General features: G+C 58.1%; 352 protein-coding genes, 9 tRNA genes and 1 pseudogene (1 of these 362 only partly in view). 93 read left to right on the forward strand and 269 right to left on the reverse strand.

From position 1 onward, the window contains the following. Positions 1-79, reverse strand: partial view of a DNA polymerase I gene (gene polA / locus EII11_RS00730; protein ID WP_205649184.1) — the 5' end (the start) only. It extends 2,690 nt beyond the left edge of the window; only the first 79 of its 2,769 coding nucleotides appear in the window; the start codon lies at positions 77-79; its stop codon lies off the left edge, out of view. Between polA and EII11_RS00735 the strand changes: the two genes are divergently transcribed. Continuing rightward, a complete protein-coding gene (locus EII11_RS00735; RefSeq protein WP_124867602.1) occupies positions 78-524 on the forward strand; it encodes a PaaI family thioesterase in 447 nt (148 codons plus the stop codon). The two genes, polA and EII11_RS00735, sit on opposite strands and share 2 nt — an antisense overlap. A gap of 28 nt (positions 525-552) precedes the next feature. Here the strand turns inward: EII11_RS00735 and EII11_RS10955 are convergent, their stop codons facing one another. Then, positions 553-1,935 (reverse strand): GmrSD restriction endonuclease domain-containing protein, encoded by a 1,383-nt coding sequence (locus EII11_RS10955; protein WP_420820431.1) that lies wholly within the window; start codon positions 1,933-1,935, stop codon positions 553-555. Positions 1,936-2,201: 266 nt separating this feature from the next. Beyond that, positions 2,202-2,275, reverse strand: a tRNA-Leu gene (locus EII11_RS00745). A gap of 65 nt (positions 2,276-2,340) precedes the next feature. On the opposite strand from EII11_RS00745, the gene EII11_RS00750 reads away from it, so the two are divergent. Beyond that, positions 2,341-2,931 (forward strand): ANTAR domain-containing response regulator, encoded by a 591-nt coding sequence (locus tag EII11_RS00750; protein WP_124867604.1) that lies wholly within the window; start codon positions 2,341-2,343, stop codon positions 2,929-2,931. A 131-nt stretch (positions 2,932-3,062) separates the two neighbouring features. On the opposite strand, the gene EII11_RS00755 is transcribed toward EII11_RS00750, so the two are convergent. From EII11_RS00755 to EII11_RS00805, 11 genes are all read right to left on the reverse strand, one after another. Beyond that, positions 3,063-3,269 (reverse strand): hypothetical protein, encoded by a 207-nt coding sequence (locus EII11_RS00755; protein WP_124867606.1) that lies wholly within the window; start codon positions 3,267-3,269, stop codon positions 3,063-3,065. 405 nt (positions 3,270-3,674) lie between these two features. Beyond that, positions 3,675-5,120 (reverse strand): pyruvate kinase, encoded by a 1,446-nt coding sequence (pyk, locus tag EII11_RS00760; RefSeq protein WP_124867608.1) that lies wholly within the window; start codon positions 5,118-5,120, stop codon positions 3,675-3,677. A gap of 82 nt (positions 5,121-5,202) precedes the next feature. Next, entirely contained in the window at positions 5,203-6,207 is a 1,005-nt protein-coding gene (gene lgt, locus EII11_RS00765; RefSeq protein ID WP_205649185.1) for a prolipoprotein diacylglyceryl transferase, read from the reverse strand. A 95-nt stretch (positions 6,208-6,302) separates the two neighbouring features. Next, complete coding sequence (gene trpC / locus EII11_RS00770; RefSeq protein WP_124867610.1) at positions 6,303-7,151, reverse strand: indole-3-glycerol phosphate synthase TrpC; 849 nt, start codon at positions 7,149-7,151, stop codon at positions 6,303-6,305. Between the two features lie 144 nt (positions 7,152-7,295). Next, entirely contained in the window at positions 7,296-7,976 is a 681-nt protein-coding gene (locus EII11_RS00775) for a prepilin peptidase (RefSeq protein WP_124867612.1), read from the reverse strand. Then, positions 7,976-8,872 (reverse strand): shikimate dehydrogenase, encoded by an 897-nt coding sequence (locus EII11_RS00780; RefSeq protein WP_124867614.1) that lies wholly within the window; start codon positions 8,870-8,872, stop codon positions 7,976-7,978. The genes EII11_RS00775 and EII11_RS00780 overlap by 1 nt, the downstream gene beginning before the upstream one ends. Next, positions 8,869-10,617 (reverse strand): endolytic transglycosylase MltG, encoded by a 1,749-nt coding sequence (mltG, locus tag EII11_RS10800; RefSeq protein ID WP_240622994.1) that lies wholly within the window; start codon positions 10,615-10,617, stop codon positions 8,869-8,871. The genes EII11_RS00780 and mltG overlap by 4 nt, the downstream gene beginning before the upstream one ends. A gap of 15 nt (positions 10,618-10,632) precedes the next feature. Continuing rightward, positions 10,633-11,097, reverse strand: a complete 465-nt coding sequence (gene ruvX / locus EII11_RS00790) for a Holliday junction resolvase RuvX (RefSeq protein ID WP_124868250.1) — start codon at positions 11,095-11,097, stop codon at positions 10,633-10,635. A gap of 5 nt (positions 11,098-11,102) precedes the next feature. Continuing rightward, entirely contained in the window at positions 11,103-13,793 is a 2,691-nt protein-coding gene (alaS, locus tag EII11_RS00795; RefSeq protein WP_124867616.1) for an alanine--tRNA ligase, read from the reverse strand. A 107-nt stretch (positions 13,794-13,900) separates the two neighbouring features. Continuing rightward, complete coding sequence (gene rpsD / locus EII11_RS00800) at positions 13,901-14,524, reverse strand: 30S ribosomal protein S4 (RefSeq protein ID WP_124867618.1); 624 nt, start codon at positions 14,522-14,524, stop codon at positions 13,901-13,903. A gap of 146 nt (positions 14,525-14,670) precedes the next feature. Beyond that, a complete protein-coding gene (locus EII11_RS00805; protein ID WP_124867620.1) occupies positions 14,671-16,014 on the reverse strand; it encodes a replication-associated recombination protein A in 1,344 nt (447 codons plus the stop codon). A gap of 240 nt (positions 16,015-16,254) precedes the next feature. Between EII11_RS00805 and EII11_RS00810 the strand changes: the two genes are divergently transcribed. Beyond that, on the forward strand, positions 16,255-16,857 hold the full coding sequence (locus tag EII11_RS00810) for a DUF417 family protein (RefSeq protein ID WP_124867622.1): 603 nt from the start codon (positions 16,255-16,257) through the stop codon (positions 16,855-16,857). A 131-nt stretch (positions 16,858-16,988) separates the two neighbouring features. Here EII11_RS00810 and trhO read toward each other — a convergent pair whose 3' ends face one another. The 3 genes from trhO to aspS all read right to left on the reverse strand — a co-directional run bounded on the left by trhO (position 16,989) and on the right by aspS (position 20,861). Beyond that, the gene (gene trhO / locus EII11_RS00815) at positions 16,989-17,888 is read right to left on the reverse strand and encodes an oxygen-dependent tRNA uridine(34) hydroxylase TrhO (protein WP_124867624.1); all 900 of its coding nucleotides are present in this window, start codon (positions 17,886-17,888) and stop codon (positions 16,989-16,991) included. A 134-nt stretch (positions 17,889-18,022) separates the two neighbouring features. Then, on the reverse strand, positions 18,023-18,640 hold the full coding sequence (locus EII11_RS00820; RefSeq protein WP_124867626.1) for an L-threonylcarbamoyladenylate synthase: 618 nt from the start codon (positions 18,638-18,640) through the stop codon (positions 18,023-18,025). 376 nt (positions 18,641-19,016) lie between these two features. Next, entirely contained in the window at positions 19,017-20,861 is a 1,845-nt protein-coding gene (gene aspS, locus EII11_RS00825; protein WP_205649186.1) for an aspartate--tRNA ligase, read from the reverse strand. Between the two features lie 99 nt (positions 20,862-20,960). Between aspS and EII11_RS00830 the strand changes: the two genes are divergently transcribed. The 10 genes from EII11_RS00830 to EII11_RS00875 all read left to right on the forward strand — a co-directional run bounded on the left by EII11_RS00830 (position 20,961) and on the right by EII11_RS00875 (position 34,597). Beyond that, positions 20,961-22,454 (forward strand): MFS transporter, encoded by a 1,494-nt coding sequence (locus EII11_RS00830; protein ID WP_124867628.1) that lies wholly within the window; start codon positions 20,961-20,963, stop codon positions 22,452-22,454. A 254-nt stretch (positions 22,455-22,708) separates the two neighbouring features. Beyond that, positions 22,709-25,243 (forward strand): DEAD/DEAH box helicase, encoded by a 2,535-nt coding sequence (locus EII11_RS00835; protein WP_240622995.1) that lies wholly within the window; start codon positions 22,709-22,711, stop codon positions 25,241-25,243. A 156-nt stretch (positions 25,244-25,399) separates the two neighbouring features. Further along, positions 25,400-26,326, forward strand: coding sequence for an Abi family protein (locus EII11_RS00840; protein ID WP_124867630.1), 927 nt, complete (start codon positions 25,400-25,402; stop codon positions 26,324-26,326). Positions 26,327-26,368: 42 nt separating this feature from the next. Further along, complete coding sequence (locus EII11_RS00845; RefSeq protein ID WP_124867632.1) at positions 26,369-27,445, forward strand: Gfo/Idh/MocA family protein; 1,077 nt, start codon at positions 26,369-26,371, stop codon at positions 27,443-27,445. A 445-nt stretch (positions 27,446-27,890) separates the two neighbouring features. Further along, positions 27,891-29,192, forward strand: a complete 1,302-nt coding sequence (locus tag EII11_RS00850; RefSeq protein WP_124867634.1) for an ABC transporter substrate-binding protein — start codon at positions 27,891-27,893, stop codon at positions 29,190-29,192. Between the two features lie 6 nt (positions 29,193-29,198). Next, a complete protein-coding gene (locus EII11_RS00855) occupies positions 29,199-30,158 on the forward strand; it encodes a carbohydrate ABC transporter permease (protein ID WP_240622996.1) in 960 nt (319 codons plus the stop codon). Next, the gene (locus EII11_RS00860) at positions 30,151-31,083 is read left to right on the forward strand and encodes a carbohydrate ABC transporter permease (RefSeq protein ID WP_124867636.1); all 933 of its coding nucleotides are present in this window, start codon (positions 30,151-30,153) and stop codon (positions 31,081-31,083) included. The genes EII11_RS00855 and EII11_RS00860 overlap by 8 nt, the downstream gene beginning before the upstream one ends. A 126-nt stretch (positions 31,084-31,209) precedes the next feature. Next, entirely contained in the window at positions 31,210-32,331 is a 1,122-nt protein-coding gene (locus EII11_RS00865; protein ID WP_124867638.1) for a Gfo/Idh/MocA family protein, read from the forward strand. Next, the gene (locus EII11_RS00870) at positions 32,328-33,410 is read left to right on the forward strand and encodes a Gfo/Idh/MocA family protein (RefSeq protein ID WP_205649187.1); all 1,083 of its coding nucleotides are present in this window, start codon (positions 32,328-32,330) and stop codon (positions 33,408-33,410) included. Before EII11_RS00865 ends, EII11_RS00870 begins: the two co-directional genes overlap by 4 nt. Positions 33,411-34,075: 665 nt before the next feature. Further along, positions 34,076-34,597: a hypothetical protein gene (locus tag EII11_RS00875; protein WP_124867640.1), complete on the forward strand. Its 522-nt coding sequence runs from the start codon at positions 34,076-34,078 to the stop codon at positions 34,595-34,597. A gap of 791 nt (positions 34,598-35,388) precedes the next feature. Here the strand turns inward: EII11_RS00875 and EII11_RS00880 are convergent. The 4 genes from EII11_RS00880 to EII11_RS00895 all read right to left on the reverse strand — a co-directional run bounded on the left by EII11_RS00880 (position 35,389) and on the right by EII11_RS00895 (position 42,091). Next, positions 35,389-37,002 carry an SIR2 family NAD-dependent protein deacylase gene (locus EII11_RS00880; protein ID WP_124867642.1) on the reverse strand — a complete coding sequence of 538 codons (1,614 nt, stop codon included), beginning with the start codon at positions 37,000-37,002 and terminating at the stop codon, positions 35,389-35,391. Between the two features lie 165 nt (positions 37,003-37,167). Next, positions 37,168-39,951 carry a DNA methyltransferase gene (locus EII11_RS10805; protein WP_124867644.1) on the reverse strand — a complete coding sequence of 928 codons (2,784 nt, stop codon included), beginning with the start codon at positions 39,949-39,951 and terminating at the stop codon, positions 37,168-37,170. 305 nt (positions 39,952-40,256) lie between these two features. After that, entirely contained in the window at positions 40,257-41,372 is a 1,116-nt protein-coding gene (locus tag EII11_RS00890; RefSeq protein ID WP_124867646.1) for a tetratricopeptide repeat protein, read from the reverse strand. 26 nt (positions 41,373-41,398) lie between these two features. Next, positions 41,399-42,091, reverse strand: a complete 693-nt coding sequence (locus tag EII11_RS00895; protein ID WP_240623022.1) for an exonuclease domain-containing protein — start codon at positions 42,089-42,091, stop codon at positions 41,399-41,401. A gap of 246 nt (positions 42,092-42,337) precedes the next feature. Here EII11_RS00895 and EII11_RS00900 point away from each other — a divergent pair, with 246 nt between their 5' ends. Then, positions 42,338-42,727, forward strand: a complete 390-nt coding sequence (locus EII11_RS00900; RefSeq protein WP_124867648.1) for a hypothetical protein — start codon at positions 42,338-42,340, stop codon at positions 42,725-42,727. Between the two features lie 102 nt (positions 42,728-42,829). Further along, on the forward strand, positions 42,830-43,810 hold the full coding sequence (locus tag EII11_RS00905; RefSeq protein ID WP_124867650.1) for a class I SAM-dependent methyltransferase family protein: 981 nt from the start codon (positions 42,830-42,832) through the stop codon (positions 43,808-43,810). Between the two features lie 36 nt (positions 43,811-43,846). On the opposite strand, the gene ybaK is transcribed toward EII11_RS00905, so the two are convergent. The 3 genes from ybaK to EII11_RS00920 form a co-directional block, all read right to left on the reverse strand. Next, complete coding sequence (gene ybaK / locus EII11_RS00910) at positions 43,847-44,359, reverse strand: Cys-tRNA(Pro) deacylase (RefSeq protein WP_240622997.1); 513 nt, start codon at positions 44,357-44,359, stop codon at positions 43,847-43,849. Between the two features lie 62 nt (positions 44,360-44,421). After that, positions 44,422-46,116, reverse strand: coding sequence for a GTPase (locus EII11_RS00915; protein ID WP_124867654.1), 1,695 nt, complete (start codon positions 46,114-46,116; stop codon positions 44,422-44,424). Beyond that, positions 46,113-47,816 (reverse strand): dynamin family protein, encoded by a 1,704-nt coding sequence (locus EII11_RS00920; protein ID WP_124867656.1) that lies wholly within the window; start codon positions 47,814-47,816, stop codon positions 46,113-46,115. Before EII11_RS00920 ends, EII11_RS00915 begins: the two co-directional genes overlap by 4 nt. A 359-nt stretch (positions 47,817-48,175) precedes the next feature. Between EII11_RS00920 and EII11_RS10435 the strand changes: the two genes are divergently transcribed. Further along, positions 48,176-48,538 (forward strand): hypothetical protein, encoded by a 363-nt coding sequence (locus EII11_RS10435; protein ID WP_165867015.1) that lies wholly within the window; start codon positions 48,176-48,178, stop codon positions 48,536-48,538. A gap of 75 nt (positions 48,539-48,613) precedes the next feature. Here EII11_RS10435 and hisS read toward each other — a convergent pair whose 3' ends face one another. The 15 genes from hisS to EII11_RS00995 all read right to left on the reverse strand — a co-directional run bounded on the left by hisS (position 48,614) and on the right by EII11_RS00995 (position 64,414). Beyond that, on the reverse strand, positions 48,614-49,960 hold the full coding sequence (gene hisS, locus EII11_RS00925) for a histidine--tRNA ligase (protein WP_124867658.1): 1,347 nt from the start codon (positions 49,958-49,960) through the stop codon (positions 48,614-48,616). A gap of 106 nt (positions 49,961-50,066) precedes the next feature. Beyond that, positions 50,067-50,792, reverse strand: a complete 726-nt coding sequence (locus tag EII11_RS00930) for an MBL fold metallo-hydrolase (protein ID WP_124867660.1) — start codon at positions 50,790-50,792, stop codon at positions 50,067-50,069. Position 50,793: 1 nt separating this feature from the next. Next, the gene (locus EII11_RS00935) at positions 50,794-52,092 is read right to left on the reverse strand and encodes a DUF349 domain-containing protein (protein ID WP_124867662.1); all 1,299 of its coding nucleotides are present in this window, start codon (positions 52,090-52,092) and stop codon (positions 50,794-50,796) included. Positions 52,093-52,319: 227 nt separating this feature from the next. Then, complete coding sequence (locus EII11_RS00940; protein WP_124867664.1) at positions 52,320-54,668, reverse strand: RelA/SpoT family protein; 2,349 nt, start codon at positions 54,666-54,668, stop codon at positions 52,320-52,322. 223 nt (positions 54,669-54,891) lie between these two features. Further along, the gene (locus EII11_RS00945) at positions 54,892-55,428 is read right to left on the reverse strand and encodes an adenine phosphoribosyltransferase (protein ID WP_124867666.1); all 537 of its coding nucleotides are present in this window, start codon (positions 55,426-55,428) and stop codon (positions 54,892-54,894) included. After that, a complete protein-coding gene (secF, locus tag EII11_RS00950; RefSeq protein ID WP_124867668.1) occupies positions 55,425-56,528 on the reverse strand; it encodes a protein translocase subunit SecF in 1,104 nt (367 codons plus the stop codon). The genes EII11_RS00945 and secF overlap by 4 nt, the downstream gene beginning before the upstream one ends. Continuing rightward, positions 56,528-58,462 carry a protein translocase subunit SecD gene (gene secD / locus EII11_RS00955; protein ID WP_124867670.1) on the reverse strand — a complete coding sequence of 645 codons (1,935 nt, stop codon included), beginning with the start codon at positions 58,460-58,462 and terminating at the stop codon, positions 56,528-56,530. Before secD ends, secF begins: the two co-directional genes overlap by 1 nt. A 43-nt stretch (positions 58,463-58,505) precedes the next feature. Then, on the reverse strand, positions 58,506-58,904 hold the full coding sequence (locus EII11_RS00960) for a preprotein translocase subunit YajC (RefSeq protein ID WP_124867672.1): 399 nt from the start codon (positions 58,902-58,904) through the stop codon (positions 58,506-58,508). A gap of 184 nt (positions 58,905-59,088) precedes the next feature. Continuing rightward, the gene (gene ruvB, locus EII11_RS00965; protein ID WP_240622998.1) at positions 59,089-60,159 is read right to left on the reverse strand and encodes a Holliday junction branch migration DNA helicase RuvB; all 1,071 of its coding nucleotides are present in this window, start codon (positions 60,157-60,159) and stop codon (positions 59,089-59,091) included. Beyond that, the gene (ruvA, locus tag EII11_RS00970; protein ID WP_124867674.1) at positions 60,152-60,745 is read right to left on the reverse strand and encodes a Holliday junction branch migration protein RuvA; all 594 of its coding nucleotides are present in this window, start codon (positions 60,743-60,745) and stop codon (positions 60,152-60,154) included. Before ruvA ends, ruvB begins: the two co-directional genes overlap by 8 nt. A 123-nt stretch (positions 60,746-60,868) precedes the next feature. Then, complete coding sequence (ruvC, locus tag EII11_RS00975; protein WP_124867676.1) at positions 60,869-61,498, reverse strand: crossover junction endodeoxyribonuclease RuvC; 630 nt, start codon at positions 61,496-61,498, stop codon at positions 60,869-60,871. A 37-nt stretch (positions 61,499-61,535) separates the two neighbouring features. Beyond that, positions 61,536-62,129, reverse strand: a complete 594-nt coding sequence (pdxT, locus tag EII11_RS00980; protein WP_124867678.1) for a pyridoxal 5'-phosphate synthase glutaminase subunit PdxT — start codon at positions 62,127-62,129, stop codon at positions 61,536-61,538. After that, positions 62,123-63,025 carry a pyridoxal 5'-phosphate synthase lyase subunit PdxS gene (gene pdxS / locus EII11_RS00985; protein WP_124867680.1) on the reverse strand — a complete coding sequence of 301 codons (903 nt, stop codon included), beginning with the start codon at positions 63,023-63,025 and terminating at the stop codon, positions 62,123-62,125. Before pdxS ends, pdxT begins: the two co-directional genes overlap by 7 nt. A gap of 2 nt (positions 63,026-63,027) precedes the next feature. Further along, entirely contained in the window at positions 63,028-63,789 is a 762-nt protein-coding gene (locus tag EII11_RS00990) for a YebC/PmpR family DNA-binding transcriptional regulator (protein WP_124867682.1), read from the reverse strand. A 145-nt stretch (positions 63,790-63,934) separates the two neighbouring features. Next, positions 63,935-64,414, reverse strand: a complete 480-nt coding sequence (locus EII11_RS00995; protein WP_165867016.1) for a SixA phosphatase family protein — start codon at positions 64,412-64,414, stop codon at positions 63,935-63,937. A gap of 107 nt (positions 64,415-64,521) precedes the next feature. On the opposite strand from EII11_RS00995, the gene EII11_RS01000 reads away from it, so the two are divergent. Continuing rightward, entirely contained in the window at positions 64,522-64,764 is a 243-nt protein-coding gene (locus EII11_RS01000; RefSeq protein ID WP_124867686.1) for a hypothetical protein, read from the forward strand. A 58-nt stretch (positions 64,765-64,822) separates the two neighbouring features. On the opposite strand, the gene EII11_RS01005 is transcribed toward EII11_RS01000, so the two are convergent. The 9 genes from EII11_RS01005 to glgA all read right to left on the reverse strand — a co-directional run bounded on the left by EII11_RS01005 (position 64,823) and on the right by glgA (position 77,664). Continuing rightward, entirely contained in the window at positions 64,823-65,350 is a 528-nt protein-coding gene (locus EII11_RS01005; protein ID WP_124867688.1) for a YdbT family protein, read from the reverse strand. Between the two features lie 128 nt (positions 65,351-65,478). Continuing rightward, positions 65,479-66,186 (reverse strand): histidine phosphatase family protein, encoded by a 708-nt coding sequence (locus tag EII11_RS01010; protein WP_124867690.1) that lies wholly within the window; start codon positions 66,184-66,186, stop codon positions 65,479-65,481. 141 nt (positions 66,187-66,327) lie between these two features. Then, a complete protein-coding gene (locus EII11_RS01015) occupies positions 66,328-69,399 on the reverse strand; it encodes a choice-of-anchor M domain-containing protein (protein ID WP_124867692.1) in 3,072 nt (1,023 codons plus the stop codon). Positions 69,400-69,541: 142 nt separating this feature from the next. Then, positions 69,542-72,622: a bifunctional [glutamine synthetase] adenylyltransferase/[glutamine synthetase]-adenylyl-L-tyrosine phosphorylase gene (locus EII11_RS01020; protein ID WP_276310947.1), complete on the reverse strand. Its 3,081-nt coding sequence runs from the start codon at positions 72,620-72,622 to the stop codon at positions 69,542-69,544. Then, complete coding sequence (locus tag EII11_RS01025) at positions 72,622-73,956, reverse strand: glutamine synthetase family protein (protein WP_124867694.1); 1,335 nt, start codon at positions 73,954-73,956, stop codon at positions 72,622-72,624. Before EII11_RS01025 ends, EII11_RS01020 begins: the two co-directional genes overlap by 1 nt. 79 nt (positions 73,957-74,035) lie before the next feature. Next, positions 74,036-74,935: an SPFH domain-containing protein gene (locus EII11_RS01030; protein ID WP_124867696.1), complete on the reverse strand. Its 900-nt coding sequence runs from the start codon at positions 74,933-74,935 to the stop codon at positions 74,036-74,038. 34 nt (positions 74,936-74,969) lie between these two features. Continuing rightward, on the reverse strand, positions 74,970-75,446 hold the full coding sequence (locus EII11_RS01035) for an NfeD family protein (protein WP_124867698.1): 477 nt from the start codon (positions 75,444-75,446) through the stop codon (positions 74,970-74,972). Between the two features lie 73 nt (positions 75,447-75,519). After that, entirely contained in the window at positions 75,520-76,311 is a 792-nt protein-coding gene (locus tag EII11_RS01040; RefSeq protein ID WP_124867700.1) for an ABC transporter ATP-binding protein, read from the reverse strand. A gap of 129 nt (positions 76,312-76,440) precedes the next feature. Beyond that, entirely contained in the window at positions 76,441-77,664 is a 1,224-nt protein-coding gene (gene glgA / locus EII11_RS01045; RefSeq protein ID WP_124867702.1) for a glycogen synthase, read from the reverse strand. A 203-nt stretch (positions 77,665-77,867) separates the two neighbouring features. Here glgA and glgC point away from each other — a divergent pair, with 203 nt between their 5' ends. Both glgC and serB read left to right on the forward strand, forming a co-directional pair. Continuing rightward, positions 77,868-79,112: a glucose-1-phosphate adenylyltransferase gene (glgC, locus tag EII11_RS01050; protein ID WP_124867704.1), complete on the forward strand. Its 1,245-nt coding sequence runs from the start codon at positions 77,868-77,870 to the stop codon at positions 79,110-79,112. A 215-nt stretch (positions 79,113-79,327) separates the two neighbouring features. Then, a complete protein-coding gene (gene serB, locus EII11_RS01055) occupies positions 79,328-79,996 on the forward strand; it encodes a phosphoserine phosphatase SerB (RefSeq protein ID WP_124868266.1) in 669 nt (222 codons plus the stop codon). A gap of 57 nt (positions 79,997-80,053) precedes the next feature. Here the strand turns inward: serB and EII11_RS01060 are convergent, their stop codons facing one another. The 11 genes from EII11_RS01060 to EII11_RS01110 form a co-directional block, all read right to left on the reverse strand. Further along, positions 80,054-80,596 (reverse strand): NUDIX hydrolase, encoded by a 543-nt coding sequence (locus EII11_RS01060; RefSeq protein ID WP_124867706.1) that lies wholly within the window; start codon positions 80,594-80,596, stop codon positions 80,054-80,056. Then, positions 80,596-81,771 carry a PrsW family intramembrane metalloprotease gene (locus tag EII11_RS01065; RefSeq protein ID WP_165867017.1) on the reverse strand — a complete coding sequence of 392 codons (1,176 nt, stop codon included), beginning with the start codon at positions 81,769-81,771 and terminating at the stop codon, positions 80,596-80,598. Before EII11_RS01065 ends, EII11_RS01060 begins: the two co-directional genes overlap by 1 nt. Beyond that, positions 81,768-82,370 (reverse strand): HIT family protein, encoded by a 603-nt coding sequence (locus tag EII11_RS01070; RefSeq protein ID WP_124867710.1) that lies wholly within the window; start codon positions 82,368-82,370, stop codon positions 81,768-81,770. Before EII11_RS01070 ends, EII11_RS01065 begins: the two co-directional genes overlap by 4 nt. 71 nt (positions 82,371-82,441) lie before the next feature. Continuing rightward, positions 82,442-84,451 (reverse strand): threonine--tRNA ligase, encoded by a 2,010-nt coding sequence (gene thrS, locus EII11_RS01075; RefSeq protein ID WP_124867712.1) that lies wholly within the window; start codon positions 84,449-84,451, stop codon positions 82,442-82,444. Positions 84,452-84,575: 124 nt separating this feature from the next. Next, positions 84,576-85,622: a lipid II:glycine glycyltransferase FemX gene (locus EII11_RS01080; protein ID WP_124867714.1), complete on the reverse strand. Its 1,047-nt coding sequence runs from the start codon at positions 85,620-85,622 to the stop codon at positions 84,576-84,578. Between the two features lie 70 nt (positions 85,623-85,692). After that, positions 85,693-86,943, reverse strand: coding sequence for a carboxylate--amine ligase (locus EII11_RS01085; RefSeq protein WP_124867716.1), 1,251 nt, complete (start codon positions 86,941-86,943; stop codon positions 85,693-85,695). 144 nt (positions 86,944-87,087) lie between these two features. Beyond that, positions 87,088-87,162: transfer RNA gene (locus EII11_RS01090), tRNA-Val, on the reverse strand. A gap of 1 nt (position 87,163) precedes the next feature. Then, a tRNA-Cys gene (locus EII11_RS01095) sits at positions 87,164-87,234 on the reverse strand. 41 nt (positions 87,235-87,275) lie between these two features. Next, positions 87,276-87,348, reverse strand: a tRNA-Gly gene (locus tag EII11_RS01100). 62 nt (positions 87,349-87,410) lie between these two features. Continuing rightward, positions 87,411-87,482: transfer RNA gene (locus EII11_RS01105), tRNA-Val, on the reverse strand. 1 nt (position 87,483) lies between these two features. Next, positions 87,484-87,556: transfer RNA gene (locus tag EII11_RS01110), tRNA-Gly, on the reverse strand. A gap of 276 nt (positions 87,557-87,832) precedes the next feature. Between EII11_RS01110 and EII11_RS01115 the strand changes: the two genes are divergently transcribed. Continuing rightward, the gene (locus EII11_RS01115) at positions 87,833-88,384 is read left to right on the forward strand and encodes a DUF3000 domain-containing protein (protein WP_124867718.1); all 552 of its coding nucleotides are present in this window, start codon (positions 87,833-87,835) and stop codon (positions 88,382-88,384) included. A 6-nt stretch (positions 88,385-88,390) separates the two neighbouring features. Beyond that, positions 88,391-89,635, forward strand: coding sequence for an HRDC domain-containing protein (locus EII11_RS01120; RefSeq protein ID WP_124867720.1), 1,245 nt, complete (start codon positions 88,391-88,393; stop codon positions 89,633-89,635). A 5-nt stretch (positions 89,636-89,640) separates the two neighbouring features. Here EII11_RS01120 and dxs read toward each other — a convergent pair whose 3' ends face one another. Next, positions 89,641-91,587, reverse strand: coding sequence for a 1-deoxy-D-xylulose-5-phosphate synthase (dxs, locus tag EII11_RS01125; RefSeq protein ID WP_124867722.1), 1,947 nt, complete (start codon positions 91,585-91,587; stop codon positions 89,641-89,643). A 170-nt stretch (positions 91,588-91,757) separates the two neighbouring features. Here dxs and EII11_RS01130 point away from each other — a divergent pair, with 170 nt between their 5' ends. Continuing rightward, on the forward strand, positions 91,758-93,755 hold the full coding sequence (locus tag EII11_RS01130) for an alpha/beta hydrolase family protein (protein ID WP_124867724.1): 1,998 nt from the start codon (positions 91,758-91,760) through the stop codon (positions 93,753-93,755). A gap of 186 nt (positions 93,756-93,941) precedes the next feature. Here the strand turns inward: EII11_RS01130 and EII11_RS01135 are convergent, their stop codons facing one another. The 5 genes from EII11_RS01135 to EII11_RS01155 all read right to left on the reverse strand — a co-directional run bounded on the left by EII11_RS01135 (position 93,942) and on the right by EII11_RS01155 (position 105,785). After that, positions 93,942-98,549: a glycosyl hydrolase family 95 catalytic domain-containing protein gene (locus EII11_RS01135; RefSeq protein WP_124867726.1), complete on the reverse strand. Its 4,608-nt coding sequence runs from the start codon at positions 98,547-98,549 to the stop codon at positions 93,942-93,944. 322 nt (positions 98,550-98,871) lie between these two features. Further along, positions 98,872-101,556 carry an aconitate hydratase AcnA gene (gene acnA, locus EII11_RS01140; RefSeq protein ID WP_124867728.1) on the reverse strand — a complete coding sequence of 895 codons (2,685 nt, stop codon included), beginning with the start codon at positions 101,554-101,556 and terminating at the stop codon, positions 98,872-98,874. Positions 101,557-101,700: 144 nt separating this feature from the next. After that, entirely contained in the window at positions 101,701-102,189 is a 489-nt protein-coding gene (locus EII11_RS01145) for an adenylate kinase (protein ID WP_240622999.1), read from the reverse strand. 144 nt (positions 102,190-102,333) lie between these two features. Beyond that, complete coding sequence (locus tag EII11_RS01150; RefSeq protein WP_124867732.1) at positions 102,334-103,746, reverse strand: class I SAM-dependent RNA methyltransferase; 1,413 nt, start codon at positions 103,744-103,746, stop codon at positions 102,334-102,336. Continuing rightward, positions 103,743-105,785, reverse strand: a complete 2,043-nt coding sequence (locus EII11_RS01155) for an APC family permease (protein WP_240623000.1) — start codon at positions 105,783-105,785, stop codon at positions 103,743-103,745. The genes EII11_RS01150 and EII11_RS01155 overlap by 4 nt, the downstream gene beginning before the upstream one ends. Before the next feature lie 120 nt (positions 105,786-105,905). Here EII11_RS01155 and EII11_RS01160 point away from each other — a divergent pair, with 120 nt between their 5' ends. Together EII11_RS01160 and EII11_RS01165 are read left to right on the forward strand one after the other, a co-directional pair. After that, positions 105,906-106,577 (forward strand): potassium channel family protein, encoded by a 672-nt coding sequence (locus EII11_RS01160; protein WP_240623001.1) that lies wholly within the window; start codon positions 105,906-105,908, stop codon positions 106,575-106,577. A 5-nt stretch (positions 106,578-106,582) separates the two neighbouring features. Further along, complete coding sequence (locus EII11_RS01165) at positions 106,583-107,281, forward strand: potassium channel family protein (RefSeq protein WP_124867736.1); 699 nt, start codon at positions 106,583-106,585, stop codon at positions 107,279-107,281. Between the two features lie 65 nt (positions 107,282-107,346). Here the strand turns inward: EII11_RS01165 and EII11_RS01170 are convergent, their stop codons facing one another. Genes EII11_RS01170 through EII11_RS01185 form a run of 4 tightly spaced genes read right to left on the reverse strand, consistent with a single transcriptional unit; the run spans position 107,347 to position 109,427 of the window. Next, complete coding sequence (locus tag EII11_RS01170; RefSeq protein ID WP_124867738.1) at positions 107,347-108,018, reverse strand: DUF3159 domain-containing protein; 672 nt, start codon at positions 108,016-108,018, stop codon at positions 107,347-107,349. Between the two features lie 59 nt (positions 108,019-108,077). Beyond that, on the reverse strand, positions 108,078-108,473 hold the full coding sequence (locus EII11_RS01175) for a single stranded DNA-binding domain-containing protein (protein WP_240623002.1): 396 nt from the start codon (positions 108,471-108,473) through the stop codon (positions 108,078-108,080). Next, positions 108,466-109,116 carry a DUF3710 domain-containing protein gene (locus tag EII11_RS01180; RefSeq protein ID WP_124867740.1) on the reverse strand — a complete coding sequence of 217 codons (651 nt, stop codon included), beginning with the start codon at positions 109,114-109,116 and terminating at the stop codon, positions 108,466-108,468. Before EII11_RS01180 ends, EII11_RS01175 begins: the two co-directional genes overlap by 8 nt. Positions 109,117-109,124: 8 nt before the next feature. Beyond that, on the reverse strand, positions 109,125-109,427 hold the full coding sequence (locus EII11_RS01185) for a DUF4193 domain-containing protein (RefSeq protein ID WP_124867742.1): 303 nt from the start codon (positions 109,425-109,427) through the stop codon (positions 109,125-109,127). 203 nt (positions 109,428-109,630) lie between these two features. On the opposite strand from EII11_RS01185, the gene sepH reads away from it, so the two are divergent. Beyond that, positions 109,631-110,779: a septation protein SepH gene (gene sepH, locus EII11_RS01190; protein ID WP_124867744.1), complete on the forward strand. Its 1,149-nt coding sequence runs from the start codon at positions 109,631-109,633 to the stop codon at positions 110,777-110,779. A 12-nt stretch (positions 110,780-110,791) separates the two neighbouring features. On the opposite strand, the gene EII11_RS01195 is transcribed toward sepH, so the two are convergent. Both EII11_RS01195 and EII11_RS01200 read right to left on the reverse strand, forming a co-directional pair. After that, positions 110,792-111,910 carry an alkaline phosphatase family protein gene (locus EII11_RS01195; protein ID WP_124867746.1) on the reverse strand — a complete coding sequence of 373 codons (1,119 nt, stop codon included), beginning with the start codon at positions 111,908-111,910 and terminating at the stop codon, positions 110,792-110,794. Further along, positions 111,903-112,442, reverse strand: coding sequence for a DUF5998 family protein (locus tag EII11_RS01200; RefSeq protein ID WP_124868272.1), 540 nt, complete (start codon positions 112,440-112,442; stop codon positions 111,903-111,905). Before EII11_RS01200 ends, EII11_RS01195 begins: the two co-directional genes overlap by 8 nt. Positions 112,443-112,511: 69 nt before the next feature. Between EII11_RS01200 and EII11_RS01205 the strand changes: the two genes are divergently transcribed. After that, positions 112,512-115,040 (forward strand): DNA gyrase/topoisomerase IV subunit A, encoded by a 2,529-nt coding sequence (locus EII11_RS01205; RefSeq protein ID WP_240623003.1) that lies wholly within the window; start codon positions 112,512-112,514, stop codon positions 115,038-115,040. Positions 115,041-115,067: 27 nt separating this feature from the next. Here EII11_RS01205 and EII11_RS01210 read toward each other — a convergent pair whose 3' ends face one another. The 3 genes from EII11_RS01210 to EII11_RS01220 all read right to left on the reverse strand — a co-directional run bounded on the left by EII11_RS01210 (position 115,068) and on the right by EII11_RS01220 (position 119,384). Beyond that, entirely contained in the window at positions 115,068-116,120 is a 1,053-nt protein-coding gene (locus EII11_RS01210; protein WP_124867750.1) for a GNAT family N-acetyltransferase, read from the reverse strand. An 87-nt stretch (positions 116,121-116,207) separates the two neighbouring features. Beyond that, complete coding sequence (locus EII11_RS01215) at positions 116,208-117,227, reverse strand: GNAT family N-acetyltransferase (RefSeq protein ID WP_124867752.1); 1,020 nt, start codon at positions 117,225-117,227, stop codon at positions 116,208-116,210. Positions 117,228-117,269: 42 nt separating this feature from the next. Beyond that, positions 117,270-119,384, reverse strand: a complete 2,115-nt coding sequence (locus EII11_RS01220; protein WP_420820432.1) for a DNA gyrase/topoisomerase IV subunit B — start codon at positions 119,382-119,384, stop codon at positions 117,270-117,272. Between the two features lie 177 nt (positions 119,385-119,561). Here EII11_RS01220 and EII11_RS01225 point away from each other — a divergent pair, with 177 nt between their 5' ends. From EII11_RS01225 to EII11_RS01235, 3 genes are all read left to right on the forward strand, one after another. Then, positions 119,562-119,780, forward strand: coding sequence for a DUF7455 domain-containing protein (locus tag EII11_RS01225; RefSeq protein WP_338068016.1), 219 nt, complete (start codon positions 119,562-119,564; stop codon positions 119,778-119,780). Between the two features lie 134 nt (positions 119,781-119,914). Beyond that, entirely contained in the window at positions 119,915-120,364 is a 450-nt protein-coding gene (locus EII11_RS01230; RefSeq protein ID WP_124867756.1) for a type III secretion system chaperone family protein, read from the forward strand. Between the two features lie 22 nt (positions 120,365-120,386). After that, complete coding sequence (locus EII11_RS01235) at positions 120,387-120,860, forward strand: YbjN domain-containing protein (RefSeq protein ID WP_124867758.1); 474 nt, start codon at positions 120,387-120,389, stop codon at positions 120,858-120,860. Positions 120,861-121,027: 167 nt separating this feature from the next. Here the strand turns inward: EII11_RS01235 and EII11_RS01240 are convergent, their stop codons facing one another. Beyond that, positions 121,028-122,773 carry an RNA polymerase sigma factor gene (locus EII11_RS01240; protein WP_420820433.1) on the reverse strand — a complete coding sequence of 582 codons (1,746 nt, stop codon included), beginning with the start codon at positions 122,771-122,773 and terminating at the stop codon, positions 121,028-121,030. Positions 122,774-122,878: 105 nt separating this feature from the next. Beyond that, positions 122,879-123,301: a universal stress protein gene (locus EII11_RS01245; RefSeq protein ID WP_124867760.1), complete on the reverse strand. Its 423-nt coding sequence runs from the start codon at positions 123,299-123,301 to the stop codon at positions 122,879-122,881. 107 nt (positions 123,302-123,408) lie between these two features. Here EII11_RS01245 and EII11_RS01250 point away from each other — a divergent pair, with 107 nt between their 5' ends. Further along, positions 123,409-124,506, forward strand: a complete 1,098-nt coding sequence (locus tag EII11_RS01250) for a polyprenyl synthetase family protein (protein ID WP_124867762.1) — start codon at positions 123,409-123,411, stop codon at positions 124,504-124,506. 131 nt (positions 124,507-124,637) lie between these two features. On the opposite strand, the gene EII11_RS01255 is transcribed toward EII11_RS01250, so the two are convergent. Next, positions 124,638-124,988 carry an Rv2175c family DNA-binding protein gene (locus EII11_RS01255; protein ID WP_124867764.1) on the reverse strand — a complete coding sequence of 117 codons (351 nt, stop codon included), beginning with the start codon at positions 124,986-124,988 and terminating at the stop codon, positions 124,638-124,640. 104 nt (positions 124,989-125,092) lie between these two features. Between EII11_RS01255 and pknB the strand changes: the two genes are divergently transcribed. Then, complete coding sequence (gene pknB, locus EII11_RS01260; RefSeq protein WP_124868278.1) at positions 125,093-127,192, forward strand: Stk1 family PASTA domain-containing Ser/Thr kinase; 2,100 nt, start codon at positions 125,093-125,095, stop codon at positions 127,190-127,192. A gap of 149 nt (positions 127,193-127,341) precedes the next feature. Here pknB and EII11_RS01265 read toward each other — a convergent pair whose 3' ends face one another. The 15 genes from EII11_RS01265 to EII11_RS01335 form a co-directional block, all read right to left on the reverse strand. Further along, entirely contained in the window at positions 127,342-128,706 is a 1,365-nt protein-coding gene (locus EII11_RS01265; protein ID WP_240623024.1) for a class II 3-deoxy-7-phosphoheptulonate synthase, read from the reverse strand. A 43-nt stretch (positions 128,707-128,749) separates the two neighbouring features. Then, positions 128,750-129,976: a pyrophosphate--fructose-6-phosphate 1-phosphotransferase gene (locus EII11_RS01270; RefSeq protein WP_124867768.1), complete on the reverse strand. Its 1,227-nt coding sequence runs from the start codon at positions 129,974-129,976 to the stop codon at positions 128,750-128,752. 142 nt (positions 129,977-130,118) lie between these two features. Next, a complete protein-coding gene (locus EII11_RS01275; RefSeq protein WP_124867770.1) occupies positions 130,119-130,946 on the reverse strand; it encodes a lysophospholipid acyltransferase family protein in 828 nt (275 codons plus the stop codon). Positions 130,947-131,156: 210 nt separating this feature from the next. Further along, positions 131,157-133,874 carry a hypothetical protein gene (locus tag EII11_RS01280; protein WP_124867772.1) on the reverse strand — a complete coding sequence of 906 codons (2,718 nt, stop codon included), beginning with the start codon at positions 133,872-133,874 and terminating at the stop codon, positions 131,157-131,159. 95 nt (positions 133,875-133,969) lie between these two features. Further along, complete coding sequence (locus tag EII11_RS01285) at positions 133,970-136,762, reverse strand: hypothetical protein (RefSeq protein ID WP_124867774.1); 2,793 nt, start codon at positions 136,760-136,762, stop codon at positions 133,970-133,972. A 71-nt stretch (positions 136,763-136,833) separates the two neighbouring features. Further along, positions 136,834-138,675: an HSP90 family protein gene (locus tag EII11_RS01290; RefSeq protein ID WP_124867776.1), complete on the reverse strand. Its 1,842-nt coding sequence runs from the start codon at positions 138,673-138,675 to the stop codon at positions 136,834-136,836. Positions 138,676-138,927: 252 nt separating this feature from the next. Further along, complete coding sequence (locus EII11_RS01295) at positions 138,928-139,401, reverse strand: type III secretion system chaperone family protein (protein WP_124867778.1); 474 nt, start codon at positions 139,399-139,401, stop codon at positions 138,928-138,930. Positions 139,402-139,407: 6 nt separating this feature from the next. After that, a complete protein-coding gene (locus EII11_RS01300) occupies positions 139,408-139,848 on the reverse strand; it encodes a YbjN domain-containing protein (RefSeq protein WP_165867018.1) in 441 nt (146 codons plus the stop codon). A 144-nt stretch (positions 139,849-139,992) separates the two neighbouring features. After that, entirely contained in the window at positions 139,993-142,773 is a 2,781-nt protein-coding gene (locus EII11_RS01305; protein WP_124867782.1) for a tetratricopeptide repeat protein, read from the reverse strand. Positions 142,774-143,094: 321 nt separating this feature from the next. Next, positions 143,095-145,560, reverse strand: coding sequence for an alpha/beta fold hydrolase (locus EII11_RS01310; RefSeq protein ID WP_124867784.1), 2,466 nt, complete (start codon positions 145,558-145,560; stop codon positions 143,095-143,097). Between the two features lie 271 nt (positions 145,561-145,831). Then, a complete protein-coding gene (locus tag EII11_RS01315; RefSeq protein ID WP_124867786.1) occupies positions 145,832-146,218 on the reverse strand; it encodes a response regulator transcription factor in 387 nt (128 codons plus the stop codon). Between the two features lie 188 nt (positions 146,219-146,406). Next, positions 146,407-147,351 carry an FKBP-type peptidyl-prolyl cis-trans isomerase gene (locus EII11_RS01320; RefSeq protein WP_165867019.1) on the reverse strand — a complete coding sequence of 315 codons (945 nt, stop codon included), beginning with the start codon at positions 147,349-147,351 and terminating at the stop codon, positions 146,407-146,409. A 16-nt stretch (positions 147,352-147,367) separates the two neighbouring features. After that, the gene (erpA, locus tag EII11_RS01325; protein ID WP_124867790.1) at positions 147,368-147,721 is read right to left on the reverse strand and encodes an iron-sulfur cluster insertion protein ErpA; all 354 of its coding nucleotides are present in this window, start codon (positions 147,719-147,721) and stop codon (positions 147,368-147,370) included. Between the two features lie 102 nt (positions 147,722-147,823). Further along, positions 147,824-148,870 carry a glycerate kinase gene (locus EII11_RS01330; protein ID WP_124867792.1) on the reverse strand — a complete coding sequence of 349 codons (1,047 nt, stop codon included), beginning with the start codon at positions 148,868-148,870 and terminating at the stop codon, positions 147,824-147,826. A gap of 44 nt (positions 148,871-148,914) precedes the next feature. Continuing rightward, positions 148,915-150,279, reverse strand: a complete 1,365-nt coding sequence (locus EII11_RS01335; protein WP_124867794.1) for a M20/M25/M40 family metallo-hydrolase — start codon at positions 150,277-150,279, stop codon at positions 148,915-148,917. 194 nt (positions 150,280-150,473) lie between these two features. On the opposite strand from EII11_RS01335, the gene EII11_RS01340 reads away from it, so the two are divergent. Both EII11_RS01340 and EII11_RS01345 read left to right on the forward strand, forming a co-directional pair. Further along, positions 150,474-150,965, forward strand: coding sequence for a hypothetical protein (locus EII11_RS01340; RefSeq protein WP_124867796.1), 492 nt, complete (start codon positions 150,474-150,476; stop codon positions 150,963-150,965). Positions 150,966-151,123: 158 nt separating this feature from the next. Beyond that, positions 151,124-151,744, forward strand: a complete 621-nt coding sequence (locus tag EII11_RS01345; RefSeq protein ID WP_124867798.1) for a DUF3043 domain-containing protein — start codon at positions 151,124-151,126, stop codon at positions 151,742-151,744. A gap of 112 nt (positions 151,745-151,856) precedes the next feature. On the opposite strand, the gene EII11_RS01350 is transcribed toward EII11_RS01345, so the two are convergent. Together EII11_RS01350 and EII11_RS01355 are read right to left on the reverse strand one after the other, a co-directional pair. After that, positions 151,857-152,915 (reverse strand): quinone-dependent dihydroorotate dehydrogenase, encoded by a 1,059-nt coding sequence (locus EII11_RS01350; protein WP_124867800.1) that lies wholly within the window; start codon positions 152,913-152,915, stop codon positions 151,857-151,859. An 18-nt stretch (positions 152,916-152,933) separates the two neighbouring features. Further along, entirely contained in the window at positions 152,934-153,467 is a 534-nt protein-coding gene (locus EII11_RS01355; RefSeq protein WP_124867802.1) for a hypothetical protein, read from the reverse strand. A 160-nt stretch (positions 153,468-153,627) separates the two neighbouring features. Here EII11_RS01355 and EII11_RS01360 point away from each other — a divergent pair, with 160 nt between their 5' ends. Then, positions 153,628-154,479, forward strand: a complete 852-nt coding sequence (locus EII11_RS01360; RefSeq protein WP_124867804.1) for a TrmH family RNA methyltransferase — start codon at positions 153,628-153,630, stop codon at positions 154,477-154,479. A gap of 108 nt (positions 154,480-154,587) precedes the next feature. On the opposite strand, the gene EII11_RS01365 is transcribed toward EII11_RS01360, so the two are convergent. Both EII11_RS01365 and EII11_RS01370 read right to left on the reverse strand, forming a co-directional pair. Further along, a complete protein-coding gene (locus EII11_RS01365) occupies positions 154,588-154,746 on the reverse strand; it encodes a methionine/alanine import family NSS transporter small subunit (protein WP_124867806.1) in 159 nt (52 codons plus the stop codon). Beyond that, positions 154,743-156,278 carry a sodium-dependent transporter gene (locus EII11_RS01370; RefSeq protein ID WP_124867808.1) on the reverse strand — a complete coding sequence of 512 codons (1,536 nt, stop codon included), beginning with the start codon at positions 156,276-156,278 and terminating at the stop codon, positions 154,743-154,745. The genes EII11_RS01365 and EII11_RS01370 overlap by 4 nt, the downstream gene beginning before the upstream one ends. A 171-nt stretch (positions 156,279-156,449) precedes the next feature. Between EII11_RS01370 and deoD the strand changes: the two genes are divergently transcribed. Then, positions 156,450-157,157: a purine-nucleoside phosphorylase gene (gene deoD / locus EII11_RS01375; RefSeq protein WP_124867810.1), complete on the forward strand. Its 708-nt coding sequence runs from the start codon at positions 156,450-156,452 to the stop codon at positions 157,155-157,157. 92 nt (positions 157,158-157,249) lie between these two features. Here deoD and EII11_RS01380 read toward each other — a convergent pair whose 3' ends face one another. The 5 genes from EII11_RS01380 to EII11_RS01400 form a co-directional block, all read right to left on the reverse strand. Further along, positions 157,250-158,119, reverse strand: coding sequence for an anchored repeat-type ABC transporter permease subunit (locus EII11_RS01380; RefSeq protein ID WP_124867812.1), 870 nt, complete (start codon positions 158,117-158,119; stop codon positions 157,250-157,252). After that, a complete protein-coding gene (locus EII11_RS01385; protein ID WP_124868280.1) occupies positions 158,119-158,874 on the reverse strand; it encodes an anchored repeat-type ABC transporter ATP-binding subunit in 756 nt (251 codons plus the stop codon). Before EII11_RS01385 ends, EII11_RS01380 begins: the two co-directional genes overlap by 1 nt. Before the next feature lie 56 nt (positions 158,875-158,930). Beyond that, complete coding sequence (locus tag EII11_RS01390) at positions 158,931-159,923, reverse strand: TIGR03773 family transporter-associated surface protein (RefSeq protein ID WP_124867814.1); 993 nt, start codon at positions 159,921-159,923, stop codon at positions 158,931-158,933. 51 nt (positions 159,924-159,974) lie between these two features. Further along, positions 159,975-161,606 carry an anchored repeat ABC transporter, substrate-binding protein gene (locus EII11_RS01395; RefSeq protein WP_240623004.1) on the reverse strand — a complete coding sequence of 544 codons (1,632 nt, stop codon included), beginning with the start codon at positions 161,604-161,606 and terminating at the stop codon, positions 159,975-159,977. 137 nt (positions 161,607-161,743) lie between these two features. Next, a complete protein-coding gene (locus tag EII11_RS01400; RefSeq protein WP_124867816.1) occupies positions 161,744-166,267 on the reverse strand; it encodes a TIGR03773 family transporter-associated surface protein in 4,524 nt (1,507 codons plus the stop codon). 224 nt (positions 166,268-166,491) lie between these two features. On the opposite strand from EII11_RS01400, the gene EII11_RS01405 reads away from it, so the two are divergent. Beyond that, a complete protein-coding gene (locus EII11_RS01405; protein ID WP_124867818.1) occupies positions 166,492-167,316 on the forward strand; it encodes an aldo/keto reductase in 825 nt (274 codons plus the stop codon). Between the two features lie 88 nt (positions 167,317-167,404). Here the strand turns inward: EII11_RS01405 and EII11_RS01410 are convergent, their stop codons facing one another. Beyond that, a complete protein-coding gene (locus EII11_RS01410) occupies positions 167,405-168,436 on the reverse strand; it encodes a glycosyltransferase family 2 protein (RefSeq protein ID WP_124867820.1) in 1,032 nt (343 codons plus the stop codon). Between the two features lie 172 nt (positions 168,437-168,608). Here EII11_RS01410 and EII11_RS01415 point away from each other — a divergent pair, with 172 nt between their 5' ends. Together EII11_RS01415 and EII11_RS01420 are read left to right on the forward strand one after the other, a co-directional pair. Further along, positions 168,609-168,908, forward strand: coding sequence for a hypothetical protein (locus tag EII11_RS01415; RefSeq protein ID WP_124867822.1), 300 nt, complete (start codon positions 168,609-168,611; stop codon positions 168,906-168,908). 135 nt (positions 168,909-169,043) lie between these two features. Beyond that, a complete protein-coding gene (locus tag EII11_RS01420) occupies positions 169,044-170,309 on the forward strand; it encodes an MFS transporter (protein ID WP_124867824.1) in 1,266 nt (421 codons plus the stop codon). Between the two features lie 226 nt (positions 170,310-170,535). Here the strand turns inward: EII11_RS01420 and EII11_RS01425 are convergent, their stop codons facing one another. Further along, positions 170,536-171,903, reverse strand: a complete 1,368-nt coding sequence (locus EII11_RS01425; RefSeq protein ID WP_124868284.1) for an alanine/glycine:cation symporter family protein — start codon at positions 171,901-171,903, stop codon at positions 170,536-170,538. A 265-nt stretch (positions 171,904-172,168) separates the two neighbouring features. Here EII11_RS01425 and EII11_RS01430 point away from each other — a divergent pair, with 265 nt between their 5' ends. Then, positions 172,169-174,535: a glycogen/starch/alpha-glucan phosphorylase gene (locus EII11_RS01430; protein ID WP_124867826.1), complete on the forward strand. Its 2,367-nt coding sequence runs from the start codon at positions 172,169-172,171 to the stop codon at positions 174,533-174,535. Positions 174,536-174,791: 256 nt separating this feature from the next. Here EII11_RS01430 and EII11_RS01435 read toward each other — a convergent pair whose 3' ends face one another. The 4 genes from EII11_RS01435 to EII11_RS01450 form a co-directional block, all read right to left on the reverse strand. Further along, positions 174,792-181,370 (reverse strand): ZmpA/ZmpB/ZmpC family metallo-endopeptidase, encoded by a 6,579-nt coding sequence (locus EII11_RS01435; protein ID WP_124867828.1) that lies wholly within the window; start codon positions 181,368-181,370, stop codon positions 174,792-174,794. A 272-nt stretch (positions 181,371-181,642) separates the two neighbouring features. Continuing rightward, entirely contained in the window at positions 181,643-183,013 is a 1,371-nt protein-coding gene (locus EII11_RS01440; RefSeq protein ID WP_124867830.1) for an FAD-dependent oxidoreductase, read from the reverse strand. 92 nt (positions 183,014-183,105) lie between these two features. After that, positions 183,106-183,747, reverse strand: coding sequence for a hypothetical protein (locus EII11_RS01445; RefSeq protein ID WP_124867832.1), 642 nt, complete (start codon positions 183,745-183,747; stop codon positions 183,106-183,108). A 6-nt stretch (positions 183,748-183,753) separates the two neighbouring features. Beyond that, positions 183,754-184,380 carry a hypothetical protein gene (locus tag EII11_RS01450; protein ID WP_165867021.1) on the reverse strand — a complete coding sequence of 209 codons (627 nt, stop codon included), beginning with the start codon at positions 184,378-184,380 and terminating at the stop codon, positions 183,754-183,756. Between the two features lie 341 nt (positions 184,381-184,721). On the opposite strand from EII11_RS01450, the gene EII11_RS01455 reads away from it, so the two are divergent. Continuing rightward, entirely contained in the window at positions 184,722-185,057 is a 336-nt protein-coding gene (locus EII11_RS01455; RefSeq protein WP_124867836.1) for a VOC family protein, read from the forward strand. Between the two features lie 355 nt (positions 185,058-185,412). On the opposite strand, the gene EII11_RS01460 is transcribed toward EII11_RS01455, so the two are convergent. From EII11_RS01460 to EII11_RS01470, 3 genes are read right to left on the reverse strand one after another with little or no spacing between them, the layout of a single operon-like run. Next, on the reverse strand, positions 185,413-186,042 hold the full coding sequence (locus EII11_RS01460) for an ABC-2 transporter permease (protein WP_124867838.1): 630 nt from the start codon (positions 186,040-186,042) through the stop codon (positions 185,413-185,415). Continuing rightward, the gene (locus tag EII11_RS01465; protein WP_124867840.1) at positions 186,042-186,884 is read right to left on the reverse strand and encodes an ABC transporter ATP-binding protein; all 843 of its coding nucleotides are present in this window, start codon (positions 186,882-186,884) and stop codon (positions 186,042-186,044) included. Before EII11_RS01465 ends, EII11_RS01460 begins: the two co-directional genes overlap by 1 nt. Further along, entirely contained in the window at positions 186,877-187,254 is a 378-nt protein-coding gene (locus EII11_RS01470; protein ID WP_124867842.1) for a GntR family transcriptional regulator, read from the reverse strand. The genes EII11_RS01465 and EII11_RS01470 overlap by 8 nt, the downstream gene beginning before the upstream one ends. A gap of 197 nt (positions 187,255-187,451) precedes the next feature. Between EII11_RS01470 and EII11_RS10440 the strand changes: the two genes are divergently transcribed. Then, a complete protein-coding gene (locus EII11_RS10440) occupies positions 187,452-187,604 on the forward strand; it encodes a hypothetical protein (RefSeq protein ID WP_165867022.1) in 153 nt (50 codons plus the stop codon). Positions 187,605-187,628: 24 nt separating this feature from the next. Here the strand turns inward: EII11_RS10440 and EII11_RS01475 are convergent, their stop codons facing one another. From EII11_RS01475 to EII11_RS01520, 10 genes are all read right to left on the reverse strand, one after another. Continuing rightward, positions 187,629-188,369, reverse strand: a complete 741-nt coding sequence (locus EII11_RS01475; RefSeq protein ID WP_124867844.1) for a formylglycine-generating enzyme family protein — start codon at positions 188,367-188,369, stop codon at positions 187,629-187,631. A 200-nt stretch (positions 188,370-188,569) separates the two neighbouring features. Then, positions 188,570-188,645, reverse strand: a tRNA-Ala gene (locus EII11_RS01480). 158 nt (positions 188,646-188,803) lie between these two features. Then, complete coding sequence (gene rsfS / locus EII11_RS01485) at positions 188,804-189,199, reverse strand: ribosome silencing factor (RefSeq protein ID WP_240623005.1); 396 nt, start codon at positions 189,197-189,199, stop codon at positions 188,804-188,806. Positions 189,200-189,401: 202 nt separating this feature from the next. Beyond that, positions 189,402-190,001, reverse strand: coding sequence for a nicotinate-nucleotide adenylyltransferase (gene nadD / locus EII11_RS01490; RefSeq protein ID WP_124867846.1), 600 nt, complete (start codon positions 189,999-190,001; stop codon positions 189,402-189,404). Then, complete coding sequence (locus tag EII11_RS01495; RefSeq protein ID WP_124867848.1) at positions 189,998-191,314, reverse strand: glutamate-5-semialdehyde dehydrogenase; 1,317 nt, start codon at positions 191,312-191,314, stop codon at positions 189,998-190,000. Before EII11_RS01495 ends, nadD begins: the two co-directional genes overlap by 4 nt. 95 nt (positions 191,315-191,409) lie before the next feature. Next, complete coding sequence (gene proB, locus EII11_RS01500; RefSeq protein ID WP_124867850.1) at positions 191,410-192,504, reverse strand: glutamate 5-kinase; 1,095 nt, start codon at positions 192,502-192,504, stop codon at positions 191,410-191,412. 41 nt (positions 192,505-192,545) lie between these two features. Beyond that, positions 192,546-194,066 carry a GTPase ObgE gene (gene obgE, locus EII11_RS01505; RefSeq protein ID WP_124867852.1) on the reverse strand — a complete coding sequence of 507 codons (1,521 nt, stop codon included), beginning with the start codon at positions 194,064-194,066 and terminating at the stop codon, positions 192,546-192,548. 107 nt (positions 194,067-194,173) lie between these two features. After that, complete coding sequence (gene rpmA, locus EII11_RS01510; protein ID WP_124867854.1) at positions 194,174-194,434, reverse strand: 50S ribosomal protein L27; 261 nt, start codon at positions 194,432-194,434, stop codon at positions 194,174-194,176. A 37-nt stretch (positions 194,435-194,471) separates the two neighbouring features. Further along, positions 194,472-194,792, reverse strand: a complete 321-nt coding sequence (rplU, locus tag EII11_RS01515) for a 50S ribosomal protein L21 (protein ID WP_124867856.1) — start codon at positions 194,790-194,792, stop codon at positions 194,472-194,474. Between the two features lie 242 nt (positions 194,793-195,034). Further along, positions 195,035-197,704 carry an Rne/Rng family ribonuclease gene (locus tag EII11_RS01520; RefSeq protein ID WP_205649189.1) on the reverse strand — a complete coding sequence of 890 codons (2,670 nt, stop codon included), beginning with the start codon at positions 197,702-197,704 and terminating at the stop codon, positions 195,035-195,037. Between the two features lie 479 nt (positions 197,705-198,183). Between EII11_RS01520 and EII11_RS01525 the strand changes: the two genes are divergently transcribed. The 5 genes from EII11_RS01525 (at position 198,184) to EII11_RS01545 (ending at position 206,239) form a co-directional block, all read left to right on the forward strand. Continuing rightward, positions 198,184-199,731, forward strand: a complete 1,548-nt coding sequence (locus tag EII11_RS01525) for a cytochrome ubiquinol oxidase subunit I (RefSeq protein WP_124867860.1) — start codon at positions 198,184-198,186, stop codon at positions 199,729-199,731. 17 nt (positions 199,732-199,748) lie between these two features. After that, positions 199,749-200,876: a cytochrome d ubiquinol oxidase subunit II gene (cydB, locus tag EII11_RS01530; RefSeq protein ID WP_124867862.1), complete on the forward strand. Its 1,128-nt coding sequence runs from the start codon at positions 199,749-199,751 to the stop codon at positions 200,874-200,876. A gap of 190 nt (positions 200,877-201,066) precedes the next feature. Continuing rightward, positions 201,067-202,833: a thiol reductant ABC exporter subunit CydD gene (cydD, locus tag EII11_RS01535; protein ID WP_124867864.1), complete on the forward strand. Its 1,767-nt coding sequence runs from the start codon at positions 201,067-201,069 to the stop codon at positions 202,831-202,833. Beyond that, positions 202,830-204,593, forward strand: coding sequence for a thiol reductant ABC exporter subunit CydC (cydC, locus tag EII11_RS01540; RefSeq protein ID WP_124867866.1), 1,764 nt, complete (start codon positions 202,830-202,832; stop codon positions 204,591-204,593). The genes cydD and cydC overlap by 4 nt, the downstream gene beginning before the upstream one ends. Further along, positions 204,593-206,239 carry a sensor histidine kinase gene (locus EII11_RS01545; RefSeq protein WP_124867868.1) on the forward strand — a complete coding sequence of 549 codons (1,647 nt, stop codon included), beginning with the start codon at positions 204,593-204,595 and terminating at the stop codon, positions 206,237-206,239. Before cydC ends, EII11_RS01545 begins: the two co-directional genes overlap by 1 nt. Positions 206,240-206,398: 159 nt before the next feature. Here EII11_RS01545 and EII11_RS01550 read toward each other — a convergent pair whose 3' ends face one another. Genes EII11_RS01550 through EII11_RS01585 form a run of 8 tightly spaced genes read right to left on the reverse strand, consistent with a single transcriptional unit; the run spans position 206,399 to position 214,284 of the window. Then, positions 206,399-207,013, reverse strand: coding sequence for a response regulator (locus EII11_RS01550; protein WP_124868288.1), 615 nt, complete (start codon positions 207,011-207,013; stop codon positions 206,399-206,401). Between the two features lie 57 nt (positions 207,014-207,070). Next, positions 207,071-207,814: a ribonuclease III gene (rnc, locus tag EII11_RS01555; protein ID WP_124867870.1), complete on the reverse strand. Its 744-nt coding sequence runs from the start codon at positions 207,812-207,814 to the stop codon at positions 207,071-207,073. Next, entirely contained in the window at positions 207,814-208,419 is a 606-nt protein-coding gene (locus EII11_RS01560; RefSeq protein WP_124867872.1) for a YceD family protein, read from the reverse strand. Before EII11_RS01560 ends, rnc begins: the two co-directional genes overlap by 1 nt. After that, a complete protein-coding gene (locus tag EII11_RS01565; RefSeq protein WP_124867874.1) occupies positions 208,412-209,146 on the reverse strand; it encodes a hypothetical protein in 735 nt (244 codons plus the stop codon). The genes EII11_RS01560 and EII11_RS01565 overlap by 8 nt, the downstream gene beginning before the upstream one ends. A gap of 25 nt (positions 209,147-209,171) precedes the next feature. Next, positions 209,172-209,684, reverse strand: coding sequence for a pantetheine-phosphate adenylyltransferase (coaD, locus tag EII11_RS01570; RefSeq protein ID WP_124867876.1), 513 nt, complete (start codon positions 209,682-209,684; stop codon positions 209,172-209,174). Beyond that, positions 209,681-210,319, reverse strand: coding sequence for a 16S rRNA (guanine(966)-N(2))-methyltransferase RsmD (gene rsmD, locus EII11_RS01575; protein WP_124867878.1), 639 nt, complete (start codon positions 210,317-210,319; stop codon positions 209,681-209,683). The genes coaD and rsmD overlap by 4 nt, the downstream gene beginning before the upstream one ends. Before the next feature lie 18 nt (positions 210,320-210,337). Next, positions 210,338-212,656, reverse strand: a complete 2,319-nt coding sequence (locus tag EII11_RS01580) for an ATP-dependent DNA helicase RecG (protein ID WP_124867880.1) — start codon at positions 212,654-212,656, stop codon at positions 210,338-210,340. Then, the gene (locus tag EII11_RS01585) at positions 212,653-214,284 is read right to left on the reverse strand and encodes a hypothetical protein (RefSeq protein WP_124867882.1); all 1,632 of its coding nucleotides are present in this window, start codon (positions 214,282-214,284) and stop codon (positions 212,653-212,655) included. The genes EII11_RS01580 and EII11_RS01585 overlap by 4 nt, the downstream gene beginning before the upstream one ends. A 290-nt stretch (positions 214,285-214,574) precedes the next feature. On the opposite strand from EII11_RS01585, the gene rpmB (EII11_RS01590) reads away from it, so the two are divergent. Then, positions 214,575-214,766: a 50S ribosomal protein L28 gene (gene rpmB / locus EII11_RS01590; RefSeq protein ID WP_124867884.1), complete on the forward strand. Its 192-nt coding sequence runs from the start codon at positions 214,575-214,577 to the stop codon at positions 214,764-214,766. Positions 214,767-214,923: 157 nt separating this feature from the next. Then, the gene (brnQ, locus tag EII11_RS01595; RefSeq protein WP_240623006.1) at positions 214,924-216,285 is read left to right on the forward strand and encodes a branched-chain amino acid transport system II carrier protein; all 1,362 of its coding nucleotides are present in this window, start codon (positions 214,924-214,926) and stop codon (positions 216,283-216,285) included. A gap of 17 nt (positions 216,286-216,302) precedes the next feature. Here the strand turns inward: brnQ and EII11_RS01600 are convergent, their stop codons facing one another. The 11 genes from EII11_RS01600 to EII11_RS01650 form a co-directional block, all read right to left on the reverse strand. Continuing rightward, entirely contained in the window at positions 216,303-217,277 is a 975-nt protein-coding gene (locus EII11_RS01600; protein WP_124867886.1) for a TIGR01777 family oxidoreductase, read from the reverse strand. A gap of 82 nt (positions 217,278-217,359) precedes the next feature. Beyond that, positions 217,360-218,346 carry a thiamine-phosphate kinase gene (thiL, locus tag EII11_RS01605; RefSeq protein ID WP_240623007.1) on the reverse strand — a complete coding sequence of 329 codons (987 nt, stop codon included), beginning with the start codon at positions 218,344-218,346 and terminating at the stop codon, positions 217,360-217,362. 39 nt (positions 218,347-218,385) lie between these two features. Next, entirely contained in the window at positions 218,386-218,841 is a 456-nt protein-coding gene (locus tag EII11_RS01610) for a hypothetical protein (protein ID WP_124867888.1), read from the reverse strand. Then, a complete protein-coding gene (locus EII11_RS01615; RefSeq protein WP_124867890.1) occupies positions 218,841-219,440 on the reverse strand; it encodes a hypothetical protein in 600 nt (199 codons plus the stop codon). Before EII11_RS01615 ends, EII11_RS01610 begins: the two co-directional genes overlap by 1 nt. 148 nt (positions 219,441-219,588) lie before the next feature. After that, positions 219,589-220,485: a TrmH family RNA methyltransferase gene (locus EII11_RS01620; protein ID WP_240623008.1), complete on the reverse strand. Its 897-nt coding sequence runs from the start codon at positions 220,483-220,485 to the stop codon at positions 219,589-219,591. Positions 220,486-220,532: 47 nt separating this feature from the next. After that, positions 220,533-220,916 (reverse strand): 50S ribosomal protein L20, encoded by a 384-nt coding sequence (gene rplT, locus EII11_RS01625; protein WP_124867892.1) that lies wholly within the window; start codon positions 220,914-220,916, stop codon positions 220,533-220,535. Positions 220,917-220,947: 31 nt separating this feature from the next. After that, positions 220,948-221,142, reverse strand: a complete 195-nt coding sequence (gene rpmI / locus EII11_RS01630; protein WP_124867894.1) for a 50S ribosomal protein L35 — start codon at positions 221,140-221,142, stop codon at positions 220,948-220,950. A 49-nt stretch (positions 221,143-221,191) separates the two neighbouring features. Further along, complete coding sequence (gene infC / locus EII11_RS01635) at positions 221,192-221,905, reverse strand: translation initiation factor IF-3 (RefSeq protein WP_240623009.1); 714 nt, start codon at positions 221,903-221,905, stop codon at positions 221,192-221,194. 264 nt (positions 221,906-222,169) lie between these two features. Beyond that, on the reverse strand, positions 222,170-222,925 hold the full coding sequence (locus EII11_RS01640; protein ID WP_240623010.1) for an SseB family protein: 756 nt from the start codon (positions 222,923-222,925) through the stop codon (positions 222,170-222,172). Then, positions 222,922-223,641: a type 1 glutamine amidotransferase family protein gene (locus tag EII11_RS01645; protein WP_124867896.1), complete on the reverse strand. Its 720-nt coding sequence runs from the start codon at positions 223,639-223,641 to the stop codon at positions 222,922-222,924. Before EII11_RS01645 ends, EII11_RS01640 begins: the two co-directional genes overlap by 4 nt. Positions 223,642-223,682: 41 nt before the next feature. Next, a complete protein-coding gene (locus tag EII11_RS01650) occupies positions 223,683-224,291 on the reverse strand; it encodes a hypothetical protein (RefSeq protein WP_124867898.1) in 609 nt (202 codons plus the stop codon). Between the two features lie 242 nt (positions 224,292-224,533). Here EII11_RS01650 and EII11_RS01655 point away from each other — a divergent pair, with 242 nt between their 5' ends. From EII11_RS01655 to EII11_RS01665, 3 genes are all read left to right on the forward strand, one after another. After that, the gene (locus tag EII11_RS01655; protein ID WP_205649190.1) at positions 224,534-225,511 is read left to right on the forward strand and encodes a DMT family transporter; all 978 of its coding nucleotides are present in this window, start codon (positions 224,534-224,536) and stop codon (positions 225,509-225,511) included. Then, complete coding sequence (locus tag EII11_RS01660) at positions 225,508-225,741, forward strand: RNA-binding S4 domain-containing protein (RefSeq protein WP_124867900.1); 234 nt, start codon at positions 225,508-225,510, stop codon at positions 225,739-225,741. Before EII11_RS01655 ends, EII11_RS01660 begins: the two co-directional genes overlap by 4 nt. A gap of 131 nt (positions 225,742-225,872) precedes the next feature. After that, positions 225,873-226,619 (forward strand): hypothetical protein, encoded by a 747-nt coding sequence (locus tag EII11_RS01665; protein ID WP_124867902.1) that lies wholly within the window; start codon positions 225,873-225,875, stop codon positions 226,617-226,619. A gap of 155 nt (positions 226,620-226,774) precedes the next feature. Here the strand turns inward: EII11_RS01665 and EII11_RS01670 are convergent, their stop codons facing one another. Genes EII11_RS01670 through EII11_RS01690 form a run of 5 tightly spaced genes read right to left on the reverse strand, consistent with a single transcriptional unit; the run spans position 226,775 to position 234,614 of the window. Beyond that, entirely contained in the window at positions 226,775-227,752 is a 978-nt protein-coding gene (locus tag EII11_RS01670) for a carbohydrate ABC transporter permease (RefSeq protein ID WP_240623011.1), read from the reverse strand. Continuing rightward, a complete protein-coding gene (locus EII11_RS01675; RefSeq protein WP_124867904.1) occupies positions 227,749-228,750 on the reverse strand; it encodes a carbohydrate ABC transporter permease in 1,002 nt (333 codons plus the stop codon). Before EII11_RS01675 ends, EII11_RS01670 begins: the two co-directional genes overlap by 4 nt. Before the next feature lie 37 nt (positions 228,751-228,787). Beyond that, the gene (locus EII11_RS01680) at positions 228,788-230,086 is read right to left on the reverse strand and encodes an extracellular solute-binding protein (protein ID WP_124867906.1); all 1,299 of its coding nucleotides are present in this window, start codon (positions 230,084-230,086) and stop codon (positions 228,788-228,790) included. Between the two features lie 50 nt (positions 230,087-230,136). Then, on the reverse strand, positions 230,137-231,402 hold the full coding sequence (locus EII11_RS01685; RefSeq protein WP_124867908.1) for a glycoside hydrolase 5 family protein: 1,266 nt from the start codon (positions 231,400-231,402) through the stop codon (positions 230,137-230,139). 47 nt (positions 231,403-231,449) lie between these two features. Further along, the gene (locus tag EII11_RS01690) at positions 231,450-234,614 is read right to left on the reverse strand and encodes an alpha-mannosidase (RefSeq protein WP_124867910.1); all 3,165 of its coding nucleotides are present in this window, start codon (positions 234,612-234,614) and stop codon (positions 231,450-231,452) included. A gap of 169 nt (positions 234,615-234,783) precedes the next feature. Here EII11_RS01690 and EII11_RS01695 point away from each other — a divergent pair, with 169 nt between their 5' ends. From EII11_RS01695 to EII11_RS01725, 7 genes are all read left to right on the forward strand, one after another. Then, entirely contained in the window at positions 234,784-235,794 is a 1,011-nt protein-coding gene (locus EII11_RS01695) for a LacI family DNA-binding transcriptional regulator (RefSeq protein ID WP_124867912.1), read from the forward strand. 172 nt (positions 235,795-235,966) lie between these two features. After that, on the forward strand, positions 235,967-237,190 hold the full coding sequence (locus EII11_RS01700; protein ID WP_240623012.1) for an AGE family epimerase/isomerase: 1,224 nt from the start codon (positions 235,967-235,969) through the stop codon (positions 237,188-237,190). 276 nt (positions 237,191-237,466) lie between these two features. Then, positions 237,467-237,811, forward strand: a complete 345-nt coding sequence (locus EII11_RS01705) for a cupin domain-containing protein (RefSeq protein ID WP_124867914.1) — start codon at positions 237,467-237,469, stop codon at positions 237,809-237,811. 162 nt (positions 237,812-237,973) lie between these two features. Further along, positions 237,974-238,762: a class I SAM-dependent methyltransferase gene (locus EII11_RS01710; RefSeq protein WP_240623013.1), complete on the forward strand. Its 789-nt coding sequence runs from the start codon at positions 237,974-237,976 to the stop codon at positions 238,760-238,762. Beyond that, a complete protein-coding gene (locus EII11_RS01715) occupies positions 238,759-239,445 on the forward strand; it encodes an ABC transporter ATP-binding protein (protein ID WP_124867918.1) in 687 nt (228 codons plus the stop codon). Before EII11_RS01710 ends, EII11_RS01715 begins: the two co-directional genes overlap by 4 nt. Before the next feature lie 45 nt (positions 239,446-239,490). After that, a complete protein-coding gene (locus tag EII11_RS01720) occupies positions 239,491-240,546 on the forward strand; it encodes an ABC transporter substrate-binding protein (RefSeq protein WP_124867920.1) in 1,056 nt (351 codons plus the stop codon). Next, positions 240,524-241,303, forward strand: coding sequence for an ABC transporter permease (locus EII11_RS01725; protein WP_124867922.1), 780 nt, complete (start codon positions 240,524-240,526; stop codon positions 241,301-241,303). The genes EII11_RS01720 and EII11_RS01725 overlap by 23 nt, the downstream gene beginning before the upstream one ends. A gap of 169 nt (positions 241,304-241,472) precedes the next feature. On the opposite strand, the gene EII11_RS01730 is transcribed toward EII11_RS01725, so the two are convergent. The 3 genes from EII11_RS01730 to EII11_RS01735 all read right to left on the reverse strand — a co-directional run bounded on the left by EII11_RS01730 (position 241,473) and on the right by EII11_RS01735 (position 243,100). Beyond that, positions 241,473-241,700 (reverse strand): hypothetical protein, encoded by a 228-nt coding sequence (locus EII11_RS01730; protein ID WP_124867924.1) that lies wholly within the window; start codon positions 241,698-241,700, stop codon positions 241,473-241,475. A gap of 490 nt (positions 241,701-242,190) precedes the next feature. Beyond that, positions 242,191-242,355: a hypothetical protein gene (locus EII11_RS10445; protein WP_165867023.1), complete on the reverse strand. Its 165-nt coding sequence runs from the start codon at positions 242,353-242,355 to the stop codon at positions 242,191-242,193. Positions 242,356-242,500: 145 nt separating this feature from the next. Continuing rightward, positions 242,501-243,100: an ASCH domain-containing protein gene (locus EII11_RS01735; protein ID WP_205649191.1), complete on the reverse strand. Its 600-nt coding sequence runs from the start codon at positions 243,098-243,100 to the stop codon at positions 242,501-242,503. 402 nt (positions 243,101-243,502) lie between these two features. On the opposite strand from EII11_RS01735, the gene EII11_RS01740 reads away from it, so the two are divergent. Next, the gene (locus EII11_RS01740) at positions 243,503-244,717 is read left to right on the forward strand and encodes a DUF5979 domain-containing protein (RefSeq protein ID WP_124867926.1); all 1,215 of its coding nucleotides are present in this window, start codon (positions 243,503-243,505) and stop codon (positions 244,715-244,717) included. A gap of 173 nt (positions 244,718-244,890) precedes the next feature. On the opposite strand, the gene EII11_RS01745 is transcribed toward EII11_RS01740, so the two are convergent. The 7 genes from EII11_RS01745 to EII11_RS01775 all read right to left on the reverse strand — a co-directional run bounded on the left by EII11_RS01745 (position 244,891) and on the right by EII11_RS01775 (position 252,983). After that, positions 244,891-245,577: an N-acetylmannosamine-6-phosphate 2-epimerase gene (locus EII11_RS01745; RefSeq protein WP_124867928.1), complete on the reverse strand. Its 687-nt coding sequence runs from the start codon at positions 245,575-245,577 to the stop codon at positions 244,891-244,893. Next, complete coding sequence (locus tag EII11_RS01750; RefSeq protein ID WP_240623014.1) at positions 245,577-246,461, reverse strand: ROK family protein; 885 nt, start codon at positions 246,459-246,461, stop codon at positions 245,577-245,579. Before EII11_RS01750 ends, EII11_RS01745 begins: the two co-directional genes overlap by 1 nt. Then, positions 246,461-247,384 (reverse strand): dihydrodipicolinate synthase family protein, encoded by a 924-nt coding sequence (locus EII11_RS01755; protein WP_124867932.1) that lies wholly within the window; start codon positions 247,382-247,384, stop codon positions 246,461-246,463. Before EII11_RS01755 ends, EII11_RS01750 begins: the two co-directional genes overlap by 1 nt. Before the next feature lie 93 nt (positions 247,385-247,477). Further along, positions 247,478-248,278, reverse strand: coding sequence for an ABC transporter ATP-binding protein (locus tag EII11_RS01760; protein WP_124867934.1), 801 nt, complete (start codon positions 248,276-248,278; stop codon positions 247,478-247,480). Positions 248,279-248,280: 2 nt separating this feature from the next. Then, positions 248,281-250,335 carry a dipeptide/oligopeptide/nickel ABC transporter permease/ATP-binding protein gene (locus EII11_RS01765; RefSeq protein WP_124867936.1) on the reverse strand — a complete coding sequence of 685 codons (2,055 nt, stop codon included), beginning with the start codon at positions 250,333-250,335 and terminating at the stop codon, positions 248,281-248,283. Positions 250,336-250,337: 2 nt separating this feature from the next. Further along, a complete protein-coding gene (locus tag EII11_RS01770; RefSeq protein ID WP_124867938.1) occupies positions 250,338-251,285 on the reverse strand; it encodes an ABC transporter permease in 948 nt (315 codons plus the stop codon). A 105-nt stretch (positions 251,286-251,390) separates the two neighbouring features. Then, positions 251,391-252,983, reverse strand: coding sequence for an ABC transporter substrate-binding protein (locus tag EII11_RS01775; RefSeq protein WP_124867940.1), 1,593 nt, complete (start codon positions 252,981-252,983; stop codon positions 251,391-251,393). Between the two features lie 180 nt (positions 252,984-253,163). Between EII11_RS01775 and EII11_RS01780 the strand changes: the two genes are divergently transcribed. Next, the gene (locus EII11_RS01780) at positions 253,164-253,898 is read left to right on the forward strand and encodes a FadR/GntR family transcriptional regulator (protein ID WP_240623015.1); all 735 of its coding nucleotides are present in this window, start codon (positions 253,164-253,166) and stop codon (positions 253,896-253,898) included. 140 nt (positions 253,899-254,038) lie between these two features. On the opposite strand, the gene dnaE is transcribed toward EII11_RS01780, so the two are convergent. The 10 genes from dnaE to EII11_RS01830 all read right to left on the reverse strand — a co-directional run bounded on the left by dnaE (position 254,039) and on the right by EII11_RS01830 (position 264,697). Continuing rightward, positions 254,039-257,584 carry a DNA polymerase III subunit alpha gene (dnaE, locus tag EII11_RS01785; RefSeq protein WP_124867942.1) on the reverse strand — a complete coding sequence of 1,182 codons (3,546 nt, stop codon included), beginning with the start codon at positions 257,582-257,584 and terminating at the stop codon, positions 254,039-254,041. Between the two features lie 9 nt (positions 257,585-257,593). Beyond that, positions 257,594-258,160, reverse strand: coding sequence for a GNAT family N-acetyltransferase (locus tag EII11_RS01790; RefSeq protein ID WP_205649192.1), 567 nt, complete (start codon positions 258,158-258,160; stop codon positions 257,594-257,596). A gap of 2 nt (positions 258,161-258,162) precedes the next feature. Then, the gene (locus tag EII11_RS01795) at positions 258,163-259,074 is read right to left on the reverse strand and encodes an RluA family pseudouridine synthase (protein ID WP_124867944.1); all 912 of its coding nucleotides are present in this window, start codon (positions 259,072-259,074) and stop codon (positions 258,163-258,165) included. Continuing rightward, positions 259,067-259,600, reverse strand: a complete 534-nt coding sequence (gene lspA / locus EII11_RS01800; RefSeq protein WP_240623016.1) for a signal peptidase II — start codon at positions 259,598-259,600, stop codon at positions 259,067-259,069. Before lspA ends, EII11_RS01795 begins: the two co-directional genes overlap by 8 nt. 147 nt (positions 259,601-259,747) lie before the next feature. Next, complete coding sequence (locus tag EII11_RS01805; RefSeq protein ID WP_124867946.1) at positions 259,748-260,326, reverse strand: DivIVA domain-containing protein; 579 nt, start codon at positions 260,324-260,326, stop codon at positions 259,748-259,750. Between the two features lie 200 nt (positions 260,327-260,526). After that, the gene (locus EII11_RS01810) at positions 260,527-260,835 is read right to left on the reverse strand and encodes a YggT family protein (RefSeq protein ID WP_338068021.1); all 309 of its coding nucleotides are present in this window, start codon (positions 260,833-260,835) and stop codon (positions 260,527-260,529) included. Between the two features lies 1 nt (position 260,836). Then, positions 260,837-261,292: a cell division protein SepF gene (locus EII11_RS01815; protein WP_124867950.1), complete on the reverse strand. Its 456-nt coding sequence runs from the start codon at positions 261,290-261,292 to the stop codon at positions 260,837-260,839. Positions 261,293-261,394: 102 nt separating this feature from the next. Beyond that, entirely contained in the window at positions 261,395-262,204 is an 810-nt protein-coding gene (locus tag EII11_RS01820) for a purine nucleoside phosphorylase YfiH/LACC1 family protein (RefSeq protein WP_124867952.1), read from the reverse strand. Then, entirely contained in the window at positions 262,201-263,571 is a 1,371-nt protein-coding gene (gene ftsZ / locus EII11_RS01825) for a cell division protein FtsZ (RefSeq protein ID WP_124867954.1), read from the reverse strand. The genes EII11_RS01820 and ftsZ overlap by 4 nt, the downstream gene beginning before the upstream one ends. A 202-nt stretch (positions 263,572-263,773) precedes the next feature. Further along, positions 263,774-264,697, reverse strand: a complete 924-nt coding sequence (locus EII11_RS01830) for a cell division protein FtsQ/DivIB (RefSeq protein WP_165867024.1) — start codon at positions 264,695-264,697, stop codon at positions 263,774-263,776. 20 nt (positions 264,698-264,717) lie between these two features. Here EII11_RS01830 and EII11_RS10450 point away from each other — a divergent pair, with 20 nt between their 5' ends. Next, positions 264,718-264,864: a hypothetical protein gene (locus EII11_RS10450; protein WP_165867025.1), complete on the forward strand. Its 147-nt coding sequence runs from the start codon at positions 264,718-264,720 to the stop codon at positions 264,862-264,864. Between the two features lie 168 nt (positions 264,865-265,032). Here EII11_RS10450 and murC read toward each other — a convergent pair whose 3' ends face one another. The 12 genes from murC to dinB all read right to left on the reverse strand — a co-directional run bounded on the left by murC (position 265,033) and on the right by dinB (position 279,359). Continuing rightward, positions 265,033-266,490, reverse strand: coding sequence for a UDP-N-acetylmuramate--L-alanine ligase (gene murC, locus EII11_RS01835; RefSeq protein ID WP_124867958.1), 1,458 nt, complete (start codon positions 266,488-266,490; stop codon positions 265,033-265,035). After that, a complete protein-coding gene (murG, locus tag EII11_RS01840; RefSeq protein WP_124867960.1) occupies positions 266,487-267,602 on the reverse strand; it encodes an undecaprenyldiphospho-muramoylpentapeptide beta-N-acetylglucosaminyltransferase in 1,116 nt (371 codons plus the stop codon). The genes murC and murG overlap by 4 nt, the downstream gene beginning before the upstream one ends. A gap of 103 nt (positions 267,603-267,705) precedes the next feature. Further along, entirely contained in the window at positions 267,706-268,986 is a 1,281-nt protein-coding gene (locus tag EII11_RS01845; protein WP_124867962.1) for an FtsW/RodA/SpoVE family cell cycle protein, read from the reverse strand. Further along, entirely contained in the window at positions 268,986-270,488 is a 1,503-nt protein-coding gene (murD, locus tag EII11_RS01850) for a UDP-N-acetylmuramoyl-L-alanine--D-glutamate ligase (protein ID WP_420820436.1), read from the reverse strand. Before murD ends, EII11_RS01845 begins: the two co-directional genes overlap by 1 nt. A gap of 47 nt (positions 270,489-270,535) precedes the next feature. Beyond that, positions 270,536-271,615 carry a phospho-N-acetylmuramoyl-pentapeptide-transferase gene (gene mraY, locus EII11_RS01855; RefSeq protein ID WP_124867966.1) on the reverse strand — a complete coding sequence of 360 codons (1,080 nt, stop codon included), beginning with the start codon at positions 271,613-271,615 and terminating at the stop codon, positions 270,536-270,538. Next, positions 271,612-273,012: a UDP-N-acetylmuramoyl-tripeptide--D-alanyl-D-alanine ligase gene (locus EII11_RS01860; RefSeq protein WP_124867968.1), complete on the reverse strand. Its 1,401-nt coding sequence runs from the start codon at positions 273,010-273,012 to the stop codon at positions 271,612-271,614. Before EII11_RS01860 ends, mraY begins: the two co-directional genes overlap by 4 nt. A 45-nt stretch (positions 273,013-273,057) precedes the next feature. Then, positions 273,058-274,833 (reverse strand): peptidoglycan D,D-transpeptidase FtsI family protein, encoded by a 1,776-nt coding sequence (locus EII11_RS01865; RefSeq protein WP_124867970.1) that lies wholly within the window; start codon positions 274,831-274,833, stop codon positions 273,058-273,060. An 18-nt stretch (positions 274,834-274,851) separates the two neighbouring features. After that, on the reverse strand, positions 274,852-275,250 hold the full coding sequence (gene ftsL, locus EII11_RS01870; protein WP_124867972.1) for a cell division protein FtsL: 399 nt from the start codon (positions 275,248-275,250) through the stop codon (positions 274,852-274,854). After that, the gene (gene rsmH, locus EII11_RS01875; protein ID WP_124867974.1) at positions 275,247-276,248 is read right to left on the reverse strand and encodes a 16S rRNA (cytosine(1402)-N(4))-methyltransferase RsmH; all 1,002 of its coding nucleotides are present in this window, start codon (positions 276,246-276,248) and stop codon (positions 275,247-275,249) included. The genes ftsL and rsmH overlap by 4 nt, the downstream gene beginning before the upstream one ends. Positions 276,249-276,387: 139 nt before the next feature. Further along, complete coding sequence (mraZ, locus tag EII11_RS01880; protein WP_124867976.1) at positions 276,388-276,819, reverse strand: division/cell wall cluster transcriptional repressor MraZ; 432 nt, start codon at positions 276,817-276,819, stop codon at positions 276,388-276,390. 797 nt (positions 276,820-277,616) lie between these two features. Then, positions 277,617-278,030, reverse strand: coding sequence for a DUF3040 domain-containing protein (locus tag EII11_RS01885; RefSeq protein WP_124867978.1), 414 nt, complete (start codon positions 278,028-278,030; stop codon positions 277,617-277,619). Between the two features lie 69 nt (positions 278,031-278,099). Next, positions 278,100-279,359, reverse strand: coding sequence for a DNA polymerase IV (dinB, locus tag EII11_RS01890; RefSeq protein WP_124867980.1), 1,260 nt, complete (start codon positions 279,357-279,359; stop codon positions 278,100-278,102). A 108-nt stretch (positions 279,360-279,467) separates the two neighbouring features. Here dinB and EII11_RS01895 point away from each other — a divergent pair, with 108 nt between their 5' ends. Continuing rightward, positions 279,468-280,325 (forward strand): spermidine synthase, encoded by an 858-nt coding sequence (locus EII11_RS01895; RefSeq protein WP_165867026.1) that lies wholly within the window; start codon positions 279,468-279,470, stop codon positions 280,323-280,325. 11 nt (positions 280,326-280,336) lie between these two features. On the opposite strand, the gene EII11_RS01900 is transcribed toward EII11_RS01895, so the two are convergent. Next, on the reverse strand, positions 280,337-282,025 hold the full coding sequence (locus EII11_RS01900) for a PAC2 family protein (protein WP_165867027.1): 1,689 nt from the start codon (positions 282,023-282,025) through the stop codon (positions 280,337-280,339). A gap of 249 nt (positions 282,026-282,274) precedes the next feature. Here EII11_RS01900 and EII11_RS01905 point away from each other — a divergent pair, with 249 nt between their 5' ends. Continuing rightward, the gene (locus tag EII11_RS01905; RefSeq protein WP_124867984.1) at positions 282,275-284,560 is read left to right on the forward strand and encodes a HelD family protein; all 2,286 of its coding nucleotides are present in this window, start codon (positions 282,275-282,277) and stop codon (positions 284,558-284,560) included. Between the two features lie 69 nt (positions 284,561-284,629). Continuing rightward, complete coding sequence (gene serA, locus EII11_RS01910) at positions 284,630-285,868, forward strand: phosphoglycerate dehydrogenase (RefSeq protein WP_124867986.1); 1,239 nt, start codon at positions 284,630-284,632, stop codon at positions 285,866-285,868. Positions 285,869-285,984: 116 nt separating this feature from the next. Here serA and nrdR read toward each other — a convergent pair whose 3' ends face one another. After that, positions 285,985-286,722: a transcriptional regulator NrdR gene (gene nrdR / locus EII11_RS11035; RefSeq protein ID WP_476707464.1), complete on the reverse strand. Its 738-nt coding sequence runs from the start codon at positions 286,720-286,722 to the stop codon at positions 285,985-285,987. A 153-nt stretch (positions 286,723-286,875) separates the two neighbouring features. Further along, positions 286,876-287,415 carry a LysM peptidoglycan-binding domain-containing protein gene (locus EII11_RS01920; protein ID WP_124867988.1) on the reverse strand — a complete coding sequence of 180 codons (540 nt, stop codon included), beginning with the start codon at positions 287,413-287,415 and terminating at the stop codon, positions 286,876-286,878. Between the two features lie 260 nt (positions 287,416-287,675). Here EII11_RS01920 and lexA point away from each other — a divergent pair, with 260 nt between their 5' ends. Continuing rightward, positions 287,676-288,389, forward strand: a complete 714-nt coding sequence (gene lexA / locus EII11_RS01930; protein ID WP_124867992.1) for a transcriptional repressor LexA — start codon at positions 287,676-287,678, stop codon at positions 288,387-288,389. A 179-nt stretch (positions 288,390-288,568) separates the two neighbouring features. Here the strand turns inward: lexA and EII11_RS01935 are convergent, their stop codons facing one another. Together EII11_RS01935 and hflX are read right to left on the reverse strand one after the other, a co-directional pair. Next, positions 288,569-290,467 carry an ATP-dependent DNA helicase gene (locus EII11_RS01935; protein WP_420820437.1) on the reverse strand — a complete coding sequence of 633 codons (1,899 nt, stop codon included), beginning with the start codon at positions 290,465-290,467 and terminating at the stop codon, positions 288,569-288,571. Positions 290,468-290,672: 205 nt separating this feature from the next. Beyond that, positions 290,673-292,232, reverse strand: a complete 1,560-nt coding sequence (gene hflX / locus EII11_RS01940; protein ID WP_124867996.1) for a GTPase HflX — start codon at positions 292,230-292,232, stop codon at positions 290,673-290,675. A 447-nt stretch (positions 292,233-292,679) separates the two neighbouring features. Here hflX and EII11_RS01945 point away from each other — a divergent pair, with 447 nt between their 5' ends. Next, complete coding sequence (locus EII11_RS01945) at positions 292,680-293,297, forward strand: class I SAM-dependent methyltransferase (protein ID WP_124867998.1); 618 nt, start codon at positions 292,680-292,682, stop codon at positions 293,295-293,297. A gap of 176 nt (positions 293,298-293,473) precedes the next feature. On the opposite strand, the gene EII11_RS01950 is transcribed toward EII11_RS01945, so the two are convergent. Next, positions 293,474-294,493: a diaminopimelate epimerase gene (locus EII11_RS01950; RefSeq protein ID WP_124868001.1), complete on the reverse strand. Its 1,020-nt coding sequence runs from the start codon at positions 294,491-294,493 to the stop codon at positions 293,474-293,476. 236 nt (positions 294,494-294,729) lie between these two features. Between EII11_RS01950 and EII11_RS01955 the strand changes: the two genes are divergently transcribed. Then, the gene (locus EII11_RS01955) at positions 294,730-295,434 is read left to right on the forward strand and encodes an MgtC/SapB family protein (RefSeq protein ID WP_124868003.1); all 705 of its coding nucleotides are present in this window, start codon (positions 294,730-294,732) and stop codon (positions 295,432-295,434) included. Here the strand turns inward: EII11_RS01955 and EII11_RS01960 are convergent. The 17 genes from EII11_RS01960 to EII11_RS02040 form a co-directional block, all read right to left on the reverse strand. Further along, a complete protein-coding gene (locus EII11_RS01960) occupies positions 295,407-296,645 on the reverse strand; it encodes a type II toxin-antitoxin system HipA family toxin (RefSeq protein ID WP_124868005.1) in 1,239 nt (412 codons plus the stop codon). The genes EII11_RS01955 and EII11_RS01960 overlap by 28 nt on opposite strands. Next, positions 296,642-296,869, reverse strand: coding sequence for a helix-turn-helix transcriptional regulator (locus tag EII11_RS01965; protein ID WP_124868007.1), 228 nt, complete (start codon positions 296,867-296,869; stop codon positions 296,642-296,644). Before EII11_RS01965 ends, EII11_RS01960 begins: the two co-directional genes overlap by 4 nt. Positions 296,870-297,053: 184 nt before the next feature. After that, entirely contained in the window at positions 297,054-298,064 is a 1,011-nt protein-coding gene (miaA, locus tag EII11_RS01970; RefSeq protein ID WP_124868316.1) for a tRNA (adenosine(37)-N6)-dimethylallyltransferase MiaA, read from the reverse strand. A 28-nt stretch (positions 298,065-298,092) separates the two neighbouring features. After that, positions 298,093-299,625 carry a tRNA (N6-isopentenyl adenosine(37)-C2)-methylthiotransferase MiaB gene (miaB, locus tag EII11_RS01975; RefSeq protein ID WP_124868009.1) on the reverse strand — a complete coding sequence of 511 codons (1,533 nt, stop codon included), beginning with the start codon at positions 299,623-299,625 and terminating at the stop codon, positions 298,093-298,095. A gap of 21 nt (positions 299,626-299,646) precedes the next feature. Continuing rightward, on the reverse strand, positions 299,647-300,198 hold the full coding sequence (locus EII11_RS01980; RefSeq protein ID WP_124868011.1) for a CinA family protein: 552 nt from the start codon (positions 300,196-300,198) through the stop codon (positions 299,647-299,649). Then, positions 300,195-300,923 carry a regulatory protein RecX gene (locus EII11_RS01985; RefSeq protein ID WP_124868013.1) on the reverse strand — a complete coding sequence of 243 codons (729 nt, stop codon included), beginning with the start codon at positions 300,921-300,923 and terminating at the stop codon, positions 300,195-300,197. The genes EII11_RS01980 and EII11_RS01985 overlap by 4 nt, the downstream gene beginning before the upstream one ends. Positions 300,924-300,992: 69 nt before the next feature. Beyond that, complete coding sequence (recA, locus tag EII11_RS01990; protein ID WP_124868015.1) at positions 300,993-302,081, reverse strand: recombinase RecA; 1,089 nt, start codon at positions 302,079-302,081, stop codon at positions 300,993-300,995. A 254-nt stretch (positions 302,082-302,335) separates the two neighbouring features. Beyond that, positions 302,336-302,563: a DUF3046 domain-containing protein gene (locus tag EII11_RS01995; RefSeq protein WP_124868017.1), complete on the reverse strand. Its 228-nt coding sequence runs from the start codon at positions 302,561-302,563 to the stop codon at positions 302,336-302,338. A 76-nt stretch (positions 302,564-302,639) separates the two neighbouring features. Then, a complete protein-coding gene (locus EII11_RS02000) occupies positions 302,640-302,951 on the reverse strand; it encodes a helix-turn-helix domain-containing protein (protein ID WP_124868318.1) in 312 nt (103 codons plus the stop codon). A gap of 345 nt (positions 302,952-303,296) precedes the next feature. Continuing rightward, the gene (pgsA, locus tag EII11_RS02005) at positions 303,297-303,920 is read right to left on the reverse strand and encodes a CDP-diacylglycerol--glycerol-3-phosphate 3-phosphatidyltransferase (RefSeq protein WP_124868019.1); all 624 of its coding nucleotides are present in this window, start codon (positions 303,918-303,920) and stop codon (positions 303,297-303,299) included. A gap of 20 nt (positions 303,921-303,940) precedes the next feature. Beyond that, complete coding sequence (locus EII11_RS02010) at positions 303,941-306,871, reverse strand: DNA translocase FtsK (RefSeq protein WP_124868021.1); 2,931 nt, start codon at positions 306,869-306,871, stop codon at positions 303,941-303,943. Positions 306,872-307,031: 160 nt separating this feature from the next. After that, positions 307,032-307,976: a PfkB family carbohydrate kinase gene (locus EII11_RS02015; protein WP_124868023.1), complete on the reverse strand. Its 945-nt coding sequence runs from the start codon at positions 307,974-307,976 to the stop codon at positions 307,032-307,034. 7 nt (positions 307,977-307,983) lie between these two features. Then, a complete protein-coding gene (locus EII11_RS02020; RefSeq protein WP_124868025.1) occupies positions 307,984-309,675 on the reverse strand; it encodes a ribonuclease J in 1,692 nt (563 codons plus the stop codon). Between the two features lie 154 nt (positions 309,676-309,829). Next, positions 309,830-310,126: a ferredoxin family protein gene (locus EII11_RS02025; protein ID WP_124868027.1), complete on the reverse strand. Its 297-nt coding sequence runs from the start codon at positions 310,124-310,126 to the stop codon at positions 309,830-309,832. Between the two features lie 29 nt (positions 310,127-310,155). Further along, positions 310,156-311,460, reverse strand: coding sequence for an FAD-dependent oxidoreductase (locus EII11_RS02030; RefSeq protein ID WP_124868029.1), 1,305 nt, complete (start codon positions 311,458-311,460; stop codon positions 310,156-310,158). A gap of 27 nt (positions 311,461-311,487) precedes the next feature. Further along, positions 311,488-312,360: an electron transfer flavoprotein subunit alpha/FixB family protein gene (locus tag EII11_RS02035; RefSeq protein ID WP_124868031.1), complete on the reverse strand. Its 873-nt coding sequence runs from the start codon at positions 312,358-312,360 to the stop codon at positions 311,488-311,490. Positions 312,361-312,377: 17 nt separating this feature from the next. Next, positions 312,378-313,139, reverse strand: a complete 762-nt coding sequence (locus EII11_RS02040) for an electron transfer flavoprotein subunit beta/FixA family protein (protein ID WP_124868033.1) — start codon at positions 313,137-313,139, stop codon at positions 312,378-312,380. A gap of 190 nt (positions 313,140-313,329) precedes the next feature. Here EII11_RS02040 and EII11_RS02045 point away from each other — a divergent pair, with 190 nt between their 5' ends. Then, positions 313,330-313,893, forward strand: coding sequence for a TetR/AcrR family transcriptional regulator (locus EII11_RS02045; RefSeq protein ID WP_240623017.1), 564 nt, complete (start codon positions 313,330-313,332; stop codon positions 313,891-313,893). Here EII11_RS02045 and EII11_RS02050 read toward each other — a convergent pair. The 16 genes from EII11_RS02050 to rpsO all read right to left on the reverse strand — a co-directional run bounded on the left by EII11_RS02050 (position 313,860) and on the right by rpsO (position 332,083). Next, positions 313,860-314,528, reverse strand: coding sequence for an MBL fold metallo-hydrolase (locus tag EII11_RS02050; RefSeq protein WP_124868037.1), 669 nt, complete (start codon positions 314,526-314,528; stop codon positions 313,860-313,862). The two genes, EII11_RS02045 and EII11_RS02050, sit on opposite strands and share 34 nt — an antisense overlap. Before the next feature lie 2 nt (positions 314,529-314,530). Continuing rightward, on the reverse strand, positions 314,531-315,865 hold the full coding sequence (locus EII11_RS02055) for an MFS transporter (protein WP_124868039.1): 1,335 nt from the start codon (positions 315,863-315,865) through the stop codon (positions 314,531-314,533). Between the two features lie 150 nt (positions 315,866-316,015). After that, the gene (locus tag EII11_RS02060) at positions 316,016-316,891 is read right to left on the reverse strand and encodes a MaoC/PaaZ C-terminal domain-containing protein (RefSeq protein ID WP_124868041.1); all 876 of its coding nucleotides are present in this window, start codon (positions 316,889-316,891) and stop codon (positions 316,016-316,018) included. Positions 316,892-316,934: 43 nt separating this feature from the next. Next, positions 316,935-318,509, reverse strand: a complete 1,575-nt coding sequence (locus EII11_RS02065) for an AMP-binding protein (RefSeq protein ID WP_124868043.1) — start codon at positions 318,507-318,509, stop codon at positions 316,935-316,937. 6 nt (positions 318,510-318,515) lie between these two features. Next, a complete protein-coding gene (gene caiB / locus EII11_RS02070) occupies positions 318,516-319,736 on the reverse strand; it encodes an L-carnitine CoA-transferase (RefSeq protein ID WP_124868045.1) in 1,221 nt (406 codons plus the stop codon). Between the two features lie 27 nt (positions 319,737-319,763). Continuing rightward, a complete protein-coding gene (caiA, locus tag EII11_RS02075; protein ID WP_124868047.1) occupies positions 319,764-320,897 on the reverse strand; it encodes a crotonobetainyl-CoA dehydrogenase in 1,134 nt (377 codons plus the stop codon). 48 nt (positions 320,898-320,945) lie between these two features. Further along, positions 320,946-321,914: an acetyl esterase gene (aes, locus tag EII11_RS02080; protein ID WP_124868049.1), complete on the reverse strand. Its 969-nt coding sequence runs from the start codon at positions 321,912-321,914 to the stop codon at positions 320,946-320,948. 9 nt (positions 321,915-321,923) lie between these two features. Further along, positions 321,924-323,252, reverse strand: a complete 1,329-nt coding sequence (locus EII11_RS02085) for an MFS transporter (protein WP_124868051.1) — start codon at positions 323,250-323,252, stop codon at positions 321,924-321,926. A 643-nt stretch (positions 323,253-323,895) separates the two neighbouring features. After that, a complete protein-coding gene (gene dapA / locus EII11_RS02090) occupies positions 323,896-324,792 on the reverse strand; it encodes a 4-hydroxy-tetrahydrodipicolinate synthase (RefSeq protein ID WP_124868053.1) in 897 nt (298 codons plus the stop codon). 137 nt (positions 324,793-324,929) lie between these two features. Beyond that, the gene (locus EII11_RS02095) at positions 324,930-325,565 is read right to left on the reverse strand and encodes a GNAT family N-acetyltransferase (protein ID WP_124868055.1); all 636 of its coding nucleotides are present in this window, start codon (positions 325,563-325,565) and stop codon (positions 324,930-324,932) included. Next, entirely contained in the window at positions 325,562-326,305 is a 744-nt protein-coding gene (dapB, locus tag EII11_RS02100) for a 4-hydroxy-tetrahydrodipicolinate reductase (RefSeq protein ID WP_124868057.1), read from the reverse strand. Before dapB ends, EII11_RS02095 begins: the two co-directional genes overlap by 4 nt. Before the next feature lie 25 nt (positions 326,306-326,330). Further along, positions 326,331-327,629: a M16 family metallopeptidase gene (locus EII11_RS02105; RefSeq protein WP_124868320.1), complete on the reverse strand. Its 1,299-nt coding sequence runs from the start codon at positions 327,627-327,629 to the stop codon at positions 326,331-326,333. Between the two features lie 144 nt (positions 327,630-327,773). Further along, entirely contained in the window at positions 327,774-328,292 is a 519-nt protein-coding gene (locus EII11_RS02110; RefSeq protein WP_124868059.1) for a hypothetical protein, read from the reverse strand. 204 nt (positions 328,293-328,496) lie between these two features. Next, positions 328,497-328,997 (reverse strand): hypothetical protein, encoded by a 501-nt coding sequence (locus EII11_RS02115; protein WP_124868061.1) that lies wholly within the window; start codon positions 328,995-328,997, stop codon positions 328,497-328,499. Positions 328,998-329,235: 238 nt separating this feature from the next. Next, the gene (locus tag EII11_RS02120; protein ID WP_124868063.1) at positions 329,236-331,602 is read right to left on the reverse strand and encodes a polyribonucleotide nucleotidyltransferase; all 2,367 of its coding nucleotides are present in this window, start codon (positions 331,600-331,602) and stop codon (positions 329,236-329,238) included. A 211-nt stretch (positions 331,603-331,813) separates the two neighbouring features. Next, on the reverse strand, positions 331,814-332,083 hold the full coding sequence (gene rpsO / locus EII11_RS02125; protein ID WP_124868065.1) for a 30S ribosomal protein S15: 270 nt from the start codon (positions 332,081-332,083) through the stop codon (positions 331,814-331,816). 256 nt (positions 332,084-332,339) lie between these two features. Between rpsO and EII11_RS02130 the strand changes: the two genes are divergently transcribed. Genes EII11_RS02130 through EII11_RS02140 form a run of 3 tightly spaced genes read left to right on the forward strand, consistent with a single transcriptional unit; the run spans position 332,340 to position 334,713 of the window. Then, the gene (locus tag EII11_RS02130; protein WP_124868067.1) at positions 332,340-332,789 is read left to right on the forward strand and encodes a MarR family winged helix-turn-helix transcriptional regulator; all 450 of its coding nucleotides are present in this window, start codon (positions 332,340-332,342) and stop codon (positions 332,787-332,789) included. Positions 332,790-332,815: 26 nt separating this feature from the next. Beyond that, the gene (locus tag EII11_RS02135) at positions 332,816-334,009 is read left to right on the forward strand and encodes an LLM class flavin-dependent oxidoreductase (RefSeq protein ID WP_124868069.1); all 1,194 of its coding nucleotides are present in this window, start codon (positions 332,816-332,818) and stop codon (positions 334,007-334,009) included. 2 nt (positions 334,010-334,011) lie between these two features. Then, positions 334,012-334,713 (forward strand): CE1759 family FMN reductase, encoded by a 702-nt coding sequence (locus EII11_RS02140; protein WP_205649194.1) that lies wholly within the window; start codon positions 334,012-334,014, stop codon positions 334,711-334,713. A gap of 107 nt (positions 334,714-334,820) precedes the next feature. Here EII11_RS02140 and EII11_RS02145 read toward each other — a convergent pair whose 3' ends face one another. From EII11_RS02145 to EII11_RS02175, 7 genes are all read right to left on the reverse strand, one after another. Further along, a complete protein-coding gene (locus tag EII11_RS02145) occupies positions 334,821-335,948 on the reverse strand; it encodes an ABC transporter permease (protein WP_124868071.1) in 1,128 nt (375 codons plus the stop codon). Further along, on the reverse strand, positions 335,945-336,643 hold the full coding sequence (locus tag EII11_RS02150; protein ID WP_124868073.1) for an ABC transporter ATP-binding protein: 699 nt from the start codon (positions 336,641-336,643) through the stop codon (positions 335,945-335,947). Before EII11_RS02150 ends, EII11_RS02145 begins: the two co-directional genes overlap by 4 nt. A gap of 7 nt (positions 336,644-336,650) precedes the next feature. After that, entirely contained in the window at positions 336,651-337,931 is a 1,281-nt protein-coding gene (locus EII11_RS02155) for a peptidoglycan-binding domain-containing protein (RefSeq protein ID WP_165867028.1), read from the reverse strand. Between the two features lie 142 nt (positions 337,932-338,073). Further along, positions 338,074-338,703 carry a hypothetical protein gene (locus EII11_RS02160; protein ID WP_165867029.1) on the reverse strand — a complete coding sequence of 210 codons (630 nt, stop codon included), beginning with the start codon at positions 338,701-338,703 and terminating at the stop codon, positions 338,074-338,076. Between the two features lie 59 nt (positions 338,704-338,762). Next, a complete protein-coding gene (locus tag EII11_RS02165; RefSeq protein ID WP_165867030.1) occupies positions 338,763-339,353 on the reverse strand; it encodes a hypothetical protein in 591 nt (196 codons plus the stop codon). 110 nt (positions 339,354-339,463) lie between these two features. Next, positions 339,464-340,117 (reverse strand): hypothetical protein, encoded by a 654-nt coding sequence (locus EII11_RS02170; RefSeq protein WP_124868081.1) that lies wholly within the window; start codon positions 340,115-340,117, stop codon positions 339,464-339,466. Positions 340,118-340,181: 64 nt separating this feature from the next. After that, on the reverse strand, positions 340,182-340,514 hold the full coding sequence (locus EII11_RS02175; protein ID WP_124868083.1) for a hypothetical protein: 333 nt from the start codon (positions 340,512-340,514) through the stop codon (positions 340,182-340,184). Positions 340,515-340,690: 176 nt separating this feature from the next. Here EII11_RS02175 and EII11_RS02180 point away from each other — a divergent pair, with 176 nt between their 5' ends. Beyond that, on the forward strand, positions 340,691-341,143 hold the full coding sequence (locus tag EII11_RS02180) for a hypothetical protein (protein ID WP_124868085.1): 453 nt from the start codon (positions 340,691-340,693) through the stop codon (positions 341,141-341,143). A 41-nt stretch (positions 341,144-341,184) separates the two neighbouring features. Here the strand turns inward: EII11_RS02180 and EII11_RS02185 are convergent, their stop codons facing one another. The 10 genes from EII11_RS02185 to EII11_RS02235 form a co-directional block, all read right to left on the reverse strand. After that, positions 341,185-341,871 carry a hypothetical protein gene (locus tag EII11_RS02185; protein WP_124868087.1) on the reverse strand — a complete coding sequence of 229 codons (687 nt, stop codon included), beginning with the start codon at positions 341,869-341,871 and terminating at the stop codon, positions 341,185-341,187. Between the two features lie 20 nt (positions 341,872-341,891). Further along, on the reverse strand, positions 341,892-342,380 hold the full coding sequence (locus tag EII11_RS02190) for a hypothetical protein (protein WP_165867031.1): 489 nt from the start codon (positions 342,378-342,380) through the stop codon (positions 341,892-341,894). A 423-nt stretch (positions 342,381-342,803) separates the two neighbouring features. After that, complete coding sequence (locus EII11_RS02195) at positions 342,804-343,793, reverse strand: bifunctional riboflavin kinase/FAD synthetase (RefSeq protein WP_124868091.1); 990 nt, start codon at positions 343,791-343,793, stop codon at positions 342,804-342,806. A gap of 39 nt (positions 343,794-343,832) precedes the next feature. Beyond that, entirely contained in the window at positions 343,833-344,885 is a 1,053-nt protein-coding gene (gene truB / locus EII11_RS02200; protein ID WP_124868093.1) for a tRNA pseudouridine(55) synthase TruB, read from the reverse strand. Between the two features lie 180 nt (positions 344,886-345,065). Then, positions 345,066-345,782, reverse strand: coding sequence for a ribosomal protein L7/L12 (locus EII11_RS02205; RefSeq protein ID WP_124868095.1), 717 nt, complete (start codon positions 345,780-345,782; stop codon positions 345,066-345,068). Between the two features lie 204 nt (positions 345,783-345,986). Further along, positions 345,987-346,535, reverse strand: coding sequence for a 30S ribosome-binding factor RbfA (gene rbfA, locus EII11_RS02210; protein WP_124868097.1), 549 nt, complete (start codon positions 346,533-346,535; stop codon positions 345,987-345,989). Positions 346,536-346,692: 157 nt separating this feature from the next. Beyond that, the gene (gene infB, locus EII11_RS02215; protein WP_124868099.1) at positions 346,693-349,587 is read right to left on the reverse strand and encodes a translation initiation factor IF-2; all 2,895 of its coding nucleotides are present in this window, start codon (positions 349,585-349,587) and stop codon (positions 346,693-346,695) included. Between the two features lie 112 nt (positions 349,588-349,699). Continuing rightward, on the reverse strand, positions 349,700-350,077 hold the full coding sequence (locus EII11_RS02225; protein ID WP_205649195.1) for a YlxR family protein: 378 nt from the start codon (positions 350,075-350,077) through the stop codon (positions 349,700-349,702). A 12-nt stretch (positions 350,078-350,089) separates the two neighbouring features. Further along, the gene (gene nusA, locus EII11_RS02230) at positions 350,090-351,151 is read right to left on the reverse strand and encodes a transcription termination factor NusA (RefSeq protein WP_124868101.1); all 1,062 of its coding nucleotides are present in this window, start codon (positions 351,149-351,151) and stop codon (positions 350,090-350,092) included. Between the two features lie 7 nt (positions 351,152-351,158). Beyond that, complete coding sequence (locus tag EII11_RS02235; RefSeq protein ID WP_124868103.1) at positions 351,159-351,629, reverse strand: ribosome maturation factor RimP; 471 nt, start codon at positions 351,627-351,629, stop codon at positions 351,159-351,161. A 77-nt stretch (positions 351,630-351,706) separates the two neighbouring features. Between EII11_RS02235 and EII11_RS02240 the strand changes: the two genes are divergently transcribed. Further along, entirely contained in the window at positions 351,707-352,837 is a 1,131-nt protein-coding gene (locus tag EII11_RS02240; RefSeq protein ID WP_124868105.1) for a hypothetical protein, read from the forward strand. A gap of 56 nt (positions 352,838-352,893) precedes the next feature. Here the strand turns inward: EII11_RS02240 and EII11_RS02245 are convergent, their stop codons facing one another. After that, positions 352,894-353,901: a GTP-binding protein gene (locus EII11_RS02245; protein WP_165867033.1), complete on the reverse strand. Its 1,008-nt coding sequence runs from the start codon at positions 353,899-353,901 to the stop codon at positions 352,894-352,896. A gap of 130 nt (positions 353,902-354,031) precedes the next feature. On the opposite strand from EII11_RS02245, the gene rpmB (EII11_RS02250) reads away from it, so the two are divergent. Genes rpmB (EII11_RS02250) through EII11_RS02270 form a run of 5 tightly spaced genes read left to right on the forward strand, consistent with a single transcriptional unit; the run spans position 354,032 to position 355,174 of the window. Further along, positions 354,032-354,268, forward strand: a complete 237-nt coding sequence (gene rpmB, locus EII11_RS02250) for a 50S ribosomal protein L28 (protein WP_124868109.1) — start codon at positions 354,032-354,034, stop codon at positions 354,266-354,268. After that, positions 354,268-354,438 carry a 50S ribosomal protein L33 gene (gene rpmG / locus EII11_RS02255; protein WP_124868111.1) on the forward strand — a complete coding sequence of 57 codons (171 nt, stop codon included), beginning with the start codon at positions 354,268-354,270 and terminating at the stop codon, positions 354,436-354,438. The genes rpmB (EII11_RS02250) and rpmG overlap by 1 nt, the downstream gene beginning before the upstream one ends. Next, positions 354,438-354,743: a 30S ribosomal protein S14 gene (gene rpsN, locus EII11_RS02260; RefSeq protein WP_124868113.1), complete on the forward strand. Its 306-nt coding sequence runs from the start codon at positions 354,438-354,440 to the stop codon at positions 354,741-354,743. Before rpmG ends, rpsN begins: the two co-directional genes overlap by 1 nt. Positions 354,744-354,774: 31 nt before the next feature. Further along, complete coding sequence (locus tag EII11_RS02265; RefSeq protein WP_124868115.1) at positions 354,775-355,023, forward strand: type B 50S ribosomal protein L31; 249 nt, start codon at positions 354,775-354,777, stop codon at positions 355,021-355,023. A gap of 28 nt (positions 355,024-355,051) precedes the next feature. Then, positions 355,052-355,174, forward strand: a complete 123-nt coding sequence (locus tag EII11_RS02270; protein ID WP_124868117.1) for a ribosomal protein bL36 — start codon at positions 355,052-355,054, stop codon at positions 355,172-355,174. 95 nt (positions 355,175-355,269) lie between these two features. Here the strand turns inward: EII11_RS02270 and EII11_RS02275 are convergent, their stop codons facing one another. From EII11_RS02275 to EII11_RS02285, 3 genes are all read right to left on the reverse strand, one after another. Next, positions 355,270-359,322 (reverse strand): ZmpA/ZmpB/ZmpC family metallo-endopeptidase, encoded by a 4,053-nt coding sequence (locus EII11_RS02275; RefSeq protein WP_124868119.1) that lies wholly within the window; start codon positions 359,320-359,322, stop codon positions 355,270-355,272. A 254-nt stretch (positions 359,323-359,576) separates the two neighbouring features. Then, positions 359,577-359,651, reverse strand: a tRNA-Asn gene (locus tag EII11_RS02280). A gap of 106 nt (positions 359,652-359,757) precedes the next feature. Further along, positions 359,758-360,246 (reverse strand): hypothetical protein, encoded by a 489-nt coding sequence (locus tag EII11_RS02285; protein WP_124868121.1) that lies wholly within the window; start codon positions 360,244-360,246, stop codon positions 359,758-359,760. A gap of 141 nt (positions 360,247-360,387) precedes the next feature. On the opposite strand from EII11_RS02285, the gene EII11_RS02290 reads away from it, so the two are divergent. Next, positions 360,388-360,461, forward strand: a tRNA-Ile gene (locus EII11_RS02290). Positions 360,462-360,559: 98 nt separating this feature from the next. Here EII11_RS02290 and dnaG read toward each other — a convergent pair. Then, positions 360,560-362,596, reverse strand: coding sequence for a DNA primase (gene dnaG / locus EII11_RS02295; RefSeq protein ID WP_124868123.1), 2,037 nt, complete (start codon positions 362,594-362,596; stop codon positions 360,560-360,562). 111 nt (positions 362,597-362,707) lie between these two features. Then, on the reverse strand, positions 362,708-364,003 hold the full coding sequence (locus EII11_RS02300) for a deoxyguanosinetriphosphate triphosphohydrolase (protein ID WP_124868125.1): 1,296 nt from the start codon (positions 364,001-364,003) through the stop codon (positions 362,708-362,710). Between the two features lie 104 nt (positions 364,004-364,107). On the opposite strand from EII11_RS02300, the gene EII11_RS02305 reads away from it, so the two are divergent. Both EII11_RS02305 and EII11_RS02310 read left to right on the forward strand, forming a co-directional pair. Beyond that, positions 364,108-365,355: an alpha-amylase family glycosyl hydrolase gene (locus EII11_RS02305; RefSeq protein WP_124868127.1), complete on the forward strand. Its 1,248-nt coding sequence runs from the start codon at positions 364,108-364,110 to the stop codon at positions 365,353-365,355. A 175-nt stretch (positions 365,356-365,530) separates the two neighbouring features. Beyond that, positions 365,531-365,965 (forward strand): hypothetical protein, encoded by a 435-nt coding sequence (locus EII11_RS02310; RefSeq protein ID WP_124868129.1) that lies wholly within the window; start codon positions 365,531-365,533, stop codon positions 365,963-365,965. Positions 365,966-366,050: 85 nt separating this feature from the next. Here EII11_RS02310 and EII11_RS02315 read toward each other — a convergent pair whose 3' ends face one another. From EII11_RS02315 to EII11_RS02385, 15 genes are all read right to left on the reverse strand, one after another. Further along, positions 366,051-366,710, reverse strand: a complete 660-nt coding sequence (locus EII11_RS02315; RefSeq protein WP_124868131.1) for a response regulator transcription factor — start codon at positions 366,708-366,710, stop codon at positions 366,051-366,053. Next, positions 366,707-368,146, reverse strand: a complete 1,440-nt coding sequence (locus EII11_RS02320) for a sensor histidine kinase (protein WP_124868326.1) — start codon at positions 368,144-368,146, stop codon at positions 366,707-366,709. Before EII11_RS02320 ends, EII11_RS02315 begins: the two co-directional genes overlap by 4 nt. Before the next feature lie 75 nt (positions 368,147-368,221). Beyond that, a complete protein-coding gene (locus EII11_RS02325) occupies positions 368,222-369,565 on the reverse strand; it encodes a UDP-glucose dehydrogenase family protein (protein ID WP_124868133.1) in 1,344 nt (447 codons plus the stop codon). Between the two features lie 52 nt (positions 369,566-369,617). After that, the gene (locus EII11_RS02330; protein ID WP_124868135.1) at positions 369,618-370,736 is read right to left on the reverse strand and encodes a serine kinase; all 1,119 of its coding nucleotides are present in this window, start codon (positions 370,734-370,736) and stop codon (positions 369,618-369,620) included. Beyond that, positions 370,733-371,998 (reverse strand): phosphotransferase family protein, encoded by a 1,266-nt coding sequence (locus EII11_RS02335; protein ID WP_124868137.1) that lies wholly within the window; start codon positions 371,996-371,998, stop codon positions 370,733-370,735. The genes EII11_RS02330 and EII11_RS02335 overlap by 4 nt, the downstream gene beginning before the upstream one ends. Next, positions 371,995-373,722, reverse strand: a complete 1,728-nt coding sequence (locus tag EII11_RS02340) for an ABC transporter ATP-binding protein (protein ID WP_124868328.1) — start codon at positions 373,720-373,722, stop codon at positions 371,995-371,997. Before EII11_RS02340 ends, EII11_RS02335 begins: the two co-directional genes overlap by 4 nt. Positions 373,723-373,796: 74 nt before the next feature. Further along, a complete protein-coding gene (locus EII11_RS02345) occupies positions 373,797-374,963 on the reverse strand; it encodes a glycosyltransferase family 4 protein (protein WP_124868139.1) in 1,167 nt (388 codons plus the stop codon). Further along, complete coding sequence (locus tag EII11_RS02350; RefSeq protein ID WP_124868141.1) at positions 374,963-376,207, reverse strand: glycosyltransferase; 1,245 nt, start codon at positions 376,205-376,207, stop codon at positions 374,963-374,965. The genes EII11_RS02345 and EII11_RS02350 overlap by 1 nt, the downstream gene beginning before the upstream one ends. After that, positions 376,204-377,439, reverse strand: coding sequence for a glycosyltransferase family protein (locus EII11_RS02355; RefSeq protein WP_124868143.1), 1,236 nt, complete (start codon positions 377,437-377,439; stop codon positions 376,204-376,206). Before EII11_RS02355 ends, EII11_RS02350 begins: the two co-directional genes overlap by 4 nt. A 291-nt stretch (positions 377,440-377,730) precedes the next feature. After that, the gene (gene aroD / locus EII11_RS02360) at positions 377,731-378,582 is read right to left on the reverse strand and encodes a type I 3-dehydroquinate dehydratase (RefSeq protein ID WP_165867034.1); all 852 of its coding nucleotides are present in this window, start codon (positions 378,580-378,582) and stop codon (positions 377,731-377,733) included. A gap of 1 nt (position 378,583) precedes the next feature. Continuing rightward, a complete protein-coding gene (dusB, locus tag EII11_RS02365; RefSeq protein WP_124868147.1) occupies positions 378,584-379,840 on the reverse strand; it encodes a tRNA dihydrouridine synthase DusB in 1,257 nt (418 codons plus the stop codon). Further along, positions 379,841-381,232, reverse strand: coding sequence for a glycine--tRNA ligase (locus EII11_RS02370; protein ID WP_124868149.1), 1,392 nt, complete (start codon positions 381,230-381,232; stop codon positions 379,841-379,843). It lies immediately after the preceding gene. A gap of 186 nt (positions 381,233-381,418) precedes the next feature. Then, positions 381,419-382,300 (reverse strand): sugar ABC transporter permease, encoded by an 882-nt coding sequence (locus EII11_RS02375; RefSeq protein WP_124868151.1) that lies wholly within the window; start codon positions 382,298-382,300, stop codon positions 381,419-381,421. Then, entirely contained in the window at positions 382,300-383,895 is a 1,596-nt protein-coding gene (locus tag EII11_RS02380) for an ABC transporter permease subunit (RefSeq protein WP_124868153.1), read from the reverse strand. Before EII11_RS02380 ends, EII11_RS02375 begins: the two co-directional genes overlap by 1 nt. A 182-nt stretch (positions 383,896-384,077) precedes the next feature. Continuing rightward, the gene (locus EII11_RS02385; RefSeq protein WP_124868155.1) at positions 384,078-385,316 is read right to left on the reverse strand and encodes a sugar ABC transporter substrate-binding protein; all 1,239 of its coding nucleotides are present in this window, start codon (positions 385,314-385,316) and stop codon (positions 384,078-384,080) included. A 184-nt stretch (positions 385,317-385,500) separates the two neighbouring features. On the opposite strand from EII11_RS02385, the gene EII11_RS02390 reads away from it, so the two are divergent. The 6 genes from EII11_RS02390 to EII11_RS02415 are packed head-to-tail and all read left to right on the forward strand — an operon-like array spanning position 385,501 to position 390,436. Then, positions 385,501-386,514 carry a LacI family DNA-binding transcriptional regulator gene (locus EII11_RS02390; protein WP_124868157.1) on the forward strand — a complete coding sequence of 338 codons (1,014 nt, stop codon included), beginning with the start codon at positions 385,501-385,503 and terminating at the stop codon, positions 386,512-386,514. A gap of 60 nt (positions 386,515-386,574) precedes the next feature. Beyond that, a complete protein-coding gene (locus EII11_RS02395) occupies positions 386,575-387,651 on the forward strand; it encodes a metal ABC transporter substrate-binding protein (protein WP_124868159.1) in 1,077 nt (358 codons plus the stop codon). Beyond that, the gene (locus EII11_RS02400) at positions 387,648-388,508 is read left to right on the forward strand and encodes a metal ABC transporter ATP-binding protein (protein ID WP_420820434.1); all 861 of its coding nucleotides are present in this window, start codon (positions 387,648-387,650) and stop codon (positions 388,506-388,508) included. Before EII11_RS02395 ends, EII11_RS02400 begins: the two co-directional genes overlap by 4 nt. After that, complete coding sequence (locus EII11_RS02405; protein WP_124868161.1) at positions 388,501-389,424, forward strand: metal ABC transporter permease; 924 nt, start codon at positions 388,501-388,503, stop codon at positions 389,422-389,424. Before EII11_RS02400 ends, EII11_RS02405 begins: the two co-directional genes overlap by 8 nt. A 41-nt stretch (positions 389,425-389,465) precedes the next feature. Continuing rightward, positions 389,466-389,882, forward strand: a complete 417-nt coding sequence (locus EII11_RS02410) for a Fur family transcriptional regulator (RefSeq protein ID WP_124868163.1) — start codon at positions 389,466-389,468, stop codon at positions 389,880-389,882. Continuing rightward, positions 389,879-390,436: a VTT domain-containing protein gene (locus tag EII11_RS02415; protein ID WP_124868165.1), complete on the forward strand. Its 558-nt coding sequence runs from the start codon at positions 389,879-389,881 to the stop codon at positions 390,434-390,436. The genes EII11_RS02410 and EII11_RS02415 overlap by 4 nt, the downstream gene beginning before the upstream one ends. Before the next feature lie 26 nt (positions 390,437-390,462). Here the strand turns inward: EII11_RS02415 and EII11_RS02420 are convergent, their stop codons facing one another. The 3 genes from EII11_RS02420 to leuA all read right to left on the reverse strand — a co-directional run bounded on the left by EII11_RS02420 (position 390,463) and on the right by leuA (position 393,836). Beyond that, on the reverse strand, positions 390,463-391,272 hold the full coding sequence (locus EII11_RS02420; RefSeq protein ID WP_124868168.1) for an isoprenyl transferase: 810 nt from the start codon (positions 391,270-391,272) through the stop codon (positions 390,463-390,465). Next, complete coding sequence (recO, locus tag EII11_RS02425) at positions 391,269-392,012, reverse strand: DNA repair protein RecO (RefSeq protein ID WP_124868170.1); 744 nt, start codon at positions 392,010-392,012, stop codon at positions 391,269-391,271. Before recO ends, EII11_RS02420 begins: the two co-directional genes overlap by 4 nt. Positions 392,013-392,075: 63 nt before the next feature. Continuing rightward, positions 392,076-393,836 (reverse strand): 2-isopropylmalate synthase, encoded by a 1,761-nt coding sequence (gene leuA / locus EII11_RS02430; protein WP_124868172.1) that lies wholly within the window; start codon positions 393,834-393,836, stop codon positions 392,076-392,078. Positions 393,837-394,471: 635 nt separating this feature from the next. Here leuA and EII11_RS02435 point away from each other — a divergent pair. Both EII11_RS02435 and EII11_RS02440 read left to right on the forward strand, forming a co-directional pair. Next, positions 394,472-397,144 carry a coiled-coil domain-containing protein gene (locus EII11_RS02435; protein ID WP_124868174.1) on the forward strand — a complete coding sequence of 891 codons (2,673 nt, stop codon included), beginning with the start codon at positions 394,472-394,474 and terminating at the stop codon, positions 397,142-397,144. A 287-nt stretch (positions 397,145-397,431) separates the two neighbouring features. Continuing rightward, complete coding sequence (locus tag EII11_RS02440; RefSeq protein ID WP_205649196.1) at positions 397,432-398,193, forward strand: class I SAM-dependent methyltransferase; 762 nt, start codon at positions 397,432-397,434, stop codon at positions 398,191-398,193. 91 nt (positions 398,194-398,284) lie between these two features. Here EII11_RS02440 and EII11_RS02445 read toward each other — a convergent pair whose 3' ends face one another. Both EII11_RS02445 and EII11_RS02450 read right to left on the reverse strand, forming a co-directional pair. Beyond that, positions 398,285-399,367: an ImmA/IrrE family metallo-endopeptidase gene (locus tag EII11_RS02445; RefSeq protein ID WP_124868176.1), complete on the reverse strand. Its 1,083-nt coding sequence runs from the start codon at positions 399,365-399,367 to the stop codon at positions 398,285-398,287. A gap of 31 nt (positions 399,368-399,398) precedes the next feature. Then, positions 399,399-399,707, reverse strand: a complete 309-nt coding sequence (locus tag EII11_RS02450) for a type II toxin-antitoxin system RelE/ParE family toxin (RefSeq protein ID WP_124868178.1) — start codon at positions 399,705-399,707, stop codon at positions 399,399-399,401. A gap of 473 nt (positions 399,708-400,180) precedes the next feature. Between EII11_RS02450 and EII11_RS02455 the strand changes: the two are divergent. From EII11_RS02455 to EII11_RS10960, 4 genes and pseudogenes are all read left to right on the forward strand, one after another. Further along, positions 400,181-401,391, forward strand: a pseudogene (locus EII11_RS02455) (IS110 family RNA-guided transposase). Positions 401,392-401,564: 173 nt separating this feature from the next. Continuing rightward, entirely contained in the window at positions 401,565-401,825 is a 261-nt protein-coding gene (locus EII11_RS02460) for a hypothetical protein (protein WP_124868180.1), read from the forward strand. 87 nt (positions 401,826-401,912) lie between these two features. Then, positions 401,913-402,566, forward strand: coding sequence for a hypothetical protein (locus EII11_RS02465; protein ID WP_124868182.1), 654 nt, complete (start codon positions 401,913-401,915; stop codon positions 402,564-402,566). Between the two features lie 133 nt (positions 402,567-402,699). Then, positions 402,700-402,978, forward strand: coding sequence for an addiction module antidote protein (locus EII11_RS10960; RefSeq protein WP_420820435.1), 279 nt, complete (start codon positions 402,700-402,702; stop codon positions 402,976-402,978). A 38-nt stretch (positions 402,979-403,016) separates the two neighbouring features. On the opposite strand, the gene EII11_RS02475 is transcribed toward EII11_RS10960, so the two are convergent. The 11 genes from EII11_RS02475 to EII11_RS10730 form a co-directional block, all read right to left on the reverse strand. Next, complete coding sequence (locus EII11_RS02475; protein ID WP_124868186.1) at positions 403,017-403,862, reverse strand: TIGR03943 family putative permease subunit; 846 nt, start codon at positions 403,860-403,862, stop codon at positions 403,017-403,019. A 124-nt stretch (positions 403,863-403,986) separates the two neighbouring features. Continuing rightward, the gene (locus tag EII11_RS02480; protein WP_124868188.1) at positions 403,987-405,006 is read right to left on the reverse strand and encodes a permease; all 1,020 of its coding nucleotides are present in this window, start codon (positions 405,004-405,006) and stop codon (positions 403,987-403,989) included. Positions 405,007-405,065: 59 nt separating this feature from the next. After that, positions 405,066-406,280, reverse strand: a complete 1,215-nt coding sequence (gene era, locus EII11_RS02485) for a GTPase Era (protein ID WP_124868190.1) — start codon at positions 406,278-406,280, stop codon at positions 405,066-405,068. Further along, positions 406,264-407,607, reverse strand: a complete 1,344-nt coding sequence (locus EII11_RS02490) for a hemolysin family protein (RefSeq protein ID WP_124868192.1) — start codon at positions 407,605-407,607, stop codon at positions 406,264-406,266. Before EII11_RS02490 ends, era begins: the two co-directional genes overlap by 17 nt. A 59-nt stretch (positions 407,608-407,666) precedes the next feature. Next, positions 407,667-408,116, reverse strand: coding sequence for an rRNA maturation RNase YbeY (gene ybeY, locus EII11_RS02495; protein ID WP_124868194.1), 450 nt, complete (start codon positions 408,114-408,116; stop codon positions 407,667-407,669). Next, positions 408,116-409,210: a PhoH family protein gene (locus EII11_RS02500; protein WP_124868196.1), complete on the reverse strand. Its 1,095-nt coding sequence runs from the start codon at positions 409,208-409,210 to the stop codon at positions 408,116-408,118. The genes ybeY and EII11_RS02500 overlap by 1 nt, the downstream gene beginning before the upstream one ends. 312 nt (positions 409,211-409,522) lie before the next feature. Then, a complete protein-coding gene (locus EII11_RS02505; RefSeq protein ID WP_124868198.1) occupies positions 409,523-410,896 on the reverse strand; it encodes a UTP--glucose-1-phosphate uridylyltransferase in 1,374 nt (457 codons plus the stop codon). Positions 410,897-411,418: 522 nt separating this feature from the next. Beyond that, the gene (locus EII11_RS02510) at positions 411,419-411,862 is read right to left on the reverse strand and encodes a hypothetical protein (RefSeq protein WP_124868200.1); all 444 of its coding nucleotides are present in this window, start codon (positions 411,860-411,862) and stop codon (positions 411,419-411,421) included. 42 nt (positions 411,863-411,904) lie between these two features. Continuing rightward, positions 411,905-412,648, reverse strand: coding sequence for a pentapeptide repeat-containing protein (locus tag EII11_RS02515; RefSeq protein WP_124868202.1), 744 nt, complete (start codon positions 412,646-412,648; stop codon positions 411,905-411,907). Positions 412,649-412,692: 44 nt separating this feature from the next. Then, a complete protein-coding gene (locus EII11_RS02520; RefSeq protein ID WP_124868204.1) occupies positions 412,693-413,436 on the reverse strand; it encodes a pentapeptide repeat-containing protein in 744 nt (247 codons plus the stop codon). A 28-nt stretch (positions 413,437-413,464) separates the two neighbouring features. After that, the coding region (locus EII11_RS10730) for a hypothetical protein (RefSeq protein ID WP_205649197.1) at positions 413,465-413,979 on the reverse strand (515 nt) is incomplete at its 5' end.

The following is a 413,979-nucleotide window of genomic DNA, read 5'->3' on the forward strand; positions in this document are numbered from 1 at the left end:
CGTAGAAAGCGCGAAACGCCATCGAGTGACCGTCAATTATTAGCAGAGTGTCCTTCACACATGACACCCTAGATGCCATGAGCGAAAAACACTCGGCGAAACACTCGCCCGACTCACTCTACGAACATGCGGTGGGTCTCACATTCCCTGGAACCCTCATGGAACGCATGGGAATGGAAGTCCTCGAACATCGTGTTGAACGAACCGTGGTGCGCATGCCTGTGGCGGGCAATACGCAGCGCGTTGGAATCCTGCATGGCGGTGCAACTGCAGCCTTGGCAGAAACCGCCGGCTCCCTCGCTGCCTCTACCACTGTGACGGACGATCACACCATCGTTGTTGGGGTGGAGCTTTCGATTTCACATCTTCGTACTGCCCGCGAGGGGATGGTGACAGCAACAGCAGTCCCTGAACACCTCGGGCGCACCTCCACTGTTCACCTGGTGCGAATTGAAGATGAGAAGGGTCGCCTCATTTCGACAGCAAGGATCTCTAATCGATTGATCCCCCGCCGCGCTGAGTAACGAGGCGGGGAATCAAACCTCCTGAGTGTCAGTGGCAATTCCTTGGGCGGCGCTCGCACCCTTCGCCATCCCCATTACCATCAAGTGCGGAATGGAAACCGGGCTCGCCCACCCAAATGGAACGGCCGAGAGCTTGCCACACGGCGCAGCAATTCGCGTACTCGAAGGAAGGCTGCTCAACGACCGGTTCTTCATACACCGGTTCAGGTTCGGGCACGGGTTCTGGCGTCGGCTCCTCGAAGGTGGGAGCAGGGCTCGGCTCGCTGACCAGCCCATGGATCTGCGTGCTCGTATCCTTGGCGGGAGCAGGCTCGGAAGGCACCTCGTTCGCGGCCGGCGACGTGTTGTTCTGCGCGGGTGCTGCACTTTCCGGCGAGGTCGGCGCGCATGTGTCGAGGACGCGAATCATCGCATCTTTTTCGGCCTGGGTGACCCACAGGCCGTATTTCGCCTTCACGCGAATCTGTAGGTCGACGTAGGTACAGCGGAAGGCTTTGTTCTTGGGTAACCAAGTTGCTGCATCTCCGTCACCTTTATTCTGGTTACTCGGCCCGTCAACTGCCAAAAGGTTAATGGGGTCGTTCGCGAACGCTAAGCGGCTTTTCTCTGCCATCTGCTGAGCGCCTTTTTGCCAGGCATCAGAGAGGGAGACGACGTGATCGATCTGAACTTTCTTTGAACTGCTGCGCCCCTTCTGGAAGAGAATTTCTTTTCCGGTGTAGGGGTCGGATAGCTTTCCTGAGACGACGACACATTCTCGTGTCCCAGGTTTTACGCGCAGGTCTGTGAGGTCTCTGGCAAGGATGTCATTACGTGTATCGCAGCCGTTGCGGTCAATGTCTGCCCAGCGTTGCCCAAATTGCTCCCGGGAGTAGCCGGTTTTGGGTGCTCGTCCTTTCACTGCAAGAGCATCGAGGAGTCGGCGCGTTGCGCGTACGTCTACGTGTTCTTTCCAGGTTGCTGGCAAAGCCCGCACTGATGCTGCCGCCAAAGGGACGCCTTCACCAACCACTTCATCCGCGTCATCGTCGTCTTCTGAACCACTTTGAGGAACTGAAGATGACTGTCCACCGACCGCGGAATCTGTACTTTGTTGACTTTCTGGTGCGGCTGTGGACTGCGCGGTCAACAAGTGAGTGTCTGTGCTTTCTGAATCTGGCTGAACGGCAAGAGCATTCACACTCATGAGTGCTCCGATGGTCGCCACGCTGATTGCGCCAACGAGTTTGCGGCGAGTCAAGGTTCGTGTGCGCTGCATTGATTTAAGCCAGAGTATGCCCCCAGCAAGAATGGCAATGCCAATGAGGATCCTTGGCCTTGCGATGACGATTGCTAACGCGACGACGGCGAGGATACCGACGCCGACGATAGTGGCCGCTTTGGCACCCTGAAGAGAACGAGGGAAGGTCATAGAACTGCCTCAAGTGTGTGATGGGTTGTTGAGGAGGGCACCCGCTGCGGGAAGGCCTTAGACAATATCTGTAGCACACTTCACACAGCATCGGAAATGCCGACCAGGTCCGGGCTGAACTTCTCAGTGCACCTCACAGAGCAAATGAGCGGCAAAGGATTGCTGCGGACTCCTCAGAGTCTCGATCAGGCCCGAAGGAGAGGGAAAATAGCCACAAACAGAAGAACGCGCAGCATCCCTTGAGGATGCTGCGCGTTCTTGCCAAGTACCCCGAGTGAGATTCGAACTCACAACAAGCCGGGTTTGAGCCGACCGCCTCTGCCAATTGGGCTATCGGGGCTATACGCAAATGCGCTCCAACAAGGATAGGATAGAGTCGCAATCCAGACAAACCGAGGAACCGAAATGACATCCGAGCTAAACGAACCACGCCGAGTTCTAGTTGCTGAAGACGAGAGCCTTATTCGTCTCGACATCGTCGAAACTCTTACAGCGGCAGGCTTTGACGTCATTGCTGAGGCTGCTGACGGCGAGGAAGCTGTTCAGCTTGCTCTTGAGCATGAGCCTGATCTTTGTGTCATGGACGTCAAGATGCCGAAAATGGACGGCATCTCCGCTGCAGAAAAGATTTTGAAGGAACTTTCCTGCGCTGTTGTGATGCTCACAGCCTTTAGCCAAACTGAGCTCGTAGAACGCGCCCGCGATGCCGGAGCTATGGCCTACGTTGTCAAGCCTTTCAGCCCGGCTGACCTCATTCCTGCCGTAGAGATTGCTATCTCACGTCATCAGGAAATTGAGTCCCTGGAAGAAGAAATCGCTGATCTCTCTGACCGTTTTGAAACGCGCAAGCGTGTCGATCGTGCCAAGGGCTTGCTGATGAAGAATATGGGCATGACTGAGCCTGAGGCCTTCCGTTGGATCCAGAAGACCTCCATGGATCGTCGCCTCTCAATGCGCGAAGTCGCGGACGCGGTTATCGCCCAGGTCGAGGATTAATTCCTTCCTGCTTCCCCCAGCGTTGATTCTTCGAGCCTGTCTCGTAAAGAGCTGTTGGACGGGCTATAAGTGCCGTTAGATGAATGGTGGGCCACCCCGTTGTTAGGGGTGGCCCACCATTATGCCCTTGTTTAGGCAGCGATCTGGAGTTCAAGCCCCAGATACTCGGCTGCTTCGTCCCTTAAAGCCGGGACATCGAGATTCGCAATCGCATTGCGAATTGACGCGTCACTCCAATCTTCAAACCAGGGGCGAACAGCATCGGACAGATTGCTGACGCTCAGGTTTTTAGCTTGGCGGTCAAAGTTCAGGTCGTAGACCGAAACAGTTGTTGTCATATTCACTTCGTTCATCATCTTCTCACTATCATCTTCTTCGTCATCGCCAGGAAGTATGTGCAGATGTCGCACAGGCAACTCAACTGACGATCAAGAAACGCTGAAGTGTTTCACACATCAGCTACTCTCCATGGCTCAATCGGGTGGACCATGCCAGCCATTGATGCACCGCAATCAAAATGTGGTGAAAACCCGTATGCATGTGCACATCCACATGCATTGTGTGGGCAGCAGGAGAGAGTGGTGGCATTCTCGAGGGAATGGACTGAGCGCAATAGCAATGCGGTACAGCGTGAATGCACACCAAATGATGAAGGCTTCATAGGCCTTCATATAGAAATATGCCACCTCAGGGCACTAAACGCAACCCGAGGCAGCATATTTTTGTATTTAGTTGCGAGGATCTCAGGCTTGAGCTGAACCACCAACAGAGTAGTCGACCTCGTCACCAACCTGGTGAACACGAATGAGGTTGGAAGATCCGGCAGTGCCCGGAGGCATACCTGCGACGATGACAAGCTCGTCTCCGACCTCTGCAAGGCGAGCCGATTGCACAACCTGATCCACTTGCCACACCATGTCGTCGGTATGACGGACCTCGGGGACACGGTAGGTCTGGACACCCCAGGACAGTGCAAGCTGACGGCGCGTTGACTCCAGGGGGGTGAAGGCAAGCATCGGGATTGCCGTACGTAGACGAGACATGCGGCGTGCGGTCGAACCCGTCTGACTGAAGGTCACCAGATACTTGGCCTCAAGGCGTTCACCGATTGCCGATGCCGCCTGGCAAATGACCGATGGACGATCGGGAATGAAAGCGCCAAGGGAAGCAATCCTCTCGCCACCATTTTCCTCTGTGTTCTCAATAATGCGTGCCATGGTGCGAACAGCCTCGATCGGGAACGCGCCCACCGACGTTTCGCCTGACAGCATAACCGCATCAGCACCGTCAAGGATGGCATTAGCACAGTCAGAAGCCTCGGCTCGTGTCGGTCGAGGGTTCTTAATCATGGAATCCATAACCTGCGTTGCCACGATAACTGGCTTGGCAGCGCGGCGGGCAAGCTCAATGGCACGCTTTTGGACGAGAGGAACAACTTCCAGCGGCATTTCAACGCCCAGGTCACCACGAGCAACCATGATGCCGTCGAAGGCTTCGACAATCTCATCAATGGCATCAACGGCCTGCGGCTTTTCGATCTTGGCAATGACAGGGCGGCGTACGCCTTCTTCGTCCATGATTGCGTGGACATCTTCGACGTCACGAGCATTGCGGACGAAGGACAGAGCGATAAAGTCAGCGCCGACACGCAGGCCCCAGCGAAGGTCCTCGCGGTCTTTATCCGACAGGGCTGGTACTGAAACAGCCACACCGGGAAGGTTTAATCCCTTGTGGTCAGACACGTAACCGGGAACCTCGACACGTGTTACAACGTCAGTGTCAGTGACCTCCATGACGCGAACAGCGACATTTCCGTCATCAATAAGCAGTCGGTCACCGGGACGGCAGTCACCGGGTAGACCCTTGAATGTTGTGCCGACGCGTTCTTTGGTTCCGGGGACGTCCTCGATGGTGATAGTGAAAATATCACCAATCTCGAGGTACTGGGGGCCTTCCGCGAAGGTTTCAAGACGAATCTTGGGGCCCTGGAGATCTACGAGGATGGCAACCGCACGGCCGGAAGTCTGGGATGCGCGACGAACACGTTCAATCATCGCCTCGTGTTCTTCGGGGGTGCCGTGGGAACGGTTAATACGGGCAACATCCATTCCCGCGTCAACAAGTGCCTGAACCTGTTCAGGAGACGAAGTTGCAGGTCCAAGGGTACATACGATTTTTGCTCGGCGCATGGGGTCTATCCTATCGTCCTGAGACGTTTTCCTCTATCGACATGGTCGGCGAATAGCGAATAAGCAACGCAGCACACACCTCTTATCGTCCGGCTCCGGCTGCTGAGTCATCACTCTTTTCATCCACGGGTGATACTTCCTCCGGCTCGGTGTGAGAGACACCTGTGTCCGAGCTGTCTGCGTGGCGACCGCCATGGGAACCTTTTTCTTCACGCTCTCGCCGTTCCTGAGCCCGCTGGAGAGCTCGTTCGCGTTCTTCAACGGTCAAAGAGGTTGGCTGATGACGACGTTGGAAGTACGCAAACAGAACGCAGGCAAGAAGTATTGCGCCAATTGACGTCCACGCATTGAGTCGGATCCCCAGGTACTCGTGCGCTTCATCCAAGCGCATCGTCTCCATAATGATGCGCCCCGTGCCGTAGGCGATGAGATAGAGCGTGAAAACTTGGCCTGAACGGAATCGACAACGACGATCAAGAATGACGATCACGACTGCCATCGTGATGTTCCACAAGGACTCGTACAGGAATGTTGGATGGAACAGGGTACCTGACTCGTATCCGGGGGGAAGATGCGCATCATCAATTTGCAGCCCCCAGGGAAGAGTCGTGGGTGAGCCAAAAAGCTCCTGATTTGCCCAGTTACCCCAGCGGCCAATGGCCTGCGCCACGAGAATAGCGGGGGCAAGAGAATCAGCCACTGGGCCGATACGTTGCCCGGCTCGCCGGACAGCAATCCACGCCCCCAACGCACCCGCGCTCACGCCGCCCCAGATTGCTAGGCCGCCTTCCCAGATCTTCGGGATAGAAGCCATTGCCTCCCACGAAGAGAAGAAATCATCAGGGGTAGTGATGACATGGTAAAGACGGGCACCGACAATCCCCAGAGGAATAGCCCACATGGCAATGTCGTAGAGCAGCTCGCCATCACCACCCCGTTGGGCATAACGTTTCTTACCGATGTAAATGGCAACAAACATCCCCAGCACGATGAGAATGCCGTATGCGCGCAAAGGAATAGGGCCGATCCACCACACGCTTTGTGAAGGTGAGGGGATTGGCATGGGTAACAGTTGAAGTGAGTGCATGAACTTTCCTTCGACGCGTATTCAACGACACCGTGAATAGTACAACCGAGGATCGGCGCACGGTTTCACGTCAATCATGGCAGAACGGCCCCTGGTTAGTGATCGTCCTGGCGAGCGGCCCGCACACGGGCTTTCCTATCGGTGCGTAAAGCTGGATGTTGACCGGCTGAAACCATGTCTCGTACGGCCTCTAAAGGATTTGGTGAGGTGACAAGCGCCTCACCAACGAGGACGGCGTCCGCACCCCATTTGGCGAACTCAGAGACGTCATGAGGGCCACAGACAGAGGATTCAGCGACGGCAATGACGTCAGATGGGATGACATCAATAACCTGCTCGATGACGTCACGGTCAACTTCCAGTGTCGTCAGGTCACGTGCATTCACGCCAATCAGTTGAGCACCTGCATCCAGTGCACGCAGGGCCTCCAGACGCGAATGTGCCTCCACCAGAGCTGTCATGCCAAGAGAGTGAATGCGCTCAAGGAGTGAAACCAACGCTGGTTGTTCAAGGGCCGCCGCAATAAGAAGCACCATGTCAGCGCCGTGAGCTCGCGCTTCATGAACCTGGTAGGGCGTAACGATCACATCTTTGCGGAGAATCGGAACACTCACCACTGCACGCACTGCATCCAAGTCGGCAAGAGAACCCTCGAAAACGCGGCCCTCCGTGAGCACAGAGATAGCGCAGGCACCTCCTTCCTCGTAGATGGACGCCAAGGCAGCCGGGTCAGGGATAGGCGCTAAAGCCCCCTGGGACAGTGAAGCTCGCTTAATCTCAGCAATGAGGGAACATGCGCCCTCCTGCGAACGAAAACGCGTCAGGGCGTCGATGGCGTCCGGCGCACGCTGGGCACGCTGTTTGATTTCCTCCATTGGAATCACGGATTCACGGTCGTGAAGGTCCTTCAGGACGCCCGCCATAATGTCATCGAGGACGGACACTCAGCGCCTCCCATCATTTTCCTCAGCACGATGCTAACGCTCGGAGCGACGAGAGCCTAATCCGTTTCACTATGCGCTCATTGCCGATCTCATGTCTGTCTATTCTGCACATTGACGGCCTGACTACGGTAATCTGTCCTGCCGTTAGGCGAGCCAGTCCGGGATGACTCCCCACAGGACGTGTCCGACAATCGCTGATCCAATCATCCACGGTCCTAACGCCATCCGTGTTTGAGCAGAGGTCGATTCCACGACGACGAGCCACAACGCGGCAAGGCCAGCGGAAACGAAAGTAAGCACTAAAGAGGCGAAGGCAGGCTCTGGTCCGAGCATCCCAACCATCGCACCGAGCACCGGGGCGAGGGTGACGTCTCCCCTACCGATACCACTGCGTAGACGGTTACCAATCCAGAGGGGGACAAACCAGATCAGAGCGCCAAGCAATGAATACACCAGACGCTGAAGAGGCGCCACGTCATCAACCAGAAGAGCTGTTCCCAAGCCTACGAGAACGCCAACAGCCATGACAGAGGTGTAACGCTGAGGCAGCCGGTGCGTCGTAATATCCACCCATGAGGTGATGACACCCACCATGGCGACCACCACAATGGCAGGAGCACCGGGGCGTTCATGTGCGGCTACGAGAGTCAAGGCACCAACCAGGGCAGACACCCACGTAATTGTCGTCCGAGATAAGGGCGCCCGGTCGAACTCTGCGAGGTAGCGTCGTTGAATACGCCATCCCCACCGTGACATCCAGAAACCAACAAGTCCCCACATGACGAGGGCTACCAGCAAGGATACTTCCGTACTCAGTGTTTCCATCACAAGCCTGCTCGTTGCTGTCGCGCGGAACTATTCTCAGCGCCCGAAGGAAGCGCTTCCCGCAGGGCCCTTTCCATTACGGAAAGATCAGGTTCTCGGCCTGTCATGAGCTGCACCTGGAGGGCAGCCTGATGGAGCAGCATGTCAAGTCCATGAGCGATAACTCCACCCGAATGACGCCACGCTTGAACGAGAGGCGTATCAAGCGGGGAATAGACGATGTCAAGAAGAGTGGCGTTGGCTTGAGGCACAAGGCCTTTTGACATGATGCGTGAGGCAAGGTCGTCTGTTACGCCAGCAGGCATTGTCGAAATGACGATGTCAGCCTGACAAATGGCCGCGTCAACGTCGTCGTCGCGGGTCCATAGGATGTGTTCGATACCAAGACCGAGTTTTGTAGCTGCCATGACTACTGAGCCGGGGCCGCCAAAGCGACGCGCAGCCACTTGAATGTCCGTGACCCCAAGAGTGCCAAGAGCCGCCAGCGCAGAGGACGCCGACGCCCTCGCCCCTAGAACCACAGCGCTGCGAGGCGCGGGTAAACCTACATGTGAACGAGCCTGACGGATGGCCGCCACCATCCCGTGCACGTCGGTGTTGAAACCAGTGAGCAAGCCGCCCGCATTGATGACAGTATTAACGGCTCCGACAGCTCCGGCCAACGGGTCGACTGCATCGCACAGGGGAATAATTGCTTGTTTGCACGGCATTGTCACCGACAGCCCCACACAGGTAGCGTCAAGACCGCTCATGAAGGGCGGCAGATCGTCCTCGGTTACCTCGACGCGCCGGTACACCCAGCTTTGAGGAATCTCCAGTGAATCCCAGGCCGCGCGGTGCAACACCGGTGACAGAGAGTGTTCGATCGGCGAGCCGATAACCGCAGCCCAGCTCATTTCTCACACTTAGGCGCATTTGCTGCGCAATACGCGTCAAGGAGAGCTTTATTCGCGTCGTGTTCTGCCTTGGTCGCAGCAAAGCGCGTCTCTCCCGTGTCAAGATCAATCGTGACAAAGTACAGCCACGGTCCATCGGCGGGCTTCAGCATTGCTTCAATCGCCTCAATACCAGGTTGTGCGATAGGTGCTGCAGGCAGTCCGGGGTGCAGGTAGGTGTTGTAGGGATTATCGTTGGCGAGATCTTCTCCTGTTGGAATACCGCCAGTCTTGCCAACACCGTAAAGAACAGTTGAATCCATTTGCAGTTTGCCAACAGTTTCACCTGCAGGATCGGCCAGTCGGTTTTCGATCACGCGAGCGACCTTTGGAAGGTAGCTGTCAATATTGACCTCACGCTCAAGAATAGACGCCTTGATCAGCAGGGTTTGGCGAGCATCTTCAGGAACTTTGAGCTCGTCAAGTTGCTTGATACGGGCGGCAATCATCTGCGAGAAGAGATTCTGTGCTGTCTCGTTAGGGGAAACCTCGTAAGCACCCGGAGCAAGCCAGCCCTCAACTTTTCCTCCAGCAGCATCGGGCAACCCAAGCGCCTTTGTATCAGACAATGCGGCGCTAACGTCAGCCTCGCTAATCTCGGTCACCTCAGTGATCTTCTTGACCACCTGATTGAGGGTTTGCCCGGGGTTCACGGTGACCGTGTTATCTAAACGATTTGCTTCATCGAGAAGCGCTGCGACCGCGTCAGCCGCACTCATCTCAAGGCGAAGGGTATAGGTACCCGGCCAGATCAGAGAGGATGCCTGGTTTGCCTCGAAGGCACGAATGAAGGCTGTGGTGCTCTTGACTACTCCGGCCTCGACAAGTTTGGCACCAATATCAGAGCCTGATTCGCCTTGGAATACGGTGACTTGTGTTTCACCGTGGCCAGCACCGACGAAATCGTCAACCTCTTCTGCGGTGCTGTCGGAAGCGAGTTGTGTCCATGCAAGCCACACTGCGCCGGAAATAAGACCGAGCACTAGCAAGATGGTGATAACGGTGCGTACTCGGCGCCACATGCGACGCTTTTTCACTTTGGCACGTTCACTCTCAATACGACGTGAGCGCATGCCAGTGGTCTCTGAGGGCACTGCTGCAGAGGCTTCCGCCACTGGTGTCGAAGAGGTCAAGGTCGTAAAAAGAGGGTTGTCGTCATAAACCTCTGACGCCGTCGAATCTACGCCAGTCGGTTCGTTGCTGGGTGTCTCCTCACGGGCAGTCTTTTCTTCGGGTTCTTCCCAGAACACAGCAGCGGGGGGAGCACTATGGCTTGGGCGTGGCAACGCTGAATACGCCTGGTTGAGGAGAGCAGGAGGATAGGGGCGAGTTTCTTCAAGGATGAAAGTCTCTTGTTGGCCCTGAGGAAAGGAATCCCTTTGTGGAGCTTCAGAAGGCTGAGTTTGGAGCGCGTCGCTCTCTTGCGCAACAGCGCGCATATGAGCTTCTTCGACAGCACGTTCAGCGGCCTCGTAGGCGGCCTGTTCTGCAAGAAGTTCTTCATCGACAGGGGCCGAAGGAGGTTGAAGAGCAGGCGTTTGTGCCTCTTCACGCGGTTCAGCGGGTTGGCCGCCAGTAGCACCTGAAGTGTGTTCTTCGACCTGGGGCTGCAGTGCTTCTTGTGCGGCAGTTTCCGCCTCACGAAGTTTGCGCTGATATTCGCTTCTGCTGGGGAAAGGCATCTCAGGATCGCGCTGCGTGACCATGGTGGCTCCTCCCTTTCAATGATCCATGTCGATGGTAATACCTGGCAGGCGTCCGCTCATCCGCTCATGCTCAAGTGCGGTTTCGAGAATGATCTGGGCGGCAACCTGGTCAATGATCGGACGATGGTGTCTTTCGTTGAGCCCAGACATCCGAAGCCTCTCGTGAGCTTGATGAGAGCTTAATCGTTCATCAATCATACACACACGGACTTCTGGCACCTTCTGGAAGATTCTCCGGGCGTAGCGACGTGCGCCCTTCGCGGAAATGCCCTCGCCTCCTTTGAGATGACGGGGCAAACCGACAACAACCTCAATGGCAGAAAAATCGCGAATAATCTCGACGAGGCGGTCAAGTTCGCTCCCGTCATCTGCGCGTTGCAGGGTCTCGACAGGAATTGCGAGGATTCCCTCGGGGTCAGTACGTGCGACGCCAATGCGGACTGTTCCTACATCGACGCCGACACGTACTCCCCGACGGATTTCGCTCACTGGCGACCAATCTCCTCCACAAGAGCGGAGACCGCCTTATCGCCTGCGCTTGCGTCGGTGCCGCCGCCCTGAGCGACGTCGTCTCGACCGCCGCCACCGCCGCCTAGAATCTTCGAGGCGATACGAACGAGGGCACCCGCCTTGAAGGAGTCGGAGCGGGCAGCTTCGTTGGTGGCGACCACCAGCGATGGCTTACCACCAACCAGACCGATGAGAGCGACGATAACGGGCTCAGCATCTCCCAGACGATCACGCACATCAAGGGCAAGAGCGCGGATTGCATCAGCGGAGGGCATATCACCCAGGAGTTGCGCAGCGACAAGAGCCTTGCCACGACGAACAGCTTGCTCGGCGATCTGTGCCCCCCGTGCGAGGGCGGCTGCAGTGCGAATCTGGTCGAGCTCACGCTCCGTTTCCTTGAGCTTTGCCAGAAGAGACTCAATACGTCCAGGCAGTTCGTCGGCGCGGCCACCGACCATGGTGGTCAGTTGGGAGACGAGGGCGTGCTCCTTGGCCTGGAAGCTGTAGGCACCATCACCGACGAGGGCGTCAATACGGCGCACGCCCGAACCGATAGAGCCTTCACCCAGCAGAGCTACGCGGCCGATATTGCCAGTTGCCGGAACATGGGTGCCGACGCAGAGTTCCTTGGACCAGTCGCCGCCAATCGACACGACTCGAACTTCAGAGCCGTACTTTTCACCAAAGAGGGCCATTGCTCCAGCTGCGCGAGCCTCGTCAATGCTCATGATCTCTGTGGTGATGGGCAGGTCTTCAGCAAGACGATCGTTCACGCGATATTCGATTTCACCAATCTGGTCACCGCTCAGCGCAGAGCTATGGCGGAAGTCGAATCGCATACGCGACGGCGAGTTTTCCGAGCCAGCCTGAGTGGCCTGTTCGGAGACAATCTCATGCAGCGCCTTGTGGACCATGTGGGTGGCGGTGTGCGCGCGGGCAATGGCGAGGCGTCGCGTGGAGTCAATCTCTGCCCAAGCCTTCTCCCCCACCGTCACAGTGCCTTCAGTGAGGCTTGCACGGTGAACGGCCAAGCCCTTAATAGGAGCTTGAACGTCGTGCACCTCAATGACTGCCCCGTCAGCAGTACGAATCACACCGTGGTCGGCGAGCTGGCCACCCATTTCAGCGTAGAAGGGGGTGCGGTTGAGAATGACCTCGATTTCTGCCGGAGCAGTGGCTGCGGGCGCCGACAGGCCGTCAACGAGCAGGGCCTCGACAACGGCCTCGCAAGCCTCGTCGGTGTAGCCGACGAAGTCGGAGCCGCCACCCATCTGCTTTTCAATGTCGCGGAACACCCGAACGTCAGTGTGGCCGGTCTTCTTGGCGCGAGCATCAGCGCGCGCACGTTCCTTCTGCTCATTCATGAGCGCGCGGAAACCAGCTTCGTCGACCTCGACGCCCTGTTCGGCCGCCATTTCCAAAGTCAGGTCGATGGGGAATCCGTAGGTGTCATGCAGGGTGAATGCTGATTCACCGGACAGCAATGCGGGGCCCCCCTGGTCCTTCTCAGACTTCACAGCCTTCACTGCGGCGTCAAGGATGGTGGTGCCGGCAGCGAGGGTGCGACGGAAGGCTTCTTCCTCCGCGTAGGCAACGTCAGCGATGGTGTCCCAGTTGTCGATAAGCTCAGGGTAGGTGGGAGACATAGCGTCTCGGGAGACCGGGAAAAGGGTGGGCAGTGCGGCTGCATCCATGCCCAGGAGTCGCATGGAGCGGATGGCGCGACGCACGAGACGACGCAGGACGTAGCCGCGGCCGTCATTTCCAGGGCGAACACCATCGGAAATAAGCATCATCGACGAACGGATGTGGTCGGCCACCACTCGCATACGGATGTCAGCTTCGGGATCGTCCTGGTACTTACGTCCGGTCATTTCCTCAACGGCGGCAATGACGGGGTACACCTGATCGATCTCGTACATATTCGGCTTGTCCTGCAAGACGCATGCCAAACGTTCGAGGCCTGCACCGGTGTCGATGGCCTTCTTGTCGAGTTCGCCCAGCAGCGGGTAGTCCTTACCCTGGCCTTCGCCACGCATGTACTGGTCAAAGACGAGGTTCCACAGCTCAAGGTAGCGGTCGCCACCGGGGTCAACGGTTCCGCCAACGGCCTCGGGGCCATAGGCGGGACCGCGGTCGTAGTGCCATTCGGCGCAGGGGCCTGCAGGGCCGGGCTGACCGGTGTCCCAGAAGTTTTCTTCGCGGGGAAGGCGAACGATATGCGCCGGATCAAGGCCGATCTTTCGGGTGAGGATGTCGTAGGATTCTGCGTCCTCGTCCCAGAGAGTGACCCACATGCGGTCGCCGTCAAGACCGTAGAAGCCTTCTTCCTGGGAGCCGGTGAGGAGTTCCCAGGCGAAGTCGATGGCGCCTTCCTTGAAGTAGTCTCCGAAGGAGAAGTTGCCATTCATTTGGAAGAAGGTGCCGTGGCGGGTGGTGCGGCCAACGTTATCAATGTCGTTGGTTCGGATGCAGCGCTGCACGGAGGCTGCGCGAGGCCACGGTGCTGGCTCGACACCGGTGATGTAGGGGATAAAAGGAACCATGCCCGCGATGGTGAACAGGATCGACGGGTCGGGGGAGATCAGCGGGACGGAGGGGCGGATCTCGTGGTCCTTGGAAGCAAAGTAGTCAAGCCAGCGAGTACGAATCTCAGAGGTGCGCATGAGTCCTCATCTTATACGGCACGGGTGGGTTCAGGAACTTTCGCCTGTGGGAATGGACGGACCCCGCGAGCACGGTGATGCTCCCGGGGTCCGTCAATAGCGCTTTATCAGCGAGAGTAGTGTTCGACGACCATCTGGACGTCGCAGGTCACGGGGACCTCAGCGCGCTTGGGGCGACGCACCAGAGTGGCCTTGAGGCGCTCAAGCTCGACGGACAGGTAATCCGGAACGGCGGGCAGGACGTCACGGTGCACGCCTGCAGCGGCGATCTCGAAGGGAACGGTGGTCTGCGACTTGGGCTTGACCTGGATGGTCTGGCCGGGCTTGACGCGGAAGGAGGGGCGGTCAACGATCTTGCCGTCAACCATGATGTGACGGTGAACGACAACCTGACGTGCCTGCTGGATGGTGCGAGCGAAGCCTGCACGCAGAACCAGGGCGTCAAGGCGCATTTCGAGGAGCTCAACGAGGTTCTCACCGGTCAGGCCAGCGGTGCGACGTGCCTCTTCGAAGGCGTGACGCATCTGAGCCTCGCGGATGCCGTACTGAGCACGCAGACGCTGCTTTTCCTTCAGACGAACGGCGTAGTCGGATTCCTGGCGACGGCGTGAACGGCCGTGCTCGCCGGGGCCGTAGGGGCGCTTCTCGAAGTAGCGCACTGCCTTAGGGGTGAGTGCAAGACCGAGGGCGCGGGATTCGCGCACCTGCTTGCGGGAGCGGTTGCCTGCCATAATGGTGGCCCTTTCCTGTTTCTTCTGTCATGCCAGCACCCTTGTGGTACTAGCACGGGGTCAACTCCAATCCTTTACCGCTGCGCAGTATCGGATGTCGGCTAAGACCCCAGGGGTTGTTGCCCGCAAAAGGCAACCCTGCAATGTTAGCGCATGTTGAGCAGTTCCTTAATCACCGCTAGGCGCTTCGTGATCATCGCCTCATTCCCATTCTGTGTGGGCGTGTAGTATTCGGTGCCCTGAAGGTCATCGGGCAGGTACTGCTGCGCGGCTACTGAGTGCGGTGCGTCGTGGGCGTATTGGTAGTCCTGGCCGTGACCGAGCTTCTTTGCTCCCGAGTAGTGGGCATCGCGTAAGTGCCGTGGTACGGGGCCACCTTTACCGGCGCGCAAGTCGGCTAAGGCCCTATCAATCGCGAGGTAGGCGGCGTTGGACTTTGGTGCCGTAGCGACCGCGACCACGGCTTCAGCTAAGAGTATCCGAGCCTCGGGCATACCAATCATGGCCACCGCCTGCGCGGCGGCAACTGTGATGCCAAGGATGTCGGGGGCGGCCATGCCGACATCCTCGGCGGCGCAGATCATAATGCGTCGGGCAATGAAGCGAGGGTCCTCCCCCGCTTCGATCATCCGAGCGAGGTAGTGAATGGCTGCGTCCACATCAGAGCCTCGCATGGATTTAATGAAGGCCGAAGTAACGTCGTAGTGCTGGTCTTGGTCCCAACGCACAAGCGCATGGTTGGCGGCCGCCTCAACGTGGGCAACCTCGATTGCAGCGCTTTCCATCTCCGAGGCTGCGCCGGCCGCCGCTTCGAGCAGAGTGAGGGCCTTTCGCGCGTCGGAGCCAGCAAGTCGGACGAGGGCGTGGCGAGCCGCATCACCGCACTCCCACTTTCCTGCCAGGCCGCGCTCGCTAGCGAGTGCACGGTCAAGCAAAGTGAGGACGTCGGCTTCCTCGAGAGGCTCAAGGGTGAGGAGCAGTGAGCGCGACAACAGTGGAGAAATCACAGAGAAGGAGGGATTCTCAGTGGTGGCCGCCACCAGCGTCACCCAACGGTTTTCCACAGCGGGCAGGAGTGAGTCCTGCTGAGATTTGGAGAAGCGGTGGACCTCATCAACAAAGAGGATGGTTTCCTCTCCCGTTGACATGAGGTGTCGTTTGGCTGCCGAGACCGCGTCACGAATGTCTTTCACGCCGGAAGATACCGCTGAGATTTCGATAAAACGCCGCCCGGAGGCTTGAGCCACCAGGTAGGCCAGGGTGGTTTTACCTGTTCCGGGTGGGCCCCACAGGATGACTGACGAGGCCGGTGGCCGTCCCTGCGCTGCGGGAGAAAGGAGGCGACGCAGGGGGGCGCCCTCTCCGAGAAGGTGGCCCTGGCCGACAACCTCGTCAATCGTGCGGGGACGCATGCGCACGGCCAGGGGTGAGGATGTGGAAAACTCGGGGACTCCTGAGCTGTCCAGGCTGTGCGCATCGAAAAGGTCCATAGTCCTAGCCTAGCCGGATATGTGAGATTTGACTGCCATCAAATAATCCGGTTATCGCCCATGTTTTCATCAGCACTTACGAATGCGAATGGCGATTTTTGGCCAAAATGACTCCCCATTACACGAGAATCTATAAGAATTACTAGAACTTAAAAGAGTGAAGGAAAGTGGAAACTTTCCTATGCTGAAGAGCGCTAACACGGGGACTAGCCGTCCCCCTTATTCGAAGGACAACATCCTATGAGCACTGCACACTCTTCGAGCCTCTACAGCCGCTCCCTCCACCTCCTCAGCAACCTGGACCGTATCGGCATGACCATGCTCCGCATCGGTGCCATCGTCGTTCTGGGCTGGATCGGCGTCCTCAAGGTCGCCCCCTATGAATGCCGCGGCATCGTGCCCTTCATGGCAAACTCGCCTTTCTTTAGCTGGATGCTGAACGATCCGGCAAACTACGCGGCCAACAAGATGCCTGAAGGCGCCGTTGACCCCGCCAAGGAAGCGTGGCACATTGCTAACGGTACCTACCCTGCCGCTTACTTCGTCGGCATCACCATCGTGGTCATCGCTGTCCTTCTTGCCGCGCACTGGTTCTCCCCCACCCTGGGCGCCCTCGGTGGCGTGCTGCTCTTTGGCATGTCCCTGGTGACACTGTCCTTCCTCATCACCACCCCCGAGGTCTGGGTGCCTGACCTGGGCGACCAGCACCACGGCTTCCCCTACCTGGCAGTTCCCGGCCGCCTGGTCATTAAAGACGCCATTATGTTGGGCGCGTCCATCGTTCTTGCCTCCGAATCAGCAAAGAAAGCTCTGGCGAAGATGGAAACCCGCCGCGCAGCCTGATTTCAGGTAGCTCGCAGCCTGAGTAACAGGCCCGCTTGACGAGCAACACTATGGGGCGTGCATCATTGCGATGCACGCCCCAAAGTTTCATTGCCTACACCTCAACATTCAAGAGGGTGCCACGAAAGAAATTAGACCACGGCTAAGTTGTGTTCCGGGCAACTCACCGTACCGCAGGCCTCACAGCACAGCAGGCGCTTACGGCACGCCAGATCCGTGCAATTAGCCAGACGATTCGTTGGTTTACCACAGGAATCACAGGTAGATAAGACCGCTGCACCAGGGGCGAAATCCATGACCTCACGCCCATCAAAGACCGCTAACGAGCCTTCCCATAGACCGTCATTGCCGTAGGCCTCGCCGTAGCGAACGATACCGCCATCCATCTGGTAGACCTCGGTGAAGCCACGCTTTTTCATCATGGCGGAGAGCAATTCGCAGCGAATACCGCCCGTGCAGTAGGTGACGACGGGTTTGTCTTTAATGTCGTCGTATTTGCCGGATTCAATCTCGGCAATGAAGTCATGACTGGTGCGCACATCGGGAATAATCGCACCCTTAAAACGGCCAATGCGGGCCTCCCAGGCGTTACGCCCGTCAAAGAACACCACCTCATCGCCGCGTTCGTCGACAAGCTGGTGAAGCTCGTGGGGTTTAAGGTGCGTGCCGCCACCGATCACGCCATTGGCACCAACCTCAACATCATCAGGGGCGCCGAAGGAGACGACCTCGTCACGGACTTTCACGGACAGGCGTGGGAAATCCACGCTCATGCCATCAGCATCCAAGCCCGTTCCCTCACTCCATTTAAAGTCGATATCGCGGAAGGCCGGATATTCGCGAGTCTTGCGGCGATAGATCTTCATCGCTTCAAGCTCGCCACCCACAGTGCCGTTAAAACCATAACGCGAGATGAGGATGCGGCCGCGCAAGCCCAAACCCTCGCACAGATCGCGCTGCCACAGGCGCAGTGCTTCCGGGTCAGGAATGGGGGCGAATGCGTAGTAGAGCAAAATCTTTGAAACGGCCACAGGGGTCCTCCGCTAGAACGAAACTGAGGGAACGATGTGCCCCTACAGGGTAACGCACGCGGCGCAGTGGAGTTTCACTGCGCCGCGTGCATGAGCTGAGGTATTGCCCTCAAGAAAGAAAGTATTTGAAAAGATTATTCGAAGAGGTCGGTATCGCCTGCTCCCTTGCGAACCACTACCGGGGCACCTTCGCTGAAATCAATGACCGTTGTCGGCTCAGCTTCACCAACGGGGCCAACAAGAACCAGGTCGACTTGCTTGCCGATGCGCTCATCAACCTCAAAACCGTCGGTGAGGGGTTCGTCCTCGCCGGGCATGATGAGCGTGGAGCACAGGATCGCCTCCCCCATCGCTTCAACAAGCCGTTGGGTGATGACATGGTCGGGGATGCGCACGCCAACCGTGTGCTTCTTCTTATTGAGCGTCATACGGGGCACTTCCTTTGTGCCCTTGAGGATGAAGGTATAGGCACCGGGTGTCAGCGCTTTGATCGTGCGGAACTCCGAGTTACCGACGATCACGAGTTCACCAAGTTGGGCGAAGGAGTGGCACAGTAGGGAGAAGTTGTGCTTGTCGTCGAGTTTGCGGATGGAGCGGATGACGTCCATGCCGTCCTTGTTACCAAGGGCAGTCGCAATGGCATAGCCAGAATCCGTGGGCAGGGCGATGGTACCACCTTGCTTGAGGATGTCGACGGCTCGCGTGATGAAACGGGGCTGAGGGTTTTCTGGGTGCATCTCTACGTACGACATGGCTCCATTGTGCCCTAGGTCACTGAATTGTGCCAGACCTGAAACACCCTTCCGCACGCATGTGCGGGCAGAAACGAACTGTGCTGCAACGCTGCCACATGAGACTCTGTGCACCCCGCATTTCCACAGCTCTATAAAGCATTGAGGCTATTCGGTATCGAGGGCGCTAATTATGCGTCGTGTTGTTAATTGTGCGCCGTGTGCGGCGCACAATTAACAACAAGACGCAGTTTTATCACTGGGGACTCTTTCTTGGGTTATCGGACAGAAAAAGGGCCACGCGGGAATTCTTCCCGCGCGGCCCCTCTCAGCCCTGCTCAGCGATTGACAATCATCGCTTGGCAGAGCCTGATAGCCGCTCAGCAGAGCTCAACACTCACTCAGCAGCAGCAGCCTCGCCAGCTTCGGCTTTGTCGCCCTCAGCCTTTTCTGCCTCTGCCTCTTCGCCACGCTTCTTCGGCTTAGCGTCCACGCCGGCTTCCTTACGCTGCTCGGGCGTAATGGGGGCAGGAGCCTCGGTCAGCGGGTCGTAACCGCCACCGGACTTGGGGAAGGCAATGACGTCACGGATGGACTCAGCCTTGGTCAACAGGGACACGATACGATCCCAACCGAAGGCAAGGCCACCGTGAGGGGGCGCGCCGAACTTGAAGGCATCCAGCAGGAAGCCGAACTTCTCCTGAGCCTCTTCCTCGCCAATACCCATCACCTTGAACACGCGCTCTTGCACGTCGCGGCGGTGAATACGAACAGAGCCACCACCAATTTCATTGCCGTTGCAGACAATGTCATAGGCGTAAGCCAGGGCGTTGCCCGGATCCTCATCAAACTTGTCCAGCCATTCGGGCTTGGGCGACGTGAAGGCGTGGTGCACGGCGGTCCAGGCGGAGTTGCCCAGGGCCACGTCGCCGTCAGCCTCGGCAGCGCCGGTGGGCTTGAACAGGGGTGCGTCAACAACCCAGGTGAAAGCCCAGGCGTCAGGATCAATGAGGTCGCAACGCTTGCCGACTTCCAGGCGCACGGCGCCCAGAAGCTCGCGGGTCGGATCAGCCTTACCGGCACCGAAGAAGATGCAGTCGCCAGGGTTGGCACCGGTTGCGGCAGCCAGTCCCTCACGCTCAGCGTCAGTCAGGTTCTTCGCAACGGGGCCACCCAGGGTGCCGTCCTCGGCAATGGTGACGTAGGCCAGGCCCTTAGCGCCGCGCGCCTTAGCCCATTCCTGCCACTTGTCGAAGGTGCGTCGAGGCTGGGAAGCACCACCGGGCATGACCACAGCGCCGACATACTCGTTCTGGAACACGCGGAAGGAGGTGTCCTTAAAGTATTCGGTGAGGTCCACCAGCTCCAGGCCAAAACGCAGGTCGGGCTTGTCCGAACCGTAGCGCTCCATAGCCTCCTTGAAAGGCATGCGCGGCAGCGGGGTGGGCAGGTCGACGCCAATAAGTGCCCACACCTCCTTGAGGATGTCTTCAGCAACGGCGATCACGTCGTCCTGCTCAACGAAGCTCATCTCCAGGTCAAGCTGGGTGAACTCAGGCTGACGGTCGGCGCGGAAGTCCTCGTCGCGGTAGCAGCGGGCGATCTGGTAGTAGCGCTCCATACCGCCCACCATGAGCAACTGCTTGAAAAGCTGAGGAGATTGCGGCAGTGCGTACCACGAGCCGGGTGACAGACGCGCGGGCACGAGGAAGTCGCGGGCACCCTCGGGGGTGGAGCGGGTCAGGGTCGGGGTCTCGACCTCAACGAAGTCGTGGGAGTCCAAGACACGGCGGGCGGCCTGGGACACTTTGGAGCGCAGGCGGATTGCGTGCTGCATGGAGGCGCGGCGCAGATCCAAGAAGCGGTACTTCAGGCGGGTTTCCTCACCAACATTGCCCGAGTCTTCAGCGTGCGCGGACACCTGGAAAGGCAGGGGTGCTGCGGTGTTAAGGATGGTGATGTCATCACCCATGATCTCAATGGCACCGGTGGAAAGATTGGGGTTTTCGTTGCCTTCTGGACGGGCACAGACCTCGCCAGTGACCTGGAGGACGTACTCGGAGCGGAGCTCGTGGGCAACGGATTCGTCGCGGACAACCACCTGGACAATGCCAGAGGCGTCGCGCAGATCCACGAATGCGACACCACCATGGTCACGGCGGCGGTCTACCCAGCCGGCAAGGGTGACGGTCTGGCCAACTTTATCCAGGCCAAGGGTGTCGATGTTGTGAGTGCGCAGCACAGTTATTCCTTTCGTAGTTACCATCCGCGAGACGGGCGGCGGCACCGAATATTCTACGCCCTTTGCACCCCTGCCCCAGCACATGAGACGATCCTTACCATGACGTCTTCGCCACCTTTATCCTCTGTTCCTTCGCCCGAAAAGGGTGCGACCACTCCCGCATCCGAAACACACCAGGAGCAGACGGGGGCGACGGAAAAGACCACGTTTGCCACTCCCACCCGCTGGTCGCCTCAGGAAATCACGCTGCTGATCGGCTCGGTAGCGCTCATTACACTGGGGGCTTTTGAGTCGCTGGCAACGACAACGATCATGCCGCGCGTCGTCACCGACCTTGGGGCTCAGACGTGGTTTTCGGTGGCCTCGGGTGCGGCGCTGACCGCCCAATTAGTTGCTGTCGTGATCGCAGGCTCACTGTCTGATTCACGAGGCGCCCGCCCGGTACTGTGGGCCGGTATCCTCTCCTTCAATGTCGGCTTGGTTTTGTGCGCTGTCGCCCCGCATGTGGCCATCTTTGTTATCGGCCGCCTGCTGCAGGGCCTGGGCATGGGCCTACTGATCGTGCCCCTGTATGTTCTTATTGGCGCGATCGCCTCCGAGCCGCACCGCCCAACTTTCTTCGCTGCGTTCTCTCTGGCATGGCTCGTTCCTGCCTTGATTGGCCCCGCGATTGCAGGGTGGGTGGCTGATACCTTCGGCTGGCGTATCGTCTTTGGTGCTGTGCCGGCAATTGCCCTTATCGCAGTCTTTCCATTGTTGCCGTTGCTCCGCCAGATTCCGCCGCCGTCGGCCGAGGCACACACCACGGGAGCTTTATCTCTGACAACGCTGACATCCCTGGCATTGGCCGGTGGCGTAGGTGTCTTTGCGCTGCAATTGTCGGGCGCATTATCCGGCGCGCCAATGCTGATTCTCGCCGTCACGGGGCTTGTTTTTTCGATCTATGCGCTTCCTCGCCTGCTGCCTCGTGGTTTGTTCCGTGCCCGTGTTGGGCTTGCGTCAGTCATTGGCGTGAGGCTTTTTCTCATGGCTGCCTTCATAGGAGGCACGGCCTTCCTTCCCTTGCTTCTCGTTGAGGTTCACGGATGGGCTGCGAAGGAGGCCGCACTGGTGGTCACTTTAGGTACGGTGGGCTGGTCAGTGACCGCTGCCATTCAGGCCCGCATCCGTGCTGAGAAAGCACGCGAGAACCTGCCCCTTATTGGTGCCATTCTTATGGCAGTTGGGCTGAGTCTGATTGCGACGCTGACCTCCCCGAGCACGCCCGTATTCATCGGCGCTGCAGGTGCTCTGCTCATGAGTGGGGGTGCAGGTTTTGCGCACTCAACGATCTCCGTTGTCGCTTTGGCCGTGACGCCCCAGCACAAGCACGGCAAAGTCTCATCCTGGCTGCAGGTTGCTGACGCGGCGGGTTCTGCTCTGCAGCTCGCGGTGACATCGGTTGTTCTCTTCGCGTGGTCACACCTGGCGATTGCCAATCAGATCGCATGGACCTACGCTCCGGCAGTTGTGCTGGCTGTCGTATCAGCATTGATTGCTGTGTTCTACGCGCTGCGTGGCCGTCGGCCGGTGAGGGATGTCACCGGCGCCTAATCGTGGTTTTCTGCCCAGTTCCCGGTAGTGTTATGGGGCGATGAGGCGCAGCCCCACAGTGATGGTGACCGGCAGAAAGTGACCGGTGAGTGTTGTTGGTGAGTTGAGGCCGCGCTGAAGGTCTCCATGGACCCAGCCGTGGCACATGCCCCGGTTTCGACCCCACAATTCCAGCCCAGCCCCTCCCTCACATTCCTTTGCGTAGAGGGCGGATTGTGCTGCGCGCTGGCCAGCCACGAAAGATGACACCATTCATGTCTGCTGACACCATCCCCACTGTCCCCATGCCCGCTGACGACCACCAGTTCTCCTCTCCCCTGTTCCTTGAACCCGAAGACCTTGAGATGCTCAATGTCGAGGTCGAATTCGTTGGTGACGATGAGGACGATATCAACGTCGAGGATGTCGCTGAAATTCTTGACGACGCTAACGACGACGATCTTCCCTACGCGGAAGAAGAAGACGAAGTCGACGAGGCTGACGACGATGACTACGAGGAAGATGACGAAGACTTCGACGCTGATGCCGCTGAGGAAGACGACGCATCGGCCTCGTCAAACGTGACCTTCGCTGACCTGGGCCTGCCCACCCGCATCCTCGACGCCGTGACCCAGCTCGGCTTCGTCACCCCCACACCCATCCAGGCCGCGTCAATCCCCGCGCTGCTTGAAGGCCGCGACGTTGTCGGTATTGCTCAGACAGGTACGGGGAAGACTGCTGCCTTTGGCCTGCCTCTGCTGGCTGACATTAACGCTGGACACAAGTACGTTCAGGCCCTGATTCTTGCCCCCACCCGCGAGCTTGCCATGCAGTCTGCGCAGGCACTAGAAAACTTCGCTGACCTCTCTCGCGGCGTGGAGATTGTCCCCGTTTACGGTGGTTCAGCCTACGGCCCTCAGATCAACGCCCTGAAGAAGGGCGCGCAGGTCGTTGTTGGCACGCCCGGCCGTGTGATTGACCTTATTGAAAAGGGCGCACTCGACCTGTCCCAGGTTCGCATGTTCATCCTCGACGAAGCCGATGAGATGCTGCGCATGGGCTTTGCTGAGGACGTGGAGACCATCACGGCATCCGTTCCCGCTGAACGCCGCACCGCGTTGTTCTCAGCCACCATGCCGCCGGCCATTGAAAAGATCGCAGCCACCCACCTGACCGACCCGGTGAAAATCGAGGTCACGGCCGCGTCCTCCACCGTTGACACCATTACTCAGACCTACGCCGTGGTGCCCTACAAGCACAAGATCGGCGCCCTGGGCCGCGTGCTGGCCACCCGCCAGGCCGACGCCGCCATTGTGTTCGTGCGCACCCGCATGGACGTTGAAGAGATCTCCATTGAAATGGCCTCGCGAGGTTTCCGCGCCGCTGGTATTTCCGGCGACGTGGCCCAGACCGAACGCGAGCGCCTGGTGCAGCGCCTGCGCAACGGCACGCTGGATGTGCTGGTTGCCACCGACGTGGCTGCCCGTGGACTGGATGTTGACCGTATTGGTCTGGTAGTGAATTTTGACGTGCCGCGTGAGCCTGAAGCCTACGTTCACCGTATCGGCCGCACCGGCCGTGCCGGCCGCGAGGGCCTGGCCCTGACCTTCTTCACGCCGCGTGAGTCCGGCCGCCTGCGCCGCATTGAAAAGCTCACGGGTACGCCCATGATTGAGGTCCAGATTCCCACCCCGGCGGCAGTGTCAGAGTTCCGTTCCCGTCGAATCCTTGAGGGCCTGGCTGCTCGCGTTGAGCGTGGCCGCCTGGACCTATACAAGAATCTGCTCTCTGAGGTGGTGGCCACATCCCAAGCTGCTCACGAAGAAGCTGAACTTGCCGCCCTGGAAGCCACCGAGAACGGCGAGGATGCTCCCGTTGTTCCGCCGGCTTTGAGCCTGCTTGATATTGCTGCTGCCCTCATGGCGAACGCCGTTGGCGATGAGGGTCCCGCTCCTCGTATTGAGAAGGATCGCCGTGGTGAAGGCAAGACCCGCCGCGAAGAAAAGCTCGACGAAAACGGCGAGTTTGTCGGCGCTGTCTTTGAAGGCGGCCGAGATAAGGGCGATCGCGGCGATCGCGCCAAGGGAGACAAGGGGCGTCGCCCTCGTCCTTCGGGTGCTTTCGGCCGTCGTTTCCGCGTAGAGGTCGGTAAGAAGGACGGCGTCAAGCCCGGTGCCATTGTTGGTGCGATTACCGGCGAGGGAGGCATTGCCGGCAAGGACCTGGGCCGCATTGAAATCTTCCCCACCTTCTCTTTGGTGGAAATCGCCGCTGACATGGACGATCAGACCATGGCGCGCATTGGCCGCGCCCACGTTCAAGGTCGCCCGCTGCGTATTCGTGAGGACCAGGGTGCTCCTTCTCGCGGACACCGCGATGGAGACCGTGATGATCGCGATGGGCGAGGTGAGCGCGGTGACCGTCCTCGTTTTGACCGGGGTGATCGTCGCGATGACCGTGGAGGCCGTGACTGGCGCGAGCGCGGCTCGCGGGATCGTGATCGTGGTTTTGATCGTGGTGGCGAGCGGGGCGGCCGCGACTGGGCAGAGCGTGACGGCGGTCGTGACCGCTTCCGTAGTGAACGTCAGGGTGATCGTCATGGCGACCGTGGTGGGCGTGACGGCTGGCGCGAGGGCGGACGTGAACGCGGTGGCCGCGAGTTCCACGGACGTTCCAGCCAGGGCTCGCACGCCTCGCATTCGAGGCAGGCTGGTTACGGTCGCGATACTCGTCATGGCGGTGGCAGCCGTGGCGGACACTCGGATCGCCGCTTTGGCGGTTCGCGTGGTGAGCATCGCCCCAAGCGCTGATTACGCGCTGGCGCTGCGGCCCTGAAAGTATTGGCAGCCTCTTATCGCCTGACCGGACGGTGAATACCACCGGTTGTGCGATAAGGGGCTGTTTCTTTTCCCCTTTCCCACCAAGCCCGGCATGTTAGGCTCCCACTAGTTCATAGGGAAGAAGGCATGATGGCGAAGTCTGAAGTCACCGAGTTGCTTACCAGCCATTGCTCACAATTGCGCGAGCTGGGTCTGCATATTGACGACGAGCCCTCAGCCCTGCGTTTCCTTGCCATGATCGGGGTTCGTCGTTTCGACCACTATGCCCGCTACTGGACGGACCCCACGCCGATTAAGGGCCCGCAGCCTTTCCTTCCCCATGCGCGTTTCGATGACATTCGCTCCCTCTATGAGGCCGAGCGGGTCCTGTCTGACATGATGATGGGCGGCCTACGTCGCGCGGAGGTTGGTTTGCGCGCGCAATTTGCCTTGCACTTTGAGGCTGTATCAGGCAGTCCGCGCCTCCTCGTGCCTGAGATTCCAGAAGATGGCGCCCCTAACCGCTCCCCCGCCCAGGTGCGGATGCCGTGGCCAGCGATTATGAATGACTTGGCGCGATCGAAAGAACCGCACATCGTGAATCGGCGTAGGCAGGCCGCCGAGGAGGAATGGTCTGACCGCACGTGGGAGCGTTTCCTCATTGCAGAAACCGTTGACACCTTGACCTTCGGAACACTGGCGCGCTGTATTGAGCAGGCGTATGGGTCGGGCATTTCTGAGTCCATGGAGGAGGAGTTGGATCTTCCGACTGGGCAGCTCCAGTCGCAGGTGAGGGCTCTGGTGTACCTGCGTAACCGTGGGGCGCACTTGGCTCGCTTGTGGAACCACACCTGCACGCGTATTCCTGAACTGTCTGACCGGGAGGTCGAGAACGCGATGCGTCACCGAGAGTTTGCTGCTCACTCGGTCTACCAGCATCTGCTCGTCATCTCCGTGTTGCTCCGCCAGCTGGGCTGCGTGGAGGACTGGTTGGCCTCGCATGTTGAACCGCTGCTTCAAGCTCATTCACTCCTGGCCGAAGGCATTACGCATCCCTTTAAGTACGGGCATTAGTTTCACTGCGCGTCATCTGTGGCGCCGTGCCATGATTCACCTATGGTGACTTTTAATCCCCACGCGGCATTGGCGCCGCTGCCTGAACCGATTGCCCACCTCGCACGTGGAGTTGAACTTCCTGATCCGATGGATGCTCCACCCCTACGTTGGGGCATTCTTGGCGCTGGTGGTATTGCTGGGACCTTCGCTCGCGATGTGCCCGCCTACTCTTCTGGCCGTATTGTGGCTGTTGCTTCACGCGATCATGAACGTGCGCAGTCTTTTGCGCACGCACATGGCATTGGGCGCGTCCACGATTCTTACGAGCAACTAGTTGCTGACCCGCAGGTTGATGCCATCTACGTTGCCACTATTCATCCCATGCATGCTGAGCATGCTCTGCTGGCGATTGAAGCCGGTAAACCCGTGCTGGTGGAGAAGGCTTTTACGATGACTGCTGCTCAGGCGCGCCGCGTGTTTGATGCTGCGCGTGAGCGGGGCGTGTTTGTCATGGAAGCCATGTGGACCCGCCACCTGCCCCATCAGCGGGTGTTGCGTCAGATTCTGGCCAATGGTGCCTTGGGGCGCATTGTTTCTGCACAGGCTGATCATGGCCAGTCCCTCTGGCATGTCCCGCGTTTGACCGATCCTGCGCTGGGTGGCGGTGCTCTATTGGACTTGGGTGTGTATTCCCTGTCCTTTATCCAGAGTATTGCGCGTGATGCTCGTCTGGTTTCTGCTGATGGGGTGCTGACGGATTCGGGCGTGGATGTTGCTAATGTTGCCGTCCTGCGCGTGGGCGAGGCTCTCGCCGTGGCACGATCGAACTTCAGTGGCCGTTCGGCAACGGCTGCCGAGGTCGTGTGCGAGCATGGCGCTTTGGAGTTGCCCTTGCAGTTCTATCGCCCCGGCGCCCTCCAGCTGCGTACCTTCGGTGGAGAAGATCCTGATGGTGACACGGTGACGTGGGATGCGACTATGCCGGGTGGGTTCCAGTATGAGGCGGCCGAGGCTGCTCGTTGCGTGGCGACTGGTGTGACAGAGTCGTGCGTCATGCCGTGGTCGGATACTCTGGCGGTGATGGAGTTGATGGATGAGGTGCGTTCGCGCGTGGGCGTTCGCTACCCCTGTGAGTGAGGGTGCTGTCTCAGATTCCAGCATGTGCGGGCAAGTTTATCTTTTTGTAACCTTACCTCCACTATGTGAGCAATTCTGCGCATCTTTTAGCCAAAAAGTCATCTTTGATCAATCTCGGAGATGAGTGCTGTCTGAAAAATCGGTGCGAATTCCGCTTGACAGTGCCCAAAGCGCCTGCGAACCTTTGAACAAGATAGGTAACCTACTTACCTAAGTCCCCATTCAACACCTTCACCTCGGATCGCACCTCATTGCGCACGGCAGGAACACTTCATCGTTGCAGTGCTCCACTCTGACACATTGCGCATGATCAACGAGGGCATCGCCGCCCTCCTACGTCGTCCCCCACCCCCATGTCGGTGGTGAAGGAAACACGACACTCCCCCCCTCAGCACAGAGGGAACCTCTTGCTGATCACATTCTTTCCTGGAGGTAAGAAATGTCCATGACAAAGAAGTCAGTACTCGCTTCGCTTGCAGCTGCAGCACTCATCCTTTCAGCCTGTGGCACCGGTGGTGCTGGCGGAGACGGCGCAACTTCAGGAGCTGCATCCGGCGCTTCCGCAGGCACCGATAGCCAAACCACCTTGACCTTCGCCTACTGGGATGAGAACCAAAAGCCGGCGATCGACAAACACATCGAAGAGTTCAACAAGCAATACCCGAACATCACCATCGAAACCACCATCACCCCCTACGCCCAGTACTGGACCAAGCTCAAGACCCAGGCCGAAGGCGACAACCTCCCTGACCTCTTCTGGATGAACGGCCCCAATATCCAGCTCTACGCCACCAACAGCATGCTCGCACCCCTCGATGATCTCGTTGAGTCTGGCGCGGTGGACCCGAAGAACTACCCACAGGCTCTGCTTGACCTGTACTCCTCCGAGGGCGTCCAGTACGGCTTCCCCAAGGACTTCGACACCATCGGCGTCTTCTACAACAAGGCCATCTTCGACAAGGCTGGCGTGGAGTACCCCAAGGAAGACTGGACCTGGGATGACTTCAAGAACACCGCGCTCACCATCTCTGAAAAGCTCAAGGGTGAAGGCATCTACGGCGTTGCCACTCAGCTTGATGGCGGTCAGGTCGGCTACTACAACACCATCCTCCAGTCCGGCGGCTACATCATTAAGGACGGCAAGTCCGGCTACGCCGAACCCGGCTCCATCGAAGGCCTGCAGATCTGGGCTGATCTGATCGCGGCGGGTGCCTCGCCCGATATCAAGCAGATGGCTGACACCAAGCCCAACGTCATGTTCGAATCCGGCAAGGCCGCCATGATGTGGTCAGGCAACTGGATCACCACTGAGATTGCCTCCAAGATGCCTGATGTCAAGCAGATCGACATTGCGCCCATGCCGTCGAACAAACAACGCGCAACCGTCATCCACGGCCTGTCCACCGTCGTGTCGGCCAACTCGAAGAACCTTGACGCCGCTAAGGCTTTCATCACCTACCTCGCTTCCAAGGAAGCCCACATGACCGAGGCCGAGCTTGGCACCGCATGCCCGGCCTTCAACGGCTCCCAAGAGGTTTACGAGCAGTCACAGCCCCAGTGGAACATGAAGGTCTTCGCTGAGGCCGCTAAGGACTACTCATTCCCCTACCCCGTTTCTCTGAACACCGCCGTGTGGAATGAGTACGAAAACGAGCTTCTCAACCAGGCTTTCTCCGGCGACCGTCCCGTTGACGAGGTCGCCAAGGAACTGGCCGAGAAGATGCAAGCTGCTCTCGACGAGGAGTAGTCACTCATGGCCCTTCAGACTCGTACAGATCGTGCGGGGATGAAACCGCGTCGGGGCAGCGCTCACTCTCCGCTGCCCCGACGCAAACCCACATCAGATGGATGGTGGCCGCTGCTGTTTGTCGGCCCCCTGTTGGTTGGTGTCTTCACCTTCTACATCTATCCGATTGTTGATAACTTCTACATCTCCTTCACGAAACAAAGCGCCTTCGGTACGAAGTACACCTTCGTTGGTTTGGACAATTACAAGGCCATCGTTACCAAGCCAGAAATGTGGACCTCCCTGCTGAACACGCTGATCTACACAGGAGTACTTCTCCTGGGTGTTCCCATCGCTGTCATCCTCGCTTCTCTCATCGCAAAGCCAGGCCTACGCTTTGCCTCCCTCTACCGCGTGGCATTCTTTGCCCCCTACCTGGCTATGCCCACCGCTATCGCCCTCGTCTGGCGCCTGATCTACAACGGCGACTTCGGCATCCTCAACTACCTGCTGAGGTCCGTCGGCGTTGCCAATCCGCCGCACTGGACGGCCACGCCCGGCTGGGCCATTGTGGCGGTGTCGATCGTTGGCCTGTGGTCTTCTATCGGCTTCAACATGATCATCCTCAGTGCCGGCCTGAAGAACATTTCCGCCGAGCTGTACGAGGCCGCCTCCATTGATGGGGCGAGCCCCTGGAAGCAGTTCTTCTCCATTACGGTGCCGCTGCTGACGCCCTCGATCTTCTTCCTTATCGTCGTGCAGGCGATCAATGGGTTCCAGATGTTCGACCTGCTCTTCGCCATGATGGGCACGTCGAATCCTGCGCTGCCTTCTAGCCGCACGCTGGTGTACCTGTTCTACAACGAGGGCTTCCAGCTCAACCACAAGGGCATGGCTGCAGCGATCGCCATGGTGATCCTGCTGATTGTTTCCCTGATTACGCTGGTGCAGTTCCGCTGGCAAAAGAGGTGGGTGAACTATGACTAAGAACGTTGAGGCCACTCCCCCGCCGACTCCGTCGTCGGCTCCCGAGGCCACGCCTCGGCGCGCCTTCGGACGGGGTCACAACCACGAGGCGCCCGTCGAACGCAAGGTCAAGCGCGATAGCCACGTTTTGACACATATTGTGTTGATCACCGGCTCGCTCATTATGGTTGGCCCCTTCGTGTGGCAGATCATTATGTCGCTGTCGACCAACCACGAAATCCAGTCAGTGCCGCCGACCTTCTGGCCAGCCGAGCTGCAGTGGAAGAACTATGCGGATGTGTTCGTCAAGTTGCCGTTCCTGCATGAGCTGGGTTTCTCGATTGCGATTACGGCTCTGCGTACCATCGGTCAGCTGATTTTGTGTTCGCTGGCGGGCTACGCCTTTGCGCGCATGCACTTCCGCGGTAAGGGGATCCTGTTGGGCATAGTGCTGGCGATCCTGATGGTGCCCGGCCAGGCCTACCTGATTACGCAATACCGCATTATTCAGGGCTTGGACCTGCTCGATACGGTGTGGGGCGTGGCGCTGCCGGGTATTTTCTCGGCCTTCGGCACCTTCTTAATGCGCCAGTTCTTCTTGTCGCTGCCGCCTTCTTTGGAGGAGGCTGCGCGCCTGGATGGCGCGAACCAGTGGCAGATTTTCTGGAAGGTCATGATGCCCCTGGCTAAGCCAGCCTTGTCGGCTGTCGCGATTACGACGATCCTGTGGTCGTGGAATGATCTGCTGTGGCCGCTGATTGTCACCACGCAGGCAAAGTCCATGCCATTGACAGTGGGTATTGCCACGCTGGCGGGCCGCACCTCCACCGACTATTCGGTGATGATGGCGGCGTCGGTAATGGCGATGGCGCCAATTCTGATCGTGTTCCTGGCGATGCAGCGTCGCGTGGTGGAGGGCTTGGCCTTCTCTGGCGCGAAGGGCTGAGCGTCTTAGTGCGCTGCCTGTGTGGCGCCGCGGGTTGGGCGTGATTGACTGTCGCCTACCTGCGGTGCCACACACACTTTATGTTCCGGGCGACGTCATGTGCGCCCTCAAGTGAAATCGAACGAAATGTCGAGATCTGTTATGAAGATTGCGTTGATTGGGGCTGGTGGGATCACGCGGGCTCACCTGCCGGGATTGGTGTCCTTGGGCGAGGTGCGGGTGTTCTCTGTCGAGGGCGCAGCAGAGTTGGCCGCCGAGTGGAATCTGGAAGTCTTGCCCTCCTACGAGGAGGCGTTGGCGTGGGCTGACGTGGTAGATATCTGTACGCCGACGCATACTCACTTTGAGTTGGCCCGCCAGGCCTTGGAGGCTGGCGTTGACGTGATCTGCGAGAAGCCCTTGTGCCGGACCTCTGCTGATGCGCAAACGCTGGTGGATATTGCGGCGTCCAGTGGGCGCGTGCTGCTGCCTGCGCACGTGGTGCGTTTCTTCCCCGCCTATGTGGCGTTGCATGACGCGGTGCAGGCGGGCGGCATTGGTGAGTTGGCGGTGCTGCGTTTTGCCCGCTCTGGCACCTACCCGGCGTGGTCGACGTGGTTTGGCAATGAGGAGCATTCCGGTGGCCTGGTGATGGATTTGATGATCCATGATCTGGATCAGGCGCGCTGGTTGGCTGGTCCGGTGACGAGTGTCTTTGCCACGCAGGTGGAGACGCGTGCGGGTGGCGATAATGGCGCTGGTGGCGATGGCGGCGGTGACGCTGACAGTGCTAGTGCCAGTAGCAGCGACAGTGCAGTGCCTGCAGCGTCGCGCATTGCTGGCTGCCACTGCATCCTGACCCATGCTTCTGGCGCAATCTCCTACATTCGCGGCGTGTGGGGCGCACAGTCCACGGTGTTTGAGACGAGTTTCCATGTCGCTGGGGATGGCGGCTATCTGGAGTATGAGTCTCGCGATGATTACCTGATCCGGACGAATGGCTTGGATGTGTCGAAGCGTTCGATTGTTCCGGCGTCGAATGCTGATGATCCTTATGGCAATGAGTTGCGTGAGTTCGTCGCGCATATTGAGGGCCGCACGACCGCGCGCGTGAGCGCGCTCGATGGCGTCATGGCGGTCCGTTTGGCCGAGGCCGCGTTGGAGTCCATCCGCACCGGCAAAGCTGTTGCTTTTGACGAGGGCGCAGGTGGGGCTTCTGCATGTGGTGAGGGTGTGGTCTGTGGGTGTGCGAAGGAGGACGTGAAGTGAGCGTGGTGGAGAAGTTTGAAGAAAAGGCGGAGATGACGGAGACGGTGGAAACCGTGGAGCAGGACGCGGAGACAAAGGGCGTGCGGCATCTGCGGGTGGGCATTATGTCTTTCGCGCATGTCCATGCTGCGTCCTACGCCGCGTTGCTACGTGATGATCCGACGGTGACGTTGGTGTGTGCTGATCCTGATGGCGCTGCCGATGTGGCTGCTGGGGATGAGACGCGTGGTCGTCCTTTTGCCGAACATCTGGGCGTTGAATATGTCGATTCCTACGAGGAATTGTTTGCCACAGGAGTGGATGCGGTGTTGGTGTGTTCGGAGAACACTCGTCACCGTGAGCTGGTGGAGCTGGCGGCCGCTCATGGAGCCCATGTCTTGTGTGAGAAGCCGCTGGCGACGACGGTTGCTGATGCGGAGGCGATGATTGCTGCCTGCGATGATGCGGGCGTGAATTTGATGGCGGCTTACCCTGTGCGCTTTTCCCCCGACTTTGTGGCGTTGCGGGAGGCTTATCGCAGTGGGCAGCTGGGCAAGATCCTTATCGCGAACGGTACGAATAATGGGAAGATTCCAGTGGGCGCACGGGCGTGGTTTGGGGATCCGGAGCTTGCGGGCGGCGGCTGCCTGGTGGATCACACGGTGCATGTGGCTGACTTGATGGATGCCCTGATGGAGGCTGAGCCGGTGTCTGTCTATGCGGTGTCGAATGACATCTTGCATCGGGATAAGCCCGAGGCGAAGGCAGAGACTGCTGGCCTGGTGCATATCACCTATGACAATGGCGTGACACTGGTGGTAGATGCATCGTGGTCTGTGCCCGACAATGGGCCGACTTGGGGTGGCTTGACTCTGGATCTTGTCACTGATCAGACGCTGGTGCATATCGCGCCTTTTGCTCACGCAGTGACCGGCGTGTCGGCTGCATCACAACCTTCAGCCTTTTACACTCTTGGTGTGAATCTTGATCGCCTCATGCTCGACGAGTTTTTCGCTTCGATCCGCGAGAACCGCCCCGCCCAGCCTGACGGGCACGCAGGATTGAGAACCGTCAAGATCCTGGATCATACGAAAGCGTAGGTATGGTGATCATCTTCAATTCTTTGCAACCATAGTTGTCACTTGGCTAAGGCGCGGATAACTATCCGCACTGGATGAAAGACAGAACTCCGATGATCTTGATACCGCACTGGATAGTAGACAGGTCTGACGATGAGATCGTCGTTCCATCTGAGTTTCAGTATTTCCCTCAGAAATATCAGCACATAAATACCACCACAACGCTCCAGTTCTCATCCCTTTCCCTCCTGTGGAATGCAATCGTTGCCGGACTTCTGCCTCCACCCAGCTATCTAGCCGCTGTGCCCTCGTTTTCTAAACCAGCCATGACGCTATTTACACAATGGCGAGTAGCATCAAGCCTTAACTTCATCGAGCCATTCCGTGCGCGTGGCAAACGGAAGTATGAGCTACGACGAAGTTCCGCGTACTCAATCCTCGAGGCTACCGAGAAAGGCCAGATTGGTTACGCAATCGGCTCAATGATGACTAGCGCCTTCGTCTCATCAAGCTGCACGCTCGATTGTCCATACATGCTACATATGAGCTCGCTTAAGAAACTTTGGCCGTACAGGCACCTTTCCTCTGTCAGGAGCCTCCCCGATTACGCATGTTTTGACCAATCTGGAAGATTGGTTGCGTTTGCTGAAGCAAAGTGCAGAAATAGCACTTCCGGATGGAGCGACGTGAAACGCGATCTTCAAACAAAACGCCAGTTTACAGCATTAAATCCCCCTCGCCACAACCCCCAAATTATGAGAATTGGCTGCGCGACCGTGATTCCCGAGACTCCCCCCCTTTCTTTCTATGCAGTTGATCCTGAGATCGACATTCCGCACAGGCTATTGCAGTTCGAAGATCCAATACGGCTTTACTACGACAGTTTGCAGAGGCTATTCAGCGAGTCCGACTATGTGGAGCGAGGAGAAGATATCCAACATCGGATCGATAACACTGTGGGACTGTTGGAAAGAGGCACTTCTCCGGACAGGCAGGTATTTGCTCAAGTAATTATTCCACCCGAAATTCATCAGCATCTTCAAAATCCAGAGAGTTTTCGTTATGAAGAAGCGAAAAAAGAAATAGTAGGGAAGTATTCGAAGAGACTCATCATGCCGGATTTGACACTACTTATACTGAGTGAGGTAGAAGCTTATTCAACCCGTCATTCCTCCTCACTTCACCAACAAGAGCAGAAAGGTGACTAAAACCACGCCCGCATCAACTATCTCCATCAAACCTGTGCAAGTCGAGCCAGCCACTGGGGAGGCTCTAAGTCGAAAGGTATTTAGCTAGAGCGTGACTCACCGTGAACTACCTACACCAACTCCCTAATCTGTGCATTCATTACGAGTGGAACCCAGATCCGATGACATGACGTTCTCACATCCTCTCTTTTCCGCAATCTGCACGGCAATTTAACCAGAAGTATGTCTCTCGCGCTTGAATAAGCACGCTTCGCAAACCGAATTCTAAACGCCGAACTAACGACTCTCGGCAGCATAGGCTGCGGAAAAATGAGGACCATTCCTCACGCTTTGAAACATCCATCGCTTACGCGACTTAAGTGATCCGCTCAGCCGTATCGGCAAGGCAAGTGCGGAAAAATCCGATATATAGTCTATACACATTCAGGTATTAAGCGACTGCGAACGATCAGAACCTGCCCTTATAGGTCTAATTCATTGTAGAGAGGAGTGAAGAATAGTACCGTTATTGAGCAAGAATCTATTCGAACTGCCCGGCATCATTAAGGATAGCAAAACAACATAACTTGGACTTAAATCCACACACGGTCGCTTTGGAAGTATGTTCAGACCCATTAAGCTTTTGCCCACTAATTCTCTCATTAGAACCTCCCACTCTCGCATGCGAACAGGGAATGGCTAGTTCCTAGGGGCCAAACCTGCTGCAGCAGAAATATTAATAGCACTCAAGGTTGATAAATATACTATCAGTAACGAATCATGACATTTTTGCATCACAAACTCAAGGGAGTTCATCCTTCATTTAATCCCAGATTTAAGCGCAATTGCGCTTGGTCGCCCTTAAATTCACCACCAAATACGATTCGATCATACAGACAGGCTAGCTTTGCGAATTCTGTAGGTACCGACGCATTTGTTAAGTCGGAAAGCGCAGATAACAACCAATCTCTTAAAGCTACAACATCATCAATCTCCCAATTATTCAACACCAAGGGAACTTGACTCTTCAGGTAATATGGAATATCTGAAGAGGAAAGCTCTCTATAGGTTAGATCAGCATGCTGAAGGGCAGTCGCGTGATTCGGCTTCATTGTCCGCTGCTTCTCGCGCCACCTGTCCATCTTTTTGGACGATGTATCTACAGGATCAGAATCGCAACTTTCACTAAGCCAATCAAAGTAATGCATCGGAACATAATCGTTCCGATAGGAGACAAATGTAAATTGCCTTAAGGAATTCGGATTGAGGGTGGTCTTTCCTTCTAACATATGGATGAGGTACTCCCGGAACGGGAGACCGCCATAACCGCGGTCTGATAATTCTTTAATGATCCCCACGCCCAGGACTATCTCCAACTTTTCAATTTCAGTATCATCGTCGATGTCCACAACCTTTACCTTTTGGGAATACTCAGGGTTGCGAGCCGCTAGATAAATACTCTCGCGCAGTCTGCGAAGCACTCTGGGGGCAAAATGATAGGGCAACTCGCTAAGACCAGAAAAGAGCCCTGCCCAGTCCTCGAGACCGGCTTCTTGAATATAGAAGGTGTGCCCATTAATCACCACGCTCCCTCTTCGCAGTTCTTCAGGACGCTCACGGGAAGGCCTTCCAATGAATATCATTCTGTCATTCAAGGTCTTAAGTTGATCTTCAGTGAGACAGGTTCTCAACTGGTTAAGCATATTCTGAATATGACTGTCACTCACCGAGTATCCGAAGAATAGAACAGGATTCTCAACAAAAAGTGTCATCATCTTTGCAATCAGGTAAGGATTACGGCGCTCGTAATCACTGTAGTCCTCGCTGGTTAGAACCATCGAGGAAAAATTCTTAACCGATCCATGAACTTTGTAAATCTCGCCCATTTCATAGATGGGACTAAAAAGGGCATCGGATTGGCTTTCGTAGCACGAAAAGTCAGAGTGTTGACCTTCAATAAGGCAGTCATAGTTGGTTGTTACAAATGATTGGAATCTCGCTTTTGAGAATGCTTCTAATTCCGCCTGAAGTCCAATATCGGAAACTACTGAATGTTGACCGATATAAAGTGAAGCCTGCAGCTTGATTGGATCAGAGATGTCATGAACATCAGAGGCATACTGATCTCTTTGTTCAGCGTATTTCGGATCATTCCACCACACTTCACTAAAAGCGGTTGCAATCTGTGATGCAGCCTTTGGGTATAAAACACTAGGGTCTGCGGTGCGGTTAACGAAGTATTGATTAATTGGGCGTCCCGTAAGGCCTGCAAGATACTCCAGAAGACTACGCCAATCTGGAGTCGCCATATATCTTCGAGAGAAACCTGAACCAATGAAGCCAACAGGTAGCGAGTTAGTGCTTCGAACTAAATCAAGAATATCTTCCGTAGCTTTTTCCGCACTCGAACCAATGTGCCCAGCCATGACGTTCTCCTAGAGTATTTTCAGTGTCAAATCCGCGCATTGGAGACCTTATTCCTTTTTACGCAGTCTGTTTCGCAAGATAATTACCACAGCATTAAAATCGATGCAATAGACTCGTTTCAATTAGATGTGGAGTGAGTGGTTTTGTGTTCGGAGAGGTTTCTCTCATGTTGATTCCATGATGAGGTAGTGGTGAAAAAGGAGGGTGAGGCGCTCGTCATTGTTGGCGCACGGCTCAGTTGCGCCAAAAGCGCGGTCAACAAGAACATCGAGGGCGTCGTGCGCGGCAAGCAGTGCCGGATCCATATTGTCAGGCTTATAGTGCTCAGCCAATGAACGGTCAGGATAAAGCGCACGCGCAGCGAGCACGCCCTTCCCCGCTTCAATAATCTGCTGACGGAGCTCGGCATCAACTGGAGGCAGCGGCAGATTGTTCCATACGACGGTGTTTGAAAAATTCAAATCAGACTTCAAACGGCCTCCCACAGCCTTCTGCCAAGTGATGAACGCTGATGAGCTGACAATTGAGAAAACGAAACCATCAGGATCTGCAACTGTATACAGCTTATTTCCCGCGATAGTTTGCGCTCCTAACCGTGCTGCCGTGTAATAGTGTCGGTTCGCCGACACCACTGCAGGGATGGCGACGTAGGGCACTTTTGGTTGATGGTTTTCTTGGAAGAGGTGTGGGGTGTAGGCGGAACGTCTTGTCGGTTCCTTCTTAGAAGCGAGACGCCTCTCCCGGACTGCCGTGATGCGTTCGTTCAGCACTGGACTTTCTTGAATATCTGCTGGATTAAAATCTTCAACAGCCATCCACAAACACCAGCGGTCCAATCCCTGCACTAACTCTTTGCCCATCCGGAAAGAGCGCAGGTACTTGGCAGCAATGGGGTCAGCGACTACCGCTTCGTACTCGTCTCTCTCGACAATCAGATGCCCGCCGTCCGTGGGTTTTGAACCGAATCGAACTGGAGCCAGTTCTTGGGAGAGAGGTTTCATCCTCTTTCTCACAAAGACACGTGGACCGTTGAGAAGATAGCCATTGATGTTTGTAACCTCGGTGCCAACTGGTGTGCCACCAAAGTATGGATAGCTAAAGAGCAGGGCAGGCCGTGCTTCTTGCTTGTCGAAACCAATAATCACGCAATGCACCGCAGCTTTATCCGTTGCTTCCGACGCCCAAGGGAAAGTCTGATGCGCAAAGCGGATGCGCCAACCGGCATCGAACAATGGTTTGAAGAGTGCCGGAACAGGCTGGCCTTGCGCAATCGAGTTCGTCGACACAAAGGCGAAGCGGCCACCCGGCACGTCCTCGAAGTAATCTGACGCTTTCTTGTACCAGCACGTCACATAGTCCAGGTAGCCGTCGTAGAGGTCTCCCCAGACTCGTTTTGTATCCTCAACCTGCTCCTTCGATTTGAGGTACTGGCCAATAAAAGGCGGATTCCCCATGATGAAGGAACAGTTCTCCGCAGGCAGGACATCATTCCAATCAATCCTCAGCGCATTAGCGTGAACGATGTTCGCTCGCTCATGTAGAGGGAAGTCATCGCCGCCAAGATCATAGAACATCGAAGTTTCACCATTTGCCTTCAACCTCGAGATCCACAGCGCCGTTTCAGCAACTGTGACTGCGAAATCGTTGATTTCGATGCCATAAAACTGAGACAAACTCACACGCTCAGAGTTTTCCTCATCGCTTGAGAAGCCCAGCTCCGTCTGTCCACCTCGCAACTCATTAAGAACCGCGTCCTCGAGTTTGCGCAGACAAATATACGTCTCTGTCAGGAAGTTACCGCTGCCGCATGCCGGATCGAAGAAGGTCAGGTGGCAAAGCTTCTGGTGGAACCTAGCCAGTCTGTTCTTACGCTTCCTCGGAGTCTGGTCGACCTCATCGCAGATCTGAGCGAATTCGTCCTTCAACTCGTTCAAGAAGAGAGAATCAATGACCTTGTGGATGTTCTCAGGACTGCTGTAGTGCATTCCACCGGAACGTCGCGTCTGTGGGTTGAGCGTGCTCTCGAAGATACCGCCAAAGATGGTGGGGCTAATTTGCGACCAATCGACCGAAGCAGAAACTTCTCGAAGAAGAAAATCCTTCGTTTCAACAGTGAAGTTCGGGACCTCAGCTTCCTCACGGAACAATCCCCCGTTCACATAAGGGAAGTCTCTCACGGACGTGTCGTAGGGATCTCGATCCTTGACCGGCGTATCAAGAGCGCGGAACAAGCGCTTCAATGCCAAGCGGATGTTATCCGATGGAATCGCCCGAAGATAGCGATAGAAAGCATCCTTAGGGAACAGCCCCGCGTCCTCGCAATACAGGCAGAACACAAGCCGCACACACAAAACATTGAGTGAATGCATTGATGCTTCGGAGTCTGGATCTAGATAACCTGAGCGCATCTTGTCATAGAGTCGTCCGATCAGTTCACCAGCTTGGATTGAGGCGCGTTTTTCCTTCTCCAAACGGCTGTTTGCCGGATCGACGATGAACGCCAGGTACTCAGGATGCTCAGCAAGCTCTTCTAAAGTGAATTCGAAAGCGTGTTCTGCAAGGGCGCTCTTCGCGTAATTGTCCCTGTCGTAGACGCGGAAGACACCAAAGTTACAGGTGACAATGTAACGTGGCTGCTCAGGACGAGGGAGCTCCTCAACATAGTCAAGGGCTTGTTCAAGAGCAGTCTTAATCTTTCCTTGGCGATGTTCACCTTTGTCCATGTCGATCTGAATCGACTTCTGCTCAACGAGAACATCCGCCTCACGAATCCATACATCGACAAAGCCGCCACTTGGCAGGTGATGCTCAAAGAGAACATCATCAATATGCCTGTACCCGATGACACGCAGCAACTGAAGCCAGAACTGCTGAGTCTCGCCCTTCTCATAGCCTCGACCCCGCCAACGCTCAACGAATTCGCGGGCAGCCTTCTTGTCAAAGTCCATGGCTTACGCTCCCTTATCAGAACTATCGTGATCGAGTCCGTCAGTTCTTATGCAAAAGGTGGTTGTGACGACCTGTAGGACAGTGGCACTACCTGGCAAAAGGAAATACGACGCCTTATGGCGAAGAGAACTATCAAGGATCTGCGTCATTGGGTATCCGAACTGTGACTGTGAACGGTGTGGAACTAAGAAAAGATTCTAGATACTTCGCCCCGGATTTGTGTAGTCGCAGCTCGGCGTGGACAGGGCACAGATCAGACAGCATCTGTACTCTATCGGCCCCGACCTCGCCAGCGTGCTGCGCGCTAGAGCGTGTGCCGGACGCAGTCGATGAGGAAACAGCTGTACTCGGGGTAGAGCGTGAGGTCAAGGACAGGTGCGGACTGTTCCTCCTGGATTCGCCGCACCCTGGCCTCCAGAGCCTGCAAGTCGGCTGTGCAGCTATTGATGTACTCCTGCCGCTCGGCCTCGTCCTCGAAGTCTTCATCCTTCTGAGCCTCGGCAATGGCCTGCAGGATCTCATCACGGCATGCCTGCACGGTGCGTTCAAAGCGCTCAGTTCGCCCCGTCACCCAGAGCGCGTAGAAGTAATGATCCCAGTCGCTGTAAGAGTACTCCTCCAGCACCTCGTCGCAGGCATCTACAAAGTGCTCGTACTCTTCGAGGACGTAGTGGGCGTTGATGATCTCGATCGCATCAACATCGTCAGAGTTCAGCTGGTTAGGCTCAGCTTCGCCCTCGTGAACCCTGTTGAGGTAGTCGAGTGCAAGCTCCCTATTTCCCAGATAGATCTGGCAGTAGGCAAGTGCCAACACGAGCCGTGGTCTATCTGGATGGGCGGCGAGCAGTCCCTCAAACACCTCGACAGCCTCAGCGAAGCGCTTACCCTGAAACAGCGCAACCGCATAGCCGAAGGCGTACTCATAGTCACCACAGATGGTCATTGCACGCTCAAAAGCGTGGATGCTCTGTGTAATATCCTCCGACACCCCGCCGTCAACGCACGAGGAAAAGTAGGCCAAACCTAGGCCCTTATAGGTCTGTACGAATGGAGAACCCACATCAGCCACCTCGTGAAGGTAGTGTTTGCGCCGCTGGTCGTCATCGGCATAGAAGCCCAGATTCGTGAAAATGCGCGCCCGATCGCCATCACTGAGAACAGCGTCATTGTCGGACACGAACGACTCAAGCAACTTAATGCAGTGCTCTTCATCGAAGCGACATGCTAAACGCGCTGAAGCCAAGTAGCAGGCGACATCCACATCCGTCGGATGTTTCGCGTGTTCTGCCGTGAGGAACTCCTCCAGTTTCTGAAGGTACGGCAGCGTCTCATCGTAATCGTTGAAGAACTTTTTCTGTGGGTGCGCAACCGCAAAATCGTCCTGCAGGTGCTGCCAGTACTCTGCGATTACTCGTTCCATTGTTATCTCCGCCCCTTCCACGCACCTCACAGCAACTGTGCGGCGATCTCTGGTCTTTGCAGAGAGGCGACAATCAACGCGCAGGCCTCGGCATCGGAATCGGCCCGGTGATGATTCAGGCGATACTCTGGCACGCAGGCGCGGGCAACGGTTGGCAGTTTGTGGTTTTCTAATCCGGGCATCACACGGGCGGCCAGGCGGTAGCTGCAATGGAAGCTGCGCGGATAGGTATTGACCTGGTAATACGCGTCGAGTTCTCTCCACACCCGGGCATCGAAAGCCGCATTATGCGCATAGACCGGCAGCGCGCCGATGAAATCACCCACCACTCCCCCGATGCCATCCCACGACGGCGCACGTTGAACATCTGCAAAAGAAATCCCATGCAGATAGGTGAACTCAAAACGTTGGAATCCGTGCGGAGGGAGCAGGTAGCTAACGAAACGGTCAACAATGCGCCCGTCGTAGACTTTCACCAGGGCGATCTGACATGCCGATACGCCTCCTTGTCGATTTGCCGTTTCAAAGTCAACGGCCACGAACTCGCGTGCCATCAGTTGCTCAGCGCTGGGAACGTAGCCGCCGCGCTTTCGAGAAGTTGAGCGCGACGAGGACGGCGAGGGTCGGCGCGCAGAAGTTCCCTGTATCGAAGCACTCATGTGGGGAGGCGCCGAATACTCTTTTCCCTGACCACCTGGCATTTCGTCAAAGAGATTCATCGCCACTCCCCTTCCTTAGATTCTGGCTCATTATCCCGTGGTCGCGTTTGGGAGAGCAACAGCAGCCAGCGGATCAACACGACGAAACCCAGCCAACGCTGACATCTACAACATGCTCCCCCACATCCGCCTGATCTCACGCCCAGAACCCCACACAAAGACGCCTTAAGTATTAAGCACTATTCCTTGGTGAAGCGGGAATTATCCCAAGCAGTTTCTTTCCACTCTAGGTAAGGGGCAATATTCATGAACACCGCATGTGCAGAACTGCGCCTTATCGCGTGCGACACCGGCAGCGCCAGGAGGCTTCTTGCCGAAATAGAGGATGTCCGCACAAAAAGCCTCGACATCAGCATTGCGGATGTCCCACCTGATCTTGCCTACCGTAATCCTGAAGCAATTGGCGAGGTCTATGCTGACCTTGCCGCGCGCGGTCACACATTCAGACAAGCCCGCGCGAGTATTCTGCGCCAAAACCCGCTCTACCCCCTTATCCACTGGAGCAGCGAACGTCCTCGTCTTTCACGCGCCCTTGCAAAGCTCCCCCTCATCCGCCACAGTCGTCGCACTCTTAAAACCCAGCTTGACGCTGAACGCAACCGGATCCTCTACACCGGCATTGCCGCATCCCCCTAGCTTGGACAATGCGGGCGTGCCCTGGCCCTCCTGACAATCGCAGCAGCGCACGACCTCCACTGCATTGCAGATGACACCAGAAACGCCGGCCAGTATGCAGGCATGGGAGGACCACTCACAGGCGCCAACCTCTACGCACCTTTCACCGCCGCAGGCAATATCACCGGCACCAGTGTTACAGCACTCCTTTCCCCCGCTGACGCCTCCACCACAGACAGCACCACCGCAGCTTCCAACGCTGCCACTGACTCAACTGCCCCGCCCCGTCACCTCACCGACGCCCAAGCTTTCCTTGATGAGCCCATCACAGAAGGTTTCCGCCACATCGTCCGCTACTGCAGTGATAGCCTCGGCATTCGCGAACGCAAAGACGCAGTCAACGCACTCATCACCGACCACCTGCGCCAACGCCACCACAACGGGCACGCTCTTGACACGATGACAATGCTCAGCGTCGGTTGCGGGACAGCGCTACCTGTTCTCGAAGCGATGCGGCAGCTGTATGACGACTACGGGCATTGTCCGCGCTTAATCCTTCTCGACCAAGATCCAGTTGCCTTAAAAGCTGCTGAAGAGCTCGCCGCCCGGATGGGCCTAGCAGAACGTATTGAACTTCAGTGCCACAGCCTCTTTACGCCACGCGGCACGCTGCTCAACCTCGCCACGGTTCTTAAGGGTCGCATGCTTGATGTTGTGGAGGACTCCGGCCTGCGCGAATACCTGCCCGACACTATCTACGTCCACCTCACGCGCGCCAGGATGCGGGCCCTCGTCCCAGGAGGGCTCATGGTGACGAGCAATATGAATGTGAACCGCCCTCAAAAAGAGTTCCTCCGCGGACTCATGGGATGGCCCATACCCGTCATCCACCGCACGATCATGCAGGGCGTGCGCCTCCACGAACGCGCAGGAATCAGCGCTCAACAGCTCCGTATCCAGGTCCTCCCCAGCGGGGTTTATACGGTGTTCAGTGCAACGACACCTCACGCTCAGCTTCTATTGGTTGTCCACCAGGCAGTAGTTGTTGTAACACCACAAGATTTCGCCCCTGGGCAGTGCACCGTCACGAAGTTCGAGTTCTAGTGTGTTGCTCCTTGGGGGCCAGGTTTTCTCCTCCCTTCAGGAACGAGGCTCCCCAATGGGCGCAAAAATTGCCTTCGTGAGATCAGCTAGGTCAGCGGGAGCGAGTCGGATTGATAGCGTCCGCTTCCCACCCGAAATGACGAGGTAGTCGCGTAACTCAGCATCAGCGTCAATGACCGTTCGCGCCGGGGTGCGTTGCCCAAGGGGAGAGATACCACCTGTAACGTAACCGGTGAGGCGCTCAGCTTTGGCTGGATCCATCATCTGCGCATGTTTAGCCCCCAGAGCACGGGCAATCTGCTTGAGATTCAACAGGCGGTCTGCCTGGACGATCCCGACAGCAGGTTTTCCGTCAGCTTCAACCATGAGGGTTTTGAACACAGCCTGAGGATCAACCCCCAACACGCGCGCAGTATCGAGGGCATAGCCGCGCTCCATGATGCGCGAATGCTCGTACTCAAAGAGATCGAACTCAACGCCGCTCTCTTCCAATACTCGCAAGGCGGGGGTACCTGCGCGTCCTTGCTTGGAGGCCATCTTTTTCACCATGGTCTTGCCCTTTATTTCCTGCACGACTTTCAAAGTGTCTTCAGGTTACGTTAGCGGCCGACCTACTCCCCCACCAATGCCTCAACAACTGCCACCTGGCGCGCATGTTCAGCCATCAGGGGCTCGCCAATGTGGTCCTTCGCGACTTCAGCAACACTACGTTGCAGGCGGCCTCGTGCAAGGGCACCGCGGCGTTTGGCACCGATGCGCCCTGCAATGCCAGCCGCTGTGGCAATGATGAGGGACACGGCGATCCCGCCAGCAAGTAACCATGTCGGCACTGGAACTATCCCCCACTGAGGTGCGCCAATATCCACCAGAAGGAAGTGCTTCACCAGGTGAATAACGGCCAGCCATCCTCCGCCGATGATGGCCACCAGCCACGCTAACCATTGAAGCAAGTCAGCGGCCTTCCACCAGCTTGGGGTAGCTGCCATGCCCAGATCAGTGCGGGCAATACCTCGCTGCAAGGCATCTGTCAGACTCTCAGCTCGGTCACGGGCAATACGGCGAATACGCTGCGCCCACTGCTCTGGACGGCCTTGCGCAAAGCCCTCCACCGAGTGCCGCAAAGCAACAGACACACCTGAGGGCCCCATCAGTCGTGACAGGTCGACGTGGGTCATGGACGCTTGGCGTCCGTCTCCCGAAAGATGAAGGCGCTTGAGCGGGTCAATCCGTAGGCTGCCCAGCCAGCGCAGAGGAAGCCAACCACATGTCTTCACCTGACGATGACGATAGGCCGCCCGCACGGCCTTTGCCACACCGTCAACTGCCTCTGACTCAGCAAGAGCCAAACCCAATGCCTCGTGGACGTCCTTTCCTTGCTGGGTTGGCTGCCAGGCTCCCGCAGCACCGTTCTTTCCAGGCGTGCCATGCCCCAGGTCAAGTTCCTGGCGTAACTGTGCACGCAGGGCATCAAGATCAGCATGTAGAGTGACAGCGTCGTCTCGAACGCGCTGCGCCCGCTCCCCTAGCTGTGCGACAAGCTCTGCGATGCCTTCCCCGGTGAGTGCCGATGTCTCAACAATGGTGGGAGTCTCTAATCCATCCTCTTGCAGTAACCTGGTCAGGCTTGCGCGAACAGTCTCGCGTTCGTCAACTGTCAGGCGATCCACCTGATTGAGAACCACTATCACTGATTGTGCACGCGCCGCCATCGGAGCAATCCACTCGTTATGAATAATGGCGTCAGCATATTTTTGTGGGTCAACCACCCACACAACAATGTCGACGCGTTCGTGCAGTCGACGGGCAAGTTCCCCATTCGAGCGGTCCACCGAGTCAATGTCAGGCACATCAATGAGGCACACGCCGGCGGGTAGTCGGCCCGGTTCTGGGATTTCGACACGTTGAGTTACCCCAGCCCAATCCAACAAGGCTCCGATGCCGGCGCCTTCGCGTTCACCTGGCGTTGCAGCATCGTCCTCGTCAATCGGGGCCACGGCCGCTAGTGGCAGACGGGTAGTCGGCCGGATAACGTCGGTAGCTGCCAACTGAGCGCCCGCAACAGCGTTGAAAATACTTGACTTTCCAGATCCCGTAGCCCCGACAAGAGCCACAATCACACTAAAAGGATCGAGGCTATCGCGTGTGCTCACGCGTTGCATAACAGCCTTGGTTGCTGCCATTTTTTCGGGCGAGAGATCCTCTTCCAGGGCGTACAATAGATCGCTCAGCGAGGTGACTCGGGTGCGAAGTGCTCCGGCGGGCAGCTCTAGTGCATGGGCGGGGCGAGAGGAGCGGCGTTGCGTCATTGCATGACCTCTTTCAAAGCGCTCTCAACCGTGAGTGATGCAGTCTTGGATGTCTGGAGGGCCTCACGATTGTCAGTGGTTTGTTGTGCCATGGTGTCGCGAATGCCTACCACCATCTGCTCGCACGCTTCGGCAAGATGCTCACGTAGGAGTTCCTGAGCGCGTTTCGTCATCGTGCGAACAGCTTGATCACCGAATACCGCTTCAAGAAGCTTTTGTGAGACTGCCGCACTGGCACCCGCTACGCCAAGCTCCATGCCGGTAATACCGCCGGTAGAGGCGAAGATGACAATCATGAGCGCAACGGCGACCACATTCACACCAATGGCCATAATGCGTGCCCCCGTGCGTTTTGACGCTCCCTGCGTGCGGACAATCTCCAACAGCTCAGCCTGCCACTGATGCGTAAGGTCGGCTGCTAAGTCGCGAGCATTCGGAGCAGAGGTGGCCGTCGGAAGGAGCCGTGCGAGCCATTGGTCAGACTTCCATGCGCCCTCAGCATCCTCGCGTAAACGCATGAGCTCATCTTCAATGAGGGTCGTTAATCCGGCTTCAAGTGCATCCTCAACGGGTGCGACAGGCGCGGGCTTACCGGTCAAATAACTCGTAATACGATCTCGGACGGCAGCGACGGTACGTGTCAAAGATCGTGTAAAGTCCGCGGCACCAACGATTTCCTGCCAGCGGGCAACGACCTCGCCCCGCAAAAGTGTGCCATCTGCAGTGGCTTCTGTCAGGCGAAGAAGAGTGGTGTCAACCTCATGATCGAGTAGCTGGTGTCCGCGTGCCCGCAACGCCTCTTCAGCTTCTTCAGCGACACGCACCTCTTGCGCGGAGTGGAGAACTTGAGCAACTGAGGCAGCTACCGCGCGTTGGGCAACCTCAGCACGGGTCTGAGCATCAGCGGCCTGTTCTTTCAGCCAGTCGAGGACAGGAGCCACCTCCCCTTCAGTGAGCCGAGCATCTTCCAACTGCTGTTCCTCGATGACGAAAAGTGGAGCTTTTGTCAGTCCTTGTGCCCCCATGAGTCGGGTGAGATCAGCGGAGACTTGTTCGCTTGCACCTTGCGGGACGCGGTTGAGGACGATCGCGACGAGGACGCCACGCGCTGCTGCCGGGCCAAGCACAGACCAGGGAACAGCATCGGCGTAGCGCGCTGCAGTAGTCACAAACACCCACAGGTCTGCGGCATCGAGCATCTGACGTGCCAGTGCGCGGTTTTCGTCAACAACGGAATCCACGTCGGGCGCATCAAGGATTGCCAATCCTTCCGGCAGAGTGTCGGTGGGACGCAGCTCAAGGTGAGCGGGTGTGCCGGCCTCGTGAGGGGCGGGCGGCCCGCTACGCGCCATTCGCGGCAATGCCGACAGGATCGTTGAGTTCATGAACCACTCCGTGTCCTCGGGCCGATGTGCCAGCACGGGATGGCGGGTTGTCGGACGGACGACAGATGAGGTTGAGAGATTCTCTCCCACCAGCGAGTTCAACAGCGTGGATTTGCCTGAGCCGGTCGAGCCGCCGATCACACACAGTAAGGGGGCGTCGGTGGCCTCCAGACGAGGAAGAACGTGATCGTCAAGAATACGCAATGCGCGCGCAGACGCTGCGGCACCAGCAACGGAGGCGTCAGTGGCAAGCTCAAAGGAGGTATGAGCAAGGGCCTGCCGGAGGTGGCGGAGGGCGGAAAGTGAAGTGGTCATCACTTCGAGCGTACACGGCAAAGATGCGATTAGCGCAGGAAAATACCTTAGCGTCCCCTGAGTTCTTAGAGTATGCGAACACCTTTACGGCTAGAGTCAGGGCGTATCGAAATGACGGCAGAAGCTCTCCAATAAGGTAATTTTTACGCATGAACAAAATTACGCACGAGCCGGAAGCCATTTCCCTCCAAAAGGACACTCAAGCTCTCATACCTGCGTCAACGTCCGCTACTGTGTGAGAAGAAAACCATCGTGAGAATGATGTTGTAGTTCATGCACCCTCACTTGGTTCTTTCCATGTTGTCTCGCCAGAAGATCGAAGACAGCATCTAGTTTTCATTCAAGGCATTATTGACCGAATGGCTCGTACTTCAGCCAATATCAAGGGATGGCTCCTACCTGTAGTGACAGCCTCCTATGGCTACGCGCTCACAACATCCACCGTCAACGTAGCCTTACTTGGTATCACAGCAACCCTAATATTTGCATACATGGATACGGGATGCCTTGCAACGGAGCGTCGCTATCATCGTCTGTACGAACTGGTCGCGGCAGGCGATTCTTCGGTCAGGCCATTCTCCCTTAACTATGAGGAACACAAAAACCTCCAGAAGATACGCGCAAAGGACCGTTCAAGTGCTTTGTTTAGCTGGTCTATGTTGCCTTTCTACGGCTCGATGCTCGCGGTGGGACTTACCGTTTTAGGACGACTTGCATGGTGAATACAGTGGCACTAAAAAGGTGGTGGGAGCCTTAAAATCGGCTCCCACACCCTCTCAACGAATCCTCACGCCTATTCAGCACACCTCAACGCGAGGCGCTAAATCCTCCTGCGCGGGCATCCACTGATCAGCGACAGCCTCAATCTGCTCACCGCTGCGAATATCCTTCACAGTATCGGCCTCGCCGTCAGCACCGGGGAACCACACAAAAGGAATACCCCGCTTGTCAGCGAACTTAATCTGCTTGCCAAACTTCGCCGCTGTTGGTGCCACATCGCAGGGAATACCTCGCCCACGCAAGGCAGTGGCAACCGCATCCGAACGGTGGCGGTCGGCCTCGTCAGTCACGGCAACAAGAACAGCGGCGGGAACCTTACGCGAAGCTCGCAATACCGGTGCCGAAATCAGTCGCGATACCAGACGGGATACCCCAATCGACAGGCCCACACCCGGGTAGGTGCGCTTACCATCCGTTGCCAGCGAGTCATAGCGGCCACCCGAACAGATCGAGCCAAGGTCTTCGTGACCTTCCATGACGGTCTCATAGACCGAACCGGTGTAGTAATCCAGACCGCGGGCGATCTTCAGGTCAGCAACCACCACACCAGGCAGGCGCAGTTCAGCAGACTCCAACAGGGCACAGAGCTGATCGACGCCCTCTTCAAGCAGTTCCGAAGAAAGGTCAAGGCCAGCAATCCCCTGTCGAATCTCCTCTGCAGAAGCTGAGCGAATCTGTGCCATTGCCAGCAGCGTTGCAGTCTGCTCAGCGGTGATGCCATTGCCTGCCAGTTCTGCGGCAACGCCCTCAGGCCCAATCTTGTCGAGTTTATCCAGGCCACGCAGCGCAGCCTCAACATCGGTGACGCCCAGAGCTTCGCACACGCCCTGGACGACCTTACGGTTGTTCACCAGCACCGTTACCCGTGGAATGGGAAGCGTCGAGAGGGCTTCAGCCATGACCAAAGGCAGTTCGACCTCGTAGTGGAAAGGCAGCTCGCCCATGCCAACCACGTCAATATCGGCCTGCGTGAACTCGCGGAAACGACCATCCTGAGGGCGCTCGCCACGCCAGACCTTCTGGATCTGGTAACGCTTAAACGGAAAATCGAGCTCATTGGCATTCTCGATCACGTAACGGGCGAAAGGCACCGTCAAGTCAAAGTGCAAGCCCATACGACGTTCCTTCGATGAGCGTCGCCCAGCTTCTGCCTCTTTCATAGCCTGAAGGCGGTCAAGTACGTAGATCTCCTTGGAGGTCTCGCCCTTTGATTCAAGCTGTTCAAGTGTTTCCACGGCGCGGGTCTCAATCCCGGCAAACCCGTGCAATTCGAAAACATGACGCAGGTGGTCGAGGACGAACTGTTCGACAATGCGCCCTTCGGGCAGCCATTCAGGGAATCCAGAAAGAGATGTACGTGCCATTGTTCTATTCTTTCATGCCACACGGCGGGCAGGAAAAACACCAGCATGTGGCGTTCCTCCGCCCGCCTGTAGCAAACGTTTGTCTGTGGACTACTCTCGCTCAGCGTCAGCCAATTTGGCGCGCCCGCGAAAGGTAGGGATTCGTAGCGATTTCCTCAGCCAAAGTCGTCACCGGGCCGTGGCCAGGAATCATGAAGGTTTGTGGGTCCAAAGCATTGGAAATCGTGCGCAGACTGTGACGCATCTGCGTCTCGTCCCCACCCGGCAAGTCCGTGCGCCCCACTGAACCGGCGAAAATGACATCGCCTGACAGTGCCCATGGAACCGGCGTTGTTGATGAGGTCACCTCACGACCATCAACCACAACAGTAATGTCGCAGTGGCCAATGAATACTGCTGATCCTTCGGTGTGGCCGGGTGCGGGCACCATCTTCATCCAGAGCCCATCAAGGAGCTCCACCGACCCCGCAGGAAAATCTCTCAAGTCCTCAGGTTTGCGCCACTCCCCCAGCATCGCCGTGATTTGGGGCGGAGCGGGAGTGTGCGCCAGCGGATCATCCATGCGGTAACGGTCTGGTCCGGGAATATAGACCGGGACCTGGCTATCGTCCTCATTTAACGAGGCCGCAGCAGCAGCTTCCCACACGTGGTCAGCGTGTCCGTGCGTGCATAAGACGGCGCCGACGGTGCGTTCCTCGTCTGCGAGGATTCGTGCGATTGTGTCGATAACGCCCGCGGACGGGTCAACGACACAAGCGGTCGTTGACCCGTCCGGGACGATAATCACGCAATTCGCGGCATAAAAAGGTGTCGGAATAACGTGCAGACGCATGTCAGGCCATCGTGGATCGAATCTGTTCCAGCCACGCCTTCTTGGTGGCCAGAGCCTCGGCAAGGTCCTTAGCACGCTTAGCGTTACCGGCTTCTTCAGCGGCCTTCAGATCGGCCTCAAGCTGAGCGAGCTGATCTTCAAGCTGTCCAAGCATGCCTTCGGCACGGGCGCGGGTCTCCGGGTTGGAACGCTGCCATTCCTTCTCTTCTGCCTCACGCACAGCATCTTCAACAGCTCGCATACGTGCCTCGACACGGCCTCGTTCAGCGGAGGGAACAAACCCGATCTCATCCCAGCGATCCTGGATGTTATGCAACAGGGGCTTGACTGCTTCAAGATCAGTGACGGGCAGCAGAGCCTCAGCCTCGACAAGAAGGGCTTCCTTCGCCTCAAGGTTCGCGCGGTATTCCTCGTCAGTTGCCTCGTCCTTTGCGCGGCGAGCGTCGAAGAAGACCTGCTGGGCGGCACGGAAGCGCGCCCACAGTGCGTCATCATCCTTGCGGGTGGTGCGAGGAGCGGCCTTCCAGCGGTCCATCAGGGCGCGGTAGGCAGCGGTGGTTGCTCCCCAGTCGGTTGAGGACTGCAGCGCTTCAGCCTCAGCAATAATTGCTTCCTTGATAGAGCGCGCCTCAGCCTGTGCTTTGTCCAGGGCTGCGAAGAACTGGCGGCGGTTACGGTCGAACTGAGTGCGTGCGCTTGAGAAGCGCTTCCACAGTTCATCCTCCACGGACTTTTCCAGGCGCGGGCCCGAACGTTGCAGGCTCTTCCATTCATCGAGCAGGTCACGCATGGTCTGGCCAGATTGCTTCCAGTGAATGCGCTCAGGTGCTTGAGCGATGATGGCTTCAGCCTTCTCAACAACAGCGGTACGAGCGGCGAGGGCAGCTTCCTTCGCGGCCTTTCGCTCTTCACGAGCGGCTTCCTTGCGTTCTTCTGCGCGGGTTGCAAGCTCGTCAACACGGGCACGCAGTCCCTCAAGGTCACCGAGGGCTGCAGGTTCGCGCACAGCTTCACGGATTGTCGCGAGGGTCTGGTCAATGTCCTTCGGGGTGAGGGTGGCGAGACGATCTTCGAAGAGCTTAATGGTGGCCTTCAGATCCTCGAAGCGGCGCACGTACATGGCGAAGGGGTCTTCGGGAACATCGTCGGGGTATCCGCCGATAAGGCGTTCCTCCTGACCGTCACGCACGTAGACATTGCCGTTTTCGTCAATACGACCAAACTCGTGGGTCGCAGGAAGTGTGGCGTTGGTAGTTGCTTCGGTTGTGGTTTCTTCAGGAGTGTTAGGCGTCGTTGTCACGATGTTCCTTCATGAGACGAGGGCGGTAAACCACCCAAGCGCGTTGGTGGGCACTCAGGTTCAGGTCCCGGTACCCGCACAGTACAGGTGCGCCAGCGTGTGGCACAACTCCTATTCTATGGCCTTTTCGTCCCTGAATACGACACAAGCGTCAAATAGCGATATAACATTCCCGCCACAATCACCGTCTCTGCTCTCAAACACGGACTTTTGGCTGGGCCTCGCACTCATTCGTCGAGGTTTTGTCCCCGCACTCGTCGTTCGGTGCCCGTCCGACGTGTTGCTTCGAAGACGCCATCAACACGGCGCAAAGCAGAGAGCACAGCGTTGAGGTGGCTCATGTCAGCGAGTTCAAACGAGAAGCGTGCGCAGGCAACCTGATCTGCCGAGGTTACGGTCGATGCCGTCAAAATATTGACCTTGTAGTCAGAGAGCACCCGCGTGAGATCTGAAAGCAGTCCCGCACGGTCCAGTGCTCGGGTCTCAATCTGCACGAGGTACTGTCCCCCAGCACCCTCATCGTTCCAGGAGACTTCAACGAAACGCTCGGGGTTGAGCTCACTCAAACGCATGGCATTTTGGCAATCCTCATGATGGACGGACACGCCCTGTCCTCGCGTGATGAAGCCACTAATCGGGTCCCCCGGGACTGGGGCGCAGCATCGAGCGAGTTTGACCCAAATATCATTCGAGCTCATCCCTGCAACGGTCACACCTGAGGCTGACTGTGTGCTCTTTTGAACGCGAGGTGCTCCCAGAGTCACGCCCTCGGAGAGCGTCTCTTCCGTCCCGTCACCACCACCAAGGTTTTCAACAAGTTTGTTGACGACGTTCTGAGCGGAGATATGGTTCTCCCCCACTGCCGCGTACAGCGTAGTGACATCGGGATATCCCAGCGCATTCGCAACCGAAAGGATCGACTCGTGGTTCATCAGGCGCTGCAGGGGAAGGTTCTGCTTGCGCATCACCTTGGCAATGTGTTCCTTACCTGCTTCAACAGCCTCTTCGCGGCGTTCCTTGGAGAACCATGCCTTAATCTTGGATCGGGCACGCGGCGAAGCCACGAAGGCAAGCCAGTCGCGTGAAGGACCGGCTTTGTCAGACTTCGAGGTGACGACCTCAACCGTCTCACCCGACTCAAGGCGCGTATCCAAGGGGACAAGACGACCATTCACACGCGCCCCCACCGTCCGGTGGCCGACCTCGGTGTGAACGGAATAGGCAAAATCGACAGGCGTCGCCTTCGCCGGTAGGACAACAACCTCACCCTTGGGGGTAAAGACGTACACCTCATCGCCAGCAATCTCATAGCGTAGGGAGTCAAGGAACTCTTCGGGATCGCCGGTTTCGCGTTCCATCTCGATAAGGGAACGCAGCCAGTTCATCTGTTCGTCTGCGCTCATGCGGTCCGCATCATCACCCGAGGCTGAGGTTGCGTTCGGGTTCTGTTTGTATTTCCAGTGCGCTGCAACGCCATTTTCTGCGCGCTCGTGCATCTCGTAGGTGCGGATCTGGATTTCGACGGGTTTACCGCCTGGGCCTACCACTGTCGTGTGAAGAGACTGGTAGAGGTTGAACTTCGGCATGGCAATGTAATCCTTGAAACGCCCGGGAATGGGGTTCCAATGTCCGTGCAGAGAGCCCAGTACGGCGTAGCAGTCTTTGACGGATTCAACAAGGACGCGGACTGCTACCAGGTCAAAGATCTCGTCGAAGGCTTTCCCTCGGACGATCATCTTTTGATAGATCGAATAGTGGTTCTTTGGTCGTCCCCCAACCGTGCCTTGGATACCCGCACGCCGAAGATCATCTTCGATATGGGAGATGACATCACGCAGGTAGGTTTCTCGTTCGGGGGTGCGTTCCTGGACCAGACGGTCGATTTCTTCGTAGATCTCAGGGTAAAGCGTCTTGAAAGAGATCTCTTCCAGTTCCCACTTAATGGTGTTCATGCCCAGGCGGTGAGCTAGCGGCGCGTAAATCTCAAGGGTTTCTCGAGCTTTACGCTGAGCTGATTCCTTGGGAACAAAACGCCAAGTGCGCGCATTATGCAGGCGGTCGCCCAGTTTGATGAGGAGCACGCGGATGTCACGGCTCATCGCCACAATCATTTTTCGGAGAGTCTCAGACTGAGCATTTTCCCCGTAACGAACTTTGTCGAGCTTCGTGACACCATCAACGATCTGAGCAATTGAGGCGCCAAAGTCGGCAGTGAGTTCTTCAACGGTGTAGTCAGTGTCCTCCACCGTGTCATGTAGGAGCGCTGCCACGAGGGTGGGAGTTGTCATGCCCATCTCGGCAAGAATCGTTGCCACGGCCACGGGGTGAGTGATGTAGGGCTCCCCCGATTTGCGCATCTGCCCGCGGTGATAGAGCTCAGCCGTGGCGTAGGCACGTTCAATGACGCTGACATCGGCCTTGGGGTGGTTTGCCTTCAGAGCACGCAGGAGCGGTTCGATTTCAGGGAAAGCCGTATTTCGCGGGGTGCGGCCGCCGAACCACACCAAACCCGAGCGCACCAACGAACCTGCGGCTGGTGCTTTTCGGGGCGTCGTCTCGTTGCGTTGCTCAGTCATTTTCCTATGATAACCGCCACAGGAATGAATCAGTGCCATTGCCCATGAATGAGAACTTCCTCGCGCTCTAGCACTCGTAGGGCTGTGGCACTAGTGGTGACAAGGCCATGCCGAGAAAGATCCAGAACGAGAGAAGTTGAGGGTGTGGGCGGAATAATCCACCCACACCCTCTCGCGTTGGTCAGGGGGTTTACACAGTGTGATAACCCCAATCCCCTACGTGTTAGAAGCGAACCGCCGAATCAACTTCGATGCCCTCAAGCTTTGAGCGCCCATCGAGGTCTACAAGTTCTAGGAGTACCGCTACGCCAGCTACCTCGGCGCCGCAGTTACGCAACAGCTTCACAGAAGCTGCGGCCGTGCCCCCCGTAGCCAGCACATCATCGACAACGAGGACACGCTGACCATCCTCAACCGAGTCAGGACGTAGTTCCATACGAGCTGTGCCGTACTCAAGGGCGTAGTCGACACCGATGACTGGGCCAGGCAGCTTACCTGACTTGCGAATCGTCACCATTCCGATCCCAAGTGCCGTAGCCAGCGGAGCAGCAAGGATGAATCCTCGTGATTCCAGGCCGGCAACGGCGTCGATACGACCGCGGTAGTGGTCGGCCAAGAGTTCGATCAGTCGGCCAAAAGCCGGGCCGTTAGCAAGCAAGGGAGTGATGTCACGGAAGAGGACACCTTCTTCGGGGAAATCAGGGATTTCACGAAGATTAGTGGTGACCAGTTCGGCGATCTCAGGGCTGAGTGTGCTCATCGCTTCTTCTTCTTTCGGGAGGGCTGAGCGCGGTTAGGGAGACGCTGACCGGCGGTAATAGCACCCTCAGGGGCGTCCTCGGTGAGCGAGACAGCAAGATTCTCTGCAACAGACTCACGTCCAGCACGTCGCTCACGAGCACGTTCGACAAGAGCGTTGTGTTCACGGGTACGAGCACGACGTTCCTCAAAAACAACCAGCAGTGTGGAGGCAATGAAGATTGACGAGTAGGTACCGGCGATCATGCCGACAAAGAGAGCCAGGGAAATATCAATCAGAGTACCGGCACCAAGCAGGTAGTAGCCGATGAAGAGAATGGCACCAACTGGCAGGAGAGCCACGATCGAGGTGTTGATTGAACGCACCATGGTCTGGTTGACAGCAAGGTTGACGCGTTCTCCGAAGGTGTAGCGCTTCTGGTCCCACACATCGACTGTCAATTCACGCACCTTGTCAAAGACAACGACCGTGTCGTAGAGCGAGTAGCCGAGAATCGTAAGGAAGCCGATGACGGTGGCTGGGGAGACCTCAGCTCGCACCAATGCAAAGAAAGCGACGGTGACAAACACGTCGTGAAGCAAGGCGACCATTGCCGACAGGGACATCGTCCATGAGCGGAAGTAGATCGTCATCAAGGCCGAGACAAGCGCCAGGAAGATCACCAGGGACAGGGCGGCCTGGTAGGTGACGTCCTTGCCCCAGGACGGGCCGATCGACTCGTACTGAACGCTGGTGGTTTCAACACCGTAGGCAGAAGCAAGAGCCTCGCGCATAGAGTTAGCGGCATCCGGCTCAAGAGCTTCTGCTTGGACACGCATGGAGTCCACACCAAGGGAGGTGACACGAATATCGCCAGGCAGTTTTTGTTCTGCGGCAACATCACGAGCGATTTTTTCGGAGGTGTCCGCCACACCCACAACGGTGAACTGTGAGCCGCCGGTGAACTCAATCGAGCGATTGAGTCCAAAAATCGCAACGATAAGTGCGGACACAACCAGAATGGTGACGGTGACAGCGACAAAGCGGCGACGGTTATCAATGACCTTGTAGGACTTCTCGCCGGAGTAGAGGGCGTTGCCCCACTGAGCGAAACTCATCATCACTTCTCACCCTCTTCAACAGATCCATTGGAGGCGTCATGCGCCTGAGCAGCCAGGCGCTCCTGGCGGCGCTGTTCGGCCAGGGATACGCGCTTTCCCTCACCCGTACGCAGGGGTTCACGGACGGTTACGCGTCCACGGCCTGCGTAGGTAATCCCGGTCTTGGCACCAAGGTGTTCAGGGTCCAGACCAGAGAGTTTGTGGCCATTGCCGAAGAAGGGCAGTCGGATAAGAAGCTCCATCATTGGGTGCGTGAAGAGGAAGATCACGACGAGGTCAACGATGGTGGTCACACCGAGTGTGAACGCGAACCCTTGCACGCCGCCCACAGCAAGAACGTAAAGCACAACGGCGGCGACAAGGTTAACGGCATCGGAGATCAAAATAGTGCGCTTTGCGCGATCCCAGCCCTCGGAAACGGCTGCACTCAGAGGGCGACCGTCACGCACTTCGTCACGGATACGTTCAAAGTAGACGATGAAGGAGTCAGCCGTAACACCTACCGACACGATCAGGCCCGCCACACCCGAGAGGGAAAGACGATAGCCGATCAACCACGAAAGAAGGGTAATCACCAAGTAAGTGAGCAGGCCAGCCACCAGTAGAGAGGAGGCAGAAAGCAGCGCCAAACCACGGTATTGCCACACCATGTAGACAACAACCAAGATCAGGCCAATCAGGCCCGCCCAAATGCCCTTTTCCAGGTGCTCAGCACCCAGGGTGGCGGAAATCTGCTGCTCGGACTGCACCTCAAAGTTCAAAGGCAAAGAGCCAAAGTTGAGCTGGTTCGCCAGTGCCGCAGCAGACTGAGGCGTGAAAGAACCGGAAATCTGAGCGTTGCCGTCGGGGATGATGGCATTCATCGAAGGCGCGGTAATAATGCGTCCGTCAAGAACTGCGGCGAAGTGATTGCGTGCTGCACCTCGACCGTATCGGCCACCTTCTTGGTCTTCTTGCAGGTCGTAGAGTCGCTTCGACGCCTCAGCGAAAGCGGCGGTCCCCTCAGAATCGAAGGTCAGATCAACGCCCCATTCACCGGTGGGTTGTCCCTGGTTGTTGTAGATCATTCCCGCTGATGCGCTCGAAAGCAGCGCACCTGAAACATCCACAGGGCCAAGAATGAACTTGGTGAAGCCATCAGCGTCACAGGTGACGAAGGGCTTAGCAGGATCGGACACCGCACGCTTGGTACGAGCTTCCGATGAGGTGCAATCCAAGGTGAGGAAGTCGTATACGGCCTGCTCGGTGATCCACTTCAGATCGGAATTATTTTCTGGGGTTTCGCTTGGCGTGTCAGCTAGTTTGCCGTCACGATCCACGTCCGCGATCTGCATGGCTTCTTCTTCCGATGCGATCACCGGAACGAAACTGGGTTCACTTTGGGGCGAATCCGCACTAGCAGCAGACTGAGCGGTATCGTCGCTGGGCGTTGCTGATTGAATGGCGTCTGCAGATTGTGCACTGTCGGCACTTTGAGCGGTCTCACCCGACTGAGCGCCATCAATTGCTGGTGCAGGCTGTTGTTGGCCGGTGGTGACCGCTGGTCCGACCTGCAGTACCGGGCGGAAGTCCATCTGAGACGAAGAACGAATCAGATCAAGGGTTTCCTGGGAGGGAGTACCCGGTAGAGCAACGACGATATTGCTGGTTCCCAGAGAGGTGATTTCAGCTTCGGCCACACCGGATGCGTCAACACGTTGACGAATGATGTTAATAGCCTCTGCGATGTCTTTCTCTGTGACTTCACGGTCGTCAGCGGCCGTGGAGACGGGGGTAAGGATGAGTTGCGTACCGCCCTCAAGGTCGAGGGCAAGTAGCGGAGTGTAGGACGCTCCCTGCGTCTGATGTCCTGCAACCAGAGCGCCGATGGAGGCGATGACTGCGACAAGCAGCACGAGGAGCGAACGCACGGGACGACGCTTCTTAGACGACACGTTCTAAACCTTCAGATGATGTTGTGTGACGGGGTGCGAATAATCAGTGCTTTGACTGGTCGGAGGGATCCGTATCGGTGGGATCAGAGTCGAGGCCGAGCACAGGCTCTTCCTCATCATCAATCGTCACCGCATCGGCGGCATCAAGCTCCGGAGCGAAGGGAAGATCGCCGACCTCGCGAATCATCGAACGCTCCCAGTACATCTCAGTACCGTCAGCAGTTTCAAGAATCACGATGTCACCGTCGGTATCAACGTAGCGAGCCCACAGTCCGACACCGGTCTTTACCCACACACCTGGCACGAGGCTCTCATTCAGGAGACGCTCCCGCTCAGCCTGCTGTTCCATCATCTTCTTTCGGCCACGCGAGCTCATAATCATCATGACGACAAGCAGACCGAGCAAAATGATCAGCAAGGGGTTGTTGGTCAGGAACTCCATTACGAGAAACCTCTTTTCTCAGCAGAAAATAGCTGCGCGGACAATCCGCACCACATTGCAGTCTAGTCCCCCACGCCGATTCTGTATGCATCACGCAGGTATGTGAGAACTGTGATGTCGCTTGTATCTCAACGACAGCCAGCCTCACGCCCTAGACTCTCCGCCTGTGCGGGGGTGGCGCCTCTCAGGAGAACAGTGTGGCGTCTTGGGGAGGAACCAGACCAAGATGTTGCCATGCCTTCTGCGTCGCGGCACGACCTCGCGATGTTCGCATGAGGAATCCTTCCCGCACAAGGTAGGGCTCAGCAACGGTTTCGACTGTCTCAGCCTCCTCCCCCACCGTCACCGCGAGGGTTGTCAGGCCTACAGGGCCACCGGCAAAGCGCTGGCAGATTGTTTCAAGCACCGCTCGATCAAGACGATCTAATCCGTAGCGGTCAACTTCGAATAGTTCCAGGGCGCCCTGAGCTGCTGCAAGAGACAGACAGCCGTCTCCTCGAACCTGGGCAAAATCAACGACTCGTCGGAGGAGGCGGTTAGCAATTCGTGGAGTCCCGCGTGAACGTGACGCAATCTCATGGGCAGCTTCTTCATCGATAGGGGCTCCTAGGAGTCCGGCTGAACGCCTGACGACCAACTCAAGGTCGGCAACATCATAAAACTCAAGATGAGCAGTGAATCCGAAACGATCGCGAAGAGGGGCCGGCAGTAAACCTGAACGAGTTGTTGCACCGACAACCGTAAAGGGAGGCAACGTGAGAGGGATTGAGGTCGCACCAGGGCCTTTACCCACAACAATATCGACGCGGAAATCCTCCATTGCGAGGTAAAGCATTTCCTCTGCTGTACGTGCGAGACGGTGAATCTCGTCGATAAACAAGATATCGCCCTCTTGGAGGCCTGACAGAATAGCTGCCAGGTCTCCCGCATGTTGAATGGCAGGCCCTGAAGTCAGGCGCAAAGATGTGCCCATCTCCGCAGCGACGATCATTGCAAGCGTTGTTTTGCCCAAGCCTGGAGGCCCTGCAAGCAACACATGGTCAGCGGGAACACCTCTGGCTCGTGCGGCGTCAAGAACAAGTTGAAGCTGGTCGCGGACAATAGGTTGCCCCACGAAATCTGCGAGCCGTTTGGGGCGGAGGGCGGCCTCGGCAGCGCGTTCGAGGTCACCCGCGTCAGGGGCAACAATCCGCAGCGTGTCATTATCGGGCACGTCAGCCGCAGTGTATCCGGGAATATCAAAGCTTTCAGCCACGTTGACCTCCTAGCTTCACAAGTGCGGCGCGGAGCAGGTCTGAAGCCCCCAAACCTTGACCTGCCAACGATTCCAAGGCTTTAGAGGCAATAGCATCGCTCCAGCCTAATTGGATGAGGGCCGCCTTCACCTCGGCGCTGGCTTCGTCTTGTGCTGCGGGCGTACTCAAGGGGTCGATGTGGGCGGGAATCCCTAATTTATCGCCAATCTCAAGCACCATGCGTTGTGCTGATTTCTTCCCCACACCAGGAATACGTTGAAGGGTAGCAACATCAGAATCTCGCACCGCACGACGTAAGTCATCGGGGCTGAGAACAGACAACGCGGCAAGTGCGGTACGTGGACCGATACCTGAAACTCCCAGGAGGCGCTCAAAAACCTCACGTTCATCAAAGGAAGAGAATCCATACAAGGTCATGGAGTCTTCGCGAACAATCATTGCAGTGTGAACAACGACTTCAGCACCCTTGCTCATTCCTTGTGCCGCAGTAGGGGTAACGTGAACACTCCAGCCGATACCGCCGACCATCAGGATGATCTGGTCGAGTCCAACATGCTCAACCGTTCCCTTAAGCTGTGCGATCACCCGTGATGTCCTTTCTACCCCTCACTACACGCCATGGGCCATAAACACCCAATGCGAACATATGTACGATACTAGCGTCTGCAGGCTAAGTTCTGAGCGATGACACTACAGGGCATGAGATTCTTAGCCTTTGCGTAGACGCGGATCCACAGCGCCCGTGCGTCGCTGCGCTGCCTGAGCCTCGGCCCAGGCCCGTTGTGCAGGCGTCATTTCACCACGGGCCTGAAGCTTGCCTGAAATAGACACCGAAATCTGCGAATCATCCCCCGCCCCAAGAAGGCCGTTCCCTCTCCACGCATGACAAATAGCAATCGCCAAAGCATCGGAGGCATCAGCAGGTTTCGGCGCTTGAGCTAAACCCAGCACCCGAGCCACCATGTGCTGTACTTGCGCCTTGTCAGCAGTACCACTGCCCGTAATGGCTGCCTTGACTTCAGACGGAGTGTGGACGGCCATAGGCAATCCCGCCCGGCCGACGCAGACCATTGCCGCGCCCATGACCTGCATTGTTGTGGTGACGGACTGCAGGTTATCTTGAGCAAAGACCCGCTCGATAGCGACAACCTCTGGTTGGAAGCGTTCAATAACAGCATCGATGGCATTGGCAATATCTCGGAGACGCAAGTGGGTTGCCATATCCGTAGATGAGCGGGCAACACCAACATGTACGAGGCTCGCGCGCCGTGCAGCATCAACATCAACAATGCCGATACCACAGCGCGTCAAACCAGGGTCAATTCCCATCACGCGCATGACGCCCTCCCCTCGTTGTCAGACGAAATCTTCACGCTCAGCGCGATTGGCACATGCTGACGAAAAGATCGTGCATGCGATGGTCCCCACCCACTTCAGGATGAAAAGAAGTCGCCATGACTACACCAGAGCGCACCGCCACCACGGGGCCAGCCGGATCGTTACCTGCACGAGCAAGCACCTCGACACCCTCACCAATACGCTCCACCCACGGTGCACGGATAAAGACGGCGTGGAAGGGGCCATCTTCAACTCCACGCACATCCAGATCTTCCTCATAGGAATCGACCTGGCGGCCAAAAGCATTGCGTCGCACGGTGATATCCATGGCGCTGAAGCTTTTTTGATCGGCACGTCCATCAAGAATCTCTGAGGCGAGCATGATCATGCCAGCGCAGGTTCCCCACACCGGCAGTCCTGCATCGATCCGTTTCTTCAGGGGCTCGTAGAGTCCGAAAGAAACGAGAAGGTTAGAGATTGCGGTTGATTCGCCACCGGGGATAATGAGCCCGTCAAGACCGTCAAGTTCGCGCTCGCGTCGCACTGACACGGCGCGGGCGCCGGATTCCTCCAGCGCCCGCATGTGTTCGGCGACGTCACCCTGAAGGGCAAGAACACCGATGGTCACCATCCGCGCTCCGCAAGGCGGTGAGAGACGGGAACATCGTCGACATTGATACCCACCATGGCTTCACCCAAACCGCGCGAAACCTCGGCAATCACTGAGGGATCGTCATAGAAAGTGGTGGCCTTGACGATTGCCTTCGCACGCTCCGAGGGGTTGCCGGACTTGAAGATACCCGATCCCACGAACACGCCCTCAGCACCAAGCTGCATCATCATGGCAGCATCGGCGGGGGTGGCGATACCACCGGCGGTGAAAAGCACGACGGGGAGCTTGCCTTCGCGGGCAACCTCGGCAACCAGTTCGTAGGGAGCCTGTAGTTCCTTGGCTGCCACGTAGAGTTCATCCTCGGGCAAAGACGTGAGGTGGCGGATCTCGTCACGGATCTTTCGCATGTGAGTGGTGGCGTTGGAAACGTCACCGGTTCCTGCCTCGCCCTTGGAACGAATCATGGCGGCACCCTCGTTGATACGACGCAGAGCCTCACCGAGGTTGGTGGCGCCACACACGAAGGGAACAGTGAAGTTCCACTTGTCGATGTGATGCTCGTAGTCAGCGGGGGTGAGCACCTCGGACTCGTCAATGTAATCAACACCGAGGGACTGCAGCACCTGAGCCTCTACGAAGTGACCGATCCGCGCCTTAGCCATCACAGGGATGGAAACCGCGTTGATGATCTCATCAATCAGGTCGGGGTCGGACATGCGTGCGACGCCACCCTGAGCACGGATATCGGCGGGAACGCGCTCAAGTGCCATCACGGCAACGGCACCAGCATCTTCAGCAATCTTGGCCTGTTCAGCGGTGACAACGTCCATGATCACGCCGCCCTTGAGCATGTGGGCCATGCCGCGCTTGACGCGGGGGGTACCGACCTCGCGGGCGGTGGTGGATTCAGACATGCTCACTCTTCCTCTTCAAAGTGGGCGCGGACTTCGTCCGACATGGTCATATTGTGGTAGACGTTCTGAACGTCATCGGAGTCTTCAAGTGCGTCAATGAGCTTATTGACCTTTGTCACGCCCTCAACGTCAAGGTCAACCTCGGTGGAGGCGACGAACTGCACTTCAGCCGAGTCGTAATCGACACCAGCTTCTTGCAGGGCGGTACGAACGGCAACCAGGTCAGTGGGTTCACATTCGATAACAAAACCTTCGCCGAGGTCAATGACCTCTTCAGCGCCTGCATCCAGAACTGCTTCCATGAGGGTGTCCTCGTCCACGCCGTCAGCGGCGGGCACTTCAATAATGCCGCGACGGGAGAAGAGGTAGGCCACCGAACCAGGGTCAGCGAGGGAACCGCCGGAGCGGTTGAAGGCGAGGCGGACGTCAGAGGCTGCGCGGTTACGATTGTCGGTCAGACACTCGACGAGGAAAGCCACCCCGTTTGGCCCGTAGCCTTCGTACATGATGGTTTCGTAGTTCGCGCCGCCGGCTTCAGCACCGGATCCACGCTTGACAGCGCGGTCAATATTGTCAGCGGGAACGGAGTTCTTCTTCGCCTTTTGGATGGCGTCGAACAGTGTGGGGTTGCCTGCGGGGTCGCCGCCACCGGTGCGCGCTGCCACTTCAATGTTCTTGATTAGGCGAGCAAAGAGCTTTCCGCGCTTGGCGTCAATGGCGGCCTTCTTGTGCTTGGTGGTTGCCCACTTAGAGTGTCCCGACATCAGTGCTTCCTCTGAGGTAGATACTTACCTCGTTATTCTAACGGTATTCACCGGCACCTTGTTTTTTCGCTCAGGACTTTTCAAGGTGCGCCTCGTAACAGTCTGAAAAGCGTTGCTCATCTTGACGGCGGAAAGCGGAGAGTATCTATCCCTGGTAGAGAACCTCAAGTTCGCATTGCTGGTCGTGGAGTGTCGACCATTCAGCGTTGTGTCGCAAAACGAGGGCGGTGGCAGTGGGAACGCCTCTGCTAATCGCGTGCGAATCGATAGCCAGAAGACTTCCCACTTCCGAGATCGTGGGTTCATGGCCGATGATGACGAGCGTTCGCGCATCATTGATCTGGGAGATGAGCGTAAGAATATCCTTGGGATAGGCGGTGTAGAGGCTTCGATCTGCCCATGCTACTTCTGCGGGGCATGCGCGAAGCAGATGCTCCGCAGTCTCTTGTGTGCGCCGCGCGTCAGAGTAGACCGCAACATCACATGTGGGCAGAATCTGGGCGAGGCGCTGGCCGAGCAAGCGTGCCTGCTCATGCCCGCGGCTACTTAAGGGGCGGGCGTGGTCGCCGCCATCTGCGTAAGGTTCGGCGTGAGCATGCCGAACGAGGACGAGTGTGTGTTCCATCTCTCCATTATTCACGCTACATGGGGGCGCGGCCATTATGCAGCCCGTGGCTGAGGCCGCTTTGCCTTCTACACTGGAGCCAGCATTGAAGTGGAAGGATTATCCCCATGGCACTTGCACGCGGCCCCCGTGATCTCATCTGCTCAGCTCGAGAGTGCGAGGAAAAGGCGACTCAGGCTCTGGTCTGGTCGAATCCTGCTATCCATACCGGCCGTACAAAGACCTGGCTTGCGTGCCCTGACCATGTGACTTTCCTGCAGGATTACCTAGGCTACCGACGCTTTCCTGTCGACGTCATGCCGTTGGTGGATTACTTGGAACAATACAACTCAACTGAGAGCCAGAGTTGAACAGCTCCGACCGGCACGAGCCCGGCCATTTTGGACATTCGAGCGTTTATGGAAGGCGCTATGAGTCTGCGGTGAGTTCACGCTTGAGGAACTCAGCATCAGCATGGGTGACAGAAAATGCGATGTCCCGTCGTCCATCAATACTCAGGCGGATGAAAGGAGCCCCAACAGAGAAAAGCACCACCCCCTTCTTCAGGCCGACACCAAATCCTGAGAGGTCGTCGGCTTGCGGATGATCTGCCACAGCACGAATATTTTCCAGGGGGATCGTCCGCGAGGTACCGATCACGCTTTCTTGAACAATGAAGTCGTTACGGGTGATGCGCCACTCTACCCGGGTTCGTCCAAGAGTTGCCACACCGACAAGAGCGAGGGCGATCAGCACTGCAACCAAAGCCATCACCCATGTGTTCACGGATTCTGAGTCACTCAGAAGCCATCGGATGATCGCGATACAGACGAGTGCGGTCACGACAGCCATGGCCACCATCATCATCTTCCACACCCGTCGTTTTTCGGGAGAGAATGTCCGTACGCCCTCGAAAAGCACCTCGGGCTGAGTGGCAGAAACGCTGTGGTGTGACATGACTGGCCCCTTTCGCGCCATTGCAAAGTGACGCTTCTATTCTCCCAGCCATTGCGCCTGCGTGCACAAGATCACACTGAAGCCAGTGGATTGGTTGTAGTGCTAGTGCGTAACTTTCCCCTCCTGCTTTAGCCGTTATTCAGGCTCATGGTGACATCGTCGGAAACATCCCACGCATCAAGTGGACGTTCATTCCAGGTCTTGGCATGGAAAGCGCCGATCAACCCACTGACATCGTTGAGGTCATGACCGTGGGGCAGTTCCAGGACGCAGGTGTGGGTATTCTCCAGGCGATACTTCATGACGAGGTTGACAGTGATGTCCGTTGCGAGCGTTGCGGCGATAACACGATTGAGTGCGCCATGGGCAACGATGACACCGACACCATCTTCACCTGCGGTGCGACGCACGCTAGAGAGAACCTCGTGGACGACAGGTAGGGCTCGGGTGAGGATCTCTGAGCCGCTTTCTCCACCGGGCATGCGAACACCCCACTCCCCTTGCGCCCAGGGTGCGAGGGTTCCCATGTAGCGCGCAATATCCGAGATTCCGGCATTCATCTCAAGGTCGCCGGAGCGCACCTCGCGAATACCTGGACGCACAAGCGGGGTGAGGCTGTAGCGTGCACATAGAGGGGCGGCAGTTTGCTTCGTTCGTGTCAGTGGAGAAACCGCAACGGTGGTGGGGGCTGGTGCCACTTCATTTTCCCAACGTGCGGCAAGTCGTTGAGCCTGCTGGAGTCCGCGGTCATTCAGAGGAGCACCGGGGCGGCCGGTGTCGAGGGCGCCTGTGACATTCGACGAGGTTTGACCGTGACGGACAAGTACCAGATACATTCAATATTCCTTAGGCGAGGGATAGCGATCGTGACGACGTCATTTAAGTCTCCCACTACCGGCACTCCCAATGAAAGCCGGACACTATTTGCCCCACTAAACGCCCCGCCGAGTGTTCTTCGGCGGGGCGCTGCTGGAGGTTCAAGACATCAGACTCTTTCGAACTGCGACGACGGTGATGGCTCCGGCGGCTATGGCGGCAATAAGGATGATGCCCACTGTCACTGGAGAGTATCCGCCAAGGATACTTGGCGATGTTGCTGCCATTGGCAAGGATTGCGCAGCATCTTCACTGCTGCTCTGTACGTGATCTGACGACTGTGTTTGCGGCTTTCCTTGCGCCCGAATAACAGTTGTCCGGGCACCACTTTGGTGGCGATCAACCGATTGCGATGTATCGGCTTGAGATGTGCGACCGCTTTGGGCTGTCTCACTTGAACCCGTCGGGCGCGAAATATCGACAACCCGACCTGTCCGCTGTCGGGATGTTGACGCGGACGTGGACTGCTGCGGAGCGTTCTGTGCACCTGCGTTGAGCGAGGAGTCCGTTTGGCCCGAAGGTGGTTTCTGGCCGGAATTTCCCTGTTGAGAACTCCGCGTTGCGGTGTCGGTTGGCTTCGAGGATGGTGTCGTTGATCCGGCATCCTTCTGTGTGCCTGTGTCGTGTTGCTGGCCGTCGTCAGGTTGGGCCTTCGGCGGTGTTGAGGAATCCGGTGTGCCTAGTCCTTTGAGTCTATCGAGGTCGCGTTGCACATCAGGTTGAGGCGTTGGCGTGCTATTGCCCTTTTTATCTGGCTCTTTGTCTGGTTCACGAGTCGAGTTATCCGGCTGTGAAGCCGGAGGTGGGCTGTTCGGTGTATCCGGCTGGTCGCCTGTCGGAGGTTGAGGGGTCTTCACTGGAGGAAGTGCTTCGGCACCGCGATCAACAGCGAAGGTCACTGTTGCGGGAGGAGCGATTTCTTTGCCCGCACTCACCGCGCGCACTGCAAGGTGATACACACCGGGTTGGCTAAAAATCCATGCACCGTGCAAGTGTGTGCTTTCAGTGGTACGAATCCATTTCAGGGCAGGCTCGTTCGTTCGCACCCGTACGTTAACCTCGTTTCCTAAACCGGAGGTGGTCACGAAGGAAACGACGCCATTTGCCGGGCCTTTGCTGAGGGTCACCTCGTAGTCGATGCCCTGAGGATACGCCGAATAGTCGATGCCTTCGGTGGAGAATCCCGGCCACACGAGAGAATCGACCTGAGTCTCAGGCAAGACGTAATTCTGGGTGCCCACCGGCCCGAGGAAATCAAAGGTAGGCGCGTTGAGCTGCTCGCTGCGGCGCATAAGAGCCGAGCGCGGCACAAGTAGTGTCACCGCTGAGGGCTCACGAAGGACACTCTTTTTCTCCCGCGTCAGACTGTCGTCCTTAATCGCCATGGTGATGCTGCCGTTCGCAGCAGGGACAAGGCGAATATCGAGGTGCCCCTTACCCACTTCGATGGGATCGCGGTGGAGTGTCTGAACGGTTGGAGGCTGTTCCACAATCGGAGGAAGCTGGGGGTGTGGTTGAGGTTGAGGCGCAGGTGTACCCGGAACAGTCGGGGGCGTTGGAGGCTGCTGGGAGTCCGCAGGCCCTACCAGCTCGTAACTATTGTCTGCTCGTACGGCGAGGTTAAGCGAGTAGGCGCGTGCCGTGGAGAGTCCCGGATTGTCCACAGTGCGTGTCATCGGTGCGACATTGGCGTAGGGGTGGGGCAGGACGGAGATTTGAATGACAGGATGATCCTTGCAGTAGTTAAAATCGCCGGTAAATACTGCCTGGCCGTTGACAAGAGTTCCTTCGGCCGAACAGTCGGCAATGCTTGCACTTTTATCCCGGAAGAAACCGATCTTATAGGTAGCGTTCAGATGTGTATCTCCGCGGAGGGCAACAGAGTATTCGTCGCTGTCGGTAAGAGGAGCGATAGCCAGTTCCATTGCTCCACTCGTGACTTGCTGTGCCTGAGCGGTCAATGTGGGTGAAAGCTCACGCGCCTGTTCGGCAACGAGAACATCTGTCCCTTCAGTAACTGTTACGGCCTGCCCATGCAGACGTGAGAACTCAAGAGGTTGTGACGCCCAGCGTGCGCCTGCGGAGTCAGTGGGAATATAGATTGCTTGGAATGTGGAGGCAGAGTCGCCAATCATCTCATCGAAGGTGGCTACGCCGTTGGTGACCGGCACTTCATTCATATAGAAGCCATCGATGGTGACGATAAGATGCCCATTATCGCTGTCGTTGCCGGTACTGAAGGTGAAATCAGTGAGGAAGTCATCCCCAGCAACCTGGAAGTTTGTCTTTGGCGCCATGGTGAACTGGGGGGTTGTGGACAGTCCGTCGGCGCGTTGGGTTGGTGCTTGTGCAAAGGCGACGCGGACGTCTTTGACGCTCCCCTGGTCGGGGCGAGTACCGCCTACCTGCCAGACAACTGGTGTTACTCGAGAGGTGTAGACCTTCTTGCCGTTGGCATCTCGGGCGACAGCAGCAACGTTCACCTCGTAACGGCCCGGTTTGCTGAAGGTCGTGAAGGTGTGCATGTGGCGAGGGTTGAAGATGGTGCGATAAGCGAGGTCATGGCTCGACCAACTACGGCGCACGCCCCACGTGGTGCGCGTAAACATTTCCATGCGCCCCGGACCGTTGACACTCACAAGGTCAAGGACGTAGTTGTGGGCTTCGAACTGGGAGGAAGCACCCGACAGTGAACCATCAACCCCAATCCCTGCCCAGATGGGCGTGTTGCCCGGGCCTGGATCTTGCGGTGCAGACAGCCATGTTGTGCCTGCTTCCCCAAGGAAAGCGAGTTGGGGGTCATCGGGGACAGAGAAGAGATGCTTCACGATGGGGTAAGACGTGCTGCCAGCCCATCCGCGCCCGAGCCACAGGACGCGGGTATCGGCAGGATCGTGGTTCACCTGAATAGACAGAGTTTTACTCGTTGGATCCCACGCAGGAACGGGTGCGTCAACGTGTTGGCGTGTCACCGTCACTCGATCTTGATCTGGCCCGGCATGGGCAGCGTCAGCAACAACGACGCCACTGAATGCGCCAAGAAGAAGAGCGCTCCCGATCGCAAAAGGCCTGCGAAGCGCCGACCATGCACCGCGCGCTCGGTACCCTGATGCTTCTTCCTGCCACTGTGTCGGTTTTTGCGTCTGTTGATTGCGTGAACGCTTGGTGAGCATTCCTACCCTCACTCGCTACTATTGATAATCGTTATCATTGTAGCAAGTGGAGGTACAGCTTCAAATCACGTTAGTAAAGCTATCGCCCACATAACGCCCGCCCCCAACACAACACCGCGAATATGTTGCCTTCAGAGTAGACTCACTCACGGCCGTAAAAGACCTTCTCCATCACCACGCGCGCGCGACGTGCTGCACGCAGCCAGTCCTCCTCCAACTGGCTTTCAAAGCCACGCTGGTAACCCATCAGACGCGCAAGAGGCACGATGTCACGGCCATCTCTCGAAAGCACATCAATCTTGTTTCCGCTCATTCGGCCCGAAATCAGCACATTTCCTGCACGAATACGCGCGGCATACTCCCAGGCGATTCGTAAAGCATCCACCTGATCGTACGTCAGTAGCCCCGCAGCACCAGCGGCGCTAAGAGCCTGCATTGTCGAAGTTGTTCTCAGCTCAACACACTGACTCGCATGCTGAAGCTGCAAGAGCTGCACTACCCATTCGACATCCGTCAAACCGCCCGGACCAAGCTTCACATGACGAGCTGGCTCAACACCTCGCGGCAACCGTTCGCGCTCCATTCGCGCTTTCAAAAGACGAATCTCCGTCAAAGCCCCGTCAGATAGCGCCTGACCGTAACGCAGCGCATCAATCTTCTGCATCGTTTCCGCAAGCAATAGCGTATTACCTGCTGCAGGACGCGCCCTCAGCAAAGCGTGCCTCTCCCATGCAAGTGCCCAGCGATCGTAATATTCAGCGTACGCCTGAGGGGTTTTCGTCATCGGCCCGCTGCGCCCCTCCGGCCGCAGATCAAGATCAAGACTGACGCCCGCATGCGAAGCTGTACTCCCTAAAAGTCCCCGAACTCGGTTCACTACCCGTGTCGCAGCTTCCGCAGCCTGAGCATCACTGACGCCGGGCTCAGCAGCATGGACGGCCATAACATCAGCGTCTGAGGCAAAGGAGGATTCTTGCCCTCCGTATCTGCCCATCGCGATAAAAGCGACATCAACAAGTCGGCCGTGTTGCTCGCGATCCTCCCGAAGAGCACTCTCAAGTGCAGCAGCGAGCACCTGATCCGTGGCAGCAGAAATCTCAGGACGAACGGGACGGATATGCTCCACTGCATCCGACATTGCCGCCCTCGTCAGTTCCCGACTACGCACCGCACGAATACGTAAAGCCGCAGACTCCGCATCAGGATGGCGCTGAACAAGTGCCGCCATTTCCGAAGCTAAACGCTCAGGATCAAGCGGTTCAAGCATCGCATCATCATCGAGCCACTGCACCGCTTCAGGACGCATTCCCAAAGATTGCGCGATCCAACGGCTCGTGGAAAGCACAGTGCATAGTCGCTGTGCGGCAACCCGAGAATCACGCAAGAGTGCGAGGTACCAGTGTGAATCCCCGATCTGGTCAGAAAGAGTTCGGAAGTTCAACAACCCCATATCTGGATCAGGACCGTCGGCCAACCAAGAAATCACGACAGGAAGTAGGTGCCGTTGGATCGCTGCCCGCCGTGATGTCCCCGCCGTCAGGGCTCGAATATGCCCGAAAGCCCCGCGAGTATCAACGTATCCGATCGCGGCAAGGCGAGCCTGCGCTCCTGCCTCGTCAAGGCCAGAAGCATCCCCACCAACAAGACCCGCCTGCTCAGCGCTCAACTGCGCGGTAGCCGCAACGATCGGACGATAAAACATATCCTCATGGAGGGCACGCACGCGGGATCGCACACGCGCAAGCTCCTGAAGAAAATCCTCGGTAGTAGTAAAACGCGAGCCAAAAGAACGCCACAAAGCACGCAATTGGCCCCCCTGACTGGGAAGCAGATGCGTACGACGCATTCGCGGTAACTGAGCGCGATGCTCAACAGCACGCAAGAAGGCATAACACTCGCGCAGCTCTGAAGCGTGGGAACGAGCCACATATCCGCCAGCGCTCAAAGCCGACAGAGCCTCCATAGTATTGCGCTGATGGAGCGTCTCGTCGTAGCGCCCATGAACCAACTGAAGAAGTTGGACGGAGAACTCCACATCACGCAGGCCACCACGGCCGAGTTTAAGTTCGCGTTCAGCATCCTTGCGAGGTACTGACTGCTCAACACGCACGCGCATTGACCGCGCAGCCTCCACAAAACCTTCGCGTTTTGAGGCACTCCAGACGAAAGGCGAGGCCGCCTCAACGAAATCCTTTCCTAGCTCAGGATCCCCTGCACTGCAGCGGGCCTTCATCAACGCCTGGAACTCCCAGGTCTGGGCCCATTTTTCCCAATACATCCTGTAGGACTCAAGGGTCCTCACAAGAGCCCCGTCCTTACCCTCGGGACGCAAAGCAGCATCAACAGTCCACAACGGCTCCTCAGTACCTGGACCCGAACATACCTGCGCGGTCATAGACGCCAAACGGGTTGCGATTGATAGAGCCTCATCATCGCCCCTGGCCACATAGACAACATCCACATCAGAGATGTAATTAAGTTCCTCTGCCCCGGTTTTTCCCATCGCAATGACAGCCAGGCAAGCCCTCCCATGAGGGTCAATATCCCGACGCGCCAGCGACAACGCAGCCTCAAGTGTTGCGTCAACAAGTTCAGCCATACGGCGTCCCACGACAGGCATGTGATCAACAGGATCATGATGTGTCAGGTCATCGGCAACAATGCCGATAAGGACCTCGCGGTACGCTCTGCGAACATCATCCACGCCCACACCAGCCCCCGCGCGCAAGACCCCAGCCTCAGAGGTCAGAAAGCTGTGCTGCTCCACCTCTGAGGCCCGAACCTCCTCAACATTGAGGGCAGCAAGCACATGTTCGCGCACTGAAGGAGGGCGTGTCCACGCCCACTGTGCTCTGTGCGGGCCCGCAATGATGTAATCACCGAGCTGGCGCGAGAGCCCAAAGATCGCCGAAAGGCGCTTCAGGTTCTCCGGCTCCTTGTGGAGATCTGTCAAGATCTGAGAATCAGCTTCGTGTAGACGCAGCATCTGCAAAAGGCACAGATCCGGATCTGCACTCATTCCACACTGTTCAGCCCAGTACTGCGCCTCGCCCGGGAGTTGCTCGCACATCGCGCGCGCCCGCTCAACGTCAGCAAACCCCCAGGCTCTCAGGTCATGTGTACTCTGATCGCGGCCTCCTCGTTGGCCAGCAAGAGGCCCCCCGAGCACACTCGCTTGAGTCCCGGCACTCGGGTCGTCGGCCCCTGACGAACTAATCATCATCAGTTGACTTTCATAAACTGTCGAAGCTCCTGCGGCGTGATCTGTGCCCGGTACTCACGCCACTCCTTCTCTTTATTGCGCAGAACGTAATCAAAAACCTCTTCCCCTAGCGTTGCGGCAACAAGTTCAGAGGAACGCATAAGCGCCGCCGCCGACTGCAACGAGGCAGGTAGAGGATCAATACCAAGAACCTGGCGTTCGTTTTCAGAAAGGTCCCAGACGTTGTCTTCAGCCTCGGGCATAAGCGGTAAACGTCGTTCAATGCCATCCAGTCCAGCCGCGATAATCACCGCCAGACCAAGGTAGGGGTTAACAGCCGGATCAAGAGCGCGATATTCAATCCGAGCAGAGGAGCGTTTTGTTGGCTTATAGACGGGAACGCGCACCAATGCCGAACGGTTGTTGTGCCCCCAGCAGATAAACGAAGGCGCCTCTCCCCCACCCCATAGGCGCTTATACGAGTTCACATGCTGATTGGTGATCGCACAAATCTCTCCCGCATGTTCAAGCAGGCCCGCAATGAAATGACGGCCGGTAACAGAAAGACCGTATTCTCCTGCAGGGTCATAAAAAGCGTTCTCTTCCCCCTCTAAAAGGGAGAAGTGCGTGTGCATGCCCGAGCCAGGATGCTCAATGAAGGGCTTAGGCATGAAAGATGCCACCATGTTTTCACGCAGGGCAACCTCTTCGATCACTGTTCGCGCCGTCATAATGTTGTCGGCTGCTGTGACTGCGTCGACTGCACGCAGATCAACCTCGTTTTGTCCTGGGCCGCCCTCGTGGTGGCTGAACTCGACATTAATACCGAAGTCTTCGAGCATCTGAACCACTCGACGCCGGAAGTCATTGGAGTCTCCACGCGTGACATGGTCAAAGTATCCAGCGTTGTCAACGGGCACCATATGATCAACCGTCAACGGCTGCTGGAAAAGGTAGAACTCAATCTCCGGATGGACCATCACCGTGAAACCCATATCGCGGGCACGTTCGACAGTACGTTCGAGTGCACCACGCGGATCGGAGCGCGCTTGGAGCCCGTCAGGGGTGAAAACATCACAAAACATGCGGGCAACAGCATTGTCACTGTCATGCCAGGGAAGCAACTGGAAGGTTGAGGCATCGGGACGCAGAAGCATATCCGACTCATGGACACGAGTGAGGCCCTCAATAGAGGAGCCATCAAAACCAATCCCCTCTTCGAAGGCTTCCTCAAGTTCACCCGGATCAATCGCCACCGACTTCAAAACACCAGCAACATCTGTGAACCACAGGCGAATAAAGCGGATATTGCGCTCTGCGACCTCTCGCAAAACCTGCTCTTGAAGTCGGTCCATGGCTTACTCCTTGTGATCGTTCATGTGCGAAAGGCCGTGTCTGTCGCATGACGTGCGACAGACACGGCCTTACCCTCAGTCAGTTCTTTGAACCGCCAAAACCCTTCGCAACAGCATCGAGCGCTGCGGTGAGTTCGGTGGGAACAACCCACACCTTCGAAGCGTCGCCCTGAGCAATCTGCGGCAACATCTGCAGATACTGGTAGGACAACAGATCAGGGGTGGGATTGCCGTTATGAATGGCATCGAACACGGTCTGAATCGCCTCGGCTTCACCCTGGGCACGAGTAACCGCAGCCTGAGCGTCACCTTCAGCCGACAGAATCGCAGACTGCTTCTCACCCTCAGCCTTAAGAATCTGAGACTGGCGCACACCCTCAGCAGTCAAGATAGCTGCGCGCTTATCACGCTCCGCACGAAGCTGCTGCTCCATCGCATGCTGGATTGACGGCGGCGGATCAATAGCCTTGAGCTCCACGCGGTTCACGCGGATTCCCCAACGGCCGGTGGCCTCGTCCAGGACGCCACGAAGCTGGGCATTGATATTGTCGCGGCTGGTCAGCGTAGCTTCCAGGTCAAGGGAGCCGATGACATTACGCAAAGTGGTGATCGTCAACTGTTCAATGGCTTGAATGTAGTTGGCGATCTCATAGGTGGCATGCATCGGATCATTGACCTGGTAGTAGATCACCGAGTCAATGGAAACCACAACGTTATCAGCGGTAATCACAGGCTGAGGCGGGAAGCTTGTCACCTGTTCACGTAGATCAACGCGGCTAGCAATACGGTCAAGGAAGGGAACGACCAGATGCAGACCGGCGTACATCACCGAGTGGAACTTACCCAAGCGTTCGATAACGAGTGCGCGCGACTGCGGCACGATCTGAACTGCTCGTACCACGATAATGACGATGAAAAGGACGAAAAGAATGAGGGCAATGAGCCCTACTGTTCCGCCAGCGGTGGCAAGAAACTCCATGCAGCTTTCCTTTCTGTGCAGCAGTGAAGCGAGTCTATGCGCTATGGATAGGGGCATCGACGCATGTTGCATCAGCAGGCGCCGTTTCATTTGCGGTCACTATAGCGGTGGCCCCATCAATCGAAGTGACAGTCACCGCAGTACCAACGGGAAGGCATGCGCCGCTCGCTGTTCGCGCGCTCCAGATCTCTCCGTCAAGACGCACACGACCGTTATCTCCCTCAAGGGCATGTGTGACAACAGCGTTCATTCCAACCAGGCTCATAGCATTGGTGTGAACATTGGGGGTGGACCGTGCAAGGTGAGCCTTTGCCCAAGGTCGGACGAGGAAGAGCAAAAGTAGTGCGACCACAGCGAAGACAGCCACCTGAACAATAAGCGGCGCGCCCAACGCTGATGCAAGCGCTGCACATAATGCTGCCAATGCCAGCATGAGGAAAATGAAGTCAACGGTCAATAACTCGACAATGCCGAGTCCGACCGCGGCGATCGCCCACCACACCCAGCTCATCACAGCCTCCTTCTCGGTCCGCTCTCACAGCGGTTAGAACCTTAATGTTCTGCTCTACAAATAATAGACGACACTATGCGTCGCGCGGAGAATGAGCGTGCCAGCGTCCGTCCACCCGCGATACGGTCAGCGGCAGACCAAAAACTGTCGAGAGGTTAACGCCGGTGAGAACCTCATCAATTGGACCAGCGTAGGCAATCTGCCCATCCTCCATAAGCGCAGCATGAGTAAAGCCCGCTGGGATCTCTTCAATCTGGTGGGTGACCAGGATAAGTTGCGGAGCACGAGGGCCCGAGATAATTTCCGTCAACGCTCCGACAAGTAGCTCACGGGCGCCTAAATCAAGTCCTGCGGTGGGCTCGTCAAGGATAAGAACCTCTGGATCGGTCATCAAAGCGCGCGCGAGAAGGACCCTTTGCCGTTCACCCTCTGACAGGGACGAAAAACGACGATCAGCTAGCTCTCCCACACCGAAAGCGGCAAGCAGATCATGTGCTCGTTGGGTATCGGCATCTTCGTAGTCCTCGTCAAAGGAACGCGTCTGTCCCCAAGCGGCGGTACGCACACAATCCCGAGCTGTCTGTCCAGGAGCAAGACGGGAAGCAACACTTTGAGAACTGAAACCAATAGCAGTCGCCAAGGAACCTGCAGGGTGTTCACTCACCGGGCGCCCCAACACCACGGCCTCGCCCTCGTCAACACTTTCTTTTCCCGAGGCGACCCGCACGAGCGAGGTTTTTCCCGCACCATTAGGGCCCATAATGACCCAGTGCTGGCCAACTTCAGTTGACCACGAAATGTCGTGAAGGATTCGTTGTCCGGAGCGAGTCAGGGAGACTGATTGAAGGTGAAGAACGCTGCTCATAGGAACAGACTAGCCCGCGTTGAGTCGATTAGATATCTCAACGCGAGCTAGTTTCCGAATCCGTCATCACATGTCGTCTACAGACAAGTTCTCACAGGCGACGGGAGAGGGGCGCATCGAACAAGTGTCTTAGATCAGACTCTTGTAGAGCTCAACCGTCTTTTCCCCAATTGCTTCCCACGAGAAAAGCTCTCGCGCCCGAGCCAGACCAGCTGCTCCCATACGCGCAGCCAAATCCTTGTCTTCAAGAACGCGAATGAGACGCTCGGCCATATCAGCCTCGAAGCGTTCAGGATCGATAGGGGTGCCTGTTCCGTCTTGGAGTTGCTCAATTGGAACGAGGAAACCTGTTTCCCCGTCCACAATGACATCGGGAATACCTCCCGTAGCGGTGCCCACCACAGGCAGACCCAAAGCCATCGCCTCAAGGTTCACAATGCCAAGAGGTTCGTAAACCGACGGCGTGATAAAAACATCGGCTGCGTCAAGGATTGCTGCCACCTCTTTTTGTGGGAGCATCTGCGTAATGAGGACAACGCCGGAACGTTCTTCTCTGAGCTTGGCAACGAGGGCATCAACCTCGGCGGCAATCTCTGGAGTGTCCGGGGCTCCCGCGCACAAAACAATCTGAACATCAGCGGGCAGTTGGCGAGCGGCACGAAGGAAGTGGGGTAAACCCTTCTGTCGGGTAATACGCCCAACAAAAACAACGGTCGGACGTGAAGTGTCAATGCCATGCTCGGCACAGACGCGCTTTTGTCGTTCCCGTTCCTCGTCCGTTGAAGGAGCGTGCCACTTTTGCACATCAATGCCATTGTGGATGACGTGAATCTTCTCGGGATCTACCATCGGATAGCTACGAATAATGTCCGCCTTCATACCGTGAGAGACAGCAACGATGGCGGCGGCGGCCTCGTAAGCGGTCTTCTCAACGTAGGAGGACAGGCGGTAGCCGCCTCCAAGCTGTTCTGCCTTCCACGGCCGGAGGGGCTCTAGAGAGTGAGCACTGATGACATGAGGAACATCGTGGAGTAGCGCCGACACATGGCCCGCAAAGTTTGCATACCAAGTGTGGGAGTGGACAAGGTTCGTGCCCTCGGTAGCTGCGGCCATCTCAAGATCCACTGCAAGAGTTCGGAGCGCGGCATTAGCGTTTCTCAAAGATTCTGGCTCACTGAAGCCTGTCACACCAGGCTCAGCTCCATCGGTTCCAGGCAGCCGAGGACCATCAAAAGCCTGGACGCGCAGATCATCAACCAGAGGGCGAAGCACTTTTGCCAATTCGGTGACGTGTACTCCCGCGCCACCGTAGATGTGAGGTGGGTATTCGCGAGTCAGCAGGTCTACGCGCATCAGGGCCTCCTTCAGGATGGGTGTGTGACCAAGCCTAGCGATTTTAAGGCCTCAGTGCGCTCAAACACCTTAGGACGTTGCGACATTGTCATGCGCCATTCTTCCCTTTGCACCGATCGCAAGGCCCTACTCCCGAATCGATTTTGAGTTTTCAGCGGCTAATGTGCTCGCCTTCCAGCCTTCAGAGCCCTAAAGTGTGATCTATGGCGAAGAATTCTGTGCTTGCGATTGTCCTAGCCGGCGGCGAAGGCAAGCGGCTCATGCCGCTCACCGCTGACCGTGCAAAGCCCGCTGTCCCCTTTGGAGGTCACTACCGAATCATTGATTTTGCCCTGTCAAATATTGTCAACTCGGGCTACATGAAAGTCGTTGTGTTGACCCAATACAAGTCGCACTCCCTGGACCGACATGTCACAAAGACGTGGTACATGTCGCCTCTGCTCGGTAACTTCGTCGCACCGGTTCCAGCCCAGCAACGCCGCGGGCCACACTGGTACTTGGGTTCAGCAGACGCGATCTACCAATCCCTGAACATCGTCGAAGATGAATCGCCTGAATACATCGTCATCATCGGTGCTGACAACATTTACCGCATGGACTTTTCACAGATGGTCCAGCACCACATTGACTCTGGACTTCCCTGCACCGTGGCAGGTATTCGCCAGCCCATCGAACTTGCCCCAGCACTTGGCGTCATCGACAGCACGGACGGTGTCGTCGAGAACTTTGTCGAAAAGCCTGCCTCGGCTGAGAACTTGGCCTTGCCCGATGATCCCAGCAAGGTACTGGCATCAATGGGAAACTATGTCTTCAGCACTGAAGCATTGACGGCCGCGCTCAAGGAGGATGCGGCCAACCCTCATTCAAAGCACGATATGGGGGGCAATATTATCCCCTGGTTCGTCGAACGCGGCGAGTGCGGTGTCTACGATTTCCAGGACAATGACGTGCCCGGCTCCACCGATCGAGATCGCGATTACTGGCGTGACGTGGGTACCTTGGATGCCTACTACGACGCCAATATGGATCTCATTTCTGTCCACCCGGTATTCAATCTGTACAACCGGAAGTGGCCGACGATGACGATGATTGACGGGGACCTGCCACCGGCAAAGTTTGTCTATGGCTCGGAACACTCCCGAATGGGTCACGCTGTTGACAGCTTCGTATCCCCCGGAACGATTATCTCTGGCGGCGAGGTCTACCACTCGATCATTTCCCCAGGAACGAATATTCACTCGTGGGCGCAGGTGACGGACTCGGTGGTGATGCACGATGCGCGCATCGGACGCCATGCGATTGTTGCCAAGACGATCCTCGACAAGGGAGTTGTGGTTGAAGAGGGTGCCACCGTGGGTGTGGACCTTGAGTACGACCTCGCCCGCGGCTACACGGTGACCGAGTCCGGCATCACCGTCGTTCCTAAGGGAATGGTTGTGACAAAGTGAGCCAAGGCGTGAGCCTGGTTCTCGTTGTTCCTTCTCGCACGCAGTCCGGGGAGTTCCTCCGTCGTCTCGATAACGCGGGTGTTCTCCCCGGGCTTCGCCCCTACGTTTCCTACGAGGCCACCGCTGAGCTTCCCTCGGTCGATATTGTGTGTCTGCCGCAAGGAACAGACCGTGATGCGCGCCTTGTCACTGAAGCCAACGCTTTCGGTGTTGATGTGCTCACCATCCCTGAGCCTGTGGCCACTGGAGGCGCGGGCCTTGTTGTCACCGATGTTGACTCAACGTTGATCGCCCAAGAGGTCATCGAAGAGATCGCTCACTATGCGGGTACCCGTGATGAGGTTGCCCGCATTACTGAACGTGCGATGAATGGCGAGCTTGATTTTGCTCAATCCCTTCGGGAACGAGTTGCTACGCTTGCCGGTGTTCCCGAACGCGTCTTTGCCGATGTCAGTCGCGCAATTACTGTCACGGTTGGGGCGCGCAACCTCGTTGATGCCGTGCATGCCAACGGCGGAGCTTTCGGGATTGTCTCAGGCGGTTTTGACGAGGTCGTGGCGCCTCTAGCACGGAGCCTTGGCATTGACCACTATTGTGCGAATCGTCTGGAAGTCAAAGACGGCATGCTCACTGGTCGGGTGCTGGGAGATATTGTCACCGCCACCACCAAGGTTGAGATGCTTCATGCGTGGGCAGCGGCCCATGAGGTGCCTATGGAACGAACAGTTGCTATCGGCGATGGCGCCAACGACATTCCCATGATGCGCACTGCAGGTGTAGGCGTCGCCTTTTGTGCGAAACCCGCTGTGCGCGAGCAGATCGACAATCACCTGGCGATTCCTCGCCTTGATGTTCTCAGCGTTCTCACTCAGCCACTGCCGTAGGGTCTTTCAGCAAAGCCTGTCACATGCGCCTCACGACGATAGGTGACTGACCGCCTGTCATGCCTGTGGTGAACGTCCGTCCCACATCTCCCGCATGACACCATCCCAGCCATCACGCCACTGCGGCGCCAGAGTTGCAAGGCCTTTTGGTGTCAACATAGTTGTTTGCGACAGCTCCTCAAGATCTTCAAGATCCCACCAGCGTTGCTCATCGATAACTTCGCGCTCGAGCTCAGTCCACCCCTGATCGGATAACTCCGCCGCATCCGTGTGTACGACGAAGAAATGCTCGTCTTGGCGAGCAGTAACCGAGAGGAACTCAAACTGTGCCCGGCGGTAGAGCACTGGTCCGATCAGTTCCTCCGCACTCACGCGAATACCGGTCTCCTCGAAAAGTTCACGCACTGCACCATCACGGGGGTCCTCCCCCGGTTCAAGTCCCCCACCAATGGTGAACCACCATCGATGCGGCGGATCCTCTCGATCATGGCCGTGAACAAGAAGAATCTGTCCCTTGCCGTTAAACACCACCACGCGAGCGGCATTGCGATGCGGGTAACCATCCTCGTCTGGCACCCAATCTGGGCCCAAGCCCGACATTAAATCCTCACTCCCGCTCGTTGAAGGAAAACCTGGCGGTGCTGCGTAATGTCCTGGAGAACCTGACGGTCATGCTCCACACGCAAAGGATCCGGCCCTAAACGTCGCATAATCTCTTCATCCAACCCCAAGGTGGCGCAACCATTCAGGAACGCTGTCATGGAGTCATGGGAAGGCTTACCGTATTGTTTGGCCCAGGCCTGAGCGCTCTTACGACCACTGCGGGTCGTCACCATCTGCACCTCATTGGGCAGAAGCCATCCGGAAGCAACATAGGTTTGGAGGCCGCGTGCGATCACCTTCGCTTCAGTGGCAGAGGCGCTACGCAAGAAAAGCATCCATACGACGAACATGGGCAGATGGAAGAAGAGGTAGAGGGCAACCCAGGTACCCGGAGAAGACAAGACTGCGGTGGCATTCCAGGCGGCATGGATGGCAACAGCAGCAAGCCACCCCAAAGGAATGAGCAAGAAGCCCGTTGAGCGCTGCGCCATTCGTACAGCCGTCCACCCCGCTGCCAGACCAATCATGGAGGTTGCCATGGGATGAAGGAAGGGGCTCATCACGCCGCGCATGACAAAGAGTATGCCAACGCCCCCAATGCCATCAGACATGGCGCCCTGCATGAAGTACATGATGTTTTCGATGAAAGCGAAAGCTGCGCCTGCAACTGCCGCGTAGTACACGCCATCCAGGATGGAGTTGAGGCGGTGGCGGCGCTTCCACAGAATCAGCACAACCCCCAAGCCTTTGAGGGATTCTTCAACAATCGGGGCAGCAACAATGACAGCCAAGGTTTCAGCCAGGGCTGAATCCCCGGTCGCTAGCTCAACAACGAGGGCAAAAGCCGTATTGATAATACTGGAGAAAAACGTGGCAATGCCGCCACCCCAGATTGCCAAGATCGCCGTCGTTCCCCATGGCTCACGCTCCCAACGGTCAACCGCAGCAAGCACCTGCATAACGACAAGGAAAGGCAAGAAGGCAGCCACAGCAAGGAGGGCCGTTGAAATCACGCCACCTTCAAGGGACATGAACCATAACAGTGCCAACATTGCCAGCAGGCCAAAGACCATGACGAGCACTTCAAAGACACCGGCACGTCGGCGTGGCAGTTGATGCGACCAGTCGGGCGGTTGCACTCCGCTGTACACCGAGATTGTCGGGTGGTTCACTCTTGTTCTCCTGTACGGGTCCATGCCTGCGCCAGACGGTGCCGGGCGTCTTCAAGTAATTCAGGAATAGCTTTGGTTTGAGCGATGATCGGCAAGAAATTCGCGTCCCCCGCCCATCTGGGCACGATGTGTTGATGGAGGTGCGCGGCAATCCCCGCCCCAGCAACTGCCCCCTGATTCATCCCCAGGTTGAAACCGTGGGGTTGAGCGACTGCGCGAGTCACCCGCATCGCTTGAGCAGTCAGTTCTGCCAACTCAACGCGTTCATCCGCGCTGAGCTCCGTATAGTCACTGACATGACGATAGGGACAGACGAGCATGTGCCCTGAGTTGTAGGGGAAAAGATTCATCACCACGAAGCAATGCGTTCCACGGTGGACGATCAGCCCGTCCTCGTCACTGCGCTGCGGAGCAGAACAGAAGGGACATTCTTGCTCTGTACTGTCCACCGGCTTAGATTCACCACGGATATAGGCCATGCGGTAGGGCGTCCAAAAACGAGAAAAGCCATCAGGGACGCCCGTAAGAGTACGCGCGTCCTCAGAACTTGCATCCTGAATGTGAGAAGCGTCAGACGGTGCGCCCTCCGCGTGCGTCATGATGGTTCTCCTTCGCTGGACAGTCCCTTTCAGACCTCAGGGAAGCGCCGCTGGGGCGCTTCCCCACGACCTTACTCCTCAGAGGCGGTCTTCGGCAGGCCTTCAACCTCGTCAGAGTTCACACGCTGTTCAATATGGGCCACGATCGCAGCCACAGCGTCAGCAACCGGCACACCATTAGTCTGCGAGCCGTCACGGAAACGGAAGGAAACGGCACCAGCCTCAGCGTCCTCACCGCCGGCAATCAGGGTGAAAGGAACCTTTTCCTTCGAGGCATTACGGATCTTCTTACCGAAACGATCGTCAGAGAGGTCAACCTCGACGCGCACCCCCTGGGCACGCAACTGAGCGGCCACCTCGTTAACGTAGTCGTAGAAAGCCTCAGCCACGGGCACGAGTTTGACCTGCACGGGTGAGAGCCATGCGGGGAACGCGCCCGCGTAGTGCTCAATGAGCACGCCAATGAAGCGCTCAATAGAACCAAACTTCGCCGAGTGGATCATCACCGGCTGCTGGTGGGTACCATCGGGGGCGGTGTACTCCAAGCCAAATCGTGCAGGCTGGTTGAAGTCATATTGGATGGTCGACATCTGCCAGGTGCGACCAATTGCGTCCTTCGCCTGGATGGAGATCTTCGGCCCGTAGAAAGCCGCGCCACCCGGGTCAGGCACGCAGGTCAGGCCGGTTTCCTCAGCGCATTGCTCAAGGATTCGGGTTGCTTCCTCCCACTGCTCGTCCGTGCCGATGAACTTATCCTTCTTCTTGCCGTCGGTGTCGCGGGTGGACAGTTCCAGGTAGAAGTCATCCATACCGAAATCGCGCAGCAGAGTGAGGATAAAGTTCAGCAGGTGCTTGATTTCATCGGCAGCCTGTTCTGGCATGACATAGGAGTGCGAATCATCCTGGGTGATGGAGCGCACGCGGGTCAGCCCCTGGAGCACGCCCGACTTCTCATTGCGGTAGACCGTGCCAAACTCGAACAGACGCAGAGGCAGCTCACGGTAGGAGCGTCCGCGACTGCGGAAGATGAGGTTGTGCATCGGACAGTTCATGGCCTTGAGGTAGTAGAGCTGGCCATCATCATCCATCGGAGGGAACATGCCGTCGGCGTAGTAGGGCAGGTGACCCGAGGTGTGGAAGAGGTCTTCCTTAGAAATATGGGGGGTGCCCACGTAGAGGAAGCCGTTGTCAATGTGTGCCTGACGGACGTAGTCCTCCATGACGCGCTTGAGGATGCCGCCCTTGGGGTGGAAGACGGGCAGGCCCGCGCCCAGTTCCTCAGGGAAAGAAAAAAGATCCAGTTCGGCACCGAGACGTCGGTGGTCGCGACGTTCTGCCTCTTTAATCCGCTCTTGGTAGGCCTGGAGGTCCTCCTTCGAGGCCCACGCGGTGCCGTAGATGCGTTGGAGCGGGTCGTTGGCCTGATCGCCCTTCCAGTATGCCGAGGACGCCTTCGTCAGACAGAAGCCCTGACCGATCAGACGCGTGTTGGGCAGGTGGGGGCCGCGGCACAGGTCAGTCCAAATCACCTGATCGTCGCGCCCGACATTGTCGTACATGGTGAGTTCGCCGGCACCCACCTCAACGGAGGCCCCATCGGCACCTGATCCCTTCGTCTGAACGAGCTCAAGCTTGTAGGGCTGGTCAGCGAGTTCAACAGCGGCCTCGTCTTCGGTGATGACGCGACGCTGGAAGCGTTGGCCTTCTTTGACAATACGCTTCATGCGCTTTTCCAGGTCACGCATGAGTTCAGGAGTAACGGCGTCGATATTGCCAAAGTCGTAGTAGAAACCGTCGGTAATGAAAGGACCAATACCAAGATTTACGTCAGGGAACACCTGTTGAACGGCCTGAGCGAGGACATGCGTGGTGGAGTGACGCAGGATATCCAGGCCTGCGGGGGAATCAATGGTGATGGCCTCGACGGTGGCGCCTGCGGGAAGTTCGCTGTAGAGGTCACGAGGCTCGCCGTTGATATGGAGGGCGATAACCTCCTTGCGGTCGGCGTACCAGGTGGTGCCTGTTGTGCCTGCCTCGATGCTGTGGTTGACACCGTCGATAATGACGTCAATAGAAGGCACCTTACACTCCTCGTGAGTTGCGAAATACACTAACCGCACCATTCTACCTCGTGAGACTATGCCCCTTAATTCACGGCAATCATCCCATGCGTGGATATGGCCACAGGAATGTGACGGCGGCCTTTCAGGAGCGGATTGCCCGCTTCAACCGCAGTGCAGCCCGTAGTGCCTTGTACAGCGTCGGCTTAAGCGGCATATCCCACGCGCCGGGCACGTCCGTGTAGTGCTGAGCGTAGCGTTTCTTGTACTTACCCACGCGGAAAAGCTGCGGGATGCGAGGAGAGTGCGCCCCCATCAGATCAAGCCCCCCACTGATCCCTTCTTCTGCAAGGATCACGGCCACACCAAAATCAAGGGCGTCTGGACCCAAAACGTGACGAGCTTGGGCGCTGGAAGCACCATAGAAGGCTACTGCTTGCTTATCGTAGACAAGAACGAGGTCCCAGCAGACAAGCTCACGTTCCTCCCCTACCCTGACGCCAAAAAGACGCGCATGCTCGGGGCCGAGGGAGGACAGCATGGAGGTGTAGTACTCCATGGGGTGAGGTGAGAATCCATCGCGCTTTGCTGTCTCTACCAAAATGGCGTAATACTCGGCAAAATCTGCGCTGGAAAGCCCGGTCTCTTCGACGATGACGCCACCGCCCTCGTCCATCTTTTTCTTCGCACGACGAACCGCGCGACGGCCCTCTGTGGTCATTGATTCAAGAACAGAGTTCTCGGAGCCGCCGGAGGTGTCAATGACGACCGTACGATCGTAGGTAATGATCTGGAGAACGTCTTCGAGGTCCTCAGCGCTGTATGTGGCGTGGAGGCGAATAAACGCCACCGAACGGTCACGTTTCTTTACCTCGGCGGCAAGATCAGCGCGGAAGGCCGCCTCGCGTTCAGGAGTGGCTTCTTTGAGCCAGACCGGCCCATGCTTGGCCCATAGGTAGGTCACGCCACGCAAGCTATGGGCATAGAGACTGATAACGGCGCACCGTTTATCGCCTTCGAACCATTCAAAACGTCCCCAATGACGATTGCCTCGGGTTGTCTCGAAGGCTTCCCATGGGGCCGACTGCTCAATGGGAAGCGGAGCAACACCCGCAGCACCAATACGCATGCCTTCCGCGTCAATGGCGACTAAGCGCGTCGCGGTAGCGTCAGACTGAGGTGAGGTCGTCATGGCCGTCAAGCTCCTCTGTGATTATGCGCGTTTGCATGTACTGCAGGATGGGTGAACTGTGTGGGCAGCCCTAGAAGGACTGATCGGTGGGTTCAGGGTAGTACCTGGCGAACTTCCGGTGCTGATTCAGCTTCTGCAGAGCAATAATCACTCGGCGCTTCAAATCCGATTCCACCTGATATTCCAGAGGGCTAAAGGCATCGCCACGAGCAATAATTTTCTCCACACGGGTCCGCAAAGCATCGTCCCGGATGTAACGCAGCAGCAGGGAGTTCGGAACAAGCGTGTAGAGGACTTCTGCTCGGGCCTCTAAACGAGGACATTCCTTCGCGTCAATCAGGTCCTCAACCATAACAGTCATAGGGTTAGCGCGAGCGGCTGTCATGTACCAGTTATTCCGCCCAATGCGAGGGTTCACCTCAAAAAAGAGCGCACGACCGTTACGCGGATCAATCTTGATGTCAAAGTTTGCGAAACCTCGATAGTCCGTCGCTTCGAGGATGCGACGAGCATCCTCCCAGAGTTCTTCGAAAGGCTCTGTCACCATCGCAACAGGATTTCCGATCAGTGTCGGGTCGTGGTCTTCCAAGAGAACTCGTGCCGATCCAATCAGCGTCATCTCTCCGCGAGAATCCACATAGGCGGTGATTGAACGCATGTAGGTATTGTCACCAGGAATGAGTTCTTGGACGAGGAAAGTGTCAGCGAATCCTGCGCCTATGAGGGTTTGCCACAAGGACTCTAATTCCGTGGCTGACTCGATGAACCAGATCTTACGCTTGCCCTCGAAGGTCAAGGAATCGTAGGCGTCGCCTCGAGCAGCTTTCGCCACCACTGGAAAGGCAAAGGGGATTTCCGGTGCCTGCCACTGCGACAGTGTTGCCTGCGAGAAATCGACCTCAAGCGTGCTCGGCGTTGCAATATTCAACTCGCTGCAAATTCGGGCAAAGGAGGCCTTATCCGTGACAGCATCGACAACATCGGCCGTAGGAAACGGCAGCGCGTAATGGGTGGCCAGTACCTCATAGTTGCGGGCGATAAAGGACGAGAACAGATCATGGTTTGCCATGAGCACGCGCTCACGCCCAGGGTGGGCGGAGGCAATACCAATGAGGACGGCGAGCAATTCCTCGTCCCCAATACGCGGGGGAATCGTCTCGACGTCAAAAAAGACAGAGCGCTTAATGGCTTCCGTTGGAGCTGAGGCCACCACGATACAGCGGCAGCCATAAGCCTCATGGAAGGACCGACCAATACCGTAGACGCCGGTATCCCCACCAATAATCACGGGAAGCAGGGAGTGTCGGCTCGTATCGGTCATTCGGTTGCGCTCCTTCCAGGCGTCCTCCAAACAGAAGTACCACCTTGAGATTAGCCTGTCCCTCCCCACTGTGCAGGGAAAACAGTGAACATGACCCAAGCTGTGGGATAAAACAAAAAGGCGGCACATCTGTGCCGCCTGGAGTGGTGGGCGATACTGGGATCGAACCAGTGACCTCTTCCGTGTGAAGGAAGCGCGCTACCACTACGCCAATCGCCCGAGGTGGGTACGGGATTCGAACCCGTGTATACGGCTTTGCAGGCCGCTGCCTCGCCTCTCGGCCAACCCACCGAACATCCCACCGTTCGTCGGAGAGTTTCCGAGGGGGACCGAGCGGATGACGGGACTCGAACCCGCGACCCTCACCTTGGCAAGGTGATGCTCTACCAACTGAGCCACATCCGCGTGTTATCGCTCGCGCGACTGGGGATAACCCCACGTGTTACCTGTATTCAAGTAACAACGAGTGGGCGATACTGGGTTCGAACCAGTGACCTCTTCCGTGTCAGGGAAGCGCGCTACCGCTGCGCCAATCGCCCGAGCGGATGACGGGACTCGAACCCGCGACCCTCACCTTGGCAAGGTGATGCTCTACCAACTGAGCCACATCCGCGTGTACACCGTCAGGATTTCTCATCCCGCCGTGCAACGAGTAGAACTCTAACAACTTCTGAGCCCGCATGCAAAATCAGCACCCAAAAGGAGGTTTTAGCTTTGATCCCAACGGAAATCTGAGCATTCACCACCAACACAGCAAACGTGAGGTGCACAACACCCCAGGAGATATAAAGCGTGTAGGCACCTTGACTCTCGCCCTCTACACGCAGCTTTTCTACGCACAACGGCGCGCCTGAATAGCACCACCACACCGGACACTTAACCTGATGGAGTGAGCGATACACCCATTCCGGAGGAATTCACCACCGCACTCCTCAGCCTGCGTGACACACCACGCTCACCCGAACTCGTTCTCCAAGAGATTCCCCCACCGCGCCAGCTTGCACCCTGGAGCGCTGGCCTGTCGCTACACACCCGCAAGGAAGGTCACCAAAACCCCCTTGCTACTGGTCGTTTCGTCGTGCTTTACGATCCCGACGGGCAAATCGGATGGAACGGCTCCTTTAGGATCGTCGCTCAGTTACGCACTCAAATAGATGCAGAGATGAGCACCGACCCGTTACTGTGCGAAGCCCTGTGGAATTGGGCGCACGATTGCCTAGACGACGCTGGGGCTGGGTACCATGACCTCACGGGAACTGTCACTAAAGAGATGTCAGAGTCATTCGGGGGACTTCAACTCACAGACTCAGCCCTCTATGTTGAACTACGGGCCTCATGGACCCCGTCCACCCCCTATCTGGGTGAGCACCTGAGTGCATGGATGGAACTCGTCTGCCGGACTTCCGGGGTCACCCCAACCCGCCACCTCGAACATATCTGAACCTGAATGCGTATCACTAATAGCAATGGTCTTCCCACGGGAGACTCCGACTCTCCTGTGCTCTTGGCAAGCCCTCGTCACGGAGTGCCTGCCATTATCGACACGCCCTCTGCAGCACACGCAGCAATCGAGTCACTCCGGCAGGGCGCAACCCCCATTGCCACCGATGTTGAACGCGCCCACGGATTCCGCTACGGCGCAGACCCTTATCTGGTGCAGATTCGACGCGAAGACGTCGGTACTTTCCTCTTCGATCCCGTTGCAGTACCTGACCTGAGTGCCCTCATCACCGACCGCGCCACCACATGGATCCTGCACGATGCTGAGCAAGACCTGCACAACCTGCGCCAAGTTGGTTTAAAACCGTACACTCTCTTTGACACGATGGTTGCCGCCCGACTCATCGGCGCACAGCGTTTCGGCCTCGCTGCCGTCACCGAACAATTCTTAGGACTTTCCCTCGCCAAAGATCACCAAGCCTCAGACTGGTCAGTGCGTCCCCTCCCCACTGGCTGGCTGCGGTATGCGGCTCTTGATGTTGAAGTTCTAACTGAGCTCTACAGAAAACTCGCAACTCGCCTCCACGACCTTGACCGCTGGGAATGGGCTGAGGAAGAATTCGCTGACATACTTCAGCGACCCCGACCAGAAATGAAGCCCGATAGGTGGCGCAAGGTACCTGGCAAAGGTGCGCTGAAATCCCGTCGTAACCTCGCGGTGCTCCGGGAGTTATGGCTCACACGAGAGACAATCGCAGAAGAGATCAACATCGATCCCAACCGTCTCGTGCGAAACTCCGCACTCATCCGAGCTGCCTCAATGCCCCCACGGAATCGCCGCACTCTTTTGAGCATTCAGGACTTTCGTTCACCTCTTGCTCGGGAGTATTCCGATCAGTGGATGCGCGCGATTCACCGAGCACGCTTCGCCAGCGAAGAGGAACTCCCGCTGCGAGGAACATCGCGCCCACAGGCGGGAATCCCCGAAATTCGCTACTGGGCACGCCAAGACCCTGATGCCTTTGCACGCCTCCAAAAGGTTCGCGCTGCTGTCAGTGAGTTAGCTGCATCCCTCGACATTGCTCCCGAAGTCCTCCTTGAGCCCAAAGTGCAGCGTTATCTGTGCTGGGCGCCCCTTGAACGAGGTAGGACGACCGGAGATGAGATCGAGGAACGACTCGTCCACAGTGGGGCAAGAAAATGGCAACGCACACTCTGTATCAATGCTCTCATTGGCGCACTGACCAGCTAGAAACCTCAGCTTGTTGAGGCGCAAGCCTCCCTCACCTTTGACGCAATGCCGTCGGCGTCGAGGCCGAGCGTCGCCTTCAAGCTCACACGCGAAGCATGCGGCAGGAAGGAACGTGGAATACCGCAGCTCACCATAGGAACGGGCGACAGAGCAAGGGCATCACGTAGTGCTGAACCAAAACCTCCATCAACAAGTCCGTCCTCAACCGTGACAACGAGATCCGCTTCCTTGCTCATTTCCACGAGGACGGGATTGACGGGGAAAAGCCAGCGCGGATCAACCACACGCATTCTGATGCCCTCATCGGAAAGACGCTGAGCTGCCGTCAACGCATCGGGAACGAGCGCACCGGTAGCGACACACAGCACGCGCTTCCCCCCTGTCTGCCTCAAGGCATCGTCTAGATGAGCGTCACGATCAGATTCTCCCTCAGGGAAAGTGTCGAAGAGAACATCCACTCCCCCAACGCTACGCACTGCCTTCATCGGCTCGGGCATATCGCCCTTCCGATAGCGCACCACGGTGGGAGCATCATCCACTGCAATCGCCTCGCGCAGGCAGGCACGCAGGTTTGCCTCGTCACGAGGGGCAGCCAAGCGCAGCCCTGGCACCATCGACAGCATGGCGATATCCCACATGCCATTGTGGGACGCCCCGTCATCGCCGGTCAGACCGGCACGGTCAAGAACAAAAGTCACGCCCGCCTTATGGAGAGCCACGTCCATAAGCACCTGGTCAAAAGCGCGATTTAGGAAGGTCGCATACACGGCGAACACCGGGTGAGCTCCTTCAAAAGCCATGCCTGCAGCAGCAGCCACCGCGTGCTGCTCAGCGATCCCCACATCAATGACACGATCGGGGAACTCTTCTGACATCGGCCCCAGGCCAACGGGAAGCATCATCGCAGCCGTCACACCAACGACGCGCGGATTCTCACGCGCGATCTGGCACATCTCGTCTGCAAAAACACTGGTCCACCCAAAACGGGCGGGGGCAACAGGCAATCCTGTTTCGGGATGGATTTGCCCGACGGCGTGGAAACGGTCGGCAATGTCCTCTTCAGCGGGAGTGTATCCTCGGCCTTTCTGCGTGTGCACATGCACAAGGACAGGCTGATTGAGTCCTTTGGCCCGACTAAAAATATTCTCCAGTGCGGCGACATCATGCCCGTCCACGGGACCGAGATACTTCAATCCAAGATCCTCGAACATCACCTGAGGAATCAAAGCATCCTTCAAACCTGCCTTCAGTCCATGAAGGGCATCGTATGCTGCACGCCCCGGTTCACCGAGGCCAAGAAGGGCGCGCTTACCCCATGCGAGAGTGCGTTCATAGCCTTCTGAGGTACGCAACGTGTCCAAGTGGTGGGCGACGCCACCAATCGTGGGCGCGTAAGAACGACCGTTGTCGTTAATGACAATTAAGACGCGGCGTTCCTTAGATGCGGCGATATTATTGAGTGCTTCCCATGCCATGCCGCCGGTTAATGCTCCATCACCGATGACAGCTACTGTCCATGTGGTATCCCCCTGGCGCTCCTTTTCGCGGGAAATCCCGTCAGCCCACGATAAGGATGAGGATGCGTGGGAGTTTTCGAGGACGTCATGGTCTGATTCAGCGCGAGAGGGGTAGCCTGAGAGTCCACCTTCTTGGCGGAGCTGAGAAAAATCGTGGCGGCCAGTAAGAAGCTTATGAACATACGACTGGTGGCCGGTATCGAAGATGAGGGTGTCTTCAGGTGAGTCGAATACGCGGTGGAGGGCGATTGTCAGTTCGACAACCCCCAAATTAGGACCGAGGTGTCCACCAGTGCGAGAAACCGAGGTTATCAAGTGGCGGCGAATCTCTATCGCCAAGCGCTTGAGCTGAGGCACCTGAAGACTCTTCAACTCAGCGGGGTGTTGGATGCCCGCTAAAAGAGCGGGCACTGCGTGAAGTCCACTTTCAACCATGAGCACGATTCTAGAGGGCCAAGGCCACATTAGCGCTATCCACGACGAAGCTCGCCATCAAGATGTGCCCGCAACACCATGGAGATCTCCCTTACACAGCCGCCAAGCATTAGCATGGATGAAGAGGTTTGCCCTTTCTACCGCACCCTTTGGAAAAGAGGTTCCCGCTCATGGCTCCGGTCGTTGCTCCCTATGGTGAATGGACTTCTCCTGTCACTGTTGACTCCTTTACGGCACGTTCCGTGACCCTCGCACAGGTGCGTGTCGACGGACCGGACACCTACTGGGTTGAAGGCCACGCGAAGGACAACGGACGTAACGTGCTGCTCCGACGTGACGCCCTGGGGCAGACTGCAGAGGTCTTGCCCATGATTGATGGCATCCGCCTTCCTGATGTCCGCACCCGCGTCCATGAGTATGGCGGTCGAGCCTACGCTGTGATCAATGGAATTATCGTCTTTTCTGACGGCTTTGACGGCCGAGTCTACCGCTACGATACGGATGTCTCCGGAGGCCTCCTGCGTCCTCTGACACCGCTTGATAACCGTCGCTATGGTGATTTTGAATGGGATGACACTCGGGGACTGATCTACGCCGTATGCGAAGATCATTCTGTCGGTGAGGAACCAACGAACAGCATGGTTGCCATTCCCCTTGATGGGTCAGCAAGCCGAGATGCCTCTCATATCCTGACCGTTTTTGAGGGGACAGATTTTGTCTCTGCCCCAACGCTTTCTCCCGACGGCTCCAAGCTCGCGTGGATTACATGGAACCACCCCCACATGCCGTGGACACAATCAGCATTGCATGTGGGATTGCTTGGACCCAACGCCGAGATCCTCCAGCACGTCAATGTCATTGATCGCGAGGACGTGTGTGTCTACGAACCTCGGTGGACCCTTGACGGGGATCTCATCCACGTTGATGATTCCTCCGGTTGGGCGAATCTTTACCGCACCGAGGGGTTCACCTCCGCGCACGATGAGGAATCCGATTGGGTGACACGCCTTCGCACGCGTCCTCTACGTCCAGGGCCTCGCGCTTTTTCTCACCCCCACTGGGCTCTAGGTCTGCACTCTTTCGATAATTTCGATCACGAGCAACTGATTTGCTCCTGGGCTGAAAACCACACATGGCACCTGGGAACTGTCAGACTCGACAATGGCCTCACCGAAGAATGGCCAACAGGCTGGTGGCCTATCGGGAACGTCGCTTCTACCGACGAACGCGTGGTGTTCCTCGCTGACTCGGCGACTCACGCGCCTGCAATTGTTGAAGTGAAGAACGGCATCACTCAGGTTATTCGCCCCTCTTCAGAGGCAGAAATCAATCCAGCGCTGGTATCTCGCGCACAGATTATTAGCTGGGATACTCGCGACGGCGAAAAATCTCACGGCTTCTACTACCCTCCGGTGAATCCCGAGTTTGTTGCCCCTGAAGGCGAACTCCCGCCCCTCATTGTCAATGTCCACGGAGGGCCAACAACCGCTGCACGCCCCGGCCTGTCAGTCCCCCTGCAGTACTGGACAAGTCGAGGCTTTGCCGTGCTTGACGTCAACTACCGAGGCTCCACGGGCGCCGGACGGCAGTATCGTGAACGGCTCAACGGAAACTGGGGCATTATCGATGTCACCGACTGCGCCGATGGTGCCCTGTATCTCATCGGACAAGGATTAGTTGACCCGGCCCGCGTTGCGATTCGAGGTGGCTCAGCGGGCGGATTCACTACCTTAGCGGCCCTCGCATCGACAGATGTCTTTACCGCCGGAGTCTCCCGCTATGGCATCGCTGATTTGCGCCTCCTTGCCCAAGAGACGCATAAGTTTGAATCGCGATACGCCTACCGCCTTGTAGGCTCTGATGATCTTTCTGATCCTGTGTGGGAGGAACGCTCCCCTCTGTCGCATGTTGATCGCATTACCGCCCCGCTCTTGCTTCTCCAAGGTGAAAAGGACCGCGTGGTTCCACCCTCTCAAGCAAAAGCAATGCGTGATGCGCTCGCACGCAACGGCCGCGCTGTTGGTACAGTGATCTTCCCTGATGAAGGTCACGGTTTCACCAAGGCGCCCAATATTCAGGTGTCGTGGGCGGCTGAACTTGGTTTCTATGGGCAGGTCTGGAAACTCGCGACTGATGGCGGGATGGATGTCGAGATCGTCAATCTTTGAGGACGACTAGCTGACATCTCTGTTCACCTACGCTGAGGGGGAACGCCACGAGCGTTCCCCCTCAGTTTTTATCCTGCCTAGCCGCGCAGGCACAGCATTGGGGCCGCATTTCCAAAAGGATACGCGGCCCCAATGCTTTCTGAGTGTCTATTTCACTGCCGGTAGAGCAGCGAGTTGACTCGCCTGCTAGATGTTCTCATTCGCTCGGCTTCGCCTGACGAAGAACACTCCAGCTCCTGCGAAGATCAGGGCGAGCACGACAACTCCGCTGGCCCAACCAGTCAGTGCGAGCTTCGATGAGGTCCCGGGTGCAGAAGTCGAGGAATTACTCGACGGCTGACCTGTCTGACCCTTGTCCGTGTCAGGTGTTGCGCCTACGCCCTTATCGGTGCTCTGTGTTTTGTCACTGCCCGAGGTGTTGGGGGTTTGACCAGGAGCGGTGTCCTGCTTGGTGTTCCCTGAGCCTGTACTGCCGGGATTAGTGCCGATACCTCCCTGGTTGTTACCAGCGTTGCCATGGCTGTTACCGCCCTGGCTATTCCCGGCACTGTCTTGCCCTGTACCGCCCTGGTTGTTACCAGCGTTCCCCTGGTTGTTACCGGCGTTATCCTGTCCGGTGCCCCCCTGGTTATTGCCAGCGTTCCCCCCTGGCTTCTGGGCAACCGTCACGGGAATACGCGCGGCAAGAACATCGCCTTCCTTCAACACGAGGGCGTGTTCTCCGGCGGGGACATTCTCAGGGATCGTGCCTTCAAAGGTGAGAGTGCCTTCCTCATTACTGGTCGCACTTCCGAGCTGAATAGGGTCGGAATGCAATTCGACGCTGTAGGTTGTCGTCGGTTTCAGACCCTTCACAGTAAAACGCACTGCTTGCCCTGCGGCGAATGGGGCACTCTCATCCACCTCAAGTGTGGGCAACGCGGGCGCGGGGTCGGTCGGCGCTGGATCAGTCGGTGCAGGATCAGTTGGTGCAGGCACGATCGGCTTTTCTGCCTTTGTGCGGGTCTCAACTGTTGCAGCCTCGGAGCGGTTACCCGCGTAGTCAATAGCGGTCACGGTGAAGGAGTAGGCCGTATCCGCGGCCAGCTCGTCAACCGTTGCTGTGAATTCGCTGGTGGTGAGTGTCCGTTCTGCGCCGGTTACCTCGTAGTGCTGAACGCCCTGTTCATCCGTTGCGGCATTCCAGGTAAGAACAATGCTGCTGGTAGCCGGATCAGCGACGAGGTTTGTCACTGCACTTGGAGGGGTGGAATCCTGTGCAAGCTTGTCCAGGGCCTCCTTCAATGCGGTCGCAGCCGTTTGAGCGTCCTCAGAGGTGAGCTCTTCAGAGGCGATCGCCAGAACAGCATCAGCGCGAGCCTCCTCAATCGCAGCAAGAGATTCGGGAGTATGAATCTTCGGGTCAAGGGTCGTCCCAGCCAAACGCTCAAGCTGAGTCTGAATGGGGGCGCGGTCAACGCCAGGCGCGACAATCTCAAAGAAGTCGAGTTCGATCTTGTGGCGTGCACCCGTTGGCATCACCGTAACCGTGTGGGTTCCGACCTCAAGGCCCGTAAACTCCACGAGCTTTTGCCGATGCAGATCATGGGCGCTGCTACTCGATACGGTTTGACAATTATCCTCACTCAGGCAGACCTTCACGTCTGCAAGGGTGTTATTCGGGTGGTTGTTGACATTGCCGTAGACGGCAACGCTACTGCCGGTGAACTCGAGTGTTGCACGAGCATCTGCGCCTCGCGAGTAATGCAAGGTCCGCTTGAAGTTCCGATCGTCACGGTTCCACGTATCCCACGAGCCGGTGTAGTGCACCGCAGGATCAGCGTCATCAACCTGTCGCGTCACCTCCTGCGCTGTCAGGATCAGCACATCGAAGGTTGCTTTCACCGAAGGATCATCAGCCAGGGCAACCGTGATAGTTACTGCCCCTTCTGGAGCCTTTGCTGTCACAACACCGTTCTCGACGGTGGCTACCTCGGGATCCGACGAGCTCCACGCAAGTGCGGGTACGTTTCCATCGGTCATACGGCCGTCACGAAGGTGGGCACGCAGGGTAAGGGTGCCGCCTTCAGCGCCGATGACGCTCGCACCAGTGACTGATTCGAGGTAGAGTGCGCGGGTGCCGCTTACGATGTAAGTCTTTCCCTCTTCGGTTGGGAACGTAATGTGAGTATCATCGAGTACCGTGCTTTGGACCTCGGCCCCCTCAGAATCGCGAACGATTGCGCCTCGGGCTCCTGGCAGTGCCAGTGTCGCCTGAGTGCCAGAGCCTGAGTTCAGGCGAACTTCAGTAACGGCCCCCTTGTTCCACTCGAGATCAACTGTGAAGTCGCCACGAGCGCGTAATCCGCTGGCAGTGCCGTTCTGCCAGGCCTGCGGTAGTGCGGGAAGGACGTTGATGTAGTTCGGGTGCGCGTTCTTTTCGAGATCGATATAGGTCGAGTTTGACTGCAGCAGCATCTCGTTGACTGCTGAGGTGTACCCGAAGTTTCCATCAATCTGGAAGGGCGGGTGCGAATCAAAAAGATTCGGGTAGATGCCGTTGGCAAAGAGCGAGCGAATAATGCGGTGTGCACGGTTGCCGTCTCCGGTGCGTGTCCAGGAGTTGATGCGCTGCGCGATACCCCAGCCGGTTGCCTGGTCGGTGCGACGATCCAATGAGATCTTCGCTGCGTTCATGTAGTCAGGGTTATCCACGGTAATGAGATCACCGGGGAACAGGCCAAGCATGTGAGAGATGTGGCGGTGCGCCGTCTGATAACCGTTCCCGATGGGGCGCCCATCCTCCCACTTACCCAGTTCGCCTTCGTCGTACCATTCCTTGATCTGCCCAGAGTCACCAACGACCACTGGCTTGAGGAGGGACAGTGCACATGACCAGGAGCGATTCGCGTCAGGGTCAACGAATGCGCCATGAGCTTGCCAATTGCGACGCCAGTTGGCCGTGGAGCAGTTTTCAGTATTGCCGATCCGCGAGTCATCAACTTTCAGCACCGAGGCAGAATGGATAGTGTCGGTAAGCAACTGCCAGATAATCATCTGCTCGTAGGTGTTGCCGTCGGTAATCGGTCCATGCTCGGGAGAGTAGGCAGGCGAGGATGCGAGACGGTCAACGCCGTAGACATCGGTGGTGGGATGAAGGAAAACGTTGATGTAGAAGTCGCTTTGTTCCTTCAACAAGGGGTAGATCCGCTCACGCAGTAGCTCCTCATCCAGAGAGTACTCGTAAGCCTCGTAGACGTTCTGGAGAATCCAAGGGATCGAGGCGGGAGACCAGCCCCAACTGAACTGGTGTCCAGGTGCGGTCCATCCATATGGCGTGGTTTCTGTGTGTGCAGAAAAGCCCGATCCTGGGGTTCCATCTGTTCCCATGTAGACCTGTGCGGTCTTGCGGCCGGGAGCAACCAGTCCTTCGACGTAGCGGATGAGAGGGTCGGCTGATTCGGAAAGGTTGGCGCTATAGGTGGGCCAGTAGTTCATCTGCAGGTTGACGTTGAGGTGATAGTCGGCCTTCCACGCGTTTTCAGGTCCTGTGTCATTGGAACGCCGCGCCCACACGCCCTGGAGATTCGCAGGGAGCTGGGAGTTGTCACGCGAGGAACCGACAGTGAGGTAGCGCCCGTACTGGTAGAGGAGCACTTCCAAAGTGCGCTCTTGTGCTGCAGTTGCTCGACCTGACTTGTATGTCTCAAGCAGAGCATCGGTAGCCAGGGAGTTATCCCATCCTCCAAGGGACAAGGCAACTCGGTCCATTAAGCCACTGTGGTCGGTCACATGGGCGCTTTTAACAGCATCCCATCCGGCCTCGGCAGCATCGTTGACCCGCTTTTGAATAAGGGCGTCGAGGTCTTCGGCACTCGTGCCGTTGCGGTAGGTCGGGTAGGTGTAGGCGAAATCAGTACCCGCAGCGAGGTAAAGGGTGGCGCTCCGCGCATTATCAATCCTGACAGCCTTGTCTTGTGCACTGATGCTTCCCCCATCGGTGACGACCGTCAGCTTCGAGTTGTACTTGAGGCCATTGGAATGGAGGGCCCCTTTAACGGTTAGGGTATTGCCGTTAAACTCCGTTGTTTCGCCGTTTCGGCTGGCATTGTGCTTTGTCGGAAGTGACACTGTCGCATCGAGGCCTTCTCCCCCGTCAGCGCTCAGGCGAATGACAAGCACATTGTGAGGATGTGAGGCGAGCATTTCACGGGTGTAGTTCACGCCGTCTTTAGTGAAGCTTACTGATGCCACGCCGGTGCGTAGGTTCAGGTCACGCCTGTAGTTTTCAACGGAGGGGTTGCGACCGAAACCGTAATCGATGAAAAGGTCAGCGAGGGCCTGGTAAGCACCTTGCTCAATATTGCGGTCGAAGGCGCCGATGAGCTTCTGTTGTGCGAGGCGTGCAGCGGCAGGGGCGTCGCCTTCCTCAAACAGTCGCTGCACGTCACGTAGGGTTTGGCCATTGGCACCATGAGCAACAGAGTTTCCTCCGTCGTAAGATCCCTTGCTACCTGGCCCTCCTGTCCAGAGAGTCTTTTCGTTGATGACAATGTGCTCCCGTGAGATCTCACCGTAAATGGTGCCGCCGAGATCGCCGTTACCGATGGGGAGCGTGGCCTGCTGCCAAACATTGTCCTGGGCAGGAATGCCCTCGGATTTCAACTGTGTGGCAGAGGCCGGTTGCCCGTACCACAGCAGTGGGTCGTTGCCGTTCTGCGTACCGCTGCCTGGTTCGGCGTGCGCGATGGACGCGCCAGCCACAACAAGGGCTGCAACCGCAAGAAATGCTGCAGATCCGTTGACTATTCGCATAGGGGCTCACTTCCTCGTGATTACCTCGTATGTGTTTCTTTTGGGGAGAACTCAGCGACGAGCCCTCAGCGTTAACGTTAACGAATCTGTCCATCTGGTCACAAACTCGGCACATGCTCATAGAGGCATATGCACAAACGTTCATCGGATACACAGCATTATTCCAGGTAGCATGACATTTTATTTCTTAGCAATCCTGGGTGTTAACTCTACCATTCCGGTAGAAAATCCCCTGTCCTTCCCCAACAAATCGACCGTCCCTGAAGGGGAGAAGGCCCCTAGAGCACAAGCTCTAGGGGCCTTAAAATCTCCGAGCGCCTTCTTACTGAGCGGCAAGCTGACGCAGGACATACTGCAGGATGCCACCGTTGCGGTAGTAGTCGGCTTCACCAGGGGTATCAATGCGCACAACCGCATCGAATTCGATGGGAGCTTTCCCTTCCGCCACTGCCACCACGCGGACAGTCTTTGGGGTTACTCCCTCATTGAGAGCTTCAATGCCGGTGATCTCAATGACTTCTTCACCGGTCAGCCCCAGGGAATTGCGGTCCTCCCCTGCCGGGAACTGGAGGGGCAGAACGCCCATACCAATGAGGTTGGAGCGGTGGATGCGCTCGAAGCTCTCCGCGATGACCGCCCGTACACCTAGCAGCGAGGTTCCCTTAGCTGCCCAGTCACGCGATGAGCCAGATCCGTACTCTTTACCGCCCAACACAACCAGCGGGGTGCCAGCAGCGAGGTAGTTCTGTGCTGCATCGTAGACGGTGGAGGTCGGCCCACCCTCCAGGGTGAAGTCGCGCGTAAAGCCACCCTCAACACCGGGAACGATCTCGTTACGGATGCGAATATTGGCGAAGGTGCCGCGGATCATCACCTCGTGGTTGCCTCGACGCGAACCGTAGGAGTTGAAGTCACGCTGCTGTACACCGTTCTCCAACAGGTAGCGACCAGCGGGCGTCTCTGGTTTGAAAGAGCCTGCCGGGGAGATGTGGTCCGTTGTCACAGAGTCGCCCAGCTTCAGAAGAACGCGAGCGGCGTGAATATCGGTGACAGGATCGGGGGTCATGGTCATGCCCTCGAAATAAGGGGGTTTACGCACGTAGGTGGACGCCTCATCCCAGCTGAAGGTGTCGCCCTCGGGTGTGTCGAGACCCTGCCAACGTTCGTCGCCGGCAAAGACATTGCCGTAGTCCTTTTCGAACATCGACCGATCCAGGGTGGAATCAATTGTTGCCTGCACCTCTTGCGCGGAGGGCCAGATGTCGCGCAGGAACACGTCATTGCCGTCGGCGTCCTGGCCGAGAGGATCAGTCTCGAAGTCGAAATCCATTGTTCCCGCCAAAGCGTAGGCGATGACAAGGGGCGGAGATGCCAGGTAGTTCATCTTCACGTCGGGGTTGATGCGGCCCTCGAAGTTACGGTTACCAGAAAGGACCGACACAACAGCAAGATCATGAGCATTGACCGCTTCAGATACCGGTGCGGGCAGCGGGCCGGAGTTGCCGATGCAGGTGGCACAGCCGTAACCAACGAGGTGGAAGCCCAGGGCTTCGAGGGCAGGCCAGAGCCCGGCCTTCTCGTAGTAGTCGGTGACCACCTTCGAGCCCGGTGCCATTGAGGTCTTCACCCAGGGCTTGGCACTCAGGCCGCGCTCAACGGCATTGCGTGCCAGCAGACCAGCAGCAAGCATGACCGACGGGTTAGAGGTGTTCGTGCAGGAGGTGATGGAGGCGATGGCAACGTCTCCGTGGTTGAGGCGGGTTACGGTGCCGTCCTCAAGGGTGACTGGCGCGTCCTCTCGGGGACCATCGGGGGCATAGGTGCCGATGACCTCGTTGAACGAGGCTTTTGCGGCGCTCAGTTCAATACGGTCCTGGGGACGCTTGGGGCCAGCGATGGAGGGCACCACGGTGGACAGGTCCAATTCGAGGTACTCAGAGTAGGCGACCTCGCGGGAAGGATCGTGCCACAGGCCCTGTTCCTTGGCGTAGGCCTCGACCAGGGCGATGGAATCTTCGGAGCGGCCGGTTAAGCGCAGGTAGTCGAGAGTGACCTCGTCGATGGGGAACATGGCGGCTGTGGAGCCGAACTCAGGCGACATATTGCCGATGGTGGCGCGATTTGCGAGGGGCACCTTGCCCACACCTTCGCCGTAGAACTCGACGAACTTGCCGACTACACCGTGCTTGCGCAGCATCTGGGTGATGGTGAGGACGACGTCGGTGGCGGTGGCGCCAGAAGGGATCGAGCCCGACAGTTTGAAGCCAACGACGGGCGGGATGAGCATGGAGACGGGCTGGCCGAGCATGGCGGCCTCTGCCTCGATGCCACCAACACCCCAGCCAAGTACGCCCAGGCCGTTGACCATAGTGGTGTGGGAGTCGGTGCCGACGCAGGTGTCGGGGTAGGCGGTGACGCTTCCGTCTTTCTCAGTCTTAGTAAAGACAGTGCGGGCGAGGTATTCGATATTGACCTGGTGGACAATACCCGTGCCCGGGGGGACGACACGGAAGTTTTCAAAGGCTCCCTGCCCCCAGCGCAGGAATTGGTAGCGCTCGTTATTGCGCTCGTATTCGCGCTCAACATTGCGCTCGAAGGCATCATGACGGCCGAAGACGTCGATCTGCACGGAGTGGTCGATGACCATTTCGGCGGGTGCAAGGGGGTTAATGCGGGTGGGGTCACCGCCGAGGTCGGCCACGGCTTCACGCATGGTGGCGAGGTCGACGATGCAGGGGACGCCGGTGAAGTCCTGCATGACGACGCGTGCCGGGGTGAATTGGATTTCGGTGTCAGGTTCGGCTGTGGGGTCCCACTGGGCGAGGGCGCGGATCTGGTCGGCGGTGACGTTAGCGCCGTCCTCGGTGCGCAGCAGGTTCTCTGCCAGAACCTTGAGGGAATACGGCAGACGGGTGAGCCCTTCGAGGGCGTCAAGGCGGTAAACGGTGTAGTCCGAGCCGTCAACGGTGAGGGTGGACCGCGCGCCGAAGGAGTTCAAGGATGTCATTGGAACCTCCAAGGGATGAACTGTGTCGGCTGCGTTCTGACAGGCAGCCAGAAAATATCTTGACATCAAGATATTACATGACACCCTGTCAGCGCCACCACTTTCACGAAGTGTCCACTACGTTGCCCACCACTGACCGCTACATCACGGTTCAGGAGGGAGCATCAAACTCTTCTCTACCCGATCAAAAAGCGAATCGTAGTCGCCATCAATCACGCAATAGTTCACCTGATGTTTCTGAGCACACTCACGGACACGCGCGTTGTCCCTCAAAACCGACTCCAGAGTGCACCACGCGTCATCGACACGGTTTTCAATCACCCGCGCATAGGCCTTGATGTCAGCAAAATGCTCCCTCACATGGTGTCCACTCATCACCAGACAGACGTACCTGATGTGCTCCAAGTATTCGCGCTCAAATGCCTTTGACCAGTCGAAAGGAATGTAACATCCCTCCACAATAAGGTTCTGCCGGTTCTCCACTGCGGTCTTGACGATCTCACACACAATCGGCCATAAGTATTGCGTAAGCTCCTCATCACCACTCATCGAGGTCAAGTGCGTCTGGCCACTACGTATGAGACCCATCTTAAGGTGATCAATAGAAAGGTAGGGAAAAGCATACTTTTCCATCAGTCTTTGAGAGAGCGCAGTCTTACCTGTGTGGGATGCGCCCGCTACCAGGATGATCATACCGTTGAATCTCCGACTTCTACTTGATGTACTCAGCCAACCCTCTCCTGCGCGCGATCTCCCATGCACGCAGGAGTCTGTTACTCAACGCCGATTCAACGCAGCGACAAACTCGACGTGGTGCGTATGAGGGAACAAGTCCCACGCTCGCAAGGACTCCAACTCGTAGCCAGACTCCGTGAGTGCACGCAGATCGCGAGCCCCTGCCGCCGGATCACAGGACACCAACACCACACGGGCAGCCTCGGAATCAGCAATACGTGCGCACACCTCACGGCCAGCGCCCGTGCGTGGAGGATCACATACCAGCACATCAGGAGCCGAACCCAGTTCACCCACGAGATCCGTTACCGCACCCTCATCCACAGCTCCAACGAAAGTGTCGACCGTGCCGTAGGCAGCGCAATTTGCCGTTGCATCAGCAACCGCGTCCTCGGCCCCTTCGACGCTCACCACGCGGCCCTTCTCCCCCACCTGGGATGCCAGAACCTGTGTAAACAGGCCTGCGCCAGAGTAGAGTTCGGCCACTTTCTCTCCCCCGCGAAGCCCGGCGGCATCGCTTACCGCCTGAGCAAGGACCTGAGCGCCCTCGCGGTGGGTTTGCCAGAAACCGTCCATACGCACTCGATAATCGAAAGTCTGCCCGTTGACCTCAATACGCCAGTGGCAGGTATCGTCCTCAACCATCTGACGCTCAGCATCGAAGAGTCCCTGCGGGGTGCGCACCAGGACGCGATTATCTCCGGTGTTACTGGCCACCACGCGGATACGATCCTTCGGTGACCACAGGTGACGCCAGGGGGAATCAGAACCGAACAGGCCCAGATCCACAATGTCTTCAACTGCCAGAGGCATCTCCTTCAGAGGCAAGACAACGCGATCGCGGAAACGATGCATACCAGCATTGCTGTCCTGGTTTGCGACCAACTCAATGCGCGAGCGACGATGCAGCAATGGATCGTCGGGGGCAGTATCACCAGGAGCCGCCTGGACGCGCACTCCCCCAATATCGCTGACAGCATCGGCCAATGCTTCGCCACCGATACGACGAATCTGACCGCGCAGAACATCGGTCTTCCACTGGCGTTGAGCCGCTGGAGCGACATGAGCGAGTTCTCCTCCACCGACACCATGCGGACCGGCCTGCGGCCACACAGACGGCACACGGTCCGGCGAAGGCGAGAGAACCTCAATGGCATCGGCCCACGCCAAAGTCTTTTGTGTGGCCGTTACTTGCGCAACAACTGTCTCTCCTGGCAAAGCGTGACGTACGAACACCACGCGACCACTGTCATCGCGGGCTACGCAGGCACCACCATGAGCGGGTTCACCAACAAGCAGTTCCAAGGTTTCCTTCGGCGGACGAGGGCGAGCGGGGCGTTGCGCAGTGCGCGCATTTTTCTTTCCCGCTGCCTTGGCGGTGCCACGCTGGGCACCTCTGGCCTTTGAAGATGCCTTTCCTTGAGGGGAACGCGAGGAGCGACGTGAAGGGGTCATCGTTGTTCTTCTTTCTCGACAACCTGCGTCGTCGCTTGTGAACGTTCATTACTCGGGAAAGGATCGTTCACTAATTGGCGGCCTTCCACCTGATCGTCCTCGCCTAACTTCCACGGGACAGTCGTGATCACAACGCCGGGAATGTGTAGCAACGCCCGACGCAGACGCACGGCAGTCTGATTATGCAAAATATTCTCCCACCAGCGGCGCACCAAGAACGCCGGGAGGTACACGATCACGAGTTCGTGAGGGCGGCGGCGACGCAAGGCACGCACATGAGTCTCCACCACATGCGTAATGTCTCGATATGGAGAATGCAGCAGGGTCAAGGGCGTGGGCAGACCAGATTCTTCCCACTCACGCCGAACCAGTGTTTCCTCCGTTTCATCAGCAACGACTGAGACTAGTTCAAGGGAGGAGGGGGCAGATGCGCGGGCAGTGGAAACGGCGCGCATCGTCGGACGGGCAAAGTTCGATACAAGCACGATCGCGTGAACGCGGGTTGGTAATGCGCGTTGCATATTCCAATCCTCAACCCTGAGATCTGCCCGAACCTGGTCGTAATGCCTGCGGATGAGACGCTGGACGATGAACACACAGACCATCAAAATGAGCGTAATCCAAGCACCCTGACCAAATTTCGTTATCAAGACAACCATGAGCACCGAGCCGGTCATCATGAAACCAATGATATTGACCGCGCGAGAACGCAAGACTGTACCGCGTTCAGCGCCTGTCTGGCGGGTGCGGAGCTGCCGGTTCCAATGCCGAATCATGCCCAACTGAGACAGGGTAAAGGAAATAAACACACCCACCACATAAAGCTGAATGAGCCGAGTGACCTCTGCATCAAAGGCGACGATCAACGCCACTGCACCGCAGGCGAGGACGATGATGCCATTGGAAAACGCTAGACGATCTCCACGTTTGTGGAGCTGGCGTGGCAGGAAAGAATCACGCGAGAGGACCGAGGCCAGTGTGGGGAAGCCGTTGAACGCGGTGTTTGCTGCCAGGACAAGAATGGCGCCCGTCACCACGGTAATCAGCAGGAAGAAGATACTGCCCTCACCGAAGACTGTTGCAGCCAACTGTCCGATGGCCGGCGCTAGAACAACGTCTGCGCCAACAGGAGAACCGTTCAAGAGGAGTTGCGATTCAGGATCCTCAACGAGAACAACCCCCGTTGCGCGAGACAAGATCAGGATAGACATCATCATGACGGCTGCGATACCGCCAAGGAGAGCAAGTGTTGTTGCTGCGTTCTTTGACTTGGGTGGCGCGAAGGAGGGAACACCATTGGAGATTGCCTCCACCCCCGTCAGCGCCGCACAGCCGGAAGAAAAAGCTCGCATCATCAAGAAGGCGCCGCCGAGCCCGACGATGCCATCCATGTGGCTGGGATCGGCTACCAGTTCATACTGCGAAGACTCAGCGGCAGAAAGATTCCCCGTGAACAGCTGGTAGAAACCAACAACGATAAGCAGGGCGATTGCCGCCATGTAGATGTAGGTGGGGATAGCGAATGCTGCACCGGCTTCACGCATGCCACGGAGGTTCAGAACTGTCAGGATCACGACAAGGCCTACTGCGATCCCCACCTCGTGGCCGGCAAAATACGGGATGGCAGCGGTGATATAACGCGATCCTGCCGATATTGACACTGCGACTGTGAGGACATAGTCCACCAACAAGGCAGAGGCAACAACCAGGCCCCAGTTGTGTCCCAGGTTAGTTGTGACAACCTCGTAGTCTCCCCCGCCTGAGGGGTAGGCATGAACTGTTTGGCGATAGGACAAGACAACAACAGCAAGAACTGCCACTACTGCCACGCCCACCCACAAGGAGTGGTATCCAGCCAATCCTCCAGCTAATGCCAGGGTCAAAATCACTTCATCTGGGGCGTATGCAACCGACGATAAGGCATCGGAAGCAAAAACCGGTAGCGCCAGTTTCTTTGGAAGAAGCTGGTGTCCTAGCGCTTCAGAGCGAATTGGGCGTCCGATAAGGACTCTCTTGACGCGGTCATAAGTCTCACGCACGAGCGTCCAGCGTAGTCCTTTCCTCTGGGAAGTAAAACCCACGAGGATAAATGCTGCCACCTGTACACAAAGTAGTGAGGACCGTCCAAGTACACAAGCGTCCAAATGGGGAGTAGCGTTATGGCTGTGCATTTCATTGTGATGGGGTGCGGGCGCGTGGGCGCCCTCTTGGCCACCCAATTAGATTCTGATGGACACTCAGTCGCCGTCATTGACGCCGATCCCAAGGCTTTCCGTCGTCTCCCCAGTGATTTCTCGGGACGTAAAGTGACGGGGCAGGGGATGGATCGTGACATCCTCCGCAAGGCGGGAATCAAGGAGGCCTACGCCTTCGCCGCCGTCTCTAACGGAGACAATTCCAATATCATTGCGGCCCGCGTCGCCCGCGAAACCTTTGGTGTTGAACGCGTCGTTGCCCGCATTTACGATCCCACCCGCGCTTTTGTGTACGAACGCTTAGGGATCCCCACCGTTGCAACGGTGCGTCGCACCTCTGAAGCAGTGCTCAGATGGATGATGCCACGGGATGCGCATGTGGCGTGGAGTCATCCTGCTGGCAACGTCTCTCTTGTTGCCGTCATGCCGGCACCATCCTGGTACGGTCTGCCCTTCACCACCGTTGAGGCACTCACTGGGAGCCGCGTTGCCTTCGTATCACGGTTAGGGGCCCTTCAGGTTGCGGCACCTGACTTGGTCATTCAGGAAGATGACGAGCTTTTCTTTGCTGAAGCAGGTGTTGATTCCACCCGCCTACGCAATCTTCTAACCTCGCCGCCCGAGCTTGAGGAGTAACCCCCATGCGTATCGTTATTGCAGGTGCCGGCTCCGTCGGGCGTTTTGTCGCCAAAGAGCTCCTTTCCCATGACCACAATGTCACCCTCATTGACAATCACCCGGAGAAACTGCAAGTCTCCGCCGTTGTCGACGCCGACTGGGTTCTTGCTGACGCGTGCTCTCCTGATTCTCTTGCTGACGCAGGAGTACGCGAGGCAGACGTTCTTGTGGCTGCCACAGGCGATGATAAAGCCAACCTGGTGATCTCTCTTCTGGCAAAAACAGAGTTCGGTGTCCCCCGCGTGGTGGCACGCCTCAATAACCCGAAGAACGAGTGGCTTTTTGACGCCTCGTGGGGTGTGGATGTCGCCGTCTCAACACCACGCATCATGACCGCCCTCGTTGAGGAAGCAATCAGCATCGGTCAGCCCGTGAAACTGTTCTCCTTCAATACTGCAGACGTCTCAATGTACGCCATTGTCCTGCCCCACCGATCCCCTATCGTTGGCAAACGGGTAGCCGATGTCGATCTTCCTGCACAAACAGTTCTCACAGCCCTTCTACGCGACGGACGACCAATTCGCCCCGATGATGATGACGTATTCAGCGCTGGAGATGAACTACTGCTCCTCGTTCCTGACAAGCATGCGGCGCTCATGACAACACTCGCATCTGAAATCGAGGCTCCCGTAGAGCTCATCGAGTCTCTTATCGACGAGTAAAGTAACGTTCACCCCCGCCTCTTTATCATGGCGGGGGTGAACTGTTGACAGGTGAAACTCACCGCTCACGACACTGCATGTGTCTCATCGCTGAAGCGAGCCGAAAAAGGGCGCAAGCCCATCCACGTCAGCCACACCAGCGGAGCAAAGAGCGGGATGCCGAGAATGAGCTTGGCTACCGCAAGTGCTTCAAGCATCGCAAACCACCACAGCGGTAGTTGGACAAGAAAACGAAGAGCAAAAAGCATCGCCCACGCCCATGTGAGCTGGACGCTGCGACGATACAGTGACCGGTAGGAAGGATCCGACATCCATCCTGCAGGAAGCTGCCACGCGAGCCCACAGCCAAGGGCAATAAGAGGCTTCCTCAGCAGTAAAGACAACACAATGAGGGTGAAGAAGAATGCAGCGTTGATGAGACCAACTGCAAAGTAATTCTCCTCCCTGCCTGTTGCCAACGCCCACACCACACCAATAGCCACGCCTATGAAGCCTGAGATAGCCTGAGTCAAAGGCTGGCGCGCCCACAAGCGAACGACACAAAAGACCAGTGCCACCGCACCTGCCGCACCAGCGGTCAGCCAAAGATCTGACGTGAGCGTAAAGACCACAACGAACACCAGCACCGGCAGTGCCGATTCAATGACTCCGCGCCATCCTCCGACAGCGGTCTTCCAGGAGAAATCCTCTGAACGTAGCTGTTCAAAGGCACCGCCAAAAGAAGAGTTTTCAGACATGGCACTCCATTTCCATGCTCGGCACTTTCAGGCTCGCACAAGCTCGCAGCAAAGTCGTTTTAGTGTGTTTGGGGCAGAATACGATACAGCGGATTCATCATGACTAAATGATCCCCTTGAGGGGTGGCAGTCCCCTCAACCTCAAGGTGGAGGCCAACCCGGATTCCCGGGATGTCACGCCGCCCAAGCCATCGAAGTTCCACTGTGCCCGTACCGTCATAGAGGATGGCGTTAAGCTGTGCGGGACGGCCGATAGCTGAATAGGTGATCGACTGTAAGACGCCCGACAAGCACACTTTCTTCCGAGCAACGACCTCCGAGATGGGCGTTGTCCCGCGGGCACCACGTAGAGCGGCCTCGTCCTCGGCTTCAAGCCGGGTACGCAAATCGCTCGCCACCCGATGAGCAGACCAGCGATCCACAAAACGCCGGTACCAGGAGCCCTTCTCAGGCATGGGGAGCCTGCACATTATGTTCTGTGAAGGTCACCGGCAGGATTTCAAGGCGGGCACGAGGTTCACTTCCTCGGACTACCACAATTCGATCGATCAGTTTCTCAAACTCTGCACCCACCTGAGGATCAACGGCCGCCTGACCGACCATCTTGATGCGAGAAACCCAGCGAGATCCCTCATGTCCAATTTCGCGGACATATGTTTGCCCCTGGCCGCCATCTGGCATGGTGACTGGAATGGTCACGAGATGTTCAACGCCATACCGCGTTGTTTTTTCTTCTACCTGCGCGCCATGCTGAAGGGCAAGTTCACGCAAGCTGTGCCGCATGTTGTCCCACACTCCGCCCGACTTCGGTGCCGCGTAAACCTCGATCTCTACGAGCGAGGTCCCGATGGTGAGACGAATGCCTGCGGCGACGCCCTGAGAAAGAGAGCCGAGAGGCTCCACGCGCATGCCGTGCACAGCAGGAATTTTCACTGCCCCATGATCAATGTATCCAACCGATGTGTCGACTTCCTCCGCAGAGCGTGGTCCGGGTTGATCCCAGATTGAATGCTCGTCTGCAAGAGTCGGCAGAGTCACCGTTGCGTCCTCGCTACTGGATTCGACCGGCGCGGGAGCGTGCTTTTTCCTGCCAAACATGGGTCAAATCAGCCAGCGCACTCGGTGCACACAGGAAGGCCTGCGGCACTCATGTGGTCAAGCTGGGACGCATGGTGAACAAGGAAACACTCTGAGCAGGTGAACTCATCTTCTTGACGAGGCACGACATGAACGGTGAGCTCTTCCTTAGAAAGATCAGCGCCAGGAAGTTCATAACTCTCTGCGGCCTCGTTTTCATCCTCATCGACGTTAGAGGAACCAACATCGTTGCGGCGCGCCTTGAGCTCCTCGATTGAGTCCTCTGCAACATCGTCATCGTTCTTGCGCGGGGCATCGTAGTCAGTTGCCACGGTCTTTCCTCCTTGGTGTCGAGTGTTAACACTCGGGCGGTGCGCACTCCTTCATGTGAGAGGCGCTTGCGGTGGGAGGATAGCACCTGAGAGCCCTCATCGTCATGTCATGTCGTGCGCGTTTTGGGACACGCGGAGTAAAGTCGAGCAGGACGGGTGGGAATCTGTCACGATCGTTGTGTTGAGTGATGGAGGACGAGCGCATGATTGAACTCGAGCTTTTAGGTATCGGCGCAGATAGCGAGACATTAGTCTTTAGTGACGCTGACGGTGAACGCTATTGCGTGCCGATCACCGACGAGCTGCGCGCAAGTGTCCGCCGAGACCGCCCCAAGATCGAGGCCATCACCTCGCCCCAGCGAAGCCTCCGCCCTCGGGAGATCCAAGCCCTCCTGCGTTCAGGTCTGTCCGCTGAAGAAATTGCCACCGAGCATGGCATGGATGTCACCTACATTCAGCGCTTCGAAGCCCCCGTTGAGGCTGAAAAGAACTACGCCCTTAATCGTGCGTTGAATTTCCGCATTGGGGGAACCGCCGACGGTCCCGTCATGGGAGAACTCGTTGTTGATCGACTCGCTGCCCGGGGCGTTTCTCCTCGTTCTTTGACGTGGTCCGCCCGTCGCGACGTTGATGGCCCATGGGAGATCATCGTCACTTTCGTACAGGGCGCGAGCGAGCACTCTGCTTCTTGGCATGTTGACACGGCAAGCGCTCATCTTGAAGCTATCGACCAGGAAGCTCGTTGGCTGACGGAAACAGTAGCCGCTGCCCCCACCCAGGCGATTTTTAGCCCCTCTGTTGCCGCACCTGAGACACTCCCGGAGTCTGAGGACGAACTGCGCGCTCGAGATGCACTCCTTGACCAGCTCAATGCTGCTCGAGGCCGCCGAGTTGAAGTGGAAATCGACGATGAGGACGAGGACGAAATCGCAGCCATCTTTGGCGATGAGCCCTCCTCCCAGCCCACTCCCCCGCCGTCTATTTCGGCCCGAATCTACTCCATCGCTCAGTCTCGCACGAAGACAACAATCCCCGCTCTTGATCCTCAGTCGGCTCCTGTTTCTGAAGATTCTCCCCCCAGCGATGGCGCACCCCAACAGGAAATGCCCGCCTCTTCGGCCTCGAACGACAGCGAAAAGGCAGTAGGGTCAGCCTCCCCCGCACCCGCCTCAACGTCCCCCTCGGAAACATCTTCCTCCAGCAGTAAGGAGGATTCTCAAAGCGGTGACGTTCAAGACTCACTCCTGCCGGGGCTCACAGTGCCTGAAACGCAGCCCACAGGCAAGAAACGACGGAAACGTCGTTCGGTTCCCAGTTGGGATGAGATCGTGTTCGGTTCTAAACCACAGTAGGGTAATCGCCCCCTAGCTAAGGCGCATGACGGGGATGAGCATCTCATCTTCAGTCAGAGAGCCATGCACGCCGATCAGGCCGATAGCGCCTGGGGTTTGGATACGCGAATCGACAATCCCGTGGCGCTGGGCCATAAACACCACAGCGTCGCCTACAAGGTCAATTCCTGGCCCATCACCAAGGTAGTGGCGTGCTTCCTGAGGGCTCATCACCCATGCTCGATCCCCTAGATACTGTGCCCATCGCTGTCGGACGGCCTCTCCTTGGCCGGGTTCAGCGTGGACATGAACTGAGCGGGTCTCACCGGCGATAATTCGGACGCCTTCAGAGAGTTCAGGATCAAAAGCGCAGTCAAGAAGAGTCGATGGCGAGACATCAATCATGCCGTGATCTGCTGTCAATGCGGTCATCACGCCTCGCGGCAGGCGCGCCAGAAGGTGACGTAGCCCAGCATCGAACTCTTCAAGTGCGCCTGTCCATTCAGAAGACTCCACGCCGTGAATATGACCCTGGTGATCAAGTTCCGACCAGTAGAGATAGACCAGAGGAGTTCCTGCACGGAGTTCACGAATCGCGGCCTCACAACGTTGCTCCCACGACACGGCACCCACATGCCGTGAGCCTCGTAAGGCGGCTCGTGTCAGTCCTGAATGAGCAAATTGAGGTGGAGAGATGACAGCTACTTCGACACCGGCGCGTGCAAGAGCCTCAAAATGTGTTTCGCAAGGCTGCCATTGGGCAGGATCGACTCCTTCCTCGAAGGCAAGAAGATTCATCACTCCGTCCCCCTGCGCTACCGAGTAGCCAACCATCCTGGTTTGACCGGGCATACAGCCCGTTCCAAAAGCGGTGATACCTGCGGCGGTTGTCGAAGGGATGACAGTGTAGGCGCAGTGCATGTCCTCACGGTGTGCACGAAGCACAGGAGCATGTCCGATGCGCCTGTGCAGCGGCAGATAACCTAGACCATCAACAAAAATAACGAGCACCTGTGAGGCATCCGTGAAGCCGAATCGCTCGGCCGCATAAGCGTCAGCACCTGGCAAAGTTGGATCCACAGAGGCGATGCACGCGCCCAGAACCTGTGTGAGTCGCAAAGCGTCACTGTCTGGGAGTGCCCACTCAGCCATGCGTACTCTCCATCAATGTCGAGAGGACATCAACGAATTGCTCGGCTTGAGCGAGTGCTTCAAGGCCATCAGCAGCGGCAGATACTCGGATCGTGAGGTCGTCAGGGATTGATGAAATGGTGAAACCATGATCGGCCACACATTCTGGGTCGTCACATTGGAGTGTCTCTACATCCCCACGTCGAGCTGAACCAAGGTTAACCGCAATGGTGATCTCCGTGACGGCACCTCCCTGTTTTTCAGGGGAGACGACGTGCTCCATATAGGACATGCCACGAATCGCTCGGAGGGGATGAATCGCGGAGGCAACCGATGCACCCCCGTCCTCAAGCTCATCGACATGAAGTTGAACAAGATTAGACGTGGAAACTGCAACCACGTTGAGATGACGGAAAAGGGAACCATGATCGAAGCCTGCATCAAGCTGCATCAGCAGAGCGAGAAGGTCTTTCCCACCAAGGGCTCGCCGTAAGGAGCGAGTGACTAACTCAGGGTAAAAACCAAGCTCTTCGATCTGTGTCCACGTCTTCATGCTCATAATTGTGCATTGCTGCGGCGTGGGAGTCGATACGACATGACCTTTATGGGGACAATAGTGCCCATGCGCGATGTGGAAATGACGATGCCTCTTACCGATGATTCCGGTCATGAAAACATCTCAGAGATTGATGTCTCGGACGAGATGCGGGGCTCTTTTCTCGAATACGCGTACTCGGTGATCTACACGCGCGCTCTTCCTGACGCCCGCGACGGTCTCAAACCTGTCCAACGTCGCATCCTTTATCAGATGGATCAGATGGGGCTGTCTCCTGAGAAGGGGCACGTCAAATCCCAACGCGTCGTTGGTGAGGTAATGGGTAAACTCCACCCACACGGAGATTCTGCCATCTACGATGCTTTGGTCCGACTCGCGCAAGACTTCAATCTGCGCGTGCCTCTTATCGACGGCCACGGCAATTTTGGCTCCCTTGACGATGGTCCGGCTGCGGCGCGTTACACTGAGGCTCGCCTGGCGGCATCCGCCCTCGACCTTGTGGCCGACCTCGACCAAGACGTCGTCGACTTCGTTCCAAACTACGACAACCAGTTCATGCAGCCTGAGGTCCTGCCTGCCGCCTTCCCTCAGCTTCTTGTCAACGGTGCCTCAGGTATTGCTGTTGGCATGGCCACCAATGTTGCCCCTCATAACCTCGCTGAGACGATTGCCGCCTCCTGCCATCTTCTTGATAACCCAGAGGCCACCGTTGAAGACCTCATGCGTTTCATTCCCGGCCCGGACCTTCCCTGTGGCGGCGTCATAGTTGGTTTGGATGGAGTGAAAGAGGCCTACGAAACTGGCCGCGGTAAGTTCCGCACGCGCGCCAAGGTTGCCATTGAACGCATCACGGCTCGCAAAATGGGTCTCGTCATCACAGAGCTGCCCTACATGGTGGGTCCGGAAAAGGTGATCGAAAAGATTAAGGAGAACGTCTCTGCGGGCCGCCTCAAAGGCATTTCCAACGTTCAAAACCTCACTGACCGCCACCACGGCCTGCGCCTCGTTGTGGAGGTGAAGAACGGCTTTAACCCCGAGGCTGTCCTCCAACAGCTATACCAGCGCACGCCCTTAGAAGAGTCGTTTGCAATCAACGCTGTTGCCCTTGTGAACGGTCAGCCCCAGACTCTTGGCCTCAAGCATATGCTTCAGGTCTTTATTGATCACCGGCTGAGTGTGACCCGTCGTCGCAGTGAGTTCCGCCTTGCCCAGTATGCCGAGCGACTGCACCTCGTTGAAGGGCTTTTAATCGCTGTCCTTGACATTGACGACGTCATCGCGATTATCCGTTCCTCCGATGACGCCGCATCGGCACGCGAACGTTTGATGGTGGCCTTTGACCTGTCTGAGCGGCAAGCAAACCACATTCTTGAACTCCGTCTGCGTCGCCTGACGAAGTTTTCTCGCTTGGAGCTGGAAAATGAGGCCTCTGACCTACGGGCAAAGATTGCTGAGCTTGAGGAGATCCTCGGCTCCGATATTCTTCTGCGTGACCTTGTGAAAGAAGAAATGAACGAGGTTTCCGCCCGTCTGGGAACGCCGCGTCGCACCCTCTTGCTCACCGCCGCAGGAGGCGATGCCTCCGTCGCTGCTCTTCCTGGCGGCACTCTGGCGGCTTCAGGCAAATCAAGTGCCGGTGTTGATGCTGGCATTGCGCTGGCAGCGGCCCTACCCGAGACGAATACCCGACGTAAGGGACTTGATCTGGAAATCGCTGACGATCCTTGCGTGGTTGTCTTATCAGCCTCGGGAGGCCTTGCCCGCGTCGCTGAGGGCGAGCCTCTTGAACCGGGACCGCGTGCCGCTCACGATGGCTGGATTGCCCAGCTTTCCACCACTGTTCGCTCTCAGATTGCCGTAGTGACAGCGGACGGAATAGCGCACCGCGTTGAGGTTGTTGATCTACCGGCGCTTCCCCGCTTTGAAACGGGCCTCTCCTTCGCTGCTGCAGTTCCTGCGGGGGTACTTGTCCACTCCGATACCCCCGCTGTGGGCCTTCTCGACCCCGCTGCTGACACGGTGATGGCGATGGGAACGCGCCAGGGCATCGTTAAACGTCTCCGTCCTGACGTGTTGACGCGCGACGAGTGGGAAGTCATCACGTTGGACGACGGTGATGTTCTGGTGGGATTTGGCCCCTGCTCAGATGATGCCGATCTTGTCTTCATCTCCACCGACGCTCAACTGCTACGCACCCCCGCCGTCAAGGTTCGCCCGCAGGGACGTACTGCTGGTGGCATGGCAGGAATGAAACTTGCCCCCGGCGCAGAGGCTCTCGGCTTCTGGATTGTTGAAGCTGTCGAGGAATCCGTTGTTGTGACTGTCGCTGCTGCTGCTGGGGCGCTTCCTGGCACTGGGCAGACCACGGCAAAAGTCACGCCCGCATCAGCGTTTCCCGTGAAGGGGCGCGGTGGCCAAGGCGTGCGCGCCCAGCGTTTCTTACGTGGCGAGGATCGACTCGATCTGGCGTGGGTGGGCAACGCTCCTGCGCGTGCCGCAGATGCACACGGTATGCCCATTACCCTGCCCACAGTGGATCTACGCCGCGATGGCTCAGGTGTTGGCCTGTCCCATGCGATTGCCACTATCGGTTGAGGGCTCCTGGGTTCTGCGAGGTCCTCGTTAAATGTCGAGGGCGTAAAGGCGGGTTTGTCCGACGACGCGGAAACCGAGAGACTCGTAGACGGCAAGAGCACTGGATTGATTCCCTGAGCCGAGCCCCGTCCCCACGCGCTCCATCCCGTCCCGACGTTGGGCGTGCATGGTCGCAATAATGAGGGCGTCGACAACCGCAGCGTGACGCCAGTCAGCCAGGACGCCCATCTGGTCGATGTAGCCTTCTTTCCATCCCAGTGCGGCCCAGTCCTGCTCATAGCGGGAGGCCAGGAGAAATCCAGCAACCTTCGGGCGGTCTCCTCGGTAATCAACGGCAACAAAAGACCATTCGGGGACGAAGGCTGTTCTCCCCATCAGCCACTGTTCCTCGGTAAGAGGACGCCCCCACTCTTGTTCGTTTAGGCGGTTCGCAGCGCGACGAGTGGGATCCTCCCATTGTGGCCCCCATTCTTCGATCCGCAAATAGGATCCAAGATCAGGGGTGGCAGGCAGGTCATGAAGTTCAGCTCTGAGTTCATAGTAGGTGCGCGACCAGTGATATCCCAGGCGTTTGAGATGGTCTTCAAGCTCTTCATTGCCCGGATCGACATTTGTCACCACGCGGCCACTTTGCCCCTCAACGGGTAGGAGCTGGTGCACGTTCCGCGCAGCATCTGTTTGCCATTGAACAAGAGCACCGCCCAACCCAATCCTGCGGAATCGAGGATCAACGCCACCCTGGCATAGACATTCGATGGTTCCCGTGTGGCGGACGACCATCTGCATGAAAGCAACCATTTCGCCGCGGGCCATTCCACGAGATGCGAACGCGGCGATGCCGAACCAGTCACTTGCCTGAGAAAGCATCTCTTCGACTTCTTCGCAAGAAGTGCGGTACGGAGGATTATCGCGGGCTTCAATACGAGCAATAAGGTTGGATAGAGCATGTAAGTCATCGGGCTGAAGCTCACGCCAGTACACCCCGCGTTCGGCGGTGGGGAGCTCAACGTACAGGCGGTGTGGCTCGTGCGTGTGTTCCTCACCACTGACAGGATTATCAGGCACGGACGCATCATCCATTGTTGGCTCCTCCTTTCATACGGCCGGCGCACATTTCGTGGTCAGCAGCAAACAGTGACCTACTGACAGCATACGAGCGTGCAGCGTTTAGTGTTCGATGGCGTAGTAGACCTCTGAGCGTTCGTCAACGAAACCGAAATGCTCATAGATACCGTGAGCGTTACTTGGCGAGGAAATATCCACGTCCAACCCAATACGGTTCATCCCTGATCGTGCCGCTGCCGCCACCGCTGCGCCCAGCAGGCTTCTGACAAGGCCTTTGCCTTGGTGTTCAGGGCCAACGCCGATAAGAGACACATAGGCTTCGGTTCGTCCGGTTGCTGCCCAACGTTCAGCAGGGCGAGCACAAATGCAATATCCAGCGAGTTTTCCTTTAGAATCAACAACACCAAAAGACCAGCGGGGTTCGCATTCGTCCATTGCTTCAGCCCACCAGCGGTCACGCATCTCTGGCCAATAATGATGAGTGAAAACCTCGCGGTGGAGAAGGTGGGCTTCTTGAACGTTGACGTCGTTCCAGGGAAGCAGGCTGTAGCCGTGCTTCACAGGAGGTGTAGTCTCCGAGCCTTCAATTTCACGGTACATGATGGCAAAGGTGCGCTTAGCGAAGAAACCCGCTGCGATATAAAGCCGACGCCGATCTGTCATGTGGGAATCGACGGTGTTCATGATCTGCGCACGAATGGGGTTATCGGCGCCAAAGTGTTCCACGAGAAGCTGGCGAGCGCGTCCATCTTGCCAGAAGAGGAGGGCACGGCCTAGACCGCGGCCTCGCCACCGGGGGTGGATAAGGGCGTTAACAACGGCGACGGCCATTTCCTCAACGGAGCGAAGGACACGCACCGAAGCGACCGCGCCAATAACTCCCTCACCGTCGACACCGACAATGGTGTCGATGAGATCCTCCCCTTGCTTTCCCTCCATGAGGTCAGCAATCTGGGCGGGTGAAATTCTGTGGATTGCTTCATCTGCGTCTTCGACCACACGGGCAAGCTCAGCGATTCCTGGTCCGTCAGAGGGAATGAGTTGACGCCACCGTAGTCCAAGGTGAGCCCCTGGGTAAGCCACCGAAGCGGGAGGTTGGAGACGCTGTGCAAGTCCAGTCATGGTATCCATTCTAGGTAATGGACGGCCCTAAGTCCTATTTGCTTAAGCATCGATGCGTTCACGATCAATACTGGCTGCCCCTTCAACGATGAAGTCACGCCGAGGATCGACAACCTTACCCATCAGAAGCTCAAAGACATCTTCAGCCTGACGGATGGCGTCTTCGTCGGCCAAGGTAATACGTCGGAGCGAACGATGCTGTCGGTCCATCGTCGTTTCGGCCAACTGATCGGCGTCCATTTCACCCAAGCCCTTGTAGCGTTGGATGGGCTCTTTCCAGGTTCTACCGGACTTCTCCAGTGAACGTAAGGTGCGATGTAGCTCTTCTTCAGAGTAGGTGTACACCAGTTCACGAGGCTTTCGCCCGCGTGCAGCGACTTCAATGCGGTGCAGTGGGGGCACCGCAGCGTAGACACGGCCAGCTTCGACAAGGGGGCGCATATAACGGAAGAAAAGGGTGAGTAGCAGGGTGCGGATGTGGGCACCATCAACGTCAGCGTCGGTCATCAGAATGACCTTGCCGTATCTGGCCTGTTCAAGGTCAAAGGTACGCCCAGAACCCGCACCGATGACTTGGATGATGCTGGCACATTCAGCGTTAGCTAGCATGTCCGCGGTGGATGCTTTTTGGACGTTGAGGATCTTGCCGCGAATAGGGAACAGCGCCTGATACTGGCTGTTGCGGGCGGATTTTGCTGTGCCGAGGGCAGAATCACCCTCAACGATGAACAGTTCACTTTCAGCGACATCTTCACTGCGGCAATCAGCTAGTTTTGCTGGCAGGGATGAGGTTTCAAGTGCGTTCTTACGCCGTGAGATCTCCTTGTGCATGCGCGCTGAGATACGCGCTTTCATCTCTCCGACGACTTTTTCCAAGAGCATCTGCGTCTGCTGCTTGTCGTCACGTTTGGCAGAGGCGAATTTTTTGTCGATCCACTCGCTGATGACGCGGGAGACTACAGCGCGCACCTGAGGAGTGCCAAGCACTTCCTTTGTCTGCCCTTCAAACTGTGGCTCAGGAAAACGCACGGTGATAACAGCGGTCAAGCCGGCAAGGACGTCGTCCTTTTCAAGTCGACCGTCCTTCGTGCCTAGTTTGAGTTTGCGAGCGTTCTTCTCGACCTGCGTGCGCAGTACCTTCAGGACGGCCTGTTCAAAGCCTGTGACGTGGGTGCCGCCCTTGGGGGTGGCAATAATATTGACGAAGGACTGTAGGTGGGTATCGTAGCCAATGCCCCAGCGGATAGCGCAGTCCACCTCGCAGGTACGTTCCACCTCGGTAGCGGCAAGATGGCCTGTATCAGGATCAAGTTGTTGGACGGTCTCGGTGTAGGTGCCCTGGCCGGTAATGTGCCAGGTGTCGGTAACAGGGCCATCAGAGGCAAGCCAGTCAGCGAAGTCCACCACGCCCCCGTCGAAACGGAAGGATTCGGCGGCGGTTTCTTCACCGCGTTCGTCGTAGCAATTAATTGTTAGCCCTGGGACGAGGAAGGCTGTCTGGCGAGCGCGAGCGAGAAGGCCTTCCCAGTCGAAGCCCTCCGTTGAGGGGAAGATCTGGAAATCCGCCCAGAATCGGACGCGAGTACCCGTCACATTCTTTTTGACCTTCCCGACCTTCATCAGTGCTGAAGAATCCACAAAGGGAGTGAAAGGTGAGTTCGGAGTGCGTTGATGCGTGTCATCGAAAGTGCCTGGTTCGCCGCGTCGGAAGCACATTTGATGGGTGATTCCCCCACGATCCACTTGGACATCCATACGGGCAGAGAGCGCGTTCACTACCGAGGCGCCCACACCGTGAAGGCCACCAGAAGCCGCGTAGGAACCACCGCCGAACTTACCGCCGGCGTGCAATTTTGTGTAGACGACTTCCACGCCTGAGAGGCCCACTCCGGGAACCTCATCAACGGGAACGCCTCGCCCGTTGTCAGCAACAGACGCCGAGTGATCGTTGTGAAGGTGCACGTCAATAGTGTCGCAGTGGCCTTCAAGGGCCTCATCGACAGCGTTATCGATGATCTCCCACAAGCAGTGCATCAAACCGCGCCGGTCGGTTGAGCCAATGTACATACCGGGGCGTTTGCGCACCGCCTCAAGTCCTTCAAGGACCGACAGGTGCCGAGCGTTGTAATCGGATGAAGCTGTAGGAGTCACCCCCACATTCTAGGAATGTCACACTGGTTTTGACGTCAGGCACCACCTGCAGGAAGGAAATACGCTCATTCTCACCTTCCCCCTTTGGGCGTTACTCGCAGATATTGGACGCCGGATTCGGCCCCTGGCGAACATCGGTGGACACGGCAGGAAAAAGTATCTCGGCAGTGATGGGATAGAGACATGATGACGACAGCATGGATGGAACAGACGGAGTCTGCTACTCCGGTCCTGACTGCAGCTGACCGCTGCGATCAATGCGGGGCCCGCGCATGGGTGAAGGTGACCTTAAACTCCGGGGAACTCCTCTTTTGCGCTCACCACGCCAATCGCCATATGGAATCACTGCGTGAAACAGCCGTGACGATTCTTGATGAACGTCATCTTCTGACCGAGGACTGACCTTCTCCACTGCACCTATTCCCCTACGCGGTGAGGTTGTGCCACCGTCAGCCTTCCGACTTCGCTGACATTCGATAAACTGGCGTGGATGCGCGAAGCTGCGTTGATACCGTAACAACGAGGAAGTGAGATTCATGGGTTTCTTCTCCCGTAATGAGCCTCAGGAGCAGTCTGTTCCTGCGATTACTCAAGAGCGTTTGACCCAGCTCTTTGACGAAAAAAAATGGCACTACTTTATTGACAACGAAGGTGACCTGGGTGGTACCTGGGATGACAACCAGTTCTACTTCCTCTTGCGGGGTAAGGAATCTGAGATCCTCCACATTCAGGGACGCTGGCACAACACGATTGCTCTAGAGAAGCTTGAAATCGTCCGTGATTTCATTAACCGCTGGCACCGTGACAAGCTGTGGCCGAAGTGCTACCACCGTATCAATGACGACGGCCGTATTTCCGTGTTCACCGAGGTCCCTATTGACCACGAACACGGCGCAACCAGCGAGCAGCTATACCAGCAGATCTCCTGCGCGCTGGGTACCTCTGCCCAATTCTACGCAGCACTGGCTGAAGAACTGGATATGTGAGAGAGGAAGAGGAACACACATCATGGCATGGTTCTCCCGTAACGCTGAAACAACAGCTTCAGACCCGATACTTCCCCTCACCCAGGAACGCATCGTTGATATTTTCAACGATGAAGAGTGGCATTACATCATTGACGACGATGGAGATCTTGGCGGCCGCTGGGGCGACGTCATCATCTACTTCATTATTCTTGGTCAGCAAAAGGAGATGCTCCAGATCGTTGGTCGCATGAGCACTCCCATTGACGAAGCAAATCACGATGATGCCATGATCTTCATTGAGGATTGGCACCGCGATCACTTCTGGCCTAAGGCTTACACCGTCTTTGACGATCAAGGAATGATGCGCGTGTGCGCCGAGGTTAACATCGACCATGAGCCCGGTGTGACCAAAGCCCAGCTCCGCCAGCATGTTCGTTGCGCTGTCGGCACGCAGATGCAGTTCTTCGAGGCGCTGCGTGAGCGTTTTGGCATGCCTCCAATGGACGAGGAGTAAACACTTCTCTTCCAACTGCGACCACGGCGGGTGCACGCAAGTATTTGCGTGCACCCGCTTTGTGTTGACAGCTCACAGGAAAACACATGCGCAGGCTTGAACGGCCATACAATGTGGGGCGAGAACCTTTCAGGTTCTCGCCCCACATTGTCATAGGTGACGTCAGATCAGTCGAGGTAGTCGCGCAGCACCTGGGAACGCGACGGGTGACGCAGCTTCGACATTGTCTTAGATTCAATCTGACGGATACGTTCACGGGTGACACCGTAAACCTTTCCAATCTCGTCAAGAGTCTTCGGCTGCCCATCACCCAAACCAAAACGCATGGCGACAACGCCTGCCTCACGCTCGGAAAGAGTGTCAAGTACTCGATGAAGCTGCTCTTGCAAAAGCGTGAATGACACGGCATCTGCGGGGACAACAGCTTCAGAGTCCTCGATAAGGTCCCCGAACTCAGAGTCGCCGTCCTCACCCAGCGGGGTGTGCAGCGAAATCGGCTCACGGCCGTACTTTTGGACCTCGACAACCTTCTCAGCGGTCATGTCGAGTTCCTTTGCCAGCTCCTCCGGTGTGGGATCGCGGCCGAGGTCCTGAACCATTTGTCGCTGAACGCGAGCCAGCTTATTGATCACTTCCACCATGTGAACAGGAATGCGGATCGTGCGAGCCTGATCGGCCATAGCGCGAGTAATAGCCTGGCGGATCCACCAGGTTGCATAGGTGGAGAACTTGTATCCCTTGGTGTAGTCGAACTTCTCGACGGCTCGGATCAAACCCAGGTTGCCCTCTTGGATGAGGTCAAGGAATTGCATACCGCGGCCGGTGTAGCGCTTAGCCAAAGAGACGACAAGACGCAGGTTGGCTTCAAGCAAGTGATTCTTCGCGTTCTGCCCATCTTGCGCAATGAAGTGCAACTCGCGGCGTTCCTTGGCTGTCAGAGCATCCGCTTCATTCTTCAGCTTGTATTCTGCGAAGAGACCCGCTTCAATACGGCGAGCCAGATCGACTTCCTGCTCAGCATTCAGCAGCGAAACCTTACCGATCTGCTTGAGGTAGTCCTTCACCGGGTCAGCGGTAGCGCCAGCAACAGTAACCTGCTGAACGGGTTCGTCGGTATCGTCAGAGTCGGAAACAACGAATGATCCCTTGACCTGGATACCTTCAGAAGTGCGCTCACGCAGAGCATTCGCAGAGGATCCTGCCTCTTCAGAATCCTCCTCAGAGTCAGACTCTTCTTCATCCTCACCGTCGTTGACGTCGTCCGAATCGTCGATCACGATGTCTTCATCGTCGATCTCAACATCGTCAGGCATGTCCTCGTCGTGAGTGTCCTCATCATTGACGTCAGCCACATCCTGGTCAAGATCCGATGGTAAAGCCTGCTTCTTATCCTCAGCCTCTTGTGCGCTCGACTTCGCAGCGGATTTCTTCGCTGAAGTCTTCTTCGCGGTCGCTGCCTTCTTTGCCGGAGCTTTGGTTGTCGAGGTATCCGTATCGGATGAGGAAGATGCTTCCTTTACGGCTTTAGTGCGGCGCTTTGCAGGGGCCTTTTTCGCTGCGGAGGCCGCCTCAAGCTTCTCAACAGCAGCTTCACTTGCTGCGCTGTCACTCTTCTTGGATGCGGAAGCGCGCTTTGGTGCCGCTTTCTTTGCAGTCTTGCCTGCCGAAGTAGTCTTGGCGTCTTCGACCGTCGCCTCAGACTTGTTCGCGGCGCGTCGCTTGGAAGGGGCTTTCGTGGCCGTTTTCTTGGGGTCAGATGCAGCCTCGTCGGCGGCTTTTGTTGCTGATGCCTTCTTCGCGGCCGTCGTTGTCACAGCGCCCTTCCTTGCCGGTGTTTTCTTAACCGAAGCTGCCATTGCGTCATCACCAGATGCGGTGGAAGTCGTGTCTTTTGCGGCCCGAGATGCACTCACAGGTAGCCCTTTCTCACGCTAGGAAAAACACGATCCGCGACGCGGCAGTGTTGACAGAACTCGGATAAGTATAGTCCGTAAAAAGGTTAATGCCGACTCGAACGATCACTTATCCCGACGCAAATGCGTGGTAGTCGTCACCACCGGACAGGGCGCGTCAAGAAGAATCTGCGCTGCTGTCGGGCCGATGTGGGTTCCAGCGAAACCTCCGGGCCTTAAACCCAGGACAATAAGCTGCGCAGAACTCCTCTCAGCAACCCGTAAAACGGTCTCCGCCATTGATGCACCCGCCGTTGGGCGACGCACATCAACATCCAATGCCACGCCACGAAGAGCATCCCACAGGCGGTCCTCAACCTCATCACGGCTGAGGGGCTGATCACCTTCAGCATTGAGCTGCTGAGAGCCAGAGGAATTGGAATCGAGTACCACAAGTAGCGAAGTATTCCGTGCACTCGCCTGCGCGATAGCCTCACTGAGGGCCGCGTCTGACTCAATATTGCCGTAATAACTCACAACAACCGACATTGTGCCCTCTCCTTACCGCTGCTCAACATCCATTCTAAAGGCGTTTCACGACCTTACCGGCGCTGATCCAAGCGGTGAGACCTTGAGCGTCAACTACCCTTAGAGTCATGAGTTCCTTCGCTTCCACTCTGCCACCCCTTCGGGCAACCATCGACAGAGCAACTCAAGCCGCTGTCGAACGAACCTGCGCCGCAAGTTTCAACAACGCTACGCTCACTCCTTTTACGCAGGCAGCCTTTCAGGCGAGCGCATCAGGCAAACGCTTTCGCGCAATCTGCACCTACATCGGCGCAGCAGTGGCAAGTGGAAACGCATTAGGTCACATTCAATTCGAAGACCTCGCAGCAGCAGTGGAGCTCTATCAGGCCAGCGCGCTCGTCCATGATGACGTCATCGACCATGCAGACACGCGTCGCGGAGCCCCTACGCCGCATGTCTCTTTCTCTTACATGCATGAGAGGCAGGCATGGCTGGGAGATTCGCATGATTTTGGTCGGGCCTCAGCCATTCTTCTTGGCGATCTACTCTTCTCTGCGGCCGAGGCTGCAATGGTCCGTTTCACCTCAACCTTGCCATCGCCACGGGCAGCAGTGGTGATGGAGCGTTACACCCTCATGCACACGGAGGTGGCTATCGGGCAATACCTGGACGTTCTTGCCGAACAGCACCCCATCACCGCCGATGATGATGACGCTTTTCTCCTGGCCGATATCCTCGAAGTGGTTCGACTGAAGTCCGCGCGTTATTCCGTTGTTCACCCCGTGATCTTAGGGGCGCTGGCTGTCGGAGCGGGCTTGGAACTCACCACTGCCCTTGAAGCAACTTTGCTACCGTGGGGCACAGCCTTCCAACTTCGTGACGACGATCTTGGCCTCTTCGGCGATCCCGAGGTCACCGGAAAGCCAGCAGGCGATGATCTTCTTGAGGGAAAACGCACAGCCCTGATGGCCTTCACCTGGTCCAATAGCTCCCCCACAGAGCGTCACGTGCTCAGCGAAGCATTTAATTCCTCCCGCAAACGTCGCGTCGAACTGGTGGATACAGTGCGTGAAATCGTGAGTTCACGAGGCCGAAGCGCACACGAGTCATTCATTGACGAACTGGTGGACAAGGGCGCGGCAGCAGTACCTAGTTCCGAGCTCTCACCTGCATCCATCGAATTGCTCGACGCATTGGGTGAACTGCTGACACGCCGCCATGCCTGAGGCACACCCATAGCCGACTTCGCGCTACCGGTGCGTGCAGTGACTGGACAAACAAGTGGCAGACTGCTCGCCCACCCATGCAAGTGAGCTTTTCAACTCACAGGAAGGCAGGTGAAAAGTGCCCCCTGCGCTTAAAGAGCAAGCATGCGCGCAATGTTGTTCACACGGTGATGACGCCCACGCAACAGAGCTTCCATTGGTGTTTCTTCCAGCTCTTCTTCATAGGTGTACATCCACGCAGCAACTTCTTCAGCGGAGAAACCACAGTCAGCAAGAACAGTCAATGTGCCCTGGAGGTTTTCCAATGGAATCCAGTGCCCATCAACGTTCACAAGTGTCTCCGCCGGGATTGCGGGCTTTCCCTCAGGTGTCGAAACAGCAAAAAGTTGATGCTCACGCAATAGTTGCTTGATCCGGTGGGGAGGAAGTCCCAGTAATTCTGCGGCATCAACAAAGCTCAAAAGGCGCGGTGTTTCACTCATATGTCCAAGAGTAGGGCCTGAAATAGGGGCAAAGCACATCACCACGCCGCCACTATTGAGGGCCAGCCGTGACGACGTCAAGTAAAATCCAGTGCGTGAGTGACATGCACCCTCGTACATCTTTAGGCGCCGCATCTTCGGATGGCGCCTCCATCGACGGTGCCTCCTTCAACGGCGCCACTGAGCCTCCCGTTCCATCGCCTGCGCCCACCGACGCTTTGCTGGGCATCGTCGTGGATGATCGCTACCAGATCAGCCAGCGCCTCGCGCGGGGAGGTATGGCCTCCGTCTATGTTGCTCACGATATGCGACTGGACCGTCCTGTTGCACTCAAAGTCATGCATCAGCATCTGGCCGAAGATCCCCTGTTTCTTCAGCGTTTCAGCCGCGAGGCTCGCTCTGCGGCGCGAATTACTCACCCCGGGGTGGTCTCTGTCTCTGACCAGGGCAGCGTCGACAATCGTCCCTACCTCGTGATGGAGCTTATTGAAGGCCCCACCATTCGTGAGCTTCTTCGACAGGAAGGGTCATTTACCCTCGCCCAATCACTTGACTATTGCGAGAACATCCTTCACGCTTTGCGAGCAGCTCACCGCATCGGGGTGATTCACCGCGACATTAAACCCGAAAACGTCCTTGTTCCCGCTGAAGGACCCGCCAGAGTGACGGACTTCGGTTTAGCACGAGCCGTCTCTGAGGCCACCATGTCGGTCACCGGAAATATGCTCGGAACCGTAACCTACATGGCACCCGAAGTCGCGACAAAAGGCTCGACTGATGAGCGCACGGATCTTTACTCCGTGGGAATCATGCTCTACGAGATGCTCACGGGTGTTGTCCCCTGGCATGGAGATAACGCTCTTCATATTGCCTATTCCCACGTCCATGACGATGTTCCAGCCCCCTCGGATGAAGAACCGTGGATTCCTCGCGAGATTGATGATTTTGTCGCAGCACTGTGCGCACGCGATCCAGCAGAACGCCTCTCTTCAGCTGACGATGCCCTCGATATGCTCGGTCGTGTCAACGATTCCATCCCCGCCGAGCTGCGGCATCAGCGGGCTGCAGTGACTGCCACCGCATTGCGACCGCAAGACTCTGACCACACTGCCGTCCTTTCCCCTCCCACGCAGACGGCCCTTCTTCCCGCTATTAGCGCCCCCTCCGCATCGCCCTCGCCAGCCGCACCGTCATTAAAGCCACTTACTCAGGCACCCACCAACGCTGAGCGGCCTTCAGAGACTCCATCGACGGCCCTGTCAGTCACGGACTCTTCAACGTCCGCTGACGGAGCACCAACAGTGGCCGTAAAGAAACGCCGGACACGTCTTATCCTGGTGATCGCCCTCATTTTCTCCCTCATTTCCGCTGGCGGCGGATGGTGGTGGTGGAGCGAATACGGACCCGGTTCCTACCTTGCTCTTCCTGTCACAGACGGCCGTGCAGCCACTGATGTACGCACCGATCTGGAAGCTTTGGGAGTACAGATCAAAGAAGAGGAAGCCTTCTCCGATGATGTCGTCCCCGGCGTTGTTATATCCTCCCTTCCTGCTTCTGCGTCCTCAGTGCACAAGTACGCCACGGTCACTCTTGTCATTTCAAAAGGGCCGGATCTGCGTCTTGTCCCCAATGTGGTGAATAAACCTCTCGAAGAAGCTCGCGCTGCCCTGGAAGAAGCAGGTTTGACAGTGGGCGAACAGCAGGAGGATTGGTCAGAGGAAGTGCCAGCACAAGCAGTGATCTCCCAATCTGAAGCGCCTGAGACAAAGCTGAAAGTCGGATCAGCGGTGAATCTCGTGCTGTCAAAGGGGCGCGAACCCCGCGCCACTCCTGACTTGGCAAACCGTACGCTTGATGAAGCAAAAGCTGCCCTTGATGAGCTTGCCTTGACCGTTGAGGTGCGAGAAGCCCACTCCGATTCGGTAGAAAAGGGACGTGTGATCTCACAAGAACCTGCAGCTCAAACACAGCTCTACCGCGGCGATACTGTGATCGTCACAATCTCTTTGGGCCCTGAAATGGTGCAGGTTCCTAACGTGTCTGGCAAGAGTGAATCAGAGGCCGTCCAGATCCTCAAGGACGCTGGTTTCGCCGTTGACGTTCGCCGCCAACTCGGCGGCGTCTTCCGCACCGCACACTCAACCGATCCAGCCAGTGGGGCTTCGGTCCCTAAGGGGTCCACCATCGTTCTCATCGTATTCTGAGAGGCTGGGCTTTCCGATGCTTTCAGAACCTGCTACTCCCCTGCCGAGCTTCAGGGCCCCCGAGGCACCGTAGAGAAAGAAAACTCCCTGGCGGAGCAGCGCAGTGCCCACCAGGGAGTTTTTGTATCGTCACGCCAGGGGCATAATGCTTAGCGCAAGAGTTCAGCGACCTGGAAAGCCATTTCCAAGGACTGCTGGTGGTTGAGTCGAGGATCGACCACAGTTTCGTATCGTTGACGAAGAGAATCGTCGTCTAGCTCTTCAGCGCCGCCAATAACCTCGGTCACATCATCGCCTGTGAGTTCCACATGGATGCCGCCGGGCACTGTCCCCACGCTGTAGTGCGCGTCAAAAAAGCCCCGGACTTCATCCATGATTGTCTCAAAGCGACGGGTCTTGTATCCGGTCGATGAGGTAATCGTGTTGCCATGCATGGGGTCAGTCGTCCACGTGACAGGGCGCCCATCGGCTTTAGCCGCCTCAAGAAGAGGTGGTAGAACCTCGCGAATCCTCTCAGCCCCCATCCGGGTGATAAAGGTAAGGCGACCCTCCTCCCCCTGAGGATTCAGGCGATCCATCAACGACAGCATCTCATTGACGGAGGTAGTAGGACCGAGCTTAACGCCGACAGGATTTCGCACACTCGATAGAAGCTCAATGTGAGCACCGTCAAGATTACGCGTCCGTTCCCCCACCCACAGGAAATGACCTGAGGTGTTATAGGCCTGGCCTGATCGAGAGTCAATGCGTGTCATTGCTGACTCATACTCAAGGAGCAACGCCTCGTGTGAAGAGTACAGATCAACCGAACGCAAGGAGTCAAAATCAGCTCCCGCTGCCTCCATAAACTTCACAGCACGGTGAATTTCTGCTGCCAGTGACTCATAGCGCGCATAGGCAGGATTCGCAGTGAAACCACGATTCCAGTGGTGGACAAGGCGCAGGTCAGCATAGCCGCCCTTGGTGAAGGCACGAATAAGATTCAGCGTTGACGCTGCATGGTGGTAGGTATCCACCAGACGCTGAGGATCAGGGATTCGTGCCTCCTTCGTGAATTCAACCGAGTTCACGGCATCTCCACGATAGGACGGCAGGGTCACGCCATCGCGCGTTTCCATATCTGCCGAACGAGGCTTGGCATATTGGCCAGCAATGCGGCCGATCTTCACCACGGGCATGGAAGCACCGTAGGTGAGGACCACAGCCATCTGCAGGAGGGTCTGGATTTTACGTCTTAGGTGATCGGCGGTGGCCTCACGGAAGGTCTCCGCACAGTCTCCACCAGTCAGAACAAAAGCTTCTCCCCGACCTGCGGCAGCAAGTTCTGCCCGGAGGTCATCAACTTCGCCAGCAAAGACAAGCGGCGGCTGCTGACGCAGTAGTGCCGTCACGTCCTTGAGAGCAGACTCATCAGGGTAGTTAGGCTGTTGCAGGGCCTCATGAGAGCGCCATGTGTCCCAGGGGGCAAGACCCCCTTCAACCGTCTCGTAACTTTCAGGCGCCGAAGGGCGCAGGGGGCCACCAACGGCCCCACTGCGCCCTTCACGCCACGGCAAATCAGTGCGCACTTGCCTCAGCCGGTGCAACACTCTGGCCGATTTCACCCATGAGATCGACGAACCACTGCTGGGTAATGTCGAAGGGCTTACCACCGGCGATACGGGGGAAGGGAATAGCGCACAAGCGGTCGCCGTTTTCCTCGTCATGACCGATGACGCCAGCTTCACCGCGCAGAGCGCACTCGACAGCAAGGTCAGTCATGGACTTGATCAGACGGAGGTCATCAGCGTTCGCACGCGAGGAACGAGAGAAGTAGCCCGACTTTTGAACCATGACCTTCTCGGCGCCAATCTTCTCAGCGAATTGCTTGGCGAACCACTGGCCTGGGTTGATGGTGTCGAGCTTGACGTGGCCGAAGGGGTCGCGCTGAACCTCGATGCCAGCAGCTTCCATTTCAGCGATGATTTCGGGAACACCAGCACCCTCGGACAAGAAGATGTTGACGTTGCCGAGCTCATCCATCACGCCGCGCAGACGCTGAGCTTCAGCATCAATATCAAGGGCCATCTCAGGCAGGAACACAGCGTGAACGTCCCAACGCTCCTTGGACAGACCAATGGAGGGCACCCATTCCTGGGTATCAAGCCACTTGTGGTACTCAAGGGCGCCTGCGGCGGTCAGCCAACCGCAGTGGCGGCCCATGACCTCGTGGACGATGAGCATACGGGGGTTGGAACGGTGCTCGCCAATGATGTTCTGGGAGTACTCGGATACCTCTTCGGCAGCGGTCCATGCGCCCAGGGACTGGCGGATTGGCACCACGTCGTTGTCGATGGTCTTGGGCAGGCCCACGACGGTCAGGTGGTAGTTGTGCTCTTCAAGGTAGGCGGCCAGATCGGCTGCGGTGGTGTTGGTGTCGTCGCCACCGATGGTGTGCAGGACGTCAACACCGTCCTTGCGAAGCTGTTCAGCAGCCTTTTCAAGGGGGTTTTCACCCTCTTCGACCAGTCCGCGCTCAACGAGGTTCTTCGCGTTAGTAAGCTTGACGCGGGAGTTGCCGATGGGTGAGCCGCCGAAACGGTGGAGAATATGGGCATGCTTGCGGGCTTCTTCGTCAATGAGGACGTAGTTACCGGTGAGCAGGCCATGGTAGCCATGCTGGTAGGCGATGATCTCGATGGAGGGGTCAATCTCGTTGTAGCGTTCGATAAGACCGCCAACAGCGGAGGACAGACAGGGGGCGAAACCACCAGCGGTGAGCAGGGCAACGCGACGGACCGACATGGTCACACACCTTTCAGTGAAGTCATAGCGGACGCGGGCGCATCCGCTCACGAGCGTTACTAGTTTACCCTTCACTGACGCCTACGGGATGGACCCTTGTCCTGTCCTCCCCGTCAGACATCAGAGCTGAAGGGGAAAGAGGTTATGTTTCTGGAGTTTCCTCAGAAGCATCTGCGTCGTTATCAGCATCAACAAGGCGACCAGCGGGGCCAACTTGTGGGGAAGCCGGGCCAGCTTGCGGGGAGGCAGAATTCTGAGCACTGTTGGGAACTGGGCCGTCGAATTCGCCGCTAGCCGCAAGTTCAGCCTTGACATCCGCAGCATAGCGGTCGACGTATTCCTGTCCCGAGAGCTTCATGAGGTTGTACATGATCTCATCGGTGATGGCGCGCAGAACGTAGCGATCGTGTGCCATGCCTTTGTAGCGGCTAAAATCCAGCGGCTTTCCGATAATCATGCCAATGTCGGTGCGGCTCGGAATCTTTTGGCCAATGGGCTGAGCATCATGCATCCCGATCATGGCCACCGGAATGACCGGAGCGCCGGAGAGAAGAGCTAAGCGGGCAACCCCTGTTTTGCCACGATGTAAACGTCCGTCGGGGCTGCGGGTGCCTTCGGGGTAGATGCCGAAAAGCTCCCCCTGTGCGAGGCGATCCAGACCAGCTTTAAGTGCAGCTTCCGAGGCGCGTCCACCGGCACGGTCGACAGGGATGGTGCCAACGGCGCTCATAAAAGTCTTAGTTGCCCATCCTTTAACGCCGGTACCTGTGAAGTAGTCGGCTTTCCCCATGAATACGACTTCACGGTCGAGCATGAGGGGGAGGAAGACAGAATCCCATACCGCGTTATGGTTGGAAGCCAAGATGGCTGGACCTTCAGCGGGGATGTTTTCGGCACCTTCGATCCATGGCTTGTACATGCCTTTGACCAAAGGTCCTGCTCCCAGCTTCAACGCACGGTAGAACCCCATGAAATCTCCTTAATGAGGGTATATAGATTCCCGTTCCCACTTTAGAACTCTGGCGACTCCAATGCTCACCATCGCACAAACGTGGGACGATCGTGTCGAAATGTTCAGAGTGTGTCGCCGCACTGAGCGCGCGCCAAGCTGACAAAGGTTTTCGATCTTGGCGCGTTTCTCTTTGGAGTCGCAGCTATGACATGCGGCAAGCAACACGGTCTACTCTGGTGTGGCATTGCCCAAGATGCGTATCAGTTCTTCCGCGCGTGATTTTGCTGCGGACTCTTCCCTGGGAACATCAGCCAGTAACTTAAGCGCTTCTTGAGCATCCGAGAGTGCTTCCCGAGGTTCGCCGTCCTTGACAAGCAGATTTGCCCGAATCACCAGCGCGGTTGCCCGCCCATGAGCATCACCCAGTTCTATGAAGCGGCTCATTGCGTCGTTGATAAAGGTCTTTGCCAGGCTTATCCGGGCACAGTTGGCATGGATTTCAGCCATCTGGGAATGCCAGTGCGCATCTTGGAGCTGAGGGTCAAGCGAGGTAAAACGCAGATAATCCTCTGAAAGGGTCAGAGTTCGCAGCTCATTCATCAGGGTTTCGGCACGCTCGTGATCGTCATGAGAAATCGGATCCGGCTGCCAGCTTATGCCTTTCGCCAAAGCATGCAGGCATCGCGCTAAAGAAGATGCGCTTCTGGTTGCCTTGGATGCACAAGCTTGGCGTTCCTCTTCTTCTGTTGCTGCGTGATAGTGCTCCGCATCCGTGACATATGAGTGGCGGGCAATTTCACATGCTTGGGAGAGGACATCGAAAGCCTGCGCAAAATTATCAACATTAAGGAAACACATGGCGGCATCATGCATAAGATTCGCTGCATTCACCTCATGGCCGTGACGTGAATACCGTTCAGCAGTGTGCAGGTAGTGCCGGGCTGCAATTTCGTCTTGACCGATAAGGGCGTGAGCCCGCGCACTGTAAAAGTGCAGCATCGAGGTGACGCCGTCCAGATACGCGTGACGCTCCACAGCGTCAAGCCCGTTTTGAGCAACTTCAGCAGCGTAGTAAACATCACCTCGCCGCAGAAGGAGGGCACTGAGGTCAGATGCGGCTTGCGCCATTTCTCCTGGCAGACCAACCAGGGCAGCAAGATTAGCCCTTTCTCGGTTGAGCGCAATGGCCTCGTCGTCGGCACCTTGATAGCGGAGCGCATCGGCCCACACTCGCAATCCACGCAGGCGTAAGCCTAGAGGCTCAATACTGGGAGTGGAGAATGCCTCGTGAACACAGGATATGGCCCGCTCACAGTCATCGGCCGCCATTGCCACCTGAGCGGCGTCGAGTTGGCTGAATGCGGGATCAGTGGTCTCCATTGCATGCAGAGCGATGGTGTATCCCGGCACAAAAGCCTCACCCGCCAGATAGCGGAGCCAGCGCCAGGCAACTACCACGTCTTCTGGGAGGTCATTCTCCATTGTGAGATCTGCATAGCGCGGATCCGACCACATGCGTTCAAGCGCTGTATAAGCCCATATCGTCGGGACACCCACACCAGCATTGGCGCACTCACGAAGGAGGTCGTGGAAACTCATTGTCTCCCACGCGCCGTGAAGAGGCAGGGGAACAAAGGAATGAGAAGAGTTGCCGTCACTGTCCGAAGTTGCGACAGAGTGCGGCTCGGACGCAACGGGGGCTTGCCGGTCTTTGCTGTTCTCCTCGTCAAGGAGGAATGTCAGGCTGGACTGATAGTCCCCCAGGCCGGTGACGTCCTGAATGGGTCCGTTATCTGGAAGAGCGGCGAGCGGCTGAGGATGGAAGGCGCGTTCGAGGCGTTGATGTTCCCTGCCTGGAGCTCGATTACCGGGTCGAGCATCGAACTGAGCGGCAATCTTTGTGGCAAGGTGGCGCATCCATTGAGCAGTTTCGGCAATCGTCGGGTCAGTGAGTTCTTCCGCCTCAACCCATTTCAGGTGTTTGCCGGGTAGGGTCACTGGCAAAACCCGCTCATGCTTCTGCTCTGGAACAGCATCACAAACCAGTGCCGCCGCCGCAGCAAAATCGCGCACTGCGCTTGGAGTCGAAGCCTCGATCATCCATGGTAGATGCCGACAGAGTATCCGCAGTGCCCGCTCAAGGCGCTGCGGTCTACCGGCCTGCGCGGAAAGGGTCAGGTACCTCAGGTGGTAGTGCAGATAGTTAAAGTAACGCGCACTGGCCTGGTGTTTCCTGTACGAACGCACATGTGCTGGCCATGCCTGAGCATCATCACCGCATCTGAGCCAGGGCTCCAACATCTCGCTGAGCAGCGCCTCCGGTTGGGAGCTACAAAGACGCCCCTCCCCCGCCAAGCCTTCCTCACCGGCCTGAACTGCCTCTTGCCACAGGCCTTTGTCACTGTAGTGACCCACTATTTGTCCTGGCGCACACCCTTGACAATCGGTCAGGTCTGAATGTTCAGCGTTGATCCACAAGTCAAAAGCGCGGGCGGCAGCTTCTTCTTCCCCCATGGCAGTGTGGAGTTGGTACAGGCGGTAGTAGTAGGCGCGCATCGAATCACCTACGCCTGAGTAGTGCTCGTGCATCTGTTCAAGGATGGACTCCCATTGGGACACCGGCACCGTTGGTACATGCGCCACAGCAATGAGCACAAATTTGTAGAACCACCCGAAACGATGAATGTGGGTTTCTGTGAATAGATCTGGGCGCTCTCGGCGCATTCGATCCAGCCACATGAAGGGAGCAATAACTCGGGTGATCTCGCCCGCACTTTGATAGGAGGAACACAGCTCGGTGTAAGCGTCAACAGCCAGCCCGAGGCTCCCCTCCTCTTCAGCGAGTGTCGCCGCCTGCGCCCACAGGGCTGCACGGCTCTTTCCCGCGGGCATCATCCACGCGCGGTTCATCAATTCTTTCAACTCGCGAGAGCGATCATGCATCATGTCCTCCATAGGCGCGTGCCTGTAAGAGTCGAGCGAAGGGCGTGACGAGCGAGAACGCTCGTTTAGATTCCTCCTCCAGTGGGCACAAAACCTTGCTAGTTTTCATCCGCCTTATCAAGCTCTCGCAGAAGCTTGCGGGCATCACGCAAGGCTTCCTCACCCCTATAGGAGGGGTCTGCGAAGAGGTCGATAACTGCCTGCGCTGCTTCGCGCGCGTTCTCCGGCTGCTCAAGATGATCGTAGAGAGCGGCAAGACGCTGCAGGGATCGTCCTTGAGCACGAGTATCACCCAGATCTTTAAATGCCTGAATACTTGCCAGCATGTAATCCACAGCCAAGGTCCTGCGGTACGCATTGGCCATCATGGTACTCATGCGACGATGCCAGTCCGCGTCACGCCATGCGACGGTCTTGGGCATGTACTCGTCGAATGTCGGATTGGTGACGAAGGAGCGTAACTCGTTCATGAGTTCTTCCATGTGGGAAAAATCCTCATCGGAAATATTGCCCGGCTGCCACACGAGGATATGCGCGTAATCCAAAAGGCAGGACAGCAACTGCTCAATGGCGTACTTGTAGTTGTCAACTAGTTCTTCTTCAGCAGAGTTCTTCTCTCTATCTGCTCCGCCTACACTCTCAGCGTCGCCTTCATTCTCTGGTTCAGCCAGCGTCTCATCACCCAGATGCGTGGCTCGGTAGGCGGCTAAGGCCTCGTCACATTCGGCGAAGTAACGGCGGCTCGCCTTCAACGCAAGGTCTCGAGCAACGATTGCTTGAGAGTACTCGTGACCTTCAGCGTAGCCATCTGCAGCTTCACCATAGGCACCCGCTGCACCGCGCCAGATCTCCTGGCGTTCGAGGATCATTCCCGCAGCGAAATGACGGTTTGCTGCCGCATCTTTACTGAACTGCGCGTGAGCCAGGGCAGCCAAACGGTTGAGTTCCACTGCGGGGCCGTACAGGTGCGGGTAGTGCTCAAAAATATCCAGTCCACTTTGAGCGACCTCCGTTGCTTCGGTATAGCGCCGGAGCTTATGCAGAGTGTTCGTCAAAAGAATGGACACTCCGGCCTGGTCAACCCTGAGACCAAGAAGCGCATTGAGGTTGATGAGTTCGCGCAGACTGTCAACACTCTCCGCGAGGTAGCCAGAAGCTATAGCCGCCATCGAAAGATTAGTCAGGGCTTCCAAACGGACACCGATAGGCTCCACCGACGGGGTGCGCATAGCCTCGTCAGCAAGTTGAGCCGCCTCCATGTACTTCCTCTGATCCAGCAGGTGATCTGATTCCTGCACAAGCTGGTAGGCACGGTCATCACAAACTCGCGGATAGTCTGGGAACTCCTCATCTATCTGTTTGACAACGTTAACGTACTCAACGGTGGCATCCCAGTACTGTTGCAAGCGACCTTCGCCCTGTGGACGATAAGAAGGGTCAATCAGCGTAGGATCCCGGAAGGCGAGCTCGCGAGCCATTGCCACATAGATCGTCGGCACATAGTCGCCATACTCGGCGGCAGCCTCAAGAAGCTCCATGAAGCCCATCGACTGCCATGGTCCGTTCAGAGGCAGGGGAACCAAGGGAGGTTCATCCTCATCCTCATCGTTAGCCCCATGCGGTGCTACCTGGCCAGCGGTAGCACCGACAGCAGAGGTCTGGGTGGTGTCATCAGCAACAGCGAAAGTCGACATCATGGTGTAATCGCCCAGGCCCGAGGCGTCTTCGACAACTCCTTCTTGCGTCAGTGGCGCAACGGGCTCAGGATCCATCAGGCGCTCCACGCGTGCCCTCATGACACCGGGGTGAGGATGGCCTGGACGCGCGTCAAAGGCATCCGCCATAGCAAGCGCTAGATCACGCATCCAGTCGCGCGCCTGAGACAAAGTTGGGTTCACCAGTGTTGGGCGAGTGGTCCACTGAAGTTCGTCGCCTGGCAGGGTCACGGGCAGAACGCGATCATCATGATCGGACTCGAAAGAATCGAGCAGAACGAAGGCCTGGATAGCTGTGTCCATAAGCACCTGAGGTGTTTCAGCTTCCTTCCACCACGGCATGTGGCGCAGGAGGATCTTCACACCACGTTCGAGGCGTTGAGGACGACCCGCACGGCCAGACAGTGCGAGGTAGCGCAGGTGCTGCTCATGGTATTCAAAGTAGCGGGAAGCCTGCTGATAGCGGCGGTAGCCTCGGATATGGGCAGCCCACGCTTCGTCATCACGCCCGCTACGCAACAGCGTTTCTAGAAGGTCAGTAAGCAGCGCTTCAGGCTGGGCACCACAGTGGCGCTTGTCGGAGTTGAGCGTCTCATCGCCAACGCTCAATGCTTCGGCCCATTCGCTACGTTCAGCGTGATAGCGGACGCGGTGGCCTGGATCGCAGTGGCTGCAATCGGACAGTGGGGAGGACTCGGCGGCCAACCAACGCTGATAAGCGGCCTCTGATTCCTCCATCATGCCCATGTCACGGTAGATCTGGAAGGCCCGCATGTTGTAGCTATGCAGGGAATCTCCCAAGCTGCGGTGGAAACGCTCTGTTTCTTCCAGCAGTGACATGCATTGTTCAAAAGGAACGGTTGGTACGGAACGCACGGCTGAGAGTGCAAATTTGTAGTCCGCTGCCAAAGACTCCACAAGATCGTCATTAAAAAGATCTGGGCGTTGCTTGTACATGCGTTCGAGCCACATGAAAGGCGCAATACAGCGGGTGAGCTCTCCGCCCATCATGTAGGCGGTGGCCAACTCGTCATAACAGACAACAGCTTTTTCGAGGTTTCCCTGTTCTTCGGCCAAGGTTGCGGCCTGCGCCCACAGGGCGGAACAGGCTTTGCCCCACTGGGTGGCGTCAGCGCGGGACATCAAATCTTCGAGATCGTCAAGACCTTCAGACACTCTTTCTCCTTCATTCATGTACTGTGACGGCCATTGTCACTCAACTTCACATATCAATAAGTGGTGGGGTTTTAGCCCGCCGAAGGCATACCTGGATCTGACTGCGACCATTGCAAAGAATGGGCAATCAACGAGGTGAATACTGAGGTACTCCATGAGCGCACCTGAGTGTTCATAGGGTGGCGCCCGGCAAGGAGCGCCTGAACATAGAAACCGCGAACGGCACTCTCCATCACAATGGTGTTGTCGATGCATCGCGCAAGCTCGCTGACCACCGTGGCTTTGGCATTGAAGACGAGGCGTGCTTTCGTTTCTCGAGGCTTCTTCACCGAGGCGGCTCCGAAGGCTTCCAAAAGCCCGTCAAAGGCGCCGGTGGCATTACGCGCTTCGCGCTGTTCGATAAGGCGCCCGGCCAGATCAGACTCGGGCAGGAAGAGGACGGGCATGGTGGCCGGCTCGAAAGAGCGTACCTCGACAGAGACGTCCTGGCCTTTCAGTGCCCCTTCCGCAGCGTCGATCAAAGGTAGAAGGGCGGCCTCTTCAGCAATGTCGAGGGGTTCGAGGGCTCCCAGAACCTCCATCGGGTCAAGTTCGCTAATGCGTGCTTCAGGCCGATCCAATGCCAGTTGACCGAGCAGCTCCTCATCGAAGGCGAAGCCAGCGTTGAGGATGCACAGACCATTAGCGGCCGCCACCGGCTCAAGAGTGCGGAATTCGTTGTCAGTGCGGGTGAAGCGGATCGCCCCGTGTTGACTCATCACCTCATCGAGCGTCATAACGCCCATTGATGTCTCGTAGTACAGAGTCGAGGCAACGAGTTCACGCGTCGGGCCGTCAGTAATCGCCAGAGCCTTGAGGCCGTTGACATGAAGTGCGGTGAATTCACGGAAACGACGAGGCGACTCGTGCGCTAGTCGTGTCAACCATTGGCGGATCTGATCGCCAAGGTACTGGCGGGTATGTTCAAGGAGCTCGTCGTCGAAGAGCTGCTCACGCGATGCTGTGGGCTTGAGGTGTTCGGTATCGACAACGACTCTCACGAAGTAAGCCCAGTCGGGAAGGAAGTCCGTGGCCTTCTGGGTAAGCAACATACGACGTAGGTAAACATGATGGCGCAGGCTTTGGCCGGGGGAAGCGCCATTTGCCAACACATAGGCGACGCCTTTGACACCGGAGGTGGGAACCTCAACCTCGAAGGACTCAAAGGGCATGAAGCCAAAGTTTTCCGCACACCAACGATCACGCTGCATGTGGGTCATTTCCCACGGGGCTGCGGGCAGGGTCAGGGGCTCGCCTGGCTCCTGCGAGTCAGCTCGCTCGATGGTGACATTCACCGGCAAGTACTGGCCGTAGTAGCGGATCAACTCCCGTAGCACGCCATACTCGAAGAGTCGTTCACCGGGAAGGGCATCGAGAACAACGGTAGTGCCTGCATCGCCCAGTTCTGTGGGGATTTCTGAAGGGTCAGCAACGCTAACACTCCATGTGCCGTTCTCTCGTCCGACCCAGCGGACAACAGCAGATCCTGGGTGACGAGCTGAGCGAGAGTAGACGAGAATCGTGGGTGACACCATGAAGCACGACAGCAGGCCGATTCCGAATTGGCCCAGGTAGTCAGAACGGGCAAGGCCAAGTTCATCGCGCTTTGATGATGCCCCAATGGTAGCCAAAAGGTTGCGTGCCTCGTCGAGCGTCAGCCCTACACCGGAGTCAGTAATACGAAGCTGATTCCCGGTGGTGATGAAACGGATATGTGAGGGGGCTTCTGGATCAATCTCGTGACGAGCAGTGATGGCATCCAGGCCGTTTTGGAGGAGTTCTCGGACAAAGACTCGAGGCCCTGAATAGAGGTTGCGAGAGAGAATCTCAACAACGCCGCCAAGGTCAACCTGAAAGTTCTCGTTCTGTGTCATGCCGTGTTTTTACTCTCGTATTTTTGTCTTTACCGGGTGTCTTTTGAGAATGATCCTGCCTGAGCATGGGGAGGCGAGCAACACCTAGTCGTGGGTTCTCGCTGGCCAACACACTGCCTAGTCCAGAAGCGATACGCAGTACTTCCCACTAAGGGAGGGGCACAGCCAGGAAAAGCTCTGGCTATGCCCCTCCACTTTGTCAGATCCTGTAACGGAGGCGAGGGATTCGCAGCTTCCTCACTCTCGAGGCTTTCAGTCGTCGCTTTCTGAACGACGCTTTTCCTCAATACCGAGGTCCTTGACGTAGGCGTCAACAGCCTGGACTCCGCATGCGATTGCGATATCCAAGAATTCATCAAGCTGCTCGTCACTCAGACCTGACAGCGTCAGCATTGAGGTGTCAACACGCATCATCAGATCCCCATCGTCGTCAACGTAGGGGCGGGCAGTACCAAAGATGGTGTTTTCATTCCACTGTTCAGCCCATGCCAATGCCTCATCGAAGCGACTGCCATCGTCGTAGTAGGCCGAGGACCAGACATACACGCTGAAGAAACGGTTCTCTGAGCCTAGTTCGATGACTGTTCCGAAACTCTCGAAGATGGAGCTGAGGTAGTTTTCGTGACGCTCATACGACCATTCCTTACGCTTCATCGCCTCCTCAAGGCGATCAAGAGTAACGGGCATCGTCACTTCAGCAGCGTCTGCTTTCTTCCTAAACCACATAATGTGTCACTCCTCTTCCGACCATGTCACCAGGTGGGGCAGTTCCTTTTCGAGATCTTCAATCGTCCCGAAGAACATTCCCATGGTGGCGTTGAAGTAATCCTTGAGCTGCTCATCGTTCAGCCCCTGGGTCAGAGGAACAGAGTGTTCCATCACGAAGATGTAGGGGGCATCCTCACTACCGTCTCCCTGAGGGTAAGACTTGGGGAAGTTCTGACTGGAATTGACCTTGTGACAGAAGGCTCGGATCGTCGCGCCATCTTCTTCCGTGGTGCTGGATCCACGCCAAACGCCTGTGGTGCGAAGAGTACGGTCGTCAATATTGATCCAGACCATGAGGGGTGTAAAACCAAAGGTCAGCTCGCCTGATTCCTGCACGCCGTAGTTGAGTTCTTCCTCATCGAGCAGGGCTCTCATGCGATCATAGGTCACTGTAGGTAGTGCCACAAAGGGCTCCTCTCCACCCCACCAGAATGGGGGATTATCAAACTTTCCCATCAAAGCTATCAGGTGATTACTGGTTCACAGCACAGAATGGGCTGAATGTTTCCTGGGAAGTTTCGGTGAGCGTCAAGGCCACTGCCTAACCGCCTACATCGACTCACACTCAGCGAGCATCTCCTGAGCACGCCGCTTAAGAGGAATCAACTGACGAGACACATAGGACGACGTTCCCTCCAGAGCGCACACACGATGAAGGGTCTCTCGCGCTGTCACATAATCCTCCCTATGCCCCTGAGTCCACGCCAGCATGAGCAATTGATCTGCCTGTTTGAGCACGTCCCCGCACGCCGCGAAACGTGATGCCGCCTCTGTGAAGTAGGTCAGGGCAAGAGCAAAGCGGTAGGACTCAAGCATCAACTTACCGACATCCGCATGCCACTGTGCATCCATAAGTTCCGGGCTGCGTTTACTCATGGCTGCATACTCCTGTGAGGTCACAATGGTGCGCACCTCATCCATCAGCTGTTCCATCAGCGCAAAATCGTCATCAGACACATTGCCGGGCTGTTCAGCCAGAGCCTTAGCGCACTCATTTAAAGAGCGCACATAGGCTTGCTGAGCACGCTCAAACTGTTCCTGTGCTTTCTCAGCCTCTGACAAAGAGCGTGATTCTTTGCTCCCGCCCTCGGCAGTTGCACAAGAGAGTTGCACACGTGCCTCTTCAACTTGTGCCCGGCTCAGGTCACGATAGTGACGGTAGGCAGTAACACTCTTCCGATAAGCCTCAATCCCTCTGCGAAACTGTCGGCCACGGGTGAAGTTTTCGCCGGCTTCTGTAAAACGGAGTGCCGCCGCTACATAGAGCTCAGCACCCATAAGATCCTGTGCGGCGCTCATGTAGTGGTCGCCTGCTGCGGTATAGAACTTCGCTCCCGCACAGGCCTCTCCCCCACGCAGATGGAGAGAGACACGTAGGGCGTACATGTGCGGGTAGTGCTCACTAATATCGAGGGCGTTCTGCGTGACCTCTGCTGCCTCGACAAAGCGTTTCTGTTTGGTAAGGGTATCGGCGAGCACACCGGCAGCAAGAGCCTGCTCAACGCGCAATCCAAGCAAAGCAGAAAGATTCGTTCCCTCACGCAATGCATCAATCGCTTCGTCATAATAGCCAGCACTCGTTGCCGCCTGAGAAAGGCCAGCAAGACCGCGAATCCTTACCCCAAGATCTTCAACGCTGGGGGTGCGCATCGCCTCATCAGCAAGCGCTGCAGCCTCCATATAGCGCCTCAGGTCAAGCATGTCATCCGACTTTTGGATCAACATATACGCGGCGTCATTGGTGACAGTGCGGTCTTCAGAGGTCTCATGATCGTAATCGACGGAAGAGAGTGCATCGTTGACAATCCATTCCCAGGTCTGCACCAAGTGCTCATCAAGTTGAGAACGGAAAGACTCATCCGCCAACTGTGGGTCCAGACAGACGCGCTCTCGCGCCTGGTAATAATGGATGGAGGGGACATACTGGCCAAGACGAGCACACGCATCAATAAGCTCAAGGAAGCTCATCTGCTTCCATGCACCATTCACCTGAAGGGTGACGTAAGGGGGCTGATCATCCTCATCATCGGCAGAGGTGGCCTGATCATCGTCACCACGAACCTGCCCGACAGCAGCTCCACCTGAAGACTCCCCGGAGGTTCGCACAGCCTGATCATCCCCTACCTGGGACAGCGGCGTGTAGTCGCCCAAACCAGTAACGTCCTTAAGCAGACCTTCCTCAGGAAGCGCAGGCGCAGGCGCAGGATTCATTGCTTTCAGAACGCTGGTTCGCTCAAAACCCGGGTTCGGATGACCGGGACGTGCGTCAAACAAGTCAGCAAGCTTCAGTGCCAATTCCTTCATCCACGTGCGGGCCTCAGCAAGGGTGGGATTGTGCAACGTCGGATATTCAGCCCACTGGAGATCGTTGCCAGGGAGCGTCACCTGGAGGACACGGTCGTCCTCGTCAGATGGGAAGGAATCAAGCAAAATGACACCCGATGTCGCCATGTTCATCAGTGCGCGCGGGCTCTCCGCGACGGTCCACCACGGCATATGACGCGTAAGGATCGACAAACCTCGCTCAAGACGATCTGGACGACCCGCCCGGCCTGAGAGCGCGAGGTAGACCATATGCTCCGTGAGATACTCAACGTACTCAGGGCTTTGCTGATGGCAGCGGTAGGAACGCACATGTAGAGCCCAGGCTTCAGAGTCCCGGCCAAGATAGAGCAGAGGTTTGAGCATCTCCCCCATGAGGTGCTCTCGCATATTCTCCTCAACATCCCCATCAATCGCTAAGCCTTTTTCGCCGATGGCGACAGCTAGCTCCCACTCGCTCCTCTGAGCGTGGTAGTTCACCTCAACAGCGCAGTCACGGATGGTTGCCTCGACAACCTCAAAAGGTGTCGTTGAGAGGAAGCGCGCATATTCTTCTTCTGCTTCCGCTTCCTGCCCGAGGGACAAAAGAAGCTGCCAACGCCTCAGATGGTACGTCTTTAAGGGATACCCGCCCTGAAGGAAGTATTGATACATCTGAGTGCTCAGGGATTCGATCTGTTCAACCGAAACGTGGGGAACCGTGGCAACTCCACGAAGCATGTAGTCATAGGTGAAAGCGAAGGCACGTAGCGCCTCTTCAGAAAATAACTCGGGATGCTCGTGATGTGTTCGATGAACCCACATGAAGGGGCCAATGACACGCGTTGATTCTCCACCCCCGACATAGGCGCTACAGAGTTGAAGATGGCAGTAGACAGCAAGTTCATCATTGCCGTGTTCAAGCGCAAGGGTTGCTGCCTTTGCCCAGAGTGACGAACAGGTCTTTCCCCAAGGAGTTGCGCTTGCACGCTCAATCAGATCTCTGAGATCTTCATCGATTTCACTCATGTTTTATCCTTCCTCAGAGAGAGTCGATAGTTGAGCTCAGCCGACCACACTTGCAGCGGCACACACTTCAACGTCATCACATCAATCTCTAGACCGTGCCCCAGTCAGCACTGACGTTTTGGAAGGGACATCAATGCCTTCCTGTCACAAAGTGCCTCACAATCTGCACACACCGCATGTCAGGCTAACAGCTATCTCTGAGAAATTCCCCGAGAACCGATCGGGAGCCGTCCGGGAAATACGAAGATGGGCCGCGCTGAGCACGGCCCATCTTCAAAACGTCCGCCCTCCTTCAGGAAGGCAAACGCCTGCGGCTCACCGCTATCGAGTCACGCGAGCTCCTCGTTGAGCGATGAAAGCAGAGGCAAGCACCATAAGCGCTCCGGCGGGAAGCACTCCCAAGACAAGAAGGAGGGAGTCTTGCGTCGAAGCACCCGTAGCGGCCAGCTTCTTCTGAGGTGAGGAAGGCTGAGCATCCGTGGTTACCGTCGGAGCAGATGCGCCCTCGGCGTTCTCCTTCTTGGAATCTTGAGCCTTCTCGTTACCGGATTCACCATCCTTTGAAGGATCATCACCCGTTGCCGGAGGCACTAAAATTCCCGAGTTATTGCCAGGGGCAACAGCCGCAGCCGTTACCGTCAAGATGCCGACCCCCTTGACGGTAGGGTCATTGTCAGCGGGGTTGGCCGGCGCAACAGCAACTTCAACTTCCCCAGCAGCAGCACCGGCAGGAATTGCCACGCTAAAGGTGGCCACACCTTCAGCCGAGCTGCGGGCCGAACCCTTGACTAAGAATCCATCAGGAACGGTGAGGACATAGTCTGTGTTGCGCACCAGTCCAGTGACCATGATCTGGACCTCGCTGCCAGCAGCCCCACTTGTCGGAGCAATTTCCACCGTGGGGCGGAACGAGTGAATCTGACACTCGTTCCCTGTGATGACATTGGAGAAAATATCCTTCGTCGACACGTTGGTAGCGCCCGTTTGATCCGTCGGAACAACGAGATCAACAAAGTACCGGTCCCCAATCTCGGCTGCGCAGTCGCCTGCGCCTGCCGTGTACGAGCAGTGCTTGTTTGCTGCCACGCTCAATAGCGTGCCACCCAAGGCATGTGCAGCAACAACACCATCTTGATAAGGGGTCGCTGGATCGTAGGTTGTCGAAACAACGAGGATATTAGGCATTGCCGTCAATGTCTTGCCCTGAGGCAAAGTCTGCTGGGTGCTGTAGTACGTGCACCAATCAGCTTCGGGTTCTAGACCGCGTTGAGTGCCATCAGGGTTCTTACCTGGATCGGTGAAGGGAGCAAGTGCGTATTGGTCCTCAAGGCGCTTACGCGCCGCAGCGAGCTCATTTGCCCCTTCGGGTGTGCCCGCGTCAGTGCACCAAATGCTTTGGAAGGCTCCGTTGAAGAACGTGTAGCGTCCTGCCTCATCACGCTCGTAGTAGCTGTCAGCAAGAAGCATCGCGGTGTCACCAGTGTTATTGTCTTTCAGCTCTGTAAGAGCCATGTTGAGAAATGGCCAGATGCTTTCGTCATACATTGCCTGGATACTTGCCTGCGTGACGTCCTTAAAAGAGACTGGGCGTGGCGTTGCTTCCGTGGTGGCGTAGGCGGTTGCTCCCCATGCCTTTTGTGCGATCGCCTGGTAGTTGGCCATGAGTTCGCTAAGGTCCTGCGAGGTTCCCACTGCGCAGGGGACCTTTTCACCATTGACGGTGAAACCGTTATTAGTTGCACAGGTTGTCAGGAACTGTTTAAAGGTGGACTGGAAGCCTTGAAGCTGAGCGAGTTCAGAGGAAAGTCCCTGACTGTTATTGGCGGTGTATTGCTCGTATTTCTTTGCTTCCTCAGCATTGTTTTCAAAAGGATTGACAACGCCGTCGAGAATCATTGCACGGATATTGTCAGGGAAGGCCATGGCGTACTGGTAGCCGATGGAGGTGCCATACGAGTAGCCGAGGTAATTGATCTTAGGATCACCAACAGCGGCACGAGCAATATCGAGGTCGCGGACCACGTTGCCTGTGCCTACATTGTCGATAAACTTCTTGCCGTTGATTCCTGTGAATCCCTTGCCGCTATTGGTGTAGCACTGCTGGGTGTTGTATTCCAGCACCGAGTTTTTCTGCTCGGCGGTCAGCAGATCAGAGCCCTGACGTTGGATATCGAAGGCATGGGAGGATTGGCAGCGGACCATCGGGAGTGACGAGGATACGCCACGCGGATCGAAGCCGACGTAATCGAAGCGATCACGAACTGGGCCGGTGTCATTGAGGGCGCCCAGGGCAGAACTCATGCCGGAGGCACCCGGACCACCTGGATCGACAAAGATTGTGCCGATACGTTGAGAAGGCTCACGAGCGGGGACCTTCAAAAGGCCAATTGCAATGGTGGGGCCATCGGGTTCGTCATAGTTCAAGGGCACGATGAGGTAGCCACATTCGACTCCCTCACTGGGGTAACCCTTGCCATCTGGGGCAAAAGGTTGGCAGTCCCCCCATTCGATTTTCTGGGAGTAGAACTCATGAAGTGCCGGTAGGGTCACTCCCGCACCTGGCCCACCGGCATGTGGGCGCCCGATGGTATATGAGCCGTCAGTATTTTTGAAACGATCGGCAGCGGCTGGCATGAGGTACTGGCTATCCTCAGGGGTGATTGCTGCGAAATCGAGAGGATCAGGAACTGGCGCGGCAAGAGCACCGCCAGCCAAGACCGTCATTGTTATCGCGGATGTGACCGCAGCTGCGGTCAGCGTTGCGAGGCTGTGAAGTGGAGTCCTCATGAGGTCCCTCCAATAAGATTCGATAGAGATTGCACGAGCATGCGCCTCTATTGTGGAGGGCCTCACCCCTGACTTTCAGAATGTCTCAAATAGTGTCTGAAGTGCATATATAAAGCATATTTCCTCAAGTGAAGCTGCGTTTTTCTCGCCACCACGCTCCTTCCAGCGCGGGGCCTCTTCCACTGCGGTAATGCTGTTGTGCGCACACAGAAAAGTTGCCTGTGGGGAAACATTTGTTTCCCCACAGGCAACTTTTCTGTGTCTTGGAGGATCAGGCAGTCAACACGTGAGCAATCGACTCTTGAACGGTGATCGGATCAAAGGGGGCAGGGATCGTAACGGCTGCGCCCGCCCATGTTGCCAACCATTCATCCTGTGGGCGAGCAGTCAGAACAACCAGCGGGGGAAGTTCTTCATGGGTCGTTGCCAGTTCACGAGCGATGGAAAGACCCCCCTCCTTAGGGGATTCGGCATCAAGAACGAGGGCTGCGAATTCGACGGAATCCACAAGATCGTGGACACCATAAGCCGTTGCTGCCTCGTGCCAAACAATAGTGGGAGCGTCCTTGGACGCGCGAACACCAACGGCGTCCTTGATGGCCTTTCGGGTTTCGCTATCGTCGCTGAAGAGCAGGACATTGACCTGTGCGTCGGACATGGGGCCTTTCCTCCGTAAAAACAGTGTGCTCGCCATGAGCAGTGGGCTCCGAAATGAAGTCAGGCGCAACGCGCCCACTCAATGAACATGCCCATTGTACGCCTCAAGCGGGCAAATCCTGATTTCAGGACTCGCCCGCTTGAGGATAGCTCGCTGCTCAACCAATGGAAAAGAGCGGCGCTGGACAATCAGGGCATGCTCAACACGGCAAGCACGTCGATGACCGCTGCAGAAGCAAGCTGCTGCTCATTGCCAGGGTTGGTGTACAACAGACGAGAGCCAACGGTCTTTCCCGCAAGAGGAGCCGCACCTGGTTGAAGAATCTGCGCTTGTTCCCATGTTGACGGTGCCGGCGTATCTGAGCCTTGCAGCGCACCCTCAACTCGGTACACAACGTAATCCTTGTCGGTAATGACAGCTCCCTTGCCCTCCGCAAGGACAGTAAATCCATCTGTGATGGCAGTGTCAGACTTTGCGAAAGTCACCGTCGGCCGCTCGCCAAGGGTTCCCTCAACACTGATCCCAGCAGGCAGTTGGGCGTCAACGGAAGTTGCCTCCTTCAGCGCACTGTTATCAGCAGGATCTGCACTGTTGAGAATGTCGACAACAAATACCAGCGTCGAACCGCCAGGAATGTTCTGGGTTCCCTGCTCTCCGTATCCCCACTGCGCAGGAATAACGAGCTGAACACGGTCGCCCACCTTTTGTTCGGCCAGACCATACTTCCACCCGGGAATCACACCATTGAGGGAGAAAGCAATAGGCTCACCGCGTTCAAAGGAGGAGTCAAAAGGCTTACCGTCCCAAAGGACACCGGCATAGTTGACCAGAACAAAATCGTCAGGACCCACGACCTTGCCTGAGCCCTCCACCAGGGTCTTTGCAGACACAACTGAGGGTTCTTCGCCTTCACCAGCCGAGATGGTCGGCGTTTCACCGAAGCCACCAGTTACCGCGGGGAAATTGCCCTCGCCTGAACGATCCACAGTGGGAGCTTCCTGGATGGAAGCAGACTGACTAGCCGAAGCCTCGTCACCCTGTGCTGCCGACTGGGGCAGGTTACTGGAACACGCGGCAAGAGAGACAGTGGCGAGCATGGCAAGTGCCGCCCATGTCAGGTTCTTCTTCATCATTGGGCTAGGGCTACTCTCAGTGGAAGGATTCGCCACAGGCGCAGGTGTTCTTTGCATTGGGGTTATCAATGGTGAACCCCTGACGCTCAATGGAGTCAGCAAAGTCGATTGAAGCACCAGCCAGGTAGGGGGCGCTCATACGGTCGACAATAACCTCAACGCCATCAAAGTCGCGGACAGCGTCTCCATCCAGCATACGATCGTCGAAGTACAGCTGGTAGATCAGGCCAGAGCAGCCGCCAGGCTGAACGGACACGCGAAGGCGCAGATCGTCGCGGCCTTCCTGCTCGAGAAGGCTCTTGACCTTAGCGGCAGCCACATCGGTCAGCAAAACCTCGTGGGTGCCCAGTTCCGACGTATTCTCGGACATGTTTCTCCTCAATCGGATTTCAATGATGTAGGAACAGCCTACGCGGCTTTCATCGGGTATGGCATATTGAATCGGCCACCTTCGGTAGAAATGAGAGCAGTTTTATATCGAACGCGACACGCGCCGCAGCCAGGTATGAGCCACGCGACGTCCAAGATTCTCCAAAGCATCCGCACTGTCTACCCCCAACATCACCCCATGCAGCCCCCACTGGGCAATCTCATGACGCGACAGCGACGAATCCATTCCAATCGCCACAACGGGCAGGGCACTACCAGCACAAACCTCTGTTAATGCCGGAAGATAGCTTTCTGCCAGAAGGGGCCCATGAAGGTAGGGCTCAAGAATCACGCACAGGTGTGCTCCCTCAACACGCTGGGCAAATCCTGTCACCTCAACAAGGTACCCACCAGCATCTCGGATCTGACCACCACACGCGGCAACGATCGCCCCGATGCCGCCCCCCGCACCGCTTCCCGGCAGACTCGTCACACGAGGCTGCGTGCCATTGAGGAGCGGCAAAGCGGAACGAGCTGTCGTATCAGCCTCGTCAATCGCCCTCGTCCACTCAGATGCCATCGACATGCTGACATCTGTGCGTGCACTCAAATCAGGATTGACAGCCAACATTGACGCCATGCCGTTGAAAGGCCGCAGGGTTGTGGCGGCAAGAATAGGTGCCTGCTCACCAAGATCTTCACGGCATTGAGCGACAACTGACGCCACGACCTCCCTAAGCCCGACAGCCTCAGCGCGTTCTTCCAACTCGGAAGAAGTACGCCCCGCCATACCGGCAAGGAAAGAAAACCACAGGTCAACGGAAGCAACGTGCCCGGCCTCAATGACGCTTCTGCGCCCTTCCTGAGCCCCCTCACGCACCCGAGAACCAAGAGCGCGCGCATCCTGACAGTCGAAGGGGACGTTCAGGGGGACCACCGCTCCCCCGCTCTGCTGGCAGGCAGCAACAAAAGCGTCCCCCGGGCCAAAAGGCATGATCTCCACCTCAAGCTCAGGAAGCGTTTGACGCATCCCACGCGCGCAGGCAGATAAAGCCTCCTCGCACGAGGGGGATGGGATCTCGGCTGTGGAAGCCGGAAACAATGACGTTCCCACAACCGTGTCCCAGTGCCCACACAGGACGATCTTCATGTCAGGTTCTCTACCTTGTTCTCTCAGAGGTGTCTCCACGAGCCTCAGTTCGCAAGTCGAGCCAGCAGCAAGGACTCCGCCACGATGGCGGCCTTGAGATCAGGAATCGACTGCGATTCATCCTCAGAATGTGCATTCGTCATCGGATCTTCAACACCTGTCACCACCACCTGAGCAGAGGGGAAGACCCGTTGGAAATCAGAAATGAAAGGAATCGAGCCCCCCACACCGATATTGACCGAGGGGACACCCCACGCTTCAGTGAGAACCTCATGGAGCAAAGCGGTCACCTCAGAATCAAGGTCCGCCTGGTAGCCTGGACCATACTCGTTAGGGGTAACAACCACCTGCGCGCCGCGAGGCGCATGTGACTCCAAGTGCGCGACAAGAGCATCCATCGCATCCTTGGGCTCAACACCAGGAACGGTCCGCATGGACAGTCGGAAACGCGTATGAGGACTGATCGTATTCGATGCCTTCTCCACCGGAGTCGCATCAAAGCCAATAACGGAAATGGCCGGCATCGTCCACATGCGAGCCGCCAGATCAGCAGTACCCGCAAGCTGGTAGGAATCAAGGACCCCAGCGGCCTGGCGGAACTCTTCTTCTGGCCAGTCCACGTCGGCGTGAGGATTGCCCCCCAGACCGGCAACCGCCACGTCACCGGCAGCATCGTGGAGTGTGGCAATAAGTTCGCACGCAATGATGTTTGAATCGAGGATCGGCCCGCCAAACATCCCAGAATGTACGGCATGATCGGCGATCGTGACGTCCACTGTGCACACGCAATTACCGCGTAGCGATGAGGTCAGGGCAGGTTCACCAACCTTCCAGTTATCCGAGTCAGCCACGACGATGACATCGGCTTCCAACTGCTCTCGGTAGGTTTCAAGGAAGGTCACGAAGGACGGTGAGCCGAGTTCTTCCTCGCCCTCAATAAAGACCGTCACATTCACGCCCAGGTCCTGTGCAAGAACAGTCAGCGCACCGAGGTGAACGATGATACCTGCGCCATCATCGGAAGTGCCTCGTCCATAAAGGCGATCACCGCGTACTTCCGCGGTGTAAGGATCAGAGGCCCAGCGGCCCACATCACCCACGGGCTGAATGTCATGGTGGGCGTAGAGCAGGACGGTGGGAGCCCCGTCAATGCGCGGCGTGTGGGCAACAACTGCAGGCTTGCCCTCGATCCCTTCGGGAGTGGTCACAGAGTAGATATCTGCATCGAGGCCCAAAGCGGCGAAACGGTCGCGTACATGCTCCGCACTTGCTTGAAGGTCGGCGGCGTGTTCAGGGGCGGAAGAAACGGAGGGAATCGCCACAAGCTGGATGAGTTCATTAAGCAGTGCTGGGAAAGCTGCTTCAACGCGCTCGCGGATGGTGTCGGTGGTCAAAGTCTGATGTGTCATGGCATCCACCCTAGTGGGCGGCGGCCCTCTTCTTCGACTCTTCCTTCTCTGGGTCGCGGCTGTGATCCCTTAAACACTTCGCTCTTTCTCTGGGGGATGTTGCCCGAACGCTTACTATAAGGAAAAGCCCAACCCACGGTGATGCGCACGCCCACGCCTCTACTGCTTCTCATCCCCCCTTGCGAGGAGGCCTCATGACGGAGAACTCACACCCACATCCATCCACACCCGCAGAGCGGCCCGCGTCGCCTCCCGTGTGGCCGAAGGTCAGTGTCGCCGTTCTCAGCGGTCTCATCGTCGCTCTTCTTGCGTGGCATTTTCTTCCTTCGCTCAATGCTGCTTCCGGCAGTGATCGTGCGCTCTACGACGAGGCTGTATCCGCATACAAGAGTGCCGAGGAAGATCTTGCCCTCGCAGCGGGCGAAGCTGTGAAGGTCCTTCGTTCTGCTCAAGAAAGAAGTGACGACAGCACGTTCACTGCTGTTACCGAGATTGATGAGCTTCGCACGCTACTAGAAACTGAACCTCCCGCATATGAAGCCCCAGACACGAGTGGCCTGAGCCGAGATGAGCTGCGCGCCCAGCATGAGCATGTTGAGACAATCACTGATGAAATCAGGACGCTCACCCACAAACTGTCGCGCCAGGCAGCAAAGGTCGAAAGAATTCTGAAAAGACCGTCCTAAACGCTTTGCTCACTCCTGAACGCGTCAACCTCTATCCTTCTTATCGCCCAGGAGAGAAGATGGCGAACATGGGAGCGTGTTCACTGTCGGTGAAGTCGTGCCCGACTCAGTGAGCCATAGCGCCGTAGCAGACGAGAATCCATTACCCTGAGTGTGTGATGAGTAAGAGGACTACCGGTAGCGGCGATTCTACGCAGCCTACCCCCACCCCAGAACGAGGCCAGAAGAAGGGCCGCCCAACTCCCACGCGCCGTGAGGCTCAAGCGCGTCACCAGCGCCCCCTCGTGCCCGCAGACCGCAAAGCTGCTAAACGTGCGGCACGAGAAAAGCGTAACGAGGCCTACCGTCGTGAGCAGGAAGCGCTCCTGACCGGAGATGAGCGTTACCTCCCGCCCACTCACCGCGGTAAAGTGCGGCGTTTTGTCCGAGACTGGCTTGACGCCCGCTGGTCGGCTTCGGAATTTATCGTCCCCGTCATGCTTCTCTTCCTGGTTGGTATTACCGCCGTAGCCTTCGCGAATCTGGGTGAAGACCTTTCGCGCACAATCGCATTGACCCTGAGTATTACCTTCTATTCCCTCTTTGCTTTGTCAATTGTCGAGGGCATCATCGTCTGGCGCGGTCTTCGTCGTCGTATTGAGCAGCGATACCCCGATGAGGACATTCCCCGAGGCACCTGGTTCTACGCATACTCTCGTATGGTGATGGCCCGCCGCTGGCGAACGCCTGCCCCTCAGGTAAAGCGTGGTGAGTTTCCCGCAACCTCGCCGCGACGTTGACGAAGGTGAGCGTCGACTACTGACACGTGTTGACGGGTGTGGCCCCCTCCTGGCGGAGGGGGCCACACCCGTATTTGCATGAAACACCCGTTTTTGCTGGGCAGACGTGTTTTTAGTAGCCAGCGAGGGCGCGATTCATGCGGCCTGGCCAGGTGGGGCCTTGGGAGACAAAGGCGCTGAGACCTTCAATCAGATCAGCACCCGCGTCTAACATGCGCTTGGCGTCATCCACCGTGGTGATCCCACCCGTGCCAATGAGAATCTGATCGTCACCAAGATGTTCCGCTACCAGCGCTACCACTTCAAGGGCACGCTCGAACAGCGGTCGCCCTGATACACCGCCTTCACCGTAATCATGGGCAATAGTGGTATTTGTTGCGACAATGCCCTCCAGGCCGAGTTCTTGTGTGAGCGCAACAACCTTCACAATGTCCTCGTTGCTGAGGTCCGGGGCGATCTTGACAAACAGGGGCATCCGACGGCTCACAGCGTCTTCACACCCTGCCCTGGCGGCCGCAAGAATGGGTCGAAGATGGTCAACTGCCTGCAGGTCACGAAGGCCAGGAGTGTTGGGGGAAGAAACATTCACGACGATAAAATCCACCCACGGAGCCAATTCTTTCGCGCACAGATAGTAGTCGCGCGGGGCATCAGCCTCTGAGGTCGTCTTATTCTTCCCAATATTAGCCCCAACGATGAGGCTGCGTCCCGCTGAGGTTGAGCGCAGAGCCTTGAGACGAGCGGCAGCGGCGGCTGCGCCCTCGTTATTGAAGCCCATGCGATTGCGAAGGCCTTCTTCCTCGATAAGACGCCAAAGTCGAGGGCCGTCATTACCCGGTTGAGGAAGAGGCGTCACCGTCCCAATTTCAACAAAGGCAAAGCCCAGCGCGCACATGGCTTCAACCGCCTGGGCATCCTTGTCCATACCTGCGGCTAACCCCAAGACACCTGGGAGCACGCGCTCTCCGATGGTGACCGAACGATAAGGGGTGCGGCGGGCCAGGGGTGGGATTCCCCCGCGCAGATACCCGCAGGTTCCGCGCATCAGACCTCGTGAGGGAGCAAAGGTTCCTGCGACGGACAGGGCAGAAATAGCCGCGTGATGCGCCTGCTCCGGGTCGGTCAGGCGAATGAGGTGACGATACAACCAGGGGTAGACGTGAAAACTCATAGTTCAACGATAGCCGTTCTAGTCCCACCACACCCACCACCCCTGCATGGTTTGGACTCTGTCGCTCTCTTCCGTATCACGATCAGCAATGGGAATGATTTCATCGGGACAGTTTGCCTCTGAAGCCTCACAGCCAAGATAGTCGCCCAAGGCGAGCCACACCCTCAGGCGATCTTCCGCATGCGGTTCAACTCCCCACCCTCCGGCTGCACAGATAGGTGTGCCCATCACTGTTAGTCCGTCGACACTCACACGTTCGTCATGACGTGGAGGTCCAACGAGGTACCCAGAAAGGGTGACCTGTTGCGGTCGTCTAAGGGCCGCTCCGATAAGTTCACTCATCGTGGGCGCACAATTTTGCCGGTCCTCCAGATTTGCCGGAGGTAAAAGAGCGGCGAGCTGTGCAATGGTGTTGGCCTCAACATCAGCGAAGCGACTAAAGGAGAGGTCACCAAAAGGACTGAGGTAGTCCCCAAGGAGATCCCGAACTCCGTACTCCAGCGTCCAACCGGAGATTCCATACATTGACGGCAGTTTCTCGCAGGCACTCATCTTTCCTCCCAGGTACGTTGTCTGCTGAACTCAGCTCCGTGATCGAAGCATGCTTCTAGCAAAGCCCGTGACGAGCGTCGAAGAAAAACCTGCCGACAGGCTGTGTGGATAGGCCTATCGCTCGTCGCTACCTGTGGATAACTCGTGGGAGAATAGTCCGGTGCTCATTCACCTTCACTCCACCGATGACCCCCGTCTTAGCGACTACGTCTCTTTAACTGACGTTAAATTGCGTTCTGCCCTTGAGCCCGAGCAAGGCCTCTACATGGCCGAATCCACGAACGTCATCATGCGAGCGATTCAAGCAGGGCATCGCCCTCGTTCATTCCTTATGGCTCCCAAATGGTACGACACGATGTCACCGTGGATTGAGCAAGCCACAGGAAGCCCCGAAGGAGCTGACGTTCCCGTATTCCTTGCTGAAGAGGACGTCCTTGAATCCATCACTGGTTTTCACCTTCACCGTGGGGCGCTGGCCGCTATGCATCGGCCACAGCTCAGTAGCGTGACAGACCTGCTTGCTGCGGCCCGAAACGGCCAAGGGGCGCGCCGCATTGCCATCCTCGAAAATCTTGTTGACCACACCAATGTTGGTGCTGCTTTCCGTTCTGCGGCGGCGTTGGGAGTCGACGCTGTCCTCGTGACTCCACGCTGTGCTGACCCCTTCTACCGGCGCAGTGTTCGCGTCTCAATGGGCACAGTCTTTCAAGTCCCTTGGACGCGCATCACGGCATGGCCAGCCATCGACGAACTCCATGCTGCGGGTTTCACAGTTGCGGCTCTTGCCCTCAGCGATGATTCCGTCTCCCTTGATGAATTCATCGCTTCCCCCGTGTGCACGGCTCCTGATTCCAAGGTGGCGCTTCTTCTGGGAACCGAAGGAGACGGCCTCACCCGGCAGGCCATTAGTCGCGCTGACGTTGTCGTTCGTATTCCAATGGCTGGCGGAGTTGATTCCCTCAATGTTGCCGCTGCCAGTGCCGTAGCTTTCTGGGCCACGCGCCTTCCCTGATAGGCACTTCTCACACAGATCAGCCCCTGCGCCACGCCTGTTGGCTCTGGCATAAAGAAGTGGGCCCACCACGCGGGTGGGCCCACTTCCCTGCAGAGAATTCACTCATCAATGACGCTGAGGAGCGTCCACGTCCCCTGTTGCCACGGGCGCGTCCTCGTCCTGCTGAGGCATGTTGACGCCACGCAGAGCAACGACCGAAGCCACAAGGCCACCCCAGACAAGAAGGATGGTCACAACCATCATGACGATTGCGGGAGCAGTCATGCCTGCACTCCTTCCTGTTCAGTGGTGTTCTTCTTCCACGGCAAGGCCGTCAATACGGCTGCGCCAACAAGAGCCAGAACGACGCAACCCCATCCAAGTACGGCGATATAGCTTGGCTCGTAGCCACCGTAGGGAACCTGAACGAGCTCGATAACGGCGGTGATAAGCATGAAGCTCAAGACAGCCGGAACAACCGCCCCAACAAGGATGTCCCAAATGAAGGGCACGGGCAGTGCGGAAACCTTATTGAGGTGGGCACGCAAGCTCTTCAGGCGCTTTCCTGCAATAGCGGCCACCACGGTCAAGGCGATGGCGCTACCGACAACACCAATAGTGTTGATGAAGTTATCGACAACGTCCAGGGCGTTCAAACCCGACTGCGTGCCAAAGAGGGCCACGGAGACCAGCATCGCGGGAATACCCATGATGAAAGAGGCCTTAATTGGGCTGAAACCAAACTTGTCTTGCAATCCGCCTGAGACAACCTGAAGCAGGGACAACAAAGAGGTAACTCCCGCTAGGACCAGGGAGGTGAAGAAAAGAACACCGAAGATCGGGCCGCCCGGCATCATCGAAATAATGTGGGGGAAAGTGACGAAGGACAAAATAGGCCCTGTCAGGCCTTCTAGGTCGGCCACTGCAACGCTTTGTTGGTGAGACATGAAGCCCAAGGCTGCGAAAACGCCAATACCCGCCAGGATTTCAAAGGATGAATTAGCAAAACCTGCAACCAATCCCGTGCCCGTCAGATTGGACTTGGGCTTGAGGTACGAGGCGTAGGTCAGCATGATGCCAAATGCTACCGACAGGGAATAGAAGATCTGAGCGAATGCTGCCAACCAAACCTTCGGATCAGCAAGAGATTCCCAATTGGGCGTAAAGAAAGCGTTGAGACCTTCAAGAGCGCCCGGAAGGAAAAGGGCTCGGATAACAATGGCAATGAAGAGAATGACCAGCAAGGGGAGGAAGATTTTATTTGCCAGTTCCACGCCGCCAGTCAGACCGCGGGCCATGATAATCAGGACGAAAAGCCACAGGAGAACCAAAGGAATCATCACCGAGGCTACCGGCGTGGTTGAGTAGGTGGTCGCCTCGGTCACCTGCAGGAAGTCAGCGAGGAAGAAGGTCTTGGGGTCCTCTCCCCACGCCATATCCACTGAGTACAGGGCGTAGCGTGCTGCCCAGGCGATCACCACGGCGTAGTAGGTGAAAATGACGAAGCAGACCATGACCTGGAACCAGCCAAAGAACTCTGCCTTAGGCGTCAGACGACGCAATGCCGCAGGCGGAGATCCACGGAACTTGTGCCCGAGGGCGTAGTCAAGAAGAAGGACAGGAATACCGACGCATACGAGGGCAACAAGATAGGGAATGAGGAACGCTCCCCCACCATTAGCGTAGGCAACGCCAGGGAAACGCCAAATATTGCCCAGGCCAACGGCAGAGCCGATCGCTGCGAGCAAGAATGCGGTCTGTCCGCTCCAAGTTTCACGCCGACGGGGGCGATACTCCGTGGGAGTTGTGGTACTCATAAATACTCCTCAATAGTGTTAATTGCACGGTAGTTCGATGTTGAATCGTGTGCTGAAGTGACCACGTTTTGGTACACAACGGCGTGGACAATGCACTCACCTGCGGAGACAATAGAGGGGATTTATTTTTCCAACGCCTTATGGCGTGGTATCGATCACTTTAGGAGAAACATGGCAACCCCTCATATCAATGCTGAAATGGGCGATTTCGCTCCCGCTGTTCTTATGCCCGGTGACCCTCGTCGCGCGCAACGCATTGCTGAACTTCTCTTTGATGAACCGCGTATGGTCAACGATGTTCGCGGAATGATGGGCTTCACTGGTGAAATCAACGGCAAGCCCCTGTCGGTCATGGGCTCGGGTATGGGCCAGCCCTCCTTCTCGATCTACGCCACCGAGCTCTTCCGTTTCTTTGGTGTTGAGCGAATCATTCGCGTGGGCACCTGTGGCGGTATCGCTCCGCAGGTCAAGGTTGGTGACGTCGTTGTCGCAATGGGCGCTCACACGGACTCGTCCATGAACCAGTTGCGTATTCCTGGCGTGAACTTCTCAGCAGTGGCTTCTTACAATCTGGTGCGCGCAGCAGTAGATGCTGCCTCCGAAGAGGACACAGTGCATGTGGGAACGATTATTTCCCGCGACCACTTCTACTTCGCTCCCGAGGGCCAGGCACAAAAACTTGCAGACTACGGCGTTCTGGGTGTCGAGATGGAAGCAGCCGCACTGTACGGCGTTGCCGCTGAGCACGGCAAGGAAGCACTGACGGTTCTGACCTGTTCGGACCACCTTTTTGATTCTTCTTCGGATATGACCGCTGAAGAACGCGAGACTCGTTTCCAGTCTTCTTTGCGTCTGGCTGTCGCAGCAGCACTGTCGTGATGACATGCGGGTCCTTTCGGGCCCGCAGCACATGAACGCGTGGGGCGGGTCGGCATGATGCCGGCCCGCCCCACACACATTGTGACATCGCGCTAAGCCAACCTGGCTTTCTCTTTCTTCGCGCGGGCAAAGATGCCATGGCGAGGCGCAAAAAGCCAGGCCACAGCGAAGAAAGCAGTGAGTACCAGGACGATCGTGCCACCGGTTGGCAGATCAATCGACCAGGACAAGTACAGGCCAATCAAGCTCGCAAGCGCGCCAATAGCAGGCCCCAGGCACATCATGGGAATCAGGCGGTCAGTCAGAAGGCGTGCCGTTGCTGCCGGAGTAATAAGTAATGCCAGAACCAGCACATTGCCAATGGTCTGAACGGAAATCACCACCGCGAGAGAAACGGCGACGTACAAAATGATGTCAAGGAACATTACTGGCAGGCCTGCGGCTCGCGCGCTCTCACGGTCAAGACTAACTGCCACAATTTCCTTGTGGAAGAAAGCAACCACTCCAATAACAAGGCCTGCACCCAGCAGGGCCGTAGGGACTTCCTCGGCGGGAACACCGGTAATGGAACCAAAAAGGAAATCTTGAAGGGATCCCGCATAACCCGGCGCTTGAGAAATGATGACAATGCCAAGAGCGAAAGCTCCAACGAAGAGCACCCCGATGACGGAGTCTTCTTTAAGACGGCGATTCTGAGAGAGCAGGGCAACAAGAATAGCCGTGCTCATACCAGCGACAGCGCCACCAATGACAAGCGAGCCTGAAAGCACGAAGGCCACTGCCAACCCCGGGAACACCGCGTGAGCGACAGCATCACCAATGAATGCCATGCCACGCAGGACAACATGAGCGCCCACCACGCCACACACGAGCGCACTGGTGACCGCCATCAGCAATGCGCGTGGAAGGAAAGCCAGGTTCGGATTGAGAAGATCCATGAAAAACTCATATGGCGAAAGCATCAGGCTACCCCCAAGGCTGTGAGCAAAGGATTGTCAGGGCGAACTTTGAAGGTTTCGATCCATACCTGTGGGTCCCGCAATTCTTCAGGTGTGCCTGACGCAACAACCTTCTGATTAACCAGGTGCAGGCGATCACAGTCCGCAAGGGCTCCGATGAGATCATGGGTGGTCATGAGCACCGCCTGACCGTTATGCGCCAAAGAACGGAACATGTCGGTGAGCATTTCCTGGGTGGGCATATCCAGACCGGTAAAAGGCTCATCAAGAAGCAACACATCCGGGTTCAACGCAAGGGCACGAGCCACGAGGACTCGCTGGCGTTGACCGCCCGATAGCTCTCCCACCGGGCGAGAGGACAGGTCACGCATATTGGTCTTGAGCAACGCCTGCTCCACCGCGCGCTGGTGTTCCAAGCGAGGGCGCCTACCCCATCCGAGAACCCCAGCAAGACCAGCAACGACAGCCTCACGCACTGTCAGCGGAAAATCCCACGCGAACTCGTGACGCTGAGGAACATAACCAATACGCCGTGGGACAACAGGCTGGCCATTAACACGAACACTACCGTCCTTCATTCGCACCAGGCCCAAAATGGAACGAAGAAGGGTGGTTTTACCTGCCCCGTTGGGGCCAATCAGGGCCGCGAACTCACCGTGCCGAACATCTAAAGTGACGCCGGTTAGAACCTCGCGGCCGCCAAGGTCAACACGCACGCCTTCGACCTGCAGCGCGGGCTCAGTCGGCGCAAGGCTCACGCTGTCTGGCGTCACAGCAGAAGAAACGGCTGACGTTTCAACGAGCGCTTCAGCACTCACTTTGTCCCCTCCTGAGCGTCAATCTCAGCAGCAGCCTGAGCGCGTTCACGGGCGCTTGCACGTGAACGCATGATAACCAAAGTTGCACCAACGCCGATCGCAACGCCCGCCAGTACAACGGCAATGAGCACCCAGGGGATTGCTCCCTCGGCTGAAGGAGCCATCTCCGTGTCGTTCGCATCGGATGTGCCCATTGCCGGGTCAGCATTCGTTCCAGACTGAGCATCACCAGCGTTGGAGGGCGGCACGCTGAGTTCAGCGGCAGTAAAAGCCTCGTCGGCGGAGGTTGCATCCCCCACGGCAAAACGCAGCGTCGTTGAGGCACTCAGGTCTTGACCATCGGTGGTTTTCGCAGAGAAGCGCAGTGCTGCAGTGTAAACGCCGGGTTCAGTGAAAACCCAGTTGGCGTGGACATGGGTATTCACATCGACCCATACGTCCTGAGGTTCTTTCTTCTGGCCGTCCACCAACAAACGAGGCTCACCGAAAGTGCCATCTTGAAGGAACATCCACGAGCGGCCGGGTCCTTCAACAGGGCCAATACTCATTGTTGCGCCGCGTTCGACAACGCGAGTGACCTCAGGATCTTGAGTGTTCCAGCCGAGCCAGACGACCTCGTGATTCTCCGTCTGAGGAATGATGTACCATTCCTGCCCCTCCTTGCCTTCCATGAAGGCATAGGCGCTGTCGGTGGGAGCTGGGAGCTTCGACGCATCCCTCACGCGCAGCACGACTTCATTCGGATCACGCCACACGGGCACGTCGCCCGAATCGTCACGGGCCATCACGGTCCACTCGCCGTTGACGATGCGGGGACCCACATCAACGTGTCCGCGCTCAATGACGTGTTGCCCGCTGGCCTGCGCTTCATCTGAAGAAACAGACTGGGCGAGATTGGGGTCCTCGTTTGCCAGTGCTGCTGCCGGGGCAAGGACGAGGCTCGCGACCAGAAGGGTGATTGTCGTGCTCACACGGGGAAGAAAACGCATAAGGATTACTTTCTTTGAAGGGAAAGGAAATGGGAGACGAGGTAGAAGACGCTATTGCGAAGGCGATCCTCCCAGGCAACGGGCCAAAGAATTGGCATTGGCCATCATCATGTCGACATAGGTATGTACCTCGTGATCGAAGGTGTCACCGTAAAGCGGGCATACCTGCACGCCTGACTCTTGAGCGACCGTTGTCAGAGTTGAGCGGCGATTTGCCAACTGCGGTTCAAGGAAAACCGCACCGATGGTGAGGTCCTCAATTGTTGCGGCGAGCTTTCGACGATCAGCAATGGAGGGTTCCACAGCGGGGTTTGGAGCAACAAAGCCCGCGACACTTAAGCCATAGGCATTGGCGAGGTATGCGTACGCGTCATGTGTGGTGACAAGGTGGCGTGAATCCTCGGGGATAGTGTCAATGGTCGCAGCAACTTTCGCATCGATATCCTCAAGGGTTTTCAAATAGGCCGAAGCACGCTGCCTGTACCCTTCCGCACCCTGGGGGTCAACTTCAATCAGACGGTCACGAATTACACGCACATAGGCGGCAGCATTGTGGACGTCATGCCACAGGTGGGGGTCAATTTCCCCGTGGACGTGCTTTCCCAGAACTGCTTGAGGAAGAAGATAGAGAGGGTCCCCAGGCTGTCCCAGGAAACGAAAACCCGCTGTTCCGGGTACTTCAGTAAGAGTACGGGTCGGAACATCAATCACGACCTTGTCGAGGTCAAGACCAAGAAGTCCCGGCACCGAGGTGCTCTCAGGCGCAACCGCATCCAGCAAAGGAGAATCAGAACCGTCAGAGGGCTGATCGACCATGAGGGTGACCATGCCCGCATCAATGTCGACGCTTAGGTCACCGTGCCCGGCGGCAAAGACAACGCGACCTTCCTCGGCCGCAACCTTTTGGGGGTCAACGCCGACGGCAAACACTGCGGTGCCGGCCTTCATGGGAATCGGTCGGGCGCCTTCGCTGACTCGCAAAGCTCCGCGGAACGTCACTCGATACACGCCCGGTTGAGTGAAAGCCCAGCTCATGTGTGTGTGCGCATCGGCAGGCAGCGTCATCGTATCAGCGGCATAACCGTCCCCCTCATCGAATCCATCGGATGAGGAAAAAGCGATCTGTGGGGTGCCGAAAGTCGTCGTCAAGTAGGACGAGGCCTGCCCCGGTCCTTCTACCGTGGTGGCGCTCAGATCAACCTCTGATGAACGTGTCGCTCCATAGGTCTGTCCCCTACCGGCCACGCGCATTCCCAGCCAAGCGGTGTCAAGTGCTCGGTCCTCGACGAGAGGCAGAATGGTTGCCCCGTCTTTCGCAGCTTCCTCAGCGATCGAAACTGACAGGGCAGTTGAGGGGAGGTTGGCATCAAGGGTGCGGATAATTGCGTGTTCTTCAAGCAACAGATAGTTCGTGAAGGCCAGATCGGCATAGGCAATATCTCGGATGGAGCGCAGACTTGGTTCATAAGAGTGCGGGTCGGCGCCATCGGGGACGATCTGCGACAGGTGTACGTCGGGGCCGGCCACATTACGCACCAGGTCCGCGAGGATTCCGGTGGTGGTCACCACCCGAAGCTCATTGTCTTCAGATGCCTGGAGCGCCTGTGCGGTACAGGCGCTTAAAGCGATGCTGGTGCAGGCCAACATCGCGGGGAAAGAGAGGAAACGTTTGTGGGAACTCACGGGACACCTTCTGCCGCCCGGGGCTAAACGTAATGAGTGATGGGATGGATGCGTCGATCTACTTGAGGGGCTCAACGGCCTCAGCGGTGCTGTGATCACGCGAGGTCACGCGATCACAGCACCGCTTCAGTGTGAGCTCAGCTCAGGCGAGTTCCTCGTCGGGCAGCAACAACTGCGACACCACCGAGGATGACCAACAGAAGCGCATACGGAGCAACCATGTCAGTCTGCGCACCAGTCTGGGCCAACGAACAGGGCTGGCCCGACTTCGTACGACCAACGGTTTCTGACACCATCGGACGGCCGTTGGGCCCCTTTTCACCGGTCAGGGTCAGACCTCCTGATGCCCCGCTGGAGCCCTTGAGTTCGCCGGAAGTGGACTGCACCTCCATAGAAATCGTCATGGTGTAGGTACCGGGGGCAGTGAAGAGCCAGTTATGGTGGGCGTGGGTATTGGCACTCAAGGTGTAGGACGACCCCGCGCCGTTAAAGACCATCTTTCCAACGCCTGATCCAAGGGTGCCTGATTCAAAGACCGCAACCTTTCCTGGGCCGTCGACTGACTCCAAGGTGAAGGTGACTTCACCTGTCGTGCGATTGACAATCTCTTCACGTTGAGAGTTCATACCCAGCCAAGGCACGTCTTTCACCTGGGTCTGCTGAATCATCCACACCTTCGAACCGCTTGAGGCGATGAATTTGAGCTGCTCGGGAGCGTCAAGCGCTGCCTCATCGCCCACGGCAAAGGTCAGTGAAGTGGGATCAACCCAGACGGCAGGCTGCTGGCGATCGTCCTTAATGCGGGCGAACACGGTGTTGTTCTCAATGACAGGACCGAGGTCAAAGTGTCCGTCGCGGGCGTTACCGGAAGCACCGGGGCCAACATTGAAGGTCAAGGTTGTTGTCGCCTTGCCAGCGGCTGCTCCCTGAGAGGCTGACTCAAGTTTCTTTACCTCTTCTGGCTCAGCTTCGCGGGTAATGACCGTGGGGATACAGACCTCCCCGGCTCCGCCACGAGCGCCGCCACGGGAACCACCTGAAATGCTGCCAGAATCAGTTCGCCCCGAAGGCGCCGAGGTCGGGCCATTGGAACCCGCACCAGAGGAAGAGCCAGTTCCGCCTGGGCCGTTTGGCTGCTTGCCGCTTTGGGCTGAATCTGCGTCCTTCTTGTCAGTGCTGTGCGAGGCAACGTGGAAGGCAATCTTTAGTTCGGGGTGTCCTTGAACGAGTGCGTGGTGATGTCCAACAGGGAAATCTGCGGGAACCTTCCACTGAGTGCGCGCAACGCCCTTCTCGTCAGCTCGTACAGCGGGCAGAACGATCGGATCAGAATGAATTTCGAAGACAACTTCTTCGTGAGGGGTCAGACCGGAGGCTGTCAGTTCGAGGCTGCCACCGGGTTGAACCGTCGTGGAGGACAGTTCAATTCGGGGGCCACCACAGTTAATGGTTCCGACATCAATGATGTAGGTCTGAGGTGCGCTGGAGATGCGGTGGGATCCGTCCTCGCGTGAAGCGTTTCCAGTGACCGTCAATGTGTAGCGGCCGGGCTTGCTGAACACCCAGTTGACGTGAGTGTGAGCCGGGTAGTCCTGCACGATGGTTGATCCGGCAGGATCGAGGGTATATCCGCCCGTTGTCAGGCGTGATTCCAGAGCGTTACCTCCGAATCCCTTGGTGATGAACATATGGATGCGTCCACCTTCAGGGCCGGTGTAGGAAACATCGAAGGAGGCTTTTGCTAAACCTGCGGCTGCAATGCCCTGTGTATCCCAGCCAGGCCACACGAGATCCTTGTCTCCGCCCTGGGGAAGGTAGTAGCCACGGGGTGAGCCGGGAATACCTGCTGGAAGGTCACGCTGAGCGGATTCTTTTACCTTGATGAGCACAGTGTGAGGATCACGAATGGTACCCGGTGCGGTGACATCTTCCTTGACCTTTAGGTCGAGGCCGCCGTTAGTGTTGGCCATGAGAGTAAACAGGTCGGTGTGTCCAGAGTCGAGGACAGTTGTGACACCCTTGGGGTAGCAGGCAGAAGGAGCAGTGTTGCGTGTATCAGGGGTCGTGTCCTTGGGAACATCCGAGTCCTTGGGAGTGCCGTTGCCTGTGGGGGCATCGTTATTCTTTGGCGAGTCGGTATCCTTCGGAGAGCCGTTGTCCTTTGGAGAGCCTGTGTCCTTCGGAGAATCCGTGCCCGCCGGAGGATTGGGGCGTGACGGTTGCTCTCCGGGCTTTGGCGAGGTTGGAGGAACCTGGGTGTCGGGTTCCTTGGGGGTATTCGCCGTCGGGGGAATGACGATGCTGTCGCCACACAGTGCGGCAATCTCGGCATTACCAACGGCGTAGTAGACATTCAACCAGTCGTAGTCTGTTGAGCCTACCCAACCGGATTGAGCGCCGTAGTTTGCGCGAATGGTGTATTCGGCAAGGTACAGGCCAGGGCTGGTGAAGGAGGTGGCCAGATGCTTATGAGTGGGGTCAGCCAGGACGATCTTGTCGCCCTCAACACTAGAGTTCATTAGAACTCGCGCGCCATTCAAAATATCGGCGTCCCAGTGGACCATGCGGCCGGGGCCTTCAACGCTTTCAAAACTCATCTGGACGGCATCACCTGAGAGCTTAGAGTAGGGCATTGCCTCTGTGTTCACACCGATCCAGGCCAACTTGGGATCTTGTTGTTCAGGCAGGGTCCACACGGGGCTTCCCTGGGGAGCAAGAGCTTTCAGTGCTGCCCCGGGACCGTCAACATTCAGGGTGTGCGACGCGTAGTCCGGTACGGGGACGACGATCGTGCCGCTTGCACGCTCGACAGTCTTGCCGGTAACTGCGGTGTCCTTCCAGAAGGGTTGAACCTTGCCGCTGTCGCTCATGCGCGCAGCAATGTCGTGGTGTCCGTTAGCGACACAGGTGTAGGTGCCCTTTTCGGGGCGTTCAGCGGATTCTCCCACAGGAGCGGCCTCAAAATGGCCGGGGTCTTGTGGAGCAGGATCGACGTCAAAGGATTCAGCAGGCGTGAAGATAGCGGCAGCCTGAGTGGTGTTCTCAGGTAGGCCAACAGCGCTGTCAGGGCCAACGAGCCAAATGACATCGTGGTTTTGTGAACTGATGACGCCACCTTCGGTGGTGCGGGCGTGAGCCTTCCATGTGGTGGTGTAGCGCCCTGCTTCTGAGAAGCTCCAGTTGAAGTGTCCGTGTGCGCCTGCGGTCATGCGAACGCGACGGCGATCATCGTTGGAGGAATTGAGATCCTCTTGGACAAAGCCCGCCCCTGAACGCCATACCGACATCCAGCCCGGGCCGTCAACTGACACGAGTTCGAGTTCAAGGGAGTCGGGAACGATGTGTGCGGGCATGTCGCCTGCACCGTAGCCTGCCCACAGGGGCCGCCAACCACGGTAGTACTGTGCGGGCGCGTTCCACACGATCTCGCCCGGCTTGCCTAAGAAGGATAGAGCGTTGGATGCAGGCAATTTGATGCGGGAGACTTCGCGGCCATTGGTGTCAGCATCGGGCCCCAGACGAACAACCACGTCCTCTGCGGGGCGGAGGGTTGAGCCGTCAATGACGCCTACTGCGAGACGGTTTTTATCAGCGTCCCAGTTGATATGTGCAGCATCGACATGGGTGCGGTAGAGCATGGCTCGCTGGGTGACAGGGTCAATTTGGGTGGAAATACTTCCCTGCGGGGCATCCGCATGGCCATCGTTCGTGCCGTCAGGATTTCCGGGGTTTTGCGCAGTCGGTGGGGTCTGGCCGGGCTGCTGCGGACCGTGGGTATGTCCCTGGGGTGGCGTCGTATCGTTGCTCCCGCTTGGAGGGGTGGTGCCACCACCGTGTCCGTTGGTCGAGGGCGCAGCGGCGGCAGTGTCGTTATCAGAGATGAGATCGTCTGCGGTCACTTCAGTGTCGTCGCCGACCGCAATCGTGTAGGTTTTCTCAGTTCGACGTGAGAAGGAGCCTCCATCGGTCTCCCCCATTGCCGAGACTGCGAGCTTATAGATTCCCGGCTTGGTGAAGATCCACTCTGCCTCGACGCTCTTCTTATTCGAGACGCCGAGCCACACGCCCTTGGCATCATTAGGCAGGCGGAAGGTGCCAGCGTTTTTATCGCTGTCCTCAACAAGAGAGACGGCGTCGCCAGCTTCATTGCGGGCGAAGGTGAACACCTGAGCGTCGGCGGGAGCCTTGACGAGTGTCACTTTGATACTGGTGTTGGTGTATTTCTGGGCCAGCATGCCTTCAAGGTTCCACGTCATAGCAGAACCGGTGAGCAGTTCAGACTTGAATTTCTTGGTCGGACGAACGTGGTATCCCTCAGCGGAGTCATAAACTGCCTCAGGAACCTTGTGGGCAGGGTTCTGAGGGTTCGGATCAATCTCGCTGACATCGGGAACCTTGAGGGCAGCCTTTGCCGGATCGTAGAACTTTGGTGTTTCCGAATCTCGGGTACGCATCTGAAGGGTCAGGGCCCCCTCAGCGTCTGCGCTCAGGTGAAAAAGATCCACCGGGATGTCGTCAAGAACCTGCAGGGGCTCTTCTTCAGAGGTAGCGGCATAGGCGCTGCCACTAACGGGGGTGCCTCCTGCCGTCAGCGCAAAGGCGAGCAGGAGCGTCGTGACGGAGGTAAACGCACGCTTGCTGCGTCGTCGAGTGATGAGCATCTTCCATCTCTCTAGCTAATGGGAATCGTTCTCAGTCTCAATTATGCTGAATCCCGAGGATAAGGCGCAAACCTTTCACGCTATAGATCCAAGGAGTTGCTGAGATCACACCTCCCCACGATCTCTCACGCCACTCGCCACAACACGCTTCTCGACAAGCACAGCCGCTCATCCCGGGGCACAATGGAAGATCCCCTCCCCTCCTTCTCGATTGGACGCTGACCATGACCCCACACCAGATTGCGCTCAACGACGGCACACAAATCCCTCAGATTGGTTTTGGCGTATTCCTCATCCCCGAAGAAGAAACGCAGCGCGCCGTTGAGCTTGCGCTCGAAGCCGGCTACCGCCACATTGACACCGCATCAATCTATGGCAATGAAAAAGGCGTCGCCCGAGCCATTACTGCTACCGGCCTGCCCCGCGAAGATCTCTACATCACCACGAAGTTGTGGAACGAAGATCAGGGCGCAGCCACAACCCGCCCCGCACTCGAAGCGTCGCTTGAACGCCTCGGCCTCGACTATGTCAACCTCTACCTCATCCATTGGCCTGTCCCTTCACGCAATCTCTATCGCGAAACCTGGGAGGTTCTTGAAGAGGCTGCCAATGATGGACTCACCCGTTCAATTGGCGTTTCAAATTTTCTGGAAGAGCACCTCACCGCACTTGCAGCGATGGGTGGTCGGATTCCCGTGCTGAACCAAATCGAAGTACACCCAACATTGCCCCAGCATGATCTTGTCGCCACAAATACTGCAATGGGTATTGCCACTGAAGCATGGAGCCCCCTCGGGCGAGGCGCTGACCTGGAAATGCCAGAGGTAACTGCTATCGCTTCGCACATTGGGGCGACGCCCGCTCAGGTTATCCTCGCGTGGCACCTACAACGTGACCGCATCGTCCTTCCCAAATCAGTAACTCCCGAGCGTATCCAGGAAAACCTTGCAGCAGCAGAGATTACCCTCTCGCCCGCTGACCTTGAGGCACTGGACGATCTGGACACCGGCGTACGCGTAGGACCCGACCCCGCAACCTTTATCGGCTAAAGCTCGCGACATCGCCACCCACGCATGAGGCTCCCCCCGGCAGAGATGCTCTGCCGGGGGGAGCCTCAGTGAGAGCAACCTCAGACGGCTAGTTATAGCCCAGCATTGCCTGAGAGACTTTGTACCCGATTGTCGAGATGACTCGCCCCAGACGGCCTGGCACTGAAATGAGTGTGCCAAGCAGATCCGCCCGAACGGCAGCATAGGAGTCAGGATCTTTCGCAGCGAAATCCGCCCAGACGCTTTCGCGCAGTTCGAGATGTTCGGCAGTTCCCGAACGCAGCAACATAATTGAGCAGACAACAAAATTGATGCGTAAATAGTGGGTCATATACCGGTACAGAGGGGCTGGAACTTCATCCTTGCGAGGCATTGCCTTGACCATTCCCTCATTCACACGGAGCAATTGGTCGATACGGCCAATCATGACCTTCTCATTCACAGACTGATCGTCGCGACCAATGAAGTATCGATAAAGATCAACATCAAGGTATCGAAGAGTTTGCACGAATGGCAAAGGAATGAAGGAATAGAGATAGTCGACATAGAACGTGTGCGTTGGCAGAGACAGTCCTGATGCCCGTACCAATTCGGTACGCAAAATAAGGGCGTGCATCATGAGGTACTGGTCGTATCGGCAACGCCGCATGTCCTCCCACGACAACGTCCTCCCGGCGGGCAAAACATTGCGGTAGCGGATCACAGCCTTGCGCGCGCGGCCCTGCTTTTCATACACATAGTTCGTCACAAGAAGATCGAGATTTTCTTCGCCCCCTCGATAAGAACCAAGAAGGTCAAGAACCTGGCGCATTGCGGCACGATCAACCCAGTCGTCAGAGTCGACCACCTTAAGGTAGTCCCCCCTGGCGGAGGCAATACCCGCATTAAGCGCACCGCCATGTCCTGCGTTTTCTTGGTGAATGACGCGCACCACACCCGGATGATTCTGCGCCCACATGTCCGCGATCTCTGCAGTGCGATCACGAGAACCGTCATTCACAATCACAACTTCAAGCTCTGTCCCGTAGCCAACTAAGGTACGCAGACAACGATCCAGGTAATCCTGGGAGTTATATGCCGGGACAATGACGGTGAGCAGCGGAGAATCGGAGTACGCCATACGTCAATCATGCCCGATTTTTGGAAGAAAGTCCTCATCCTCCATGCACCCCTGGAAGGGCACTTTTGATAAGCAGAATGATTCCCAAACCCAATAAGGTAAAGAAATTGCAATATCCCCGTGAGCGGGGGATACTTGCCTCATTAGCCATCACTTATTGAAGGAGAACACCATGACTGATCAGCACGCCGAACACACCATCGCTGAGCACGAGCACGGCGAAAACTGTGGACACGAAGCAGTCCAGCACGGCGACCACGTGGACTACATCCACGGCAACCATCACCACGCCCTTCATGGTGACCACTACGACGAGCACGGCACCGTTGCTGAGCACAGCGTCGAAGAACACGCCCACGGCAAGGACTGCGGCCATGAGGCTATCGAGCACGGTGACCACGTCGACTACATCCATGACGGCCACCGCCATGCCCTTCACGGCTCCCACTACGACGAGCACGGAGAGCACTGACCCGCTCCAGATCGTCTCAAAGAATTGAGCTCCCTTCCCACCCCTTTCATGGTCTAAGGAAGGGAGCCTTTTTGTGGGTGAGGGTCAAGAACTCCTCCATAGGATTAGCATTGCAGCGCAGTATGCTGGACTTTCGTGGCTGCTTATCCTCAGTTATCACACAATGCTGCATTCCGCCGATTGTGGTGGGGGCAAACAGCGGGCTTCTTGGGTTTCCAAGTTGCGACGCTAGTGACCTCGACAACAGCGATTAGTGTCTTGCAGGCGTCGAATGCTGAAATCGGTGTCGTGAATGCCGCCCAGCTCGCAGCGTTCCTTTTCCTTGGCCTCCCTGCCGGAGCGTGGGTGGATCGTTGGCGCAAGAAGCCCACAATGGTGGTGGCCAACGTTGCCCGCACATTAGCGCTTGCCTGGATTCCTGTGGCGTGGCTTGTTGGGGTCTTAGATGTGCTGCAACTGATTATCGTTTCGGCTTTGGTTGGCGTGTCATCGGTCTTTTTTGATGTGGCCAGCCAGTCCTTAATCCCTCGTCTTGTTGCTGTTGACCAGATCAGTGCAGCAAATGGACGTTTAGAGGCATCGTTTCAGGTCACGCGCATTGCAGGTCCTGGTATTGCTGGCTGGCTGATGGGCCTGGTCAGTATCCCTTTGTCGTTTCTCGCCGCATCGTTGACCTATGCGCTCTCTGCTATCACTATCGCCCGGATCCCGGTGGAGGAACCTCCCTCTGAGCGTCCAACAGATGGAGGCTTATTCTCACAGATTCGTGAGGGTATTGCTTTCGTCCGCTCCGAGCGTCTTCTTGGACCACTTTTTCTCTCTATTGCATGGGCGTCGCTGACTACTCAGGGAGTATTTGTGCTTACCCCTGTTATTGCCCTGAGGATTCTTGGCGTTTCGCCCTCTGCGTTAGGAACCTTGCTTGCTATTGGTGCCCTGGGAGGCATCGCGGGAGCGTTTCTTCACTCGCGTGTCGTGACTCGTCTGGGCGTTGGCCGCACCATTGTCTGGTGCTATACCATCGGCTCTGCCGCCGCTATCGGTTTAGCGATTGCCCCCTATGCAGGTGATTATGCACTTGCAGTTTTTATTGTCGCTAATGTCGTCATGGCCTTCTTCGGCACCCTCTACAACATTACGCAGATGAGCTTGCGGCAGTCCCTGTGCCCGAGGCCGCTCCTTGGGCGAGTCAATGCCACTTTCCGCTTCGCTGTGTGGGGCGCTATGCCAGTGGGTGCCTTGCTGGCGGGTTGGGCTGCTGATTACCTGGGTATTGTGCCTACGACAGTGCTATTCATCGCCCTCTCACTGACAGCAGGCATTGCCATGGCACTGACCCCTGCAGCCAAGCTCCGCACGGTGCCACTCCCCCATCCGGTCAAGGCCAGCGAGGGGCACTAAGTCGGACATCTGCCTAAAAATGGAGGGCAGAGGCACCTCGGCCCTCTTCTCCCAGCGAGTGGGCACAAGCAACCCACCTTCGGTACACCACTGGCAGCCACGCACATGAAGCGCCGGATACAGAAACCCCCGCAGGCAACTTCACCTCAATCGAGGATTACCTGCGGGGGATCGTGATATTCATTGGGCGGCTGCACTCAACAGTTCTCAGCGCGCCGTCCCAGTCTCACTTCCAGTAGTCGAGCTGGTCGGAGACACCGTTGGCTGCGGCAACATAGACCGGATCCTTACCGACGCGGCGTTGCTTGCGGTAGTCGTCAAGGGCACGCATTGCCTTTTCACTGAGGACAAGGATTGTCGGAATGTTGATCAGAACCATCAGGCCCATGAGGATATCAGCGGTATTCCACGCAACGGAGAATTCTGCGGTGGCACCGAAGAACACGATAACGGCCGAGGCCACACGGAAAACAAAGAGGTCGATCGTGGTGGGCTCACGGCGGAGGACGAATTGAAGGTTTGCTTCCGCGTAGAAGTAGTTACCGATCAGCGTCGTGAATGCGAAAAGACACAGGGCGAGGGTCACGAGGTGCTGGCCAGCGTCACCGTAAACCGTCTGCCATGCCGATTGAACCAGCGGAGATCCCTTGAGGTCTTCCCCACCTTGCACGCCGCTGGAGAGGACCGCCAGTGCGGTGGCCGTACAGATGACCATGGTGTCAATCCAGACGGAGAGCATCTGCACAAGCCCCTGCTTCACGGGGTGAGAAACGGAGGCCGATGCAGCAGCGTTGGGAGCCGAACCGACGCCAGCCTCATTGGAGTAGAGGCCTCGTTTGATACCGAGCATGAGAGCAGAGCCAACGAAGCCACCAAAGATTGCTTCGAAGTCAAAGGCCGAACGGAAGATCTCAACAAAGACGCCTGGGATTACGGTGATGTTCACGACAATGAGGACCATACACAGGGCAATGTAGATCAGAGCCATGAGAGGGACAAGGAAAGCTGTCACTGAGGAGAGGCGTTTAATCCCACCCCAGATAGAGCCAAGCACGAGCACAGCCAATACGCCACCCACGATGTAGGGGGTGACGTCCTCGGAGAAGAAGGAATAGGTGCTGAAGGTGTCCTTCACGGTGAAGGAGGCCACGAGGTTGAAGCCGCCGACGTAGGTGGCAATGAGGGCTAGAGCAAAAATGTATCCCAGCCACGGCAATCCGAGGCCTTGCTCAATGTAGTAGGCAGGACCACCGTAAGAGTGTCCCCCTGCTGAGCGCCGCTTGTAGATCTGTGCGAGCGTGGATTCAACGAATGCTGATGCTGCGCCGAAAAAGGCAATGACCCACATCCAAAAAACCGATCCTGCGCCGCCGAGGGCGATTGCGGATGCCACGCCTGCGATATTGCCGACGCCCACTCGTGATGCGGTGGAAAGCATGAGCGCTCGGAAGGAAGAGATGGAGTCTTCGTCGTGAGGTTTTTCTCCCACGACTCGAATCGAGTCCACAAGGAGCGTCAAGGGCAGCGCCTTGGTACGGATGAAGAAGTAGACTCCGGCGCCAATGAGGATGGCAATGAGTATGTAGGTGTACATGATGCCGCTGATGGCTTCAAGATATTCGTTGAGCACTAGCCCTACCTTTGCCTCGATGTGGGAGCATATTTCAGCCCTGACAATACCCTTCACTTTAACGGGCTGGAATTACTTTTACCAAGGAATCTCAAAGCGAAGTCCTTCAGCTTCGCCTCGTCGCAGAGCTACGCCACGCCCTGCGCTGTCCCCCGCGATGGTGTGCATGTAAACTAACGAATGTTGTTTCATCGGCTTTCACGCTGATTTCACAAGCAAGGAAAGAAGAATGACCCACGACCTGACTGAAACCTTTTCATCGCAGGTGCGCGCCGGCTCTGGCCGCCCTGTCGCCGATTCCACCCCTATGGAGATTTGGCAGGGCCTGTCCGCAGCCGTCGTTGACCAGCTCGCCGATGCCTGGAGCGAAACCGATCGCACCTACAAAGCTGGCCGCATGGAACATTACTTCTCCGCCGAGTTCCTCATGGGCCGCGCCCTCCTGAACAACCTCTCGAACCTCGGTCTGGTTGAGGAAGCCCGCAAGGCCCTCGCCGCTCACGGCCAAGACCTGTCCGTCATCCTCGAAGAAGAACCGGACGCCGCCCTCGGCAATGGTGGCCTGGGCCGCCTGGCAGCCTGCTTCCTTGACTCCTGCGCCACCATGGACCTGCCCGTCACCGGCTACGGCATCCTCTACCGCTACGGCCTGTTCAAGCAGCTCTTCTCCAACGGCTTCCAGACCGAGCACCCTGATCCCTGGATGGAAGAGGGCTACCCCTTCGTCATCCGCCGCGAAGAACAGCAGCGCATCGTTTCCTACGCCGACCTGAAGGTACGCGCCATTCCCTACGACATGGCCATCACCGGCTACGGAACAAAGAACGTCAACACGCTGCGCCTGTGGAAGGCCGAACCCATCGAAGAGTTCGACTACGACGCCTTCAATTCCCAGCGTTTCACTGACGCCATCATTGACCGTGAACGCACCATGGACATCTCCCGCGTTCTCTACCCCAATGACACCACCTTCGAAGGTAAGGTTCTGCGCGTCCGCCAGCAGTACTTCTTCTGCTCGGCCTCGCTTCAGGACATCGTGGAGAACTACGTCGCTCACCACGGCACCGACATGTCCAAGTTTGCGACCTACAACTCGGTCCAGCTCAACGACACCCACCCTGTTCTGGCCATCCCCGAACTCATGCGTATTTTCCTAGATGAGTTCGAGATGGGTTGGGAAGAATCGTGGGAGATCATCACCACAACCTTCGCCTACACCAACCACACGGTGCTTGCTGAAGCCCTTGAAACCTGGGATATGACGATCTTTGATCGCCTCTTCCCCCGCATTGCTGAGATCGTGCGCGAAATCGACCGTCGTTTCCGCATGGACATGAACGAGCGCGGGCTTGACCAGGGCACCATCGACTACATGGCGCCCCTGTGCGGCAACACCGTGCGTATGGCATGGATTGCCTGCTACGCCTCCTACTCCATCAACGGCGTTGCAGCCCTGCACACCGAGATCATTAAGCGCGAAACCCTTAAGGAATGGCACGCGCTGTGGCCCGAGCGCTTCAACAACAAGACCAATGGTGTGACCCCCCGCCGTTGGCTCAAGCAGTGCAACCCCCGCTTGGCCGAGCTTCTTGACGAAGTCACCGGCTCTGACGCCTGGGTGCGCGATCTATCCGTCCTGGCAGACTTCACCGATTCCGTAGACGAATCCGTCTACGAGCGCCTCGCAGCCATCAAGCATGCCAACAAGGTTGACTTCGCAGCATGGATCCTGGAACGCGAAGGCATTGAGATCAACCCCGACGCTATCTTCGACGTTCAGATCAAGCGCCTCCACGAATACAAGCGCCAGCTCCTCAACGCTTTCTACGTCCTTGACCTCTACTTCCGCATCAAGGACAACCCCACCCTAGATGTTGCCCCTCGCGTCTTCATCTTCGGCGCCAAGGCAGCCCCTGGCTACATCCGCGCCAAGGCAATCATCAAGCTCATCAACGCAATTGCGGAGCTTGTGAACAACGATGAAGAGGTTAATGACCGCATCAAGGTGGTCTTCGTTCACAACTACAACGTCTCCCCCGCCGAGCACATCATTCCTGCAGCCGACGTTTCTGAGCAGATCTCGACTGCCGGTAAGGAAGCATCGGGCACCTCGAATATGAAGTTCATGATGAACGGCGCCCTTACCCTGGGCACCCTCGATGGTGCGAACGTGGAAATCCTGGACGCTGTGGGTGATGAGAACGCCTACATCTTCGGCGCGAAGGAAGAAGAACTGCCCGAATTGCGCCGCACCTACGACCCCCGCTGGCACTACGAGAACGTGCCCGGCCTCAAGCGTGTTCTGGATGCCCTGGTTGACGGGACGCTCTCGGACAACGGTTCAGGCTGGTTCCACGACCTGCGTTGGAGCCTGCTGGAGGCGGGCTACGACCCTGCCGACGTGTACTACGTCCTGGGTGATTTCGCCGCCTACCGCGAGACCAAGGATGCGATGGCAGCCGATCACGCTGATACTCGCGCGTGGGCTCGTAAGGCGTGGGTGAATATCACCCGCTCGGGTCGTTTCTCCTCCGACCGCACCATTGGCGACTACGCCCGTGAGGTCTGGAAGATTGAGGCCACCCCGATCGCCTGAGTACTGTCGCAGCCGCGGCGCTGGCCTTCATTAAGGGGACGTTCGCGGCTGCGTCCACGCCAGCTCACCTTCCGTGTGAGTCCTGACCGATAGCTGTGGGGATGACGTTTGAGACGTCATCCCCACAGTTTTTGTTATTCGCTTATCGATTGGCGAGGGCGACGGCGCTCCCTACTCGCGTTCAGAGCTGGCATTACGGTGATAGTACGGTCACGCGCAATGTCGGCCGCTCAGCGTGTAGGGTTGGCGCCCGCTATTAGTTTTCCCGTCGACGCCCCCGCAGAGCAGCGAGGCCGGCAATACCTCCAAGCGCCGCCAAAACACCAGCGCCTGCCAGGTCTGAACCTGTTTGGGCAAGCTTGACGCTCTGCTGTGCGCTTGCGGAGGTCTTAGCTGTCTGTGTCCTGTCGTCGTTGTCACTGGTAGTGCCGGGTGACTCCGCATGCGCATCGGATGTATCCGCTTGTTGCGCGCCAGCCGTGTCCGGGCGTTCTTGCGGCTTTTCCTGAGTTCCTGGAGGAAGCGTACCTTCAGGCAGGGGCTCAAGAGTAGGTGCTACCTTCGGGACCTCCCATCGAAGGTCAAAGGTGGGCAACTCCTCAACCGTTGGAGCCGTCCGGGGAACCTCCCAGCGAAGTTCAAAAGTGGGCAAGGGTTCAACGGTGGGAGCTGTCCGGGGAACCTCGTGGCGACGGGGTGACACTTCCTGCTTGAGCTTCTCCAGCAGAGCACGCGCTTCAATCACTGTGTCGGTTGCCTGGCGGTGGCGGGCCTGTGCCTGTGCCACGCGTTCTTCTTGCACCCGAAGGGCAGCCTGTGCGGTAGCGAGGGCATCCAAAGCGCTGCGCGTCAACGCGGCTTTCTCTTTCAGGCGAGTCAGGGCGGCAAGAAGCTCAGTCCGGCCGCGAGCCGCAGTGTCGTCAGCACGCAGGGATTCGACGGTAGCAGCGCGCAGGGTGGCTTCGTCGTTCTGCAGAGCCTCCAGTTCCGCGGTCATGGTTTCGAGTCGCTTCATTGCCGCAAGGCGGCTGTGCGTGGCTCGCTCAAGACGTTCCTGGGCACTCTGGTGGCCCGTTGAGGCTGCCCGCTCGGCTTCTTGGGCTGTTTCATAGGCGCGAGCCAAGGAACGCAGGGCAAGGAGGCGTGCAAGCTCCACGCCCTGTGCACGGCGCAGTCCGGTGTATCCGGCCAAAGTGCTGTCAGCGGTGCTGAGCGCTTGCGTCGCACCTTCCAGGAGATTCTGAGCCGAGCGGACGAGGGCGTTCGCCTCGTCATAGGATGCTTGAGCATTGTCGAGGGACTGGCGGGCATCCTGGGCTGCATGCTCCTGAGCCTGCCGCTGGTTCTGCGCGTCGTGAACGGCCTGGCGGGCGCGGTTGACGGTTGCGTCCATCGCGCGCAGTGCCTCCTGAGCAGAGGTGATCTCAGTGGCAACACTCGCTTGGCGCTGCTGCTTGGCTTCGCGCTGCGCTGGCAGATCTGCCAAGCGTTGACGTTGGACTGCAAGGCTCTGCTGGGCGGTGTCGCGTGCGCTTCTGGCCTGGGCAACGACCTGCGTTTGGGTGTTGTGTCGCTCAGTTGCGCCTGCATGCTGGGCCTGAAGGTTTTGCACTTGTTCGTCGGTAGAACGCAGCTCCCCTGCCTTTTGCGCAATACCGGACTGAACATCGCGAATCTGTGAACGCAAAGAGTCAATGAGCTGTTCATCACGGTGTTGAGGAAGTTCCACCCGAGCAAAGCGCTGTGAGGAGCGGTCCGCAGCAGGGGCGTCCAACATCTGTGTCTCAGCAACAACCGGCGCCGCAGGCTTTGGAAGCTCCACCCACGGTACGAGTTGATCGGCGTCGTCGGTGAAGATCGACTGCTTGAACTCGTCACTTTGACGCATGAGGGCACTAAAAACCTCACCCTTAAAGGCGTAGGCCTGAGAGCGCGTACTACCGTGGATACCCGTACGGATATCTTCGGCAAGCAGAGCGGAGAAACGATCAACAATCTCTTGGAAGGAGCGCAGGGTGATTGTCTCGCCCTTAAAGGTCAGCGTAATGGGCTGCAGGTGAGTGCTGGCACGCTGACGAGCACGCGCATAGGCGTGCTTACGGTAGTCAGCCAGGGTCTTGTAGGGGTCATTGGCAAAGATCCGCGGCATGAGGAAGGTATCGGGCAGGTTCGGCTTGCCTGCAGCGTCGGCCTCGGGGGCGAGCTTATTCGAGGTGTAGGGAACAAAACCCTCATCGAAACCCTTCGCTCCAAGGAGTTCCAAGGCGTTGCGGCGGAATACTGCCTCGCCTGTTAAACCGACGGGAGATTCTCCTGTGCCGTAGTAGGGATCCAGGATGGGCACATCGGGATACCCATTGCGTTCCATGACACCGGTGGGACCAAGCCTGCGGCGCATCATAAGCGACTGATCGATGAGATCATCGATGGAACGCAGGCCCATCGCCTCAATCTGCTCGGCCGAGAGAGCCTCGTAATAGTTGGCGCTGAGGACCCCACCGTGGACGCTTCCCAAACGCATGAGCATGCCGGACAGCTCCTGAGGGGAGCGCGCGAGCATAGCCTCTGCCTCAGCATGATCGAGAACGTAAAGGGCTTGGAAATATCCCTTGAAGTACTGGTGGAGATCAGTCTTGGTCTGGAAGCGATCCGGGCTGAAATTGTGGAGGTAGCGTCCCGATTGGGTGCTGAAATCCTCTGCCTGGTTAAAGCCAAGCTGATCGGAGTTACGTGAGTATGGATTTTGGAGGAAGGATGTCGGGTACATCTCTGCCTGCGCGTGACGGCGAGTTTCTTCACCGCCCAGGAACACGTCATTATCGAGGTTGTGCACCATTTCATGGGTGTACGTGTTCACGCCTGAGGGAGTGAGCATACTTGCGACCACCATGTAGGTGGCCCTCGTATCCGAGTAGGCACTAGCGCCCGTTGCCGGGTACCACTTACCGATCGGACCAAAGAACTCCTCAACAGAGCGGAAGGTATCTGGCCCATACTCAGGGGTCCATCGCCCGTTATAGGAGAATCCATCCCATACGGGAACAGCGTTTATGAGTGCGGGCCTGACCTTATCAGAGGAAATCCTGTACCACATGTCAAAGTAGTCGCGGTACTTTTTCGCGTAGTTACGTAGCTTGTCTTTGGTGGCATTGACGCTATTGACGCGCTGGCTTTCCGTCGCGTTCTTCACGTCGTAGTAACGCTCGAAAGTCCCCATCGCAACGCTGGTCATATCCACAGTCACGAAGACTTTATCCTCGCTGACGGTGAGCAGTGGAAGCAGGTAGGACTGGAATTTCTTGCCGCGGAAACGCTCCGAGGCTTGAACATTCACCGTGGGCACTTCACGGGAAGGGGTCTCCACGATGAAGGCCTTGGTGGTCTGGCGGAACCATTGGTCAAAATCAGCGGTGGTGGTGAATTGCTGGCGGACGTCCTCAAGGGCATCGGCCAGATTCACTTGCTTGGTGTAGGGCGAAACGAATTTGATGTAGGTGGAGAGGTTATTACGGGGATCAAGGGAGAAATGATCCTTCCCCAGGGCGATGAGCCAGTCCAGCGGGCTTTGCGTGGAGCCGTAGAAGTCTTGGCGGAACACGAAAAGATCACGGAGGTTCATGTCCCCCAGTGGAACGTTGTACCACTTGTTGACGTAAGCCAGGCCAAGAAGCAAAGCTTCCTTATTGGCCAGGACTTTTTCTTTCAGCAGCTCGTGGCTTGCGCCTGCACCGGCAATGACACGATCACGCAGAAGGAGCTTTTCCAGGGTTGCTTCCAGGGCTGGTCGTTGCGCATTGAAGGTATCGCGTAGATAGAGCACGCCGCGGTAGCGGTCAGCGACTTGCTGTTGGATCTCCTCTGGCGTCAGGTTCGGGGATGCCTTCATTCGCTCAACTATTTCTTGCTGGAGCTGTGTTTTGTTGAGCGTGGCAAAGATGTCGATGGCGTCAAATTGGACACCGGCAAGCTCTTGCGCAATGGCGGAGATAACATGACGCGGTAGAGCGGTGACGGTTTGGGGAGCGTAGGGCAGGCCGCCTGTCATCAGGTAGGAGATGAAGGTCTGCGCTGCCGGTGTGTGCTGCTGTGCCTGAACAGCGCGGCGTTCCACCGTGTTGTCGGCGTAGTGGAGGGAGATGCCTTCAATCGCCTCTCCCCCGGTGAGGGTATCGACACTGATTGTGCCGCCGATGATCGGCAGTGCAGCTCTGAGGACCTTTGTCACCAGTGGATCGGCGTCATCGAGCATATTGGCTGCGCGCACAATGGCCTCACGCGATGCCATGGGCAAGAGCAGCGCGTAATTGTGGTAGGCCTGCATGCGTTCGCTTCGCACGCCCTCAACACCATCGAAGATGCGTCCCTTTGGCTTGTTTGCCCCTGCGCTGTCACGGAAATTGTGAGCGAGGTTGAGGGAGGTGTAGGTGTGTGCAGCGTCAGCGGCGTTGACGGTGGTGCCAAAGGGGTGTGCGCTCTCACTCCCCGCAGCTTCACCCTCAAGGTAGAAAATCTCGGAGAAGCCTGCGGCGTAGGCGTCGTCCCCCAGGCCGATACGACCGCCGTTGACGTTCATTGCTGACACTACGCGGTGGACACTTCCATTGGCTCCGCCTGCCGACTGAATGGAGCCGACAATACCGCCCACCAGACCACGGCCTCGACCATTAATGAGCCGCCCACCGACGTAAGATCCCTCAATTCGGGCATTCCTGCCGAGGTGCCCAACAAGGCCACCCACGCGATTGTTCGGTTCTCGGTGTTGGACGTCGATAATGACGGACACGCCAGAAGAAGAAAGCGTACCGCCCGACATTGCACCGATCATGCCTCCGATGGTGGAGTCATTCCGACGCCAGTTGGAGATGACGCGCCCCTCGAAGAAGGAGGATTCAATCGTCGTGTTCTGAGCTTGAGCGATGAGGCCGCCAACGTGTTGCATGCCTTCAATACGGCCCTTTACGTGGACGTTGGTCACGCGGCTGTTGTCACCGGTAGTTCGCTGAGCGAGGGCTGCGGTATTGGCTTCCTGGGAGGAGATATTTGCAGCGTCTAGGGTAAGGTCACGAACCTGTGCTCCGGTTGTCATCTCGCTAAAGAGCGGCTTGCTCAGACCGTTAATGCTGAATCCATTACCGTTGAGAACCCCGGAGAAGGGAGTAGTGACGTAGCTTGTTGCTCCGCCTGCCACGTTATCGACATAGAGGTCCGCGCCAAGAGTGTGGGTGCCACCGGGGTTTTGCTCAAGAGCATTCAGCAATGCAGAAAAGGACATGTGGGTCCCTTCGGGTACTGCATTGCTGTTGAGGATTTCAAGGCTGATCTGTACGACGTGGCCCGCATTGCCAGGAACCCGGGCGTGGGCAATGAAGGGAGCGCCCGGTGTGGATGCGTCGTGGTCGATGGAGGTCACATCCATTGAGAGTTCACGACCGTCCGGCAGGATAGAGCGCAGGAAGTATCCGCTGAGGTCATCGGGGCGCGCGCTCAGTCCGGTCACGCGTTCAGTTCGGCCGTTGTGGTGGCGGAAAAGAGCGAGATCTTTGGACAGGGTGGCGGTGTCGACCAGCTCCTCTGCGCTGAAACCTGGGCCATCATCTTTTGATTCTTCGGTGGCGAGGCGTTCTTCAAGTGCTCGTTTGTTGCTTTCAAGACTGCCGAGTTCGTTCTCAAGGCTTTGGCGTTTGGTGGTGGCCGTCTGGATCTGCTCGTCAAGGGTGCTTAACTCTGCAGTGATGCCGTTGAGAGACTGCTGAGCCTGGGTGAGTGTGTCCTCTTTGAGTGCGAGGTCGCCTTCGAGGGTGGTGATGTTCTCTTCGAGTTGGGCAATACTCGCACTCAGAGCCGTGATTTCTTCCCCGAGTCGCGCGTGTTCAGCCTGTGCGTTTGCCAGCTCGTGCGTTTTTTCGCCGTGTGCAGCGGAGTCCGGGCCTGCTGTGTTCTCCGCTTCTTCCTGTTCACTCTGGCGTGCACGGAGGTTTTCTTCGGCGCTCTGCAGGGCCTGGGTAGCCTCGTGATGGCGAGTGGTTGCGTCGTTCAACGCACTTTGAGTGGTATTGAGCGAGCGTGTGGCGTTGTCGACCTCAGTTTGGGCGCGTTCTTTGCGTGTCTGCGCTTCGTCTCGCGAGGCCGTTGCGCGTTGGATTGTTTCGTCGAGTGTCGCGATGTCTGCACTCAGGACAGTCGCACGAGTGTCGATCTCCTGAGCGCTGGGACGTGCAGGAGCGTTCTGGGTGTCCCCTCCTAAGGCTGGCTTGTCTGCGGGGGTGATAGCAGCGTCGAATGCTGCCTGGACTTTTTCAACCTCGGCCTGTGTGCGGCTCAGTTCTGCCTGAGTCTGCTGCGCTGCTTGCTTAGTTTGCTCTTCTTCTGCGAGGGCTTCTTGCGAAAGTGCCTGAGCCTGAGTGAGTTCGACAGTGTGAGCCTGCACGACATTGCGTGCATCTTCTTGCGCGGTACGCAGCTCTGTCTCAGCCTCGTTCAGGGCCTCCTGTTCAACGCCCTGAGCGTTGGTGGCGAGCTCTTGGGCGTTGTTGACCTCGCTGGTGCGCGAAGTGAGTTCTTCTTGGGCAGATGCGTATTCCTGCTGGGTGGCGCGGGCTGCCTCTTCTGCGTTTGCGAGGGCACGCTCTGCTTCCTCGGTGGATTGGGCAGGCGTGTCATCGTGCCGGGTGCTCTCAGCACGCTCATTAGCAGGATTGGCTGATGGATCCTGCGCGGTGTTGGTGTCAATGTCATCGGCAAGGGCTGGTGCGACAACTGACGTAGAAATTACTGAACTGGCAAGGCCAATGCGCGCAATTTTGGCCATGGTAGACGGAGTACGCCCGGTAGACATAGCTTCGCTATTCCTTAAAAATTACTGTGAGATGGGAAGTCGTTGCGACTTTTCGACCATAGTGTAGTAAGTTTGCGCGCCAGAAATCGAGTAAAAATCGCGCTCACCAGCCAACTGTGACAGATCCCCTTAGCAGGGCTTACACACGCGGAGCACCCGGAAACATCTCACATATCAGTGTGGGGAGCAGGCGATCACACACCTACTCCCCAACACGCTCTGTCGCTCACACGCGCACACGCCCATGAGCGACAGTCCGATCTGCGACAACGTCAGTCTGTGACAGGCTGGAGACCTCGCAAGACGCCGTTAAAGGCTTCCGTTGAGGACGGATGCGTCCAGATGCCATCACGCAGATCAGCCACAGTACCCCCCATGCGCATACACAGGGCCACGATATTAATGAGCTCTTGAGAGTCCACACTATGCAGGGCTGCACCCAGGATCACGTTGGAATCAGCATCCACGATGAACTTCATCATGCCTGCGGTCTTGCCCAAGATTTTCGGCCGAGGCATGACAGGAATCTTCGCCACTGGCGCCGAGGCAACCGCTACGCGCACGCCCGCCTTCAGGGCCTCGGCCTCGCTGATCCCAACAACAGAAAGTGGCGGATCAATGAAAGCCGTCCACGGCACAGCCACACGATCTTGGCGGTTACGGCGCCCCTCCCCTATCAGGACATCGCGGACAATGCGGTAATCATCGTAGGAAATATAGGTGAACTGCGGGCCGCCATTGACGTCACCCACAGCAAAGATGTGCTCAACGGAGGTGCGCAGTTGGTCGTCCACGCGCACAAAACCACGTTCGTCACAGTCAACGCCTGCAGCTTCGAGATTCAGCTCAGCTGTAGCGGGAACGCGGCCCACCGCGATAAGGACTGCATCGGTTTCAATGTCGCCCTCTGACGTGTGGACGCGCAGTGCCGAACCATCCTGGCTAATTGACTCCACGGCGGTGTTCATCCGAATCTGCACACCTGCGGCAGTGAGACTCTCTTCAACGGAGGTCGCCACGTCACGATCCACACGGCGGATGAACACCTCGCCCGGGTCAGTAACTGTCACCTGAGCACCAAAGTTGGCGAACATCGAGGCGAACTCCAGGCCAATGAAACCCGCGCCAACGATCAACAGGCGTGAGGGGAAGGGCTCGGCATGTTGAATGGTGGTCGAATCGTAGACGCCAGACAGGTCCGCTCCTGGAATATCCAGGGCGCGCGGGATCGTCCCCGTGTTGATGACGATGGTGTCAGCGGTGATGTCCAGCTCTTCCTCGTTGTGGCCGGGCTCGACGGGGCTTACTCGGACAGTGTGAGGATCAACGAATGACGCCTGTCCGTCAAAGAGGGCGACCTTGCCGTCCAGCATGGCGTAGTTGGCGGCACGCAGAGCGCTAATGAGCGTGTCGCGTTCAGCAACGGCGGCGGCGAAGTACTGGGCGGGGTCGTCGCTCTGGCGGCGTTCCTCCGCTGAGGTGACGAGGTCTTTCGTTGGCACGCAGCCCACGTTGATGCAGGTTCCGCCGTACATGCTAGAAGAGCGCTCCACGAGGGCCACGCGCTGGCCCTGTGCCGCAAGGTCTGCCGCGAGGCTCTTGCCTGCCTTACCCCACCCAAGGATGACAACATCGAAGTGCATAGGAAACCTTCCTAAAGAATGTGCTTCCTACACCTTAATCGGTGGACCAGTTGAGGGCGCGGGCATCGCCCTCATCGGCTACTCGCGATGTTTCACCAGGGGCACAAGTGAAAAATTTCGCCTTGTTGTTTGCCCGACCAAAATCCGCTCTTACGAAGCTCTTCCATCGGCGACCACACGTTGCCCCCAGCTAGGACGTCTTCGATGTACTTTTCTCGGGTGGGTAGCTCTGAAATCTCTCCACCTTCTTTGGCCACACAGCGGCGAAAATCCTCTAAACGGGCGTATTCCTCTGCGAGATATTCGCGAGTGAGTTCAGGGCTCTGTGGCCATGGTGCAGAGAAGTCTAGACAGGCTTTCTCATCTTCAAACTTCTCTGCTTCTTGGCCAAGTGGAGTCGCTTCCTCAACGATACTTGCAAATGGCGTATATGGGTCATCTACCACTGGGCGCGGCCAACCACGTTCCTCCATGCAATCAGAGTACTTCTGCGCAGCATCCATAAAAGAATTCTGATACTCCTCATTTGAAGATGCAGGAGGCAGATGTTCTACTTGAGCCCAATAGGAAGAAAAATCTTGTGGTTGACTTGCGGCGGATTGCGCATTTTGAGACGCAAAAGCAGCGAGTTCATCATGCTTCGCTTCACTTGGGCCATGCTGAGAGCACGCAGAAAGCAGAACGCTGCATATCGCAATAAAAGAACACATTCTTTGCCGAGTCATGCGCAGCACCACCAATCAATACCAGTACGGACAGATCTCATGAAAGCTTTCAAACATGGAAGGCGTTACTTGCTGTGTCTCGAGGAGTTCCCCCTGAGGGTCCCAATTGATTCTTCCCGATAAGAAGGCGTCAACATAGCTCTCACGCGAAGGAGGTTCGGCTAACGAATATCCTTCGCGTAAGGCACATTCCCTAAAATCCACCTGTGAAATATACACATTTTCGGCAATATCTCGACTGGCAATAGGCTCTTGAGGAAATCCATCGGTCTGCTCCTGACATCGGACAAAGGCATCCACATACTCCTTCTCTTGACCCGTCACATCAGGGGAGATGAAGACGACATGAGGAGAATTAGCTTTCCTTACTTCATGCCCAATCCAGCCAGCTTCATTCAAGCATGCTCCCAACTCCTGCCAGTATGATGTCAGCAAACGATACTGTTCCTCATATGACGTAGAAGTATGCTGAGAATACCGTCGCACGCTCAACAAGGCATCATCGACATTTACGTCAGGCTCTGAGACATTTTGTTCCGAAGGAGAATATTTTGCTAGTGACGAAGGCGAATCGCTACTAGCGGGATTTGCGCATCCAGTTGCCGCCAAGAGCACCAAAACTAGCCAATAACTGCGTTTCACAACGATTCCCCCCTCGGAACAAATGCCCTCAGAAAACCTCACGGCGTTCCATTCTCACAATAAGTTCGAATATTCTCCAATCGCCCGGACGATCGCGCCTCCCAGGACCCTCCACGAGGGCGATCATAAACGGCGCATCACATCCAGCCCTCTCAAAGACGAGAGCATCATGCGAGCGACCCGCATCGATCACGCCCTCAGACCAGAAAGAGGAGTATGCGTAAACTCGGCGCGCATCCTCTTCCTCTCAGCTTCCAGGAACTCCACGGAGGCATGCAATTTAAGATACCGATAGACTCAGAGGCGGCACAATACTCAACACAAACCTTTAGGAGACTGCTTTGAGGATTATCGCAGTGCGCTACAGCGCCGATACTGCACAGATGCGTCGTTTTTATGCCGCTCTTGGGCTTTCCCTGAACGAGCACACTGCCTCAGAGGATTGGTCGGAAATACACGGCTCAGGTGGCTACGTCGCTGTGCATAGTCGCTACGCTGATTCCCTTCCTCGCGATCATGTTGAGTTGTCGCTAGAAACAGATGAGCCGCTCGAAGATGTTCAACATCGCCTCAGCGAAGCTGGTTTCAATGCTGGAGAGATCGTTGAGGAAGACTTTGGACGCTCACTTCGTGTAGAGGATCCAGAAGGCATGGCACTGCAGATCAACGGCCAGTAAGCACCGCTAAACCGTTCCTCTATGTCAGGAAAATAGCGAATGTCGCTAATATGAGAGATCCCGCTCGGTACAACCGAGCGGGATTTGATTTTATCGAGAGGGCAGCAAGGAACACGTAAACACCCCGACTGTGAGGTCACCCGGCACAGTCATGGATTGACGCCACATTCCTATCCGCCGAGAGCCCACAAGCACCATCAAACCCAACGCACAAACACTCAAGCGTAAAAATCGACGGCATCGTCGCCACCCTCACGGCATAAAGGGCACCACCCTATGCAACAACACAACCGGCGAAAGCGCCTATCCCAGCCGTTGGCTACTGGCTTTGTGAACCTTGTGTGAGAGATGAGGGTCAGAACTCTTTCTTTGCCATGATTGCTCTACTCGTCAGTAAAGATACCAATGTGACTCCAAGGGCACCAGCCATAAGAGTTGCAGCACTGACGAACACTGGAAGAGTAAGAAACCTGGTGAGCGAAACGTAGAGTATTTCCTTATTATCGTTGAGGAATCCTGAAGCTACGAAGACAAGAATGAACAGCACAACGAGAAATAGTTTAGCTTTTTCAGGACCAAACTTATAGAACAGTGGAAGCTGAATTGCGTTTAGTATGAGTGTGAGCGCGAACGAGGCAGTGGCAAATACCATCGCCTCTCGCCACATCAAAAATGTTGTCAAAACCGCTATAACACCCGTAGCGATGAAAGCTACAACACCTAAGATTATGAGGGCTAAGTAGTTGACGTCAACGAGCTGGTTGCGGGTGATCGGTCCGACAAGAAGCGTGCGATTCACATGTGATTCGGCATCACGAGCGAAGACCGCCGTGAAGTACAAAGTGCCGATCATAGCAAAAAAGAAAAGGAAAATGAGCGGCTCGCGCATGTAGATGCCCGCCCCTGCCAGCGCGAGGCCGATACCGGCAAGAATGAGCAAGTAGTTGCGGTTGACGGTGAGATCTTTATATAACACGGCGTTCATTATTTCTCCCCTTTGATGGTGTAGATCATGATGTCTTCGATCGTCGGCCTGCCAGCCTGGCAACCGGGGGGAACAGCCTCGGCACGCATGATCAACTCTTGGCCAAACTCATGTCGACGTCTCCCGAGAATTTGGCTGCTGTCAATGTGGTCGGCTTGCGCGTTGGTCAGTGATGCTAGTCGCCACGAATCGAGCAGCTCATCCTTTTGCTCAATGAACTTCATCTGGCCTTCATGGATGAATGCGACATAATCGGCCGCTTTATCAATATCAGAGACGATGTGAGATGAAAAGAGAATCGAGTGAGTAGGGTCCTGGATAAACTCGAGCATAATATCGAGCACCTCGTCTCGAACCACCGGATCAAGTCCACTTGTCGCTTCATCGAAGATCAATAGCTCAGCATTATGAGAAAGGGCTATCGCTAAGCCCAGTTTCATACGCATCCCCCGAGAGAGCTCACTCACCTTCTTCGTTGCCGAAAGGTTAAAGCGCTGGCAGTAGTCGCCAAAGGCCCGTTCATCCCAATTCCTGTACAGCCGTTGACCAAACTTCGCAGCATTAGCGACTGTGAAGACGCTCGGAAGACTAATATCGTCAAAGACCACGCCGATTCGTTCACGTGGAGCTGAATTACTAGGAGTGGCAGGCTCACCAAGTACATTGACCTGTCCAGCGTCTGGGGTTAACAATCCAAGGATTAGCCGGATAGTTGTGGACTTTCCTGCACCATTTTCGCCAACAAGACCAACAATTGCCCCTCGGGGAACATGAAGGTCAATCGGGCCGAGAGTGAAGTCAGGGTAAGACTTTACGAGTCCGATGATATCGATACTATTCATCTTCAACTCCTAATAAATCGATCAGATCTTTCAAGTCGGCGGCGGTTAAGCCCGCCGCCGCAGCTGAATCCAGTGCAGCTTGCAGGTACTGCTCCACTTGGCGACGATATTCCTCTTTCAACAGCTCAGTAGTCTTCGACGCCACATAACTACCCCGGCCCTGCATTGAATCGATGAAGCCTTCAAGCTCCAACTCGTCATAGGCGCGCTTCGTCGTTATCACAGACACTCGCAATTGTGCTGCCAACCGACGAATCGACGGCATCTTTTCACCAGGATTAAGTTGACCGTTAATAATCGCAGCCTTGATCTGATCCTTGATCTGAGCATAAATCGGCTGCGAGCTCGCATTGCTCACTACGATATCCATCCACACCTCCTACTGTTCATAGTGTATATGAACAGTAGGATTTTAGGAAGAGGAGAATCACCATGGCCCACCACTCTCCTGCCCACGTAGGACTTCACAGAGGCGAGCTGCTTTGAAGTGAGTCACACAGCCTGAACTCGAAGGCCACTTGGCCCATAGTGGTGCCCCAGTGCGCCCATGGATGATAAATACCATTCATGAGCACCAAGAGTCCGCAGGTAGCATGGCTCCAAGTCGTGAGCGAGTTGATGATGAACAAGAACCTCATCGACTGTGATGTGCGACTATATCGGGTGCTCATCAATCGCCCCATGATTGCCATGGAAGGCAGCGTGAAAGTGGGGTTCTAGGACGGGTTTTAGTCAGCGCCGCGCTTATGGCTCGATGCTACGAACGATCCGAAAACCTAGGTCTTCTGCGGCAAAGTTTGGGAAACTCTTTCGTCTCGATGTCGCTCCACACGCCCGTGCTTCACTCAAATAGCTGCCACCTCTAAACACTCGATAGTTCCCGTATCTATCTGTGTCGTAGAGGTCGAAACACCATTCCCAAACGTTTCCGATCATGTCAAAGAGACCAAATTGGTTTGGGAGCTTGGCAGCAACCTCATGCAACTCACCGTCTGAGTTATCTTCGTGCCATGCGATCTCGTCAAGGTCACCGTATCGATAGCCAGTCGTCATCCCTCTGCATGCAAATTGCCATTCCGCATCAGTTGGCAGACGAAAGCCCCGACTACCAGCACGAATATCAACGTTGTCTGGTTTGTCTCCGATTACGTAGACGGGGTCGAACCCGGCCAACTCTGACAAGTGATTGCAAAAAATGACCGAGTCGATCCAACTAATGTTCGCCACGGGAGCAGAAGTTGCTGCATCACTAGCCCTCTCCCCCATCACGCTGCAGTAGAGCTCATTTGTCACTGGGGTGCTCAACATCGCGAATGAGGCAAGCTCAATCTGGCACTCACGCACCACCTTTGCTTTGTGTGTGCCAGGCATAGCCATTAGATAGTTCGAACTAATCCACTTTTGTGGGTCGACGAAGTCTCTCACCAATTCGATGCCTGCGGGAACAACAACCATGCTGGCTTCAACATGCTCGACAATGCTCATTTGAACTTCCAACCCGACATCCAGTGGCTGCTCACTTTTAGATCATGCTCCCAGCGACTCTCAAACCTGCTTGATCCAGCTATCTTTGCACGCGGCCAGCAGGAAAAAGTAGCCTTTACGAGCAGTCAGGGCTTCACTACGGAGTGAAGTACGAAACAAAAAACTACCTTCGTGAAGGTAGATCACAAAGGTAGTCCTAATGGTGGAGCTAAGGGGATTCGAACCCCTGACCTCTTCCATGCCATGGAAGCGCGCTACCAACTGCGCCATAGCCCCGTATTCTTTTCATCCCGGAACCTCTGCCTTCGCGTCGTTCCCGGCGACTAGAAAAGAATAGCGTGCCCGCAGTGGAGATTCCAAATCGGCACGGTGTGCGGGTTACCACACTACCTTCTTCAGGCTCTCCCACCGGCAAAACATGAGCTCACGATGGCTTAGCGCACCGCCTGCGGTTCAAGGTGACGCACAGGCACATCCCCCCAGAGTTTTTCGAGCGCGTAGTATTCCCGGTCCTCATCAATCAGGACATGAACAACCAAATCCCCATAGTCAACGAGGATCCAGCGCCCCTCTGTGCGGCCTTCAATGCGTGCAGGACGCATGTGGAGCTTGAGTGCGACCTCGTCCATGATATTTTCAGCGATGGCGCGCACTTGGCGATCTGTTGGCGCTGAGGCGACAAAGAAAGCATCAGCAAGAGCCATACGGTCCCCCACTTCAATGAGGACGGGGTCGGTAGCAATCTTGTCGCTGGCGGCTTTCGTGACAGTGTCAATCAGTTCGGCCAGTTGAGTATCACGGGTCATAGGATCCACCTCAGGGTTAGTCATTTCTGCGTGTTCCTTTCATAGTCTGTCACTGCGCTTCGCTGCTCGTCTCAGGAGAGAATGAGGAAAGAAAGCCCACCTCAAAAATGACCTAAGACACAAGTCCCGCCCGTCGTCCCTAAGTCCCGTCCGGCAGGGGTTTTTCTAGGACGTGTGGCCCCTTCTCGCGCAGGAGCCCTCACCGTCGACAGTCGGGCACAGCAGGTTACGAACGATAGAGAGCGTGCTTATTGATGTATTGCACAACGCCGTCAGGAACGAGGTACCACACGGGCTTACCGTGGCGCACCCGCTCCCGACAATCCGTGGAAGAAATTGCCATAGCCGGCACCTCCATCAACGACACTGCCGAAGACGGCAAACCGGAGGCATCCAGATGATGCCCCGGCCGAGTCACGCCAATGAAGTGCGCCATCTCGAGCAGCTCATCAGCCTGCTTCCATTGGGTGATCTGTGCCAACGCATCAGCACCGGTAATAAAGAAGAAGTCGGCGTTGGGAATCTGCTCGTGCAGATCCCGCACGGTATCGATGGTGTAGGTCGTGCCTCCGCGGTCAATATCCACCCGAGACACCTCGAAACGGGGGTTCGAAGCGGTGGCGACGACCGTCATCAGGTAGCGGTCCTCCGCAGGAGTTACACGCCGACCAGCTTTGAAGGGTTGAAGCGCGGCGGGCACGAAGATCACCTTATCGAGGCCAAAGACATCCATCACCTCAGAGGCTGCAACAAGGTGCCCGTGATGGATGGGATCAAAGGTGCCACCCATAATGCCAATCGCTGGCCGACGCGATAACTCTGTCATGGACGAATATCCCCGTCTCCCTCAATAATCCACGTCGTGGTGGTCAGCTCTTCTAAGCCCATGGGACCGCGCGCGTGGAGCTTCTGTGTCGAGATGCCGATCTCTGCGCCCAGACCGAGTTGTCCTCCATCAGTGAAACGGGTGGAAGCATTAATCGCAATGGCTGCTGAATCCAGCTCTGCGCGGAAACGTCGTGCAGAATGGGTTGAGCGCGTGCAGATCGCTTCAGTGTGCCCGGAGGACCACTTACGGATGTGGTCAATGGCCTCGTCAATGGAAGGCACAACACGCACAGCAAGATCCAAAGAGAGGTATTCGGTTCCCCAGTCCTCCTCAGTGGCTGCCACGATCCGAGCAGAATCCACACCCTCAACCGTGGCCATAATGTCACGAGTCTTGTCACAGGCGTGGATGGTAACACCAGCCTCCGTCAGTGCACGCACAGCCAAGGGAAGGAACACGTCGGCACTGTCAGCATGAACAAGAAGAGTCTCGGCTGCATTACACACGCCCACGCGCTGAGTCTTGGCGTTCATCACGATACGCTCGGCGGCAGCAAGGTCAGCATCGGCATCAACGTAGATGTGGCAGTTACCCGTGCCAGTTTCGATGACAGGCACAAGGGATTCCTCAACAACGGTACGGATCAGGCCCGCGCCGCCTCGTGGAATGAGGACATCAATACCGCCTCGTGCGCGCATCATCGCCCGAGCACCAGCCCTCCCCCACGGGTCAACCGTGCTGACAAGATCAGCCGGCAAGCCCTGCGATTCGAGGGCGGCGCGCATGACCGCCACGATCGCTTCATTCGACTTTTCTGCCGCTGACCCACCGCGAAGAATAACAGCACTACCTGCCTTGAGAGCCAAGGCCGCAGCGTCAATGGTGACATTCGGGCGAGCCTCGTAAATCATGCCGACAACGCCCATGGGAACACTCACCTGAGTGACACTTAAACCGTCAGCCGTGACGGTGCCTCTCACGACACGTCCCACTGGATCAGGCAGGGCAATGACCTCGCGCACGGCCGCAGCAATAGCCTCCAAACGTGTCTGGTCAAGGGCAAGACGATCAAGCAGGCCTTCACTCATGCCAGCGGCACGTTCGCGTTCCATATCCTGCCCGTTAGCTGCGATAATCGTGTCAGCCTTGTCGATAATTGCCTGCGCGATAGCTTCAAGCGCATCATTCTTCACGCGGGTAGTGGCCGTCGCGAAAGTGCGCGCAGCGGCGCGGGCAGCCTGCGTCAGGGCGGAAATGTCGGCGTAGTTGGCGGCCTCGCCCTTTTGCGAGGCAGTGGCGGTGGTAGTCATGGCCCCATAATCGCACATCTCGACTAATTCGCGCAGACTGGCTTCACCCCAACCGCAGCTAGAAGCAAACGTCAAAGAGCCCTCGAACAGGTGTTTTAGGCAGGGAAGGCAAGATCGTCGCGGTGAATAATCGGACGGGGGTTCGCCCACCCCATTGCCACCAGATCCTCTGCACTCAGGCCACACATCGCAGCGGCAGTATCAGAATCAACAGAGACAATACCGCGGGCGATAATACGGCCATCCGGCGCCGTCACATCAACAACGTCACCAGCAGAAAAATCACCACGTACGCGTTCGATTCCGGCCGCAAGCAGGGACTTCTTGCGCTCAACAAGGGCACGGACTGCGCCCTCGTCAATCTTGAGTTCACCGCCAGAGGGCGCTGCGTGCGCAATCCACAAAGTACGCGAGGCCGGACGCGTGGAGGACGGAGCAAACCATGTTCCGACATTCTCCCCCGCCAACACCTGAGCAAGCTTATCGGCGCTTGTCAGCATGACACCAATGCCCGAGGAGGTTGCCATTGACGCGGCCTGTACCTTCGTCACCATGCCACCTGAGCCGATCTTCGTGCCCGAACCAGCGACCTTGACAGCCTCAAGGTCGTCAATGCTGGACACATGAGTGATGAGCTCGGCTGTGGGGTCTGAAGGTGGCGCGGTGTAGAGGCCGTCAACGTCGGTAAGTAACACGAGGGCGTCCGCTGCGACGATTTGGGCCACATAGGAGGCCAGGCGGTCGTTGTCTCCAAATCGCAGTTCCCGCGTTGCCACGGTGTCATTCTCATTAATGATCGGAATGACACCATAATGCAGGAGCTTTTCCAAGGATTGGCGCACATTCGTGTAATGGTCCCGACGCATCACGTCGTCCGTGGTCAATAACACCTGCGCAACGTGATGGTGGTGGGCCTGGAAGGCGGCTGACCATTGGGCGACCAGCAGGCCCTGTCCCATTGCTGCACAGGCCTGAATAGATGCGAGGTCACGTGGGCGCGAGCTCAAACGCAAAGGTCCAAGACCGGCAGCGACAGCACCGGAGGAGACAATAATGATCTCCCCGCCCATAGCGCGCCACTGTGCAGCTAAGCGGGCCACCACATCGATCCGGTTCAAGTCCAGACCGCCATCAGGACGGGTCAGGGACGATGATCCAATTTTGACGACAATACGCTTTGCATCGGTCATGCTCGATGTGGTCACGTCCACCTGTGTTTCCTCTCCTACTGTCAGCTATTACTCGGATCGGTCCACACGCCAGCCGAACGCTCGGTCCACAGCTCATCACGCGCGGCAGCCTTAGCGTCCATGGCGTCATGGTAGCGTTCCTTACGGGCCTTGCGAGTCGGACGATCAGACTGATCAATACGCAGGTCGGAACCGCGCTGCCCCAGAAGCTCAGGCCCTGTCGACAAAGTGGGCTCAAAATCAAAGAGCACGCCGGAATCAATGTCACCGATCACCACGGCATCACCCGCCACAGCACCAGCTTTCATCAGCTCATCTTCAACACCTGCGGCAGCAAGACGATCCGCAAGATAACCGATGGCTTCATCATTGGTGAAATCGGTTTGCTTCACCCAACGTTCGGGCTTTTCACCGCGCACCTGGAACAGCGGCTCGCCGTCTTGCTCGTGGCGAATAACGGTGATTTCTTGACGTGATCCCACAGCCTTGGGGCGAATAATCTGGCGGGCAGGTTCGACGGCGGGCAGGTTTGCGCGGTGTTCGTCAACCATGCGCGCCAAGGTGAAGGAGAGCTCCTTGAGGCCCTCGTGCGAGACTGCCGACACCAGGTGAATCGGCCAACCGAACTCAGCCAGTTCCTCTTGCATGAACTCGGCGAGTTCACGCCCATCGGGCACGTCAATCTTGTTGAGGACAATGACACGGGGACGCTCCATCAGTGGAATGTAGCCATCCACCTCACCCAAGTCACCTTCGTAGGCAGCCAGCTCTGCCTCAATGGTGCGTAGATCCGAAAGCGGGTCGCGGTCAGCCTCGTAGGTGGCTGTATCGAGAATGTGAACGATGACCGCGCAGCGTTCAATATGACGGAGGAAATCCAAGCCCAGGCCCTTGCCTTGAGCAGCACCGGGAATCAGACCAGGAACGTCAGCGATGGTGTAACGAGTATCGCCTGCCTGCACAACACCCAGGTTCGGAATGAGCGTCGTGAAGGGATAGTCAGCAATCTTGGGACGCGCGGCCGACATTGCGGCGATCATCGAAGATTTTCCAGCAGACGGGTATCCCACGAGGGCGACGTCAGCAACAGACTTGAGTTCAAGAACGACGTCTCGTTCTTCGCCCGGCTCACCGAGCAAAGCAAAGCCGGGGGCCTTACGCGCTTTGGATGCCAATGCTGCGTTGCCGAGGCCACCGCGGCCACCCTGGGCAACGATAAAGCGGGTCCCAGCGCCAGTGAGGTCGGCAAGCAGTTCCCCGCTTGTGTCCTTAACGACGGTACCGTCAGGGACGGGCAGAATAATGTCCTTACCGTTGCGCCCCTGACGGAAGTCACCCATGCCCTGCGTGCCGTTGCTGGCTCTCTGGTGGGGACTGCGATGGTAGGTCAGCAAGGTGGTGACATTAGGGTCAACCTCAAGGATGACAGAACCGCCGTTACCGCCATCGCCACCATCTGGGCCGCCCAGAGGTTTGAACTTTTCTCGGCGTACGGAGGCGACGCCATGTCCGCCATTACCGCCTGCGGCATGTAATGTCACTCGGTCAACGAAGTGTGGCATGGGTCCTCCTCTAAGGACTGCTCAATGACAGGGAAGCTAGTGGGAGCGGATGTAAAAGGAAGTGGCGTCCGGCAGATTGCCGAACGCCACCTCTCAAGCGGTCAGGCTCAGGCCTGAACCGGCTCGACGATGTTGACGACCTTGCGGTCGCGACGGGTGCCGAACTCGACAGCACCGGCGCGCAGTGCGAAAAGGGTGTCATCCTTACCGCGGCCCACACCGTCACCGGGATGGAAGTGGGTACCGCGCTGACGGACGAGGATTTCACCTGCGTTAACGACCTGGCCAGCGAAACGCTTCACACCCAGACGCTGGGCATTCGAGTCGCGGCCGTTGCGGGAGGAGCCGAGGCCCTTCTTATGTGCCATGCTGAATGACTCTTTCTATCTCGAACGGGTGTGAGGCTCAGGCGATCGAAGTGATCTTGACGACCGACATCTTCTGACGGTGGCCCTGGCGCTTGCGGTAGCCCGACTTGTTCTTGTACTTGATGATGGAGATCTTAGGACCCTTGGCGGAATCGATGACCTCAGCCTTGACGGTGACCTTCTCCAGGCCAGCCTTGTCAACGGTGACGGCATCGCCATCAACCAGCATCAGGGGCTGGAGTTCGATGCTGGCGCCAATTTCTTCTGCCAGCTTGTCGACGACGACGACGTCACCGACGGACACCTTTTCCTGTCGGCCGCCGGCCTTGACGATCGCGTAGACCACGTTAAAGCTCATCTCTGTTCATACGTTCGGAGCAGGACCTCTTCCCATTAGCCCGTGGGACTGTGAATGGAAACAGGAATCCTGTTGGCGCCTGTGTGCGCCGACGATCCAATCTAGCGGATACTGCCCGTAGCAGGCAAGCCAGGTGATCGATTTTCCTGGGAAAAAGCATGTGATCTTCCACGCCCCTCCCCTTTACGAGACACGCCGCAGGAAAAGATAGACCTTTCCTGCGGCGCAACTCTCACCGACTGCTATCCGGCGTCAATGACACCCGTAGAGACCGCACGTCGACGACGCTTAGGCACCTTTGGAGCATCATCAGCCATCGCCCCTGCAGCTTCGCCTTCAGGAGAGGCCACTGCTTGCGGTAGCTCAATGGCTGCTAGCGCGTCCTCCCGCTCTTTACGGGCCTTTGCTGGACTCTTCGAGGATGCTGGATCAACGACATCTGCGCTGACAACGCGACGGCGCTTCCGGGCCGGAGTCTTGGCGGGCTCATCTCCCCGTTGGGGTAGCTCAATGGCATCGACCGTTAAAGGACGTTCTACTGCTGATTCGGTTTCGCCATATTGTTCATCAGGGCGCTGAACCGGCGCGGGGAGCTCGATAAGGGCATGAGCGGCACTGCGTTGAGGCTCAACAACATCGGTACTGACAACGCGGCGGCGACGTGTAGCTCGCGAGGCACCCTTCTTTGCAGGGGCATCCGAGACAACATGCGAGTCGCGAGCAGGCTGCGTATCAGACTTCTTCTTCGTGGATGCTGATGCTGCGGTTGTATCAACAGAAGTTGACGTGTCGACACGCCCCTTATCGGCAACCTGTGAGCTTTCACCCTTCCCCTTACGCGCCTTGCTCTTCTTTTCAGCAGGCGCCGCTGAAGGGGCAATCAATGCAGATTCATCCGCCGGAACGTCAGCGGTTGCGGCATCATCAGTCGGGACAAGCTCGTCCTTTGTATGGGATGCTGCGGCGTGAATGGCGCTCAAAGCTTCACGAGCGCGCTCACGAGTTGCACTGTCCTCTTCAAGACGGCGCGGTTCTTCAGTCTGAGCCTTCTTCTTACGCTGCTTGGGAGTGGGCTCACCGGGCACCTGATGTTCAACAGGGTCATGGTGGACAATAAAGCCCTTGCCCTCGCAGGCGGAACAGGTGGTGGAGAAAGCCTCAACGAGGCCTTCCCCCACGCGCTTACGAGTCATCTGAACCAATCCCAAGGATGTAATCTCTGTGACCTGATGGCGGGTACGATCACGACCCAGGCACTCCACCAAGCGACGCAGGACAAGGTCTCGGTTTTGTTCAAGGACCATGTCGACAAAGTCGACAATGACAATACCGCCAATGTCACGCAGACGAAGCTGACGAACGATCTCTTCAGCCGCTTCAAGGTTGTTGCGCGTCACCGTTTCTTCCAGGGTGCCACCTGCACCGATGAACTTACCGGTGTTTACGTCGATGACGGTCATTGCCTCGGTACGGTCAATGACTAAAGTGCCACCTGAAGGAAGCCAGACTTTGCGATCCATTCCCTTGGCGAGCTGTTCATCGACGCGATGCGCAGCGAAAACGTCTTCAGTACCTACCCATTGTTCAACGCGGCTAGACAGCTCGGGGGAGAGCTCATCAACGTATTCCTTAATGGTGTGGTAGGTGTCGCGCCCCTCAATGACGAGTGAGGTGAAGTCCTCATTGAAAATATCGCGCACAACTCGCACAGCAAGTTCGGGTTCGCCACGCAGCAAGGCAGGGGCTGACTTCGTTGACGCCTGCTTCTTCTCAATGTCAGACCACTGCTTCACCAGGCGGGTGACATCGTCACTGAGCTGTTCCTCAGAGGCACCTTCAGCAGCCGTGCGTACAATGACGCCACTGCCAGCAGGGACAACCTTTTTGAGGATCTTCTTCAGGCGAGTACGTTCAGTGTCAGGGAGCTTACGGGAAATACCCATCATGGAGCCACCCGGAATGAGCACAAGATAGCGGCCCGCCAGGGTGATCTGACTGGTGAGGCGCGCCCCCTTATGGCCGATGGGATCCTTCGTCACCTGAACAAGGACGGCATCGCCAGAGTTCAACGCCGATTCGATGCGGCGCGGGCGCCCTTCCAGCCCAACAGCATCCCAGTTGACTTCGCCGGCGTATAGGACAGCGTTGCGTCCTCGGCCAATATCAACGAAAGCTGCTTCCATGGAAGGCAGCACGTTTTGGACGCGGCCAAGATAAATATTTCCCACCATTGACTGTTGGGTGCGGCGCGCGACGTAGTGCTCGACCAAGAGATCATCCTCGATGATCGCAATCTGATCAAGACCGTCTCGGTGACGGATCACCATCTTGCGGTTCACTGATTCTCGGCGTGCCAAAAACTCAGATTCGGTGATGACGTGACGGCGACGGCCTTCCTTACGGCCCTCACGGCGACGCTGTTTCTTGGCCTCCAGACGAGTGGAGCCCTTCAGCGCCTTCACTTCATCTGGAGATTCTGCTTCATCAGCGGTGGTACGAGTCCGACGGCGGCGACGGCGGCGGCTCGTTCCTTCCGAATCGTCCTCACCATCTTCAGCAGAGCTGATTTCCTCGGTAACGGATTCATCGTTAGAGGCCTCAACGGCAGGCTCTTCGTCGGAATGACGACGCGCCTTGCGGGTCTTACGGACGCGCTTGGGAGCCTCATCCTCCCCATTCTCTTCGGAGGTGTCGACGATCGTTTCCTTCGCTTCTTTCACCCTACGGGCGCGGGTGCGCTGTTTACGAGCGGGAACTTCGTCAGCGTCATCGTCGGAGTATGACGGACGCTCAGTTGGCGCCACAAAAGCGGGTGCCGATTGGAAAGTAGGTTCCTGGAATGTCGGAGCCTGGAACAGCAATGACGCTGCGGGCGTTCCCGGAAAATCCTGGGTATCGTGCGGGGTAGTCACGGTTCTCCATATAAAGAGGGGTCGCACACCCAACCTCTCCAGTTGTGCTCGCCCCCGTTACGGGGCGGAAGTCCATGCGGCGCACGCTCAACGCGTGACGGTGGAAGATTCACAACACCGTGGCTGCGAAGGTGTGTTCACAGCGGCCGTTCTTAGCCTCTATTCTTCCACAGGTTCGCGCCAATGTGCATAGGCACATCGGCCACTGACAAACTCCCATCGCTCGTTGTGACCTCAACCTGTAATACGGGACTATGTCGATCCTGCGCCAGAGCCCGCGAATCGCGCTTCTTCCCACGGAAAAGAAAGCAACCTGACACGGTGACACAACTCTGTCACGAAATGAGAAAGACCCGCCGTATTAACTATTCTCTTGATAGGACTTTGGACTAGGCTTCTTGACAAGATGTCAGGATGATAGGCAGAGCTCTATCAACTGGCGTTGTCCTTGTCCACCCATCATCCGGAAAGGCGAGCACATGGAACTCGTTCCGGCAGCGCTTGACGCGCTGACGCTGGGACGCTGGCAGTTCGGTATTACCACCGTCTACCACTTTATTCTCGTCCCACTGACCATCGGCTTGTCGCTGCTGGTTGCGATCATGCAAACCATCTGGCATAAGACTGGCAAGCAAGAATGGCTTCAAGCGACCCGTTTCTTCGGCAAGCTCCTTCTTATTAACTTCGCACTTGGTGTTGCCACCGGTATCGTGCAGGAGTTCCAGTTCGGCATGAACTGGTCCGAATACTCCCGTTTCGTCGGCGATATCTTCGGAGCTCCCCTCGCTGTCGAGGCCCTTCTCGCTTTCTTCCTTGAGTCCACTTTCTTGGGCCTGTGGATCTTTGGCTGGGGTCGCCTGCCTAAGGCCATGCACCTGGCTTCCATCTGGCTCGTCGCCATCGGCACCTCTGTTTCCGCACTGTGGATCCTCGGTGCTAACTCATGGATGCAGCACCCCGTCGGCGCCGTATTCAACCCTGAAACCGGCCGCGCCGAACTTGATGGCGTCAACGGCTTCCTGCAGGTTGTTCTCAACCCTGTGCTTTTCTGGGAGTTTACCCACGTCATCACCTCTGCATGGATGGTGGCAGGTACCTTCGTTGCCGGCTTGGCAATCTGGTGGATGACTCGTGCAGCCCGAGAAGGCGGCGAGCATGGCATGAAGGAAGCCCGCAACATCTGGCGTCCATTGGCTCAGTTTGGCCTCATCGCCACCATTATTGGCGGCCTCGGCACTGCCGTTACCGGCCACTTCCAGGGTCAAGAACTCGTTGAAATCCAGCCCATGAAGATGGCTGCTGCTGAAGGTGTCTGTGTTGACACCGCAGGGGCCGCCTTCACCGTTGCACAGTTTGGCGAATGTCCCCTGGACGGCTCCTACGAGCCGACCAAGTTCATCCAGATCCCCGGCGTTGCTGCATTCATGTCACACGATGATTTCAGCGCTACCGTCGCCGGCGTCGCCGATGAACAGGCACGCATGGTTGAACTACTCAACAGCAACAAGGACTTTGTCAACACCTACGGCGATGCATCGAAGTACGACTTCCGCCCGCCGCAGATGGCAACCTTCTGGTCCTTCCGCCTGATGATCGGCTTTGGCGCATTCTCGGCTCTTCTTGCCCTGTGGGCACTGTGGGCGATGCGCAAGGGCGCAGTCCCCACCTCGGCCGCTCTTGGCAAGTTCGCGGTCATCACGATCCCGATGCCGTTTATCGCGGCCTCCTTCGGATGGATCTTCACGGAAATGGGTCGCCAGCCCTGGGTTGTTCACCCGAACCTCAGTGCTCTGGCAAATGGTGACCCGGTGGCCTCGGTCCTCATGATGACCGACATCGCTGTCTCCACCCACGTTCCTGCCTGGCAGATCCTCTTCACCATGATCGCCTTCACCGTCCTCTACGGTGTGCTGGGCGTGGTCTGGTACAAGCTCATCAAGCGCTACGCACTTGAGGGTATTCACGTGTCCACCGAAAACAAGGGTGATGACTCCGCCAAGGGCGGCGCACTCACCTTCGGATACTGAGAGAAGGAGACACTCTGATGACTCTGAGCATCCTGTGGTTCATCCTCATCGCCGTCCTGTGGACCGGTTACCTCATCCTTGAAGGCTTCGATTTTGGCGTCGGCATGCTCCTGCCTGTCGTTGCAAAGGATGATCGTGAGCGCACCCAAGCGACCCGCACTATTGGCCCCCACTGGGACGGAAACGAAGTGTGGCTGCTGACCGCTGGCGGCGCAACCTTCGCAGCCTTCCCCGAATGGTACGCAACCATGTTCTCGGGCATGTACCTGGCTCTCTTCGTGATCCTGGTCCTGCTGATTTTGCGCATCTCGGCTCTTGAGTGGCGTTCTAAGATCGCCTCGGTCAAGTGGCGTTCCACCTGGGACACCATGCACACCGCTGCAGCATACGGTGTGCCCCTGCTCTTGGGTGTTGCCTTCGCCAACCTCGTTCAGGGCATGCAGATTGAGGTCGTTGACCGCGCCGGTCAGGTAATCGCACCGGCTGAGGTTGCCGCTAACCTCAACACCGCTGCGCACCAGCTCACCGGAGGATTCTTCTCTCTCCTGACTCCCTTCACCCTGCTGGGCGGTCTGGTTGTCGTTGCTATTTGCTTCGCCCACGGCGCGCAATTCCTCGCTCTCAAGACCGAGGGTGCTGTCCGTAAGCGTTCCAACGACATTGCTCCCGCTGCATCCGTCGTCGCCACCGCTCTTGCAGCCGTGTGGGTTCTATGGGGCCAGCTCGCCTACTCGGAGAATCTCCTCGCGTGGATTCCGCTGGTGATTGCAGCACTGGCTCTCATCGCCTCAGCAGCCTTCTCCCAGAAGGCCATGCGTTCCGAAGGCAAGGCCTTCACCTTCTCAGCAGTAGCCATTGCTGCTGCTGTCGCATGGATTTTCTCTGCGATGGCTCCTGCCGTGATGAAGTCCAGCATCGACCCTGCCTACTCGCTCACCATCGAGCAGGCTTCGTCGACGCCCTCAACCCTGACCGTGATGACCATTGTCGCCGTGTGCTTCGTGCCCGTCGTTCTGGCCTACACTGCATGGTCCTACTGGGTGTTCCGTCACCGCGTCTCCGTCAACGATGTTGACACCAACGCGGGTCTGCTTCCTGAGCGGATCCGTATCGGTCACAACTTCTTGACCAGCACCGACGCCTGATCCTCATCCGATCAGACCCCAGGGGTGGGGGCCACTAACACCGTTAGTGGCCCCCACACCTCTTTTTCACTCCGTCTTTCTTTCTCCTCTCGGATTCCTCCGAATATTCAGGCCTTTTCCTACGTCACCCTCAGCCGGAGCCGCATGACACATGTAGGCATGCCTGTTAAAAAACAGGCACAATTGGACAGTGCGTCCATTTGATCCCCGTTTGCTTCGCTATGCCCATTCGGCCAGGCGTCACATTATTACGATTTCAGTAATCGGTTTTCTTACCGCTGCCCTTGTTATCGCCCAAGCCCTTGTCATCTCAACAGCAGTGTCGCCAGTTATCACAGGACACGCCACACTCAACGACGTGTGGCACTGGGTGCTGATCCTCTTGGGTATCGTCGCCTTTCGCGGTGGCCTCGTGGCGCTACGCGAAGCCTTAGGACACCGCGCTGCCGAACAGGCAATCGGAGAACTCCGCGAAGCACTCGTTCGCAAGGCTGAAGCACTCGGCCCCCGCTGGCGCGCACGTAATGGCGCTGAAACCGCCACGCTCATTAGCCGCGGCCTGGATGATCTCGCGCCCTACTTTGTGAAGTTTCTTCCTCAGCTTGTCCTCGTCTCCACTGTGACGCCCCTCGCCCTGGCCACCATTCTCCTGCTGGATTTTTGGTCTGCACTTATCGCGGCACTCACCATTCCTTTGATTCCAATCTTTATGGTCCTCATTGGGCGTTTCACCCAGGACTCCACATCCATCAAATTGGCGGCCATGGAACGCCTCGGGGCTCAGCTCCTCGACCTCATGTCAGGACTTCCCACTCTGCGTGCCCTCGGCCGCGAGAAAGGCCCCAACGCACACCTCAAAGAACTCGGTGAAGCAAATACCACGGCCACAATGGCAACCCTTCGTATCGCTTTCCTTTCAGGAGGAGCACTCGAATTCCTTGCCACTCTCTCAGTCGCCCTTGTTGCCGTTGAGGTCGGTATGCGCCTAGTTGGCGGCTCCGTTACCCTCGTGACCGGTCTGGCAGTCATTATGCTCGCCCCCGAAGTTTTTGAACCGCTACGGCAGGTGGGCGCCCAGTTCCACGCTTCAGCTAATGGTGTGGCCGCAGCCAACGCGGCCTTCGCCATTCTTGAGCAGGACGAGGCTCCCCGTGGAACCACACCAGCACCGCGACTCACGACGTGCCGTATTGAATGTGACAACCTCAGCGTCGCTGCACGCGGAGCTTGGGCTCCTCGCAACCTCCAGGCCACCATTGAGCCCGGTACGATTGTGGCCCTCCAAGGAGACTCCGGTGCAGGAAAGACCACCACCGCCATGTGCCTACTTGGCCTTGAACGTCCCACTGAGGGGCGGATTCTCCTGCACAGTCCAGAAGGCAGCATCGACCTTGACGATTGCGCACCCGAATCCTTCTGGGAACAAGTCATTTGGATTCCCCAATCCCCTACCCTCATCGCTGGCACTCTTCGAGATAATCTTCCCGCCGCAAGTGACGACGAACTCGCTCAGGCTGCTCGGATGACCACCTTCGACGAGGTTCTCGCGACACTACCCAAGGGCTGGGAAACACCAATCGGTAGTGGTGGTCTGGGGTTGTCAGTGGGGCAGCGCCAACGCCTCGCCCTTATGGAGGCTTTCCTCACGCGAGCTCCCCTCGTCGTTCTTGACGAGCCCACCGCGCACCTTGATGCGCTCTCAGAAGAGTCCGTCACCCGCGCTGTCGCCGCTCTCAAGGAAGCCGGCTCAACGGTGGTTGTCATCGCGCACCGTAAAGCGATGCTTGATCTTGCCGATCAGGTCATCCCCGTGCGCCGCAGTACAGCCAGCATTGACGACATCGAACGCTACCCGATTCTCACGCCCGTTGACACCCTCGACTCCCTTGAGGTCACCTTGCCGACATTCCTTGACGACGCGCTCCTTGAGGACACTGCCCCGCAGGAGGAACGATGACACTATTCCTCACCCCCGTTGAACGCAAGGCTCTTCGACGTGTCCTTAGCCTGCTTGACGTTGACCGGCGAGGATTCGCCCTTTCTGTCCTCCTCGGTGTCGTCGGCCTTGGTTCTTCCATCGCTCTAGCGGCAACCTCAGCCTGGCTCATTGCGCGCGCCTCCCAGCACCCACCGGTGCTTTACCTGACCGTGGCAGCAACTTCCGTTCGCATGTTTGGTGTGTTGCGCGCCCTCATGCGTTATCTTCAACGCCTCGCCAGCCACAAGGTCGCCCTCGCTGGCATGGATTCACTTCGCTACTCGCTCTACACCCACCTGGCCAACGGCCCCGTGAACCGCGTTGCTCAACTTCAGCGCGGAGATCTTCTAGCACGCACCGGTGCCGATGTCGATGCCGTCGGCGACTTCGTTGTCAAGGCTTTACTTCCAACTGTTGTGGCGGCAATCGTCGGCACAGGCACCGTGATTGGCCTCAGTGTGATCTCCCCCGCGGCCGGCATGATTCTTGCCCTTTGTCTGCTGCTTTCTGGCGTTATTGCTCCCCTGCTGACTATGCGTAGCGCGCGCATTGCTGAGCTTTCAACGCAGGAAGCACGCACACGCATGTCTGAGACCGTCCTGAGCGTTATGGAGGGAGCCTCTGAGCTTGCAATCTCTGGAAAACTCCCCCGCGTTCATGAGCAGCTTGCCACCCACGAGGCCGAGATTAACCGTGCGACGCGCGAAGCGGGAAGAGTCGCGGGCATTGCGGCAGGCATCGATCGCTTAGCAATGGGGCTTGCTGTTGTGGGCGCTCTCATTGTGGGTATTCCTGACACCGTAGGTGGCCAAATTGCAGCCGTCTCGCTGGCGGTCCTTGCGCTGACCCCTCTCGCTTCCTTCGAAGGTACCGCCGAGCTTGCCCCCGCTGCCGTTCAATTGGTGCGTTCTGCCGGGGCAGCGGTTCGCATCGACGAACTTCTTGGGGACGATACTCCAATCCCCACCCACCCGCTTCCGCCCTCGTCAAACGGCCCGATCGTCACGGCGGACAATCTGGCGATTGGCTGGCCCGGTGGCCCCACCATCGCTGAAGGAATCTCACTACAGCTCGCTCCTGGCTCTGCAACAGCAATCGTCGGTCCCTCCGGTGTAGGAAAAACAACCCTGCTTTTCACATTGGCTGGCATGATTCCTCCACACTCCGGGTCGCTGACAATCGACGGCGTTGATCTGTGGGGAGCAGAGCGCGAGGCGCTGACAGAGCGGCTGACGATGACAGCAGAGGACGCCCACGTCTTCGCGACGACCGTCATCGAAAACCTCCGCGTTGCCAACCCGTCCCTGAACGAGGCGGATGCCCTTGAGCTTCTTCACGCGGTGGGCCTCACTCAGTGGGTTTCGGAGCTGCCTTCTGGTCTTGAGACTTTGCTTGGTTCGGGAGGAACAACAGTTTCTGGTGGTGAACGTCGTCGTTTGCTCATGGCGCGAGCGCTCGCTGCACCTTCTCCCCTGCTCGTCTTAGATGAGGCGAGCGAGCATCTGGATTCCCAGATGGCTGATACGCTCATGCGAACCCTTTTTGAGCGTAGCCGCACGGATAAGCGCGGCATTCTTATCGTCTCGCATCGCCTGTCGGCGTTGGATGCCGCCGACACCGTTATGGTGTTTGCTCCGGGAACAGACGGTAAACCTGCTCGGGTGACAGACATCGGCACACATGAAGAGTTGTATGAGCGTTCAGAGGCCTATCGCTGGGCGCGCGAACAGGAGGCGTAATGACTCCCGATCGGACGGATTATCGTCTGCTGGAAGCCGCACTTGACCTGACTTCAAATCTGCAGGTGTCGGCAGCTTTACAGAACTTCGTTCAGCAGGCCTGCCGCCTCACACGAGCCAGACGCGGAGCCCTTGTGGTACTCGACACCTGGGGTGGGACTGCGGACCTCATTGAGCACGTCATCCCTGATGGCGAGGCACTTTCCCCTCTCCCCATTGATCCAACACTCGTGCGCTCCATCCCCACAGACGGCGCTTTTATCGCCAACACGGTGGAGCACACTGCCGGATACGCACCGATCGCCAACTTCCTTGGTGTGCCCGTTCCCTTGCACGATCAGGTCTATGGGCTTCTTTACCTCACCGACAAACTCGGCGGCTTCGACGAAACCGATATTTCCCTCATCAGCGCACTCGCAAATGCGGTGAGCGTTGCGGTTGAAAATGCCCAGCTCTACTCCCAAGCACGCACGCGCGAACGCTGGATTGCGGCCTCCCAGTCCCTCACTACCACCATGTTGGAAGGCGCAGACGAGGAAGAAGCACTCGAACTCATCGCCCAGACGGTGCGGGCCGTGGCCGACGCTGATACGGCAATTATCGTCCTGCCTTCTGTGGGCGACACCTGGGCAGCAGAAATCACCGACGGCTACCACGCTGACCGCCTGCTTGGCCTCGTATTCCCCCCGGAGGGGCGCGCCATGTCCGTTCTCAATGAGGGCACCGGCATGATCGTCGATTCCATGGCTCGAGCACAGACCATGCGACTCAAGCAGCTGAGCGAGTTTGGCCCCGCCCTCTACGCGCCCTTACGTTCACGCGGCCAATCCTCAGGTGTTCTGATCCTCTTCCGCAAGACCGGGGCTCCCGAGTTCGAGTCCTCTGACCTTCCTTTAGCTGAGTCACTGGCCTCTCAAGCTACGCTTGCCCTTGAGCTTGCTTCGGCACGCCATGCAGAAGACGTCGCTTCCCTTCTTGATGAACGTGACCGAATTGGCCGTGACCTGCATGATTTCGCTATCCAGCAGCTTTTCGCTGCCGGCATGCAGCTTGATGCCACGAAACAAAAGGTCTCAAGTGGAGAACTCGATCGGGAAGGCATCATGGCCTCCCTTGACGAGTCGTTAGCGTCTGTTGACGAGGCCGTTCGCCAGATCCGCGCGATTGTCCATGACCTTCGTGAGCCTGATCGGAGCGTTGGCCTGGTGGAACGAATCCGCCGAGAAACTTCCCTTTCTCGTTCTTTCCTCGGCTTCGCCCCGTCCCTGGTGATTTCTCTGGATGATCGCCTTATTAACGAGGTCGAAGAGGAAGAAGATGCCCTGATTGAGGATCTTCAAAACCGTATTGCCCCGGACATTAGTGACGACATGGTGGCAATCGTTCGAGAGGGCCTATCCAATATTGCCCGGCATGCCAAAGCCACCGCGGGATCTGTCACCGTGGAGGTACGCGGAGTCTGCGGGGCGGGTTCGGTGAGTTGTCGCGTTGCTGATGATGGAGTGGGCATGGATCCCAATCGCACCCGCAATTCCGGTCTTGCCAATATGCAAGAACGGGCTCGCCGCCACGGCGGCACCTTCCATCTTTCAGCGGGCATTGACGATAAGGGCACGCAGATTAACTGGCGTGTCCCGCTCACCTAAAACGCCAAGGAAAGATCAGAACGCCCACAGGCAGCACACGAGTACAGGGCCGCGCTCCTTCCACAGATGAGAGAGCGCGGCCCTGGAATTGTTTGTGCGAATGCCGGTTCCTGATGCTCACTGTCACGAGGGTTGCGGCTCCGCCGCCCGTAAGGGGTGTCAGTTCCTCCACGCCGCAGCGCGCTGGCCAGCCACCCATGCGGCAACCTGAGTGCGGCGCTGTAAGCCCATCTTCGACAAGAGCGAGGTGATGTGGTTCTTCACGGTCTTTTCCGCCACGCCAAGCTTTTCGCCAATCTCCCGATTAGACAGGCCATCGCCAATGAGTTCAAGCACCTTGCGTTCTGAGGGAGTCAGGTCAGCGGTCGGGTCATCATGATCGGCGCGACGGCGCGTGACTGTGCGTTCATCCAGGAGCACGCGGCCTGCAGCAACGGCCTTAATGACGTCGGTGATCTCTGCTCCGCGCACAGTCTTGAGGACGTAAGCGCGGGCGCCCTTCTCCAAGGATTCGGCCAGAGCACCGTCGTCATCAAAGGAGGTCAGAACAATGGGGAGCACCTCTGGCAGGGTTTGACCGAGCTTTTCCATAATGTCGATCCCCGTGCCATCAGGGAGCTGAAGGTCAACCAGGATAACGTCGGGGCGGACGAGGTCTGCGCGGCGGAGGGCGTCGGCAACGGTGCCGGCCTCGGCTACGACCTCAAGCCCGTCAGCGCGATCGACAATCTCGGCGATCCCACGGCGAACAATCTCATGATCATCAACGATCATTACACGAATATTAGTCATGGAGTCGGTGTTTCCCTTCGTATGACGTGCACCTGTGCCTCAACTGGGCGACTGGGTGCGAATAAAGTCTGGTTCTAACGCTAGCAAAGCTGCACGCGCAGCGAGGTTCTCAGCGTGTTTCTTGGATGTATCCAGGGCCATCCCCTGCGGGCCTTCCCTGCCCTCAATAAAAACCTGAGCGGTGAAGGTTCGCATGTGATCAGGGCCTTCGCCCGTCACCACATAGGAGACCTCTCCCCACCCCTGAGCGCGAGAGTATTCAATCAGGCTTGTCTTCCAATCCTGCGTCTGACCGCGCACAAAAGCCTGGTCAAGCATCGGGGCAAGGTGCGTGAGGATCACCTTCTGAGCCACCTCAAAACCGTGAGTAAGGTAGGTGGCACCCAGCAGAGCTTCGAAGGTGTCCGAGAGAATCGAGGCTTTGGTGCGACCGCCAGAAAGATGCTCCCCCTTACCCAAGAAGATGTAGTCACCCAGCCCTAAGGTGCGTGCAGCCTGCGCGAGGGGCGTTTGAGAGACGGTGGCGGCGCGCATCCTCGACAACTCCGACTCGCTACTTTGCGGATAATCGTGGAAAAGGCGCTCGGCAATAACAATAGAAAGCACTGAGTCCCCAAGAAACTCAAGTCGCTCATTATTGGGCAGTCCCCCCGCTTCGTTGGCGTAGGAACGATGCGTCAAGGCCAGACGGAGAAGATCCTCTGGGATCGCCGCCCCCCAGAGCGCCATCAGCGCATCAAGGTCTTCAGCGGGCGGTTGGGGAAGTTTGGAGCGTTTAGCCACTATCGGCCCTCGCCCTCGGCGGTTCCCTCAGCGGCAGTGCCACCGTCCGTGAGAAGTCCAGAATCGAGCAGTGCTGCCAGGCCTGCCAGACGAGGATCAATGACCTCGTGAACGTGATCCTCTGGCAGCTCACTCCACTTTTCGCCGCAGTCTTGGCACAGACCTTCGCAGTCCGGCGAGCACAGGGGCCTTTCATCCACCAAAGTGATGACAGAATCTCGCAGCAGTGGCTCAATGTTGATGACATTGCGGCGATCAATGGTGAACAGATCGTCGTGTTCTTCATCCTCCCCAGCCTCCGCAGCGAAGCGCTCAGCGGCTTCAGGCTCGAAGAAGACCTCTGCCGCGTCAATAGCGTGCTCGCGGCGCACAGGGTCAAGGCAACGCACACATTCCCCAAGAAGCTCAATATCGGTGGAGAGCTGTACAAGAACACCATCATCCACCGATGTCAGCGTGACATCAATGAGAAGCTCGGTTCCTGGCTCCACACGCATGGAGGAGGTGCCAAGATCATCGGGCACCGCCCAGGTGAGCTCCCGGCTGATGGTTGATCCAAGCTGACGAGGCAGCTCAAGGAGAGACAGTTCTAGAGAGTCACTCATCAATACTGATATCCGTTCGGTCGATGCCGCTTCGTTCGGCAATAGCGCGGCGCCCCGCATCGGTGCGCCGTTGAAGATCATGAAGAAGTTGAGCCAGTTCCGTCAAACTCTTTGCCGCATACTCGTCAGCTCCGCGACGCAACTGGGATTCTTGGTGGCGTGCCTCAGCAACGATTTCACGCGCGCGCTCCTGAGCAAGTTGGCTGATATTTTCAGAGGCGATGAGCCGTTCAGCCTGAGCATTCGCATCCGTCAGGATTGCTTCAGCTTCAGCGCGAGCCTGAGCGATAGTCACCTCAGCATCCTCCTGCGCCCGCTCAAGCATACGTTCGCTGCGTTCACCGGCATCACCCACAAGCTGCTGAGCTTTCTCACGGGCCTCGTCAATGGTGGCGCGGGCACGCGAGTTAGCCTCGGCAATAGTGACTTCAGCGGCAGAATCGGCGCGACCGAGTACAGCATCTGCATCAGCAACAACAGCATCAGCAGCGACGAGATCCTCAGGTAGGGCTTCTCGGGCCTGCTCAAGAAGGTCAAGAAGTTCAGCCTTATTCACCATGACTGTGGCTGACAAGGGCACGGCTCGCGCCTCCTCAACCAGATCTTCGATCTGATCAAGAATTGCGATCACCGTTGAGGGGCCGTACACGGCTTGATCTTCCCACTGGCCCTCTTCGTAGATATCGGAAGGTTCGTGGCTGTCAGCGTGTTCGAGGCTGTCGGTCATAGTGTTCTCCCCTGGTCTGTTCCCGTTATCGTGACCCGTCTGCTATCCCGCTTCTATTGTCCCGCATGAAAGCAGCGACTTCCGCCGGAACATACCGGGAAGGGTCGATTCCCCAGCGCATAAGCTCTCGAACAATGGATGATGAAATATGAGACAGTTCCGGACGTGTGGGGACAAGAAGTGTCTCGACACCTCCGAGGTCTCGATTAATCGCTGCTTGGGTTGCCTCATTCGTCATGTCCGCCCCGTCCCGCACCCCTTTCACAACGAGGGTGCTACCGTGACTGGCACAAAACTCGACAAGGGTCGTTGTCATTATCTCAACGCGCACATGCGGTAGGTCGGCGGTGGCCCGGCGGATCATTTCCTGGCGTTCTTCCGCAGTAAACACGGGGTTTTTCGCATGGTTGACGCCCACGGCGATAATCAGTTCGTCGACAAGGCAACCGACGCGGAGAACAAGATCATGATGACCGCGAGTGTAGGGGTCAAAAGATCCAGGAAATACGGCTCGACGAGGTGCACGATTCTCACTCATACGATTCCTCCTTCTGACATCCGTGATCCATCCAAATCGTGTGGGACGTCTGCAGATTCCTTCATCTCAGGCAGTGGCGGGCCAGCAAACCACATCACCGTTTCACCGTAGGCGCGTCGCTCTTCACGGACGAGGTCGACAGGCCATTGGGGTTCAGGGGAGCGAGAAGATGCCTCAACGATGACGAGCGTATCGGAGTGCATCCACGGCCCTAAATGAGCAAGCACTGTATTCAGTTGCACTGCGGGCATGTCGTAGGGCGGGTCAATGAAGATCACGTCGTATTCGCCGCTGAGGGATTCGCCGTCACGCTGAGCAATGTAGGTACCAACGTCAGCACAGGCAACACTACCGAGTGCGGCAAGATCCGTTCCAGCGAGGTTTTGCTTGATAGTAGCGGCCGCCAGACGCGATTTTTCAACGAAGGTAGCGCGGCGGGCACCTCGTGAAAGAGCCTCTAATCCCAGGGCGCCGCTACCGGCATACAAATCAAGGACCGCGGCACCACTCAGGATGCCCATGTGATCAAGACGGGAGAAGAGCGCTTCACGGACTCTTTCAGAGGTTGGGCGCGTTCCCTTGGCGGGCACTTTCAAGGTTCGCCCACCGGCGCGCCCAGCAACGATTCGGGTCATGCCCTCATGGTAAGCGCTTTAGACGCGTTCCATCCACGCAGCCTCATCCGCGATCATCAGGCGCACCTCACGATGCAGAGCAGGATAGGGCGCAAGAGCATCTTCTGCGCTACTTCCCTGCAGGACGCGGGCGAGGGCAGCGGAGCGGGCTTCAGCGATAATCTCTTCATCTCTCAAAACCGACAGGAAATGCAGCCCCGAACTGCGACCACTTTGTCCGGCGCCGAGAACATCTCCTTCACGTCGGAGTTTCAGATCAGCTCGCGCCAGTTCAAAACCATCTGTAGTCTGCCTAAAAGCCTCCAAGCGGGCCATGCTCTGAGGAGAAAGCCCCGCCCGATGAACCGCCACACAGATCGACGGAGTATTGGAACGCCCCACGCGCCCACGCAACTGGTGAAGTTGAGAAAGACCAAATTGTTGGGCGTCCAGAATCACCATCATGGTTGCTTCAGGAACATTCACCCCAACTTCAATGACAGTTGTCGCCACCAGCAGCGGACAGGCACCACGGGCGAAAGCCTCAAGGGTTGCGCTCTTCTCTTCCGAGGGCGTGCGCGAGGTCAAGGTCGCAATGGAAACCCCCTCCAATGCCGGATGTTCGCTCAGCATAGGGGCAATGTCCATCACAGCCGATAGCGGAGGACGCGCAGAAAAAGCACCCCCACTGTGTGCGTCCCTCACACTCTCTTCAACGCTAAAAAGGGCATCCTCCGCATCAAGATCAACAATAAACTCATCGCCGCCACCATTGAGCACGCCATTGTCCACGTTGGCTCCAGCGGGCCCTTCGCCCTCGATCCGCGGACAGACAACATACACGCGCCCACCTGAGTCGATCTCTTCACGGGCGCGCACCCAAAGACGCTCAAGCCACTGAGAATTGTCTGCACTAACCAGGTGCGTTACCACAGGAGTTCGCCCGGGAGGCAGCCCCATCATTCGTGTTTCCTCCAAGTCGCCAAAGACCGTCATAGCGATCGTTCGTGGAATCGGAGTTGCCGTCATCACACATTGATGGGGAGTCATGGCCTTCGACTGCGGCCCCGGGGCTTGCCCATCATGATTGTCACGCTGGCGGCTGCGCTCGCGCAGACGGTCACGCTGTGCCACGCCAAAACGGTGCTGCTCGTCAACAATGACTAGCGCACAATCAGCAAAATCAACACTGTCTTGAATAAGGGCATGAGTACCCACAACAATCAGTGGCACTCCGCTACTCATTGATTCTTGGATTCGAGCGCGCTCCCTGGGAGTGCTTGTCCCTGTCAGCACCTCGACAGGGAGGTCACAGTCAGCGGGGATCAATGTACGCAAGGAGGTGGCGTGCTGTTCAGCGAGCACCTCTGTCGGCACCATCAGCGCCCCCTGATGTCCTGCTCCCACAACCTGGGCGAGGGCAAGAAGAGCGATGATGGTCTTGCCCGAGCCGACATCCCCCTGCAGTAGGCGCATCATAGGTGTGTGTCGCCCAAGATCGGCACTGATCTGCGCCCACGCCTCCTCCTGAGACGGCGTGAGGGTAAAAGGCAGATGGGCACGCAGCTTCGCGAGTAGTTCTCGGCTCCCATGTCCCTCTGGCGGGCACGCGGGAGCCTCGTCGCCCTCATGAGTGCGACGCCGGTAGGCAAGGGCGGCCTGCAAGACGAACGCCTCTTGCCAAGCCAGCATTCGACGAGCAGCCTGATAGTCCTCATCCTTGGTAGGTTGATGCAAGGCGCGTAAGGCTTGGGCGCGGCTGCACAGGTTGTGATCGCGGCGAATGTCATCGGGGACGAGGTCTGGAATCTCATCATCACCAATGTCATCAAGGATCATGCCCACCGCACGGCTCAGCACCCACGGCGTGAGTCCCTTCCCCAGGGGGTAAATGGGGATAGGGCGTTCCTGACGGGCGCGCGCAGCCTCTTCGTCGCCTTCGATCGCCTCTTCAAATTGGGGGTGAGTGAGTTGAAGGCGGCCACGATAGGCACCGATTTTTCCAGCGAAAAGGTGGGTCGAACCGGGAGTAAGCAGGCGCTGATGAGGGATGAGCTTGTACTGATTAGCCCCAAAGAAGGTGGCCGTCATCTGTTCATAACCATCCGTGAGGGTAACTTCTAAGCGCACCCCTCCCCTGCTGCGATTGGCCACCAGCGTGGCGGAAACAACCCGGGCGAGAATACTCACGTCCTCGCCCGGGTGGAGGGATCGCATCGCTGTCAGAGTGCCCCAGTGGTAGTAGCGCCGCGGGGCGTGATGCAGGAGGTCACCCACCGTGTGTAGTCCGGCCGCCTGGCATTTTTTGGCAACGGCTGCGGGTAGACGCAGGTTCAGGGGCGTATCAAGGACATTCACAGTAAGCCCTGAAGTTGGGTGTGCGTACCGAATCCCCCATCGATAACGTCCAGCACTGCCCCCGGGTAGGCCGAAAGCAACTGATTGACAAGCGCCACGACATTGGGGCCCTCATTTCCGCCGATGAGAATACGCCATTGGCGCGGTTCCATTGCTCGAATATCTTCAACGGCGGCGACGAGTTCGTGGTCAGTGTGGGAGGACATCACGATCGTGCGTTGCGAGGTGAGAGCATGTTGCTGGGCCTCACGTAAAAGCGAGTCGACCTGCGTGGCAACCTGGGGGCCGCCGGGCTGGGGAACGAAGATCGTTCCACAGGCGTGCACGAGAGCGAGCGATTCAAGGTCGGATCGACTGTCCCCGACGATCATGTGCGGCGGCGTGTTTTCACCACCGGCGTGGGTAGCGCCGTGTGCTTGAGGGCGCTCAAGCAGGGCGTGTGCGGCATTGACGAGCTCGGCACTGGGCTCGTCGTAAGGCAGGACAAGGCTCACTCCCGTTGATGAGCCGCGCGCAAGTGCCGCGATCGTTGGGACATCGTCCAACGTTGGTGCGAGGAGAACAGTTGCTCCTCCCTGCGCAAGGTATTCGACAAGGCCAGGCGCTTGAGTAAGGGCGATAACGTGAGCGCGCTCAACGCGTTTCATCGGTCGGCGTTCGAGAAGGCGCACCCCCCGGTGGGTGACGCCATCGGAAAGAGTGTCAACGCCAATGAGTTCATTAGGGCGTGCGTCCGTGACGGTAAAGGCACGCACATTTGTCGTACGCGGGTGGACAGCCAGCGGAGCAGAGGTATCGATGTGGAAACGCCACTCCCCCAATCCGAAAAAGTCAGCACGGCCAACATAAGAATGAGCAGCCCCCAGCAGGTTCAGTCGCGCGGAAAGGGCCTGCGCATCGGAGTGGGCGCCTGAAAGGACAAGGTCAACAGTGAAAGCGCGCTGTTCCTGGGGGACGGCCGCGCGCGGTGGCCTTGACGTCGGAGAAGCGGCGAGGTCGGCAAGCATCTGCGCAAAGGAGGCCAACAGGGAGTAATCATCTCGCACGACGCTGTCCAAACAGGTGGCCAAGAGGCTGAGGATTGCCGCCCCAGGGTCTATTCGGCTTGTGGTAGCTGAGGTTGCTTCGATCAGTCCAAATTGAGTCTGTGCAGCGTATAGATTAACGAGGTCGTCACCGTCAGGAAGAGTGGTTCCGAGAGCGTTGAGTTCATTACGGGCGTCGTCGCACATTGCAAGAATCGCCGCAGATAGCTCCATTGAGCCGCTTGGGCATTGACGCGGATCAGCACCGAGCATTGAGCGAATGTGCACCGGTTTGAGTACATCAACTCCGTCAATGCTGTGATGCCAGGTCGACAAGATGAGGGTCAGCAGTTGCCCGCAGTGGCCCATGCCGTAGGTGATGCCAGCGTCGATGGCCAGTTCCAAACCGGAGGCAAAGGAAAGATACTCAGTGGCACCGTCTAATGCCTCAGCCATGTGGACAAACGTGTGGTGTGCGTTGGTGCCGGTGTCGCAGTCCTTATCGTCCCAGCCGTCGAGATCGTCAAGGAAGGTACGCAGGGTGGCAGATTCCTCGGCTGCCAGGCGCAGTGCGGCTGCCAGAGTGTGCGCACGCAATGACACGGCGGGCCTCCTTGTTTTAAACGCAGTGATGTCAACAGGTAAGGGGCGACAAAGAGATATTGTGTAGGCGGGGTGCTGAGGGCGTTTCCTCGTCTTTCAAGGAGAAATCCTCTCACGCAATTGTCCGAGTCCACTTCACTGTGTGCCACTTGACACGCCCTAAAGGTGTGTATGACTTGGACTTGCGCTGGATTGTCCGCTATTCTTCTGTGGTTGCCTTCGGTGGATTCTCACCGTTGGACACCGCCTAAGGGCGGTACCGAAAGAAACTTGAACCAAGGAGAACGATCGTGGCTGCCGTGTGTGACGTCTGCGGTAAGGGACCGGGCTTCGGCAAGAGCGTGTCGCACTCCCACGTGCGCACCAACCGCCGTTGGAACCCCAACATCCAGCGTATTCGCGCTCTGGTGGGTGGCACCCCCAAGCGCCTCAATGTGTGCACCAAGTGCATGAAGTCTGACAAGGTCGTGCGCGCGATCTGATATCAGACTGTGGCGGACATTCTGTTCCGCCACCACCTCAGCGTATGCAAGACCCCGCAGGGATGCCCCAGCGGGGTCTTTGCTCGTCCACCGCACCATCGTGCGAGTTTTCACTCCCCACAATGACGACACGCCCCTCGTATCAAAGGAAACCCCCGTGTCCCCATCATCTGCCGCACAATCTCGTTCGCGCCACTCGAATACTCTGGTGGTCGTCGTCTCGACCGCGCTCATGCTCTTTTCTATGTTCTTTGGAGCGGGGAACCTCATCTTCCCTCCGATGATTGGCGCTTCTGCCGGTGAAGCCTTCACACCGGCAATGGCAGGTTTCCTCGTGGGTGGCGTGGCTCTCCCCATCGTGGCGATTGTGGCGATCGCCTTTTCTGGATCCGATCTTTCCGACCTCTCACGCAGAGCTGGACGACTATTCGGCGTCCTTTTCCCCGTAGCTATCTACCTAGCGATCGGGCCTTTCTTTGGTCTGCCGCGTATGGGAGCCGTCGCCTATTCGACGTCTTTCGTCCCATTGACCTCACATGATTCTCTGCTTTCAGCCGTCATTTTTAGTGCCGTCTTCTTTTCCGTCTCGGTGGCGCTCGCGTGGAATCCTCGCACCATCATCCAGTCACTAGGGAAGGTGCTCACTCCCACGCTTCTCATCTTCCTGGCTATCCTCATTGTCCGATCCGTACAGGTCCTCAATGGGACTCCCTCCGCTGCCCAGGATGATTACGCCATCCGCCCAATCTCAGCCGGTATTCTTTCCGGCTACTTGACGATGGATTCAGTGGCGGCGTTGGCCTTTGGCATCATCGTTGTCGACACCCTTCGCGCTAATGGTGCTGTCCGTCGACGCCACCTCATCCCCCAAACCATTACGGCCGCTTTCATTGCTGGGGCTTTCCTGTCGGTCGTCTACATCGGCCTCGGGCTGATCGGACGTTCTATCCCCAACTCTTCACACTACACCGACGGTGCAGCGCTACTTATTGATGCAGCCGCACAGTCCCTGGGCCCTACCGGCGCTTTCGTCTTTTCAATGACCGTATTAGCGGCATGTCTCACCACTGCCGTTGGCCTGCTCGCTGCATGCTCAGAGTTCTTCCACCGCATGTTGCCCGTTATTGGCTACCATGTGTGGCTTGTGGGCTTTGCCGTTGTCGCCTTTTCATTCTCGATCCACGGCCTGCCCACCTTGCTCTCTATCGCTGGGCCACTCATTGGTTTCCTCTACCCCATCGCGATCACTCTGATCACTGTCGCGCTGGTTGGTGCTGTTGTGAATCGCTGGACAAAACTGCCCGTCACATTCCGCATGGCAGTTGGCGTTGCTGTCGTGTGGTCGGCAGCGACCACCCTCGCGGGCCTTGGGTTTGGCACCGACTGGCTCACCCCTGTTCTCCACACTGTGCCCCTGCATGAGATGAGCCTGGGGTGGGTTGTCCCCGTAGCTGCAGCGGCCATGCTCGGCCTCGTCATTGACCTCATTCAGGCAGGTAAAGGCCGTAACGAAGGCTAAGTCACTATCTGACTTTGTCAGCGTCGGTGGCGTGCAGGCAGCACCTGACCAAGAATCTCAAAGGCGGTGGGAGCGGTGAACATGAAGCCTTCCGCCAGAAGCTTATGGGGCAGGGCCCGCTGTGAAGCGAGGATAACCTCTTGAGCCATTTGACCGCCAAGAGTTCGCAAGAGCACTTCAGGCGCTTTGAGGAAAGCAGGACGTGCGAGATAGTGCGAAAGATTCTCATGGAACTCTTCATTGCGAAGAGGCTCCGGGCACACTAGATTCACAGGCCCCTCAATACTGGGGGTCGTGAGACAAAAGACCATCGCGCGCACATGGTCAACAACCGAGATCACAGGCATCCAGGACTGACCGCTACCTAACTGGGCACCTAAACCGAGCCTGTAGGGGATCACCATCATCGGCAGTAGGCCCGCTTCTGGACCCAGCACGAGGCCGGTGCGTAACAGGACTGTCCGCACGCCATAGTCATCCTGCGCGCGCTGCGCTGCAGCCTCCCACTGAATACACAGGTCAGCAAGAAATCCTTCACCATAGGACGATTCTTCGGTGAGTTTCTCATCTCCCCTGTCAAAGCCGTAAATACCGACCGCCGATCCTGACAGAAAAGCTCTGGGGCGGCGACTCTTCGGTAGGCGTCCGATGGCATCCACAATGGTGTTCACGGAATCAATGCGGGAGCGAAGTAGTGTCGTCTTATAGCTATCAGTCCACGGGCGTCCAATGAGATTTGCCCCGTTGAGGCAGATTACCGCTGCAGCATCCGCCAGATGTTCTTCATCGCAGATTCCCTCACTGGGATTCCAGTAGGCGACACCTGAGTTCTGTGCAGTTGGATTATCCTCAATGCGCTCAGGCGCGCTACGCTGCAGTCGGCGCACCTCGAATCCGAGTGTCACAAGAGCGTCAAGCAAGTGAGAACCAATGAAACCAGAAGCCCCTGCGAGCACAACCAGTGGCCGCTCGGTTAAACGTCTTTCCGTCATGATTATTCCCACCCCTTGCGTGTTTTCTCCGTAGGAACTAGCCTGACACGTTTTTCTGTGGGCGGCTACCTGGATGGCGTCCTTAGTCTTGCCTGAAGTGATCCCACCCGCCGTGCAACTCTGCCCCACTCATAAACGCACCGGGCGTTTCGCCCTCTGTGCAAGCACGGACGGAGCCGATCGGCCGGAAGCCCTCAGGAAGGGGGGTATCGGCAGGGAAGGTAGCAAAGAGTGCGTGGTCTTCACCACCAGTAATGATCCATTCAAGGGCGGGAGTGCCTGCGAGCTGCGAGGCGGCGGCAAGGGCGTCTTCATCAGCACGCAAGGCCTCGCGATCAATATCAATGATGACGCCAGAGGCACGGGCGATCCGCCCCGCGTCCTTGGCGAGACCATCGGAAAGATCCATCATGGCTGTTGCCCCTGCGCCCAATGCGCGTGGCCCAGCTTCAAGGGGCGGTTGAGGGGTACGGAAGATGTTCACAGCCTCGTGGAGCTCACCGAGGTCTTCAGAGCTGCGCAGGGAGGGGTGAACATACCCGCCGAGGAGAAGGTCAAGACCAGCCGCAGAACGGCCCAGGGTTCCTGCCACAGCAACGAGGTTTCCGTCTTGAGCTCCTGCGCGGGTAATGGGGTTCCCTTCGCACCAGCCCATCACGGTAACGGCGATGATGACACTGTCACCTGCGGAGAGGTCGCCGCCATCAACGCCACCCCCTGCTGCGGCAATTTCTTCACCAAATCCCGCAACGAGGTCGACGAGCCAATCGACGTCCTCATCTTTGGGAACGGTCATGGAGACAACAGCAGTGGAGACTCTACCGCCCATCGCCGCAATATCAGCGAGATTTTGAGCAGCGGCCCGTCTGCCGATTTCCCGAGCCGTTGACCACTCACGTTTGAAGTCGCAGTGTTCCATGACAATGTCTGTGCTGACGATGAAATGTCCTTCGGGGGCAGCGATAACAGCGCAGTCGTCACCAGAGCCCAGGGTTGCTCGCGGGCTAGACGGTAGGACTTCTTTGAAGCGACGGATAAGTTCAAACTCGTCAATTTCATGAACACGCATGGCGGTAGCCTATCGCCTATAAATTATCAACCAGAGCAATTATTGGGCAATCACTGTCATCAGTGCAGACAGGGCAGCATTTCCTGCCGCTCCGATGGCAATTGCTGAGAGTATCGACGCGCCCGTACCGATAAGGAATCGTTCAGAGGCTTCGGGATTATCCTTCAGTTCAGGATAGCGGCCAAGGCCTTTGACACCGAGGATCAGGCTAATGAGAGCAGGATGCCCTCCCATCATGCATGCGGCAACCGCAATACGCTCCAGGATCCCGATCCATAGGCCTCCTCGAAGAACCTGGCGTTCCTGATCCGTTGCAGGCAAAAGGGTGGCAGATTCTGCACCGGTGGAGATATGCCTGAGTGGAGCGGGTACTTTCGCCCATTCGAGCACTTTAAGAGTGATTGCTTTCCCGATGAAGATAGCGCCGAGCAGGACAATAACCCACATCAGGAGTTCAACACTGATGTCAAGCAGGAAATCACGAGTGATCGGCATTATTCCTCCGAGGTATTGGCCTGTTCGAGTAGTCGTATGAGTAAAGCATCCGTTGCTCTTTCAGTGTCCCATGCGGAGGCGTTGAGGGACTGAGAAACTGCTGAAGGACTAATGCCAAGAAGTTGGGCGGCATCTGCACGGCTTTTCGCCTGCACGACAGCATCAATGACTTCCCACTGGCGCTGCGTACGTTGGGCGGCAACATGCATTTTTAGTGTGAGCAATGCGCCGGCTTCTGTTTCTGCCGTCGGATGCTCAGGAATCTTAAGGGCCACAGAGGGGGAAAGATTTTTTGAGGCATCAACCGCTTGCCGGGCAGCATAAAAGGCTTTACCGCCGCCTTCTACAGTGCGCGGCATTTTCATGGTCGGAAATTCGCCATTCCCGACGCCCAGGCCGCAATGCCAGTGCCCGTCACGAACGCAGCGGCGAATAGCCTCAAGTGCGCCGACAGCGTCCTGTGGGACACCTTGAATTTCATCTCCGACAGTTCGTTCGAAAGGGGCAAGGGTAGGTATATCTGCCAAGAGGCTGAGTAGGTGCGGCACACGGTCATCGTTTTCGCGTGATTTCACCTGGTCGATCGTGAGTACAAACATCGTGCCCTCCGTGTTCTTCTGCCTGGACGCATCATCGTCAGATCACAGCTACAATTAAGTATAATCACTTCATCCTGATAAATGAAGCCAAAACACTTCATTGCAGATAATGAAGTGGTACCACTACATTGAGGACACGCGAAGTGCTTTAACGCCCACGCAACAACTGAGAGGCGTACAAGCAAATTGACGCCGCTGAGGCCACGTTGAGCGATTCAGACTGTCCGGTCATAGGAATCGTGATGAGGCTGTCGCAGGCGGCGAGTTCCTCCTCGCTCAAGCCCTTTGCCTCATTGCCCATCAACCAGGCATGAGAGCGCGTCAAGACGGTAGGCACACCGTGCATCGAAAGGGCAATAAGTTCTGACAAGTCCTCGGCTTCACAACTGCCCGAGGTACCCAATAATGCCGCTCCCCTACCACGCAGATACTCCACAGCCGCGTCAAAAGAGCGCATAGGAATCACGGGAAGATGGAAAACAGAACCTGCAGAAGATCGCACGACCTTAGGATTGCGAACATCAACGCTACCCGCACACAGCACAACAGCGCTGGCACCCATAGCGTCTGCAGTACGAATAATTGTCCCGAGATTACCCGGGTCACGCCCCTGAGTGACGCATACGAAGGTCACGGGCAGCTCCGTCGCCCCATCTGCGCTACTTCCCTCACTAATTACCGTGCGGGCGTCGCTCGACGAATCTTCGTCGATTGCGTCAAGCCTGGCGACTGCGAGGATCCCCTGAGCGTCACCCGACATGGCGGCGGCGACCTCGTCAGTCACTTCATGCACCCAGCGGGTGGCCACATGGGCGAGCTCGCCGATCTCGGGGTGAGCGGAGGTGGCACTGGTGGTCAGGTAAACGTCCACGACGGAACGTGGACGGTGAATAAGCAATTCACGCACAGCCTGAGGGCCTTCAACGAGCATGTGGCCACTACGTGAACGCGCTGAGCGCCCAACCAGTCTGGCAACCTTCTTCACGCGATCCGCGTGAGGGTTACTCAGAATGGTTGGGCGCTCGGTGCTGAAAGTGTCGGACACGGTCTCTATCAGACTGGAAGGTCTAATTCAGACGATGTGGACGCAGCTCAGGATGCCTTGGGAGCGTTGACGTCTGCAGGCAGGGCTTCCTTAGCCACCTCAACGAGGCGGGTGAAAGCTGCCGGCTCGTTGACGGCCAGCTCAGCGAGCATGCGACGGTCAACCTCAACGCCAGCCAGGGACAGGCCCTGAATGAAGCGGGCGTAGGTCATGCCCTGGGCGCGGGCTGCAGCGTTGATACGCTGAATCCACAGACGACGGAAGTCACCCTTGCGGGCCTTGCGGTCGCGGTAGGAGTAGACGAAGGAGTGGGTTACCTGCTCCTTGGCCTTGCGGTACATGCGGGAGCGCTGGCCACGGTAGCCCGAAGCCTGCTCAAGTACGGTACGACGCTTCTTCTTGGCGTTAACAGAACGCTTGACACGTGCCATTTCTAACGATTCTCCTTGTCAGACGTGCCGGTCACTTGCCGAGCATGGTACGGACAGCCTTGACGTCCGCACGTGCGACAACCTGGTCGGAGGCAAGACGACGGGTCTTGCGGCTGGACTTGTGCTCAAGGAGGTGGCGGGCGCCTGCCTGCTCGCGCATGATCTTGCCTGAGCCGGTCACGCGGAAGCGCTTCTTGGCTCCAGAATGAGTCTTATTCTTCGGCATGTCTTCTATTCCTTCTTCTGTGACGAACAGTTGGGCCAGGCCCTTGTCCTCAGTCTTCTTCCGTGGCCGACGCGGTGCGAGCCCTCCCCTTTGAGGAGCGCTCTGCCTGCTTGTCGCGGCGTGCTTCACGTTCGGCTTCGCGACGCTTACGCTGTTCGTTCATCGCATCAGCCTTGCGCTTGGTAGGTGCAAGCACCATGGTCATATTGCGGCCGTCCTGGCGAGGCATGGACTCGACAGTTGCGAGTTCTCCCACCTCATCAGCCAGACGCTGAAGAAGGCGGACGCCTGCTTCAGGACGGGACTGCTCACGGCCGCGGAACATGATCATGACCTTGACCTTGTCGCCCTGGCTCAAGAAACGTTCGACGTGTCCCTTCTTCACTCCGAAGTCGTGATCGTCAATCTTGAGACGGAAACGAATCTCCTTGAGCTGCGTGTTTGCTTGATTACGGCGTGCGTCGCGAGCCTTTTGGGCTGCTTCGTACTTGTACTTGCCATAATCCATGAGCTTGGCAACCGGAGGCTTTGCTTCAGGGGCAACCTCAACGAGGTCAAGCCCAGCCTCTTCTGCCAGACGTAGTGCGTCCTCCAAACGGACGACGCCAACCTGCTCACCGCCGGGGCCCACAAGGCGTACCTCAGGGACTCGGATACGGTCGTTAATGCGCGGCTCGCTGATGAGACGCTCCTTCCACGGATTGTTCCTCAGACACGAAAAAGCCTTCGTGCCCAAACGCGCACGAAGGCTCTCAAAGGACACGGCTATTGCCGTGAACCATTCGACCCGATTCCCTTGGCGCTCTTAGCGGCGCAACCGTCATCCGTGAGGATTCTGGCGGGCATCTAGGTGGGAGTAACTCCGCTTGCGTTCCGGGTGTTTACCCGGTCGGTCGCATCCACTTTAGCAGGAATACCTTGAGGACACGAACACGTGCGCCATGCCAGCCAACGTGGACTCAGCCACATTTCTACTTGCGTGATCGTCCGCACCCGGATACGACACGACTTTCCCGTTGGAGGCCCCTTAGACGGGCAGGGGCACAAACTCGATGCGATCCCCCGCTGCCTGGAGACGCTGAGCTGTCTGCAATGCCGCGAACAATCCAGTGAGCACCTCACGAGGATCCCCCACAGCGCTCAACATCTGGCGGTCGACATACAGCTCAACACGAACGACCATTCCCTCCTCAGCGGGAACGATACGCAGCTCGTGGACTGCCTGAGCCCCAGGCACATCCTGATACTGCTCATGAAGCTGTAAAAGAAGTTCCTCATCGCGCCAGGCCGGCAACCACTGATCGCCCTGAGCAAGGGCAGCCACACATGAGCGAGGCATAAGTACCGCATCAGGGCCGGGGTTAAGAACCACGCGGCCACCTGTCTCTACCAGTGCCGTCAACGCAACCTTGTGGAAAGGCAAGGTCATGGGGCGGGCACCAGGCCGACTCGTTTCCAGTTCGATAGAACTCGAATATGCGACGAGGGCCTCACGGCCACCGACCGTCACGCGCGCAAAATCTGCGGCGTCGCAACTGCCCGGATCGACATTGGCGTGCACACCTGTTTCGCGCGGGTCAGCCTCAACATTGATGGGCACAATGACGCGCTCATGGCGCAGTGCCTGCGCCAACGCTTCCAGGCGCGCTACTGCTCCTTCAGTGGCACCGAGTGCGAGGGCTGCGGCGGTTGCAGGAAGAAGCTGACCAGAATCCTCCCGGTCAACCTTCATCGCCAAACGCGCCGCAAGCTTATGCCGTTGGGCTTCGGTCAAGTCCTTCACTGCACTCCTCCCATGGACAGATCAGCGGTGATTTTGGCATGTTGGACCCAGTTGCGTAGCAGGCGAAGCCCCAGATTACCGGCTTCTTCTGGAGCCCACGCGCATGCGCACAATGCGCCGTTATCAATCGCGGCAATATACGGGGCGGGCGGCCCCGCCCAGGCAATACGCGGCGGAGTGAGGGGACCATCATCCATTCCCTCAGCCGGGTTGGTCCGCAAAGCAAAGTCTGGCTTGACCTCGCAGTTCATCGTGTCGATGCCTGCAAGGAATGGGGTGGGAATAGGAACATGTAGCGTTGCTGTCCCTCTTTGCGCAGGCATGTGCACAACTGTGCCTTCCCACTGTGGAGCAGGGCTGGCAAGAAACTCGCCGTTGATGTCGACACCGTCGCACAGCATATGCATCCCACTGCCACACACCAGCACAGGCCGCCCGCCCGCAATACGAAGCTCAATGATCTGCGCCAGACGCTTCTGGGCGAAAACCCGCCTGTAGTCGGCAAAAGATGGCCCATCTGGGATGATCAGTGCGGCAGCATCCAACATCTCAATACGATGTGAGGTCACAAAAGAGGGCGCCCCGCACTCCGCGAGGGCGGCACGCAAAGGAGCGTAATCCACCAGGCCCGCATCGAAAATCGCCACCGCCCTCGTGGGCCTCTCGACAGCTTCACCCGAAGTCAGGAGAGGCTCACGACCGTTCTTACTTGACATCACATGTTCTCTGGACGTTTGTCTCACACTCACTCTGAGGCTTACCTACGGCGGAACCAACCGAGCGGGCCACGCGGGCGCCTCGTCGTACCATCCGAGGAGACTGAATCGTCGTAGTCATGAGGATGCGTCCGTCCCAACAGTAAATCCTCAGCAGCCTCAGGAATACATCCCAACAGCACACCTGCAGGGATAGCGTCTTCGGGTTCCCCACTGACATAGCGGCGGGCAGTCAACTGACCGGAGACTCCCACCTCTGCGCCCTCACCATCAACCAGCCATGACATCACTGCCACCGAGCCGTACTTCGACAGGCGCGAGACGGCGCGGGCAACCTCGTCAACAATCTCAGGCATATCCCGCTCTTCAGCGAGCAAAGAAGCAAACTCATCCTCGTCAGCGGAGGCGTTCTCCACCTGAATCCACACGGCGCTCCAGGGACGCATTCGCACAATATCCAAGGAATAGCCACTCAAGGACAGTAAAGCGTGTAAGGCTTCGGCAGAAGGGATCGGCGCAAGGACCAGCGCAACAGACAGTGAACCCCCCTCTAAATGAAGAGGCTCATCCACTGCGGTAGACGGGTCGGCATCCATTGACGCCACCAGGTCTAAGAACTCGGCATCGAAATCGTCACGGTTCTCGGCCACCGCTGAACCTCCTCACACACTACGAGGGCAGCCACACGCTGCCAGCACCATAATGCTACCGCCCCACACCCCAACGCACCGTCTCCACTCTTCCCAATATCCCACAGCCACACCTCAGAGCTCACAAAAGCAGGCCAATGAGGCCCATTTCCCTGAGTGCGACGGCGGCGATACTATGGGCCTGCTGCAACTCCCCACGAACATCTGAGCACACCATCTTTGTGTTGAAAGGAGGCACCTCTATGGCCTCGCCCTCACTGCCAACCAACGCCTCCTCAAACGCCACTCACGAACCCGCTCATCCCCACGTTTCAACGCTGATCCCCGTCATGGCACTTGTTGCGATTACCGCCGTGTGGGGCTCATCATTTGTCATCATTCACGACCTTGTCGAACGCATCCCTCCCATTGATTTCCTTGGTGTTCGCTTTGGAATAGCAGGCGCGCTCATCGGACTCATGCGATGGCGTGCGCTGCGCGAAGTACCGCGTTACGTCTGGAGTCGAGGAATCATTCTCGGCGGAGTCTTCGCCTGCGCCCAATACGCCCAAACCGTTGGACTGGCACATACGAACGCCTCGATCGCGGGGTTTATCACCGGCATGTACGTTGTGCTCACCCCCGTAGTGCTCCTTGTCGCCTTCCGCGTGCGCGTTCCCGCAATCACCTGGCTCGCAATCGCCGTAGCGACACTTGGCATGGCGGTACTCAAACTTGATGCCTGGTCTGTCGGTTATGGTGAGGCAATCACTTTGCTGGCGGCACTGCTCTACGCCGTCCACATTGTCTTGCTTGGGCAGTGGAGCACGCCGACGAATCAGGTTGAACTGACAACTATTCAGATGATGACGCTCGGCGCGGTATTTATTATTGGCGCTCTACCTGGTGGGGTCGCGCTACCGTCAGGAGTCAGCGAATGGGCGCAGATGATCTATATGGCGCTGATCGCCGGACTGCTGGCTCTCGCTGTGCAGACATGGGCTCAATCGCGGATCTCTGCTGCCAAGACCGCCATTATCCTTACCGGTGAGCCCGTGTTTGCTGCCGTCTTCGCCGTGCTATTCGGAGGCGAAATCGTTACTACCCGTATGGTCGGCGGAGGTCTGCTGATCGTCGGCGCGATGCTCACCACTGAGCTTTATCCCCTGTTGCGCCCTCGGCCCACGCAGCAAGAGATCCCCGTTGAGCCCGCACAACTGTCTGGAAAGGCATCCTCATGACCACCCCCATCATCACAGTCACAGGAACGATCCGTCTGGGCCAGTTCCTCAAGCTCGCCGGCCTTGTTGAGGACGGTGCAATGGCACGAGAGCTCATCACTGACGGTGACGTGACCGTCAATGGCGAGGTCGAACTCCGACGAGGACGCCAACTCGCTGATGGCGACGTCGTGGTCGTGCACTCCCCCATGGGTAGCTTCACCGCTCAGGTCGCGCAACGCCCAGAGTAAACAGAGTGAAACACCCAGGGTGAAATGCCCAGAGCAAACAAAGTGAACAGGGCGAACAGGGTGACCAGAGTGACCAGGGTGAACAGGGTGACCAGGGTGAGCAGTGTGATGAAGGAATACAGGGGGCCAAGATGATTTCCTTTTCTTTATCCCCTACCCAGGACCTTCTTCTGACCTGGCTTGATCCGGCAAACTCACTGGCCAACGGAAAAATCGAACGGGTTACGCAACTGCTCGGCTGGAGGCCTGACGAGCGTATACCCGGCGCTTTCCACACGCCTTTAGCCTTCGGATGGCGGCCAGATGCGACTATTCGCCTCACACCCGAGGGGGTCTGTGAAGTCACCTTCCCTCTGGCACCACAACTCGATTCTGGCAGCGCTCAGGTCTGGAGCATAGGCAGCTACGCTGAAATCGTGAGCGCCGATCTTACCGACCTCTTCGGTCCTGCCCGTCGTCGGCACAATGCGGATGGTCAGGCGGTCAGCACATGGATATCTTCTGATGGTCTTTACCGCATTACCGTCACCACCACAGATGACCACCTTGACGTGCGCCTACGCCGCCCCATTCGTGCCCAGAGCATTTTAGGGAAGTACCGCTCGCCTTCGCTGGCATCCACGAAGAAAGCAACTGTCGAGCGCCTGCAAAACATTGCTATTTTTATCGGGATCGTGGCCATCGTCGTCTTCGCGCCCCTCGTTGCTGTGCTGGGAACGATTGTGGTGGCGCTCTTTCCTTTTGTTGTCTACAGCGCAGGCTATTCTCTTACCTTCATTATTCCTTTAACGATTGCGCTTCTTGTCGGCTACGTCTACACCATGCGGTGGTACTTCGACAGGCTCCGCCCCGTGTGGTCGTTTATCCGCTCCCGCTAAAAACCGCCGCCTGCGAAAAACCCTGAGACATGCCAAACCCTTCGGGTGGGTGCCCCACATATGGAGAGCGCCCACCCGAAGGGCATGGTGGGTGAAAGATGAGCCGGAGGCGTCGGCCTCGCCTCCGGCACGACCTGGGACCCAGAATATAGGCGCTACCCCTTCACGCCTCCTGCCTCAACGCCACGGAAGAATTGCTTCTGCGTGGAGATAAACAGCAGGATGATCGGGAGCAGGGCAATCATGGTTCCTGCCGCCACCACTCGCGGATTCGACCCAAAGGTAGAGTTCAGGTACTGCATGCCCACGGTCAGCGTGTACTTGGCCGGGTCAGAGAGCACCACCAGGGGCCATAGGAAGTCATCCCAGGCCTGAATGAAGGACATGAGAGCAACCACCGAGGCCATACCCTTGACATTGGGCCACAGAATGTGGCGGATACGTTGGAAGGTGGAAGCCCCGTCAATTGCTGCGGCGTCCATAATCGATGGGGGCACCGAGGCCGCAGCCGTGGTCATGAGCAGGACGTTAATGGCGGTCACGGCGGTGGGCAGGAATACGCCTGCCAAAGTGTTGGCCAAACCCAGCGACTTAATAGTCAGGTACTGCGAGGTCAGCGTGACTTCAGCGGGCAGGAGTAGGGTCGACAGAATCAGGCCCATAATGAGGGCTTTGCCTCGAAAACGCATACTTGCCAAGGCGTAGCCCGCTACCGTCGCGAAGATGACATTGGTGATGACCGTTGCCACCGACACCAGCAGGGAGTGCCACGCGTAGGAGACAACAGGGATCGTGCGCGTGACCTCGCCATAGTTGGCCAGGGTTGGTTCGAGTGGGATGAGGTTGGGCGGGAAGGTGTAGATGTCCTCCATTGGCCCTTTCAGCGAGGTCGAGAGCTGCCAGATAAAAGGGCCAACAGTGATGAACATAATGAGGATCATCAGGGTGTAGCGGGCGATCATGCCCGGCAGGGTGGGCTTGTCGAAGTTAGCTTCACCCTTGCGACGCCAGGGGCGTTCTTTTCTGGGCGCATCTTCCCCTCTGGGCGCGCCTTCCCCGGCGGCAGCGCTTCGCATTGCGGGAGCATTCGTGTTCTGGGAGTCGTGGGCAGAACGTGCGGTGTGAACACTCATGACTGTGCTCCTCCTTCGCCAAGCGGAGTGCTGTGGGGAGCAACACTAGCGTGCGCGAGGGCGCCCCTTTCCTTTGCCTGACGCTCAACGCGACGGCGGATCGTCCGATGCGACCATGCCTCGCGAATCTCGGCGCCCTGGTTAATCCAGCCCACCACCAACAGAGGGCCAATGGTCAGTAGGAAGAGGACAACAGAGATGGCCGAGGCGTAGCCAAGATTGCCGTTGAGCCCCTTGCCGGTTTGCTGGATGAGCATGACCAAAGATTGAGCCTGACCGCCCGGGCCACCCGAGCCGTTCGTCAGCACGTAGATTTCGGAGAAGATTCGCATGGCGGCCACCGTAATGAGTGCCGAAATGAGCAGCATGGCGGGCTTCACGGCAGGAACCGTCACCGACCAGAAACGTCGCCATGAGCCTGCCCCGTCGAGGGCGGCTGCCTCGTGAAGTTCCTTGGAAACGTTGGTCAGGGCGGCGAGGTAGACCACCATGTAATAGCCCAAGCCCTTCCAGACGGTCAGGGAGATCGCGGAGAGCAGAATCAGCCACCGGTCAATGAGGAAGGTGATGGGCTGGTCAATGAGGCCAGTGAACATGAGGGATTCGTTGATGATGCCCTTGGAGTCAAACAGCCATGCCCAGATAATGCCGACGACCACGACCGAGGCAATAACGGGGAAGTAGTAGGTGGTGCGAAAGACCGAGATCCCAGGGAGCTTCTTTTGGACCAAAAGGGCCAAGAGAAGCGGCAGGAAAGTCAGTAGAGGCACACAGACGATCACGTAAACGAAGCTGGTCACCATCGCATAGGTGAAACGCTCGTCGGCAAGAAGGTCAATGAAGTTCTGCATCCCAATAAAGTTCGGGGTGCGCAGCGGGCGGGCATCGGTGAACGCAAGGTAGACCGTATTGAGGAACGGCCAAATAGAGAACACCACCACCCAGAGCACTGCGGGTGCCAGCAGCAGGTACGGCGTGTACCAGCGGTAAGACTTCATAGTCCCCTCCCTGTGGATCTCGGTCTTTCGCAGCCAGTCACTTCACGAGATTCTTATTGGCGTACTCGACAGCCTTGTCGAGGGCCTCTTGAATACCGATCTCACCCTTAACAGCCAGAGCCATCTGCTGCTTAAGGTAGGTGTCCATGTCGTAGGTGAATTGGATCGGGTACTCGGGGGTGGCATCGCCCAGAGCTGCAGCAGCGGCTTCGGTGGCTACCTTTTGCAGATCGGACTCGATGACGGAAGTGAAGGCGTCCGGGTTCTCGTTAGCGGCCTTGGTGCCGGGGAAGAAGCCCTGAGCAATCTTGACGAACTCGACCTGGTTGTCGGTATTGGTGACGTACTGGGCGAACTTGAGTGCCAGTTCAGGATACTTGGAGGTCTTTGACACGGAGATACCCTGAATGAACAACGGCGGATGGCCGATACGTGGAGTGACCACCGTGTCGGGCACCAGCGTGGGGGCTTCCTTCGCGAGGTCGGATGCGAAACCGGCAGCACCAGTGGTCCACGCCGTCTTGCCTTGGAAGTAGAGGGTCTTATTGCCCAGGTAGTCGGCGTTGAGGGCCTCGGCAGGCATGGCGCCGTCCTCGTAAGCCTTCTTGTAGCGTTCGACAACCTTCACAGCTTCGGGAGTGTTAAAGACAAACTGGCCGTCCTTGAAGATCTCCACGCCAGCAGCAGACAGGGTTCCTGTGCGAGGCACGTCAGAGATCATCTTGATATTGCCGTTGCTGGCCTTAGCGACCTCGGAAGCCATAGCGAAGAGGGCGTCAAGGTCGGTGGGGAGCTTGGTAGCGTCCACACCGGCTTCGCTGAGCATCTTGGTGTTGTACCAGTTCAAGTCGGTGCCCAGGTACCACGGGTAGCCGTAGACGCCCTCGATATTGGGGTAGACGTAGGCATTAGTGGCACCCTCAACGTACTCACCAACCTTGGCGCTATCGGCGGCCTTGAGGTCGACAAGCTGATCTACCTGGGCAAGCTTGTAGGCGAACTCCGGGGGGAGGTTGATGACATCGGGAAGTTCACCGGAGTTTGCCTGCTGGAGGATCTTGTCCTCGTAGCCGTCGCCAGGCTGGTCAATCCAGTTCACCTTCACGCCGGGGTTTTCCTTTTCGAAAGCGGCAATGACGCCTTCAAAGTACGGGCTGAAACGGTCATTCTTCAGTGACCAGGTCTGGAAGGTGATTTCGCCACCTTCAACGGCGATGTCGCCGCTGGCTGGAGTGGCGCTTTCGCCCCCACCGGTGACAGTGCCGCCTGTGCAGGCAGCCAGGCTAAACGCGGCAGTTAGAGCAACTGCAGCGGTGAGTGTACGCATGGTGCGCATGGTCTCCTCCTTCATTGGATGATCCAGGTTCTTTACTTTTATGGAACTGCTTAGTCCCGGGTTGAAAGGAAGGGGGCGACTTCGCCCGCTTTCCCTGTTTCTTCGACGTAACCGTCGGTGCTGAGTTCAATGGCGCGCACATCCCCTGCTAGGGCGTACTCCACCCATTGATCGAAGAATGTATGGGTAGCATCCGTTGCTGAACGTTCCCATTGAGGCAGGTCAAAGACGAGGCTGTCGCGAGTGTGTCCTTGCCCGGTGTCCTCGGCCCCCTCTGGCGCCGTGTAATGAGTGTCTCGGTAGCGGCGGGCGGCCTCGGAGAAGGCCTCGCCAATGGGCTTAATTGCGCCACCCTCGTCAATAAGGCCCAGGGAATACTCAAGGTTGGGGAAGTCGGCCAGGGCGCGGGACACGTCGTGGGAGCACCACCATGTGATGGCCTCAAGGTTAGGGCTCACTCCCCCACCCTTGGCGCCCATGAGGATGTCAACGGTGTCGAGGAGGAAGGCAGGCCCGTCCTCTGCTGCGACATAGTTGTCGGGGCTGCCGATTTCTTGGAGCCACAGTCCGCGCGTTGGGTCAGGTGACCAAGCAGAGGCCAGCTCACACAGGTAGCGGGCGAAGTAGGTCAGTTGTGGGGTTCCCGCACCAAAACGGGGCCCGACGCGGCCAAACACCCAACTGTGGACGGTCGTGAGATCCCCGTAGGTGACGGCTGAGGAGGGGGTGAAAGGGTGGGTGTTGTCGAACCAGAGGTCGTCGTCATGGCAGTGGACGTGTGTGCCTTCTGGCCAGACCTCCCGTGCCGCGCTCAGCAGGGTAGCCAGCCATTGGCCAGCCTCTGCGGGGGTGATGAGGTCAGCGTCGGGGTGGCGCAGTGCAGCAAATTGGATGAATTCATTGCCCACCGTCAGGCCGGTGGCGCCGGGCTGGTCTTTGATAGCGCTGGCTAGGGCTTTAACGAGGGCCACTTCACCGGCCACAACGTCGGGGTCGGTGAAGAGGTTTCGGCGGTGCCATGTGGACACCCACGAGGGCAGGAAATCAAAAGACGACAGGTGCCCTTGAAGGACGTCCACGCTGGAGTTGAGGCCCGCCTCATGAGCGAGGCGTACCACCGTTGCCACGTCGTCAATAGCTTGGGTGCGGATGAGCGTGCGGTTGGGCTGGAGGATGGGCCACAGGGGGAAGATACGGACATGATCGGCACCGAGGGCAGCAATGGTGTGCATGTCCTCGGCCACGCGGCCAGGGTCGAAGTCAAGCCAGGAGTGGAACCACCCACCGCGTGGAGTGTAGTTAACACCAAACTTCATCGTTTCGTCTTTCCTGTGTGGTTGTACGTGTTCTGCCAAGTCCGCCGTCAGCGCGCATCGCGTGGGGCGGGCGTGATTCTGAAGGTGAGGATCTGGAAGGGGCTGGCTTCGAGCGTGTACCTGTTGCCATCACGTTGAAGGGCGAGGTCATCGCGTCGAGGCCGGTAGCGCAAATCCGTCAGGCGGGCGAGCCCTTCCGTGGTGAGGGTGACAGTGCGTGGGCCACCTTCAGCTTCGTAGGCGCGAACGAGGATGTCACCGCTGCCATCACCTGCCAGAGAAACGGACTCGACGACAGCGCCTTCACACGTAAAGGGAGCTGAAATATTCAGTGCGCGAGGAAGCGGGTGAGTAAGCACACGGCGGCCAAGGTTTATATCCTGGGCTGCTGCAATAGCCTCGCTCACGCTGGCACCGGGAAGAAGCCGGAAGTTCCACTCATGATGGCCCTGGTCTTGGTGGGGATCGGGGTATTGGGCGGATTTCACCAGCGTGGCGCGCACAGCCGCCCAGGTACCTCGGGCTTCGTGGGGCCTGCGAGTAATGTCCCAGCCATAAGTCGCATCATTGGCGATCGCTAGGCTCGCCCCAGCGTTGGCCAGGCGCAGCCAGCGATGGGCGCCAACCTCAAACTTGTAGGCGTCCCACGAAGTGTTTTCGTGGGTGGCGCGCACAGTGTGGCCCATCTGGGTTTCATACTGGGCGTGATCAGTGTGAATATCGGCGGGTAGCGCCAGTTTGAGGAGTTTTTCCGTCTCATGCCAATCGACCTCAACATGAAGGTCCAAGGCTTTTTCGCCGGGACGTAGACGCCACTCGATGTGGAGTGAGGACTCCTGACGGGAGCCAAAACGCACCTGGGCTCGCACGCTGCCTTCACCATGATCGAGGCGTAGACCGTCAAAGGTCATGCCGGTGATGGTGCTCTGAGAGCCACGGTAGAAGGGGTCAATATCCCAGGCGTCCCACATATTCGGGAAATCCTGGTGGAGGTGGAACTCCCCGGCACGTGCTCCTGCAGGAATGTAGTCGCGGCCACTCTCCAGGTCGATGAAGGACACGCAAGCGCCCTCCTCGTCGAAGCGGGCGCGAACCAGTCCGTTGTCCAAGGTGCGCGATTCCAGGTCAAGGGTGACGGCGGGAGCCTCGTCCATGCGGGCAGGAGCGATGGAGAAGGGAGGAACGCCGTGGAGCGGGAAGGAGGTGGCATTGGCGAGGACGGGCGCGCTGGCAGCATCGGTCGCAACGGTGTTGGTCGCAGCGGTGTCGATCGCAGCCGCGGCACTGGGGCCTAGTACACCGGGTTCTGCCGTAGCGCTGGCGCACAGGCTCTTAAGGGCATCCTCAATAATGGCGGTCAGTTTCTCTCGCACTGCGGCGTAGAGCTCATCGACCTCTCGGTAGACCCAGGCGATGGAGGTGCCGGGCAGGATGTCGTGGAATTGGCAGAGTAACACCGTACGCCAGGCATCTTGGAGCTCTGCGTGCGGGTAGACGAAGTCGGTGTTGAGGGCGGCAATGGTCGCCCAGAGCTCAGCCTCGCGCAGCAGGGCCTCGCTGCGGCGATTGCCCTGCTTGGTTGTGATCTGGCTGGTCAGGGTGCCGCGATGAAGCTCCAGGTAGAGCTCACCCACCCACACAGGCGGGTTAGGCTGGTCGGCCTCGGCCTTATCGAAGAAAGCAGTGGGCGATTCAATGACGACCTTCGGCGCGCCCTCCAGGTTAGAAAAACGCTCGATACGGCCCAACATCTCACGAGTAGGACCGCCCCCGCCATCCCCGTAGCCGAAGGGCAACATGGAGACGCTGGCGCGCCCCTTGTTCTTAAAGTTATCGACGGCGTGAGCCAGGTTCGCGCCCGTCACTTCAGCGCCGTAGGTGTCGACGGGTGGGAAGTGAGTGAAGATGCGTGAGCCGTCAATGCCCTCCCACAACAGGGTGTGATGGGGAAACACATTGACCTGGTTCCACGAAATCTTCTGGGTCAGGAAGCGGTGAATACCTGCCTCGCGGGCAATCTGTGGCAGCGCCGCGGAGTAACCGAAAGAGTCCGGTAGCCAAATCTCTGTGCAGGAATAGTCGAGGTTGTCCTCAATCCATCCCATGCCTTCAACGAGCTGTCGGCACATGGCCTCGCTGCCAGGCAAAACGGCATCAGGCTCAACCCACATGCCACCCACGGGCACAATCGACCCATCGGCCACGCAGGCGCGGATACGGTCAAAAAGCTCCGGGTCATCTTCTTGGATCCACGCCATGTGTTGCGCGGCAGGCAGGGCAAAGATCAGTCCTGAGCCGCCCTCGATGAGGTTGACGACGTTGGATAGCGTGCGCACAACCTTGCGACGGGTTTCGCGCAACGGCCACAGCCAGGCGGTGTCAATGTGGGCGTGCCCCACAGCGCTAAGAGTGTGGGCGCCGGGCAGGGCAGGGCGAGAAAGGAAAGGCGCAAGATGGGCGCGGGCTCGATCCGCGCTACCAGGAACATCATCGAGGTCCAGCGCGTCCAAAGCATCGTTGAGGGCAAAGAGAATACGCCACTGGGCATCCCCGAAGGTGTTGACCTCGGCAATCATTTCGCGTAGGACCGCAATATCGAGGGCGAGGGCTTCGACCTCGTGGTGGACGATGACAAGATCCGCCTGACGCAGGGTATAGAGGTCGTCCTGACTGGAGGTGAGTTTATCGCCGTCGGCAGTGACCTGGAAGGGAGGGACAGCCAGAAGCAGCGGGTTGGCGGCGGCCTCGATCATGAACTGGACGCTGCCTGGCGTTGACTGAGTCCCTGTCGCAGGGAGAGGAATCCAGCGGTTTTTAGGATTAAGCGCTTTAATGGCGCGACCATCCATGTCACGCACCTGGGCTTCACATTGGAAGCCAACAGAGTGATCGTCCCAGCCCAGGTCAATGACGGCTTCGAGACGGTCCTGGCCATTGAGGGTGAGTTCGGGAATAGTGACCGTGGCGCGGAACCAGGTGGTCTGCCAGGGAGCTCCCCATGAGGTACCGACAGTGACGGGCACGAAAGGGGACTTGCTCGCAACCTCAAAGGGGACGGGTTCGGCAACGACTGGACGACCGTCAATAGTGTCGAGGGGAATGCGCCAAGCCTCCAGGTTAATAGCACCGATGGTGGTGGTTTGGGCGGGCAGGATGCGCTCGATGAGGGTGCGTTGAATGCGCTGTTCGAGGATGCTCCTGTTGTCGTGCACCACAGCTCCTTCGTCATGTGCGTTCGATGAGTTGTCGTTGTTGCTTCCCATGAGCCGCACTGCCTTGTGCGCGCTGTTGAGATGTGATTTGGAGTGTAGTAACTAATCCGGTTTAGTAATATCGGGAACGATAAAGATCTCATCACAGTTTCCAGGAGGCACCGGCCCAATGAAGCGCCCCACCATCCGCGACATCGCACGCGCCGCAGGCGTCTCCCCCACCGCCGTCTCCTTCGCACTCAACGGAAAAAACGGGATTTCCGAGGCCACCCGCGAGCGCATCCTCAACGCTGCAAACGCCATGGGTTGGGCTCCCAACCCCGTAGCCCGAGCACTCTCGATCTCACGATCCCACGCGGTTGGCCTCGTCATTCCACGGCCCAAGAGTGCACACTCGTCCGAGCGCTTCTTCTTTCACTTCATGCTCGGCTTACAAAGCACGCTTGCGGGCGCAGATCTTGGGCTCATGACGCATATGTCCACCAGCGAAGACGATGAGCTGGAGGCCTACCGCAAATGGTGGGCACAACGTCGCGTGGACGGGGTGTTTGTGCTCGATCCACGCCAGGACGACCCTCGCGACTCGTTGCTACACGATATTGGGATGCCGGCAGTTTTCGTGGGCGACGTGCAGGCACACTCAGGGGCGGTACTTGCTCAAGACGCTGGCATGATGCGTGTCATTGCGGAGCATCTGCGAGAGCGCGGCAAAACCTCGTGGGCGTATATCTGTGGGCGCACGTCAAAGACGCATATTCGTCTGCGTGTAGAGGCGTTGACGGCTTACGCTCAGGCCCATGGTGTGCACCTGCAGGTTGTGGCCGAAACGGAGTTCACGGAGCATTCGGGGTATATCGAGACGAATCGGCTCTTAGCTTCGCAGGTTGTGCCGCAGGCTCTAATTTTTGAAAATGAGATTCTGGCTTTGGGTGGGATCCAAGCACTTGCCGATAATGACATGAAGCCCGGCAGGGATGTGTTTGTCGTGTCCTGCGAGGATTCGGCGATTTGCCGAATTGTCACCCCTGCGATTTCAGCGATTGACCGTGATCCTTCAACCTTGGGCCAGCATGCGGCGCAGGTGATGATTGACATGTTGGAAGGGGCCACACCTTACACCTTGCAAGAGGGGGTGCCGCATTTGATTGTGCGGGCCTCGTCTGCGGGGAATAGAGACTAGGGCGGGAGGGCATGGCCGCAGGAAGAAAAGAGGGCGCTAAACGCGTTTAGTTCTTCTTGTCGCTTCGTGCACCTTGAACCGCCGTCCCCTTGTAGACCTGTGGAGCACCTACTAGCATCAAGGCGAGCTGCACTTGCGAGCGGCCACTGCCACACGCATCAAAGGAGATATCGTGAACCCCCTAGTCCCCACGGATATTCAGGCCGCCATGAGTGACGAGGCTTTACGCCTTCTTGATTTTGGGGCACAGTCTCGCACCGAGCATGGCTTTGGGTGGCTTTCTGATGAGGGCACGGTTGATGACGCTCAGGGCGTGCAACTGTGGATCACGGGGCGCATGACTCATTGCTTTTCTCTTGCGGCTTTGATGGGACTGTCGCAGTATGCTCCCCTGGCCACTCACGGCATTGCCGCCTTACGTTCGGGCGCATTGCGGGCTGAGTCTGATGGCGGGTGGTATTCGCGTGTGGAGATGGATGGGAGCGTCGCTCCGGGGCTTCGCACCTCCTACGATCATGCCTTTGTTGTGCTGGCTGCCTCCTCGGCTCGTCTGGCCGGGGTAGAGCAGGCCGATGAGCTGCTGCGGGAGGCGATTGAGTCTTTTGAGCGCCTGTGGTGGGACGAGGCTGCGGGTATGGTCGTGGATGCTCGCGACCCGCAGACCCTGGAGGTTGATCCCTACCGTGGCGTGAACGCCAATATGCACTGGGTGGAGGCCCTGCTGGGAGCGTGGGGTGCGACGGGTGAGCGTGAGCATCTGGAGCGCGCCTCGCGTATTGCGGCTCGCGTGGCATCAATGTTCACCGATCACGCCTTCCGCCTGCCTGAACATTTCAATGAGGCGTGGGAGCCTTTACTGGATTACAACCGCGACATTCCTGCCGATAAGTTCCGCCCCTTTGGTTCGACGCCTGGCCATTGGTTGGAGTGGGCGCGTTTGTTCGCACAACTTGCGTATGCCTGTGACGAGGCCGGGGTGGCGCGCGACGAGCGCTTGGATGCTATCCCGCCGTTTATGTACCGTCTGGCGCTCCTGGAGGGATGGGGTGTTGATGGGCAGCCTGGTTTTGTCTACACCACAGACTTTGAGGGACACCCGGTGGTCGCCCAGCGGATGCACTGGGTGCTCTGCGAGGCCATCGCGACGGCGCAGACGCTGAAACTGACGACAGGCGATGCCTCGTATGGTCACGACGTGGCTCTGTTCTGGGAGTACGCGCGCCGCTACCTCATTGAGGCACCCGGCCAGTGGCGCCACGAACTGGATCCTCTCAACACACCCGCGCAGGGCACATGGGCAGGTAAGCCGGATATTTACCACGCCTTCCAGACCATGATTATTGGCACGCTACCCCTGTCGGCCAGCTTTGCGGCAGGTCTGGCACAGCTGCGCTGAACATATCCCGTCACTGTGAGGGCTGTCTATTGTGTGCGGCTCGAACGACGGTTTCCCCTACAGTGACGTGACAGTTGTTGCGCTGGGTTACATGTGCTGCGCTGGGTCTTATTTATTGCATGGTGTGACAGCTATAGCTGTCGCAAAAGGTCGCAACTGTCACGTAGCTGCGCTCAGTGCTCCCTGTAGTTGCCATGCGTACGGCCTCGAAGCATGTAAGGCTAACCTTAGTCCCCTCTTTCGGTGACGCCCCGAACATCTCTGATTGGAGCACTCATGCCTTCCACACCCGTTTCCGAATCCATCGTCCACACTGGCCTACTGGAACAGCTTCCCATCATTACCGAGGCCACAACCTCACGCGTGGTGGTCAATAATTCCGTGCTACGCCAGGTGCTATTCAGCATGGATGCCGGCCAGGTGCTCACCGAACACGCCTCGCCACGCGCGGTTATTGTCCAGCTCCTATCGGGGCGCATGTCATTCTCTGTTGCCGGTGAACCACATGAGCTAAGGGCAGGAGATGTCATCTATTTGGCTCCCAATGAACGCCACGCACTGGAAGCGTTGGAGGCGTGCCACATGGCGCTGACCTTGGTCCTAGTCGAGGATGACGAATAAGTCTTTTTGCACCATAACCCCGCTCCTGAGGTGAGCGGGGTTTCTTTTTCCCTTCCTTATAAGGTCAGCCTCACCTAAAATAGAAACGTTTGCATAACGTAATTCAGGCGCATGCTGCGCCGCCATTCACCCGAACAACGGGAGCATCTGAAGGAGAGCGCCTTGAACAACGGTGACAACAAGCCAACACCCGGACACTGGCTTCTGGCAAAACTCGGCAAAAAAGTTCTTCGTCCAGGTGGCCTTGCCCTCACCCAGCGCCTCCTTCGAGCAGCCACCCCCTCCTCGACAGACAGAGTCGTTGAGTTTGGCCCTGGAGTTGGAACCACCGCAAAAATCCTCCTCGCCGGCCAACCTCGCAGCTATACCGGTATCGACCCTCATCCAGAAGGCAGCGAAGCCGTCCACGCCATTATTTCGGGGCTCGATTTCGCTCAACTCGTTATCGCAGACGCTCAAAATACTGGCCTCGACGCGGGCTGTGCTGACCTTGTCGTCGGCGAAGCCATGCTCACCATGCAGGGTGAAAAGGCTAAACGTGCCATCATCGCTGAAGCATTCCGACTGCTCGCCCCCGGAGGACGCTACGCCATCCACGAACTTGGCCTCCGACCCGACGACGTACCCGATGCTGTCGAAGAAGAAATCCGCCGCGCACTCTCACGCACTATCAACGTCAACGCCCGCCCGCTCACCGCCGCTCAGTGGAAAACCCTCCTCGAAGAAGAAGGTTTCATCATCCGCTACGAGGACACCAACCCCATGGCTTTACTCGAACCCGGGCGCATTATCGCTGACGAAGGCCTTGCCGGCGCTCTCCGATTCTTCAGCAATGTAGCCCGAAATCCACGCGCACGAGAACGCCTTCTCGCCATGCGTAAGGTCTTCCGTGCCCACCACGAGCACCTCTGTGCTTTCGCTTTCGTCGCAGTCAAACCCCACGAGGCATGAGCCTTCTGAGCGTGCGCAGGCAAGTCAGCTCACAGACCCCCATACTCCCTGGTACGCGAGCCCACGATGGCCTGAGCCTGACAGGTGTGAGTGTCTCGCGCCGCGGCCTTCGCCTCATTGATGATCTGTCCTTCACCGTCACACCAGGCCAAGTGCTGGGCGTTTCTGGCCCTTCAGGCTGTGGAAAAACAACACTTTTGCGTTGCATTGCCAGCCTCAGCAGCCACTACACGGGCAGCATCACCGTGCCCGAAGGACCGCTCGCCATGGTCTTCCAAGAACCCCGACTTCTCCCATGGCGCAGCGTGCGCTCCAACGTCATGCTGCCCCTACGCACTGCAGATGCGTTCTTCCGCGCTGAAGAATGGCTTGAACGACTGCACCTAGCTGACGCCATGGACCTTTACCCCGCACAACTATCAGGCGGTATGCGTCAACGCGTAGCCATCGCCCGAGCGCTAGCCACCGAGCCCACACTCCTACTGGTGGACGAGCCTTTCTCTGCCCTGGACGCTCCCCTGGCCCGCGACCTTCGCGACATGCTTGCTGAGTTAGTCAGCGACAAACAATTCACCACCGTGTGGGTGTCCCACGACATGGAGGAAATCCGTGCCGTATCTACCCAACACCTTCACCTCAACGGACCGCCTGGTTCTTGGACGCTCAGTGCTGACCCACACTGACCCAACAGTGACAACCTCCGACCCTCCACTCTCGAAAGGACTCCCATGAGAATCCGTGCTCTCGCCCTCCTCTGTGTCGGCGCCCTGGCCCTCACAGCCTGCGCCTCCACGCCAACAGATGCCCCCGCCTCGGCCTCGTCACACGAGGCCACCCAATCCGCACAGGCCACGCCAGCGGCCGACGCGCACGACCACAAACTCGACCAGGTGCGCGCCATCGTCCCCCAAACCATGGCTTTCGGCGCGCCAATGGCAACCTTCGGCGACCACGGCAACCTCGATAGTGTGGCGAAGGCGCATAGCGTGACCAACTGGGACGGAGTCGAACAGCTCAAATCCCACCTGATGAATGGCGAGGCAGAGCTGGCCGCCACCCCCGCCTACGTTGCCGCCAACCTGTACAACAAGGGCATTGACGTGCGTCTAGTGGGACCAGTCGTCTGGGGGATGCTCTACGTCCTCGCTCCAGAGGGAACCGCTGAGGGAAACTGGGAGGCCATGCGCGGCCAAAAGGTCGCCATCCCGCTGCCCGGAAACATGCCCGACCTGGTGTTCAGCTACCTCCTGAGCAAGAACAACCTGACGAAAGACGACATCGACCCCGTCTACGCTGAAGATGGCCAGCAAGCCATTGCCCTGCTGATGAAGGGCGAGGTCGACTGGATTGTCCTGCCTGAACACGCCGCCACCATCGCCCAAGCGAAGGCCGCCGAAGAGGGCAAGAAGATGACGCGCGCCCTGGACCTGCAACAAGAGTGGGCGAAAGTGACGGGTAAGGAAGCCCGCTTCCCCATGGCCGGCCTGGTCATGCCCGGTGCACTGGTGGATGAACATCCCGAGCTGGTGGAGGCCGTGATTGCCGAGGTAAAGGCCGGTGTGGAGAAAGCGAATGCTGGCGATAAGGCGACCTTGGAAAAGATCGCTCAGCACTACGACCTTCCCCTGCCGGTGGTGGAAAAGGTTATCCCTCGCCTGCAGTTGAATATGGTTCCCGCCTCGGAGGCGCGTGAGGCTTATGAGGATTTCCTGACCCGTTTGGGTGAGGTCAACCCCGATATTTACGGTGGAAAGCTGCCTGATGACCGCTTCTACGCGGGCTGAGTTGGGTGCCGCCCGCCGCTGGTGGTACACCACTGCCGGTTGCATTGTCCTCGTGCTGGCCTGGGCTTGGGTGGCTCGTGGCCAGCACGAGTACGTGCTGCCCTCTCCCCTATCGACCTTCCAGGCGCTCAGTGAGATCGTCGCCCACGGGCAGTTCTGGCACGCGCTGGGGTTAACCGTTATGCGCGGCGGTATTGGGCTGGGCCTGGCGATAGCCGTTGGCGCGCTGTGGGGTAGCGCCATGGGGCGTTGGCCTGCTTTCGAGGCCTTCTGCCAGCCCATGATTCAGATCCTGCTGGCCACGCCCGCCGTCGTGTTCGTCATCTTGGCGCTGGTGTGGTTGGGTTCGAGTAGCGAGGCCGTCATGCTGGTGGTTGCCCTGGTGGCAACGCCCCTGTTAGTGCGCACCACCGCCACGGCTATGCGCGGTATTGACCCGTCTTTGTCGGAGATGGGGCAGGTCTTTGGGTTGAGCCGGTCTGAGCGGGCCTGGCACATTATCGTTCCCCTGGTACTACCGCCCTTCCTTGCGGCAACGACGGTGGCCATGGGGCAATCGCTTCGGGTTGCGGTGATGGCGGAACTTCTGGCCACGGCCAGCGGCCTGGGCGGGGCAATTCGTCTGGCGCAGATCAATATTGAGACCCCGCAGGTCTTTGCCTACGCCCTGATTCTGGCAACCCTGGCACTGATCATTGAGAAGCTCTCCACCGCTCCCCTGCAGCGGCGGTTGGCCGTGGTGCGGGGCGCGGGGTGAGGTGGGTTGAGGAGAGTGAAGGCAGTCGCGTGATGGTGAGGGAAGTGTAGTCCTTTTCTTCCACCTGCAGCTCGTCTGCGATGGCTGCTGTGCCTCAAGGAGTTTCGCCTGGGAGTAGCCTCTATTCGGCATGATCAAAACCTGACGCTTATCCCTACAATCCTACGAACTAGTACTGCCTGTTTTCAGCCCGCTCAGCAGGGCGATCATTGGGATGCTGCAGCTTGGAGCCAAAGGGATCGAAGAGCTTTTTGCCGAACAAGACGTGGATGAGGAGCGTCCATCCCAATGAGGTGACAACCATAGTGAGTCCATCTCCGAATAAGCCCGTATAGGCCACAACGAGGACCACAACCCACGCCACGATGATGCGGTGTCGGATTTGGGATGCTGACATGTTGTGTCCTCCTTCTTTTTAGCAGTACTCCCCCGCGCTCTGCACGGTTCTCGGTAGTGCTGAGCACTTTTCGCCCTGAGATTCACGCCGTCACTGGCGTTATCCTTTGCAAAACCCATTACACATACAATATTGTAATACTTACAGCACTCCCCCGTCACATCACACGCGGAACCAGAGATCGTCAGGATCGCTTTCTTCCCACGCTTCACTGGAGGTGTACATAATGCTGAAGGGCAGGCCGGCTCCGTCCTCGCTAAACCACAGGCGCACCGGGCCGTGTGCGCCGAACTCATGGACGGGCGGTGGCGTGAATCAAAAGGAAGCCCTGCGCAGATCATCGTCTCAGCGACCACGGTAGTCCTGTAGACAATCTCGCTCGGGGGTGAAGTCATCATCCCAGGTCATATGCCCCGTGTCGATCCTTACTTTTACGCCATGGAAGCGCCCATCACGACAATTCAGTGCGATATCGGCCAGATTGGATAATTCAACGGGGCAGACTCGCATCCAATTCTGGTCGAGCAGATATGGGGATACCCACCTGATCCACTGCTTCAGCCGCAATCTTTAAAGTGACTGGATCAAAGGCAGCGACGCCATTGATCACCGAAACCACAGAAGGTGCAGCCGCTAAGTCATAACGGACGCTCATGGATGCCCTTTCGATAAGCGCAGCAGTGGGGTGCGCAATGATAGGGCGCGCCCACATCTCAGATAAAGCGAGATCCTGTAGGGCATTGTTTCAGAAAGGGCCGATATTTAGCTAAGGCCGTTTTCCAGCTCAGGCTGACTCTCACCTAAAAGTAGAGCAGACGGAAACGCTCACAGACAACAGGCATATTCTCAGCAAAGCCGCAGGGTATCGATGCGTCGGTATCCTGCCTGATCGAGTTCGCCTCGCCTACTCTCTCCATATGGAGCACAGAAGATGGTGCTTGCTCCACAGAGGATGATTGCCCTAAAACTCTAGCGATTTCACTCGATTCCACCGATTGCGGCGGTGGCGCCCCGTAGGTCCGCCAGAAACTCTCGTGCACTTCACGCCAATATGCGAGCGATCGGTCACCTTCGCCTTCTTCGAAGGCATGCTCAGCCGAAACCTCGTTGAAAGGAACAATGTCAACGGCGATGGTTTCAATGATGGCCGCGGGCGAGCCTGCCCCATCAAGGACTATGTCGAACTGTCCGACCCGTGGGAGTTCCTCGCCTTCAGCCTGATAGTCCCATAGGGAGGATGCGGTGGCAGTCTTGGTGCCCTCAAGGACGAGGGCGAGCAGTTCATCTGCAATTTCGGAGGTTGCACCAAAAGCCCACGCATCCACTGGCTCCTGCGGGAGCTCGGGGTGTTGGAACCTTGCCTGCTCCCAGAAGGCCTCAATGCTCAATGCGTCAGTCACGCGAACGACATTATCATCTCAGCGCCTCCCGCAGCCTGGATGCCTTCCACACACGCTTCTATCGGCCGAGGCACGACGTCCGGGATCACGTCATGGACGCGACAGCAAAGATGGGACAAAAGACCTTCTTTCCCCTATGACCAGGAGAGTAATTCGGCTCACATTTTCACCATATCGCTAGACAATATGAGAGCGTGCACATATAATATTCACCCACAATTGAGCATTTGTGCAGGTCAGACACTATTTCACCGGCTTACTTTAGGGATGAACATCCCTTTTTCCTCACTTTCGCCCACTTTTCTCCGATCCTTCCGTACCGCTTCACGCGGGACTATCCTCGGGGCACATCCCCGGAGGTGTCAGCACATCCAGGTGCCCTCCCCACAGAAGGATCGAACCATGACACTCACAACCACAACCCCCGACCAGCAGGGGCGGCCTACACGAGTCCGTCACACAATCTACCTTCTCGGATCGTCCCCCATCGCCCTCGCCCTTACTCTCGCCCTCGCCCTCCCTGCGCAGGCTATCAACACCGCCACCTCCCATGCCTCTACCAGCAACACTGCATTCTCTTCCCTCACCACCCAAGCCCCTGAGCCCCATTTAGTCCCCGTTCTGCTTCCGTCTGATGACCCCGACGACGACATTACCTCTCCCGGCGCTGGCGATCCCGAGAACTTCGCCACCGGTACCTTTGCTGTCATCACCAAGGCCACCGCGAATTTTCCCCTCAACGACGGTCCCGACTTTGCCTCGCATGAATACGTCTACGACTACAGTTGCGGATTTGAAGCCGATACCACTCCCCGAGAGACAGGAATCGTCACGACAAAAGGTGATGGCAAACCCGTTGTCATCGACATGGAGTTTCCTGTTGCCTACATCTGTACCGTCACGCCGCGCGAATCAAGCGTCGGTATTGAGCACTACAGTCACATTCCCCACGAGTCCATCACCGTTGACATCGATAAGGCCTACATCATTCGGGCTGACTTCTCTTATCACTACACCATGGAGCCTTCCATGTTCGACGTCTCAATGAGGACTCGCGGTCCTCGTCAGGCCAAGTGGAAGGTCTATTCCTTCACCTATGAATGCTCCATTGATGGCCTTCCACTACACGGAAAGGACTGGCCCACCGTCTTGCACGCAACCGGAAACACCATCCCTTCTGGACAGAGCCCGGTTATGCCCGTCGGAACGGTGTGCACGGTCACTCAAGACCTTGATAAGGCACACATCAATGGTTATGTCCTACAGGATTCAGGGCCTCGAACCATTGTCCTTGACTCAAGCACGGCCATGGCACGGGCGTGGTTTAGAAACATCTATATTCCTGCAACTGATAGTCCGCCCGACCAGTCATTCCCCGGCATTCCACCGTTCAGACCCGACATCCCTGGCATCCGTGGTCCGTTAATCGGTGATGATGAAGGCTCCCCCTCCAGACCTATTGACCTCCGACAACACGCTTTAATCACTACCACTCACACCACAAGCGTCACTGATACGGATACCAAGTCCGGCAACAATGCCGCAATAATCGGCACATTGGTAGCATCCGGAATCGCACTCGGAGGAGGACTCCTACTGCTACGCCGCCCCAATTAGCCAACAAAGCATCAGCGGAAGGAGGGACAGTGCGCCTCGTTAGCTAAGAGCAAGATCAAGCACAACACCGCAGGGGTGCACTGCTCGCGGCGCGGATGGGCATATGAGCTCTGCGAAGCAGGGCTCATGGGCACGAGCGGTGCACCCCTACGGTGTTCAGGTGAAGGAAGAAATCAGCCAACCTCAGCCGAAGCCACAGCCTCAGCAAACCAGCCGGTAATGGAGGTCGGGTGCGTGATAGCCGTTCCGACGATGACGCACCATGCACCAGCCTCCATGGCGGCCTTCGCATCGGCTGGCGTGTGCACGCGGCCTTCGCAGATGACGGGCAGGTCGAACTCAGCCACCATCTCACGCAGGAGTTCCAGGTCGGGGCCGTGGGTCTTCTCGCGTTCACCGGAGTAGCCGGCCAGCGTGGTGGAGAGGATATCTGACCCGGCTTCAGCGGCCATGCGGGCGTCCTCAATGGAACCGCAGTCAGCCATGACGAGGATGCCCTCGGCGTGGCAGGCTTCGACAACCTCAGCGTAGGTCAGGCCGTCGGGGCGTGGGCGGCGGGTGGCGTCAATAGCGACGATGTCAGCGCCTGCCAGGGAGCAGGCGCGGGCGTGACGCAGTGTGGGGGTGATGTAGATGCCTTCGTGCCCTTCCTTCCACAGGCCGATCACCGGCACATCTACCTGGCCTTTAATGGCGGAAATATCAGCCAGGCCCTGGCAGCGGATTGCTGCGGCACCGCCGATTTCAGCAGCCTTAGCAATGCGGGCCATGGTCTGGGGATCACGCATGGGCTCGCCGGGGTAGGCCTGAACGGAGACAACCAGGCGGCCCTTCATGCTGTCGATCAATGGGTGTGTCATCAGTCGTGTTCCTTTCTGAACTGAACCGCAGCGCCAAGGAGCGGCGCGTCATCCCCCAGCACGCCTTCACGCAGCGGGGTTGCCTGCGCGAGGTTCATGGCACTGGCAGCGTAGCCTTCACGAAGGGCCTCCCACCAGGCGTCGCCGGATCGTGTCATGGACCCGGACAGGACGATAACGCCAGGGTCCACCATATTGGCCACCGATCCCAGCAGGCGCCCCAGGGCTCGGGCAGAACCGTAGAGCACCTGCTGAGCGGCAGCTTCACCTGCGCGGGCACGCGCGTCGATCTCACGGCCGGAGACGGCCTCGCCAGTCAGTGCCTCGTAGCAGGCGGCGACACCGGAACCCGAGGCGAGGGGCTCAATGTGTCCCTCTCGCCCGCAGGAGCACGCCAGGCCGGCGGCCTCGACAGCGTCCATGTGTCCGATGTGTCCACCCAGACTGTGGGCGCCCCTGTGCACCTGCCCGTCTTCAACGAGGGCGCCACCAATGCCGGTGCCAACGGCCACCGTCAGGCAGCTCGGGTAGTTGGCACCCGCACCGATGGTGGCCTCCCCCATGCCATGGGCGTGGACGTCACCAAGAACCGACACTGGCACGCCCAATCGGGCGCTGAGCTCGCCAGCGATGTCGGTTCCCGCCCACCCCTTGATCAGGTCGGTTGCAGAGACAACTGTGCCCTTGTCGATGACGCCCGCAGCGGCAACGCCCACCCCACGGTATCCCTCAAAGTCAGCGGCGAGTTCGCAGATGACCTCAAGCAGGCGGACGCCGCCTTCTGATGCTGGCGTGGGGGCGGAGACGGATCGGGTGACCCGATCGCCCTCCACGAGGCCGACGCGGATCTTCGTTCCGCCGATATCGACCGTCAGGATGGACATCAGCCCTCCAGCAGACCGTTGCGGACGAGGACGGCGCGCACGGCCTCAACGTTCTCGCCGGTGAGTGCCGACACGGGCTCGGGCATCTGGTTTGACTCAAAGACGCCCATGAGCTGCAGGGCGGTCTTAAAACCACCCACGCCAGCGCCGTAGCCGGAGATGCCCTTGGCGCTCATGGCCACCTTCATCACGTCGGCGAGGCGATCTTGTTCAGCGCGAACAGCCTCCCAGTCTCCGGCCTCGTAGGCGTTCCACTGGCGGACGTAGCCGTCGGGGTCGACGTTGCCCAAGCCGGGGACGGAACCGTCAGCGCCGGACATGTAGGCGCCGTCAACGACGACCTCGTGGCCAGTGAAGAGAGCCAGGGGGTGGCCTTCTTCCTTATTGCGCAGGCACAGCAGGCGGAAGGAGACATCGTCACCGGATGAGTCCTTCACCCCCTGGATCACGCCATCCTTGCCCAGGCGAATGAGCAGATCAACGCTGAGCTTGGTGTGGACGCACACGGGAATGTCGTAGGCGAAAATCGGCAGGTCGGTGGCTTCACGTAGGGCGCGGAAGTGGCGCTCCACCTGGGCTTCACCACCCAGAGCGTAGAAGGGGGCGGTGGCGACGATGCCGTCAACGCCGTACTCCTCGCACACGCGAATGTGCTCAATGACGCGCTCGGTTTGCGTGTCGATCACGCCAGCGAGAACGGGCACGCGCCCCTGGACAACGCGCTGGGTGGCGGCCAGAACCTCGCGGCGGCGGGCGTCGGTCGAGAAGGCGACCTCGCCGGAGGATCCCAGAACGAACAGGCCGTGCACACCGGCGTCGATCATCCTGTTGATCTGCTTGTCGAAGGATGCCTCGTCGAAGGTACGATCCTCGCGCAGGGGGGTGACAACCGGGGGAACAACGCCGCGGAATTGAGTAGTCATAGTGTTGGTGTTTCCTTTTCACATGGCCGCTCTGCGGCCGTCAGTGGTTGGCCAAGGGGGCTTGGCCGATAGTCGTTGGCAGGGTGCCCCGGTTTAGAGGGCGGGATGCAGGAGCGAGGGCGCAGCGCCAAGAAGGGTCTTGGTGTAGGCGTCCGTCGGATTTTCGAGGATTTGGCGTGCGGGGCCTTCCTCGACGATTTTGCCCTTGTTCATCACGACGATACGGTCGGATACGTAGCGCACGGTCTGGATGTCATGGCTGATAAAGACCATGGCCAGGCCGAGTTGATCCTTCAGGTCGGTCAGAAGGTTCAGGATCTGTGCGCGCACCGACACGTCCAGTGCTGAGGTCGGCTCGTCGGCAATGATGACATCGGGGTTCAGTGAGAGCGCGCGGGCGATGGCCACACGCTGTCGCTGGCCGCCGGAGAGCTGACCGGGCAAGGCGTTGAGTGATGAGTCGGGCAGACCCACCATGGCGATGAGTTCACGCACGCGCTGCTCGCGCTCAGCGGGGGTGCCGATCTTGTGGACGAGCAGCGGGTCCATCAGTTGGTCCTTGACCATCATGCGCGCGTTGAGCGCTGTGGCTGGGGACTGGAAGACGACGGACACCACGCGCCCCATACGGCGGCGGTCAGCGGGGGTGCGCTTCGTGACTTCCTCGCCCTTGAAGAACACCTGACCGCCGGTGGGGGCTTGTAGGCCGCACATGACGTTGGCGGTGGTGGACTTTCCGCAGCCGGACTCCCCCACGATGCCGATAGTTTCGCCGGGCATAAGTGCCAAGGAGACGCCGTCGACCGCGTGAACGAGGTTGGGGCGGAAGATGCCGCCGGTGCGTGAGCGGAAGATGACGTGAACGTCCCGCAATTCGATGATTGGTTCAGTCATGATCAGCGCCCTACCTTGTCTGTGTCGTGGGTCAACTCGATCTCTTGGCCGTGCGCGGCGTCAGGCAGCAGGGTTTCACCTGCAGTGTTGACGGCGACGGCGACGTAGTGATCCTTGCCGGCAACCTTCGCACGCAACGGGGCCACATCCAGGCCGAAGTCCGGGTGGGAGGAACGCGGTGCGAAGCGGTCGCCCACGGGGAAGTCCTTGGGCGAGGGCACGGTGCCGGGCACCTGGTGCAGGCGGCCCGATCCGGCTTCGATGGACAGAACCGAACCCAGCAGACCACGGGTGTACTCGTGAATGGGGTTGGACAGTAGCTCCGCGGTGGGAGCCTGCTCGACAACCTGGCCTGCGTACATGACGGTCACCGAGTGGGCGACTTCAGCGACGAGGGCAAGGTCATGGCTGACGAAGATCATTGCGAAGCCAAGTTGGTCGCGCAGGTTGTTGAGTAGCTCAATGACCTGCTTTTGAACCGTCACGTCAAGGGCCGTGGTGGGTTCGTCAGCGATGACGAGCTTGGGGTCGCGGGTCAGAGCCATGGCGATGAGGACGCGCTGACGCTGGCCACCGGAGAGCTCGTGGGGGTAGGACTCCAGGGTTCGCTTGGGGTCAAGGCCCACCAGTTCGAGCAGTTCTTCAGCGCTGCGGGTTCCACCACGGCTGGTGAGCTGCTTCATCTGGGTGCGGATAAGCATGGAGGGGTTGAGGGAGGACAGGGCATCCTGGTAGACCATGGCCATTTCGTGGCCGAGGAGTGCCTGACGTTCCTTCACGGACATGGTGAGCAGGTCCTTACCCTCGTAGAGCACCTGACCGCTGATCTCAGCGCGGGGGTCAATGAGGCCCATGATGGTCAGTGAGGTGATGGACTTGCCACAGCCCGATTCGCCCACAAGGCCCATGGTCTCGCCCGGACGCACCGCGAAGTTGACGTGATCAACGACGTTGACGTCTCCGTGGCGGGGGAACTTGATGCACAGGTCGCGGACCTCAAGGAGCGGGGCTTCAGTGCTTGCAGGCACGAAACGATCGCTACGTTGGCTTTCCACAGACTTGAGCGCGTCGAGGCGTCCCTGGAGGGTCTCACGCTGGGCAGCGTAGGAGGCGACAGGATCAATGAGGAGTCGGTCAGCTTCGCGTTCCGTGTCGCTGCGGGGAACGTCCTTGACCTCACCGGAGGGGGCAGCAACCATAGCGTCGGTGATGCCTTCGGACAGGATGTTGAGGCACAGGACGGTCAGCATGATGGCGATACCGGGGAAGAGGGCCTGCCACCACTCGCCACGCAAGACGCCAGCTTGAGCGCCTGAGAGGATGTTGCCCCATGTGGCGATGGGTTCTTGGAGGCCAGCACCGATGAAGGTGAGTGAGGCTTCCAGGATGATCGCGTCAGCCACTAGGACAGTGGCGAACACGAGCACGGGAGCTGCTGTGTTACGAGCGACGTGCTTGACGAGGATCCAGGGTGCGCGAGCGCCTGAGACGATGACGGCGTTGACGTAATCCTCACCGTATGCGGCGATCACGTTGGCGCGAACGATTCGCGACAGTTGAGGGACGTACACGAAGCCGATGGCCATGATGATGATGAAGATGGAGCCGGAGGGATTTTCCGGGTCGCGCAGGACCAGGACGAGGACGGCTGCCAGGGCGATACCGGGAATCGACATGACGATGTCGAGGACTCGCATGATGACTTCAGCGATGGACTTGCGTGCCACTGCTGCGATGGAGCCGATGATGGCACCAAGGACGAGGGCCATGCCGGTGGATAGGAGGCCGACGGCCAGCGAGTAGCGGCCACCGTAGAGCAGACGCGAGTAGACATCGCGGCCGAGGTTATCGGTGCCGAAGAAGTATTCGGCGCTGGGGGGCTGGCCCTTGATGTCGATGAATTCGGGATCGTGGGTGGCCAGCAGGGGGGCAAAGATCGCGGTGAGCGCGATGATGACCAGGAAGATGAGGGACAGGCGAGCGCCCCAGCTCATTGCGGAGAAGCGGTTGAGTCGCACTCCGGGGCGTTCCATAGCTGTGGTGAGTTTCTTTCGCATGATCACACCGCCCTAATACGCGGGTTGATGAGGACGTAGAGGAGGTCCACGATGATGTTGATGATGATGAAGGAGATGGCGACCACCAGGGTTGCTCCCTGAACGACAGTCACCCAGTTTTGTTGGATGCCTTCAATAAGGACGCGGCCCATACCCTTGAGGTTGAAGATGATTTCGATGACGACGGCACCACCCATGAGGTAGCCGATGCGCAGGCCCAGAACGGTCACGGGGGTGATGAGGGCGTTGCGCAAGACATTGCGTCCGATGACGATGTGCTTGGGGATGCCGGCGCCCAGGGCGGTGCGCACGTAGTCGCGGTCGAGTTCTTCGACCATGGATGTGCGCACGACGCGGGTGAGCTGGCCGATGACGGGAACGGCGAGGGCGAGGGCGGGCAGGAGCATGCGGAGGAACCAGCCGGAGGGGTCTTCGGTGAAGAATGGCGTGGCCCCTGAAACGGGCAGGGTTCCCAGGAAGAGAAGGACGAGGAGGATAGCCAGCCAGAAGGAGGGGGTGGCGATGCAGGCAACGGAGATGACGCGGATGATCTGGTCGGCTGCCTTGTCGCGGTAGATGGCGGCGATGATGCCAAGGGGGAAGGCGACGGCAACAGCGAGGATCAGGCCCAGGAAGGTGAGCTGCATGGTCACGGGCAGGGCTTCGAAGACCTTATCTGCCACAGAAAGATTGGATTGTCCGTAGACGCCGAGGTGTCCGTGGAGCATACCCCAGAGGTAGTTCGCGAATTGGACGAACCAGGGGTCGTTGAGGCCGTGTTGTTCACGGTATGCCTCGATCTGTTCGAAGGAGGCGGTTTCACCCAGTGCCGAGTAGGCGGGATCAATGGGTGAGAAAGACATGATGATGAAGACGAGGAAAGACACGCCCACAACCATCACTGGCAGGACGAGTAAACGTCTTCCAACGAGCCGAAGAAGGGTGTTCACGGGGGTTACTCCTATGAGCGGACCTGATTGTTGACACGAAAGGAGGGACGGGCACGGTGTCCCGCCCCTCCTTTCGGATGAGTTAGGCGTTAGGCCAACTCAGTGTCACTGCTTGACAGTGGCATCGAGCAGGCTCAGGCCGGTGGTCGCAATCGGGGTGAAACCGTTGACCTTTTCACCGTTGTAGGCGGTGATGATGTTGCGGTGGAAGAGGGGGTAGAGGGGAACCTCACGGGAGATGAAGTCTTGAGCTTCGTCCCACTTCTTCTGCTGGTCAGCGCCTTCGAGGGTCACGGCCTCGTTGATGATGTTCTGCAGTTCGGTGAACTTCGCGTTGTCGCCCTTTGCCCAGAAGGTGCGGTAGTCGGTCCACTTGCCGGGGCCGTACCACCAGTTCATGAGCAGAGCGGGGTCAGAGCCGAAGACGGAGGGGTCACCGGGGGCGACGGCTACGTCGAAGGTGGGCTCTTCAATGTCGAGGTTGTCCTTGTACAGTGCCGAGGAGGCCATCGACTGCAGGTTGACCTTCACGCCAGCGGCTTCGAGGTCGTTCTTGATCTGGGGTGCGAGGTTCGCGATCCAGGTGTGGTCGGTGGTGAGAAGGGTGATGCTCAGGTCAGCGACGCCAGCTTCAGCCAGGAGTGCCTTGGCCTTTTCAACGTCGTGGGGGTACTGAACTTCAGCTTCCTTGTAGTTGGGGTGAGCCTTGGGCAGGAAGGAGGTTGCTGCGGTGGCTTCGCCGCTCATGTTGTTGGCGATGAGCTTGTCAACGTCAACGGCGTAGAGGAATGCCTGGCGCACCTTAGCGTTGTTGAAGGGAGCCTTGTTGGTGTTGAAGAGCATGAAGGGCAGGTTGAAGCCGGGAACCTTGTCCACGGTCCAGCCGGCGCCTTCGAGCAGGGCGATGTTGTCGGCGGGAACGGATTCCATAATGTCGATGGAGCCGTCCTGAGCGGCGGTGGTACGAGCGGTGTCGTCCTTGAGGACGGACCACTTGAGGCGCTCAACGGTGGCCGGGCGGGGGCCGTTGTAGTGCTCGTTGGGCACTGCGGAGAGCTCAGATTCGGTGATCTTCTCGTACTTGTAGGGGCCAGAGCCAACGGGCATCTTGGTCAGATCATCGTCGGATGCGGCGGCGGGAACGACCTTGGCAACGGCCAGGCGCTCCTTGACCAGGGTGAAGGGCTGCTTCAGGGTGACGGTGACGGTCTTATCGTCCTTTGCCTTGACGGCGTCAACGAAGCCGAGGAAGCCTGCGTAGAGGTTACCTTCAGCCATGGTGCGTTCGAAGGACTTAACGACGTCCTCAACGGTGACGTCCTTGCCGTCGGAGAACTTGGCGCCCTCACGCAGGGTCACTTCGTATTCGGTGTCGGAGACCTTGGTGGGGTCGCCTGCCGCCAGTGCTGCGTAAACCTCGCCGGTGGCCATGTTCATTTCGTACAGGCCTTCGACAACGTGCCAGTTGGTGCCCATTGCCAGTGCGGAGGTCGTGTTGGAGGGATGGTAGTTGGTGGTTTCGTAGGCGACACCAGCGGTGATTTCACCAACGGGACCAGCGGCTGCAGCGGGTGCTTCAGCTTCGCCCGAAGCGGGCTTCTCTGCAGCGGGGGTGCCACCACCGCAGGCTGAAAGACCGAGGGCTGCAGCAGCGGTCAGGGCGATCAGGCCCGTGAACTTGCTTCGAGTGGAGCGCATTGCTTCCTCCCCTTTGAGTACCGATCAGTCCAACATCACCCTAGATGTCAGACATCAGACAATTTCTGATAGGTTCACGATACGATAGATCACAGCGTCTGTGCCAGTTCAGCCAAAGACGTGACCGAACTGTTATAAAATCTTGTGTCTGGACATGCAACCACTGGAGGTGCACGTTTAATGGACTCCCTTCGTTCTTCCCTTGATTTGCCTAGCCAGGGCACCCAGAAGGTCTCCGCCCCTTCGCGCGCCGAGGCAACGATGGAGGCGATCGAGCGTTACATTGCCCAACACCGCCTCCAACCGGGCGACCCTCTGCCCACAGAGTCAGAGTTCTGCACCTTCCTCGGGGTTTCACGCTCCTCCGTCAGAGAGGCAATCCGCCAACTCCAAGCCCTTGAAATTGTCTCTGTCCACCAAGGACGCGGCGCTTTCGTCGGCGAAATGACCCTGCGCCCCTTCGTCAAATCTGTCCTCCTGCGCTGCTCGGTCTCCCCTGACTCCATTGAAGCTCTGCGCCAAGTTATTGTTCTGCGTCGCGTCCTAGACCGCGGCATCGCCCAAGATGTCGTTGCTGTCTTTGCCGACACCCGCAACGATGACCTCCACGATCTCGTCAATGCCATGGAGGAAAAAGCCCGCCGCAATGAATCCTTCGTCGAGGAAGATATTGCCTTCCACTCTGGGCTTCTCCGCCCCCTCGACAACCTCCTCATGGGACAACTCGTTGGCGCGATGTGGAGGATCCACATGGAAGCACTCCCCTCCCTTCACCAATCTCCAGGCGACATGCTCGATACGGCGCTCGCCCACCGCGCGATGCTGCTCGCTATCGAAGCCGGGAACGTCAACGCCTACCTCGATGCTGTGAACGCCCACTACCAGCCCTTAGAAGATCTGCTCTCCCAGCAGTGATCTTCTTCCCGCACTGAAAAGGAAAGATCACAAGTCGCAGCGGCACAAAGGCACAGCGGTACAGCGGCACGGCACAAACTCGCACAGTGGGGGCCAGGTTCCTGCAGGAGCCTGGCCCCCACTGTTACATCAGCCCGGTATTACGAGGTAATCACTCCCCCAACGCCCACCACAGCCTTGATCTGGCTAAAGAAAGCAGATGACTGCGCGACGCGAAGTTTCGGATCCAGTTCAACAACCGTCGTGCGGCCAGGCTCCTTCAGATGAAGGCGAACAGGCGATCCACCAGGGAAAGCCTCCAGGCACTCACGAAGTTCTTGAAGCACCGCGTGGGTACAACGCGACAGAGGCATCTCTAACTCCACAGGATCATCTGCGTCCTCACGCAAATCCAGGATCGTCATGGATTGGCCATACAAAGAAAGCTGATCGTCGCGAATATTCACCTTGCCCTCGACCTGCACAATAATGTCAGGCACAAGGAAGGACTGAATCGTCTCGTAGGAGCGCGGGAAGAACAACACCTCCACCGAACCGGACAAATCTTCCACAGTGGCAATCGCCCAGGCATTGCCCTGCTTCGTCACCTTTGTTTGCACGCTCGAAACCAGACCTGCGATCTTCACATTCTGGTCGCTCATTCCTTCAGCGTTGCTCACCACCTGCGCGATCTCATGATCCTGATGGCGAGCCAAGGCCGCATCCACACCGCGCAGGGGGTGGTCAGAGACATAAAGGCCCAGCATTTCGCGCTCTTCAGCAAGCTTTTGGCGTTTGTCGAACTCAGGAATATCAGGAATCTCCACCGCGAAAGTCGGAGTTGATTCTTCCTCCATTCCCAGGCCTCCGAAGAGGTCAAACTGGCCGATCGCCTCGTTACGCTTCAGGTCGGTCACAGCATCCACGGCCTCGTCGCATCGGGCCAGGAGAGCACGGCGCGTGTGCCCCAGAGAATCAAAAGCGCCAGCCTTAATGAGGGACTGGATAGTGCGCTTATTGCACACCACCGCAGGCACCTTATTGAGGAACTCATGGAAGGTAGCAGAAGTACCCTTTTCCTTGCGCGTCTCAACAATGGCATCCACCACGGGCCCACCAACGTTTTGAATCGCTGACAGGCCAAAGCGGATAGCCTCGCCATCAGGGGCAAAGGTACCCATTGAGGCATTGACGTCGGGGGGCAATACCGTAATGCCCATGTGGCGGCACTCTGCCAGGTAGAGGGCGCGGCGGTCCTTATTGTCCTTCGTGGAAGTCAAGAGGGCAGCCATGTATTCAGTGGGATAGTTCGCCTTAAGGTAGGCCGTCCAATAGGACACCAGGCCGTAGGCGGCAGAGTGAGCTTTATTGAAGGCGTAGTTAGAGAAGGGAACGAGAATATCCCACAGGGTCTGAATGGCCTCCATGGAGTAGCCGTTAGCTAACATGCCTTCGGAGAAGGGTTGGAATTCCTTGTCGAGGATTTCCTTCTTCTTCTTACCCATTGCACGGCGCAGCATATCTGCACCGCCCAGCGAATAACCCGCAAGTTTCTGGGCGATCTGCATGACCTGCTCTTGATAGACGATCAGACCGAAGGTGGTTCCCAGAATGTCTTTGAGAGGTTCAGCCAACTCCGGGTGAATCGGCGTAATCTCCTGGCGGCCGTTCTTACGCAGGGCGTAGTTCGTGTGAGAGTTTGCGCCCATGGGGCCAGGTCGATACAGAGCGCCCACAGCGGAGATATCTTCAAAGTTGTCGGGGCGCATGAGCTTGAGCAATTCTCGCATGCCACCACCATCAAGCTGGAAGACGCCCAGCGTTTCACCCCGAGAGAGCAGTTCGTAGGTTGCCGGATCATCCAAGGTCATGTGGTCAATATCGGGCACTTCCTTGCCATTGAGTGCGATATTTTCCAACGCATCTGAAATGACCGTGAGGTTACGCAGGCCAAGGAAGTCCATCTTCAGCAGGCCCAGGCTCTCACAGGTTGGGTAGTCGAACTGGGTGATGATTGCCCCGTCTTGAGGGCGTTTCATCACGGGAATAATGTCGGTTAGCGTATGCGAGGACATGATGACCGCACAGGCATGCACGCCCCACTGTCGCGTGAGGCCTTCCAAACCTTTCGCGTAGTCGACGACTTCGTGAATATCGGGGTTTTCCTCGTAGTATTTGCGGAACTCAGTGGCTTCAGCGTAGCGCTTGTCGTCAGGGTCAAAGATGCCCTTCACTGAAATATCTTTGCCCATGACTGATGGCGGCAAGGCCTTTGTCAACTGGTCGGAGGTCTTGAAGTCACGCCCCAGAATACGAGCAGAGTCCTTCAGGGCTTGCTTGGTCTTAATCGTGCCGAAGGTGACAACCTGGCTGATGCGTTCCTCGCCGTACTTGCGTTTGACGTATTCGATGACTTCATCACGACGACGCTCGTCGAAGTCAACATCGAAATCAGGCATCGACACGCGCTCAGGGTTGAGGAAGCGTTCGAAGATCAGGCCGTGCTCAAGGGGGTTGAGTTCGGTAATGCTCATGGCATAAGCCACCATCGAGCCTGCACCGGAGCCTCGACCGGGGCCGACGCGGATGCCCTGATCCTTCGCCCAACGAATGTAGTCAGAGACGGTCAGGAAGTAGCCGGGGAAGCCCATGGAGACGATGACGTCTTCTTCGTATTCGGCTTGCTTACGTACATGGTCGGGAATGCCATTGGGGAAACGCTCTTGAAGGCCGCGTTCAACCTCTTTAATGAACCACGAGGTTTCATCTTCACCGTCTGGCACGTCAAAGCGCGGCATGTAGTTCGCGCCGTCAGAGGTCGTGTGGAAGACGACGTCGCAGCGCTCGGCAATATCGAGGGTGGCGTCGCATGCCTGCGGGAGTTCCTTCCAGATGTCGCGCATTTCTTCGCTGGGACGAATGTAGTAGCCATCCCCGTCGAATTTGAAGCGATCAGGGTCAGCTAGGCGCGAGCCGGAGTTAATGCACAGCAGGGCATCTTGGATAACGCGGTCTTCGTGTTTGACGTAGTGGGAGTCGTTCGTGGCAACCAGCGGCGCATTCATAAGTTTGGCAAGCTCAAGGAGCTGTTTTTGGGTGCGCCGCTCGAATTCAATGCCGTGATCCATGATCTCGACGTAGAAGTTTTCCGGTCCAAAAATGTCGCGCAGTTCGGCGGCTTCGCGTACGGCCTCGTCCCATTGGCCGAGACGCATGCGTGTCTGCACAGCGCCCGAGGGGCAACCGGTAAAGACAATGAGGCCTTCGTGGTATTCCTCAAGGAGTTGGCGGTCGATGCGTGGCCACTTGCCGAATTGGCCTTCGGTGGAGGCGCGCGAGCCCATGCGGAAGAGGTTGTGCATGCCGGTGGTGTTGTAGGCCAGCAATGTGAGGTGGTTGTAGGAGCCGCCCGCCGACACGTCATCGGAACGCTGCCATGGCTCGCCCCACGTCACCTTATGGCGGTCAAAACGTGAGGTGCCCGGAGTGACGTAGGCTTCCAAACCGATAATGGGTTTGATGCCCTCAGCCTTGCAGGACTTGTAAAACTCGTAGGCACCAAATAGGTAGCCATGATCGGTGATTCCCAGGGCGGGCTGTCCCAATCGCGCCGCTTCTGCCGCCATTGCCGCCGTCTTGGCGGCCCCATCGAGCATGGAGTACTCAGAGTGGTTATGCAGGTGCACGAAGGAACTATTTGAGGCCATGATCTGATCCTAGTCCGATCGCTCCCCTAGTGACCCACCGTCAATATTGATGTCCATCTCGCAGTGTTCGATACCGGCGTCCCAGAAGGTCTGTTCAGAGGTGACCCGATAGCCTAAACGCTCGTAAAATCCACGCGCCTGAAGCTGAGCGTCAAGGACGATCCGCGCGTGAAGCCCGGCGGGAGTGAGCATCCGCACATAGTCATGGACGGCCTCAACTAACGCCGCGCCCACGGACTGCCCTCGCGCCCTCGCCAACACGGCTAAACGACCAAGGTGGTAGTGGTGCGCTCCGTCAGGGATGATGCGAACGGTCCCGACAACCAGGTCGGATTGGCATACGCAGGCAGCTTGCGGGAATGTGTCGGTTGAGCCTTCGTCGATCGCCACAAGATGAGTGACATCGCTGCGATAGTCGCGGGCGTCAATTTCAAGGACCATCGGCACGTTTTGTTCATCGACGAAGACCTCCCAGCGGACATTGACCATGCCTCGACGCAGCTCGTCAGTGGTGGCAGCTTCAATCCGAATCCGCGAGTTTTCCTGGCCTTCATGGTGTGTGCGAGTAGGACACATATTCAGCCTCGCAAAATGTCGAGGGCGGCCTGCAGGTCAGCCGGGTAGGGGGAACGAACAAGGGTGGGTATGCCTGTAATCGGGTGAGCGAAACCCAATTCGACGGCGTGGAGCCATTGGCGTTCCAACCCTAATGCTGCGGCCTGTACCGGGTCGGCGCCGTAGAAAGTGTCCCCTACGCAGGGATGTTTAATGGCTGACATGTGCACGCGAATCTGATGAGTGCGACCCGTTTCAAGATGAATTTCAAGCAGTGCCGCGCCGGGCATGAGTTCCAGGGTGTCATAGTGGGTGATGGCGTGTTTGCCGCCTTCAATGACGGCCATACGCCAGTCCCTGCTGGGGTGGCGACCGATCGGAGCATCAATGGTGCCTGAGTCAGGGTCAGGGTGTCCGGCAACGACGGTGTGGTAGATCTTGCGCACGGTGCGCTCTTTAAAGGCGCGTTTCATGACGGAGTAGGCGCGGTCCGATTTAGCGACCATCATTGCCCCAGAGGTGCCCACGTCCAGGCGATGCACGATACCTTGACGTTCTGGCGGGCCGTGGGTGGTAATGCGGTAGCCTGCCGCTTCAAGATTGCCCAAAACCGTGGGGCCGGTCCATCCAGGTCCAGTATGCGCGGCCACGCCGACGGGCTTGTCCACAACAACAATGTCATCATCGTCGTAGAGGATGTCCATGCCGGTGACAGGTGTGGGGGTTGACGGCGGGTCAGGGATGGTGACTTCGATGATGTCGGTAGCGCTTAGACGGTCAGATTTTGATGCTGGCATGCCATTAACAAGGACGTTGCCTTCAGCGGCGAGTTCTGCACATCGAGTCCGCGAAAAGCCCAGGAGCCGCGATAGTGCGGCATCTACGCGGTCGCCAACAAGAGCATCGGGGACGGGCAGAAAACGAGTGTCAGGCACGGCTGTTCCCCTCGTGTGAAGCGGGAGTTTCTCCTCTGTTCAAAGTGCTTCCGCGTGATGCAATGAGGACAAGACCCGCTGCGGCAAGAACGATCCAAATATCTGCGACATTCCCCACGAACCATCCGTTGTAGTCGATGAAGTCAACGACGTGGCCGCGGCCGACGCCGGGAGGTTGGGTGAGGCGGTCGTAGAGGTTCCCGAGGGCTCCGCCCAGGAGTAGACCAAGGATCGCGGAGTTCAGGCGTGATCGCGCTCGCCAGATGGCGATGATGATGACCAGTGAGATGATGGCGGCAAGGCCGGTGAGGACCAGGGTGAAGTTGTCTCCAAGCGAGAAGGCTGCACCCGGGTTGAAAACCAGTCGGAGGGAAAGCCAGCGTCCAATGATGGGCAGGCGTTGCCCGTCAGAAAGGACGTCCAGTGCCCACCATTTACTCGCCAGGTCCGTTGCGAGGGCTACGGCTGCGCTGATGGCGCCAACGGTGAGAATCGCGGGACGAGGCGTGGGGGCTGGTGTGGTCACGACGAGAACTCCTGTCGGTGCAGCGTAGGATCCGCACTGGTGAGTGCCGCTTATTGCGGCGTTGTTGGTGAGCTGGCAGCTCTTAACCGCACTAACGGCGGTGGCACCTGATGCGCCGCCGCCGTTAGTGTCGGGATTGGGAAGAAATCAGGCCTGTTCGCCGATAACTTCGCTGAGTAGGCTTTCGAGGTGTCCGCGCAACTGGGTGCGGTAGTCGGACTCGAAATTGCGCAGCTCGTTGATCTTGGCTTCCAGGAGGGAGCGATCCTGTTCGAGCTTGGTGAGGATTGTTTCGTGCTGACGCTGCGCATCTGCAACGATTTCGTCGCCCTTGGCGCGAGCCTCGGCAATGATCTGTTCGGATTCCTTGCGGCCATCGCGCACGTATTCGTCGTGGACGCGCTGGGCCAGGGCGAGCATGGAGGATGCGGAGGACGCGTCATCGGCAGGAACAGAAGCAGGCTCCTGGAATGCTGCGGGGGCAGCCTCTTCAACGGGAGCAGGCGCGGGAACCTCGGTGACTGCGGGGGCAGCCGAGAGTTCAGCGATACGACGCTCAGCAGCTTCGAGCTGTTCCTTCAGTTCGGCGTTCTCGACGTTCAGGGTGTAGATCGTCTTGACAACCTGATCGAGGAACTCGTCAACCTCAACCTGGTCATAGCCTTCGCGGAACTTCACATACTGGAACTTCTTACTCAGAACGTCCTCAGTCGTCAGAAGAGTCATTTGCTCACCTTTCGGTTGTGGTTAGGTTGAGGCCGCGGAGCTTCCTATGCGGGCCTTCCAGCTCCATCACCGAAGCGGAGAACTGGATTACAACACTTGCATCATATCCGAGACTTGCGTTCACTGTAACTCTATTTTGTCACGACAGCACCAGGTGTCCCTAGTGATGAGGGTCAAATCTCAGCATTCCTTTTGCCTGATCACAGACCAAGCGACAAGATCATGATGGCAATTCTGCGGGCAAGGATAAGCCCAATAAAAAGAACCATAAAGCCTACGTCAAGAGATAGTCCGTTTCCTAGACGTAGAGCGGGAATCTTTTTACGCAGAAAAAGTAGAGGCGGATCGGTCAAAGCGTAGATGACATTAGCCGCAACCAACACAACCCCTTGCGGGCGCCACTGAGGAGCGAAAAACTGCGCCCAGTCAAGAATCATGCGCACGATCATGACCGTGAGGTAAAGGCTAATGAGCCAATAGAGCACACTGCCCAGAAGATATGCGATCACGTCAGTCCTGATCGAAAGTACGAGAACGGCGCAGGTTAGCAGCATCACTCGTCACCTCAATGCTCTGAGGCGACAGGAGGAACACGCGGTTCGTGACACGTTCAGCAAAACCATGCAGCGCGAAAGTCAACCCCGCAATGAAGTCAATGATTCGACGAGCCTCATCCTCAGGCATATCTGAAAGGTTAACGATCACTGGCAGTCCATCACGGAAGGCTTCACCAATACTCAGAGCATCGTTGTACGAGGTCGGGTGGACGGTGACAATACGGCTCAGATCAGCACGTCGCACCGGAGCGGCCTCGCGGTGGATCGGCGCCAACGGTTCGACAGGCTCCTCGGGCGTCGGAAAGTCCACCAGATCTGCTTCATATTCGTCGATAAAAAACTCAGTGTCGTAATCCTCGGGGGTGTACCATCCAAGGAATTCACGAGCTTTAGCACCAAAACCAGCCATTACATTCTCCTCAAGCCAAAAGACCTCTGTGTCCACACGGTAATGCTCTTTTCCTATCCGCCAGGTAAGACACTCCGCAAAGCGCGAAGTCCTCTGCGTGCCTCAAGCGTTTTCCCAGGTCGGCACAACAAGGGAAACATAACGTCCACTGCGCGGATCCCTGCGATGGGAATGCCATTGCTGATCTTCTAGCGTGCAGCGGGCATCAATGGTCACGTGCTCGCACCCGGCGGCATGGAGCTGCGCAGCGGCAGCTTTCGGAAGATCAAGAGAGGGCGTCCCCCAGCGTGTGGCCCCCGCAATCTTGGGCATCAACTGGGCAAGCTCACGTTGCATCTCAACGGGAACTTCGTAGCATTGCCCGCAGATAGCAGGAGCGATATAGACGCTGATCTCGCGTGCTGAAAGTCCAAGTGAAGCAAAGATTTCGAGCGTGTGCAGGATAATGCCTGTAGTGAACCCAATGCGTCCTGCGTGGATGCCCGCAACTACCCGCCCTTTGTCAGCAGAAAAAATAATCGGCATGCAATCTGCCGTCATCACAGCCACGGCTGGCGCCTGAGGCCAAGAGCGTGCGTCAACAACCACCCCGTCACAGGGAAGCTGAGGCCAAAGATGAGGATCGCGCTCACTCAGGAAAGAATCCGTCTGGCCAAGGGTCACCTGTACCCTACTTCGCACTGCTGGCGTATTCCCTCCGTCATGACGCACGAGGGCGACATCAGCAGAGTGGGTTTGATCCATCCATACAATTGGTCGTCCAATATGCTTCGCAAGTGCGTGGCGACGCTCAAGGACAAGGGTGGCGTCGTCTCCCACATGCAGGCCATAGTTGTCGCGTAAAGGGGAAATGCCCCGCTCCACCTGGGTGAGATAGAGCGAGGCATCCCCGACAGACAGTTGTTCGATCATCGGAGGAAGTCAGGCAGATCGAGGTCAGGCGTGTGATCGTCCTCGTCGAAGATGCGCGGCACTTCAAGCGACCCGTCCTCAAAAGCGTTCGGGTCTGCTTGCTGGCGCACGGGTTGCGCCGCTGCAGGGAAGGTCTGTCGGGAAGGCACGTTCACCTCGGCGCGATGCTGAGCAACGGGGGTGGCCGGAGCTTCGGCAACCGGCAGGGTTCCCAGGCTTCGCACCGGAGCGGGGGTCGGGCTGGCAGGCTGGGCTGAAGCGGCAACCTGAGCCGGGTTTGCAGACTGGGCAGTGGCAGCCGGGTAGGGAGGTGCGGGCGGCACCACCGGAGCAGACTGAACGGGTGCCGGAGCAGGAACAGATGGCACTGCAGGAGGAGCGGGCCGCATTGATGCAGCAGCGTTCGCCTGCGCGGTCTGATCGAGCGGAGCGTCAAAACCAGCAGCAATGACAGTTACTCGGATTTCATCACCAAGAGCATCGTCAATGACGTTACCGAAAATGATGTTTGCTTCGGGGTGGACAGCCTCGCGCACAAGCAAGGAGGATTGGTAGATCTCCTGCAGGCCCAGGTCAGAACCACCCTGGAAGAACATGAGAACACCATGAGCACCATCAATGGAGGCCTCCAGCAGCGGGGAGGAAATAGCCATTTCGACGGCGCGAACGGCGCGGTCTTCACCCGATGCCGCGCCAATGCCCATGATCGCAGAGCCAGCGTCCTTCATCACTGACTTCACATCATTGAAGTCCACATTGATCAGACCTGGCGTGGTGATCAATTCGGTGATGCCTTGGACACCCGAAAGGAGCACCTGGTCTGCGGCCTTGAAGGCGTCAAGGACAGAGATGTTCTTGTCGGAGATATCAAGCAGACGATCGTTGGGAATGACGATAAGAGTGTCGACCTCCGCACGCAGTGCTTCAACGCCCTGGTCGGCCTGAACGGCGCGGCGGTTACCCTCGAAAGAGAAGGGGCGGGTGACGACGCCAACGGTTAGCGCACCAGCATGGCGAGCCAGACGAGCGACGACGGGTGCCGCCCCTGTGCCTGTGCCACCGCCTTCACCTGCGGTAACAAAGACCATGTCAGCGCCTTCGAGGGCGTCGGCAATCTCGTCAGCGTGGTCTTCGGCAGCCTGACGGCCCACGGAAGGATCAGCCCCCGCACCGAGGCCGTGCGTGAGGTCGCGGCCGATGTCGAGCTTAGTTTCAGCCTCGGAAAGAATGAGTGCCTGCGCGTCTGTGTTGACGGCTACGAACTCGACTCCTTTGAGGTTGATCTCGATCATGCGGTTCACGGCGTTCACACCGCCGCCACCGACACCGACAACCTTGATAACTGCATGTCCCTGATACTGGGCCATCGCGCCTCCCTCATTACCTCAACCCTCAACCTCAAGTTGAAGGTTGACGTTTGCTTGTCTGTCTGCCGCGGCAAAGGTATGCGCCGACACGGGATACAGCAAGGACATTGCTGCGCGTGTCGCAGCCCCTCAGAGTTTCCCCAGCTAAACAGGTGTCACTGTCAATACTTCACACGAAGCACTCCGCCTAAAGTAGGCGGGATTAGCCAGCGGTCACCGGCGAAGTCGGAGAGGACACGTCATACATCTTCGCCTCGCGTTGCGTGACGAGAACCTGAAGAACCCTGGCCTTCAACTCATGGTCAGTCAGTGTTCCCCACCTCACCTGACGCCCTCCCTGTAAGGCAATCGTTAACTGATGATTGGCCACAGTCAGGGACTCCACACGACTGCGCATATCCTCAGTAAGTGCATTCCACGCGGCACTGACGCCACGCGCATTCTGCTCACGCGACGGCACACCATCAGGGAAAAGCACGAGTGGAAGTTCTGCTGGGCGCTGCTCGACCCTGGAGAGTTCAACACCATCCTCATCGAGCGTCAACAAAGCTCCCTCCACCTGAGTAACCAACACTGGCGTGCGCAAGGTGTAGGTCACCTCAACGCCATTTGGCCAGTGCTTCACAACGGTGGCTTCTTTCACCTGGGGAATCCCCTCGATGCTTTCTTCCACGGCTGCAGAACTCAAGCGAGTAAGAGGCGTCCCGATATAGGGAGCGACCCGAGCGTGCACTTCCTCGGCCGGCACGCTCGGTTCTGAGGTCACGACCTGAATCTTCTCACCACTCAAAGCAAAGAGAGCGGAGAAAAAGACAGCCCACACGCCGGCAAGAACGCAAAGAACAGCGCCTACGGCACTCGCAATATGGACTGAGGTCAGGCGCTTGCGCGCGCGTAGCCGCTCCTCAATACGTTCAACGCTGGCTTCCTGAGGGGATTCCTCCCTGGGGCCAAGAATTTCTGCAGCGTCGTCTGCACCCAACGGGGTTCGCATTCGACGAATTGCTTGGCCCTGCTCCTTTGTGCGGCTACGAGGCTGTTCCAGCGGCTCGGTGAGTACCGTTGGGGTGGCATCCTGCGCCTGAGGAGTAGTTGGCGTGCGCGGCGTCTGCTCTGAGTCTCTCATCTGCGAGGCAGGGAGCTTTTGTGAGAGTGCTGCGGCGCTGGTTGACGTACCGCGAGCTTTTCGTTCACGCGCCTGCCGTGCGAGCTGCGCTCCTTGACCGGCATAGCGCTCACGACGATGGCGTTCACGTGCGCCTGTCGCAGGTGGTGGGGGCGCCGGAGACCTAGACTCCGCTGTGTTTCTCTCTCCCTGTTTGTTTCCTACTCCGTGCTGGCGGCCAGAGTCAGCGGTACCAGAGTGATCCCGCTGCTCACTTGTTGAGGATCGAGGGCCCACAGGTGCCTGTCCCGATGGCATTTCAGGGCGTCGCTGGCGACGCGGGCGAGGCGGATTTTTCACGAGGCATCGGCGCTTTCGTCTGTCGCAGAGGCTTCAGCGGCATTCCCACAGCCCCATGCCTCCACAAGGATTGGGGCAACCTGTGTGATAGAGCCTGCGCCCATCGTCATCACAATGCCTCCTTCAGGGGTGTTCTCGGCGGCATAGCGGGCAGCATCACACATGTCAGGGATGAAGTGTGCTCCAGGCAAATGACGGGTAATCACCCTCGAATCCACGCCCTCAACGGGATCTTCACGAGCGGCATAAATATCGCAAACAATGACGGTGTCTGCCGCACTTAACGCCTGCGCGAAGCGCTCAGCAAAAGAGAGAGTGCGCGAGAACAAATGGGGTTGGAACACAACCGTGACATGTCCATCCCCAGCGACGGTGCGCGCCTGGGCAAGCGCGGCAGCAACCTCGGTTGGATGATGAGCGTAGTCGTCAATGACGCGCCTGCCAGCGCACTGGCCGCGCAGTTCAAACCGGCGCGCAGTGCCTCGGAAGGCAGTGAGTCCTTCCGCCATTGCGACGGGATTCATTCCCAGCCAAACGCCTGTTGTCCATGCCCCAGCCGCATTGAGGATGTTATGTTCGCCTGGCACCGCAAGACGAAGCTCATGAGAGAGGCGCTCTCCGTCTCGCACCCAACTCAACAGGGCACTCGCGCTATCAGCGCTGTTCGAGAGCACCTCAATCGTCACCTCAGGCGCGCTCAGACTGAGTTCAGGACGACCATAACGGATGACCTCATAGCCGTTTTGACGAGCGTAGTCAGCCAAACGCATAGCCCCTGCATCCTCAGTGCAGGTAACAAGAACGCCCCCGGGGATAAGGCGTGCCAGAAAATCCCTAAAGACCTGCTCGAAAGCCTCTGTTGACCCGTAGCGATCCAGGTGGTCAGGCTCAATATTGGTGACCAACTCGACGCTTGGAGCATAGTTCAAAAAAGAGCCATCTGACTCATCAGCTTCGGCCACGAAAATATCGCCTGAGCCCACTACCGCACCCGAGCCAATCCCCGGCAGAACAGAACCAACAGCAGCAGACGGATCAGCCCCCACATGGCGCAATGCCACGGTAAGCATGCCTGAAGTGGTGGTCTTTCCATGCGCCCCCGCTACCGCGACGAAACGCATACCCTCCGATGCCAAAGCCAAGGCTTCAGAACGGTGGATCACCTCCTGCCCGCGCTCGACCGCCAATGCATATTCAGGATTATTCGGGCGAATAGCAGAGGAAACCACCACAGTTGCCCCAGAAGCAAGATGTTCGGGCGCGTGACCGACAAAAGCCGCCACTCCCAATGAACGCAAATGTTCAAGAGCGGGTGAATCTGCCTGGTCAGAGCCGCTGACCTGGGCCCCCCGAGCCGCAAGCAGCTCAGCAACTACTGACATTCCAGCGCCACCCATGCCAATAAGATGAAAATGACGCCCGGAAAGATCCCGCACCTGCCCGATATCGCTCATTCCTGCACCTCTTCGATAATCGCTTCGGCAAGCCGCTGCGCAGCATCCACAATGCCTAAACCGGCAGTTGCCTCACGCATCTGTCGATACTCCCCACTGGTAATGAGAGGGAAGATCGTTGTGCGCACATATGCGCCATCAAGTTGAGCGTCAGCAACCATCAGCGCACCACCAGCCGCCACATGATCCGCGGCGTTAAGGCGCTGCTCACCATTGCCGATGGGGAGGGGCACATACACGGCAGGAATACCCAGAGCCGTCAGCTCAGCAACTGTGCCCGCACCTGAACGGCAGACCACAAGATCAGCAACAGCCAGCGCGTCCTCCATTGTGGTCAGGTAGTCCAACACCACCCAACGATCCTCAACGCCGGTTCCCTTCAATGCCTCACGTACAGCGGCGTCTTTGCCTTTACCTGTCAAATGCAGCACCTGGACGTCATCAGGAAGAGAAGGAGCCTCCCCCACCATGACTTCGTTGACATGCTGGGCACCCAGGGAACCTCCCGTAATGACGATGGTCGCCAGATCTGGACGAAGTCCCAGCCGCTCAGCGGCCGCAACCCGAGCAGCGTCGGCGCCTTCGGGAGTTAGGCGCTTCTGAGCTAAATCGGCCATCACAGGACGCAAAGGTAAACCGGTGACAATCGTTGTGCCATTCTTTGCTGATAGTGGAGTCGAAGCGAAGGTTAAAGCAACCACCTTGGCGTTGGCTGCGCCCACCTTATTCGCCAGGCCCGGGCGAGCATTCTGTTCATGAACAACAATCGGCACGCCAAGTTTCTTCGCTGCCCGGTAGGCAGGCGTAGACACATAACCGCCAAAGCCAACGACAACATCGGCGCCACGAATCTCCTGCTCAGCCTTGCGGGTGGCCTCGTGGAAACGGGCGGGGAAGGTCAGGAGCGCCGTATTCGGGCGACGAGGGAAGGGCACACGAGGAATGACCGAGAAGGGCAGCCCCGCGTCCGGGACTAACGTGGCTTCCAAGCCCTCTGCAGTTCCAAGTACGGACACCTCACATCCGCGTTCACGCAGAACATGCGCTGTCGCCAGCAAAGGGTTAACGTGACCAGCGGTTCCTCCGCCTGCCATGACAATCCGAGGGGTCATTCCGCGGCCTCCTTGTGCATGCGTCTCAACACTTCACTTCTGTCTGAGACAGTACAACACTTCTCACTCGCCTTGGCCGTAATCACGACCAACGCTAAGGCTTTCAGACGAATTTCACGGCGGTGGCCGAGCGACGCGGACGCGCGACCCGAGGATCACGGCCCGCCGAGGCCTCGTCCGGTCGGCCAACTTGCCGCATCCCCGCATCATTTCGCGCAATCGACAAAACCACTCCCAGAGCAATACTCGTGAAAAGCAGCGAGGAGCCGCCTGAAGAAACGAAGGGAAGTGGGACGCCAATAACCGGGCCAATATTGCTCACAGAGGTGATATTGATAAGGGCTTGCACACCGATCCATGTCGCCACCCCACCCACAACAACGCGGTCAAAAAGCTGCGGGGTGTGGGCACATAAACGCAACAATCCCCACAGGAGCAAACCAATACACAAGAGAACGACGGTGGAACCGAAGAAACCAAACTCTTCACCAATGATGGCCAAGATGAAGTCCGTATCAGCCTCTTGCAGGTAGTTCCATTTCTCGCGCGAGGCTCCCGGTCCGACGCCAAAAAGTCCCCCCGTTCCAAACGCCCACATCGCGTGGTCAATCTGTGTTGGCGCCGACAGGCTGCGCTCAGGTTTAGCCCAGGGGAGGATCTCCATGACGCGCTTGATGCGGGTCGGGTTGCTCAGCACGAGCAGGACGCTGACGGGAATAAGAGCCGCGAACAACACGGCGAACCATTTCTTGGGAAGGTCAGCAACCCACAGTGCACCCACACAGGCAAGGGCCATCACCATAGCGGTTCCCAAATCTCGACCAAGCATGACGGCCAGCAGTGCCAAGCCAATGGGGACACCGGCCAGCACCATGATCTGGGCAGGATCCTTCAAGCGCGTACCGGGCCTGCTCAGGACCCACGCAAGAAAAAGAATGATCCCAAGTTTAAGGATTTCGGAAGGCTGCAAAAGAAAGGGAAGGCCCGGGATGCGGATCCAGTTCGTGTTACCACCCTCGGACGCGCCCAGAGGTGAAAGCACAAGGGTCTGGGCAACGAGGGAGCCCAGGAAAGCAACCCACGCGAGGGTTCTCCACCAATGCGGTCGAAAAAGCTGAACGATCCCCATTGCCACCAGAGCAGCAAGAACCAGCATGACAGGCTTAAGAAAAGCCTTGTAGGGATCCTTTTCGGCAGCAATATTCATGACCGCCTGCGAGGAGAAGGCCATCATCAAACCGATAGCAATCAGGAGCAGTGCAGGCACGACAATGAGGTAGAAGGTAGTGACCGCCGAGTATTCCCTTTGGGTGTGTCCTGGGCGTTCAAACTCAATACGAGGCAGACGCAGCCGCGCCATCAAAGACTGGATCCTTGCTCCCATTAGGAGTCCTGTCCCCCACCTGGCTCACCGTCAGGTAAATCATGCTGGGTGGTCTGCGTCTCCTGCCACTGTTCAGCAAGCCGGCGGACAGCATCAACGAAAGCCTCACCGCGCTCACTGTAGCTCGCAAACTGATCCCACGAGGCGGCAGCGGGAGCAAGCACCACGGTATCGCCGGGGCGGGAGAGGGCAACGGCCTCGTTCACGACTGAAAACATCCAGTCCTCGTGTCCGTCGACCTCAACGACAGGGATGTGGGGAGCCTGGGAGGTCAGAGCATCACGGAGGACACTGCGGTCCTCACCAATGAGGACAACCCCACGCAGGCGGTCGGCCACTTGTGCGACACATTCATTGAGGTCTTGCCCTTTAGTGTCGCCACCGGCAATCCAGATTGCGGTCCCCTTGGGAATACCAACAAGCGAGGCCACCGCCGCATGAGCGTTAGTCGCCTTCGAATCATTAATCCACGCCATGTCTGCCGCATAGGCGACAAGCGCACGCCTGTGTCCTGCCGGCTGATAGTTTCGCAGCCCCTGAGCGACGGCTTCTGCTTCAACGCCATGAGCCCGGGCAAGGGCGGCCGCAGCTAAGGCATCCGCGACAACAGCCGGTGTCAGTTGTGGGCCAAATCCGACGGTGAGGTCAGTAAGATCAGCGAGGAAAGCCGCTTCCTTCTGACGATTCGGGACAAACGCCCGATCCACGAGGGCGCCCTCCACCAGACCGATTTGCGACACCGCAGGGGTTCCCAGGGTGATGCCGATTGCACGCGCACCCTCGATAACGTCTGCGTTGGCAACCATGCGTTCTACTGCGCGATCCTCACTGGGATACACGCATGCGATCTGGGTATTTTCATAAATCCGAGCTTTTGCCGCCGCGTAGGCAGACACGCTCCCGTGCCAATCCACATGATCGGCGTCAACATTGAGGCACACCGACGCCTCAGGGCTCAGTGTCGAGGTCGTGTAGAGCTGGAAGGAGGACAGCTCAACGGCAAAGACCGTGGCGTCAGAATTAACGGCTTCAACGATCGGGGTTCCAATATTCCCGACCTCAAGGACATTCTCGCCAGCCGCACGCAAAATCGACCCTAACATTCCAACGGTTGTGGTCTTTCCATTCGTGCCCGTGACGCACAGCCACGGGCGCCCGGCGTGTTCGCCCGCCTCTTGCAGGCGCCAAGCCAGCTCAACCTCACCGATAAGAGGAATGGAGGCGGCGCTTGCAGCCTCGAAAATTGGCGTGTGCTGGGGGATCCCTGGAGAGACAACAATGAGGCCAGGCTCGGCGGCCATCACCGAGTCTGCAAGGAGTTGCAGATCTGGTTCAACGGTGAGCTCTACACCGTCGACGATCACGTCGGAGGATTTTTGATCCCAAGCGGCGACGCGCAGACCTCGTGCACTCAGGACTCGTGCGCATGCCTGCCCTGACCTTCCCCATCCGATAATGGCGATGACAGACTCAGTTCCCGCACCACCAGGAAGGCCAGTGATTTGACGCTCTGGCGGTAGCTCAGAGAGCACATCCGGGGTTTTCTCGCTCACAGCTTCGACACCCATTCAGCGTAAAAAACGCCCACGCCAACAGCGGCGAAAAGGGCGGCAACCAGCCAGAAGCGGACAACAATCGTCACTTCCTTCCAGCCTAAAAGTTCAAAGTGATGGTGCAGCGGCGCCATTCGGAACACGCGCTTACCCGTTGCTTTGAACACGCCAATCTGGATGACATCCGAAATGGTGACCGCAACGAAAAGACCACCAATAATGACGGCAAGGAACTGGGTATTTGTCAGGATGGATAGCCCTGCCAGCGCGCCGCCCAACGCCAACGCGCCGGTGTCGCCCATGAAGATCTGCGCCGGGGAGGCATTCCACCACAGGAAGCCCGCAAGAGCACCCACTAATGCCGCGCAGAATACAGCTAGGGCCAGCGGGTCGCGCGTGTCATAGCAGGCTGACACATTGAGCGTTCCTCCACATGCCTGGATGCGCTGGAAGTATGAAATGACCATGTAGGCGCCGAAAGCAAAGATGGACGATCCTGTTGCGAGGCCATCAAGGCCATCGGTGAGATTCACGGCATTGGACCATGCGGCGATCAGGAAGTTCACCCACAACAGGAAGAGGACAACACCGACTCCGACCCCTAAATACATCAGGTCAAGGCTGCTTGGTCGAGCAAAGGAAATCGTTGTCGATGCGGCACCCGGCCCGTGATCTCCGGGATTATAGAGCGCTCCAATAGCAAAAAGTGAGGCAACAGCAAGCTGTCCAATGACCTTCGCACCAGCGTGCAATCCGAGTGATCGCTGCTTGCGGATCTTAATGCTGTCATCGAGCAGACCAATGACGCCCAGCCCAACGAAGAGAAAGACCAGCAGGAAGGAGGACCAATCAACACCGCCGTTGATGAGCGATCCGACAAACCAGGCAACGACCGTGGCGAAGATGAAGACAACGCCACCCATCGTCGGAGTGCCTCGCTTTGTGAGGTGCCCGGTTGGTCCATCTTGGCGGATGAATTGCCCAAACTCATTACGAATGAGGAATCGAATGAAGACCGGGGTGAGGGTAATCGACAGTCCGATGCCCAAAATGAAGGCAACAATCAACCCAATCACAGGGCCACTCCCCTTTCTTTCAGGGCATCAGCAACACGCCAGGCTCCTGATCCGAAGGAACCCTTCACCACAATAACTGCATCTTCGGCTAAGGCCTCTACCACAGCATCGCAGGCTTCCTCAGGAGAGGACACATGTACTACCCGCGTGTCTGAATCATGGCCCTCGCAATAGTGGACAGCCTCCTGTCCAAGAGCAACGATGAGCGACGTTCCAACTTCTCGGGCCATGCGCCCAACCTCACGGTGGGTGGCCTCGCTGGCTTCGCCCAGTTCAAGCATTTCACCCAGCACGGCAATGGTGAGCCGGTCTGACCCCAGTCGTCCCAGTGATGACAGTGCGGCACGCATGGAATCAACATTGGCGTTGTATGAGTCATCAATGAGGACGATTCTGTGCCCGTTGAGGGTCATGTCCTGAACGTCCATGCGGTGGGGGGACAAAGGGCGAGCCGTATTCAGCGCTGCGGCAACCTCGTCAACGCTCAGTCCCAGCTCGCAACACGCAGCCGCCGCTGCCACAGCATTGTGAGCATGATGCGGTCCCACCAGCTTAAGGGCCACCGAGGCGCGACGCTGCCCAGCATAAAGATCGAAGGATGCGCGATCGTGTTCATCAATCGTGATGTTCTCAGCACGGTAATGAGCATCGGGGGCAGTGTGGGTGCTAAAGAAGCGAACTGCAGCCGGGGCAAGGTCAGCCATTGCCCGCACATGGGGATCATCGGCGTTGAGAATCGCCGTGCCCTGCGGACGCAACCCCTCGACGAGTTCGGCCTTTGCCTGAGCGATCCCTTCAACTGAGCCGAAGCCACCAAGGTGGGCGTGACCAACCATCAATTCAATTGCGAGGTCGGGGGCGGCAATATCCGTCAGGTAACGCAGATGCCCTGGGCCTGAAGCCCCCATTTCAAGGACAAGGTAGCGGGTGGCATCGGCAGCCTTCAGCACAGTTAACGGCAGGCCCACTTCGTTATTGAAAGACAGCTTCGGTGCGACCGTTGGTGCCTTCGAACCCAGAATCTGGGCGAGGAGGTCCTTCGTCGTCGTCTTACCGGCAGAGCCCGTCACGGCAACAACCTCGATGCTGCCCGTTGCTCGAAGATCCTCCAGATGAGCGTGGGCAAGACGGCCCAACGCCATCGTCGACTCTTCGACAACAATCTGCGGCACGGCGCAGCCATCCTGTGGGGCCTCAACCAGCACCGCCACCGCGCCGTTGGCGATCGCAGCATCAATGTAGTCATGGCCATCAGAGTTCTCGCCACGGCGAGCAACATACAACGCTCCGGGGGAAGCCTCGCGCGAATCTGTGACCACCGCGTTCACCTCGACAGCGGCGCTGCCAATGAGGTGTCCGTCGACAGCAGTGGCAATCCAATCCACCGATCTACGCATCGTATGTCCTTCCTGGAGCGAAGCCATGACCAAGCAGGCGCATGACTACCTCGGGTAGCTGTCGTACAGAGTCGGCGGCGTGGCCGAGGCGGGAATCGAAAGATTCCTGACCGCCTGGGTGACGACCTCACTAAAGAGCGGTGCAGCCGACTCCGATGACAAAAGTCCAACCTTCGGATTGTAGAGCACAACAGCCACTGCCAACCTGGGAGCCTCTGCGGGAACCACTCCTGCCGTTGTCGAAACGACGGCGGGAACCCCATCAACAAAGATATCTGCAGTACCGGTCTTCACCGCCACGCGGTAGCCTTCAACCTTCGCCGGCTGGCCCGTACCAAGAGGCTCATGCACGGAGGACTCCATCATGGTAATCAGGGTGCGTGCAGTCTCAGGTTTCATCACCTCAACAGGCTTGACCGGCTCAGGCGTATGAACCGTCTGATCCGGCATGGTCCACGAGTCAACGATCCGTGGGGGCATTCGTACCCCGCCATTGCCAATAGTGGCCATCAGCGATGCTTCCTGCAAAACCGTCACGGAATAGGCCTGCCCGAACATCGTGACGTAGCGGTCACGGCCCACCCACTCGGAGGCAGGACGGACAACGCCCGAAGACTCACCCGGCAGTTCCACTCCGGTTGCCGCACCAAAACCCAGACGCTTCATCATGTCGTAGCGTTCTTCGTCCGTGACAGTCTCACCCACAGCGACTGTGCCCGTATTGGACGACTCAGCCAGGATGCCCGTCGTTGTCATCGGCATCGTCTCATGGAAGTGGAAGTCACTGATCGGCCCGCCAGCGTCGGGAGGGTCGATGGAATAGGGAACCGTAAAGACTGTTGTCGGCTCGACTGTTCCCTTATCGAGGGCTGTTGCGATTGTGACAACCTTGCCAACTGAACCCGGTTCGACCGCGTATTGGACAGAAGCGACCGGCTGAACGTCATTCGACGCAGGCGCCTTCGACTGTGAATCAGCCATGACCAAGATTCTGCCGGTTGACACCTCCTGCACGACAACAGCTCCCCAGTCAGCCTGGTGCTTAGCCACACGCGCATTAAGTGCGTCTTGGATGAGGTGCTGTAAGTCGCCGTGAAGAGTCGTTGTCAGCGTCGCCCCGTCTAAAGGTTCCTCGCTCACTTGCTTTCCGCCGGGCATAATCGCCCCATTAGGAGCGATCTCGTAGGCTTCCTTGCCCGGCGTGCCGCGCAGCAGCTCCTCGAAAGTAAGCTCCAAGCCCGACACTCCCTCAGGCTTGACCGACTTCTCGTCACGGTTACCCAACTTGCCCAGCAGCGGGGCAGCCGTCGCACCATTGGGATAGATCCGTTCAAACACTGACTCCCACTCGATACCGTGAATATCGAGGGCGCGAATCTTCCTATAGGTGACAGCATCAACATTCTTCTTGAGATAGGAATACGGCGATGTCCCCACCATCTTGCCGCCAAGCTCTGCCTCGTCCATTCCCAATAGTGGTGACAACTGACGGGCAGCCTCCGCCGGACCACGGCCTCGGACAACCCAGTCTTCCTTGCCGTCAGGACCAGTGATCTTCTCCCAGTGCACGTAGTTGAGAATGTTCTTTTGATTAACGGCAATGTGGTACGTCTGCACCGAGTCGGCAAGAATCATCCCCTTGGCGTCAACGATTGCCCCTCGACGAGGTGGGATCTCACTTGCGGAAGTGCGTAACTCCTGCCCTTCAGCAGCCAGTACCGGGCCTTGAATGACCTGAATCCAAAAGAGATTCGCCGCACACAGACACAAGGCCACGCTGAATCCGATGTGGAGCCAGCGTGGCCTTGAGCGTGACAACATGTGGTCTTCCCTTCTCGGTTATCGAGCCGTATTACCGCCTTCGATGGTTCCACTCGACAGGGTAATAATCCCTGTTTTCGCAGCCGGAACCATCCCCATCTTCTTAGCGGCCTGTTCGAGGTTCCCCGGTGAGGATACTTCACGAAGCTTAGTGTGAGCTGTCCACTCCTCGGCTTGCAGACGATTCAATTCGAGTTGTTGCTCACGAATTGCGAATGCTGTTTGCGCCATCCGAGTATTCAGCACCATCGGCACCACAATCGCAGTCACCAGCACCAGCATGATGACAGCAATAATCGGGAAAAGGCGACGACGCTGGCTCACGCCCTCAACAACGCGAAGCTGAGGGGTGGAAACCTCGTGGAGGAAATCGGGACGGGATGCTGGACGCGTGCGTGCGGCACTTGCTGCGCTCATGCTCTATTCCTCCATGGTTCTATCAGTTCGGCCCCCCGCAAACGCACGGGAGCAGATCGGGGGTTGCGGGCAAGTTCGGCCTCGTCAGCCCGCCCCGCACCGCGGGTGAGCAAACGAAGGCTAGGTTTCAAGTCGGGCGGCACGAAAGGCAAGCCCGGCGGAGTGCGATCTTCACTTCCTTCACGGAAGATCGTTTTGACAATGCGATCCTCAAGGGATTGGTAGGACTCCACCACCAGGCGCCCACCCACACGCAGATGCGACAACGCGCGAGGCAGAGCATCTTCGAGGATTGTCAGTTCGTCATTGACAGCGATACGCAAAGCCTGGAAGGTCCGCTTCGCGGGATTTCCTCCCGTGCGTCTAGCGGGTGCCGGGATGGCATCACGGACAAGATCAGCGAGTTCTCCCGTGCGCTGTAGTGGCGCATTCTGGCGACGTTCGACAATCATCCGGGCAATACGGGAAGCAAACTTTTCTTCCCCGTAGACCTTGAGGATGCGCGCCAACTCGCGCTCCGTCGCAGTCGCGAGCAGTTCAGCGGCGCTAACACCCTTCGACGGGTTCATCCGCATGTCAAGGGGCGCATCTTTGGAGTAGGAGAAGCCGCGTTCTACCTCGTCAAGTTGCAAGCTAGAGACGCCCAAATCCATAAGGATTCCGTCTACTTTTTCGTCAATACCGTATTCCTTAGCGACCTCATCAACATGGTCGTAGGTGGTGTTGACCGCCTGGAATCTCTCGCCGAAGGGTTCGAGGCGACGGGAGGCAAGGGCGATTGCTTCCGGGTCACGATCAATGCCGATGACCGTGAGTTCCGGGAAACGTTGTAGCGCACCTTCAGTGTGTCCGCCCATTCCCAGGGTGCAGTCGATGAGAATTGCGCCGGGGTGAGCAATGGCAGGCTCAAGCATGTCCAAACACTCATTGAGCAGCACAGGAATATGTAGTTGTGCGGCGTCGCGCTCGGGCAGGCCAGCGTGTGATTCTTCTGCCATGGGTCACCCCCTTCACAATCGTTACGAGGCAGGTGCCTCGAATGTGGGCCTTGTTCGCTTCGTTGGGCGAGGTCCCCCACCGTGCTCTGTCAAAGGGGAAGAAGAGACAGAACAGCGGGCGGAGACCTCACTCAACGAGTCAGAACATGCCCGGGATAATTTCTTCAGCTGTATTAGAGAAGACCTCTTCCTGTACGGACAGGTAGTCCTTCCAGGCGGAGGCATCCCAGATTTCGGCTCGCGACCCAGCGCCAATGACGGCTAGTTCACGACCAAGACCTGCGTAGGTACGCAAATCTGCGGGGACCGTAATACGACCTTGCTTATCGGGCACTTCCTTGTAAGCGCCCGAAAGCATGACGCGAATCCAGTCACGCGCTTGCTTTGAGGACAGTGGAGCACGGCGGAGTTCTTGGGTCATGACCTCAAACTCATGCGCGGGGAAGGCGTAGATGCAGCGCTCTTGTCCTCGGGTGAGGACGATGCCGCCCTCCATGTCATCGCGGAAGCGAGCAGGCAAGATTACGCGGCCTTTGTCATCGAGCTTGGGCTCGTACGTACCGAGAAACATGCGCCACCCCCTTCCCCATCGTGTGACATTAGCCCCCACTTTACCCCACCTTCCACCACCTTTAACACCCTCAAGCGATTTTTTCAGGCTTTTGGGAGATAAAATTGGCTAAATTTCAGCCCAAAGAGGCAGTGGAGCATAGTGGAGGGATTTTTCTGCGGCGCGTCGAATTCCATTCCTTCACCACCCGCTGATTAAGAAGGACACCCACCTCACCCCACTGCTTCACTCACCCCTCCCACACTCACCACCCCCGGGAACATTCCCCACTTCCCCCAATGTTTTCGCAGGAAAATGCAGGTTTCAGCCTCCACAGCAAGCCACACTAGCTCCAGAGGGACTGTCGCCATAACGGGGCATGGTGGTGGGAAGTGGGGGAACCCAGGGCGGAGGGTGGGGAGCAAAGTGGTGGAAGGGTATGGAGGGGCATGTACACACCAAGCATCAAGCTCTCCGCCGCGCACGAAGCATAATGCTCAATGCTGGTGCGGGACGACAGCGGGGAATCCCTAGCAGCAGAGGCTGGGGAGGTGCGCAGCTTGCGGCGCGGTTGGGCATAGGAGCCGGAGCGACGCGCAGGCGAGTGGGCACACCCCTGAGTGTGCTTGTGTACGACTTAGCGCTATATGTACGTGGTGCACCGCGAACTTTTTGCGTTAAGTCGTACACAGCCCGTTAAGTCGTACACAGCCCGTGAAGAGCTGGATCAAGCGCGTCAAACAGAGAAGAGGGGCTGCGCATAATGCGCAACCCCTATACTCATACTCTCGCTGAGAAACAGTCCAAATCAGGAACACTCACCCGTGGCGACGATCATCCCAGCGGCGCTCTTGCCGGTCAATGAATGTCTGCCAGGAACGCCCACGCGGAGCTTTCCCTCTCTTCGCAGGCTTCTTCCCTGCGGAGGGCTGGGTGTGGAGGGCCAGCATGATGCCGCCCAGCATGGAACCGAATCCGAGGACGCCAAGCAGGATTGACCACAGACTGTAGCCAAGGGTCACAGCAGCCAAAAGGATTCCCAAACCAATCACAGCAAGGACAGAGCCTGCAGCGACATATCGAGGGATGAAGTGCCCGCGAGCGCGCTCCGTTTCGGTTTTGCCCATTTGTTCGGCGAGTTTTGATGCCGAGGTTGCAGCTTCCGAGCTATCACGGGAAAACTCTGCCTCAAGTTCTTGAAGAACTTGCTTCTCGTATTCTGACAGGGCCATCTCGCACCTCCTTGCTGCGTGATTCGTCGTGTCATTGCAGTGTACCGGTAAACGCTGCCAGGGCCTATTTCAGTCCTGGAACTCCCCTTGGCTGGGTGTTACCTGAGTGCGAAGTTTTGTTGTTCCTAGCAGTGACGCTGGTGTAAGTGCAGTGCGTCCAAACCTTTGGGCGATGGTATCCATGGCTTCTTCGGTGGCCCGTGGTCTGCCGTCGTCATCGAGGGCAACAGCCACTCCGTCCTGGCGAGATTGGAGTGATTCGGCCCGCACTCCAAGGAGTCTGACTCCTGCGGTTGGGACTCCTTCGGCGTGAAAGAGTATCTGGGCGTGCTCAGCGATAGTGCGTCCCAGATCGGTGGGGATGCTCAGGGTTGCTGAGCGTGTGATGGTGCGACGGTTGGCGTCTCTGATTTTGATGCTGACAGTCCAGGCAACCATCTGTGCTTTGCGTAGGCGCCGGGCGCAGTCATGGGCGGCTTCTAGAAGGAAAGCATCAATTTCTTGTGCGTTTCGGATGTCGCGTTCGAAGGTGCGTTCGGTGCCGATGGATTTTTCGACGGGTCGGGGGGCGACGTTTCTGGGGTCGATTCCCCAGGCGAGGTTGTGCAGGTGGTGGGCTGAGGCTGCGCCGATCCATCGATGGAGGTCGTTCAGGGGTGTGTGGGCGAGTTGTGCGACGGTGTCGATGCCGCGCTGGCGCAGGATTTTTTCGGTTTTGGCTCCGACTCCCCAGAGTGCGCCCACGGGTAGGGAGTGGAGGAAGTCAACTGTTGCGGCTTGAGGGATGAGGAGTAGTCCGTCGGGTTTGGCGTGTGCGGAGGCGATCTTGGCAACGGATTTGACGCTGGAGATGCCAACGGAGGCGGGCAGTCCGACCTCGTTGCGGATGCGTTCTCTGAGGCTGCGGGCGATGTGGAGTGATGAGCCGAGCCTGCGGTGGGATCCGGCGACGTCCATAAAGGCTTCGTCAATGGAAAGCTGTTCGACGACAGGAGTGTATTCGGCGATGATGCTCATGACTCGGGCCGAGTACGTCCGGTAAAGGCTCATAGGTGAGTGGACGAAGTGTGCATTGGGGCAGAGGGAGCGGGCCTGCATGGTGGGCATGCCGGCTCGGATGCCAAGGGCTCTGGCCTCGTAGGTGGCGGAAGTAACCACCCCGCGAGCGCTGCTGCCAGCCACGATGACGGGGCGGCCTGCGAGTGAGGGATTTTCTTTGAGTTCGACCTGAGCATAGAAAGAATCCATGTCGACGTGGAGGATGTCTGCTCCGGTGTCGTCCTCGCCCCAGTTGCGTCGTGCGTGGGGAGAGCGTGGCGCATTCGACATGGGTCCTCTCCCCTTTCAGTGTTGGCGTGGTGTGCGTTCTATCCTACGCAGCGCGACGGTGGGAGCGCCGGGTGCTGCCGTGTGTGGCGGGCCGGTAGGCTGGCTTTCATGGCATCACATCGTTCAGCACGCGGCACGCAGCAGCGCCAGGTTGGTTCAGGGCAGGTAACGCTGAGTTGGGATGGATCGCGGGCGACTGTGTTTTTGGGGTCAGTGGAGTCATCCTGTGTGGATGTGGAGCATCCTGAGCATCTGGAGTTTGAGTACATGCAGCATATTGATGTGCTGGCTCAGGTGTTTTATGGCTCTGATCGTCCTGTGCGGGCTTTGCATGTGGGTGGCGCGGCGTGTGCTTTGCCGTGGGCGTGGGCGAGGCGTCGTCCGGGTTCTCGACAGACTGCTATCGAGGTGGATGCGCAGTTAGTTGAGTGTGTGCGTGACTGGTTTGATCTGCCGCGTGCTCCTGAGTTGAAGATTCGTGTCGAGGACGGGCGTCGCGTGCTTGATACGACGCGTGAAGGTAGTTGGGATGTGATTGTCCGCGATGCTTTTGATCACGGCATTGTTCCTTCGCATTTGGCAACGGTGGAAGCGGCAAAGGCTGCTGCTCGCGCTCTTCGCCCCGGGGGTTTTTATGCTTTGAATGCCGCACATGGGGGTGGGGCGGATGCGCGCAGGGAGGTTGAAGCGCTCACTGAGGCTTTCGAGGTGGTGTTTGCTATCGCTGACCCGAAGGTGGGGCGCAGTGGGAGGCGCGGCAATGTCGTGTTATGCGCTTTTTCTCCTGTGCGCGACGAGGCTGGCCAGTTCGTTGGTTTATCCCCTGATGAGCTCTGTGACGAGGTTGATCGGCGCCTTCGTCGTTTGCCCCTGCCCGCGAGGATTATGCGTGGGCAGGAGATGAGTAAATGGCGGGCAGGAGCGAAGTCTTTGCGAGATGCCCAGGTGGGTTGGGGTTCTCAGTAAAGGCTGCGGCTTCAGTAGGAGGTGGTCTCGTCGCTGTCGCCCGAGTCTCCGTTATGACGGGGTTCAGTCGGTAGCGGCGGGAGGCCCTGTTGTTTGCGCGCCTCGCGTTCAGCGATGCGTCGGAGCACTTCTTCAATCTCTGCGGGCACCTGGCGTTGGGGAGTCGTGGACTCAGTGCTGGCATCAGAGGCGGGCGCCTGCGATTGTTCCTGGGGCTGTTCTTGACGTTGTTCCTGCGGGGGTTCTTCTGCGCCTGCTGCCATTGCGCGGTGAGCCAGTGGGGATTGGGTATCAACAGGGAGTTGACCTAACCCTGATATCCGCTGCCAGGGGCGAATGACGGGAATGTCGCGGGTAAGGTCATCTTCAGGCTCTGCGAGCGTCTCAGACTCGGGGCTCATTGCAGCGGTGACAGTACTTGCAGTAGCCGCAGTCTCATTGCCCGCAGTGCTTGCAGTGTTGCTGTCTGCATCCCCGCTGTCGGCGGCATCGTCCGCAGCGTCATGCTCCGCACTGTCATCACCTGCAGTGTCATCACCGCTACGCTCAGTACCGGAATCAGCATCGGAATCGGCATCGCAATCCTCTGCATCAGTCTCAAACGGCACCGCGTCGGCAGCGGAGTCCTCTGCGTCATGGTTGAGCTCTACTGCGTCCGAAACGGGCTCTGGCAGGTCGACCTCGCTCTTTGGAGCAAGCTCTACTGCCTCACTCAGCAAAGACACCACCCGCATGACGTCTTCAACGCTCTTCGCTTTCTTTTGCTCGAAGCGCTCAACGGTAGCAAGGAATGCCTCAACAGAGGCTGTCACATCCTCACCCAAAGCGGCATCAAAATCCGCGGAGGACGTAGCCGCAATGGCCTCGTCCAATGACAAGTCCGCAGCACGGGAGGTCAAATCCACAGCATCAAAAGTCTTTTCAAGAGAGCGCACCGTCTGAGCAATCTCAGGATTAGACTCCACCAACGCACTAATCGCAGCCATGTCGTCAGCAGCGCCGCGTTCCAAATCACCCACCGGCAAGGCCAGCCCGGTCATCTCCGCCAGGTGTTTGAGCATGGCCGACGACGCCGCAGGGAAAGCGTTATCGGTCATGTAGTACGGCACTGACGCCAGCAATGCAACACCGTCGATGCCCACGGTACTCAGGCGTGTCTGCAGGAAGATCGATAGCGGTGACGGGAACTGCAAAGGCGTGACCATTTGGGCCTGATCAGGAACCAAGGAGCCGTCAGTGGCGTGCACATGCACCTGAACGGGGCGAGTGTGTGGCACGCCGGAGGGCAGCCCGTGTAGCGACACGGTCAGTTCAACCCCGGCCTCGCGTGCAAGATCAGCAACAGCTTGGGAGAAAGCTTCCCAGCGCAAATCAGGCTCCGGCCCGTGCAGGAGCAAAATAGGTGCGCCCGTATCGTCGTGCAGAAGATCCAAGGCGATCGTTGGCACATCCATGCCGGTTGTCACCCAATCGTCGACAGTAACAATCGGACGATGCGCACGGTAATCAATGAGCTGGTCAGAGTCGAAAGTTGCCAGGCGCTCAGCAGGGAGGGATCGCAACATTTGGACGACAGCTAGACGTCCAGCCATGCCTGAATCCATTGCACCATCAAAATGCGTGAGCAGGATCGGCGATTGACTTCCCATGGCAGGTCCGAAGGAAAAGAGGTCAGTGCTGGGGCTCGGTGAATCAGTCATGACGCCTCCTTTCATCCTACTGGCGGTCATGGAGAGAGTCGAGATGGGGCACTCCCCTACCTCCAAACTACCTGCTTAGCGTGTTGTCCACACTTTAGCGGGCCAACACCACATTGCCGAAGGAACACCACATGACAGACGACGTGAGGAGTTGCACGCGGCGCGCACGCCTCAGATAAGGAAAAATAGACAGTCGGCCTTTTGAGCGCACACACGAAGCCCACCACGGTGGACTAGGGAAGGACGAATATGGCACCTCACGAATCTGCCGACGCTACGCAGGCAGAGTTCGCCATTGAACAGGGATTCGTTGACCGCGCCTATGCGCGACTCGATGCCCTGCGTGCCGCCTATCGCTCCACCCAGAAGTCAGTCCACGCTAACCACGGTGTCGGCAACGCCCAGGGATGGACCGAACGTGATGCGATTGCCGCCCACTTGGGCGATGTTGCCGCCCGTTTAGAGCATGTCGAAGACCGTCTTGTCTTCGGACGCCTCGATACCGACGAGGGAGAGGCCCGCTACATCGGCCGTACAGCGCTGTCGAATGAGGACGCAACCACGCTTCTTGTGGACTGGCGCGCGCCTGCTGCTCGGCCTTTCTATCAGGCAACCGGGAAAGACCCGCTGGGAATTGTGCGCCGTCGCCATATTCAAACTCGCGCCCGGCGCGTGATCTCCCTTGAAGATGATCTCCTTGTATCTGATTCCTCAGCCCTTGATGCTTCTTCCCTTCAAGGGGAAGGCGCCCTCATGTCTGCACTAGGCAAGGCTCGCGACGGACGCATGGGCGACATCGTCGCGACAATCCAAGCCGAGCAGGACGCCGTTATTCGCGCTGACGATGATGGCCTATTGGTCCTTCAAGGTGGCCCTGGTACAGGCAAGACCGCTGTTGCCCTCCACCGCGCCGCCTATCTGCTCTACGCCCAGCGCGAGCGCCTGGAACGTTCGGGTGTCCTCATCATTGGCCCGTCCCGAGTTTTCTTACGCTACATCGAACAGGTCCTCCCCTCACTCGGTGAATCTGGAGTGGTATCCCTCACGATGGGCGATTTGATTCCGGGCGTGAAAGCTCGCACTTTTGATAACGAGGCCACCGCCGAGGTCAAGGGCCGCGAGGTGTGGGCCGAACTCGCCCGCCTCGCGGTACGCGCTATTGAACGCGTTCCTGATACCGACCAGCAGCTCACGGTGTGGAGCCGAACTGTCACGCTGAAGAAGTCGGATATTGCTGCCGCTCGCACCCGGGCACGCCGTAGCGGGAAACCTCATAACGTCGCGCGCGAGGGATTCGCCCTTGAGCTTATTGACGTCCTCGCCACCCGCATCATCCTCGAAGCCAAAGAAGCTCGCGATGAGGACAGTATCGACCCCGATGACCTTCGCATGTGGCGCAACGAGGTGCGCGCCAGTATGGATGCGCGCCGCGCCATCAACCTCGCATGGATGCCGACCTCGTCAGTAACGCTCCTGGAGCGCTTATGGGCACGACCTGATTTCCTTGCCGAGGTGAACCGCCGCGCAGGTTCGCCCCTGAGCGCCCACGATTGTGCGCTCCTACGCCGCGACAAGGGGGCAGCGCTCACAGTGTCGGATGTGCCGATCCTTGATGAGTTGGAAGAACATCTGGGCACTTTCGCTCCCTTTGAGCATCATTCGAGCGCTCAACGCGCCGCCGAGGAGGCTGAGGAGCTTGCCCGCGCCCAAGAGGCTTTGAGCGCCCAGGGCTTAGGTGGGGGGATCGTCACTGCCGAAATGCTTGCCGCCTCCGCCCGAGGCTACACCGAGGTCGCACCTCTCGCAGAAAGGGCCGCCTCGGACCGTTCCTGGACCTACGGTCACATCGTTGTCGATGAAGCCCAGGATCTTTCTCCCCTTGCGTGGCGTGCCCTGCTCCGTCGCTGCCCCTCACGCTCATTTACCGTGGTGGGCGACCTTGATCAGCGCCGAGGCCACCACCGGCCAACCTCCTGGCCTGATGCTCTGGGGCCCGCCGCTCGCGCCTACACGGGGGAACATATCCTCACTGTTTCCTACCGCACCCCCGGCGCCCTCACTCGTTTAGCGGCTTCCGTTATGGAGAAAGCGGGGGCTCCCTTGCTGCACGAGCTGGTTGCCGTGCGCGAGGTGGACGAAGCCTATCGCGTGACGCGCATCGAGGGGGCCGCCCTTGCCCCCACGGATGTTGATGCCCTGTGGCCGGCAGTCGAGCAGGCCGTTGCCCAGGTGTGTGCCCGGCTGGACGATCAGGTGGGAGCGGGGATGGGCCGCGTAGCTGTCGTGGTTGGACAGGAACGTGCTGCCCTGTGGAAAGCCGATGTTGAGGGATACACCGGGCTTGAGCAGCGCGTGAGTCTTCTTGGCGCTGTGGGCGTCAAGGGCCTTGAGTTCGACCATGTCATCGTTGTTGAGCCCGGTGAAATCCTTGCTGACGGGCCAGGTGATCTTTTCGTGGCTCTTACACGCGCCACCCAATCCATGCATGTGGTTCACTCCGCGCCACTGCCTGCGGGCATGGAGTGTGCGGGATAGTGAAGCAAACCGCAGTCCACCTAATGGTGGACCGGGCGCGAAGAGGTGCGTCTCTGGCATTCTGTTGACATGACGCGTGTGCTCCTTCTTGAGAATCCTCACTCAGTTGCTGACTCGATCTATGAAGCCGCAGGGGTGGAGGTCATCCGCTACACCGGTGCCCTCGACGAAGACGAGCTGATCGAGGCCCTCAAGGGCGTTCACTATCTGGGTATCCGCTCCAAAACCGATGTCACGCGCCGCGTGCTGGAAGCTCATCCTCAGTTGCGGGCTATCGGCGCTTTCTGCATTGGCACCAATCAGATTGATTTGGCTGCTGCCACGGAGCTTGGTATCGCCGTGTTCAATGCGCCGTATTCCAACACCCGTTCAGTGGTGGAGCTAGCCGTGGGTGAGATTATTGCGCTCACTCGCCGGATCACCGTGAAGAACTCCCGTCTACACCGAGGCATTTGGGATAAGTCCGCAGACGGCGCGCACGAGGTTCGCGGGCAGACTCTGGGCATTATTGGCTACGGCAATATCGGTAAACAGTTGTCTGTGTTGGCTGAAGCTATGGGCCTCAATGTCATCTTCTACGACACCGCTGAACGCCTAGCCCTGGGGAATGCCACCCAGATGCCAACAATGGAGGCGGTTTTACGTGAAGCTGACATTGTGTCCATCCATGTTGATGGCGGCGCAGCAAATGCGAATCTCTTTGGTGCCGCCCAGTTTGCTCAGATGAAGCCCGGCGCATTGTTCATTAACCTGTCGCGCGGTTTCGTGGTGGATCTGGATTCTTTGCGGGAGAATCTCGTGAATAAGCACCTGGCTGGTGCGGCCGTGGATGTTTTCCCGGAAGAGCCCAAGGCTAATGGCGATCCTTTCGAGTCGCCTTTAGCTGGTCTGGACAATGTCATTTTGACCCCACACGTTGGTGGTTCCACAGAAGAAGCCCAGCGTGACATTGGCCGTTTTGTGGCGGCTAAAATGTGCGACTTTATGCGCACGGGTTCAACAGATATGAGCGTGAATCTGCCGAATCTACAGCTCCAGCCCAGTGCTTCTAGCCGCTACCGTATTCGTCTTGTTCACAACAACACTCCCGGTGTGCTCGCAACGATTAACCGTATTTTTGCGGAGTCGGGCGCCAATATTGACGGCCAGATCTTGGCAACGGCTGATGCTATCGGCTATGTGCTGACTGATATTTCCTCCGAGATTCCCTGCGAGGCCATTGAAGCCATTCGCTTGCTGGAGGACACCGTGCGTCTGGATATTTCCGCTCTGGATGGTTCTGTGCCCACCCCCTGCGGGCAACGCTAAGGCACGTTGAACGCAAGAAGGGGCGCCCCGGCATGTACCGTAAGAGCGCCCCTTCTTGCTGCAAAGCTGGTCATATCACTGGGCCGACGTGATTGGGCTGGGGCGAGCGAAGGCCTCTAGGAATCAAGCAAACTCGGCATCGAATCCTGGTCTGTTTTCTTACGAGGCGCGCGCCTCTTTCGGGGAGTTTTGGCCGCGCTTGCCTGCGCGTCGCTTTTTCCTTCTGCAGTTTTCGGCGTAGTTGACTTGCTGCGGCCTTTCGCTGTCCCCTTCGCACCTGCTTTTGTGGTCTTTCTTGCAGAGCGTGTCGCGGGAGCCGTGCTGGAGGAGGCTTGCGCGTCAGCCAAGGCACCAGAGCCTGCCTGATTAACGCTGTCTACGGGCTTGTGAGCGTTTGTCTGGTTGTTATCGTCTTGGATCTCTTTGGAAGCAGATGATCGTGGTGCTTTCGAGGTCTTTCGGAGTTCTGTGATCGCAGCTTCGAAATCATCAAGATCGTTAAAGCTCAGGTAGACGGAAGCGAAGCGAAGGTAGGCGATCTCATCAAGCTCAGCAAGGAAGGGCAAAATGGCTCTACCAACTTCATCCGAGCTGACGTTAATCACGCCCGATGTGCGGAGTTTTTCTTCGACTTGCTGGGCAAGGCGTGCAAGGTCATGCTCGTCAACGGGGCGCCCTTGGCAGGCTTTCATGACGCCTTGGACCACCTTATTGCGTGAGAAGGGCTCAACCACACCCGAACGCTTCACCACTTGGAAAGAGGATGTTTCCAAGGTGGTGAAGCGGTGCTTGCAGGCCGTACATTCACGGCGCCGACGAATGGAGGCACCATCATCAGCGATTCGGGTATCCACAACACGCGAATCGGGACTCTGGCAAAACGGGCAATGCACGCGGGGCCTCCTGACACTGTTCAGGAATACGCTACGGTTCGCGTGCGCGAGATGCAACATTGCCCACGCACCATTAACAGTGGTGCGCGAGTTTATGGCGCTTTTACGCCCTTTTTAGCGTGTGGGGAGAATCAGCGATTGTCCGGGCACAAGTCCGGCATCGAGATCGTTCATGCGTTCAATATCCAAAACGACCTCTTCGAGGGGACGCTCTGAAGCAACCGCAGCCGCCAAAGACCACACCGAATCCCCTGCCACAACACTGTGTTCGATGGTGGGACCAGCATAGGGCGCTGGCTGAAGGGAAAGCCCCAAAGCGGCGGCACCTACGATGGAAGCAGCGAAGAGAACGCCGTATGTCATGGAGCGCAAGAAAGATGCCGGGCGATGAGCCTGAGCAGTGGCAGGCTGTGCTGCTACGGCCGCAGAGCGGGCGCGCATGCGAGAAGAAGCGAGCACCGGGCGACGGCGCATTGCCGGATCTTCAGCGAGTAGTCGGGCTCGACGCAGGCGTGCTGAGGGTGCCTGAGAGATCGGGGTGACGGTGGCAAGTGTTGGGGAGGCGTGTGTACCACCCACGATGCGTAGTGGAGCAACCTGAGACTGTGCCTGCTGACCTTGCATCATGTGACGCTGTGCGGTTGCGTTGCTCATGACGAGCCCCTTTCCTATCAATCGAACACCTGTTCGTCGAACACATGTACGATAACATGCGAATGATCCGATGTCGAGAACCTCTCGAACATATGTTTCACTTCTCGGCTTTTGTGCCGTAGGCTGTATCTCAAGGACGGAGCCTCGGCGGATGTCTCTACTACACCAAGACCACCCCGTATTTGCGTGAATACCCAGGTCGGAGCACATATACGGACCGACATCAGCAGGCTTGCCTCTCTCACCGTTAAGGAGCGGATATGACCTCAACACCAGAGCTCACACCCCGTCAGCTCTCCATCCTGACGGTCGTCCACGAAGCTGTGTCCTCCCAAGGATTCCCACCCTCCGTACGCGAAATCGCTACCGCTGTGGGGTTGGCATCTCCTTCGACGGTAAAACACCACCTTGATGCCTTAGAAGAAGGTGGCTACCTGCAACGAGTCCCTGGCCGCCCTCGCGCAATGGAACTATCCGAGCAGGCAAAGGCACTGCTCGGCTTTGAAACCCCTCCCCCTCCAAGCGCGCCAGCCCACAACACCGATGCGCCTTTAGCGAAGGTCGTCACTATAGAGCTTCCTGCGACCCACGCTGACGGTGACGCATCAGCGGTTCCCCTTGTAGGGCGCATCGCAGCAGGCTCACCTATTACCGCAGAACAATACGTCGAAGATGTCTTTGAACTCCCCACACGCCTGACCGGCTCGGGCACACTGTTCATGCTTGAAGTCAGCGGCGACTCCATGGTGGATGCGGGCATTCTTGACGGTGACTTCGTCGTCGTCCGCTCTCAGGCCACCGCCCATGAAGGGGAAATTGTCGCTGCCATGATCGACGGCGAGGCAACCGTGAAGGTTTTGTCGCGGGCTGATGGACACGTCTGGCTGCTGCCTCGTAACGAGGATTACGCGCCGATCCTTGGTGATGAGGCAACCATCCTTGGCCGCGTCGTCACCGTGTTGCGCTCGCTGTAGGACCGCCTTTCGCTCCGCCTTATGCCGCTTGCTTGAGTAGCGCGCGAGGTAGCGCTGCAGGCGCTGGGCTTGAAAGAGCACCACAGACGCCAATGCCAACGCCAACGCCGGCGCCGACGTCAAGAAAGCGTCGTAGGCGCTGGTGCTAGAGCTATCCGAACGCCAGGATGACGCTCCCCTCAGTCGAGGCCTTCTCTTAGTCGCGCCAGCGCTCCCAATGCTGTGTCTTTATTCTGTGTTGGCCACATTGGCGGCATAGAGGCGCGGATATAGGAGCCGTATTTCTTTTCAGTGAGACGTCGATCCAGTACAGCGACCATTCCCCGGTCCTCGTGAGAGCGCAGGAGACGTCCTGATGCCTGCGCCATCATCAGCGCGGCGTGAGTCAGACTCACGGCGTAGAAGCCTGACTGACCGCGCCGCTCAGCGTCGCGTGCGCGCGCCTGAGCAACCGGATCATCGGGACGAGGGAAGGGAATACGATCAATAACCACCAGGCGGCAAGCAGGTCCGACCACGTCCACGCCTTGCCAGAAGGTCATGGTGCCCACCAGACAGGAATCACGGTTGTCGCGGAAACGCTGAACGAGGGCGGCAACGCTTTCCTCCCCGTGGACGAGGATCTCAAAGTCGGTGTTCTCCCTCAATGCTGCCGCACCAGCTTCAACCCCTCGCCACGAAGAAAAGAGTGCGAGGACGCCACCCCCACTGGCATTGGCCAGATCAACGAGCTCACGTAGGGCAGCCTCGGAGGGCCCCTGTGGGCCGGGCTCTGGCAGATGGGTGGGCAGGTACATAATGCCCTGCTTGTCGGGCTCAAAGGGGGTTCCCACGTCAATGCCTCGCCAGGGGCGAGAGGACACCTTTAATCCCGTTTGGTAGGCGATTGTCTCAAAGGAGTTCCCCAGGGACAGCGTGGCGGAGGTCAGGATTGCTGGCCGATCTCCCAGGGCAACCGTTCCCAGGGGGAAGGCCACATCCAGGGGGGCGATAATGAGCTGAGGCGCTCCGATCTCGCCATCTCTCCATGGCCGATTCACCCAGGTGATGGAATGCTCAGCGGGCCGTGACCATGCGTCCAGGACGCCCAGGAGTTCTTCGAGGGCAGCCCGCGCAAGCTGCTTGGCGGCAGCCTCTCCCCCGCCTTTGCTCACCTGCGAGAGGCAGTCCCGTACAGCTCCGTCCAGGGCGTGCATGGCGGCGTCGAGATTATCGGGACGGTTGAGAATCAGACCATCGTCAAGGGTTTCAAGGATGGCACCGATAGCGGTGGCCGCTTCTTCGAGAGCTTGCACGTCGGCTTTGACCTGCGTGCGAGCGGTGCGAGCAACCCGCATGAGGGAACCCAAGGAGATTTCCTGGCTGGCCTGGTCGCGCACGCGCTCGGCGAGTTCATGCGCCTCGTCGACAATCATCAGATCAATCTCAGGGAAAATATCTCCCTCACTGGTGGCGTGGATTCCAAGCAGTGAGTGGTTCGTGATGATGAGATCGGCTTCTTGGGCATGGTCGCGGGCTGCCTGGGGGAAACATTCATCGAGCATGGGGCATGACTTGCCCAGGCACTCGCGACGTTGCAAGGAGACGTGCCGCCAGGCCCGATCGGACACGCCTGGGACGAGGTCATCGCGATCGCCTGTTTCGGTGGTTTTCGCCCACTGTCGAATCCGCATGATTTCGCGGCCCAGGGGCGAGGACGGCTGATCAAAGATGGCGTCGGCGCCGTCAAAGAGCGTGCCTTCTTCACCGGGGTAGCCACCTGTGAGTTTGTGGAGGCACAGGTAGTTCGCCCAGCCTTTGAGGAGGGCGACGTCCATCGTTCGCCCGGTGGTGTGAGCAATAGCGTCGACCACCGTGGGGGCATCTTTGACGAGGATCTGGCGTTGCAATGCCAGGGTCGCTGTCGAGATGAGCGCACGCTTATGATCGAGCGCACTGTAGGTCAGTGCTGGAACGAGGTATCCGAGGGATTTACCTGTTCCTGTTCCTGCCTGAACGAGCAGATGCTCAGCCTTTTCTATAGCCGCGCAGCTTTGGGTAACCATCTCGATCTGCCCCGCGCGGGTGGAGCCTCCCATCGACTCCACCACCCGGGTGAGGGTAGCCAGGGCAATGCGCGTCAGCTCAGTGTCGTGGGTTTCCTCGTCTGCATCAGCGATGCTTTCACTCGCAGGCGCGGCTTCGCCACCAGGAGCAGCCTCCTGTCCTGGAGCACCTGCTTCTGCATCTGCTGTCACAGCATTGTGCGCTGGCGGAGCAGTATCTGATGGCGTGAGTGTGTCCTCAGCCATGCACGGCAGCTTCCTTCAACCGCGCGGCCAGGGCCTCATCGACGCGGGCGACGATATGCGTGCCCTCTCCCACGTATTCTTCACTGACAATCTCGCCATCTTCGTGCGCCTCGTGGATGAGTGCACCGTAAGAGTAGGGAATGACAAGGTCAACGGTCACGCGAGGTTGCGGCAGGAGGTCTTGGATGCGTAGCTGCAGTCCCTCGATTCCTAGGCCCGTGTATGCCGAGACAGCGACAGATTCTGGGAAGGTGGTGCGCAGTAGTGCCAGTTGTTCAGGTGTTGCCAGGTCAGCTTTGTTGAGCACAATGAGCTCAGGAATGTCACGCGCGCCTTCGATCGTGTCAAAGACGAGGTGCACGGCGGCGACCTGACCAACAGGATCAGGGTGAGCGGCGTCCACGACGTGGAGGATAAGGTCAGCCTCAGCGACCTCTTCCAGGGTGGAGCGGAAAGCCTCGACAAGTTGGGTGGGCAGGTGGCGGACGAAACCGACGGTGTCTGACAGGGTGTAGACGCGCCCATCAGGGGTAGTGGAGCGACGTACGGTGGGATCAAGGGTGGCAAAGAGTGCATCTTCAACCAGCACTTCAGCGCCGGTAATGCGGTTAAGCAGGGTGGATTTTCCAGCATTCGTATAGCCGGCGATTGCGACCGAAGGAACGCCTCCCTTCCGACGGGAGGCCCGCTGGGTGCGACGGGAGGGCTCCATTTCACGAATTTGCTGGCGTAGTTTAGCCATACGGGTGCGGATACGGCGGCGATCAAGTTCGATCTTGGTTTCACCGGGACCACGCGAGCCGATACCTTCACCGCCGGCGACTCGGCCACCAGCCTGACGTGACATGGATTCACCCCAACCGCGCAGGCGTGGCAGGAGGTATTCAAGTTGAGCCAGTTCAACCTGGGCCTTACCTTCACGCGACTTGGCGTGCTGAGCAAAGATGTCCAGGATCAGTGCGGTGCGGTCAACGACCTTGACCTTCACGACGTCTTCTAAACCACGGCGTTGGGAGGGGGCAAGCTCGCCGTCAACAATGACCGTGTCAGCGCCGGTGTCTTTGACGATATCCGCCAGGTCATGGGCCTTACCTTTGCCCAGGAAGGTCGCAGGGTCAGGATGAGGGCGGCGTTGGATGAGGGCATCAAGGACTTCCGAGCCTGCGGTTTCAGCCAGGGCTGCGAGCTCACGCAGGGATACCTCGGCTTCCTCTTGGGTGCCTGTGGTACGCAGGCCCACCAGGACCACGCGTTCAAGTCGGATTTGACGGTATTCGACCTCGGAAATGTCTTCGAGTTCGGTGGAACCAGATCGGGTACGTCGCGTGCCGGCGCGGGCCTCGCGTTCGAGAGCGCCAGCGTCTTGTTCGCGATTGTGGTCCACAGTGGAGGCAAGTGCCGTGCCTTGACGGGCGAGGACGCGGGCGACAACATCCTCAGCGCGTTGGATGTGGTCCACACCGTCGCCACCTGCACCCGCCTGGCGGGCGGACTCGTCGAGGGTGGCGGCGTTGCGTGCGTCGTCACCGGTGGTGGGGGTGGTGTGGGACATGCATTTCCTCCAATAGTGAGCCGCTCTCCAGGTGCATGCTGGTCAGGTGCCGGACATGTGTGGGCGTGCTCGTCGTGTACAGCGTGTGGTGTGCCCGCGTTGTTGTGTCGCAAACACGTCCTCTAGTGTCGCATGGGTGCCCCGCATTTGAGTGATCCACCCGGTGTGAGATCAGCAGAGAAACTGCGCAAAGCGGGTTGATACGCCCCTGGATGCACAGGCGGGAGCGCAAGGCGTGGAGTAGGTAGGCAGAAATATGCTGAGTCCTGCATCTTCGGGACGAGGTTGTCCCGCGCTGGCTGGTAGCGACACGTCGAAAGGGAGGCAAGGACAGCGAGAAGGGGTGGTTAGAGAAAGGAAGGTACAGAAGGCACGGCGAAGGAAAGGGCACGGTCAAGGAAAAACTCCCCGTGAAGGAAAAACTCACAGTGAAGTAGGCTTAGGGACGTGGAACAGCAGTATTTTTCGGATCACACCCCCGCCAACGAGGATGACCTTCGCCTCCTGACCTTTACCGCCCGCGGACATGACCTACAAATGTGGGTGTCCGACAAGGTTTTTTCAGGCTCGCGTCTGGACTTGGGCACTCGTCAGCTTCTGGCTGAGGCTCCCGAGCCTCCCGCATCTGGCCGTTTCCTTGACCTGGGCTGCGGGTGGGGTCCGATTGCTGTGACCTTGGCCTGTGAGTCTCCCGATGCTGAAATCTGGGCCGTCGATGTCAATACCCGTGCCATGGATCTGACCATCCGTAATGCCGCGGTCAACGGCGGTGCGAATATTCACGTGATCCCTGCTCCTGACGCATTGGAGAAGGCTCGTGCTGAGGGCACGCGTTTTGACCTCATCTGGTCAAACCCTCCGGTTCGTGTCGGGAAGGAAGCCATGCATGCGATGCTCACCGATTGGCTGAGCCTCTTGGCCGAGGATGGCCGCGCCTACCTGGTTGTCCAGCGCAATCTTGGCGCTGATTCGCTCATTGCTTGGCTCAATGAGCAGGGCTTCCCTTCAGCAAAGATTGCCTCCAAGAAGGGGTATCGCATTATCGAGGTCAAGGCGCGCCGCTAAATCGGTAGCCTGGCCTGTGACACGCGCGTCAAACTCGTTGTCCTCCGCCGACGCACTAACGCGCTCTACAGATACAGATCCCTTCACGATGCCTGCGGCAGAGCGACCCAGCTCCGGGGAATGACACAGCTCCCGGGACTACTGCACCTGGGGTGGTGGCCCCAGAATAGGCTGTTTCAGAGCGCGCTGAGGATAATCTCAGCCACCGGTGTGGCCGGGCCCGACAGGTAGACAGGAGTGTCCGGCGAGAGCCGAATATGTCCATCCGCGTCGCGTTCGACAACTCCTTCACAGTCCACAACGACTCGCCCACCGGGAATGTCGATGACCCACGAGGTCGGTACGGCATCGGCCTCGTCGCCTGATGCGCTGGCTGCCATGGTGGCGGCCACGGCGGCAGCGCAGCACCCCGTGCCACAGGAGGCCGTTTCCCCTACCCCACGCTCAAGGACACGCATGAGCAGGTGCCCGCGCGCAGTCCCGGCCTCGCCGCCATCCTGCGACAGCACCGAAGGCTGAGAGGCGTCGGCCGGTTCGGGCATATTGGCTTCGCGAACAATCATTTCCAGGTTCACCCCCGCCTCGGGCGCGGGCGTGTAGGTCGCGCGGATGGGCGCGGGAGCCTCGTCATTGTCAACAGTCGGCAGGATTGCCCCGCGCAGTGTTTCTGCGCTGTCCAGGACGATCACCGCATGCGGGTTAGGCATGGCAATGCGCGTTGCGCTGAAAGTGCCGGGTACTCCCACTACCTGTACATTCATGTCGCCAAGGCCGCTCAAAACGGCTGGCCCCATATTCACGCGATACCACACGCCGGACTCTGCATCGTCACCAAAGGCGGGGGCGGAAATCACGTCCACCTTACGCGTGCCACCACGGGTGTCGATCGTGAGGCTCTCCCCCACCTGCAGGTCAACGAAGCCGCGTCGGCGCAGGTGATCAACAAACACGCGCACCCCATTACCGCACATTTCAGCGATGGAGCCGTCCGCATTACGGTAATCCATGAACCACACACCCTCGCGCTGCATGACGCGGATAACGCCATCGGCACCGATTCCTGTGCGCACGTCGCAAAGGCGCGCCACCATCTGAGCTGTCAGGTCAAGTGCTCCTTCAGGGTCATCAATAAGGATGAAGTGGTTGCCAGTACCGTGGGCCTTCCACATGCGAGGCCGTGCGGGTTCATGTTCCATGCAACCACGCTAGTGCAGATATGCCGCGGCTGGCGAGGACGTTCGCGCAGTGGCTGGAATGGCGAGCGTGGAGGGATGAGCGGAATGGAGGAATAGGGAGCGCAGAGAGTTGGGCGGACGGCGCTGTCGCTTCTGCTCGCACCTATGAGCAGTGACGTATCCTTGGCTATACGACCTTCCGTGCCGTCCTCGATATGGTGGCGCGGTTTTCGTGCCTCGTGATGAAGGATGTCACCATGCCGGTTTTAGCTGAGCTTTCGCCCATTGCGCAGCAGCTCCTTGCCTTAACGGTGTGCTTCCTGCTGTGCACGCTACTGGGCGTGGAGCGCCAGTTCCACCACAAGAACGCGGGCGTGAAAACGCATGTGCTGGTGGGTATGGGAGCTTGCGTGTTCACGCTGATTTCCGCCTACGGTTTTGCGCCCCTTCAAGGCGGCGCGATGGCCACTGATCCTGCGCGTATTGCCGCCCAGATTGTCTCAGGTATCGGTTTTATTGGCGCTGGCGTGATTTTCGTCAACAATGATGCGGTGCGAGGGTTGACCACCGCCGCTACCGTGTGGCTCTCGGCTGCGCTCGGCATGGCCTGCGGTGCTGGCATGTTCCACATTGCCTTTTATGCGTTGTTCCTGCACTACCTGGTGGTATTCGCTATTGGTCCGTTGATGAATCGCCTCCCCAGCGCCAACCGGAATATGCGCACCGTCATTGAATACGAATCAGGGCATGGTGTCATGCACCGCATTTTGGCGACGGCCTCCGAGCAGGGCTACACCGCGGTTGTCACCTCCACAGCTCATATTGAGACTGAGGAAGGTCGAGGCATGAGGGTGGTCATGAAGTTTGACGGCCCCCACCCGCAGCGCCAACTCATGTCCTCCCTTGCGGCGATTCCGAAGGTTCACGCAGTCGATCAGATCGACCGTAATGACCTGGATTGATGGAGTGAGTCCTCACCGTTAAGTAGCCGTTCGAGCTGCCAACGCCGAGAAACCAGTTCTCGTTGAACAGCGCGAAGCACGGAGCCGGTGAATGGAAGCTGCTCCCAGTCGACTGACGACGCTGCGCGAAGGGCGCGGGCAAAGATCTTTGGAAGGGATTTTTCGGGTAGCCCAAGGGTGTCAGCGAAACCTCGCCAATGGTCGAGTTTGAGCTTCTTTCTTCGCCCCTGAATACTTAGTGCCATCTCATCATCACCATAGACAAGGGTGCACGGCAGGTCATACATAGGCGCAATCTCCCACCCGCTCCGCCCGTGAAGAATGGAGAGGTTTTTGGCATGCACGTCGCCATTACCGGTCAGCCAGGCGTAGAGGAATTGCAGATAGAGGTTACGTCGGGCTGCAGCTTGGCCAGCGCACAGGTGCGATAGCGCCTCACTCACATCCTCACTCGTCACCTCGTACTTCATCGCTGGTGCAATATCCATGACCTGAGCGGCGTCCTCGCAAGCAATTTTCATTACCTGACCGTCCACGCAGGCACGGTCGAAACGCTCAACGAAGAGGGCACTTTCCCCCCGTGAATCGTGCACGATTTCCGCCCGAGCGACAGGTATACCGAGTTTACGTGCGGCCTGGAGATGCTGAAACTCGTTAGCAGTGAGGGCCATGTAGCGCGGTGGATCGAGCTTAATAATGCCTTCCCGAGGGCACTGCGCTGTCTGAGATGCGTCTTTCCTGCGCACGCGGGCCGGAACAGAGATCATGGATGCCGATGCCTTCTCTTGCACTCCAGGAAGCGAACGACGATCAACCTGTGTCAGCAGATCATCAAAGACCATCTCGCTCAGGCTCTCATGCACCAGAGGTTCCACATTGTGCAGGTTGTGGCCATGAGGCACGACCTGCACGTCGCCCGGCACATCTGCGCCAACCTCAAGGAGGAGTCCGAGTTCATTACTCAGACTCTGTTTGGAATGCTGCTTGAGGCGTTCTAGACGCGCTCCTTCAGGGAGGAGTCCTGTGAAGAAGACGGGGAGGGCTCCATGAGGCGAGAGGATGTCGCTGTCATTTACTGGAAGAGTGGTTGCAATAGGAGGACCGTCATAGTCGCGTACGTAGCGAAAGATCGTATCCCCTGCAACAGTACGGGTGATGTGGGCAGCAAGCTGTCCTGCCTTGTAGACATCGGCTGCGGGTGTGATGCTCATGGTGTATGCACTTCCCAACGCACCCCTACTGCTTGGGCAGAGCGAAGAACAGAGTCAAAGGAAACCCCTGTTTTCCCCTGCTCAATGCTGCGCATCGTGCGGTCTGAAACGCCAATGAGTTCGGCGAGTTCCTCCTGTGTCATCCCCAGGTGGCGGCGGGCAGCACGGATTGCCGAACCAACGTGCTGGGCGAATGCCTCATGCTGAGCGGGTTTTACAGTCACGATTCCCCTCCCTCCTGAAGAAAGTCTTCGGAAAAATACTTCCGCTACATGGAGAATAGCGGACTTAGCTAGTCAGAAACAAGAGTTTCGGAATTATTATTCCGAAAGCAGTCGTCAAATGCCCCCTAGAGCCAAGAAAGAAAGAAAACGGAAAAATTATTCCGCCACCATTGAAGTTTTGCGACTACTCCCACCCCAGGCGGGCGAGCTCGGCCTCGACAATCCCCTCGGCCGCCCGACGCAAACGCTCCCCATCACAGGTGGGGAAGGGCGCTCCCCCACCTCGGACAGCATCGGCGTCAATCCACACGACGCGCGGATCAGGGCGCAGCCACTTCACCTGGCGTCGAGCCAACTGGCGCGTCGCCAACGCCACCGACTCGATCGCCTCGGGAACACTCATCTCACCATCAATGACGGCGATCGCCTGAGCATAACCTGTGGCGCGAGAAGCCGTCTTTGCCTCGCGCAACCCCTCATCAAGCAGGGCACGGGTTTCCTCAATCAACCCCTGCTCAAACATTAGCCGCGTACGCACAGCAATACGCGCATCCAGATCCGCCATATCCCAGCGGATAGCGACCATAACCGCCGGGTGAATGAACTCATGGCGCGGCATATTGGCCGAAAAGGGCTTTCCGGTCAGCTCGATTACCTCAAGAGCGCGCACAATCCTGCGGGCATTGTGCGGATCAATCCGCTCGGCAGCAACGGGATCACGTTCACGTAGGCGCTCATGCAAACCACGCGACCCTAATGGCCCCTGCGCTTCGGCCTCCAGTCGAGCGCGCACCGCCGGATCAGTCCCCGGGAAATCAATAACATCGAGCAAAGCCCGCTGATACAAGCCAGATCCACCGGCCACAACAGCCACATTCCCACGCGCATGAATAGCCGCAATATCAGCCCTGGCCGCCTGCTGATAGGCCGCTACCGAGGCCTCCTGGCGCACGTCCAGCACGTCAATCTGGTGATGCGGGATACCGCGGCGTTCCTCCACGGGCGTCTTAGCTGTGCCAATGTCCATGCCTTGGTAGAACTGCAGCGCATCAGCGCTCACGAGTTCACCTGCCTCTGCTCCCATGATCGCAGGCAGGGATTCGCACAGGTCAAGAGCAAGGTCGGATTTCCCTGAAGCAGTTGGCCCAACCACGGCCACAATCAGCTCATGCGGGCGGATTTCAGTAGCGGTCATCATCTTCTCAACGCGCGCAACACGCAGCTCAGGCGCTCGGCGGCCCAACACGCAGGGTGGGAATCCCCAGGCCCACGCGGTTGTCCTCTTCCTTCTTCTGACGCGCCTGCCAGGCATCCCCCGCGCGAGTACGACGCAGCTCGAAAAGGCCACCCTCCAACGCAGAATCAGCCAGCAGGTGGTGGGGAGCGCCGTAAGTGACGGTCGCACGCACCATGTCACCAGGACGAGGGCGGTCCTCCTCGGCCATACCCTCTGGCAGGGCCACGTGAACCAGGCGGTTATCACGGGCGCGGCCCGAGATACGCTGAGTTGCACCGTCCTTACGGCCTTCACCCTCACCGATCAGGACCTCAACGGTGGTACCAGCCAAAGCGGCGTTATCCTCGGCGCAGATGCGCTCTTGCAGGGCAATCAGACGCTTATAGCGCTCCAAGGCAACATCATCGGGCACCTGATCTTCACGGTCAGCAGCAGGGGTGCCAGGGCGCGGCGAGTAGAGGAAGGTGAAGGCCGACGAGAAGCGAACCTCTTCCACAACCTCCAGCGTCTGCTGGAAGTCCTCTTCGGTCTCGCCGGGGAAACCCACAATAATGTCAGTGGTGATAGCCGCGTCGGGGATGGCGGCACGCACACGCTCCAGGATGCCCATGAAGCGCTCGCGCCGGTAGGAGCGGCGCATCTGGCGCAGCACCGCATCCGAACCTGACTGCAGAGGCATATGCAAGCTGGGCATGACAGTGGGCGTTTCGGCCATCGCGGCAATAACATCGTCGGTGAAAGCAGCCGGGTGGGGCGAGGTGAAGCGCACACGTTCCAAGCCCTCAATCTCACCTACTGCGCGCAGAAGCTTGGCAAAAGCACCACGGTCACCAAAACCCACACCATAGGAGTTCACGTTCTGCCCCAGCAGGGTCACTTCGATGGCCCCCTGATCGACGACAGCCTGCACTTCAGAAAGGATGTCGCCGGGACGGCGGTCGCGTTCCTTTCCGCGCAGGTGAGGCACGATGCAGAAGGTGCAGGTGTTATTGCAGCCCACAGAGATTGACACCCAGGCCGCAAAAGCGGATTCACGGTGGGTGGGCAGTGTGGAGGGGAAGACCTTGAGGGCTTCTTCAATCTCCACAGCGGCCTCGCGGTTATGTTCGGCGCGGCGCAGCAGAGCAGGGAGCACGTCAATATTGTGGGTGCCGAACACGGCATCCACCCACGGTGCCTTTTCGATAATGCCATCGCGCATCTGCTGGGCAAGGCAGCCGCCCACAGCGATCTGCATGCCCGGACGTTCACGCTTGACAGCGGCAAGCTGACCGAGGTTGCCAAAAAGTCGGGTGGCGGCATTTTCACGCACGGAGCAGGTGTTGATGACGATGACGTCAGCGCCCATGTCGCCAGCGTCGGTGGCGCGCGCGGCGGCCTCGGGAACCTGGGAGACGGGAACGAGGCCTTCTGCTTCAAGCAGGCCAGCCATGCGTTCGGAGTCATGCTCGTTCATCTGGCAGCCCAGGGTGCGCACAGCGTAGGTGCGGGGCGTGGAAGAAGTTGGTGTAGTGCTCATCGTCTGGACAGTGTAGCGGGGTCAGCGCGCACCTGGGTTTTCGCCCTCGCCTGTGAACGAGGCCAAAGCCGAGAGGTCCTTTCCGCTGAGCGCCTGGCCAAGGAGGGCGATTGCTTGAGAAATAGCCTGTTCTCGCACTTCGTTACGACCACCCGCAAAAGAATAGCGGTGGATCGAGGTGCCTGCGGGCATGGCGAGAGCCATATAAACAGTGCCAGCGGGGTGCTCATCCGCGGGGCCAGGGCCAGCGACGCCGGTAGTAGAAATCGCATAGTCGGCGTTGAATAATTGACGCGCCCCCTGAGCCATTTGGGCGGCGACCTCACCGTCAACGGGGCCTCGTTCGCTGAGGATTTCCCCGTCAACGCCAAGGATGTGCCGCTTCAGGTCACAGGTGTAGGTGCATACGCCGCCTTGAACAACGTCAGAGGCGCCCGGAATATTCACGAGGCGGGCGCACACTCCCCCACCTGTGAGAGATTCAGCGGTTGCAACGTGCAGGCCTGCCTCACGCAGAGCATCAATGACAAACGCTACGGCATGTGTAGAAGTGGTGGTGTCTGACGCTGTCACAATTCCTCCTCTTGCCCGTCCTCACCCCAGTGTTCCAGCACTTCGGCAATGACGCGCTGGCAGGTAGAAGGCGAGTAGCCTTTTCGGGCCAACATGCCCGAAAGACGTCCCCAGGCTTTACGCCGGTCAACACCACGCATACTCCGCGCTTTGCGCTGGGCAAGTTCACGCGCACGCTCATACGCGTCATCATCACTGATTTGACTCATAGCTTGGGCAATAAGGGCGCTATCAATGCCCTTGCGTTTGAGTTCTTCCCGCAGAGCACGCCCAGTCGCCCCTCGCAAAGCAAAGCGTTCACGCACAATCATGGCAGCAAAAGCCGCGTCATCAATGAGGCCAACAGCGCTCAAACGATCAAGAACCTCTTGAGCAATTTCCTCACTAAAACCACGGTGAGTGATTGCTGCATGTAGTTCAGCTCGGGAACGAGACCGCGTGTCAAGCTGGCGTAGGGCAACCTCACGAGCAGCCTCGATAGCTTCGACACCGGTCAGAGCAGCATTCTTTTCCCGCATAGCGGCCATACGTTCTGCAGGAGAGAGCTGTTTCGTGGAACGGGTCTTTTTCCCCTGACGCCTGGAGGCAGTGATGGCACCCTCTGTGGCATCCGCATCACTGACATCTGCGTCACAAGCCTGGGAGGCTCCAAAAACTGGGATATCGACGAAATCGTTGTTTTCACCGAGTTCTGGATAGTGCTCGGGATCGAGATAGCGAACCATTCTTTACCTCACATGCTCGCCTGATGTACGCCTCGCCCGAACCCAAGGGTTCGGGCGAGGCGGAGAGTCTTAGAATCCAGCGTCTTCTTCGTCAGATGCGGTGGTCTTGGCGCTGGAAGCGTCATCGGCTGCTACGCCAATCCCTAGTTCAGCGAGGATCTTATTCTCGATCTCGGTGGCAAGCTCAGGATTATCTGCCAGGAATTGGCGAACGTTCTCCTTGCCCTGCCCTAACTGGTCATCCCCGTAGGTGAACCACGAGCCGGACTTTCGGATCACACCGTATTCAACCCCCATGTCAATGATGGAGCCTTCACGGGAGATGCCGCGACCGTAGAGAATGTCGAACTCGGCCTGCTTGAAAGGCGGGGCCATCTTGTTCTTGACGATCTTGGCGCGTGTGCGGTTGCCGACAGGAGCGCCAGCTTCCTTTAGGGTTTCGATTCGGCGCACATCAATACGAACGGAGGCGTAGAACTTCAAAGCCTTACCACCAGTGGTGGTTTCAGGCGAGCCAAAGAACACACCGATCTTTTCACGCAACTGGTTGATGAAGATGGCGGTGGTGCCGGTGGCTGAGAGCGCACCCGTGATCTTACGCAGGGCCTGGCTCATCAGGCGCGCTTGAAGGCCCACGTGGGAGTCTCCCATTTCGCCTTCGATTTCCGCTTTGGGAACAAGGGCAGCTACTGAGTCAATGACAATAATGTCGATGCCGCCCGAGCGGATCAGCATGTCAGCAATTTCAAGGGCTTGTTCGCCAGTGTCTGGCTGGGAGACAAGCAGAGAGTCCGTATCTACGCCAAGAGCTCGCGCGTATACCGGATCAAGGGCGTGTTCGGCGTCAATGAATGCAGCGTTGCCACCGGCACGCTGGGCGTTAGCAACCGCATGGAGAGCAACAGTGGTCTTACCGGAGGATTCAGGGCCGTAGACTTCAATGACGCGGCCACGAGGAAGACCGCCGATACCGAGGGCGACGTCAAGGGCGAGAGAACCTGTGGGGATGACTTGAACCGGAGGACGGGTGTCATCGCCAAGGCGCATGATGGAGCCTTTACCGAATTGCTTGTCGATCTGCGCGAGGGCAACTTCTAGTGCCTTGTTGCGGTCGTTACCTGCGGGGGCTGCAGTGGTGGCGCTCTTTCGTGCTGCCATGGAATCATCCTTCCGGTTGAGGCCTCTCCGGCCATTGATAGGGGCTGGTCTGTCAGTGGTGTTCTCCCCTCTCCGGGGTCACCACACACGTTATGTCCGACCATGAGACATGAACATGAGGATCGGTTATCACTGTGGATAACACTTTTCATGCCGTGTATATCCACAGCATAGATGGAACATGTGTTCGATGGTGGCGACACGCAGGAAATGAAGATGCCCGCTATGTCACATCACTTGTGAAAGGTCGCCCTTCAGCGCCGACGTTTCTTCGGATCGATGCGGTGCACCCATCGTGCATCCTCACTCTGTCCGGTTTCCTCAATGAGCGCCGCCCACACCTCATCAGGCTCAGCGCCTCGGTCAAGGGCTTCTTGGGCGGTTCCTAGGCAGGAGGGAAGATAGAGGTCAACAACGAGAGAACGTCCAAGGGAGGGGCCATAGACGGCGTCAACCGCGTCCCAAAACTCTGATCGTTTCACCCTCGTATCACCGATCCCGTGCCGACAATTCACAATTACTCGGGCACACTCGGATGCCTTTAACTGTGAGCTTCACTCAGCTAATGAGGGTGACAGGAACAGCCGGTTCGGAAACACGTTCGGGTGCCACGGTTCCGTCAAGAATCGCCATGCGATCTGACACCTCACGCAGCACAAACCACAGAGGCACACCCAAAGCCTCGCAGATTGCGTTGAGCAGTTCAGAGGAAGCCTCTTTACGGCCTCGTTCAATCTCTGACAGGTAGCCAAGAGCAACCTGGCTTTCCTGAGCTACCTCGCGCAGCGTCCATCCTCGCGCGTTGCGAAGCTGACGCAAGACTGCGCCAAGTTCAACTCGCAGTAACGGGGAGGTAGTTGTTGAGATCATGCTCTGACTGTAGCGCGAATCGGTGTACATGCGCACCTTCGTTTCGGATTATTGGCACCATTCAGGGATCTTTCGGGGGTGATTTCAGGGGAACATCCAACGGGCGGGGGCCGTTGCTCACATGTCTCCACGGCGTCTCCTTTCCTCCTATTTCAGCGCTGGTGTGGCATTTCTGAGTGTGTCAGTGCCACCCCGTATTTGCGTGAACGACCACCGGTGTCAGGAAAAAAGGATGTCCACACGCCCTTCCAGGCAAGAAAAAGGGAGCTTCCCGTCCTGGGGAAGCTCCCGCCCTGTCAGATAGGGTTAGCGCTCTTTCACTGCAGGGAACGTCGCCTTCGAGACCTACACACCTTCTTGAGCGAGTTCCTTTGCCATGCGACGTCCATCAAGGATGTAATCAACACCAGACCAGACTGTGACAATTAACGCAGCCCACATGGTTACCACCACAGAGTAGGCAGCAATAGTCATTGCCACAGAATCTGGATTCAACATGCTCTCCCAGGGAAGAATCATGAGGAAGATCAGCAGCAACTGAAGAACTGTTTTGAGTTTCCCTCCCATATTGGCCGCAACCACGATGCCCTGACGTAAAAGCACGCTACGCCACCAGGTAATGCCCAGCTCGCGGATAGCCACCAGAATCGTGAAAAACCACGGCAGGCTTCCCATCCACGACAGCGCAACAAAAGCACCTAACGTCAATGCTTTGTCGGCAATCGGATCAGCGATCCGGCCAAAGTCCGTAATCCACCCGTTTCGTCGCGCGATTTCGCCATCAAGATGATCCGACAGAGAGGCAATCACAAATACTGCGACCGCCCACCACTGAGCTGTCAGGGTCTGTTGGAACAGAAGGGCGATAAAGATAGGAACAAGAACAATACGCAGCACCGTCAACGTGTTCGGCACGTTGAGCACGGGCACCTTTTTCGATCGATCGATCGTCGAGACGTTCTGTTCCATACCTCAAATATTACCCTCTCTTATCTGCCTGTCAGTTGCCAGGCATCCTCATTCTCATCAGGTTCTTCATCCTCCCAGTCCACGCGTCCTCCAAAATCGTGCCCCGCGTAGGGATCAGCACTGGCCTGAGGGGCGAAGGAAGGCGGCGTCACAGCCTGTGGCGAGGGTACTTCCTCGACTGTGGTTTCAGAGGTGACGGTCGCGTGCGTGCCACCCGCCCCCGGCGGCACCTGGACCGCGTAGAAGGTACTTTCTTCCGCCTCAGCCTCGTCCTCAGAGTGCCCCAGCTCATCTTCAACGAGGGAGGCAGCGGCAACGGCGGGGCTCACAGGCGCAGGAGCGGCGAGGGCGGGCACCTCCGGTTCAGGGGTGGCGCTAGTCTCTCCACGCAGCATGGCCAGGATTTCAGGAAGCTGCTCAGGCTCAACAAGAACCTCGCGAGCCTTTGACCCTTCCGAGGGACCAACGATCTCGCGGGACTCCAGCAAATCCATCAGACGGCCAGCGCGGGCAAAGCCTACGCGGAGCTTACGCTGCAGCATTGAGGTTGAGCCCAGACGGGTGGAGATCACCAGTTCAGCCGCTTGGAGCAGGTCATCAAGATCATCACCAATATCCTCGGCTACCTTCGCGGTCTTGGCAGGTGCGACAACGTCTGGTCGGTACTGGGCCTGCATCTGAGACTTCACATGAGCAACCACAGAGTGAATCTCGGACTCTGTCACCCACGCGCCCTGCACGCGCATAGGCTTGGGCGCGCCGGCTGGCAGGTAGAGCGCATCACCTTGGCCAATCAGCTTTTCAGCGCCGGGCTGGTCAAGGATCACGCGAGAATCCACCAGTGAGGAGGTCGCAAAGGCCAAGCGGGAAGGCACATTGGCTTTAATCAGACCCGTGACCACATCTGCTGATGGGCGTTGGGTGGCAAGCACCAGGTGAATACCCGCAGCACGTGCAAGCTGAGTAATACGTTGAACAGAGGCTTCCACGTCACGCGGCGCCACCATCATGAGGTCAGCGAGCTCGTCAACGACGACCAAGAGATAGGGGTAGGGCTGAAGTTTGCGTTCCAGCCCAAGAGGTACTTGCACCTGTCCAGCGCGAACAGCTTGATTGAAGTCATCAACGTGCTTGAAGCCGAAGGCAGCCAAGTCGTCGTAACGGGCGTCCATCTCTCGGACCACCCATTCAAGTGCTTCAGCGGCCTTCTTCGGATCGGTGATAATCGGAGAAATCAGGTGCGGGATGCCCTCGTAGATCGTCAGCTCCACGCGCTTGGGATCGACGAGGATCATACGTACCTGCTCGGGGGTAGCGCGCATCATGATGGAGGTAATCATGGAGTTGACGAAACTGGACTTACCCGAGCCGGTCTGGCCTGCCACCAGCAGGTGGGGAGTCTTGGCCAGATTCGTCACGACGTAGCCGCCCTCGACGTCCTTACCTACACCGACAACCAGCGGGTGCTGGTTGCGTTTGGCCGCCCCTGAACGAAGCACGTCGCCGAGGGCAACCGTCTCTCGGTCAGCGTTGGGAATTTCCACGCCGATAGCGCTCTTACCCGGAATTGGCGACAGGATGCGCACATCCGCGCTGGCCACAGCGTAGGCAATATTCTTCGACAGGTTCGTAATGCGATCGACCTTCACACCCGGCCCAAGCGTCACTTCATAACGGGTCACTGTCGGGCCTCGAGAAAAGCCTGTGACAGTAGCGTCAACCTTGAACTCAGCCAACACCTGCTGCAACGCCTGAACGACCTGATCGTTGACCGCAGATCGCGTTTTATGCGGGGTACCACGGATGAGCAAGTCTTCGGTGGGCAGATGGTACTCGACAGGGGCAGCAGCCTGTGGAGTAAACCCAGCGTCGGTGCCACTCTCTTCTGTGGTAGCGCCCGCACTATCTACGGTCTGCCCCGCCTGCTGCGAATCCGCAGGGATCGCAAACACTTCCGTAGGAGCATCAGCATCGACTGGCTCCCCAGCATGCGGCGAGGTCGGCATCACCATGGTGGCATCAATCGGAGCAAGCTCAGAGGGGTCATACTCCCCTTCACCGGCAGCGTAGTAGTCTCCGCCCTGCTCGTAGTCCGCGTCACCGTACGCGGGATCATAGCCACCTTCAACAAGATCCACATGGGGTGGCGCGTCAGCCTCAGCAGCGCGGCGGAAAGCCTCGTCAGCATCGTATTGGTCAAGGAAAGGATCATCCCCGGCGGCCAAGTGGTCACGCGAGCGACGGCGCGCAGCACTGACCTCGTCCTCCCCTTCAACCGAAGACTCACCGGCTCCCTTTGCGGAACGGAGAATGAAACGGTCGCGGAAGTCACGCAGGCGCTGAGGAACGTCGGCAACTCGGGTGCGGGTCGCCAGAAGAATCGAATACACCAGCAGTAAAAACAGCAAAGCGCCCGCACCCCAGGCTGACAGGAGGGTTACAAGAGGGCTAGCAACGAACCAGCCAATAATGCCTCCAGCCGCTTCAATCCCCTCAATAGGCGATGCGGAAGGATTGCCACTGGTGACGTGTACAAGACCCGTCAACGCAAAGACAACTCCCATACCGCCAGCAAGATGGTGCGGCAGCGCTGAGTTCAAAGAACGTGCCTTAAAAAGGTCAATGGCAACAGCAACGAACACCACGGGAAGGACAACGGAGAAAATCCCTACCAGCCCCGCTGAACCATGATGGATAAAATCCCCCGCCTGGCCTGAGACTTTAAACCACTCACGCAAAGCAACGACAACGGCCAGCGCGAGCATGACGAAAGCCAAGGCATCGCGTTTAACCTGAGCGTCCGTGGCCCGCCACAGCGCGAAAGCCCCAGCGATACCACGCCCGCATGCAGAAAAGAAGCGCGAAAGGGCACCCTGGGAGCGCGGCGCAGGCGTATTCCTTGCTGACGTGCGCTGTCGTGAACTCTTCGAAGACGATGATGTGTTTGCCATGGTGCTACAGACGCTACCGGCCCCCAGAGCCTCGCGCATCATCGGCGCGCCGCATGGCCCTATTAGCGGCCAAACATCACCACTTTTTCAGGGTTGAGGGAAGAAGATCGCGCCATCTTCACCATGCCAGCAATCCCCACCACTCCCCAAGCGTGCCAGCTCAGGAAGAGTAGATCAGGCCGCCCTGCTCAAGAATCTGCTCAATATCGGCCAGAGTCGGAACCGGCAAAGCCGACTCGTGTGCGATCGTAAAGGCCGCCGCCGCGTTAGCAGCGCGACAAGCGTCCTCCAGGGAGGCACCCTTGAGAAGCGAAGCACACATTGTCGCAATATGCGTGTCCCCAACGCCCGCAGTGTCAACCGTGAACGCATCAAAAGCCGGAAGGTGAATACGCGGTGCCGACTCATTGACCTGCAGCTCGCACCCCATCACACCCAGGCGTCGCACCACCGCAGCATGTGGACGCATAATGTGTCGGATTGAGAGCCCCGGCTCAACGCGAGTGAGAATGGCATCCAGAGCGGCTTTCTCACGAATATTCATCGTCACAACGTCAGCACGGCTCAGCAGGCGACGCCACGCGCTAACAGGTACTTCCTCCACCGCTGGCGAAATAGACACCACCAGCATGACACTCTCAGGTAGCGAGGCGCCCCATCCGGTGAGCGTCTCAGCACCAATACGATTCGTCAGGTCAACACCAGAAATATGGACCAGGTCGCCGTCGTGAAGAGTAATCCGATCCAGCGCAGCACGCGAGGGCTCTGACTCCACGCCTGCTGTCACCACTGAGGTTGTTGAACCGTCAGCCTCGACAAGCTGGATGGCGATACCAATATCGCCCACCAATTCGGTGGTGAGGATCTCCACATCGGCTTCTTCTAAGTGCTGGCGCACCGTATATGAGTTCGGGCCAGTTCCCAGAGGGGATGCCATAGAGGCCTTCACCCCCTGTGCTGCTGCGGCAGCCAGGGTGACATAGCCACCGCCAGGTCGGGCAGCGGCAGTTTCAGCTTCGACAGCAGCTCCCCGTTCGGGCAGATGATCAACGTGGAGGGGAAGCGCCAGCACCATCGAGTGGGTGGAAATAAAACGACCAGGCATGAAGCTCCTACTGTTCCACGACCACGGGAACGATCATGGGACGGCGACGCAGGCGACGAGCCACCCAGCGTCCGATAACGCGGCGCATGACCTGCTGCAAAACGTAGGGGTCAACGCCGCCGGGGGCAGCGGCCTCGCGCAGGGCGGCATCGACCTCGGGCAGGATCTCTTCAAAGACAGCGTCATCTTCGGCCATGCCAATAGCGCGAATGGTTGGCGAGGCCAGTACCATGCCTGAGTCTCGTTCAACAACGGCGTAGACGCTGACAAAACCTTCAGCGCCAAGGGTGCGGCGGGCTGCGAGCTCCTCTTCAGAGATTTCTCCAATGGAGCGTCCATCAACGTAGACGTATTCGCAGGGGACAGCTCCTGCGATTCGAGTCTTTCCGTCCTTGAGGTCAACGACAACGCCGTCTTCTGCGAGTACGACATTCTCCACCGGGACACCGGTCTTGACCGCGAGCTGACCATTAGCGATGAGATGTCGGATTTCACCGTGGATGGGCATGACATTTGTCGGCTGGATGATGTTGTAGCAGTAGAGCAGCTCGCCAGCAGAGGCATGGCCAGAGACATGGACCTTGGTGTTGGACTGGTGGACAACGCGGGCGCCTAGGCGCATGAGCCCGTTGATGAGGCGGTAAACGGAGTTTTCGTTACCGGGGATCAGCGACGAGGCGAAGACGACCATATCGTCAGGTTCCAAGGTGACGAACTTGTGGGAGCCTGCTGCCATGCGTGACAGGGCGGCCATGGGTTCGCCCTGGGAGCCTGTGGCCATGTAGACGCGCTGGTGCGGAGGAAGATCAGCGATGGTGGCTGAATCGACAATGACATCCGGTGGGACAGTGAGGTAGCCCTTTTCCTCTGCGATACGCATATTGCGTTCCATTGAGCGTCCCACCAGTGCGACGCGGCGCCCATTACGGTGAGCAGCGTTCATGACCTGTTGGACACGGTGGACATGGGAGGCGAAGGAAGCGACGACGATCTGGCCGGTGGCCTCGGCGAATACTCGGTCGAGGACGGGGCCGATCTCACATTCAGGGGTGACGAATCCTGGAACCTCAGCGTTGGTGGAATCCACCATGAACAGGTCCACGCCTTCTTCCCCAAAACGGGCAAAGGCTCGAAGGTCGGTCAGGCGGCCGTCAAGAGGAAGCTGATCCATTTTGAAGTCGCCGGTAATAAGAACCTTACCGGCGTCGGTGCGGACAAAGACAGCCAGCGCATCTGGGATAGAGTGCGTGACGGCAACGAATTCACAGTTGAAAGGGCCAATGTTGATGCGGTCGCCTTCAGCGACAACGACGAGGTCAGGGCTGGGGAGGCGATGCTCGCGGATCTTGGGTTCAACGAAGGCCAAGGTCAAGTCCGAGCCGTAAATGGGGATGTCCGCACGTAGTTTCAGCAGGTAGGGGACGGCTCCGATGTGGTCTTCATGTCCGTGGGTGAGGATCATTCCCACGACATCATCAAGGCGGTCTTCGATCCAGGAGAAGTCGGGAAGGATCAGGTCGACACCGGGTTGGGTTTCTTCAGGGAAGAGAACGCCGCAGTCAACGACGAGGAGTTTGCCTGCGTATTCGAGGACGTTCATATTGCGTCCAACTTCGCCCAAACCTCCCAACGGGATAACACGGAGGGCGCCCTCTTCGAGAGGAGCGGGTTCAGCGAGGTTCTCGTACAGAGGCTTCATAGTGCTGATTCTACTTGCTCTTTTGTTCCAGGTCTTTGGAGGGTCATGTTCTCCGCTATAAAACGCCGGTGGAGGGAACCTTCTGGTTCCCCCCACCGGCGTCGCATGTGCCCAGGAGTTCACATGCAACCATCCCACCAGGGACGACAGTGTCCTACCCCTCGCGGAACATAATCCCAAAGCTTCCTCGCGGATAGTGCCACTTGAGCACTCCCGCAGGAGCCATTGCCAGGCAGGTGCCACACTCCAGGCAAGCGGCATACTCGACGCCCACGCTGCCATCGGCTTCGACCGAATACACATGCGCTGGGCAGATGCGTTCAAGCAGAGGGCCCACCCCGAGTGTGCGAGCGAGTTCCTGGTTCACCTCAATGTGGGATTCTTCCTCATCGAGGTTGTAGGTATTCCCAGCCAGTCGGGCCGGAACGCTCTCAATGACGAGTTGTGCCATTGCGTGTTCCTCCTTTCAGAAGGTGAGGGTTACAGGGCTCGGATGCCGGCAAAGACATCGCCCATGATCTGCGTCATCTTCACACCTGATGCTTTGAGGGCATCGAGTCCGACTGCCCGCAGGTGACGCCTGGGGGTCAAGTCGTGGTTGAAAACGCCGTAGAACACGTCGGCGGCGAGCTTGCCGTAGTCGCTGTACATGCGGGGGCGCTCCAGGAAGGCTGGTGCTTTGGCGTAGGTTGCCATGTCTTTGCCAACGAAGCTGGCATCCAGCAGGCTCCGGTAAACATCCATCGATTCCTGACTGAAATCCATCACCCCGAAGGCCTTCTGGATAGCACCGGCCGCTGCCAACGCTGACCCTGCAGCCAGGTCCATGCCGCGAATGGTCAACCCTGTGTTCAGGGTGAAGCCCGCGGCATCTCCGATGATGATGAGCCCCGGTCTGGTCAGGTCATGGGAGCTCATTGCTGAGCCGTCCTCAATGGTGAGGTGGCACCCGTATTCAAGAAGCTGCCCATCTTCGAGTAAGGGGGCGATAGCGGGGTGTTGCAGCAGGTGGTCGTGAATGTCTGAGGAGGACAGCCCCGAGGCTTCGAGGTCATCGAGCCTCATCACCACACCGATGGAGACGGATTCTTCATTGGTGTAGAGGAAACCACCACCAGCCACCCCCTGCGTGCAGTCCCCCACCATGGCGTAGGCGACGCCCTCGTTGCCGCGAACATTGAAGCGGTCCTCAAGAACCTTACGAGGCAGGCCGATAACGGACTTCACCCCGACGGCGAGGTGCTTCATGGGCTCCTTAGCGCGAATACCGGCGTCTTGGGCAATGAAGGAGTTAACGCCGTCTGCTGCGACCACCACATGGCAACGCAGTTCGTCTTCTCCAGCTCGAACGCCAACGATCTGGGTGCCCTCAGTGATGAGGGAATCAACCTTCACGCCAGGCATAACGGTCACGCCTGCTTCCTCGCATTGTTCAAGGAGCCACGCGTCAAGTTTGACGCGTAGGACGGTCACGGCGTTTGCCGGTTCGGTCAGGCGCTGATCCCAGTAGTCGATGTTGACGAAGGAGCTCTGGTTGATCAGGCTCACGCAGTTGCGTGTGATGCGACGTTCAACGGGCGCAATATTGACGAAGTCGGGAAAGACTTTTTCCATAATGCGGCAGTAGAACACGCCACCGGAGAGGTTCTTTGAGCCTGGTTCGGCGCCACGCTCAATGAGCAGGACCTCCCGGCCTTGCTGGGCGAGGGTGTAGGCGCAAACTGCGCCCGCCACTCCGCCGCCGATGACAATGACGTCGAAGTCGACGTCGACTTCTTCAGACATGGTGTTCTCGTTTCAGGACAGCGCTGATCAGGACAGGGCTGCGGTCAGTGCGGGCACGACCTCGTAAATGTCTCCCACAATGCCGTAGTCAGCGATCTGGAAAATGGGGGCATTGGCGTCATTGTTGACGGCCACGACGATCTTGGTGTCAGCCATGCCGGAGGTGTGCTGCACCTGGCCGGAAATACCCAGAGCGACGTAGATGTCAGGTGAAACGTGCATACCTGAGACGCCGATGTAACGGTCCTTGCTCATCCACGCGGTGCCTTCTGCAAGTGGGCGCGAGCAGGCCATCTCAGCGCCGAGGGCATCTGCCAGGCCCTGAGCGATAGCGAGATCGTCCTCAGTTTTGAAGCCACGTCCGCAGGCGACAATCCTGCGTGCTGCGGCAAGGTTGGCCGGTCCTGAGCTTGCGGGTTGGACGGAGACAACGCTGGCACCCATGGGGGTGGCCTCGTGCGTTTCCGCTGCTGGGCCGTCGGCGTCTGCGGGAGCGCCGCCTTCGAGGACGAGTACAGCTCCGTTGAAGCTGACGGTCTCGTTGGTCAGGCCACCGTAGCGGGCGACCTCGGCACCGGTGGCACTCACGTTGGTGGCACCAACAATGACAGGAAGGGCGAGGGCGGCTGCCGCAGCTCCAGCAAAGGAGCGCTCAGCAGGACGGTTAGCGGCAAGAATAACGTCGCCAGCAGCCTCAGCGAGTAGCCCTGCAACGACGCCAGCGTATGCTTCGGCGGGCACATTATCGGCAGTCGGGACGTGAATGACACGATCAACGCCTGCGATACTGGGCGCGGTGGGGGCAACGGCGATGACAGTGGCGGTGCCGCCAATGGCTTTGGCGGTGTCAACGAGGTTGGTGACGTGCTCGTTGGTGGTAAGAATCCAGGTGTTCGTCATTGTTCTGCTGTCCTTTCTCAGAGCGCGCCGGCGTTGCGCAGAGCTGCGACGAGCTGTGCGGCAGCGTCGTCTCCGGTGAACATTTCATTGCGGCGAGCCTTCGCAACGGGCTTGGCTCGGCCGGTGACCTCAAGGGTGACGTCTGTGAGCGTCAGGTCGCCTGCGGAGACCTCGTCAAGGGGTTTCTTTCCGGCGGCGAGGATGTCCTTCATGCCGGGAACCTTGACGGGCGCAGCGTCAGTGGCGACCGCTGCGACGACGGGGCCGTCCACGGTGATGGTGCGGGTGCCACCAGCGGTGGATTGAGTGAGGGCCCATCCCTGTCCTGCGGCTTCAATGGCGGTGACTTCCTGGAAGCACGGCCAGCCGAGGAACCCTGCGATGAGGGTGGGGACGATCTTGGCTGATTCGTCGATGGAGGAGTCGCCTGCAAGGACCAGGGTGGCTCCGTCAATCTTTCCAACAAGGCCCGCGAGCCCGCTGGCGACGGTGGTGGCGTTCCAGGTGGAGGTGGTGTCGTCTGCGACGACGAGTGCGCGGTCCATGCCTCGTGAGAGGGCGCCTTTCTTTGCCATGGACGAGGCTACTGCGCTGCTTCCGACTGAGATGCCGACGACGTCGGTTCCGAGGGAGTCTGCGAGGGTGCGTCCGACCTGCACGGCGACGGGATCGTATTCGGAGATTGCGGCCTTGGCGCGCGACCAGTCGACCACGCCGGAGGCATCAACGGTGGTGTCTTGTGGGTTAGCGGCGTACTTGTACGCGACAACGATGCTCATCGTCTGCTCTTTCTGTTGAAGGTGCGGTTGGCGGTATATCGGGTGTGGAAACCCTGAAAGCTTTGAGGAAGGGTCGTTAAGATAGAGATATGTGACCTCCCTCATGAAAGGTGCGTGTGCGGTGACACAGTCGGCGGTTCTTCACCCTCCAAAACCGGGACGTCCTCGTGACGCCCAGTTGGAGGAACGTGTGTTTCGCGCTGCCTTGGACCTCTATGGCGAGGCCGGCTGGGCGGGTTTTAATCTGACGAAGCTTGCAGCCGAAGCGGGCGTAGGTAAGTCGAGCTTGTATTCGCGGTGGATTGACCGCGATGATTTGCTCCACTGTGCGTTCACCGCGTTGGTGACCTGCCCGGGACCGGTTGGGGATTCCCCGCGTGAGATCCTTGTGAACGAGGCCGACTTTCGCTTGAGGGAATACCTGGGGCCCAACCGTTCCGCTGTGCGACGTCTTTTTGTTGAAGCAGGCAACGAGGTTGATCCTGTGATCTGCGAGATCTACAGGGATGTGTTCGTCACTCCCCTGTCGGCTATTCACGCTAGGTTGTGGGATTTCAAGCTCAATGGAGAGTTGCCGCGTAATACCTCGGTGGTGCGTCTGCTGGATGCGATTGAAGGAAGCGTGCTGATGCGCACCTTCTGTTTGCCTGAAGATGTCATTGAGTGCTTCTTGGAGAAGGTTCCGGCCTACGTTGCCGATCTGGTTGACGATCAACTTCATCACCATGAGCCTTCGCGCCAGTTGGAGATCTGAGTGCCACCTCGTTGTGCGGGTCCAGCCATGATCCGCAGCAAGGGCTGTTCGATTCCTAAGTTGGTGGGGCGCCCGTGTCCGGGGTAGACGGTAAGATCTTTGTCCATCTGTGCCAGGCGTGCGCAGGATTTCATCATGTCAACGGGGTTGCCCATAACGAAGGCAGTGGAACCAATGGCACCGGCAAAGAGCATGTCACCTGTGAAAAGGACACGTTGAGCCTCGTTAAGTAGGCAGATGCTGCCGGGGGTGTGACCGGGCGTGTGAAGGACGGTGAGGTGGTCGCCTCCCCAGGTGATGGTGTCGCCCTCGTGAAGGGGCCGGTCGATGTGGTCAACGGTGTAGTCAATGCCCTCTTCGTCAAAGCCAGACCTGTGTACGTCAGCGACGCCATCAACATCGTCGTGGCCGCACCCTACCCAGCATCCGTAGGCGTCGACGAGTTCGTTGACGGCTCCAATGTGGTCACAGTGGCAGTGGGTGAGGATGATCCCCTCGATGTTTTTGTCTCCCAGCCAACGCAGGAGCACCTCAGGTTGTGCACCAGGATCAATGACGATAGTTCCTGCACTGTTTGTCAGCGCGTAGCACACTGCTTTCCAGGAGCCGACGGTGATCTGTTCGATGGTGAACATTCTTAGCGCCCCCTAAAGTCGGGTGATCCGGTTTCAGCAAGGGTGTAGCCGCGCGTCTCGGGGGCCCAGATGATGGAGACGATAAGACCTAGGGCAGAGATTGCTGCGCCTGCGAGCATTGTCATGCCGATGCCGTGATCGATGATGAATGCGGGCAGGATGTAGATGGACACGACGGTGCCGATGCGGCTGAAGGCCATGGCGAAGCCCATGGCGGTTGCCCGGATTTCTGTGGGGAAGAGTTCGTTGGGGTAGAGCCATTCGAGGTTGCCGGGCCCACCAGAAAGGATCGCGTAGGCAATGAAGCATCCCATGATCAGGCCGATGCCAGCGCCGGGGAAGAACCCGATAATAGCCAGGGCAATGGTCATTCCACCGAAGCAGCCAATGATGAGTGGCCTGCGGCCGATCTTTTCGCACAGGTACATGGCGGGGAAGGTGCCCAGCATGAAGAATGTGCCAATCAACAGTTCCCCAAGGAGGACATTGCGGCCCTCTCCCAGTCCAACGGCGCTGATGATCTGAGGCCCGTAGGTGTAGAGGGCAAACATGGGGATGGCTTGGCAGAGCCAGATGACGCCCACGAAAATCACGCGCTGCAGGTACACGCCTTGGAGGACTTTACGGACCGAGGTTTTCGCAGCGTCCTCTGCCTCGGGCAGGCGGACATTGGCTCCCAGAGTCTCGTGCACGATACGTTGAGCTTCTTCTGCGCGCCCCTTGGAGACGAGCCAGCGTGGAGATTCTGGGATATTCCATCGGCCTACGAGGATGGCGATGCAGGGAACGGCGGAGGAGGCGAGCATGTAGCGCCAGCCGTGGGATGTGTTGATGAGGACGAAACCCACCAGGGCGGCGACGTTAGCGCCCAGGTACCAGGCTGCGGCAATAATGCCCATCGCTGCAGCGCGGTATTTACGAGGCGAGAACTCGGTGATCATGGAGGTGGCGATCGGATAGTCGGCGCCGACAGCCACACCAATGAGGAAACGCAGGACCACTAGCATCAGGGGGCCGTTGACTAGGGCACACAGGATCGATAGGACGGCGATGACGACAAGGTCGATGACGAACATTTTGCGTCGCCCGATCAGGTCAGTCACCCATCCGCCAACAGAAGCCCCCAGGAAGAGTCCCACGAGGGCGGCAACGCCAAGCAGACCATTCCAGTGGGCATCGAGGACGAGATCCGTGCCCATTGCCCCCAAAGCTACGCCAATGATTGAAAGCACATAGCCTTCAAGGAAGGGGCCACCCGAGGAAAAGACAATGACACGTTTGAGGAGGGGCGTCATTTCTAAGTCTTCGAGGTCAATGATGGGCTCATCGTTGCTCATGGTGTTCTCCCTTCTATCTGCTGAGGGGCTGGTCAGTATCGTGTGGGCGTGTGTAGCGTGGGAGAGGCGATGGTGGCGTTGCCTCTCCCACGCCGCATGCGGGAATCAGGGACTGCAGAGTTTCAGGCGCATGATTCCCCTACGCTCGCGTCAGCGGTATTCGATGATGCCCCAGTTCAGATGGGGCTTGGCACCGGTTTCCTCCGCGTCAACATCAACGAGTGCGAAACGCAGTTCGCCCTCGCCCACCTTCCACAGTTGTGTCTTGAGGGTGGATCCTGGGTGAACGGGTGAGGTGATGCGCGTCTTGAAACGCGTGATGCGCTCGGGCTCGCCCGGAACAAAGGCGTTGATCGCATGGCGCATGACAACACCGGCGTAAGAGATGGCGTGCAGGATGGGGCGCGGTTCGCCGTTTTCTGCGGCGTAGTCCCAGTCAATGTGCTGGGGATGGTAGTCACCCGAGAGACGGTAGATAAGCGCCTGATTCTCAGGAATGGTCTCGACCACTTCAACGTCTGCGGGGCGGTCGGGCATGTCGACAATGTCCTTGGGGGGCGTGGGTCCGCCCCAGCCACCGTCGTAGATCAGGCAGTCCCAGGATTCATTGGTGAACAGGAGGTTGCCGTCAGAATCGTAGGTGTCACCAATGTGTTGGGCGAGGAGGCCCCGTCCTTCACCACGGTCATAGAGGCCTTCCAGGCGCACCATCGTTTCCAGGTGGTCGCTCATCTTCGTCATGGGGCGATGGAAGGTGATGTCAAAACCCCAGTGCAGGGAGCCGGCGTAGTTGTAGCCGTAGTCGATAGTGCGCGTAACCTCTGAATCGACGATGAGCATGGCGCCAAACATGGGGAGCACCTTGAGTTTGGGGTCGCGTTCGTCATGCTCGTTGAGGTATTCAAGGCCGTCTTTACCATCAATGCCCGCACCGCAGCCGAGGGCGAAAAGCTCCAGGTCGCGGAAGGTGTAGTCACGGACGAAGGGGCCGAAAGTCTGGCCCACCATGTCGGTATTGATCGCCATTGGTCAGTGTCCTTTCATGGAAATGGTGTTATTGGAAGTGGTGTTACTGGGTGGCAAGAAGATGTTTTTGTACTTTCCCGTAGGTGCCGCGCGGGAGTTCTTCAACGAACTCCACGAAGCTCGGCACCTTGAAGGCAGCAAGGTGGCGGGCACAGTGGTCGATAATCGCGCAGACATTGAGCTCTACATCCGGGTCGGGCACGATGAATGCTTTGACAGCTTGACCGCGCACGCTGTCTGGCACGCCAATAACGGCCACCTCACGCACGCCGGGGAAGTCGTCAATAACGCCTTCGACCTCAGCCGAGGACACCGATTCGCCCGAACGTTTAATGAGGTCAACGCGCCGATCTACGAAGTAGACCCACCCGTCCTCGACGTAGGCGTAGTCACGGGTGTAGTACCAGCCGTCCTTATCGAGAACCTCCTCGGTAGCTTCCGGGTTATCCCAGTAGCCCGCCATCAGGCTCACTCCTGGGATACCGTGAAGGGCTAATTCCCCCACTTCACCGTCAGGGAGAGCGCGTCCGTCCTCGTCAATGACGCAGACCTGGTATCCGGGCCCTGCCTGGCCGATGGAAGGCCAGCGCCGCTCCCCGTGGGGTGGGTCTGTTACAGCGCCAATGAGGCACTCGGTTGAGCCATAGTTGTTCAGCAGCGGCACGCCGAAGCGTTCCTCAAAGGCTTCCTTATCCTGCGTGCTTAGTGGCAGGAAGTAGTGCATTTCGCGCACCTGGTGGTCGCGCTCATGCGGGTCGACGGGTTGGCGCAGCATCGTTGCCACGATCATTGCCATCCCCTGAACGAGGGTGGCACGGTGGACACGCGCCTGACGCCAGAAAAAGGTCGCCCGATAGTGGGAGAGCATGATGAGTGTCGCCCCCAGAGTCAGCACCGGCGCGAGGGCAGAAAGTTGGTAGTTGACTCGGGTGGCCACCATGGAGGTCATGTAGCGATCCTCGGGGGTCATTCCCAGTTCCCAGTTGACGAAATTGCCGGAGAAGACAACATTCGCGTGCGTAATCATCACGCCTTTGGGTTCGGAAGTGGTGCCCGAGGTGAAAAGGATTTCGCACAGGTCAAAGGGGTCGATACTCGCTGGAGGAGTGAAGGTGTCTGCCTCATGCCAGGTGAGTTCACGCAGGTGGGGTAGGCCAGCGGCAGCGTCCTCGTCCTCGGCGTCTCCCTGCCCGACCACAATAATGTCCTTGACGGTGGTGGGCAGGTGGGAGCGCACTTGGCTGAGGTTACTCATGCAGGCCACGACCGTGCGTGCCTGGCACAGGCGCAAGATGCGACCCAACTCGAAGGGCGCCGAAGAAGCGTCAACGGGGACGGCCACAGCCCCGATTTTCGCCAAAGCCAGCAGGCATTCGACAAACTCGACACAATTGTCAAGGTAGAGTGCCACCTGGTCTTTCTCACCAATGCCACGAGCAACGAGGGCGTTGGCGCACTGGTTAACCAGCGCGTCAAACTGACGGTAGGTGAAACGACGGGTGTCATGCGTATGCGCATCCTCGAACACGAGGAACTCGTGCTCTCCCCTGTCCTCAACCTGCCGCTGCCACAGTTGGGGCAGTGTGGTGGTCTCCGGCGCGAACTCCGAGTGGGTCACGATCAATCAGTCCTTATCGGCAGTCTTGACGGTGCCGAGTTCGATCAGGCGGGCGATTTCCTCGTCGGAATATCCCGCGCGTCGTAGGACATCGCGCGTGTCCTCGCCCAGGGCTGGCATAGGACGCCAGAACGAACCTGGATTGCGTGAGAACTTCGGGAAAGTATTGAGGCCCATGACGGTTGCGCCCTCGGCGTTTTCCCATTCGATGAAGCATTCACGCTGTTTAACGTGGTCGGCAGCCAGAATGTCGGGGAATTCGTTCACCACCTGAGCGGCAATGCGGTGGTCAACGAAGTCGCGCTGCACATCGTATTTGGACTGAGTCTTGAGATAGGCCTCCAGAGTCTCCTGGATGAGATCAGCCTTGGGGCCATTAAGCCACAGTGCCGAGGTGTCCTCGGGGTATTCCTCGGTGCCCCACAGGTGACCAAGGCCGATGGTTTCCAGCAGATACTTATTCTGCGACACCCCATACAGGCACAGGCCAATGTAGCCGTCCTTGCATTCATAGATGCCGATGCCGCAGAGGTTCTGATGGCGAGCGCCAGGACGCGGGTAGGTGATCCCCGCGTTCATGAAGTCCATCATGTAGTAGGTGCCGACACGCAGGAGGGTTTCATACATGGCCATGTCGATGCTCTCACCCTCGCCGGTGACGCCCACGCGATGCAGGGCAGCCAGGGAGGAGGAGATAATCATGAGGGAATTGATGTAATCACCCAGATAAGGGGAGATATTCATCGGCTGGTCGACGGTGCCGTTCTGGGCGACGATACCCGCGTAGGCGGCAACCGTCAGATCGTAGGCGGCTGAGTTGACCTGAACGTCATCACCCCACTGGCCAAAGCCCGAGACGTGGACGATAACGAGTTTGGGGTTGATCTCCCACAAGAACTCGTCAGTGATGCCCTTACGAGCGTACATGGGGCCTTTAGAGGATTCGATGAAGATATCCGCGTCCTTGACGATGGCGCGCAGGGCTTCCTTGCCTTCATCGGTAAAAGGATTCATCGAGATGGAACGCATATTGCGCCGTTCCATTTCCTTGACCCAGGCGGTGTCGCGCATGGAGTCACCCGTCCACACGTTTTCGATCCAGGTGACGTCCGCACCCCATTCGGCCATGATGGCCGCAGCAGTGGGGGCGGCGATTTCAACAGCAGAATAGACAACCTTGACGCCGTCAAGGACGCCAAATGATGGCTTTTCGGTAGGCAGTGCCATGGTGAAACAGTCCTTTCGTGGTGTCGGTCAGCGGTAGTCGTACAGGGCGGAGCGTCCTGCAGCGAGGATCATCATTTCGTCGGTGCCACCTGAGACGCGGTCGACGCGAAGATCACGGTAGAAGCGCTGGACGCGATGCTCGCCGGTGATGCCTACGCCTGCGAGAACCTGGAGGGCGTGGTCAACGACCTCGAAGGATGCCTGCGAGCAGTAGTACTTCGCCATTGAGCAATCGCCGCGTGAGAGCAGGCCCTGGCTGTGCTTCCACGCAATCTCGTAGAGCATGTTGCGCATGTTCGTCAGGCGAATCTTCATCTCAGCGAATTTCAGTTGAATGAGCTGGTGGCGGGCGATGGCCTGACCGCCCTGGACGCGCTGGTTGGCGTACTTGGCGGCGTCCTCGAAGGCGCAGTAGGCCTGGCCGTAGTTGGTGAGTGCCACAAGGAAACGCTCAAGATCAAAGTCCGCCACGCCGCGGCGGAAGCCGTTGCCTTCAGTGCCGAAGAGGTCTTTTTCTTCGAGTTCGACATTGTCGAAGTAGACGTCACAGCACGAGTCCATGCGCAACCCCAGCTTGTCAAGGGGTTCCTTGGTGATGCCCGGCAGGCTCATGTCAACAAACCATTCGGTGTAGGTGTCCATGTTGTCGCTGTCGCGGGCCATGACCACCAGGTAGGGGACGTGGAGGGATGAGGTGATGAAGGTCTTGTGTCCGTTGAGGTAGACCTTGCCGTCCTTACGCGTGTAGGTGGTGCGCATGTCGTCCCAGGATGAGCCTGCCGAGGGCTCAGTCATGGCGTAGTTGATCATCTGCTTGCCGGTTCCGACGAAGGAGAGGATCTTTTCTTGTTGTTCCTCAGTGCCTTCGCGCAGGACGGTGTCCCAGCAAGGCATCTGGTAGAGGACGTAGGTGGGGCCACCTTCACGGCCAAGTGCTTCGTAAGCTGCGGTGAGGGTCACCCAGTCGGCACCAAGCCCGTCGTGTTCTTCGGGCAGGAGGATGCGATCAAAGCCGAGTTCGCAGATCGCTTCGGTCCATTCGATGGGGTATTCGTGTTTGACGTCGCACTCGTGGAAGTATTTGTCCCAGTTGCGTGAGCGCATGAGTTCGGTGAAGGCATCGACCATGAGTTGTTGGTCTTCAGACAGTGAAAAATCCATGTCCAGTCACTTTCTGTGTAGGAGCGCCGTCGCTCGCCAGTCAAAGGGTTACGGGTGAAGAGGGTGGTCGGTGTAGAAGTTGGCGGCCTCGCTGAGAACCTCCATGGTCTGGTCAAGCATCTTTGAGTGGTGCAAGAAGCCATGGATGACGCCATCAACCTCGTGGAAGAGATGAGGAACGCTGCAGAGGGTGAGGATTTCTGCCAGTGTGCGTGAATCGTCCCGAAGGGGGTCAAGGCCTGCGGCGACGACGTAGCTTGGCGGGATGCCGTGGCTGAAGTCGTTGCGGAGGATATTGAAGTAGGGATCGTCAACGTCGGCCAGATCGGGAAGATACTGGCCAAGATAGTAGGCGTAGTCCTCCTCGGTCAGACCATCCCAACTTCCGCCCAGCAGGCGCATTGACATGGAGTCTTTCAGGCCGTAGGCGCCGTAGAAAAGCAGCATGGTCCGAACGCTGCTCAGAGTGCCTTCGTCACGCATCATGAGCATGGTTGCTACGGCCATATTTGCTCCGGCGGAGTCTCCTGCAAAGGAGATATCCTCGGGGTCAATACTCCATTTTTCTGCGTTGTCGCGAATGTGCGTCACGACGTCGACACATTCGTGAATCTGCCGAGGGAACTGAGCGTCGGGAGCCAGGGTGTAGTCGATACTCACAACCGCTGCTCCTGTGAGGTGGCAGAGGGTGCGGGCAATGCGGTCGTGAGTATCAACGTCCCCGATGACCCAGCCGCCGCCATGCATGTAGACGATGAGGGGCAGGGTGTCCTCGGCAGTTGGGCGGTAGTAGCGTACGCGCACCTGCCCGTAGCGAGTAGGAGCGTTGTAGTCGGTGACAACGGCAACGCTGGGGCCGCCCTCGTTCCAGAAGGCGCGCTCTGTCCGATAGGCCTGGCGCATGTCTTCCAGGCTTTGGCCGGTGACGTAGGCGTCTTTTGCGAGCTCATTTTGTGTGTCGACCACGCGGCCCATTTGTTCGGTCCACAGGCGAGGAACGTCGTACTTGTGCCCCATGAGTGTTCCTTAGGCGTTGGGTTCGGCGTCGATTTCGGCGTTGCGCTTGCGGGCAACAACGACGAGGGCGAAGGCGCAGACTGCAGCAATGGCGGCGGCTGCTGCCAGGATGAGGAAGATCTGGTTGTATGCCACTGCGGGGTTGTCTTGGTGGGCGTCACGGATGGAGCCGAACCAGATGTAGGAGAAAGTGTCGGGCAGGAATCCAATAACTGAGAGCAGGCCTGTGGCGGTGCCAAAGACACTGACAGGAACCTTACCTTCTGTGAGCTGGCTGGAGCAGATGCCAAAGACACCGTTGGCGATGAAGGCCAGGAGGATAGCCATGGCAACTGCGACGTAGGCCAGGGAGGCTTGCGCGGGCAGGAAGGCGAAGATAATCAGGCCGATCATGACAACGACGGAGCCTGCGCCGATGACCTTCGAGGGTGAGCCGAGTTTTCCGGCGATTGCACCGAAGAAGGGGGCCGAGATCAGGGAGACGCCATAGGTACGGACGGTACCGACCACAAGAACGATGCCGGGGGCAATGTTCATGACGTTATTCATGTAGCCGGTGGTCTGGTTGACGCCGGTGTAGAAGAAGTAGACGAAGAAGAGGGTGAGTGCGGCCAGCCAGACAACGGGGTTGGAGAGGACTTGGCCGAGCTGTGTGAAGTTGAATCCGCCTTCGGATGAGCCGATTTCACCTTCGAACTTCGGGATGAAAAGGAAGGAGAGGATGGCGAGGGCCATGATGACGCTGCCCAGGACGATGAGCAGGGTGCGCATGGGGATAATGTCTCCCTGGTCGGTCAGGTTCGAGACGATGGCGGCGTTGACGAAGCCGAGGATGAGACCTGCCAGGCCGTAGAAGCCGTAGGAGAGGCCAATGTTCCGCGAATAGCCTTCTTCTTCGGAGATGAGGCGCACAAGCTTAAAGCGGATGCCCCACCAGATGAGGATGGTGGTGATACCCATGGCGACGAAGAGGCCGATGAGGGTGGTGTAGGAGGGGAAGAATGCGTACCAGTAGGTGAGCAGTGCGGTGCTGCCAAAGCCTACCCAGGCCAGGGTGCGGACGCGGACGCGGTCAGCGACGATGCCGGAGGGCAGGTAGCACACCAGTGCCGTCCATGAGTAGGCGGCCAGGAGCGTACCAAGGGTGGTGGCGACGTTTTCTTGGCTGGCTGCTCCTGATGCGATGAGTGCTTTGCCGAGGGGTTCGTCAAAGACGTATTGGAGGTAGGCGGGCGTATAGATGATGGAGCTGCCGATGGAGACCAGAATGAGCAAGAAGATGCGGTGGAAGCGTGAGAGGTCATCCGCATGGCGTTCCTGAGTAAGCAGACTCAGCACTGTGGCCACCTTTCTTTCAGTGAGGGCAGGGGTATTGAGCTTCTTTTAGGCGCCCACTATGCTTCGCTTTTTAACACCATCCCCAAAAAGAGATGAAATACTTTAATAGCGACAAATTGAGGCTTTACTCAGATCGACATTGATCGTTGAAGCATGATCATTTGTCAGCACCGTGGAACGTCTTGAAGAAAGCCTATCCACCCTTCCTTGGTGGCTCCTAGACCTTGGTCCCGAGGCTCTTATCAGGCATTTTGGACAGTTCGCGTCCAAAAATGCCTTCTCCGCACGGCGATGCGGATTACGACACTCGCGTCATCATTTTGGACGATTTAAGTCCATTTATCCCAAAATAAAACTCGCCAAAAGTTCTCAAAAAATCGGCCACACAACTTCTCAGATGTCTGACAAAATAGCCCCCACAACTTACTTTTTCTCCATTACAAAGTGACCAGATGGTCATTATTATGGGCTGAATTAAGAGAAAAAGTGTTCAGCACGCAATATTTCATTCGACTTTTCCTTAGCGCAGGAAAAGCGCTCTACACTCTGAGGCTTGTGTACGCAATAGTGCGCAATGTACGCGGCACACCACGTACATTGCGCACTAAGCCGTACATAACGCACTAAAACGTGCGACACACACCTACAGCAGCCCCAATGCCTTCATTGCAGTTGAGAGTCGGTCGATCTCCTCATCATGCGGGGCAACCAAAGGTAGGCGAACAGTGGGCGAGGCAATAGTCCCCTGCAGGTACACGGCCCACTTGGCCATGACGGCCCCCTGTCCCCCACCCATAATGGCGTCAACAAGAGGCTGAACTTGGCGAACGATGTCGCGAGCTTCTTCCAGGTCGCCACGATCGAAAGCATCGGTCATGCGTCGGTAGTAGGGAGCGGCAACGTGCCCAACAACGGAGACGGATCCAGAGCCGCCTGCTTCAAGGAAATCGAGATTGAGGGCGTCATCGCCGGAGTACCATTCAAGTCCTGTGCGGCGCAGGCGTTCGCCACCCTGGGCAACATTACCGGTGGCGTCCTTCAGGGCGTGGATGCGCGGGTGGTGCGCAAGCAAGTCAATGGTTTCATCGCTGAGCGCCAGGCCTGTGCGTCCGGGGATATCGTAGAGCATGATCGGCAGGTCAACGGCGTCAGCGATGGCGCGGACGTGGGCTTGGACACCCTCCTGAGAGGGGCGATTGTAGTAGGGGGTGACGACAAGCAGGCCATGAGCACCGTGTTCTTGGGCTCCTTGGGCGATTCGGACAGCGTGAGCGGTGTCGTTTGATCCGGCTCCGCAGAAAACAAACACCTCACGGCCCACAGCTTCGACAACCGCTGCAGTGAGTTCGTTCTTTTCCGGCTGGTGCGTGGTGGGTGATTCACCGGTTGTCCCCGACAGGAGGATAGCGTCGCAACCGTCATCGACGAGCTTCCGGGCGAGACGCACGGCTGATTCAACATCCAGTGCGCCGTCTTCGGTAAATGGGGTGACCATTGCGGGAGCGAAGGAACCAAATGTGCGTGTCGCTTGTGTTGTCATGCCCCCACCCTAGGCCCCCCACATGAGCCGCATCACAGGTGTCCACAATGTAGCCTGCTTCTTCGGCCTCGCTCCCCACCGGCAACGCTCACTCTGGGACCTATGATCCAGACAACGCTGAACTGGCCCTTCTTAGCTCAGCTCAGACTCGTCCACCACAGGTGCTCGTCCGCGACAGCTCCGGGCATCTGCAGGTGGCGTCTCAACCCCGAGGGAGTAAACCCCGCACTTTGAAGGAAGCGCACGCGCGCCTCGTCCTCGGCACCCACCCAGATACGCAGGTTTGCGGTTTTGCAGGTTTCAGCCAAGGCGTTGAGCAGGCGCGACCCGTGACCTGAGCGCTGGAAATGCGCGTTCACTTCGAGGGCAACGATCTCTGTACCTGCCGGGATGGCTGCACGCTTTTGCGGGATTTCAGGCAGTTCTTCGCCGGGGATTGCGCAGATGAATCCACCAACGGACTGTCCGTGGATGGCAACAAGGGTGTGGCATCCATCGGGGGCGGGTTCGCTCAGGGTTTGCGCCCAGTGCGCGTGGAATGCCTCCGTTTCGGGCAGTGCGGCAATGATGCTCTCGACCTGCTCGGTAGCTTTCTTCGCTGTGAGCGTTGTTTCAATGTGTGTCTGTAGTGCGGCGCGTTGGATTTGGGCGATAGCTTGCGCATCTTCTGGGCGGGCTACGCGCACGGTGCGGTCGGTGCCCGCAGATGCCGTGGTAACAGAATCGCTGGGGTGGTCTCCGGCGGCGTGAGTGTCGCAGCAGTTCTCGCTCATACGAGTCCCATCACAGTATCGAGGCCGACAGTCAAGCCGGGCAGGCGTTCAATGGAGCGCACGGCAAGGAGGACGCCTGGCATGAAGGAGACACGGTCGAAGCAGTCGGTGCGGATGCTCAGTTGTTCCCCTGCGTTACCGAGCAGGATTTCTTCGTGAGCGACCAGGCCGCGCAGGCGCACGGAGTGGACGGGGACACCCTCAACGAGGCCGCCGCGCGCGCCCAGCGGGTCGGAGGTGGTGGCGTCAGGCATGGGCGCGCATTCTGCTGCGCCTCGGGCGTGAGCGATTTTTTGCGCGGTGGCGAGCGCCGTGCCGGATGGGGCGTCGACTTTGTTGGGGTGATGGAGTTCGATGACTTCGGCGCTTTCAAAGTATGGGGCGGCGAGGGCGGCAAAGTGCATGGCGAGGACGGCCGAGATCGCAAAGTTGGGTGCGATGATGACGTTGCGGCCCGTTAGCGTTGCCTGTTCGCGGACGCGGGAAAGGGAGGACTCGTCCCATCCGGTGGTGCCAACGACGACGTGCAGACCGGCGTCAAGGAGGGCGTGCACATTGCCTTCGGTGGCAGAGGGGGTTGTGAAGTCTACGGCAATGCTCGCACCGGCAAGATTTTCTGAGGCGATGGGAGTGTCAGCGTCACACTGAGCGACACATTCCATGTCGGGGGCGGCCGCGAGGGCCTCGACAACGGTGGATCCCATGCGCCCACTGGCGCCAATCACAGCGACTCGAATCATTGGTGTCTCCTGTCGGGTAGCGCGCTCAGCGGTTTTTCGGCATGACGACCGCGCGGCGTAGAGGGTGGGAGGCCAGTTCGGTGGCCAGCTCACGTACCTGTTCGGCGGTGACGGCTTCAAGGCGTTGCAGGGCTGCACTGACTGTCAGGTATCGTCCCTGGATTTCGGAGCGTCCGACGCGCGACATGCGCGACCAGTTGTCCTCCAGACCGAGGGCAAGGCCGCCACGGAGCTGGCCGCGCACACGCACGAGTTCTTCTTCGGTGGGGCCATCTGCGGCGAGCAGGTGGAGTTGATCGGTCATAATGCGTTCGACTTCTGCGAGTTTCGATGGCGAGGTTCCGGCGTACATGCCGAAAGCGCCGGCTTCGGAGTATGCCGAGTCGAAGGCGTAGGTGGAGTAGGCCAGGCCACGCTTTTCGCGCACTTCTTGGAAGAGGCGCGAGGACATGGACCCTCCCAAGACTGACAGCAGCACGGACATGACGGGGCGGCGCTCGTCGCCCACACGCATGGAGGGGGTGCCGATGACGATGTGTGCTTGTTCGACGTCACGGTATCGGATGATGTCGCCAGCGTCTGGGCCTTCGCTGGGGTTGCGGTAGGTGGCGTTGGCGCTGTCGGTGCTGCGCCTGGGGCGCGGGACTGAGTAGTCTGTCATGGCGTCTGCCCAGGAGGATTTCTCAAGTTCCTCGATGACTTTTTCAACGAGGGCATCATGGTTGACATTGCCCGCTGCGGCCACCACAAGGTTATTGGGTGCGTAGTGGGTCTGGTAGTGGGCCCAGACGTCGTCACGTTGGACGGCTTGGATGATTTCACTGGTGCCGCCAATGGGTCGGCCCAGAGGTGTGTCGCCGTGGATCGCGAGTTGGAAGGCTTCGTGGACGACTTCGGTGGGGCTGTCTTCTGACATGGCGAGTTCGTCAAGGATCACGCCGCGTTCTGTTTCAAAGGCTTCGGGGGTCAACAGGGACCCGGTCACCATATCGGTGAGGGTTTCAACGGCCATTGGAAGGTCTGCGTCGAGGACGCGCGCCCAGTAGTCGGTGGTTTCTTTTCCTGTTCCCGCGTTTGATTCTCCGCCGACTCCGTCGAAGGCTGAGGCGATGTCAAGGGCGCTACGAGCGGCTGTTCCTTTGAAGAGGAGGTGTTCGAGGAAGTGTGTTGAGCCCGCGTGTTCGGGGAGTTCATCTCGGGAGCCTACAGGGACCCACATACTCACGCCCACTGAACGTGTGGCGGGGACATCTTGGCTGATGATGCGCACTCCAGAGGGGAGGATGGTGCGGGTGACGGTGGTGTCACCGTCGGAGAAGCTCATTGCTGCGGGGTGGGTGGTGCCGCTAGGAGAGGCTGGGGTTTCGTCGAAAAGCGGCAGTTCAATGAAGGGTGAGCTCAATGGAGGTTCCTCATGGGGCGTGGGGACGTTCTCCACGAGTCTACTGCGCTTTTCTCTGTGGTGGCTTCAGCTATCGCTTTGCGGAACGAGGGCGCCGCCTGTCAGTGCAAGGTTGAGCTGGTAGACGTGAGGCGGGCATTGGGGTCCGTTCGGTTCGACGAGGACGGGCCGACCTTGAGTCTGAAGGGTGTTTTCGTGGCCTTGAGTGTTGGTGTAGGTGAGGGCGATTGAGAGGGTGTCGTCTGAACCGTAGTCAATGGGCAAGGTGATGTAGTCCTCCCCACTGTCAGTGGGGCTCGTGGTTATCTCTGCAGAGAGAACGCTGCCGCTGCCGTCGTCAACACTCAGACGTGCTTTACTGCCGGGTGTTGCTTCTGAAGCTGGTAGAACAATAGTGATGCCACCCTGAGCACCGATTTCAGTGCAGGCGATGGTGGGAGTATCCATGTTCGCGTTGTTATTTGAGGGACCGGGATAGGCTCGGGGGATTAGGACGAGGTAGGTGCCAACGGCTCCGATTGCAATACCGAGAATGACGCTGAGAACTGCGACTACTGCTGTGGGGGCGCTGTGTTCTTCTGCCATGCCTGTGCCTCTTCTTTGTCGGCTTTTCTTTCAGCCTAGTTGTCTGTGCAGGTCAACGCCATTGCAGGCCGCGTGCAGGACTGTTACTAGACCTGCTGATACGGTCTTTGCCTCTCAAAGCGAATGACGGCGGAATAGGTCTGATGCCCGTGGTTTTCGCTGCGGGGCGGAAACCACGGGCATCAGGTGCTGGCTCGTTGAGTGTCACTCGCCTTTGACAGCGACGAGTGTATCTCCCTGGAGGTCAAGGTTGACCTGGTAAACGCTCGGTCCGCAATTGGGGCCGTTGGGCTCAACGAGGACGGAGTTCGCCTTTGTCGTCACGGTCTTTTCCGCGCCTGAGGCGTCGGTGTAGGTCAGAGTGATGGTCAGTTCGGTGTCCTTGTCGTACTCGACGGGGATTCGCACGAATTGCTCCTCCACTGCATCGTCGACGGTGGTGCGGGAGCTGATGGCCGTCTCGCTACCGTCATTGATGCTGACAACGATCTCGCTACCAGCTTTCACAGAGGCGGTGGGAATACCAATGTTGACCCCACCTTCAGCGCCAATGAGCGTGCAATCCTGCGAGGGTTCGCTTGCTGGCATGTCAGCAGCTTGGCGTGCAGGGACGAAGAAAAAGACGCCCAAGCCTCCGACGATCAGTCCCAGCACTGCTGCGCAGACAGCGACAGTGGTAACAAGACCATTGCGTGAATCACTCATTGTTCTCTCCTCAGTGGTAGACGAGTGCATCGGGAGCACTTTTTCTTTGACGACTTCTACCTTAACCCCGCTTTTGGGCTGAAAATGCCTCTGACGTGGACTTTAGGGGCCAATTCAGGGTCAGCTCAGGGTGATCCCTGTGGGTGTTTCCATGAGAAAAACTGTGCCCGCATCCCAACATCATTGGGCTGCGGGCACAGTCAAGAGGTGCTGCTAGGACTGTTTCAGTCCGTCAGACTCATTCAGCGTTTTCGCTGTCAGAGTCTTCACGCTTGCGGCGAGTGCGGGTGCGGGGACGACGCTCACGACGTTCACCGCGGTCACGGCGGCCTTCGCTTCGTTCACCGCGCTCAGCGCGCTCACGGGGAGCGTCCTCGCCAGCGGCTTCCTGAGCGGCTGCTTCCATTTCTTCGGAAACAACAGCATGCAAGGAGAGCTTGCCGCGGTCACCGATCTCAGCGATCTCGACCTCGACCTGCTGGCCGACAGCAAGGACGTCCTCGACCGATTCAACGCGCTTACCACCAACGAGGCGGCGAACCTGCGAAATGTGGAGCAGGCCATCCTTGCCGGGGGTCAGGGAGACGAAAGCACCGAAGGAGGTCGTCTTAACAACCGTACCAACGAAACGCTCGCCAACCTCAGGCATCTGGGGGTTAGCAATCTGGTTCACCATTGCGCGGGCGGCTTCAGCGGCGGTGCCATCGGTGGCGGCAATGTAGACAGTGCCGTCATCCTCAATGGTCAGGTCAGCGCCAGTCTCATCCTGAATCTGGTTGATCATCTTGCCCTTGGGGCCGATGACCTCACCAATCTTGTCAACGGGAACCTGGACGGTGATGATGCGAGGAGCATGGGGGCTCATCTCATCGGGGCCGTCGATTGCGTCGTTGATGACATTGAGGATGGCCAGGCGAGCGTCGCGGGCTTGAGCCAGTGCCGCACGCAGAAGCTGGGAGTCAATGCCGTCAAGCTTGGTGTCAAGCTGCAGGGCGGTGATGAAGTCAGCGGTGCCCGCAACCTTGAAGTCCATGTCACCGAAGCCGTCTTCTGCGCCGAGGATGTCGGTGAGGGTCACGGACTTGGTTTCGCCGTCGACCTCGCCAGTCATCAGGCCCATGGCAATACCGGCCACGGGTGCGCGCAGGGGGACGCCGGCCTGCAGCAGGGACAGGGTGGAGGCGCAGACCGAGCCCATGGAGGTCGAGCCGTTGGAGCCCAGAGCCTCAGAGACCTGACGGATAGCGTAGGGGAACTCTTCGCGGCTAGGCAGGACGGGCTTGAGGGCGCGCTCTGCCAGGTCGCCGTGGCCGATCTCGCGGCGCTTGGGGGATCCCACACGACCGGTTTCACCGGTGGAGAAGGGCGGGAAGTTGTACTGGTGCATGTAGCGCTTGGCGGTCACCGGCGAAAGGTTGTCAAGCTGCTGCTCCATGCGCAGCATTGCCAGGGTAGTGACACCCATAATCTGGGTTTCGCCACGCTCGAAAATGGCCGAGCCGTGAACGCGGGGCAGAACTTCAACCTCGGCACCCAGGGAGCGGATCTGGGTGGGGGTACGGCCGTCCATGCGGACACCTTCACGCAGGGTGCGCTGACGGATGGTGTACTTCTCAAGGGAGCGGAATGCTGCCTTGAGTTCCTTTTCGTCCTCGGGCCATTCCTCTGCGAGGGCGTCAAGCATGTCGGCGCGAACAGCGTCAACAGCTTCTTCACGAGCCTTCTTGCCCTCGGTCAGCAGAGCGGCAGCGAGCTTGTCGCCTACCCACTTCTCAACGGCGGCGTACTGCTCGTCGGTGTAGTCAAGGAAGAGGGGGAACTCTGCGGTTTCCTTCGATGCGGTCTTGGCGACTTCAATCTGGGCTTCGCACAGGGCGCGGATGAAGGGCTTTGCCGCTTCGAGGCCGTCAGCGACAACCTCTTCGGTGGGAGCGGGGGCGCCAGCGGCGATCAGCTCCCACTGGTTGTCGCCGCCACCGGCTTCAACCATCATGATGGCAACGTCTTCACTGCCGTCTTCAGCGACCACAATGCGGCCTGCGACGACGATGTTGAAGACGGAGCGTTCCAGCTCAGACCAGCGGGGGAAGGCCACCCACTGACCGTCAATGAGGGCCAGGCGGGTACCACCGATGGGTCCCGAGAAGGGCAGGCCGGCGATCTGGGTGGACATGGAGGCAGCGTTGATCGCGAGGACGTCGTAGGCGTCATCGGGGTGTGCGGCCAGAACAGTTTCGACGACCTGAACCTCGTTGCGCAGGCCCTTGACGAAGCCGGGGCGCAGGGGGCGGTCGATGAGGCGGGCAGCGAGGATGGCCTCGGTGCCGGGGCGGCCTTCACGGCGGAAGAAGGAGCCGGGGATGCGGCCTGCTGCGTAGGAGCGTTCTTCAACGTCGACGGTCAGGGGGAAGAAGTCGAATTGATCCTTGGGGTGCTTACCAACGGTGGTAGCGGACAGGATCGCGGTTTCATCGTCGAGGTAGGCCATGGCGCTACCTGCGGCTTGCTTGGCCAGTCGGCCAGTTTCGAAGCGCACGACGCGCTTGCCGAAACGGCCATTGTCGATAATCGCTTCTGCTGCGACGATCTCGGGGCCTTCCATCATGGGGGAATTCTCCTTGGTGTTACTTCTATGGAAATCAGTGGAGAGAGGTCACGCCCCGAGTCGGCCTTCGATCGAAGCCCACGGCATCGGCGCATCTGCCGTTCGCAGTGTGAGCGGTCCGTGAGCCACTGTCGAAAACCGGGTCGGCTGCGGCGTTGTCCTCTACGTAGTGAACCGGCCCGGTTCCAGATGGATCCGGGCCGGTGACAAATCAGCGGCGCAGGCCGAGACGTTCGATGAGGGAGCGGTAGCGCTCAATGTCGATGTCGGCCAGGTAGCCCAGCAGGCGCTTGCGGCGACCAACCAGCAGGAGCAGGCCACGACGGGAGTGGTGATCGTGCTTGTGGGTCTTGAAGTGCTCGGTGAGGTCCTTGATGCGGCGGGTCAGCAGCGCAACCTGAACCTCGGGGGAGCCGGTGTCGCCCTCGTGGGTAGCGTACTCGGCGATGATCTGGTCCTTGACGTCCTTGCTCAGCGGCACAGGCTTCTCCTTAATGTCGTTGCACGGAGCTCCACAGCTTTTCTGTGGGGCATACGTTCCGTGGCCGATATGACGGCTTCGCTAGCTTATCACGCCCTCTTCCTTTCCCCTTCCTCGCACATGAGTGATATCGATGTATAGACGGGTGATTTCACCCACCCCACCTGCTTGAACTTTTCTACATATCGAGGAATGTTGCGCACACCACCCTCAAATTACTTGCGCGCGCAACTAATGTTGGGTCTATACTCAATGCATGGCAACCAACGAGGACTGGGAAACATGGAAGAGTTACCTCTTCACTGCTTCCCGAATACTTGCGGGAGCAGAAACCCAATTGCAGGCTGAAGCAAACATCAGCCTCTCAGACTTTGATGTGCTCGTCACGCTGCACAGCGCACCTGACCACTCACTCTCAATGTCTTGCCTGAAGGAAACCGTGCTCGTCACCACCTCAGGACTGTCCCGATCCGTGAGCAGACTCCACAGCCGTGGATGGCTCCTCAAAGAAAGTGCACCCCATGACAAACGACAAATCACTGTCACCCTCACCCCTGAGGGCAAACACGCACTGTTAGAGATCCAACCCATCCACTACTCCTACGTGCGTGAACGATTTTTCGAAGCCCTTAGCGCCAAGGATCAACGCGCGCTCGGCCTCGCCCTCACGCACCTGAGCGATCACCTGCTCTCTGAGAACTCTTAACCCCACTGAACAAAAAGGACACTCCCATGCAAATCGGCGTTTTCACCGTTTCTGACATCACCACCGACCCCACCACCGGCCGCACTCCCACCGAGAACGACCGCATCAAGGCTGGCGTGGCCATCGCAAAGGCCGCCGAGGAATCCGGCCTCGACGTCTTTGGCCTGGGCGAACACCACAACCCACCCTTCTACTCCTCCTCCCCCACCACCACCCTGGCCTACATTGCGGCTCAGACAAAGACCCTTCAGCTCACCACCGCAACCACGCTGATCACCACCAACGACCCGGTGAAGATCGCTGAAGACTACGCCATGCTCCAGCACCTGGCTGAGGGCCGCGTCGACCTGACGATGGGCCGCGGCAACACCGGCCCCGTCTACCCCTGGTTCGGCAAGGACATCCGCGAAGGTATTTCCTTGGCTGTGGAAAACTACCACCTGCTGCACCGCCTGTGGACCGAAGACGTGGTGAACTGGGAAGGCCAGTTCCGCACTCCGCTGCGTTCCTTCACCTCCACCCCCCGTCCTCTTGATGGCGTGGCTCCCTTCGTCTGGCACGGCTCCATCCGTTCGCCTCAGATTGCTGAGCAGGCTGCCTACTATGGCGATGGCTTCTTCCACAACAACATCTTCTGGAAGTCCGAGCACACCAAGGCCATGATCGACCTGTACCGCGAGCGCTACGAGCACTACGGCCACGGCCGCGCTGACCAGGCAATCGTGGGTATTGGCGGCCAGGCATTCATGGCGAAGAACTCCCAGGATGCCGTCAACATCTTCCGCCCCTACTTCGATAACGCTCCCGTGTACGGCCACGGCCCCTCGCTGGAGGACTTCACCACTGACACCCCGCTGACCGTGGGTTCGCCTCAGCAGGTGATCGACCGCTACGCCGCTATGCGCGACGAGTACGGCAACCTGCAGCGCATCATGTTCCTCATTGACCACGCTGGCCTGCCCCTGGATATGGTTCTTGAGCAGGTTCACATGCTTGGTACCGAGGTTGCTCCTGCTCTGCGCGAGGCGTACGATTCGGCCCGTCCGGCCGATGTGCCCGACGCTCCTACTCACGCTTCTCGCGTTGCCGCTCGTGACGAGGCTCTGCGCGCCGCTGGCGAGGCCGACTGGGATGCTGAGTACCGTTTCGAAACTGGTGACAACTGGACTGGCCTGCGCGCTGAAGAGCGCTCAGCTGAGAACGCGAAGGGAATGCGCTGATCATGACGACGTTGCGACTTGTCGCCGTCTCCTCGGGACTGTCGGTCCCATCATCAACCCGCATGTTGGTTGATGCTGCCGTCGAGTCGGCCAGCGACTACGCTCGCTCCCTTGGTCACGAGGTTGAGGTAGAGGTCATCGAACTGCGTGACTTGGCAATGGATGTTGCTCAGGTCATGGTGACGGGAATGCCTCAAAACCGTGTGGAGGCAGCGCTTGATGCGCTTGAAGCTGCAGACGCTGTGATCGCTGTGACCCCCGTGTTTGCCGGATCCTACGCCGGTGTCTTTAAGTCCTTCATGGACCTGGTGGGCACCCAGCGCCTGGATGGCACCCCTGTGTTCCTCGGGGCAACCGGCGGTTCTGTCCGCCACTCCCTGGCTGTGGATCACGCACTGCGTCCGCTCTTTGCGACCTTGCATGCACAGGTGACGGCAACGGGCGTGTTCGCTGCAACTGAGGATTTCGGTTCCTCCTGGAAGGGACAGAACGCCTCTGGCCTGGCTCCGCGTATTGCTCGGGCGTCCAAGGAACTCATTAACTTGGCATTGGCTCGCCTGGGTGCTGCCCCTGCTCAGGACGATGATCCGGTAGGGACACCTGGCCCGCAGGCAGTGGCCAAACTGCTGAAGTCTGACGGTACGGCAGGGCGCCTGCGCCCTGACCTGGAGGATTTCCTCCCGATGGCAGACTTGCTCAAGTAGGGGGATTGAGCGGATGGGGGGTGAAGAAGCAGTGCTTCTTCACCCCCCATCCATATGTTGATGTTCCGTGATTGCCGACTTACTCCGTGTCACTGGTGCGCCAGGATTCAGGGAACGCGCAGTTCTGTTAGAGGATCACGCTGAGCGGCCCACAAGGCAGGCACGATGCACAGCAGGGTGCTGGCTGATACGAGCGCCACTGATACCGCCACGTGAAAATCCCACGGAGGAACGGGCTGGCCCAGCGCCACCATAATGGCTGAGGCCACCCCTGCTCCAATGCCTGCCCCCAGCAGTGTGAGAACGGCAACCTGTCCCACGGTCAGGCCAATAATCATGAGTCGGCTTGCGCCGAGGGCACGCCTGCGGCCCAGGTCTTTGCGGCGCAGCAGGACTACTGCCCACACCACCAGCATGGTGGCTCCAGCTCCTGCGCCTAGCACGCCGACGATGAGGGAATGAGAGCTTGCAGTGAGTTCCCCGTCAATGGCTGCCCGTAGTGAGGCGTAGGCTTGGGAGGTTGCCAGATTGTATTCCTGGCTGGTGTAGCCGCGCATCTGGCCGCGCACCAATTCGGTGAGAAGTGGGAGCTCGTCGGCAGAGCGAGCGGCAAGGAAGATCGCGCTCAGCCCTTCAGGGCGTTCAACGGGGACAAGGATTGTTGGGCTGAGTTCCGCCAAGTGTTCGGGCAGTGTGATGTCCCCGATAACGGTGATTTCCTTGCCGTCGTGAGCCACGCGCACTCCCCCACCCTCGGCAGGCAGGCCTAAAAGGTCATAGGCGTCAGGGGTGGCAAAGCCCGCCAAACCATCCCCATAGTGGGAGGCAGCATGAGTGGAGGCGCGCTCAAGCAATTCCCGCGCGAAACCACCATAAACAAGGCGCGCGCCAACCCGTTTACCCGCGTTCACTTCAGCGTTAACCACGTCCACGGTCACACTAAAACCGATCGCTGATTCGACAATGTCAAGGCGTTCAAGGGCATCAAGGATGCTCGGTTCCAGAGGAACAGTGGGGTTTGTGGAGTAAATACTGATGGAGCGCGTGCCCACATTATCCACGGTGGAGAGCACCTTCGATTGGGCTGCGGCTGATAGCCCAGCGGTGCCAAGGACCGCGCCAACTGCTCCGCCTGCGATAAGAAGCACCACCAGGGAGGTGACGAGTTGAGCTCGGCACGACAGGATGATTTCGCGAAGAAAGGGCCAGAGTACCCGGGGGCGCTGCGTTCTCATCGGGCACCCCGTATTTCTGGCATCTGGGCGCTTGTAGCGGCGCGCGTCGGTGCAGGAATGTGAACGTGCTGGTCAGAGAATGCTGCAACCTGCGGGTCGTGAGTGACGACAATAACGCTGGCGCCCTCGTTGGCAGCTCGTCGCAGCATATTCATCACAGCCTGCCCACTATCGGGGTCGAGGTTTCCTGTGGGTTCGTCAGCGAAGATGACGCGCGGGCGTCCGAGAAGGGCCCGACACAAGGCGATGCGTTGAGCTTGACCGCCTGAGATCTGGCCGGGACGCCTATCAAGGGGAACATCGACGTTCATTGTTGCCAGTAGTTCGCGCGCGTAGGCGGCGTGTTCCTTCGCAGCCTGCCCCCGATACAGGCAGGATTCGAGGACGTTGTCCAACACCGTGCGGGTGGTGTCCAGGGCGCTATCTTGAAAGACGAAGCCGAAATTGTGGGCGCGGATGTGGGAGCGCTGCGCGTCTGAGAGATTATCGACGCGCTCGCCGTCAAGAAGAATCTCACCTGAACGTGGGCGGATCAGGAGAGCTGCAAGGAAGAGCCTGGTGGATTTTCCGCAGCCGGATTCTCCGGTCATGGCGGTGATCTGCCCGGCGTTGAAGGTGTGACTCCAATTCGTCACGACTTCTTCGGAGCTGCCGGGATAGGTGAAGTGCACCTCGTGGGCTTGCAAGGTCGCCATGGTGCCCCTAGGAGTGGGTCGATTGGGGCGTGCTGCCCTCAGTGCCGCCAGTACCGGGATCGTCATTGCCGCCCGAGGTTCCAGCATCATCAGGTGTGCCAGTGCTTCCTTGCCCGTCAGAGGGAGTCTCGGCTGGAGCGCCGCCACTACCGGAAGTGCCACTTTCGCCCCAGACTCGCACGCGCGCGTCGGCCTCGATACCGTCGACAACTGCCTGTCCGCCGACGGTGGTGAGCACGTGAACGGGCACTTGAGTACCGTCCTCGCGCACGATCACCGGCTGTCCGCCAGCATCCACGCGCAGGGCGTTGATGGGCACAACCGTGCCGGTAGCCTCTGGGATGACGACGATGCTTGCTTCGATTCCTCGCATGCCTTGGGCGGGAATGAGGTGGCAGTCGGGGGCGCAGATACTTGCAGAGCCTTCAGGGGGGAGGATTTCAGCGATAAGTTCGCTGGTTTCTTCATCCTTGGTGATGGTGCCGATGCGGGCGGGCCACTGGTGTCCGTCGTGATTGAGCGTCAGGGTGAGGCCTTCGCGGATTGCCCCAAGCTGCGTGTCGGCGATTTTCATGGAAAAACTGGGAGAAGCTCCATAGACCTTGACAAGGGCGGTACCGGCTTGGAGTTCAGAACCCACCTGAACCTCGTCCTCCCAGGCGAATCCCACGGGAAGTTCCGGGGTGAAAAGCACCTGTCCCAGGGGGATCATGCCTGTTTCTTCGAGGTCCTGATCTTTTTGCCAGGCTTTGAGGGCGCGTTCGGTGGCGTTACCGAATTTACCGTCTGGGATCAGACCCCATCCCCAGTAGTCGAAAAGGTAGGCCTGCAGTTGGGCAACGTCCTCACCCTCAACATCCTTTGCGAGGTCGCGGAAGGCGGGCACGGTGCCGGGCAGAACGTACACGGGGCTGAGGTCAACGGTGTAGAGCACGTCGCCTGCGCCGATCCTGCCTGAACGCCCACTGTCGATGGAGGTCAGTGTGCCCGCACGTTTAGCGACGAGGCGTGAGGTGCTTTGCCATTGTGCAGCAACCGCCATCTTCAGCGTGCGGCCTAGGCTTCCTTCGTTGGTGGTGGCGATGGCGTAGGTGCGGGCGGTGTGTTCTTCCTGGGGTGGCAGCAGGAGGGTGCGTCCTGCCCATCCAAGGCCCACGCCTGCAAGGACGAGGACGGCAACCAGTGCCAGAATGCCTGCAGGAAAGCGTTTGCGCCCACGGACAGTGCTGCGAGCGGCGGGCTCGGGTTGGTGAGCCTCGCGGAGCGTTGGCGGGGTAGGTTCCGTCATCACAACCTCCTTATCCTGAGAGGCAACCATAGTGAATGAAAATGAGAGAACAGGGCAGCGGCCACGATAAGAGATTCTTCGTGAGCGCGGTAGTTGTCTTTGCCTGTGCGGTCAAACGGTAACAACTCGACAGGTCTTTTCTTCACCAATAGGGGCAGATCGCACGAAACTCAAAAACCTCACGGGGGTTCATTTGAGCAGTGTCAACGAGTTCCACCTGCGGATTCCACTTCACTGGGCCAGAAAGATACTCTTCGGTGTATTGCTGCAACGAAGGCGGGTCCGAGAGATCAAAACCCTGGCTCTCAGCGCATCGGGCGAATTCAACTTGTGCCTCGTAGTCCTGGGCTGCTGATTCTCGCGTGAGTGCCGGCATTGTCGGCATCGGGCCAGCCTTTTGCGCACACTCACGTCCGTCCTTCACATAGGACGTTTCCTGACCGGCATAGTCAGGCGTTGTGACAGCAACCGCCGGGGTATTCGGATCCTCAATCGCGTGCCCCTGCCACCCTTTTTCTTCCATGCACACAAGGATTTCTGACCAATAATTGGTTAACCCCTCGTAATACTCTTTCAACGAGGCACTCGGCGCTTCACGCTGAGCGTTGGTGAAGAAAACCTCGAAAGTTTCGTCCACTTCATCAGCGTCGCTCTGTGCAAGTGACTGAGCAGCATCCAGAGGGCGCAGACTTTCACCTGCGTCCTGTTGAGCGCTCGGAAGCCCTTGAGAGCAGCCCGCCACCGACAGAACAGTCACGGCGAATACAGACATTCGACGCACAGTCGCCCTACCCATAGAAATCCTTGTCATCCATCTCCACCTTTCTCCGCTCACCATGGGCACATCTCATACAATGCCCTCATTCTGTTGGTTGGGGCTTCAAAGACTTTCATAGCCTCGGCGTAAGGAATCCATGGAACTTGAGCGGATAGAACATCATCTCGAAAGACGGTTCGCGAAGGCGGATCACTCAAAGAGTAGCCTTTAGCCGTAAAGCACTGATGGAATGCCACATAGCTGTCGTAAAGCTCGTCTGCGCTTTTTACCGAAGGTTCCGGCCCCTGCGGTTCAGGACCGAGCTGTTCAAAACACGCACGCGTATCTGCGCTGAAAGCCTCAACCCGCCCAAACCAACCATCCAGACGAATCATAACAAAGGGAGTAAAGGGATCCTCGACCTCTTGTTCAGGCCAACCTCGATCCTCCATACACCCACTATATTTCAGCCAATACTCCGTCAAATCGTGATTAAACTGCGCATAGCTGGCAGAAGGTTCGGCCTTCAACGGGTTATCCAAAATATCGAGAGGTAAGTCTTCTTCCCCATTGACACTCTCGGGCAGCGGCACATTCGACTGAGGAGTTACTGCCTGGTATTGAGATAGCCCATCATCGTCAGATAGCTCGACGCTGGGCGTCACTGCACAAGACGAGATGAGGCATAGGGAGGTCAGTACCACACCGTGAAAAATCACCTGTTGCCACTGGAGCATTCCAAGGCAACGAGGAATAGTTCTTGAAACATGGTGAGTCACCAAGGACACCGTTCATACAGCTCTGCGATCGTCATATCCTGCGGAAGGTCATCCTTATTCAGGTAGAAAAGGGGCGTCCATGGAGTTTTTTCGATGACAAAAGAATCGACATAGCGTTGTTCTGATGGGAACTCAGGCAACGGAGCACCAAGTTCTATCAAACAGGCATGAGCCTTTCGGGCACGCACATATTCCTTTAACGCAAGTTCGCGGGTAAACACGGGAGGGAGCGGATTGGGGCCAGCTTCAATGAGGCATTCTTTAGCATCTGCAACATAGCGATCGCGATCATCCCACCACCCCTCAAGCCGTAAGGAAACATGAGCCGTGTAGGGATTAACAAGGATAGGAGCAGGCCATTCCCGCCCTTCCATACACGACGAGAAACGATTCCAATGCTCAGTTTTTTCGCGGTAATAGGTCACCATATCGATTGACGGATCAGCGACTACCGTAGGATCCAACAGATCAATGGGCAGCCCCTCGCCAGATTCCTCAAGTTCGCCCGCAGGAGCTGTGCCGACACTCTGGTTTTGGTCAGAACCATAAGCTCCAAGAGCAACGCTTTGTGCGCTTTCCTCTGTAGTGGAGGTGCAGGCACCTAAAGCAAGAGCGAGAGACAACACCAGGACAGGGAGAGCCTTTTTCATCTTTTCCTCAATGACTTCACCGCTTCGCTGGTGAGAGCACACGAACTCCCACCAGCGAATGACGTCAGAAATTGCCGTTAATGCAGTGCGGCTTCACCCAACGGATGCCAACTGATGCTTCAGCCGTCCAAGGGCCACCTCCACGACCCCTTTGGCCTGCGTCAGCCCAGCCGTAGTATCCCTGATAAGAGAAATACTCGACATGCTGCCACATGGCTCCAGGAGCACGCAGATATCCGGATCCCCAGACCAACGCATCAATGCCGCCAACCTGCCTTGCGAGACACCACTTATAGCCCTCTCGGATGGACGCATTTGCAACGTTTGTCGACAGCACAAGCATGACAGTTGCAGCGATTGCCACCAACGAGGTCATACGGGATTTCTTGGTCAACATCTTCGTTTCCTTCCTGGTTCATCACAGCCTCATTACTGCGATAGAAGCACGCTAAACACCCACTATACCTGTAGTCAATAGTTTTTAGGACATAATCCATTTTTTCACACCAACATTCCAGCAACCCACATCTGCCCAATCGCGCTACGCTGGAGATGACAGCAAAGGAGCTTGCTATGAACACACGCATAAGCACCCAAGATGCTACTGCTACGCCTGTCCGAATGCGCTGGGTTTTCCTTTTGCCCCTCATCATCCCCGCAGCGCTCCTCTGCATAACAGCATGGGCATGGCTACAGTCCTGGCTGGGAAACCCTCCTGCCTACGCAGGCGAATATTTCCTATGGTCCAATATCGCCCTGGTCACCATCCTGGCACCGCTTGTTGTCGCCATTTACGTCGTTAGCGGGGCTTTTGCCTTCAAGCTCTTCACCGGAAAGCAGCGCACGATCTTCAGCCTACTACTCGCGCTACCAGCAATCGCATTAGCCCTCTTCTGGGTGGTGGCCTTCTCTGTTGAGATGGGCGCACCAGAAGCGATGAGCTCCTGGGTTGCCGTTCTCTTCACCCTCTCCCTGCCTGTTGCACTGTTTGCTGGACTTGCAGCGTTTCGGCTGTCACGCAAGTAGAAAAGCGAACAACCGCCTCGTGAACCTTCCTCTGATCTGGTTCACCAGGGGCACAGCTCATAGATCTGTTGTGAAGATTTTTGGCTAAACAGAGGGTCGGTTTCCTCGTCGATCTTGACGCCTTCAAGACCGACCATCGGATTCCACATGGCGTGGTGAACAAGGAAGTCATCAAAAAACTTTTGCTTGGACGGGAACTCTGGCATGCGCGCCCCATGCGCCACTAAACATTCGTGAGCAGACTTGGCCTTTGCGTATTCTTCCTCAGCAAGTTCGGGCGTAGCAACGGGCGGCATGGGGATCGGCGGAGCACTGGCCTGACAGGCATCGAAGTCTCGCGCGTATCGCTGGGGATCCACTTCACTCCCCGCCGTTTGGATCCCCATTTGAGGGGTATAGATCCCTGGGAGCTCAATGGCAGGCCAGCCTTTATCTTCCATACAATGAGAGAGCTCCAGATAGTAGTCGCCATTTGCTTTGTAATAAGCGGCGAAATTCTCAGACGGTTCGGCTGTCCTATCGCCATCCAATATATCGAGAGTCAGTAAGGATTCCGCCCCCTCTGGTCCAGCATCGGCCGCGCTTGATGAAGTATCGCTATAGCTTCGTAAGGACTGTGACTGCTCGTCGTTATCTTCACCGCCGGAACAGCCTGCCGTCAACACTGCGAGGGCGGCGAACACAAAAACGAGTGACAGGAAGCCTTGTCGTCTAGAAAATGGAAACACCTGCGCCTTCCCTCCCCGTGTCACCACGGGCACATCTCGTAGATGGCCTTAAACGGCTTTGTGCCAAACACAGGATCATTGCTGTGATCAAATTCCCCGAGACCAAAATTGTGCGCAGGATCCCACATGTATTGCTTGCCGATAAAGTAATCAAAGAAGGTCTGCTTGGAAGGAAACTCCGGCAAGTTTGCCCCATGCGCCACCAAACATGCATGAGCAGACTTGGCCTTTTCGTATTCTTTCTCAGCCACTTCAACACTCACCTCTGGCGGCATTGGCATTCCAGGGCCATGAGCCTGGCAGTGTTCAAAATCTTCGGTGTAACGCTTCGGATCAGCGTCATGTCCGACAAACACCACCCCGACATTAGGGGTGTTCGAATCCTCTACATGGAAACGCGGCCAGCCCTTATCCTCCATGCAGGTGGCCAGTTGAAAGTAATAATCACTCTGGGCACGGTAGTAGGCCTCGAAAGAATCCACTGCCTCGCCGACATTGTCGGTGCCCAAGATATCAGGAGGAATCAGCTGGCCTTCTTCGAATGCTGCCTGGCCATCGTCAGAGTGCGTGCTTCCCGACTGGCTCCCACCAGTGTGGTCATGGGCAGACGGATTAAGCGCAGCCAAATCTGCACCCGCATTGTCCGCTACCCCCTCACCACTACCAGCAGAGGCACACCCAGATGCACCTATTGCCAACGCGCACAGCGCAACAAGAGGGCGCCACCGTCCTCGTGAAACCGCGCGTGTCCGATGCGTCCTTGCCATCGCCATAACGAGCCCCCATGCGTCAACGGCCAACGTCGGCCATTCAAACTCTGTACCTCACAGCCTACACGTATTTGACCATTCTACAAGATTCGAGCCGCATCCTACCCGCCACCCCATTAATAAAGACGCCACCGCCACGTCACGCCAAAGAAGTAACGCCCCTTAGTGAGCTGTCACAGCCGCAGGATCCACACGGCCCGACACGCCCACACCCAGGACAAAAGCCGTCACACGCAGATCATCATCCATCTGACACAACAGGTCATCAAGGGAATCGAAGGTCATCATCGGGCGAATCTTCGACACGAAGGTCACAGCCACCCGCTCGCCGTACAGGTTCAAATCCGAACGCCCCAACACATGAGCCTCAACGGTGCGTTTCTCACCATCAAACTGGGGGTTTGTCCCTACCGAGATTGCCGCCGGAAGGAACTCCCCCGCCGTCGTACCAGGCACCTGACGCACCAGCCATCCCGCATAGACGCCATCGCCTGGGATCACGCCTTCGACGTCCTCACTGAGGTTAGCCGTGGGGAATCCCAGCTCACGGCCCCGCTTAAACCCATGCTCCACGGTGCCGCGAATCCGATGCATGTGGCCAAGCACGCGGGCTGCCCCTGCGACATCACCCTCTGCCAAGAGCTCACGCACCCACGAAGAGGACCAGCGCCGCCCCTCGGGAGCCTCAATATCAGCCACCATCACCACGTCAAAGCCGTGCTCGCGTCCTAGCTCACGCAGGGTGTCAATATCACCACTATTACCGCAGCCAAAACGGAAGTCCTCACCGACAACGATCTCCACTGCCCCCAGTGTGTCCACCAAGTACGTCAGCGCGAATTCCTCGGCCGTCAGAGAATACACACTCTGGTCGTAGTGGATGACGAAGGCAGCATCCACGCCGGTCGCAGCAATCGCATCCAGACGATCCTGCAGGGGGTTAATGAGAGTCAGGCCAGACTCAGGGCGGTGAATACTTGCGGGGTGAGGATCAAAAGTGCACGCCACCGCCTGAACCTCGCGACGGCGCGCACGATCACGACAGGTAGCGATGACGCGGCGGTGACCGCGGTGCATTCCATCAAAATTGCCGATGGTGACCACCGACTGCGTGCCAGCGGGAATATCGGCTAGCGAGGTCCAAACCTGCACAAGTGCTCCTTCATCTGTCCCAAGTGACGGTTTCGTCTCTTAGGAAAAGACCAAAATAGTTTTCACGGCATTATTGACAATATGGGCCAAGCCCATCACCGTTTGCCCGTCAGCAGCGATAACAGCGATGGGGTCCTCCCCCGCTATCTCTCGCAAGGCATCGAGTTCATCCCCCTGGCGGCGTGGAGCCTGCCCATGAGCAAAAAGCTCCGTCTCACGCTCGTTGAGAACCATCTCAGAGAACATAGTGCGCACGGCATCATCAAGGGACATCAGCGGCAGAGGCGGACGGCCCTCACCACCTGCTTCTTCATGCTGGCGAGCAATCTGTTCAAGTTCGGCCAGCGGGTGGGCATCGTTCAGAGTAAAAGGCCCCACACGAATACGGCGCAGGAAAGTCAGGTGGGCGCCAACCCCCAGGTGCTCACCAATATCACGGGCCAGAGCACGCACGTAAGTCCCCGAGGAACAATCCACCACCAGGTCACAGTCAACGACTGGCACATCCTGGGTAGGGCTGCTCGCGCCTCCCTCGCAGTCCGCTGCGTCCACGTTCTGGGGTGCGGTGGTGGCCTCGTCAATAGGCATCGTTGCTGGGCGAGGCTCCCCGGCGCTGGCCAGGCAGCCAATGTGCACCGGGCGGGCGGGCAGTTCCACTTCCACCCCTTCACGCACAAGGGCGTGGGCACGTTTGCCGTCAACCTTAATAGCCGACACGCTGGAAGGGACTTGCATAATGTCGCCGCGCAAGGGAGCCAGTGCTGCTTCAAGCTCGGCGTCAGTGAGGCCACTGCATCCTCGTGCGGAGGTAATCTGCCCTTCGGCGTCCTCGGTGGAGGTGGTGGCACCCAGACGCATCGTGGCCAGGTAGGCTTTAGTGTCCCCCGTAATCCAGGTGAGCAATCGCGTTGCTTTCCCTAATCCACAAACAAGGACACCCGTTGCCATCGGGTCGAGGGTACCGGCGTGGCCAACCTTGCGGGTACGTGCCAGGCGGCGCACGCGCGCCACGACATCATGGCTGGTCATGCCAGCAGGCTTGTCAATGATGAGGATGCCCGAGGGAGCAGTCGGGTCGGCTTTACGCGCCATAAGTGAGGGTTCTCAGTTCAGGTTCTTAGGGTTAGCTACCTGAGCGATTGTAGCAAGGGAGACGAGGGAACCCTCAGGTGGTTGGGTGACCGTCGGTGACACCAGGATCCACGTTGCACCGGTGGCGCATGGTCGCTCGGAAACATCTAAGCCCAGGTGGCAGCATGCCACCAGGAGGCATTAGCGGATGATGACCTCTACCTCGGCACCCGCCTCCCGAAGCGCAGCGTAAGCAGACGCGATCGCCTCGCGCGAGGCCCCCTCCATGACGGTAACAGGAGCCTGATCGGCAAGGTCCTTTGCCCCCTTCAAGTCACAGCCGCAATGGGCATATAAGGCCTTCACAACAGCCACAGGCTGGGCGCCCACCGCGTGCAGCACCAGGTCTGCAACGGCATCTGCAGGAAGATCAGCCACAGCATCGGGCACAGCGGCATCGGATGTCGCAGGTACGTGACCTAAGGAAAGACTTTCAGCAGGAGCCAGTATGGTCGTTCCTCCGGCCATGGACACGTCACGCGCAAACTGACGTCCTACATCCGCCCTGACGGAGCGAAGAACAACAGAGGGGGTGTTGTCCACGCAGGCCTGCGCTTCGGCCATACTCATGCCTGAAGCAGCCGTGATGACCTCGACAACCTTCACAGGATTCTCACCCGCGTCCTTGAGTGTCATGCCGACAAGGGCATCTGCCGGAAGGCCTCCCACGGGTGCCACATCCGCACCCGCGTTGACGCGCGCGCTTTCCGAATGGGCAGGGCTTCCGACAGACGTGAGGTTTTCCATCCCTTGCGTGCGGGTGGATGTTTCCTCAGCGGCACGTTCTTCTGGGGTTGGGGGAATGCCTCGCACGGAACGGGAGAAAAAGTTTTTCAGTGAGTCAAGAATCGGAACCACGAGTATCCTTACGAGTCTTTCAATAAAAGGCGATGTACTGAGGCTATCAGCTCAGCTTCCTTCTGTGGTGTCTCTACTTGTCGCACAACGAGAATCTGCCGCGTTCCCGATTCTGGGAAGCACGGCAGATGCTCGTTGAAAGAGTATTGAGGATGAGGTGGTTGCCTCACTAAACGAAAAGGCGCTCAGTCGAAGCCTTCGGTTTCAGTCATCCTCGCCAGCATCGTCCTCGTCAGCTTCGGTCTCACCAGCATCAATGACGTCATCCTCAAGCCCATCTTCCTCAAGGGCGTCGTCCTCGTCATCCCACTCGTCATCATCCCAGTCCTCATCCTCTTCAGGATGGCGGTAGGGATCTTCGTCGCCAGCATAAGATGCGCCCTCAGCAAGCTCAGCGATCTGAGCGTCCTTCATGCGGGCGGCCACCAGCGCATCCTCAAGGGACGCTGCCGTTTCAGGAAGGGCATCAAGGATGAACTCCAGGGTGGGGGTCAAGCGAATACCCAAGGCCTTGCCCACCTCGGAGCGGATAATGCCCTTCGCGGACTCAAAAGCGCGAGCTGTCCCCTTGCGGTCCTCCTCGTCACCAAAGACGGTGTAGAAGATAGAGGCGTGCTGGAGGTCGCCGGTGACGCGCACATCAGTAATGGTGACAAAGCCCAGGCGGGGATCTTTAATGCGGCGGCCCAGCATACCGGCCACGGTCTGGTGAATACGATCTTGAACCTTGCGCACGCGCGATTCATCAGCCACGAGTGCCTCCTTTCGTCTCAGTACCGCAGACAAGCTCACATCCATCTGCGGTGTTTCATTGGTGCAGTGCCCCGCCAGTCTGGAAATCCAGCCTGGCGGGGCACCTGCTGCTACAGGCTTTTAGTGCCTGCTTTCAGTGATCGGTTGATAACCGTGATCAGTCGCGAGCCTTTTCGCGCATCTCCCAGGTTTCAATGACGTCGCCTTCGGCGATGTCCTTGTAGCCCAGGGTGATACCGCACTCGTAGCCTTCGCGGACCTCGGTGACGTCGTCCTTCTCGCGGCGCAGGGACTCGATAGAGAGGTTCTCTGCCACCACAACACCGTCGCGCACCAGGCGGGCCTTGGTGCCGCGCTTGATGGTGCCCGAGCGAACGATAGAGCCCGCGATGTTGCCGAACTTGCCGGAGCGGAAGACCTGACGAATCTCGGCGCTGCCCAGTGCGACCTCTTCGTAGATCGGCTTGAGCATGCCCTTCATCGCGGCTTCCACGTCGTCCAGAGCGGAGTAGATCACGTTGTAGTACTTGATCTCCACGCCCTCGGCGTCGGCGAGTTCCTGAACGCGCTCGGCCGGGCGGACGTTGAAGGCGATGATCACGGCGTTATCAACGGTTGCCAGGTTGACGTCGTTTTGCGTAATAGCGCCCACACCGCGGTGGATGATACGCAGTGCGACCTCGTCGCCGACCTCGATGCGCAGCAGGGAGTCTTCCAGGGCTTCCACAGCACCGGAAACGTCACCCTTGATGATGAGGTTGAGGGTGTCAACCTCGCCTTCCTTGAGGACCTTGTCGAAGTCCTCAAGGGAGACGCGCTTGCGACGCTTAGCCAGCAGAGCCTGACGCTCGGCGGCTTCACGCTTGTCAGCGATCTGGCGTGCGGTGCGATCATCGGGGGCAACCAGGAAGGAGTCACCTGCGCGAGGCACAGAGGTCAGGCCGAGCACCTGCACGGGGCAGGAGGGGCCAGCCTGCTCAACGGCCTGGCCGTCGTCATCGAACATGGCGCGGACACGGCCGTAGGATGAGCCCACGACGATGGCGTCACCAACGCTGAGGGTACCGCGCTGCACAAGCATGGTTGCCACAGCGCCGCGACCCTTGTCGAGGTTGGCTTCAATGGCTACACCACGGGCGTCAGTGTCGGGGTTGGCCGACAGTTCGAGAGAGGCGTCAGCGGTGAGCAGCACGGCCTCAAGGAGGTCGTGAATACCCTTGCGTTGCTTCGCCGACACGTCAACGAACATGACGTCGCCGCCGTATTCTTCGGCCACGAGGCCGTACTCGGTGAGCTGTGCGCGGATCTTGTCGGGGTTGGCTTCTTCCTTATCGACCTTGTTGACGGCCACAACGATGGGCACCTCGGCTGCCTGAGCGTGGTTAATTGCTTCCACGGTCTGCGGCATGACGCCGTCATCAGCGGCAACCACAAGGATGGCGATGTCGGTGACCTTCGCGCCACGGGCACGCATAGCGGTGAAGGCTTCGTGACCGGGGGTGTCAATGAAGGTAATGGGACGGGGCTTGCCTTCGACATTGACGGTGACCTGGTAGGCACCAATGTGCTGGGTGATGCCGCCGTGCTCGGTATCGACCACGTCGGTGTGACGGATCGCGTCAAGCAGCTTGGTCTTACCGTGGTCGACGTGACCCATGACGGTAACAACCGGCGGGCGAGGCTGCATGTTCTCGATATCGTCGAGTTCTTCAGCTTCAAGGTTGATGTCGAAGGTTTCGAGGAGTTCACGGTCCTCATCTTCAGGGGACACAACCTTGACGTCGTAGCCGAGTTCAGCACCAAGGGCCTCGAAGGTGTCCTGATCCAGAGACTGGGTGGCGGTTGCCATTTCGCCCAGGTGGAAGAGGACAGTCACCAGTGCTGCGGGATTGACGTTGATCTTCTCAGCGAGGTCAGCAAGGGAAGCACCCTGGCGGATACGGATTTCCTGGCCGTTGCCGCGAGGAATCGACACGCCACCAATGGTGGGTGCATTCTGCTGTTCGAACTCTTGACGCTTCGCGCGCTTCGACTTGCGTCCGCGCTGGCTGCGGCCACCGCCGCCACGTCCGAATGCGCCGGGGGTGGAGCCGCGTCCACCGCGACCGCCGCCACCGGGGCCGCCTCCGGGACCACCAGGGCCACCCGAGCGGGGAGCACCAAAGCCGCCGCCTGCACCAGCACCTGCGTGGGCACCGGGGCCACCCGCACCGGGGCGAGGAGCGCCGCCACGGCCTCGTCCGCCACCTGCACCGCCACCGGGGCGTGCCGGACGGTCACCACCGGGGCGAGCAAAGTTTGCCTGACCGGGCATCATGCCCGGATTCGGGCGGGGGCCAGAGGAGCGGCCACCACCGGGACGGGGAGCGCCACCGGAACCGCCGGGACGTGCCGGGCGTTCACCCTGACCAGGGCGAGGACCGCCTGCGCCACCAGGACGAGGGCCACCGGAACCACCTGGGCGGGGACCGGGGCGAGGACCACCGGAGCCACCCGGGCGAGGCATGCCCTGGGAGGAAGCGTAGGGATTGTTACCCGGACGGGGGCCTGCGGGGCGTGCGCCTGGACGCGGGCCGGGAGCGGGAGCGCGACCGGCAGCAGGCTTAGGAGCAGCAGGGGCGGGAGCCTCTGGAGCTTCAGGCTTCTTGGCTGCTGCGCGCGGCGCAGGCTTGGGAGCAGCGGGCTTCTTTTCAGCGGGCGCTGCGGGAGCGGCTTCTGCTGCGGGGGCAGCAGGCTTTTCCGCCTCTGTCTTGTCTGCCTCAGCCTTTTGTGCGGAAGCCTCGGTCGCCTCGGTCTGCGCCTTTGCTTCGGCCTTCTTTGCCGGAGCGGGCTTGGGGGCGGCCGCCTTCTTGGCGGGCTTCGCTTCTTCCTGAGCAGCCTCAGCCTTGGGAGCCTGCGCTGCGTAGTGCTCGCGCACTGCTCGTTCTACGGGGGGTTCGAGAGCAGATGAGGCCGCCTTGACGTACTCGCCTGCTTGTTCGAGGTGTGCAAGGAGTTCCTTGCTGGTGATTCCGAGCTCCTTAGCGAGCTCGTGGACACGCGTTTTTGCCACTTTTCTCCTGTTCGGGGGCGTCTCCCTCCAAACAGGAGACGCGTCACTGATATTGCTGGCAGCTCATCGCTGGGTACTCATCGGGTGCCCATCAGCTTCCAACCCGCTTCCATTACTCATGCGTAGACGCCGTTGGCGCCTCTGACAGTGCCGCGAGGGCGAGCTCGCGCCAAAACTCTTCGGAGGGCACGGGAGCGGCTCCGGGGAGTTTCAGCAAACGAGGCAGTGCCCGTCGTTGCTGTGCTCCGGCCACACACTCGGGTGCGGGATGCACCCATGCGCCTCGGCCGGGCAATGCGCGCTGAGAATCCACCACGAGGTGAAGGTCAGCGTTGGCAACCACGCGAATCAGCGTGTTTCGCGAGGCTTTGCCTCCACATCCTGCGCAGGTTCGCTGCGGTGCCACCCGCGGGTGGCCTTCAGCGTCTCCTTCGCCTTCGCCCTGCTCTGCGAGGCTCGTTGAAGGATTCTTCACATGATGTGGGCGCACAATTTCCTTAGTTTAGCCCAGGTCCTCAGGCATCTCACTCATCGACTGTGAGCGACTGGTCACGTCATCGGGCATTGACGTGCGTGACGCGGCCATTTCTTCGCCGTTCTCCGTGTCGGAGTGGATATCAATGTGGTAGCCGGTCAGACGTGCAGCAAGGCGAGCATTCTGACCTTCCTTGCCGATGGCCAGGGAAAGCTGGAAGTCAGGCACGATAGCCGTCGCCGTCTGATTTTCAACGGAGTGGACAACCACACGGGTGACGCGGGCAGGCGACAGTGAGTTCGCGACGAATCGTGCCGGGTCAGCCGACCAGTCAACGATGTCGATCTTTTCGCCACCAAGTTCATTCATCACGGTACGCACACGAGCACCCATGGGGCCAATGCAGGCTCCCTTGGCGTTGACGCCCTCGCGCTGTGCGGCGACGGCAATCTTCGTTCGGTGGCCTGCCTCGCGGGCGATGGCTTTGATCGCAACCAGGCCTTCTTGGATTTCTGGCACTTCGCGCTGGAAGAGGCCAAGGACAAGGCCATGGTGCGTGCGCGAGAGGGTGATACGAGCGCCTCGGTCGGTGCGTTCAACCGAAACGACGTAGGCGCGGATTCGATCGCCGTGGCGGTAGGTTTCGCCGGGCACCTTCTCCTGGTCGGGCAGTACGCCCTCAACGTCCTCGGAGAGTTTGACCATGGTCAGGCCGCCAGCGCGGCTTTGCTGCACAACGCCGGTGACGATCTGGCCGGTGCGGTCCGCGAAGGAGCCAAGTACGCGGGCATCATCTGCGTCGCGCAGGCGCTGCATAATGACTGAGCGCGCGGTGGCCTGGGCGATGCGCCCGAAGTTACGGGGGGTGTCGTCAAATTCGCCGATAGGATTACCGTCATCGTCTTCTTCGGTGGCCATGACGGTGACACGGCCGGTGCGCTTGTCGATTTCAATGCGGGCCTGGCTGATAGCGCCAGGGATATTGTGATAGGCCTTGAGCAGCGCTTCTTCAATCGCGTCAACCAGGGTTTCGAGGGATACACCCTTTTCCTGCTCGACCATGCGCAGTGCTGTCATATCGATTTCCACGGTCGCCTCACTCCTCCGAGTTCAATTCGACGCGCGGACGCGCCTTCTTCACGTTTGCGTAGGAAATAGTAGTCGAAACACCGTCAACATCAAGTGTTGCCTGTTCCTCATCGGCGTCTAGGAGGCGTCCTTGGAGGGTCGCGCCGTCACGCATCTTGGCGCGAATGAGGCGGCCAATCTGCTTGCGCCAGTGGCGAGGAAGAGTCAATTCACGGTCTGCGCCAGGGGTGGAGACTTCCAGGAGATATTCGCCCTCAATGGGATCGGCCACATCCAAAGCCTTTGACACTGCGCGGGAAACATCGGCAAGTTGGTCCGAATCCACACCGCTTTGTCCCTCGGGGGCATCGACAATGACACGCACAAGGGCCATCGAGCCCTGTTTTGTGTCGATGACTGCGTCCAGTTCGAGCCCGTTTTCTGCCACGACCCCGGCCAGCAGGGCTTCAAGTTTGTCGGATTGATGGCTGCGAGCCATGGGATGCTCCTCAATATTCGTTAACGACACACGCTAACTTCCCATGGTACTCGGCTGCGGCGTGGGATGATCGACGGGTGAGTGTCTCAGCATCCCCTTTTCGAACAGTGAATCGTCGTCCTTCTTGTCAGGCAGTTCCTCCACAGTCAACAACTCTGTCTGTTGGACGTCTGTTTGGCCGCACGCTAGCGGCCCTGGCCTGTGTCACTGCTCTGAGTGCCTGCGCGACTCTTGCCCCTGCTCCCCTTCCCTTGCCCGACTTGAACGAGGCCGCCGCCTTGCGCGACCAAGTGGCACGGCATGAGGCAGCCAGTGTGGAGCGCGCGACTGAGCTCGCAACGAAGGCCAGCGCCTGCGGTGACTGCCATAGCGTGGCCACTGGCCTTGCTCAGGGAGCGACTCAGCGTTTGGAGACCATTGGTGGCCTGTGGGATCCCTGGCCTGCTGATGCTCCTCAATCCCTTGTTGAGCAGCCTACGCCGGTAGCGGAAGCGCCTTTGTCACCCGCGGCTTTCGCGCAGTGGCTTGAGGCGACGGCCCGCCACGATATGACCCATGCTCTGATCGCTCACCGTGGTTCTCCTGAGGTAGTGACAACGGAGCACGCTGTTCCCGTCCTCACCCTGGCTACTGCTCGCGCTATTGAAGCTTGGGATCTTGCCCAGGTATACGGTGTTGATTTGAATGCTGATGCCCCCCAACTTGGCGCGCTTCTTGAGAGGGCCTCCCAGATGGCGCAGGGTGCCGAAGGAAGTGTTCATACTCAGTGGGTGCTTACCCCCGAGGACCTCTCCCCCACATCCTCTTCTGACCCCGAGGCTTTTGATAAGGCTCTACGGGAGGCTTTGAGCGAGTCCTCACAGGCTGCTCAGGCGGTACGCACCTGGGATTGTGTGGCGCAGACCCTGCCGCACCTGGATATCGCTGTCGAGCCTTTGTCGAATGCACGGCAGTACGCTGACGCTCTGCTGACACGCTCGACCGACATGCTCGCCAAGGGTGCCTCCGATGAACGCCACTTGCGCTGCGAGCTTGAGGCTTCAACGGCTTCTCAGCTTGCTCAGCAGGTGCTGGCCGCTGATCTTGCTGTGGCGCTGTCTCCTTCACCTGAGGTCAGCGCCCTTGGTGTCGAGTTGCTTCTCACAGACGCTAACCAGTGGCGTGGGGTGATCTCATCGGCTGATGTGCTTTCGCTACTTTCTCAGTAGAGTTGCTTTCCGAGTAGGGAGCGCACGGATTACCTTCGCTTTTTATTCATCAACTCTCATTCATCAGCCGGGAACCATTCATCCAGGCCGTCTGCTACCCCCACCCAATCGAGGGCATGAGCCATTTCTTCATCAGTCATGAGGATGCGTTGGAAGACTGCAGCGATTGCCTCTTGTTGCTGGGATGAGGCATTCCCGGTCAGTACCAGATGGGTGAAGGGATCCTCTGTCCAGATTCCGGCTTGACCGACGGAGGCTGAGGGGCCGTTTGCCTCCCATGTGCAGATGTGACGAGGCCGAGAAGGCAGCCAAAAGCAGCCGCGAGCGCAAATATTGGCTGCGCTGAGTTCTTGAGCCCATTGGGCGAGCCTTTCGGGGTGGAAGGGACGCTCGGAGTGCAGGTCAAGGGTCCACACACCGTGGTCGGTGGGGCCACCCCAGGCTTGGGTGGTGACGGGATGGACGCGTCCAATGGCATCGTCCGTGTCGTGGGGGTGATCAAAGAGGAGGTTGGCGGTGAGTTCCTCCAGGCTGTTGATGCGCAGGGTGTCGAGGGGACGTAGGTGTTCGACGAGGTCGGAGCCGGCAGGGTCCTCTCCGAGGGCGATGAGGACGTCGGCGTATCCGAGGGAAACCATGAGGATTTCTCCGGTGCAACGTTCGTCCTCGTCAATGACGGCGAGGCCTTTGTCGCGCAGTGGCGTGTGTGAGAGGAGGTCGTCGCAGGCGGTGTTGATGTCGACGCAGTGGGCGACTGCACTGGGGTGAATAGGCAGCATTTCGGCGTCAATGATGTCGGCCATGGTGGGCACGACACTGAGTGCATCAATGGCTGCGGGTAGGGCCAGGAGGAGGCGTTCACAGCCAAGTTCGGCTTGTTCAATGATGGCGGGCAGAATGCCTTCCCTCATGCTGCAGGTGATACAGGGGTGTGCCAGGGGGATTTCGTTGTATTCTGACTCGCCCTCGGGGGTTGTGAGACTGAGGCGCACACTGGTGGCTGTCACTTCAACGCTGAGCGTGTGGCAGGTGTCCTGGAGGGCGAAGGTGACGATGTCGCGCATGAGGGGGTGAAGGCTGCTGAGGATACTGAGGCGCATATGCGGTCAAGCTCTCACTTTCCTGACTTGATGATAATGATTATCATTAGTAAAACAGAGGTGGGGCGAAAACGCCAACACCAGAAAGGCCACTATGAGTAACTACTGCCAAGTCACCGGAGCGCAGCCCTCCTTTGGCAACAACGTCTCACACTCCCAACGGCGCACCCGCCGCCGCTGGGATGTCAATGTCCAACGCAAGCGCTACTGGGTTCCATCCCTGGGCCGACACATCACCATTCGCGTGAGCGCCCGAGGCATCAAAACCATCGACAAGCTCGGTATTGACACCGTTGTCGCCCAGATGCGCGCACGAGGAGAACGATTCTAATGGCACAAAAAGCCACCGTCTTACGCCCTGTCATCACCCTGGAATCCACAGCGGGAACCGGATACCGCTACGTCACGCGAAAGAATCGGCGTAATAACCCCGACCGCATGCGTATCCGTAAATATGACCCCGTTGTCCGCCGTCACGTTGAATTCGTGGAGACCCGATAATGGCCAAGAAATCCAAGATCGCCCGCAACGCGCAGCGTGCTGCCATTGTCGAGCGCTACGCTGAACGCCGCACACAGCTCAAACGTGAGAGCGTGAACCCTCACCTCTCCCCCGAAGATCGCGCAGCCGCCATGGCCGCCCTGCACGCCCTCCCTCGCGATGCGTCGCCTACCCGCCTGCGCAACCGAGGAGCCAGCGACGGCCGCCCTCGCGGATTCCTCCGAAAGTTCGGCCTCTCACGCGTTCAATTCCGCGAGGCCGCCCTGCGTGGTGAGCTCCCCGGAGTCACCAAGTCCTCCTGGTAACCACTCCCCTACCTCGTATCGAAAGAGAACCATGAAGCCCGATATCCACCCCGACTACCACCCCATCGTCTTTCGGGACCGCCAGGCAAACTTCCAGTTCCTCACGCGCTCCACAATGACCTCCGATCAGCACATCGAATGGGAAGACGGCAACACCTACCCCGTTGTCGACATTGAAATCTCCTCCGCATCCCACCCCTTCTGGACCGGACGCCAACGTCTGATCGACACCGAAGGTCGCGTGGAGAAGTTCTACGCCCGCTACGGACAACGGCACTAAACACACCAACGATACGAAGGACACCGATATGAAGGTTCGAGCCTCCATCCGTTCTCTGGCCAAACAGCCAGGCTCCATGGTCGTGCGCCGTCGTGGCCACACCTACGTCATCAATAAAAAGAACCCGCGACTGAAGGCACGTCAAGGCTAGTTCTTACGTGCTGCACACGTTGGGGTGCCTCGACCTTGCGGTTGAGGCACCCCAACGTGTGTGCTCCTATAGATGGCGCTGAGTGCACCACCTGGTCACAAGCGACTACGCGACCTAAGCGCTACGCCACAAGCAACAAAGATCACACCAAGGGCCACCGCCAACGGTATCGACGCACCCGTTGAAGCCAGTTTCCCTCTCGACACACCAAGACCTTCCGAAACTGCCTCGGCCTTCACTTCTGCTTTCGCCTCTGTCGGCGCTTGCGCATGTGTTTGTCCATCAGTCTTGTTGGAAGACTGCGGAGCCACTGTGGCATGAGGGAGTTTTTCGCCTGGTTTTCCAGGCGAGGATTCCCCAGGCTTCTCAGGGTCGTGCGTGACCGCCGGAGGTGTTGGAGCAATCGGACTTACCGGAGGCGTTGGAACAGTCGGACTTACCGGAGGCGTTGGCACAACCGGTTCTGCCGACTTCTTCGGAGCAGGCACCAGCAGCAGCGCCTTCGTGCCACGCTTAATCTGGCGAGTCTGCATCGGACGAAGCTCTTCACGCTCCTCGCGAGCCTCCCCCACCGGCTTGCCATCAAGGGTGGGTTGGATCGTGGTGATGCGAACTTCTCCGGCTTCCCCTTCGCGCACGACTTCTTCCGTGCCAACAAGCATCTGCGGATCGAGGATCACCTCGTTCGCGACTGGAATGGCTTCAGTGCGAACCGTGCGCTCTTCACCGGGTACCGGAATCGGCTTAATACCCCGAGCAATCTGGCGCTTTTGCATCGGGACAGTCACCGTTTCACTTACCTGAGCCTCACCGTAGGGCACGCCATCGCGAGTGCGCTGGACGGTGGTCACGGTCTTTCGGCCTTCAATACCAGCAAAGATCTCCTTCGTAGTGTTGACAAACATTTCCGGATCGTCAATGAACTCATCCTCAATCGGGATCGCAACCTCCGTCGTTGTGCGCATCTCCCCTTCCACTGGCACATGCGGCGGCGGAGTCGGCGCAGTGTAGCGGTTGTGGAACTCAATACGTTCCACCGCTGCGTCCTCGCGAGTCAGGCTTCTGGTCACGGTGAAGGCCGCAGGGTCGATATCTGAAGGCGTAACCTCCAGGCGCTCCACAATGGGAGTGGTGTCGTAGGTGACGCCCTTCTTATTACCGGCAACCTGGGTGTAACGGAATACGTAGGTTCCCGCCTTTGTGAAGGTGATGGCAGGCAGTTGAGCGCGACCTTGAACGAAGGGGATCTGCTCATTCGGCAATGCCGTATGGCCCGCGGTGTCATTGGCAGGATCGCCTGCGACCGTGAAAGCAAAGCTTTGAGCGTCGCTAGACAGCGAGGCTCCGGCCTCGTCCTGATAGGTCACGCTCACCTCAGGAGCGTGCACAGCGCGACGCTCCTTGATGGTATTGACGAAACTCAGAGCGTCAACCTCGACATTGTTCTTGAAGAAGGTAAGCGTGGGCTTCAGGCGGATAATGCCGTTCTCAGCGGGAGGAAGTGCCTCCCCCGCTGTTGGAGCGGTGGCGTGAACGACGATGGTGACCGCTTCAGGGTCGTGGGTGACATCTGCTCGTTTCCCGGGAACCTGTCTCAGCGTGAACTCGTAGCGTCCAGGTTGGGTGAAGGTCCACGTTCCCAGGTCGAAACGTCCGTCGTTGGCGACCTTCACGACAGTCTCGGGCACGCCAGAGTAGACACCCTCTGTGTTATCGGGGCGCTCCGTGATCTGTACCGTGAAATCCTCGCCACTGAAGGGACGGGCAACGGTGGCCTCATGCAGGGTCACAGTACCGGCTATCGGTGTTTCCCACACGCTGCGATCAGAGTAGATAGAGGTCTGGAAATCCTTGGTTTGAGCGACGTAGGCCTGCAAGATTTTCTGCTTGAGTGCGCGAGTGGTCAGGACGTCTGCTGCGAAGGCAGTGTGCGCACGGGGATGGGCGATGTTGTGCTCCATCTGTGCGATGTCGGCGGCTACAGCCTCATCCATGGCAGCCTGCATTGCCTGAGCATCGGCAAATCCGGGGATCGGTGCCATCTGGTTGAGTTTGTTCACGCGACGCTCAAACATGGCCTTCTTGAAAGTCGCCAGCGAACCACCGTGTTCGCTCAGGATCGCAGCCAAAGCGTTGCCGTCGTTCTGATACTGGTCAGAGACGTAACCAATAAGACCCTTTTCCCAGCCATATTCGGCCAAGAGCTCATGAGCATAGCGGCGCAGAAGGAATCCCCCAACATTACCCGCATCGTTTTGAAGCCCCGCGTACACCGGTTCAAAAAGAGGGACAACCACATAGTCATTGCGTCCCACCGAGACTGTCGCACTTGCACGCCCCTTGGGCAGCAAACGTCCTGACACCGCACCGAGGTCAATCAGGTCGTCAATGCTTGTCAGACGAGCAGCTTCATCCACGCTTATCCGAGCGAAGGTATCAAAGGACGCACCTGGGTAGGCCGAATCAGGGCTCAAGGTGACCTTATTCAGGGCAATTGCACGTTTCTCGGAGGACTGCTTGAGGATGCTTCGTGCTTCCATAGCGTCAAGGGAGTAAAGCACGTCCATAAGGCCACGCATGTACTCTTGAATATCACTGGGCTGCTGGAAGCGCGTAGGCGAGGCGTTCTGAATACGGCCCTCCCCCAGTTCATAGGCAGTGTTGAGGCTGAAGTAGGGCGTGTAGTACCCCTCTTTTGCACCGGGCGTGTTGTTCTCGGTTTCATACAGGCCGCGGGCAAAATCCTCCGGCCCGGTGCTGGGACGGCGCCCGTGCCCGTTAAACCAGATGGTTTCGTCGTAGATATGCGTGAGCTCGTGAGTGTAGGTGTTGACACCGGGCTGACCGAGAGCGTCTTGCATGTAGTAGTTCATGCCCGTCTTACCCGTTGCATAGGCCTGAACAGCCTTGTATCCGCTGTACAGGGCAAGCGGGGTGAAGAAGTCGCGGACGCCCTCGTCAGCAGTAGCACCGTATTGAGGTGACCAGCGAGCGCGCGGTTCTGCGCTCGGATTTGCGCCGGTTTTCATCGTATCGATGACGATCACATGCCCGCGGCCCTGCTGGTCGACCTGATCAAAAGTGGTGGAGATGCGTGACCAGAAATCCCAAAAGGCCTGCTGTTCAGTGAGTGTGGCCCGCAAGAGGGGACGCAATCGTGAACCGTCTACTCCGCCGTAGGTGCTGGTGAGGCCAAATTGGACGGTGTGATCCGTATTGCCAACGTAAACACTGCTGCTCTTCAGAGCCATCAAGGGCAAGAGGTAGTTTCGTAGGTAACGGTATGGGGCGGAGGGATTGTCGAACTTCGCGAAGAGTGGAGTCGATCCCACTTCGTCGATGACAGCGGGAGTTTGAGTACGGAGCCATTCATTGGGATCCATATTGTTCCCACGAGTGGCAAGCAGATGCTTGATGAAGGCGGTAATCGTTTCTTGGCCGGTCACTGCCTTGAGCTGCTGTCCATAAAGATCGGCAGTTTTAAAGGCGAGTAACGCCGTTGGCTCCTGCTTGCCGACATTTTTTACCAATGCCAGCGGGGTGAGGCGCTGGAAACGGTATTCAGGTGCCTTCTCAAAAAGGCGATCGACCACGCGCTCTCCCCCAACAGAAAAGCCGTAGTAGTGATTCATGTACGCAATGCCTAGGGCAATGGCAGCCTTATTGTCCCGCAGTTCTTGAGCAGTGATGAGGGCAGGGTTTGAGGCTTCAATCAGACGAGGCATCAGGCTAGTGAACTGGGCCTTCACCGTGTCGAAAGAGTCTTTCAGGGCAAGCCTGTGCTGCAGGTGCTCGTAGAACTTGGCGCGGATCTGATCTTCAGAGGGAGATGCAATGCCTTCTGCTTGCAATGCCGCTGTGGCATCGCGTTTGGCTTGCCCACCAATGTATGTATTTTTCGCATTGACGGCATCACTGTAGGTCAGCGCGTTGTATTCGTCTTTCACCTGTTCCCACAAAGCCTGGGCTTGCGGGCTGGGCGTAACCGCAGCCGAGGCCTGCGGAGCGATGACGATAGTTGTCAGCGGCGCTAAGAGGCTCACGAGGAGGAGCAGCACAGCCCAACGGGTGACATGAGAACGACGATGTTCTGACCGAATGGTCAGCATCTTTTGGCCTAAGAATGAGCCCACAGGAGCCTCCGGCATGGGAGCAGAATATTGATGGAATACCCAGATTTTATCAGGGTTTATCCAGGATTCTTACACAGATTTCCCGCATCCCCCGCCCTCGCACTTCAGACGCACCCTCAGACGCGCAGACACCCCGCAAAACAGCGTTGTATTGCTAAAACAGCCCCGCACACGACGCAAGATTAACAACACGACGCAATTTAGGGGCCACAGAGAAAGGAGGGTAGCGGGCACAACAAAACCCCCGGCCATTAGGTCGAGGGTTTTTATGGCTCCTGCGGTTGGACTCGAACCAACAACCGTCCGATTAACAGTCGGATGCTCTGCCATTGAGCTACGCAGGATCGCAGGAATGAATATAGCGAGTTTTCGTCAGGCAACGCAAATCCATAAATGTGGCGCTTGCCTCACTCGCCACTTTCCCTTGCGAACAGGCCGTTTCTTGACTGCTTAATCGAGGCCAACGCCCTCGCGCAGACGTCGCTCAAGCGCATCAGCCTGCGCTTGACCTTCCTCGCTGAGAACTCCATCCGCCACAAGAATAGAGAAAAGGTGACCATCTTCACGGCGGCGAATCTGTGCAACCACCTTCGTGCCATTCTCCACAGTGATCTGCTTATGCATCACCATGGAATGATCGACAGCTTCTGTCATCGCCCGCATGAAATCTGAGGGGTCTTCGACAGTGGTAACGAAGTGCCACTCCGGGCGCTGGGGGTCAACCCACAGCACATGCAAGGTAGCGTCCTCTGCATTCCAACGCGCCGCCTGCACCTCGTACCACATGCCAGAATCCTGCACGGCCTCCTCTGACACAAGAATGAGCGCATGGCGGCCCGCAACCACCCAGCGCCCGCCCTCAACTTCAGCGGCAGGGGCGGAACGATCAAAAGACGGAAGATGCTGAGAAATAGCTGACGGTACGGAAGATGCCTTCATGCGAACAGGTTACCCCCGAAGACCATGACCAGCACGGACAACCCCGCACGCACCTAACGAATAAGCAACCCGTTTGGCCCAATCATCCCGCCACGCACTCTGGTTTTCCCTATCCGCCCCTGCGCACGGTACGCTAGTACGGCCCTCATAGCTCAGTCGGTTAGAGCAGCGGACTCATAATCCGTGGGTCGCGGGTTCGAGCCCCGCTGGGGGCACCGCACGATTCCAACCACAACTAGCTGTTGGTGTTGACCAAAAATCGCTGACGGTACCCTATGGGGTACCCCATAGCGAAATACGACGAATGGAACCTTCAGCCCCGCTCATAGCCCGAATACCGCTGGCGACGCTGCTCAGTGACCATGAGCTGACGGAAAACCTCGTCGTACTTCTCATCATCAGGAGACAAGCGCTGAAGCTGGGCGCGCAGGTCAGCAGTGCGGCGAGTCAGATCCATACGCACCATGGCAGCCATCATGCCTCGGCTATAGGCGCGAACATCCCCGCCCGCATGTTGAGGCAAGGGAGCAACAGCTAGTTCCGTCACGACTGCGCCAACAACGTCACCGGCCATTTCACGCACGGCCTCGTCAAAATGGCGGGTCGCGGCCACAACGGCCCCCTCCCCCACTCCCAACGTGGACTCAGCCTGAGTGAGCATCTGCGCGAAGGCGTCCAGACCTCCCACGGCCCGCACGGCGTCATGAACCGCGCGGTGCGTGGGCACACTAAAAGCATTCCCGTCCAGATCCTCAAAGCCCGAACCAATAAGATCAGCGGGGCGTTGAAGCAATACCTCTAAAGCCTGCCGCTCCACGCGGGTCACGGGATCTTCAGGTCCCTGACGCGGCCCAGCAGAGGGCCTCGTCGTCGGGCCGAGGCGACCAGCATGCGCCATATCGGCGCCGGGAGCCCCTGCGCTACCGCCTCCACCAGCACCGGCCCCCCTCCCATCAGCGGGAAGGCGTTCGGCCTGACGCTGGGCTTGCAGGGCATAGCGCACCTGCGCGGCAACCTCGCTAGGCACCATGCCCAGCCAACCGGCCAACTCGCGCGTGTACTCACGGCGCAAGGCCCGATCCTTGATTCCAGCCACGATTGGCGCGCACTGGCGCAGCGCGCTCACGCGCCCCTCAACCGTGCGAAGATCAACGTGATCAATAACCGAGCGGATCACGAACTCAAACAGGGGAATACGCGACTCCACCAATGCTTTCACCGCTTGATCCCCCCGCGCTAAACGCAAGTCGCAGGGGTCCATACCGGACTTTTCCACCGCCACAAAGGTCTGGGAAGCAAAGTTCTGGTCCTCATGGAAGGCGCGCAACGCAGCCTTTTGCCCGGCAGCGTCGCCGTCAAAAGTAAAAATAACTTCACCGCCACGAGCCCGCCCAGAAGACAGCACCACGCCGGCAGCCGGGTCAGCAACGTCCCCCAGCAGACGGCGCACGATCTTTACATGCTCAGAGCCAAACGCCGTGCCACAGGTTGCCACCGCGTAAGGAACTCCCGCCACATGAGCAGCCATAACGTCGGTGTAGCCCTCAACAATGACGATCTTTCGGTCCGCCGCGATAGCCTTTTTCGCCAGATCCAGCCCGTAAAGCACCTGCGATTTCTTGTAGATCGCTGTTTCGGGGGTGTTGAGGTACTTGGGGGATTCTTTGTCGGAATCGTCCAGTCGACGCGCGCCAAAGCCTACGGTTGCGCCCGTAATGTCGCGGATTGGCCACATGAGGCGTCCCCGGAAACGATCGTAAAGACCGCGATTCCCCTGCGAGGCCAGGCCCGCTGCCTGAATCTCAGCATCGGTGAAGCCTCGTGACCGCAGGTGCTTGGTGAGCGCATCCCACGATTGCGGCGAGTAGCCGACGCCGAAATGAAGGCTCATGTCGCGGGTGAACCCACGTTGAGCCAAGAAAGTGCGGGCAGCGTGAGCTTCAGGGGATCCGAGCTGGTTCTGATAGAACTCTTCAGCAACGCGGTGAGCGTCTAAGAGGCGTTGACGTTTCCCGGGCTCCTCACTGCGAGTGTGTGCCCCGCCTTCCTCATAGTGCAAGGTGATGCCCGTTTTTTGGGCAAGCATCTCCACTGCTTCGGTGAAGGACATGTGGTTGATGCGCTGGACGAAGCTAATAATGTCGCCACCTTCACCGCAGCCGAAGCAATGCCACATGCCCATGGAAGGGCGAACATGGAAGGAAGGAGTGCGCTCATCGTGGAAGGGGCACAGGCCTTTAAGGGAGTCCATTCCGGCGCTGCGTAGGGTGACGTGCTCGCCAACGATGTCCTCAATCCGTGAGGCTTCACGCACCGCGGCGATGTCCTCGCGTCGGATCATCCCTGCCATGGGGGTTAGTCTATCGCGCGCACCATGCTCATTCAGCCCAGCGCTCACGGATCACAAGCGCACGCGCCCACTCGTCAACAACCTCACGAAGAACGAGTGCGGACGGGCTGCTCACAGTTGGGTCGAAAGCATCCCGCAGAGCCTGGCGTGCCAGCGTGAAGCGGAAATATCAGTTAGGGAGGCAACCTGGTCAATGACAGCGCGCAGGCGTTGAGCCTCTGTTTCTGCGTTGCGCCAGGCCAGGGCGTAGGAGGGTTCCAGTTCTTGGGGGCCTGCTTCCCACAGGGTTTCAACGAGGTCAGCCAGAAGGGTGCGTTGCTGGTAGTAGACGGGTTCTGATTCGCGCGGGCTCATGACATAGTGAACTGCCATGCCTTTGAGGAGTTGAATCTCAGCGCGTGTCTCGGGCGTGACAACAAGGTCAGCCCGGTAACGTCCAAGACGGCCTTCCCCGTATTCAGCTCGGGTGGCATGTGCGCTGGCGTTGATGAAGCGTCCAATCAGGCCGCTGGTGAGGTCTTTGAGGGCGGCAAGGTCTTGGTAGCGGCCTTCAAAGGTAGTGAGCCATTCGGGCATGTGCCTCAAACGGTCAAGAGCATTTCCAAGCTCATCTGGGGTGATGGCCTCGCCGTACCATTGGATGGTTGAGGCGATGATGGCCTCAACCTGTTCGGAGTCCAGTAAACATTCGGGGCGCAGTTTTCCTGTGGCGATGGCATCTTCAACGTCGTGGACGGAGTAGCCAATATCGTCTGAAAGGTCCATGATCTGGGCTTCAAGACAACGCCGACCGGTGGGGGCTCCCTGACGCATCCATTGGAAAATATCGGCGTCGTCTTCGTAGACCGAGAATTTCCTTTGCGACTTTTCTGGGTCGGGCCCTTCGCCTCGTTTCCACGGATATTTAGAAATTGCGTCGAGGGTGGCGCGCGTAAGGTTCAAGCCCACTTCACGGCCGTCAGCCCCGAGGATTTTTGGTTCGAGGCGGGCAACAATGCGAAGGCTCTGAGCGTTGCCCTCAAAGCCCCCCGCATCTTGAGCGAGGTCGTTAAGGATGCGTTCACCATTATGACCAAAGGGCGGGTGGCCAAGATCATGGGAGAGGCAGGCAGCATCGACCACATCGGGATCGGCACCAAGTTTTTTGCCAATTTCCCGGCCGACCTGCGCGACCTCAAGGGAGTGGGTGAGTCGCGTGCGCACGAAATCATCCGATACGGGTCCAAGTACCTGGGTTTTCGCGCCGAGGCGTCGTAGCGCCGATGAGTGCAAGATACGCGCCCGGTCGCGTTCAAAATCGGTGCGATCGGAACTCTTGGGTGGTTCACCAACAAAGCGTTGAGCGTCGACATCGCGGTAGGGCGAGGTCGATGCTGGCATGCTGGATCGGCGCGGTAACTCAAACATCGCGCCTTCGTCTGTTAGTCCACTGAAACCCAAACTCACCCCCTAAGCGTATCTTTTCTGGAACTAATCCGACCAAAAGCGCGCGGATTTGCAAGAATGGGACTGTGACTCCTGCTCAGCTTGAACGCCCGGTGACAACCACCCTTATCCACCGCAGCGCCCACGCTCCCGTCCAATGGTGGCATCAGTCGGTGGTGTGCGACTTCGTGGGCGTTGCCCACAGCGCTGAGTTGGAAAACATTAAAAGCCTCGTTATTGATCTTGCGCGCGTGGGTTTCCGAGCCATTGCCATACGCCCCTCAGCAGCTTTCCTTGACGCCCCCTCCCCCGAACTGAATGACCTGTGCGCCACGGCCCATCGCGCGGGGGTGAAGGTCCTCCTGCGGATTCCTCTCCCAACAGCACTAACGGAGCTCAACGAGGAGCCCACTGCCTCGCCTCTTACGAATGCGGACGAGGCAACCCCCCTGTGTACTCAGGTGGGAGTTGCTATAAGCGCGGGAGCCGATGGTATTGACTTGGCTCTGTTGGACTCTGCACGTGCCGTTGTCCCCCAGGAACAGCGCGAGCGCCTCGCTGCCCTGATCCGTCAGGTGCAAAGCGAATTAGCTGACGTCAATTCCTCTGCGATCATCTGCGCCGAATCGATGAGCGACGATGAGCACACCCTGGTCTATCACCTCGAAGAGGAATGGCTCCACCACCTGCGCGATAGGGCTCTTCTTGACGCGTCTTGGCGGGCGACAACCCTACGCGACAACGTCGAACGAGCCTTAGCGCAACGTGACTACCTGGGCCATGTTGCAGCCTGGCATTGGTCGCGTACACGGCATGTCGAAAAACCCGGCGATGTCTTTGACATGCAGGGGATTCCCACCTCGTCGTGGGAGTATGGATCGCATCCCGAGCGCCGCACGGCCATGAATCTTTATGCCCTCTCCCTTCCCGGGGCTGCCTACATTCCCTTCGCATTCATGGGCGGACGCCTCGTGGCATCATCCAATATGCTGCGCCGCGTCTGGGAGGGCGATCGGGACTCGGCCACCGAGGCACGAACCTTGCGTGAAGTTCTACGCGTTCGTGAAGAACGAGCCATGGGCACAGGCTCCCTGGCGTGGGTAGATGGACTGGCGTGGGCACATGAAGGGGTAAACGTCCATCTGTCAGCAGGGGTGCTTGTCGTCCTCAACACCTCAGACCAGGCGGTTGAAGTCCCCGCTGAACATCGACTGTTAGTGTGCTCGACACCTGTTACCGCCACTGAGGGGCAACCAACAACTCTGCCGGGCAACAGTTGCGCATGGTTTGAAACGGCGAGGATCCAACGCCGCCCAGTTTTCCTCAATGACTAGCGGGACTCCCGGCTAACGCCGCTCCTAGGAGAGCTACGTCATGACTGTGTGGCTCGCAAAATCGCTACGATAAGAAAGAACCCGCCGATAGGAAAGATAAGAACTCTCTCATCGGCGGTTGACACCCATCTCATCCACCCTCGCTTTACTAGATGTCAGGAGGTGAGGAAACACCATGACTACTCGAACCGAAGGTTTCCGACTCGTATCGCTACTGATCGTGATTGCCCTGTGCGCTATTGCCCTCTTCGCGGGTTTCCACGCACTGGCCACCACGCCCCAGGCTCGCTCGGAACAATCTGGCATCAACCTTGACGCTTCCCAATCGGGAACAGACACTCAGCAGTCCACTCCGGCGGCTCCAGCAGCTACGGCAGCGCAGAAGCCTGCAGCTCCCGCACCGCCCTCGGATACCAACACCCCCGCAGTGGAGCCAGCTCCTGCACCTACGGCACCCGCTGAGCAGGAAATAACTCCCGCTCCTGCACCGCCTGCTGTGTCAACTCCTGCACCTGTTGTCGTCCAACCGGCTCCCCCCGTTGATCTCGACGATGACAATGATGACGACGATTACGACAACGACGACCTTGATGACGGCATCGACGACTGACATCGTTTCTCTCGCCGCTCACACTTGTGCCCTCTGATTCGACTTCACGCAGAACAGAGGGCACAAGCGTATTTACACGCATCTCCTAAGTGAGGCGGTATCCCATTCCTCGCACCGTCTCAAAACGTTTCTTACCCAGCTTGTTACGCAAGTAAGAGACGTACACGTCCACCACATTGGAACCTGGGTCAAAATCGAAGCCCCACACCGTATTGAGCAACTGTTCACGACTCAACACCTGTCCGGGGTTACGCAAGAAAGTTTCGGCCAAAGTGAACTCGCGGGCGGACAAGTCCACCCATCGTCCATCAACCTCAGCTCGTCGCGTTCTCAGATCCAGGGTGAGGCCATTGTGGGTGAGCTGGGTCGCCGCACTGGCCGGCGATTCTGACCGTAGACGCAGACGAATACGCACAAGGAGTTCTTCAAAGGAGAAGGGTTTAGGCATGTAGTCGTCGGCTCCCCCCTCAAGGCTGGCCACGCGGTCAGCTACCGAGGTTCGAGCTGTGAGCATGATGACTGGGGTGTTCACGCCTTGCCCTCGTAAACGTTCCAATACTTCAAAGCCGTCAATGTCTGGAAGTCCGACGTCAAGGACGATGAGGTCAACTCCTTCCTCGACAGCCATAAAAATGCCTTCTTCTCCCGATCCTGTGGTGCGGGGGGTGAAACCCGCAGCTTTGAGGCCTTTTGCAATGAAGGCAGCGATCCTGTGTTCGTCCTCAATCACCAAGATAGTGCTCATGCTTGAGTCCTCTCCTCAACGCTGTTCTTCACGGGGATACACATGGTGAAAGTTGATCCTTCGCCCAGAACTGATTCGATCTCTAATTCTCCCCCATGGGCACTCAGAATGCTCTCGACAATATTCAAACCAATGCCTGAGCCCTGCGCGTGGTGGTGGGCGTTAGTTCCGCGGGAGAAACGCTGTCGAACTTTGTCAATATCTCCAGGGGCAATCCCCACGCCTTCGTCAGTGACCCACATTTTGAGGGTATCCTCGCTCAGTGCTGAGCCAAGGACAATGATCGAGCCTTTGCGGGAGTATTTCACCGCATTGTTTGCTAGCTGTAGCCAGGCCTGGGTGATCCGTGCAGCGTCAAGGACCTGCTCGCCTTCTGCGATACCTTCGAGGAACCATTGCCGCTCCCCCAGTGCACGCGCCTTGGAAAACACCTGCTCTGTTAAACCGGCAACGTCGCTCAATACTGGCGAGACAAAATCGCTTTGCCCGGACTTTGCGAGCATCAAAATGTCGTTGACAAGTCCAGCCATTCGATCAAGCTCATCGATTGATAGTTCCCGAACTTCCTCAACGTCGCTGCTGTCATAAATATCGAGCAGTTCAAGGTGCCCACGGACCACGGTGATGGGGGTGCGAAGTTCATGCCCCACGTCGTTCAGGAGATCGCGTTGGGCGCGCACGGAGTTTTCAACTCGATCCAACATCTTATTGAAGGCTGCGGCCAGTGCCCCCAAGTCGTCAGCGCTTCGGACGGGCACGCGGCTCGTGAGATCTCGCTCGTCAATGCTTTCTGCTGCTTCACGCAATTCCTCAATTGGGTGAAGCAGCCGGCGCACCAGAGGCCATGCGGCAGCGACCACAAGCGCAAGGGTGATTGCCGCAGCAGCGGCGTAGAGCATCATTGCTCGACGCAGGTCGCGGGTGGCCTGCCCAAAGTCCACCACATACAGCAGTGCTCCCTGCTGGTCGGCTTTACGGATCGGAGCGATGAGGAGCTTGTAGGTGGTAGTCGAGGTGCTCACTGTCTCGATGATGATGTTTTCTCCGGTAACCAGTGGCCTCACATAGGCCATCAGTTCATCGTCTTTTTCGGGATGAATATCCGTCGAGGGCGGCACGAACTTCGGAGTCCCGTTCACGAAGCCAACTGCCCCTTCGGTGTGCCCAAGAACCTGCGTTTGCAGATGCTGGTAGAGCAGATCCTGAGGGGTTGCGAAGGGGCGTTGAGTTTTGCGGTCAACACCTTTGTAGGCAAGGTCGATGAGTTCGTCTCGGACGCGCTCAAGGTGGGCCTGTGTAGAGGCGTGAATGCTGCGCTCTTGAAGCGTCGATAACAGGGTGCCTGAGATTGCGACGGCAATACCTGCGATCAGTACCATCGCCCACATGAGGCGGGTGTGGATCGAGGTGGTTCTCAGAGCCGGAAGGACACGCATGTCCCCATTATCCAGGGTGCTATCACCTTCACGCAGCAGTATCATTCACGCCTCCACAGTCATAGTGGAGGTGGCTTAGCGGCCAAGGCCGTGGTATTCCCAGCCTGCTTCACGCCATTGCACGGGGTCAAGAGCGTTACGCGCATCCATCATGATGGGGGTGTCCACAAGTTCCGCGCAACGCTGCGGATCCAAGCCGGTGAAGTCGGCCCATTCTGTTGCCAGGATGACCAGGCGGGCATCAGCCAGGGCGTCCTCGGTGCGTTCCTCGGTACGGAGCTCAGGTGCGGCGGCGCGGACGAGAGGCAGTGCCTTGGGATCAGTGACGACAACCTGAGCACCGAGCTCATGCAGTCGGCGGGCCACATCAAGGGCAGGCGAATCACGGATGTCGTCGCTATTGGGTTTGAATGCTGCCCCGAGGACGGTGATCTTTGCTCCCTTGAGGTCGCCACCCAGTCGGCCAACAGCGAAGTCAATAACGCGTTGACGACGACGCTGGTTGATGGCGTCAATATCGCGAAGGAAGGATACGGCATCCTCAACGCCTAGTTCTTCTGCGCGTGCCATGAAGGCGCGAATATCCTTGGGCAGGCAGCCGCCTCCAAAGCCAATACCGGCCCCAAGGAAACGGCGCCCAATGCGCGGGTCTCGGCCAATAGCGTCAGCCAGAACAGTGACGTCACCTCCGGTGGCTTCACAGAGCTCAGCCATGGCGTTAATGAAGCTGATCTTGGTGGCGAGGAAGGAATTGGCGGCCACCTTTACCAGCTCGGCTGTGGGATAGTCGGCAATGAGGCGTTCAATGCCTTCTTCGAGTAGCGCAGCGTAGACCCTATCAAGCTGTTCCTTAGCATATTCACCGTTCACGGTATAGCTGTGGGTGGCGGCATCCTTTTCCAGGCCGTAGACGATGCGGTCGGGGTGGAGAGTGTCTTGGACGGCAAATCCTTCACGGAGGAACTCAGGATTCCACAGCAGGGGAATCCCTGATTCGGCAAGGCGGTCGGCAATCAGCTGTGCGGTACCGACAGGAACTGTGGACTTACCAACTACGATTGGGCGATGCTCGGCATTAGCGGGAACATGCTCCATGATCGTGTCAACAGCCGACCACACAAAGCGCATGTCAGCAGCCTTAGCGTCCTTTGACTGGGGTGTACCAACGGCAATGAAATGCACGTCAACCTCGTCAAGCTGAGCCTGTGTTGGGTCAGCGGTGAAACGCAGGCGACCGCTTTCAAGTGCGGGAATCAACACCTCTTCAAATCCTGGCTCGTAGAAGGGTGCCTCTCCGCGGGAAAGTCGCTCGATCTTGATGGGATCAACGTCAAGGCCAATAACGTCGTGGCCGAGTTGAGCCATGCACGCAGCATGAACAGCACCCAGGTATCCGCAACCAATTACTGAAATACGCATTGTTGTCTTCTTTCGCTGTGGGAGGGTAGTGGTGAGTCGTCAATTGTGTGGATCAACGTGCGGCAAGGGTGGCATCCACCCATTCAGCTAGCCACGATTGAGCCGATGGTCGGAAGGAGTAAACGAAGGACAAACGCAGGCGGCTTGCCTTCTCGTAGGTGGACAATCGCTGGGCGGAAACACCAAGAGCGTCGGCAATGGTGCTGATCGTCTCTGTCAAGGCTGGGCGCATCGCTGCTGGGAAGTGCCCCTGCACGATACGCAGTTCCACGTGAGCCAGGAGGTTCCCCAGATCCAAGGCCGCCTCGGCGCGCGCCGCCGTGTCAAGATCCAAAACATTCAGAGTCTGACCGTCCCAAAGTAACTGCTTATCATGCAGATCCCGGTGGGCACTCACCCACTGCGCATGAGGGCTTTGTTGATCGGCAGCAGCCAGGTCGGCACACACCTCGTCAACAGCGATGCCCAACATGCCAAGTGAGGGAACTGAGTCATGGCGAAGCGCATGCTTGTGCCAGGTGCGCAGCACATGGGCTTCTTTCTCTGGAGTGTGCACAGGAAGATCAGCATCCTGCTGAGCCAATGCAGGCCAGTGTTCCTCAAGGGCTTTCCAGCCATCCAGCCCATCGTCAGCCAGAGCATGAAGAGTCGTGCCCGGCAAAAGGGGGAACTTCAGGTGGGCCTCCCCGATTTCTGTCACAGGCGCACTGCCCAGGCCAGCACGTTCGCATAAGGTGTTCACGGCGGCGGTAGCATCGGCAATCCCTTGAGCCTTCCCGCGACGAAGATACTTGGTGACCTCGTCACGTCCAATAACAACCGCACGTTTTCCAAGACGGTGTACGGCAAGGGTCGCGTCATAGGGTGGGAGTAGGGCCGGAAGTTTTGCATCAGTTGCGTAGGGCGCAACCCATGCGCTGCCGTGAGCATCAATACTGCCCGCACGTAAGAGCCCTTCCGCATCGCGACCTTCACAGATCAGGCCACCATCGGCAGCGGGCCACGCCCGACGAATCGAGGTAAGTAACGGGTGGGCAAGATCAACTTCACTGCCACCGTCGCGGTCTTTCACGATATCGATGTCGGCGTGCAGGCTGTAGAGGCGAGCCAATGCAGGGCTGTGGTGTTCCCCCCATGCGGGGCCTGTGATTGTCGTGGTGTGCGCGTTCATCGGATCAACTCCTCAATGCGATCAAGACGGGTGTTGATGCTGTGATGCCACAGGGGGTCGCCGGCGCGTAGAGGTTCAACAGCGCGTTCCAGCAGTGACGCCGCCTGGGCCAGATGAATATCGGATCGAGCGGGAATGTACGCCCCACCCGCGGCGTAACCAGCAAGGAAAGCTTCTGCCTGCTCCTCATCACATTCAGCCAGGTAGGAGCCGATATCTTTCGTTGCGGGGGCAAGACAGACGCGATCAAAATCGGTCAGCCACAACCGCCCGCTGACCCCGTCAATAAGAACTTGATCAGGAGAGGCATCGCCGTGACTGAGCATCAAGGGGCTACCTGAAGGAAGGGCGAGGGCGCTGGCAAGGTCGCGTAGGCGTCGCGCCGTCGAGGCGCTGAGGTATTCAAGGATTCCAGCGTGTGCCAATGCTTGACGCTTGGGATTTGATGCGCGTCCAGTTACTGATGATGCCAGGCGCGGAGGCATGACCGCGATGCCAAGGTGAAGGGCTGCGAAAAGGCGGCCCGCATCGTAGTGGTAGACCAAGCATTGGCTGTCGCGGTCAAGAACGTCCTCGCATGCTTTGAGATCCGAGGTACCGCAGTAGGCAAGAAAGCTGGCGTGTTGACCGGCAATAACCCCATACTTACCTGCACTTTCTGCGGGCATGGGGGTCACTTCTGCGTAAGCGTAGGCGCTGGGCATCTGCGTGTCGCGGGTAGCTCCGCTCTGGCTTCGGATGGGAGTGTCCATCCGTTCAGGCAGAGGAACAATGCCTTCAAGGAAGGTGTAGAGGTCGTGGGTAAGAACCGAGGGATTAGCCTGCACGCGAACAACCCCAAGATCATTGCGTACCACCAGGCGACGCAGTGGGTTATAGCGCAGAATCTGCGAATTCCCACTGCCCAGGGGGTGAAAGGGAAGGGAGGGATAAATGGATCCAAGCTCCGCGAAGTAGGGCAGCAGAGCAGGATCAGCCGCAATAGGTCCACTGTCGCAGAGCAGACCGTCGGGCATTTCACGGATGACGGTGGAGTATCCCTTTGCTTCGGCCTGCTGGCTTGCTTTTCGCGCTTTGGAGTGGCTGATAGGCCACAGCAGGCGCAGCCAGCCAAGTTCAGCGTGAGTGTGTGCGTCCTTGATGGAGGCGATGATCGAAACCTCCGGCTTGATGCGCAGGCGATTTACCCGCACCTCGCGGCCGTAAAGTTCACTCAGCTTCGGGCCGTCAAGTAGGAGGTTGAGAGCTTCAAGGGTGTTCATGCGTTCTCCACTCGGATATCGTCAGCGGAGCGTCCAGAAGTGGACACCCATTGCCGGAAGGTTTCGGACTCTTCAAGGAGTTTTGCGGGAGGCGCGTCCAGAAGGACCTGCCCATCTTGGAGCCACAGGACACGGCTGGCGCGCAGCACAACTTCGACATCGTGAGTGACTGCCAGGGTGGTGCGGCCCTTCACGAGACTGTCAATGGCGTCAAGCACTTGGGAGGCTGCTTCGGGATCGAGGCCGGTGGTGGCCTCGTCAAGGATGACGACGGGCGCATCACGCAAGAGGGCGCGGGCAATCGCAATACGTTGACGCTGACCACCCGATAAGGTCCCGCCACGCTCCCCCACCACCGTTTCGTAGCCCTGCGGTTGGGCGAGGATGAACGGTTCAGCGTTGGCCGCGCGAGCAGCCGCCTCCACCTCAGCGTCGGTGGCGTCCATGCGACCCATGCGAATGTTTTCGCGGATGGTACCGGCGAAAAGAACGGCCTCCTGGTGAAGGGTGGAAATATTGGCGCGCAACTGGGTCAAATCAAGGTCCGGCAGGGGGTACTCGTCAAGGAAAACCTGACCCGAAGTGGGGTCCTGCGCGCGGGTGAGGAGGGAAACAAGCGTGGATTTACCCGCCCCGGAGGGGCCAATAATGGCAACGTATTCACCTGGGCGTACCCGCAGGTCAACTCCCTTGAGGATCGTTCGACCTTCGTACTGGGTGTAGACCTCCTCGAAGTGCAACCAGCCGCGGAAAGCTTCGGGCCGCACCGGATCTTCAGGGGTGACGATCTCAGGCTGGATCGCCATGAGGTCCGCAACGCGTTCACCCGAGGCCGACGCCTTGGCAATACGACCGGTGTACTTTGCCATGTCACGCAGGGGCTTCATGGTGGTACGCAGATACGTGGTGAAGAGGACAAGTTCCCCGACGGTCATACCGCCATTGAGGACGCGCCAACCGCCGCCGATAAGAACCGCTGCCGTTGCTAAACCAACGATGACGTCGGTGCTGCGCTCCAGACGAGCCGACAAACGAAGGGTTTTCACGCCTTCAATAAGTGACGCCTGATTGGCACCAATGAAACGCTTTTCAATGAGGGACTCCAGGCCGTAGGTTTGCACGACCTTAATGGACGCCAGGGATTCTTGTGCCGTGTTCGCCAACTGACCCTCACCCTTGCGGCTCTTGCGCGATGCGGTGGTGATACGCGAGGAAGTCCCGCGAGAGCCAAGGAAAAAGACCACGATAGCAATGACGACAACGCACGCCAGCAACGGGTCAAGAATGAACATGACCACGAGCATGACAATCAAGGTTGCGATATTCGCCAGGAGAGGAAGCCCCGCAGTGATCGCAACTTCCTGGAGGCGAGCCACGTCAGAAACAATGCGCTGAACGGTGTCAGCACTGCGGTTTTGCGCATGGAACTGCTGATCAAGGCTTTGCACATGCCGGAAAACGCGGGCTCGTAGAGAAGCAGCTACGCGAGAACCCACAATGGCGAAACAAACCGTTGCCAGATAGTTTGCTGCAGCCCGCAATGCGACGGTGCTGACAAGAAGGGCACCACAGACGAAGAGCAGTGTCAGCGGGTCAAAGGTTGCGGCTGCGCCCTCGCCAGGCGTGGGAGTGAGCGCGTCGTCAATGACGATCTTCAGCGGCCAGGGTTCAAGAACACGGAAGGCAACCTCAAGCATGAGGGCAAGCACGCCCACGGAGATCATCGGCCATTGTGGCTTGATCTCGGGACGTACCAGCGCCAAGGTGCGCCGGGTTGCCTGAGGTTTCCTTCGAGAGCTCACGACTCCTCCACATCCTTATCGTCAATACCAGCACACTGGAAAATACGGGCGACAACCCCGGCCCAGGAATGCTGTGTTTGGGCTAATTCACGTCCCTTTGCACCCAGTTCTGCGCGCCGCTTGGGGTCCGCTGCGAGGGCGTCAATCGCGGCGGCAAGTTCGGCCGGAGCTGATGGGGTCACGAGCATGCCCGCGCCGTTGAGCACCTGAGGAATCTGACCGATTGAAGTGGCCACTACTGGTAAACCTGCAGCCATGTACTCGTAGACCTTCAGGGGAGAGAAGTAGTGGGCATCCTCGCTGTCTGGCGCCGGGTAGGGGGCGACAGCAATCGCTGATCCTGCCAGATGGGCAGGCATATCGGCCGGCGGAATCGCCCCGCGAAAATCAGCATTAACACCCAACTCGCGAGCGCGCTCTTCAAGGGCAGCGCGTTCGGGGCCGTCGCCAAGGATACGTAGTGTCCACGGGCGCTTGGCCAAGGATGCGGCTTCGAGCAGATCAGGCACTCCATGCCAGGGCTTGAGAGTCCCCACGAAGGTGACAACAACGGAGGAGGCGTCCTCAGGCTGAGGGTGGATACGGTCCACGTTCACACCATTGGCGACCGTGTGGACACGCCCAGATCCCGTGTGTTCGCGCACCCAATCGCTGACGGGGTCGGACACGCAGATGGTGGCGTTGGCTGCCTCGACCTGTGCGCGCAGGGCAGACCAGGCTTCGTCCTCGTGGACGAGAATACGATGGGCTGCCTGTTCTTCTATGAGAGGCGCGTTCACTTCCAGGATGGCAGCGGGCTTCTCGCCGCTGTTCCCGCTGTGTGACAGTGCGGCCGCGCGCACATCAGCCAGGACGGTGGAGAACAACGAGTAGCGTTCGTAGATGGCGTCAGGGGCGTCAACAATCAGCGTGTCAGCGATTGCTCGCGAGGCATCCTGCTGGGCGCGCTCACGCTCTTCAGGGTCCTTTGCGCGGATCGGGTAGTCAATGACTTTCAGGTCAGCTAAGTCGGCGGGAACATCACTGCCGCGCCGGACGGCGTAGACGGTCACCTCGTGTCCACGGGCGCGCATTTGGCGCACGACTTCTTGGATGTGGACGGAGGCACCCTTGGTGCCAAAAACCGGGATGCCGGGGTCAACGCAGACGTAGGCGATGCGCATTATGCGTTCCTTTCCGTTGTAGGAGCGCTCTGCCATGCCGACAGCGTTGCTGCCTGACGGCGAGAGTCAAACGAGTCATTGATGAGTTCACGGGCGTGGCTTGCCAGCTCGGCGGTGTTGACTTCGCCGCGAGCGACAGCACCTAAAGCGCTGGCGAGGGAGTGGGGCTGGCCAGGTTGGAGGAGAATGCCCGTGTGGTCGTGGATGACTACCTCCGGCAGGCCGGAAACAGCGGTGGCGATGACGGGGGTACCGCAGGCCATGGCTTCGAGAATGACGGTGGGGAGCCCGTCGATATTGCCGTCATCTGCGGGGATGCAGGGGGTGACGGAGAGGTCTGCTTCACCCAGGAGATGCCGGATTTCTGCTTGGGTTTGAGGGCCAATCAGACGCACGCTGTCGGACAGGTTGAGTTCTCGGATTTGTGCGTTCAATGCATCGCGTAGTTCCCCATCGCCGGCGATTGTCACTTCAAGGTTGACGCCTTCTTTGCGTGCGAGGTCAGCGGCTGTGATGAGGTCATGGAAACCCTTCTTGGGTACCAGGCGTCCCACAGCGAGGACCTTGAGAGGGCGGCCTTGTGCGGTAGCACTGGTGTCTGGGGTCAGTGTGTCGTTGTCGCGCATTGGGAAGCGTTCGAGTTCCAGAGCGTTGTATTGAAGGGAGATATTGGCTCCGGTTCCAGCGAGTGCTTCTTCCAGGAAGGAGTAGTTGAAGCGGCTGATGGCGATGACGCGGGCGGCCTCGCCACAGACTGTGCGCAGCCAGTGGCGGTCGACGGACTTGTGGTAGATGTCCTTGGCGTGGGTGGTGACGGTGTAGGGAATACCTGTGAGGCGCGAGGCCATCCACGCGGTGCGCCCTGCCAGGGAGGCGAAGTGTGCGTGCAGGTGGGTGATGCCTTCTTCACGCGCCATCTTTGCTAGGGCGATGCCTTGGGCGACCTCGTCACCGGGCAGGTCGGCAATTTCTGGTAGGAGCGCTGCGAAGGCTTCGGCCAGGTCAGCTTCAAGGAGGGTGGATGTCAGTTGTGCCCATAGTTCTGAGGGTTTGAGGGGGCGAGGTACCCATTTGACGGGTGCTTGAACGCGGGCGATTTCGGGGTGGAAACGCGCGTCGGTGGTGGGGCGCAGTGCGAAGATCGTCAGGTCGTCACCGTGGGCTTCACGGGCAAGGATTTCGGTGACGATGAAGGTCTCTGAAAAGCGCGGGTAGACCTTGAGAACGTATCCGATGCGGGTCACAGGGCACCTCCGATGGTTGCCAGGGCTGGGGTATGAGTATCACGATCGCAAGGTGCGGTGTCACGGGCGTGGGCTTGGGAGATGAGGGCGCATGCCAGGCGGGGCACAGTCTCAAGTCCGTCGCGGTCGATGGATGAGCGGTCGATGCTGTGTCCTGCGACCCGGTTCATCCACTCACTGAGGGCTTGGGGCGTAAGGTCTTTGGTGCGCAGGTAGTCAACGCCGCCAACAGCGTGCAGGGCTTTGGCTCGGATGAGCTGCTCCTTTCGTGGCTCTTCACGAGGCACGATGAGGGCTGGGGTGTCGGTGGCCAGGATTTCGCAGGCGGTGTTGTACCCGCCCATGGCGATAACGGCTGAGGCGTGGCTGATGTGCAGGCCAAGGCCCGGCAGGGAGCGTAGGATTTCCGTCCGAGGAGATGCGACGGCCAGGATTTGTTCGTAGTCTTCATCGCTCATCTGTGGGCCGGTCACGACCAGGTGGTGGTAGGGGGCAGGAACGTGGGCTTGTACGGCTGCGGTGAGGAGAGCGAGCCCGTCGGAGCCGCCTCCCGCTGTGGTGAGGATGTAGGGCCCGTCAAGGTGAGCGTGAACCGAGTCCGTAACACGGCGTCCGTGAGCGAGGTATCCGGTGAAACGGATACGGTCTTGGAGGGCTTCGGGGGCTTCGCCGCTGGTGATGAGGCTGTGCACTGCGGGGTCGCCGTAGGCCCATACTTGGTCAACGAGGCCGCGCATGAGGTCGGGATCGCCGAGTGTTTCCCATTCGGCGGCGGCGATATGTGGTTCGTCGAGGATTTCGCGCAGGCCCAGAACAACACGGCTGTGAGGGTGGGTGGCGCGTAGTTTTTCGAGAGGGCCGCGTAGCTCGTTCCACACACCGTAGATGTGACGGTCAACGATGACAATGTCAGGGGCGAAGCTGAGGAGGGTTGCTTCGATCAGTTGGGAACGCAGGTGGATGAGGCTCCCGGTCTTTGAGCCGAGGCTGCGAGCCTGGTATCCGTGCTTTCCTTTGGAAATGCCGGGAATAGTCACCCAGTCGAAGCCTTCAGGCAAGGGGAATCGCATGGTGGGGGCGATCCCGGAGACGAGGAGGCCGCTCACCGGGCGTCCGGTCAGGGCGGGCAGCCCTGTGGCGAGGTGGTGGGCGATGGCAAGGTTACGGCGCACGTGTCCGAGACCTTGGGAGTCGTGGCTGTAGAGCACGACCTTAATGGGCTCTTCACTCATGGCCGTTCCATTCAGTCCGCTGGGGCTCTTTTTCATGGACTAACATTGCCCGCAGCATCCCAGAAGGGGATGAAAGGAAAATGAGAGAACTCTCAGAATCTGTTTCTCCTGTGACCTGGGAGTTTTAGAGGGCCAAATTTCTGTGTGATAGCTCCGGTTATCTTTTCTTCACCTCTGCGAGCCCCATAGCCGAACAGAGAAGCCGGTGGGGAGAAAGCATGGCTTTCTCCCCACCGGCTGTATTCATTCACTCACTTGTCGCCCCCGCCATGCAGCGTCGGCGCTCAATGTTTAGTGAGCAAGTTCGGCTTCCATCAGGTCAAGAGCCTCACGCACTTGACGGGCGCTGAATTGCCCCGGAGCACTTGCAGCTCCCACCGTGGCAAAAGTTGCAGCACTGCCCACAGCCATACCCGCAATGCGGCTCATTGCCCCTGGAATACCCATTGCAATAGCAATCACCGGCACATCCAAAGCGTCCTTGGCGCGCATCTGAGCATTCATAACAGCCAAGAGGTCGACAGGGCCTCGTGCAGCGTAGGCAACCTTGGCAATATCAGCGCCCAATATCTGCATTTGTTGCAGGGTGCCGAACACTTCATCCTCGGGAGGAGTCGCCGCAAAATCATGGTTCGACGCCACTACCACCGCTGATGTAGGCGCCAGTTCCTCAAGGAGTTCCACCGCGCCTTCAGCACCCACCTGCACGTCAACCGCATCAGCCCACTGCGCCAAAGCTTTCACACAAGCCCGATATTCCTGCGACGTTAGGGTGACAGCACCGCCCTCGTCAGAGGTGCGGATCGTGGCAAGAACAGGTACTGACGCTGACTCAACAGCCGTCCACCCCTGTTCAAGGGCAGAAAGGCGAGCGCTGAGGGTGCGCGCCCGCTGGAAGGGGGCGAACATGTCGACACGCCACTCAATCAGGTCTGCCGGGTGGGAGGCCACTCGTGCACATTCCAGCGCCAGGTCCTCCAGTGGATCGTGTTCGGCTCCTGGCGGAAACTCCCCAATCACGCCATTAGCAGATGTTCCAGGCTGTCCGGTGACGGGCACAATAATGAGGGCTCTTTCCCCCATGATGCGCCTACCGCGAGGACCTCGTCCGATCGTCACCCGACGGCGAGAAGCCTGCGCCATATCAACCACCAGATACACCATCCTCAGCCATATGTAGTTGAACTCTTTCCCCCTCAGTCAGGTAGGGCGAATCCAACCACCCGTCAGGAAGATGCGGCGTTTTCTCGCCGCCCGCCCGGCCTCGTGGTCCTTGAGCAGCCTGCGGGAAAGGCTGATCAAGATCCAACTCCGCCAAACGCTCACGCAGCTCATCCAAGGACGACACGAGGTTCAACGCCGCACGAGCAGGTCCGCCTACGGAAAAACCGCGCATGTACCAGCCGACATGTTTGCGCATCTCCCGCAGAGCGCGAAGCTCATCACCCTGGTCCTCCACCACCCACTGAGCGTGGCGCAGGATAATGTCGGCGATCTCGCGCAGGTTCGGTTGCGTGGGAATCTCTCGACCGTGGACAGCAGCGACAATGTCACGGAACAGCCAGGGGCGGCCTTGGCATCCGCGGCCAATAACCACCGCGTCACAGCCGGTCTGTTCCATCATCCGCACCGCGTCCTCGCCCTCGAAAATGTCACCATTACCGAAAACGGGGATGGTCAGCAGATCCTTCAAACGCGCAATCTGAGTCCAGTCAGCCTGGCCAGAATAGTGCTGCGTTTGCGTCCGCGCATGCAGGGCCACGGCAGCAGCCCCCTTGCTCTGAGCAATCTGAGCAGCATCAACGAAAGTCACATGATCGTCGTCGATACCCACGCGCATCTTGACGGTCACGGGCACGTCACGTCCCATCTTCCGACCTGAGTCCTCAGCGCATGACACAACCGAGGCAACAATGTCAGAGAAGAGGTCCCGCTTCCACGGTAGGGCTGCTCCCCCGCCCTTTCGCGTCACCTTCGGAACAGGGCAGCCAAAATTAATGTCAATATGGTCAGCCAGATCCTCTTCGACGAGCACACGAGCGGCTGCCCCCATAATTGCGGGGTCAACCCCGTAAAGCTGAATCGAGCGGACGCGTTCGGTGGGGTCAGGGCGCACCATATCGCGAGTGCGTTCCCGGCCCTCCACAAGGGCGCGGGAGGTCACCATTTCTGTGACATACAGGCCTGCGGGCGCGTCAACACCGCGCTGCGCGTGATGAGCACTGTCAGGGGTCAGTTCCGCTGGCAGTCCTTCTTCTCCATAAAGTCGGCACAGTCGACGAAAGGGCGCGTCAGTCACGCCGGCCATCGGAGCGAGAATAACCGGAGACCACAGACGCAGCGGCCCGACCTCCACCGTGGGGGCCGGGCCGCTGCGATTGCTCGAAGCTGTGGAGCTCACTCAGCAACCCACCAGGTGTGCGGCCAGCCAGGCCTTGACATCGGTGAGGGGGATGCGTTCTTGAACCATCGTGTCACGCTCACGGATGGTCACAGCACCATCCTCAAGGGAATCGAAGTCGAAGGTCACGCAGTAGGGGGTGCCGATCTCGTCCTGACGGCGGTAGCGGCGACCAACAGCGCCAGCATCGTCGTACTCGACATTCCACAGGGCGCGCAGCTCTTGAGCGAGCTCGCGGGCGGGGCCGGTGAGTTCTTCCTTGCGGGACAGGGGAAGGACAGCGACCTTCACTGGAGCCAAACGAGGATCAAGCTTAAGCACGACGCGCTTGTCGACGCCGCCCTTAGCGTTGGGGGCTTCGTCCTCGGTGTAGGCCTCAATGAGGAAGGCCATGAGAGAGCGGGTCAAGCCAGCAGAGGGCTCGATGACGTACGGCGTCCAGCGCTCGTTTGTGGTCTGGTCGAAGTAGTCGAGCTTTTCACCCGAGGCCTCGGCATGGACCGACAGGTCATAGTCGGTACGGTTGGCGATGCCTTCGAGTTCGCCCCATTCACTGCCCTGGAAACCGAAGGTGTATTCGATGTCCACGGTCCGCTTGGAGTAGTGGGAGAGCTTTTCTTGGGGGTGTTCGTACAGGCGCAGGTTCTCGCGCTTAATACCCAGGTCGACATACCATGCCAAACGCTCGTCGATCCAGTACTGGTGCCATTCTTCGTCGGTGCCGGGGGCCACGAAGAACTCCAGCTCCATCTGCTCGAACTCGCGAGTACGGAAGATGAAGTTACCGGGGGTGATTTCGTTGCGGAAAGACTTACCGATCTGGCCGATGCCAAAGGGAGGCTTCTTACGAGCAGAGGCCATGACATTGGCGAACTGGGTGAAGATACCCTGGGCGGTTTCAGGGCGAAGGAAGTGCAGGCCGGCCTCGTCGTCAACGGGGCCCAGGAAGGTCTTGAGCAGGCCAGAGAATGCGCGAGGTTCGGTGAATTGGCCGCGGGTGCCGCAGTTGGGGCAGGCGACGATCGCCAGGGTGACCTCAGATTCAGCTACGTCATGCTTTTCAGCGTAGGCCTCAATGAGCTGGTCTTCACGCAGTCGCTTGTGGCAGCTCAGGCACTCAACGAGGGGGTCGGTGAAGGCTTGGACGTGGCCGGAGGTTTCCCACACGCGCTTGGGGAGAATCACTGAAGAATCCAGGCCCACGACGTCTTCGCGGGAGCGTACGACGCGGTTCCACCACTGACGCTTGATGTTCTCCTTGAGTTCAACGCCCAGCGGCCCGTAATCCCATGCTGAGCGGGTTCCTCCGTAGATTTCACCGGAGGGGAAGACGAAGCCACGACGCTTGGCCAGGCTAATGACGGAATCGAGGCGGGAGGGTCCCTTCACCACTGTATTGCTCCTTTGAGTGTGCGCACCGCACCTGGCTGGCGCGGCGGTTGACCATCCAAGTGTAGCCAGGGCGGGTCGGCAAAAGCGATTCGCCCTCATATGTTCTTGGACAAACAGCGAGGGCGGGTGCCCGTACTCGGTTGGTACGAACACCCGCCCCCACTGCGCAGTGTGGGCAATGGCCGATTATCCCTTCACTGCACCGGCTGTCAGGCCGGAGACAATGTAGCGCTGTAGGTACTGGAAGAGCAGGATGACCGGCACAGCGGCTACCACTGCACCTGCGGCGAAGAGGCCCCAGGGAGCGATACGGTCATCGGCTGCCCACTGGTACATGCCGACAGCGAGGGTGAACTTGTCAGGGGTCTGGAGAACGACCTTGGCAATGACGAAGTCACCGAAGCTGGAGATGAAGGACAGCAGCGATACGACAGCAAGCACTGGGAGCACCAGCGGCATGATGATGGTCCAGAAGGTCTGAGCGTGGGTGGCACCGTCAATCTCGGCAGCTTCGTCGAGTTCACGGGGAACGGAATTGAAGAAGCCATAGAGGAGGAAGGTGTTGGACCCCAGCGCGCCACCCAGGTAGACGGCGATCAGACCAAAGTGGGAGTTCAGACCGAGGCCGGGGAATACTTCCTGAATGCCAAGGAGCAGCAGGAAGAGTGCAACGAAGGCCAGCATCTGAGGGAACATCTGGACAAGGAGCAGGAAGGTCAGGGTGCCACGGCGACCCTTGAAGCGGAAACGCGAGAAGGCATATGCCGCTGCCGCGCCCATGAGGACGGTGCCAATGGCGGTGATCGACGAGACGATCAGGGAGTTGACCACCCAGTGCTTGTAGTCGGGGTGATTGAACAGGTCGACGTAGTTCTGGAAGGAGATCGTGCGGAACAGCTCGTTGGAGCCCGTCAGGGTGGCGCCAGGCACCAGGGATACCGACAGGATGTAGAGCAGGGGCACAATGCAGTAGATGACCACGAGGACGCCGACGATGTAGCGCCAGCCCACTTCGGCCCACCAGCGCGTGCCGGTGACTGCGGTGTGGAGTTCTTGTTTCTTTGCCATCACAGTTCCTCCAATGTCTTCGTCTGACGGAAGCCAAGCCAGGCAATCACGCCCACCACGATGAAGATCACGATGGACATGGCTGATGCTAGGCCGTAGTCCTTGGTGCCGGATTCGAAGGCGATCTTGTAGACCATGGAGATGAGAATGTCTGTCTCACCCAAGGGCACGGACAGGCCTGGGTAGTTCGGTCCGCCGCCGGTCAGCATGTAGATCAGCGCAAAGTTGTTGAAGTTGAAGGCAAAGGAGGCGATCAACAGGGGAACGGTGGACTGGAGCACCAGTGGAAGTTTGACCGAGAATACGGTGCGCAGAGGGCCTGCGCCGTCCATCTTGGCTGCTTCCATCACATCCGATGGCAGGGATTGGAGAGCGCCCAGTGCCACAAGGAACATGTAGGGGAAGCCCAGCCACAGGTTCACGCCGAGGATCGAAATCTTGGCCAGGAGTCCGTCAGTCAGCCACGGAATCTCGGCGCCACCGAAGAACACTTGGTTAATAAAGCCGAACTTGTGGTTGAGCATGCCGCGCCACACCAGGGTTGCCAGGAAGGCAGGGAAGGCGTAGGGCAGGATCAGCAGCGACTGGAAAACTCGGCGACCCTTCACGCGAGTGTCAGCAAAGACCAGCGCCAAGAAAAGTCCGAAGGCGAAGGTTGAGATGACCGAGACGATAGAGAAGACGAAGGACCACAGGAGAGCCTTGAGGAAGGGGCCGCCCAGGTCAGGGCCAGAGAAGATATTGAGGTAGTTCTCAAAGCCAACAAAGACGCGCCAGCCGGGGCTGATTTCACTGCCCTGAGCGTCCACGAAGGAGCCCTTACCTGAGTCGGTGTAGGTGGTTCCGGTTTCGGTGTTAGTGAGCGTGTCGGTTGCTTCGTCGTAGGTGAAGAAGGACTTAGCGAGGTACCCAGAGGTGCCGTCTGTGGTGACGTAGAAGCCGTCGTTGGGGTCGTCGGTAGCCTGAAGACGTAGTCCTGAGAGTTGGTCTTGGCGTTGAACGAGCTCAGCGAAGCCGAGGATGGTCTTTCCTTCGACCTCGGTGATGCCTGCTGCGGTTACGGTGCCTTTAATGGGGGTGGGTTCATCTCCGGCTGCACCGATGATGAGTTCATGAGTTGTCGGGTCTGCGACAACCAGGGCAAGGCCTGCGCCGTCTTCGACGACGGCAGTTTGGACATTGGGAGCTCCTTCGACGCGACGCTCATTTTGACCGAGAATCGCAGCGATGGCGTCTTCCTTGGTGGAGTTGTGTCCCTGGCCGTAGTTGGTGAGCGACACATAACCGGTGTAGCCCATGACAAAGACCTGGTAGATGAGCAAGAAGATCATGCCGGGTACAAGGTACTTGGCGGGGATCATCTTGCTGGAGAAGTAGAAGAAGTTGACGGCGACAAGCATGATCGCAAGGATGCCGACGATCAGCCAGGCGTCAACAAAGAATGCGGTAATGATGCCGTAGAGTCCAAGTGCGTTAATCAGCATCATCAAGATGAGCTTGACGAAGAAGCCGGGGCGTCGCACGTCTCTGGCGTGGGATGGCCGATAGGTAGGTGTCTCCTCCGCAGGGGCGGGGGTGGCAGTGGGGGCGCTCATTGCTGCTCTCCTGTGGACAACTGCGCGGATGTATGGGTGCGGCCTGGTCAGGCTTTTTGGGCTAAACGTCTCCTCTTTGAGGCGCTGCCGGGCCGGCTTTTGTTACATGGTAGCCCAAGCAACAGGGAGGCCCTGGACGTCCTTAGGGAGCCCAGGGCCTCCACAGTCACATGGTCACGCGATCACTTCTTGATGGCGTTGGTGATGTTTTCAGCCATCTTCATCCAGCCTTCAGCAGGAGCTTCCTTGCCGGTGATGATGTTTGCTTCGGTGACACCCCAGAAGCCCCAGACAGCGTCCATGGCGGGGATGGCGGGCATGGGAACACCCGAGCCTGCAACCTCAGCGAAGGCCTTGATGTCGGCATCGTCAACCTTGGTGGCCACGGAAGGCATGGCGGGGATGCGCTTGCCAAGCTCGTAGAGCTTGGTCTGAGCCTCATCGGTGCCCAGGAACTCGAAGTACTTGTTCACCAGGAGCTGGTTCTGGGTCTTGGCGGAAGCGAAGAATGCCTGAACGCCAACGAAGGGCTGTGCGGGCTGGCCACCAGCGGAGGGGATGGGGAGGATGGAGATGTCCATGCCAGCCTCACGGAAGGGGCCGACGTTCCAGGGGCCGGTCACGGTGAAGGCGGCCTTGCCGTCGATGAAGGACTGCTTGGCGATGTCGCCGGTGATAGCGGTATCGAAGACCTTGGCTTCACCCTGAGCCTTGAGCCATTCAGCGAACTTGGTGCCCTCTTCGCCTGCGAAGCCAAGCTCGGAGATGTAGGAGCCGTCAGCTTCCTGCTTGAAGACAGGGGCGCCGAAGGAGGTCTGGAAGGGGTACATGTGGTAGGGATCGCCTTCTGCAGCAACCTGCATGATGAAGGGGTATTCCTTACCAGCAGCCTTGCCAGCTTCGATCATTTCGTCGAAGGTTGCGGGCTCAGCCTTGGTCAGGGCGTTGTTGCGGATGAGCGCGATGGACTCAAGGGCGTAGGGAACGCCGTAGGTCTGGCCTTCGTAGGTGACAGCCTGAACAGCCGAGGGGGCGAGCTTGCCCTTGATGCCGGAAATGTCAGCGGGGCCCACGACGCCGTTGGAAACCATCTGGCCAAGCTTGTCGTGAGCGGTGATGATGATGTCCGGGCCCTTGCCGGTGGGAACCTGGGCGATGAACTCGTCGACCATGTCGTCAACGGACTTCTGCACAACGTTCACCTCAACCTGGGTTGCTGCGGTGAAGTTCTCAGACAGTTCCTGGATCTGGCTGTAGCGGGTGTCGTCTGCCCAGATGGTGAGGGCGCCCACCTTGGCTTCGGCCTCGGTTGCAGGTGCAGAGGACTCTGCGGTATCGGCTGCGGGAGCGGTGGTACCGCCGCAGGCTGCAAGGGTAGCGGTGAGGGCGATAGCACCCAGCGCTGCAATGCCACGTCGCATGTTACAACTCCTGTATATCGTTGCCGCCTGCGGATAGGTGCATGCGGCCTTGAAAGAAACTGTAAGCGCGAACAATTGTTTCTGCAACAACTTTCTGCAACGTCATTCATTTGTTACATTTGATATACGTCACGCACGCGCTGACACAGTGCTGACATAGTTCTGACGACACGAGGACAGTTCAATGGCGAAACCACGCACAAGACTCATGGATATTGCCCAACACGCGGGCGTATCTACCGCCACCGTTTCACGTGTCATTAACCGCACCGGCCCGGTGTCAGCAGACACGCGCCATCGTGTCCTCACTGCGATCGACAGGCTCGGATATGAACGCCCAGCCAGCGAGCGCTCAGGGGCTGCAACCCTGATTGGGATTATCACCCCAGAGCTGATTAACCCGATCTTCGCTACCTACGCCCACGCCATCCAAAGCGAGGTTGCGCGGGCAGACGCTCTACCGGTGATCTGTTCTCAAACCCCTGGCGCCACCTCAGAAGGCGATCACGTTGAAAAGCTCCTCGACCAAGGCGTCTCAGGCATCATCTTCGTTTCAGGCCGTCATGCCGACTACCGTGGCGATCTCAGCCGCTATCAGCGACTGCACGACAAAGGTATTCCCTTCGTTACAATCAACGGCGCTCGAGACGAAGTTCCTGCCCCAGACTTTTCAACCGGTGACGGCATGGGCATCGAAGCAGCGGTTCACCACCTACGCGAGCTTGGCCACTCTCGCATTGCCCTCCTTGGTGGACAGTCCCACATGGTTCCTGCGGCCCGCAAGGTCGAAGCCTTCCGGCATGTGATGGAGCAACTTTTTGGCGAGAAAGATCCCATTGTCATCGAAACCTTCTACACCTACGAAGCTGCCGCAACTGCAACCGAAACCTTGATCGACCAAGGGATTACGGCAATCGTCACAGGGTCAGACCTTCAGGCGCTTGGGGCGATTCGCACGATTAAGAACCGTGGCCTTGAGGTTCCGGGGGACATTTCTGTTGTCGGTTTTGATGATTCAATGTTGATGACTCACTTGGATCCGCCGCTCACAACCGTGCGCCAACCCGTTGCCGCTATCACAAACGCGGCCGTCCAAGCCCTTTTCGCCCAGCTTCATAATTCGACGGTGCATCGGGGGGCCTTCATCTACACCCCCGATCTGATCGTGCGAGCATCCACCGGGGCCTGCCCACGATAAGGCGCGGGAGATACCCCACTTCCGATTGACAACGGTTCTCATTAACGTGACGATGGTTCTATGACTCAGCGACGTATTCTCCCTGCTTTTCTTGCTGTAACTGCACTGGCGCTGGCCTCTTGTTCAGCCGACCCTGCACCACAAAGCGCCGTCCCCTATGACGCCGCAGGCACCGAGAAACTGACCGTCTACGCTTCCTTCTACCCCCTGCAGTACCTGGTAGAGCAGGTAGGCGGGGACTTGGTCACTGTGGATACCCTGACCCCTCCTGGCGCTGAGCCTCATGATCTTGAGCTCTCCCCCGCCAAAGTTGCCCAACTGGCACAAGCTGATGCCGTCGTGTTCCTTTCCGGCTTCCAGAGTGCCGTTGACGAGGCCATTGCCCACAATGGCCCTGAGCACATCATTGACGTTGCACCTGCCGTCCAGTTGATCGCCGGGGAACACGACCACGATCATGGACACGACCACGACAACAGCCAATCCGATCACGACCACAGTCAATCCGGTCATGATGGACACGATCACGGTCATGACCACGACAGCCACACCCACGACGACCACATGGCTTCAGGAGAACACGCCGATCATGACCATGCTGGCCACGATCATGACCACGGCGACCAGGATCCCCATTTCTGGTTGGATCCCCAGCGCATGGCCCAGGCTGCTACCGCCATTGGCCAGGCATTTGCCAAGGCTGACCCGGAAAACGCTCAAACTTACACCACCAGTGCAGCAAGTGTTGCTAAGGCCATGAATGAGCTCTCCACCGAACTCGTTGAAGGCACGAAGAGCTGCGAACACACAACCTTTGTCACTGCCCACGATGCTTTCGGATACCTGGCAGACCGTACCGGCCTCACCCAAGTGGGCATTTCTGGTCTAGATCCCGATTCTTCCCCCTCCCCCGCTCGTCTGGCAGAGGTTGCAAAGGTCGTCAAGGATCAGGGACTCACCACGATCTTCACCGAAACACTCATTGATCCGAAGGTTTCTGAAACCCTCGCCGCTGATCTTGGCATCACCACTGCTGTCCTTGACCCGCTTGAAAGCCAAGCCGATGCTTCCAAGGACTACGCCGATGTCATGCGTGACAATATTGCTGCGCTGCGCAAGGCACTGACCTGCAAGTGAGCAGGGCACTGACTGAACACGTTCAGGCCGCAGCGGGCAATCCCTCGCCCGCTGCGGCCGTCGTGCGTTGCGAGAATCTTCACGTTGCCTGGGACACACAGCTCATTTTGCATGGCATCAACACCGACGTTCCCGCTGGCCAAGCCATCGCTGTGACGGGTGCGAATGGCTCAGGCAAGTCCACACTCATGCGCACCCTCATGGGCACTGCACCGATCACAGGAGGCGCCGCCTACCTCTTTGGCGCTGATGTCAGTCAACCTCGTTCAGTGCCCTGGCACCGCGTGGGATACGTCCCTCAACGCTTCAACTCCGGTGGCGGCATCGCCTCGTCGGTGGAGGAAGTAGTACGTTCAGGATTACTCGGCCCGCGCAGGCTCTGGGCACGCCCAGGTGATCGAGGGCGCGCTCTTGAAGCGCTTGAACGCGTAGGACTCACTCACCGGGCCAAAGACCCGATGCAGATTCTTTCTGGAGGCCAGCAGCAGCGTGCCCTCATTGCTCGGGCTCTGGTGCGCAACCCTGACCTTCTTGTCATGGACGAACCACTGGCCGGAATCGACGCTCACTCTCGTGAACGCCTAGCCGAGGTAGTCGGGGAAGCCAAGACTCAGGGAACGACGATCCTTGTGGTCCTCCATGAGCTCGGAGAGCTTGGCCCTCTCTTGGACCGAGAGTTGCACCTGGCCTCGGGACATATTTCCTATGACGGCCCGGCTCACCTTGACAGTACTGAGGGGCCTCACGCGCTCACCCATCACCACCACGGCGAGGCCGAACGCAGCCATTCCTACTCGGCAGCGACCCTGAGCGACATTTTAGGGCGCAGTGACATTGCCGGAGGCATCCATGAGTGAACACTTCATGCTGCTCTTGTCCTCACCTTTGATGCAGCGCTCTCTTCTGATCGCTCTTCTTGTTGGCCTGAGTGCCCCGATCGTTGGCACCTACCTTGTCCACCGGCGGCTTGCCATGCTTGGGGATGGGATTGGACACATTGCCCTGACCGGTGTTGCTTTGGGATGGCTGGCAGGAACGGCAGCGAATGCTGCCTCCGCCGATCAATACGCCATCCCAGGAGCGCTTCTTGTTTCGCTCCTCGGTGCGGTGTCCATCGAGGTTGTCCGCTCGTCGGGCCGAACCTCTGCTGACGTTGCCCTGGCGATGCTGTTTTACGGCGGCATTGCCGGTGGTGTACTTCTTATTGGCTTGGCAGGGGGAACGTCTGCCCAGCTCACCTCGTACCTTTTTGGCTCTATTTCGACGGTAACCTGGTCTGACATCACCATCACAAGCGTGCTTGCTGTCGGTATCCTGGCCGTTGGCGTGGGACTGGCACCCGCACTGTACTCTGTGTCGAATGATGAGGAATTTGCCCGTTCGACCGGCCTCCCTGTCCGTGCACTGTCAATGCTCATTGCTGTGATGTCAGCATTGACTGTTGCCGTTTCAATGCGGGTTGTGGGCGCATTGCTCGTGTCAGCGGTCATGGTGATTCCGGTTGCTATTGCTCAACTGTGGGCGAAGTCCTTTATGTCCACCATGATGTACTCAGCCACAATTGGAGCTATGGTATGCCTCAGTGGCCTTATCATTACCTACTTCGTTGACCTGTCCCCAGGCGCGATGATCGTTATGTTAGCCATTGGCCTCTACGCCCTGTCCTTCACGGGCAGGACCCTCGTAGATCGTCAGCGTCGTATTCAGCGCCAGCGGCAGGCCGCAGCGGCCTCCGCACAATCTGGCGCCGCATGCACGGTAAAAATCCCATAAGCCCCACTAGTATTTTTCGTCATCCACGCTAAGGAGATCTCGTGCAGAGAATGACCAAACAACGCCAAGCGGTGTTTGAGGAACTCGAACGCGTCAACGATTTCCGTTCAGCGCAGCAGATTTTCGAACATCTGCACACGCAAGGCCAGCGCGTGGGCTTGGCAACTGTCTACCGAAACCTTCAATCCCTTGCCGATGCTGGCGAGGTAGATGTGCTGCGCTCCTCTGATGGAGAAGCCCTCTACCGCCTGTGCGACAACCATGGACACCACCATCACCTGGTGTGTCGAAATTGCGGCCAAGCGGTTGAGATTGCGCAGACGGACATTGAATCGTGGGTGAATGAGGTTGCCTCCGCATACGGCTATAGCGCCGTCGAACATTCTATGGAGCTTTTCGGATTGTGCGCTGATTGCACCCGTGAGGCTGAAGAACTCGGTCAGGACTTTAACGCATGAGTGGAATCCCCGAATGGGCCTCATCAGGCCCCGCCTTATACGCTTTCCTGCTTTTCGTCATTTTCTGCCGAGCTCAAGGCACCTACTGGTTGGGACGCGCTGCTGCTGCAGGCGTACTTGCCGGAGAGAACGCTGACGGCCTGCGTGGCGCCCTCGCCCGCTGGTTTGACGGGCCGGTTCCACGCCGAGGCGCACGCATGCTCGAAAAGTGGGGCATTATCATCATTCCCCTGTGTTTCCTCACGGTCGGTGTGCAAACGGCTGTCAATGCGGGCGCGGGCCTGGTACGCATGAAGTGGCGCACCTACACTCTGGCGATGATTCCCGGATGCATCGTGTGGGCGGGCCTGTACGCCTTGGGGCTACTCGCACTGTGGCTGGCTGCTATCGGCAGTATCGCGGGTAATCCCATCGCCTGGATTGCGCTGGCTGGTATGTGTGGCGTTGCAGCACTAACGATCTACTTGCGCCGACGCCGCGAACAGTCGAAATGTCCCTTGAATGTCAACGCTGAGCACTCTGCCCCCAGCGAGGACGAGGTTCTGGTTGGCTAAGACTCGCTACAACGTTTCCGCGCGTTTTAGATCTTGTCGATAGCCCCACCAAAACGACGGTCCCGCCCTGCGTAGGCCAGCAAGCAATCCCAGAGAGCTTCACGGTCGAAAGCCGGCCAAGGGGTGTCAACAAACATCATTTCTGCGTAGGCAAGCTGCCACAGCAAGTAATTCGAGATCCTTTGTTCACCCGAGGTTCGGATCATCACATCAACGTCGGGCACATCCGGTAGGTACAGATGTCGGGCGAAAGACTTTTCCGTCACCCCTCGGGGGGAAAGCTTCCCGGCGGCAGCCTCGGCAGCAATCTTTCGAGCTGCGTCGGCAATCTCAGCGCGACCGCCATAATTGACGCACATGACAAGGTCGAGGGTGGTGTTTTTCTTCGTCACTTCACCAGCCTCGCTCAGGGCACGGATGACGCTTTTCCACAGTCGCGGCTCCCGTCCTGACCAGCGCACGCGCACGCCCCACTCGTTGAGTTGGCCGGTGCGGCGAGCCAAAACGTCGGAGGCATAGTTCATGATGAAGTTAATTTCTGCGGGGGACCGCTTCCAGTTCTCCGTCGAGAAGGTATAGACCGACAGGTAGCGCACACCAGCGTCAATCGCCCCAGCGATGGTATCCATCAGCGCATACTCACCCGCGCGGTGTCCTTCGGTACGAGTGAGACCGCGTGAGTTCGCCCAGCGCCCGTTTCCATCCATAATGAGGGCAACGTGTGCGGGAACCTCGCCTGCGTGGAAGGTCGGGCAGGGTGCGTGCCACTCCCCTGGCCCCGCGACAGGCGCGGTGCGGTCCTGGGGGGCGCGATCCATGGGGGTCAGGTGCGTCATGCGAGTCGGGTCCTCTCCAAGAGTTGCAGGGAACGTAGGCGCCGCTCAAGGTGCCATTGCGTGTAGGAGGTCACGAGCTGGGCAACCTCGCCACGCGCGTAATGTTCGGCCACATCGGCTGCCGCCCAATCTCCTGAGAGGAGGTCCCCCAGGAGCTTCATAGCGTCCGGGGAGGGGGCGGCGGCTCCCGGTGGACGACAAATGTCGCACAGGGCGCCGCCCTCGGGAATCGAGAAGGCGCTGTGCGGGCCTTCAGCGCCGCAGGAGGCACAGTCGAAACACGAGGGCGCCCAGCCTGCAATGGCGAGTGCGCGCAAGAGGTAGGAGTTCAGTGTGAGCGTCGGGTCGTGCCGACGGTGTGCTAGGGCGTGTAGAGCACCCATGAGCAGCAGATATTGGGCGTGCGCACCGTCGGTGGAGTCGGCGGTGAGACGCTGGGCGCTTTCAACCATGACCGAGGCACTGGTGAAGAGCTCATAGTCGGCAGCTAGGGCCCGCCCATGGGCGGCGATCGTAGTCACCTGCGTGACAATATCGAGACTACGTCCTTTATGAAGTAAGACGTCAACAACGCCGAAAGGCTCCAGGTGGGCTCCGAAGCGGGAGGTCGTTTTGCGCACTCCCTTTGCAACGGCGCGCACCTGCCCGTGTTCTCGGGTGAGCAATGTGATGATGCGATCGGCCTCCCCCAGCTTGTGGGTTTGGAGGACGATTGCTTCGTCACGGTAGGAACGGGTCACGCCCCTAAATCTAGCGCAGGAAGCCCCCTTGAACACTCTCCAAGGGTGCTCGCTGGAGAAAAACTAGCGCAGAGCCCGATTAACTGCTGAGAGTACCGCCCTGTAGGTAGCTCGCGTGATAGACGAGGACATGCCCACGCCCCACACGACCTGGCCTTCAACGGCCGCTTCGACGTAGGCGGCTGCGTGAGCGTCACCGCCTTGACTCATTGCATGCTCGGAGTAGTCCAAGATGCGCAAGTCAACGTCCAGGCTGCGCAAGCCGTGCACGAAGGCTTCAATGGGGCCACCGCCCTCGCCGGTAATGACACATTCTTGGCCGTTATCCAACAGCGTGGCAACGAGGTAAACCCGGTCGTCTTCACCCGAGGTGATCTTTGCTTTGAGCAGTTCAAAGCGGCCCCACGGTGCCACATCACCACTGGCGTTGACGGCTGCGGTGGGCAGGTACTCTGCAGCGAAGATCGCCCACAGCGAGTCGGCGTCGATCTCTCCACCGTAGGTGTCGGTGTGGCGCTGCACTACGCGAGAGAACTCGATCTGCAGGCGGCGTGGTAGTTCCAGATTGTGGCAGGAGGACATGAGGTAAGCGATGCCGCCCTTACCCGACTGGGAGTTGACGCGCACGACGGCCTCGTAGGAGCGGCCCACGTCGTGTGGGTCGATAGGCAGGTAGGGCAGCTCCCACACGACGGCGTCTTCACTGCCAGCTTCTGCCACCTTGGCTTTACGGGCGCTGAAACCCTTTTTGATGGCGTCCTGGTGGGATCCAGAGAACGAAGTGTAGACCAGGTCGCCAACGTAGGGTGCGCGCGGCGGGGTGGGCATGGAGGTGCAGTATTCGACGACACGGCGGACCTCGTCAAGGTTGGAAAAATCGATGCCCGGATCAACGCCTTGGGTGAAGAGGTTCAGGCCCAGGGTGACCAGGTCAACGTTGCCGGTGCGTTCCCCTTGGCCAAGCAGGCAGCCTTCAACGCGGTCGGCGCCTGCGAGGATGGCCAGCTCCGCTGCGGCGACGCCTGTTCCACGGTCATTGTGGGGGTGAACAGACAGGGCAATATGCTCACGCCGCGAGAGGTTTCGGCTCATGTATTCGATCTGATCGGCATACACGTTGGGAGTGGCGCGCTCAATGGTGGCTGGCAGGTTGAGGATAATTTCGCGTCCATCTTCTGGCTGCCAAATATCCATCACGGATTCGCAGACCTCCAGGGCGAAGTCGAGTTCAGTGTCGACGAAGATTTCAGGCGAGTATTCGAAGCCAAAGATCGTGTCTTCTGGCAGTCGTTTTTCTGCCTGGGCGATGACCTCCCGTGTACCAGAGACAGCGAGGTCTACGGTTTGGGGCTTGTCATTGCGGAAGACAAGCTGGCGGAACAGTGGCGAGGTCGCGTTGTAGAGGTGGACGGTGGCGCGCGGTAGACCAACAAGGGCATCCACAGTGCGTTCAATGAGTTCGGGGCGTGATTGTGTGAGGACCGAGAGTGTGACGTCCTCGGGCACGGCGTCATCGTCAACGAGGGAACGTACGAAGTCAAAGTCGGTTTGAGAGGCGGCAGGGAAGCCGATCTCAATTTCCTTGTATCCCATGCTGACCAGCAGGTCGAACATGCGCCGTTTGCGGGCAGGATCCATCGGCTCAATGAGGGATTGGTTGCCGTCGCGCAGGTCGGTGCTCATCCAGCGAGGCGCGCGCGTGATGCGGCGGGTCGGCCATGCGCGGTCAGGGAGGTCAACGGGGTTGGTATCGAGGAAGGCGCGGTATTTGCCGACGGGCATGCCTGAGGCTGCGGGCGTGGGGATACGGGAGGTGGTCTGCATTGGAATCCTCTTCTCATACGGGCCTACGGTCTGCATGGACTGTGTGTAGGACGGTGCGGAGGGCTCGACGTCGTCTGCGTGTGCGGGGCGCAGGAAACTCCGCGACGAGGAGGTCAGCCTGGTGAAGCCTCGCCGCGGCAATGAAGCAGGTTCCGCGAATGCATAGTCTTCACCGTAGGCCAGGTCACAGTTGAGCTGCGGAGCGTTTCGTGATGTGGACAGCAGTTTTCACCCCTCGTTGACGATCACTGTCGGCCAAGCACGGTCGGTGAGGGCATCTCGCATCCTTTTCTTGAGCGAACGGTAAAAGTAGGGCAAATGATTTTCCTCACCTCAAGTGCTTGTCACTTCCCTCATTCGCTTTCGTTTTTCAGCGCTCCAGCAAGTGCACGTCGTCGGAAAACTACTGAAAATCCGCTGAATACGACAGAAGCCGACGGCGCTCAGTTGCCCCTAGTGGAAGATTCCAGTAGATAGCAGTGCGCGGCTTCTCACCAACAGATATTCGACCACTTGTTAAGACGTACCTAAAATTATTCCCATGCACCATTGGCGAGTTCTTTAAAGAACTTTCCTATTCTCGTGCATCTCCATCGCAACACAGTTAGAACTCAAGAAGTAAAAGAGGACAGACGATGCGTTCGATTCGCTCGACTCGTTACCTGTCAGTGCTTGCAGCCGTTGCCTTGACGGCGACTGCCTGCTCTGCCCCTTCCCAGTCAGGCGATGCGCCTCAGAGCACTACGCCTGACGGCGTGGCCACCGCACCTGCGCCGCAAGTAAAGGCCCCACAGGAACAGGACAAGCCCCAGTCGACACCCGCAGACAAGGCTTCCACCGCAAACTCCCCTACCGGAACCACATCCTCTGGCGCCCCCTCCGCAAGCACCGAGGGAACGGCCGGCGCCTCAACTTCTTCCCAAGGTTCTTCAGCCACTCCTTCCTCAGCCGCTCCTTCCTCGGCAGCTTCTTCCTCGGTCGCCTCTGAGGCCCCTCGCGCATCAGCGCCGGCCTCTCGTCCGTCCACACAGCCTGCTCCATCCAACGGCACTGCTCCCTCCCAGCGCCCTGCCCCCTCCAGCCCGGCAACACCCGAGACGCCAAAGAAGCCCCAGGGGCCTGCAGGGCCCAAGAAACCTGAGGGTCCCGCAGCACCTCGGGTTGAGACTCCCAAGAAGGAAGCACCCAAGAGTGAGGTGCCTGCTCCCCACGCGCCCACACCGCAGCCGCCCTCGTCCCCCGATACACCCCCTGCGCCTCCCTCTGACACGCCAAAGGGAGAGGACGCAGCAAAGGCTGCCCTGCGTCTTGAGCGTCAGGCGCTTATTGGCATCGCTCAGGAGTCCGTCGAGAAGATCACGGCTGCTAAGACCTCACTCGACTCCGCCAGCGCAGAACTTGACGATCTGAAGAAGCACGAGGCCGAGCAGCGCGCCACCATTCCGGCCAAGGAAGCCGCCATTAAGGCCGCCGGCGTGAAGAAAGCCCAGCACGCGGACCTCACGGCCCGTCAGGCTGCCTACAACAAGGCAAAGGAAGCTAGTCGCGCTGCCACACGCCGAATCACGGAGGCTGAAGACCGCATCGATGCTGCTGTAGCAAAGATTGACCAGGCCACAGCCGTTGTGGAAGAAAAGCGCCGTGCAGTGGAACAGGCAAAAGCCCTACAAGGACCCGAGCGGGATCAGCGCGTTGAAGAGGCCCAAGACGCCCTCAACGATGCAGTGGCCGCTCTTTTGCAAGCCACGGCCGCCAAGCTGGAAGCCGAAGCCGATAGCGCCGACGGCTACGAAGCTTTGAACGTCGCCTCTGAAGCCCTCGCTGCCTCGCCTGCCTTGACGGAGCAGGAAAAGGAAACCCTGGCCGCTCTTGAAGCAGAACTCCCAACGCTTGATGAGAAGGTCAACCAGCTACTGCAGGAGATCAACGCCATCACTGCCCTTGCCGCTCAGGTGGAAGAAAAGTCAGCAGTAGTTGACACCAAGAAGGCCGAACTCGCTGCCTTGGCTGAGCGTTACGCCGCCCAGGTGGCAGAAGTTGCTGAGCTTGATAAGAAGCTCAACGAAGGAAAGAACACCCTTCCCTCTGTCTCTGACCTGCTTGGTTCGGATGGGAAGAAGCCTGAAGCTCCGGCAGAGCCCAATGGCTCCGCCCCGGATGGCCAGCCCTCTGGCGAACAGGACTCTAGCGAGCAGCCTTCCGGCGAGGGAGACTCTGGCAACGCCGAGTCTGGTGACGCCCAGTCAGGCGATTCGCAGCCGGGCGACGCTCCGTCTGGTAATGCCCAGCCGGGCGCCGATGAGTCCGGCAACCCTCAGGCCGGGGATACTCAGTCTGGGAACGCTCAGCCTGGCGATACTCAGTCTGACGAGGTTCAGCCGGGCGATGCTCCGTCTGGTAATGCCCAGCCGGACACGGATGAGTCCGGCACCTCCGATTCACAGGGGCACGCTGGCGGCCAGGATTCCTCATCTGCGGACCCCAAGGATTCTGCCTCCCAGACGGCACCCGAAGGTGACGGCACGGATACTCCGCCCTCGTCTCCTGACGCATCGAACTCAGGCCCGTCAGACTCTGCTTCATCGAATGACGCTGGCACTGGTCATGATGCTGGCACTGGTCATGATGCTGGCACCGGTAATGATGCTGGAACTTCCGATGTTCCTCCCTCGACTGACAATCACGACTCTGAGGGTTCAGCGTCCGAAGGTTCTTCCAACGCTGACGCGTCAGACAGCAACGCCACAGGTGAAACCTCGGAAGAAGAAAAGGAACGCCAGCGTCAAGCTGAAGTGGAGGCGCAAAAGCAGCGTGAGGAAGCCGAGCGCATAGCTACTCTCACGCAGGAACGCGAAACTACTATCGCCGCTGTGAATGCCGCGTATGAAAAAATCACTGCCGCACGTGCAGAGTTGCCTCAACAAGAGGAAACGCTCAAGGCGCTCACCGCGCAGGTCAATGCTGCCAGCACCTCTCTGGAACAAACACGTTCAACGATCCAACGTATTCGTGAAGACATCGTGAACTTCGAGGAGAAGATCAATAGCGGTCAAGATCCTGATGGCGAATTCGCCGTTGAGCTGGAGATTGCCCGAGATGAATTGGTTCTATTTAGTCCCCAGGAAGAGTCCCTCTCTGCTCAGTTGTCCACTCTGAACGCGCAAGCTGACGAAGTGCGGAACGCTCTGCATGCCAAGACAGAGGCTCTGACCCAGCTTGAACAGGAGTTCAACGCTTCTGTCGCGAAGGTCAGGGAGCTGGACCAACAGATCGGCGGCGAGGCCTCGTCTCTTCCAACTCTGGACTGAGCGCCTGATCCGCGCCAAACTCTTGACCAGCCACGCTGATTAGCTGCACGAGAGTCTGGCATCAACTGTGCCTGTGGGGCAGGAAACTTTTCCGTTTCCTGCCCCACAGGCATTGTGTTGCCCAAGAAACAGGGCCACTTCGCACTTCTGCCCTCCGGTTGGAAGCGAATGAGGAAAGGCTCATCAATACTGTGGGGAGCGAGTTCATGCCGGTATAGTTCGACGCAGAGGTTTCTCCGCATCTACGCTGCCCAGACAGGATCTGTGCAACAGGAAAGGCCAATCAAGTGATTCACCAGGCACTTATTGACGACCTAGCGTCCCTCCACACTTCCACTCAGATGGAGGGCTGGGATTTTTCCGTCCTGCGGGGCCGCGTCCATGAGTCTCAACCAACCTGGGATTTCCGGGCCGACTGCCTTGCCGCCATGCGTTCGGGGAAAAGAATTGTCGATCTGGGGACAGGTGGAGGTGAACGCCTCATTGAACTGATCTCTACCCTTGGCCCGCAAGCTGAGGGTAATGAGATTATTGCGACGGAAGGATGGGTTCCCAACGTTCCTGTTGCCCGCGCCAACCTCGCCCCGTGGGGGATTCGGGTGGAAGAATACGATCCTGAGTCGGACCCGCGCAGCCCTTTCTCAGACGCAAGCGTCGACTGCGTCATGTCCTCCCACGAGGGGATCGACTTTGCGGATACTACCAGGATCCTGACCGAGAACGGGGTGCTGCTCACTCAGCAGGTTGATGGCTTCAACGCCCCGGAGCTACACGACTGGTTTGAGGTCGACTTCGCTTACCCCAATGTCACGCTGGACTCCTATGTCAGCCAATGCGAGGCCGCGGGCTTGACTGTCACCTGCGCGCAGGAGTGGGCAGGTTCCATGACCTTTACTGACTTGCGCGCTCTCGTTAGCTACTTAGCGCTGGTTCCCTGGGAGGTGCCCGACTTTGATGTGCATGGTCACGCTCAGCGCCTCATTGAACTCAGCCAACGCGAAGAACTAACGGTGACACAAAAGCGTTTCCGCCTCTACGCGCAGAAGTAACGATCTGAGACAATTTGCTCGCACCTGGCGGCAGAGGAAGGTCGAAAAAGCCTCGTTTTTACCACCAGGTACTGCCACAGTAACGGGCACGTCACACCATCTGTGGGATGGGGGGCATCGGCGTCAGGTCTGGAAGGTGCCGTTTCAAACTGTTGCCCCACTGATAATCCTTGGTAACACGTTGTGCCTGTCCAAGAATAATGCCAGGAGCAACCTCCAGTTGTTCCGCGAGGGCAGTGACAGCAGCAATATCCCTAGTGAGGGGTAAATATTCCCTCATGTCGTGAGGAACAAAAAACTCCGCTGCGAAACGATCAGCTTCCCTCTCACATTCATCGTTACTACCATCGAAGTAGACCGTGGTGTCCTTATGAAGAAGCACATGGGCAAGCTCATGCATGAGCGTGAACCACATCTGATCATCGGTTTTCCACAGCAAAGACAGTTGCACCAAAGGCGTGCCATTCAACCAACGGGTCACGCCGTGCACTCCAACACCGGGGACCTTTGGAGTGAGGCACACACGCACTCCTACCCGCTCGCATTCCCTGATTGCCTTCGCAATCCCCTCTTCAGGGTCTTCGAGTGTGTAGGACTTGAAACGCGGTAGAAGCCTTAAGAGTCCTTCACGGTCAAAGGAAGGGATGGGGTCCGCCTTTTCGTGCTGAAGCTCCCCCGCCCTCAACCACACAGCCAGACCCATTGGCTTCTTGTCAGCGTAGGCACTCTTCCGGAAGGCGACAGCTCGCGCTTCCCAGGTATTCTGGTGCGCACTCAGACTACTCGTCCGAAAGAATGCGGCAACCTGAGCTACGAGAGCACTTGCTTGTCGTTTTGTTGCTGTGACGAGGCCGTACTTTCGCATGTACGTGAGCGGAAAGGCATCAAGCATGCCAATCTCTTCTGCGAGTTCCTGCTCTTTACGCTTTCGGGCGAGAAGTTGCTGATAGCGAGTCTCGTACGCCATCCATATGCGCGCAGGAATACCCGTTGCCATCTCAAGATTCAGTGCCACCGTTTGGGTGAGGGCAGAGTTTCCTGCAATAAGCTCACTGATGTGCTTCTTAGTCACTCCTACCCGTCGGGCAAGCTCTGCCTGAGTCATCCCCTGGTTTTCGAGCCATTCGGCCAGGTAGTCACCGGTTGTCACAATGTAATCGGGTTCGGCAGACATTTTTCCTCCTCTCGCATCTCTCTTGCGGCGGCTAGTGGTAGTCGCGAATATCTAGGACTTCGACAACACGAAGAGCTGTCGGGTCTTTTCCGTCTCCGATAGGTTCAACAATGAGTCTGTAGTTTGCTGAGAGTCGAGCAGACCATTTTCCTGCTAGGTCGCCGCTGAGTTGCTCCCAACGGCCTGTGGTGTGGAATAGGTCAGCGAAAGACTCAACGGAATGAAGTTCGTTAATACGCAGTTTGAGAGCTTTCACAACGCGCATGTCGAACGTTTTCTTCATTAAGCGCTCAACCGTGCACTGTTGTTCCAGCTTCTTGGTTGCGTATCGAACTTCCACTCACCCTCCCCCCCAATCGTTCGAGTTACCAATATGGTAACAGTTAGTGAACCCTCTTTCCTTATGGTTCACAACACCTACGCCTCTTAACAGCTCAAGAGCCCTTCCCCCTCGATGAAGAGATCACGATTTTAAGTAAACACCGTATGAGGTAGTAGGCCATGGATCGAACTACATAGACTCGGAGCGCAAGGAGCCTTCCGTGGAGGATCATCGCGAAAACAGCACCCCCGTTACCTTGTTTGTTGACTTCCAGTTGTGTTTTTCTGGGAGTGGGCCAGTGGTTCCCGGCATGATGTCTTGCCCCTGTCTTTGAATGATCCGGGGGGTGTTGTCACCGGGGACTGTTGGCAGTTGGTGACCACTGATGAGGGGAACGACCCGAGCGTGTGAGGTCTTTCGTAACGTGGGTGTGGGGTCAGCTGCCGTGGGACTGGTTCAACAGATTTCCTGCTTGGAAGGGGGCCACCATCATGATCACAGTCGATGACATCGGTGTCTTTGTCGGCATTGATGTGGGTAAAAGTGAGCACTGGGCTCATGCGCTATCAACTACTGGGCAAGTCTTATGGAATAAAGCCTTGCCCAACAACGAAGCCAAGCTCCGCTCCCTCTACCAAGAGCTTGGCACACGCGGACACGTCCTGATCGTTGTTGACCAACCAGCAACCATCGGAGCTCTTGCTGTCGCTGTCGCTCAAGACATGGGAGTACGCGTGGCTTACCTACCAGGCCTGTCGATGCGCCGCATTGCAGACCTAACCCCGGGGAATGCCAAAACTGATCAACGCGACGCTGTTGTCATAGCCCAGGCAGCACGGTCAATGCCTCACACACTCCGCAGCATCAGTGTTGCTGACCAGGACGGAGCAACACTAACCATGCTGACCGGGTTTGACTTAGATTTAGCACGCCAAGTCAACCAAACAGCAAACCGAATCCGAGGCTTGTACACCCAGATTCACCCCGCCCTTGAAGCAGTCCTTGGCCCACGCCTAGAACATGACTGCGTCTTGGAGGCCATCGCCTCATGGCCAACCCCAGCAGCGTTAAAGAAAGCCGGAAAGAAACGGATCGCTAACACGCTCAAAGCACACGGCTCACGCCGCCACCTTGCCTGGGCTCACGACATCACGGAGGCACTCAGCCAGCAAACAGTGACCGTTACTGGCACAGACGCAGCAACCTTAGTCCTACCCCACTTGGCTCGTCAACTCCAAGCGTTTCACGCCCAACGCAAAGACGTAGCCCAACAAGTCGAAGCCCTAGTGCAGGCCCACCCTCTTTACCCAGTCCTGACCTCAATGCCCGGCATCGGCCTCGGACAGCAGCGATCTTCTTGGCAGAAACCCTCGGCAAAGAATTCGCCTCCGGAGCACACCTCGCCTCCTACGCTGGCCTCACACCAGTGACCCGAAGATCAGGCACGTCTATTCGAGGTGAACACGTTTCACGAACAGGCAATAAACGCCTCAAACGCGCCATGTTCCTCTCAGCCTTCGCCGCACTACGCACAGACCCCATCTCCCGGGCCTACTACGACAAGAAACGCGAGCAAGGAAAACGACACAACCAAGCCATCCTCACCCTCGCACACCGCCGCATCCTCACCCTGTACGCTATGCTCCGCGATGCCACCCTCTACGACCCACACCCATCAGAAAAACTCGCCACCGCCGCTTGACAAACAACATAGGGCTCCGCTTGACCTGACTGACGTTCAGGGGACGCATTCTTCTCTCATTGGCGAGGCTCCCGCCACCAACGTTGACGGCACCGCGGGAGTTCACCCTGCCTCCCCCAATTTCCAAACTGTACTTGCCGCGCAAATTGCTGCGGCTGCCCCCCAAAAAGGTAATGGCCGACGGAAAGATTGATTTCGAGGTGCTACGCGGTCTGCTTGACGATGACACGGCTGGCCCGATGGAGCGTTATGGCCTGGTGTTGCCAGGTAAGCGTGAGGCTCAGCTCTTGGCGCAGACTCCCACCACGGCAACACTTGAGCCCGATCGGGAGAATTCCCGCGACTGGGATACCACTCAGAATGTGGTGATCGAGAGCGACAACCTGGAAGTCCTCAAGGTCTTACAGCGCCACTACTTTGGCCAGATCAGATGATCTACATTGAAACTATCCGGCCACGTTGGCTACAAACGCGTGCCGAGCGGGTTTTAGCCACTTGCTTGGTTCAAGATAGGACACACCATGACACTTGATGGTTTTCTAGCAGCCTTTGCTACGAGGCTGCACAGTTTGGTCATTCTAGTAGCTTCCTCGTATGTTGCCTGTACATTCTGGGCGATTTATCAGGGTAACACGCAAGGCTACACCTTGGTTCTTAATTTCTTGGAGGAGGTGAGGCTAAACGGAATCTCTGATTACCTGGCTATGCAGATAACTAAACTCAATCCGGAAGGAACAGAGGGGACAAACTATTTCGTACAAACCCTTCTGCTAGTCTGGCTTATAGTATCGCTCCTACAGCTGATTGGAGCTTATTCTGAAGGTCCTAGCGCGGACATACTTCCTCGATCTGCAATCGCCGCAGCGTTTTTCTGGTGTCTATTAGCAGATCTCTTCTACGATCAGGCTTTTGGAGGCCTGCACACTAATATTTTACTAATAGCTATTGCAATAATTGCTTACCGAAACCGTGGTTTTAAGAGGGAGTTTTTTCTTCCACCACTCATGGCCGTGATTGCAATCTTAATCAGCCCCTTTTACGCGCTTCTTGCGCTGCCAGTTTGGCTGTCGTCTGAGAACATTGATACAAAAAATACAACATTGAATAGACAGCTTATTGCAGAGGTTCGTTACCTGCGAGAGGCAATTGAGGAGAGACTAGCGCCTCTAAACTAACGCTTTGTCAACTACATCCGATTGCTCAGTAGCACCTACCCTGTCTTCTCGTGAAAGGTGAACACTTCCAACCCATTACGCCCCATCTTTCCAAACTCTAGAAATGTACCACACAGATACGGACTGAACTCGCGTGTTTCTGCGTCTAGATGTCCGATCTCTTGTTTGTAGTAGTAGGCGGCGAGGCGCTCGTTTTTGCTTTGGATCTGCTGGAGCAGGGCTGCGTGCCGTTCGAGGAGCCCTTGGCGACATTGCCAAAGCTCGAGGAATGACGTCAATCGCCCGCGAAGCTGGAGTGGGACGCGAATCGCCATACAAGTCACTCAGTGCCGATGGCAATCCGTCATGGATGCCACTCAGCAAAGTCCTCTCCGCCCTCGGGCTCAGACTCGAAGCTCGCACAACTTCCTGATCCTCCGAACCTACCGTCCACAGTTAAGCCACAACCGCCTAGAACAGGTACGGCTGTTCGGGCTCGTCGATTGTCTCCACCGCGCTGGGAGTCAGTACAGCCTCTTCGGGGAAGGGCATGCCGGGGTTTGGCGTGAACTCGCCTGAAACCCGCAGCCATTGGCCTTCGGCGTACTTGTCACGCCATGCCGGGTCCACAACGGGTATGCCCACCGGCAAAGCGTCCACCGCGCAGCAGGCAATCTGGAAGCGCACCAGGTAGTAGCCGTGGTCGGCAATCTCTTCTGGGGCAATAATGAAGCCGTCCAACACGGGCTTTTGTCCGAGCACTTCTTCTGCAGGCGCGTTGGCCAGCAACTGCGCCCAGTCGCCCACGGTGGCCTCGTCGGGCAACTGCGCGAGCGTTGTAATGACGGCCTTCCCGGTGGAGCGCTCCCCCACTCCCCCGCCCGCGAGCGCGCGTTCAGAAGCAAGGGTGGCGCTCAGGGGCGCTGGGGGTGCGACAAGAACCATGCCGGCCACTGCCGCAATGACAAGCGCGCTGGAGGCTCCCGCAAGCCAGGTTGGGAATTGACGAGGTTCCCGCCGCCCCGCCCTCGGCGTAAGGGGAGCCTCTAGGGGAGGCGCAAGTGGAGAGTCGGGCCCGTGCGTATTTTCTTGCCCGGCGTCGTTCTGGAATGGCCCATGGTGATGTGCGTGGTCATGATGCGAGTGATCGTGTCCGTGTTCCTCGTCTTCCTCATGGATTCCTCGCCAGATCGCCCACACGGAGGCCAGGAGCGCAAGCAGGGCCATTTCGACGGTGAAGAACACGTAGCGCGGGTGGATGAAGAAGGTCAGTAGGTTTGACCATGCCAGCCACAGTGTCGCGACTGCCAGGATCATTGACAGGGCGACGCCTCGACATCGATTGATGTGCTCCCATACGGAAGGCCGCCGCAAATCGGCCCGCTTTATAGGCCGCGTGCCGGAATCTTCGACGGCATCAACTGCAGTCAGGTCAGTATTCTCAGGCAACACCGTAGTTCACCCCCACTCCGAGAATCACACAGCACAGGGTGACAACGGCAACGATTCGTGCCACCGCGCGCCCACTCAACGTGGTGCGCAGCAGGGCAATCATTTTGATGTCTACCATCGCCCCAAAAACCAGGAAGGCCGTAAGCGCGCCCGGTAGGAATACCGAGGCCAGGGCTAGGGCGAAGAAGGCGTCCACGCTGGAACAAATCGAGACGATGAAAGCCAACGCCACAATGGCCAGCACCGACAGTACAGGGTCCATGCCCACGGTGGTCAACACGTCGCGGCGCACCCCCACCTGGATGAGTCCGGCCACCATTGATCCCAGCACAAGGGCAGGCAGAAGGGTGGCGCTCTCGCGGGCAAAGATCGCCAGGGAACGGCCAATGCGGTCCCCGTCAGCGTTTTCTGGCCCTTGCGTCTGGCATGCTTGTGCGAAGCGCGGTGCCAGCAGTGCGGCCTCGCGAATCCGCCACATCACTATGAGGGCGGCGATCTGAGCGATAACGAATCCTCCGAGTACGCGACCCCACAAGATCCCATTGTTCGTCCCGAAAGCCTGGTAGGTGGTGATGATGGTGACGGGGTTGAGCAGGGGTGCTGCCAGGGTGAAAGCCACGACGTCGCCCACAGACATGCCTCGCGACAAGAACCCGCGGGCCAGTGGCACGTTCCCGCATTCGCACACGGGCAAGAAGGTTCCCACCAGGGACATCATGATGCGTCGCAGCACTCGGTTTGTGGGAATCACCCGCTCGAAGAGTGCCGAGGATACCCACACGCGGACCAGCACCGAAATCGCGATACCCACCACGACGAAGGGGAAGGATTCGAGTAGGACCGAGGATGACAGGGTGACGGCGTCTCGAAGGGCCTGCCACGGCAGAGCTCCGATTCCGCTGGTGGCGATGCGAAGCACTGCCAAGGCCAGCACGATCCCTAGCGCGGCCAGCAGGTATGTCAGTCGGGGGCGCTGGGACTGGGCAGCGAGGCCAGGTGTTGTCGTCATTGTGAGGGGAACTCCGCTCCAGCCAAAGATTGCTTCATCACGGCACGGCCAGGTAGGCGCTAGAAGCCCAGGCGCCCCAGCATCTTGGGATCAGATTGCCAGTCCTTCGCGGTGCGCACATGCAGATCCAGGTAAATGCGTCGGCCAAGAAGCTGCTCGATCTCGGCACGCGCTTTCGTCCCGATCTCTTTCAAGCGTGATCCTCCCTTACCGATAATGATGGCCTTTTGGGAGTCGCGTTCGACGTAGACATTGACGTGCACATCCAGCAGGGGCTTACCCTTTTGGCCGGGGCGAGGTTCGCGTTCAATAATCTCTTCAACCTGCACCGCCAGGGAGTGGGGCAGCTCTTCACGGACGCCTTCTAACGCTGCTTCACGGATGAACTCAGCAATGAGGGTATCGCGTGATTCATCGGTGACGTCATCAGAGGGGTAGAGCGGCGGCGAGGGCGGCAGGTGGTCGATGAGCACGTCGGTGAGCATGTCGATGCGTTCGCCTGCCATAGCCGACACGGGCACGATTGCCGCCCATTCACCGAGTTTGTCAATATCGATGAGGTGACGCATAAGGCGCTCGCGAGAGACCAGATCACACTTGGTGGCCACGGCAATAATGGTGCGGCGAACGTCACGCAGCTCGCGGGCAATAAAACGGTCGCCAGGGCCGATCTTTTGGTCGGCGGGCAGGCAAAAGACCACGCAGTCGACCTCGGCCAAGGCTTCACGCACCATGTCGTTGAGGCGCTTCCCCAGCAGAGTGCGGGGCCGGTGGTAGCCGGGCGTGTCCACGAGGACGACCTGCGCGTTGGGTCGGTGGACGATACCGCGGATATTGTGGCGGGTCGTTTCAGGGCGTCCCGAGGTGATCGCCACCTTCTGTCCGACGAGGGCGTTTGTCAGGGTAGATTTGCCGACGTTGGGGCGGCCCACAATGGATACGAAGCCCGCGCGGAAATCTTCAGGGAACTCAGGCATGACGAGGCCAGTGCCGGCGTTGGTGTCATCGTGTGCGCTGGCCTTCGCCTCAACGTATTCTGCGGCTTCGGCGCGCAGGGCGCGCAGGTCAGCCAATTCTGCCTCAGTTTGGGAGGCGAGGGCGTCCTCGTCAAAGTTTTCATCGCCAAGCTCAGCGTCCACGTCATCGCCCCGTTCAGCGTCGAGGACGAGGGCAGCCTCTACTTCCTCCTCAGAGAGGCCCTCCAATCCCTCAAGATCAAAACCCTCAAGGGCATTGGGGCCCGCCATTAATTCGTCGTCACTTGGAAAGTGCATCGCCCGTCTCCTGCTCCTGATCCGGCTCGCCTTCGGCAGCGCCCTGGTCAATTCGTGAACACACAATGGTACCGACTTGTCGGCGGCGCCCGCGCGCCTCTTCTGCCATCATATGGACGCCCAGCAGCTCCCCTTCAGCACCGGGCAGGGGCACCTGCCCGATGGCCTTTGCCAGTAGGCCACCCACAGAGTCCACGTCGTCATCTTCAAGTTCCATGCCCAGCAGGTCGCCCAGGTCATCGATGGAGAAGCGTGAGGGAACCCGCCACACGCCGTCGGCAAGTTCTTCGGGTTCAATGACATTGCGGTCGTGTTCGTCGGTTACTTCACCCACGAGTTCCTCAATGAGGTCTTCCATTGTCACCAGGCCCGAGATACCACCGTATTCGTCGACCACCAGGGCCATATGGAAGTGCTCGGCTTGCATGATGCGTAAAAGGTCGTCAGCGGCCTTCATCTCAATGGTGTATTCGGCTGGACGCATCATCTGCTCGGCTGTCAGATCCGTGTCAACACCGTAGGTTTCCAGGCGGTGTACCACGTCCTTGAAGTAGAGGATGCCGCGCACGTCGTCAGCCGATTCTCCAATGACCGGCACGCGCGAAAAGCCCGAACGTACAAAGACGCGCAGTGCCTCGCGAGCATTCATTTCTGCCTCGATCGTCACCATATCGGTGCGGGGGACCATGATTTCGCGGACTAGCGTGTGCCCCAGTTCAAAGACGGACAGGAGCATCTCGCGGTCCTCGTCCTCCAGCCCCTCGGTTTCACCCACCTGGTCGACCATCTCACGCAGGTCTTCAGCGACCTCGGCGCGGGCTTCGGCCTCGGTCTGGGCGCTCTGCGGCAGTTTCTCGCGGACGCTATCAACCGCCGGGTCAAACAGGCGTGAGATGCGTACCGCACGCATCGTCATTTGTGCCCCCCACTGCGCGACCTTCTCAGGGTTACGCCGCCCCACACGCACTGCCAGGCCGGATACGGTCAGGAATTGCAGGGTTCCGACAGTCACAATGGCAATCAGACCTACTGCCCACCACGGCAGCGGCAAACCTGCCAGGGCAATCGTCACTGAAACAGCGCCGATAACCTGCCATGCGGTGCGCACTCCGCGTAGGACCAGCAAGGTACGGCTCCGCTGGGATAGCAACTCGTGAACAAGGTCGGCGCGGCGGGCGCCCTCGTCAACCAAGTCCTGCGCGGTTGCGCGCGACAGGTAGCTCAGCGCCACCTCAATAGCCGCGACCGCGCCTGCCATCAGTAGGGCGATGGCGGCGACAATGACGAGGCCCGCGACGGGTGTGCCGGTGATGAGGGTGTCGGTCATGGCGGTGGTGGGTTCGCCTCCTTGAGGCAATGGGGACTCTGAAGAGTCGGGCGGCTGTTTTAGCGGGTGGCTAGGAAGGTCAGGAGGAGCTTGCGCTGGAGGGAGAACATCTCTTCCTTCTCAGCCTCTTCTGCGTGGTCGTATCCCAGCAGGTGCAGCATGCCGTGGGTGGCGAGCATGAGCATTTCCTCGGCCAGGGAGTGTCCGGCTTCGCGTGCTTGCTGTTCGGCTACCTGCGGGCAGATGCAAATATCGCCCAGAGTGCCTTCCGCTGTGGGGTGGTCGGCGGTGCCGGGGCGCAGCTCGTCCATTGGGAAACTCATCACGTCTGTGGGGCCGGGCAGGTCCAGCCAGCGGATGTGAAGGTCTTCCATGGGGCCGGGTTCGATGAAGAGAATATTGAGTTCGGCCGCTGTGGAAACGTGCATTTGAGTGAGCACATAGTCGGCAAGGGCAACGAACTCTGCCTCGTCGATGACGTACTCGGTTTCGTTAATGACCTCGGTCATCAGCGGCTCCTCCTTGAAGTGCCAGGGGTTCGGTAGTGGGAGCGAGGTCGCCCCGTGCGGGTGGCATCTCGGTCATTCGTGCGGCCGCGCTCGTAGTCCCTGCCTCTGTCATGGTGGCGAGCTTGCTGCTCATCCCAGCGCGAGTAGGCGTCAATAATCTCGGCCACAAGCTTGTGGCGTACAACGTCAGCACTGGTGAGGTAGCAGAACTCAATGTCGTCAATACCGCGCAGGATCTCTTGGACGACGGCCAGGCCTGACCGTTGGTTGCCGGGCAGGTCGATTTGCGAGGTATCGCCCGTAATCACCACCTGGGAGTTAAAGCCCAAGCGGGTGAGGAACATTTTCATCTGAGAGACGGTGGTGTTTTGTGCTTCGTCAAGAATGATGAATGAGTCATTGAGGGTACGACCTCGCATGTACGCCAGGGGCGCAACCTCGATGGTGCCAGCAGCCATGAGCTTTGGTAGCACCTCGGGGTCGAGCATGTCCCCTAGCGCGTCGTAGAGGGGACGCAGGTAAGGGTCGATTTTGTCGGTAAGGGAGCCGGGGAGGAAGCCAAGATTTTCGCCTGCCTCGACCGCTGGGCGGGTGAGAACAATACGACGCACCTGGCCAGAAAGCAGGCGCGACACGGCCTGAGCCATTGCCAGGTAGGTCTTGCCCGTACCGGCGGGGCCAATGCCAAAAACCACGGGCACGCGGTTAATGGCCTCCACGTAGGCCTGCTGTCCAGGAGACTTCGGGCGGATCGCTTTACCGCGCGAGGTGAGGATTTCTTCGGGAGCGCGTCCAGCCAGGGCGGCCGAGGTCAGCAGAGAAACCGCGTGGTCCACGGCTACGGCGTCCAGGTGGGTGCCCTTATGTGCCAGGTCAATGAGCTCTTCAATGAGCCCAATAGCAAGGTCAATATCAGTGTTGGGGCCGCTGATGGTGATGTCGCGGCCCATGACGATGAAACGCAGGTGGGGGAAGCCTCGTTCAATGGCGCGCAGCACCTGATCGGCGGTGCCCAGCACCGCGAGCGGCTCAAGGGTAGTGGGAATAGAGATACGGCGGCTGGTTGTCACCACCGGGGCGATTGGCTCACTCATAGGCCAGGGATCAGGTTCCTTCGTGCTACAGGCTTTGTTATCAGGTGTACGTTCACAGACGTATCTGAGCGTAGTCGTAATCCCTTGACCGTGCCATATTCTGGGGCCCTTCTGTGCCCAATTGCGCCTTCCGTAGCAACGAGGCTTAGCAGCGTGCATTTCTTGGGGCTTAGAATCTCAGCGTCGGAAGGTTTACTGAAACGACGTGTACCTATGTAAAAGCTCTCGGCGGAGACCACGTCGATTCGTCAATGTGATCTCAGCCGAGAGCTCTACTGGTTGGGCACGAGGTGCCGCCCATTCAGCAGGGTGTCACTCGCCCAGCACTGTGCCTTCTGGGACGACCTGGGCGCCGCCCTCGTCATTCAAAGTCACCTCGCCGACGATCCGCACGTCGGGGCCAAAGGTCCAGTCGCCGCTGACGCGAAGGGCCGTAGCGTCTTTCAGGGACGGTACGTGTGGAATACGCGCCTCGAAATCCTGGATGGTCTTGTAGTGCTTATCGAGGCTGACCTCAGGGGTGACGGTTTGCGCAATGAGGTGGCCGTCATCGTCAAGGGTGTAGACATCCGAGCGCAACAGAAGCAGTTCATTGGTGGTTTTGACGGGCTGGAAGCGATCTCGGCCCACGCAAATTGCCGTCGCACCGGGGAATACCTCGATGGCTGCGCCCATTGCTGATTCGACTTGGATGACCGGGGTGGAGGTTGGGTCGGCAGGATCAACCGTCTTTTCGTTGCGGATCATGGGCAGGCCAAGCACGGCGTTGCGTTCAACGAGGGTGTCCATGAGGCGCTGCAGGTCGAACCACAGGTTATTGGTGTGGAAGTAGGGGTGCCGGTGCTCGTCGGTGAAGAAGTCCATTTCTTCGGGCGCCGTCTGTGCGGTGTCGCGCAGAATGAGCTGGCCATCGTGTGTACGGATGGCGAGGTGCCCGCCCTTGCGATCGTTGATGGTGCGTCGGCACAGTTCTGCCGCGTAGGGTGCGCCCGAGGCGGCGAACCAGCCTGCCAGGCGCGCGTTGGGGGCTGCGCCGAGGTTATCGCCGTTGGAGATGCACGCGTAGCGGAAGCCTGCGTCAAGGAGCTTTTGGAGCAGACCGGACCCATACAGTGCGGTGTAGAGGTCACCGTGTCCGGGAGGACACCATTCGAGGGTGGGGTCGGCAGGCCACTCGACGGGGGTGAGGTCGTCGGCTCGGAGCTTGGGTTCTTGGTTTTGCAGGAATGACAGTGGCAGTCCGTCAACAACGAGGTCGTCGTAGCGTGCCAAGTGTTCGAGGGTATCGGCCTCGGTGCGGAAGGAGTTCATGAACACCAGAGGAAGACGAGCCCCATAGTCGCGTCGGGCTGCGCGAACCTGACGCACGATCAGGTCAAGGAAGTTCAGACCGTCGCGCACTTCGAGCAGGTTTTTCGCCTTGTCCAGGCCCATAGAGGTGCCCAGGCCACCGTTGAGTTTAATGATGACGGTGGCGCCAATTGCCTCCTTCGCTTGTTCGTCGCTGACCTCTACCTCGTCAAGCATCGGAACATCAAGCAGTGGGGTGATGGTGTCTTCTCGGATCAGGCCGGTCTCGCCGGACTCGAGAAGTCCATAGTAATGAGAGAACACTTCAATGGCTGATGCGTTCACTCCTGCGTCACGCATCTTCAGTCGTGCGGCCTCGAGACCTTGCTGAGACATGCTTGCTTCCCCTCTTCGATGAGTCTGCGGTTCTGACCATACGGTTTCGACCGTAATATCACTGCATATTTTAGGGGATGGACTCTGCAAAAAAGCGACTCAGACTCAAGTCCCTCATTCACCTGTGAATCGTTGAAGCAACGCCTCACAGTTTCATTCGAGATCCCATGCTTGCTGCCAGCTTCACTCATGGCAGCCCGATGAGAGAGTCTCTCATCGCTCGCTCAACGATCCCTCACTAAGCGCACAGCACGGGCTTCAAAGTCCGCCGGATACTCTTTGGGCATGAGGCAATCCTTTCATGCCGCCCCCGGAACAAAACCCAGGACAGTTCACCCTCGTGCAGACAATCCCCGCACCTCTTGACGCGTCATCACCATGATTCCACCCTTGACAAGTACTGCTTGTTCTATGCGAGGTGGGTTTGTTCCGCCTCTACTGAGACAGAACAAACCCACCTGGTTTAACGGCTACGTCCACTCGCCATCAGGCATGCAAGGGGCGCGGGGTTGATCTTTGGCCTCACACGCACAACCACAAGTACAACGGCCAGTCATTTTCCTGCGCGGCCTGGGCAAGCTCAATCAAAGACTCGCCTTCTTCGCATAGTTCTTCAACGTCAACAAAACCCTCAAACACGCCAGTGTCTTGGGCGGCTTCAGGATCAACAGCAGCTAGAGCCAACGCGTCACGCGCTGCCTTTGACAGGCGAAGCACAACACGCTCGCCCTCGTCACGTACAGCAATCAAACGCCCGCAATCCTCAGGAGCACAAGCACCTGTCGGGTCATCCTTCATATCCGCAACCCAGGGCATCTGCTCTGCTGGGTCAAAAGGAATCTCAGCCGACTGGTAGGGTTCTACCCCCGCCTGCTCGTCTGTGACATCAGGCCCACCCACCCAATCAATGGTGGCCTTTGCCGCCTGATCATCAGGCGCCGTGAAATACACCGACAGCAACCCCATAATATTCTCCTTTCCTACCACCTCACACCATGCAAGGCAGATTCACTCCTGGTTCATAGCTTCACGCATCGGAAACCACATCGAATCCGAATGATCCCTAAACCTCGCAAAAAACAACTGCTTCTGCCCATTATCCAACTCATCTTGAATCATTCGAAGAAGAAAAGCAGCACGCTTGCGATCCGCAGGATCAAGACCTTCCAACACCTCTTCCCCCCTGGCGAGAGCAGCGGGAACGTCTTCGGCATAAATATAATCCGGTCCTACAGGAAGCTTCTGCAGCGTCAAATCCACACCACAACGGAAGTCACTATCAATAAACCTCGCGCCAGAAAAATCATTCCCACGAATCTCATTCACCCACGACCGCGCTGGTCGAGTCGGAGTCTCCCTCTCCTCCATACTCCCCCACACAATCACCTGACGCAGCGTCGCCCCATCAAAATCACAATCAACCAAATCAGTCTCTTCAAGTTTCCACCTCGAAAGCCGCGCCCCCTTAAAGGAACACCCCACAAACCGATTCGGTAGACCAAACACCTGCCTAAAGTTCACCCGGTCAAAAGAGCAATCAATAAACTCACACGGAAAGTGTGGGCGCCCAGGGGAAAATACCTCAACCTTTGCTCGACTGAAATCACAGTTCCTCAAAACTACGTCCGCCACGTGAAAGTTATCTAATGCTAATCCTGAAAAATCAATTCCCTCTACCCGCAGGCGATGCAAGACACCGTGATAGGTCATCTTCCCCGACCGGTTAACACCAGCCTCCTTCAACTCAATCATCAACCCTCCCTACTCCACACGCCCACAACCCACAAGAACGACCCTCAGGCCTCATTCATAGCTTCACGCATCGGAAACCACATCGAATCCGAATGAGACTTGAAGCGAACCAGAAACAACTGCTTTTGCCCTCTTTCATACTCATTACGGAGTATCTCAAGAAGAATAGCAGCTCGTTTCTTGTCCTCAGGGCTAAGACTATCCAACACTTCTTCTCCTCTGGTGAGAGCAGCGGGAACGTCTTCGGCATAAATGTAGTCCGGTCCTACAGGTAGTTTCTGCAGTGTTAAATCCACACCTGTACGGAAGTCCACATCAATCAATTTTGCGCCAGAGAAGTCATTCCCCCGAATCTCATTCACCCATGAGCGCGCCGGATAACTGGGAGTCCCAGGATCATCCATACTCCCCCACAGCATCACATCACGTAGGGTCGCCCCATCAAAATCACAATCAACCAAATCAGTCTCTTCAAGTTTCCACCGTGAAAGCCTTGCCCCCTTAAAGGAACACCCCACAAAGCGATTCGAAAGAGAAAGCACCTGCCTAAAGTTCACCCGGTCAAAAGAACAATCAATAAACTCACACGGAAACGGACCACTACCTGGAATGAAAAAGTCAGCCTTCACCCGACTAAAATCACAATTAGTGAGCACAACATCAGTGAGACCAAAATTATTGAAAGTCTGACCAGAAAAGTCCACCCCCTCCACACGCAGATGAGACAGATACCCGTGATAGGTCATCTTCCCCGACCGGTTAACACCAGCCTCTTCCAAGCGGATCATAAAATTCTCCTCTCGTGTGCCACAGTCTTTACTGTGGCATATCGTATGTCGCGTAGTCGGCGCTAGCGTATCGTGGGTCTGGCCTGCGTTTATGACTGGCGACTTGACCTGGTGTTGTCAGCTCAACATACTTCGTGTTGCCGGCGGCGTCGACATAACTAAAGTCCGGCCCCACACGGTTGTACTTAAATACATCCCGACCAAACTCTCTTTCGAGACGCTTAGCTACGGTTTCATGGATCGCTGTGCCGATAAACATGGGGGCTCTCCAGTAAGCGCCGCTTTCTTTAATAGCCGCTAGCTGTCTGGGGCTAAGTGAATTAAGCCATGCTTGACGTCCCTTTGCCGCTTCCTCACGCGCGATCTGTTGGATTTCGCCTGCCGGGTTATCAGGGAGAGGCGCCAGAGCGTCTCCGCATTTGTCTGTTCCGTTGTTGTGGACCAGGACAGGTGTGCCAGTATTGGTGTGGACGTGGTAGTTGTTGTAGTTCTTGATGTGGAGGTTGTGGACGGTGGCGCGTTGGCCCGTATATGACAACTGCT

This window comes from Schaalia canis, from assembly GCF_003858455.1.
Classification (GTDB): Bacteria; Actinomycetota; Actinomycetes; order Actinomycetales; family Actinomycetaceae; genus Pauljensenia; species Pauljensenia canis.

Excerpts from the sequence above, each read along its gene's own strand:
- EII11_RS02115 (WP_124868061.1), bottom strand. The coding sequence starts at position 328,997 with ATGAGTGATTCACGCAATGGTCTTGTTACCACTGTCGCTGTCTGCGCA.
- EII11_RS02345 (WP_124868139.1), bottom strand. The coding sequence starts at position 374,963 with ATGCGCATCGCCTACGTCTGCGTTGACCCCGGCATCCCGGTTTTTGGC.
- rsmD (WP_124867878.1), bottom strand. The coding sequence starts at position 210,319 with ATGACCCGAATCGTTGCTGGGCGCGCCGGTGGGCGAACCTTGAAAGTG.
- EII11_RS01470 (WP_124867842.1), bottom strand. The coding sequence starts at position 187,254 with ATGGATATCGTAGTGAGCAATGCGAGCTCGCAGCCGATTTATGCTCAG.
- EII11_RS02235 (WP_124868103.1), bottom strand. The coding sequence starts at position 351,629 with ATGGCTCGCAGCCATCAATCCGACAAACTTGAAGCCCTGCTGGCCGGG.
- EII11_RS02120 (WP_124868063.1), bottom strand. The coding sequence starts at position 331,602 with ATGATGGAAGGCCCCGAGATCGTCGCAGCAGAAGCGATTATCGACAAT.
- EII11_RS01695 (WP_124867912.1), top strand. The coding sequence starts at position 234,784 with ATGAAGCGCCCCACCATCCGCGACATCGCACGCGCCGCAGGCGTCTCC.
- EII11_RS02385 (WP_124868155.1), bottom strand. The coding sequence starts at position 385,316 with ATGCGACGTGGCATTGCAGCGCTGGGTGCTATCGCCCTCACCGCTACC.
- EII11_RS01330 (WP_124867792.1), bottom strand. The coding sequence starts at position 148,870 with ATGAAGATCGTCCTGTGTGGGCACTGGGACACGGTTGTGGGAACGTCA.
- EII11_RS00920 (WP_124867656.1), bottom strand. The coding sequence starts at position 47,816 with ATGACCACTTCACTTTCCGCCCTCCGCCACCTCCGGCAGGCCCTTGCT.
- EII11_RS01245 (WP_124867760.1), bottom strand. The coding sequence starts at position 123,301 with ATGTCGGTTGTTGTGAGTTATTACGGCAATATTGAGTCAGACGCGGCC.
- EII11_RS01230 (WP_124867756.1), top strand. The coding sequence starts at position 119,915 with ATGGGTTTCTTCTCCCGTAATGAGCCTCAGGAGCAGTCTGTTCCTGCG.
- pgsA (WP_124868019.1), bottom strand. The coding sequence starts at position 303,920 with ATGGAACAGAACGTCTCGACGATCGATCGATCGAAAAAGGTGCCCGTG.
- EII11_RS01845 (WP_124867962.1), bottom strand. The coding sequence starts at position 268,986 with ATGGGAGCAAGGATCCAGTCTTTGATGGCGCGGCTGCGTCTGCCTCGT.
- EII11_RS01755 (WP_124867932.1), bottom strand. The coding sequence starts at position 247,384 with ATGACTACTCAATTCCGCGGCGTTGTTCCCCCGGTTGTCACCCCCCTG.
- EII11_RS01405 (WP_124867818.1), top strand. The coding sequence starts at position 166,492 with ATGACCCCACACCAGATTGCGCTCAACGACGGCACACAAATCCCTCAG.
- mraZ (WP_124867976.1), bottom strand. The coding sequence starts at position 276,819 with ATGTTTCTCGGTACGTACGAGCCCAAGCTCGATGACAAAGGCCGCGTA.
- pknB (WP_124868278.1), top strand. The coding sequence starts at position 125,093 with ATGCACCCTCGTACATCTTTAGGCGCCGCATCTTCGGATGGCGCCTCC.
- truB (WP_124868093.1), bottom strand. The coding sequence starts at position 344,885 with ATGGCGCGTAAAGCCGACCCGACTGCTCCCTCGGGCATCCTCATCATT.
- EII11_RS01120 (WP_124867720.1), top strand. The coding sequence starts at position 88,391 with ATGCGTATCACTAATAGCAATGGTCTTCCCACGGGAGACTCCGACTCT.
- rsmH (WP_124867974.1), bottom strand. The coding sequence starts at position 276,248 with ATGGCAGAAGAATCACACGCTGGCCTGCCCGAGCGCGACGCCGCACAA.
- EII11_RS01495 (WP_124867848.1), bottom strand. The coding sequence starts at position 191,314 with ATGACTACCACCGCCACTGCCTCGCAAAAGGGCGAGGCCGCCAACTAC.
- EII11_RS01165 (WP_124867736.1), top strand. The coding sequence starts at position 106,583 with ATGCGTATCGTTATTGCAGGTGCCGGCTCCGTCGGGCGTTTTGTCGCC.
- EII11_RS02050 (WP_124868037.1), bottom strand. The coding sequence starts at position 314,528 with ATGTTCACCATCGAACAGATCACCGTCGGCTCCTGGAAAGCAGTGTGC.
- EII11_RS01275 (WP_124867770.1), bottom strand. The coding sequence starts at position 130,946 with ATGGGGTTCTACCGTGCGTTGAAGCTGGGAGCAGGACCTTTGGTCAAA.
- leuA (WP_124868172.1), bottom strand. The coding sequence starts at position 393,836 with ATGCAGACCACCTCCCGTATCCCCACGCCCGCAGCCTCAGGCATGCCC.
- EII11_RS01205 (WP_240623003.1), top strand. The coding sequence starts at position 112,512 with ATGCGCGATGTGGAAATGACGATGCCTCTTACCGATGATTCCGGTCAT.
- EII11_RS02105 (WP_124868320.1), bottom strand. The coding sequence starts at position 327,629 with ATGAGCTTCTCCGACGGTGACACCACCGTCACCCGCACCATCCTCCCC.
- acnA (WP_124867728.1), bottom strand. The coding sequence starts at position 101,556 with ATGACATCCTTGAACTCCTTCGGCGCGCGGTCCACCCTCACCGTTGAC.
- rpsN (WP_124868113.1), top strand. The coding sequence starts at position 354,438 with ATGGCCAAGAAATCCAAGATCGCCCGCAACGCGCAGCGTGCTGCCATT.
- EII11_RS00905 (WP_124867650.1), top strand. The coding sequence starts at position 42,830 with ATGGGAGGACCACTCACAGGCGCCAACCTCTACGCACCTTTCACCGCC.
- EII11_RS02010 (WP_124868021.1), bottom strand. The coding sequence starts at position 306,871 with ATGGCAAACACATCATCGTCTTCGAAGAGTTCACGACAGCGCACGTCA.
- pdxT (WP_124867678.1), bottom strand. The coding sequence starts at position 62,129 with ATGGTGACCATCGGTGTTCTTGCCCTTCAGGGTGACGTCGCCGAACAC.
- EII11_RS02135 (WP_124868069.1), top strand. The coding sequence starts at position 332,816 with ATGCAAATCGGCGTTTTCACCGTTTCTGACATCACCACCGACCCCACC.
- EII11_RS02025 (WP_124868027.1), bottom strand. The coding sequence starts at position 310,126 with ATGGCACAACTCGTCATTGAGAGCGTTCCGGCCCGACTGGCTGGGAAT.
- EII11_RS01655 (WP_205649190.1), top strand. The coding sequence starts at position 224,534 with ATGGCCTCGCCCTCACTGCCAACCAACGCCTCCTCAAACGCCACTCAC.
- EII11_RS02140 (WP_205649194.1), top strand. The coding sequence starts at position 334,012 with ATGACGACGTTGCGACTTGTCGCCGTCTCCTCGGGACTGTCGGTCCCA.
- EII11_RS01430 (WP_124867826.1), top strand. The coding sequence starts at position 172,169 with ATGACCCACGACCTGACTGAAACCTTTTCATCGCAGGTGCGCGCCGGC.
- EII11_RS01235 (WP_124867758.1), top strand. The coding sequence starts at position 120,387 with ATGGCATGGTTCTCCCGTAACGCTGAAACAACAGCTTCAGACCCGATA.
- EII11_RS01030 (WP_124867696.1), bottom strand. The coding sequence starts at position 74,935 with ATGGAGTTTCTTGCCACCGCTGGCGGAACAGTAGGGCTCATTGCCCTC.
- proB (WP_124867850.1), bottom strand. The coding sequence starts at position 192,504 with ATGACCGATGCAAAGCGTATTGTCGTCAAAATTGGATCATCGTCCCTG.
- cydB (WP_124867862.1), top strand. The coding sequence starts at position 199,749 with ATGACTCTGAGCATCCTGTGGTTCATCCTCATCGCCGTCCTGTGGACC.
- murC (WP_124867958.1), bottom strand. The coding sequence starts at position 266,490 with ATGAGCGATATCGGGCAGGTGCGGGATCTTTCCGGGCGTCATTTTCAT.
- EII11_RS01525 (WP_124867860.1), top strand. The coding sequence starts at position 198,184 with ATGGAACTCGTTCCGGCAGCGCTTGACGCGCTGACGCTGGGACGCTGG.
- EII11_RS01820 (WP_124867952.1), bottom strand. The coding sequence starts at position 262,204 with ATGATCGAACAACTGTCTGTCGGGGATGCCTCGCTCTATCTCACCCAG.
- miaA (WP_124868316.1), bottom strand. The coding sequence starts at position 298,064 with ATGACCGCTACTGAAATCCGCCCGCATGAGCTGATTGTGGCCGTGGTT.
- EII11_RS02020 (WP_124868025.1), bottom strand. The coding sequence starts at position 309,675 with ATGAAGCCTCTGTACGAGAACCTCGCTGAACCCGCTCCTCTCGAAGAG.
- EII11_RS02500 (WP_124868196.1), bottom strand. The coding sequence starts at position 409,210 with ATGAGTGAGCCAATCGCCCCGGTGGTGACAACCAGCCGCCGTATCTCT.
- EII11_RS02355 (WP_124868143.1), bottom strand. The coding sequence starts at position 377,439 with ATGAGTGAAGAGCCCATTAAGGTCGTGCTCTACAGCCACGACTCCCAA.
- EII11_RS01815 (WP_124867950.1), bottom strand. The coding sequence starts at position 261,292 with ATGGCTGGTTTTGGTGCTAAAGCTCGTGAATTCCTTGGATGGTACACC.
- EII11_RS02315 (WP_124868131.1), bottom strand. The coding sequence starts at position 366,710 with ATGAGCACTATCTTGGTGATTGAGGACGAACACAGGATCGCTGCCTTC.
- EII11_RS01170 (WP_124867738.1), bottom strand. The coding sequence starts at position 108,018 with ATGTCTGAAAACTCTTCTTTTGGCGGTGCCTTTGAACAGCTACGTTCA.
- EII11_RS01225 (WP_338068016.1), top strand. The coding sequence starts at position 119,562 with ATGATGACGACAGCATGGATGGAACAGACGGAGTCTGCTACTCCGGTC.
- EII11_RS01035 (WP_124867698.1), bottom strand. The coding sequence starts at position 75,446 with ATGAGCTGGGTGTGGTGGGCGATCGCCGCGGTCGGACTCGGCATTGTC.
- lgt (WP_205649185.1), bottom strand. The coding sequence starts at position 6,207 with ATGCACTCACTTCAACTGTTACCCATGCCAATCCCCTCACCTTCACAA.
- EII11_RS02155 (WP_165867028.1), bottom strand. The coding sequence starts at position 337,931 with ATGACGGAACCTACCCCGCCAACGCTCCGCGAGGCTCACCAACCCGAG.
- EII11_RS02405 (WP_124868161.1), top strand. The coding sequence starts at position 388,501 with ATGAGTGAACACTTCATGCTGCTCTTGTCCTCACCTTTGATGCAGCGC.
- EII11_RS02035 (WP_124868031.1), bottom strand. The coding sequence starts at position 312,360 with ATGACGAACACCTGGATTCTTACCACCAACGAGCACGTCACCAACCTC.
- EII11_RS01475 (WP_124867844.1), bottom strand. The coding sequence starts at position 188,369 with ATGAGCATTGTCGAGCATGTTGAAGCCAGCATGGTTGTTGTTCCCGCA.
- EII11_RS01355 (WP_124867802.1), bottom strand. The coding sequence starts at position 153,467 with ATGAGTGCCTGCGAGAAACTGCCGTCAATGTATGGAATCTCCGGTTGG.
- EII11_RS01250 (WP_124867762.1), top strand. The coding sequence starts at position 123,409 with ATGAGTTCCTTCGCTTCCACTCTGCCACCCCTTCGGGCAACCATCGAC.
- hisS (WP_124867658.1), bottom strand. The coding sequence starts at position 49,960 with ATGGCACGTACATCTCTTTCTGGATTCCCTGAATGGCTGCCCGAAGGG.
- EII11_RS00995 (WP_165867016.1), bottom strand. The coding sequence starts at position 64,414 with ATGGAACACACACTCGTCCTCGTTCGGCATGCTCACGCCGAACCTTAC.
- EII11_RS01685 (WP_124867908.1), bottom strand. The coding sequence starts at position 231,402 with ATGAAGTTTGGTGTTAACTACACTCCACGCGGTGGGTGGTTCCACTCC.
- EII11_RS02460 (WP_124868180.1), top strand. The coding sequence starts at position 401,565 with ATGGCCGACGGAAAGATTGATTTCGAGGTGCTACGCGGTCTGCTTGAC.
- EII11_RS01935 (WP_420820437.1), bottom strand. The coding sequence starts at position 290,467 with ATGGGAGGCTCCACCCGCGCGGGGCAGATCGAGATGGTTACCCAAAGC.
- EII11_RS01200 (WP_124868272.1), bottom strand. The coding sequence starts at position 112,442 with ATGAAGACGTGGACACAGATCGAAGAGCTTGGTTTTTACCCTGAGTTA.
- thiL (WP_240623007.1), bottom strand. The coding sequence starts at position 218,346 with ATGCGTGTTCATGAAATTGACGAGTTTGAACTTATCCGTCGCTTCAAA.
- EII11_RS02515 (WP_124868202.1), bottom strand. The coding sequence starts at position 412,648 with ATGATTGAGTTGAAGGAGGCTGGTGTTAACCGGTCGGGGAAGATGACC.
- EII11_RS02505 (WP_124868198.1), bottom strand. The coding sequence starts at position 410,896 with ATGTCTCAGCAAGGTCTCGAGGCCGCACGACTGAAGATGCGTGACGCA.
- EII11_RS00805 (WP_124867620.1), bottom strand. The coding sequence starts at position 16,014 with ATGGACCTTTTCGATGCGCACAGCCTGGACAGCTCAGGAGTCCCCGAG.
- EII11_RS00945 (WP_124867666.1), bottom strand. The coding sequence starts at position 55,428 with ATGAGCACACTCAGCCCTGAGATCGCCGAACTGGTCACCACTAATCTT.
- miaB (WP_124868009.1), bottom strand. The coding sequence starts at position 299,625 with ATGAGCACTACACCAACTTCTTCCACGCCCCGCACCTACGCTGTGCGC.
- EII11_RS01180 (WP_124867740.1), bottom strand. The coding sequence starts at position 109,116 with ATGTTTGGCAGGAAAAAGCACGCTCCCGCGCCGGTCGAATCCAGTAGC.
- ftsZ (WP_124867954.1), bottom strand. The coding sequence starts at position 263,571 with ATGGCCCAGTATCAGGGACATGCAGTTATCAAGGTTGTCGGTGTCGGT.
- EII11_RS01295 (WP_124867778.1), bottom strand. The coding sequence starts at position 139,401 with ATGTGGTTTAGGAAGAAAGCAGACGCTGCTGAAGTGACGATGCCCGTT.
- EII11_RS01560 (WP_124867872.1), bottom strand. The coding sequence starts at position 208,419 with ATGAGTGACTCTCTAGAACTGTCTCTCCTTGAGCTGCCTCGTCAGCTT.
- EII11_RS01380 (WP_124867812.1), bottom strand. The coding sequence starts at position 158,119 with ATGCTTTCGCCATATGAGTTTTTCATGGATCTTCTCAATCCGAACCTG.
- EII11_RS02030 (WP_124868029.1), bottom strand. The coding sequence starts at position 311,460 with ATGTCTGAAGAAGTCGACGTCGACTTCGACGTCATTGTCATCGGCGGC.
- EII11_RS01805 (WP_124867946.1), bottom strand. The coding sequence starts at position 260,326 with ATGACTCTTCTGACGACTGAGGACGTTCTGAGTAAGAAGTTCCAGTAT.
- EII11_RS00890 (WP_124867646.1), bottom strand. The coding sequence starts at position 41,372 with ATGGAACGAGTAATCGCAGAGTACTGGCAGCACCTGCAGGACGATTTT.
- EII11_RS01060 (WP_124867706.1), bottom strand. The coding sequence starts at position 80,596 with ATGTCGGGCTTGGGCCCAGATTGGGTGCCAGACGAGGATGGTTACCCG.
- EII11_RS01305 (WP_124867782.1), bottom strand. The coding sequence starts at position 142,773 with ATGAGTGAAATCGATGAAGATCTCAGAGATCTGATTGAGCGTGCAAGC.
- EII11_RS02270 (WP_124868117.1), top strand. The coding sequence starts at position 355,052 with ATGAAGGTTCGAGCCTCCATCCGTTCTCTGGCCAAACAGCCAGGCTCC.
- dapB (WP_124868057.1), bottom strand. The coding sequence starts at position 326,305 with ATGATTCGAGTCGCTGTGATTGGCGCCAGTGGGCGCATGGGATCCACC.
- EII11_RS02180 (WP_124868085.1), top strand. The coding sequence starts at position 340,691 with ATGAACACACGCATAAGCACCCAAGATGCTACTGCTACGCCTGTCCGA.
- EII11_RS02150 (WP_124868073.1), bottom strand. The coding sequence starts at position 336,643 with ATGGCGACCTTGCAAGCCCACGAGGTGCACTTCACCTATCCCGGCAGC.
- deoD (WP_124867810.1), top strand. The coding sequence starts at position 156,450 with ATGGCAACCCCTCATATCAATGCTGAAATGGGCGATTTCGCTCCCGCT.
- EII11_RS02415 (WP_124868165.1), top strand. The coding sequence starts at position 389,879 with ATGAGTGGAATCCCCGAATGGGCCTCATCAGGCCCCGCCTTATACGCT.
- EII11_RS00820 (WP_124867626.1), bottom strand. The coding sequence starts at position 18,640 with ATGTCGTACGTAGAGATGCACCCAGAAAACCCTCAGCCCCGTTTCATC.
- EII11_RS02320 (WP_124868326.1), bottom strand. The coding sequence starts at position 368,146 with ATGCGTGTCCTTCCGGCTCTGAGAACCACCTCGATCCACACCCGCCTC.
- EII11_RS02040 (WP_124868033.1), bottom strand. The coding sequence starts at position 313,139 with ATGAGCATCGTTGTCGCGTACAAGTACGCCGCTAACCCACAAGACACC.
- lexA (WP_124867992.1), top strand. The coding sequence starts at position 287,676 with ATGACCTCAACACCAGAGCTCACACCCCGTCAGCTCTCCATCCTGACG.
- EII11_RS01680 (WP_124867906.1), bottom strand. The coding sequence starts at position 230,086 with ATGCGCACCATGCGTACACTCACCGCTGCAGTTGCTCTAACTGCCGCG.
- rplU (WP_124867856.1), bottom strand. The coding sequence starts at position 194,792 with ATGAGCTTTAACGTGGTCTACGCGATCGTCAAGGCCGGCGGCCGACAG.
- EII11_RS02170 (WP_124868081.1), bottom strand. The coding sequence starts at position 340,117 with ATGAAAAAGGCTCTCCCTGTCCTGGTGTTGTCTCTCGCTCTTGCTTTA.
- EII11_RS01665 (WP_124867902.1), top strand. The coding sequence starts at position 225,873 with ATGATTTCCTTTTCTTTATCCCCTACCCAGGACCTTCTTCTGACCTGG.
- EII11_RS01670 (WP_240623011.1), bottom strand. The coding sequence starts at position 227,752 with ATGAGTGTTCACACCGCACGTTCTGCCCACGACTCCCAGAACACGAAT.
- era (WP_124868190.1), bottom strand. The coding sequence starts at position 406,280 with ATGCACTTTCCAAGTGACGACGAATTAATGGCGGGCCCCAATGCCCTT.
- EII11_RS01780 (WP_240623015.1), top strand. The coding sequence starts at position 253,164 with ATGGACTCCCTTCGTTCTTCCCTTGATTTGCCTAGCCAGGGCACCCAG.
- EII11_RS01775 (WP_124867940.1), bottom strand. The coding sequence starts at position 252,983 with ATGCGCTCCACTCGAAGCAAGTTCACGGGCCTGATCGCCCTGACCGCT.
- dnaG (WP_124868123.1), bottom strand. The coding sequence starts at position 362,596 with ATGGCAGGGATGATCCGACGCGAGGACATCGCCGCGGTGCGTGAAGCC.
- EII11_RS01730 (WP_124867924.1), bottom strand. The coding sequence starts at position 241,700 with ATGTCAGCATCCCAAATCCGACACCGCATCATCGTGGCGTGGGTTGTG.
- EII11_RS00830 (WP_124867628.1), top strand. The coding sequence starts at position 20,961 with ATGACGTCTTCGCCACCTTTATCCTCTGTTCCTTCGCCCGAAAAGGGT.
- EII11_RS01565 (WP_124867874.1), bottom strand. The coding sequence starts at position 209,146 with ATGACCGACAGCCTCGAACACGCTGACAGCCACGAACCTTCCGATATC.
- EII11_RS01335 (WP_124867794.1), bottom strand. The coding sequence starts at position 150,279 with ATGACACATCAGACTTTGACCACCGACACCATCCGCGAGCGCGTTGAA.
- EII11_RS02095 (WP_124868055.1), bottom strand. The coding sequence starts at position 325,565 with ATGAGCGAGAACTGCTGCGACACTCACGCCGCCGGAGACCACCCCAGC.
- EII11_RS02285 (WP_124868121.1), bottom strand. The coding sequence starts at position 360,246 with ATGAAGGCATCTTCCGTACCGTCAGCTATTTCTCAGCATCTTCCGTCT.
- EII11_RS01610 (WP_124867888.1), bottom strand. The coding sequence starts at position 218,841 with ATGCCGATCACTCGTGATTTCCTGCTTGACATCAGTGTTGAACTCCTG.
- EII11_RS02395 (WP_124868159.1), top strand. The coding sequence starts at position 386,575 with ATGACTCAGCGACGTATTCTCCCTGCTTTTCTTGCTGTAACTGCACTG.
- EII11_RS00775 (WP_124867612.1), bottom strand. The coding sequence starts at position 7,976 with ATGGAAACACTGAGTACGGAAGTATCCTTGCTGGTAGCCCTCGTCATG.
- recA (WP_124868015.1), bottom strand. The coding sequence starts at position 302,081 with ATGGCAGCACGAAAGAGCGCCACCACTGCAGCCCCCGCAGGTAACGAC.
- EII11_RS01310 (WP_124867784.1), bottom strand. The coding sequence starts at position 145,560 with ATGAGGACTCCACTTCACAGCCTCGCAACGCTGACCGCAGCTGCGGTC.
- ybaK (WP_240622997.1), bottom strand. The coding sequence starts at position 44,359 with ATGGTGAAAAAGATGGCCTCCAAGCAAGGACGCGCAGGTACCCCCGCC.
- EII11_RS01415 (WP_124867822.1), top strand. The coding sequence starts at position 168,609 with ATGACTGATCAGCACGCCGAACACACCATCGCTGAGCACGAGCACGGC.
- EII11_RS01600 (WP_124867886.1), bottom strand. The coding sequence starts at position 217,277 with ATGACGGAAAGACGTTTAACCGAGCGGCCACTGGTTGTGCTCGCAGGG.
- EII11_RS01020 (WP_276310947.1), bottom strand. The coding sequence starts at position 72,622 with ATGATGATTAGTTCGTCAGGGGCCGACGACCCGAGTGCCGGGACTCAA.
- EII11_RS01960 (WP_124868005.1), bottom strand. The coding sequence starts at position 296,645 with ATGAGCATCACACCCGCAGCCGATGTCTACAAGGCAGGACAGCTTGCT.
- EII11_RS01085 (WP_124867716.1), bottom strand. The coding sequence starts at position 86,943 with ATGACCGATACGAGCCGACACTCCCTGCTTCCCGTGATTATTGGTGGG.
- EII11_RS10445 (WP_165867023.1), bottom strand. The coding sequence starts at position 242,355 with ATGAGCGTCCGTTATGACTTAGCGGCTGCACCTTCTGTGGTTTCGGTG.
- EII11_RS01905 (WP_124867984.1), top strand. The coding sequence starts at position 282,275 with ATGGCACCTCACGAATCTGCCGACGCTACGCAGGCAGAGTTCGCCATT.
- EII11_RS00860 (WP_124867636.1), top strand. The coding sequence starts at position 30,151 with ATGACTAAGAACGTTGAGGCCACTCCCCCGCCGACTCCGTCGTCGGCT.
- EII11_RS01370 (WP_124867808.1), bottom strand. The coding sequence starts at position 156,278 with ATGAGTACCACAACTCCCACGGAGTATCGCCCCCGTCGGCGTGAAACT.
- caiB (WP_124868045.1), bottom strand. The coding sequence starts at position 319,736 with ATGGCACTGCCTACCGAAAAGCCATCATTTGGCGTCCTTGACGGCGTC.
- rpmA (WP_124867854.1), bottom strand. The coding sequence starts at position 194,434 with ATGGCACATAAGAAGGGCCTCGGCTCCTCCCGCAACGGCCGCGACTCG.
- EII11_RS00780 (WP_124867614.1), bottom strand. The coding sequence starts at position 8,872 with ATGAGCTGGGCTGCGGTTATCGGCTCGCCGATCGAACACTCTCTGTCA.
- sepH (WP_124867744.1), top strand. The coding sequence starts at position 109,631 with ATGATTGAACTCGAGCTTTTAGGTATCGGCGCAGATAGCGAGACATTA.
- glgC (WP_124867704.1), top strand. The coding sequence starts at position 77,868 with ATGGCGAAGAATTCTGTGCTTGCGATTGTCCTAGCCGGCGGCGAAGGC.
- EII11_RS01015 (WP_124867692.1), bottom strand. The coding sequence starts at position 69,399 with ATGCTCACCAAGCGTTCACGCAATCAACAGACGCAAAAACCGACACAG.
- EII11_RS01615 (WP_124867890.1), bottom strand. The coding sequence starts at position 219,440 with ATGTTTGTACTCACGATCGACCAGGTGAAATCACGCGAAAACGATGAC.
- EII11_RS01465 (WP_124867840.1), bottom strand. The coding sequence starts at position 186,884 with ATGAATAGTATCGATATCATCGGACTCGTAAAGTCTTACCCTGACTTC.
- EII11_RS02330 (WP_124868135.1), bottom strand. The coding sequence starts at position 370,736 with ATGAACGCGCACACCACGACAATCACAGGCCCCGCATGGGGGGAACAC.
- EII11_RS00855 (WP_240622996.1), top strand. The coding sequence starts at position 29,199 with ATGGCCCTTCAGACTCGTACAGATCGTGCGGGGATGAAACCGCGTCGG.
- EII11_RS01315 (WP_124867786.1), bottom strand. The coding sequence starts at position 146,218 with ATGTCCGACGCACAGGTCAATGTCCTGCTCTTCAGCGACGATAGCGAA.
- EII11_RS01135 (WP_124867726.1), bottom strand. The coding sequence starts at position 98,549 with ATGCGAATAGTCAACGGATCTGCAGCATTTCTTGCGGTTGCAGCCCTT.
- EII11_RS01070 (WP_124867710.1), bottom strand. The coding sequence starts at position 82,370 with ATGACGCACGCGGAGGGCGCACCGTCTGACGCTTCTCACATTCAGGAT.
- EII11_RS01410 (WP_124867820.1), bottom strand. The coding sequence starts at position 168,436 with ATGGCGTACTCCGATTCTCCGCTGCTCACCGTCATTGTCCCGGCATAT.
- EII11_RS02465 (WP_124868182.1), top strand. The coding sequence starts at position 401,913 with ATGACACTTGATGGTTTTCTAGCAGCCTTTGCTACGAGGCTGCACAGT.
- EII11_RS02275 (WP_124868119.1), bottom strand. The coding sequence starts at position 359,322 with ATGCCGGAGGCTCCTGTGGGCTCATTCTTAGGCCAAAAGATGCTGACC.
- EII11_RS01005 (WP_124867688.1), bottom strand. The coding sequence starts at position 65,350 with ATGTCACACCACAGCGTTTCTGCCACTCAGCCCGAGGTGCTTTTCGAG.
- EII11_RS02060 (WP_124868041.1), bottom strand. The coding sequence starts at position 316,891 with ATGGCGATCAATACCGACATGGTGGGCCAGACTTTCGGCCCCTTCGTC.
- alaS (WP_124867616.1), bottom strand. The coding sequence starts at position 13,793 with ATGCGCACCTCTGAGATTCGTACTCGCTGGCTTGACTACTTTGCTTCC.
- EII11_RS01215 (WP_124867752.1), bottom strand. The coding sequence starts at position 117,227 with ATGACTGGACTTGCACAGCGTCTCCAACCTCCCGCTTCGGTGGCTTAC.
- EII11_RS00990 (WP_124867682.1), bottom strand. The coding sequence starts at position 63,789 with ATGTCGGGACACTCTAAGTGGGCAACCACCAAGCACAAGAAGGCCGCC.
- EII11_RS01545 (WP_124867868.1), top strand. The coding sequence starts at position 204,593 with ATGACTCCCGATCGGACGGATTATCGTCTGCTGGAAGCCGCACTTGAC.
- ftsL (WP_124867972.1), bottom strand. The coding sequence starts at position 275,250 with ATGAGCGCAGCAAGTGCCGCACGCACGCGTCCAGCATCCCGTCCCGAT.
- EII11_RS00755 (WP_124867606.1), bottom strand. The coding sequence starts at position 3,269 with ATGACAACAACTGTTTCGGTCTACGACCTGAACTTTGACCGCCAAGCT.
- EII11_RS01460 (WP_124867838.1), bottom strand. The coding sequence starts at position 186,042 with ATGAACGCCGTGTTATATAAAGATCTCACCGTCAACCGCAACTACTTG.
- EII11_RS00865 (WP_124867638.1), top strand. The coding sequence starts at position 31,210 with ATGTCGAGATCTGTTATGAAGATTGCGTTGATTGGGGCTGGTGGGATC.
- EII11_RS02015 (WP_124868023.1), bottom strand. The coding sequence starts at position 307,976 with ATGCCTGGTCGTTTTATTTCCACCCACTCGATGGTGCTGGCGCTTCCC.
- EII11_RS02380 (WP_124868153.1), bottom strand. The coding sequence starts at position 383,895 with ATGAGCGCCCCCACTGCCACCCCCGCCCCTGCGGAGGAGACACCTACC.
- murG (WP_124867960.1), bottom strand. The coding sequence starts at position 267,602 with ATGACCCCTCGGATTGTCATGGCAGGCGGAGGAACCGCTGGTCACGTT.
- rsfS (WP_240623005.1), bottom strand. The coding sequence starts at position 189,199 with ATGACTAACCCTGAGGTGGATCCTATGACCCGTGATACTCAACTGGCC.
- EII11_RS01900 (WP_165867027.1), bottom strand. The coding sequence starts at position 282,025 with ATGACTGATTCACCGAGCCCCAGCACTGACCTCTTTTCCTTCGGACCT.
- dapA (WP_124868053.1), bottom strand. The coding sequence starts at position 324,792 with ATGACAACACAAGCGACACGCACATTTGGTTCCTTCGCTCCCGCAATG.
- EII11_RS01720 (WP_124867920.1), top strand. The coding sequence starts at position 239,491 with ATGAGAATCCGTGCTCTCGCCCTCCTCTGTGTCGGCGCCCTGGCCCTC.
- EII11_RS01040 (WP_124867700.1), bottom strand. The coding sequence starts at position 76,311 with ATGAGCAGCGTTCTTCACCTTCAATCAGTCTCCCTGACTCGCTCCGGA.
- coaD (WP_124867876.1), bottom strand. The coding sequence starts at position 209,684 with ATGAGTGAGAATCGTGCACCTCGTCGAGCCGTATTTCCTGGATCTTTT.
- EII11_RS00940 (WP_124867664.1), bottom strand. The coding sequence starts at position 54,668 with ATGACTGAGCAACGCAACGAGACGACGCCCCGAAAAGCACCAGCCGCA.
- EII11_RS01425 (WP_124868284.1), bottom strand. The coding sequence starts at position 171,903 with ATGTACACCTACATACTCATTGCCATCCTCATTGGCGCCGGAGTCTAC.
- EII11_RS01145 (WP_240622999.1), bottom strand. The coding sequence starts at position 102,189 with ATGGAAAAGTATGCTTTTCCCTACCTTTCTATTGATCACCTTAAGATG.
- EII11_RS02300 (WP_124868125.1), bottom strand. The coding sequence starts at position 364,003 with ATGTTTGAGTTACCGCGCCGATCCAGCATGCCAGCATCGACCTCGCCC.
- EII11_RS01660 (WP_124867900.1), top strand. The coding sequence starts at position 225,508 with ATGACCACCCCCATCATCACAGTCACAGGAACGATCCGTCTGGGCCAG.
- EII11_RS02375 (WP_124868151.1), bottom strand. The coding sequence starts at position 382,300 with ATGGCAAAGAAACAAGAACTCCACACCGCAGTCACCGGCACGCGCTGG.
- EII11_RS02340 (WP_124868328.1), bottom strand. The coding sequence starts at position 373,722 with ATGATCTCCGTGGGCGTGCTTGCCCTCATGCTTGAGGTTGCCTTCCGT.
- EII11_RS01895 (WP_165867026.1), top strand. The coding sequence starts at position 279,468 with ATGGCATCACATCGTTCAGCACGCGGCACGCAGCAGCGCCAGGTTGGT.
- EII11_RS01130 (WP_124867724.1), top strand. The coding sequence starts at position 91,758 with ATGGCTCCGGTCGTTGCTCCCTATGGTGAATGGACTTCTCCTGTCACT.
- EII11_RS01985 (WP_124868013.1), bottom strand. The coding sequence starts at position 300,923 with ATGGTTCGCTATCTCGATCCCGAGCACTATCCAGAACTCGGTGAAAAC.
- EII11_RS01675 (WP_124867904.1), bottom strand. The coding sequence starts at position 228,750 with ATGAAGTCTTACCGCTGGTACACGCCGTACCTGCTGCTGGCACCCGCA.
- EII11_RS00880 (WP_124867642.1), bottom strand. The coding sequence starts at position 37,002 with ATGGCTGGGCACATTGGTTCGAGTGCGGAAAAAGCTACGGAAGATATT.
- EII11_RS02145 (WP_124868071.1), bottom strand. The coding sequence starts at position 335,948 with ATGAGAACGCAGCGCCCCCGGGTACTCTGGCCCTTTCTTCGCGAAATC.
- EII11_RS02490 (WP_124868192.1), bottom strand. The coding sequence starts at position 407,607 with ATGACCGACACCCTCATCACCGGCACACCCGTCGCGGGCCTCGTCATT.
- EII11_RS00930 (WP_124867660.1), bottom strand. The coding sequence starts at position 50,792 with ATGCGTCTGCACGTTATTCCGACACCTTTTTATGCCGCGAATTGCGTG.
- EII11_RS02475 (WP_124868186.1), bottom strand. The coding sequence starts at position 403,862 with ATGATCCTGGCAGTCGCGACACTGTGGCTGGCATGGTCAAACCTACTG.
- mltG (WP_240622994.1), bottom strand. The coding sequence starts at position 10,617 with ATGGTCACGCAGCGCGATCCTGAGATGCCTTTCCCCAGCAGAAGCGAA.
- aroD (WP_165867034.1), bottom strand. The coding sequence starts at position 378,582 with ATGGCGCAGGCTTCTCGCCGTCGGGTGACGATCGGACGAGGTCCTCGC.
- EII11_RS01010 (WP_124867690.1), bottom strand. The coding sequence starts at position 66,186 with ATGTATCTGGTACTTGTCCGTCACGGTCAAACCTCGTCGAATGTCACA.
- EII11_RS00835 (WP_240622995.1), top strand. The coding sequence starts at position 22,709 with ATGTCTGCTGACACCATCCCCACTGTCCCCATGCCCGCTGACGACCAC.
- nadD (WP_124867846.1), bottom strand. The coding sequence starts at position 190,001 with ATGACAGAGTTATCGCGTCGGCCAGCGATTGGCATTATGGGTGGCACC.
- EII11_RS01645 (WP_124867896.1), bottom strand. The coding sequence starts at position 223,641 with ATGTCAAGTAAGAACGGTCGTGAGCCTCTCCTGACTTCGGGTGAAGCT.
- EII11_RS02175 (WP_124868083.1), bottom strand. The coding sequence starts at position 340,514 with ATGTTGACCAAGAAATCCCGTATGACCTCGTTGGTGGCAATCGCTGCA.
- EII11_RS10805 (WP_124867644.1), bottom strand. The coding sequence starts at position 39,951 with ATGGACTTTGACAAGAAGGCTGCCCGCGAATTCGTTGAGCGTTGGCGG.
- EII11_RS01150 (WP_124867732.1), bottom strand. The coding sequence starts at position 103,746 with ATGACCCCTTCACGTCGCTCCTCGCGTTCCCCTCAAGGAAAGGCATCT.
- EII11_RS02420 (WP_124868168.1), bottom strand. The coding sequence starts at position 391,272 with ATGACGCACCTGACCCCCATGGATCGCGCCCCCCAGGACCGCACCGCG.
- EII11_RS00810 (WP_124867622.1), top strand. The coding sequence starts at position 16,255 with ATGAGCACTGCACACTCTTCGAGCCTCTACAGCCGCTCCCTCCACCTC.
- pyk (WP_124867608.1), bottom strand. The coding sequence starts at position 5,120 with ATGCGCCGAGCAAAAATCGTATGTACCCTTGGACCTGCAACTTCGTCT.
- pdxS (WP_124867680.1), bottom strand. The coding sequence starts at position 63,025 with ATGTCTGAATCCACCACCGCCCGCGAGGTCGGTACCCCCCGCGTCAAG.
- EII11_RS10440 (WP_165867022.1), top strand. The coding sequence starts at position 187,452 with ATGAGCACCAAGAGTCCGCAGGTAGCATGGCTCCAAGTCGTGAGCGAG.
- erpA (WP_124867790.1), bottom strand. The coding sequence starts at position 147,721 with ATGTCCGAGAATACGTCGGAACTGGGCACCCACGAGGTTTTGCTGACC.
- caiA (WP_124868047.1), bottom strand. The coding sequence starts at position 320,897 with ATGGATTTTTCACTGTCTGAAGACCAACAACTCATGGTCGATGCCTTC.
- EII11_RS02000 (WP_124868318.1), bottom strand. The coding sequence starts at position 302,951 with ATGATCTCAACAACTACCTCCCCGTTACTGCGAGTTGAACTTGGCGCA.
- EII11_RS02265 (WP_124868115.1), top strand. The coding sequence starts at position 354,775 with ATGAAGCCCGATATCCACCCCGACTACCACCCCATCGTCTTTCGGGAC.
- EII11_RS00915 (WP_124867654.1), bottom strand. The coding sequence starts at position 46,116 with ATGACGCAACGCCGCTCCTCTCGCCCCGCCCATGCACTAGAGCTGCCC.
- EII11_RS02435 (WP_124868174.1), top strand. The coding sequence starts at position 394,472 with ATGCGTTCGATTCGCTCGACTCGTTACCTGTCAGTGCTTGCAGCCGTT.
- EII11_RS01955 (WP_124868003.1), top strand. The coding sequence starts at position 294,730 with ATGCCGGTTTTAGCTGAGCTTTCGCCCATTGCGCAGCAGCTCCTTGCC.
- EII11_RS10955 (WP_420820431.1), bottom strand. The coding sequence starts at position 1,935 with ATGACCTTCCCTCGTTCTCTTCAGGGTGCCAAAGCGGCCACTATCGTC.
- EII11_RS01340 (WP_124867796.1), top strand. The coding sequence starts at position 150,474 with ATGACGGAGAACTCACACCCACATCCATCCACACCCGCAGAGCGGCCC.
- hflX (WP_124867996.1), bottom strand. The coding sequence starts at position 292,232 with ATGTCCCACACCACCCCCACCACCGGTGACGACGCACGCAACGCCGCC.
- EII11_RS02335 (WP_124868137.1), bottom strand. The coding sequence starts at position 371,998 with ATGAACACCCTTGAAGCTCTCAACCTCCTACTTGACGGCCCGAAGCTG.
- EII11_RS01280 (WP_124867772.1), bottom strand. The coding sequence starts at position 133,874 with ATGATGCATGATCGCTCTCGCGAGTTGAAAGAATTGATGAACCGCGCG.
- EII11_RS00850 (WP_124867634.1), top strand. The coding sequence starts at position 27,891 with ATGACAAAGAAGTCAGTACTCGCTTCGCTTGCAGCTGCAGCACTCATC.
- EII11_RS01885 (WP_124867978.1), bottom strand. The coding sequence starts at position 278,030 with ATGGCCCTGTCAGAATACGAGAAGCAAGTTCTTCAAGAACTTGAGGCA.
- EII11_RS02160 (WP_165867029.1), bottom strand. The coding sequence starts at position 338,703 with ATGTCTGTATTCGCCGTGACTGTTCTGTCGGTGGCGGGCTGCTCTCAA.
- EII11_RS01920 (WP_124867988.1), bottom strand. The coding sequence starts at position 287,415 with ATGAGCAACGCAACCGCACAGCGTCACATGATGCAAGGTCAGCAGGCA.
- EII11_RS01255 (WP_124867764.1), bottom strand. The coding sequence starts at position 124,988 with ATGAGTGAAACACCGCGCCTTTTGAGCTTTGTTGATGCCGCAGAATTA.
- EII11_RS01025 (WP_124867694.1), bottom strand. The coding sequence starts at position 73,956 with ATGGACCGACTTCAAGAGCAGGTTTTGCGAGAGGTCGCAGAGCGCAAT.
- rpmI (WP_124867894.1), bottom strand. The coding sequence starts at position 221,142 with ATGCCGAAGAATAAGACTCATTCTGGAGCCAAGAAGCGCTTCCGCGTG.
- dxs (WP_124867722.1), bottom strand. The coding sequence starts at position 91,587 with ATGGTTGAAAGTGGACTTCACGCAGTGCCCGCTCTTTTAGCGGGCATC.
- aes (WP_124868049.1), bottom strand. The coding sequence starts at position 321,914 with ATGGGGCACAAGTACGACGTTCCTCGCCTGTGGACCGAACAAATGGGC.
- EII11_RS01270 (WP_124867768.1), bottom strand. The coding sequence starts at position 129,976 with ATGTCGGTCCGTCGCGTTGCCCTGCTCACCGCTGGTGGTTTCGCCCCC.
- EII11_RS02055 (WP_124868039.1), bottom strand. The coding sequence starts at position 315,865 with ATGAGCAACGATGAGCCCATCATTGACCTCGAAGACTTAGAAATGACG.
- dinB (WP_124867980.1), bottom strand. The coding sequence starts at position 279,359 with ATGTCGAATGCGCCACGCTCTCCCCACGCACGACGCAACTGGGGCGAG.
- obgE (WP_124867852.1), bottom strand. The coding sequence starts at position 194,066 with ATGCCACACTTCGTTGACCGAGTGACATTACATGCCGCAGGCGGTAAT.
- EII11_RS02510 (WP_124868200.1), bottom strand. The coding sequence starts at position 411,862 with ATGGGGTTGCTGTCGGTGTATTTCACGGCGCCTGATGATCAGGCGGCA.
- EII11_RS01350 (WP_124867800.1), bottom strand. The coding sequence starts at position 152,915 with ATGAGTTTTCACGTCTACCCCTGGTTGTATCGTCACCTCATTCGCCTG.
- EII11_RS01435 (WP_124867828.1), bottom strand. The coding sequence starts at position 181,370 with ATGTCTACCGGGCGTACTCCGTCTACCATGGCCAAAATTGCGCGCATT.
- EII11_RS01950 (WP_124868001.1), bottom strand. The coding sequence starts at position 294,493 with ATGGAACATGAACCCGCACGGCCTCGCATGTGGAAGGCCCACGGTACT.
- cydC (WP_124867866.1), top strand. The coding sequence starts at position 202,830 with ATGACACTATTCCTCACCCCCGTTGAACGCAAGGCTCTTCGACGTGTC.
- EII11_RS01345 (WP_124867798.1), top strand. The coding sequence starts at position 151,124 with ATGAGTAAGAGGACTACCGGTAGCGGCGATTCTACGCAGCCTACCCCC.
- EII11_RS01740 (WP_124867926.1), top strand. The coding sequence starts at position 243,503 with ATGACACTCACAACCACAACCCCCGACCAGCAGGGGCGGCCTACACGA.
- EII11_RS02390 (WP_124868157.1), top strand. The coding sequence starts at position 385,501 with ATGGCGAAACCACGCACAAGACTCATGGATATTGCCCAACACGCGGGC.
- EII11_RS00895 (WP_240623022.1), bottom strand. The coding sequence starts at position 42,091 with ATGAATCTCTTTGACGAAATGCCAGGTGGTCAGGGAAAAGAGTATTCG.
- EII11_RS01390 (WP_124867814.1), bottom strand. The coding sequence starts at position 159,923 with ATGCGTTTTCTTCCCCGTGTGAGCACGACAATCACCCTTCTGGTCGCG.
- EII11_RS01175 (WP_240623002.1), bottom strand. The coding sequence starts at position 108,473 with ATGCCTGAGAAGGGCTCCTGGTACCGGCGTTTTGTGGATCGCTGGTCT.
- EII11_RS01550 (WP_124868288.1), bottom strand. The coding sequence starts at position 207,013 with ATGATCGTTGATGATCATGAGATTGTTCGCCGTGGGATCGCCGAGATT.
- EII11_RS00845 (WP_124867632.1), top strand. The coding sequence starts at position 26,369 with ATGGTGACTTTTAATCCCCACGCGGCATTGGCGCCGCTGCCTGAACCG.
- rpsD (WP_124867618.1), bottom strand. The coding sequence starts at position 14,524 with ATGGCAGGCAACCGCTCCCGCAAGCAGGTGCGCGAATCCCGCGCCCTC.
- EII11_RS00900 (WP_124867648.1), top strand. The coding sequence starts at position 42,338 with ATGAACACCGCATGTGCAGAACTGCGCCTTATCGCGTGCGACACCGGC.
- EII11_RS00960 (WP_124867672.1), bottom strand. The coding sequence starts at position 58,904 with ATGGAGTTCCTGACCAACAACCCCTTGCTGATCATTTTGCTCGGTCTG.
- EII11_RS01750 (WP_240623014.1), bottom strand. The coding sequence starts at position 246,461 with ATGTCCATCCTGACGGTCGATATCGGCGGAACGAAGATCCGCGTCGGC.
- EII11_RS00840 (WP_124867630.1), top strand. The coding sequence starts at position 25,400 with ATGATGGCGAAGTCTGAAGTCACCGAGTTGCTTACCAGCCATTGCTCA.
- EII11_RS01440 (WP_124867830.1), bottom strand. The coding sequence starts at position 183,013 with ATGCACTTCGATGTTGTCATCCTTGGGTGGGGTAAGGCAGGCAAGAGC.
- EII11_RS01705 (WP_124867914.1), top strand. The coding sequence starts at position 237,467 with ATGCCTTCCACACCCGTTTCCGAATCCATCGTCCACACTGGCCTACTG.
- EII11_RS00750 (WP_124867604.1), top strand. The coding sequence starts at position 2,341 with ATGACATCCGAGCTAAACGAACCACGCCGAGTTCTAGTTGCTGAAGAC.
- EII11_RS01160 (WP_240623001.1), top strand. The coding sequence starts at position 105,906 with ATGGCTGTGCATTTCATTGTGATGGGGTGCGGGCGCGTGGGCGCCCTC.
- dnaE (WP_124867942.1), bottom strand. The coding sequence starts at position 257,584 with ATGGCCTCAAATAGTTCCTTCGTGCACCTGCATAACCACTCTGAGTAC.
- EII11_RS01365 (WP_124867806.1), bottom strand. The coding sequence starts at position 154,746 with ATGACTGCTCCCGCAATCGTCATGATGGTTGTGACCATCCTTCTTGTC.
- EII11_RS02110 (WP_124868059.1), bottom strand. The coding sequence starts at position 328,292 with ATGGCAGAAGAACACAGCGCCCCCACAGCAGTAGTCGCAGTTCTCAGC.
- glgA (WP_124867702.1), bottom strand. The coding sequence starts at position 77,664 with ATGCGCGTAGACCTGCTGACTCGCGAATACCCACCTCACATCTACGGT.
- rpmG (WP_124868111.1), top strand. The coding sequence starts at position 354,268 with ATGGCACAAAAAGCCACCGTCTTACGCCCTGTCATCACCCTGGAATCC.
- EII11_RS01725 (WP_124867922.1), top strand. The coding sequence starts at position 240,524 with ATGACCGCTTCTACGCGGGCTGAGTTGGGTGCCGCCCGCCGCTGGTGG.
- ybeY (WP_124868194.1), bottom strand. The coding sequence starts at position 408,116 with ATGACCGAGGTCATTAACGAAACCGAGTACGTCATCGACGAGGCAGAG.
- EII11_RS01790 (WP_205649192.1), bottom strand. The coding sequence starts at position 258,160 with ATGTGTCCTACTCGCACACACCATGAAGGCCAGGAAAACTCGCGGATT.
- EII11_RS01715 (WP_124867918.1), top strand. The coding sequence starts at position 238,759 with ATGAGCCTTCTGAGCGTGCGCAGGCAAGTCAGCTCACAGACCCCCATA.
- secF (WP_124867668.1), bottom strand. The coding sequence starts at position 56,528 with ATGATGAGTTTCGCTCAGTGGGGCAACGCCCTCTACTCCGGCGAGAAG.
- EII11_RS01765 (WP_124867936.1), bottom strand. The coding sequence starts at position 250,335 with ATGCGAAAGAAACTCACCACAGCTATGGAACGCCCCGGAGTGCGACTC.
- EII11_RS02130 (WP_124868067.1), top strand. The coding sequence starts at position 332,340 with ATGGCAACCAACGAGGACTGGGAAACATGGAAGAGTTACCTCTTCACT.
- EII11_RS02520 (WP_124868204.1), bottom strand. The coding sequence starts at position 413,436 with ATGATCCGCTTGGAAGAGGCTGGTGTTAACCGGTCGGGGAAGATGACC.
- EII11_RS01760 (WP_124867934.1), bottom strand. The coding sequence starts at position 248,278 with ATGACTGAACCAATCATCGAATTGCGGGACGTTCACGTCATCTTCCGC.
- ruvC (WP_124867676.1), bottom strand. The coding sequence starts at position 61,498 with ATGCGCGTGATGGGAATTGACCCTGGTTTGACGCGCTGTGGTATCGGC.
- rpmB (WP_124868109.1), top strand. The coding sequence starts at position 354,032 with ATGAGTAACTACTGCCAAGTCACCGGAGCGCAGCCCTCCTTTGGCAAC.
- EII11_RS01210 (WP_124867750.1), bottom strand. The coding sequence starts at position 116,120 with ATGGATGATGCGTCCGTGCCTGATAATCCTGTCAGTGGTGAGGAACAC.
- EII11_RS01320 (WP_165867019.1), bottom strand. The coding sequence starts at position 147,351 with ATGATGAAGAAGAACCTGACATGGGCGGCACTTGCCATGCTCGCCACT.
- EII11_RS01400 (WP_124867816.1), bottom strand. The coding sequence starts at position 166,267 with ATGCTCATCACTCGACGACGCAGCAAGCGTGCGTTTACCTCCGTCACG.
- EII11_RS02245 (WP_165867033.1), bottom strand. The coding sequence starts at position 353,901 with ATGCGCGACATCGTCACCTTCGCCCTCCAGGACACCTGCCACACGCTC.
- EII11_RS01290 (WP_124867776.1), bottom strand. The coding sequence starts at position 138,675 with ATGACACAGAACGAGAACTTTCAGGTTGACCTTGGCGGCGTTGTTGAG.
- EII11_RS00735 (WP_124867602.1), top strand. The coding sequence starts at position 78 with ATGAGCGAAAAACACTCGGCGAAACACTCGCCCGACTCACTCTACGAA.
- EII11_RS01195 (WP_124867746.1), bottom strand. The coding sequence starts at position 111,910 with ATGGCTGAGTGGGCACTCCCAGACAGTGACGCTTTGCGACTCACACAG.
- EII11_RS10435 (WP_165867015.1), top strand. The coding sequence starts at position 48,176 with ATGGCTCGTACTTCAGCCAATATCAAGGGATGGCTCCTACCTGTAGTG.
- serA (WP_124867986.1), top strand. The coding sequence starts at position 284,630 with ATGACGCGTGTGCTCCTTCTTGAGAATCCTCACTCAGTTGCTGACTCG.
- rplT (WP_124867892.1), bottom strand. The coding sequence starts at position 220,916 with ATGGCACGTGTCAAGCGTTCTGTTAACGCCAAGAAGAAGCGTCGTACC.
- EII11_RS01830 (WP_165867024.1), bottom strand. The coding sequence starts at position 264,697 with ATGAGAGACTCAGAGCAGACGCCGCGCACGCCAACTACTCCTCAGGCG.
- EII11_RS01000 (WP_124867686.1), top strand. The coding sequence starts at position 64,522 with ATGGCACTTGCACGCGGCCCCCGTGATCTCATCTGCTCAGCTCGAGAG.
- EII11_RS01745 (WP_124867928.1), bottom strand. The coding sequence starts at position 245,577 with ATGACACACCCATTGATCGACAGCATGAAGGGCCGCCTGGTTGTCTCC.
- EII11_RS01080 (WP_124867714.1), bottom strand. The coding sequence starts at position 85,622 with ATGACGACCTCACCTCAGTCTGACGCTACCGCGACGCGCTTAGTCGCC.
- EII11_RS02325 (WP_124868133.1), bottom strand. The coding sequence starts at position 369,565 with ATGCGTATTTCAGTAATTGGTTGCGGATACCTGGGTGCTGTTCATGCT.
- EII11_RS02310 (WP_124868129.1), top strand. The coding sequence starts at position 365,531 with ATGACTACTCGAACCGAAGGTTTCCGACTCGTATCGCTACTGATCGTG.
- EII11_RS01860 (WP_124867968.1), bottom strand. The coding sequence starts at position 273,012 with ATGCGTAGATCGGTGGATTGGATTGCCACTGCTGTCGACGGACACCTC.
- EII11_RS01865 (WP_124867970.1), bottom strand. The coding sequence starts at position 274,833 with ATGTTGTCACGCTCAAGGCCACGCTGGCTCCACATCGGATTCAGCGTG.
- EII11_RS02480 (WP_124868188.1), bottom strand. The coding sequence starts at position 405,006 with ATGACGACAACACCTGGCCTCGCTGCCCAGTCCCAGCGCCCCCGACTG.
- EII11_RS02445 (WP_124868176.1), bottom strand. The coding sequence starts at position 399,367 with ATGTCTGCCGAACCCGATTACATTGTGACAACCGGTGACTACCTGGCC.